The 457,371-nt window shown below is 66.8% G+C and carries 424 protein-coding genes, 8 tRNA genes, 3 rRNA genes and 2 pseudogenes (2 of these 437 running past the window's edge); 261 read left to right on the top strand and 176 right to left on the bottom strand.

The features are described from left to right. From FB468_RS11565 to FB468_RS11550, 4 genes are all read right to left on the bottom strand, one after another. Positions 1-775, bottom strand: the 5' portion of a protein-coding gene (locus tag FB468_RS11565; RefSeq protein WP_211359125.1) for a FecCD family ABC transporter permease. Its footprint begins 302 nt before the window's first position; only the first 775 of its 1,077 coding nucleotides appear in the window; its start codon is at positions 773-775; its stop codon lies beyond the left edge, outside the window. A 67-nt stretch (positions 776-842) separates the two neighbouring features. Then, complete coding sequence (locus FB468_RS11560) at positions 843-1,898, bottom strand: iron-siderophore ABC transporter substrate-binding protein (protein WP_141887477.1); 1,056 nt, start codon at positions 1,896-1,898, stop codon at positions 843-845. Between the two features lie 144 nt (positions 1,899-2,042). Continuing rightward, entirely contained in the window at positions 2,043-2,453 is a 411-nt protein-coding gene (locus FB468_RS17690) for a helix-turn-helix transcriptional regulator (RefSeq protein ID WP_425460826.1), read from the bottom strand. Positions 2,454-3,036: 583 nt separating this feature from the next. After that, complete coding sequence (locus FB468_RS11550) at positions 3,037-4,632, bottom strand: AMP-binding protein (protein WP_141887475.1); 1,596 nt, start codon at positions 4,630-4,632, stop codon at positions 3,037-3,039. A 188-nt stretch (positions 4,633-4,820) separates the two neighbouring features. On the opposite strand from FB468_RS11550, the gene FB468_RS11545 reads away from it, so the two are divergent. Continuing rightward, positions 4,821-6,032, top strand: coding sequence for a PucR family transcriptional regulator (locus tag FB468_RS11545; protein ID WP_141887474.1), 1,212 nt, complete (start codon positions 4,821-4,823; stop codon positions 6,030-6,032). Here FB468_RS11545 and FB468_RS11540 read toward each other — a convergent pair. Both FB468_RS11540 and FB468_RS11535 read right to left on the bottom strand, forming a co-directional pair. After that, on the bottom strand, positions 6,016-6,954 hold the full coding sequence (locus FB468_RS11540) for an NAD-dependent epimerase/dehydratase family protein (protein WP_141887473.1): 939 nt from the start codon (positions 6,952-6,954) through the stop codon (positions 6,016-6,018). The two genes, FB468_RS11545 and FB468_RS11540, sit on opposite strands and share 17 nt — an antisense overlap. Continuing rightward, a complete protein-coding gene (locus FB468_RS11535) occupies positions 6,951-7,187 on the bottom strand; it encodes a putative antibiotic biosynthesis monooxygenase (protein WP_141887472.1) in 237 nt (78 codons plus the stop codon). Before FB468_RS11535 ends, FB468_RS11540 begins: the two co-directional genes overlap by 4 nt. Positions 7,188-7,277: 90 nt before the next feature. Between FB468_RS11535 and FB468_RS11530 the strand changes: the two genes are divergently transcribed. From FB468_RS11530 to FB468_RS11510, 5 genes are all read left to right on the top strand, one after another. Beyond that, positions 7,278-7,850, top strand: coding sequence for a TetR/AcrR family transcriptional regulator (locus FB468_RS11530; RefSeq protein ID WP_141887471.1), 573 nt, complete (start codon positions 7,278-7,280; stop codon positions 7,848-7,850). A 43-nt stretch (positions 7,851-7,893) separates the two neighbouring features. Next, a complete protein-coding gene (locus FB468_RS11525) occupies positions 7,894-8,772 on the top strand; it encodes an exodeoxyribonuclease III (protein WP_141887470.1) in 879 nt (292 codons plus the stop codon). Positions 8,773-8,930: 158 nt separating this feature from the next. After that, positions 8,931-10,115, top strand: a complete 1,185-nt coding sequence (locus tag FB468_RS11520) for a CE1758 family FMN-dependent luciferase-like monooxygenase (RefSeq protein ID WP_141887469.1) — start codon at positions 8,931-8,933, stop codon at positions 10,113-10,115. Positions 10,116-10,197: 82 nt separating this feature from the next. After that, positions 10,198-10,644 (top strand): MarR family winged helix-turn-helix transcriptional regulator, encoded by a 447-nt coding sequence (locus tag FB468_RS11515; RefSeq protein WP_246055857.1) that lies wholly within the window; start codon positions 10,198-10,200, stop codon positions 10,642-10,644. Between the two features lie 53 nt (positions 10,645-10,697). Then, positions 10,698-11,360, top strand: a complete 663-nt coding sequence (locus tag FB468_RS11510; protein ID WP_141887468.1) for a CE1759 family FMN reductase — start codon at positions 10,698-10,700, stop codon at positions 11,358-11,360. Positions 11,361-11,381: 21 nt separating this feature from the next. Here the strand turns inward: FB468_RS11510 and FB468_RS11505 are convergent, their stop codons facing one another. From FB468_RS11505 to FB468_RS11460, 10 genes are all read right to left on the bottom strand, one after another. Next, the gene (locus FB468_RS11505; RefSeq protein ID WP_141887467.1) at positions 11,382-12,572 is read right to left on the bottom strand and encodes a fumarylacetoacetate hydrolase family protein; all 1,191 of its coding nucleotides are present in this window, start codon (positions 12,570-12,572) and stop codon (positions 11,382-11,384) included. 50 nt (positions 12,573-12,622) lie between these two features. Beyond that, a complete protein-coding gene (locus FB468_RS11500) occupies positions 12,623-13,573 on the bottom strand; it encodes a sugar kinase (protein ID WP_141887466.1) in 951 nt (316 codons plus the stop codon). Beyond that, on the bottom strand, positions 13,570-14,190 hold the full coding sequence (locus FB468_RS11495; protein WP_141887465.1) for a bifunctional 4-hydroxy-2-oxoglutarate aldolase/2-dehydro-3-deoxy-phosphogluconate aldolase: 621 nt from the start codon (positions 14,188-14,190) through the stop codon (positions 13,570-13,572). The genes FB468_RS11500 and FB468_RS11495 overlap by 4 nt, the downstream gene beginning before the upstream one ends. Then, positions 14,187-14,936 carry an SDR family oxidoreductase gene (locus FB468_RS11490; RefSeq protein WP_141887464.1) on the bottom strand — a complete coding sequence of 250 codons (750 nt, stop codon included), beginning with the start codon at positions 14,934-14,936 and terminating at the stop codon, positions 14,187-14,189. The genes FB468_RS11495 and FB468_RS11490 overlap by 4 nt, the downstream gene beginning before the upstream one ends. 28 nt (positions 14,937-14,964) lie before the next feature. Beyond that, positions 14,965-15,981, bottom strand: a complete 1,017-nt coding sequence (locus FB468_RS11485; protein WP_141887463.1) for a zinc-dependent alcohol dehydrogenase — start codon at positions 15,979-15,981, stop codon at positions 14,965-14,967. A gap of 50 nt (positions 15,982-16,031) precedes the next feature. Further along, positions 16,032-16,772, bottom strand: coding sequence for an HpcH/HpaI aldolase family protein (locus FB468_RS11480; RefSeq protein WP_141887462.1), 741 nt, complete (start codon positions 16,770-16,772; stop codon positions 16,032-16,034). 34 nt (positions 16,773-16,806) lie between these two features. Beyond that, positions 16,807-17,562: an amino acid ABC transporter ATP-binding protein gene (locus FB468_RS11475; RefSeq protein WP_141887461.1), complete on the bottom strand. Its 756-nt coding sequence runs from the start codon at positions 17,560-17,562 to the stop codon at positions 16,807-16,809. Next, positions 17,559-18,335, bottom strand: a complete 777-nt coding sequence (locus tag FB468_RS11470) for an amino acid ABC transporter permease (protein WP_246055967.1) — start codon at positions 18,333-18,335, stop codon at positions 17,559-17,561. The genes FB468_RS11475 and FB468_RS11470 overlap by 4 nt, the downstream gene beginning before the upstream one ends. 62 nt (positions 18,336-18,397) lie before the next feature. Beyond that, positions 18,398-19,222, bottom strand: coding sequence for an ABC transporter substrate-binding protein (locus FB468_RS11465; RefSeq protein ID WP_246055856.1), 825 nt, complete (start codon positions 19,220-19,222; stop codon positions 18,398-18,400). Positions 19,223-19,296: 74 nt separating this feature from the next. Continuing rightward, a complete protein-coding gene (locus FB468_RS11460; RefSeq protein ID WP_141887459.1) occupies positions 19,297-20,466 on the bottom strand; it encodes a pyridoxal phosphate-dependent aminotransferase in 1,170 nt (389 codons plus the stop codon). A 220-nt stretch (positions 20,467-20,686) separates the two neighbouring features. On the opposite strand from FB468_RS11460, the gene FB468_RS11455 reads away from it, so the two are divergent. Continuing rightward, positions 20,687-21,514: an IclR family transcriptional regulator gene (locus tag FB468_RS11455; protein ID WP_141887458.1), complete on the top strand. Its 828-nt coding sequence runs from the start codon at positions 20,687-20,689 to the stop codon at positions 21,512-21,514. Positions 21,515-21,577: 63 nt separating this feature from the next. Here FB468_RS11455 and FB468_RS11450 read toward each other — a convergent pair whose 3' ends face one another. Beyond that, positions 21,578-22,870 (bottom strand): MFS transporter, encoded by a 1,293-nt coding sequence (locus tag FB468_RS11450; RefSeq protein ID WP_246055966.1) that lies wholly within the window; start codon positions 22,868-22,870, stop codon positions 21,578-21,580. A gap of 84 nt (positions 22,871-22,954) precedes the next feature. Beyond that, positions 22,955-23,419 (bottom strand): MarR family winged helix-turn-helix transcriptional regulator, encoded by a 465-nt coding sequence (locus tag FB468_RS11445; protein WP_246055855.1) that lies wholly within the window; start codon positions 23,417-23,419, stop codon positions 22,955-22,957. Positions 23,420-23,505: 86 nt separating this feature from the next. Between FB468_RS11445 and FB468_RS11440 the strand changes: the two genes are divergently transcribed. After that, complete coding sequence (locus FB468_RS11440) at positions 23,506-24,381, top strand: sulfurtransferase (protein ID WP_141887457.1); 876 nt, start codon at positions 23,506-23,508, stop codon at positions 24,379-24,381. Positions 24,382-24,401: 20 nt separating this feature from the next. Here the strand turns inward: FB468_RS11440 and FB468_RS11435 are convergent, their stop codons facing one another. The 4 genes from FB468_RS11435 to FB468_RS11420 form a co-directional block, all read right to left on the bottom strand. Then, on the bottom strand, positions 24,402-25,319 hold the full coding sequence (locus tag FB468_RS11435; RefSeq protein ID WP_141887456.1) for an AEC family transporter: 918 nt from the start codon (positions 25,317-25,319) through the stop codon (positions 24,402-24,404). A 100-nt stretch (positions 25,320-25,419) separates the two neighbouring features. Further along, on the bottom strand, positions 25,420-25,731 hold the full coding sequence (locus FB468_RS11430) for a DUF2853 family protein (RefSeq protein ID WP_141887455.1): 312 nt from the start codon (positions 25,729-25,731) through the stop codon (positions 25,420-25,422). Positions 25,732-25,869: 138 nt separating this feature from the next. Further along, positions 25,870-27,237, bottom strand: coding sequence for an aspartate aminotransferase family protein (locus FB468_RS11425; RefSeq protein ID WP_141887454.1), 1,368 nt, complete (start codon positions 27,235-27,237; stop codon positions 25,870-25,872). A gap of 27 nt (positions 27,238-27,264) precedes the next feature. Continuing rightward, complete coding sequence (locus tag FB468_RS11420; protein ID WP_141887453.1) at positions 27,265-28,749, bottom strand: CoA-acylating methylmalonate-semialdehyde dehydrogenase; 1,485 nt, start codon at positions 28,747-28,749, stop codon at positions 27,265-27,267. A gap of 144 nt (positions 28,750-28,893) precedes the next feature. Here FB468_RS11420 and FB468_RS11415 point away from each other — a divergent pair, with 144 nt between their 5' ends. After that, positions 28,894-30,564, top strand: coding sequence for a PucR family transcriptional regulator (locus tag FB468_RS11415; protein WP_141887452.1), 1,671 nt, complete (start codon positions 28,894-28,896; stop codon positions 30,562-30,564). A 52-nt stretch (positions 30,565-30,616) separates the two neighbouring features. Here FB468_RS11415 and FB468_RS11410 read toward each other — a convergent pair whose 3' ends face one another. Continuing rightward, a complete protein-coding gene (locus tag FB468_RS11410) occupies positions 30,617-31,300 on the bottom strand; it encodes a Maf family protein (RefSeq protein WP_141887451.1) in 684 nt (227 codons plus the stop codon). A 79-nt stretch (positions 31,301-31,379) separates the two neighbouring features. Here FB468_RS11410 and FB468_RS11405 point away from each other — a divergent pair, with 79 nt between their 5' ends. Further along, entirely contained in the window at positions 31,380-32,186 is an 807-nt protein-coding gene (locus FB468_RS11405; RefSeq protein WP_141887450.1) for an SCO4651 family lipoprotein, read from the top strand. Positions 32,187-32,264: 78 nt separating this feature from the next. On the opposite strand, the gene FB468_RS11400 is transcribed toward FB468_RS11405, so the two are convergent. Beyond that, a complete protein-coding gene (locus FB468_RS11400) occupies positions 32,265-34,928 on the bottom strand; it encodes an Ig-like domain-containing protein (RefSeq protein ID WP_141887449.1) in 2,664 nt (887 codons plus the stop codon). 831 nt (positions 34,929-35,759) lie between these two features. On the opposite strand from FB468_RS11400, the gene FB468_RS11395 reads away from it, so the two are divergent. Further along, positions 35,760-37,085 carry a class I SAM-dependent RNA methyltransferase gene (locus FB468_RS11395; protein WP_141887448.1) on the top strand — a complete coding sequence of 442 codons (1,326 nt, stop codon included), beginning with the start codon at positions 35,760-35,762 and terminating at the stop codon, positions 37,083-37,085. 154 nt (positions 37,086-37,239) lie between these two features. Here the strand turns inward: FB468_RS11395 and FB468_RS11390 are convergent, their stop codons facing one another. From FB468_RS11390 to FB468_RS11380, 3 genes are read right to left on the bottom strand one after another with little or no spacing between them, the layout of a single operon-like run. After that, a complete protein-coding gene (locus FB468_RS11390; RefSeq protein ID WP_141887447.1) occupies positions 37,240-37,851 on the bottom strand; it encodes a response regulator in 612 nt (203 codons plus the stop codon). Further along, entirely contained in the window at positions 37,848-38,777 is a 930-nt protein-coding gene (locus FB468_RS11385) for an acetamidase/formamidase family protein (protein ID WP_141887446.1), read from the bottom strand. Before FB468_RS11385 ends, FB468_RS11390 begins: the two co-directional genes overlap by 4 nt. Then, positions 38,777-40,021 (bottom strand): aromatic amino acid transport family protein, encoded by a 1,245-nt coding sequence (locus FB468_RS11380; RefSeq protein WP_141887445.1) that lies wholly within the window; start codon positions 40,019-40,021, stop codon positions 38,777-38,779. Before FB468_RS11380 ends, FB468_RS11385 begins: the two co-directional genes overlap by 1 nt. 292 nt (positions 40,022-40,313) lie before the next feature. On the opposite strand from FB468_RS11380, the gene FB468_RS11375 reads away from it, so the two are divergent. Then, complete coding sequence (locus FB468_RS11375) at positions 40,314-41,621, top strand: type III PLP-dependent enzyme domain-containing protein (RefSeq protein WP_141887444.1); 1,308 nt, start codon at positions 40,314-40,316, stop codon at positions 41,619-41,621. Here the strand turns inward: FB468_RS11375 and FB468_RS11370 are convergent. From FB468_RS11370 to FB468_RS11360, 3 genes are read right to left on the bottom strand one after another with little or no spacing between them, the layout of a single operon-like run. Further along, the gene (locus FB468_RS11370) at positions 41,618-42,445 is read right to left on the bottom strand and encodes a hypothetical protein (protein WP_141887443.1); all 828 of its coding nucleotides are present in this window, start codon (positions 42,443-42,445) and stop codon (positions 41,618-41,620) included. The genes FB468_RS11375 and FB468_RS11370 overlap by 4 nt on opposite strands. Continuing rightward, positions 42,442-43,164 (bottom strand): ABC transporter ATP-binding protein, encoded by a 723-nt coding sequence (locus tag FB468_RS11365; protein WP_141887442.1) that lies wholly within the window; start codon positions 43,162-43,164, stop codon positions 42,442-42,444. The genes FB468_RS11370 and FB468_RS11365 overlap by 4 nt, the downstream gene beginning before the upstream one ends. After that, positions 43,157-43,552: a GntR family transcriptional regulator gene (locus FB468_RS11360; RefSeq protein ID WP_141887441.1), complete on the bottom strand. Its 396-nt coding sequence runs from the start codon at positions 43,550-43,552 to the stop codon at positions 43,157-43,159. The genes FB468_RS11365 and FB468_RS11360 overlap by 8 nt, the downstream gene beginning before the upstream one ends. Positions 43,553-43,648: 96 nt before the next feature. Here FB468_RS11360 and FB468_RS11355 point away from each other — a divergent pair, with 96 nt between their 5' ends. Both FB468_RS11355 and FB468_RS11350 read left to right on the top strand, forming a co-directional pair. Next, positions 43,649-44,047: a YchJ family protein gene (locus FB468_RS11355; RefSeq protein WP_141887440.1), complete on the top strand. Its 399-nt coding sequence runs from the start codon at positions 43,649-43,651 to the stop codon at positions 44,045-44,047. Positions 44,048-44,104: 57 nt separating this feature from the next. Next, a complete protein-coding gene (locus FB468_RS11350) occupies positions 44,105-45,580 on the top strand; it encodes an alanine/glycine:cation symporter family protein (protein ID WP_141887439.1) in 1,476 nt (491 codons plus the stop codon). A gap of 22 nt (positions 45,581-45,602) precedes the next feature. Here FB468_RS11350 and FB468_RS11345 read toward each other — a convergent pair whose 3' ends face one another. The 6 genes from FB468_RS11345 to FB468_RS11320 all read right to left on the bottom strand — a co-directional run bounded on the left by FB468_RS11345 (position 45,603) and on the right by FB468_RS11320 (position 57,299). Beyond that, positions 45,603-46,052 carry a MarR family winged helix-turn-helix transcriptional regulator gene (locus FB468_RS11345; protein ID WP_170219707.1) on the bottom strand — a complete coding sequence of 150 codons (450 nt, stop codon included), beginning with the start codon at positions 46,050-46,052 and terminating at the stop codon, positions 45,603-45,605. Positions 46,053-46,153: 101 nt separating this feature from the next. After that, positions 46,154-48,262, bottom strand: coding sequence for a heavy metal translocating P-type ATPase (locus tag FB468_RS11340; protein ID WP_141887437.1), 2,109 nt, complete (start codon positions 48,260-48,262; stop codon positions 46,154-46,156). Between the two features lie 124 nt (positions 48,263-48,386). Then, on the bottom strand, positions 48,387-49,046 hold the full coding sequence (locus FB468_RS11335) for a pentapeptide repeat-containing protein (RefSeq protein WP_141887436.1): 660 nt from the start codon (positions 49,044-49,046) through the stop codon (positions 48,387-48,389). Positions 49,047-49,184: 138 nt separating this feature from the next. Continuing rightward, positions 49,185-54,251, bottom strand: a complete 5,067-nt coding sequence (locus FB468_RS11330) for an SdrD B-like domain-containing protein (protein ID WP_141887435.1) — start codon at positions 54,249-54,251, stop codon at positions 49,185-49,187. Between the two features lie 300 nt (positions 54,252-54,551). Continuing rightward, entirely contained in the window at positions 54,552-56,972 is a 2,421-nt protein-coding gene (locus tag FB468_RS11325) for an HAD-IC family P-type ATPase (protein WP_141887434.1), read from the bottom strand. Between the two features lie 243 nt (positions 56,973-57,215). Further along, a tRNA-Leu gene (locus FB468_RS11320) sits at positions 57,216-57,299 on the bottom strand. 169 nt (positions 57,300-57,468) lie between these two features. On the opposite strand from FB468_RS11320, the gene FB468_RS11315 reads away from it, so the two are divergent. From FB468_RS11315 to pknB, 7 genes are read left to right on the top strand one after another with little or no spacing between them, the layout of a single operon-like run. Beyond that, complete coding sequence (locus tag FB468_RS11315; protein ID WP_141887433.1) at positions 57,469-58,218, top strand: FHA domain-containing protein; 750 nt, start codon at positions 57,469-57,471, stop codon at positions 58,216-58,218. Continuing rightward, complete coding sequence (locus tag FB468_RS11310) at positions 58,215-58,781, top strand: FHA domain-containing protein FhaB/FipA (RefSeq protein ID WP_141887432.1); 567 nt, start codon at positions 58,215-58,217, stop codon at positions 58,779-58,781. The genes FB468_RS11315 and FB468_RS11310 overlap by 4 nt, the downstream gene beginning before the upstream one ends. A 2-nt stretch (positions 58,782-58,783) precedes the next feature. Continuing rightward, positions 58,784-60,157 carry a PP2C family protein-serine/threonine phosphatase gene (locus FB468_RS11305; RefSeq protein ID WP_141887431.1) on the top strand — a complete coding sequence of 458 codons (1,374 nt, stop codon included), beginning with the start codon at positions 58,784-58,786 and terminating at the stop codon, positions 60,155-60,157. Then, positions 60,150-61,556, top strand: a complete 1,407-nt coding sequence (locus tag FB468_RS11300) for an FtsW/RodA/SpoVE family cell cycle protein (protein WP_141887430.1) — start codon at positions 60,150-60,152, stop codon at positions 61,554-61,556. The genes FB468_RS11305 and FB468_RS11300 overlap by 8 nt, the downstream gene beginning before the upstream one ends. Further along, on the top strand, positions 61,553-63,040 hold the full coding sequence (locus FB468_RS11295; RefSeq protein WP_141887429.1) for a peptidoglycan D,D-transpeptidase FtsI family protein: 1,488 nt from the start codon (positions 61,553-61,555) through the stop codon (positions 63,038-63,040). Before FB468_RS11300 ends, FB468_RS11295 begins: the two co-directional genes overlap by 4 nt. Further along, positions 63,037-64,758: a serine/threonine-protein kinase gene (locus FB468_RS11290; RefSeq protein ID WP_141887428.1), complete on the top strand. Its 1,722-nt coding sequence runs from the start codon at positions 63,037-63,039 to the stop codon at positions 64,756-64,758. The genes FB468_RS11295 and FB468_RS11290 overlap by 4 nt, the downstream gene beginning before the upstream one ends. 49 nt (positions 64,759-64,807) lie before the next feature. After that, positions 64,808-66,511 carry a Stk1 family PASTA domain-containing Ser/Thr kinase gene (pknB, locus tag FB468_RS11285; RefSeq protein ID WP_246055854.1) on the top strand — a complete coding sequence of 568 codons (1,704 nt, stop codon included), beginning with the start codon at positions 64,808-64,810 and terminating at the stop codon, positions 66,509-66,511. 48 nt (positions 66,512-66,559) lie between these two features. Here pknB and FB468_RS11280 read toward each other — a convergent pair whose 3' ends face one another. From FB468_RS11280 to FB468_RS11275, 3 genes are read right to left on the bottom strand one after another with little or no spacing between them, the layout of a single operon-like run. Next, entirely contained in the window at positions 66,560-67,198 is a 639-nt protein-coding gene (locus tag FB468_RS11280) for an anthranilate synthase component II (RefSeq protein ID WP_141887427.1), read from the bottom strand. Further along, entirely contained in the window at positions 67,195-67,353 is a 159-nt protein-coding gene (locus tag FB468_RS17135; protein WP_170219706.1) for a hypothetical protein, read from the bottom strand. The genes FB468_RS11280 and FB468_RS17135 overlap by 4 nt, the downstream gene beginning before the upstream one ends. Further along, a complete protein-coding gene (locus tag FB468_RS11275) occupies positions 67,353-68,117 on the bottom strand; it encodes a class E sortase (protein WP_141887426.1) in 765 nt (254 codons plus the stop codon). Before FB468_RS11275 ends, FB468_RS17135 begins: the two co-directional genes overlap by 1 nt. 60 nt (positions 68,118-68,177) lie before the next feature. Between FB468_RS11275 and FB468_RS11270 the strand changes: the two genes are divergently transcribed. Further along, positions 68,178-68,453: a cell division protein CrgA gene (locus tag FB468_RS11270; protein ID WP_141887425.1), complete on the top strand. Its 276-nt coding sequence runs from the start codon at positions 68,178-68,180 to the stop codon at positions 68,451-68,453. Between the two features lie 258 nt (positions 68,454-68,711). Here FB468_RS11270 and FB468_RS11265 read toward each other — a convergent pair whose 3' ends face one another. Both FB468_RS11265 and FB468_RS11260 read right to left on the bottom strand, forming a co-directional pair. Continuing rightward, a complete protein-coding gene (locus FB468_RS11265; RefSeq protein WP_141887424.1) occupies positions 68,712-69,689 on the bottom strand; it encodes a rhomboid family intramembrane serine protease in 978 nt (325 codons plus the stop codon). Between the two features lie 2 nt (positions 69,690-69,691). Further along, positions 69,692-70,201: a peptidylprolyl isomerase gene (locus FB468_RS11260; RefSeq protein WP_141887423.1), complete on the bottom strand. Its 510-nt coding sequence runs from the start codon at positions 70,199-70,201 to the stop codon at positions 69,692-69,694. Positions 70,202-70,271: 70 nt separating this feature from the next. Here FB468_RS11260 and FB468_RS11255 point away from each other — a divergent pair, with 70 nt between their 5' ends. Beyond that, positions 70,272-70,772, top strand: a complete 501-nt coding sequence (locus FB468_RS11255; protein ID WP_141887422.1) for a DUF5324 family protein — start codon at positions 70,272-70,274, stop codon at positions 70,770-70,772. Between the two features lie 26 nt (positions 70,773-70,798). Here FB468_RS11255 and FB468_RS11250 read toward each other — a convergent pair whose 3' ends face one another. Genes FB468_RS11250 through FB468_RS11240 form a run of 3 tightly spaced genes read right to left on the bottom strand, consistent with a single transcriptional unit; the run spans position 70,799 to position 73,420 of the window. Next, positions 70,799-71,425 (bottom strand): NUDIX hydrolase, encoded by a 627-nt coding sequence (locus tag FB468_RS11250; protein WP_141887421.1) that lies wholly within the window; start codon positions 71,423-71,425, stop codon positions 70,799-70,801. Positions 71,426-71,446: 21 nt separating this feature from the next. Continuing rightward, the gene (locus FB468_RS11245; protein WP_141887420.1) at positions 71,447-72,511 is read right to left on the bottom strand and encodes an alpha/beta hydrolase; all 1,065 of its coding nucleotides are present in this window, start codon (positions 72,509-72,511) and stop codon (positions 71,447-71,449) included. 9 nt (positions 72,512-72,520) lie between these two features. After that, positions 72,521-73,420: an EamA family transporter gene (locus tag FB468_RS11240; RefSeq protein ID WP_246055853.1), complete on the bottom strand. Its 900-nt coding sequence runs from the start codon at positions 73,418-73,420 to the stop codon at positions 72,521-72,523. Positions 73,421-73,488: 68 nt separating this feature from the next. On the opposite strand from FB468_RS11240, the gene FB468_RS11235 reads away from it, so the two are divergent. Then, entirely contained in the window at positions 73,489-74,349 is an 861-nt protein-coding gene (locus FB468_RS11235) for a LysR family transcriptional regulator (protein ID WP_141887419.1), read from the top strand. Between the two features lie 28 nt (positions 74,350-74,377). Here FB468_RS11235 and mmsB read toward each other — a convergent pair whose 3' ends face one another. From mmsB to FB468_RS11215, 4 genes are all read right to left on the bottom strand, one after another. Continuing rightward, positions 74,378-75,283: a 3-hydroxyisobutyrate dehydrogenase gene (mmsB, locus tag FB468_RS11230; RefSeq protein ID WP_141887418.1), complete on the bottom strand. Its 906-nt coding sequence runs from the start codon at positions 75,281-75,283 to the stop codon at positions 74,378-74,380. Positions 75,284-75,322: 39 nt separating this feature from the next. Continuing rightward, positions 75,323-76,468, bottom strand: coding sequence for an acyl-CoA dehydrogenase family protein (locus FB468_RS11225; RefSeq protein WP_141887417.1), 1,146 nt, complete (start codon positions 76,466-76,468; stop codon positions 75,323-75,325). Between the two features lie 5 nt (positions 76,469-76,473). Continuing rightward, positions 76,474-78,006, bottom strand: a complete 1,533-nt coding sequence (locus FB468_RS11220) for a CoA-acylating methylmalonate-semialdehyde dehydrogenase (protein WP_141887416.1) — start codon at positions 78,004-78,006, stop codon at positions 76,474-76,476. A 133-nt stretch (positions 78,007-78,139) separates the two neighbouring features. Then, positions 78,140-78,799, bottom strand: coding sequence for a TetR/AcrR family transcriptional regulator (locus tag FB468_RS11215; protein WP_141887415.1), 660 nt, complete (start codon positions 78,797-78,799; stop codon positions 78,140-78,142). Between the two features lie 263 nt (positions 78,800-79,062). On the opposite strand from FB468_RS11215, the gene FB468_RS11205 reads away from it, so the two are divergent. From FB468_RS11205 to FB468_RS17575, 3 genes are read left to right on the top strand one after another with little or no spacing between them, the layout of a single operon-like run. Beyond that, positions 79,063-80,826, top strand: a complete 1,764-nt coding sequence (locus FB468_RS11205) for an AMP-binding protein (protein ID WP_141887414.1) — start codon at positions 79,063-79,065, stop codon at positions 80,824-80,826. Beyond that, positions 80,823-83,342, top strand: coding sequence for an ATP-binding protein (locus FB468_RS11200; RefSeq protein ID WP_211359123.1), 2,520 nt, complete (start codon positions 80,823-80,825; stop codon positions 83,340-83,342). Before FB468_RS11205 ends, FB468_RS11200 begins: the two co-directional genes overlap by 4 nt. 47 nt (positions 83,343-83,389) lie before the next feature. Next, on the top strand, positions 83,390-84,037 hold the full coding sequence (locus FB468_RS17575; protein ID WP_281290279.1) for a carboxyl transferase domain-containing protein: 648 nt from the start codon (positions 83,390-83,392) through the stop codon (positions 84,035-84,037). A 332-nt stretch (positions 84,038-84,369) separates the two neighbouring features. On the opposite strand, the gene FB468_RS11195 is transcribed toward FB468_RS17575, so the two are convergent. The 9 genes from FB468_RS11195 to dnaA all read right to left on the bottom strand — a co-directional run bounded on the left by FB468_RS11195 (position 84,370) and on the right by dnaA (position 94,340). After that, positions 84,370-84,442: transfer RNA gene (locus FB468_RS11195), tRNA-Ala, on the bottom strand. 45 nt (positions 84,443-84,487) lie between these two features. Then, positions 84,488-84,561 (bottom strand) — tRNA-Ile (locus tag FB468_RS11190). A 63-nt stretch (positions 84,562-84,624) separates the two neighbouring features. Then, on the bottom strand, positions 84,625-85,032 hold the full coding sequence (locus FB468_RS11185; RefSeq protein WP_141887413.1) for a DUF3566 domain-containing protein: 408 nt from the start codon (positions 85,030-85,032) through the stop codon (positions 84,625-84,627). Next, the gene (gene gyrA, locus FB468_RS11180) at positions 85,025-87,571 is read right to left on the bottom strand and encodes a DNA gyrase subunit A (RefSeq protein ID WP_246055965.1); all 2,547 of its coding nucleotides are present in this window, start codon (positions 87,569-87,571) and stop codon (positions 85,025-85,027) included. Before gyrA ends, FB468_RS11185 begins: the two co-directional genes overlap by 8 nt. Positions 87,572-87,590: 19 nt before the next feature. Then, positions 87,591-89,582, bottom strand: a complete 1,992-nt coding sequence (gyrB, locus tag FB468_RS11175; protein WP_141887411.1) for a DNA topoisomerase (ATP-hydrolyzing) subunit B — start codon at positions 89,580-89,582, stop codon at positions 87,591-87,593. Positions 89,583-89,758: 176 nt separating this feature from the next. Next, positions 89,759-90,313, bottom strand: coding sequence for a DciA family protein (locus FB468_RS17570; protein ID WP_141887410.1), 555 nt, complete (start codon positions 90,311-90,313; stop codon positions 89,759-89,761). Beyond that, positions 90,237-91,424 carry a DNA replication/repair protein RecF gene (gene recF, locus FB468_RS11165; RefSeq protein ID WP_141887409.1) on the bottom strand — a complete coding sequence of 396 codons (1,188 nt, stop codon included), beginning with the start codon at positions 91,422-91,424 and terminating at the stop codon, positions 90,237-90,239. The genes FB468_RS17570 and recF overlap by 77 nt, the downstream gene beginning before the upstream one ends. 3 nt (positions 91,425-91,427) lie before the next feature. Then, positions 91,428-92,570, bottom strand: a complete 1,143-nt coding sequence (gene dnaN, locus FB468_RS11160) for a DNA polymerase III subunit beta (protein ID WP_141887408.1) — start codon at positions 92,568-92,570, stop codon at positions 91,428-91,430. Positions 92,571-92,915: 345 nt separating this feature from the next. Further along, a complete protein-coding gene (gene dnaA / locus FB468_RS11155; RefSeq protein WP_141887407.1) occupies positions 92,916-94,340 on the bottom strand; it encodes a chromosomal replication initiator protein DnaA in 1,425 nt (474 codons plus the stop codon). A gap of 280 nt (positions 94,341-94,620) precedes the next feature. Between dnaA and rpmH the strand changes: the two genes are divergently transcribed. The 9 genes from rpmH to FB468_RS11110 all read left to right on the top strand — a co-directional run bounded on the left by rpmH (position 94,621) and on the right by FB468_RS11110 (position 99,996). Next, entirely contained in the window at positions 94,621-94,758 is a 138-nt protein-coding gene (gene rpmH, locus FB468_RS11150) for a 50S ribosomal protein L34 (protein ID WP_119285409.1), read from the top strand. Positions 94,759-94,778: 20 nt separating this feature from the next. Continuing rightward, positions 94,779-95,144 carry a ribonuclease P protein component gene (gene rnpA / locus FB468_RS11145; protein ID WP_141887406.1) on the top strand — a complete coding sequence of 122 codons (366 nt, stop codon included), beginning with the start codon at positions 94,779-94,781 and terminating at the stop codon, positions 95,142-95,144. After that, positions 95,144-95,452, top strand: a complete 309-nt coding sequence (gene yidD / locus FB468_RS11140) for a membrane protein insertion efficiency factor YidD (protein WP_141887405.1) — start codon at positions 95,144-95,146, stop codon at positions 95,450-95,452. The genes rnpA and yidD overlap by 1 nt, the downstream gene beginning before the upstream one ends. Before the next feature lie 4 nt (positions 95,453-95,456). Beyond that, positions 95,457-96,395: a membrane protein insertase YidC gene (yidC, locus tag FB468_RS11135; protein ID WP_141887404.1), complete on the top strand. Its 939-nt coding sequence runs from the start codon at positions 95,457-95,459 to the stop codon at positions 96,393-96,395. A gap of 8 nt (positions 96,396-96,403) precedes the next feature. Next, complete coding sequence (locus FB468_RS11130; protein WP_141887403.1) at positions 96,404-96,901, top strand: Jag family protein; 498 nt, start codon at positions 96,404-96,406, stop codon at positions 96,899-96,901. A gap of 74 nt (positions 96,902-96,975) precedes the next feature. Continuing rightward, entirely contained in the window at positions 96,976-97,575 is a 600-nt protein-coding gene (gene rsmG / locus FB468_RS11125) for a 16S rRNA (guanine(527)-N(7))-methyltransferase RsmG (protein WP_141888273.1), read from the top strand. Next, positions 97,568-98,470 (top strand): ParA family protein, encoded by a 903-nt coding sequence (locus FB468_RS11120; RefSeq protein WP_141887402.1) that lies wholly within the window; start codon positions 97,568-97,570, stop codon positions 98,468-98,470. Before rsmG ends, FB468_RS11120 begins: the two co-directional genes overlap by 8 nt. Then, the gene (locus FB468_RS11115; protein WP_141887401.1) at positions 98,467-99,450 is read left to right on the top strand and encodes a ParB/RepB/Spo0J family partition protein; all 984 of its coding nucleotides are present in this window, start codon (positions 98,467-98,469) and stop codon (positions 99,448-99,450) included. Before FB468_RS11120 ends, FB468_RS11115 begins: the two co-directional genes overlap by 4 nt. Positions 99,451-99,546: 96 nt before the next feature. Continuing rightward, entirely contained in the window at positions 99,547-99,996 is a 450-nt protein-coding gene (locus tag FB468_RS11110) for an SRPBCC family protein (RefSeq protein ID WP_141887400.1), read from the top strand. A 67-nt stretch (positions 99,997-100,063) separates the two neighbouring features. Here the strand turns inward: FB468_RS11110 and trxA are convergent. From trxA to FB468_RS11095, 3 genes and pseudogenes are all read right to left on the bottom strand, one after another. Next, positions 100,064-100,414 (bottom strand): annotated as a pseudogene (gene trxA / locus FB468_RS11105) (thioredoxin); the annotation flags it as partial. Between the two features lie 2 nt (positions 100,415-100,416). Next, the gene (gene trxB, locus FB468_RS11100; RefSeq protein ID WP_141887398.1) at positions 100,417-101,370 is read right to left on the bottom strand and encodes a thioredoxin-disulfide reductase; all 954 of its coding nucleotides are present in this window, start codon (positions 101,368-101,370) and stop codon (positions 100,417-100,419) included. Between the two features lie 59 nt (positions 101,371-101,429). Then, positions 101,430-103,688, bottom strand: a complete 2,259-nt coding sequence (locus FB468_RS11095) for a DUF6049 family protein (RefSeq protein WP_141887397.1) — start codon at positions 103,686-103,688, stop codon at positions 101,430-101,432. A gap of 43 nt (positions 103,689-103,731) precedes the next feature. Between FB468_RS11095 and FB468_RS11090 the strand changes: the two genes are divergently transcribed. The 3 genes from FB468_RS11090 (at position 103,732) to FB468_RS11080 (ending at position 107,152) form a co-directional block, all read left to right on the top strand. Beyond that, entirely contained in the window at positions 103,732-105,183 is a 1,452-nt protein-coding gene (locus FB468_RS11090) for a CCA tRNA nucleotidyltransferase (RefSeq protein ID WP_141887396.1), read from the top strand. Between the two features lie 10 nt (positions 105,184-105,193). Then, positions 105,194-106,000 (top strand): PIG-L family deacetylase, encoded by an 807-nt coding sequence (locus FB468_RS11085; RefSeq protein WP_141887395.1) that lies wholly within the window; start codon positions 105,194-105,196, stop codon positions 105,998-106,000. An 84-nt stretch (positions 106,001-106,084) separates the two neighbouring features. Then, on the top strand, positions 106,085-107,152 hold the full coding sequence (locus tag FB468_RS11080) for an inositol-3-phosphate synthase (RefSeq protein WP_119285423.1): 1,068 nt from the start codon (positions 106,085-106,087) through the stop codon (positions 107,150-107,152). Between the two features lie 410 nt (positions 107,153-107,562). On the opposite strand, the gene FB468_RS11075 is transcribed toward FB468_RS11080, so the two are convergent. Further along, positions 107,563-108,783, bottom strand: coding sequence for a glycosyltransferase (locus tag FB468_RS11075; RefSeq protein ID WP_141887394.1), 1,221 nt, complete (start codon positions 108,781-108,783; stop codon positions 107,563-107,565). Between the two features lie 143 nt (positions 108,784-108,926). Between FB468_RS11075 and rpsF the strand changes: the two genes are divergently transcribed. The 7 genes from rpsF to FB468_RS11040 all read left to right on the top strand — a co-directional run bounded on the left by rpsF (position 108,927) and on the right by FB468_RS11040 (position 113,599). Further along, the gene (rpsF, locus tag FB468_RS11070; RefSeq protein WP_141887393.1) at positions 108,927-109,289 is read left to right on the top strand and encodes a 30S ribosomal protein S6; all 363 of its coding nucleotides are present in this window, start codon (positions 108,927-108,929) and stop codon (positions 109,287-109,289) included. Positions 109,290-109,292: 3 nt separating this feature from the next. Continuing rightward, positions 109,293-109,832 carry a single-stranded DNA-binding protein gene (gene ssb, locus FB468_RS11065; RefSeq protein ID WP_141887392.1) on the top strand — a complete coding sequence of 180 codons (540 nt, stop codon included), beginning with the start codon at positions 109,293-109,295 and terminating at the stop codon, positions 109,830-109,832. Between the two features lie 53 nt (positions 109,833-109,885). Next, on the top strand, positions 109,886-110,146 hold the full coding sequence (rpsR, locus tag FB468_RS11060; protein ID WP_121074847.1) for a 30S ribosomal protein S18: 261 nt from the start codon (positions 109,886-109,888) through the stop codon (positions 110,144-110,146). Between the two features lie 12 nt (positions 110,147-110,158). Next, positions 110,159-110,608 carry a 50S ribosomal protein L9 gene (gene rplI / locus FB468_RS11055; RefSeq protein WP_141887391.1) on the top strand — a complete coding sequence of 150 codons (450 nt, stop codon included), beginning with the start codon at positions 110,159-110,161 and terminating at the stop codon, positions 110,606-110,608. A 621-nt stretch (positions 110,609-111,229) separates the two neighbouring features. Next, complete coding sequence (gene dnaB, locus FB468_RS11050) at positions 111,230-112,606, top strand: replicative DNA helicase (protein ID WP_141887390.1); 1,377 nt, start codon at positions 111,230-111,232, stop codon at positions 112,604-112,606. Positions 112,607-112,671: 65 nt separating this feature from the next. Further along, on the top strand, positions 112,672-113,262 hold the full coding sequence (locus tag FB468_RS11045) for a hypothetical protein (protein ID WP_141887389.1): 591 nt from the start codon (positions 112,672-112,674) through the stop codon (positions 113,260-113,262). Between the two features lie 52 nt (positions 113,263-113,314). Then, positions 113,315-113,599, top strand: a complete 285-nt coding sequence (locus tag FB468_RS11040; RefSeq protein ID WP_141887388.1) for an ABC transporter ATP-binding protein — start codon at positions 113,315-113,317, stop codon at positions 113,597-113,599. Positions 113,600-113,670: 71 nt separating this feature from the next. On the opposite strand, the gene FB468_RS11035 is transcribed toward FB468_RS11040, so the two are convergent. Continuing rightward, positions 113,671-114,516 (bottom strand): siderophore-interacting protein, encoded by an 846-nt coding sequence (locus FB468_RS11035; RefSeq protein WP_141887387.1) that lies wholly within the window; start codon positions 114,514-114,516, stop codon positions 113,671-113,673. Positions 114,517-114,562: 46 nt separating this feature from the next. Continuing rightward, positions 114,563-115,942, bottom strand: coding sequence for an adenylosuccinate lyase (gene purB / locus FB468_RS11030; RefSeq protein ID WP_141887386.1), 1,380 nt, complete (start codon positions 115,940-115,942; stop codon positions 114,563-114,565). 114 nt (positions 115,943-116,056) lie between these two features. Here purB and FB468_RS11025 point away from each other — a divergent pair, with 114 nt between their 5' ends. Beyond that, positions 116,057-116,329 (top strand): AbrB/MazE/SpoVT family DNA-binding domain-containing protein, encoded by a 273-nt coding sequence (locus tag FB468_RS11025; RefSeq protein WP_141887385.1) that lies wholly within the window; start codon positions 116,057-116,059, stop codon positions 116,327-116,329. Further along, entirely contained in the window at positions 116,304-116,714 is a 411-nt protein-coding gene (locus tag FB468_RS11020) for a PIN domain-containing protein (RefSeq protein ID WP_170219705.1), read from the top strand. The genes FB468_RS11025 and FB468_RS11020 overlap by 26 nt, the downstream gene beginning before the upstream one ends. Before the next feature lie 42 nt (positions 116,715-116,756). Here the strand turns inward: FB468_RS11020 and FB468_RS11015 are convergent, their stop codons facing one another. Beyond that, a complete protein-coding gene (locus FB468_RS11015) occupies positions 116,757-117,164 on the bottom strand; it encodes a phage holin family protein (protein WP_141887383.1) in 408 nt (135 codons plus the stop codon). Positions 117,165-117,259: 95 nt separating this feature from the next. On the opposite strand from FB468_RS11015, the gene FB468_RS11010 reads away from it, so the two are divergent. The 17 genes from FB468_RS11010 to FB468_RS10930 all read left to right on the top strand — a co-directional run bounded on the left by FB468_RS11010 (position 117,260) and on the right by FB468_RS10930 (position 135,771). Further along, the gene (locus tag FB468_RS11010; protein WP_211359121.1) at positions 117,260-118,447 is read left to right on the top strand and encodes a thiamine pyrophosphate-dependent enzyme; all 1,188 of its coding nucleotides are present in this window, start codon (positions 117,260-117,262) and stop codon (positions 118,445-118,447) included. Continuing rightward, the gene (locus FB468_RS11005) at positions 118,444-119,478 is read left to right on the top strand and encodes an alpha-ketoacid dehydrogenase subunit beta (RefSeq protein ID WP_141887382.1); all 1,035 of its coding nucleotides are present in this window, start codon (positions 118,444-118,446) and stop codon (positions 119,476-119,478) included. The genes FB468_RS11010 and FB468_RS11005 overlap by 4 nt, the downstream gene beginning before the upstream one ends. Positions 119,479-119,564: 86 nt before the next feature. Further along, complete coding sequence (locus FB468_RS11000; RefSeq protein WP_141887381.1) at positions 119,565-120,920, top strand: dihydrolipoamide acetyltransferase family protein; 1,356 nt, start codon at positions 119,565-119,567, stop codon at positions 120,918-120,920. 160 nt (positions 120,921-121,080) lie between these two features. Further along, entirely contained in the window at positions 121,081-122,181 is a 1,101-nt protein-coding gene (locus FB468_RS10995) for an NAD(P)-dependent alcohol dehydrogenase (protein WP_141887380.1), read from the top strand. Positions 122,182-122,299: 118 nt separating this feature from the next. Further along, positions 122,300-123,061, top strand: coding sequence for an SDR family NAD(P)-dependent oxidoreductase (locus tag FB468_RS10990; RefSeq protein WP_141887379.1), 762 nt, complete (start codon positions 122,300-122,302; stop codon positions 123,059-123,061). A gap of 104 nt (positions 123,062-123,165) precedes the next feature. Continuing rightward, positions 123,166-123,993: an ABC transporter ATP-binding protein gene (locus tag FB468_RS10985; RefSeq protein WP_141887378.1), complete on the top strand. Its 828-nt coding sequence runs from the start codon at positions 123,166-123,168 to the stop codon at positions 123,991-123,993. After that, the gene (locus tag FB468_RS10980; protein WP_141887377.1) at positions 123,990-124,628 is read left to right on the top strand and encodes an ABC transporter permease; all 639 of its coding nucleotides are present in this window, start codon (positions 123,990-123,992) and stop codon (positions 124,626-124,628) included. The genes FB468_RS10985 and FB468_RS10980 overlap by 4 nt, the downstream gene beginning before the upstream one ends. Then, the gene (locus tag FB468_RS10975; RefSeq protein WP_141887376.1) at positions 124,625-125,323 is read left to right on the top strand and encodes an ABC transporter permease; all 699 of its coding nucleotides are present in this window, start codon (positions 124,625-124,627) and stop codon (positions 125,321-125,323) included. The genes FB468_RS10980 and FB468_RS10975 overlap by 4 nt, the downstream gene beginning before the upstream one ends. A 13-nt stretch (positions 125,324-125,336) precedes the next feature. Continuing rightward, complete coding sequence (locus tag FB468_RS10970; RefSeq protein ID WP_141887375.1) at positions 125,337-126,296, top strand: ABC transporter substrate-binding protein; 960 nt, start codon at positions 125,337-125,339, stop codon at positions 126,294-126,296. 325 nt (positions 126,297-126,621) lie between these two features. Next, positions 126,622-127,311, top strand: coding sequence for a GntR family transcriptional regulator (locus tag FB468_RS10965; protein ID WP_141887374.1), 690 nt, complete (start codon positions 126,622-126,624; stop codon positions 127,309-127,311). Then, a complete protein-coding gene (locus FB468_RS10960; RefSeq protein ID WP_141887373.1) occupies positions 127,308-128,831 on the top strand; it encodes an MmgE/PrpD family protein in 1,524 nt (507 codons plus the stop codon). The genes FB468_RS10965 and FB468_RS10960 overlap by 4 nt, the downstream gene beginning before the upstream one ends. Beyond that, the gene (prpB, locus tag FB468_RS10955) at positions 128,831-129,742 is read left to right on the top strand and encodes a methylisocitrate lyase (protein WP_141887372.1); all 912 of its coding nucleotides are present in this window, start codon (positions 128,831-128,833) and stop codon (positions 129,740-129,742) included. Before FB468_RS10960 ends, prpB begins: the two co-directional genes overlap by 1 nt. Positions 129,743-129,780: 38 nt before the next feature. Then, on the top strand, positions 129,781-130,977 hold the full coding sequence (locus FB468_RS10950) for a bifunctional 2-methylcitrate synthase/citrate synthase (protein WP_141887371.1): 1,197 nt from the start codon (positions 129,781-129,783) through the stop codon (positions 130,975-130,977). Between the two features lie 185 nt (positions 130,978-131,162). Next, positions 131,163-131,939, top strand: a complete 777-nt coding sequence (locus tag FB468_RS10945; protein ID WP_141887370.1) for an electron transfer flavoprotein subunit beta/FixA family protein — start codon at positions 131,163-131,165, stop codon at positions 131,937-131,939. Positions 131,940-131,958: 19 nt separating this feature from the next. Next, positions 131,959-132,927 (top strand): electron transfer flavoprotein subunit alpha/FixB family protein, encoded by a 969-nt coding sequence (locus FB468_RS10940; RefSeq protein ID WP_141887369.1) that lies wholly within the window; start codon positions 131,959-131,961, stop codon positions 132,925-132,927. A gap of 230 nt (positions 132,928-133,157) precedes the next feature. Beyond that, on the top strand, positions 133,158-134,702 hold the full coding sequence (locus FB468_RS10935; protein WP_342777252.1) for a cytochrome b/b6 domain-containing protein: 1,545 nt from the start codon (positions 133,158-133,160) through the stop codon (positions 134,700-134,702). 52 nt (positions 134,703-134,754) lie between these two features. Then, a complete protein-coding gene (locus tag FB468_RS10930) occupies positions 134,755-135,771 on the top strand; it encodes an MBL fold metallo-hydrolase (RefSeq protein WP_141887367.1) in 1,017 nt (338 codons plus the stop codon). Positions 135,772-135,818: 47 nt separating this feature from the next. Here the strand turns inward: FB468_RS10930 and FB468_RS10925 are convergent, their stop codons facing one another. From FB468_RS10925 to FB468_RS10900, 6 genes are read right to left on the bottom strand one after another with little or no spacing between them, the layout of a single operon-like run. Next, positions 135,819-136,814 carry a cation diffusion facilitator family transporter gene (locus tag FB468_RS10925; RefSeq protein WP_141887366.1) on the bottom strand — a complete coding sequence of 332 codons (996 nt, stop codon included), beginning with the start codon at positions 136,812-136,814 and terminating at the stop codon, positions 135,819-135,821. Positions 136,815-136,864: 50 nt separating this feature from the next. Next, complete coding sequence (locus tag FB468_RS10920; protein ID WP_141887365.1) at positions 136,865-137,074, bottom strand: heavy-metal-associated domain-containing protein; 210 nt, start codon at positions 137,072-137,074, stop codon at positions 136,865-136,867. 55 nt (positions 137,075-137,129) lie between these two features. Next, on the bottom strand, positions 137,130-137,924 hold the full coding sequence (locus FB468_RS10915) for a sulfite exporter TauE/SafE family protein (protein WP_141887364.1): 795 nt from the start codon (positions 137,922-137,924) through the stop codon (positions 137,130-137,132). Between the two features lie 40 nt (positions 137,925-137,964). Continuing rightward, entirely contained in the window at positions 137,965-139,377 is a 1,413-nt protein-coding gene (locus tag FB468_RS10910) for an amidase (RefSeq protein ID WP_141887363.1), read from the bottom strand. A gap of 26 nt (positions 139,378-139,403) precedes the next feature. Further along, positions 139,404-139,895 (bottom strand): hypothetical protein, encoded by a 492-nt coding sequence (locus FB468_RS10905; RefSeq protein ID WP_141887362.1) that lies wholly within the window; start codon positions 139,893-139,895, stop codon positions 139,404-139,406. Further along, positions 139,892-140,356, bottom strand: coding sequence for a hypothetical protein (locus FB468_RS10900; protein WP_141887361.1), 465 nt, complete (start codon positions 140,354-140,356; stop codon positions 139,892-139,894). Before FB468_RS10900 ends, FB468_RS10905 begins: the two co-directional genes overlap by 4 nt. Positions 140,357-140,703: 347 nt before the next feature. Here FB468_RS10900 and FB468_RS10895 point away from each other — a divergent pair, with 347 nt between their 5' ends. From FB468_RS10895 to FB468_RS10875, 5 genes are read left to right on the top strand one after another with little or no spacing between them, the layout of a single operon-like run. Next, positions 140,704-141,861 (top strand): metal ABC transporter substrate-binding protein, encoded by a 1,158-nt coding sequence (locus FB468_RS10895; RefSeq protein ID WP_141887360.1) that lies wholly within the window; start codon positions 140,704-140,706, stop codon positions 141,859-141,861. Further along, complete coding sequence (locus FB468_RS10890) at positions 141,858-142,658, top strand: metal ABC transporter ATP-binding protein (RefSeq protein WP_141887359.1); 801 nt, start codon at positions 141,858-141,860, stop codon at positions 142,656-142,658. Before FB468_RS10895 ends, FB468_RS10890 begins: the two co-directional genes overlap by 4 nt. Before the next feature lie 56 nt (positions 142,659-142,714). Further along, the gene (locus FB468_RS10885) at positions 142,715-143,611 is read left to right on the top strand and encodes a metal ABC transporter permease (RefSeq protein ID WP_141888269.1); all 897 of its coding nucleotides are present in this window, start codon (positions 142,715-142,717) and stop codon (positions 143,609-143,611) included. Continuing rightward, positions 143,608-144,462, top strand: a complete 855-nt coding sequence (locus FB468_RS10880) for a metal ABC transporter permease (protein ID WP_141887358.1) — start codon at positions 143,608-143,610, stop codon at positions 144,460-144,462. Before FB468_RS10885 ends, FB468_RS10880 begins: the two co-directional genes overlap by 4 nt. Next, a complete protein-coding gene (locus FB468_RS10875) occupies positions 144,462-144,863 on the top strand; it encodes a Fur family transcriptional regulator (RefSeq protein WP_141887357.1) in 402 nt (133 codons plus the stop codon). Before FB468_RS10880 ends, FB468_RS10875 begins: the two co-directional genes overlap by 1 nt. Before the next feature lie 14 nt (positions 144,864-144,877). Here the strand turns inward: FB468_RS10875 and FB468_RS10870 are convergent, their stop codons facing one another. Next, entirely contained in the window at positions 144,878-145,639 is a 762-nt protein-coding gene (locus tag FB468_RS10870) for an SGNH/GDSL hydrolase family protein (RefSeq protein WP_141887356.1), read from the bottom strand. A 159-nt stretch (positions 145,640-145,798) separates the two neighbouring features. Here FB468_RS10870 and FB468_RS10865 point away from each other — a divergent pair, with 159 nt between their 5' ends. Further along, the gene (locus FB468_RS10865) at positions 145,799-146,587 is read left to right on the top strand and encodes a MerR family transcriptional regulator (protein WP_141887355.1); all 789 of its coding nucleotides are present in this window, start codon (positions 145,799-145,801) and stop codon (positions 146,585-146,587) included. 13 nt (positions 146,588-146,600) lie between these two features. Here the strand turns inward: FB468_RS10865 and FB468_RS10860 are convergent, their stop codons facing one another. Together FB468_RS10860 and FB468_RS10855 are read right to left on the bottom strand one after the other, a co-directional pair. Then, positions 146,601-147,419 (bottom strand): hypothetical protein, encoded by an 819-nt coding sequence (locus tag FB468_RS10860; RefSeq protein WP_141887354.1) that lies wholly within the window; start codon positions 147,417-147,419, stop codon positions 146,601-146,603. Positions 147,420-147,499: 80 nt separating this feature from the next. Beyond that, complete coding sequence (locus FB468_RS10855; protein ID WP_141887353.1) at positions 147,500-148,276, bottom strand: FadR/GntR family transcriptional regulator; 777 nt, start codon at positions 148,274-148,276, stop codon at positions 147,500-147,502. 100 nt (positions 148,277-148,376) lie between these two features. Here FB468_RS10855 and FB468_RS10850 point away from each other — a divergent pair, with 100 nt between their 5' ends. Further along, complete coding sequence (locus tag FB468_RS10850) at positions 148,377-148,931, top strand: YbhB/YbcL family Raf kinase inhibitor-like protein (RefSeq protein WP_141887352.1); 555 nt, start codon at positions 148,377-148,379, stop codon at positions 148,929-148,931. 221 nt (positions 148,932-149,152) lie between these two features. Here the strand turns inward: FB468_RS10850 and FB468_RS10845 are convergent, their stop codons facing one another. Beyond that, positions 149,153-149,761, bottom strand: a complete 609-nt coding sequence (locus FB468_RS10845) for a TetR/AcrR family transcriptional regulator (RefSeq protein ID WP_141887351.1) — start codon at positions 149,759-149,761, stop codon at positions 149,153-149,155. A 134-nt stretch (positions 149,762-149,895) separates the two neighbouring features. Here FB468_RS10845 and FB468_RS10840 point away from each other — a divergent pair, with 134 nt between their 5' ends. The 8 genes from FB468_RS10840 (at position 149,896) to FB468_RS10805 (ending at position 161,152) form a co-directional block, all read left to right on the top strand. Then, a complete protein-coding gene (locus tag FB468_RS10840) occupies positions 149,896-151,017 on the top strand; it encodes a DmpA family aminopeptidase (protein WP_141887350.1) in 1,122 nt (373 codons plus the stop codon). Between the two features lie 37 nt (positions 151,018-151,054). Next, complete coding sequence (locus tag FB468_RS10835; protein WP_141887349.1) at positions 151,055-152,476, top strand: APC family permease; 1,422 nt, start codon at positions 151,055-151,057, stop codon at positions 152,474-152,476. A 213-nt stretch (positions 152,477-152,689) separates the two neighbouring features. Beyond that, positions 152,690-153,766, top strand: coding sequence for a histidinol-phosphate transaminase (hisC, locus tag FB468_RS10830; RefSeq protein ID WP_141887348.1), 1,077 nt, complete (start codon positions 152,690-152,692; stop codon positions 153,764-153,766). Positions 153,767-153,830: 64 nt separating this feature from the next. Continuing rightward, a complete protein-coding gene (locus tag FB468_RS10825; RefSeq protein WP_141887347.1) occupies positions 153,831-154,763 on the top strand; it encodes an ABC transporter permease in 933 nt (310 codons plus the stop codon). Positions 154,764-154,765: 2 nt separating this feature from the next. Further along, positions 154,766-155,557, top strand: a complete 792-nt coding sequence (locus FB468_RS10820) for an ABC transporter ATP-binding protein (protein ID WP_141887346.1) — start codon at positions 154,766-154,768, stop codon at positions 155,555-155,557. A gap of 235 nt (positions 155,558-155,792) precedes the next feature. Then, positions 155,793-156,785 carry an ABC transporter substrate-binding protein gene (locus tag FB468_RS10815; protein WP_141887345.1) on the top strand — a complete coding sequence of 331 codons (993 nt, stop codon included), beginning with the start codon at positions 155,793-155,795 and terminating at the stop codon, positions 156,783-156,785. A 101-nt stretch (positions 156,786-156,886) separates the two neighbouring features. After that, positions 156,887-160,537: an aldehyde dehydrogenase family protein gene (locus FB468_RS10810; RefSeq protein ID WP_141887344.1), complete on the top strand. Its 3,651-nt coding sequence runs from the start codon at positions 156,887-156,889 to the stop codon at positions 160,535-160,537. Positions 160,538-160,561: 24 nt separating this feature from the next. Further along, on the top strand, positions 160,562-161,152 hold the full coding sequence (locus FB468_RS10805) for a DUF402 domain-containing protein (protein WP_141887343.1): 591 nt from the start codon (positions 160,562-160,564) through the stop codon (positions 161,150-161,152). Between the two features lie 32 nt (positions 161,153-161,184). Here FB468_RS10805 and FB468_RS10800 read toward each other — a convergent pair whose 3' ends face one another. Then, the gene (locus FB468_RS10800; RefSeq protein ID WP_141887342.1) at positions 161,185-161,703 is read right to left on the bottom strand and encodes a GNAT family N-acetyltransferase; all 519 of its coding nucleotides are present in this window, start codon (positions 161,701-161,703) and stop codon (positions 161,185-161,187) included. 94 nt (positions 161,704-161,797) lie between these two features. Between FB468_RS10800 and FB468_RS10795 the strand changes: the two genes are divergently transcribed. Together FB468_RS10795 and FB468_RS10790 are read left to right on the top strand one after the other, a co-directional pair. Continuing rightward, a tRNA-Tyr gene (locus FB468_RS10795) sits at positions 161,798-161,881 on the top strand. 636 nt (positions 161,882-162,517) lie between these two features. Beyond that, positions 162,518-163,096 (top strand): thymidine kinase, encoded by a 579-nt coding sequence (locus FB468_RS10790; protein WP_141887341.1) that lies wholly within the window; start codon positions 162,518-162,520, stop codon positions 163,094-163,096. A 22-nt stretch (positions 163,097-163,118) separates the two neighbouring features. Here the strand turns inward: FB468_RS10790 and FB468_RS10785 are convergent, their stop codons facing one another. Then, positions 163,119-163,955, bottom strand: a complete 837-nt coding sequence (locus tag FB468_RS10785; protein ID WP_141887340.1) for a class I SAM-dependent methyltransferase — start codon at positions 163,953-163,955, stop codon at positions 163,119-163,121. Further along, positions 163,952-164,545: a MarR family winged helix-turn-helix transcriptional regulator gene (locus tag FB468_RS10780; RefSeq protein WP_141887339.1), complete on the bottom strand. Its 594-nt coding sequence runs from the start codon at positions 164,543-164,545 to the stop codon at positions 163,952-163,954. The genes FB468_RS10785 and FB468_RS10780 overlap by 4 nt, the downstream gene beginning before the upstream one ends. Positions 164,546-164,682: 137 nt before the next feature. Here FB468_RS10780 and FB468_RS10775 point away from each other — a divergent pair, with 137 nt between their 5' ends. Continuing rightward, positions 164,683-165,267, top strand: a complete 585-nt coding sequence (locus FB468_RS10775) for an NADPH-dependent F420 reductase (RefSeq protein ID WP_141887338.1) — start codon at positions 164,683-164,685, stop codon at positions 165,265-165,267. A gap of 71 nt (positions 165,268-165,338) precedes the next feature. Then, on the top strand, positions 165,339-166,265 hold the full coding sequence (locus FB468_RS10770; RefSeq protein ID WP_141887337.1) for a VOC family protein: 927 nt from the start codon (positions 165,339-165,341) through the stop codon (positions 166,263-166,265). 3 nt (positions 166,266-166,268) lie between these two features. Here FB468_RS10770 and FB468_RS10765 read toward each other — a convergent pair whose 3' ends face one another. Beyond that, on the bottom strand, positions 166,269-167,165 hold the full coding sequence (locus tag FB468_RS10765; RefSeq protein ID WP_141887336.1) for an endo alpha-1,4 polygalactosaminidase: 897 nt from the start codon (positions 167,163-167,165) through the stop codon (positions 166,269-166,271). A gap of 140 nt (positions 167,166-167,305) precedes the next feature. Here FB468_RS10765 and FB468_RS10760 point away from each other — a divergent pair, with 140 nt between their 5' ends. Continuing rightward, positions 167,306-168,349, top strand: a complete 1,044-nt coding sequence (locus tag FB468_RS10760) for a DUF2804 domain-containing protein (protein WP_141887335.1) — start codon at positions 167,306-167,308, stop codon at positions 168,347-168,349. Between the two features lie 177 nt (positions 168,350-168,526). Next, positions 168,527-170,047 carry an APC family permease gene (locus FB468_RS10755; protein WP_141887334.1) on the top strand — a complete coding sequence of 507 codons (1,521 nt, stop codon included), beginning with the start codon at positions 168,527-168,529 and terminating at the stop codon, positions 170,045-170,047. A 38-nt stretch (positions 170,048-170,085) separates the two neighbouring features. Here FB468_RS10755 and FB468_RS10750 read toward each other — a convergent pair whose 3' ends face one another. Then, on the bottom strand, positions 170,086-170,793 hold the full coding sequence (locus FB468_RS10750; RefSeq protein ID WP_141887333.1) for a DUF1361 domain-containing protein: 708 nt from the start codon (positions 170,791-170,793) through the stop codon (positions 170,086-170,088). Between the two features lie 50 nt (positions 170,794-170,843). Here FB468_RS10750 and FB468_RS10745 point away from each other — a divergent pair, with 50 nt between their 5' ends. Both FB468_RS10745 and FB468_RS10740 read left to right on the top strand, forming a co-directional pair. Beyond that, positions 170,844-172,838, top strand: coding sequence for a bifunctional copper resistance protein CopD/cytochrome c oxidase assembly protein (locus tag FB468_RS10745; RefSeq protein WP_211359120.1), 1,995 nt, complete (start codon positions 170,844-170,846; stop codon positions 172,836-172,838). Between the two features lie 27 nt (positions 172,839-172,865). Beyond that, the gene (locus FB468_RS10740; protein WP_141887332.1) at positions 172,866-174,419 is read left to right on the top strand and encodes an aminotransferase class I/II-fold pyridoxal phosphate-dependent enzyme; all 1,554 of its coding nucleotides are present in this window, start codon (positions 172,866-172,868) and stop codon (positions 174,417-174,419) included. Positions 174,420-174,459: 40 nt separating this feature from the next. On the opposite strand, the gene FB468_RS10735 is transcribed toward FB468_RS10740, so the two are convergent. Beyond that, on the bottom strand, positions 174,460-175,398 hold the full coding sequence (locus tag FB468_RS10735) for a LysR family transcriptional regulator (protein WP_141887331.1): 939 nt from the start codon (positions 175,396-175,398) through the stop codon (positions 174,460-174,462). Positions 175,399-175,645: 247 nt separating this feature from the next. Here FB468_RS10735 and FB468_RS10730 point away from each other — a divergent pair, with 247 nt between their 5' ends. The 6 genes from FB468_RS10730 to FB468_RS10705 all read left to right on the top strand — a co-directional run bounded on the left by FB468_RS10730 (position 175,646) and on the right by FB468_RS10705 (position 180,593). Next, on the top strand, positions 175,646-176,566 hold the full coding sequence (locus FB468_RS10730; protein WP_170219704.1) for an ABC transporter substrate-binding protein: 921 nt from the start codon (positions 175,646-175,648) through the stop codon (positions 176,564-176,566). Then, a complete protein-coding gene (locus FB468_RS10725; protein WP_141887329.1) occupies positions 176,566-177,540 on the top strand; it encodes an amino acid ABC transporter permease in 975 nt (324 codons plus the stop codon). Before FB468_RS10730 ends, FB468_RS10725 begins: the two co-directional genes overlap by 1 nt. 29 nt (positions 177,541-177,569) lie before the next feature. Beyond that, on the top strand, positions 177,570-178,322 hold the full coding sequence (locus tag FB468_RS10720) for an amino acid ABC transporter ATP-binding protein (RefSeq protein WP_141888266.1): 753 nt from the start codon (positions 177,570-177,572) through the stop codon (positions 178,320-178,322). Between the two features lie 85 nt (positions 178,323-178,407). Then, positions 178,408-179,577: an alpha-hydroxy acid oxidase gene (locus tag FB468_RS10715; protein WP_141887328.1), complete on the top strand. Its 1,170-nt coding sequence runs from the start codon at positions 178,408-178,410 to the stop codon at positions 179,575-179,577. Further along, the gene (locus FB468_RS10710) at positions 179,574-179,954 is read left to right on the top strand and encodes a RidA family protein (RefSeq protein ID WP_141887327.1); all 381 of its coding nucleotides are present in this window, start codon (positions 179,574-179,576) and stop codon (positions 179,952-179,954) included. Before FB468_RS10715 ends, FB468_RS10710 begins: the two co-directional genes overlap by 4 nt. Positions 179,955-180,128: 174 nt before the next feature. Next, on the top strand, positions 180,129-180,593 hold the full coding sequence (locus FB468_RS10705; RefSeq protein ID WP_141887326.1) for an SRPBCC family protein: 465 nt from the start codon (positions 180,129-180,131) through the stop codon (positions 180,591-180,593). Positions 180,594-180,804: 211 nt separating this feature from the next. Here the strand turns inward: FB468_RS10705 and dcd are convergent, their stop codons facing one another. Both dcd and FB468_RS10695 read right to left on the bottom strand, forming a co-directional pair. Next, positions 180,805-181,410 carry a dCTP deaminase gene (dcd, locus tag FB468_RS10700; RefSeq protein WP_141887325.1) on the bottom strand — a complete coding sequence of 202 codons (606 nt, stop codon included), beginning with the start codon at positions 181,408-181,410 and terminating at the stop codon, positions 180,805-180,807. A gap of 220 nt (positions 181,411-181,630) precedes the next feature. Further along, positions 181,631-182,293 carry a TetR/AcrR family transcriptional regulator gene (locus FB468_RS10695; RefSeq protein WP_141887324.1) on the bottom strand — a complete coding sequence of 221 codons (663 nt, stop codon included), beginning with the start codon at positions 182,291-182,293 and terminating at the stop codon, positions 181,631-181,633. A 95-nt stretch (positions 182,294-182,388) separates the two neighbouring features. Between FB468_RS10695 and FB468_RS10690 the strand changes: the two genes are divergently transcribed. Together FB468_RS10690 and FB468_RS10685 are read left to right on the top strand one after the other, a co-directional pair. Next, positions 182,389-185,184, top strand: coding sequence for an MMPL family transporter (locus FB468_RS10690; protein ID WP_141887323.1), 2,796 nt, complete (start codon positions 182,389-182,391; stop codon positions 185,182-185,184). Beyond that, a complete protein-coding gene (locus FB468_RS10685) occupies positions 185,181-187,277 on the top strand; it encodes a YhgE/Pip domain-containing protein (protein WP_141887322.1) in 2,097 nt (698 codons plus the stop codon). The genes FB468_RS10690 and FB468_RS10685 overlap by 4 nt, the downstream gene beginning before the upstream one ends. Before the next feature lie 4 nt (positions 187,278-187,281). On the opposite strand, the gene FB468_RS10680 is transcribed toward FB468_RS10685, so the two are convergent. Next, the gene (locus FB468_RS10680) at positions 187,282-188,253 is read right to left on the bottom strand and encodes an Lrp/AsnC family transcriptional regulator (RefSeq protein WP_141887321.1); all 972 of its coding nucleotides are present in this window, start codon (positions 188,251-188,253) and stop codon (positions 187,282-187,284) included. A gap of 288 nt (positions 188,254-188,541) precedes the next feature. On the opposite strand from FB468_RS10680, the gene FB468_RS10675 reads away from it, so the two are divergent. From FB468_RS10675 to FB468_RS10655, 5 genes are read left to right on the top strand one after another with little or no spacing between them, the layout of a single operon-like run. Continuing rightward, positions 188,542-189,897, top strand: coding sequence for an MFS transporter (locus FB468_RS10675; RefSeq protein ID WP_141887320.1), 1,356 nt, complete (start codon positions 188,542-188,544; stop codon positions 189,895-189,897). A gap of 5 nt (positions 189,898-189,902) precedes the next feature. Next, positions 189,903-191,576: an amidohydrolase gene (locus tag FB468_RS10670; RefSeq protein ID WP_141887319.1), complete on the top strand. Its 1,674-nt coding sequence runs from the start codon at positions 189,903-189,905 to the stop codon at positions 191,574-191,576. 2 nt (positions 191,577-191,578) lie between these two features. Further along, a complete protein-coding gene (locus FB468_RS10665) occupies positions 191,579-193,243 on the top strand; it encodes a thiamine pyrophosphate-binding protein (protein ID WP_141887318.1) in 1,665 nt (554 codons plus the stop codon). After that, positions 193,240-194,217 (top strand): C-terminal binding protein, encoded by a 978-nt coding sequence (locus FB468_RS10660; protein ID WP_141887317.1) that lies wholly within the window; start codon positions 193,240-193,242, stop codon positions 194,215-194,217. The genes FB468_RS10665 and FB468_RS10660 overlap by 4 nt, the downstream gene beginning before the upstream one ends. A 42-nt stretch (positions 194,218-194,259) precedes the next feature. Then, entirely contained in the window at positions 194,260-195,825 is a 1,566-nt protein-coding gene (locus FB468_RS10655) for a zinc-binding metallopeptidase family protein (protein WP_211359119.1), read from the top strand. A 24-nt stretch (positions 195,826-195,849) separates the two neighbouring features. Here the strand turns inward: FB468_RS10655 and FB468_RS10650 are convergent, their stop codons facing one another. Continuing rightward, a complete protein-coding gene (locus FB468_RS10650; RefSeq protein ID WP_141887315.1) occupies positions 195,850-196,389 on the bottom strand; it encodes a hypothetical protein in 540 nt (179 codons plus the stop codon). A gap of 208 nt (positions 196,390-196,597) precedes the next feature. Here FB468_RS10650 and FB468_RS10645 point away from each other — a divergent pair. Continuing rightward, positions 196,598-196,669 (top strand) — tRNA-Thr (locus FB468_RS10645). A 35-nt stretch (positions 196,670-196,704) separates the two neighbouring features. After that, positions 196,705-196,778 (top strand) — tRNA-Met (locus FB468_RS10640). Between the two features lie 217 nt (positions 196,779-196,995). Here FB468_RS10640 and FB468_RS10635 read toward each other — a convergent pair. The 8 genes from FB468_RS10635 to uriH all read right to left on the bottom strand — a co-directional run bounded on the left by FB468_RS10635 (position 196,996) and on the right by uriH (position 205,256). Continuing rightward, positions 196,996-197,508 carry a hypothetical protein gene (locus FB468_RS10635; protein WP_141887314.1) on the bottom strand — a complete coding sequence of 171 codons (513 nt, stop codon included), beginning with the start codon at positions 197,506-197,508 and terminating at the stop codon, positions 196,996-196,998. Positions 197,509-197,611: 103 nt separating this feature from the next. Then, positions 197,612-198,121 carry a hypothetical protein gene (locus FB468_RS10630; protein WP_141887313.1) on the bottom strand — a complete coding sequence of 170 codons (510 nt, stop codon included), beginning with the start codon at positions 198,119-198,121 and terminating at the stop codon, positions 197,612-197,614. 103 nt (positions 198,122-198,224) lie between these two features. Next, positions 198,225-198,698, bottom strand: coding sequence for a hypothetical protein (locus FB468_RS10625; protein ID WP_141887312.1), 474 nt, complete (start codon positions 198,696-198,698; stop codon positions 198,225-198,227). A 95-nt stretch (positions 198,699-198,793) separates the two neighbouring features. Then, a complete protein-coding gene (locus FB468_RS10620) occupies positions 198,794-199,930 on the bottom strand; it encodes a hypothetical protein (protein WP_141887311.1) in 1,137 nt (378 codons plus the stop codon). Positions 199,931-201,249: 1,319 nt separating this feature from the next. After that, positions 201,250-201,789, bottom strand: coding sequence for a hypothetical protein (locus FB468_RS10615; RefSeq protein ID WP_141887310.1), 540 nt, complete (start codon positions 201,787-201,789; stop codon positions 201,250-201,252). A gap of 27 nt (positions 201,790-201,816) precedes the next feature. Next, a complete protein-coding gene (locus tag FB468_RS10610) occupies positions 201,817-202,764 on the bottom strand; it encodes a ribokinase (protein WP_141887309.1) in 948 nt (315 codons plus the stop codon). A 116-nt stretch (positions 202,765-202,880) separates the two neighbouring features. After that, positions 202,881-204,308: a uridine transporter UriT gene (uriT, locus tag FB468_RS10605; protein ID WP_141887308.1), complete on the bottom strand. Its 1,428-nt coding sequence runs from the start codon at positions 204,306-204,308 to the stop codon at positions 202,881-202,883. Next, on the bottom strand, positions 204,309-205,256 hold the full coding sequence (uriH, locus tag FB468_RS10600) for a uridine-preferring nucleoside hydrolase UriH (RefSeq protein WP_141887307.1): 948 nt from the start codon (positions 205,254-205,256) through the stop codon (positions 204,309-204,311). It lies immediately after the preceding gene. Between the two features lie 133 nt (positions 205,257-205,389). On the opposite strand from uriH, the gene FB468_RS10595 reads away from it, so the two are divergent. Beyond that, on the top strand, positions 205,390-206,457 hold the full coding sequence (locus tag FB468_RS10595; RefSeq protein ID WP_141887306.1) for a LacI family DNA-binding transcriptional regulator: 1,068 nt from the start codon (positions 205,390-205,392) through the stop codon (positions 206,455-206,457). A 9-nt stretch (positions 206,458-206,466) separates the two neighbouring features. Here the strand turns inward: FB468_RS10595 and FB468_RS10590 are convergent, their stop codons facing one another. Next, positions 206,467-206,670 (bottom strand): hypothetical protein, encoded by a 204-nt coding sequence (locus FB468_RS10590; RefSeq protein WP_141887305.1) that lies wholly within the window; start codon positions 206,668-206,670, stop codon positions 206,467-206,469. Positions 206,671-206,816: 146 nt separating this feature from the next. Between FB468_RS10590 and FB468_RS10585 the strand changes: the two genes are divergently transcribed. The 9 genes from FB468_RS10585 (at position 206,817) to FB468_RS10545 (ending at position 222,658) form a co-directional block, all read left to right on the top strand. Then, entirely contained in the window at positions 206,817-208,535 is a 1,719-nt protein-coding gene (locus FB468_RS10585; RefSeq protein ID WP_141887304.1) for a sigma-70 family RNA polymerase sigma factor, read from the top strand. Between the two features lie 163 nt (positions 208,536-208,698). Beyond that, positions 208,699-212,619: an MSCRAMM family protein gene (locus FB468_RS10580; RefSeq protein WP_141887303.1), complete on the top strand. Its 3,921-nt coding sequence runs from the start codon at positions 208,699-208,701 to the stop codon at positions 212,617-212,619. Between the two features lie 77 nt (positions 212,620-212,696). After that, complete coding sequence (locus FB468_RS10575; RefSeq protein ID WP_141887302.1) at positions 212,697-214,241, top strand: SpaH/EbpB family LPXTG-anchored major pilin; 1,545 nt, start codon at positions 212,697-212,699, stop codon at positions 214,239-214,241. 122 nt (positions 214,242-214,363) lie between these two features. Further along, complete coding sequence (locus tag FB468_RS10570; protein ID WP_425460811.1) at positions 214,364-215,317, top strand: class C sortase; 954 nt, start codon at positions 214,364-214,366, stop codon at positions 215,315-215,317. 569 nt (positions 215,318-215,886) lie between these two features. After that, a 16S ribosomal RNA gene (locus FB468_RS10565) occupies positions 215,887-217,409 on the top strand. A gap of 438 nt (positions 217,410-217,847) precedes the next feature. Next, a 23S ribosomal RNA gene (locus FB468_RS10560) occupies positions 217,848-220,960 on the top strand. 138 nt (positions 220,961-221,098) lie between these two features. Next, positions 221,099-221,215, top strand: a 5S ribosomal RNA gene (gene rrf / locus FB468_RS10555). Together the 16S, 23S and 5S rRNA genes form the textbook arrangement of a ribosomal RNA operon. A gap of 382 nt (positions 221,216-221,597) precedes the next feature. Next, a complete protein-coding gene (locus FB468_RS17425; protein WP_246055851.1) occupies positions 221,598-222,044 on the top strand; it encodes an esterase/lipase family protein in 447 nt (148 codons plus the stop codon). Then, on the top strand, positions 222,041-222,658 hold the full coding sequence (locus FB468_RS10545) for a mismatch-specific DNA-glycosylase (RefSeq protein WP_246055850.1): 618 nt from the start codon (positions 222,041-222,043) through the stop codon (positions 222,656-222,658). The genes FB468_RS17425 and FB468_RS10545 overlap by 4 nt, the downstream gene beginning before the upstream one ends. Here the strand turns inward: FB468_RS10545 and FB468_RS10540 are convergent. The 5 genes from FB468_RS10540 to FB468_RS10520 form a co-directional block, all read right to left on the bottom strand. Continuing rightward, entirely contained in the window at positions 222,655-222,921 is a 267-nt protein-coding gene (locus FB468_RS10540; protein ID WP_141887300.1) for a DUF7218 family protein, read from the bottom strand. The two genes, FB468_RS10545 and FB468_RS10540, sit on opposite strands and share 4 nt — an antisense overlap. Before the next feature lie 41 nt (positions 222,922-222,962). Next, positions 222,963-223,142, bottom strand: a complete 180-nt coding sequence (locus tag FB468_RS10535) for a hypothetical protein (protein ID WP_141887299.1) — start codon at positions 223,140-223,142, stop codon at positions 222,963-222,965. Between the two features lie 209 nt (positions 223,143-223,351). Next, the gene (locus tag FB468_RS10530; protein WP_170219703.1) at positions 223,352-226,408 is read right to left on the bottom strand and encodes a choice-of-anchor A family protein; all 3,057 of its coding nucleotides are present in this window, start codon (positions 226,406-226,408) and stop codon (positions 223,352-223,354) included. Between the two features lie 599 nt (positions 226,409-227,007). Continuing rightward, complete coding sequence (locus tag FB468_RS17420) at positions 227,008-227,406, bottom strand: septum formation family protein (protein WP_281290289.1); 399 nt, start codon at positions 227,404-227,406, stop codon at positions 227,008-227,010. 254 nt (positions 227,407-227,660) lie between these two features. After that, positions 227,661-229,040, bottom strand: coding sequence for a dicarboxylate/amino acid:cation symporter (locus FB468_RS10520; RefSeq protein ID WP_425460825.1), 1,380 nt, complete (start codon positions 229,038-229,040; stop codon positions 227,661-227,663). Between the two features lie 247 nt (positions 229,041-229,287). Between FB468_RS10520 and FB468_RS10515 the strand changes: the two genes are divergently transcribed. After that, positions 229,288-229,776, top strand: a complete 489-nt coding sequence (locus FB468_RS10515) for a YajQ family cyclic di-GMP-binding protein (RefSeq protein WP_141887295.1) — start codon at positions 229,288-229,290, stop codon at positions 229,774-229,776. Positions 229,777-229,886: 110 nt separating this feature from the next. On the opposite strand, the gene FB468_RS10510 is transcribed toward FB468_RS10515, so the two are convergent. Genes FB468_RS10510 through FB468_RS10495 form a run of 4 tightly spaced genes read right to left on the bottom strand, consistent with a single transcriptional unit; the run spans position 229,887 to position 233,370 of the window. Continuing rightward, a complete protein-coding gene (locus tag FB468_RS10510; protein ID WP_211359117.1) occupies positions 229,887-231,053 on the bottom strand; it encodes an ABC transporter permease in 1,167 nt (388 codons plus the stop codon). Between the two features lie 38 nt (positions 231,054-231,091). Further along, the gene (locus FB468_RS10505; RefSeq protein ID WP_141887293.1) at positions 231,092-231,781 is read right to left on the bottom strand and encodes an ABC transporter ATP-binding protein; all 690 of its coding nucleotides are present in this window, start codon (positions 231,779-231,781) and stop codon (positions 231,092-231,094) included. Further along, entirely contained in the window at positions 231,778-232,842 is a 1,065-nt protein-coding gene (locus FB468_RS10500) for a peptidoglycan-binding protein (RefSeq protein ID WP_141887292.1), read from the bottom strand. The genes FB468_RS10505 and FB468_RS10500 overlap by 4 nt, the downstream gene beginning before the upstream one ends. 3 nt (positions 232,843-232,845) lie before the next feature. After that, positions 232,846-233,370 (bottom strand): hypothetical protein, encoded by a 525-nt coding sequence (locus tag FB468_RS10495; RefSeq protein WP_141887291.1) that lies wholly within the window; start codon positions 233,368-233,370, stop codon positions 232,846-232,848. A gap of 148 nt (positions 233,371-233,518) precedes the next feature. Between FB468_RS10495 and FB468_RS10490 the strand changes: the two genes are divergently transcribed. The 4 genes from FB468_RS10490 to FB468_RS17265 all read left to right on the top strand — a co-directional run bounded on the left by FB468_RS10490 (position 233,519) and on the right by FB468_RS17265 (position 236,836). Continuing rightward, a complete protein-coding gene (locus FB468_RS10490) occupies positions 233,519-234,232 on the top strand; it encodes a response regulator transcription factor (RefSeq protein ID WP_141887290.1) in 714 nt (237 codons plus the stop codon). Then, positions 234,225-235,568 carry a HAMP domain-containing sensor histidine kinase gene (locus FB468_RS10485; protein WP_141887289.1) on the top strand — a complete coding sequence of 448 codons (1,344 nt, stop codon included), beginning with the start codon at positions 234,225-234,227 and terminating at the stop codon, positions 235,566-235,568. The genes FB468_RS10490 and FB468_RS10485 overlap by 8 nt, the downstream gene beginning before the upstream one ends. Next, a complete protein-coding gene (locus FB468_RS10480) occupies positions 235,565-235,978 on the top strand; it encodes a DUF3151 domain-containing protein (protein WP_141887288.1) in 414 nt (137 codons plus the stop codon). Before FB468_RS10485 ends, FB468_RS10480 begins: the two co-directional genes overlap by 4 nt. Before the next feature lie 87 nt (positions 235,979-236,065). Beyond that, positions 236,066-236,836 carry a hypothetical protein gene (locus tag FB468_RS17265; protein WP_211359116.1) on the top strand — a complete coding sequence of 257 codons (771 nt, stop codon included), beginning with the start codon at positions 236,066-236,068 and terminating at the stop codon, positions 236,834-236,836. On the opposite strand, the gene FB468_RS10470 is transcribed toward FB468_RS17265, so the two are convergent. Together FB468_RS10470 and FB468_RS10465 are read right to left on the bottom strand one after the other, a co-directional pair. Further along, positions 236,833-237,267 (bottom strand): HNH endonuclease, encoded by a 435-nt coding sequence (locus tag FB468_RS10470; protein ID WP_141887287.1) that lies wholly within the window; start codon positions 237,265-237,267, stop codon positions 236,833-236,835. The two genes, FB468_RS17265 and FB468_RS10470, sit on opposite strands and share 4 nt — an antisense overlap. A 238-nt stretch (positions 237,268-237,505) precedes the next feature. Then, positions 237,506-238,486, bottom strand: coding sequence for an epimerase (locus FB468_RS10465; protein ID WP_141887286.1), 981 nt, complete (start codon positions 238,484-238,486; stop codon positions 237,506-237,508). 168 nt (positions 238,487-238,654) lie between these two features. On the opposite strand from FB468_RS10465, the gene FB468_RS10460 reads away from it, so the two are divergent. The 4 genes from FB468_RS10460 to FB468_RS10445 all read left to right on the top strand — a co-directional run bounded on the left by FB468_RS10460 (position 238,655) and on the right by FB468_RS10445 (position 242,438). Then, positions 238,655-239,140 carry a Dps family protein gene (locus FB468_RS10460; protein ID WP_425460824.1) on the top strand — a complete coding sequence of 162 codons (486 nt, stop codon included), beginning with the start codon at positions 238,655-238,657 and terminating at the stop codon, positions 239,138-239,140. Positions 239,141-239,300: 160 nt separating this feature from the next. After that, entirely contained in the window at positions 239,301-240,587 is a 1,287-nt protein-coding gene (locus tag FB468_RS10455) for an adenylosuccinate synthase (RefSeq protein WP_121076318.1), read from the top strand. 41 nt (positions 240,588-240,628) lie between these two features. Further along, the gene (locus tag FB468_RS10450) at positions 240,629-240,937 is read left to right on the top strand and encodes a chorismate mutase (RefSeq protein WP_141887284.1); all 309 of its coding nucleotides are present in this window, start codon (positions 240,629-240,631) and stop codon (positions 240,935-240,937) included. A gap of 214 nt (positions 240,938-241,151) precedes the next feature. After that, positions 241,152-242,438: an alpha-L-fucosidase gene (locus FB468_RS10445; RefSeq protein ID WP_141887283.1), complete on the top strand. Its 1,287-nt coding sequence runs from the start codon at positions 241,152-241,154 to the stop codon at positions 242,436-242,438. On the opposite strand, the gene FB468_RS10440 is transcribed toward FB468_RS10445, so the two are convergent. Then, the gene (locus FB468_RS10440) at positions 242,435-243,571 is read right to left on the bottom strand and encodes an ROK family transcriptional regulator (RefSeq protein WP_121076327.1); all 1,137 of its coding nucleotides are present in this window, start codon (positions 243,569-243,571) and stop codon (positions 242,435-242,437) included. The genes FB468_RS10445 and FB468_RS10440 overlap by 4 nt on opposite strands. A 208-nt stretch (positions 243,572-243,779) precedes the next feature. Here FB468_RS10440 and FB468_RS10435 point away from each other — a divergent pair, with 208 nt between their 5' ends. The 8 genes from FB468_RS10435 to FB468_RS10400 are packed head-to-tail and all read left to right on the top strand — an operon-like array spanning position 243,780 to position 251,853. After that, the gene (locus tag FB468_RS10435) at positions 243,780-245,036 is read left to right on the top strand and encodes an ABC transporter substrate-binding protein (RefSeq protein WP_141887282.1); all 1,257 of its coding nucleotides are present in this window, start codon (positions 243,780-243,782) and stop codon (positions 245,034-245,036) included. Between the two features lie 30 nt (positions 245,037-245,066). Further along, complete coding sequence (locus tag FB468_RS10430) at positions 245,067-245,978, top strand: carbohydrate ABC transporter permease (RefSeq protein ID WP_119282560.1); 912 nt, start codon at positions 245,067-245,069, stop codon at positions 245,976-245,978. Further along, positions 245,968-246,897, top strand: coding sequence for a carbohydrate ABC transporter permease (locus FB468_RS10425; RefSeq protein WP_246055848.1), 930 nt, complete (start codon positions 245,968-245,970; stop codon positions 246,895-246,897). Before FB468_RS10430 ends, FB468_RS10425 begins: the two co-directional genes overlap by 11 nt. After that, a complete protein-coding gene (locus FB468_RS10420) occupies positions 246,894-247,877 on the top strand; it encodes an ROK family protein (protein WP_141887281.1) in 984 nt (327 codons plus the stop codon). The genes FB468_RS10425 and FB468_RS10420 overlap by 4 nt, the downstream gene beginning before the upstream one ends. Positions 247,878-247,906: 29 nt before the next feature. Next, positions 247,907-249,439 (top strand): M81 family metallopeptidase, encoded by a 1,533-nt coding sequence (locus FB468_RS10415; protein WP_342777260.1) that lies wholly within the window; start codon positions 247,907-247,909, stop codon positions 249,437-249,439. Between the two features lie 14 nt (positions 249,440-249,453). After that, complete coding sequence (locus tag FB468_RS10410) at positions 249,454-250,800, top strand: alpha-L-fucosidase (RefSeq protein WP_141887279.1); 1,347 nt, start codon at positions 249,454-249,456, stop codon at positions 250,798-250,800. A gap of 10 nt (positions 250,801-250,810) precedes the next feature. Further along, positions 250,811-251,533, top strand: coding sequence for a copper homeostasis protein CutC (locus FB468_RS10405; protein WP_141887278.1), 723 nt, complete (start codon positions 250,811-250,813; stop codon positions 251,531-251,533). Continuing rightward, complete coding sequence (locus FB468_RS10400) at positions 251,530-251,853, top strand: L-rhamnose mutarotase (RefSeq protein WP_141887277.1); 324 nt, start codon at positions 251,530-251,532, stop codon at positions 251,851-251,853. The genes FB468_RS10405 and FB468_RS10400 overlap by 4 nt, the downstream gene beginning before the upstream one ends. 13 nt (positions 251,854-251,866) lie before the next feature. Here the strand turns inward: FB468_RS10400 and FB468_RS10395 are convergent, their stop codons facing one another. Next, positions 251,867-252,604, bottom strand: coding sequence for a GntR family transcriptional regulator (locus FB468_RS10395; protein ID WP_141887276.1), 738 nt, complete (start codon positions 252,602-252,604; stop codon positions 251,867-251,869). A gap of 99 nt (positions 252,605-252,703) precedes the next feature. Here FB468_RS10395 and FB468_RS10390 point away from each other — a divergent pair, with 99 nt between their 5' ends. The 7 genes from FB468_RS10390 (at position 252,704) to FB468_RS10360 (ending at position 261,267) form a co-directional block, all read left to right on the top strand. Then, positions 252,704-253,405 (top strand): FadR/GntR family transcriptional regulator, encoded by a 702-nt coding sequence (locus FB468_RS10390; RefSeq protein WP_141887275.1) that lies wholly within the window; start codon positions 252,704-252,706, stop codon positions 253,403-253,405. Positions 253,406-253,537: 132 nt separating this feature from the next. Further along, entirely contained in the window at positions 253,538-254,395 is an 858-nt protein-coding gene (locus FB468_RS10385; RefSeq protein ID WP_141887274.1) for a fumarylacetoacetate hydrolase family protein, read from the top strand. Continuing rightward, the gene (locus tag FB468_RS10380) at positions 254,395-255,150 is read left to right on the top strand and encodes an SDR family NAD(P)-dependent oxidoreductase (RefSeq protein ID WP_141887273.1); all 756 of its coding nucleotides are present in this window, start codon (positions 254,395-254,397) and stop codon (positions 255,148-255,150) included. Before FB468_RS10385 ends, FB468_RS10380 begins: the two co-directional genes overlap by 1 nt. 137 nt (positions 255,151-255,287) lie before the next feature. Further along, the gene (locus FB468_RS10375) at positions 255,288-256,601 is read left to right on the top strand and encodes an enolase C-terminal domain-like protein (protein WP_141887272.1); all 1,314 of its coding nucleotides are present in this window, start codon (positions 255,288-255,290) and stop codon (positions 256,599-256,601) included. A 36-nt stretch (positions 256,602-256,637) separates the two neighbouring features. Then, on the top strand, positions 256,638-257,873 hold the full coding sequence (locus FB468_RS10370; protein WP_141887271.1) for an alpha-hydroxy acid oxidase: 1,236 nt from the start codon (positions 256,638-256,640) through the stop codon (positions 257,871-257,873). Between the two features lie 99 nt (positions 257,874-257,972). Continuing rightward, the gene (locus FB468_RS10365; protein WP_141887270.1) at positions 257,973-259,877 is read left to right on the top strand and encodes a heavy metal translocating P-type ATPase; all 1,905 of its coding nucleotides are present in this window, start codon (positions 257,973-257,975) and stop codon (positions 259,875-259,877) included. Positions 259,878-260,100: 223 nt separating this feature from the next. Then, positions 260,101-261,267, top strand: coding sequence for an Rv2578c family radical SAM protein (locus tag FB468_RS10360; RefSeq protein WP_141887269.1), 1,167 nt, complete (start codon positions 260,101-260,103; stop codon positions 261,265-261,267). A gap of 93 nt (positions 261,268-261,360) precedes the next feature. On the opposite strand, the gene FB468_RS10355 is transcribed toward FB468_RS10360, so the two are convergent. After that, positions 261,361-262,914, bottom strand: a complete 1,554-nt coding sequence (locus FB468_RS10355) for a class I adenylate-forming enzyme family protein (protein WP_141887268.1) — start codon at positions 262,912-262,914, stop codon at positions 261,361-261,363. Positions 262,915-263,100: 186 nt separating this feature from the next. On the opposite strand from FB468_RS10355, the gene FB468_RS10350 reads away from it, so the two are divergent. Together FB468_RS10350 and FB468_RS10345 are read left to right on the top strand one after the other, a co-directional pair. Next, complete coding sequence (locus FB468_RS10350) at positions 263,101-263,808, top strand: TetR/AcrR family transcriptional regulator (RefSeq protein ID WP_141887267.1); 708 nt, start codon at positions 263,101-263,103, stop codon at positions 263,806-263,808. 37 nt (positions 263,809-263,845) lie between these two features. After that, positions 263,846-265,543: an acyl-CoA dehydrogenase family protein gene (locus FB468_RS10345; protein WP_246055847.1), complete on the top strand. Its 1,698-nt coding sequence runs from the start codon at positions 263,846-263,848 to the stop codon at positions 265,541-265,543. A gap of 21 nt (positions 265,544-265,564) precedes the next feature. Here FB468_RS10345 and FB468_RS10340 read toward each other — a convergent pair whose 3' ends face one another. From FB468_RS10340 to FB468_RS10330, 3 genes are read right to left on the bottom strand one after another with little or no spacing between them, the layout of a single operon-like run. After that, on the bottom strand, positions 265,565-265,885 hold the full coding sequence (locus tag FB468_RS10340) for a hypothetical protein (RefSeq protein ID WP_141887266.1): 321 nt from the start codon (positions 265,883-265,885) through the stop codon (positions 265,565-265,567). 43 nt (positions 265,886-265,928) lie between these two features. Continuing rightward, positions 265,929-266,819: a 3-methyladenine DNA glycosylase gene (locus tag FB468_RS10335; protein ID WP_141888256.1), complete on the bottom strand. Its 891-nt coding sequence runs from the start codon at positions 266,817-266,819 to the stop codon at positions 265,929-265,931. A 5-nt stretch (positions 266,820-266,824) separates the two neighbouring features. Beyond that, complete coding sequence (locus FB468_RS10330) at positions 266,825-267,211, bottom strand: RNA-binding S4 domain-containing protein (protein WP_246055845.1); 387 nt, start codon at positions 267,209-267,211, stop codon at positions 266,825-266,827. 50 nt (positions 267,212-267,261) lie between these two features. Here FB468_RS10330 and FB468_RS10325 point away from each other — a divergent pair, with 50 nt between their 5' ends. From FB468_RS10325 to FB468_RS10310, 4 genes are all read left to right on the top strand, one after another. Beyond that, positions 267,262-267,891: a YigZ family protein gene (locus tag FB468_RS10325; RefSeq protein WP_141887264.1), complete on the top strand. Its 630-nt coding sequence runs from the start codon at positions 267,262-267,264 to the stop codon at positions 267,889-267,891. 214 nt (positions 267,892-268,105) lie between these two features. Next, positions 268,106-269,311, top strand: coding sequence for a DNA polymerase III subunit delta' (locus FB468_RS10320; RefSeq protein WP_141887263.1), 1,206 nt, complete (start codon positions 268,106-268,108; stop codon positions 269,309-269,311). Continuing rightward, a complete protein-coding gene (locus FB468_RS10315; RefSeq protein ID WP_246055844.1) occupies positions 269,308-270,912 on the top strand; it encodes an alpha/beta hydrolase in 1,605 nt (534 codons plus the stop codon). Before FB468_RS10320 ends, FB468_RS10315 begins: the two co-directional genes overlap by 4 nt. A gap of 65 nt (positions 270,913-270,977) precedes the next feature. Beyond that, positions 270,978-271,049 (top strand) — tRNA-Thr (locus tag FB468_RS10310). A 42-nt stretch (positions 271,050-271,091) separates the two neighbouring features. On the opposite strand, the pseudogene FB468_RS17685 reads toward FB468_RS10310, so the two are convergent. Continuing rightward, positions 271,092-271,307 (bottom strand): annotated as a pseudogene (locus FB468_RS17685) (helix-turn-helix domain-containing protein); the annotation flags it as partial. A gap of 106 nt (positions 271,308-271,413) precedes the next feature. On the opposite strand from FB468_RS17685, the gene FB468_RS17415 reads away from it, so the two are divergent. The 20 genes from FB468_RS17415 to FB468_RS10205 all read left to right on the top strand — a co-directional run bounded on the left by FB468_RS17415 (position 271,414) and on the right by FB468_RS10205 (position 285,047). After that, on the top strand, positions 271,414-271,590 hold the full coding sequence (locus FB468_RS17415; RefSeq protein ID WP_141887262.1) for a type IV toxin-antitoxin system AbiEi family antitoxin domain-containing protein: 177 nt from the start codon (positions 271,414-271,416) through the stop codon (positions 271,588-271,590). Then, the gene (locus FB468_RS10295) at positions 271,587-272,450 is read left to right on the top strand and encodes a helix-turn-helix domain-containing protein (protein ID WP_141887261.1); all 864 of its coding nucleotides are present in this window, start codon (positions 271,587-271,589) and stop codon (positions 272,448-272,450) included. The genes FB468_RS17415 and FB468_RS10295 overlap by 4 nt, the downstream gene beginning before the upstream one ends. 73 nt (positions 272,451-272,523) lie before the next feature. Continuing rightward, complete coding sequence (locus FB468_RS10290) at positions 272,524-272,844, top strand: hypothetical protein (RefSeq protein ID WP_141887260.1); 321 nt, start codon at positions 272,524-272,526, stop codon at positions 272,842-272,844. Further along, positions 272,841-273,047, top strand: a complete 207-nt coding sequence (locus tag FB468_RS10285) for a hypothetical protein (RefSeq protein ID WP_141887259.1) — start codon at positions 272,841-272,843, stop codon at positions 273,045-273,047. Before FB468_RS10290 ends, FB468_RS10285 begins: the two co-directional genes overlap by 4 nt. After that, a complete protein-coding gene (locus FB468_RS10280) occupies positions 273,044-273,361 on the top strand; it encodes a hypothetical protein (protein ID WP_141887258.1) in 318 nt (105 codons plus the stop codon). Before FB468_RS10285 ends, FB468_RS10280 begins: the two co-directional genes overlap by 4 nt. A 200-nt stretch (positions 273,362-273,561) precedes the next feature. Continuing rightward, positions 273,562-275,133 (top strand): hypothetical protein, encoded by a 1,572-nt coding sequence (locus FB468_RS10275; protein WP_141887257.1) that lies wholly within the window; start codon positions 273,562-273,564, stop codon positions 275,131-275,133. Further along, positions 275,130-275,354: a hypothetical protein gene (locus FB468_RS10270; RefSeq protein WP_141887256.1), complete on the top strand. Its 225-nt coding sequence runs from the start codon at positions 275,130-275,132 to the stop codon at positions 275,352-275,354. The genes FB468_RS10275 and FB468_RS10270 overlap by 4 nt, the downstream gene beginning before the upstream one ends. A gap of 30 nt (positions 275,355-275,384) precedes the next feature. Next, positions 275,385-276,443, top strand: a complete 1,059-nt coding sequence (locus FB468_RS10265) for a phage portal protein (RefSeq protein WP_141887255.1) — start codon at positions 275,385-275,387, stop codon at positions 276,441-276,443. 6 nt (positions 276,444-276,449) lie between these two features. Then, positions 276,450-278,258 (top strand): hypothetical protein, encoded by a 1,809-nt coding sequence (locus FB468_RS10260; RefSeq protein ID WP_141887254.1) that lies wholly within the window; start codon positions 276,450-276,452, stop codon positions 278,256-278,258. A 2-nt stretch (positions 278,259-278,260) separates the two neighbouring features. Further along, positions 278,261-278,644 carry a hypothetical protein gene (locus tag FB468_RS10255; protein ID WP_141886009.1) on the top strand — a complete coding sequence of 128 codons (384 nt, stop codon included), beginning with the start codon at positions 278,261-278,263 and terminating at the stop codon, positions 278,642-278,644. Next, a complete protein-coding gene (locus FB468_RS10250; protein WP_141887253.1) occupies positions 278,641-279,015 on the top strand; it encodes a hypothetical protein in 375 nt (124 codons plus the stop codon). Before FB468_RS10255 ends, FB468_RS10250 begins: the two co-directional genes overlap by 4 nt. After that, positions 279,012-279,461 (top strand): hypothetical protein, encoded by a 450-nt coding sequence (locus FB468_RS10245; protein WP_141887252.1) that lies wholly within the window; start codon positions 279,012-279,014, stop codon positions 279,459-279,461. The genes FB468_RS10250 and FB468_RS10245 overlap by 4 nt, the downstream gene beginning before the upstream one ends. Positions 279,462-279,472: 11 nt before the next feature. Then, a complete protein-coding gene (locus FB468_RS10240; RefSeq protein ID WP_141887251.1) occupies positions 279,473-279,976 on the top strand; it encodes a hypothetical protein in 504 nt (167 codons plus the stop codon). Beyond that, positions 279,976-281,739, top strand: a complete 1,764-nt coding sequence (locus tag FB468_RS10235; RefSeq protein WP_141887250.1) for a hypothetical protein — start codon at positions 279,976-279,978, stop codon at positions 281,737-281,739. The genes FB468_RS10240 and FB468_RS10235 overlap by 1 nt, the downstream gene beginning before the upstream one ends. Continuing rightward, complete coding sequence (locus tag FB468_RS10230) at positions 281,736-282,089, top strand: hypothetical protein (RefSeq protein WP_141887249.1); 354 nt, start codon at positions 281,736-281,738, stop codon at positions 282,087-282,089. Before FB468_RS10235 ends, FB468_RS10230 begins: the two co-directional genes overlap by 4 nt. Next, on the top strand, positions 282,086-283,393 hold the full coding sequence (locus FB468_RS10225; protein ID WP_141887248.1) for a hypothetical protein: 1,308 nt from the start codon (positions 282,086-282,088) through the stop codon (positions 283,391-283,393). The genes FB468_RS10230 and FB468_RS10225 overlap by 4 nt, the downstream gene beginning before the upstream one ends. Before the next feature lie 13 nt (positions 283,394-283,406). After that, positions 283,407-283,919, top strand: coding sequence for a hypothetical protein (locus FB468_RS10220; protein WP_141887247.1), 513 nt, complete (start codon positions 283,407-283,409; stop codon positions 283,917-283,919). Then, positions 283,919-284,584: a M23 family metallopeptidase gene (locus FB468_RS10215; RefSeq protein ID WP_141887246.1), complete on the top strand. Its 666-nt coding sequence runs from the start codon at positions 283,919-283,921 to the stop codon at positions 284,582-284,584. Before FB468_RS10220 ends, FB468_RS10215 begins: the two co-directional genes overlap by 1 nt. Then, positions 284,581-284,832: a hypothetical protein gene (locus tag FB468_RS10210; protein WP_141886018.1), complete on the top strand. Its 252-nt coding sequence runs from the start codon at positions 284,581-284,583 to the stop codon at positions 284,830-284,832. Before FB468_RS10215 ends, FB468_RS10210 begins: the two co-directional genes overlap by 4 nt. After that, entirely contained in the window at positions 284,829-285,047 is a 219-nt protein-coding gene (locus FB468_RS10205) for a phage holin (protein WP_141887245.1), read from the top strand. The genes FB468_RS10210 and FB468_RS10205 overlap by 4 nt, the downstream gene beginning before the upstream one ends. 60 nt (positions 285,048-285,107) lie before the next feature. Here FB468_RS10205 and FB468_RS10200 read toward each other — a convergent pair whose 3' ends face one another. Genes FB468_RS10200 through FB468_RS10185 form a run of 4 tightly spaced genes read right to left on the bottom strand, consistent with a single transcriptional unit; the run spans position 285,108 to position 286,753 of the window. Continuing rightward, positions 285,108-285,344, bottom strand: coding sequence for a hypothetical protein (locus FB468_RS10200; protein WP_141887244.1), 237 nt, complete (start codon positions 285,342-285,344; stop codon positions 285,108-285,110). Positions 285,345-285,357: 13 nt separating this feature from the next. Continuing rightward, complete coding sequence (locus FB468_RS10195; RefSeq protein ID WP_141887243.1) at positions 285,358-286,209, bottom strand: tyrosine-type recombinase/integrase; 852 nt, start codon at positions 286,207-286,209, stop codon at positions 285,358-285,360. Continuing rightward, the gene (locus FB468_RS10190) at positions 286,206-286,469 is read right to left on the bottom strand and encodes a hypothetical protein (RefSeq protein ID WP_141887242.1); all 264 of its coding nucleotides are present in this window, start codon (positions 286,467-286,469) and stop codon (positions 286,206-286,208) included. The genes FB468_RS10195 and FB468_RS10190 overlap by 4 nt, the downstream gene beginning before the upstream one ends. Further along, positions 286,466-286,753, bottom strand: coding sequence for a hypothetical protein (locus FB468_RS10185; RefSeq protein ID WP_141887241.1), 288 nt, complete (start codon positions 286,751-286,753; stop codon positions 286,466-286,468). The genes FB468_RS10190 and FB468_RS10185 overlap by 4 nt, the downstream gene beginning before the upstream one ends. 297 nt (positions 286,754-287,050) lie before the next feature. On the opposite strand from FB468_RS10185, the gene rplK reads away from it, so the two are divergent. The 16 genes from rplK (at position 287,051) to FB468_RS10100 (ending at position 310,086) form a co-directional block, all read left to right on the top strand. Further along, the gene (gene rplK, locus FB468_RS10180) at positions 287,051-287,479 is read left to right on the top strand and encodes a 50S ribosomal protein L11 (protein WP_141887240.1); all 429 of its coding nucleotides are present in this window, start codon (positions 287,051-287,053) and stop codon (positions 287,477-287,479) included. Between the two features lie 10 nt (positions 287,480-287,489). Next, positions 287,490-288,179, top strand: coding sequence for a 50S ribosomal protein L1 (gene rplA / locus FB468_RS10175; protein WP_141887239.1), 690 nt, complete (start codon positions 287,490-287,492; stop codon positions 288,177-288,179). 240 nt (positions 288,180-288,419) lie between these two features. Next, entirely contained in the window at positions 288,420-289,568 is a 1,149-nt protein-coding gene (locus tag FB468_RS10170; protein WP_170219702.1) for a serine/threonine-protein kinase, read from the top strand. Beyond that, positions 289,565-295,582, top strand: coding sequence for an Ig-like domain-containing protein (locus FB468_RS10165; RefSeq protein WP_170219701.1), 6,018 nt, complete (start codon positions 289,565-289,567; stop codon positions 295,580-295,582). Before FB468_RS10170 ends, FB468_RS10165 begins: the two co-directional genes overlap by 4 nt. A gap of 57 nt (positions 295,583-295,639) precedes the next feature. Beyond that, positions 295,640-296,644, top strand: coding sequence for an AAA family ATPase (locus FB468_RS10160; protein ID WP_141887238.1), 1,005 nt, complete (start codon positions 295,640-295,642; stop codon positions 296,642-296,644). Further along, positions 296,641-298,026 (top strand): DUF58 domain-containing protein, encoded by a 1,386-nt coding sequence (locus FB468_RS10155; protein ID WP_246055843.1) that lies wholly within the window; start codon positions 296,641-296,643, stop codon positions 298,024-298,026. Before FB468_RS10160 ends, FB468_RS10155 begins: the two co-directional genes overlap by 4 nt. Next, a complete protein-coding gene (locus FB468_RS10150) occupies positions 298,023-300,548 on the top strand; it encodes a transglutaminase domain-containing protein (RefSeq protein WP_141887237.1) in 2,526 nt (841 codons plus the stop codon). Before FB468_RS10155 ends, FB468_RS10150 begins: the two co-directional genes overlap by 4 nt. Then, a complete protein-coding gene (locus tag FB468_RS10145) occupies positions 300,545-301,369 on the top strand; it encodes a PP2C family protein-serine/threonine phosphatase (protein WP_141887236.1) in 825 nt (274 codons plus the stop codon). The genes FB468_RS10150 and FB468_RS10145 overlap by 4 nt, the downstream gene beginning before the upstream one ends. Continuing rightward, on the top strand, positions 301,366-301,845 hold the full coding sequence (locus tag FB468_RS10140; RefSeq protein ID WP_141887235.1) for a hypothetical protein: 480 nt from the start codon (positions 301,366-301,368) through the stop codon (positions 301,843-301,845). The genes FB468_RS10145 and FB468_RS10140 overlap by 4 nt, the downstream gene beginning before the upstream one ends. Positions 301,846-301,938: 93 nt before the next feature. Then, positions 301,939-303,981 (top strand): FHA domain-containing protein, encoded by a 2,043-nt coding sequence (locus tag FB468_RS10135; protein WP_141887234.1) that lies wholly within the window; start codon positions 301,939-301,941, stop codon positions 303,979-303,981. A gap of 215 nt (positions 303,982-304,196) precedes the next feature. Then, a complete protein-coding gene (locus tag FB468_RS10130; RefSeq protein ID WP_141887233.1) occupies positions 304,197-305,363 on the top strand; it encodes a branched-chain amino acid ABC transporter substrate-binding protein in 1,167 nt (388 codons plus the stop codon). An 84-nt stretch (positions 305,364-305,447) separates the two neighbouring features. Then, a complete protein-coding gene (locus FB468_RS10125; protein WP_119282604.1) occupies positions 305,448-306,341 on the top strand; it encodes a branched-chain amino acid ABC transporter permease in 894 nt (297 codons plus the stop codon). 6 nt (positions 306,342-306,347) lie between these two features. Then, positions 306,348-307,547, top strand: coding sequence for a branched-chain amino acid ABC transporter permease (locus FB468_RS10120; RefSeq protein ID WP_141887232.1), 1,200 nt, complete (start codon positions 306,348-306,350; stop codon positions 307,545-307,547). Continuing rightward, on the top strand, positions 307,544-308,410 hold the full coding sequence (locus FB468_RS10115; protein ID WP_141887231.1) for an ABC transporter ATP-binding protein: 867 nt from the start codon (positions 307,544-307,546) through the stop codon (positions 308,408-308,410). The genes FB468_RS10120 and FB468_RS10115 overlap by 4 nt, the downstream gene beginning before the upstream one ends. Further along, entirely contained in the window at positions 308,403-309,113 is a 711-nt protein-coding gene (locus FB468_RS10110; protein WP_141887230.1) for an ABC transporter ATP-binding protein, read from the top strand. Before FB468_RS10115 ends, FB468_RS10110 begins: the two co-directional genes overlap by 8 nt. A gap of 427 nt (positions 309,114-309,540) precedes the next feature. Beyond that, entirely contained in the window at positions 309,541-310,086 is a 546-nt protein-coding gene (locus FB468_RS10100; protein ID WP_141887229.1) for a ClbS/DfsB family four-helix bundle protein, read from the top strand. Here FB468_RS10100 and FB468_RS10095 read toward each other — a convergent pair. From FB468_RS10095 to FB468_RS10050, 10 genes are all read right to left on the bottom strand, one after another. Beyond that, the gene (locus FB468_RS10095; protein WP_141887228.1) at positions 310,083-311,675 is read right to left on the bottom strand and encodes an FAD/NAD(P)-dependent oxidoreductase; all 1,593 of its coding nucleotides are present in this window, start codon (positions 311,673-311,675) and stop codon (positions 310,083-310,085) included. The genes FB468_RS10100 and FB468_RS10095 overlap by 4 nt on opposite strands. After that, entirely contained in the window at positions 311,672-312,052 is a 381-nt protein-coding gene (locus FB468_RS10090; protein ID WP_246055842.1) for a (2Fe-2S)-binding protein, read from the bottom strand. Before FB468_RS10090 ends, FB468_RS10095 begins: the two co-directional genes overlap by 4 nt. Then, positions 312,049-313,230 (bottom strand): NAD(P)/FAD-dependent oxidoreductase, encoded by a 1,182-nt coding sequence (locus FB468_RS10085; RefSeq protein ID WP_141887227.1) that lies wholly within the window; start codon positions 313,228-313,230, stop codon positions 312,049-312,051. The genes FB468_RS10090 and FB468_RS10085 overlap by 4 nt, the downstream gene beginning before the upstream one ends. Beyond that, complete coding sequence (locus FB468_RS10080) at positions 313,227-313,937, bottom strand: GntR family transcriptional regulator (RefSeq protein WP_141887226.1); 711 nt, start codon at positions 313,935-313,937, stop codon at positions 313,227-313,229. Before FB468_RS10080 ends, FB468_RS10085 begins: the two co-directional genes overlap by 4 nt. Before the next feature lie 17 nt (positions 313,938-313,954). Then, entirely contained in the window at positions 313,955-314,926 is a 972-nt protein-coding gene (locus tag FB468_RS10075) for an ornithine cyclodeaminase family protein (RefSeq protein WP_141888244.1), read from the bottom strand. Between the two features lie 5 nt (positions 314,927-314,931). Next, entirely contained in the window at positions 314,932-315,939 is a 1,008-nt protein-coding gene (locus tag FB468_RS10070) for a proline racemase family protein (protein ID WP_141887225.1), read from the bottom strand. A gap of 143 nt (positions 315,940-316,082) precedes the next feature. Continuing rightward, positions 316,083-316,988 carry a dihydrodipicolinate synthase family protein gene (locus FB468_RS10065; protein ID WP_141887224.1) on the bottom strand — a complete coding sequence of 302 codons (906 nt, stop codon included), beginning with the start codon at positions 316,986-316,988 and terminating at the stop codon, positions 316,083-316,085. A gap of 144 nt (positions 316,989-317,132) precedes the next feature. Then, a complete protein-coding gene (locus FB468_RS10060) occupies positions 317,133-318,635 on the bottom strand; it encodes a helix-turn-helix domain-containing protein (RefSeq protein WP_141887223.1) in 1,503 nt (500 codons plus the stop codon). Continuing rightward, positions 318,632-319,717, bottom strand: a complete 1,086-nt coding sequence (locus FB468_RS10055) for a DUF917 domain-containing protein (RefSeq protein WP_141887222.1) — start codon at positions 319,715-319,717, stop codon at positions 318,632-318,634. Before FB468_RS10055 ends, FB468_RS10060 begins: the two co-directional genes overlap by 4 nt. Further along, positions 319,714-321,009, bottom strand: coding sequence for a hydantoinase/oxoprolinase family protein (locus FB468_RS10050; RefSeq protein WP_141887221.1), 1,296 nt, complete (start codon positions 321,007-321,009; stop codon positions 319,714-319,716). The genes FB468_RS10055 and FB468_RS10050 overlap by 4 nt, the downstream gene beginning before the upstream one ends. Positions 321,010-321,136: 127 nt before the next feature. On the opposite strand from FB468_RS10050, the gene FB468_RS10045 reads away from it, so the two are divergent. The 7 genes from FB468_RS10045 (at position 321,137) to FB468_RS10015 (ending at position 330,144) form a co-directional block, all read left to right on the top strand. Further along, positions 321,137-321,460, top strand: a complete 324-nt coding sequence (locus FB468_RS10045) for an antibiotic biosynthesis monooxygenase family protein (protein WP_141887220.1) — start codon at positions 321,137-321,139, stop codon at positions 321,458-321,460. A gap of 71 nt (positions 321,461-321,531) precedes the next feature. After that, positions 321,532-322,560: a sugar ABC transporter substrate-binding protein gene (locus FB468_RS10040; RefSeq protein WP_141887219.1), complete on the top strand. Its 1,029-nt coding sequence runs from the start codon at positions 321,532-321,534 to the stop codon at positions 322,558-322,560. Positions 322,561-322,567: 7 nt separating this feature from the next. Continuing rightward, positions 322,568-324,097 carry a sugar ABC transporter ATP-binding protein gene (locus tag FB468_RS10035; RefSeq protein ID WP_141887218.1) on the top strand — a complete coding sequence of 510 codons (1,530 nt, stop codon included), beginning with the start codon at positions 322,568-322,570 and terminating at the stop codon, positions 324,095-324,097. Continuing rightward, positions 324,094-325,077 carry an ABC transporter permease gene (locus tag FB468_RS10030; protein WP_141887217.1) on the top strand — a complete coding sequence of 328 codons (984 nt, stop codon included), beginning with the start codon at positions 324,094-324,096 and terminating at the stop codon, positions 325,075-325,077. The genes FB468_RS10035 and FB468_RS10030 overlap by 4 nt, the downstream gene beginning before the upstream one ends. Positions 325,078-325,110: 33 nt before the next feature. Further along, entirely contained in the window at positions 325,111-327,150 is a 2,040-nt protein-coding gene (locus FB468_RS10025) for a hydantoinase/oxoprolinase family protein (RefSeq protein WP_141887216.1), read from the top strand. Between the two features lie 2 nt (positions 327,151-327,152). Continuing rightward, positions 327,153-328,859 carry a hydantoinase B/oxoprolinase family protein gene (locus tag FB468_RS10020; protein WP_141887215.1) on the top strand — a complete coding sequence of 569 codons (1,707 nt, stop codon included), beginning with the start codon at positions 327,153-327,155 and terminating at the stop codon, positions 328,857-328,859. A gap of 97 nt (positions 328,860-328,956) precedes the next feature. Further along, complete coding sequence (locus FB468_RS10015) at positions 328,957-330,144, top strand: metal-dependent hydrolase family protein (RefSeq protein ID WP_141887214.1); 1,188 nt, start codon at positions 328,957-328,959, stop codon at positions 330,142-330,144. Here FB468_RS10015 and FB468_RS10010 read toward each other — a convergent pair. Continuing rightward, the gene (locus FB468_RS10010) at positions 330,033-330,905 is read right to left on the bottom strand and encodes a GntR family transcriptional regulator (protein ID WP_246055841.1); all 873 of its coding nucleotides are present in this window, start codon (positions 330,903-330,905) and stop codon (positions 330,033-330,035) included. The genes FB468_RS10015 and FB468_RS10010 overlap by 112 nt on opposite strands. Before the next feature lie 260 nt (positions 330,906-331,165). On the opposite strand from FB468_RS10010, the gene FB468_RS10005 reads away from it, so the two are divergent. Further along, positions 331,166-332,461 (top strand): MFS transporter, encoded by a 1,296-nt coding sequence (locus FB468_RS10005; protein ID WP_141887213.1) that lies wholly within the window; start codon positions 331,166-331,168, stop codon positions 332,459-332,461. A gap of 83 nt (positions 332,462-332,544) precedes the next feature. After that, positions 332,545-333,645 carry a mandelate racemase/muconate lactonizing enzyme family protein gene (locus FB468_RS10000; RefSeq protein WP_141887212.1) on the top strand — a complete coding sequence of 367 codons (1,101 nt, stop codon included), beginning with the start codon at positions 332,545-332,547 and terminating at the stop codon, positions 333,643-333,645. Between the two features lie 85 nt (positions 333,646-333,730). On the opposite strand, the gene FB468_RS09995 is transcribed toward FB468_RS10000, so the two are convergent. From FB468_RS09995 to FB468_RS09980, 4 genes are all read right to left on the bottom strand, one after another. Beyond that, on the bottom strand, positions 333,731-334,414 hold the full coding sequence (locus tag FB468_RS09995; RefSeq protein WP_141888242.1) for a GntR family transcriptional regulator: 684 nt from the start codon (positions 334,412-334,414) through the stop codon (positions 333,731-333,733). A gap of 127 nt (positions 334,415-334,541) precedes the next feature. Next, a complete protein-coding gene (locus FB468_RS09990; protein WP_141887211.1) occupies positions 334,542-335,579 on the bottom strand; it encodes a proline racemase family protein in 1,038 nt (345 codons plus the stop codon). A 60-nt stretch (positions 335,580-335,639) separates the two neighbouring features. After that, positions 335,640-337,145: a sodium/proline symporter PutP gene (gene putP, locus FB468_RS09985; protein ID WP_141887210.1), complete on the bottom strand. Its 1,506-nt coding sequence runs from the start codon at positions 337,143-337,145 to the stop codon at positions 335,640-335,642. Between the two features lie 158 nt (positions 337,146-337,303). Continuing rightward, the gene (locus FB468_RS09980; RefSeq protein ID WP_141887209.1) at positions 337,304-340,876 is read right to left on the bottom strand and encodes a bifunctional proline dehydrogenase/L-glutamate gamma-semialdehyde dehydrogenase; all 3,573 of its coding nucleotides are present in this window, start codon (positions 340,874-340,876) and stop codon (positions 337,304-337,306) included. A 135-nt stretch (positions 340,877-341,011) separates the two neighbouring features. Between FB468_RS09980 and FB468_RS09975 the strand changes: the two genes are divergently transcribed. After that, positions 341,012-341,947, top strand: a complete 936-nt coding sequence (locus FB468_RS09975; RefSeq protein ID WP_141887208.1) for a LysR family transcriptional regulator — start codon at positions 341,012-341,014, stop codon at positions 341,945-341,947. A 24-nt stretch (positions 341,948-341,971) separates the two neighbouring features. Beyond that, positions 341,972-342,664, top strand: a complete 693-nt coding sequence (locus tag FB468_RS09970) for an endonuclease/exonuclease/phosphatase family protein (RefSeq protein ID WP_141887207.1) — start codon at positions 341,972-341,974, stop codon at positions 342,662-342,664. Positions 342,665-343,136: 472 nt separating this feature from the next. Here FB468_RS09970 and FB468_RS09965 read toward each other — a convergent pair whose 3' ends face one another. Next, positions 343,137-343,886, bottom strand: coding sequence for an HAD family hydrolase (locus FB468_RS09965; RefSeq protein WP_141887206.1), 750 nt, complete (start codon positions 343,884-343,886; stop codon positions 343,137-343,139). Then, positions 343,883-344,659 carry a GntR family transcriptional regulator gene (locus FB468_RS09960; RefSeq protein ID WP_141887205.1) on the bottom strand — a complete coding sequence of 259 codons (777 nt, stop codon included), beginning with the start codon at positions 344,657-344,659 and terminating at the stop codon, positions 343,883-343,885. The genes FB468_RS09965 and FB468_RS09960 overlap by 4 nt, the downstream gene beginning before the upstream one ends. Positions 344,660-344,823: 164 nt before the next feature. On the opposite strand from FB468_RS09960, the gene FB468_RS09955 reads away from it, so the two are divergent. The 5 genes from FB468_RS09955 (at position 344,824) to FB468_RS09935 (ending at position 349,298) form a co-directional block, all read left to right on the top strand. Beyond that, on the top strand, positions 344,824-345,933 hold the full coding sequence (locus tag FB468_RS09955; RefSeq protein WP_141887204.1) for a TIGR03364 family FAD-dependent oxidoreductase: 1,110 nt from the start codon (positions 344,824-344,826) through the stop codon (positions 345,931-345,933). Between the two features lie 91 nt (positions 345,934-346,024). Beyond that, positions 346,025-346,945: a phosphate/phosphite/phosphonate ABC transporter substrate-binding protein gene (locus FB468_RS09950; protein WP_141887203.1), complete on the top strand. Its 921-nt coding sequence runs from the start codon at positions 346,025-346,027 to the stop codon at positions 346,943-346,945. A gap of 5 nt (positions 346,946-346,950) precedes the next feature. Beyond that, positions 346,951-347,739: a phosphonate ABC transporter ATP-binding protein gene (locus FB468_RS09945; RefSeq protein ID WP_141887202.1), complete on the top strand. Its 789-nt coding sequence runs from the start codon at positions 346,951-346,953 to the stop codon at positions 347,737-347,739. Positions 347,740-347,747: 8 nt separating this feature from the next. After that, positions 347,748-348,566, top strand: a complete 819-nt coding sequence (phnE, locus tag FB468_RS09940; protein ID WP_141887201.1) for a phosphonate ABC transporter, permease protein PhnE — start codon at positions 347,748-347,750, stop codon at positions 348,564-348,566. A 33-nt stretch (positions 348,567-348,599) separates the two neighbouring features. Next, entirely contained in the window at positions 348,600-349,298 is a 699-nt protein-coding gene (locus tag FB468_RS09935; RefSeq protein ID WP_141887200.1) for a phospholipase D-like domain-containing protein, read from the top strand. Between the two features lie 2 nt (positions 349,299-349,300). Here the strand turns inward: FB468_RS09935 and FB468_RS09930 are convergent, their stop codons facing one another. From FB468_RS09930 to FB468_RS09905, 6 genes are all read right to left on the bottom strand, one after another. Next, complete coding sequence (locus FB468_RS09930; RefSeq protein WP_141887199.1) at positions 349,301-349,840, bottom strand: MarR family winged helix-turn-helix transcriptional regulator; 540 nt, start codon at positions 349,838-349,840, stop codon at positions 349,301-349,303. An 8-nt stretch (positions 349,841-349,848) separates the two neighbouring features. Further along, on the bottom strand, positions 349,849-351,570 hold the full coding sequence (locus FB468_RS09925) for an MDR family MFS transporter (RefSeq protein ID WP_141887198.1): 1,722 nt from the start codon (positions 351,568-351,570) through the stop codon (positions 349,849-349,851). A 152-nt stretch (positions 351,571-351,722) separates the two neighbouring features. Beyond that, the gene (locus FB468_RS09920) at positions 351,723-352,526 is read right to left on the bottom strand and encodes an ABC transporter permease (protein ID WP_141887197.1); all 804 of its coding nucleotides are present in this window, start codon (positions 352,524-352,526) and stop codon (positions 351,723-351,725) included. Between the two features lie 17 nt (positions 352,527-352,543). After that, positions 352,544-353,428, bottom strand: a complete 885-nt coding sequence (locus FB468_RS09915; RefSeq protein WP_141887196.1) for an ABC transporter permease — start codon at positions 353,426-353,428, stop codon at positions 352,544-352,546. A gap of 75 nt (positions 353,429-353,503) precedes the next feature. Beyond that, the gene (locus FB468_RS09910) at positions 353,504-354,688 is read right to left on the bottom strand and encodes an ABC transporter substrate-binding protein (protein ID WP_141887195.1); all 1,185 of its coding nucleotides are present in this window, start codon (positions 354,686-354,688) and stop codon (positions 353,504-353,506) included. A gap of 82 nt (positions 354,689-354,770) precedes the next feature. Beyond that, the gene (locus FB468_RS09905; RefSeq protein WP_141887194.1) at positions 354,771-355,865 is read right to left on the bottom strand and encodes an ABC transporter ATP-binding protein; all 1,095 of its coding nucleotides are present in this window, start codon (positions 355,863-355,865) and stop codon (positions 354,771-354,773) included. Between the two features lie 155 nt (positions 355,866-356,020). Between FB468_RS09905 and FB468_RS09900 the strand changes: the two genes are divergently transcribed. The 3 genes from FB468_RS09900 to FB468_RS09890 all read left to right on the top strand — a co-directional run bounded on the left by FB468_RS09900 (position 356,021) and on the right by FB468_RS09890 (position 358,017). Next, positions 356,021-356,851 (top strand): FadR/GntR family transcriptional regulator, encoded by an 831-nt coding sequence (locus tag FB468_RS09900; protein ID WP_246055839.1) that lies wholly within the window; start codon positions 356,021-356,023, stop codon positions 356,849-356,851. After that, positions 356,841-357,551, top strand: a complete 711-nt coding sequence (locus FB468_RS09895; RefSeq protein WP_141887193.1) for a cache domain-containing protein — start codon at positions 356,841-356,843, stop codon at positions 357,549-357,551. Before FB468_RS09900 ends, FB468_RS09895 begins: the two co-directional genes overlap by 11 nt. Positions 357,552-357,648: 97 nt before the next feature. Next, positions 357,649-358,017 (top strand): TIGR02611 family protein, encoded by a 369-nt coding sequence (locus FB468_RS09890; RefSeq protein ID WP_246055838.1) that lies wholly within the window; start codon positions 357,649-357,651, stop codon positions 358,015-358,017. Between the two features lie 64 nt (positions 358,018-358,081). On the opposite strand, the gene FB468_RS17130 is transcribed toward FB468_RS09890, so the two are convergent. Both FB468_RS17130 and FB468_RS09880 read right to left on the bottom strand, forming a co-directional pair. Beyond that, on the bottom strand, positions 358,082-358,885 hold the full coding sequence (locus tag FB468_RS17130) for a magnetosome magnetite crystal formation protein family (RefSeq protein WP_170219699.1): 804 nt from the start codon (positions 358,883-358,885) through the stop codon (positions 358,082-358,084). Positions 358,886-358,984: 99 nt separating this feature from the next. Next, the gene (locus FB468_RS09880) at positions 358,985-359,626 is read right to left on the bottom strand and encodes a winged helix-turn-helix domain-containing protein (protein ID WP_141887192.1); all 642 of its coding nucleotides are present in this window, start codon (positions 359,624-359,626) and stop codon (positions 358,985-358,987) included. A 449-nt stretch (positions 359,627-360,075) separates the two neighbouring features. On the opposite strand from FB468_RS09880, the gene FB468_RS09875 reads away from it, so the two are divergent. Then, positions 360,076-361,245, top strand: coding sequence for a MalY/PatB family protein (locus FB468_RS09875; protein ID WP_141887191.1), 1,170 nt, complete (start codon positions 360,076-360,078; stop codon positions 361,243-361,245). A gap of 46 nt (positions 361,246-361,291) precedes the next feature. Continuing rightward, on the top strand, positions 361,292-361,960 hold the full coding sequence (locus FB468_RS09870) for a TrmH family RNA methyltransferase (protein ID WP_342777250.1): 669 nt from the start codon (positions 361,292-361,294) through the stop codon (positions 361,958-361,960). Here FB468_RS09870 and FB468_RS09865 read toward each other — a convergent pair. The 3 genes from FB468_RS09865 to FB468_RS09855 form a co-directional block, all read right to left on the bottom strand. Then, the gene (locus FB468_RS09865; RefSeq protein WP_141887190.1) at positions 361,957-362,472 is read right to left on the bottom strand and encodes a methylated-DNA--[protein]-cysteine S-methyltransferase; all 516 of its coding nucleotides are present in this window, start codon (positions 362,470-362,472) and stop codon (positions 361,957-361,959) included. The two genes, FB468_RS09870 and FB468_RS09865, sit on opposite strands and share 4 nt — an antisense overlap. 170 nt (positions 362,473-362,642) lie before the next feature. After that, positions 362,643-362,716, bottom strand: a tRNA-Gly gene (locus FB468_RS09860). A gap of 93 nt (positions 362,717-362,809) precedes the next feature. Further along, positions 362,810-364,039 (bottom strand): serine hydrolase domain-containing protein, encoded by a 1,230-nt coding sequence (locus FB468_RS09855; protein WP_246055837.1) that lies wholly within the window; start codon positions 364,037-364,039, stop codon positions 362,810-362,812. 175 nt (positions 364,040-364,214) lie between these two features. Between FB468_RS09855 and FB468_RS09850 the strand changes: the two genes are divergently transcribed. Further along, positions 364,215-365,300 (top strand): biliverdin-producing heme oxygenase, encoded by a 1,086-nt coding sequence (locus tag FB468_RS09850; RefSeq protein WP_246055959.1) that lies wholly within the window; start codon positions 364,215-364,217, stop codon positions 365,298-365,300. A 28-nt stretch (positions 365,301-365,328) separates the two neighbouring features. Here FB468_RS09850 and FB468_RS09845 read toward each other — a convergent pair whose 3' ends face one another. Next, positions 365,329-366,042 (bottom strand): response regulator, encoded by a 714-nt coding sequence (locus tag FB468_RS09845; protein ID WP_141887189.1) that lies wholly within the window; start codon positions 366,040-366,042, stop codon positions 365,329-365,331. A gap of 14 nt (positions 366,043-366,056) precedes the next feature. Continuing rightward, the gene (locus FB468_RS09840; protein WP_141887188.1) at positions 366,057-367,367 is read right to left on the bottom strand and encodes a sensor histidine kinase; all 1,311 of its coding nucleotides are present in this window, start codon (positions 367,365-367,367) and stop codon (positions 366,057-366,059) included. A gap of 144 nt (positions 367,368-367,511) precedes the next feature. Between FB468_RS09840 and FB468_RS09835 the strand changes: the two genes are divergently transcribed. Further along, positions 367,512-368,411 (top strand): ABC transporter ATP-binding protein, encoded by a 900-nt coding sequence (locus FB468_RS09835; RefSeq protein WP_141887187.1) that lies wholly within the window; start codon positions 367,512-367,514, stop codon positions 368,409-368,411. Then, on the top strand, positions 368,408-369,538 hold the full coding sequence (locus tag FB468_RS09830) for an ABC transporter permease (protein WP_141887186.1): 1,131 nt from the start codon (positions 368,408-368,410) through the stop codon (positions 369,536-369,538). Before FB468_RS09835 ends, FB468_RS09830 begins: the two co-directional genes overlap by 4 nt. 84 nt (positions 369,539-369,622) lie before the next feature. On the opposite strand, the gene FB468_RS09825 is transcribed toward FB468_RS09830, so the two are convergent. Beyond that, positions 369,623-370,564 carry a tRNA uridine(34) hydroxylase gene (locus FB468_RS09825; RefSeq protein ID WP_141887185.1) on the bottom strand — a complete coding sequence of 314 codons (942 nt, stop codon included), beginning with the start codon at positions 370,562-370,564 and terminating at the stop codon, positions 369,623-369,625. Between the two features lie 205 nt (positions 370,565-370,769). On the opposite strand from FB468_RS09825, the gene rpmB reads away from it, so the two are divergent. The 20 genes from rpmB (at position 370,770) to FB468_RS09725 (ending at position 390,189) form a co-directional block, all read left to right on the top strand. Further along, on the top strand, positions 370,770-371,006 hold the full coding sequence (gene rpmB / locus FB468_RS09820; RefSeq protein WP_141887184.1) for a 50S ribosomal protein L28: 237 nt from the start codon (positions 370,770-370,772) through the stop codon (positions 371,004-371,006). Then, the gene (gene rpmG / locus FB468_RS09815; RefSeq protein ID WP_017884003.1) at positions 371,006-371,173 is read left to right on the top strand and encodes a 50S ribosomal protein L33; all 168 of its coding nucleotides are present in this window, start codon (positions 371,006-371,008) and stop codon (positions 371,171-371,173) included. Before rpmB ends, rpmG begins: the two co-directional genes overlap by 1 nt. Positions 371,174-371,175: 2 nt before the next feature. Continuing rightward, on the top strand, positions 371,176-371,481 hold the full coding sequence (rpsN, locus tag FB468_RS09810) for a 30S ribosomal protein S14 (protein ID WP_042544304.1): 306 nt from the start codon (positions 371,176-371,178) through the stop codon (positions 371,479-371,481). A gap of 272 nt (positions 371,482-371,753) precedes the next feature. Continuing rightward, positions 371,754-372,032 carry an HU family DNA-binding protein gene (locus tag FB468_RS09805; protein ID WP_042544305.1) on the top strand — a complete coding sequence of 93 codons (279 nt, stop codon included), beginning with the start codon at positions 371,754-371,756 and terminating at the stop codon, positions 372,030-372,032. Between the two features lie 154 nt (positions 372,033-372,186). Next, positions 372,187-373,608 (top strand): DHA2 family efflux MFS transporter permease subunit, encoded by a 1,422-nt coding sequence (locus FB468_RS09800; RefSeq protein ID WP_141888233.1) that lies wholly within the window; start codon positions 372,187-372,189, stop codon positions 373,606-373,608. A 111-nt stretch (positions 373,609-373,719) separates the two neighbouring features. After that, positions 373,720-375,588 (top strand): ABC transporter ATP-binding protein, encoded by a 1,869-nt coding sequence (locus FB468_RS09795; RefSeq protein WP_141888232.1) that lies wholly within the window; start codon positions 373,720-373,722, stop codon positions 375,586-375,588. A 257-nt stretch (positions 375,589-375,845) separates the two neighbouring features. Then, a complete protein-coding gene (locus FB468_RS09790; RefSeq protein WP_425460810.1) occupies positions 375,846-377,321 on the top strand; it encodes a sensor histidine kinase in 1,476 nt (491 codons plus the stop codon). Continuing rightward, positions 377,309-378,019: a response regulator transcription factor gene (locus FB468_RS09785; protein WP_141887183.1), complete on the top strand. Its 711-nt coding sequence runs from the start codon at positions 377,309-377,311 to the stop codon at positions 378,017-378,019. The genes FB468_RS09790 and FB468_RS09785 overlap by 13 nt, the downstream gene beginning before the upstream one ends. Then, positions 378,016-378,876 (top strand): hypothetical protein, encoded by an 861-nt coding sequence (locus FB468_RS09780; RefSeq protein ID WP_141887182.1) that lies wholly within the window; start codon positions 378,016-378,018, stop codon positions 378,874-378,876. The genes FB468_RS09785 and FB468_RS09780 overlap by 4 nt, the downstream gene beginning before the upstream one ends. Before the next feature lie 27 nt (positions 378,877-378,903). Next, positions 378,904-380,133, top strand: a complete 1,230-nt coding sequence (locus FB468_RS09775; protein ID WP_141887181.1) for a pyridoxal phosphate-dependent aminotransferase — start codon at positions 378,904-378,906, stop codon at positions 380,131-380,133. Then, positions 380,130-380,588 (top strand): 23S rRNA (pseudouridine(1915)-N(3))-methyltransferase RlmH, encoded by a 459-nt coding sequence (gene rlmH / locus FB468_RS09770; protein ID WP_211359114.1) that lies wholly within the window; start codon positions 380,130-380,132, stop codon positions 380,586-380,588. Before FB468_RS09775 ends, rlmH begins: the two co-directional genes overlap by 4 nt. A gap of 112 nt (positions 380,589-380,700) precedes the next feature. Then, on the top strand, positions 380,701-381,039 hold the full coding sequence (locus FB468_RS09765; protein WP_141887180.1) for a hypothetical protein: 339 nt from the start codon (positions 380,701-380,703) through the stop codon (positions 381,037-381,039). Positions 381,040-381,374: 335 nt separating this feature from the next. Then, a complete protein-coding gene (nrdH, locus tag FB468_RS09760; RefSeq protein WP_119282668.1) occupies positions 381,375-381,608 on the top strand; it encodes a glutaredoxin-like protein NrdH in 234 nt (77 codons plus the stop codon). Between the two features lie 20 nt (positions 381,609-381,628). After that, the gene (gene nrdI / locus FB468_RS09755) at positions 381,629-382,030 is read left to right on the top strand and encodes a class Ib ribonucleoside-diphosphate reductase assembly flavoprotein NrdI (RefSeq protein WP_141887179.1); all 402 of its coding nucleotides are present in this window, start codon (positions 381,629-381,631) and stop codon (positions 382,028-382,030) included. Beyond that, positions 382,030-384,171 (top strand): class 1b ribonucleoside-diphosphate reductase subunit alpha, encoded by a 2,142-nt coding sequence (gene nrdE / locus FB468_RS09750; RefSeq protein ID WP_170219779.1) that lies wholly within the window; start codon positions 382,030-382,032, stop codon positions 384,169-384,171. Before nrdI ends, nrdE begins: the two co-directional genes overlap by 1 nt. Positions 384,172-384,403: 232 nt before the next feature. Then, positions 384,404-385,942: a phage tail protein gene (locus FB468_RS09745; RefSeq protein ID WP_141887178.1), complete on the top strand. Its 1,539-nt coding sequence runs from the start codon at positions 384,404-384,406 to the stop codon at positions 385,940-385,942. Between the two features lie 217 nt (positions 385,943-386,159). Continuing rightward, positions 386,160-387,128 (top strand): class 1b ribonucleoside-diphosphate reductase subunit beta, encoded by a 969-nt coding sequence (nrdF, locus tag FB468_RS09740; RefSeq protein WP_141887177.1) that lies wholly within the window; start codon positions 386,160-386,162, stop codon positions 387,126-387,128. A 163-nt stretch (positions 387,129-387,291) separates the two neighbouring features. Then, positions 387,292-387,513 (top strand): ribbon-helix-helix protein, CopG family, encoded by a 222-nt coding sequence (locus FB468_RS09735; RefSeq protein WP_246055836.1) that lies wholly within the window; start codon positions 387,292-387,294, stop codon positions 387,511-387,513. A 94-nt stretch (positions 387,514-387,607) separates the two neighbouring features. Further along, positions 387,608-388,384 carry an isocitrate lyase/PEP mutase family protein gene (locus FB468_RS09730; RefSeq protein WP_141887175.1) on the top strand — a complete coding sequence of 259 codons (777 nt, stop codon included), beginning with the start codon at positions 387,608-387,610 and terminating at the stop codon, positions 388,382-388,384. Positions 388,385-388,467: 83 nt separating this feature from the next. Then, positions 388,468-390,189 (top strand): long-chain-fatty-acid--CoA ligase, encoded by a 1,722-nt coding sequence (locus FB468_RS09725; RefSeq protein WP_141887174.1) that lies wholly within the window; start codon positions 388,468-388,470, stop codon positions 390,187-390,189. Positions 390,190-390,322: 133 nt separating this feature from the next. Here the strand turns inward: FB468_RS09725 and FB468_RS09720 are convergent, their stop codons facing one another. Both FB468_RS09720 and FB468_RS09715 read right to left on the bottom strand, forming a co-directional pair. Continuing rightward, the gene (locus FB468_RS09720) at positions 390,323-390,766 is read right to left on the bottom strand and encodes a TFIIB-type zinc ribbon-containing protein (protein WP_141887173.1); all 444 of its coding nucleotides are present in this window, start codon (positions 390,764-390,766) and stop codon (positions 390,323-390,325) included. A gap of 62 nt (positions 390,767-390,828) precedes the next feature. Continuing rightward, the gene (locus FB468_RS09715) at positions 390,829-392,028 is read right to left on the bottom strand and encodes an RsbRD N-terminal domain-containing protein (RefSeq protein WP_170219697.1); all 1,200 of its coding nucleotides are present in this window, start codon (positions 392,026-392,028) and stop codon (positions 390,829-390,831) included. 212 nt (positions 392,029-392,240) lie between these two features. Here FB468_RS09715 and FB468_RS09710 point away from each other — a divergent pair, with 212 nt between their 5' ends. The 6 genes from FB468_RS09710 to FB468_RS09685 all read left to right on the top strand — a co-directional run bounded on the left by FB468_RS09710 (position 392,241) and on the right by FB468_RS09685 (position 398,780). After that, complete coding sequence (locus FB468_RS09710; protein WP_246055835.1) at positions 392,241-393,593, top strand: MFS transporter; 1,353 nt, start codon at positions 392,241-392,243, stop codon at positions 393,591-393,593. Then, the gene (locus FB468_RS09705; RefSeq protein ID WP_141887171.1) at positions 393,590-393,976 is read left to right on the top strand and encodes a RidA family protein; all 387 of its coding nucleotides are present in this window, start codon (positions 393,590-393,592) and stop codon (positions 393,974-393,976) included. The genes FB468_RS09710 and FB468_RS09705 overlap by 4 nt, the downstream gene beginning before the upstream one ends. Then, the gene (locus FB468_RS09700) at positions 393,973-394,617 is read left to right on the top strand and encodes an RraA family protein (protein ID WP_141887170.1); all 645 of its coding nucleotides are present in this window, start codon (positions 393,973-393,975) and stop codon (positions 394,615-394,617) included. The genes FB468_RS09705 and FB468_RS09700 overlap by 4 nt, the downstream gene beginning before the upstream one ends. A gap of 91 nt (positions 394,618-394,708) precedes the next feature. After that, positions 394,709-396,403 carry a thiamine pyrophosphate-dependent enzyme gene (locus FB468_RS09695; protein WP_141887169.1) on the top strand — a complete coding sequence of 565 codons (1,695 nt, stop codon included), beginning with the start codon at positions 394,709-394,711 and terminating at the stop codon, positions 396,401-396,403. Positions 396,404-396,423: 20 nt separating this feature from the next. Continuing rightward, entirely contained in the window at positions 396,424-397,674 is a 1,251-nt protein-coding gene (locus FB468_RS09690; RefSeq protein WP_141887168.1) for a M20 family metallo-hydrolase, read from the top strand. Between the two features lie 44 nt (positions 397,675-397,718). Beyond that, positions 397,719-398,780, top strand: coding sequence for an FUSC family protein (locus FB468_RS09685; RefSeq protein ID WP_141887167.1), 1,062 nt, complete (start codon positions 397,719-397,721; stop codon positions 398,778-398,780). On the opposite strand, the gene FB468_RS09680 is transcribed toward FB468_RS09685, so the two are convergent. Together FB468_RS09680 and FB468_RS09675 are read right to left on the bottom strand one after the other, a co-directional pair. After that, positions 398,773-399,993: a D-alanyl-D-alanine carboxypeptidase family protein gene (locus tag FB468_RS09680; RefSeq protein WP_141887166.1), complete on the bottom strand. Its 1,221-nt coding sequence runs from the start codon at positions 399,991-399,993 to the stop codon at positions 398,773-398,775. The two genes, FB468_RS09685 and FB468_RS09680, sit on opposite strands and share 8 nt — an antisense overlap. Before the next feature lie 55 nt (positions 399,994-400,048). Next, positions 400,049-401,317, bottom strand: coding sequence for a D-alanyl-D-alanine carboxypeptidase family protein (locus FB468_RS09675; protein WP_170219696.1), 1,269 nt, complete (start codon positions 401,315-401,317; stop codon positions 400,049-400,051). Positions 401,318-401,489: 172 nt separating this feature from the next. Here FB468_RS09675 and FB468_RS09670 point away from each other — a divergent pair, with 172 nt between their 5' ends. Beyond that, on the top strand, positions 401,490-402,659 hold the full coding sequence (locus FB468_RS09670) for an acetyl-CoA C-acyltransferase (protein ID WP_141887164.1): 1,170 nt from the start codon (positions 401,490-401,492) through the stop codon (positions 402,657-402,659). A gap of 91 nt (positions 402,660-402,750) precedes the next feature. Here FB468_RS09670 and FB468_RS09665 read toward each other — a convergent pair whose 3' ends face one another. After that, positions 402,751-403,953 carry an MFS transporter gene (locus FB468_RS09665; RefSeq protein ID WP_141887163.1) on the bottom strand — a complete coding sequence of 401 codons (1,203 nt, stop codon included), beginning with the start codon at positions 403,951-403,953 and terminating at the stop codon, positions 402,751-402,753. 60 nt (positions 403,954-404,013) lie between these two features. On the opposite strand from FB468_RS09665, the gene FB468_RS09660 reads away from it, so the two are divergent. Further along, complete coding sequence (locus FB468_RS09660; protein WP_141887162.1) at positions 404,014-404,343, top strand: hypothetical protein; 330 nt, start codon at positions 404,014-404,016, stop codon at positions 404,341-404,343. Here the strand turns inward: FB468_RS09660 and FB468_RS09655 are convergent. Continuing rightward, positions 404,333-405,652 carry an MFS transporter gene (locus tag FB468_RS09655; protein ID WP_141887161.1) on the bottom strand — a complete coding sequence of 440 codons (1,320 nt, stop codon included), beginning with the start codon at positions 405,650-405,652 and terminating at the stop codon, positions 404,333-404,335. The two genes, FB468_RS09660 and FB468_RS09655, sit on opposite strands and share 11 nt — an antisense overlap. A 90-nt stretch (positions 405,653-405,742) precedes the next feature. Between FB468_RS09655 and FB468_RS09650 the strand changes: the two genes are divergently transcribed. Further along, the gene (locus tag FB468_RS09650) at positions 405,743-406,717 is read left to right on the top strand and encodes a quinone oxidoreductase family protein (protein ID WP_141887160.1); all 975 of its coding nucleotides are present in this window, start codon (positions 405,743-405,745) and stop codon (positions 406,715-406,717) included. Between the two features lie 103 nt (positions 406,718-406,820). After that, positions 406,821-408,023 (top strand): cobalamin-independent methionine synthase II family protein, encoded by a 1,203-nt coding sequence (locus FB468_RS09645; RefSeq protein ID WP_141887159.1) that lies wholly within the window; start codon positions 406,821-406,823, stop codon positions 408,021-408,023. 197 nt (positions 408,024-408,220) lie between these two features. On the opposite strand, the gene FB468_RS09640 is transcribed toward FB468_RS09645, so the two are convergent. Then, complete coding sequence (locus FB468_RS09640) at positions 408,221-408,577, bottom strand: VOC family protein (protein WP_141887158.1); 357 nt, start codon at positions 408,575-408,577, stop codon at positions 408,221-408,223. A 36-nt stretch (positions 408,578-408,613) separates the two neighbouring features. Next, complete coding sequence (gene lplAB / locus FB468_RS09635; protein WP_141887157.1) at positions 408,614-409,663, bottom strand: lipoate-protein ligase LplAB; 1,050 nt, start codon at positions 409,661-409,663, stop codon at positions 408,614-408,616. Between the two features lie 155 nt (positions 409,664-409,818). Between lplAB and FB468_RS09630 the strand changes: the two genes are divergently transcribed. Further along, positions 409,819-411,027 (top strand): MFS transporter, encoded by a 1,209-nt coding sequence (locus FB468_RS09630; protein ID WP_141888227.1) that lies wholly within the window; start codon positions 409,819-409,821, stop codon positions 411,025-411,027. A 43-nt stretch (positions 411,028-411,070) separates the two neighbouring features. Here the strand turns inward: FB468_RS09630 and FB468_RS09625 are convergent, their stop codons facing one another. The 6 genes from FB468_RS09625 to FB468_RS09600 all read right to left on the bottom strand — a co-directional run bounded on the left by FB468_RS09625 (position 411,071) and on the right by FB468_RS09600 (position 418,204). Next, positions 411,071-411,745, bottom strand: a complete 675-nt coding sequence (locus FB468_RS09625; RefSeq protein WP_141887156.1) for a hypothetical protein — start codon at positions 411,743-411,745, stop codon at positions 411,071-411,073. 121 nt (positions 411,746-411,866) lie between these two features. Then, positions 411,867-412,670, bottom strand: a complete 804-nt coding sequence (locus FB468_RS09620) for a putative hydro-lyase (protein ID WP_141887155.1) — start codon at positions 412,668-412,670, stop codon at positions 411,867-411,869. Between the two features lie 51 nt (positions 412,671-412,721). After that, the gene (locus FB468_RS09615) at positions 412,722-414,497 is read right to left on the bottom strand and encodes an ATP-binding protein (RefSeq protein ID WP_141887154.1); all 1,776 of its coding nucleotides are present in this window, start codon (positions 414,495-414,497) and stop codon (positions 412,722-412,724) included. After that, on the bottom strand, positions 414,494-416,116 hold the full coding sequence (locus FB468_RS09610) for a 5-oxoprolinase subunit B/C family protein (RefSeq protein WP_141887153.1): 1,623 nt from the start codon (positions 416,114-416,116) through the stop codon (positions 414,494-414,496). Before FB468_RS09610 ends, FB468_RS09615 begins: the two co-directional genes overlap by 4 nt. Continuing rightward, entirely contained in the window at positions 416,113-416,886 is a 774-nt protein-coding gene (locus FB468_RS09605) for a LamB/YcsF family protein (protein ID WP_141887152.1), read from the bottom strand. Before FB468_RS09605 ends, FB468_RS09610 begins: the two co-directional genes overlap by 4 nt. A gap of 25 nt (positions 416,887-416,911) precedes the next feature. After that, on the bottom strand, positions 416,912-418,204 hold the full coding sequence (locus FB468_RS09600; RefSeq protein ID WP_141887151.1) for an NRAMP family divalent metal transporter: 1,293 nt from the start codon (positions 418,202-418,204) through the stop codon (positions 416,912-416,914). A 146-nt stretch (positions 418,205-418,350) separates the two neighbouring features. Here FB468_RS09600 and FB468_RS09595 point away from each other — a divergent pair, with 146 nt between their 5' ends. Further along, positions 418,351-419,037, top strand: a complete 687-nt coding sequence (locus FB468_RS09595; protein WP_246055834.1) for a GntR family transcriptional regulator — start codon at positions 418,351-418,353, stop codon at positions 419,035-419,037. Positions 419,038-419,049: 12 nt separating this feature from the next. Here FB468_RS09595 and FB468_RS09590 read toward each other — a convergent pair whose 3' ends face one another. Then, positions 419,050-419,934 carry an alpha/beta fold hydrolase gene (locus FB468_RS09590; protein ID WP_141887150.1) on the bottom strand — a complete coding sequence of 295 codons (885 nt, stop codon included), beginning with the start codon at positions 419,932-419,934 and terminating at the stop codon, positions 419,050-419,052. A gap of 40 nt (positions 419,935-419,974) precedes the next feature. On the opposite strand from FB468_RS09590, the gene FB468_RS09585 reads away from it, so the two are divergent. The 10 genes from FB468_RS09585 (at position 419,975) to FB468_RS09540 (ending at position 428,630) form a co-directional block, all read left to right on the top strand. Then, positions 419,975-420,940, top strand: coding sequence for an alpha/beta hydrolase (locus FB468_RS09585; protein WP_141887149.1), 966 nt, complete (start codon positions 419,975-419,977; stop codon positions 420,938-420,940). A gap of 9 nt (positions 420,941-420,949) precedes the next feature. Further along, positions 420,950-421,897: a 2-hydroxyacid dehydrogenase gene (locus FB468_RS09580; protein WP_141887148.1), complete on the top strand. Its 948-nt coding sequence runs from the start codon at positions 420,950-420,952 to the stop codon at positions 421,895-421,897. A 146-nt stretch (positions 421,898-422,043) separates the two neighbouring features. Further along, positions 422,044-423,429: a glycine--tRNA ligase gene (locus FB468_RS09575; protein WP_141887147.1), complete on the top strand. Its 1,386-nt coding sequence runs from the start codon at positions 422,044-422,046 to the stop codon at positions 423,427-423,429. A gap of 11 nt (positions 423,430-423,440) precedes the next feature. Next, positions 423,441-424,676, top strand: coding sequence for a CPBP family intramembrane glutamic endopeptidase (locus tag FB468_RS09570; RefSeq protein ID WP_141887146.1), 1,236 nt, complete (start codon positions 423,441-423,443; stop codon positions 424,674-424,676). Further along, positions 424,673-426,016: a hypothetical protein gene (locus FB468_RS09565; RefSeq protein WP_141887145.1), complete on the top strand. Its 1,344-nt coding sequence runs from the start codon at positions 424,673-424,675 to the stop codon at positions 426,014-426,016. Before FB468_RS09570 ends, FB468_RS09565 begins: the two co-directional genes overlap by 4 nt. Before the next feature lie 109 nt (positions 426,017-426,125). Further along, entirely contained in the window at positions 426,126-426,449 is a 324-nt protein-coding gene (locus tag FB468_RS09560) for a YtxH domain-containing protein (protein ID WP_211359113.1), read from the top strand. Further along, positions 426,446-426,958 (top strand): phage holin family protein, encoded by a 513-nt coding sequence (locus FB468_RS09555; protein WP_141887144.1) that lies wholly within the window; start codon positions 426,446-426,448, stop codon positions 426,956-426,958. The genes FB468_RS09560 and FB468_RS09555 overlap by 4 nt, the downstream gene beginning before the upstream one ends. Further along, a complete protein-coding gene (locus FB468_RS09550; protein WP_141887143.1) occupies positions 426,955-427,218 on the top strand; it encodes a DUF3618 domain-containing protein in 264 nt (87 codons plus the stop codon). The genes FB468_RS09555 and FB468_RS09550 overlap by 4 nt, the downstream gene beginning before the upstream one ends. Positions 427,219-427,428: 210 nt before the next feature. After that, positions 427,429-428,208 carry a uroporphyrinogen-III synthase gene (locus FB468_RS09545; protein WP_141887142.1) on the top strand — a complete coding sequence of 260 codons (780 nt, stop codon included), beginning with the start codon at positions 427,429-427,431 and terminating at the stop codon, positions 428,206-428,208. A gap of 2 nt (positions 428,209-428,210) precedes the next feature. Then, on the top strand, positions 428,211-428,630 hold the full coding sequence (locus FB468_RS09540; RefSeq protein ID WP_141887141.1) for a hypothetical protein: 420 nt from the start codon (positions 428,211-428,213) through the stop codon (positions 428,628-428,630). A 63-nt stretch (positions 428,631-428,693) separates the two neighbouring features. Here the strand turns inward: FB468_RS09540 and FB468_RS09535 are convergent, their stop codons facing one another. Both FB468_RS09535 and FB468_RS09530 read right to left on the bottom strand, forming a co-directional pair. Beyond that, positions 428,694-429,269, bottom strand: a complete 576-nt coding sequence (locus FB468_RS09535) for a nitroreductase family protein (protein WP_141887140.1) — start codon at positions 429,267-429,269, stop codon at positions 428,694-428,696. Positions 429,270-429,360: 91 nt separating this feature from the next. Next, positions 429,361-430,245: a LysR family transcriptional regulator ArgP gene (locus FB468_RS09530; RefSeq protein WP_141887139.1), complete on the bottom strand. Its 885-nt coding sequence runs from the start codon at positions 430,243-430,245 to the stop codon at positions 429,361-429,363. 91 nt (positions 430,246-430,336) lie between these two features. Between FB468_RS09530 and FB468_RS09525 the strand changes: the two genes are divergently transcribed. Further along, positions 430,337-430,948, top strand: a complete 612-nt coding sequence (locus FB468_RS09525; protein WP_141887138.1) for a LysE/ArgO family amino acid transporter — start codon at positions 430,337-430,339, stop codon at positions 430,946-430,948. Here FB468_RS09525 and FB468_RS09520 read toward each other — a convergent pair. After that, a complete protein-coding gene (locus FB468_RS09520; protein ID WP_246055833.1) occupies positions 430,945-432,000 on the bottom strand; it encodes a threonine aldolase family protein in 1,056 nt (351 codons plus the stop codon). The genes FB468_RS09525 and FB468_RS09520 overlap by 4 nt on opposite strands. A gap of 318 nt (positions 432,001-432,318) precedes the next feature. Between FB468_RS09520 and FB468_RS09515 the strand changes: the two genes are divergently transcribed. The 4 genes from FB468_RS09515 to FB468_RS09500 all read left to right on the top strand — a co-directional run bounded on the left by FB468_RS09515 (position 432,319) and on the right by FB468_RS09500 (position 437,575). Continuing rightward, the gene (locus FB468_RS09515) at positions 432,319-433,038 is read left to right on the top strand and encodes an AAA family ATPase (protein WP_342777249.1); all 720 of its coding nucleotides are present in this window, start codon (positions 432,319-432,321) and stop codon (positions 433,036-433,038) included. Between the two features lie 128 nt (positions 433,039-433,166). Beyond that, on the top strand, positions 433,167-435,341 hold the full coding sequence (locus FB468_RS09510; RefSeq protein WP_141887136.1) for an ATP-dependent Clp protease ATP-binding subunit: 2,175 nt from the start codon (positions 433,167-433,169) through the stop codon (positions 435,339-435,341). A gap of 291 nt (positions 435,342-435,632) precedes the next feature. Next, positions 435,633-436,577 carry a glycerophosphodiester phosphodiesterase gene (locus tag FB468_RS09505; RefSeq protein ID WP_170219694.1) on the top strand — a complete coding sequence of 315 codons (945 nt, stop codon included), beginning with the start codon at positions 435,633-435,635 and terminating at the stop codon, positions 436,575-436,577. Between the two features lie 44 nt (positions 436,578-436,621). Then, entirely contained in the window at positions 436,622-437,575 is a 954-nt protein-coding gene (locus FB468_RS09500) for an aldo/keto reductase (protein WP_141887134.1), read from the top strand. A gap of 142 nt (positions 437,576-437,717) precedes the next feature. Here FB468_RS09500 and upp read toward each other — a convergent pair whose 3' ends face one another. Beyond that, on the bottom strand, positions 437,718-438,353 hold the full coding sequence (upp, locus tag FB468_RS09495) for a uracil phosphoribosyltransferase (protein ID WP_141887133.1): 636 nt from the start codon (positions 438,351-438,353) through the stop codon (positions 437,718-437,720). 26 nt (positions 438,354-438,379) lie between these two features. Between upp and FB468_RS09490 the strand changes: the two genes are divergently transcribed. Next, positions 438,380-438,844, top strand: coding sequence for a nucleoside deaminase (locus tag FB468_RS09490; RefSeq protein WP_484177360.1), 465 nt, complete (start codon positions 438,380-438,382; stop codon positions 438,842-438,844). Positions 438,845-439,040: 196 nt separating this feature from the next. Here FB468_RS09490 and FB468_RS09485 read toward each other — a convergent pair whose 3' ends face one another. The 5 genes from FB468_RS09485 to FB468_RS09465 all read right to left on the bottom strand — a co-directional run bounded on the left by FB468_RS09485 (position 439,041) and on the right by FB468_RS09465 (position 443,933). Further along, a complete protein-coding gene (locus FB468_RS09485) occupies positions 439,041-440,150 on the bottom strand; it encodes an ABC transporter ATP-binding protein (RefSeq protein WP_141887132.1) in 1,110 nt (369 codons plus the stop codon). Next, entirely contained in the window at positions 440,140-441,039 is a 900-nt protein-coding gene (locus FB468_RS09480) for an ABC transporter permease (protein WP_246055832.1), read from the bottom strand. Before FB468_RS09480 ends, FB468_RS09485 begins: the two co-directional genes overlap by 11 nt. Then, entirely contained in the window at positions 441,036-441,881 is an 846-nt protein-coding gene (locus tag FB468_RS09475; protein ID WP_141887131.1) for an ABC transporter permease, read from the bottom strand. The genes FB468_RS09480 and FB468_RS09475 overlap by 4 nt, the downstream gene beginning before the upstream one ends. A gap of 62 nt (positions 441,882-441,943) precedes the next feature. Further along, complete coding sequence (locus FB468_RS09470) at positions 441,944-443,104, bottom strand: ABC transporter substrate-binding protein (RefSeq protein WP_141887130.1); 1,161 nt, start codon at positions 443,102-443,104, stop codon at positions 441,944-441,946. Between the two features lie 223 nt (positions 443,105-443,327). Beyond that, complete coding sequence (locus tag FB468_RS09465; RefSeq protein ID WP_141887129.1) at positions 443,328-443,933, bottom strand: flavin reductase family protein; 606 nt, start codon at positions 443,931-443,933, stop codon at positions 443,328-443,330. Positions 443,934-443,999: 66 nt separating this feature from the next. Here FB468_RS09465 and FB468_RS09460 point away from each other — a divergent pair, with 66 nt between their 5' ends. Beyond that, on the top strand, positions 444,000-444,722 hold the full coding sequence (locus tag FB468_RS09460) for a helix-turn-helix domain-containing protein (RefSeq protein ID WP_141887128.1): 723 nt from the start codon (positions 444,000-444,002) through the stop codon (positions 444,720-444,722). A gap of 86 nt (positions 444,723-444,808) precedes the next feature. Here FB468_RS09460 and FB468_RS09455 read toward each other — a convergent pair whose 3' ends face one another. Together FB468_RS09455 and FB468_RS09450 are read right to left on the bottom strand one after the other, a co-directional pair. Further along, a complete protein-coding gene (locus tag FB468_RS09455; protein ID WP_141887127.1) occupies positions 444,809-445,078 on the bottom strand; it encodes a DUF4031 domain-containing protein in 270 nt (89 codons plus the stop codon). A 4-nt stretch (positions 445,079-445,082) separates the two neighbouring features. After that, positions 445,083-446,045, bottom strand: coding sequence for a cation diffusion facilitator family transporter (locus FB468_RS09450; RefSeq protein WP_141887126.1), 963 nt, complete (start codon positions 446,043-446,045; stop codon positions 445,083-445,085). 123 nt (positions 446,046-446,168) lie between these two features. Between FB468_RS09450 and proC the strand changes: the two genes are divergently transcribed. Then, the gene (gene proC / locus FB468_RS09445) at positions 446,169-447,020 is read left to right on the top strand and encodes a pyrroline-5-carboxylate reductase (protein ID WP_246055830.1); all 852 of its coding nucleotides are present in this window, start codon (positions 446,169-446,171) and stop codon (positions 447,018-447,020) included. Positions 447,021-447,271: 251 nt separating this feature from the next. On the opposite strand, the gene FB468_RS09440 is transcribed toward proC, so the two are convergent. Further along, the gene (locus tag FB468_RS09440) at positions 447,272-447,937 is read right to left on the bottom strand and encodes a potassium channel family protein (protein ID WP_141887125.1); all 666 of its coding nucleotides are present in this window, start codon (positions 447,935-447,937) and stop codon (positions 447,272-447,274) included. Further along, complete coding sequence (locus tag FB468_RS09435) at positions 447,930-449,366, bottom strand: TrkH family potassium uptake protein (RefSeq protein ID WP_342777248.1); 1,437 nt, start codon at positions 449,364-449,366, stop codon at positions 447,930-447,932. Before FB468_RS09435 ends, FB468_RS09440 begins: the two co-directional genes overlap by 8 nt. A gap of 72 nt (positions 449,367-449,438) precedes the next feature. On the opposite strand from FB468_RS09435, the gene FB468_RS09430 reads away from it, so the two are divergent. Together FB468_RS09430 and FB468_RS09425 are read left to right on the top strand one after the other, a co-directional pair. Continuing rightward, entirely contained in the window at positions 449,439-449,903 is a 465-nt protein-coding gene (locus FB468_RS09430) for an ArsR/SmtB family transcription factor (protein ID WP_141887123.1), read from the top strand. Between the two features lie 100 nt (positions 449,904-450,003). After that, entirely contained in the window at positions 450,004-450,102 is a 99-nt protein-coding gene (locus tag FB468_RS09425; RefSeq protein WP_005504750.1) for a 30S ribosomal protein bS22, read from the top strand. A 92-nt stretch (positions 450,103-450,194) separates the two neighbouring features. On the opposite strand, the gene FB468_RS09420 is transcribed toward FB468_RS09425, so the two are convergent. Further along, complete coding sequence (locus tag FB468_RS09420) at positions 450,195-450,788, bottom strand: hypothetical protein (RefSeq protein WP_141887122.1); 594 nt, start codon at positions 450,786-450,788, stop codon at positions 450,195-450,197. Positions 450,789-450,827: 39 nt separating this feature from the next. On the opposite strand from FB468_RS09420, the gene FB468_RS09415 reads away from it, so the two are divergent. The 6 genes from FB468_RS09415 (at position 450,828) to FB468_RS09390 (ending at position 456,349) form a co-directional block, all read left to right on the top strand. Next, on the top strand, positions 450,828-451,121 hold the full coding sequence (locus tag FB468_RS09415; RefSeq protein ID WP_141887121.1) for a glutaredoxin family protein: 294 nt from the start codon (positions 450,828-450,830) through the stop codon (positions 451,119-451,121). Positions 451,122-451,170: 49 nt separating this feature from the next. Then, complete coding sequence (locus tag FB468_RS09410; protein ID WP_141887120.1) at positions 451,171-451,473, top strand: Dabb family protein; 303 nt, start codon at positions 451,171-451,173, stop codon at positions 451,471-451,473. A gap of 34 nt (positions 451,474-451,507) precedes the next feature. Further along, positions 451,508-452,674 (top strand): glycerate kinase, encoded by a 1,167-nt coding sequence (locus tag FB468_RS09405; RefSeq protein WP_141887119.1) that lies wholly within the window; start codon positions 451,508-451,510, stop codon positions 452,672-452,674. Between the two features lie 231 nt (positions 452,675-452,905). After that, entirely contained in the window at positions 452,906-454,843 is a 1,938-nt protein-coding gene (locus FB468_RS09400) for an alpha/beta hydrolase (RefSeq protein WP_141887118.1), read from the top strand. Further along, positions 454,843-455,589, top strand: coding sequence for a hypothetical protein (locus tag FB468_RS09395; protein ID WP_141887117.1), 747 nt, complete (start codon positions 454,843-454,845; stop codon positions 455,587-455,589). Before FB468_RS09400 ends, FB468_RS09395 begins: the two co-directional genes overlap by 1 nt. A 148-nt stretch (positions 455,590-455,737) precedes the next feature. Then, positions 455,738-456,349: a hypothetical protein gene (locus tag FB468_RS09390; protein WP_141887116.1), complete on the top strand. Its 612-nt coding sequence runs from the start codon at positions 455,738-455,740 to the stop codon at positions 456,347-456,349. A gap of 63 nt (positions 456,350-456,412) precedes the next feature. Here the strand turns inward: FB468_RS09390 and FB468_RS09385 are convergent, their stop codons facing one another. Next, positions 456,413-457,371, bottom strand: partial view of a flavin-containing monooxygenase gene (locus FB468_RS09385; protein WP_141887115.1) — the 3' portion only. The gene runs 352 nt beyond the window's last position; 959 of the gene's 1,311 nt are visible here — the last part of the coding sequence; the start codon falls outside the window, past its right edge; it ends in the stop codon at positions 456,413-456,415.

Below are 457,371 nucleotides of genomic sequence, written 5' to 3'. Positions count from 1 at the left end.
GGTCGATTTTTACGCCAAGGGACATCGCCAGTTCGTTTCCAAGTGCGAGCGCATTAAGCGGGCGCGCGACCGCGCATGCGACGAGCACACCGAGCACGATGAACGGCGAGAAAGAGACGATGACATCGAAGTCCCGCCCAGCGAGAGAGCCAACTCCCCAAAAGCGCATTGCGTCGAAGGTATCGCGGCTGGCAAGCACGATCGCAGTTGTGACGCCTCCGAGCACTGCACCGATCGCGACACCTGCGAGCGTGATCTTTGCGGGCGTTGCGCGGGTGCCGCCAACCGAGCCCAATGCATAGACGACGAGTGTCACCGCCCCTGCGCCGAGCATCGCAAACCACACATAGCCAAGTGGTTGCGTGATGCCGAGTATTCCAATCGCCACGGTGACGGCGAAGGCCGCCCCGGCATTCACACCGAGGATGCCGGGGTCAGCGAGCGGGTTGCGTGTGAAGGCTTGGATGAGCGCGCCGGAGAGCCCGAGGGCCGGGGCAACGACGAGCCCTGCCACGGTTCGCGGGATTCGCAGTTCGTGGACTGTCACGTGCGCCTCAACGCCTCCGTCGTATGCCCACAGCGATTCAATGATCGTGGTCGCAGAAATACCCCGAGCCCCCACACCAATGCTCAGCAGAATCACCATCAGCAATACGCCGCTCAGTACGAGGAGGCCTGCAATGCGGGAGGCGTTGCCGCGGGCGACGCCTCCCGCATTTCGACCGGCGACTTCTGCGACTGCAGGCGGCACCTCGCCGGGTGGATGCGTGCGCACAGGCAGCTCCTTACGAATGATTGAGCCTTCGGCAGCCGAGCCAGCTCCGATAGCGACGCGCGGCGTCTTAGCGTGCGACGAGCTCTGCGAGCTGCGGTACGAGGTTGTCGAGCGCCCACGGGATATTCAGCGCGGTTGGCGAAGAAGTCGCCCACACAAGCGAGGGGTCGGTGAGCACGAGGTCTTTGCCGTTCGCAACCGGCTTCCAAATGCTCACGAGCGGGTTGCCGAGCGTGCGCTCTTTGTCGTTGTCGCTCCCTGCCCACGCAAGGAACACGTCGACGTCGTCAAAGTCGCCAAGCAACTCGAGGCTCGTACTATCGCTCGAACCCAGCGTGCTGCGCTCGGCGAAGTCCATGATCGACTTGGGGGTCGTGAATCCGAGGGCCTCGACGAACTCGACGCGCGGGTCTGCCGGGAAGTAGAACGTGAGTTCGCTCGTGCCTTCGGTCATTCCCATGCCGTAGGCGAGGCTCACACCGTCGAATTCTGGGTGCTCTGCAGCGTGCCCGGCAAAGAGCTTTTCGGTCGACGCGAGCAGTTCGGCAGCCTGCCCTGAGCGCCCGAGAGCCTTGCCGACGGTCGCCGTCAGGTCTTGCCAGTTCGAGGCCCACGGCTGCTCAGCGTAGGCGACGGTAGGCGCGATGTCTGCCAGCCGCTTGTAATCCTCATCTGAGATTCCGGAGAACGGGGCGAGAATAACGTCGGGGTCGAGCCCGAGAATCTGTTCGAAGTTCACTTCGCCCGAGCGCTCTTCGGCCTTCAGCGTCTCGGGCAGCGGTTCGCCCATCGCTTCGACCGTGTCGCGGAACCACGGGAGGTACCCCTCGTCGTCGGCGCCCCACCCGTACGCGGGAACGGCAACCGGAACCACGCCCAGCGCGACAACGGCATCCTCTGCTGCCCACCCCAGTGTCACCACGCGTTCGGGAGCCTCCTCGATCGTCGCTTCGCCCAGCGCATGCTGAATCGTCACTGGGAACTTATCGGTGGCGCCGCTAGTGGTCGCCCCCGCGGAGCTACCGGCCTCCGGTTGGTCGCCCTGTGCACCGGTGCACCCGGTAACGAGCAGAGCCGTCGCGACGAGCACGGCGAGGAGGGAGGTCGGTTTCTTCAGACGCATGGAAGAGCTTTCTGGTCAGAACACCCTTACTCACAAACAAAGTAAGGCTTACCTAACCAACATACGATCTTTCCGCGGCGCATGGCAGACAACTATTTACGCCGTACAGACACTGTCCCGTGGTCGCCAGACATGACCACAGACTCACTGGCCGAGCTTTGGGTGGAACTCGCGGGGTGTCCGCCCGAGTACCCGATGGAACGCGCTACTGAATGCACTGATTGTTGAGTAACCGACACGACGCGCGACCGCGCCAACTGCAAACCCCTGATCGAGTAGCCGCGTCGCCTGGTCCATCCGAGCGCACGTCCGCCACTGGCTAAACGTCATCCCAGTGCTGTTTTGGAAGGCGCGAGCCAGAGTGCGACTACTCACCGAAAGCCTGACTGCCCACTGCTCAATCGACTGATCATCGGCTGGGTCTAGCAGCAGATGTCGACAGATCAAGGCAATTCTGGGGTCGTGAGGAATCGGAAGCTGAATCACAGGGTTTGGTTCGGTCGAGATCAAATCGAGGCAGACCCGTTGCGCCTGCACTCTCTCGCCCCGGGGCATGCCAGCCTCCGCGAGGTGCAGCAGTAGTTCGCGAACGGCGACTGGCATCGTCACAGCCTTCAGGTCGTGTCCACGTCCGGGCACCGCCGATGGCGAGATGTGTAACGCAACCAGGTCGCTGTCTCGATTCGGCACCGCGTGTGGAGTTCCCGCGGGCACCCAGATTCCGTGCCCCAGGGAAACCGTCCGCGCGGCGCCCAAGACCTCCAGCTCCGCAGCCCCCGCTTCCGGCCAAAACACGACGTGTTCGGGATGAGTGTGTGGCTGTCCCGTACACGAGTTCCCCTCGTCCTCATAGACAAGGTTGAGTGCCCGGGTACGCAGAAGATACCCCTCAGGAATCGTCGTCCCAGTCACGGGTATCGCCCCCTTTGGGCGCGATACCCGTGACTCTCCACCATTGAACGCTGCCCGTTCCGCTGACTGCTCCACGCCTTGACACACACCCAACCATCGCTTGCCCAATGGGGCAAGGATAACCGCACTGGCCCGCGACCCGTGTCCGATTCAAGCAATCACTCAGGCACCCCACAGCGAGGGTGGAGGCGCGCTCCATACGCGCCTCCAACCTGGCTGTCAGCAGCTAGCCGGCAAGGCTCTTCTCGCGCTCGCGCAGATCCTTGCGCAGGATCTTGCCCGAGCTCGACTTCGGGATGACGTCGATGAACTCGACCTGGCGCACCTTCTTGTAGGGCGCGGCGCGCTCGATCACGAACTCCATCACGTCGGATTCGCTCAGCGCGCTTCCCTCGGCCCGCACCACGAACGCCTTCGGCACTTCCTCGCCGTCCTCGACAGTCACGCCGATGACGGCCGCGTCTGCGATCTCGGGGTTCGTAAGCAGCAGGGCCTCGAGCTCGGCCGGTGCGACCTGGTAGCCCTTGTACTTGATGAGCTCCTTCGCGCGATCCACGATCGCGTACCAGCCGTCCTTCGAGCGCACGGCGATGTCGCCCGTGCGGAGGAACCCGTCGGCCGTAATCGACTCGGCCGTCGCGTCGGGCCGGCCGAGGTAGCCGAGCATGACGTTCGGCCCCTGCACCCACAGTTCGCCGGGCTTCGTCAGGCCGTCTTCCCCGAACTCGGTGTACTCCTCGCCGGTTTCGATGTCGACGAGCTTGCAGGTGATGTTGGGCAGCGACATGCCGATCGACGAGCGCGGAATGTCGTCGCGATCGGACGGGATCATGTGCGAGACCGGGCTGAGCTCGCTCATCCCGAAGCCCTGGAGTACCTGAGTTCCGAGCCGCTTCGCCGCGCGCTCGGCGGTGGCGCCGTCGAGCGGGGCTGCGCCGGAAAGGATCGTCCGCACCGTCGAGATGTCGTATTGGTCAACGATGGGGTGCTTCGAGAGCGCGACCATGATGGGCGGCGCGACGAAGACGTACGTGCATGAGAACTGCTGGATGTTCTCGAGGAACTGGACGAGGTCGAACTTCGGCATCGTCACGAGCGATGCCCGCACGAAGAGCGCGATGTTCAGCAGCACCGTCATGCCGTAGATGTGGAAAAAGGGGAGCACGGCGAGCACCCGGTCGTCGCCGTTCAGGTCGAGCATGTGCCTGCTCTGCTCGACGTTCGCGACGAGGTTCTTGTGGGTGAGCATGACGCCCTTCGGCACCCCGGTCGTGCCCGAAGAGTACGGGAGCACTGCCACCGTCTCGGCAGGGTCGAAGCTGAGCTCAGGCGCGGGCGCGCCAGTGGTGAGGAAGTCGCGAAGACTCGCGTGCCCCTCGGCGCCGTCGAGCACCACGATCCTGTCAGCGGGGATCCCGGCGGCCTCGGCGCCCGCCACGGCCTGCGTGAGCAGCGGCGACACCGTGAACAGCCAGCTCGCCTTCGCGTCGCGCAGCTGCTTTTCGATCTCGGCCGCGGTGTAGAGCGCGTTGAGCGTCGTAACCGTCGCGCCGGCTCGCAGCACGCCGTGGAAGACGGTCGCGAACTCCGGGATGTTTGGGCTCAGCAGGCCGACAACGTCACCCGGCCCGACACCGCGGGCGGCGAGCTCACCGGCCAACGCCTCGATCTGCGAGCGCAGGGCACCGTACGTGGTCTCTGCCCCGGTCGCGGGGTTAATGAGGGCCACCCGGCCCAGCTCCTCCGGCCGCAGACCCCCGAACAGGTAATCGAAAATGCTAAGGTTCGGGATCTCGACGTCGGGGTGGTGGCTCGGGAACATACGGCTTCTCCTTTGAATGCTGTTCGGCGAGGCCAGCGCGAGGCACGCTCGGCTCCGTGCCTTGCCTGTGTACAGGCACAGTCTGGCGCGCTTCACGCGTCGCCGCCAGGGGCCACCGCTCAACGATTCACCCGCGCTCCTGTGCAGGTTCACAAGCCGCGCGCATGAGCGCGGGCTAAACTCGCCGCATGGTCACGACGGAGTCATCAGCCATCCCCTCAACCCAGCAGTCGCCGCCCTGGTTTTTGCTGCAGATATCCGCGCGCCGCGATCTGCTCGTCACCCGCGTCGTCGACGAGATCGTCGCGGGCGAGGCCGTCTACCGCGACCACCGGGTGAGTAGCGAGCTCTTCGAGATCGTCGAGGCGAACGTCGCGGCCCTGCTGTCTGAGCTGTGCGGCGGCCCAGAGTCAGCTACGCCCGCGCAGTGGGCGGGGCGCACGAAGGCCGAGAACGGCATCTCGATGGCCAGCCTCCTCCACGCCTACAGGCTCGCGGGCCTCGCGGTGCTGAGCGAGATCCGCGAGGTGACCGCCGGCACGAACGAGACCGATGCCGCGTTCGGTGCGGTCTCGGCTCTCTGGCAGATCCTCGACCGTTACTCGATGCTCGCCGTGGAGGCCTACCGCGAGGTCATCGACGCGAAGGAGCGCCGCAGCGGCCAATCGAGCCGCGCCCACCTGCTCGCGCTGCTCACTGGCACACCGCACCCCGCCCACACTGAGCGGCTGCTCGGCCTCCCCGAGACCGGCTGGTACTGCGTCATCGTGGCGTCCCTCGGCAGCACGGGCGACGGCCCCGAGCCCGACCCGGGCGCTGGCGTGCGCGGTGCCAGCGTCGCATGGACCCAGGACGCGGGCACCCACATCGGCATCCTCGGGGCGCGACGCCGCGGCGACCTCGAGGCCGCACTCACGGAGATCGCCGAGCGCGCCACGACGCGCACGGGCGCGAGCCGACCGTTTGAGCGGCTCTCGGACGCTCCGGTCGGGGCGGTCGAGGCCCGCAGAGCGATGCGCTGCCTTGCGCCCGAGGCCCGCGCGCTCAGCAGGTACGGTGACCGTCCGCTCGAGCTCGCGATCTCGTCGGGCCCCGATGTCGCCCCGCAGCTCACGGAATCGGTGCTCGGCGGGATCCTGGCCCTCGGCGAGGCCGGCGCGAAGCCGCTGCTCGGAACCATCGGGGCCTGGGTCGAGTCCGGCGGTTCGACGACGGACTCCGCGAAGCTGCTCCACTGCCACCGCAACACGGTGCTCTACCGGATGCAGCGCATTGCCGACCTCACGGGCCGCCGCCTGACTCATCCAGGCGACTCAGCCGAGCTCGTCATTGCGCTGCGCGCCCTTCGGCTACTGGGGAACGCCTGGCCGCAGGGCGACGCAGCTACGCCCGCGACGTAACGGCCGCAGCGCTCGCGAGCACGTCAAGACCAAACAGGTCGGCCATCGTGACCGCGCCGAGCCCGGGGCTCTCCGATGCGCGAATGGCGGCGAGCGCGGCAAACTCCCCGGTCGCACGTGACTGCCCGGATCCCGACGCCGCGAGCATCTCGCCCGTGCGCCGGTTCAGCGCGGCGACCCGCCACCTGTCGTCGCCCCAGTGGGGCGCGGCCGCGAGGATCCCGCGCAGCGCGGGCACCGCGCCGACGAGCGCGAGCCCCGCTGTTGCGAGCGGGCTCCCAAGCGTGAGGTAGGTACGCACCGTAACGCCCGCCGCCGCGAGCAACAGGTGGTCGGGGAAGTCGGTGCGCAGGTGGGTGCGGTCGCGCCCATCGATCGGGATCCTGCGCCGCTCGCGATAGTTCAGGATCTCGGCGCCATCTGGGGCGCCCCACACGGCGTTACCCGCGAGGCCCGCGGTCCACGCGACCGCCGCGGGCCCGTGGACCTCGCCAGTGCCGAGGAGCACGGACACGTCGATCTCATCACCGGGCTCGGACGCGAGCGCGGCGGCGAGCACGGTACTCGCGCCAGGAGCGATGCCCGCGCCGAGCACGAGCGTCGCGGCGCCCGACTGCGCGCGGAGGCCTCGCAGTTCGGCGAGGTAGGAGGTGGTCGCGGAGGTATCGACGTACGGGACACCTTCGAGCTCGCGCGAGGTCGCCGGATCATCGCGGCCGGAGGCATCAACCACGACGTCGCACTCGTGCGCGACCTCTCGCAGACGCCGCATTCCCGCCGCGCTCGAAAGGTCGAGCCTGACGGCTCCGGGCGAGGATCCTGCCCCGCGGCTCCCGCGAAGCGCCTCGTGGCCGCGCGCTTCGAGTTCGTGGGCCACTGCCCTGCCGACGGCCCCCGTGCCGCCGAGCACGAGCGCCCTCACGCGCCCTTCCGATCTCGGGAGCGGCGGCTGGCGAGCGACACGTAGGCACGGCTCAGCGCCGGCACCGCCCACGTCACGGCTATGGGCACGACGACTGTCATTACCGCCGCGGTAACGAGGAGGGGCGGCCAGCCCGCGAGCAGTGGCTGCAGAATTGCCTGCGCGATGGCGACGAGCGGGAAGATCGCGAGCCAGGTCACCGCGAGGCGCGCTGGGAGTGGGATCGGGGTCATAACATTCTCCAAATGATCGTTTGGAGATGAGAATATGCGCCCGCGGTTCAAATTGCAAACGACCGTTTGGAGTTGGGGTATCCTTGAGTCATGGCCTGGGACACTGAGCAGACGCAACGGCAGCTCCTCGACGCGGGAGCCACGCTCTTCGCGCGCCATGGTTTCGCCGGCACGACAATGGACGCGATTGGGCGCGAGTCTGGCGTGAACAAAGAGCGGGTGTACTCGTACTTCGGGTCGAAGAGCGGGTTCTTCGCGGCGGTGCTCGATGATCAGCTCGCCGACCTGCTCGACGGGATCCCGGTCAGCGGCAGCGGGCCAGCGGCCGTCGGGGACTACGCGCTTGCGCTCTTCGACAGACTCGAGGCGCGACCGGGTCTCGCGCGGCTTCTCGCGTGGGAGAGCCTCGAGCTCACCGAGGCCGTGGCCCTCGAGTGCCGCTCGCTGAGCTGCCAGGCGCTCGCGACGGGCCTCGAGGCGGCCCTACCGACGCCCGACCTTGAGCAGGCAGAGCAGCTACTCCTCTCAGTCGTCACACTCGTCGTCGGCTGGTGGACGCTCTCACGCGTCGCCGACACCATCCTCACCGGCGATACGACGCCAGAGACTCGCAGGGCGACGCTCCGGGCTGACGCCGAGGCGCTCGCGGCTGCGCGTCGCTGAGGCCCCCACCCGCGCGCCAGCGCAACCCGGCTAGGCTTGACCCATGCGCATCGCTACCTGGAACGTGAACTCGATCCGCACTCGATTCGGTCGCGTCGTTGACTGGCTGCAGCGCGAGGATATCGATGTCCTCGCCATGCAGGAGATCAAGTGCCGCCCCGACCAGTTTCCCGTCGAGGCGTTCGAGCAGGCCGGCTACCACCTCGAAATCAACGGCCTCAATCAGTGGAACGGCGTTGCGTTTGCGAGCCGCCACGAGATGACCGACGTCGCGCGCGGCTTCGACGGCATGCCCGGTTTCGGCAAGCCGATCAAGGGCCAGGAGGACGTCCAGGGAACCGGCCCGAACGGCCTGCCCCTCGAGGCCCGCGCGCTCGGCGTCACCGTCGGCGACCTGCGACTCTGGAGCCTCTACGTGCCAAACGGCCGGTCGCTCGACGACCCGCACCTCGAGTACAAGCTCGAGTGGCTCGCCGCACTGCGGAACAACGCTGAGACGTGGCTCGATGAAGATCCTGATCTGCCGCTCGCGCTCATGGGCGACTGGAATATCGCCCCGTTCGATGCCGACATGGGCGACCCCAGCTTCGTGCAGGGCCGCTCGACGCACGTCTCCCCCATCGAGCGCGCCGCGTTCGAGTCGTTTGCGCCGCTCGTGAGTGACGTCGTGCGGCCGATCGTGCCCGAGGGGTTCACGTTCTGGGACTACAAGGCCGGCCGCTTCCCAAAGAACGAGGGAATGCGCATTGACTTCATCATGGGCTCGCAGGCGTTCGCAGACACCGTGACCGGCGCGAGCATCCACCGCGACGAGCGGCGGGGCGACGCTCCGAGCGACCACGTTCCCGTCGTCGCCGACATCGACCCGAGCCTACTCGGCGGCACGTTCGAGGACGACTACGACCGCCCGATGGTGTTCTAGCGGCACGCGCTTCCCGCTCGAGGATTGATTTTCGGGAGCGGGAATAGTTCTCAGGATTGCTCGTTACATTTATATGCAAGCGCATATAAATGTGCGGGCGGGGCCCTCCCGGTCGCCGCACTCGCGCACCAGACCGCACCAACACCCAGGAGCACACCATGGAATTCGGGATCTTCTCCGTCTCTGACGTCACCCGCGACCCAGTCACGGGAGACACCCCGAGCGAGGCCGCACGCATCAAGGGCCTCGCGACCATCGCGAAGCACGCCGAGGACGTCGGGTTTGACGTCTTCGCGATCGGCGAGCACCACAACCCGCCGTTCTTCTCATCGACCCCCACGACGTTCCTCGCCTACATCGCGGCGCAGACCAAGACCCTGAAGCTCTCGACGAGCACGACGCTCATCACCACGAACGACCCCGTGCGCATCGCCGAGGAATACGCGATGCTCCAGCACCTCGCTGACGGCCGCATGGACCTCATGCTCGGCCGCGGCAACACCGCACCGGTCTACCCGTGGTTCGGCAAGGACATCCGCTCGGCGCTGCCGCTCGCCCTCGAGAACTACAACCTGCTGCACCGCCTCTGGCGCGAGGACGTCGTCGACTACGAGGGCAACTTCCGCACGCCACTGCAGGGCTTCACCTCGACGCCCCGGCCGCTTCACGACGTGCCGCCCTTCGTCTGGCACGGCTCGATCCGCACCCCTGAGATCGCCGAGCAGGCCGCATTCCACGGCGACGGCTTCTTCTCGAACCACATCTTCGCGCCGTCTGCGCACTCGCTGCGACTCGTCAACTTCTACCGCCAGCGCTACGAGCACTACGGACACGGCAAGGCAAAGCAGGCGATCGTCGGCCTCGGCGGCCAGGCGTACGTCGCAAAGAACTCACAGGACGCGATGCGCGACTTCCGCCCGTACTTCAACGAGGCCCCCGTCTACGGCCACGGCCCGTCGCTCGAGGACTTCATGCACCAGACGCCGCTGAGCGTCGGTAGCCCGCAGGAAATCATCGACAAGACGCTCTCGTTCCGTGAGATGTTCGGCGATTACCAGCGCCAGATGTTCCTCGTCGACCACGCCGGCCTCCCGACCGGCACCGTGCTGAAGCAGCTCGATCTGCTCGGCTCGGAGGTGCTGCCGGTGCTGCGCGCCGAGCTCGCGAAGCTCCGCGATCCCGAGGTGCCCGAGGCTCCCTCGCACGCAGACCTCATCAAAGCGAAGTACGGTGACGCTGCGCCCCGCGAGCCCCGCCCGAACCCGAACCGCGGCGACAACGTCACCGGCGGCTCGCCGTACCAGGACAGCCCGGCGAAGGCCGGCTCCGCCTTCGGCCTGTAGCCCTTCGGGCTTCTAGCCATTCGGCTTGCCGCCCGCTCCCCCAATTGTCACCAGCTTGTCGCTCACAGAGAGGATCACGACCGTGAGCAGTCACAGAACCGATATCAGGCTCGCCAACGAGGCCTGGGAGTCACTGATGACCGCGCACGCGCGCCTCTCGAGCGACTTCAGTGCCAGACCAATCTGGGGCGAGGCGAGCATGCGCGAGTACGACGTGCTCTACACGCTCGTGAAGCGCGGCGAGGCGATGCGCCTTTGTGACCTGCAAGAGGAGGTGCTGCTCAGTCAGCCCGCTCTGTCACGGATGGTGGATCGCCTCGCCACCCGCGGCCTCGTACTTCGCATGCCAGACCCCGAGGATGGCCGCGCGAAGCTCATCGAGATCAGTGAGGAGGGCGCGCGAGTGCAGCGTGAGGTTGGGCGCGCACACGGGCGCGACATTGGCCAGGCCATGCGCGCCCTCTCCCCAGAGGAGCTCCGTGAGCTTCAGCGCCTCACCGAGAAGCTCGTCGCCGCCCGGTCGGCGTAACCACGAGCGCAACACCCCAGTTTTTCGACTCTAGAACGCAAGAAAGCAACATCATGGCAGACATCAAGCAGCTCGTCGTCATCAACGCGGGCACCAGCGATCCTTCAACGACCAGGCTCCTCGCCGACCGGGCGACCACGAAGACGCTCGCCGAAGCCAAGCGTCGCGGCATCGAGATGGAGGCGCGCGTCATCGACCTCCGCCCGCTCGCGGGTGACATCACGGCAGCCCTCACCACGCAGCTTGTCTCGGCTGAGCTTGAGCGGGCGTCAGGCATTCTGCGCGACGCCGACGCGATCATCGCCGCGACCCCCGTGTACAAGGCGGCCGCGAGTGGGCTGTTTACCTCGTTCTTCCAGGTACTCGACAACGATCTACTCATCGGCACGCCGGTGCTGCTGGCCGCGACCGCCGGCAGCCCGCGGCACTCGCTCGTCGTCGACGATCAGCTGCGCGGCTTCTTCTCGTACCTGCGCACCGTCACAGCGCCCACCTCGCTCGTCAGCTCCCCCGAGGATTGGAACAGCAGCGAGTTCGGAAAGCGCGTTGACCGCGCAGCGACCGAGCTTATGGCGCTCGTCGCGGGTGGCTTCCGCGAGAGCGCACGCGGTGAGGGCTGGGAGGCTTACCAGCACTCGTATGGCAGCGCGGGTGGAACCGAGCTTGGCATCAACCTCGACTCCGACCTCATGCGCCTGGCCGCGGGCGGGCGCTAGCCCGCCCGGGCCGGCAGCCCTCTAGCGGGCCCGGCTCCGGTCGATTCGGCGCTGACCCGCGATATGTTCACTGATCCCGTACTCCCAGGGTTCAAGGTCCTCCATCCGGCGCACGGTGTTGAGCAGCGTGCCAAGATGCGGGCTCGAGATTTTCACAGTGTCGCCGTAGCTGTGGGTAAACCCGAGGCCGGGCGCACCACGATCCGCGGTCGGCGCGAACAGTGTTCCCGTGTAGAGCACGAACCCATCGGGGTACTGATGGTGCACACCGTGTGTAGCCGCGACCAGTTCCTCGAACGGGCGGCTGATGCGGCCCACGGAGTTCACCCCAGTCATGACGTACCCCTCGGGGCCGTCAACGCGCAGAGAGATCTCCTCTTCCCTCACCGACTCGAGGTTGAAGCCTGCGTCGAAGAGCCGCACAAACGGCCCGATGGCGCTCGAGGCGTTGTTGTCCTTGGCCTTTCCGAGCAGCAGTGCGCTTCGGCCCTCGACGTCTCGGAGGTTGACATCGTTGCCGAGCGTCGCGCCACGGATCGCTCCGCGCGAGTCGACCACGAGCACCAGCTCTGGCTCAGGGTTGTTCCAAGACGAGAAGTCGGGCACGCCCACTCCCGCACCGTAGCCAACGGAGGCAAGAACGGGTGCCTTCGAGAACACCTCTGGGTCGGGCCCAATGCCTACTTCAAGGTAGGCAGACCAGAGCCCCTGTTCGACAAGCAGTTGCTTTACCTCGGCCGCTGCAGCTGAACCCGGCCGCAGATCGGCGAGGCTCCCACCGATCGCCTCAGTGACCCGCTCGCGCATCTCAGCCGCAAGCTTAGGGTTGCCCGCGCAACGCTCCTCAATGAGTCGCTCGACCATCGAGTCAACGAAGGTCACCCCGCAGGCCTTCACAACCTGTAGGTCGATCGGCGCGAGCAATCGGAGGTCGTTTGCGCCGGCAGTATCGGTACTGCCTGCGAGCACGTCCTCGAGCGGCCAACGCTGCGCGGCACCGTTCTCCACTCCCGCGCGAACGACCTCAACTGAGTCATCTCGCTCGACCAGCGACGACACCGAGTCGACGCTTCCGCTGAGATCGACGAGGTAGTCACCGGCGACTGCGACGACGCGAGCCGCCCGCACCTCCGGGTCCCAAATACGCCCGACAAGCGTGGCGGTCGCGGCGTCAGCGGGCAGCGGCCCGGGTGCCAGTTCTTGTGTATCCATGTGAGACTTTCCTTCCGTGCGCAGCCGCGGCCCGAGCCGCCTCCGCGCTCCTAACGTTCGACTGGATCGCCGCCGGCGCGGAGCGCTCGGAGTTGTGCTCGAGTTGGCATCGCTTCCCAGTCGCCAGTTCTCAGGCACGCAAGCGCGCCACTCGCGGCCGCCACTCCCATGCGCTCGGGGAGGGAGCCGCCACGCAGGTGCTCCGCGAGGTACGCGCCAACAAACGCGTCGCCAGCGCCGACAGTATCGATTGCGCGCACGTTGACAGCTGGTTCGTCGTGCGCCACGCCCGCTACAAGCGCGTAGGCCCCCCGCTCACCGCGCTTCACCACGACTTCCCGCGGGCCAAGCGCGGCGAGTCGAAGTGCCAGCTCGGGCGCTGCCCCGGGACCGACAAGAATTTCGGCCTCGTCTTCTCCGGCGAACACGATGTCAGCAGCGGCCGCGAGCTCTTGATAGGTCGCGGCCGCGTCCTCCGCGGCCCAGAGCTTGCTGCGGTGGTTCACGTCGAATGACACTGTCACGCCAGCCGCCCGGGCTGCGGCGACGGCCGCAAAGACGGTGTCGCGCGAACTACTACTCAGCCCCGCAGAGATTCCTGTGATGTGCAGCACGCTCGCCCCCGCAATAAGCCCGCTCGGCAGGTCAGCCGGCGTGATGCCACTTCCAGCAGCGCCGTCGCGGAGGTAGCTCACACGTGTCGCACCTTCCCCCGTCCGCTCCTTCAGCATCATCGCGGTAAAGCGCTTCGGGTCGCGTGTCGCGTGCACGTCGACGCCCTCGCCGCGAAGTGTACGTTCGATGCGCTCGCCAAACGGGTCCGCTCCAACCCTGCCGACCCAGGCCACTCGCGCGCCAAGCCTGCTGGCACAGATCGCTACGTTCCCCTCGGCACCACCAAAACTAATCTCCGCCTGCGTGCCATAGGCGAGACCGCCCGCACCAACACCGCTGACAAGGCCGAGGCACTCACCAACCGTGACGAGCAACGGGGCGGTCAACACGCCACCTGCCGCACGGTCTCGGCTGCACGACGAGCAAGGTCGGCGACGGACGTTGGGCCTTCAGCGAGCACCGATCCCGAAGTGATCCAGCTGCCGCTCACGGCGGCAATAGCTGGGTGCGCGAGGTAGTCAGCAAGGTTCGCCTGCGAGACACCGCCGCTCGGAACAAAGCGCACCTCGGGGAACGTCGCGTGGAAGGCGTCAATCGCGTGGAGCCCGCCGAGCAGATTCGCCGGGAACAGCTTGACGAGGTGAAGCCCGAGCTCACAGGCGCGCATAATCTCGCTCGCTGAACCGACTCCCGGGACGAGTGGAAGGCCAACCGCGGCTGCGCGACGAACGACATGTTCCGAGAGCCCGGGCGAGACCAGAAAGCCGGCTCCGGCCTCAGCCGCAGCATCAACTTGAGCAGCCGTACGAACCGTTCCAACTCCGACGTGTAGGCGCCCGTCGGCAGCCAGCTCGCTGACCGCTTCAAGCGCGCCCGGGGCACGCAGTCCAACCTCGACGACGTTGATACCTCCGGCGCTGAGCCCCGCGGCAAGCGTCGACGCATCAGACCTCGAGGTCGGAACTGCGAGCGGAAGGACGCGGTGTTCGGCTAGCGCCGTCATCGTCCGAGCCACCCGCCGTCTACGGGAAGGATAATGCCAGAGACATACGCTGCCGCAGGGCTTGCGAGGAAGACCGTCGCGCCACCAAGGTCTGCCGGAGTTCCCCAACGGTTCGCCGGGATCCGTTCGAGGATCGCGCGCGACCGCTCCGGGTCCTCACGCAGCGCCTGCGTGTTGTCGGTGGCGATATAGCCGGGAGCGATCCCATTCACGGTGACGCCCTTACCCACCCACTCGTTACTCAGCGCTGCCACGAGGCCGGCAATGCCCGACTTCGCCGCGGTATAGCCCGGAACGTTGATGCCGCCCTGGAAGCTCAGCAGGCTCGCCGTAAAGATCACGCGACCTTCGCCCCGCTCAAGCATGCCCCGCCCGACAATCTGACTCAGCGCGAACTGTGACGACAGGTTCACCTGAATAACCTCGTCCCACCACTCCGCGGGATGCTCAGCCGCAGGCGCGCGCCGGATCGTCCCGGCGTTGTTGACGAGAATATCTGCGCCGGAGACCTGCTCACCAAACTGGCGCACGGCCTCGCGATCAGTGAAATCGACAGCGTGCCCGGTGAAACTGCGGCCGAGCGACCGCACAGCGTCGCCGGTCTCGCCACCACCCGGCTCTTGCTGACTGGACGCGGCGATAATATCCGCGCCCGCGGCCGCGAGAGCCTCGGCCATGCCACGCCCAATCCCGCGCCGCGCGCCGGTGACGACGGCAACCTTGCCGCTGAGGTCAAAGGGATTCATGTCTGTGTTCTCCTGTTGTGGGGTGTAATTACTCGGCGACTGCGACCAGCAGCTTCATGGCGTCGGCACGCTCGAGCCGTTCAAAGGCCTGCTGAACCCGGTCGAGCGGGATGATCTCGGTGATCAGCGTGTCGACGGGCATCTCACCCGCCGTGAGCAGCGCGGCTGCGCGCTCGAAGTCCTCGCGCTCGTACACGCGCGCGCCGAGGATTTCGAGCTCGCGCCAGAACATGCGGTGCAAGTTCATCGGCACGGGGTTCGGGTGGATCGCGACAATCACGATACGGCCCCGAACGCGGGCGAACTCGACACTCTGGAGCGCCGTCGGTGCAACACCGGCGACCTCGAATACGACGTCGGCTCCGGCACCCCCCGTTCGCTCTTCGACGAGCGCGACCGGGTCGAGCGAGAGCGGGTCAAGCGCTTCGATGCCCAGCTCCGCTGACACTTGACGCCGATCCGCATTCGGCTCAAACAGCACCACCTGTGCGCCCGTTGCCTGGGCGACCAGTGCGATCAGCTGCCCAATCGGGCCACCGCCAACAACCACAGCGAATTCGCCCGCGACGAGTCGCGCTCGGCGCACATCGTGGCATGCCACCGCGAGGGGTTCGATGAGCGCAGCATGTTCAAGCGACAGGCCCGCATCAAGTGCGACGACCGCGTGCGCCGGTACATTCCACAGCTCCTGCAGTGCCCCGGGGGTCTCAATTCCGATGAAGTCGAGGTTCTGGCAGATGTGGCTGTGACCCGCTCGACACGCGGGGCAGTCATTGCACGGGGCGAGCGGCATGACCGTCACCGGCTGGCCGATGGCAAGGCCGGTGACCCCTTCTCCCACGGCCGCAACCGTGCCGCTCATCTCATGCCCGATCGACTGCGGGGCAGAGACACGCGCGTCCATATGGCCATGGAAAATATGGAGGTCGGTACCGCAAATTCCGGCGTAAGCCACCTTGATCTGGACTTCGCCTGCGGCGGGCTCGGCGGCCTCGACCGCTTCAACGCGGAAGTCGCGTGCCCCTTGGTAGCGTGCTGCGCGCATCGGTGTTCTCCTTGAATGAAATGTTGTTGTGAGTGCTGGGTGGCCTGGCATTAGGCCCGGCTGCGGGCAGCGGCCAACTCGCCGCGCAGCCCCGCTCGCAGCGCGAGCATGTCTGTCGCCGCAGTGACGAACGTGAAGCCTTCGGCGGCACGCCGAGCAGCTGTCGCCCCGTCGGCGCAGTGAATACCGGCGATCTTGCCACGAGCGCGGGCCGCGCTCCTGACCCGCTCGATCGCGGTGTCGAGCTCAGCCACAACCTCGTCCTCGAACGGCACGCTGGCGCCGAGTGCCAGCGACAGGTCATAGGGACCGACGTAAACGCCGTCGACGCCGGGGACGTCAAGGATGGCTTCGACGTCTGCGAGCGCCTGCCGCGTCTCGATCATGACCAGAAGCGTGACGCCGGCATCGATGTCGGCCGGCGAACCACTGAAATGCTCGCCCAGGCGCGTCGGGCCCCAAGATCGTCCGCCGTCGGAGACCGGGTAGCGTGTAGCGCGCGCGGCCAGCTCTGCCTCGGCGACACTGTTGACAAGCGGAACGATAATTCCTCGGGCGCCAGCGTCGAGCATCCGGCCAATCTCTGCCGCGGAGTTCGCCACCACCCGCACGAACGGAGTTCCGCCCCCTGCGGTGATCGCGATCAGCGCGTCACGCGTTTCCGCGTAGCTCAGAAGGCCATGCTGTCCGTCGATGCACACGTAGTCAAATGGTTCGCGCGCGACCTGCTCGGCCGCAACCGCCGATGGGCTCGATATCCAGGCACCAAACTTCGGTTCTGCTGTTGTCATGTGTTTCGTCACTCCTTCGTGGTTCAGTCGGCGGCTAGAGCACCTGACTCAGGAACGTCCGAAGTCTGTGGGTCTGGGGCCTGTCGAAGATCTCCTCGGGAGTTCCCTCCTCGACGACGACGCCCTTGTCCATGAAGACCACGCGGTCGGCGACGGTACGCGCGAAGCCCATCTCGTGCGTGACGACGACCATCGTCATGCCCGATTCGGCGAGAGACGTCATGAGTGCGAGCACGCCCTTCACAAGCTCGGGGTCAAGCGCGCTTGTGGCCTCGTCGAAGAGCATCACTTCCGGCTCCATGGCTAGTGCTCTGGCGATGGCCACCCGCTGCTTCTGACCGCCCGAGAGACTCGCGGGCCGCGCGTCAGCGCGCTCTCGAAGCCCAACATCGGCAAGCCTGGCGAGCGCGAGTTCGGTGGCGTCGGCCTTACTCATCCGTCGAACCTGCCGAAGCGGTAGCACGATGTTGTCGAGCACAGACTTGTGCGGGAACAGGTTGAAGTGCTGGAACACCATCCCGACGCGTCGCCGCAGCTGGTCCACGTTGCTGCCCGAGACGTCTTCGCCCTTCAGCTTCACGACACCGCCACTCGGCTCCTCGAGACGGTTCATGCACCGCAGCACTGTCGACTTTCCACTGCCCGACGGGCCAATGATGCAGACAGTCTCGCCTGGGCGCACCCCGACGTTGATGTCGGTCAACACCTCGACGTGTCCAAAGCTCTTCTGCAGGCCGATGAGCTCGATGGCGAACTCGCTCGGTACTGCGGTGCTGGCGCGCTCGCTCATCGGGCACGCTCCTCTCCGGTGATATCGACGACGGCAGTTTTGAGGTCTTGTTCGGGGTCGAGGACCTTCTTCGCTGGCTTCCCGTTCCGGAGCCGGTTATCGATGAAGTTCACCAGGTGGGTAAGCGGAACGGTAATCACGAGGTAGAACAAACCCGCCAGCACAAGCGGCGAAAGGTTGCCTGTTTGCACGGCAGTGTCCTGGCCGACTCGGAAGAGATCGCGCTGCGTGGTGATCAGCCCGAGGATGTAGACGAGCGAGGTGTCCTTCACGATCGAGATGAACTGATTCACAAGGCTCGGCAGTACCTGGCGTGCCGCCTGCGGAACAACAACGAGTCGCATAGAAGCGCCGTACGACATTCCGAGCGCGCGGCTCGCTTCCATCTGCCCCTTATCAATTGCGAGGATGCCACCACGGAAGATCTCGCCGATGTACGCGCCCGCAATCAGGCTGAGAGCAAGGATCGCGAGGAAGTAGGGGTTACCGCCGGTGATGCCGCGAAGCGGCGCCGCGAGGCTGAGGCCGACGAGCAGGATCGTGAGGATCGCGGGGAGCCCGCGAAGGACGTCGGTGTACACGCGGGCAATCGCGCGGAGAATCCAGCTCCGGCTGACGCCGAACACAGCGAGCACGAGGCCAATCACCACGCCGATTGCAGTCGAGGTGAGCGCAAGGACCAGCGTGTTCCACAGCCCATACGAGAGGATCGCCGGCAGCGCCGTGAAGATCACCTCGCTGTTGAAGAATGAGTCGATGAAGTCGTTCAAGATTCCTCCTGGAATCGGTTGGTCCGGGTACGGCGGGAGCTCGCCCGCCACACCCGGTGCCCGAGTTACGGCTGGAACTTCTCCGCGAGCGGCTGGCCCGGGAAGTACTGCTCGAAAAGCTCCTTGTAGGTGCCGTCGGCGATAGCCTCGGCGAGCGCCTTGTTCAGCGCCTCGCGCAGCGCGTCGTTGCCCTTCTTGACGGGGAATCCGTGCGGCGAGTCTTCTGCGGGAACGTCGAACGCGAGTTCGAGCTTCATGTCGGGGTTCTGCGCGATGTAGTCATTTGCAACCGCGAGGTCGAAGAACTGCGCGTCAATTGTGCCGTTCTTCAGGGCGGCGAACGTGAGGTTATGATCCGTGAATCTCACGATCTCAGCGCCGTCGAAGTTTTCAGTCGCCCATTTATCCTGGAACGTCCCCTGGAGCACTCCGACCTTCTTGCCTGAGAGCGACGCCTGGTCCGTGATCCCGGTCCCTGGGGTGGTCATCACCGTGTAGTACGCAATGAAGTAGCCCTCGCTGAAGTCGACGGTCTTCTTTCGCTCTTCGTTGATCGAGACCGCCGACGACACCGTGTCGAGCTGGCCGTTGACGACGTTGGGAAGCAGGGAGGCGAACTCCATGCCCACGAACTCGGGCTTCAGGTCGAGCGACTCTGCCATGTGCGTCATGAGCTCAACATCGAAGCCCTTGAAGTTGTCACCCTCTGCGTAGGCGAACGGCTTCGACACCGTGTCCATGCCGACCCGGAGTTCACCGGGCGTGATGAGGTTGAGCTCATTGCCTGCAGCGTCTTCGCCCGCACCCGAGCCTTCGCTCGCACAGCCCGCCAGGGCGAGGGTAGCAACCGCGAGGGCGCCGATCGCGGAAAGGAGTTTTCGATTCTTCATGTGTGTTCTCTTTCTTGAGTGCGAACTCAGCGGTGAGCACGCGATTGATGAGTGGGTGGATTGAAGTTTCTCGGTCAGCCGAGCTCTGCGACGTACGCACCGATTCCATCGAGGGCCTGTTGGATCGTCGCTTCGTTCGCGGCAAAGGAGATTCGGATGAACCCCTCACCGCTCGCGCCGAAGGCGGTGCCGGGAATCACAGCGACGCGCTGGCGCTCGAGCAGCCCATTTGCGAACTCGTCGCTCCCCTGCCCCGTGCCGCGGACATCGGCGAACAGGTAGAAGGCGCCCTCCGGGGTGATGCAATCGAGGCCCGAGATCCCGCGGATTCCGGCGACGACGAGGTTGCGCCGACGCTCGTATGCTTCGACCATGCGAATCGTCGCTTCGTCGGGCCCCTCAAACGCCGCGATGCCGGCCCGTTGGATGAACACGGGAAGGCACGAGGTAATCCCTTCCTGCATGCGGGGCATGGGTTCAACCAGCGCCGCCGGGCCGACTACAAACCCGCTCCGCCAACCCGTCATTGCGTAGCTCTTCGACAACGAGTTCACGATGAGGAACCTCTCGAAGTTCGGGTCGATCGCAGCTACGGATAGGTGCTGACGCCCGTCGTAGACGATGCGGTCGTACACCTCGTCGGAGATAAGCACGAAGTTGCGCTCATCAGCGAGCTTTGCAAGCTTTCGCAGTTCCTCTTCGTCGATCATGACGCCGAGAGGGTTCGAGGGGGAGTTCACAAGGACCGCGCGGGTGCGTGGTGTCAATCGAGCCTCGACATCAGCTGCGGTGAGGCGGAACCCCGCTGCGGCAGAGAGCGGAACCTGAACGGCGTTTGCTCCGAGCATGTGAATCTGGCCGTGGTAGTTCGGGTATGCCGGGTCTGGGACCAGGATGTCGTCGCCGCGATCGAGGACCGCACTCAGCGCCAGAAGCAGCGCTTCCATCCCGCCAACGGCAACCATAACGTTCCGGTCATCGAGGGCGCGACCCCAACGGGCCGAGTAGTGGCGGGCGATTGCCTCGCGGAACTCTGGGATGCCAGCGTTCGCACTGTAGCGCGTTTCCCCCGCGCGCAGCGATGCAATGGCTGCCTCAACAATGTGCTCTGGGGTATCGAAGTCTGGCTCACCGACGGTGAGCTTTGTCACGCCTTCGTAGGCGGCAACGCGCTCAAACATCGCGCGGATTGCGGACGCCGGATAGTCGCTTGCGAGCTTCGACAGTGAGAACTCAGGTGACATGGAACGGATACCTCTTCGTTTCGTTCTGCAAAACGTACGTTTTAACTAGTGACAGCATACACCGACATATGCGCGATTACGCAAGATAGACTGGCGATGTATTTTGCAAGGCGCAACAAGAAGTTCAATTCGGCACATTCTGTGTACCGGGTGAGCCCGCCACACACCAGTCGCGACGCGCCATCCAACCGTCACCACAGCACCCCAGGAGCCACACGCAATGACGCAGCACCCACCCCCTCGTCACCCCCAACGGATTGGTAACGAGCTCGACCTCCCCGCCCTCAACGACGGGCCGAGCCCGATCTTGAGCGTCGACCGGGCCCTCCGTGTGCTGGCATGCCTCGCCGACTTTGACACCGACGGTGAGCCCCTCGGCGTCATCGCAGCACGTCTTGGTGAGGATAAGGCGAGCGTTCACCGTTCGCTTAACGCCCTAAAATACCGATTCTTCGCGACCCAAGACGCGCAGACTGGGAAGTACTCCCTGGGGCCGGCTGCGCTCGGCATCGCCGACATCTTCATCACCCGAAACGGGATGCGCCCAATGCTCCACCGGGCGCTCCTCACCATCTGCACAGAGATCGACGAGACAGCGCACGCGGCAATACCCGAAGGCCGCTTCGTGCGCTACATCGACAAGGTTGAGCCCGACCGCGACATGCGCGTGAGCTCGTACATCGGCGCCCGCTACCCAATGCGCAATACGGCGCTCGGAAGGGCTATGCTCAGCGTCGACTGCAACACCCCCGAGGAGCTCCTTCGGGTCACCGGAGACGAGAACGCTGAGCTCTGGCCTCGAATCTCAGAGGCAAGGGCACGAGGCTACGCGGTTGAGCATGAGGAGAACGAACCGGGCATCACATGCGTTGCGGTTCCCGTCATCTACGCGGGCCGCACCGTCGCCGCCGTCAGCGTGTCGGCACCCAGCTCGCGGATGGTCGGAAAACTCGACACTATCGGGCTTTCAATTCGCGATGCGCTGGCGAACGAACTCACCGACGGCTTCACGATGCCTGAGCCGAGCCTTTCGAGCCCCCGGCGCTAGCACGCGCGCGCAAGACAGGCTGGCTGCACCACTCACGTCGCTTCAGACGAGCGACTCGAACCGTTAGCTCGCGTCACCGACCCCGATTGCTTGCGCCTCGACGAGCTCAGGCGCAGCCTCGGCCGCTGTTCCTCCCCTAGGCGCGGGCGCGCCATGCTCTGCCCCGATATGTGCGAGGTGTTTCCCCGTGACGGCGAGCACCAAGATCGCCAAGAGCACGGCCGCCGCACCCATCCAGTACGGTGCCGACACCCCGAGCGCGGCGGCGATGGGGCCTGCGACCGCCGGGGCGATCGCGCCGCCAATAAACCGGACCCCCGAGTACGTTGACGAAGCAACGCTGCGCGGCAGGTCGGTCGCCTCCATCACTGCTTCCGTGAGCGCGGTGTTCATGACGCCAAGGAACAGACCGCTCGCGACGACGAGCACGACGAGCACCGGCAGGGAGACGGTAAACACCGCGAGCAGCACCAGACACACCGCGAACAGCGCAAGCGTCACGAACAGCACCGGGCGCAGCCCCAGGCGGCGGGTGAGCACTGGCGCAACGAGAACGGATGTGACCGCGAGCGCGAGCCCCCACCCGAAGAACACGAGCCCTAGCTCGTGCGCCCCAAACTCGAGCCCTGCCGCGTGAGCCGCGGCCTCAACCGGGTAGGGGCTGTAGGCCAGCAGCGTGAAGAAGCCGAAGTTGTAGCACACGGCCACGAGTGACAGTGAGAGCAGAGCGGGGTTTCCGAGCGCGCGGAAACTCGCCGTGATCGAGGGCGCGGCCGCACGGGCGGCGGCGCGCTCTGCCGCGCTCTGCGCGGGGAATCGCAGCAGCACGAGGATGGCAACGAGCGCGATCGCCATCAGGATCGCCGTACCGAAGAACGGCCCCCGCCAGGAGATCTCGCCGAGTGCGCCGCCGACGAGTGGGCCGACAGCCATTCCGATCCCGAGTGCCGCTTCATAGAGCACGATCGCTTGCCTGGACCCACCGGAGGCGGCCCCGACGATCGCGGCGAGCGCCGTCGAGAGGAAGAGCGCGTTGCCGAGCCCCCAGCCCGCACGGAACCCGATGATCGCGTCGACCGAGCCCCCGAGACCCGCGAACGCGGCGAACACCACGATGAGCGTGAGCCCGGCGATGAGGGTCCACTTCACGCCGATGCGGCCAGACACCCAGCTCGTGAAGAACATCGCGATGCCCGTGACGAACAGATAGCTCGTGAAGAGCAGCATGGTCTCGCTCGGGGTCGCGTCGAGCGCCGCGCTGATCTTCGGCAGGATCGGGTCGACGAGGCCGATGCCCATGAACGAGATGGCGCAGGCAAACGCGATCGCCCACACGGCGGTCGGCTGGCGGAAAATCGAGGCTTTGGGTTCGGTGGTATTCGTCGGGGTTCCTTTGTTCTGGTGTGCTGAGTTGGGGTGGTTGAAGCCGTCGCGTCTGAACTAGCTCACGTCGGCGATGCGGTGCATGATTTCGGCGGCCCGAGCGAGCGCGTTGAGGTCTGCCTCGTCGAACGCTGTGAGCGTCGGCGCGATAAGCGCCGCGGCGCCGTCCCGGTAGTCGGCGAGCGCCGCGCTCCCTGCGGCGGTAACACTCACGAGCATCGCGCGGCCATCGCTCTCGTCGGGGGTGCGGGTGACCCACCCCTCGCCCTCGAGCCGGTGAATGAGCGTGGTCATCGCCGGTTGCGTCACGCGCTGCGACGCGGCGAGCTCCGTGACCCGGGCACCACCCTCGCGTTCCAGGTCGGCGAGCACGCGCCAGGCGATCGAGGAGTATGTGACCCCCGGGATCCTGCTCGCCGCCCGGGTGAGCCTTGCCGCGGACCGCACGAGATCGAGCGCGAGCGCGCTGTGCTCGAGGGGCACCGGGGGCGCGAGGGGCTGCTGTTTGTTCGGTGTCGTCACGGACCCAGCATACACGATTTATATAGCACTGTTATGTTCTTTGTTTTCCTGAGCGCCGCCCAAGCGCCATCGCGTACGATCGCCCCATGAGCGAACGCGACGACGCAGCACGATCCGAACTTCTCGTAAGCGCCGAGGAGTTACACGCGCTCCTCGACGCCGAAGCGCACTCCGACGGGCCGCGCACGCGCGTGCTCGACGTCCGCTGGACCCTCGCGCACCCCTCGGGCCACCGAGATTTTCTCGCCGGCCACATTCCCGGCGCGGTGTACGTTGACCTCGAGTCCGAGCTGTCAGACCACGGGCCCGAATCCCTCGGCCGACACCCGCTCCCCGGTGGCGAAGCGCTCACCCACTCGGCCCGGCGCTGGGGCCTGCACCCCGAGGACTCGGTCGTCGCGTACGACGGCGGCGGCAACCTCGCATCCGCGCGCCTGTGGTGGGTGCTGCGCGACGCGGGATTTCCGCGGGTGCGCTTGCTCGACGGCGCGCTCCCCGCGTGGACGGCGGCGGGCTACGACCTCGAGACCGCTGAACCGAGCCCCGCGCCCGGCACCGTGATCCTCTCCCCCGGCCACTCCTCCGCGCTCGCCCTCGAAGCGGTCGGAGATTTCGCCCGCGAGCACACGCTGCTCGACGCGCGCGCACCCGAACGGTACGCGGGCGAGGTCGAGCCGCTCGACCCCGTCGCGGGCCACATTCCTGGTGCAGTGAGCTTCCCCGCCACGGCGAACCTCGACGGGGGAGGGAGGTTTCTCGGCACCGCCGAACTCCGCGAGCGGTTCTCCGAGGTCGTACCCGAGGGCGATCGCGTCGGGTTCTCGTGTGGCTCGGGCATCACCGCGAGTCACGCCCTCTTTGCCTACGCGCTCACGGGAGGCGAGGGCGCACTCTTCCCCGGGTCATGGTCTCAGTGGTCGAACCATCCCGAGCTCCCCGTCGCGACGGGCTATGCCCCCTAGGCGGACACCCAGCGCAGCACCTAGCGCAGCAGCACCGTCGCCAGAAACAGGATCGGCACGCAGCCGATCGTTGTAATGAACACCGTGTCTCGCGCCACCGTCTCGCCCACCCCAAATCGCTGCGCGTAGTTGAAGACGTTTTGCGCCGTAGGGAGGGCCGCGAGCACGACCACGATGAGCGTCTCGTGTGACCCAAGCCCGAACACGGCCGTCGCGAGAATCCAGGCGAGCGCCGGCATCACAAACAGCTTCAGCGCACTCGCGAGAATGACCTCACCGCGCTGCCCAGCGGCCCCGAGCACTCGCTGCCCGTGCAGGGAGACGCCGTAGCTGATGAGCAGCACGGGCACACACGCGTTCGCGATGAGCTCGACCGGCGCAAACACCATCTCGGGCAGCTCGACCCCGAACACCGAGACCAGCACTCCGAGCGCCGAGCCCAAGATGATCGGGCTCACGAGCGCCCTGAGAACAGCGCTCACACGGAACTTTCCGCCCGCTGCGACCTCAAGAATCGACAGCGCTACGGGCGTGAGCACGAGCAGTTGGAACAGCACGACCGGCGCCGGATACGCGGCGCTCCCCAGAATGTAGAGCGACAGCGGGATGCCGATGTTGCTCGAGTTCACCTGCCCGGCCGAGAGCGCGCCGATCAGCGCCTCGCCGGCGGGTCGGCGCCAGACGAGGCGGGCGACGAGCGCATAGATGAGGATCACGGTGAGCGCCGCAATCGCCGAGACCGGGAGCAGCGAGGAGAACAGTGCGCTCGCGTCGGCCTTCGAGAGCACAACAAAGAGCAGCGCTGGCGACAGCACCCAGTAGACGAGCTTCGCGAGAGTTCCTCGGGCCGAGGCATCAAGCACCCCGGTCTTTCCGAGCACCCAACCGATGAAGATCGCAAACCCAACGACGACAAAACCTGTCAGTGCGTGGGTCATTGGCGATCCTCCGTGCGTGGCCGGGCTGGGGCCAGCCTACTCCGGTCGCCCACTCGGCCACGGCGCCGGGCTTCGACCCCGAGCGCCGCGCCGCCCTCCCCTAACCCCCGAAGACGCCGAGCTTGCCGTAGTGCGCGGCAAGCAGGTAGTACACGGTGAGGCGCTGCTTGTGCCCGGGGACCTGGTCTCCGACGGTGGCAATCGCCTCGTCGATCGAGGCGTCAGAGTCGGTCACCCCAAGCTTGCCCTTCACAAAGTTCTCGCGCACCAGTGCGAGCTCAGCGGAGTCACCATAGGAAACGAGGCGAGCGTCGGCATTTTGTAGCGCAAGCGCGTACACCTTCTCCATCTCGCCGACGACCGCCGCGCTTGCGCCCGGGGCGTACTTCTGAATGTCTTCGAGAGCGCTCATATGAACGGATCCTTCCTAGAGAAGCTGTCCCCCACCTTTGGAGAACCTTTCCCATTCTGACCCGCCCGCGACGAAAGGAACAGGGGCAAACGAAGAGGGGCCTGGTTTCTGTAAACCAGGCCCCTCCGCGCTACCGAATTACTTACCGGTGTAGTAGCTATCCGCAACGTCGAGCGCTGCATCGATGATCTCGAGTCCCCTCACGAGGTCCTCTTCGCTGATGACAAGCGGCGGCGCGATCTGCAGGCGGTTGCCAGCGGCGAACGGCCACAGGCCAGCGTTCTTGCACGCGGCGATGACCGCGTTGTAGGCGTCGCCCGCGAGCGGCTCGCGGCTGTCGCGGTTGGCGACGAGCTCGAGCGCCCAGAACATGCCGGTGCCGCGGTACTCGCCGACCGACTTGTGCTTCGCGGTGATCTCGCGCAGGCGGGGCTCGATGACGCGCGCTGCGAGGTCGCGAACGCGCTCGATGATCCCCTCCTCTTCGAAGATGTCGAAGGTCGCAACGCCAGCCGCGCACGCAAGCGGGTGCCCGCTGTAGGTGAGCCCGCCGGGGAACGCCTTGTCGACGAAGGTGTTGTGGATCTCGTCGGAGATCACGACGCCACCGAGCGGCACGTAGCCCGAGTTCACGCCCTTCGCGAAGGTCACGAGGTCGGGCTTCACGTCGAAGCCCTGGTACGCGAACCACTCGCCGGTGCGGCCGAAGCCAGCCATGACCTCGTCGCAGATGAGTACGATGCCGTAGCGGTCGCAGAGCTCGCGAACGCCGGTGAGGTAGCCGGGCGGCGGCACGAAGATGCCGTTGGTGCCGGTCACCGTCTCGAGGATAATCGCGGCGATCGTGTTCGGGCCCTCGAGCTGGATCGTGTGCTCGAGGTGCGTGAGCGCGCGCTCCGCCTCCTGCTCCGGGCTCTCCGAGTAGAACTCGGAGCGGTACTGGTACGGGCCGAAGAAGTGCACGACGCCCGCGTCGGGGGTGCCGTTCGGCCAGCGGCGGGCCTCACCCGTGAGAGTGATGGCCGTCGCGGTCGAGCCGTGGTACGAACGGAAGCGCGCGAGCACCTTCTGGCGGCCGGTGTGGTGGCGTGCCATGCGCACCGCGTACTCGTTCGCCTCGGCGCCGCCGTTCGTGAAGAACACGGAGCGGGCGCCGTCGAACGACTTCTCGACGATGCGCTTGGCGAGCTCGCCGCGCACGTCGTTCGCCATCGCGGGCTGGATCGTGGCCATGCGGCCAGCCTGCTCCTGGATCGCACGCACGAGGCCGGGGTGCTGGTGCCCGAGGTTCAAGTTCACGAGCTGCGACGAGAAGTCGAGGTACTCGGTGCCGTCGTAGTCCCAGAACCGCACACCCTCGCCCTTCGCGACGGGAAGCGGGTTGATCTGCCCCTGCGCCGACCACGAGTGGAAGACGAAGTTGCGGTCGTTCTCGCGCACGGCGCGCTGAGCGTCGGTGTCACCGAACGCCTGCTCGGCGCCGTCGAGGTCGATGTAGTCAGCCATGTCTGTCTCTCCTAACCCTGCGGTCGCTTAGCCGTTGCTCGGGAAGCCGAGGTCGACCTTCGACTGGTCGGGGTTCGGCCAGCGGGTCGTGACGACCTTCGAGCGGGTGTAGAAGTGCACCGACTCGGGGCCGTAGATGTGCGAGTCGCCGAACAGCGAATCCTTCCAGCCGCCGAACGAGAACGAGCCAACCGGAACGGGAATCGGCACGTTGATGCCGACCATGCCAGCCTCGACCTCGAACTCGAACTGGCGCGCGAGGCCACCGTCGCGGGTGAAGATTGCGGTGCCGTTGCCGAACTGGTGGTCGTTGATGAGCTGGAGGCCCTCTTCGTAGGTGTCGACGCGGACGACGGCGAGCACGGGCCCGAAGATCTCGTCGCGGTAGACCTTCGAGTCGGTCTTCACGTGGTCAATGAGCGAGACCCCGGTGAAGAACCCGCCGCCCTCGAACTTCGACTCGCGGCCGTCGACGACGACAACGCCGCCCTCGGCCTCGGCGCCGGCAACGTACGACTCAACGCGATCCTTCGCCTCCTGCGTGATGAGCGGGCCCATCTCGGAAGCGGGGTCAGTGCCGTCGCCGATCTTCAGATCCTTCATGCGGTCTGCGATCTTCTGAACGAGCTCGTCGCCAACGCCGCCAACAGCCACGACAACCGAGACCGCCATGCAGCGCTCGCCAGCCGAGCCGTACGCAGCCGACACGGCGGCGTCAGCCGACATGTCGAGGTCAGCGTCGGGCATCACGATCATGTGGTTCTTCGCGCCGCCCAGCGCCTGCACGCGCTTGCCGTTCGCTGCGGCGCGCTCGTAGATGTACTTCGCGATCGGGGTCGAGCCGACGAAGCTGATCGCCTTGACCGAGGGGCTGTCGAGCAGCGTGTCGACGGCAACCTTGTCACCGTGCACGACGTTGAGCACGCCGTCAGGCAGGCCTGCCTCGCGGAACAGGTCGGCGATAAAGACCGAGGCGGAGGGGTCGCGCTCCGACGGCTTCAGCACGACGGTGTTGCCGCAGGCGATCGCGGACGCGATCATCCACAGCGGCACCATCACGGGGAAGTTGAAGGGGGTGATCGCCGCGACAACGCCGACGGGCTGCTTCACCGAGTGCACGTCGACGCCGGTGGAAACCTGCTCGTCGCGCTCACCCTTCAGCAGGTGCAGGAGGCCCGAAGCGAACTCGACGTTCTCGAGGCCGCGAGCGATCTCGCCGGCGGCGTCCGAGAGGACCTTGCCGTGCTCGCTCGTGACGATTGCCGCGAGCTCGGGGGTGCGCTGCTTGAGCAGCTGACGGAGGTTGAAGAACACGTCGGCGCGCTTCGTGAGGCTCGTCTTGCGCCACATGGGAAGCGCGGCCTGCGCTGCTGCGATTGCCTGCTCGACAGTGGCTACCGAAGCGATGCCGAGCTCGTGCTGCTGCTCGCCGGTTGCCGGGTTGTAGATGGGCTGGGTCCGCTCAGCGGCCTCGATCTTTTCGCCGCCGATGACGTGGGGGATGTGCGCCATTGTTGCTCTTCCTCTTCGAATAGGTGGTTACCACGCAATGTGTTCGGGCAGGGGAACCCGTATGATTCTCAGTATTTCAGCCAAGTTTCACGAGGGCATCCGGCAAAGTATCGCGACTTCAACACTTTTCCGTACACTTTGTATGTGAGCGAATCTGCGGAACCGTACCCGAGCGTCCGAGACGTGCTCGGCATCGCCGAGCTCGCGGCGGGCGCACCCGAGCTTGTGACTGGCGAAACCGGCCTCGACCGGAGGGTGCGCTGGGCTCACGTCGTGGCCGGTAGCGAGGCGCCAGCGCTGCTCGACGGCGGCGAGCTCGTGCTCACGACGGGCGCCGGTTGGCCAGCGGCCGGGCTGAGCGCGCTCATGCGCACCCTCGTCGACACCGGCCCCGCCGCGATCGTGTTTGAGCTCGGCACCCACTTCGACGAGACCCCACCAGAGCTCGCCGCGGCGTGCGTCACGAGCGGCGTTCCCCTCATCGTGCTGCACCGGGTCGTGCGGTTCGTGCAGATCACACAGCGCGTGCATCAGCGCGTACTCGCTGCACAGAACGAGGCGCTTGAGGCACGCGCCGAAGTGCACGCGATGCTCACCGAGCTCGGCTTGAACCGCAGCCCCGTCGACTACGTCGTGGATCGGATCGCCGCAACCCTCGGCGCCCCAGTCGTGCTCGAGGATGCCGGTCACCGCGTCGTCGCGTGGTCCGGCGGCGACGCCCGGGTGCTTGAGCACTGGGCTGGATCAGCTCGTCGAGCGCCCGGGCGCGATCCTGAGCTGCCGCAGGGCGCAACCCGGGTGCCCGTCGAAGCACAGGGCACCCGGTGGGGCCTGCTCACGGCGCTCGCTGGGCCCCCGCATCCGGCGGGCCGCGAAACCGTACTCGAGCTGGGCGCGTTCGCCCTCGCCCTCGCGCGGCTCGCCGACGCCGACGGCGACACCTGGCTCGACCTCGGATCGAAGCGGCTGTTCAACGCAGCGCTCTCCGGCCGTTTCACGGGCGAGCGTGAGCTTGCGAGTCAGCTCGCCGCTGCGGGCCTGCCCGTAGCTGGGCGGGCGCTCATGAGCGCGACGCTTACGGGCGTCGGCGACTTCGGTGCGCACGAATCGCTCGAGGCGGCGATCCTGCAGACAGCGCTCAGGCGTGCGGTCGCCCCCGAGGGCAGCGTCGTCCTCGCTCCCGCAGAGCAGGGCGTTGGGGCGCCGCGGACGCTGCTCGCGCTCATGTCGTTTCCGCGCGAGGATCCCCGTCTCGGCGAGATCCTCACCGCGCAGCAACACCCGCTCGCGACGCGGCTCTCGCGCGAGCTTGCGATGATGCTTCCCGAGACCACACCGACCGGTTGGCGCGCTCACCTGAGCATCGGGGTCGCCGCGGCCGGGCCGCGCGCGCTTATCGCCTCGCTTGAGCGAATCGCACAGGCCGGCACCTCTCCCGCCGCACCCCCTGCGCTCGCACCGGCCGCGCACCCACGCGTAACCGTGCAGCTCGCGGAGGAGCGGCCGCTCGCCTACCTCATTCGCGGCCTCGCGGGCGCGCCCGAGGTACAGGAGTTCGCCGAGGGGCTGCTCGCGCCCCTGTTCGCGCACGATCGCGGCTCCGGCCCAGGCCACACGGGCGACCTCACCCTCGTGCTCGCGGCGTACCTCAAACACCCAACGAACCGCTCGCTGGCCGCGCAGCGAGCGCGGCTCTCGCGCTCGGTGTTCTACCAGCGGATCGCGCTCATAGAAGAGCTGACGGGTGCGGATCTCGCCGACGGCGAGACAATCGCGGCGCTCACGGTTGCGCTGCTCGCACGGGGCGAGTTCTGAGCGGGGTCGCGCCACCCTGGCCACGCGGCTACGGCGCTGCGGCGCTGCGGGGCTACGCCAGCGGTGAGCCGCCGCTCCACAGCGCGGTGTAGTCGTGGCCGAGGTCGCGCACGAGTCGGCGGAGCTCGGGCAGCGAGAGCCCCATAACGCAGCTGGGTGCGCCCTCGATCTTCTCGATAAACGCGCCGGCGAGGCCGTCAATCGCGAACCCGCCCGCAAGCTTCAGCGGTTCGCCGGTCGCAACGTAGCGCGCGAGCTCACCGTCAGTAACATCGGCGGCGAGAGTGACGGTCGCCGTGTCTACGCCGCCGACAGCGGGCAGCTCGGCCACCTCGGGTGCGGGGGAGGATCCGCCGGAGCAGTCGATGACCCAGTGTCCGGAGTGCAGCACGCCCGTGCGTCCGCGGTGCTGTTTCGAGCGCTCGAGCGCGATCTCGGGCATGTGCGGCTTGCCGAGCACCTCGTTGCCAAGCAAGAACATTGAATCGCCGCCGAGCACGAGCCCGCCGCCAAGCGCCGCGATCTCGTCACCGTAGCGCCGCACCACGTCCTCAGCTTTCAACCGGCCGAGGTACTCGGTCAGCTCAGGCGCCGTGAGCGCGCGGCCGAGCTCGGCCTCTCGCGTTCGGACCTCAGCGTCTTCGTCGACCTCTGGGGCGAAGCATGCCGGCTCAATTCCGGCTCCCCGGAGCACCGAAAGGCGGGCGGGCGAGGTCGAGGCGAGGATCAGGCGCATACCCACAAGCCTATGCAATGCACCAACCGTTCAACTGCCCGAATCGCATTATGTCGTCCGGTGGGGTTACCTTTGTCGTATGAAGATTTCACGCAGGGCCACACTGACAACGTCCATCCTCCTTGCCGGGGGCCTCGCGCTCACCGGGTGCAGTTCCCCCGCAGCTCCGGCTGACGGCGGCTCGTCGACGTCGCAGGAGGCCCCCGCGAAGGGCGGCGCTCTCACGCAGGATAACTTCGCGCAGCGCATCGCTGACGCGCAGTTCGCCGCGGGCTCCGTTCACATGAGCATGCAGATGGGCGACTCGGTCGAGGGCTCCATCGAGGCCGACATGGTGATCGACAAGGATCCGAAGAAGATCCAGATGCAGATGACGATGGATCAGGCTGGCGTGAAGGGCGACATCCGCCTCGTCGACGGCAAGATGTACATGAACATGGGCCCGCTCTCGGGCGACAAGTTCTTTGACATGTCGACGATGCCGGGCGGCGCGGGCGACATCGGCGCCATCCTTGACCAGGTCAACCCGGGTTCACAGGTTGAGGGCTTCGGCGACGCACTCACCGATTTCGTGGCCGACCCCAACGGCCCCGAGATCGACGGTGTGAAGACCACGCAGCTCACCCTCACGCTCGACACGCGCAAGATGTTTGAGGCTCAGGGGCCGCAGGAGGGCGTCGACATTGACACGCTCGTGTCGACTCTTGGCGAGTCGATGGTCTACGACATGTTCATCGGCTCCGATGACCTGCCCCGTCGCATCGTCATGCCGAACGTCGGCGGCATGGGCACCGGCACCCAGGAGTACACGAAGTGGGGCGAGCCCGTGAAGATCGAGGCTCCCGCGAAGGATCAGATCGCGGACGCCTCGGCGCTCCAGGGCTAACCCGTTCGACAGGCAAAGCGGGGGTGAGGCGGATTTCCGCCTCACCCCCGCTTTTCTACTCAGGAGCCCGTACCGTGGCTAGCGAATCTGGAAGCTCCGAGCGATCTCGTTGTTCTCGCTCTGCACAAGAACCGTGTACGCGCCAACCCCGAGCTGAGTATTGGTCGTTGCCGACCAATTCCCAGCAGCGTTCGCGGTACCCGAGCCGAGCTCAAGGCCCGACACGTTCGAGCGCAGCACAACCTTCGCGTGCGGTTCCGCAAGCCCAGTGAACGTGACCGGGCCAGGGTTCACGGTCGCGCCCTGCGCGGGCGTCACTACGGTGAGGTGCCCGACAACGGGAGTGTCCTTGACGCGGAATCCACGGTCGACGGTGATGCCGCCGTTCTTCACAACGACTCGATACGTGCCCTCACCGAGCGCATTGGTTGTCGTCGCGGTCCATGAACCTGCCCCATTCGCGATTCCCTGGCCGAGCAGCGAGCCGCTCACGTTTGAGCGAAGCTCGACAGTGACTCCGGGGTCGGCAATACCCGTGAACGTGACACGGCCACTTGGAACGGTTGCCCCTTCTGACGGAGTGAGCACGTTCAGGACCGTTCCGACCTGCTTCTCGGCGATTGTGAACTGACGGTCCACGGTCTGGTTGCCCGACTTCACCTGGAAATAGTACGTATCAACGCCAAGCTGCCGGTTTACCTGCACCACCCAGTTCCCGCTCGTGTTCGCCGTTCCGATTCCGAGCAGCGAACCCGTGGTCCTTGACCGAAGCTCAATTTCAGCACCAGCGCCGGCAGTGCCAGTGAAGGTGACAGTACCCGGCGCCAGTGTTGCCCCGTTGGCAGGGCTTGTGACAGTCAGGGGGGCCGTCACCGGGTTCTCACCAACGGTAAAGGAGCGGGCGACCTCAAGGGTGCCATTTTTCACCACAATCGTGTACTCGCCAGCACCAAGCTGACGATTCACATCAACGGCCCACGCCCCACTCGCCAACGCAGTACCCGAACCCAGCAGACCACCCGAAACATTCGAACGCAGCTCGATCTTCGCGCCAGCATTCGCCGTACCTGTGAAGGTCACCGTCCCAGGAAGCACGCGAGCGCCCTGCGCGGGTGCGGTCACAGCGAGCTCAGGCTTTGGCGCCGGAGCAGCGACGGAGAAGGAGCGAATCACCTCAAGGGTGCCGTTCTTCACCACAATCGTGTACTCGCCAGCACCAAGCTGGCGATTCACGTCAACCGTCCACGCACCACTCGCAGACGCGGTCCCCGAACCCAGCAGACCACCCGAAACATTCGAGCGCAGTTCGATCTTCGCGCCAGCATTCGCCGTACCTGTGAAGGTCACCGTGCCCGGCTGAACGCGCGACCCCGCGATCGGGTTCACGACCTCAAGCTTCAGCTGGGGAGCAGGAGCCTCGACGCTAAAGGAACGAGCGACCTCGAGCGCACCATTCTTGACCAGGATCGTGTAGTTCCCAGCAGCAAGCTGACGGTTCACGGGCACACTCCATGTCCCATTCGCCGCAGCGGTCCCGGTTCCCAACATGTTTCCGGTCTGGTTCGAGCGCAGCTCGATCGTCGCGCCAGCATTTGCTGTGCCCGTGAACGTCACCGTGCCCGGCTGAAGCTTCGCACCCTCAGCGGGGGTGAGCACCTGCAGCGCCTCGTCAGTGACACCGGGGTTGATCTCTACTGTTGCCGTTGTAACGTTCGAACCCCGGCCAGTCTGTGTGGCAGTGAACGACAGGTTCTTCTTGGCAACACCTGCGACGTTGATCGTCCAGATGCCATTCGACGCGACAGTGGCTGTACCAAGTACGCCCGAAGCTCCCTGCTGGGTCAGCACGACACTTCCGCCGGGGACACCACGGCCTTCAAACCGCAGTGTGCCACCATTGTGCATCTGACCTGCGGCAGGCGCGACGATCACGACTGCCGAGCCGTAATCTGCCTGCACATCAACGGTGCCTGGCACAGTGGATCCGCTCACGACCTGCTTGACTGTGTAGTTCTGCACACCACCAGCGTTCGGAGCGTCAAGGGCGATCGAGTATGCTCCGGTCGTTGCGTTCGCAACTGTCGTCTTGTGGCGGATGACTCCCTGCCACAGCTCAACCGTCGCGCCACGCTCAGCCTTGCCCGATACCGTGGCGCGCTCGGAGAGGTCTGCCTCGAAGGCCACGCTCGCACTGAGCTGAGCCGCCCCGAACTCAACCACCAGGTTGCTCGTCCCCGTCACAGCACCGTTCACACGTTGCTCAACAAATAGGTTGTTCGTCCCGATGTTCAGGCCGGTGACGTTCACGCTCCAATTGCCCTGGGCGGCGACTTGCGTCGGCTGTGCGCCGTTAATGGTCACCGTAGCACCGGGTGTACCGTTGCCCGTGACGAGAGCGGATCGAGCACTGTCGTCCTTTGAGTCCACGCGCGCAGAGAAAGCAATCGGTGCGACCTCGGGCGAGAGCTCACTCATCCTCAGGGCATTTACGGCCTTGTCGTCTCGAGCGTCAAGCCAAGAATCGGGGTGACGTCCGCGCCAAGACAGACCCTTCCCATTTGGCGCGGTCACAACGCCCGTGGGACTGATCTGCCACATCTGCAGGACACCGCCATTGCATGGCATGAGGTTGACGATGGTCGACGCGGGAAGGATGCTGAGGCACTGCCCGGATTCAGCGATAATCGGGCCCGCCTCGTTGTTCGCCGGAGGGTACGAGAACGAATCCGTCAGCTTTGTCACGTCCGCCAAGCTTCCCATGGGCGCCTGGGCCAGTCCCTCCGGCCCGTCCTGGAGCGCACTGTAGCGCATCCCAGCTTGCGACGGGCTCTCGAAGATCCACTTCCCCTGCAGGCGGGGTCCTGAGGCAAGAGCCTCCGGAGCCGCCTCTACTGGGGTGCCCGCCGGAGCCTCAGCCTCGGCGAACGCAGGGGCGATGCCGGCGTCCAGTCCCACTATCGCGATCAACGCAGCAGCTCCAGCTGCCGCGACACGGCGCAAACGATGTTGCCGCAAGATTCACACACTTCCTTACTCAGTTAAACGCACGTGCGTCAGAAATTCCTGCCCTACGAACCCAAGCTGCAGGCATAAGGAACGTTCGCGGCAGACATGCCGAGACCGCACAAACCTAACACCTTAAAATGCTGAAGTTTTACACATTCTCCTCCGCTGCCGCTCACCAGATTTCTGCGATCCCCTCGCACTTATACACACGGAACCGACCCTCTGTGCGAAGCGTCGACTTTCCACGTGCGCGGCCCCCTTGGACTACGTGTAAGGGGTACTGAGGCGTCGGGCTTTTGGGCAACGCCACGAGAGGCAGGCGAAGTGGCGATCGCGCTCAAATAAATGCAGGCCCCCGGCGAGTCGGCCACTATTTCTGCGGGTCACGGGAACTATCAAGCCTGCGACGTAAGCACTGATACCCAGCAGACACCAGGTGTTGTGTCGCGCTCAACATGCAGGTGTCGCGTGTCCAGCAACCGTCATACCAAGGGTGCGCTGAGGCGTGCTCGGCCGGTTCCTATCCTCAGGCTAGGACTCGGAAGTTCGCGTGGGAGAATAGGGTTCATGTCTGAACAGCGCGCAAGCACGCCCCTCGAAATCGGCTCCGAGATCGAGCTCGAAATCACCGGTATTGCCCACGGCGGCGTGAGCGTCGCTCGCCACGAGGGGCGCGTGGTGTTCGTCGCCGACGCGATCCCTGGTGAGCGCGTGCTCGCCCGCGTCACCGACCAGAAGAAGAAGTCGTTCGCCCGCGCCGCGGTCACGCGCGTGCTCGATGCCTCGGACGACCGCCGCGAGCACGTCTGGGCGGAGGCATCGCTCGAGCGCGACCCCGCCGAGCGCGCGGGCGGCGCCGAGTTCGGCCACATCGATCTCGCGCGCCAGCGCGTGCTCAAGGCAGAGGTGCTCGTCGACTCGATGGCTCGCTTCGGCGACATCGAGCTCGCTGGCGAAGAGGGCGAAGACTTCTCCGAGACCCTCGCAGAGCTCGTCGAGGCCGCCGACGGTGATGACGAGGCGAACGGTCTCGGCTACCGCACGCGCGTTCGGCTGCACGTTGACCCTGAGACCGGCGCCGTCGGCCCCTACGCCGCGCGCAGCCGCACGGTTGTACCCGTGTCGTCGCTGCCGCTCGCGACTGACGGGGTCAACCAGATCGCCCCGCTCGCCGAGGCGATGCAGGGCCTGCAGACGATCGACCTCATCGACCCCGCGAACGACGACCCGCGCATGCTCATCACCGAGATCGGCCAGAAGGAGCGCCGCGGCGAAAAGGATCTAGTCGCCGAGCTCGTTGAGGATCGCGGATTCATTGTCCGTGCGGGCGGCTTTTGGCAGGTGCACCGTGAGGCGCCCGCGATGCTGTTCGGCGCCGTGCACGACGCGATCTCCGACCTCATCGAGGCGGGTCAGTTCGACCCGGCAGCCGGCAACCTTGACCTCTACGGCGGGGCAGGCCTGCTCGCGGCAGCTGTCGCCGAGGCCGCCGGGCCGGGGCTGAAGATCACCTCGGTCGAGTCAGACCCCGACGCGACTGACAACGCCGCCGAGAACCTCTCCGAGATTGTCGGCGCCCGTGCTCTGACCGCTCGCGTCGATAAGTACCTTTCCGAGTTGCTGGACGCTGCAGCGCCGGTGCGCGACCGCCTGCGCCGCGGCACCATCGTGCTCGACCCGCCGCGCTCGGGTGCCGGCGGCGATGTCACCGCGCAGCTCGCAGAGCTCGCACCCGCGAACATCGTCTACGTCGCCTGCGACCCCGTCGCGCTCTCCCGCGATACGAAGTCGCTGCTCGACTCGGGCTACGACCTGCTCGAGCTGCGCGCCTTCGACATCTTCCCGCACACGCACCACTTCGAGTCGCTCGCGGTCTTCAGTCGCGCAGAGTAGGGGCTGTGGGGGCACTGGCCTCCGCTCCCGGCCAGCCCCTCTCCCGGCCCAGCGTATGTAATCTGTAATTCGCATGCAGGTTTCGTACGCCTGGGGCATTGCGTGTACAGATCACAGGTGGAGGGGCTCCTCGGGACCCCAGAGAACCCCAAAGTTAGGCGAACAGCGCCTTTCGGCTGTCGATGCCGAGCTTCTGCAGCACGTTCGAGACGTGCGTCTTCACGGTCGGCACCCCGACGAAAAGCTCTCGGGCGATCTCGGCGTTTGTGTATCGCTGCAGCATAAAACCGAGCACTTCCTGCTCCCGAGCCGTGAGCACGGAACGCTGAACCCGCTCCTCGATGCTGCGAGCACTCGCCCCGGCGTCCGTCGCGACGTTCCACACCCTGCTCCCCCGCGCCGTCGCACGCACGGTCTCGACGAGCCGGCCCTCGGGGTGATCTTTCGTGAGAAAGCTGTCGGCGCCCGACAGGAAGGCGAGCGTCGCGTCTGACTGACTCGTGTACGACGTGTACATCATGACGCGGGGGCCGCGCTCAACCGCCTTGATCTCACGGCAGAGTTCGAGCCCGTCGCGCACCCCGCCGAGCCGAAGCGGCAAGATCACGAGGTCAGGCGTCGTCTCAGCGACTGCGGCGAGCGCCTCCGTCGGGTCAGTTGCCTCGGCCACCACCCTGAGATCATCATGCGCGCCGAGCACCGTCGAAAGGCCGAGGCGCACTATCGGGTGGTCTTCGACCAGCACGATCTTCAACACGTCCGTCACGCGTCACTCGCTTCAAAAAGCGATGCGGGGCACCATTCGTGCGGAATCGTGACCCGCGCTGTCACCAGCGGGTTCACCGCTTGGCTCACCTCGGTCCGCGCAATAAGACTCGTCATCCGGTAGGCATCTTCCCACGGAAGCCCCCGCCACGCCTGAATCTGATCAACAGCGGTTGAGAAGCCCATTCGGACAGCCTCGTCAAGCGTCTCCGCGCTCGCAAGCAGGCTAAGCCCGTCCTCGTGAATCAACGCGGGCAGCTCGCCAGAGTAGACCGCGCTGGTTGCGTCAGCACACGGCACCGCCCGCTCAACACGCAGGCGCACACGACCAGCGATCTCTACACCTGTTCCTCCGAGCTCACCGTCACCCTGTACCGCGTGGAGGTCGCCTACTGCGAGCAGGGCTCCGTCGTGATGGGCACGCAGGAAGATTGCGGTGCCGGCGTGCAGCAATCGTGTGTCAAGATTTCCGCCATGTGCCCCGGGCCAAGAAGATCCGACGGGCTCACCGGCAGGAGCTACGCCGATTACTCCGATCATGGGCGCGACAGGAACGGGGGTGTCTGGCGTGATCCACGCGTAGCCGTCGCGCACCTGCACGACGCGAGTGCTCGGTTCCGTGATCCGTTCGCCAAGTACTCCCAGCCCAGGCGAGAGCGCCATGATGCCCGCATCAGCGATATCGATGCCTTCGATATCGACGCGGATCATGTCGCCAGCACGAACGCCCTCGACGAACACCGGCCCGGTTGCCCGATTGAAATGCGCCATGTCAATATGCGGCCGAAGCACCGCCTCTGAAGTGATCTGCCCTGCGTAGCAATCCTCGGTCTCGCATTCGAAGACCTCCCCCAGCGCGACCACGGCGACCGGCTCGTGATGAGCCGAGAACGCCGTGATCGCGGATGCCGCTGAAATGCGACGCATCAGGCCCAGCCGTCAGGCACGAGTCCAAACGCTGACACGAGCGAGTAGACAAAAGCGAGGCCGAAAACAAGAATGAGCAGGCCCTGAATGATCGGGTGGGAGACCCAGCCCGCCTTCCACGCCGGCTCCTGGTCACCGTGCTTGCGTGCCCGGTGCAGCATTAGGACGGGGACGATAGACATGATTGCCCCTGCAAACCCGCCCGCATAACCGAGTGCAGATACAAACCCCGCGAGTTTGAAGACGCCGATGAGGAATGCCGGGATCGCAACGATCGCGATAGCAGCCACTCGGTAGCCCGGAGCGCCCTCCGACGGCCACTTGAACCTGTCGAAGATGTTGGTCATGAGCGTGAGTGCGATCGCCCAGAACGATGTCATCATCGCGAGCACCGCGAAGATGTTCGCCAGATAGTACGCGGCGGAGCCGAGCTCCTGCCCCCACGCCACGGTAACGACTTCGGTGATGCCTTCACGGCCCATCATGCCGAGCGCTGCGAGCGGAACGAGTGCGAGCAGGAACCCTGTTGCGCACATGCCGACAACGATCGCGCGGGGTAGCGCACGTGGGTTCGTCTCTGCCAGTCCCCGTGCAAGCTCCGGGACGGTGTACTGCGCAATAAACGCGAAGACCGCGAGGTTCACGATCGGGATAATAAAGAACGGCTGCACGTACGTCACGTTTGCAATGTCGATGCCGGGGCCAAAGAATGTCCACCCGCAGAGCACAAGGATAAGCACAAGCATCGCAATCGTAATCGCCTGCTCTGAGCGGCCAGTTGCTTGCAGACCGAACCAGACCACAAGGACCCCGGGGATGAAGAAGATGAGACTTCCGACTGCCTCAGGCAGGCCGAGCAGTTCGGAGAGGATCCGCCCCGAACCCGAAGTGTAGGCGATGAGCGCTCCGAGGCCGTTGACGGCGACGCCGGCGAAGACGAGCCACGACCCGACATTGCCGAGATACTTCTTCGCGAGCCCAGCGAGCTGCAACGGCTCTTTGGTTCGCAGTGCGACCTCGGCGACGTAAAGCATCGATGCCGTAGTCAGGAACCCTGCGACGATGAGCGCCACAAGCAGCGCGGGAAAGCCGCCACTTCGCGCTCCGTAGGGCAGCGCGAGAATGCCAGCTCCAATGTTCGCGCCAAAAATGATCGCGACACCTTGCCAGAAGGTGATCGCGGTGCTGTGCGGCTTGGCCGTTGCCGTCTGGGCGCCTGCGCCCGATTGGGTAGCGGTAGTCATGTTGTTTCTTTCTGGTGTTCACTATCTCGGGCCCGGCACACCACCGCGTCAACTCACGAAGCTATGTGGTTGCCCCAGGGCCCTACCCATGCAGCTCCGCAGGGCACGTCTCACCATATGGGCTGGGCCCAGTGAGCTCATCATCCTCTTGGGATGAATTCGCAGTCAGATTTCATCCCCCCGGACGGATCTGCTGCCAAACGAATAATCCTAGCCTGAGTGGCGGGGCAGATATCGCCTGGGCGCGGCCCCCACACCCAACACGACCACGAGAGCGCAGAGCCACATCACCATGAGCGATTCAGCACGCCGATCACAGATCCTCACCGAAGCCCTCGGCCAGGGCCTCCTCCACGAGGAGCACTCGCCCCTCGTCTCATTCCTCGACTGGGAGCGGGTGCAGCTCAACGTTGAGCACCTGCTCCGCGCGTTCCCCGCCGATATCCCCGTGCTCCACGCGTTCGCGGTGAAGGCGAACCCGCTCGTGCCTGTGCTCAAGCGGCTCGGCGCGCTCGGCATGGGCGCTGAGGTCGCGAGCGACGGCGAGCTGAGCGCCGCGCTTGCGGCTGGCATCACTCCTGACAGGCTCGTCTTCGACTCCCCGGCGAAGTCGTGGGGCGAACTGCGCCGGGCGCTCGGCCTGGGCGCCGCCCTCAACGTCGATAACTTCCAGGAGCTCGCCCGGGTTCGCTCGATCATCGAGGAGAGCGGGTCGGATTCAGAAATCGGGATCCGCTTGAACCCCCAGGTCGGGGCCGGTTCAATTGCGGCGATGAGCACCGCAAGCGCGCACTCGAAGTTCGGTGTGCCGATGCGCGACGCGGGCATGCGTGAGCAGCTCATCGAGGCGTACCTCGCGTCGCCGTGGCTGCGGCGAGCGCACACCCACGTCGGGTCGCAAGGCTGCCCGCTCCCCCTCATCGCCGAGGGCGTGAACGAACTCGTGGGCTTCGCTGACGAGGTGAATGCTCGCGCGGGCTTCGCGCAGATCCGCACCCTCGACATCGGCGGCGGCCTGCCCGTCGACTTCGCAACCGACAACCCGATCTCGGCGTTTGACGACTACGTTGCCGCGCTCGCTGAGGGCGCGCCGCGCCTCTTCTCGGGCGACTACGAGATCGTCACCGAGTTCGGCAGGAGCATCCTCGCGAAGCACGGCTTCATCGCGACCTACGTCGAGTACACGAAGGAGGTCGGCGGTCGCCGCGTGGCGATCACCCACGCAGGCGCGCAGGTCGCGACGCGCACGGTGTTCATGCCCGAGGCCTGGCCGCTGCGGGTCGAGGGCTTCGAGGCGACCGGAGCGCCGAAGCCGGCCGACATCACCGCGATCCACGACGTCGCTGGGCCCTGCTGCTTCGCGGGCGACCTCGTCGCGCGCGGGCGGGAGCTGCCGCTGCTCGAGCAGGGCGATCTCGTCGCGCTGCTCGACACGGGCGCGTACTACGCGAGCAACCCGTTCCACTACAACTCGCTGCCCGTGCCGCCCGTGTATGGCGTCGAGCACGCGGGAACGGCGCCCCTGTTCACCGAGATCAGAGGCGCCGTTCAGCACGATCACCAGCACGGGGGTCAGCCCGAGCTGCAGCTCGCCCGCTAGCGGAGCGAGGTGCGGCGGTCGACCGAGCGGGCTCCCCACATTGCGAACACGACGCCGGCGACGAGCGAGACGAGGAACACCCCGATGCCGAGCACGCTCGGTTCAGCCGCAGCCGTGCCGCCCGGCTTCAGCGCCGCGAGGAAGTCCGGGAACATGCCCTGCGCTACGAACGCCCCGGCATCGGGCCCGCCGATGCGGATGCCGAGGGGCACGAACAGCATCGCCGCGAGCCCGAGCAGCTGCATCACGAAGTAGAGCGCGACCGCACCGATGACGGGCGCGCCGAAGCCGAGGTGGTTGAACCGCCCCTCCGCACCGATCGACATGAGCGCGGCGCCCGCGATGACCCAGAACACGAGCTGGATGGTGAGGGCGATGGCAATGAACCAGCCGAGCCCCGGGTCGAGCATCGTAAGCCCCTCGCGGAGGAAGTCGAGGGGCGCGACGCCCTTCGAGACTGCGAACGCAACCGCGGCAAGCGCGAGGAGCGCGACCGTCACCACGGCGGCGGCGAGGGAGGCGGAGATGCCATAGAGCACCTTCGCCGCGAAAATCGCCCGCCCGCGCACCGGAATCGTCATCGTGAAGTAGCCCTGCGCGCCATACATCGTGCGCCAGTAGTGCGCAGCGAGCACGGCGAGCACGACGGGGGTGAGCGCGATCGTCCCGCCGATGCCCGCGCCGAGCCCAAGCCCGTCGAGGATCGGCACGCGGAGGATCGCGAGGGCGTAGCCCATCAGGATCACGACGAGCATGATTCCGACGGTCGTGAAGAGCGCTTTGCGCGTCGAAATGAACTCCTGGCTCATTAGCTTGGCGATCATGCTGCGTACACCTTTCTGAAGAGAGCGTCGAGGCTCACGCCGTGCTCCTCGCGGAGGTCGTCGGCGCCGCCCTGCAGGAGCACGCGCCCAGCACGAAGGAACACGACGGAGTCGACGATTGACTCGACGTCTTGGATGAGGTGGGTGGAGACGAGCATGAGCGCGTCTTCCGCGAAGTTCGAGAGGATCCCGCGCAGGATCACGTCGCGCGAGGCGGGGTCGACGCCCGAGATCGGCTCGTCGAGCAGGTACACGCTGGCGCGGCGGCTCATGGCGAGCGAAATCTGCAGCTTTTCGCGCATGCCCTTCGACATTTCCTTGAGGCTGCGGTCCCACGGAAGGCCGAAGAAGTCGACCATTTCGCGCGCTTTCGCCGCATCGAAGTCTGCGAAGAACCTCGCGTACTGCGCGATCGAGTCTTGCGGCTTGTGCGCATCGGGCAGGAAGGAGGCGTCGGGGAGGAACGAGACGAGCGCCTTTGACTCGGCCCCGGGCGCGTGGCCCGCGACGCTGACGGCGCCCTCCCACTCGGCGAGCACGCCGGCGAGGATCTTTAAGAGCGTCGTCTTGCCGGAGCCGTTGTCGCCCATGAGCCCGACGATCTGGCCGGGCTGGAGGGCGAGGTCGAGGCCGGCGAGCGCGGGGCGCCCCCGGTAGGCCTTTGTCAGGCCGCGCACCTCAATCGCGGGTGGTGACGGTGGCAGGTGCTGCTCACTCATCGGGTGTCCTTTCGGTCGGTGCTGGGGCGGGCATGGCCCCCCAGCGTCGTTCAAGCAGTAGCGCGGTCTCGGGAAGGGTCATGCCGAGGCCGCGTGCCGTCGCCACGAGCGCATCGGCCTGTGCCGCGGCGAGCGCGGTGCGCGCCAGGGCGATGGCGCCCTCGTCGCGCGTCACGAACCTGCCTGCGGTGCGCTCGGGGAGCGTGAGCCCCAGGCGGTCGACCTCACCGAGCGCCTTCTGCACGGTGTTCGGGTTGACTCCGAGCTCGAGTGCGAGCTCGCGCACCGAGGGAACCTTGAGGCCCGTCGGCCACTCCCCCGAGGCGATGCGGCGCCTAAACTCGTCGACGAGTTGTGCCCAGATGGGCCGGGAATCGTCGAGCTGCATGTGTGTCCTTCCTTCGACGGGGCTAGCACCCGCCATGTACCACTGTATTACGACAGTGACACAGATTGCAACCGGAGATGCCGATACCGTGGTCTAGTGACCTCGTTCGATCGCTCAGCTCCCTGCCCCTGCGGCCTTGGCAACCCATACGGCGCGTGCTGCGGCCCGGTTCATGACGGCAGTCCGGCGCCGACCGCGACGCAGCTCATGCGATCCAGATACAGTGCCTTCGCAATTGGCGACGCCGCCTACCTGCTGCGCAGCTGGCACTCGAGCACTCGGCCGAGCGAGCTGGAGCTCGACGGCGACACCCGGTGGCTCCGCCTCATCATCGAGGCGAGCGAGCGGGGCGGGCCGTTCGACGATGCCGGGACCGTCACATTCACCGCGATCGGACGCACCCCAGAGGGTCGCTTCGAGCAGCACGAACGCAGCGCCTTTGTGCGCGAGGGCGGCAACTGGTTCTACGTGGCCGAAGACGGGGCCGGGGCGTAAGCCACGACACCCCAAGCGGTGCTACCCAGCGCCGCGCACCTCACCTATGCTCGTCCCATGGAAGCGATCAGCAATCTCCTTGCTCAGTGGGGCGACGCGTTCTGGACGTGGCTCGTGCTGCCCGTCGTCGTAGCACTCGGCCTCTACCTGACCGTTCGCTCGGGCGTCGTCCAGTTTCGCCTCCTCCCAGACATGTTCCGCACCCTGACAGACAAGACGCCGCGCGACGAGCACGGCGCCCCGCAGTCGGTCTCCGCCTTCCAGGCCTTCACGATCTCAGCGGCCTCCCGCGTCGGCGTCGGCAACATCGCCGGCGTCGGCACCGCGATCGCCGTCGGCGGCCCCGGCGCCATCTTTTGGATGTGGCTCATGGCGTTCATCGGAGGCGCCTCCTCGTTCGTCGAGTCGTCGCTCGCACAGCTCTACAAGACTAAGGACGCGTCGGGGTTTCGCGGCGGGCCTGCCTACTACATGGAGCGCGGGCTCGGCGCGCGCTGGCTCGGCGTCGTCTTCTCCGCGGTGCTCATCGTCTGCTTCCCCATCGCGTTCTCTTCGTTGCAGGCAAACACAATCCAGGCCACGCTAGCGGGGAGCCTCACCGCGGGCACGCCAGACTGGCTACCGATTGCCACGGGCTGCGTGCTTGCCGCGCTCATGGCTGCCGTGATCTTCGGCGGCGTGCGCCGCATCGCCTCGGTCACGCAGACCCTCGTCCCCCTCATGGCGCTGCTGTACTTGCTCATTGGGCTCGTGATCGTCGCCCTCAACATCACCGAACTGCCCGCCGTGTTCGCAACGATCTTCTCGTCGGCGTTCGGCGCACAGCAGGTCACCGGAGCTGCGCTCGGCTACGTGATTCTCACGGGCATCAAGCGTGGGATGTTCTCGAACGAGGCGGGGCTCGGGTCGGCCCCGAACGCCGGGGCCTCGGCCGCGGTCACCCACCCCGTAAAGCAGGGCCTCGTGCAAACGCTCGGCGTCTACTTCGACACGTTTCTCATCTGCTCGATCACCGCGTTCATCGTGCTCGTGGCGGCGCCAGACCTCACCGGTGCAGCCAAGGGCATCGCTCTCACCCAGAGCGCAATCTCAAGCTCGCTCGGCCCGTGGGCAAACGTGCTCCTCACGATCATCATCTTCCTGCTCGCGTTCTCGTCCATCCTCGGAAACTACTATTACGGCGAATCGAACATTGAGTTTCTGAGCACCGGCAAGCGGGTGCTCGCTGGCTATCGCATCATCGCCGTGCTCGCTGTGTTCGCCGGCTCGGTTGTCTCCGCCGATATTGTCTGGAACCTCGCCGACGGCATTATGGGCATCATGGCGCTGATCAATCTCGTCGCGATCGCGCTCCTGTCGGGCGTCGCGTTCAAGCTGCTGCGCGACTACACGGCACAGCGGAAGCTTGGCCGTGATCCGGTATTCACCCGCGACAGGCTCCCCGAGATTTCCGGCGTCGAGCAGTGGGCCGATGAGCAGTCTGTCACCGGCGTGATCCCGCTCCCTAAGAGCGAGCGCGGGCACGAGCAGTAACGAGAGGAGCGGTCCCGCCGAATCAGGATCCCGAGCGCACCGCGGCGCGCAGCGTGTCGAGGAGAGAGCTCAGGTTCTGGAGCTCATCGTCGCTCAGGCCGTCGACCCCGCGGGTTCCGCCCGGCACGTTCGCCAGCTGGTCGCGCAGACCCCACCCCTGCTCAGTACAGAAGACGCGCACCTGCCGCCCGTCAACCCCGGCGCGCTCACGCGAGATGAAGCCGCCCTGCTCAAGCCTCGCGAGCAGCGGCGAGACTGTGCCCGAGTCGAGCTCGAGCTGCTCACACAGCTCGGTGACGGGCCTGCCGTCGCCGCCCCAGATGGCCTGCAGCGTCAGGTACTGCGTATAGGTGAGGTTGAACGCCTGCAGCTCGCGCCGATACGCACCAACCATCGCGCGCGATGCCGCGTACAACTGGAACGTGAGCCTGTCGGACACCCCGACATGCTGCCGGCTATCTCCGAGATCCACCGGACTCTCCCCCTTCTCTGACGCGCGCTCGGAGGACCCCCATCCTCTCGAACGCGCTGAGCGCATGTGCCACCGAGACTACCCGGTGGCACATGCGCCTGTCAGCCCTGGAGCACGTTGCGCGTCGTCACCTCGGGCCGCAGGTCGAGCCGGCGGAGCAGCTGCGCGTTCAGCGCAACCACAACGGTCGACAGCGACATGAGGATCGCGCCGACAGACATCGGCAGCACGAACCCGATTGGCGCGAGCACGCCGGCAGCGAGCGGCACCGAAATGAGGTTGTAGCCGGCGGCCCACCACAGATTCTGCCGCATCTTCCGGTAGGTCGCCTTCGACAGCTCGATCACGGAGACCACCGAGCGCGGGTCATCGCTCGCGAGGATCACCCCCGCCGAGGCGATCGCAACGTCGGTGCCCGCGCCAATCGCGAGCCCCACGTCTGCCTGTGCGAGCGCCGGCGCGTCGTTCACGCCGTCACCAACCATTGCGACCCGACGACCGCCCTGCTGGAGCTTCAACACCTCGGCAGCCTTGTCCTCGGGCCGCACGCCCGCGAGCACGCGGTCGATGCCAAGCTCGGTCGCGACGGTCTTCGCGACCGCCTCGGCGTCACCCGTGATCATGACAATTTCGACGCCCAGCCTGTGCAGCGCCCGCACCGCGTCGTGCGACTCCGGCCGAACCTCGTCGCTCAGCGCGAGGGCCCCGATCACCGCGCCGTCACGCAGCACGTGCAGGATGATCGCGCCGCGGTCGCGCCAGTCTGACGAGACGGCGAGCTCGGTCGCCCCCTCCTCCTCAAGCATGTACGGCCCACCGACGCGAACTGTCGCGCCCTCGACCTGGGCCGTGACGCCGACAGCGGGGGACGACGCGAAGTCGGCAGCGGCCGGCACCTCAAGGCCGCGATCGCTCGCGGCGCGAACGATCGCCTGCGCGAGCGGGTGCTCGCTGTCCTGCTCGGCGGCGGCCGCGAGCGCGAGCACACGATCCTCCGAGAGGTCACCGACCGCCTCAACGTGGGTGACCGTCGGCTCGCCCTTCGTGAGCGTTCCGGTCTTGTCGAACAGCACGGCGTCGACGAGGCGCATGCTCTCGAGCGCGAGACGATCCTTCACGAGAATACCGGCGCGCGCAGACCGCTCAGTGGCGATCGAGACAACGAGCGGGATCGCGAGGCCGAGCGCGTGGGGGCAGGCGATCACGAGCACGGTGATCGTGCGCACGACGGCGTCGTCGGGGTTCCCAACCAGCGTCCACACGATCGCCGTCACGACGGCGGCCGCAAGTGCGAACCAGAAGAGCCAGCCCGCCGCGGTGTCAGCGAGGCGCTGCGCGCGCGAGGACGAGTTCTGGGCCTCTGCGACGAGGCGCTGAATGCCCGCGAGGGCGGTATCGTCGCCGATCGCCGTAACCTCGATGCGCACCCCCGAATCGGTCGCAACGGTGCCGGCCGAGACTGGCTCGCCGACCCCGCGACCGACAGTGCGGGATTCGCCCGTCACCATCGACTCGTCGAACGACGCGCGGCCGTCGACAACGCGACCGTCTGCGGGGACGCTGCCGCCGGGCCGCACGATAACGACGTCGCCGACGCGGAGCGCGCTCGGTGAAACCTTCACGATCTCGCCGCCTTCGACCCGCTCGGCCTCGTCTGGCAGCAGCGCGGCCAGGGAATCGAGCGCCGAGGTGGTCTGCGCGAGCGATCGCATCTCGATCCAGTGCCCAAGCAGCATGATTACGACGAGCAGCGCGAGCTCCCACCAGAAGTCGAGCTCGTGGTGCACGAGGCCGAGGCTCGCCGCCCAGGACGCGAGGAAGGCCACGGTGATCGCGAGCGCGATCAGCAGCATCATGCCCGGCTTGCGGGCCTTGATCTCGTCTACGGCGCCGACGAGGAAGGGCCGGCCGCCCCAGACGTACATGACCGTGCCGAGAACGGGCGAGACCCACTTCAACCCGGGCACGTCGGGGAGCTGGTAACCGACGATCGACGAGAACATGCCGGAGAGCAGCACCGTCGGGATCGCGAGCACCAGCATGATCCAGAACATGCGCCGGTACTCGGCGACATGGCCCTCATGGCCGCCGTGACCCTGATGGCCGCCGTGGCCCTGATGGCCGCCGTGGCCCTGATGGTCTTCGTGCTCTTGGTGGGCGCTGTGGTCAGCGGGCTGGTCGTGCGCGCCGTGGTTTCCGTGGTTGTTCATGGTGGGGTTCCCCTCGCATTGCATCTGGGTCACTGTTTACGATACCCCTAGGGGGTATCAGTTGACCACAACCAATGTTGCATTGAGGCTATTCCCGACTTCCGCGGCTGGCCACCCCTATCTCTTATTCGCGCACGCTCACCCCGAAGTGCCCCGCGAAGGTCTCGGCCATGAGGGCCACCTGCTCAGGAGACAGGATCGCACCCCGGAGCCCTTCGAAGCCCTCAAGCGCCCGGAACTCGAGCCCGCGCAGGTCGAGCGCCGCCCCCGTTCGCTGCGTGAGGGTGAGCTTGTCTGTCGTACAACCTTCGAAGGCAACCCGCGCGGTCTTCGCCATGCCGAGGTCGACCTCTTCAAACGCGCAGTGCCGAAAGACAACGTCTTGCACGACCGAGCCGCGCAGGTTGATCCACCCAATCTTTGACCCCTCGACGACGAGGCGTCGCACTTCGGCGTTGCTCATATCGAGGGCCCCGACGCGCGATTCGATGAGCTCGGCGTCGCGCCACGAACTCCCGGGGGCCGATACGACCGGGGCGGCAAGTCGCAGCACCCGCGATTCAAGCACGCTGGCGCCGCGAAGCTCCACGCGATCCCCCGCGAACTCGATCAGCTCGCACTCAAGAAACGTCGCGCCGCCGAGTGGCCCATCGATGCGCGCGCCCTCGAACCTCAGCCCATCGAGGTCCGCGCCGGCGACGAGCCCTGTCGCGTCACCGGGGGTGAGGTCGCGAAGCACGAGCTGCTCGATCCGGGGAGTGTCTGCTGCCTGTCGTCTTGCCATGCCACCACACTATTCCCCGCGTCCGACACGGGAGGCCTACCCGCAGGCCGCGCGAACCCGCGGCCTGCACCGCCAACGGCAAGGGGCCCAACCCGGCGAGTGCCAGGTTGGGCCCCTTGAGCGCGGCGCGCTAGGTGATTACGCGGTCCGGCGGCGCCAGATCATGAGCGAAGCACCCGCTAGCAGCAGCAGGGAAGCGACGCCGCCGACGAGGAGCGGGAGCGATCCACCGGTGTTCGGCAGCTCGTTCACGCCCGGGGTGCCGGGGTTCTCAGCGCCCGGAACCTCGGTCGCGGGGATATCGATCACAACAACACCGGCATCCCAGGTCGGGTCGATGCCCTCGGTCGCGTTGACCTCGCCGAACTCGTACTCGGTCGTGAGATCCGAGTTGTCGTCGCCGAGCACGATCGTGGCAGTGAAGCCAGTCTCGGGGTGAGCGTTCGAATCTACGGCGCCATTCGAGCCGACGGTCGGCTTCGTGAACTTGTAGATCTTCTGCTGTTCCTTGGTGAGCGTGAACTTCACCTGGTACTCACCAGCGTTCAGGTCGTCGAACTTGTAGCGACCGTTCTTGTCGGTCGTGGTCGTCGCGATGACCTTCCCGTTCTGGAAGAGTTCCACGGTGACGCCAGGTAGCACCTTCTCGGAGCTGTCCTGGACGCCGTTCTTGTTCGCATCAATCCAGACGACGTCGCCGACAGCGTAGGTCTTCACAACCACGCCGGCGTCCCACGTCGGGTCGATGCCCTCAGTCGCCTCGACAGTGCCGAAGGGGTAGTCCTTCGTCAGGCCCGGGTTCGAGTCATCGAGCACGATCTTCGTTGTGAGGCCGGTCTTCCGATCGGCGTTCGAGTCGACGGCGCCGTTCTCACCAATCACCTGGCTGGTGAAGGTGTACACCTTCTTCTGCTCGTCGGTCAGCGTGAACTTCACCTCGTACTCACCTGCGTAGAGGTTGTCGAACATGTAGTGTCCGGTCTCGTCGGTCGTGGTCGTCTTGACGACTTCCCCGTCCTTCATGAGCTCAACGGTCACACCTGCGAGGATCTCCTCATCGGCATCCTGGATACCGTCGCGGTTCGCGTCGATCCACGTGAAGTCACCGATCGCGTAGGTCTTCAACACGACGCCGGCGTCCCAGGTGGGATCGATTCCTTCTGTCGCGTCGAGCTCTGCGTAGTCGTACTTCTTGGTGAGGTTCGCGTTGTCGTCGCCGAGCACGATCGTCGTCGTGAGGCCCGTTCCGCGCTCAGCGTTTGAGTCCGCCCCGTCATCCTCGCCGGCTGCGAGGTCGGTGAAGGTGTAGATCTTCTGCTGCTCGGGAGTGAGCGTGAACTTCACCTGGTACTCACCAGTCTTGAGTCCGTCGAAGACGTAGCGGCCGTTCTCGTCGGTCGTGGTCGTCTTGACGACTTCCCCGTCCTTGATGAGCTCGACGGTCACGCCAGCGAGGATCTCCTCATCGGCGTCCTGAATACCGTCGCGGTTCGCGTCGATCCAGGTGTAGTCACCGATGGCGTAGGTCTTGCGAATCACGCCCGCGTCCCACGTGGGGTCGATACCCTCGGTGGCCTTCAGCTCGCCGAACTTCGGATCCTTCGTCAGGTTCTTGTTCGAGTCGCCGAGCACGATGGTCGTGGTGAGTCCAGTCTCGGGGTTCGCGTTCGAGTCGAGCGCGTCGTCCGATCCAGCAGTCTGCTCGGTGAAGCGGAATTCCTTCTGCTGCTCCTTCGTGAGAGTGAACTTCACCTGGTACTCGCCGGCAGGCAGGTCGTCGAAACGGTACAGGCCGTTCTTGTCGGTGACCTTCGAATCGATGACCTTGCCGTCCTTGATGAGCTCAACGGTGACGCCTGGGAGGATCTCTTCGCCCTCGTCCTGAACGCCGTTGTTGTTCTCATCGATCCAGGTGTAGTCGCCGATCGCGTAGCTCTTCAGCACGACGCCGGCGTCCCACGTCGGGTCGATGCCCTCAGTCGCCTTCACCTTGCCGTGATCGTAGCTCTTGGTGAGGTTCGTGTTCGAGTCGCCGAGCACGATCTTCGTGGTGAGGCCGGTCTCGCGATCAGCATCGGAGTCGGCTGCGCCATCCTTGCCCGAGTTCTGCGTCGTGAAGGTGTAGAGCTTCTGCTGCTCCTCCGTCAGCGTGAACTTCACCTGGTACTCACCCGCGGGCAACTCGTCGAAGAGGTAGCGTCCGTCGGCGTCGGTCTTCGTCGTCGCGATGACCTTACCGCCCTGAATGAGTTCGACAGTCACACCGGAGAGCACGGGCTCCCCTTCGTCCTGAATGCCGTCACGGTTGGTGTCGATCCAGGTCAAGTCGCCGATGGCGTAGTTCTGGCGGTCGTTGAAGAGCACGACCTCCTTCGCGCTGTCGTCGGCCTTGAACCCGATCTCGAGGAGCTCGTCGGACTTCTTGTAGCCGCCGGGCGCAACGTCCTCGCGCAGCCAGTAGGTTCCGGGCTGCTTCACGACGGGGGTGCCACCGGTCGCGGTGACGATCTTGCCGTTCTCGACCCGAAGGTCGCTCAGCACGACGGTCTGCTTGTCGGCCGCGAGAACGGAGAAGACCGCGCTCTTGTCGGTGATGAGCTTGGTGGCGTCTGCGCTGTCGCGCTTCAGCAGGCTCAGCGGGTAGTCGTTCGTCGGCGTGATCGTCGCGCCTGACGTGCCGATGAGGTTCGTGACACCGATGTTCTCCTTGGCGCCGACGAGCTTGACCTTGAAGAACAGGCTCACGGTCTTGCCGCTCTCGAGCTTGCCCTTCTCGAGCGTCACGGTGTTCGCGGTGGCATCGAAGGTCGCGGTGAGGTTCGAGCCAGGCACGCGGTAGCTCGAGTTCGAGTCGACCCGATCACCCTTCACGTCCTCGGGCGCCACGAACCCGACGAATTCAACGCCCTCGGGCAGTACGTCGGTGACCGGCTCAACCATGTTGGAGAAGGTGCCGTGTGGCATGAGCTCGACACGGTAGACAAACGTATCTTTGAGCAGCTTGCCGCTCTCATCGGTCTCTGCGCGCAGGTTCGTGGTGAAGGCATCATTCTTCGCGTCGTAAACGCGCTTCTGCACCTCCATCTCGTTACCGAAACTCGTCGCCTTGGTCTGTGAGCTCGACGTGAAGGTGTACTCGAGGTCAGTTCCTTCGTAGCTCGCAGCGTTCTTGATGTCGAGCGTCTGCTTGCCCTTCAGCACGTGGGTGGGGAGCTTGAATTCGATCTCCCAGGCCTTGTTCATCGGAGCCTCGGCCGCCCCCCAGCGTGCATCCTTCGGGAACGCGGAGTTGGGAGCGATGACGAGGTTGCCTTCCTTGTCGATCGAGAGATCGAAGGTGTCTCCGTCGAGCGGGTAGTTCCAGTCGTACTTACCAGTGATCGAAGCCTTGATCTGAGGCAGCGTCTCTTCGGTTACATTGAAGATGCTGTGATCAACCGCGTCGATGATGCGAGAGGTAAGTGCGTTGCCCACACCGGCGCCGACATTGAACTGGTACGGGACCTCGACAGAGGTGCCAGCAACAGCGGTCAGCGTGCCGCCGGTCGCGGACTTCTTGAACTTATCCTTGTCGTCAACCCCGCCGCTGAGATCCTTCGGAGTCGTTACGACAGTGTCCGCGTGCGTGCCGTGGTACTTTCCGTCGCCGTACACGAAGTTCGCAGTGTTGCGCGCGAGGTAACGGTCGATGTAGATCCCGTTCTTGTCGAACGCGTCGGCAGGCAACTGCGTGAGCGTCGCTTTGACGGTGAGGGTGTACTTCTCCTTCACGTCTTTTCCGACGTTGACAAAGAGGTTCTGCCCGTCGACAACGTAGTGGAACTTGTAGTCGTCGCTAGCAATAAGCTTCTCAACGTCGCCCTTGAGCGCGTCGGCCGGTGTCAGTTTTATCTCGTCGCCAGCCGCATCGGTCAGGGTGAGGAATGTGCCCTTGCCGCTAATATCCCACGCCACCGTCTCAGGGAGCATGTCCTTGATCACGACGTTGTTCTTGAGCTTGTACTTCTCGTTGGTCGAGAAGTCCGCAAACTTCGTGAGGTCCGCAACCAGCGTGTAGGTCAGATCAATCGGCTTCGCAAGGGTATCGCCGCCCGTGAGCTGCTCTTTGAGATCGACGTTCGACGGTTCGACCGACTTGGTGAATGCTTCACCGACGCCCGGGCGTGCCTCCGGGGCCACATTGCCCGTGATCCAAACGTTTGCTTTGACCTCGGTGCCCGAGACATCAGCACCGTTGGAGAGCTTGATCGAGTAGTCGCCGCCATCTTCCTTCTTGGCAACGGTGTCGTACGCAGCCTGGAGCTCGTCGCGCACAGCCGCGAGCGCCGCGGCATCAGCGATGGTCGCTTCGTAGGTGAAGGTGTACACCGAGTTGGCCTCAGCCGAGAACCCGTACGTGAAGCTCTCACCCGAGATGTTGGGAAGCGCCTCGAGCGAGGTGGTGACCGGGTTGAGATCGTTCTCGTCGCGCACGACCTTCGAACCCTTGAGCGAACCCTCTACGAGGGCCAGGTGCTTTCCGAGTGTGTCGGTCAGAACAACGTCGCGAGCCTGCTTGCTCTTGACCGTCACGGTGTAGGGAATCTTCGTTCCGAGTACACTCTCGTCGATGACGACCTTGCCGTCGACGATGGTGTGCTTGATCTTCGGGTTTTCGACACTCTTTTCAGCGCTATCGTTCGTCGAGCTCGGCTTGTCACCTGGCTTCGTCACAATAATCGTCTGCGAGGTCGAAACACCATCGACGTCCCAGTTCAGCTCGCGCACGTCGGAGTGCTCGACCTTTTCTACAGTGAACTTCAGATCGAGCACGCCCTGGTTCACGTCGCTCGGGAACTTCGCGGCGAAGGTGATGACCAGCTGGCCGGCAGCATTCATCTCAAGCGATTTCACCGCCGTGTTCCCCGCGGGAACTACAAGCGCTTCAGCGGGAATCGTGACCCCCTCAGGCAGCGTGATGACCGAGACGGCCCCATCATCCATCGAACCGTAGCCCAACTGGAAGTTGAAGGTGTCGCCACCCGGCATGACCGGCATGCCGTTGTGGTCTTGCCCGTTCGAACTCGCCGGGAAGACGGTGACCTTGCCGCCCGCAGCCATCGCCGGGGCACTAAAACCACCGACGACGAGCAGCGCGACAAGCGCCCCCGCTAACCAATTTATGAAAATGCGCGCGCGCGAACGCGGCGCGATGTACTCAGACATCGTCGCTTCCCCCCAGAAACAAAAAAGAGGGACGCGTAAGTAAACACACGCGTCCCTGCGTAAGGGCCACAAGAGCGGCCCCAGAAATTGGTTCGACCTGCCCAAACAGGTCTGAATCCCCCGTGGGAGATCCTATCGGGCGAGCGTGGCGCGGCGCCAATCAGCTTCCCGACGATTCGCGCTCGGCGAAGTTACTTAGAATTCACAGCGCGTGGCTCGCCTGAAGGGCAGGCCGATCTCCATCGCTCGCGCCTGCTATCTCATCGAGATGGCTACACCAATACCAACCAGAAACGCGTGTTAACTCGTTGCTTCCTCACGCAGCTCGATACGGTGCTTGTGCCAAGCGCGAAGAATCTCAACGAGCACCAGGCCCACAGCGACAATCACGATCACGAGCAGACCGAGCGAGTTCGGCAGCCAGGTCACCGCGAAGAAGTCGCGCGTGAACGGGATCACCCACACGAGCCCGAGCCCCGCGTACATCGCGAGCACGATGAGCACGCGGAAGGGGTGCGGCGGGCGCGCGAGCACCGCGAGCACCCAGAGCGCTATCCCCGCGAGCGTCAGTGTTGCCGCCGACTGCATCTCCGTCACGGTGAACTCACCCACGCTCGGCGCTGCAAGATGGAGGGTCAGAATTGCCGCCGTGATGATCAAGCCTGCCGGGATCGAGAACGTCAGCGATCGTTTGAGGAAGCCGGGGCGGTAGCGCGCCGCGTTCGGCATCAGGGCAAGGAAGAACGCCGGGATCCCGATCGTCAGCCCGTCCGTGATTGAGAGCTGGCGCGGCAGGAACGGGAACGCCCAGGCCATGAGCCCAAACACGACGCCGATCATGAGCGCGTAGGTCGTCTTTGTGAGGAAGAGCTTCGAGACCCGCTCAATGTTCGCGATGACGCGGCGGCCCTCGGCAACGACGCCCGGCATGCGATCGAACCGACCGTCGAGCAGCACGAGCCGGGCCACGGCCTTCGTCGCAGGTGTCGCGGTATCCATCGCGATCCCGAGATCCGCGTCCTTGATCGCGAGCGCGTCGTTCACGCCGTCACCGGTCATCGCGACGACATGACCGCGGCTCTGCAGCGCGTGCACCATGGCCCGCTTCTGCTGCGGCGTCACCCGGCCGAACACGTGTTCGCGCTCGAGCACGTCGGCGAGCTCGTCGATGTCGTCGGGCAGTGTTCGCGCGTCGACGCCCGCAGCGTGCTCGATCCCGACCTCGCGAGCGACCGCGGAGACGGTGCGCGGGTCATCGCCCGAGATAATTCGCACGTCGACGCCCTGCTTGGCGAAGAACGCCATCGTCTCGTGCGCGTCGTCGCGCACCTCCTCCCGGAAGCTGAGGATCGCGACGGGAACGAGGCCGTTTGGAAGCTCGGGGTGCTCACCTTCCGCGATCGCGTCGACGGAGTGCGCGAGCAGCAGCGTCCGAAGCCCCGACTCGGCGATCGCCCCGGCCTGCGCGAGCGCCTCCTGGGCGTCGATGGTCTCGGTGCCGGCGAGCACGAACTCGGGGGCGCCGAACACCCAACTGCCTGGCTCGCAACCATCGGCGTCGCAGAGCACGAGCGCACTCCACTTCCGAGCCGAGTCGAACGGCACCTCGGCCGCAACGTAGAGCTTCGGGCTGGCTCCGTAGGGCTCCGCGAGGCACTGCGCGGTGCCGTTCGCGTCGGGCGCCGTGCCGAGGTGGCCGAGCACCGCCTGCCACCCGGCGCGCTCCGTGAGCTCGGCCGCGTGGTTGAAGACCATCTCGCCGGTCGTGACCGTGCCCGTCTTGTCAAGGCAGAGCGCGTCGACGCGGGCGAGCCCCTCGACGGCCGGCAGCTCCTGGATCAGCACGTTGTCTTGCGCGAGCTTCAGGCCGCTCACGGCGAAGGCGATGCTCGTGATGAGCACGAGGCCGAGCGGCACCATCGCGATCACAGCGGCCACCGCGCCAACGACGGCGTCGCGCCACGCGCCAGACTGGATCGCGGCCTCCCAGCCGCCAAACGCCTGCATCTGGCCGTTCACGACGATGAGGATCAGGGGCAGCAGGGCCCACGAGATCCAGCGCAGAAGTTTGTCGATGCTGCCGCGCAGCTCCGAGCGCACGAGCGAGAACTGGCGGGCCTCAACGGTGAGCTTCGCCGCGTACGAGTCGGCGCCGACCTGCACGACCTCGGCGAGCGCGGTCCCGCCAACGACGTTCGAACCAGAGAGCACGTCGTCGCCGATCGCCTTGCGAATGGCGTCTGACTCGCCTGTGAGCATCGACTCGTCGACCTCGAGCCCACGCGGGCCGCCGACGTCCGTGCGCAGAACGCGTGCGTCAGCGGTGACCTGGTCGCCTGGCCGCAATATGAGAAGGTCGCCGAGAACGACGCCCTCCGGCGCGATCTCGTGCTCTTCGCCGTCGCGCAAAACGCGGGCAGAGGGCGCGTTCATGACCGCGAGGCGGTCGAGCGTGCGCTTCGCGTTGAACTCTTGCACGACGCCAATCACCGTATTAAACAGCGCGGGGAGGCCGAAGAGCGCGTCTTGCCAGCGACCGAGAACGAGCAGGATCCCGAACCCAGCGAACACGATGCCGTTGAACACGGTGAACACGTTCGCCGCGAGGATCTCGCTAAGTGAACGGCTCGACCCGTCGGGGGCCGCGTTCCCCTGACCATCGCGCATGCGCTTCTCGGCCTCGGCGCGGCTCAGTCCGCGTTCCACGTCAACAGCTGTCATTCGGTGATCTCTCGTCTCGGGTGTTCGTCGTGACCCGCCGTTAGACCAGCCGTTTCACCCCATAAACCTATCCTGCGGGTTCGCGTTGTGCCTGAAGACATCAGCGTTTCGACTGCACCATCAGACGCTGCATCGGATTCTTTATCCATAGGCCGCAATGGGATTGGTTGGGGAAGAGACAAAAAGTTCAGGGAAACAAAACAGCGGCTGGGGCGTGAAACCCCAACCGCTGTTATTCACTCGTGCGCAAGGGGGGACTTGAACCCCCACGCCCTTGCGGGCACTGGCACCTGAAGCCAGCGCGTCTACCAATTCCGCCACTTGCGCGAGTTTGCCGCCTGCGCATCAGCTGCGCGGACAACTCGTACAGCTTAGCAGCACACAGCAATCCAAGACAAAGTGAGTACACTTATCCAGAATTACCCGCGTGGCGGATACCCTCCATCGCGCGTGTTCGCGGGCCCTGCCCGCACGGCAGAAACGAAAGGAGCGTGACATGGGATTTCTTGACAGCGTCGAACGCTCTCTCGAGCGCGCCGTCAATGGCGCCTTTGCCCGCACGTTTCGCTCTGGCGTGCAGCCCGTTGAAATCGGTGCTGCGCTGAAGCGCGAACTCGACATCGGCGCCGTTGTCGTCGACCGCGACCGTGTGCTGACGCCCAACCGCTTCGTCGTGCGCGTCTCGCCACAGGACGCGGATCGCCTGCTCAGGCTCGGCGACACCCTTGAAGGCGAGCTCCGCGAGATCGTACGGAAACACGCCGCGCGCCAGAACTACCAGTTCCTCGGTGAACCCGACGTCGAGATCGTGTCAGACGATTCGCTCACTGGCGGCATCCTGCAGGTTGACGCGACACAGGTCGAGGGCTCGGTCAACTGGGTGGCCGCGATCGACGTGTCTGGCCAGCGCTACGAGCTTCGCCGCGGCACCACCGTCGTCGGCCGCGGTTCAGATTGCGATATCCGCATTACCGACAGCGCCGCGTCGCGCAAGCACCTCGAGATCATCTGGGACGGCTCGACGGGCCTCGCGCGTGATCTCGGATCGACGAACGGGTCGAAAATCGAGGGCCAACGGTTCCGCGAAGCGCGACTTCAGACCGGCACCGTGATCATGATTGGCCAGACTGCGCTACGCTTCCAACTGGTGCCTGGGCGAACCACGGCACCGAGGCAGAGCTTCCAAGCGGGTTCTTCAACGCGCGGCTCGGCCAGCGTCGACCAAGATTTCTGGGGGGCCAAGTGAGCGAACTCACGTTGCTCATCATGCGCATCGGCTTCCTGCTGCTGCTCTGGTTTTTCATCTTTTCGATTGTGTATGCGCTACGGAGCGACCTGTTCGGCGCTCCGGCCCGAAAAATGAAGGGCGACGGCCCAGCCCCAGTTCCGCAGGCAGCGGCCCCCGCGCCGCAACTGCAACACGCGGCCGCCCCCTCGCCCCGCCCAGCTCAGACGGCAGGCCCAGCCCCCGTCATCACTCCGTCAGGGGGCGCGCTCCCTTCGGCGGGCACCTCGGGCCCAGCCCGCTCGCTCGTCATCACCTCGGGCGTCGCAACAGGCACCTCGATCCCACTCGACGAAGACTTCGTATCGATCGGCCGCAGCTCAGACTCAACCCTCGTCATCGTCGACGAGTACACCTCCACGTACCACGCTCGCCTTGCCCGCTCGGGCGACACCTGGGTACTCACAGACCTTGACTCCACCAACGGCACACTCCTCAACGGCGAGAAGGTGCGCAACTCGGTGACGCTCCCCACATTTACCCCGGTCACCATCGGGAAGACAACCTTTGAGCTGAGGCCATAGCCGTGGCATACGGGTACGCGAGCGCAGTCGCCTCGCACGTTGGTATGGTCCGCGCGAACAACCAGGATTCGGGCTACGCCGGAGACAACCTGTTCCTCGTCGCAGACGGCATGGGCGGCCACGCGGGCGGCGACGTCGCCTCGGCGCTCGTCACCCGCGACGTCGCGAAGCTCGACGAGCCACCAACGGGCACCCCCGAGGAGTCGGCCGAGCGGCTGCGCAAGTCGCTGCTCGTCGCGAACACGATGCTGCGCGACACGGTGAAAGATCACCACGAGCTCGCCGGCCTCGGCACCACCTTCGTCGGCTTCATCACCGTCGGTAACCAGCTCGCGCTCGCCCACATCGGCGACTCGCGCCTCTACCTGTTCCGCGACGGCGTGCTGCAGCAAATCACGAAAGACCACACGTTCGTGCAGCGCCTTGTCGACAGCGGGCGCATCACGGAGGAGGAGGCGCAGTACCACCCGCGCCGCTCCGTGCTGATGCGCGTACTCGGCGACGTCGAGTCAGCCCCCGAGGTCGACACCATGGTGCTCGACACCCGCCCCGACGACATCTGGCTGCTCTGCTCGGATGGCCTCTGCGGGTACGTCTCTGACGACGACATCGAGAAGATTTTGCGCAGGCGCCGTTCGCTCCAGGGCGGCGTCGACGACCTCATCGACAAGAGCCTCTCTCACGGCGCACCTGACAACGTCACCGTCGTGCTCGTCGAGACGACCACTGCTGAGGAGGCCGAGGAGCTCGAGGTCACCGCTCCCGACTCGGCCCAGCGCCCGGGCGACACCCTCGAGATCGGTGGTCGCCTGTTCGAGGATGAGGATCCGCTTCCGGCGCCCACCGACGGCTCGGGCGAGCATCCCGGCCCACGCAATCCGCGCTTCGTCGGCTCCGCCGCGAACGCGCCGCTCTTGCGCGACGGCACGACGAACACCGCGCGCACCCGCCTCGCGAGCCGCAGGCGCATGCGGCGCCTGCCCGCCGTCGAGGAGAGCCACTTCGAGGCGCGCGCCGACGAGTACCTGGCGGAGCTGCTCGCCGAGACCCGGAGAAGCAACCGTCGCCGGCGCGCAATGTGGCTCCTCGCGGTCGTCGCCGTGCTCGCCGCAATCGGCGGCGCGCTGCTCGTCGGCTACCAGTGGACTCAGACGCGCTACTTCGTCGGCACCGACGGCTCGAACGTGATCATCTACCAGGGCGTGCACCAGGATCTCGGTTCGCTGTCGCTCTACTCGGTCGCTGAGGACACCGGGATCCCGCTCAAGGCCCTCGACGGCCTCGAGCGCCGCACGATCGAGCGCACGCTCGCGGCGGGCTCGCTGCAGGACGCGCGAAGCATCGTCGACAGGTTGGGAGATCTCCCAGATGCCTAACCGCGCGAAGAACACAGAGCCACGGAGCTTCGAAAAGACCCGCACCAGCGAGACGGTGCTGCAGCGGATCACGGCGATCCGCGCGCCCCGCAAGCTCCGCACGCTCGAGACCGCGCTGCTCATCTTCGCGCTCGCCATCGGCGTGGCCGCGGTCATCACGATCGATCTCACGCTGCACGAGGATGTGACGCCGACGCTGCTCGCGACCGGGATTCCGTACATCCTCGCCGTGTTTGGCCTGCACCTGCTCGTTCGCCGCATCGCTCCCGACGCCGACCCGCTCATCATGCCGCTCGCGGTGATGCTGAACTCGATCGGCGTCGCCATGATCTACCGCATCGACCTCGCGCGCGGCCTCACGGGCTGGGACGCGACGAGTGTGCGCCAGCTGCTCTGGTCGACGATCGCGATTGTGCTCGCGGGCATCGTGCTCTTCGTCGTGAAGAACCACCTCGTGCTGTACCGCTACACGTACCTGTTTGGCCTCGGCGCGCTCGTCATGCTGCTGCTGCCGATGCTGCCCTTCATCGGCCACGAGGAGTGGGGCGCGCGCGTCTGGATCAAGGTCGGCTCGTTCTCCTTCCAGCCCGGTGAGATCGCAAAGATCTTCCTCGCGATCTTCTTCGCCGGCTACCTCGTGCGAAACCGCGACGCGCTGTCGATGGTCGGCAAGAAGTTCGCCGGGATCCGCTTCCCGCGCGGCCGCGACCTCGGCCCGCTGCTCGCGTTCTGGCTCGTCGCGATGTCGGTGCTCGTGTTCCAGCGCGACCTCGGCACGTCGCTCCTCTACTTCGGCCTGTTCCTGTCGATGCTGTACCTCGCGACGGGCCGCGTCGGCTGGGTCATCCTCGGCGTCGGGCTGTTCCTCGTCGGCGGCATCACCGCCAGCCAGACACTCCCCTACGTGCAGCGGCGCTTCGCGAACTGGCTCGACCCGTTTGCCGACCCGTACGACGCTGGCCTGCAGATGGTGCAGGGCCTCTTCGGCATGGCCAACGGTGGCATGACGGGCACCGGGCTCGGCCAGGGGTACCCGGCAGACACCCCCGTCGCCGAGAGCGACTACATTTTTGCGAGCCTCGGCGAAGAGCTCGGCCTGATCGGCCTCTTCGTGATCCTCGCCGCGTACCTGCTGCTCGTCGGCCGCGCGCTCCGCATTGGGTTCGCTGGGCAAGACGACTTCGGCAAGCTCCTTGCCGCCGGCTTTGGCTTCGCGATCGCGCTCCAGGTCTTCGTCGTCGTTGGCGGCGTCACCCGCGTGATACCGCTCACCGGCCTCACCGCGCCGTTCCTCGCCGCGGGTGGTTCGTCGCTCGTGTCGAACTGGATCATTGTCGTACTGCTCCTGTTGCTCTCGAACTCGGTACGTAACCGACCCAAGTTGGTGATCCGCTCATGAACAAGCAGCTGAAGTTCCTCTCACGCGCGGTGTTCGCGATGTTCATCGTGCTGTTCTTCTCGGTCACGATGATCCAGTTCGTGAACGCCGATGACCTGCGTGGCAACCCGCTCAACCAGCGCACCATCAAGAACGGCTACAAGGTCGAGCGCGGCTCGATCATTGTCGACGGCGAACCCGTCGCGTTCTCGAGTCCCACGAACGACACGTACCGCTACCTCCGCGGCTACGACCCCGGCGCGCTCTACGCCCCCGTCACGGGGCACTACTCGCGCCAGCAGGGCATGACCGGTCTCGAGGCGGCGATGAACAAGGAGCTGTCGGGCAACGCCGACGGTCAGTTCTTCACCCGCATCCAGAACACGCTGAACGGCTCGAAGCCCCAGGGCAGCTCGATCGACACGACGATTAATGCGAAGGCGCAGCAGGCTGCCTACGAGGCGATGCAAGAGTTCGAGTTCGAGGGCGCGGTCGTCGCACTCGAGCCGAAGACGGGCCGGATCCTCGCGCTCGTCTCAACGCCGACCTACGACCCGAACATGCTTTCGATGAACGACGACAGTCAGATCATCGCGAACTACGAGGCGCTCAGCGCCGAGGAGTTCCAGCCGCTCGTGAACCGCGCGATCGCCGGCGATCTCTACCACCCCGGCTCCGTGTACAAGCTCGTCACCGCGGCCGCGGCGATCGAGAGCGGCGCGGCGAAGCCGTCGACCGAGTACGCGAACCCCGCGAGCCTCACGCTGCCGCAGTCGAGCGCGGTGATGCGCAACTCCGACCAGCAGACCTGCGGTGGCGGTTCGAAGGCCTCGCTCGAGACCGCAATCATTTACTCGTGCAACATTCCGATCGCCGAGATGGCGATGGACATGGACAAGAACGAGGTGCCGAAGATGGCACGCGAGTTCGGTTTCGGTGAAGATCTCACGATTCCGCTCGAGGTCACCCCGAGCGTCGCACCGGCCCCCCTCGACCAGGCCCAGGTCGCGCTGTCGTCCATCGGCCAGCTCGATGTGCGCACGACGCCCCTGCAGGTCGCGATGGTCTCGGCCGCGATTGCGAACGGCGGTAAACTTATGTCGCCGCAGCTTGTTGACCGTGTCATCGCACCCGACCTTCGCGTCGAGAGCGAGACGCAGCCCGAGGAGCTGAACCAGCCGATTTCACCGGAGACCGCTCAGGCCATCACTGGGATGATGGAGAAGGGCGTCTCCGATTCGACCGGCTTTGCGCACCTCTCCGCGATCGACGGCGTGCGTGTCGCAGGAAAAACGGGTACGGCACAAAACGGTATAGACGCCAATGGGAACGATCTTCCCTATACCCTTTGGTATACGGGCTTTGCGCCAGTCGACGACCCCAAGGTCGCCGTCGCTGTCGTTATCGCCGACGGGGGCGGATCGAGCTTTGATTTTCAGGGTGGTTCGTACGAACTCCCGACAGCAGTTGGAAAACGAGTGATGGAAGCGGTGTTGAACGGATGAGACCAGCAGCAGGGATCACATTCGGCGGGCGCTACGAGCTGAGCTCCCGTATCGCAGTCGGCGGCATGGGCGAGGTCTGGAAGGCGAGCGACTCGATCATCGGCCGCACCGTCGCCATCAAGATCCTCAAAGACGAGTACATGGGCGACCCGGGCTTCCTCGAGCGTTTCCGCGCGGAGGCCAGGCACGCCGCCCTCGTCAACCACGAGGGCATTGCGAACGTCTTCGATTACGGCGAGGAGCAGGGCTCCGCGTACATCGTCATGGAGCTCGTGCCGGGCGAACCGCTCTCAGCAATCGTCGACCGTGAGGGGCGCCTGCCGGCAAACCGCGTGCTCGGCATCGTCGCGCAGACCGCGACCTCACTGCAGGCCGCGCACGACGCGGGCCTCGTGCACCGCGACATCAAGCCTGGCAACCTGCTCATCACGCCCGAGGGCCGCGTCAAGATCACCGACTTCGGCATCGCTCGCATCGCCGACCAGGTGCCGCTCACCGCGACCGGTCAGGTGATGGGAACGGTGCAGTACCTCGCGCCAGAGCAGGCGAGCGGCCACGCGGCGACGCCATCGACCGACATCTACTCGCTCGGCATCGTCGCGTACGAGTGCCTCGCGGGGAAGCGCCCGTTCACGGGTGAGTCGCAGGTCGCTATCGCGATGGCGCAGATCAACGACACCCCGCCCGAGCTCCCGGCCGATGTGCCCGAGCCCGTGCGCAACCTCGTGATGTCGTGCCTGTCGAAGGACGCGGCGAATCGACCCGAGTCTGCCGCGAAGCTCGCCCAGGCGGCCGCGGCCCTCCACCGCGGCAACATCGAGCTCGCCGCGAGCTACGTCCCCCAGATCCGTGGCGAGCAGAACGACCCGACAGCGACGGTTGTTATGCCGCAGCAGCCGGGCGCCGACGCCGCGACGACGGCGCTGCCGCGCACGCAGGTCATGGACCCGACCGTCGCGCTCGCAGACGGCGGCGAGGAGCTCGAGGAGGAGCCCGAGAAGAAGAAGAGCCGCTGGACGTGGCCGCTCATCACGCTGCTCGCCCTCCTGCTACTCATCGGCGGCGGCACCGCGATCGCGTTGCTGAACAACGGCGGTGAGGCGAAACCAACCGAGACCAAGTCGACGAGCACCAAGACGACGAAGCCTCCGACGACCCCGACGAAGACGACCCCGCCACCCGTGACGAGCGGGACAATTGATGCCGGCAAGATTGTCGGCATGTCCTACGACGAAGCAGCGGCCTATCTCGATGGTCTCGGGTTTTCGAACGTGACTCCGAAGAACGGCTCGGCCGTGCCCGACGACCAGGTCGGCCTCGTGTCCGACGTCTCGCCTACCGGCAAGGCCGAGTTCAACGAGCTCATCACCCTCACCGTCAACGTGGCCTTCGGCACGGTGAACACCCCCGGCGCGCCGGGAACGCCGAACTCGACGGTCAAGGTTGGCGATTCGATTGTGCTGCAGGGCTTCGCGTCCTCATGCCCGGCTGGGCTGCAGCTCGGTGCCTACGAGGTACAGCTCTCTGACGAGTCGCTCGCCCAGGCCACGACCAACGCCTCGGCAAGCGGGGCGACCCTTCGCGCAACCGCCGCCGGCACGCTCAACGTCACCTACAGCTACCGTTGCGAGGGGCCGCAGCAGCGCGAGTCTGGCGTCTCCGCGCCGCTCACGATCACGATTCAGCCACAAGACAACCCCGATGACAAGGAAAGCTAGCCAGTAGAGCTTTTGGTCAGGGAACCAAGCAATAGACTTTGGTTCAGTTATGTCGAAGAGTGCGGAAGAGGTGAGCATGTCGGAAACCGCGGGCGGGGGAAACTCGCGAGTTCTTGCGGGGCGCTACGCGATCGGCGAGTTCATCGGTCAGGGCGGCATGGCCACGGTCTACCGTGGCACCGACATTAAGCTTGGCCGCCAGGTCGCCATCAAGGTGATGAAGTCTGAGCTCTCGGGCGACGAGCAGTTCCGCTCGAGGTTTCGGCAGGAGGCGCAGTCTGCGTCGCGTATGGCGCACCCAACGATCGTGCGCGTCTTCGACGCCGGCGACGACCTGATCCAGACCGCTGAGGGCGCCAAGCGCCTCCCGTTCATCGTCATGGAGTACGTCGAGGGAACGAACCTCAGGCAGTTCATCGAGGAGAATGAGCTCTCTCTCACCGAGGCGTCGCGCATCGTGCAATCAGTACTCACGGCGCTCGAGTACTCGCACCGTGCCGGCATCGTGCACCGCGACATCAAGCCCGCGAACATCATGATCACGAAGTCGGGCCAGGTCAAGGTCATGGACTTCGGCATCGCCCGCGCGGTCTCCGACACGTCGTCGACGCTGCAGCAGACCACCGCGATCCTTGGTACCGCCGCGTACTTTTCGCCAGAGCAGGCGAAGGGCGAGTCCGTTGACGCTCGCACCGACCTTTACTCGACCGCGGTACTGTTGTACGAGCTCCTCGCGCGCGACGTCCCCTTCCGGGGCGACACCGCCGTTGCGGTCGCGTACCAGCACGTGAGCGAGCGGCCACAGCCTCCGAGCGAGCGCAACCCCGAGGTCACCCCTGAGCTCGACAGGGTCGTGCTCTACGGCCTTGGGAAAGACCGCGCGCGCCGCTTCCAGACCGCCGCGGAGTTCCGCGACGCGCTCAGCGTCGCCACCAATGGCAAGATGCCCGACCTGCCGCGGCACGACACTCAGGACACCGTGCTGTTCTCTGCGGGTGAAGAGGTGTCAGAGTCAGACCTCGCGCTGCGCCAGCTCTCCGAGGGCGGCGGCAGCCGCACGCAGAGCCGACCCCCGGTTATGTGGACGTGGGCCGCGATCCTCACAATCGCGGCGATCGTCATCGCCGTCGTCTTCTGGCTCGTGAACCTCGTGCCGAACGAGATCTCGCCCCAGAATGTTCGTGAGATTCCCGACGTCACGAACCTCACGCGTTCCGAGGCAATCGAAAAGCTGAAGTCGCTCGACCTCGAGGTCATTCAGATCGAGCAGACCGACGACAAGGTGTCTGCCGACCACGTTATCTCTACCGACCCCGAGGCCGGCACGACGGTGAACATCGGCGACGAGGTCACGCTGCTCATCTCGACTGGGCCCGTGCAGGCTGTTGTTCCCGACTTCGCTGGCAAGTCGCAGGAACAGTTCAGCACCATGCTGCAAGACCTCGGTCTCACGGTCGGCAAGGTGACATCGACCGACGATCCCGTCGAGCCATCCGGCCGTGTCCTCGGCATCTCGCCCGAGGTGGGGGCGAAGCTCGAGTCAGGCCAGGCCGTCGACCTCACCGTCGCAACGGGCAAGGTCGATATCCCGAACGTCGTGAATCAGTCACTCGAGACCGCGCAGAACGCGCTCAGCGGACTGGGCCTCGACCTCACAATCGACGCGCAGATGGCAGCCTCGACGGGCTGCGCGTACAACCCGCAGCTGCTCATCACCGGCCAGACAGTGCCCAGGGCTCGCAGATCACCCTGAGCTACTGCGCGGGCTAACTCGTTCGATAGCCCGCGCGTTCCCGGGCGCTCAGTCGGTAGCGATGAGCGGCGAGAGGGTCGCGGCGATCTCCGCGGCGTTCTCGAGGCCGACGACACGCAGCCAGTTTCCGAGCTGCCGGTAGCCGCCCTCAGTGAGCACCGACTCGGGGTGGTACTGCACGCCGAACATCGGGAGCTCCCGGTGCCGCAGCGCCATCACCACTCCACCGGCGGTCTCGGCGGTCACCGTGAGGGCCTCGGGCACGGTGCTGCGAACGACGGCGAGCGAGTGGTAGCGCGTCGCGTCGAACTCCGTCGGCACCCCGGCAAAGAACTCGTCGCTCGAGTGGGTGACGCGCGAGACCTTTCCGTGCATGAGCTCCTCGGCGTGGGTCACGGTCGCGCCAAGCGCCTCCGCGATCGCCTGGTGCCCGAGGCACACACCGAGCAGCGGGATACCGGTTCGCAGCGCGATTCCGACCATCGGGATCGAGACGCCCGCTGCCGCGGGCGTACCCGGGCCGGGTGAGATGAGCACGCCATCGTAGCCCTGCACGAGCTGCTCAAGCTCGCCAACCGTCACGTCGTCGTTGCGGATCACGTGCGTCTCGGCGCCGAGCTGCTGCAGGTATCCGTTCAGGGTGTAGACGAAACTGTCGTAGTTATCGATTACGAGTACGCGGGTCATGAGGCCACCGTCGATTCTTGTTCGGGCAGCATCTCAAGCGCCCAGGGATACACGTAGGTGATGAGCGCCCACACGAGCGCGGCGGCCGCGCCGATGAGCACGATCACGCGGAACCAGGCGGGGCCTGGGAAGAATCGCCAGAGGAGTGAGAACACTATGCCTTGCCTTCCGTGATCGCTGGGTTGAGCTCGATGAGCTCCGCGGGCGGGCCGTCGGAGCGTGGCTGGAAGCTTTCGAAGACCGAGTACGCGATCGCGCGCTCGTCGGTGCCCCAGTTTTTCGGGTGACACGTCGTCAGCGTCATGATCTCATCGGTCGGATCAAAGCCGTCCATCCGGGGGAATGCGTTGAGCACCTCACCCTCGGTCGGCCAAACGTACTCGAGCGAGCGGAACCGGTACGTGTACCAGCCGTCCTGTGTCTCGAAGAACAGCGGATCGCCGACGCGGAGGTTCATGACCTCCTTGAACGGGGTGATGTAGCCACCCGAGCGGTGCGCGGCGATCGCGAAGTTCCCGGCCTCGCCCGGAAGGGCGCTGTTGGCGTAGTGCCCGATGCCCTTGTCTTCGAGGTTGAGTGTCTGCCACGGGTCGGTGCCCTCAGCGACGTTGTTCACGAACGTCGTGCCGAAGGCGGGCACATGGAGCTGCCCGAAGACTTCACCCGAACCTGCGACCTCGGGAACGGGAACCACGCCGTCGTAGGGCGGGCGTTCAGCCGCAGCCGCGTCCCATTCAGCAGACGTCGTCTGGGAGAGCTCGAGCTGCTTGCCCGTCACAACGAGGCCCGTGTGCCACGGCTGCCAAACGATGTAGCCGAACACAGCGAGCCCGCTCACAATGAGCAGCTCACCGATCACTGTCAGCGGGCTCAGCCGAGCGCGGCGCCGGCGGCCTCTGCGTGGGGTTGCATCGTTCATTTGTAGCCATTCTAAGCCGAGCACACTGGGCAGACACCACGAACTAGGTAGACTGTCACCATGGCAGCAGCTGGTAAAGAAGTGAGCAAGCGCAACGCGGCAGAGGTCGCGGCACGTCGCGAGCAAAAGGAAGCCGCACGACGGGACGCACCGAACCCGGTGTGGTTCAAGCCCGTGATGTTCGGTTTCATGCTCCTTGGGCTCATTTGGATCGTTCTCTTTTACATCACGAGCTCGAACTTGCAGCTCCCGATCCCGCAGCTCGGGCAGGCGAACATCTTCGTCGGCTTTGGCTTCGTGCTCATCGGGTTCCTCATGACCCCGTGGTGGAAGTAGTCCCCGGGCGCCACTGAACTACAGCGGTGTAATTCTCCCCAGGTGGGGAGAACCCTGTGGATAACTTTTCACAAGTTTTGAAACTGTGGAAAACCTCACGGCCCCGCCTGACCTGTGCCCCCGGGACCTTCCCAGGCCCTCGGCGGTGCTGAGCGCCTCAGTTATCCACAACCTGGAGAAACACGAAAGCGGCTCGGTTGGAATTCCAACCGAGCCGCTTTCGTCTGTGTACCGGCCTCACGCGAGCGCGTGAGCGGCCTACAGTGGCGACACCACGAGGTACGCGCAGGCGAGCGCTACGAGCAGCACGCCCAGGGCCGTGAGGCCGACAATCTGCCGCGTCCGCAGCCTCGGCCCGCGGGTCTGCACAATGATCCACATCGCGAGCGCGCCGACGACCATACCGCCGAGGTGCGCCTGCCACGAGATGTTTGCGCCCGGCATGAAGCCGATACCGAAGTTGATCGCGAGCAGCACGACGAGCGACGACACGTTCGCGTTCATCGAGCGGAACGCGACAACGGTCGCCGCGAGCACACCGAAGATTGCGCCGGAGGCGCCAACGGTTGGGGTGAACAGCCCCGACGTATCGGCGTAGCCCCACAGCATGACGCCGAGCGAGCCGCCGATGCCTGCGAGCAGGTAGAGCGCCAGGAAGCGCCACTTGCCGATAAGCTGCTCAAGGTTGCGGCCGAACATGTAGAGCGCCAGCATGTTGAACAGGATGTGCGGGATGAACCCGACCGAGTGCGTAAACATCACCGTGAGCATGCGCCACGGTTGGAACTCGGCGTTGAGGTACGCGCCATCGGGGTACCCGTCGAGCGCGCCCGGCGCGACCTGGTGCACGCCGTCGGCCAGCGAGTAGGTCGGCACGTACCAGAGTGCGCGGGTGACGCCATCGCTACCGTAGTAGTGGGTGAGCAGCTGCAGCACGAAGACGACGACGTTGATCGCGATGATCGACATCGTCACCGGGTATTCGAGCGCCGCGAAACGGCGCCCCGCGACCCGAGCTGAGCGCCGCACCCGCGCGGCGCCCTTGGGCCCCGCGGCCGTCTGCTTTACGCAGTCACGGCACAGCACGCCGACGGGCGAAGCGATCTGGCACTCAGGGCAGATCGTTCGCCCGCAGCGCTGGCAGAGTGTGAAGCTCTGGCGCCCGGGGTGTCGGTAGCAGACGTCGGTCTCGCCGTACTCCGCCCGTTCCCCATAACTCGGGCCACCGGTCGTCAAGGTTAGACCGCGACGATATCGACACCGGTCATCACGACGTCCTCGACGGGGCGATCCATCGCGCCGGTCTGAACAGCCGAGATGACGTCGACGACGGCCTTCGACTCGTCATCAGCGACCTCACCGAAGATGGTGTGCTTACCGTTGAGCCAGTCCGGGGCGATCGTCGTGATGAAGAACTGCGAGCCGTTCGTGCCAGCGAGGCGGCCGGTCATGTCCGGGCGCTTGCCCGCGTTCGCCATCGCGAGCTGGTAGGGCTTCGTGAAGCCGAGCTCGGGGTGGATCTCGTCGTCGAAGTTGTAGCCCGGGCCGCCGGTGCCGGTGCCGGTGGGGTCGCCGCCCTGGATCATGAAGTTCGGGATGATGCGGTGGAAGATCACGCCGTCGTAGAAGCCCTTCTCTGCAAGGTCAACGAAGTTCTTCACCGTCTTGGGTGCGTGATCACCAAACAGGTTGATCACAATGTCGCCGTGGTTGGTGTGGATAGTCGCTACTGCGGTGTGAATGGTCATGTCACAAGTGTACGGTGTAGCGTGGGAAGCCAAGTGGACGCGTCCCGCTTCTACTTGAAGGAGGATCCGAATGAAACTCTCACGCAAGCGCCGTCGCGAGCTCCGCGAACTGCGCTCTGACGCCCAGACGCTACTCGACCAGCAGCTTGAGGTCCTCGGCAACGCGGGCACGGTCATCAAGCACGCGGGTCACCAGGCCCGCCTGCTCAGCGACGAGCACGTCGCACCCCGTGTCGATCAGGCCGTTGACCGCGTTCGCCCGGTTGTGGATCGCGGTGTCGCCTCGGCACGAAACGCTGCACGCACCGTGCGCCGCGCAACCGCGCCGGCTGTCGCGAGCGCGCTCGCTTCGACGATTCGCACGCTCGACGAGATCGAGAACCCGAAGGCGGCCGCTCAGGTGCGCGACTTCGGTGTGCGCACCGGCTACCTCGAACCCGTGAAGAAGAAGCGCAACGTCTCAGGGATCATCGCGATCACCCTCGGCGCTGCCGCCGCGGTTGGGGTTGGCTACGCACTGTGGCAGGCGTTCCGCACCGACGACGAGCTGTGGGTGGCCCCGGAAAGCTAGGGCTTTCCGGGCTTTCGCCCAACGGGCTAGCGTCCGCGAGACTTTGAGCGCCCAGCGCTCGGTCGCGCGGCGCTAGCCTTTGCTGTCTCGCCCTTCGCGGCGGCCTGCTTCGAAGCTCCCTGCTTGCCAGCTCCCTGCTTGCCGGAGCCAGCCTTGCCGCCACCAGACTTTGCGCCGCCAGACTTCGCGGATCCGCCGCGGCCATGACCGCCCTTGTTCTGGCCGCCGCTCCGCCTGGAGATGCCAGCCATGCGAAGAGCCGTCTGCACGAGCGACAGCGTCTTCAGCGAGCTGATGTCTTTGAGCGCGACCCAGCGCGCCTCGTCTGATGAGCCGTCAACCTCGTTGCGAAGCGGCCCATCCTGCACCGTCGCGCGATACACGATGCGGATCGTGTGCATCTCGGGGTCGGTGCCCTCAGGCACCTCCTCACGCACCATCACGCGCGAATCGACGCCCAGAAGCCGACCTGTCCGCGCCTGCAGGCCCGTCTCCTCGAAAACTTCCCTGACGACAGTCTCTTTCGGGTCTTCCCCGTCTTCGATGCCGCCGCCCGGCAGCGTCCAACCATGCAGGTGCCCGCGGCGCCAGTGGGTGAGCAGGATCTTGCCACGGCGCTCAATGACCGCGTAGGCCGCTACCCGTAGATCCATACAGTGAGCCTACCCTGACGCTCAGTCGAGCGCCCGCCGCCACCCCCTGCTGAAGCGGTCAAGCCGCGCGTAGGCGTCGCTTCGGGGCTTTTCAGCCGACACAAACACATCATGGAGCGCCCCGTCGATACGTTCAACCGTGACCGAGGGACCCAGGCGCAGCGCGGCGCGGGCGATGTCGTCGACGTCGAGCACGGTGTCAGCGCGGGTGAGTTCCTCGCTCCAGCGGCTGGGCAGTGCGGTGCGGCACGAGAGCAAGACACAGATGGGTGCGTCGATCTTCAGCCCCCGGTAGACGAGGTCGTGACCCGCGAGGATCGCGCGCAGCCACCCCGCGTGCACCGGGTGGCTCTGCTCGGGCTTCCACTCGGGGTTAATCCCCGCGACCTCGTCCTTCGGCCCGACCTCTCTCACCGCGCGCATATAGAACCCGTAGTCAAGCTGCGGGATGCCCTCGAGCGGGCTGAACTTTGCGCCGAGGTTCACGATCGGCGCGATCATCTGCCGGCCTCGCGTCGAAAGCTGTAGCTCGAGCCACGGGCTGTTGAGCACGAGCGCATCGGCGATACCGGGGTTTCTACTCGCCCACAGGCTCAGTACGAGCCCTCCCGTCGAGTGGCCGAGCAGCAGCAGCTTGCGCGGCTCCTGGCTGCGGGGCCGCGACGCGCGCATCTCGGCGAGCGCGAACTCGATCTCCGCGTCGTACTGTTCGAGGCTCGAAATGTACCCCGCCGTCTGGCCGGGGCGCAGGCTCCTGCCGTAGCGGCGTAGGTCGAGGGCGAAGAAGCGCGCCCCCTTCGAGGTCCAGTAGCTTGCCAAGTCAGTCTGAAAGAAGTAGTCAGACCAGCCATGAACGTAGAGCACGTCAACGTCTTCGAAGTCCCTGTGCCGCCGGGTCAGGCGCTCCCAGACGCTGAGGGGGGCCGGCAGTGACCGGACGAGGGTCGAGACGAGTGGCCTCGCGGAGCGGCCTTCCCCGCCGTCACCGTCGTCCGCGCGAGCGAACGCCGGGTCGTCGTCGGCCCCGAGCTCGAAGGTGAGCTGTTCAAAGCCCTCGCCGAGCACGTCGGGTCGCCATTGAATCATGCTCACAGTCTATGAGCGCCGAGCCCGCACCGCATTCGTCGAGGTGACGAGCACGTTGCTCGCGACGACGAGCCCGATTCCGAGGAGCTCGTGGGGTGTGAGCTGCTGACCGAGGATGACGAGGCCGACAAGCGCCGCCCACACAGGGTGCATGCTCTGCAGCGTGCTGAACAGCCCGGCGGGGAGCATACGCAGCGCGATAACGTCAATCGTGAACGGCAGCACCGACGACGCGAGCGCGCACACCACGGCAAGACCGATCGCCCACAGCGGGGGCGGGTGCGCGGTGAACCAGGCAATCGCGATCGGGATCCAGATGACCCCAGAGATCAAGCTCGCTGTGGCTGTCCCCTGCATCCCCGGCATCGTCTGCCCGATGCGCCTGTTGAGCAGGATGTACGCTGCCCAGGCCGCCGCAGATACGAGCCCGATCGCGACGCCAAGGAGGTCGGAGGTCGGGCCTGGATTCACAAGGGTCACAACGCCGGTGACCGCGACAAGGCCGCCGATGAGGTCGATGGCGCGGCGTGCGCTCAGGATCACGAGCGCCAGCGGCCCGAGAAACTCGAGCGTGATGGCGAGCCCGAGCCCCAACCTGTCGATCGCGATGTAGACCGTCGTGTTCATGATGCTGAAAACGAGCGCGAGTGCGGTCACTGTCAGCCAGTCTGCCCGCCGCATTGCGCGGAACTTGGGCCGCCCGGCGGGAACGAGCACCGCGGCAGCAACGAGCTGCCTGATAGCTACGACACCGACCGGCCCGATCGCCGGGAAGGCGAGTGCGCCGGTTGCGGCGCCGAGCTGGTTGCCGAGCGAGGCCACCTGAGTGAGGCCGACGCCGCGGCCGAGCGCACTGCCGCTCGCGGGGCGCTGGAGCCCGCCCTGCACTGGAATACTCTGGGTCGTCACGGATCCACAATAGGCCCGTTTCAATGATTCGCATTGTGCAAGTTATGCCGCATGCATACGCTTTATGTATGGAATGGTCACTGCGGGAAATGCGCTGCTTTGTGACGGCAGCGACCTTCGGCACGATCACCGACGCCGCGGCCGAACTGCACATCTCGCAGGCCTCAGCGTCGCGCGCGATCGCCAGCCTCGAGGCCGCGCTCGGGCAGCGGGTGCTCCGCCGCGGGCGCCACGGCTGCGAGCCGACGGCGTTCGGCGAGGCGCTCCTCCCCCAGGCCAGGCGCCTCCTCGCGCAGGCCGACGCCGTAAACACGCTCGCCGACCGAGCGCACGGCAAGCTGCGTCTCGGCTACGCCTGGTCGGCGCTCGGCCGCCACACGACAACGCTGCTGCGCGAATGGCGCTCCGAGCAGCCGGGCATCGACCTGCACTTCGAGCAGCACGGCACCCCAACCTCCGGGCTCGCCGAGGGGCGGTGCGACGTCGCCATCATGCGGAGCCCGCCCGACCCCACAAAGTTCTCAAGCGCGGTCATCGGCCTCGAGCGCCGCTTCGCGGTGTTCTCAGCCGACGATCCGCTCTGGGCGAGACGCCGCACCCTGCGCATGCGCGAGTTCGCAGGCCGCACCGTCGCCGCCGAGGCCCGGTCGGGCACCACGAAGCGTGAGCTCTGGGACGGCGGGCCCGCCCCGGCCGAGTTCATCGCCGTCGCCGACACCGAGGACTGGCTGAACACGCTCTCCGTCGGTGAGGCCGTCGGCGTTTCAGCAGAGGCCACGTCGGTGCATCACGCGCGGCCCGGCATCAGGTACCTCCCGATCACAGACGCACCCCGCATCGCGGTGCGCCTCGTCTGGTGGCGCGACGAAGCACCGGGCGGGCTCGAAGCGCTCGTCGAGCTGGCGACGCGGCTCTACGCCCGGGGCTGACCGCTCAGCGCGCTGCTCCGGCGGTGCCCTACGCTGCCGTGCTCTCGGCGCGAATGGAGTTGATGATCCCGGAGAAATCCTTCCCTGCGCCCTCGCCCGCCGCGAAGTCGGCGTAGAGGCGCTGCGCGAGCAGCCCGAGCTGCGCATCCACGCCCGTTAGCGCGATCATCTGCTCCGCGAGCCCGAGATCCTTCGCCATTAGCGCGCCCGCGAACCCCGGCTCGTAGTCGTTGTTTGCCGGGCTCGCCGGCACCGGCCCGGGAACGGGGCAGTTCGTCGTCAGCGCCCAGCACTGGCCCGACGCGTTGCTCGCTACGTCGAAAAGCGCCTGGTGCGACAGCCCGAGGCGCTCGCCGAGCACGAAGGCCTCCGCAACCGCGATCTGCGAGATGCCGAGAATCATGTTGTTGCACACCTTCGCCGCCTGGCCGAGGCCCGCGCCGCCGCAGTGCACGATCCTGCCGCCCATCGCTTCGAGGGCCGGCATCGCCGCCTCAAAGTCGGCGGTCTCACCCCCGACCATGAACGCGAGCGTGCCCTTCTCGGCCCCCACGACGCCGCCCGATACCGGGGCGTCGAGCGGGCGGTGCCCGGCGGCGACGGCAAGCTCCGCGGCCGCCCTCGCCTCGTCCACCGCAATCGTTGAGCAGTCGAGGAAAAGGGTGCCCGGTCGCGCCGCGGCCAAAAGGCCCGGCCCGTCGCCACCCTCGTAGGCGGCGAGCACGTGCTTCCCTGCCGGCAGCATCGTCACGACGATGTCAGCCCCGCTCGCAGCGTTGGCCGCGGAGTCTGCGATCTCTACCCCAGTCGCCCGGGCGGCCTCGCACAGCTCCGGCACAAGGTCGAAGCCGCGGACGGTAAACCCGGCGCTCACAAGGTTCGCCGCCATCGGCCGCCCCATGTGCCCGAGCCCAACAAACGCAATCGTTGTCATGTTCTCTCCTTCGCCTGCCGTTGTGGTCGCCCTCGCGACCTATCGCTTGCTGCCACGAAGCAGCTCGCGCCCAATGATCGTTCGCATGATCTCGTTCGTGCCCTCAAGAATCTGGTGCACCCGGAGGTCACGCACCACGCGCTCGATGCCGTACTCCTGCAGGTAGCCGTACCCGCCGTGCAACTGGAGGGCTTTGTTCGCCGCGTCGAACGCCGCGTCCGTTGCGAAGCGCTTGGCGAGCGCGCACGAGACAGCAGTGTCACTCGCGCCAGAGTCCATCTTTGCCGCGGCCCGCTCGAGCAGCGCGCGACCCGCCTGCAGGTCGGTTTCGATGTCGGCGAGCGAGAACACGATCGACTGGTTCGCGGCGAGCGGTGCGCCGAACGCGTGGCGCTCCTGCACGTAGGCGACCGCACGGTCGAGCGCCCACTGCGCGCCGCCGATAGCGCAAGCGCCGATGTTCACGCGACCACCGTTCAGCCCGCGCATCGCGATTCTGAACCCGTCGCCCTCCTCGCTCAGACGGTTCGTGACGGGAACACGGACGTCCTCGAAGATGACCTGGCGGGTCGGCTGCGCGTTCCACCCCATCTTGTGCTCGTTCGGGCCGAAGCTGAGCCCGGGCGTATCTTGCTCGACAACGATCGTGCTGATTCCACCCGCGCCGGGGCCGCCCGTGCGGGCCATCACCACGTACACCGCGGCCGCGCCGGCGCCCGAGATGAACTGCTTCGTGCCGTTCAAGACGTACTCGTCGCCCTCTCGGCGCGCGCTCGTCGTGATGGCGGCCGCGTCTGAGCCCGCCCCGGGCTCGGTCAGGCAATAGGCCCCGAGCTGTCGCATCGCGACCATCCCGGGAAGCCAGCGCTCGCGCTGCGCATCATCGCCGAACGTGTCGATCATCCACGCCGCCATGTTGTGGATCGAGATGTACGCGGCGATCGTCACGTCGCCCTTCGCGAGCTCCTCGAAGATCGCGACGGCGTCGAGGCGTGACAGCCCCGAGCCGTATTCCTCGCGCACGTAGATGCCGCCGAGCCCGAGTTCACCCGCTGCCTCAAGCGCGTCGATCGGAAAGATCTTCTTCGCGTCGCGCTCGGCCGCAAACGGGGCAAGCTGCGCGTCCGCGAAATCGCGGACGGCTTCAACGAGTGCCTCACGCTCTTCAGTTGCTGCGTCTGTCATGGCGCTCACTGCATCGTCGGGATGACGAAGCTGGCGCCCTCTTTGGTGCCGGAGGGCCAGCGGCTCGTGACGGTCTTCGTCTTCGTGTAGAAGCGGAAGGAGTCAGGGCCGTGCTGGTTCAGGTCACCGAAGCCCGAGCGCTTCCAACCACCAAACGTGTGGTACGCAATCGGCACCGGGATCGGCACGTTCACGCCGACCATGCCGACGTTCACCCGCGTGGTGAAGTCGCGAGCGGTGTCGCCGTCGCGCGTGAAGATCGCGACGCCGTTGCCGTACTCGTGGTCACTCGCGAGCGCGAGCGCCTCCTCGTACGTTTCGGCCCGCGTGATCACGAGCACGGGCCCAAAGATCTCCTCGAGGTAGATCTTCATGCTCGGGGTGACGTTGTCGAAGAGCGTCGGGCCAAGGTAGTACCCGTTCTCGTATCCCGGCACGACGTGGCCGCGCCCGTCGGCAAGCAGCGTCGCGCCCTCGTCGACGCCGAGCTGGATGTAGTGCTCGACGCGAGCCTTGGCATCAGCGGAGACGAGGGGCCCGTAGTCTGCCGTCTCGTCGAGCGCCGGCCCGATCTTCAGATCGTCGAGCCGCTCGAGCAGCTTCGCCGCGAGCGCGTCGGCCGTCTCCTTGCCGACTGGAACGGCGACGGAGATTGCCATGCAGCGCTCGCCCGCCGAGCCGTAGCCCGCGCCGATGAGCGCGTCGGCGACCTGGTCGAGGTCTGCGTCTGGCATCACGATCATGTGGTTCTTCGCCCCGCCGAAGCACTGGGCACGCTTGCCCTGCGCGGCCGCGGTCTCGTAGATGTACTGCGCGATGGGGGTCGAGCCGACAAACCCGATCGCGCGCACGCGGTCGTCGTGCAGCAGCGCGTCAACGGCCTCCTTGTCGCCGTTCACGACGTTGAACACTCCATCAGGCAGCCCGGCCTCGGTGAGAAGCTCTGCGATGCGCAGCGGCACGGAGGGGTCGCGCTCAGACGGCTTCAAAATGAAGGAGTTGCCAGCGGCGAGGGCGGGGCCGGCTTTCCAGAGCGGAATCATCGCGGGGAAGTTGAACGGCGTAATGCCCGCAACCACCCCGAGCGGCTGCCGCATCGAGTACACGTCGACGCCGGTTCCGACGCCAGTCGAGTACTCGCCCTTCAAGAGGTGCGGCCCGCCAAGGGCGAACTCGACGACCTCGACGCCGCGCTGGATATCGCCAACGGCATCCGCCACGGTCTTGCCGTGCTCTCGCGAGAGCATCCGCGCGAGTTCGGGGGTATCGCGCCCAATGAGGTCGAGGAAGCGCATGAGCACGCGTGCCCGGCGCTGCGGGTTGTACGCAGCCCACTCAAGCTGAGCCTCGGCAGCGTTATCGATGGCGGCGGTCACCTCGGCGGTGCTCGCGAGCGGCACCTGCGCCTGCACCGCGCCGACACTCGGGTCGTAGACGTCGCTGAATCTACCCGAGCCTCCCGCAACGTGTGTGCCACCGATGTAGTGGGTGAGTACTCGCGCTTCACCGGGATGGGGTGGGTGTGCGACAGCAGCCATTGGGCGCTCCTTCGGGCCAGTAGACGTACGACACTCGGGGGCGCTCTTGTGGATCGCTCCCCGGTTGGTTCGAGCGTAAACGAACGATCGTTCTACCGCAACCGTCGCGAGCTGGCGTGTCCCCGCGAAAGGCCTACTCGGGTGAGTGCCCGCGATCCTGACCGCGCGCCCCGACCATGTCGAGCGATAGCGCCGCGTACCGCTCGGCGAGCCCGTGCGGCGTGATATCGCCGTCGAGGCGATACCAGGTGGCGACCGCAATCCCCATATTGATGATCGCGCGGGCGGCCTCGCGCGGATACGGCGTCAGAAACGCGCCGCGCTCGACGCCGCGCTCGATGACGTCGACGAACAGGGCCTCCTGCTCGTCGCGCAGCGCGATGACCCGCTCGCGCCCCTCCCCCTCAAGGCAGTGCACCTCCGAGGCGCCGACCCGCGCGTCCTCCTGCCTGACCGTGTGGAACTCGACCCACGCCCGCACGAGCCCGTCGAGCTGGGCCGCGGAGTCATCCTCGGGCGCAGCAGCGACGCGCGCTCGCGTGCTCGCGAGCACGTCCCGCAGCGTAACCGTCATGACCGCTTGCAGCAGCTCCTGTTTGCTCGCGAAGTGGTGGTAAATCCCGGCGAGGCCGATCTGGGCCTCCGCCGCGATGTCACGCATCGAAGCTCCAAAGTACCCGCGAGCGGCGAAGCTCTTGAGCGCGGCCGCAACGACCGAGGCGCGGGAATCCTCGCCACGGGCGCGGCCGCGGGCGCCCCGTTTCTCGGTGCTCTTCTCATCGACGCTAGTCACGCCAACACACTACCGCGCCGGTCGCCGGTCGCCGGGCCAGCCCCAGGCCGCGATCCTGACCCTGCGTGCGGCGCTTGCTTTCACGCGCCGGGGCCACGATCACGCGATTGTTTCGATGTGCATCGGCGGTGGCCAGGCGCTCGCGGCGCTACTGCGCCGAAGGGAGGCGTAGGCGCCGGACCCTTGTGTTTCCGGTGAACCGGGGATAGGAATGGTGGTGGGAGAGCGCGTGGTGGTGAGCCAAGCAACCCAAAGGAGTGGCAATGACGCCAGGAGACAAGACGTGGTCGAAAGCTGCCGAAGAGCTCGCAGAACTCCGCACCATGTGGCCAGCAGACGTACCCCGAGAGCTCACAGACCCGTGGCCGGGTGACGGCCTCAACGATTACCTGCAGCGGTGGTCGAAAGAGCGGGCGGGAGTCACCGCGATCCATTTCTACGGGACTGACATTTCCTACGCCGAACTCGAGAACTCCGTTGGAGCGTTCGCCGGGTGGCTGCGCGGCCGCGGCGTTGGCCCCGGTGATCGCGTCGGGGTGTTTCTTGGCAACTGCCCGCAGCTCACCATCGCGATGCTCGGAATCCTGCGGATTGGTGCCGTGTACGTTCCGGTGAACCCCATGTTCAAGGCGCGCGAACTGGCGTATGAGCTCGCCGATGCCGGCGTCGCCCTCCTGCTCACTCACCCCTCTCTCGCCAAGGTCGTTGACGCGGCAAGGCTCGTGCCGCCCGAGGACTTAGCCGGGGCGGCGCTGCCAAGCGTCATGCCAGTTCTTGAGGTCGCACTCACATCGCTGGGAGACATGATTCGTGGGGAGGCGTCTCCCCCGCCCCCGTTCACCATCGACCGAGCGGCGCACTCGGCTTCGCCGAGCGACTGGCCGGCGATCATGGCATCCGTTCCCGTTCCGCCGATCGCGTGCGACCGCGATGCCCTTGCCGCGCTGAACTACACGGGAGGGACGACGGGAATGCCGAAGGGGTGCGAACACACCCAGGGGCACATGGTGTACACCGCGATCAGCACGCTGCTCGGGCAGGGCAGGCAGCCTGGGGCGCTCAGTCCCCGCACCGGCAAGGTGCACGTCTCCCTCGGGTTCCTTCCGATGTTCTGGATCGCCGGTGAAGACATGGCGATGCTCAACCCGCTCATCGATGGCTCCACCGTTGTCATGATGACCCGGTGGGACGCGGCAACTGCGCTCACGCTCATCGAACAGCAGCGCGTGACCTGGGTCGCGGCGCAGGCCGACAACTACGTTGAACTACTCGAACTCCCCCAGTTCAGTCAGGCTGACACGTCTTCGCTCGAGGCGTGCGTCGCGATCTCGTTCGTGAGGAAGCTGGATGTTGAGCTGCGACGGGAGTGGCACGCGGCCACGGGGGTTCTCCTGCACGAAGCGTCCTACGGAATGACCGAGACGCACACGGCCGATACATTCACGCACGGGCTGCACGCTGGCAACCAAGACCTTGCGGCGACACCGACGTACTGCGGGTATCCCGTGCCCGGCACATCGATCGTTGTTGTGGATGATGACCTCAGCCCGGTTCCCGTCGGTATCCCCGGCCAAATTCTCGTGAAATCGCCGTCGGTGCTGCGCGGGTACTACATGAAACCCGAAGCAACGAGCGCCTCGCTCATCGACGGTTGGCTGTTGACTGGCGACACCGGCGAGTTCGACGCTCGGGGCGGGCTCTCGTACCTTGCGCGCAGCAAGGAAATGATCAAGGTGAATGGCATGAGCGTCTTTCCCACCGAGGTCGAGACCCTCATGAAGTCGCACCCGAGCATCGCGCGCATCGCCGTCGCCCCGCGCGACGACGCGAGCTCGGGCCAGCGCCCCGTTGCGTTCGTTGAGCTCGCCCAGAGTCAACGAGTCTCCCCGGCCGAACTCAAGCTGTGGGCCAAAGACCACATGGCGAGTTACAAGGTGCCCGACATCGTCATCGTTGACACGATGCCGATGACCGCAACCGGCAAGATACGCAAGGTCGAGCTCATGAAAGGGATTTCAGCACAGTGACAACGCTGCTCGTCGCCAACCGAGGTGAGATCGCTGTTCGTGTGATTCGAACGGCCAAAGAAATGGGGATCACGACGGTCGCTGTGCATCCCCGTGATGACGCAGAGAGCCTGCACGTGCGGCTTGCTGATCGAGCGATTGAGCTGACCGGTATCGGCCCGGCCGCCTACCTCGATTCAGACCAGCTGGTCGCCGCCGCGAAGCGCACGGGGGCGAGGCTCGTTCACCCCGGATACGGCTTCCTCGCGGAGTCGGCAGACTTTGCCAGCCGCTGCCGAGAGGCCGGCCTCACCTTCCTCGGCCCGTCGCCCGAAGCCCTCGCGCGGGCCGGGTCGAAACCGGAGACCCGAGCGCTCGCGGTCGAGCTCGGCATACACGTGCCCGCGGCCACCGGGGTTCTCAGTGATGGCGCAGCCGCGCTTGAACTGCTCGACGCGAACCCCGCAGGCGTGGTGCTCAAGGCGGTCGCCGGTGGAGGAGGGCGCGGCATCGCGATCGTCACCTCGCGCGAGGAGCTACCTGACGCGCTCGCCCGGTGCCGTGCGGAGGCTCTCCACGGCTTCGGTGACGATCGCGTGTTCGCCGAACAGCTGCTGACGGGGGCACGACATATTGAGGTTCAAGGCATCGGCGGCCCGGATGGCGTGAGCATTCTGGGAGACCGTGATTGCTCGTTACAGCGGCGCCGACAGAAACTCGTCGAGATCGCCCCGGCGCCGTACCTCGATTCTGGCGTGCGCGCCGAGATCCACGATGCAACGCGACGACTGCTCCACGCCCTGCGATATAAGGGGCTCGCCACCGTTGAGTTTCTCGTCACCGGCTCTGAGTGGGCTCTCCTCGAGATCAACCCGAGGATTCAGGTCGAGCACACTATTACCGAGGCAATCACCGGGTTTGATCTCGTCGAGTGCCAGATCGAGCTGGGGCTCGGGCGCACGCTGCGGAGTCTCGGCCTCACAGACGACGCGGCGGTTCCGGGGTCGGAGGGAGCCGCTTGCGCGATTCAGCTTCGCATCGCGGCCGAGACGATGGGCCCTGAAGGCTCACCGAAGCCGAGCTCCGGGCCGGTCTCGCAGCTCGGTTTTCCGACGGGCCCTGGTGTGAGGGTCGATACCTGGTTGCAGCCTGGCGCCACCGTCGGCCTGCTGTATGACACGCTGCTCGCCAAAGTTGTTGTGGCTGCGCGTGACCCGGAGGGGGCGCTGCGGAGGGCGCAAGCTGCCATCAACGAGTTCGTGTGCGTCGGCGTTGATACGAACGCCCCGTTCCTCTCAGCTGTGCTGGAGATGGCGGTACTTGGTCGCTGCGATACAGGTTGGATCGATGACCACATGCAAGAGCTTCTTGCGCGGAGTGCGGAGGTCTCATCGCATTTCTTGGGTAGCCCTGGTATTGCCCGGGCGGGTGAGCCGGCGGCAGCTGGGCCCGCGGCAGCTGTCGCTGAGTCTCGGCGCGATGCCGCGACCTACGAGTCGCTCACTCCGGGTGAGGAAATCGTCGTTGCACCGGTCAGCGGCACCGTTGTCTCGCTGGTTATCTCCCCCGGCGAGCTGGGGCTCATCGAGTCGATGAAGATGCACCACCCGATCCCTGCCCCGCCGCACGCGCGAGCTCGGCCACTCGTCGCCATCGGTGACACCGTCACGGCTGGTCAGCCTGTCTTTGCCGTGTTTCCCGACGGGCCCGTCTCGAGTGAGCACGATTCGGTGACCAGTGCTCCGCATCCCGGTATCGCGGAGGTGAAGGAACGTCACGAACGGGTTCTTGATGCGGCGCGGCCAGCCGCGGTCGCGAAGGTCCACGCCAGGTCACGACGCACCGCACGGGAGAACCTCGCTGATCTCGTTGTTCCCGGATCGTTTGTCGAGTATGGCCCCCTGGTGATCGCGGCGCAGACAGCTCGGCGCCCCCTCGCAGATCTGATCGACCACACGAGCGGCGATGGCCTCGTTGGGGGTATTGGTCTGGTCAATACCCCCGCAGGCCCTGTTCGCGCCGTCGTGATGAGCTATGACTATATGGTGCTGGCGGGCACTCAGGGGGCCCGCAACCACGCCAAGACCGACAGGCTGCTCCAGGTCGCCTCGTCGAGACAGTTACCCGTCGTGTTGTTCGCTGAGGGCGGCGGCGGCCGGCCCGGTGACACGGACGTGCCGCCCGGCGCTCACCTCAACGTACAGACGTTCGCGGAACTCGCGGCACTCAGGGGCCGTGTTCCGATCGTCGCTATCGTGTCCGGAAGGTGTTTTGCGGGGAACGCCGCCCTGGCTGGAGTCGCAGACCTCATCATTGCCACGGCCGACGCGAACATCGGTATGGGTGGGCCGGCAATGGTTGAGGGTGGTGGCCTCGGGAAGTGGACCGCCGAGGACATTGGGCCGGCGGCACTGCACGCCCGCACCGGCGTCGTGGATGTGCTCGTCGAAGACGACGCAGGCGCCGTTCTGGCGGCCCAGCAGTTCCTGGGGCACTTCCGCGCCCGGACCCCCTGTCGTTCGTCGCGCCAGAGTTGACTGAGGCAAGGTCTGCGGTTCCAAGCGACAGACTCCGTGCCTTCGACATGCGCTCGGTCATCAGGAGTGTGGTCGATGAGGAGTCGTTTGTGGAGTTTCGCCGGGAGTACGCCCCGGGAGCGATCACCGGCATCGCCCGGGTGGCCGGCGTCCCCGTCGCGCTCATCGCGAACGACAACCACCACCTTGGCGGCGCGATCGACGTTGACGCAGCACGCTCGTTCGTTGATTTGCTCGAACTCGCGGAGGCTCACCGCTTCCCCGTCGTGTCGTTCATCGATACGCCAGGTTTCATGGTTGGCCCTGAGGCGGAGCGTGAGCCCGGCGTCAGAGCGTTTGGGAAGCTGTTCGTCGCCGGTGCGCGGCTTTCGGTCCCGCTTGGGGCGGTGGTAGTCAGGAAGTGCTACGGACTCGGCGCTATGGCGATGTCGGCCGGTTCATCGATCTCAAGCCAGTTCACGGTTGCCTGGCCGAGCGGAGAGCTGGGCCCGATGGGACTAGAGGGTGGCGTGAGGCTCGGCTACGCGAAGGAGCTTGCGGGCGCCGCCAGCGAGGCCGAACGGGAGGCGCGCTTTGAGGAACTACTCGCTCAGGCCTACGAACAGGGACGAGCGATGTCGGCGGCGATGATGTTTGACGTAGACGATGTGATCGACCCCGCCGATACCCGAACCTGGATCACGACCCTCACCTAACGCCGGCCTCGGGACAGTGTTGGCTTGGGCGCAGCGTTCACCGGGGGGCGGTGCCACGGATGTACCCGCCCTGCACCGATGCACCCACTTTGCACGCGTTATTTCCGGGTGCATCGGTCAACACCGGGTACATCGGCGCGGCCAACCCAGCTTGAATCGGAGATGGGGGTGGACAGGCCGGTGTGCGGGAGGTTTTTGGGCGAGCAGTGTCTAGTCGGGCGTGTCGCGGAGGTTTTGGGCACCGTCAACTCCTGGACCCCCCGCACGGCCGGGTCGGTTCGAAGAAACAAAAATGCCCCGCCGTGAGGCGAGGCATTTCGTATATTTTGTTGTGGATCCTGGGAGAATCGAACTCCCGACATCCTGCTTGCAAAGCAGGCACTCTACCAACTGAGTTAAGGACCCGTTGTGAATAACACTACCGGTTTTCGCGGATTTTGTGAAATTCAGTGGGGCTACCAGGACTTGAACCTGGGACCTCTTCATTATCAGTGAAGCGCTCTAACCACCTGAGCTATAGCCCCTTGACCAAGAGACAACATTACCGGTTCCGAGCAAGAATGCGAAATCGAGTTGCCACTTTTGGTCTAATTGCTCGAGAAACCGAGCTGGAAACCGCCCAGAACGCGGACCAGCAGGTTGTACACGAGCGAACCGATCGCCCCAAGGGCGGTGCCGACGATGGTGTTGAGCACACCGACCACGACCGAGAAGAACGCGACCTGCGGGAAGCCGATGAACTTCATCAAGCTGTTGTCTTCACCCACAATGTCCATGAAGAGCGCGTCAACGCGACCGAAGACGCCCGTCGTCTGCAGCACAACGTAGACCAGAATCGCCGTCACGATGCCAACGATGGCGAGACAGATCGACACGAGGAAGGAGAACTTCACGGCCGACCAGAAGTCAACGTAGACGAGCTTCAGGCGTACCTGTTTCGCCGGGGCTTTCTTGCGAGTCTTCTTCGCAAGCCGGTCTGCGACTGTGTTACTCATTCACGTCTTCCTTGTCTACGGAGTTCTCCGCGTCGGACTCCCCCGAGTCCCCTTCGTCAATGGCGCGCTCGGCGTTTCGGGCGATCCCAATAATACGATCACCTTCTGGGAAGCGAGCGAACACCACTCCCATGGTGTTTCGTCCCTTCGCCGGCACCTCAGCGACGCCGGATCGAACTACCTTACCGCTCGCAAGCACAACGAGAACCTCATCGCCCTCATCCACGATGAAGCCGCCAGCGAGATCACCGCGGGTCTCATCAAGCTTCGCTACCTTGATGCCGTAGCCGCCGCGCTGCTGCACGCGGTACTCGCTGACCGCGGTGCGCTTCGCGTAACCGCCCTCAGTAACGACGAACACGTAGCCCTCATCATCGCTGAGTCGCGACGCCGCAAGCAGTGCGTCACCGTCACGGAAGTTCATGCCTCGGACGCCGCTGGTCGACCGGCCCATCGGGCGAAGTGCCTGATCAGTTGCGGTAAACCGAACGGACATACCCTGTCGTGAGATGAGCAAGATGTCGTCTTCGGCGCTCGCGACGAGTGCTTGAACGAGCTCATCGCCCTCACGCAGCTTGATTGCGATAATGCCGCCTGTACGGTTCGTGTCGTACTCGGTGAGCGGGGTCTTCTTCACCAGGCCGTCGCGCGTCGCGAGCAGCAGGTAGCTCGCGTCGTCGTAGTGGCGCAGGTCGAGGATCTGCGTGACTTGCTCGTCGGGAGCGAGCGCGAGCAAGTTCGCGAGGTGCTGTCCCTTGGCGTCACGGCCGCCCTCTGAGACCTCGTATGCCTTCGCACGGTACACACGGCCGGTGTTGGTGAAGAACAAGAGCCAGTGGTGCGTGGTGGTGACAAAGAAGTGTTCGACAATGTCATCCGCGCGCAGCTGAGCACCGCGCACGCCCTTGCCTCCGCGGTGCTGCGAGCGGTAGTTATCGATGCGCGTGCGCTTGACGTAGCCGCCGCGGGTGACAGTAATGACCATTTCCTCTTCAGGAATCAGGTCTTCCATCGACATGTCGCCATCGTAGCCGTGCAGGATCGTGGTGCGACGGTCGTCCCCGTAGCGGGTGACCAGCTCGTCGAGCTCCTCAACAATGATGCCGCGCTGCTGCTCAGGCGATGCGAGAATGCCCTCGTACTCCTTGATCAGCGCCTCGAGCTTGGCCGCGAGGTCGAGGATCTTTTGCCGCTCGAGCGCGGCGAGGCGACGCAGCTGCATGGCGAGAATCGCATCGGCCTGGATCTGGTCGACGTCGAGCAGCGTGATGAGGCCCTCGCGAGCGTCGTCAACGGTCGAAGAACGCCTGATCAGGGCGATAACCTCGTCGAGGGCATCGAGCGCCTTCAAGTAACCGCGCTGAATGTGCGCCTCAGCTTCGGCCTTCTGCAGTCTGAACTGCGTGCGGCGGACGATGACCTCAACCTGGTGCTTCACCCAGTAGGTGATGAACCCGTCGATCGCAAGCGTCCGCGGGACGCCGTCGACGATCGCGAGCATGTTCGCGCCGAAGTTCTCCTGAAGCTGCGTGTGCTTGTACAGGTTGTTCAGCACGACCTTGGGGATGGCATCGCGCTTCATCACGATGACGAGGCGCTGGCCGGTGCGGCCACTCGTCTCGTCGCGAATGTCGGCGATGCCCTGGATCTTGCCTTCCTTGACAAGGTCGGCGATCTTCACCGCGAGGTTGTCGGGGTTCACCTGGTACGGCAGCTCCGTCACAACGAGGCAGGTGCGGCCCTGGATCTCCTCGATGTTGACGATGGCGCGCATCTTGATGGAGCCGCGGCCCGTCCGGTACGCGTCCTTAATACCGCTCGTTCCGAGAATCTGCGCGCCCGTCGGGAAGTCGGGGCCCGAGATACGCTCCATGAGCGCGTCAAAGAGCTCCTCACGACTCGCGTCGGGGTTCTCAAGGTGCCACTTTGCCCCCGCGGCAACCTCACGAAGGTTGTGCGGGGGAATGTTTGTCGCCATACCGACGGCGATACCGACGGAGCCGTTGACAAGCAGGTTCGGGAACCGCGAGGTCAGAACCGTCGGCTCCTGGGTACGACCGTCGTAGTTGTCCTGGAAATCGACGGTGTCTTCGTCGATATCCCGCACCATTTCCATGGCGAGCGGGGACATCTTGGTCTCGGTGTAACGGTGGGCAGCGGCGCCGTCGTTGCCGGGGGAACCGAAGTTGCCCTGCCCGAGCGCGAGCGGGTAGCGTAGCGACCAGGGCTGCACGAGCCTCACGAGCGAGTCGTAGACGGCCGTGTCGCCGTGCGGGTGGAACTGGCCCATGACGTCGCCGATGACACGGGTGCACTTCGAGAACGCCTTGTCAGGGCGGTACCCCCCGTCGTACATCGTGTAGATCACGCGCCGGTGAACCGGCTTCAGCCCGTCACGCACGTCGGGCAGGGCGCGCCCGACGATCACGCTCATCGCGTAGTCGAGGTACGAGCGCTGCATCTCGACGTTGAGCTCGACCTGATCGATGCGGCCGTGGTTGGCCTCGATCTGAGGCCCGCCCTCGGTCTCCTCGGTCACGTCTTCTGGTGTGGTGTTTTCAGATGTCAAGGAAGCGCACGTCCTTCGCGTTCTGCTGAATAAAGCTGCGGCGTGCCTCTACGTCCTCGCCCATCAGCGTGGAGAAGAGCTCATCGGCAATCGCCGCATCGTCCATGGTTACCTGCAGAAGTGTGCGGGTGTCCGGGTTCATCGTGGTGTCCCACAGCTCCTCGTGGTTCATCTCGCCGAGGCCCTTGTAGCGCTGAACGCCGCTCTCCTTCTGAAGGCGGCGACCGGCTGCGGCACCGGCCTCGAGGCGCTCATCACGCTCGGCATCGCTGTACACGTATTCGTGCTCGGCGTTCGTCCACTTAATCCGGTACAGCGGAGGCTGCGCGAGGTAGACGTACCCGAGGTCGATGAGCGGACGCATGTAGCGGAAGAGCAGTGTGAGCAACAGCGTCGTGATGTGCTGGCCGTCGACATCAGCGTCGGCCATGAGCACGATCTTGTGGTACCTGACCTTCTCGGGGTCGAACTCTTCGCCGATGCCCGCGCCGAACGCGGTGATCATCGCCTGGACCTCCGCGTTGCCGAGTGCGCGATCGAGTCGGGCCTTCTCGACGTTAAGAATCTTGCCCCTGAGCGGGAGAATTGCCTGGGTCTCCGGGTTGCGGCCGGTCTTTGCTGACCCACCTGCGGAGTCGCCCTCGACGATGAAGATTTCTGAGACAGTCGGGTCCTTGCTCGTGCAGTCCGACAGCTTACCGGGCATTCCGCCGGATTCGAGAAGCCCCTTGCGTCGCGCGGTCTCGCGCGCTTTGCGCGCGGCGAGGCGGGCGGTTGCTGCCTGGATCGACTTCCGAATGATGTCTTTTGCGGGGCCGGGGTTACGCTCAAACCAGTCACCAAGCTGGTCGCCGACAACCTTTTGGACAAATGCCTTTGCCTCGGTGTTTCCGAGCTTGGTCTTCGTCTGCCCCTCGAACTGCGGTTCCCCGAGCTTCACTGAGACGACAGCAGTAAGCCCCTCGCGTACGTCTTCACCGGAAAGGTTGTCATCCTTTTCTCGAAGAATATTCTTCTCACGGGCGTAGCGGTTCACGAGCGTCGTCAGCGCAGCGCGGAACCCCTCCTCGTGCGTACCGCCCTCATGGGTGTTGATCGTGTTTGCGTACGTGTGGACGCTCTCTGAGTACGAGGTTGTCCACTGCATCGCGATCTCGGCCGAGATCTTGCGCTCCGTATCTTCGAGCTCGAAGGAGATGATTTCCTCGTTCACGAGCTCAGCACGCTTTGCGGTGTTGAGGTGCTGAACGTAGTCCTCGATACCGCGCTCGTACATGAACTCGTCAGAAGGAGCGGCCGGCTGCACGAGCTCACCGCTCTCGTTCTCCACGGGCTCCTGCGGTCGCTCGTCGGTGAGCGTAATCTTTAGCCCCTTGTTCAGGAAGGCCATCTGCTGGAAGCGCGTGCGCAGCGTCTGGTAGTCGAACTCGATGGTCTCGAAGATGTCAGCACTCGGCCAGAACGTAATGGTGGTGCCGGTGTCGTCCGTTGGCTCGCCCTGGGCGAGAGGCGCGTCAGGTACGGAGTTTGTGAACGACATGTTCCACGTGAAACCTTGACGCTTCACCGAGACGGCGAACTTCGTTGAGAGCGCGTTCACGACAGAGGAGCCGACACCGTGCAGTCCGCCAGACACCGCATATCCGCCGCCGCCGAACTTACCGCCGGCGTGCAGAACGGTGAGCACGACCTCAACCGTCGAGCGCCCCTCAGTCGGGTGCATGTCGACGGGAATACCGCGACCATTGTCAATGACCCGCACTCCCCCATCCGGGAGGATCGTGACATTGATCGTGTCGCAGTAGCCAGCGAGCGCCTCGTCGACGGAGTTGTCCACAATCTCATACACCAGGTGGTGGAGACCACGGGGCCCGGTCGAGCCGATGTACATTCCGGGCCGCTTGCGAACGGCGTCGAGTCCCTCGAGGACCTGGATCTCTCCAGCGCCGTACTCCTCAGCCGCAGTTTGTTCTAAAGTCATATTCTGATGCACACTCTCCCGGATAACCACGGGCCATTCTTGGCCTGAGGCACACTTCATCCCAAGTCTATCAAGAATCGGCCCGCAAAACGGCTTTCCCGTGCCGCTCACAGGCGTTTTTTCCGAAGGATCGTCCCCGAAAAATGCCCGCAACTCGTCGAATGGTGACGAGAAGGCTATCCGTAGGTGTCTCGAGGGCCACGTCCGGGTACCACGCGCGGTCCGTGACGCCACGATGGCGCTCCCGGAGCCCTGAATCGGAGATCTCGAATCTCCGAGTCCGGGTACTCGTTGAGGAGCCGAGTAAGCATCTCGGCCCGGAGTCGACGAAGCTCGGTTGCCCAGGTCGTCGAATCGCATTGAATCTCAAGAATGCCATCTCGAATTCCGGTGACAGCTGTGTGCTCCGCCGTGGCTTCGCCCACAAATGTGGGCCACTCCTCAATAATTCTGGCTTGCTCAAGCTCGCTCGACCAGCCCATGTCAACGACGACAGTTTCCAGCACCGATCCGAGCGCCTTGGGGTCTCGCCCTCCCCCGAACGGGCGGGATAACGGGTCGTCACCCGCGCGACGCGGCTTTCTGCGCTGAATCTTTCCGCGCCACACGCCCTTCGCGCGCAGATAGGCGGCTGTTGAGAAGCTCTCCAGTGGGCTACTCAACGGTATCCCGCTCACGAAGCGTCCCCGCGACAACCTCGGTCCGGTGCCAATCCAGGCCTTCAGGAACATCCGACTCAACGGCAGCCGTAACGATCACCTGCTCAAACTCGCTCACGACTGACATCAGCCGCTCACGGCGTCCACGATCAAGCTCAGCGAAGACGTCGTCGAGAATAATCACGGGATCCCCCGCCGGTGACTCATCCCGAATAACGGAGGCCAAGGCAATCTTGAGCGCAAGGGCGAATGACCAAGACTCGCCGTGGCTCGCGTAGCCCCGCACGGGAAGGTCGTTCAGTGAAAGGGAAAGGTCGTCGCGATGCGGCCCAACGAGGGTCACGCCCCGATCGAGCTCTTTTCCTCGCATCGACTGAAGTGCGCGGCGAAAATCGGCTTCGAGCGTTTCACGTGAAACGTCAACGGAAGCCACTTCACTCGAGTCGCGTGTTTCACGTGAAACGTCGGAGCGCCCCGTACCCTCGTAGACGGACTCACTGAGGGAAATGGAGGGGGCGTGGTCGGCGTCGACAAGGTCCGTGTATGCGAGCCGAAGTGGAGCGCCAAGGTCTTCAACTAGCTCTCGCCGCGCCAGCATGATCTTCACCCCGTGCTCAATGAGTTGCTCGTCCCAGATCTCAAGAGTGGACTGGAGCGCCGCTGCCCCCTTCCCCATTCCCCGCGCGGACTTCAGAAGCGAGGTGCGCTGGCGAACGACGCGTTCGTAGTCGGCGAGTACTCCCGCCGCAATGGGGAGCCGAGCGATGAGCGCATCGTCCATGAACCGTCGCCTCCCAGCCGGCTCACCACGAACAATGCTGAGGTCCTCTGGGGCAAACATGATTGAAGTGAACCAGCGCGTGAGCTCACGGGCACGGACGGAGTTTCCATTGACTTGGGCCCTATTGGGGCCCGATCGGTTGATCTGGGCCTCGAGCACAACGTCTCGCTCACCCGCGGCGACCCGCATCCGCATAATTGCGGCAGTCTGGCCCGCTCGAATCATCGCCGAATCGGACGAGACTCTGTGTGAGCGAAGCGTCGCGAAATAGGAAATGGCCTCGGCAAGGTTCGTCTTCCCTTGGCCATTCTTCCCCACAATCAAGTTGGGGCCTGGGTAAAGCTCTAGCTCTGCGGCACTGTAGTTGCGAAAGTCGCTGAGCGAAAGATGAGCGACCCGCATGGACTACCTGAGGAGTAGGTTCGGCTGTAGCAGGTAGCGGAAGCTCGCGTCGTCGGACTCATCCTTGCTGCGCTGGCTCGTGATCAGAACCGGCCCAGGCTTGCCTGGATTGTCTGTGCGAGTGAACGCGATCCTCGCAAACTCGGAGTGAGTCGAGCGCAATCCGTCGAGCAAGAACTGGGGTTTCAGCGAGACAATCATCTCGTCACCCTGCAGGTGAACGTCAACGCTCTCGACGGCCTGGGCCGACTCGGTACCAGCGGCCTCGAGCATGACTGCGCCCTCAGCAAACGAGAACCGAAGTGCGGCCTCACGCTCAAGCACCAGCCCAACACGACCGACGGCCTCTACGAGCTCTGCGGTATTTACCACGGCGTAGTTATCGACGTTTTCCGGGAAGAGTCGACCAACCGGCGGGTAATTGCCCTTGATCAGCAGGGACGTCACGGTCTTGCTACCGCCAGTAAAAGCGATAAGCTCGCGCTCCTCGTCCTTAATGATCGTGATACGAACTTCACCGTCGTTCGAGAATGTCTTCCCGACCTCCGTGACGATCTTCGAGGGAACAAGAGCGCTCAGGCTCTCCCCCGCGCCACGGTCTTCCCAATCAAGCCCACGCGTCGCAACGCGGTAGCGGTCGGTGGCCGTCAGCGTCAGCGAATTCTCGGAAACCTCGAACTGCACACCAGTGATCACAGGTGTGACGTCGTCTTTGGAAGCAGCGAGTGACACCTGAGCGACAGCATCTGCGAAGTCCTGCGCTGGAACGGCGCCGGACACGGTGTCAACAACAGGAACCTGTGGGTATTCCTCTACGGGCATTGCCGGGAGGCTGAACGAAGCGCTGCCGCAGCGAACTTCAACTCGGCTTTCGAGCAGCGAGACCTGCACGTCAGCGTGAGGAAGGCGCTGAGCGATCTCACCGAGGAGACGACCGGAGACAAGTGCGCGCCCAGCCTCAGCAACATCCGCGACAACGCCTGTACGAGCAGAAACTTCGTAGTCAAATGACGAAATCGTCAGTTCTGCGTCTTCTGCGTGAAGTAGTACTCCACTCAGCAGCGGTTGCGTTGGGCGCTGAGGGAGCAACTTCACCGCGAACGACACAGCGTCGCTGAACACGTCTCGGTTGACGGTGAATCGCATTTGTTTTCCCTTCCAGGCGCACCGGGCGCCAGCCCCACAATCTTTGCACACCTTGGTGTTCGGAGAAACCGGGTGTCGCGGAGCGGAGCGTGATTGAGTCGCTTACAAGAATTTGAAAACTTGTAATAGTAATAAGTCCTGTGGAAACTGTGGATAACTCGCCGGATCCCATACGGGGCCTGATAACTACACCGTTGTGACTTGTTTGTAAGCCGTGGATAGCGGCAGATCCGCATGATGACGGCGAAGTCACAAAAATCTTGTAATTCACAGGCGAACCTCCATCCTCCACATTTTTAAGAAGTTATCCACAGTTATCCACAGGCAGCTGTGGGTTGTGGACGATTATCGGCCGTGCTGCCTTACTCTCGTGGTGAGTTCCGAGACCTGGTTGTAGACGGAGCGGCGCTCCGTGATGAGCTGAGCAATCTTCTTGTGGGCGTACATCACGGTCGTGTGATCGCGGCCGCCGAAGAGTTGACCAATCTTCGGAAGTGAGAGCTGTGTGAGTTCGCGGCAGAGATACATCGCGATCTGTCTCGCGAGGGCGATCTGCTGCGCACGCGACGGCCCGTATAGGTCGTCGACGGCGAGGTCGAAGTACTCAGCGGTGCGACTGATGATGTCGGTCGGCTGAACCTCATTGTCGTTGTCGATCGAGATGAGGTCCTTCAGCACCGTCTTGACGAGCGGCATGTCGATGCGCTGACGGTTCAGGTTCGCATACGCGGTGACGCGAATAAGGGTGCCCTCGAGCTCGCGGATGTTCGAAGAGAACTTTGATGCGATGAACTCGAGAATGGCGTCATCGACGTCGAGGTGCTCGCGCTGGGCCTTCTTGCGCAGGATCGCGATACGCGTCTCGAGGTCGGGCGCCTGAATGTCGGTGAGCAGGCCCCACTCGAAGCGCGAGGTAATGCGCTCTTCGAACCCCCGCAGTTGCTTCGGCTGCACATCGCTGGTGATGACCACCTGCTTGTTGTGACTGTGCAGGGTATTGAAGGTGTGGAAGAACGCTTCCTGGGTCTCCGCCTTGCCCTCAAGGAACTGGATGTCGTCGACGAGCAGCACGTCGACGTTTCGGTACCGATCTTGGAACTGTGCGCCCTGGTTGTTCGCGATCGAGTTGATGAAGTCGTTCGTGAAGTCCTCAGAACTCACGTATCGGACGCGAATTTCTGGGAAAAGCTCACGCGAGTAGTGGCCGATGGCGTGGAGCAGGTGAGTCTTCCCAAGCCCGGAATCCCCATAGATGAATAGGGGGTTGTATGACTGGGCGGGTGATTCCGACACCGCGAGCGCGGCAGCGTGCGCCAACCGGTTCGACTGACCGATGACGAACGAATCAAAGTCATACTTCTCGTTGAGATGCGGATCTTCGTAGCGGACCGCCGCCGCATGGCGACTGCGCGGCTCCTGAATCGGGCGCTCGGGGCGTGTCGGAGCCGGTGTCGGCGCCTGGAAATCGTTCCGCTCGATCGCTTCGGGCTCGGGCGCGGGAACCGCGTCCTCATCAACAATGACCACGAAGTTGTCGATGCTCTCGGCCGTTTGAAGCCCGGCGAGTGCGCTCATGATCGGCGGGCGCAGCCTGCCATCGAGCAGCTTCAGCGTGAAGTCGGTCTGCACCGCGAGATAGAGCGTGCCCGCCGCAACCCCACGGGGAGTCGCGAGCAGTAGCTGCGCCCCGTAAACGGGTCCAACGGAGAGATCAGCGTTGACATGACGCTTAATCTCTTCCCAGAGTTCGGTGAGTTCTTCGTCAGACATCTGCTTCTTCTTGGTGCTTCAGGGGTACAAATCGGGCGGGGTTATCCACAGCTAAGTGTAACCATTGGCGCGGATTCTATGCGCTCACCCGCACATTATCCACAGGTTTCGAAGTGCCTGTAAGTAACTCCCGATACACCGGACTTTGACGCGCCGCGAATATGGGCGTAAAGTAAGTACCTTGTATGGGCAGCAGCTCGTTTCTCGCTTGCCCAAAAGCCGACTTTCCCTGGGTCGTAACCCTGGGGATTCATACCATAAAGTCACGGAGTCCTGAACTATGAGCAAGCGTACCTTCCAGCCCAACAACCGCCGCCGCGCAAAGGTGCACGGTTTCCGTGCCCGCATGCGCACCCGTGCAGGCCGCGCGATCATCACCGCGCGCCGTGGCAAGGGCCGCGCGAAGCTTTCCGCGTAGTTTCTGGCCTCCGAGTCATCATGCCGGCTAGGCATCATCGGGTGACTCGTGGCGAGGACTATCGCCGAGTTGTCAGAACAGGGAACCGCGTAGGTGGTGCATTGTGCATTACCTACGCGGTTCCTCGTTCTGTCGGCGACTCCCCCGAGCACGGCGAAACCCAGCAGCCAGCGAGGTTCGGGTTCATCATCTCGAAGGCGGTCGGGAACGCGGTCACGCGAAACCTCATCCGCCGGCGCATGAAGACCGTCGCGGACGACCTCATCAGGGAGGGAGTCTCGGGGGTCGACCTCGTGTTCCGAGCACTTCCCCAGTCGGCAACCGCCTCCTTCGATGAGCTCCAGCGCGAAATGCACCGGGCTGTCCGCAAAATCCGCGTGGCCTGATGCGCCGGATCCTGCTCGAAATCTGGTTGCTGCCAAGGAATGCCGCGGTTGCAATCATGAAACTCTATCGGCGCGTGATTTCACCGCTGTATGGCGATGTCTGCAGGTATTATCCATCGTGTTCCCGATACTCTATGGAGGCGTATCAGCAGCGCGGATTTCTCGTCGGACTCGTCCTCACGATCTGGCGGCTTCTCCGCTGTAATCCGTTCAGCGCCGGCGGCATCGACGACGTACCGCCGAGCAGAGCCACGTACTTTGACATAAATTCCAGCGGCTTCGTCCGCCCCCGCATCCGAAAGGCCTGATCCAGTGAACTTCTTTGAGACAATTCTCTGGCCACTGAGGTGGCTGGTTGAGGTCGTCCTCGTGCTCTGGCATCAACTCTTCACCACCTTCGGCATGAGTGCTGAGAGCGGCCTGACGTGGGTGCTCTCGATTATCGGCCTCGTGGTCGTTGTCCGCTCCGCACTGATTCCGGTGACCGTCCGTCAGATCAAGTCGCAGCGTCGCATGATGGACATTCAGCCTGAGATGAAGAAGATCCAGGCGAAGTACAAGGGGAAGAACGACCAGTTCTCGCGTGAGGCGATGAGCCGCGAGACCATGGCGCTCTACAAGAAGCACGGCACGAACCCGTTCTCCTCGTGCCTGCCGATCCTCATCCAGATGCCCGTCTTCTTCTCGCTCTTCTACGTGCTCCGTAAGGCGTCAGAAAACACCGTCGGCATCGGCCTCATGAACCGCGAGCTCACCGATAGCTTCAACCAGGCAGAGATCTTCGGCGCTCCCCTGAAGATGAACTTCACTCAGGGCTGGGAGTCGCAGAACTGGGTCGTCGTCGGCCTGCTCGGCTCGATCGTGGTGCTCATGATCGCCTCGCAGTTCTTCACGCAGCTGCAGATCATGTCGAAGAACGTTTCGGATGAGACGAAGAGCTCGCCGATGTACCGCCAGCAGAAGATCTTGCTCTACATCATCCCGTTCGCCTTCCTGTTCTCGGGCGTCACCTTCCCGCTCGCGCTCAACATCTACTGGATGACGTCGAACATCTGGACCATGGCGCAGCAGGGCATCGTCATCAACACCATGCCGAACCCGGGCTCTGAGGCGTGGCGCGCGCGCCAGGCTCGCTTGAAGGCAAAGGGTAAGCTGACTGAGGACGCACCCGAGGCAGGCAACGACGTACCGAAACAGCAGGGCCAGCGCCAGCAGCCCATTAGCGCCAAGCGCGCAAAGAAGAAGAAGTGAGGACGGCCGTGACTGAAGAGCGCGAAGTCGTAGAGTCCGAGGAGCTGACCCTCGAAACCCTCGAAGCTGACGGCGACCTTGCCGCCGACTACCTCGAAGGGCTGCTCGATATTGCCGATCTTGACGGCGACCTCGACATCACCGTTGAGAACGGCCGCGCCTATGTTTCAGTCACGGGCGGTGGCGTGAGCATCGACAAGATTGCGAACCCGGATACCGTGCAGGCGCTGCAGGATCTCACCAGGCTCGCCGTGCAGGCGAAGACCGGACGCTTCTCGCGGCTCATCATCGATGTCGCCGGCTCCCGCGTAGCTCGCGAAGAGCAGCTCACGGGCATGGTCGACGCTGCGATCGCGCAGATCGCCGCGGGTCGTGAAGAGGTTCGTCTCGAGCCCATGTCCTCGTATGAGCGCAAGCTCGTGCACGACCAGGTTGCTGAGCGCGGGTACCACTCAGAGTCGCAGGGCGAGGGCAAGGGCCGTCGCCTCGTCATCCGCGCAGCCTAGATAGGTTTCACGTGAAACAGGAAGATCGAGGCCAGGAGGCCACGCTCGAACTCGAGCCGGCCGCCGCGGCGGTGATGGCGGGCGACCGCATCGACTCCCTGCGGGAGTTCGCGACGGATCTCGCCGCACGCGGTGAGGAGCTCGGCCTGATCGGGCCACTCGAGCTCCCCCGCCTGTGGACTCGGCACCTGCTGAACAGCGCGGTACTCGCTCCCCTGCTCCGCGAGGGCGGTCGCGTCGCCGACATCGGCACAGGAGGCGGGATGCCCGGGCTGGTGCTCGGCATCCTGCGCCCGGATGTTGAGTTCTTCCTTGTCGAGCCGATGGAGCGCCGCTGCCTCTGGCTCAATGAGCAGATCGAGCGCCTCGGCCTCACGAACACCCACGTGAAGCGCGGCAGGGCCGAGGAGTTCCACGGCGCATTTGAGGCGGACCAGATCACGGCGCGAGCCGTCACTGCCCTGAAGAAGCTCGTGCCCCTCACCGTGCCGCTGCTCCGTGAGGGCGGTGAACTCCTCTTCCTCAAGGGCACCTCGATCGATGCCGAGATCGAGGCCGCGCAGAAGACGCTGAAGAAGCACAAGGTTCGCGATATTGAGGTGATCGAACTCGGCGCAGACCTGCTTTCCGAGAGCACCCGCGTGTTCCGCGCTAAAGTAGGTATTCATGGCTGAGAAACCACTCGTCGCCGACCACCTCGAGGACAAGATCAAGCGCCGCAAGCGGCTCGCGAATACGCCCTCTCCCCTGCCCGAAGAGACCCGAATCATCACGGTTTCGAACCAGAAGGGGGGCGTCGGCAAGACGACGACGACGGTGAACCTCGCCTCGGCGCTTGCCAGGCGCGGCGCCAACGTGCTCGTCATCGACCTTGACCCGCAGGGCAATGCGTCGACGGCACTCGGAGTGCCGCACCGCCCCGAAATCACGAGCGTGTACGAGGTGCTCCTCGGCGACGCCTCGGTTGAGGAAGCCATTCAGGTTTCGAGCGACCACGAAAACCTCATGTGTGTCCCGTCGACGATCAACCTCGCCGGTGCCGAGATCGAACTCGTCTCACTCGTCGCTCGTGAGCAGCGGCTGCGCACCGCGCTCGACGCGTTCCTCAAGAACTCGGACAGGCCGTACCACTACGTCTTCATCGACTGCCCACCATCGCTCGGGCTGCTCACCGTCAACGCTTTCGTTGCCGGCGGTGAGGTACTCATCCCGATCCAGTGCGAGTACTACGCGCTTGAGGGTCTGAGCCAGCTCCTTGGCAATATTCAGCTCATCCAGAAGCACCTCAACCCGGGGCTGCGGGTATCGACGATTCTGCTCACCATGTACGACGCGCGCACCAACCTCGCTCAGGAGGTCGCGAACGAGGTGCGTCAGCACTTCCCCGCCGAGGTTCTCGACGCTGTGATTCCTCGTTCGGTGCGTATTTCGGAGGCGCCAAGCTACGGCCAGACGGTCCACGAGTACGACAGCAGCTCGATCGGAGCGCTTGCCTATCTTGAGGCCGCGGCCGAGGTCGCCGAGCGCGGCGCGCCAACGACGAACACAGACGAGGGAGATCAGGGATGACAACGAAGAAGCGTAGCGGTCTTGGCCGTGGCATCGGCGCGCTCATCCCACAGTCGCCGTCAGACGGGGAGCGACCCGTCGATGTCTTCTTCCCTGCTGCCGGAGCGGCGGCGGCCGCGGCAGCGAACGCTGTAGCGGAGCAGAAGGATGAGGATCTTGTGACAGTTCCTGGCGCCGAATTGCGCTCGCTGAACGTGAGCGACATCGTCCCGAACAAGTCTCAGCCGCGAACCGAGTTCGATGAGGAGGCGCTCGACGAGCTCACTCACTCGGTGCGTGAGTTCGGTGTGTTCCAGCCCATCGTTGTTCGCGAGATCACCCCCAAGCCGAAGTCGGGGCCGCACTACGAGCTCATCATGGGCGAGCGCCGTCTGCGCGCCTCTAAGCGCGCGGGCCGCGACACGATCCCGGCGATCGTGCGCTCCACCGCTGACGAGCACATGCTCCGTGATGCACTCCTCGAGAACCTGCACCGTGCGCAGCTTAACCCGCTCGAAGAGGCGTCCGCGTACCAGCAGCTCCTGGCAGACTTCGGCATCACGCAGGAGCAGCTTGCCGAGCGCATTGGCCGCTCGCGCCCGCAGATTTCGAACACGATCCGCCTCCTCAAGTTGCCGGAGCCCGTGCAGACTCGCGTCGCGGCCGGCGTGCTTACCGCGGGGCACGCCCGCGCGATCCTCGCGCTCGACGGGAACGTCCAGGCGATGCAGTCGCTGTCGGATCGCATCGTGAACGAGGGCCTGTCTGTCCGGGCGGCAGAGGCGATTGCGAGCGAGGCGCCGAAGCAGCGGACCCCGAAGGCCCGCCCCGGCGGTGTGCAGGCGCAGCTCAGCGAGATCGCAGACCGGCTTGGCGATCGCTTCGACACCCGAGTTTCCGTCAAGCTCGGGGCGAAGAAGGGCCAGATCGCTATCGAGTTCGCGACGATTGCCGACCTCAAGCGGATCCTCGACGAGCTCGGTGATCCCGGCTTCAACTGACCCCAATACAGCCCGAACCAGACCTGAACCTGGCCTGGCCGTAGTCGGTGACGCGACGCTGAGCTTCTATGCAGGCAGCAATGTTTGACTGGGGCAATGGAAGACACCGAGCGCAGCATTTCGGCAACCAGGTTTATCGCGGTTCCTGCGGGCGAGCTGTTTGAGCTCATTGCGGACCCATCGCAGCAGCCGAGGTGGGACGGCAACAATAACCTCTCGAGCGCTGCCCCGGGCCAGCGCGTGCGCGCGGTTGGCGACGTGTTCGTGATGACGAACGTCGGCGACCGGGTCCGCGAGAATCACATCGTTGAGTTCACCGAGGGCAGACGCATCGCGTGGCGGCCCTCCCCCGTTGGCGAACCGGCGCCGGGCCACCTGTGGCGGTGGGAGCTCGAGCCGACGACGGGAGGCACGTTCGTGCGGCACAGCTACGACTGGAGCGAACTCACTGACCCGGCCCGGTTTGAGCGCGCCCGCGCGAATACGCCGGAGACGCTCCGCGCGTCGCTCGACAGGCTCGCCGCGCTTGCCGAGGGCGACGCCTGATCCTCGCTCATACGCACGAGGCCCCGACCCGCTGATGCGGTTCGGGGCCTCGTGCGTGAACCCGGGGTTAGATAATTCCGGTGAGCTCGTTCTCGATCATCTGCTTCGGCATGGCGCCGATGATCTCGTGGACTTCCTTGCCGCCCTGGAATACCTTCATGGCGGGGATGGACGTGATGCGGTACTGCGCCGCGAGCGTGGGGTTCTCATCGACGTTGAGCTTCGCGATCAAGATCTTGCCCTCCTGCTCCTGCGCGATTTCCGCGAGCACAGGGGCTACGGCGCGGCACGGCCCGCACCAGGCGGCCCAGAAATCGACGAGAACGGGAATCTCGCTCTGTAGAACGACCTTCTCGAAGGTCTGCTCGTCTACGTTGATTGGCTCATTCATGATTGTGCTCCTGTTCTGCTGATTACGCGTTAGCCTGCGGCCGGGGCGGCGACGAGCGCGTCCTCAACCGCGGCGAGGTAGCGCTCGGCGTCAAGCGCGGCGACGGTGCCCGACGCGGCTGCCGTGACCGCCTGGCGGTAACTCGGGTCGATCACATCGCCAGCGGCGAAGACGCCCGGAGCGGAGGTGAGCGACGAGCGGCCCTCAACAGCGATGGTTCCGTCCTCCGTGATGTCGAGCTTGCCGTGCACGAGGTGCGTGCGCGGGTCGTTGCCAACCGCGACGAAGAGGCCCTCGATGGCGAGCTCGCTTGTGGAGCCGTCAACGGTGTTGCGGAGGGTCAGGCGATCTGCAGCGGCCTCGCCGTGAATCTCGGCAACCTCGGAGTTCCAGATGAACTCGATCTTCTCGTTGTCGAAGGCGCGCTGCTGCATGATCTTCGACGCCTTGAGCGAGTCGCGGCGGTGGATGACGTAAACCTTCTTCGCGAACCGGGTGAGGAAGGTCGCCTCCTCCATCGCGGAGTCGCCGCCGCCAACAACCGCGATCGTCTTGTCGCGGAAGAAGAAGCCGTCGCAGGTCGCGCACCACGAAACGCCGTGGCCCGAAAGTCGCTCCTCGCCCTCAACGCCGAGCTTGCGGTACGCCGAGCCCGTCGCGAAGATGACCGAGCGCGCCTCGTGGACGGTGCCGGTCGTGTCGGTGACGCGCTTGATCTCGCCTGAGAAGTCGACGTCGGTGATGTCGTCGTAGACGACCTCCGTGCCGAACCGCTCAGCCTGCTCCTGCATCTTCTGCATGAGGTCAGGCCCCTGGATGCCCTCGGGGAACCCGGGGAAGTTTTCGACGTCGGTGGTGTTCATGAGCTCGCCGCCCATGCTGACCTGGCTCGCAAACAGCAGCGGCGAGAGCTCAGCTCGTGCGGCGTAAATTGCGGCGGTGAAGCCCGCAGGGCCCGAGCCGATGATGATGACCTCGCGCATGATTCTCCTTATGCTTTGCCGGATGGCCGATAGGCGGTACAACCCATCCTAAAGCCGCGCTATTCCCGGGGGCTGTGTGTCCGACGACGTCGCACGCTTCGCCAGATTCCGAAGCCGATGAGGAGAGCCGCGGCTGAGGCGAGGACCGCGATCGCGACGGTCTCGACGGCGCTCGAGATGGTGATCTCGAGCTTGCCTGACGAGGCGGTGTACTCGCCGTCGATGCTCGTGATCGAGAGCAGCAGCGCCGAGTCTCCCGAGGAAACGCGGCTCGTCGTCGGAACGAGCACACGCTCGCTCGAATCCTCCGGGAGCACGATCTCGGGGAAGGTGCGCTCTGGCACTCGCAGCGCCGCCGAGGTCGGGGCGACCTCGAGGGTCACGACCGCGTCGAACGGGAGCGAATTGCGCAGCTGGATCGGGATCTTGGTTGACCCGCCGACGAGCTGCGCGCGCTTCGTGCCAACGAGCCGCACGCCGTCGTGCAGCTCGCGGTCGCGCTTTGCGAACTGCTTGGCTGTTGCCGAGAAGTCAGCGTCGGGCGCGGCGTTCCGCGTCGCGAACAGCGTGAGGAGGCGGAGGCGCTGGTAGCCGTCGAGGTACTCGGGGTTCACGAGCGTTGCGCGGGCTTCGAGCACGGTCGCCTCGTTCTCGGTTGCGGCGTCGAGCAGCTCAAGGCGATCCTCATCGGGCAGCGCCGCGGCTAGCTGCGCCGTTCCCTCCTGCTGTGCGCCGAGCGCGATCGGCTTGATCCAGCGCTGCGTCGTCAGTTCGCTCAAGACCTGCTCGGGATGCTCGGCGTCGGTCGATCCTCCGCGATCGACACCGAGAACGAGGCCCTTGGTGTCTGACCCCGCGGTGAGCGCGAGGCGCGCGGCGGCCTGCGCGCCTCCGAGCGCCCGCTCGGTCTCGCTTGCGCCGGAAAGAGCGAGTTGCACGCCGGCATCGAGCTCGGCGTCGGTGATGATCGCGCTCGCGTCGCCCAGTGACGCGCGGGGCCCGCCGGAGAGCGACACGTTGTCGGAGCGGAGCACCGTCGTGTCGAGCTCGGCGGCGCGCAGCAGACTGAGCGTGCGCGGCCCCACCTGGCCGGGGGCGGGCCAGGCCGCGGCTACCCCGTGCTGCCACTCCGTGAGCTGTTCGTCGGAGGGCGGCGGGACCTCGCCGTTGGCGGGATCGGTTGGTTCGGTTGGTTCTGTCGGCTCAGCGGGTTCGGCGGCGTCGGGCGGTTCCGTGGGCTCCGGCGGATCAGCCGGATCCGCCGGTTGCGAGCTCGCGGTGCTCTTCGCGCTCGCGGGATGCGCCGGATCAGCGGCCTCAGCGGCGTCGCCCTCCCCTGGCGCTGCCGGATCTGGCTGCTCCCACGCGCCGAAGCGGGTGACGAACTCGAAGCCCGCCGGCTGCAGTAGCTCGCTCGCGCCAAGCGCGGCCTGCGCGGCCGGGTCGGCATCCCCAAACTGGAGGAGGAACGTCGGGATCGTCGCCGACTCAAGCCTGGCGAGGAGATCGCGTGCCGCCTGCGGCGCCTCGAGACCGTACCCGCGAACCGCGACGACGAACCGAGGGTCGATCGCGACGATCGACTGCGTTTGCACGGCGTAGTCCATGAGGGCCGTGAGCCGGCCAGCCTCCTGGCCGAGCTGCGCGCGGGTCGGAAGCGAGAGGATCTTGGTCGACAGGGTGAGCGGAACGATCGAGGTGAGGTCCACCGTTGCCGACGCCTCCGCCGGGCCGCCCCACACGAGCGGGCTGAACGCAGTGAGGCTCGATGCCGCATCGGCGTCACTCGCGCGGTACGTCGCGTAGATCGGATAGACGCCGTGCGCGCTCGAGGTGAGCCCGGCATCCTTGATGGGCACCGTGACCGTGACGTGCTGCGACTTTCCGCTCGAAACCGCGTCGACGCTTGCGGTCGCGATGACCGTGCGCGCCGGTGGCGCTGACGCGTCGGTGGGATCCCCGGTGGGATCCGCGGCTGGGTCGACGGCGAGATCCTCCGCGCGCGGTGTCGCGCTCGTACCCGTGAGCCGCTCGCCGATCGCGAGTTCGACCGAGCCCTCTGGCGCGCTGAGCTCGCCCGAGTTCCGCAGCAGCACGGAGAACTTGAGCTCGGTCGCGTCGTCGGTGGTGACCGCGGCGTCGGGAGCGACGAATAGCTCGAGCGTCTCCTCCGCGGCCTCGGCCTCATCCCCGCTCGCGGCAGGCGTCTGCGTGGCGTGCGCATTCGCGCCCGAGACGAGCGGGAGAGCGCCCGCAGAGACGAGCGCGCTCACGATCAAAGCTGCCGCCAATGCTCTCGGTCGCCGGAGTACTCGCATGTGTGTAAGTGTAGAGATGTCTGGGCACCGGTACCCTGAGTGGGTGCTTTCTCTTGCAGAATCGATGATCGAGCTCCGGCGAATCGCGGAGTCCAAACCGGTGGCGACCCTGGCGGCGGCGTTTGCTGACGCCGGGCACGAATTCGCGCTCGTCGGCGGCCCCGTTCGCGACGCAATGCTCGGCCGCTCGGTCACTGACCTCGACTTCACGACCTCGGCTCGGCCGGATGAGACCCGCGCCGTCCTCGAGGCGCTGACCAAGAACATCTGGGACGTTGGGCGCGACTTTGGGACGATTGCCGCACAGATTGACGGCGAGCAGGTCGAGATCACGACGTACCGGGCCGACACCTACCGTGACGATTCACGCAAGCCTGAGGTGCAGTTCGGCGACACGATCGACGGCGACCTCGTGCGCCGCGACTTCACCATCAACGCCCTCGCGCTGATGCTTCCCGAACTCAGGCTCGTTGACGTGTCGGGCGGCGTTGAAGACCTCATTGCGGGGCGGATTGTCACGCCCGACTCCCCCGAGGTCTCCTTCACCGACGACCCGCTGCGTATGCTGCGGGCGGCGCGCTTCGCGTCGCAGCTGGGGTTTGAGGTTGAGGAGGCGACCGAGGCCGCCATGGTGCGGTTCGCCGACAGGCTCGACATCATCTCGGCGGAGCGGATCCGTGACGAGCTGACGAAGCTGCTGCTTACCGCTGACCCGATCCCTGGGATCCGGCTGCTCGTCGACACCGGGCTGGCTGAGCGCTTCCTCCCCGAGGTCGTCGCGCTCGTCACCACCCAAGACGATCACGGCAGGCACAAGGATGTCTACGAGCACAGCCTCACCGTGCTGCGCCAGGCCATCGAGCTCGAGACCTCGCGCTACACCGGCGACCCCGCGGAGTTCACCCCTGACCTTGTGCTCCGCCTCGCCGCGCTGCTGCATGACATCGGTAAGCCCGCGACTCGGCGCTTCGAGGGCGGCGGAGTGACCTTCCACCACCACGACATGGTTGGGGCAAAGCTCACGAAGAAGCGGCTGCGTGAGCTCCGCTTCGACAACACCACGGTGAAGCGCGTCGCGCGGCTCGTTGAGCTGCACCTGCGGTTCTTCGGGTACAGCGACCAGCATTGGACGGATTCAGCGGTGCGCAGGTACGTCAGGGATGCGGGCGGCGAGCTCGAGCAACTGCACGTTCTCACGCGGGCAGACGTCACGACGCGGAACCGGCGCAAGGCCGAACGCCTCGAGCACGCGTACGACGACATTGAGCGCCGCATCGCCGAGCTCGCGGAGCAGGAAGAACTTGCTGCGGTGCGCCCCGAACTTGATGGCGCAGCGATCATGCGGCTGCTCGACATCCCGCCCGGGCCGCTCGTCGGTCGCGCCTATGCGTACCTCCTCGAGGTCAGGCTCGACGAGGGCCTGATCGGTGAGGAGGCCGCGACCGAGCGACTTCTTGCGTGGTACCGGGAACAGACAGCCGGCACGGAGAGTTAGGCCTACTGTGATGACAGATGCAGCAAGCTGGTTTTCGGGCGCGACGCGCGTGATGTTTGTGCACGCGCACCCCGACGACGAGACGATTACGACTGGCGGCACCCTCGCGGCGCTGTCGGAAGCGGGCCGCGAACCGCTCGTGGTGACCCTCACTCGCGGGGAACAGGGTGAGGTCGTGTCGGGCCCCCTCTCCCACCTCGCCGGAACTGACGGGCTCGCCCCGCACAGGCAGGCCGAGCTTGCGGCGGCGCTGGCGATGCTCGGGGTCGAGCGCCACGCCTTCCTCGGGGTCGAGCCGGCGCGTGCCGAGGGGCTCCCGCCAACCATTTACGAGGACTCTGGAATGGAGTGGCAGGCTGACGGCCTCGCGGGCCCGAGCCCCGACGCGGGCGCTGATGCGCTCACCGTCGTGCCCGCGGTCGAGTCGCTCAACGACCTGTTCGCCGCAGCGAATGAGGCGGGCGCCGGCGCGATTGTGAGCTACGACGATGGCGGTGGGTACGGGCACCCGGATCACGTGCATGCGCATCGCATCGCCCGCGCGGTGGCGGTCGCGCTTGACCTGCCGTTCTGGGAGATTGTGGGTGAGCCGGGTGCCGCTGGTGATGCTGTTGATGCTGGTGGCTCCGACGATTCCGTTGAGATCGTTGAGATCGTCGAATCGCACGATGTTACGCCGTGGCTCGGCCGCAAGGTTGTGGCGCTGCGCGCGTATGCCACGCAGCTCACGGTTGACGGCGACGACATCGTGCACGTCGGCGGGCAGCGGCAGCCGATTTCGGCGGTCGAATCGTTTCGCCTCCGCCCGGCAAGCTAACAGCTTCGAAGCAACGCCCAGCCTGGGCGATTACAGTAGACGGTTGGGCCTATTGCCCGCCGAAGAGAGAAATATGGGGTTTCGATGAGTGTGAAGGTCGCCCTCGCGGGAATTGGAAACTGCGTGAGCTCGCTCGTGCAGGGAGTCGAGTACTATCGCGACGCCGCGGATGACGCGGAGGTCCCCGGCCTCATGCACGTCCGCCTTGGCGGGTACCACGTGTCGGACCTCGAGTTCGTCGCGGCGTTCGATGTTGACGCCGAAAAGGTCGGAAAGGACCTATCCGAGGCGATCTGGGCCGGGCGCAACAACACCATCAAGTTCTCGGACGTGCCGCATATCGGCCTGGAGGTGCTTCGCGCGCCAACGTACGACGGACTCGGCATGTACTACCGCGATGAGGTCGTTGAGTCGACGGCCACTCCGGTCGACGTCGCTCAGGCGCTGCGCGACTCGGGCGCCGAGGTGCTCGCCTGCTACCTGCCCGTCGGCAGCGAGGAGGCCGTGAAGTTCTACGCGCAGGCCGCGCTTGAGGCAGGCGTCGCATTCGTCAACGCGATCCCGGTCTTCGTGGCGAGCGACCCCGAGTGGGCCGCCAAGTTCACCGAGGCGGGCCTCCCTATTGTCGGCGACGACATCAAGAGCCAGGTCGGCGCGACGATCACGCACCGCGTGCTCGCCCGGCTGCTGGAGAGCCGTGGCATCGCGCTCGACCACACCTACCAGCTCAACGTCGGCGGCAACATGGACTTCAAGAACATGCTTGAGCGCAGCCGCCTGCACTCGAAGAAGATCTCGAAGACTCAGGCAGTCACGTCGAACATCTCGGCGGATCTCCCGGCTGAAGACGTCCACGTCGGCCCGAGCGATCACGTGCCGTGGCTTGAAGACCGCAAGTTCGCGTTCGTGCGTCTTGAGGGCCGTGGTTTCGGCGACGTCCCGATGATGCTCGAGTACAAGCTTGAGGTGTGGGACTCCCCGAACTCGGCAGGCACGATGATCGACGCGATCCGCACCGCGAAGGTCGCGCTCGACCGCGGCCACGGCGGACCCGTTGAGGCTGCGTCGGCGTACTTCATGAAGTCGCCGCCCGTGCAGAAGCCTGACGAGGAGGCGCGCGCGGAGCTCGAGGCGTTTATCGCAGGAGCCTAGCGCCACACGCTCACAATGCCCCCGGACACGACTCCGTGGGCATTGGTGTTTCTGCGGGCTGCGCTGGCCGCCGCCCCCTCGCCCCTCCACCCCAATTATTCGGTTCGCTCCCAAATTCCCGCGTGATTTGGGGGTCACGCGTGAATTTGAGTGGGAGTGGGAGTGGGAGTGGGAGTGTGAACGGCGCAGCCCGGGAGCCGAAGTAGAAGGTTCTGGATAGCCGTGAGCCGCTCCGCCACCCGGGCAGCTCTCGCGCAATCCGCTCCCCAGCCCGCGCAACCCGCACTTCCGCACCCCAAATTCTCGGGCGGCCCTCAAATTCATGGTGAGTTTGGGGGCCGCCCGAGAATTTGAGGGGTGCTCGGTGGGAATTGTCGGGCAGAAGTGGCAGCCCGAGCCGGAGACGCGCGTCAGCGAATGAGGCCCTCGTAGATGCGCTCGAGCGCGGCGGCGTGAGCAGCCCAGTCGTGCTGCTCCGCGTGCCGGCGGGCGGACTCGCCAAGCCTCAGCCTGCGCGGTTCGTCGCGCAGCAGCTCCGCGATCGCCCGAGCCCACGCCGCGGGATCGCGATCGGGCATGTGCAGCCCAGCGACCCCCTCAGGAACAGCTTCCACAAGCCCCGTATGCCCAGCTGCGATCACGGGAATCCCGCTCGCGCCCGCCTCAAGCGCCGTGAGACCGAAGGTCTCCGAGTGCGACGGCACGAGCACGAGGTCACTCGACGCGAGCAGCGCGGCCGCTTGCGCACGTGACTGCGCGGGGAGGAACCGCACGCGGTCGGAAACCCCGGCCGCCTCTGCGAGCTCGCGGAGCCCGGCCGCGAACCCCTCGGCGCCGGGGGTTGGCTCCCCCGCGATCACCCATTCGGTGCGCGCAAACAGGTCAGGATCCTGCGCGGCAAGCTCCACGGCCGCCCGCACCGCGAGATCCTGCCCCTTAAGCGGCTGCACCCGGCCGAGCACGGTGACGCGCAGAAACTGCCGAGGAGCGGGGCGGGGAACAAAGAGGCGCGTGTCAACGCCGGGGTGCACGACGGCGCTTCCGACCCGCGGGTGCCCGCAGAACTCCTCGACGCCCGCGAGCTCGCTGCGGCTCCCCGCGACGACGAAGGTCGTCTCGGCGAGCGACTGCTCCGCCAACACCCGCACCTCCGGTTCGGGCCGGTCACCCGGGGCCAGGCGGGAGTTCTTCTGCGCGGCGAGGGTGTGGAACGTGGTCGCGATACCGGATCCCTCGCCACCGAACGCCCCCACCGCCGCGAGGCCGCTCAACCAGTAGTGCGCGTGGACGGCGTCGAATGGCCCCAGCTCCCGCAGCCCGCGCGCGAACTCGGGAACGATCGCGGGCAGGTCACCCTTCGCGAGCGCGGGATCGCCGGCAGCGAGCGCGATCAGGCGGGGCGACGATCCAGCAGGATCGCCCTGCCGGCCCTCACCGCTCACCTGTGGACGGCGCAGCGACTGCTCCCCCGCCGCGACCTCCGTGTTTGCCCTCGTTGCGACGATCACCTCGTGCCCGCGATCGCTCAGCGCATGGGCCGCCTCTGCCACCACGACGTTCATGCCGCCGGCGTCGCCAGAGCCGGGAATAGCCGACGGTGAGGTGTGCAACGAGACCAGCGCGATTCTCATGGCTCCACTCTAGGGCTGAAGATGGTAGGCTACTTAGGTTGTCTGTGCGTCGAACACTCTGTTTGGCGCCCGGGCACGATGCAAAAACACCCTCCTGCCACAGAAATCCTGTGGCCGTGAAGTCCGAAGGAGGTGGGTCAGTAATGCATCCTTACGAACTCATGGTGATCCTCGATCCCGGTATCGACGAGCGCACCGTGGCTCCCAGCATGGAGAAGTTCCTCTCCGTCATTACCAACGCGAATGGCGAGATCGAGAACGTCGACATCTGGGGCAAGCGCCGTCTTGCTTACGAGATCAACAAGAACGCCGAGGGCATCTACGTCGTGGTGAACTTCACCGCGACCCCCGAGGCAACTGCCGAGCTTGATCGTCAGCTGGGTATCTCCGAGGCTGTCCTCCGCACGAAGGTGCTCCGTGCAGATGAGCTCATCGCTCAGCGCGCAGCGCAGTCGAAGCGTGACCAGGCCAAGGCAGCTCGCGCTGCTGCGAAGGCGAGTGCATAACTCATGGCCGGAGAGCCGCTGATCACTGTCGTCGGCAACCTTGTTGCCGATCCCGAGCCTCGCGTGAGCCAGGCCGGTAAGTCGTGGGTGACCTTCCGTATCGCCTCGACCCCGCGCGTGCGCGATCGTCAGTCCGGCGACTGGTCGGACGGCGAAGCGCTGTGGCTTGGCTGCCGCGCTTACGGTGAGTACGCCGATAACATCGCGGCGTCGCTCACGAAGGGCATGCGAGTTATTGTGCAGGGTCGTCTGACCCAGCGCAGCTACACCGACAACCAGGGCCAGCAGCGCACCTCACTCGACCTTGAGGTCGAAGAGGTTGGGCCGTCGCTCCGCTTCGCCACCGCACAGGTGACGCGCGGCGCAGCACGCGGGCAGGTTGGCGGCTTCGGTGGCGCTGGTGGCGGTCAGCCCCAGGGCCAGTCGGGCTGGGCACAGCCGCAGCAGCAGGACAACCCCTGGACCAACTCGGGCCAGGGCGGACCCGCATCGAATGCTTCCTCCGATTTCGGTGGCGGCTTCGATGACGAGCAGCCCTTCTAAGACAGCAATTTTGTCCCGGTCGTAACCGGGGCGCTTTAGGAAAAGAGACCAACATGGCAGGCAAGTCAAGCGGCGCAGGCCGCAAGCCGGCTCGCGGCAAGAACGCGAAGGCGGCAGCACCCGCGAAGAAGCAGACCGTTGGCGTCATTGATTACAAGGACGTCCAGACGCTTCGCAAGTTCATTTCAGAGCGTGGAAAGATCCGCGCCCGCCGTATCACCGGCGTGTCCGTTCAGGAGCAGCGTTTGATCGCGAAGGCAGTGAAGAATGCCCGCGAGATGGCTCTCCTCCCCTACGCCGGTTCCGGCCGCTAAGGAGAGAGCATCATGGCGAAAGTAATTCTCACGCACGAGGTCCGTGGCCTCGGTTCTGCAGGCGACGTCGTAGAGGTCAAGAACGGCTACGCACGTAACTACCTCGTTCCGCAGGGCTACGCGGTGCACTGGACCCGCGGTGGCGCGGCTCAGGTCGCACAGCTCCAGGCTGCTCGCGAGGCACGCGCTCTCGCTTCGGTCGAGGACGCACAGGCACTCAAGGCTTCGCTCGAGGCCAACAAGATCCGTCTTCACTCCAAGGCTGGGGTTGGCGGGCGTCTCTTCGGCGCGATCAAGCCGGCTGCTGTTGCAGCTGCCGTCTCCGAGGCTGGCCTCGGCGAGGTTGACAAGCGCAAGATCTCGCTGCCGTCGATCAAGTCGACCGGCGAGTACCCCGCGACGATTCACCTCCACGAAGGTGTCGACGCAGAGGTCACGCTGCAGGTCATCACGCTGCGCTAAGCGAGTACCGCTGTAGGGCGGGGCTGGTTCTTTCGAGAGCCGGCCCCGCCTTTTTGCGTTTCCGGGGCTCTCCACAGGCTGCGTGGGGCCGGAATCAGTCTCACTGCGACCGCCCCTCGGCCGCTTTGGAGGGGCTTCTCCACAGGCCCCCTCAGCGCGTGTTTGACGCTCCCCTGGGCGTTTGTCAGTGGTGTGTGCATTCAGTGCGCCACGTGGGCGCTCAGGCGCTGCGCGGATACTGAATGGCCGATGAACAGGGGGTTCTGCGGGAGGCCCGCGGCGGAGGCCCATATGCGCGCGTTTGCGCAAAAGTTGTCCACACGCCCGGGTTTTACTCAACATTCAACTTGTACTTGAAGGTTGAATAACTTTGGAGATGTGGATAGTTAAAAGCGCAGATCACACGGCATGTCTGCGAACAAGTCGAGTTTCTATCCACAAGTTATCCCCACTCGTGTGGACAAGTTGTGGCTTTTCCACGGTGCTTGTGCACATAGTTATCCACAGGTGGAGAACTCGCTCGTTTGGGCGCTGTGGAGACTGCACCTACGGTGAATGTCTGAGGTCTGGTATGTCATCAACAGGTAACGAGGCAAGACCTCACTGAAGGAGCTATACACCTTGTCGATCGCGCACCTAGGCATCGCGTCACCCGAGGAAGAGCAGCGGGGGGCCGACTACGAACGAACGCCCCCGTACGACCTGCTCGCTGAGCAGAGCGCCATCGGCGGCATGCTGCTCTCAAAGGACGCGGTTGCGGACGTAACCGGTGTGCTGCGCGGGTCCGATTTCTACGTGCCCAAGCACGAGGTGATCTACGAGGCAGTGCTGTCGCTGTACTCGCAGGGCGAACCAACCGATGTCATCACCGTCACCGACGCCCTGTCGAAGGCGGGCGATCTGCAGCGTGCTGGTGGCGCCGAGTACCTCCACACGCTCACGAGTATCGTGCCGACCGCCGCGAACGCCGGCTTCTACGCCGACATCGTTGGCGAGAAGGCGCTGCTGCGCCGCCTCGTCGAAGCCGGCACCCGCATCGTGCAGATGGGCTACGCCGGTGAGGGCGAGGCGCTCGACCTCGTCAACGTCGCCCAGTCCGAAATCTACGGTGTCACGGGTGAATCGCAGAGCGAAGACTACGTACCGCTCTCGCTCGCCGTCGACGCGGCCATGGAAGAGATCCACAAGGCCACCTCGCAGCCCGATGGGATGCTCGGCGTGCCGACGGGCTTCAGCGAGCTCGACGCGATGACGAACGGGTTCGCGGGTGGCCAGATGATCATCATCGCGGCACGACCGGCAATGGGTAAGTCGACCCTCGCTCTCGACGTCGCACGACACGCCTCGGTGCATGCTCTCGCCCCGACAGTGTTCTTCTCGCTCGAGATGGGGCGAGCCGAGATCGCGATGCGTTTGCTCGCGGCTGAGGCCTCGATCCCGATGCAGACCCTCAGAAAGGGCGCGCTCGATAGCCGCGACTTCCAAAAGCTTGCAGCCACCCAGGCGCGCATCTCAGAGTCGCCGCTCTACATTGACGATAGCCCGAACCTCACGCTCGTCGAGATTCGCGCGAAGTGCCGCCGTCTAAAGCAGCAGCACGGGCTCAAGATGGTGGTCATTGACTACCTGCAGCTGCTCTCCAGCGGCAAGAAGGTCGAAAGCCGTCAGCAAGAGGTGAGTGAGTTCTCGCGTGCCCTGAAGCTGCTGTCGAAAGAGCTCGATGTGCCCGTGATCGCGCTGTCGCAGCTGAACCGTGCCTCGGAGCAGCGCGCTGACAAGATGCCCGCGATCAGCGACCTTCGTGAATCGGGCTCGCTTGAGCAAGACGCGGATATGGTCATCCTGCTGCACCGTGAGGCCGCGAGCGATCGCGACCACCCGCGAGCCGGCGAAGCGGACTTCATTCTTGCCAAGCAGCGTAACGGCCCGACGGGCACGGTCACGGTGGCGTTCCAGGGCCACTACTCGCGCTTCCAAGACATGCCGCAGGGCATGTAGGCGCTCAGCGCCCCGCGCTTTCGCAGCGAGAAGAGATACAATCCTCGGGGCAGGAAGGGGACACGATGTCAATGGCCACAGGATCCGTGGAACGAAGTGTTGACCCCTCGATCCTTCCCCCGAAGTGGGTTCGCCTGCTACGGAGCGCGCTGCTTCTCGTCGTCGGTTTGATCGTCACGTTCAGCGCGACCTTCCACGAGCGCTTCGCGTTTGACCTCGCGCTCGTCGCACTCGCGCTTGCCGCGCTTGGTGTCGTGCACCTCACGGAGGCGTGGCACCGCCGCGGCCGCGGTGGTGTCGGAGTCGCGGCGGCGCTGGGCATCGCCTCGCTTGCTGCCGCAGCCCTCCTCGCCACGTTCAATAGCGAGCTCGCGTTCGCCGTCGTGATCGCGGCCTGGGCGCTCGTTGCGGCGCTGCTCGAGTTCGTCGGCATGGTGACCCTGCCGCGCAGCCGCCAGGACGCGGCTCTTGTCGGGGCCGCCGGGATCCTCCTCGCGATCACCGTGCTGCTCGCCCGCGCCGACGTGGTCGCCGTGATCGGCTTCTTCGGTGCCTACGCCGTGCTCACCGGTGTCTTCCTCGGCATCGCGGCGCTCGACTCCCGCGCTGCGGCGGAACCGCAGACGCTCGGCCAGAACGCCGCAGCCAACGCTTAGGCGAGCGCCGTAGCGCCGCCACACCCACCAGCCGAATCGTAGAAAGCGACCGATGACGAACCCCTCTGACCAGACACCCCACGACCCGATCACGCCGTCGCGTCGCGAGCGGTTGAAGCCCCTCGAGCTCCTCGGTTTCGCGGGAGTGCTCGGGGTGTTCGCTGGCCTCACTGTGCTCATGGCGTCGCGCTCGATTGTGCTCGCGCTCATCTTCACGGCGATCGCCTTCATCGTGTCGCTCGTGTTCGTCGCTCTGCTTGGGCTCGGCGGGAAGCCGAGCGAGGAGGATCTCGAGGCGCGCAAGGACCTCAAGAAGCCCGAAGGCGACTGGCACTAGGCCAGCTGGCGCATCGAGCCGATCGCGCCGATCGAACCCATCTCGCTAGCCGGCCCCGGCAGTCGCCCTGCCTAATCCTCGACTGACTCGGGGTCGTTCGGGTCAATCGGCCCGTGATGGTCGAAGTTCGCTTCACCTCGGCGCCAGTACCCGCTGATCTGGTACTGCGCGCGGGGAAGCCCGAGCTCGTCGCGAATCACGCGCCGCAGCGGGATGAGGCGGTTCGCGTCGCCAGCGGCGAACACGAACGTCTCGTCGGTGACCTCGCTGTCAAGCAGCGCCTGGTCGAGCCCGCCGAGGGGTTCGCGGACCAGGATCTCGCGCCCAGTTCCCTCCCTGAGGTACTCCTCGACCCAGTCGAGCGCGTCGTAGTCGACGTCGGCGATGACCTCAATCTCCGTGGCGTCGGGAAGCCCGTTGATCCAGCGCACGGTCGCGGGGAGCGCTGTCGGGTCCACGAGACACAGGAGCGACGTGATGCCGGTGGGGATACTCTGGGTGCCCCGCGGGCCGACGACGACGATCTTGTCGCCAACAGCGGCCTTCTCTGCCCAGGCCGAAGCGGGCCCGGGGTCGTCGTGCAGGAAGAAGTCGAGGTCGAACACGCGCCCACCGTCTTCATCGCGCACATTCAAGGGAGTGAAATCGCGCCCAAAGGTCTGGCCGTCGGGGCGCACGATCCCGTCCTCGCCGGGGCCGACCGCGGTGGGCGCCAGCAGCTCGCCCGTGAACGGGTGCGGGAAGAAGATCTTGGCGTGATCGCCGGGCCCGGTCGACTCGAAGTCGTACAGGTCGGGCCCGGCGAGTGTCACCCTGGCGATGCTCGGAACCGGCCGCGAGACGGCCTTCACCGTCACCTCACGTGCGGTGAACCGATACATCGTGCGTTCGCGCTGGAACCGTGCTGCCTGAGTCATACTTCAACCCTGGCGCAGCGGGAGGGCCCCAGCAAGCCCGGAAGGGTCAGAGGTAGCTGAGAAGTTTCGCAGCGCTGCCGACGTAACCGGCGGGCGTGAGCGCGAGGAGGCGCTGCTTCGCCTCGTCACCGATCTCGAGGCCCTCGACGAACTCGACGAGTTCGGCCTGGCCGATGCGGCGGCCCCGGGTGAGTTCCTTGAGCGCGGCGTAGGGGTCGCTGATCGTCGAGCGGCCCGCAGTGACCTCGGCGCGAATCACGGTCTGGATCGCCTCACCGAGCACCTCCCAGTTCGAATCGAGGTCTGCGGCGAGCACCTCGGGGGCGGCGTCAATCTGCCCGAGCCCCTTGAGGATGTTGTCGAGCGCCAGAACCGAGTGGCCGAACGCGACGCCGATGTTGCGCTGCGCCGACGAGTCGGTCAGGTCGCGCTGCCAGCGGCTCGTCACGAGCGTCTCGGCGAGCGAATCGAGGAGCGCGTTCGAAAGCTCGAGGTTCGCCTCTGCGTTCTCGAAGCGGATCGGGTTGACCTTGTGCGGCATCGTCGATGAGCCGGTTGCGCCGGCCACGGGGGTCTGCCGGAAGTAGCCGATCGAGATGTAGCTCCACACATCGGTTGCGAGGTTGTGAAGGATGCGGTTTGCGTGCGCCATCCGCGAGTAGAGCTCGGCCTGCCAGTCGTGCGACTCGATCTGCGTGGTGAGCGGGTTCCAGGTGAGGCCGAGGCCCTCGACGAACTCGCGCGAGATCGTCTCCCAGTCAGCGCTCGGGTCTGCAGCGAGGTGCGCGGCGAACGTGCCCGTCGCGCCCGAGAACTTGCCGAGGTACTCGACCTGGTCGATCTGGCGCAGCTGGCGGCGCAGGCGGTGCACGAAGACCGCGATCTCCTTGCCGAGCGTCGTCGGGGTCGCGGGCTGGCCGTGCGTGCGGCTCATCATCGCGAGGTCGCGGTAGCCCTGCGCCTGGCGCTCGAGCTCGTCGATCACGGCCACGAACTTCGGTCGCCAGACATCCGCGACGGCCTGCTTCACGGTGAGCGCGTATGAGAGGTTGTTGATGTCTTCGCTCGTGCAGCACACGTGCGTGAGCTCGGCGAGGTGGCCGAGGCCCTGTGACTCGAGGCGGGCGCGCACGAGGTACTCGACGGCCTTCACGTCGTGCTGGGTGGTCTTCTCGGTCTCCGCGAGCTCGTCGATCTCGGCCTGGCCGAAGTTCTGAGCCCACTCGCGCAGCGAGGCGAGCTGGTCGTCACCCATCGGGGTGCCGCCGAGCAGCGAGTGTGACGTCAGGTAGGCGAGCCACTCGACCTCAACGTGCACGCGCGCCTTGTTCAGGCCGGCCTCGGAGAGCGTATCGCCGAGCCCTTCGACCGCCTTCCGGTAGCGTCCGTCGAGGGGGCTGATGGGCTGCGGGGGCAGGCTCGTCATGAGATCTCCGTTGTGTCGTGGTGGATCGCGTTCCAACCTCCATTCTTTCACGCGCTGAGGCGGCGTGCTGCCGGGCTGGGGCGGAATGGGGGAGCAAATGGTATTTTAGATGGCATGATCACTACCATCGACAAGGCCGGCCGCATCGTCGTACCGAAGCGCCTCCGCGATGAGATGGGCCTCACGCCCCAGACCCCGCTGCGCATCGACCTCGTTGAGGGGAAGATCGTCATCGAGTTCGAGCCAACGGCGCACGAAGTAGATACCTCCGATGGGCTCCCGATCATCCGGAGCGAGCGCGACCCGGGCGCGACCCCGATCACTGACGCGCTCGTCCGAGAGGTGTTGGAGGAGGGGAGAGATGAACGTACCGCTCGTTTCGTGTGACACAAGCGTGCTCGTGGCGGCGCTCCTTCCCGCTCACGAGGCGCATGAGCGGTGCCGCGCCGCGGTGCGCAGGGTGAACGCAGTCCCGAGCCAGGTGCTACTCGAAACCTACCGAGTGCTCACCTCCCTGCCGGGGCGCGACCGCGTGCCCGCACAGCAGGCGGCGGAGGCCTTGGGTGCGCTTCAGTGGCGGGTATTGCAGCCCCAGCTAGAGGACACGATCGTGCTCATCGCGAAGCTCGCGCGGGCGGGCCGCGGCGGCGGTGCCGTGTATGACGCGCACATCGCCGCGAGTTGCGCTGCGAACGGCGCGACGCTCGTCACTCGCGACAGGCGCGCCGCCCCGAGCTATGCGCTGTTCGACGTCGCCTACGAACTCGTCTGACCCCTGGGCGGCGCTGACAGGCCAACAAGGCCAACAGGCCGGTTAGCGCTTCTTCTTGCGGTTGGTACCGAGCAGCGCGTTCATGATGCTCGCGAGCACCGACATGACGACTGCGCCGAGCACGCCCCACCAGAACCCGTCGACGTTCAGGCCGAAGCCGGCCAGGTCTGACAGCCACGCGATGACCGAGATAAGGATGCCGTTCACGATGAGCCCGAACAGGCCGAGCGTGATGATGTAGAGCGGAATCGAGACGAAGCGCACGAGCTTGCCGAGGGTACCGTTCACGAGCCCGAACACGAGCGCGACGAGCAGCATCGTGATGAGGGGTGAATACGGGTCGTCGTTAATCGGCTCGATCCAGAAGCCGCGCGGGCCCGACCCGCCGACGATGAGCGTCGTGAGCCACAGCGCGAACGTGCTGACAAGTACTCGCATGATTGACCGCATGCCCCAATTCTTGCAGCAATCACTGTGCGCTGGCCACTAGCGGCCAGGTCGATATATCCGAATCGGAATGACCCCTCTCACTACACTTGAGAACCATGAGCCAGACCCCAAAGCTCGCCGTTGACATGGTGGATCCTGATCCGATTCGTTTCCTCGACGCCGAAGGTCGGTACTCCCCATCAAGCTCCGCAGCCGACTACGCAGCGGAGCTTGATGGCGTTGGTATCGAAGAGTTTCAGCAGTGGTACCGCGACATGGTTGAGACTCGCGCGTTCGACACCGAAGCGACTCACTTGCAGCGTCAGGGCCAGCTCGCGCTGTGGGTGCCGAGCATCGGCCAGGAGGGCTGCCAGGTCGGCCTCGCGCACGCGACCGAGCCGCAGGATCACATCTTCCCCGCCTATCGCGAGCACACGGTCGCGAAGGTGCGAGGTGTGAGCTTCGTCGAACTGCTGAAGCTGTTCCGCGGCTTCACGCACGGGGGCTGGGACGTGACAGACCCCGCGAACGGAAACTTCCACCTCTACACGCTCGTGCTCGCCGCGCAGGCGCAGCACGCGAACGGTTACGCGCTCGGGCAGCTGCTCGACGCGAAGCTGCGCGCGGGGTCGAGCGCACTCGACGCCGGTGAACAGGGGATCGCCACGGGCGAGGCCACGATGGCGTTCTATGGCGACGGCACGTCGAGCCAGGGTGACGCGAACGAGGCGCTGATCTTCGCCGCGAGCTACCAGACCCCCTCCGTCTTCGTCGTGCAGAACAACGGCTGGGCGATCTCGGTGCCGTTCGAGCGTCAGAGCCGCACCCCGCTCTACCGGCGAGCGCTCGGCTTCGGGATGCGCGCCGTGCAGATCGACGGCAACGACCCGCTCGCCGCGTTCGCGGTCGGGCGCCGGTTCATGCGCCTCGCCCGCGAGGGTGGGGGCCCCGGCTACATCGAGGCGCTCACCTACCGGATTGGTGCGCACACCACGAGTGATGACCCGACCCGCTACCGCGAGAAGGCAGAGCTCGAAGCGTGGCGCGACCGCGACCCCGTCGAGCGGATGGAGGCGTACCTGCGCGAGTTGGGCGTTGACGAGGCGTTCTTCGCTGAAGTCGCGGAACAAGCCGACCGCGAGGCAAAGCGGGTGCGCGACGCGATTCTGCAGCTGCCACCGCCCGACGCGGACTCGATGTTCGCGCACGTCTACACGGAGGCGCACCCGCGCATCGAGGAGCAGCGCACCTGGCTCGAGCGATACGAGTCGTCGTTCGAGGCCGACGAGGAGATCACAGCATGACCGGTTCAGCCCCCACAGTTCAGGCCACGGCGCAGCCTGTGGCGACGCTCACCGAGCGCACAGAACTGCCGCTCGCTCGCGCCATCAACGAGGGGCTCCGCGCCGCGATGGCCGCCGACGAGAAGGTACTGCTCATGGGCGAAGACATCGGCCCGCTCGGCGGCGTCTTCCGCGTAACCGACAAGCTGCAGGCAGACTTCGGTTCGGCGCGGGTGCTCGACACGCCGCTCGCAGAGGCCGGCATCGTCGGTCACGCGATCGGGCTCGCAATGCGCGGCTACCGGCCGGTCGTCGAGATTCAGTTCGAGGGATTCATCTTCCCGGCGTTTAACCAGATCGTCACGCAGCTCGCGAAGATCACGAACAGGCACGACGGCAAGGTGCCGATGCCCATCGTCATTCGCGTGCCCTACGGCGGGCATATTGGGGCTGTCGAGCACCACCAGGAGAGCCCCGAAGCCTACTTCGCGCACACCCCGGGGCTCCGGGTCGTCGCGCCGTCGACGCCGAATGACGCCTACTGGATGATTCAGCAGGCGATCCAATCGCAGGATCCGGTCCTGTTCTTCGAACCGAAGGCGAAGTACTGGATGAAGGGCGAGGTCGACCCGACCGCGGCGGCGGCCCCCCTCCACGGCAGCCGCGTCGCGCGCGCGGGCACCGACTGCACGATCGTCGCGTTCGGTGCGATGGTGGCCGCTGCGCTCGAGGCGGCCGAGGTCGCGCGCGCCGAGGGCACGAGCATCGAGGTCGTCGACCTGCGCAGTGTTTCTCCCGTGGACTACGGCCCGCTGCTCGAGTCCGTGCGCAAGACGGGCCGCCTCGTCGTTGCGCAGGAGGCGTCGGGCAACGTCAGCCTGGGTAGCGAGCTCGCGGCGCACGTCGCCGAGCATGCGTTCTACTCGCTGCAGGCCCCCGTGCTTCGCGTCTCGGGTTACGACGTACCGTTCCCGCCCGCGCGACTCGAGGGCATGTTCCTGCCCGACGCAGACCGTATCCTCGAAGCAGTCGACCGCACGATGCACTACTGACGGGTCGGCCGAGCCGCCCGTCTCGCCCCGCGCACGCCGGGGCCGAATACTCACACCCCAACCGAAGCACCCCGAAGGAGCCTTCGATGAGCGACATGACGTTCCCCCTCCCCGATGTCGGCGAGGGCCTGACCGAGGCAGAGATTGTCACGTGGCAGGTCGCGCCCGGCGACACTGTCGCGCTCAACCAGGTGATCTGCGAGATCGAGACCGCGAAGTCGCTCGTCGAGCTCCCGTCGCCGTTCACGGGCGTCGTCACCGAGCTACTTGCCGAGGTGGGGGAGACCGTGCCCGTCGGCCAGCCAATCATGCGCGTGCGGCCCGAGGGCGCGGTGGATCAGGATCCCGCCGCCGGTGACGCGCCCGCCGCCGCGGCGGCCCCGCCCGCCACGGCTCCCGCTGAGCCCGCTGAATCGGCTGAATCCGCTGAACCGGCTGCGCCCGCCAGCGCGGCCGGTGCCGCGGACGACGAGGGCGGCGCGGTGCTCGTGGGCTACGGCGCCGCGGGTAAGGTGCGGTCGCGCCGTCGCAGCGGGGGAGAACCGCTGCTCTCGGCGCCTCCGATCCCGGTCGCCGCCGCGTCGCCCGTGATCGCGAAGCCGCCGATTCGGAAGCTCGCGAAGGACCTCGGCGTCGACCTCGCTCAGGTCGCCGGCACCGGCATCGGCGGCGAGATCCTGCGTGACGACGTCGTGCGCCACGGCTCGCAGGCGAGCCTCTTCCGCAACATCTCCACGCCCGAGGTGCCCGCCGTCCGCGAAGAGCGGATCCCGCTCAAGGGCATGCGCAAGCAGATCGCGAAGGCGATGGTCACGAGCGCGTTCGAGGCGCCGCACGTCGGCGTCTTCGTCGACGTCGACGCGACCCGCACGATGGAGTTCGTGAAGCGGCTGAAGGCCTCGACCGACTTCGCCGGCATCAAGGTGTCGCCGCTGCTCATCTTCGCGAAGGCGATGCTGTGGGCGATTCGTCGCAACCCCGAAATCAACTCGACGTTCACCGAGACCGAGATCATTCGCCACCACTTTGTGAACCTCGGGATCGCCGCGGCGACCCCGCGCGGGCTCATCGTGCCGAATATCAAGGAGGCGCAGGAGCTCAGTCTGCGCGAGCTCGCGCAGGCGATCGAGCAGCTCACGATCACGGCGCGCGAGGGCCGCACGCAGCCCGAGGAGATGCAGCGCGGCACGATCACGCTGACGAACATCGGTGTGTTCGGGATGGACTTCGGCACGCCGATCTTGAACCCGGGCGAGGTTGCGATCATGGCCATGGGCACGATCAAGGAAAAGCCGTGGGTTGTCGACGGCCACGTGCGCCCGCGCATGGTGACGACCGTCGGCGGCTCGTTCGATCACCGCGTCGTCGATGGTGACGTGATCTCGCGTTTCGTTGCCGACGTCGCCTCGGTGCTTGAGGAGCCCGCGCTGCTGCTCGACTAGCTGGGTGCCGCCTGAGCGATCCGCGCCTTCTCGGGCGAAGCTCGCAGCCGAGGCATACGCTGGAGGGACAGATCTGCTCGCAGTCCTCCCCGGCTGACGAAGTCGGGGCGCGGCTGCGTGCGTTGACGCCGCCGCGATCAGGCGGAGGAAGCAGGATGTCGTGAAAATCCAAGCAGCAGTCGCCACAGCTCCGAGCACACCGCTCGATATTCGCGAGCTTGAGCTCGACGAACCGCGCGCAGACGAGGTGACCGTTCGCCTCGTCGCGAGCGGGGTGTGCCACACCGACGCGATCGTTCGCGACCAGTGGTACCCCGTGCCCCTCCCCGCCGTGCTCGGCCACGAGGGCTCGGGCGTGGTGACCGCGGTCGGCGCGGGCGTCACCGACCTCGTCGTCGGCGACAAGGTCGTGCTCGCCCCCGCGTCGTGCGGTGTGTGTGAGCAGTGCATCACGGGCCACCCGCAGTACTGCGTGGACTTCTACGCACTGAACTTCGGTGGCAGTCGTACCGACGGCTCAAGCTCGCTCTCAGCGGGCGGCGAGCGGATTTCGTCGAACTTCTTCGGGCAGTCGTCGTTTGCGACGTTCACGAACGCGCGAGCGCGGAATGCCGTGAAGGTGGCAGACGATGCGCCGCTCGAACTGCTCGGGCCGCTCGGCTGCGGCATCATGACGGGCTCTGGCGCCGTGCTCAACGTGCTTCGCCCGGCGCCGGGTGAGTCGATCGCGATCTTTGGGACGGGCGCGGTCGGGCTTGCCGGCATGCTCGCCGCTGTCGCCGCGGGCGCCACGACAATCATCATGGTTGACATCGTGCCCGAGCGCCTCGAGTTCGCGAAGGAGCTCGGGGCGACGCACGTCGTGAACTCGCGCGAGGTTGACCCCGTCGAGCAGATCCGCGAGATTACGGGCGGGCGCGGGGTGCAGTTCGCGCTTGACACGACCGGGGTGCCGCAGGTGTTCGCGCAGATGACCAAGTCGCTCGCAATTCGCGGGCATGGCGCGCTCGTTGGCGCTGCGAAGCTCGGCACGGACGCGCCGTTCGATATCGGAACGCTCCTCACGAGCGGCATCAGCATCTCGATGGTTGTCGAGGGCGACTCGGTGCCGCGCGAGTTCATTCCCCGGCTCATTTCGCTCTACGAGCGCGGCCTGTTCCCGTTCGACAAGCTTGTGAAGCAGTACGAGTTCTCCGAGATCAACACGGCTTTCGCTGACTCAGAATCGGGCGCGACGATCAAGCCCGTGCTGGTGTTCTAGCGCGCCTTTGGGCGCCCGCGCCCAGAGACGCGCTGTGTGGGCGGGCCGGGAGATATGCAACGATTGCCTGGTGGCCGGAGCGCTCCCCGCCCGGCCCGCACGACGAAAGGAACGCAGGATGCAGATTGCAGGGACCACGGCGCTTGTCACTGGCGCGGCCTCGGGGCTCGGCGCGGCAACGGCGGCGCTGCTCGCTGAGCGTGGAGCGACGGTGCTCGGACTCGACCTTCAGGCTTCGATCGACAAGGTGGGCGAGCCCGCGGCGGGTATCCGCTACATCGCCGCCGATGTGACGAGTGAGGAGCAGGTTGCCGCAGCGCTGAAGCTGAACGACGGTGAGCCCCCGATCCGCCTTGTTGTGAACTGCGCAGGCATTGCGCCGGCGAAGCGCGTGCTCTCGGGCAAGGGTGTGCACGACCTTGAGACGTTCCAGCGCACGCTAAACATCAACCTCGTTGGCACGTTCAACGTGCTCCGCCTCGCGGCGGAGGTTATGGCTGAGCAGGAGCCCGTCGACGAGTCGGGCCAGCGCGGCCTCATCGTCAACACCGCTTCGGTCGCCGCCTACGAGGGCCAGATCGGCCAGATCGCCTACGCTGCCTCGAAGGGTGGCGTTGTCGGCATGGGCATCACGGCCGCACGCGACCTCGCGCGGAACGGCATCCGCGTGAACACGATCGCTCCGGGCATCGTCGCGACACCGCTGCTTGAGGCCCTCGGCCCCGAGGTGAACGCTTCGCTGTCTGCATCGGTGCCGTTCCCGGCGCGCCTCGCGCGCCCCGACGAGTTTGCACAGCTCGTCACAATGATCGCCGAGCACGACTACCTGAACGGCGAAACCATCCGCATGGACGGCGCTCTGCGCATGGGGCCGAAGTAGGTTTCTCCGAGCTGTAACTCGGTTTGTCGGGGGCAGGTGCTAGGTTTGGGCACAGTTCCGACCGGGGTGCGCCTGCACCCGACAGACCTTGGGGGTGGTAGCGAATGATTCGATTCGACGCCGTCACCAAAACCTACGCCGACGGCACGAGGGCGGTGGGGGAGTTCTCGCTCACCATCCCCTCGCACCACGCGACAGTGTTCGTCGGTTCCTCCGGCAGCGGTAAGACGACGCTCCTGCGCATGGTCAACCGCATGGTCGAACCCACAAGTGGCAGCGTCTGGATCGACGGCCAAGACGTCTCTACGGCCGACCCGGTGCAGCTGCGCCGCTCGATCGGCTACGTGCTGCAGCAGGGCGGTCTGCTTCCGCACCGCACCGTACTCGACAACGTCGCAACGGTCGCGATCCTGAACGGCACCCCGAAGGCCCGCGCCCGCGCGCTCGCGAGCGAGATGCTCGAGCGCGTCGGCCTGAGCGCCGACCTCGGGCGGCGGTTCCCCGCCCAGCTCTCCGGCGGGCAGCAGCAACGCGTTGGCGTTGCGCGCGCGCTCGTTCCCGACCCGAATATCCTGCTCATGGACGAGCCCTTCGGAGCGGTCGACCCGATCGTGCGGCGCGAACTTCAGAACGAGCTCGGCAGGCTGCAGCGCGAGCTCGGCAAGACGATCTTGTTCGTCACCCACGACATCGACGAGGCGTTCCGGCTGGGTGACGAGGTCGTCGTGCTGCGCACCGGCGGCGAGATCGCCCAGTGCGGCACCCCGGCCGACATCCTCGCGCACCCCGCCGATGACTTCGTGCGGCACTTTATCGGCGCGGACGCGGCCGGCGGCGACCACGAGGCCCGCAAGCTCACGACGCGCGATGTCGACGGGCAGCGGATCGTGTTCGACAGCACGGGCAGGCCACTCGGAGTGATCGAGCCGTGAAGTGGCTCGCGCAGAACTGGTCGCAGGTGATCGAACTCGCCTGGGCACACCTGCAGCTGAGCCTCCCTGCGATCCTCCTCGCAACGCTTATTGCGATCCCGATCGGGCGGCTCTCCTTCCGCTACGGCAGGCTCGGCGGCGCGCTCACGAGCGCCGCCACGCTGCTCTACGCGATCCCCGCGCTCCCGCTGCTCATCATCATCCCGGCGGTCGTGGGCGTGCCCCTGCGCTCCGACGCGAACATGGTGGTCGCCCTCACGCTCTACGGCGTTGCGCTGCTCGTGCGCAGCGCGGCAGACGGCTTCGCGGCGGTCGATACGAGGGTGCGCGACGCTTCGCTCGCGATTGGTTTTTCAAGCAGGTCGGTGTTCTGGCGCGTCGACCTGCCCCTCGCGCTTCCCGTCATTCTCGCCGGGGTGCGGGTCGTGACGGTGTCGACGATCAGCTTGGTGACTGTCGGTGCGCTCATCGGGGTGTCGAGCCTCGGCACGCTGCTCACCGACGGGTTCCAGCGCGGCATCTTCGGTGAGGTGCTCACCGGGATCGTCGCGACGATCGTGCTCGCGCTCGTGCTCGACGGGCTGCTTCTGCTGCTCGGCCGCGCGCTCACGCCCTGGCGGAGGGTCGCCGCATGAACCTCTTTGCGGAGGCCCTCGCCTGGCTCTCAGACGGCGCGAACTGGGCCGGTTCAGGCGGTATCCCCGCGCGCATCGGCGAGCACCTGTGGGTCTCCTTCCTTGCGGTCGCGATCGCGGCGGTGATCGCGCTGCCGGCTGGCTTGCTGATTGGCCACACCCGCCGCGGGGTTGGGGCGATCGGGGCGCTCACGGGCGCCGCACGAGCGCTCCCGACGCTCGGCGTACTGACGGTGTTCGCCCTGTGGCTCGGCATCGGGCTCGCGGCCCCACTCGTCGCGCTCGTCGTGCTCGCGATCCCGTCGCTCCTCGCCGGGGCGTACTCGGGCGTGCAGGCCGTGCCGCGCGAAACGTCCCAGGCCGCGCGCGCGATCGGGATGCGCCCGGCGCAGGTGATCTGGCAGGTCGAGGTGCCGCTCGCGCTGCCCGTCATCGTCGGCGGGGTGCGCGCGGCCGTGCTGCAGGTCGTCGCGACGGCGACCCTCGCCGCCTACACCGCAGACCTCGGGCTCGGCAGGTACCTCTTCACCGGGCTGAAGACCCGCGACTACGGGCAGATGCTCGGGGCCGCGATCTTGGTCATCGCGCTCGCGCTGCTACTCGAAGTCGGGCTTGCGATGCTGCAGCGCGCGACCTCGGCGCGCCTAACCGCGCCCGCGACACCTGAGCCCTCACACACCACCGCAACAACCTGATTGGGAGACGAAGATGCACACACGATCATCACGCACACCACGACGGATCGGCCGCCTCGCCGCCCTCGGGCTCGCGGCGCTCGCGGGGGTGACGCTGCTCTCCGCGTGCGCGTCGGCAGACCCACTCGGCGACGGTGCTGGGGGCTCGGGCGGCTCGGGCGGCGCCGGGGAGTCGCAGACGCTCGTCGTCGGGTCGCAGGATTACTACTCGAACGAGATCGTCGCAGAGCTCTACGCCCAGGCGCTCGAAGACGGCGGCTTCACCGTTGACCGCCAGCTGCGCATCGGCCAGCGCGAGGTGTACATGCCCGAGATCGAGTCGGGGTCCATCGACGTGTTCCCCGAGTACACGGGCAACCTGCTGCAGTACCTCGACCCTGAAGCAGACGCGACGTCGAGCGACGACGTCTATGGCGCCCTCGAGGCGGCGCTGCCCAAGGGGCTTCGCGTGCTCGCGCAGTCTGAGGCCTCCGACCAGGATTCGTACGTCGTCACGAGCGACTTCGCGAAGCAGCACGGCCTCACCGAGATCGGCGACCTCGCCGGGGTCGAAGGCCTCACGCTCGGCGGCAACTCTGAGCTCGCCAAGCGCCCCTACGGCCCCGACGGGCTCAAGCAGGTCTACGGTGTCGATGTTGCGTTCACCCCGATCGAGGATTCGGGCGGGCCGCTCACGGTGAAGGCGCTGCGCGACGGCCAGGTGCAGCTCGTTGACCTGTACTCGGCCGACCCGGTGTTCGCGGATGGCGACCTCGTGGTGCTCTCGGACCCGAAGGGGCTGTTCCTCGCGTCGCACGTGGTGCCTGTTGTCTCTGACAAGGTTGACGCAGAGGCGGCCGCGATCATCGATGGGGTTTCTGCGGCGCTGACAGCTGAGGACCTGCAGCAGCTCGGCGCTCAGTCGGTGTCTGATCAGGCGCCGGCGTCGAAGATTGCTGCGGCGTGGTTGAAGGAAAAGGGGCTGGTGGGCTGAGCCGCCCGTTCCCCGATTCCCTGGTTCCTCGAGCAGCCGATTCCCTGACTTTGTCTCCGTTTTGACGTAGTTGCGGTGCCCTGAACTACGTCAAAACGCAGAGAAAGGTGCTGCACGAGGGGCGTAGCGGGGCCGGGGTCGCACGGGGCCGAGGGCCGGGGGCATTTGCAGGTGGCCAAGCTACGCACGAGTCTCCAGTGGGTGACCACGACCCAAAGAATGTATGCATTCTGCGAATCATTCAGCAATTTGGGTGGCAATTGAGCGCCCGAGTGTATACGCTGGATCGTAGGCGACACTGAAGCGTCGAGATCGGGGGTGTGTCGTGCGGGCAAGTGATCGGGCGTATGCGACCCTCCTTGACGAGATCCAGCGTGGCGAACTCGCCCCCGGGACGGTGCTCGGCGAGGTCGAACAGGCGGCCCGCCTCGGCGTGAGCCGCACGCCGGCCCGTGAGGCAATCGGCAGGCTCATCTCGAACGGGCTCGCAGCCCAGCTTTCGCCGCGCGTCACCGTTGTCTCCGACTTCCAGGCCGACGACATCCGGGCGCTCTTCGAAGTGAGGCGCGCGCTTGAGGAGAACACCGCGAGGATCGCAGCGGCCAAGGGCGACCCGGTCGTCTTCTCCGAACTCGCTGAGGCGTTCGCGGCGGCCCACCCCGAGAGTGGGGAAGTGGCGGCCGACTCGTACTACGACCTCATCGCCCGCTTCGACGAAGCGCTCGACGCCGCCGTCGGCAACCAGTACTTCACGAGCGCGCTGCGCACGATCCGCACGCACCTCGCACGGGCTCGGCGGCTCGCCCGCGACAACCGCGCGAGGCTGCACGCCTCGGTTGCCGAGCACACGCTCATCGCCCAGGCCATCGCGGCCGGCGACGGCGAACTCGCCGCACACGCCACGCACGTGCACCTGCACAACGCGCTCGCCTCGATTCTTACGTCGCTCGCCACCTCTGGCGCGAGCGGCGATCATCACAGCACAGCATCACCGTCAGAAGGGACAACACCATGACCGTCATTCACAACGTTCGCGTGTACAAGAGCGAAGAAACGCTCCCGCGTGAGGAGCAGCTCGCGTGGAAGATCGCCGAGGTCGCGACTGATCCCGTCGAGGTCGACGCCGATGTCCTCGACATGATCATCAACCGCATCATCGATAACGCCTCGGTTGCGGCAGCGTCGCTCACCCGCGGCCCGATCGTCGCCTCCCGCGCGCAGGCGCTCTCGCACCCCGTCTCGACGGGCGGCAAGGGCGCGTCAATCTTCGGCCTCGATGCTGAGCGCACGAGCCCGGAGTGGGCGGCCTGGACCAACGGCGTCGCGGTTCGCGAGCTCGACTACCACGACACCTTCCTCGCGGCCGAGTACTCGCACCCCGGCGACAACATCCCGCCGATCCTCGCGGTCGCTCAGCACGTTGGCAAGGACGGCCGCGCCCTCGTGCGCGCGATCGCCACCGGCTACGAGATTCAGATGGATCTCGTGCGCGCGATTTGCCTCCACAAGCACAAGATCGATCACGTCGCCCACATCGGCCCGTCGGCCGCGGCCGGCATCGGCACGCTGCTCGGCCTCGACACCGAGACGATCTACCAGGCCGTCGGCCAGGGCCTGCACACGACGACGGCGACCCGCCAGTCGCGCAAGGGCGAGATCTCGACCTGGAAGGCGCACGCGCCCGCGTTCGCGGGCAAGATGGCGGTCGAGGCCGTCGACCGCGCGATGCGCGGACAGACCTCGCCGAGCCCGATCTACGAAGGTGAAGACGGCGTCATCGCGTGGATGCTCGACGGCCCCGACGCGAAGTACCAGGTCCCGCTGCCCGCGAAGGGCGAGGCGAAGCGCGCGATCCTCGACAGCTACACGAAGGAGCACTCGGCCGAGTACCAGGCGCAGGCCTGGATCGACCTCGCGCGCAAGCTGAACGGTGAGCACCCCGAGCTCGTCGACCCGGCGAACGTGAAGAGCATCGTGCTGCACACGAGCCATCACACGCACTACGTGATCGGCTCGGGCGCGAACGACCCGCAGAAGTACGACCCCAATGCTTCACGTGAAACACTCGACCACTCGATCCCGTACATCTTCGCGGTCGCGCTGCAGGATGGCGGCTGGCACCACGTCGACTCGTACACCCCCGAGCGCGCAGGCCGAGCGGACACCGTCGAGCTGTGGCACAAGATCACGACCGCCGAGGATGCGGAGTGGACTCGCCGCTACCACTCGGAGGACCCCGACGAGAAGGCGTTCGGCGGCCGCGTGGAGATCGAGCTCGCCGACGGGACGAAGATCGTCGACGAGATTGCGGTCGCAGACGCTCACCCGCTCGGCGCGCGTCCGTTCGCCCGCGACAACTACATCGCGAAGTTCCGCCTGCTCGCCGAGCCCGTGCTCGAGCCGGCAGAGATCGAGCGCTTCCTCGAGCTCGTCCAGCGCCTGCCCGAGCTCTCGGCAGACGAGGTGCGCGAGCTCAACATCGTCGCGAAGGCGGGCGTCATCGACCTCGCGGCAGCCCCGAAGGGACTCTTCTAATGCTCTACTCAAACACCACCCCGGCCGACAAGCGTCGGCTGTTCCGCGAGCGGCTGGCAACGGGGGAGCTGCTGCGCTTCCCCGGCGCGTTCAACCCGCTCTCCGCGCGTCTCATCGAGCAGAAGGGCTTCGAGGGCGTGTACATCTCGGGGGCCGTGCTCGCTGCCGACCTCGGCCTCCCCGACATCGGGCTCACCACGCTGACCGAGGTCGCCGGCCGCGGCGAGCAGATCGCGCGCATGACCGAGCTGCCGGCGATCATCGACGCCGACACCGGTTTCGGCGAGCCGATGAACGTCGCGCGCACGATCCAGACGCTGGAGAACGCCGGGATCGCCGGCGCGCACATTGAGGATCAGATCAACCCGAAGCGTTGCGGGCACCTCGACGGCAAGGCCGTGGTTGACGAGTCGACCGCGACGAAGCGGATCCGCGCGGCACGCGACGCCAGGCGCGACGAGAACTTCCTCATCATGGCCCGCACCGACATCCGCGCGACCGCTGACGGCCCCCACGGGCTCGAACTCGCGAAGGATCGCGCGAAGGCCCTCGTCGACGCGGGTGCCGACGCGATCTTCCCCGAGGCGATGCGCACGCTCGAGGAGTTCGAGGCGATCCGCTCGGCGGTCGACGTGCCCCTACTGGCAAACATGACCGAGTTTGGCAAGAGCGAGCTGTTCACCACGCAGCAGCTCGCCGACGTCGGCATGAACATCGTGATCTGGCCTGTGTCGATGCTTCGCATCTCGATGGGGGCGACCGGCCGCGCGCTCGACACGATCAATGAGCACGGCACGCTCACCTCGAAGCTCGACGAGATGCAGCACAGGGCAGACCTGTACGATCTCGTGGACTACGAGGCATACAACCAGTTCGATACGAGCGTGTTCAATTTCGAGGTCGAGCGCTAAACCGCTCACCGCCCGCAGCACAAGCGAAGGAGCTTACCGTGACGGAGAATTCGACAGTCCAGATTCAGAAGGGCCTTGCCGGGGTCGTCGCCGATATGACGGCGATCTCGAAGGTCAACCCTGAGACCAACAGTCTCCTGTATCGGGGATACCCGGTGCAGGAGCTCGCGGCGACACAGCCCTTTGAGGCCGTCGCCTACCTGCTCTGGAACGGTGAACTGCCAAGCGCCGAGCAGCTCGCCGAGCTGCGGGCGGAGGAGCGGCGCCACCGCGCGCTCGCCGACAACGTGCGCGCCGCGATCGACCTGCTGCCGCTTAGTGCGCACCCGATGGATGAGGTGCGCACCGCAGTCAGCGTGATCGGGGCATCCGACGTGTCGGGGGCAGGATCGGTGCTCGACGCCGCGGGCAGCCCCGAGGAGAACCTGGCGCGGAGCGTCAGGCTGTACGCCGCGCTGCCAGCGATCGTCGCCTACGGCCAGCGCCGCAGGCGCGGCGAGCAGCTCGTGGAGCCGCGCGACGACCTCGACTACGCGGCGAACTTCCTGTGGATGACCTTCGGAGAGGAAGCAGACGAGGTCGTCGTCGACGCATTCAACCGCTCGATGACGCTCTACGCTGAGCACTCCTTCAACGCCTCCACGTTCACGGCGCGGGTGATTACCTCGACGCTGTCAGACCTCTACTCGGCCGTCGTCGGCGCGATCGGCGCCCTTAAGGGCCCACTCCACGGTGGTGCCAACGAGGCAGTCATGCACATCTTCGACGAGATCGGTGAGGCCGACAAGGTCGTCGCCTGGCTCGACGAGGCGCTCGCCGAGAAGCGGAAGATCATGGGTTTCGGCCACCGGGTATACAAGCGCGGCGACTCGCGTGTGCCGACGATGAAGGCGGCGCTCGACACCCTCGTCGAGCACTACGACAGGCCCGACGTTGCGGCGCTCTACGACGCGCTCGAGGGCGAGTTCGTGTCGCGCAAGGGCATCTACCCGAACCTCGACTACCCGTCGGGCCCGGCGTACAACCTCATCGGGTTCGACACCCTCACGTTCACGCCGCTGTTCATTGCCTCGCGCGTGACCGGGTGGACCGCGCACGTCATGGAGCAGACCGCGTCGAACGCGCTGATCCGCCCGCTCTCGGCCTACAACGGCGTCGACGAGCGCCACATTGACGGGTACGTGCCAGACGCCGAAGCGCTCGCCGCGGCCGAGCGCCCGGAGGAGCTGGGCTAGCCAAACACGACAGTCCTACCGGCTGTTCCGGGAAGGTTTCAGGTGGGTCGCGCAACAATTTCCACTTTGAGGCATTCCCTCACGTATGATGCGTTTACGAGGAAAACAAGCGTTCCGCCGGGGCGCAGGGCGGCACTGCAGCCCGAACGAGATCCCAGGCCGCGAGGCCGAATGAAGGAGAATCGATGAAGATTGTCGTGCTGGTCAAGGAGGTTCCCGATACTTACGGGGATCGCAAACTGAACCTTGAGACAGGAATCGCAGACCGCGCGGCCTCTGACACCGTGCTTGACGAGATCGGCGAGCGCGCGCTCGAGGCGGCCCTGTCGTACGCTGACGCGAACGACGGCACCGAGGTTGTCGTCTTGACGCTCGCGCCCGAGAGCGCAAGCGGCTCCATTCGCAAGGCGCTCGGTATGGGCGCCCACTCCGCGGTGCACGTCGTCGACGAGGGGCTCCTCGGGGCAGACCTCGGCCTCACCGCCGAGGTGCTCGCGAAGGCGATCGCGCGCGCCGGCTTCGACCTCGTCATCGCGGGCAACGCGTCGACTGACGGCTCGGGCGGCGCGGTGCCCGCCATGCTCGCGGAGCACCTGCGCGTACCCGGGCTCACGGGGCTCAGCGAAGTTGAGATCTCGGCAGCCGGCGTCTCGGGCGTTCGCCCGGTCGACGGTGGCGTGCAGAAGGTCTCGGCCGACCTGCCCGCGGTCATCTCGATCACCGAGGCGCTGCCCGAGGCGCGCTTCGCGAACTTCAAGGGCATCATGGCGGCGAAGAAGAAGCCACTCGAGGTGGTCTCGCTCGCAGATCTCGGCGTCGACGCTGAGGATCCGGCGGCGGCGCGGTCGATCATGACCGCTGTCGCTGAGAAGCCGGCGCGCGCCGCGGGCGTAAAGATCGTTGACGAGGGCGACGCGGGCACTCAGCTCGCGAACTACCTCATTGAGAACCGACTGGTATAGGGGCGAGGGGAAACAGATCATGGCTGAATTTGCACAGGACTCGATCCTTGTCGTCCTTGAACCACAGGCTTCCGGCGCGCTTGAGGACGCAGCTGCCGGGCTGCTCGGTGCGGCCTCGCAGGCTGGCACCCCCGTTGCGCTCGTGATCGGCCCGGAGGCGCTCGCCGCCGACGCCGCCGCGCTTGGCGCGACCCGGGTGCTCGTTGCGACCCCCACCGATTCCGCGGCGCTCGGCACGTTCGCCGTCGACGCGCTCGAGTCGGCCGCGGCCCTCGTCGCGCCCGACGCGGTGCTCGTCTCGAACTCACCAAACGGCCGCGACACCGCTGCCCGCTACGCCGCGCGATCGAAGTCCGCGCTCGCTGTCGACGCGATCGGTGTCGCGCGCGATGACCTTGGCGTCGTTGCACAGCACTCCGTCTACGGCGGCGCGTACAACGTCACGTCGGCCCCCACCTTTGGCGCACCGGTCGTCACGCTGCGCCAGGGCGCGGTCGACGCGCGCGCAGAGGCGCAGACGGCTCAGGCCGAGGCGCTCACCGTCACCGACACCGGCGCCCCGGCCGGCCGCATCGACTCGTTCGAGGCCGTCACCGAGGTCTCCTCGCGCCCCGAGCTTCGTGGGGCCGCCCGAGTTGTGTCGGGCGGGCGCGGGCTTGGGTCGAAGGAACAGTTCGCGCTTGTCGAGCAGCTCGCTGACGCACTTGGCGCGGCGATCGGTGCCTCGCGCGCGGCCGTCGACGCTGGCTTCGTGCCGAGCTCGTACCAGGTCGGCCAAACGGGTGTCTCGGTCTCCCCGCAGCTCTACATCGCGCTCGGCATCTCCGGCGCGATCCAGCACCGCGCAGGCATGCAGACCGCGAAGAACATCGTCGCAATCAACAAGGATGGCGACGCGCCGATCTTCGACGTCGCCGACTTTGGCGTTGTCGGCGACGTGTTCACCGTGGTGCCGCAGCTGCTCGCTGCGCTCGAAGCTAGGCAGTAGCGGCGATGGCGAGCTACTCCCAGTCGATTCGAAGCGGGCTGCCCCGCGTTCCGGGGGGTGAACCGTGGCCGCCAGCAGGGACCCTGGCTGGCGCGCCGGCGGTTGCGGTGGCCCCTGAGCCCACGGCCGCGCCGGCGCAGCCTGCACCCGCGCAGGCCCCAGTGGAGGCCCCCGCCGCCCAGGTTGCTGAGCCTGCGGCTCCCGCTGTTGCTGTCGAGGCTGCAGGTGCTGTGGACGCTGCAAGTGCTGAGTCAGCCCAGCCCGCTGCGGCTGCCGGCGCCGCCGCTGACGCCGGGACCGTGGCGGAGCTGAGTTCCGTGCCGCTTCGACGTGGCCTGCCTCGCGTCGCCGGGGGAGACCCGTGGCCGCCCGAGGGCTTTGCGCCCGCCGGCACCGCAGCCTCGGCTGCTGCTGTGCCGGGCGCCGCTGTGCCAGGTGCCGTTGAGACGACGCACTCCGCCCCGGCCGCCCAGGCTCCTGGCGTTCCGGCTTCGGCCCCCGCCACTCCCGCGAGCGCCGAGGCCCCTGCGGGTGCGCCCGCTCCGGCAGCAGCCTCCGTCGCCGCGCCGGTTGTGTTTGGCACGACCCCGCTTCGTCGGGGCCTGCCGCGCGTGACCGGCGGCGATCCGTGGCCGCCGGAGGGCCTTGCGCCTGAGCGTGCGGCGGCTCCTGCCGCTGCGGCACCGACTCCTGCAGCGCCTGCTCCTGCGGCGCCCGCCACACAGGCGCCAGCACAGACAGCACAGGCACCGGCCGCGCATGCTCCCGCTCCCGCGCAGGCCGCCGCAGCTACCGCGACGCCTGCGACTCCAGCCACTCCCGCCACGGCGGCTGCGAAGCCCGCGGCTCCGGCGAAGCCAGCCCGCGAGCCGAGGATGATTGGCTCGCGCTCGCTCTCACAGTGGGTGAAGCTCGGGTCGCTTGGCATCGTCGGCCTCGTTGTACTCGCCGGTGTCATCGTGCTCGCCGCTCGCGGCGTGACCACGCTTCCTGGCGTGCCCGAGTTCGTCGAGCGCTATCCGGGCGAGTACCACCCGGCAGTTGAGCCCGACGAGGGCTTCCCCGCCTGGGCCCGATGGACGCACTACCTGAACCTGTTCTTCATGGTGCTCATCGTGCGCACCGGGCTCACGGTGCGGCACCAGCAGAAGCCCGACGCGTTCTACACCCCGAAGAAGGGTGGGAAGAAGATCTCCATCCACCTGTGGCTGCACACGAGCATTGACCTGCTCTGGCTCGCCAACGGTGTGATCTTCGTCGTGCTGCTCTTTGTGACTGGCCACTGGGCGCGCATTGTGCCGACGAGCTGGGACGTGTTCCCGCACGCGGCCTCGGCCATGCTCCAGTACCTCACGCTCGATTGGCCGGTTGAGAACGGTTGGGTGAACTACAACGCGCTCCAGCAGCTCATGTACTTCATCATCGTCTTCATTGCGGCCCCGGTCGCAGCGATCACGGGTCTGCGCATGAGCGAGTGGTGGCCGAAGAACAACGAGAAGCTCGACAGGGTGTTCCCGGCCCCGCTCGCGCGGGCGCTGCACTACCCGACGATGCTGTTCTTCGTGTTCTTCGTGATCATCCACGTGTTCCTTGTGCTCACCACCGGCGCGCTTCGCAACCTCAACCATATGTACGCTGGCAATGACGGCACAGGGTGGTTCGGGTTCTGGATGTTCACGGCGGGGCTCGGCGCGATCGCGCTGGCCTGGTTCCTGACGCGGCCGCTGCTCGTGGCCCCGATCGCGAACCTGTTCGGTAAGGTCAGCAACCGCTAGTAGCCCGCGCGCTCGGAAGCGCGCGCACCACACCACATCAGGAGGCACGGCAGTGGATCCCGTTCGCACAACAAGCGATAGCCAGCGCGAGGCGCTGCGGGCAGGAACGCTCCCCGAAACGGAGGAGATCCGCCCCGGGATCCACGCCATCGCTCTCGACATGCCGGGCATGCAGCCGCCCTACGCCTACAGCTACGCGATCCTCACGGGCGGTGACTCGCGGGCGGTGCACATCGTCGATGCCGGGCTCGACACTGACGAGAACTGGGCCGCGTTCGCCACGGCGATCGCGGGTCTCGGGCGTGAGCTCACGGATATCGCGACGGTGACGCTCACGCATCTGCACTTCGACCACACCGGCCTCGCGAACCGCATCCGAGAGGCCTCGGGCGCGACGGTGCGCATGCACCGTGAAGAGGCCGCCGCGATCCGCGAAGGCTTGCAGTTCTCCGCTGGCCACGACGTCGGCGACATGCTGGGTGAGTGGGGAGTTCCCGAGGAGTGGCGTGACCAGCTTCTGGCGATCGCGAACATGCGCGCTGATTTCGGGTCGGCGGTCATCATCGACGAGGAACTCGTGGACGGCGACGAGCTCGACTTTGGCTCGTACCGGGCGACGGTGATCCACACCCCGGGCCACACCACCGGGCACATTTGCCTCGCGATCCCGGCTGCGGGCGCGGTCTTTACCGGCGACCACGTGCTCCCGCTCATCAACCCTGGCGTCGCCCTCGGCGGCAAACGTACCGCCGACCCGCTGGGCGAGTACTACGGTTCGCTCGAGAAACTTGCACCATACGCTGATGCGGAGGCGCTGCCGGGCCATGGCTTCCGGTTCGCGCCGCTCGGCACCCGTTGCGCCGAGATCCGTGAGCACCACGAGGCCCGCACGCGGCAGGCCGCCGAGCAGCTGGCTGAGGTGCCCGGGCTCACGGTGTGGCAGCTCGCGAGCAAGCTCTCGTGGACGGGCGGCTGGGAGAACCTGCCGATCGTGTCGCGGGTGTCAGCCCTCGCGCAGAGCGACATGCACTACGCGCGCGTCATGAGTACGGGCGCGGCCCACCTCTAGCTGGCGAGGCACCTGCCGGCTGGCGTCGCGCACGCCGCGCAAGCTCGCTAGTCGTGCGTGCGTAAGCTCGGGATGTCGTGGCTCTCGGGTTCAATCTGCAGGGTTGAGTGCCCGACGTTGAAGTGCTGTACGAGGCACGCCTTGAGCTCGTCGAGCACGTCGTGGTACCCGCGCTCGCTCCAGGAGTCGTCGGTGATCGTGACGTGGGCGGAGAACGCAGGCACCCCCGAGGTAATCGTCCAGGCGTGCACGTCGTGCACCTCGACAACGCCGGGCACGGCGAGCATGTGCTCGCGCGCGGCGTCGACGTCGAAGTCTTTCGGGGTCGCCTCAAGCAGCACCGAGACCACGTCGCGGAGCAGACTGTAGGCGCGCGGCGCGATGAGTAGCGCGATCGCGATAGAGGCGATCTGGTCGACGACCATCCAACCCGTGAACGCGATGATGATGCCAGCGACGATCACCGCGAGCGAGCCGAGGAGGTCGCCGAGCACCTCGAGGTAGGCGCCGCGAACGTTCAGGCTCTCCTCCTGACCGGAGCGGAGGATGAGCAGCGAGACTAGGTTTGCCGCCGCGCCGATGACCGCGGCGATGAGCATTGGGGTTGACTGCACTTCGACCTCCGAGCCGAAGCGGGAGATCGCCTGCACAAAGATGACGACGGCGATCACGCCGAGCACGATGCCGTTTGCGAGGGCTGCAAGCACCTCGACACGTAGGTAACCGTAGGTGCGCTTGGAGTTCGCGGGCAGCGTCGCGATGATGCTCGCGAGCAGCGCGATCGCGACTCCGGTCGCGTCGGTGAGCATGTGCCCGGAGTCTGCGAGAAGCGAGAGTGACTTCGAGATGAACGCGCCGACGATCTGTACGAGGAACACGCTGAGCGTGATCGCGAGTACGAGGATCAGGCGCTTCCGGTGCTTGCCCGTCGCCGTCGCGGCCCCCTCGAGGCCGTGCGAGTGGCCGGCGTGGCTGTCGCCGCTGCCCTTGGGGGTGTGCGGATGGCCGGGGCTAAACTCCGGTGCGCAATTTGGCTCGTCCATGCTTCGCATGTTACCCGCCTTCGCTTCTCGTGTCGTTAGGCGGGATGGTGCTACGCAGCGGTTGCGGCGTATCCTGCCTCGTCGACGGCCGCGATGACCGCAGCCGCGTCGATGGGGCCCTCGGACTCGACGCGCAGCGTGCCTGTCGCCGCGCTGACTTCGAGACCCGTGACGCCGGCGACAGCGCTGACCTCCTCGCGGACGTGGTTCTCGCAGTTGCCGCAGGTCATTCCGGTGACGGTGAAATCGGTCGTGTGCATGGGTCAACGCTATACCCCGTAGGGGTAAGCGGGCAACGTGGCCGCTGTGGGCCGGTCAGGCGATGAGCAGGTACAGTGCGCCGAGCGCCGTGCCCACAATGACCGCCCACTCGAAGGTCTGCTGGCGTATTCGAGACGCGACCCAGCGCCCAAGCACGGCGCCCGCAACAACCCCGTGTACTAACAGCATGTCGAGCTCGAGTGTCTCCGGGGTGATGAGGCCGAGCCCGATCGAGATCGGCAGCTTTGTGAGGTTGATCGCCGCGAAGAACCACGCCGCCGTGCCGAGGAACGTTTTTACTGGCAGGCGGGCCGACAGGAAATACAGTGACATCACCGGGCCGCCCGCGTTCGCCACCATCGTCGTGAAGCCGCCGAGCGTGCCAAACCCGGCGCGCGCCGCGAACTGCGCGGGCGACGCGGCTGCGGCGGTGGAGGGATCCTGAACCGTGGCACCGCCCGCCCCCGACCGCCGGCGCCAGTTCTGCCACAGCGTGACGCCGATCAGTACGAGCAGGATCGCGCCGATCACCCTGCGCACGGACCCGTCGTGGGCGAGGGCGAGAAAGAGCGCGCCGAAACCGAGGCCTAGGGCGGCAAACGGGATGAGCTTTAGGAGCGCGCGCCAGTCGGCGTGGCGGCGATAACTCACGAGCGCGAACACGTCGCCGACCATGAGCAGCAGGAGGAGCGCCCCGGTCGACGCCTTCGCGGGCAGCACCGCCGCGAAGATAGCGATCGAGATCGTGTTGATGCCCGGCAGCGCAGTCTTTGAGATGCCGACGAGCATCGCCGCGAGAAGCAGCAGCACCCAGGAGTGGGCGGCAAGCTCGAACGTGGGCGAGGTCATGCGCCCAACCCTACCGACGAACTGGGAACAGCCGAGCGGGCTAGCGGGTGAGCTGTTCGGCGAGCGCGAGGAGCTGGGCCTCGCTGCCCGGCCTGCCGATGAGCTGCACCCCGTGGGAGAGGCCGGCGGCGTCGGTCGTGATGGGAACGGCGATTGCCGGGAGGCCTGCGACGTTCACCATCGACGTGAACGGCGTGAACTGGCACTGGGCCGCGTAGTCTTCGGCGGGCGGCAGGGAGCTGAACGCGCCGATGAGGGGCGGCGCTGCCGCGAGCCCCGGGGTCAGCACGATGTCGGTTTGCCCCCACATTTCGCGCACCTCCCTCCCGAAGCCGCGTAGGCGCGCCGCGCTCTCGCGGTGCTGGGGGAGCGATCGTGCGAGCGCCCGCCCGCGCATTTCGCGAGTGATTGGTGCGAGCTTCGCGGCCTGGGCCTCGGTCATTTCAATGAGTGAGAGGCCCGCGATCCACCCCTTCGAAAAGAAGTCGAAGTACTCAGGGTCATAGCGGAAATCGGCGGCGTCAACGCGGTGGCCGAGACCGGCGAGGCGCTCGGCGGCGAGCTCGTAGGCGCGCAGCGCGTCGGGGGAGAGCCTCACGTCTATCGCGGATTCGAAGGGAGACGCGGTGCTCGCGGCGACCGTGAGGCCCGCAACCTCGCCGGCGCGGAGCACCGCGCGCTCGTGATCGCCGGTGGGCCGCGTGGCGGCCGAGCCCGGCGCGGTCATCGCGTCCATGAGGATCGCGGCGTCGAGCGGCGTGTGGGCGAGCGGCCCGGAGACCGTGAGGATCGGAGCGCCAAAGCTGTCTTCGTACCCGTTCGCGACGTCGCCGGGTACCGCGCCGAGGCCCGGCTTGAGGCCGATGAGGCCGCAGGCGAGCGCGGGGATGCGGATCGAGCCGCCGCCGTCGCTGCCAGGCGCGACGGGGAGCAGGCCGGCGGCGACAGCCGCCGCGGATCCACCGCTGGAACCGCCGGGGGTGCGCTCAGGGGCGAGCGGGTTGCGGGCCGGGGGTGCGAGGAGATTTTCTGAGTAGCAGTTGAGGCCGAACTCTGGCACCTGGGTCTTTCCGAGCGACACGGTGCCGGCGGCGCGGAGCGCGGCGACGACGGGGTGGTCTGCCTCGGCGACCCGTGGGGGCTGCGCGAGCGTGCCGAATGTGGTGACGGCGCCCGCGACATCGACGATGTCTTTGTGCGCGAGGGGCATGCCGAGGAGGGGCGGCAAGCTCGGGGCGTCTTGCGCACTGGCCCGGAGCGCGTCTGCGGCCCTCGCTTCCGCAAGCGCGCTCTCGGCGGTCACGGTGACGAACGAGCCGAGGTCTTCTCGGTCGGCGATGCGGGCGAGGAAGTGCTCTGCGGCCTCGACGGCGCTCACCTCGCCGTCACAGAGAGCGCCGCGCAGGGCGGCGGCGGAAGCGAACGGTCCGGTGGAAGTCGCGACGATGCCCATGACGTTGATAGTACGCGTACGGGCGGCTACCGGACAGTGAGGAGGTATTCGTAGCCCGTTTCGACGCGCCACACCGACAGCGCGTACTGCCGCGTGTGCTTGGCCCCCTCGAGCGTCGCCTCAAGGCCCGTGTGCAGGTCGCCCGGTGTCGAAGCCATCGCGACGCTTTCCTTCGGCGTCACAATCCCTGCGATGAGCACGTCGTCCTCCGTCGTGAGCGCGTAGATGGTGGCCTCGTCTTCCGTGACCTCAAGGACGCGCAGGGTGTCGAGCTTCGGGGCGTCGTTCATGAGCACGCCGCTGAGGAGGCCCGGCGATGCTTCGATGTGCTCTTTGACCGCTTCGGTCGCGGTATCCAGGGAAGCCGCGGCAGCCCGGGTTGCGATGTCGTGACCGAGCTGGATCGAGAGCCCGCCCGCAAGCACGAGTGCTCCAAGCACCCCCGCGGTCATCGCCGCTGCCGACCCAATGCGACGACGGGGTCTGAGGTTCGTGGGAGCCTCCGGGCGCTGAGTCACTGCTTCACCGTGAACGTGTGGTCGTAGGTGGCGCCCGTACGCCGCACCGTCAGCTCATAATTGCGGGGAGTGTCGTCGACCCGGTTCATCGTTTCCATCCACACCCAAGTGCCGTCTGCGGGTGCAATACTCGTGGCGCCGCCGCCCGGCGGGACAAAAACGCCCGCGCCGAACGAATCGTTCGTCGTGCGGAAGGCGAAGGCGATCGCCCCGTCGTCCGCGCGCTCGAGCACCACCGCAGTTTCGGGCCGGAGCTCGCCGATGCGGTCGATCACGTGTTGGGGTGCGAAGGACTGCTCGATGTGAGCGAGCACGTTGGCTGGGGCCGGCTCGAGCTTCGGGGGGATGGCAGCAACGACCTGCACGACGAAGGTGACGAGCAGCGCGAGCGCGCCGAGGATCGCGAGGGCCATCGTGATTGCCGGGGCGATGTGGCGCCGGGCGTCTTGGGGTGTCGACACTGTCACTCCTTTGTGTGGCGGTGGGGCCATCGTAACCCGGGTTGGGGGTGGATGGGGCTGCCTCTGCCTCTGCCTCCGCCTCCGCCTCCGCCGGGGTCGCCGCTTCCGCCTGTGATCGACCGAAGGTATGCCCTTTCCGGCGGGCTGCCGCATGTCTTGTGCAGAAAACATGCGGTGGGACTGACCCGGTGGTGGGACTGGCCGGGCGGTGGGGCTGGCCCGGTGGTGGGGCTGGCCGGGCGGTGGGGCTGGCCCGGTGGTGGGGCTGGCCTGGGGTGGACCGCCTTGTTGCGAACGGTTCTCACATGCGCATAGAATGAGATCCGTTCTCATTTAGAAAGATGCTCATGTCACGTACCCCCGCACTCCGCCGTTCTGCTCTCGCCGCCTCTGCGCTCGCCGCAGCGCTCGCCCTGAGCGCCTGCAGCCCCGCAACTGGCAGCGGTGGGAGCGGCGAGGGGCTCAACGTGGTCGCGACCACGACGCAGCTTGCCGACTTCGCGCACCAGATCGGTGGCGAGGACATCTCGCTCACGGGTCTGCTGCAGCCGGGGGCATCCGCCCACCACTTCGACCCGTCACCGAAAGAGCTCGTCGCGCTGAGCCAGGCCGATGTACTCATCATGAACGGTGCCGAGCTTGAGGGGTTCATCGACTCGGCAATCGAAGCGTCGGGGTTCAAAGGAACGCTGATTACCGCCGCTGACGGGATCGACCTCGCCGAGGCAAAGGAGATCACCGCCGAGGGCGAGCTTGAGGCCGAGACCGGCGAGGCCCCGGATCACGCGGGTCACGATCACGCCGATCACGCTGACCATGATCACGCTGACCATGGCGCGCACGACCACGAAGCCGCGAGCGCCGACGAGGCGCACGAGGGCCACGAGCACGGTCACGAGGGTGACGAGCACGACCATGACCACGGCGACCTGAACCCGCACATCTGGACATCGCCCCGCTACGCCGAGGGCATGGCGGCCGAGGTCGCTCGCGGCCTCGCGCAGGCCAACCCCGCGCACGCGGCCGACTACCAGAAGCGCGCAGCCGACTACGAAGCGCAGCTGCACACCCTCGACGGGTGGGTCGCCGAGCAGTTCGAGCGGGTTCCGGCAGCTGACCGTGTACTCGTGAGCGGGCACGACTCGCTCCGCTACTACCTGCACGACTACAACATCGCTTACGCCGGCGCGATCATGCCGAGCTTCGAAGACAACGCAGAACCGAGCGCGGCCGAGCTCGATGCGCTCAGCGCAAAGATCAAGGAGCGCGGTGTGAAAGCGATCTTCGTCGAGTCTTCGATGAGCCCGAAGCTCGCGAAGACGATCGCCCGCGAGACCGGGATCACGGTCGTTGACGGTGATGCGCTCTACGCCGACTCGCTCGGCACGGCTGACAGCGACGCGGAAACCTACATCGATGCGACGCTGCACAACACGCGCGTTATTCTCGAAGCTTGGGGCGTGACGCCGGGCCCCGTTCCGAACGGTTTGGGGGAGACCGCATGAGCGACGACGCACACACCGCACTCGAGCTCACGGGTGCCGCCTTCGGGTACGGGGGCGAGACGCGCGTCGAAGATCTGACGCTCAGCGTACCCACGGGAGCGGCCGTCGCGCTCATCGGGCCCAACGGGTCGGGCAAGTCGACACTGCTTCGCGGAATCCTCGGCCTCGCAGACCTCACCGCTGGTTCCGTGAGAGTGCTCGGCTCGTCGCCGGAGGCAGCGCGCCGCAGCGTCGGAACGCTCCCGCAGTCTGACGCGCGAGATACGAGCCTGCCCGTTACCGTGCGCACGGTCGTCAGCATGGGCCTGTACCGTGAGTTCGGCGCCTTCGGCAGGATCGGCAAGACCGGGCGCGAGGCAATCGCGAGCGCGATTCGCCTCGTGGGGCTTGAGGCGTTCGCCGGCCGCATCTTCGGCGAGCTCTCGGGTGGTCAGCAGCAGCGCGCAATTCTTGCGCGCGCACTGGTCTCGAACCCGCGCCTCCTGCTGCTCGACGAGCCGTTCAACGGCCTCGACCGCGAGAACCGCGAGATGCTGCTCGACCTCGTCGCGCGCCAGCGGGATGAGGGCCGCACGGTCATCGTGTCGACTCACGACCTTGAGATCGCTAAGGCTGCCTGCACGCACGTGTTGCTGCTCGCCAGCGGGCACGAGCCCGGTGAGCCCGGCCACCCGGCGGCGTTCGGCACACTCGAGGATGCGCTGACGCTCGATGCGGTGCAGCACGCCTTCCACGACTCCACTGTTGAGCTCGATCAGCACACGGTCACGACGACGCGAGAGGTCGACGCGCCGTGAGTGGGTGGCTCGCTCAGGCAGCCCCGGGGCTCGCGAGTATCTTCGCGCTCCCTTTCATGCAGCGTGCGCTCATCGCGATCGCCGTGCTCGCGATCGCTGCGGCGGTTGTCGGGGTGTTTATCAACTTCCGAGAGCTTGAATTCGTGAGCGATGGGCTCGTGCACGCGGTCTTCCCGGGACTCGTCATTGGGTCAGTCGTTGGTGGTACCGCCGGGTTGCTGCCCGGCGCAGTCGGCGCGGCTCTCGTCGCCGCGCTGCTGTTCACGCTGCTCGGCCGCGCGGGATCCCGGAGCTCAGGCAGCATCGCCGCCCGTGACGCCGGTATTGCGGTTGTGCTCACCGGGCTGTTCAGCCTCGGGATCGTGCTCGTCTCACGGGGTGAAAGCTACGTTTCGCAGCTGCAGGAGCTCCTGTTCGGGCGGATTCTCACGGTGACCGAGGCGCAGCTCACGCAGATCGCCGTCGTGGCGGTCATCGCGATCGCGATCGTGCTCGTCACGCGCCGCGCGCAACTGTACCGGGCGTTCGACCCCGCTGGCTTCGAGGCCGCAGGCTTCAGCGCGTTTCGCACCGATCTCGCGCTGAACGTCGCCGTCGCGCTGCTCGTCGTCGCCGGCGTGCAGGCCCTCGGGGTGCTCATGGTTGTTGCGATCCTCGTCGTTCCCGTGGCAGTCGCGAGGCTCGTCACCCGGAAGCTGTGGCTGCTCGCTCCCGTCGCGGCGCTCGTGACCCTTGCCGCTGGCATTGCGGGCCTGTGGGGCTCGTTCGAGTGGTCACTCCGCGGCTCCGTCTCGGCGTCGCCAGGCGCGCTCATCGTGCTCGCGCTTGTCGCACTCTACGGCGTCGCAGTCGCGGGCTCGGCGTCCGTGCACGGTGCGAAGCGGGCCCGCGCGCGTCGGATCGCGGCGGCAGCACCTCCGGTGCCGCGCCTGAACGCGGGGGTGTGCCCGTGAGTTACTTTGCAATGGCTGCGCTCGAACTCGTGCTGCTTGGCCTGCTCGCCGGCGTAGCCGGCACGCTCATCGTATTCCGCGGCCGCTCGTTCTTCGCGATCGCGCTGAGCCACGCGACATTCCCCGGCGGCGTGATCTTTGCCCTCGCTGGGTGGAACCTGCTCATCGGGCAGGCGCTATTCGCCGCGCTGCTCGTGCTGCTCATGGGCTGGCTGTCTCGAATACCAAGGCAGGGCGGCCAGGTCTCGAGCGGGATCGTGCTCGCATTCGGGTTCGCGCTTGGCGCACTCCTCTCGAGCGCGAACCCCGGCCTCGGCGTGCCCGTCGACGCGCTGCTCGTCGGGTCGCCGCTCAGCGTGACGTTCGTCGACATCTCAGCGACCGCCGCGGTGCTTCTCGGCTCGCTCGTCGCGCTCGCGGTGTTTGGCAGGCGGATCCTCTTCCACACGTTCGACCCTGCCGGGTTCACGGCAGCGGGCTTCCGCTCGGGTCCCGTGGAGTTCGTCGTCGTGGGCATCATCGCGGCATCTGTCGTCGTCTCGATGCCAGCGGTGGGCGCGATCCTGGGTGTCGCGATCCTGATCGCCCCCGCCGCCGCGGCGCGGCTGCTCGCCCCGACGGTCGCGTGGGTGCCGCCCATCGCGGCCGCGCTCGGCGTCGTGAGCGGGCTGCTCGGGCTGTGGGCGTCGCGCGAGTGGAATATCGCTGCCGGTGGCTCGATCGGCCTCGCCGCGACCGCGATCTATGTGCTCGCGCTGGTGGCATCGGCGTTCCTCAGACGACGCTCGAAGCCGCTCTCCGCTACCGTAGAGAGGAAGAGTCCTGCTGCAGTGATCACGGGAGGTGAGTGATGCAGCCGAAGCGAAACACCTGGCAGCGCGAGGCGGTGCGCGTCGAGCTCGTTGACGCGCCCGGATTCGTGAGCGCGCAAGAGCTCCACAGGCGACTCAAAGAGGGCGGCTCCACCGTCGGCCTCGCGACCGTCTACCGAGCGCTCGCGCACCTCGCGGAGGTCGGAGACGCCGATTCTCTGCAGTCACCCGAGGGCGAGACCCTGTTCAGGTCGTGCGAGACCTCGGCCCACCACCACCACCTCGTGTGCCGCCGCTGCGGCGAGACCCGCGAGCTTGCGGCGACGGTCGTCGAGGAGTGGGCGGGCCGCGTCGGCGCCGAACACGGCTTCACCGAGATCGGACACGTTGTCGACCTGTTCGGGCTGTGCCCGGAGTGCTCGGCGGGGCAGGGCGCGTAAGCCGGCCGGTTGCCCTAGCCGCGCGGGGCGATCGTCACGAACTCGGGGTACTTCGCCGTGCGACCATCGCCGCTTGAGCGGCCGGTCAGCCTCCGCCCGATCCAGGGCAGCACGTGCTCGCGGGTGTACCGAAGCTGATCGCGCGCTGTCGGCGCCGCCTTCGGTGGTGCCGTGGTGACCCAGTCAGCGGGGGCCTCGTAGCCGAGGGCACCGAGCACATTCGCGGCGACCCGGTGATGACCGACCGGGGCGAGGTGCAAGCGGTCGATCGACCAGTACTGGCTTCCCGCGAGTTCGGTGTCGCCCCAGTTGTTCGAAAACCTGACACCGAGGCGGGCGGCGACGGCTCCTGCAGCCTCGGTGAGCTCGCTCCCCTTCCTGCTGACGCTGCCGCCCGAGGGGAGCCCGCCGGTCGGGTTCGCGCCGGCAAGCAGTAACGGCTCGATCCCTGCCTGTTGAATGCGCGAGAGCGCGCCCTCGGTCGCGGCGATGATCGCCGCCATGTCCGTGCCCGGCCGCAGCATGTCGTTGCCGCCGCCGTTGAAGCTCAGGAGGGTTGGGCCGAGCGCAATGGCGGGCTCAAGCTGCTCAGCAAGAATCGGGGCGAGGAGCCTGCCGCGGATCGCGAGGTTTGCGTACTCGATGGGCTCACCGGTCGCGTCTGCGAGGCCCTGCGCGACGAGGTCGGCCCAGCCGCGCACGCTGCCGTCTGGCTGCTCATCGCCGACGCCCTCCGTGAAGCTGTCTCCAATAGCGACGAAACGAATGGCTGCCATGGCCCCAGCCTACGCCCGGTTCGGGGCCAAGCTCCCCGGGCGGGGTCGCGGCGGGCAGGATCATATTCTGGCGCACCGCTTGACCTTGACGTAACGTCAACTTTTAACGTGTTGTACGAGCGCACAGGGTGTGCGACTCAGGCGCAGGAAGGAGCGGCCGTGGAGTATTCGATCCAGGAGATAGCGCGCGCAGCGGGCACGACCTCGCGCACGCTGCGGCACTACGACGCGCTCGGGCTCGTCAGGCCCTCGCGCGTCGGGCACAACGGGTATCGCTTCTATGACGACCGTGCGCTCGTGCGGCTGCAGCGCGTGCTGCTGCTCCGCGAGCTGGGCCTCGGGCTCGACCGGATCGCCGATGTGCTCGCGGTGCAGGACGCGGGGTCGGGCGAGCAAGCGCCCGAGGCCGCAGAGGCCCGGGTGCTCGGAGCCCATCTCGAACTGCTCACGCAGGAGCGGGATCGGGTCGACCGCCAGATCGGCGCCGTGCGGCGAACGATCGCTGCGCTCACCACACAACACGATGGGAATGGGCTCATGGCAGCCAATATGTTTGACGGATTCGACCACACCAAGCACAAAGACGAGGTGATCGAGCGCTGGGGCGAGAACGCCTACGCGGAAAGCGACCGCTGGTGGCGTGGGCTCGGCGACGAGGGGCAGCGCCTGTGGAAGGAGCGGGTGCAGGCGCTCAACGCCGACTGGATCGCCGCGGCGGCCGACGGCGTGGCTCCTGCCTCTGAGCGGGCCCAGCAGCTTGCCGCCCGCCACGTCGAGTGGCTTCGCGGGGTGCCCGGCGCGCCCTCGGGCGACGCGTTCACCCCGTACGTTCGGGGGCTCGGCGAGATGTACGTCGCCGACGAACGGTTCGCTGCGAACTACGGTGGGGTGGCCGGAGCAACGCTCGTGCGCGACGCGCTGCACGCCCACCTCGGCGATCGGGGCTGATGGCTGCGCGGCCTTAACCGGCAGCGTCAGGGCGCTCGCCGAGTGGCTCTGCCATCTCTGCCGCCTCTGTCGCCTCAGCTGAAGAAGGTGCCGTGGGGGCCGGAAGGATGCTGTCGACGAACTCATCCGGGCTCATACCTGCGGCCGCGGCTGCAGTATTGATCCGCTCGACGGAAGTAAGTGAGAGGCCCAGCCCGCCCGCCGCGGGCCGTGTTGGCGACGCCGGCTGGGCCCTCCGCAAGATGAGTGACACTGTTGGCAACACGACCGTGCCGAGCGCCGCGAGGATCCACACGACTCCCAACGCCCGAAGGTAGGTATCGAAGTTCGCGAACTCGACATCCCAGACCGGCAGGAGGGTGAGCACGACGCCCACGGCGATAAGTCCGAGCGTCGCGAACAGCGCGACCCGAACGGTGGCGGCGCGATGCCCGGCGAGGAGTAGCAACAGCGATGCGATCGCGAGCGCCGCTGTCACCGTGGACGCAGTCGCCGTGAGCCGCCAGGTCAGGTCACCCCAATCCGACCTACCCCACACGAGCATTAGGCACCAGCCGAGGCTCGCGATGGCGACGACGATCGTGACCCAGCCAAAGGCCTGCCAGGCACGCGCGAGGAGCGTCGCGCCGCACAGCACGGCCACGCCGAACGTGCCGATGAGGGCGGTGCTGAGCAGCACCTCGAACACTGGCCCCGTGTCGACGTCGCCGAACAGCACGGTGATCCCTGCGAGCGCCGCCGCCGAGAACGACACGATGATGACGACGACTACCCACCGGCGGATTCGCTCGGCGAGCGGCCGTGGTTTCCCTGAAACAGCATTGATGACCACCAGGTGTTCTCCTGTTCTGCAGCAGCTTGCGGCCACTCTACTGAGAGCCGCTGGTCTGCTGGAGAATATGGTCGCCGCGGTTAGACCGTTGCGGGGCGCCCGTCTCGCACGTCGTCGATGCGCTGCTGCTGCTCGGGGGTGCGCGCGAGCGGCGGTACGACCTCTTGCTGCTCGTTCACGATGACAACGTCGTGGTCAACGTGATCGACCATCGCGTGGACGGCGTCGATGAAGTCCCGCTTGCGGATCGCTTCGAGCACCCGCTGGTGGTCACGCTCCATCTCAGCGCCCGTAGCGACGTTCGCGAGGCGACCGCGGTGTTGCGGGGTGCGCAGCTGGTCGTTGATGCCGGCGTAGAGCGCGGCGAGCAGCCGGTTCTTCGCTGCGTCGAAGATGAGCCGGTGGAAGCGGCTGTCGAACGCGCCGTCACCAGAGTCCGTCAAGCTGAGCACGGGGCAGCGCGAGCAGCCGACCTCTTCGATCGTCGCCTGTTCGAGCGCGGCGAGGTCTTCGTCTGAGCGGTGCAGGGCGGCCTGCTGGGCGGCCTCGATCTCGAGGGCGCGGCGGTAGCTCAGGATCTCTTCGAGCGAGAAGTCAGCCAGAAACTCGTCGAGCAGGGAGCTCGTCGGCGACGCGGAGCGCACGAAGGTGCCGCGGCCCGGGGCCGTCTCGAGCATGCCCATGCTTGCGAGGGAGCGCACTGCCTCGCGCACCGTCGAGCGGCCGACGCCCATCTGGTCGGCGAGCTCTGGCTCGATCGGGATCCGCTCGCCAACCGCCCACTCGCCCGTCGAGATCTTGCGGCGAAGGTAGGAGAGCGCACCACGTGCGCGCTCGGAGCCGGTCGTGACTGCCATGCTGCACTCCAATCCGCATCACTGCTGCATCGCTGATATTCAGCCCAGTCTATCGGGTGGCAGCTATCCAGAACGTGTGTTCCCGGGTAGCGTAGCGAGCATGACAAGTCACCCGAGTCGCGGCGCGCTGAACCCGTACGCCGGGATGCCGGAGAAACCAGGGTTCACCCTCGCAAGCACCGACATTCAGGATGGCGAGCCACTGCCCGCCGAGCTGTACGGCGAAGGCGCTGGCGGGTCGAACCGCTCACCGCAGCTGAGCTGGTCGGGTTTCCCCGCCGAAACCAAGAGCTTCGCAGTGACGTGCTTCGACCCCGACGCTCCCACGGGCTCGGGCTTCTGGCACTGGGCGGTCGCGAACATCCCTGCGAGCGTCACCGACCTGCCCGCGGGCGCCGGGGCCCCTGGCGGCGCGCTGCTTCCCGAGGGCGCGATCACGATGCCGAACGAACAGCGCGAGCCCGCGTTTGTCGGCGCCGGGCCGCCCGAGGGCACCGGAGTGCACCACTACTGGTTCGTCGTGCACGCGCTCGACGTCGAGCACATCGACATTGACCCGCAGGCGACGCCTGCGGTACTCGGCTTCATGATGCGCGACGCGGTGCTCGCTCGCGCGATCATCGTGGCGACGGGCGAGTTTGGCGGCGCTGCCTAGGGGGCTTCTGCCGCCCTCAGTGCTTTCCGCCCTCGCTCCAGCCGCAAGACCTGTGATCTGCAGAAGACATGCCCACCCAGCAGGTGGTCGGCATTCGAACTGCAGATCACAGTTCTTCGGCGCCAGGGGGCACGTGGGGCGCAGAACTGCACAGCTGCACAACTGTAGAGCTGCACAGCTGCACAACTGTAGAACTGTAGAACTGCAGCCGGCCTGTCGAGCTAAGCGGCGGGCGCGCCCAGGTTCGTGACCGAGTCGGCGTAGCCGCGCATGAGGTTGAGTGCAATGTTACGGCTGATCTGCGGATCCCTGGCGACGATGCGATACCCCAGGTAGTCCTCCATCGACATGAGGGTCATTGCAATCTCGTGCGCGTCCTGCCGCAGCTGGAACACGCCGCGTGCCTCGCCGTCCGCGAGCACCGACGCGTAAAGCCCGACCTGGCGGTGGTAGATGGACTGCACATCGGAGCGGTTCTGGAGGTTGAAGCCGGCGTCGAGAATGGCCATCCAGATGACCCGCCACTCGGCGTCTTCTGGCCCGGTCGGCAGCCCCGCGCTCATGAGCTGTTCGAGCCGCACCGCGGGGTCAGAGTGCTCCTCAAGGAGTGCGAGCCTGTCGTGATAGAAGCGCTTGTCAGAGCGCTGCGCGAGCTCTGCGATGAGCGTTTCGATGTCGGGGTAGTAGTACCTGACCGCGTTCGCGGTGACCCCGAGAGTCGCGGCAATCTCGGGAATGGTGATCTGGGCCAGGTCTGATCGCCCGACGAGCGTGATCGCCGCCTGATGGATGTCTTCACGGCGTTGGGCCTGGGTGTTTGGTCGCGCCACCTGGCTCCTCCCATTCAGACGACAGTGTTGCCCCCAGCGTAGCGAGAAGCGGGGCGGTTTCCGGCTACCCCTTGCGTTTCTGCCCGCAAAGGCTCATTATTTTCCTACAGTGCAAATAACTTGAGGATGAGTACATGCGAGCACGCGACCTTGGCATCACGATCGGGAAGAACCCGACCGGCCCACAGAATTCGATCACTGACGTTCCGGGCGTAACGGTGGGGATGGTGACGCTCGGTGGTGTGGAAACGGCGGGGGAGCCGTCAGCGGTCAACACCGGAGTCACCGTCATCGTTCCCCACGACGGCATCTGGGACGAACCCGTGTTCGCGGGCACCCACCGCCTCAACGGCAGCGGCGAGATGACGGGGCTTGAGTGGGTGCGCGAGTCCGGCGAGCTCACCTCACCAATCGCGCTCACCAACACCCACAGCCTCGGGGTCGTGCGCGACGCGCTCGTGAAAGAGCAGGTAGCGAAGCGCGGGCCCGGCAGCTACTGGTGCCTCCCCGTTGTCGCCGAGACCTACGACGGACAGCTCAATGAGATCAACGGTCACCACGTGACCGAAGAGCACCTGTTTAAGGCGCTTCGTAGTGCGACCTCGGAGCTCCCAGCCGAGGGCAACACCGGCGGCGGGACGGGCATGATCTGCCACGAGTTCAAGGGAGGGTCAGGTACGTCATCGCGGACCATCGAGACGTCGGCGGGTACCTTCACGCTGGGAGTGTTCGTGCAGGCTAACCACGGCAGGCGCGAACGGCTCAGCGTGAACGGCGTGCCCGTCGGCGCCATCATCGGCGCGGACGCAGTGCCCCTGCCGGAGACACCGCGGCACTACGAACCAGGATCAGGATCCATTGTCGTTGTCGTCGCGACCGACGCCCCCTTCCTCCCTCACCAGCTCGACAGGCTTGCGCAGCGCGCCGCGCTTGGGGTCGGCAAGATGGGTGGTGCTGGCGAGCAGTACAGCGGCGACCTGATGATCGCATTCTCGACGGGCAACCGCGGCATCCCACCGTACGCCTGGGACGAGAATGCGGCGACCGAGCGCGCCAAGATCGATGTCTCGATGATGGCACCGCAGCTGATGACGGCATTCTTCGACCTTGTTATCGAGGCGACAGAGGAGGCAATCCTCAACTGCATGGTGGCCGCGAACACCCTCACCGGCCCGTTCGGGGTCACCGCCCATGCGATTGACCACGACATGCTCAAGCGGGCCATGTCTGCGGGGCCGCGGGCAGACGGCCACTAACCCAACGATTCACCTTCCCAGCGACAAAGGAGCCGCTATGAGTCACACGAAGCAACCAGAGCAACCGCAACGACTGCAGGGACGCCTCGGCACAGCCGGGATCGTATTCATGGTCGTCGCGGCCGCCGCGCCCCTCACCGTCATCGGTGGCAACATGCCGCTTGGCATCGGCCTTGGGAACGGCGCGGGCGCGCCCGTCGGATTCCTCATCGCCGCACTGCTGCTGTTGGTGTTCTCGATCGGGTTCGTCGCGATGACGCCGCATGTGAAGCAGGCGGGCGCGTTCTTCTCGTACGTCACGCTCGGACTCGGCAAACGGCCGGGGATGGGGATCGCCGTCGTCGCTCTCGTCGCCTACACCGCCATCCAGGCTGGAATCTACGGCTACATCGGCTGGGCTATCGACGACACGATCAGGTTCTACGGCGGCCCCAGCATTCCGTGGCCGCTGTACTCGCTCGTGACGTTGCTCATCGTTGCGTTCCTGGGGTACCGGCACATTAACCTGAGCGCGAAGGTGCTCGGCATCGCCCTCGTGGCGGAGATCAGCATCGTTGTGCTCCTTGACCTCGCAATCATCGTCCAGCCCGGCCCCGCGGGCATCACGTTCGAATCGTTCGCGCCGAGCACGTTCCTCAACGGGGCGATCAGCGTCGCGATTCTGTTTGCGCTCACCGGCTTCATCGGGTTCGAATCGACCGCGGTGTTCCGCGACGAAGCGCGCAACCCCGAGCGGACTGTGCCGAGGGCCACGTACATCTCGGTGCTCATTATCGGCGGGTTCTACGCCTTCACCTGCTGGGCGTTCGTCGTCGCGATCGGGCCAGACTCCGTGCTCGACGTCGCCCAGCGCACCCTCGCTGGTGAGGGCAACATGCTGCTCGACACCACGAACGACTACCTCGGCCGCATCGGTCGCGACATTGTCAACGTGCTGCTGCTCACCAGCCTCTTTGCCTGTGTGCTTTCGTTCCACAACGTCATCGCGCGGTACCAGTTCGTGCTTGCGGGCCTCAAGGTGCTGCCGGCGCGCCTGGCGCAGATCCACCCGAAGCACGAGTCACCCTCGACCTCGTCGCTCGTGCAGTCTGGCACGGCGCTCGCCGTGCTTGCGGTGTTCGCGCTCTTTGGCGTCGACCCACTCGTCGGGGTCTTCGGATCGATGGCGGGGGTCGCGACCGTCGGCATGACGATCCTGATGTTTACGACCTCGCTCGCGGTGATTGTGTACTTTGCGCGCAACCCCGAGCACCGTCAGGGCCGCACTTGGCGCACGCTTGTCTTCCCCGCGCTCGCCTGCGTTGGGCTCATCGGGGCGATGGCCTTGGTGCTCTCGAACTTCACACTCGTGACGAGCAGCGGCGTCGGATTGAGCACGATGCTCGCGTTCATTCCGTTTGTTGCCTTCATCGTGGGGTGGATCATCGGAACGAAGAAGCGGGCGATCCTGCCAGGGTAGGCGGGGTAGGCGGGGTGAACCCGGTTCCGCCTCCCCCCCCGTTTGGTATGCAATCGACGTTGGTTATGCCGGCAGACCGCACGGGGAGGCCTTTCCAACGTTGATCTGCGACAGAGGCGGTGCCGGTGTGCCGAAAGCTGTGGCGCAAGCGGTGGTGGGCGGCTCTCCCCGGTGCGTAGGATTGACGCAGCCTCTTTGAAAGCGAGTTCCCTCATGTCAGTGTCGATCCGTTCTGGGTTCGAGAGCATCCCCTCCTACCGCGCAGGAAAGCCCGCGCAGCTCGGCCCGGACGGCCTGAGCGCGAAGCTCTCGTCGAACGAGAACCCGTACGATCCGCTGCCGTCGGTGCTCGACGCGCTCGCCGCAGCCCTCCCGGCGTCGGTAAACCGCTACCCGAGCATTGCGGCCCCCGAACTCACGGCCGCACTCGCGGCGAGACTCGACGTGGCACCCGAGAACATTGCGTTCGGCGCGGGCTCGGTTGAGGTCGCCTCGCAGCTCATCCACGCGCTCGCGGGGGCCGGCGACGAGGTCATGTACGCGTGGCGGTCGTTCGAGGCCTACCCGATCCTCGTCCAGCTCGCGGGCGCGACGCCCGTGCAGGTGCCGCTCACGGCCGACGGTGGCCACGACCTGCCCGCCATGGCCGATGCGATCACCGACCGCACGAAGCTCATCTTCGTCTGCAACCCGAACAACCCGACGGGCACGACCGTCACTCAGGCCGCCGTCGAAGCGTTCATGCAGCAGGTCCCCGAGCACGTGCTCGTCGTGCTCGACGAGGCCTACGTGCACTTCAATGTCGACGCTGATTCGGCGGTCGGCCTCGACTTCTTCAAGCGCTACCCGAACGTCGCGGTGCTGCACACCTTCTCGAAGGCGTACGGCCTCGCCGGGCTCCGCGTCGGGTACGCCGTCGCCCAGCCCGAGGTTGCCGACGCGCTGCGCAAGGCGGCGGTGCCGTTCGCACTCAGCGCCCTGGCGCAGGCTGGCGGAGTCGCCTCGCTCGCCGCGGAAGACGAGCTGCAGGAGCGCATCGACGTGCTCGTCGCCGAGCGCGAGCGCATGACGACCGAGCTTCGTGCGGCGGGGCTGCCCGTGCTCGACTCGCAGGCGAACTTTGTGTGGGCTCCCGCGGGCACCGCGAGCGACGGGATCGCAGAAGTCTTCGCGAAGCGCGGAGTTTCGGTACGCTGCTTCTCAGGTGATGGGATTCGCATCTCCATCGGTGCGCGTCATGAGAATGACGCGGTGATCGAGGTCTCTGCGGCTGCGGCAACGCTGCTGTAGGGGCTACTCTCGGCTTTCACGCCGGAGCAGACGAGCATGAACACTACACAGTAGGAGGCGCGAATTGATTGGCGCAATCGAAGTTGGACTTCTATACGGCATTTTCGCCCTCGGGGTATACCTCACCTTTCGCGTGCTCAACTTTCCCGACCTCACGGTTGACGGCAGCCTGACGACGGGCGCCGCGACCGCGGCCGCCCTCATCCACGCCGGGCAAAGCCCGCTGCTCGCGACGCTCGCGGGCGGGGTGACGGGCATGATCGCGGGCGCGGTCACCGGGATCCTGCACACAAAGGGCAAGATCGACGGGCTCCTTGCCGGGATCCTGACCATGATTGCGCTGTGGTCGATCAACCTGCGCATCATGGGGAAGTCGAATTTGCCGTTCCTCCGCGAGGAGACGCTCATCAGCCCGCTGCGCGAGGCTGGCTGGATGGGCAAGACCTGGTACGTCGTGCTCATCTTCCTCGTCGTCGTATTCGCGATCAAGCTGCTCGTCGACTGGTTCCTGTCGACCGACCTCGGCCTCGCGATCCAGGCGACGGGCAACAACGAGCAGATGATCCGTTCGTTCGGTGTGAACACCGACGGCATGAAGATTCTGACCCTGTCGATCTCGAACGGACTCGTCGGGCTCGCGGGCGCGCTCATCGCGCAGTACAACGGTGTTGCAGACATCAGCATGGGCATCGGCGTGATCCTTGTCGGCCTCGCCTCCGTGATTCTCGGCCAGGCGCTCCTTGGCCAGCGCTGGATCTGGCTCGCCACCCTCGCTGTCGTCGTCGGCGCCGTGCTCTACCGCATCATCATCTTCGGCGCGCTGCGCATCGGGTTCAACCAGGACGACATGAAGCTCATGACCGCGCTCCTCGTGATCGCGGCGCTGCTGCTGCCGCGCTGGGGCTTCCTGAAGCGCATTCCGTCGTTCAAGAACCGGGGCAACAGACGCCCCGAACCGACACCCCAGCCCGCCGCGGCGACCACGACGGGAGCGTAATCGTGCTGAGCATCTCCAAGATTTCAAAGACGTTCTTCGCGGGCACCGTCAACGAACGCCGCGCGCTGGTCGACCTCAACCTCGAGCTCGCCGAGGGCGACTTCGTGACCGTGATCGGCTCGAACGGCGCCGGCAAGTCGACGCTGCTCAACACCATCTCGGGCCGCTACTTCGCCGACTCGGGCTCGATCAGTATTGACGGCTCGCCGGTGTCGAAACTGAAGGAATTCAAGCGGGCGCGCTTCGTCGGCCGTGTGTTCCAGGACCCGATGGCGGGCACCGCACCCGACCTCACGATCGAGCAAAACCTCGCGCTCGCACTGCAGCGCGGCAAGCGTCGCGGCCTGCGCCGGGGCATCACGAAGGCGCGCCGGGCGGAGTTCGCCCGCGAGCTCGAGTCGCTCGAACTCGGCCTCGAGAACCGTCTCAGCGCGAAGGTGGGCCTGCTCTCGGGCGGTCAACGCCAGGCGCTGTCGCTGCTCATGGCGGGGTTCACGCAGCCGCGCATCCTGCTGCTCGACGAGCACACTGCCGCGCTCGACCCGCAGCGCGCCGCGCTCGTGACCGACCTCACCGAGCGCATCGTCGCGGAGGGGAACCTCACGACGCTCATGGTGACGCACAACATGGAGCAGGCGCTCAAGCTCGGTAACCGGCTCGTCATGATGCACGAGGGGCGGATCGTGTTCGAAGCAAGCGCCGAGGAGAAAGCGAAGCTCACCGTGCCGATGCTGCTCGCGGAGTTCGCGAAGATCAAGGGCGCAAGCTTCGACGACAGGGCGCTGCTGGCGTAGGGGTGCCGCGGGGCCGGTGGGCCGCGGTGCCGGCGGGCTGCGTGGCCGACGGGCCTGCGGGGCTGGTGGGCCCCGCGGCCAGCCCCGGCCCCGTCTCGTTTGCGTAACTGTTGCGCAGCTGTGTGCCGAGTTGCCGGGGCCTGTCGCGGTACGATGCTGGAAACGGCGGAGCCCTCGCCGTCTTCCCCTGCCGTTGCGGTGTTGCAGCGGCACACTCACGAAGGACCGTTTTACTATGCGACTGACCTCGTTCCGCCGCTCAGGCATCGCGCTCGCCGGCCTCGCCGCTGCAGCACTCACGCTGAGCGCCTGCTCCAGCCCCGCCGCAACCGACTCGGGAGACGAGGCGAAGGCCTCGTACAAGATCGGTGTGAGCCAGTTCGTGCAGCACCCCGCGCTCGACGCAGCCACAGCCGGCTTCAAGCAGGCGTTTGACGACGCTGGCGTGAAGGTTGAGTGGGACGACCAGAACGCAAATGGCGACCAGGCAACCGCCGTCACCATCGCGCAGAACTTCGCCTCCTCTGACCTCGACCTCGTGCTCGCCGTCGCGACGCCGGCAGCGCAGACCGCGGCACAGGCGATCACCGACAAGCCGATCCTCTTCACCGCAGTCACCGACGCCGTCGAAGGCCAGCTCGTCGAGTCGAACGAGAAGCCCGGCGGCAACGTCACCGGCACGAGCGACCTCGCGCCCTTCGACGAGCAGCTCGCGCTGCTCAAGGAGGTCGCCCCGGGCGCGAAGAAGGTCGGCATCGTCTACGCCTCGGGCGAGGTCAACTCGCAGGTGCAGGTCGACGCTGTGACTGAGGCTGCGGGCCCGCTCGGCCTCGAGGTCGTCACGAAGACCGTTACCACCGCGAACGACATCGCTGCGGCGACCGAGGCGCTCGGCGACGTCGACGCGATCTACGTGCCGACCGACAATATGGTCGTCGCGGGCATCGCCTCGCTCGTGCAGGTCGCTGAAGACAAGCAGATCCCTGTCATCGGCGCTGAGGCCGGTACCGTCGAGGGCGGCGCGGTCATCACGCTCGGTATCGACTACACGAAGCTTGGCTACCAGACCGGCGAGATGGCACTCAAAGTGCTCGAGGGTGCCGACCCCGCGACCATGCCCGTCGAGGTCTCGAACGAGTTCGCGTACGTCGTGAACGAAGACGCCGCGAAGCGGATGGGCGCAACCATCCCCGAGGCGATCCTCGCAGAGGCCGAGAAGGTCGAATAGCCCTTCCGGCTCTGCAGCCCGAGAGCCCCGCCCGCCGAGAGGTGCGCGGGGCTCTCGCGTGTTCACGGGGTTTCGCGAGGAGGCCGCCCTAGAGTGGGGTCATGGGAGACGAGCAGGTGAACGCCGCGTCGGTATGGGAGTCTGTCGCCGAGGCTGCAGAGCAGCGCGTGCGCGTCTGGGAGGCGGCGTCAGCCGGCAGCGAGGCTGAGGGGGACCGCCCAGAGGGCGGCGCGCGCGGCACGCTGCTCGGTGAGCTCGCGGCGAGCCCCGAGAGCCTCGATTTCACCCGCCACCTCATCGACTCACTCTTCGGCACATCCGACGCGTTCACCGCCGCGGTCGGGTTGCGCGGGGTCTCCAAGGGCGAGCTACCCGAGGGCATGCCGACCCGTGACCGGCTGCTCCTGCGCGCGGGTGGCGTCGCGTCGCTCGGGCTGCCGTGGGTGGTGCGGCCCGCGGCGCGCAAGAACCTTCTCGCGCGCCTGCCCGGCGTGCTGCTGCAGCTGAAGCTCAGCGGCAAGATGTCGGCGCTCACCGAAACGCTGCGGGAGCAGCGTGAGCGGGGCTACTCGGTGCTGCTCGCGCTTCACGGCGGCTCCGTGTTTGGCGAGCGGGGCGCGCGCACCGAGCTCGACCGGCTGCTTGCGCTCGTCGCGCACCCAGCGGTGAAGGAGCTCGCCTTCGACCCGGCGCGCCTCGTGCCCGGGGCGACGGAGTGGACAATCGAGGCAGACCTCGCGCTGGTGATCGAGCGGATCCGCCCCCTGCTGGAGGCCGCGCTCGAGCACGGCGTGCGGCTCGTCGTTGAGCCGCGAGACACCGTGTGGGCGAAGCAGCTTGCCGAGCTGCTGACGCGCGCAATCGCGTGCGCGGAGCTCGACAGGCTCGAGATCGCCGTGCGGCTCTTTGCCGAGCTGCCCGAGGCCTGGGAGACGTACGCCGCGATCCACAGGTTCGCGCGACGCAGGGTCGCCGACGGTGGCGCGCCCGTCGAGGTCATCATTGGGCTCGGAGACGTTGCGGCCGCCGAGCGCGTCGCCTCGATCCACAGCGGGCTGCCCGTCGCCGTGATTGAGGACGCGACGGAGCGCCTCGCCCAGCTCCTTCGCCTCGCCGAGGTCGCGCTGCAGCCGAGCCGTGCGTCGGTGCTGCGGCCCGTCATCGCGACGGAGGATCCGCTCGTCGCCGCGGCCGCGATCGCCGCCGCAGAGCGATTAGGATCCGGAAAGCTGTTCGCCCTCCAGCTCCGCAGCGGGCTCGCGACTGAGCTCGGGGCCAGGCTGCTCGTCGATGATGGGGTGCCCGATGTGCGGCTCCGGCTGCCGGTCACGCCGAAGCGGGAGTACGCCGAGGCCCTCGGCTACCTCGTGAGCGTGCTCGCCGAGGCGGCTTCGGCAGAGCCAACTGCGGTGACCGCCGAGACGTTCGCACGCGCGGTCGAGCTCGCGAGCGAGCCTGGCCCCGCGAGCCACCGCCAGCAGCAGCGCGCACGCGAGTGGGATCCCACGGAGCGCGACAGCGCGCTCTTTTACCGGGCCCCCGACGAGCCGGCGACACATGACACCGGCGGGCTCACTGCCGCGGTGCTCGGGCTCGCGCGAAACGCGACGGGCGAGGTCGTGCTTGAGGAGGTGTCGCCCGAGCGCCCGATCCCGGTCGTGTCGAGCACGGGCTTCGCGAACGAACCGCCCACAGACGGCAGCATCCCCGCGAACCGTGAGTGGGCGCGGGGGTTGCTCCGCCGCGCCGGTGAGATCGCTCTGCGCCAGGAGCGGCTTGATGAGACGATAGCGCTGAGTCAGGCCGACCTCGACCCGGAGGCCGCCGCGCTGGCTGCCCGCGACGCAGGCTACCGGTGGTCGGAGCTGCGGCACGAGGGCCGCGCGGTGAGGCTTCGCCGGGTCGCGCTCGCAACGGCGGCGGCGCGAGACAGACTTATTACCGAGCTCGCGGCTGGAACGGGGGCCCCGTTCCCCGAGCTCGACGCGGCCGTGAACCACATCATCGACTCGGCGCGCTACGCCGGGCAACTCGCCGACGGGCTCAGGGTTGTGCGTGGGGCGACGTTCGTTCCTGACCGGCTCGTGCTCGTCGTTGGTGACCACTCTGCGCCGCTCGCCGCACAGGCTGCCGCCGTGCTTGCCGTGCTCGGAAGCGGCGCCGGCGCGCTCTGGGCCGTGACTCCCGACGCCCACCGCGCGGCTACCGCGTGCGTCGAGGAGTGGGAGGTTGGCGGCCTCACCCCCGGGGCTGTTGGAACCGTGAGCGTCTCGGGAGATGAATCGTTTGCCGCGCTGGGCGCGAGCCCGCACGTCGACCGCGCCGTTGTGCTCGGCGACCGCGCGCTCGGACGGGCGCTCGCGCGGCACCGGCCAGACCTGCGAGTCGAGGGGCACTTCACGGCTCGCGGCTCGGTGCTCGTCACGCCCTCGGCCGAGCGCGAACGGGCGATCTCCGACGTCATCGATTCGGCGTTCCGCGGTACGCAGACCTCGCTGGGGTCCACCACGTCGGTCGTGCTGCTCGCGAGCGTGGCTCGCTCGCGCGGCTTCCGGTCTGCTCTCGCTGACGCCGTCGAACGGCTCCGTGTTGGCGACTCCGCGCGCCCACTCGGCGACGACCCGCTCGCCTTCGACATCGGCCCGCTCCCCGTGCCCCCGAGCGCGGCCGGCCGCGCGGCGCTCACCGAGCTCGGGCCGGGTGAGGAGTGGCTCGTCAAGCCCGAACAGCTCGACGACGAGGGCCTCCTGTGGCGTCCGGGCGTCAGGCTCGGCGTCTCCCCGGGGTCGCCGTTCTGGGACGACGCCCGCGGGCTCCCCGTGATCGGGGTCAGCTCGGCGCAGCTGCTCGGAGACGCGGTTGCGCAGCAGAACTCTGCTGGGAGCGGGGCTGTCGCCGGGATCCAGTCGTGGGACGACGGCGAGGTGCGCTCGTGGCTCGCGGGCATCGAGGCCGCCTCGCTCTCCGTCAACCGCCCGAGCAGCGCCGCCCGCGTCGAGCGGCAGCCCTTCGGTGGGTGGAATGATGCGGTCATGGGCCTCCCCGCGCTCGGTGGCGGCCCGCACTGGCTCGTCGCCCAGGGGTCGTGGGAGCGCCGTTCGGGGCAGCGGAGCGACACGCTGCACCTGCGGGGCCTTGCGCCCGAGGTCGCGCTGCTCATTGAGGGCGTGCAGCCAGCGCTCGCCTACGAAGAGTTCGACGAGCTGCGGCGCGCGGCGCTCGCCGACCAGCTCACCTGGCAGACCGACCTCGGCGCAGTGGTCGACGGCATCGGTCTCGGTGTCGAGCGGAACGCGCTGCGAACGGCGCCTGTCTCGGTGCACGTTCGGCTCGCGGAAGACGGGGCGCTTGCTGGGCTCGCCAGGGTGCTTGCGGCCGCGCTGCTGGTGCGGGCGCCGATCACGGTGTCGAGCGGCGCAGTGCTCCCGCCCGCGGTCGGTGAGTTGCTCGCATCGCAAGGGATCGAGGTCTCGCTCGAGCGTGACGAAGCGTGGCTCGAACGGCTCGCCGCCGAGGGGCCGACCGGGCCGGGCGGCACCGAGGCGGCCCGCGTCAGGCTGATCGGGGGCGACCGAGTTCGCGTTGCCGAGTGGATGGGCGGCCTCGACCGGGCCGCGCTCTGGGCTGAGCCCGTGACGATGGCGGGCCCCGTCGAGCTCTTGACCCTGTTGCGTGAGCAGTCGATCTCGGTGCGGGCAGAGCGGCACGGCCTCGCTGAGCGGGCCCCTGGGCTCGACGCGCTGCTCGACTAGGGTTCGCGTCGCTAGACTCGCCCTGTGCACACGTCGCGACCAACCCCAGGCACCCCGATGGTCTTCCAGTGGCGAAAGTGGGACGGCTCGCCGCACTGGCGCCACGAGTGCGTCTACCTCGGCTCTGACTCGTGGGGCGACTGGGTCGGGCAGCCGACGGGCTGGGCGAGCGTTCGGCCGGGCCGCAGCGGGGTTGCAAAGTCACCAAACGTCACGCTCGTCCCCGCCCGCGGTGAGGGAGCTGGGTTTGCTCAGGCGGGCATCAACAGCCCAGACTTCGCGCTCACCGTGAATCGCGATGAGCCCGACGGGATGCGGATCTATATCGATCTCGGTTGGGATGTCAGCTGGTCTGAGAACCCTGAGCTTGTGACCGGGATAGACATGGACCTCGACGTCGTGCGCGTCGAGGGCGAGGCCGGCACCTGGGTCGACGACCGTGACGAGTGGGCGGAGCACGCAGCGCTCTTCGGGTACCCCGAGAACGTGATGCGGCAGCTTGAGGGGCTGGCCCTCGACCTTGAGAAGCGAGTGCGGGCCCAGAGCGCCCCCTTCGACAACGCGAGCGCCGATATCTGGCTCGACAGGCTCGCCGAACTGGGCCTCGACAAGTAGGCCGGGTTGGGCGCTGGTATTTGGGCTTTGGTCTAGTTGCGGCGCATCGGCGTGTGCGGGATGCCGTCTTCGATAAACTCGTCGCCGGCAACCTCGAACCCGAATCGTGCGTACCAGCCCGTCAGGTGTGACTGCGCCTCAAGGTAGAGCGGCACGTCGCCGTGTGCCGCAATGACTGCTTCGACGAGCGCGGCGGCCAGGCTCTTTCCGCGGTGCTCTGGGCTCGTGACGACGCGACCGATCGCGCGGAGCCCGGGCTCTGTGGCGCTCTCGTCGAGGACGCGGAGTGTGGCGGCAACGTCGCTACCGCTCCTCGCGCGTTTGCCCGGCGTGCTGCTGCTCTGAGTGGAGCCATCTCCAGGGGAGAACGCCACCCAGAACTGTTCGGTGGTGGGCTCTAGGTCGCGGCCATCGAGGTCGAGGTAGACGCAGTCTTGCTCGACGACGAAGACCTCCTGCCGAAGTTTCGCGATGTCGTGGAACGTGCGCACGGGCAGCTGGTCGAGGCCGCGGGCCGCGTGGACGGTGTACTCAGGAGGCAGCGTGGGCATGCATCGATCTTTGCATGAGAATTGGGCGCGTTTCGATTTCCGTTCAGGCGGATGTGCCGGTAGTGTTATTCCTTGGTTGTGGTAACGCAGCCGAGGCGGGTTGCCCGAGCGGCCAAAGGGATCTGACTGTAAATCAGACGCGTAAGCTTCGCGTGTTCGAATCACGCACCCGCCACCACAAGAAAATGCCCGGTTAGATGAGAATCTGACCGGGCATTTTGCATTCCCGCCGCCGCTGCGCCCCAGGTCTGTGCTCCAGCCGCTGCGCCCCAGGTTGCGCCCCGTCCGCTGCGTCATCCCGGCTCCATCGACCCCGCGGGCTCTGCTCGGCTCGCCCCGGTAGCCCCGGCCGCCCCTGGGCGCTGCCGCCCCTCGCTGCGCGCTACCCGATGTGCCCGGTTTGAACCGATTCACCCGCTTTCACCGTGTGTTTTGCGGGTACATCGGTCACTGCCGGGTGAATCGGCGGAGGGGCGTGCGGCTCTGCCGGTGGAGGGGCGTGCGGCGCGACTGGCGGCGGGCAGGGCGACTGGCGCCGAGGCGAGTGGCGGGGAGGTTCTTTCCACACGTTATCCCCAAGATTGTGAATAACTCATAGCTTAAATTCGAGAGATACCCACATGTTGTCCACAAGGGGTTGTGGAAAACAGACTCCTGAGCGGGAGCTTTATTTCCGGCTAGAACGTGCATTCGTAAATTACATTTTTGTAATTCGAAACAGGTGTTCGTATCGGGAGAACTCCGGTTCTGCCGCTCACGCGCCGGGTGCCACGACGCGGCGGCACCCGCCCGCCCCGCGCGGTAAAGTCGCTGCATGGCAAAACTGCATTTCCGGTACGCGGCGATGAACGCGGGCAAGAGCGTCGCGCTGCTCCAAGTTGGGCACAACTACGAGTCGCTCGGAAAGCAGATCTTGATTGTGAAGCCGGCGGTGGACTCCAAAGGCGGAGACCGGGTCGTGTCGCGCCTGGGAGTAGAGCGGCCCGTCGATTTCCTCTGGGTTGATGGCGAGAAGCTGCCGGCTGAGGAGGCGAAGCTCGATGTCATCCTCGTTGACGAGGCGCAGTTCCTGTCGAGCCGGCAGGTGAATGAGCTTTTGGACGTCGCCGTGCGCGTGGGAATTACCGTTATCGCCTATGGACTCCGCACGGACTTCCGCGGCGACAACTTCCCCGGGGCCGCGAGGCTGCTGAGTGTTGCGCATGAGATCGAGGAGATCCGAACACTGTGCCGGTGCGGCTCTAAGGCGACGATGAACCTGCGCAAGGTCGCGGGTACGCCCGTGTTCGACGGTGATCAGGTCGCCATCGATGACGGCTCCGTTGAGTACGAGTCGGTCTGCGCCGCCTGTCATCAACGCGAGCGCACGACCGCCGGCGCGAGCTGGGACTAACGGCGCATCCCGGCTGCGCCACCTACGCCGTTTTCACCGCGCGCAGCGTGTAGCTCAGGGGTGCCACGCCCGCGCGCTCCGTCAGGCGCCACTCGCCGTCATCGCCGAGCGTCATCTGGCCGGGAAGCGCCTCCCAAGGCACGCTCTGGTGCTCAACGAGCGCCTCGATGCGCAGCCCGCTCTCAATGAGGGCCGTCACGATCTCGCCGAGCGAGTGGTTCCACTCGTACGTCTTCGTAGCGGTCAGCGGGGTTGAGCTCTCCACGTACGTCTCAGCATCGTCCCACTCGAGCGGGTCGACCTGCTCGAAGTAGGGGTAGCGCAGCGCGAGGTCGGTGGTCACCGACTCATCCATCGCCCACAGGATCGGGTGCGCCTCGCGCAAGTGCAGCGTCCCGCCCGGAGCGAGCAGACCGGCCACAACCGCGGCCCAGTCTGTGATGCGCGGCAGCCAGCAGAGCGCCCCGACGCCCGTATAGACGAGGTCGAACGCGGCGGCGGGCAGCACGTCGAGCGCGCGGTGCACATCGGAGCGGACGAACTCAACCGCGTCGCCGGTGTCTGCGGCGAGCTTGCGGGCCTCGGCGACCGACTCTGCCGAAAAGTCGAGCCCGGTGACTGTCGCGCCGAGGCGGGCGAGCGAGATCGTGTCGGTGCCGATGTGGCACTGCAGGTGCACGGCGGTGAGCCCCGCAATGTCGCCGAGCAGCGGGCGGTCGAACTTCACGACCTCCGAGAGTGCGGCCGGATCGTCGATGTACCGGTCGACCCCGTACCCCGAGCCGTCGCGGGCGGCGTGGAGGGGCGCCCTATCGTCCCAGTTCGCCTCGTTCGCTGCAAGGTAGTCAGAGGTGCTCATGCGTGTTGGCCTTCGAGGTCGGGGTCGGCGGCGCAGACAGGGTCAGCCGCGGGGGCAGGGTCGGCGGCGCAGACGGGGTCAGCCGCGCAGGCCGCGGCGTCGCTCGCCGGGCTTGTCGCGCGCGGGTGGCGCGGATGGTCAGGATCAAGGCTCGTGAGCACCGCCAACGTCAGATCGGTGAGCTGCGCAACGCCATCACCCGGCAAGGACTTGAGCCCCTCGAGTACGAGTTCGCGCACCGCGTCAGCGTAGAGCTCGCGCGAGCGCTCGTGGACCTCGGCGCCGGATGCGGTGAGCACCGCGTTCGTTGCCCGCCCGTCTTCGGGGCAGGGGGAGCGCTCAATGAGCCCGCGCTTCTCGAGTGACGTCGCGACGCGAGAGATGCGGGGGAGGGTCGCGTTCGTCTTCCGCGCCAACTCACTGAGCCGCATGCGGTTGCCCTCACGCTCGGCGAGCGCCGTGAGCAGCGTGTGCTCAAACGCGGTAACCCCGGCCTCGCTGAGCCGCTTGTCAAGGGCGGTCGGGAGCAGCTCAAGGAGAGCGTGCAGCCGCGCGATCGCGACGCGCTCGGGGCGAGAAAGGGAGGCCATGACTCCATTCTAGCAATTTAGTTGCATGTACAACCAAAGTGTGGTTACCATATTAGTTGTACCCACAACTAAATGGGGTGGGTGACCCAGGAGCCGCACATTCGCGGCGCACCGGACGATCACAGGAGGAGAACATCATGGCTTCATTCACAATCTTCGGCACGGGCAATATGGCGACCGCGATCGCCGGCGTTCTCACTGCGGGCGGCGCAGAGGTCGCGCACGTGTCGAGCGGTGACACCACCGCGACGATCTCGGGCGAAACCGTCATCCTCGCGGTTCCGTACCCGGCAATTACCGAGATCGTCGCGAACTACGGCGACCAGCTCGCAGAAAAGGTGATCGTCGACATTACGAACCCGCTGAACTTTGAGACCTTCGACGAGCTCGTGGTGCCCGTGGGCAGTTCGGCCGCCGCCGAACTGCAGCGCGCGCTCCCCGCGGCCAAGGTGCTCAAAGCGTTCAACACGAACTTCGCAGCGACGCTCGCGTCGGGCAAGGTTGGCGAGGCGAGCGAGACCGTGACAACGGTCCTCATCGCTGGCGACGACGCCGCAGCGAAGAGCGCACTCGGAGCCGCAGTCACCGCGGGTGGCCTCGCCGCCGTCGATGCAGGATCGCTGAAGCGCGCACACGAGCTCGAGTCGCTCGGCTTCCTGCAGCTCACGCTCGCAGCCAGCGAAAAGATCTCCTGGGCCGGTGGCTTCGGGCTCAACAACTAGCAAAAGCAACCAGGGGGCGAACCGCAAGTCGGGCGGGGCGACACTCTCGGTCCGCCCCACGAAAGGAAATCATGGAACAGGACACTGCAGCGGTGCCAGAGCGCACGCTCTCCGCGGGCCTCGCGATGGACGCGGTGACCCTCCGGGTCGGCGACCTCGCGCTCATGGGGGACTACTACGCGAGCGCCCTCGCGCTTGAGCCGCTCGAAGAACGCGTGGTCGGAGGCGAGGTCCACCGGGTGCTCGGTCGCGGCGCCGTGCCGATGGTGCGCCTGATCCACACCCCCGACCTCCCGGAGCTCAACCCGCGAGACGCCGGCCTGTTCCACACCGCCTTCCTCTTCGAAGACGCACCAAGCCTCGCGGCGACGGTGTATCGGGCGGCTCAGGATCCGAGAAGCCGCTTCGCCGGGTCGAGTGACCACCTCGTCAGCGAGGCGTTCTACTTCACTGACCCGGAGGGGAACGGCATCGAGCTCTACGTCGACCGCCCGCGCGCCGCGTGGCGATACGACCGCGGCGAGATCCTGATGGACACGCTCTTTCTCGACCCGAACGCGTACCTGCAGAAGCACCTCGACGAGCGGGTGCTCGCGGAGGCCGCGCGGCAGGCAGGCAGCGTCGGTCACGTGCACCTGCAGGTCGGGAACGTGGCGCGGGCGCGCGACTTCTACGTCGATGCGCTCGGGTTCGAGGCGACGGCAACCGGAATCCCTTCGGCCCTGTTCGCGTCGGCCGGTGGCTACCACCACCACGTCGCGATGAACGTCTGGAACAGTCAGGGCGCAGGCCCGCGCGCCGCGCGCCTGGGCCTCGCGGACGTCGCCATCACGCTGCCCGCGCGAGACGATCTTGACGCGCTCGCCGCACGGTTGAGCGGGCGCGGGCTCGAGTTCGCCGACACCGGCCGCTCGATCGTCGTCGCTGACCCCTGGGGCACGCAGGTGACGCTGGCGCTCCCCGGAGCCACCGCCGACGACCTGCTCACGGCGAACTAGCCGCTAGCTGCCAGCTGGGCAGGTCTCGAACGCGTACCCAGGGTCGTCCGGTGTGCTGAGCGGTTTGTCACGCAGCACCATCGAGGCCGGCGCGTCCGAGGCCGCGCACATCTCGGTGAACGGGCGCGGCAGCGCGTCCGTGTACTCGATGTCGATGACGTGGTCGCCGTAGACCTCCGTGTAGTCGGCGCACTCACCAAACACGCTGCACTCCTCGGTGACCGCGAAGTCGAAACCGGCGTCGCGGCGCAGCGCGGTGGCCGCGGCGGGCGAGTTCTTCTGACCCGCCGCGAGCCCAGCCCGGTGCGCGGTGTCGACGAGCGCGCTCGCGAGCGCGAGATTCCCCTCGAGCGTGAGCTCGCCGTCGGCGCGGGTGTACGAGTCGAGGTTGTCGAACTCGACGGCGTCGAAACCGTCGCGAGCGCAGCCCTCGACCCACTCCGAGATGATCGCGTGGATCGCGTCACGCGCGCTCGCGGTCGACGTGTCGAGCAGCACCTCATCAGGCCAATCGGGATCGACGAACAGTTCGCCGTCGGATCCCCGCAGCAGCGTCTCATCGGGCCAGACATCGAGCTCGTCGGGCTGGGTCTGGAAGCCGTTCACGTAGCAGATCGAGTACACGCCGGGCGCGGGCTGCGCCGTGCGATCTCGGCCGACGACGCCGACCCCGGGGGCGGGGTCGTAGGCCCCGCCGAGCTGGTAGTCGGGAACTGCTCCCGCTGGCGGGAGCACGATGCGGGAGTCTGCGGGGCCCTCCGCAGGAGCGCCCGAGGCCGCCGGGCCCGGGCCTGGCGACGAACACCCGGCGGTGACAAGGATCGCGGCCGCAGCGATGGCAGCCGCCGCAGCGAATGCCGCCTGCGCGGTGCGGCGAGGGTGGTGCGGTGCTCGGCTCATGCGTGACCTCTCCGCGCGCGAGGGGTGCGCTCGCCGCAGTCTCAAGTATTCCGCAGCTTCCCGCAGGTTGGCCGAGCGGGGTCGGGCCTCACCCGTTTGGGGGTGGCGGGCACGCGTACCGGCGGGTCTAGACTCGCTCCATGACCGACGACGAAGTCCCAATACACGCGGCCCCAGCTGAGCGGGTGGGCGACGAGCCGCGGATCGCCGGGCCGACAGTGCTCGTGCACCCCGACGGCACCCTCAACCCCGCGGCGGTTGGGTGGGCGCCGCAGCCCATCATTGACACGAGCGGGCTTGGCGCGGGCCGGGGCCGGAACAAGCGGTGGGAGTACTGGAACGTCGTCACCCCGACCCACATCTTGGCGGCCACGGTTTCGTCGATTGACTATGCCTGCGTGCCCGAGGTGTGGGTGTTCGATCGCGAAACCGGGCAGGAGTGGGGCAAGGCGGGCGCCGTGATTCCGCCGAGGGGGGCCGAACTCGCGCCGACCCTCGAGCGGGGCGCCTCAAGCATGCGCTCGGCGGGGCTCTCGATCGACATCGACGAGGTGCCCGGCGGAACCCGAGTGCGCGCCGAGATTGAGGGAGTCTCCTTCGACGTCATTGCGTCGCTGCCCGAGGGGCACGAACGGCTCGCCCTCGTGGTGCCGTGGAGCGAGCGCCGCTTCCAGTACACGGTCAAAGACGTCGCCCGGCCAGCGACGGGCACGCTCACGGTCGGTGGCGCCGTGACCGACCTGCCTGCGGGGGAGAGCTGGGCCGTGCTCGACCACGGGCGCGGTCGCTGGCCCTACAGTATTGCGTGGAACTGGGGCGCGGGCTCTGGCCGAGCGTGCGGCAGGGTCATCGGGGTGCAGGTCGGGGCGCGCTGGACCGCGGGCACCGGGGTATCGGAGAACGCGTTCTTCGTTGACGGGGTGATGCACAAGATTCACGGCGAGACGGCCTGGGAGTATGACCTCGACCACTGGCGGCGGCCCTGGCGGGTGCGGGGCGGCGGGCTCGACGCGGTGTTCACACCTTTTCACGTGAAACGTAGCCGCACGAACCTTGGCGTGCTGGCCGGCAGAACCGATCAGTGCTTCGGCGAGTGGGCAGGCACGTTCCGCACCGCGGCCGGCGAGGAGATCTGCTTCGAAGGGATCACGGGCTGGGCCGAGGACGTGCGCAACCGCTGGTAGCCGCCTCAGCGCTGACGCGCAGCACACTTCACAGAGTTTCGCAGCGCACTCCTTGCACAGTCACCGCGACCCATCCAGGGCGAAGTCGCGGCAGCGTCCCCCGGCCTGGGGCTCTACGCTGCTCTCAGGGCTCGGGAGAGCCCAGATCAACGAAGATCAGAAAGGCAAGGCATCGCTATGTCTGCAACCCCACCGAGTGCGCGTCTCGCCGACGACGAGCACCTCTCCGTTCTCGGCTACGAGGGCAAGTTTGACCGCTCGATGAGCCTTTGGGCCAACTTCGCCCTCGGCTTCACGTACCTCTCGCCCCTCGTCGGCGTCTACTCGCTGCTCGCGATGGCCCTCTCGACGGGCGGCCCGCCCTCGATCTGGTGGATCGTTATCGTGGCCTGCGGGCAGCTACTCGTCTCGCTCGTGTTCGGCGAGGTCGTCTCGCAGTACCCGATCCACGGCGGCGTCTACCCCTGGGCGCGCAGGCTCTGGGGCCGCCGCTACGCGTGGATGGCTGCTTGGGTCTACATCTGGGCGATGATCGTGACGATCACCTCGGTCGCCGAGTTCGGCGCCGGGTTCATCACGAGCCTGTTCGGCATCGAGCTCACCCCCGAGACGACACTCTTCACGGGTCTCGGCCTGCTGCTCTTCGCGCTCGCGATCAACTTCTCGGGTACGAAGTGGCTCGCGCGCATCGCCAGGATCGGCCTCGCCGCCGAACTCATCGGCGTGATCGGCCTCGGCCTCTACCTGCTGCTTTTCCAGCGCAAGCACGAGTTCTCGGTCTTCTTCGACACGATGGGCACTGAGGGCGACGGCTCGTACCTGCCGGTCTTCCTCGCGTCGGCGCTCGCCGGCCTGTTCCTGTTCTACGGGTTTGAGGCCTGCGGCGACGTCGCCGAAGAGGTCGCAGACCCCGCCAGGCGCATCCCGCGCGCGATGATGATGACGATCCTTGTCGGCGCGGTCTCCGCGCTGTTCTCGTTCGCTGGCTACGTGCTCGCCGCCCCCGATCTCGAGGGCATCGTGGCGGGCGAGATCACTGACCCGATCCCCGCAATCCTTGAATCAACGCTCGGCACAGTCGGCGCGAAGGTCTTCCTCGTCGTGACGGTGCTCGCGTTCGTGTCGTGCGTGCTCAGCCTGCAGGCCGCGGCCTCGCGACTGCTGTACTCGTTCGCCCGCGACGGCATGCTCCCCGGCCACACCTGGTTGTCGAAGGTGTCTGAGCGCAGCAAGGTGCCGACGAACGCGCTCATCGTCGCGTGCACCGTCCCCGCGCTCATCTGCGTGCTCATCTACTTCAATGACGGACTGCTCGTGCCCGTCACGTCGTTCGCGATCCTCGGCATCTACGTCGCGTTCCAGATGGTCGTGCTCGCCGCGCTGCGCCAGCGCTTCAAGGGCTGGAAGCCCGCGGGCCCGTTCAGCCTCGGTGGCCTCGGCGTCGTGGTGAACATCGCCGCGCTCGCGTACGGGGTGTTCGCGATCATCCTGCTCGCGAAGCCCGATTCGGGCGGCACGTTCTTCCAGAACTACGTCGTGCTCATCGGCCTCGCCGTCGTGTTGGTGTCGGGCCTGCTCTACCTGTTCATCGCACGGCCCGACCGTAAGTCGACGGCGCCCGAGGGTGACGCGCGCGAGGTCGCGGCTGAGATTCGCCGCCGCACGGGTCGCGTCGAGGTGCAGGCGCCCCGCGGGTAGTCCCAAAACTCGCGAACGCTCGAGCTCGCCCGCCGGGGTTACTGGCGGGCGAGCTCGAGCTCGTACATCCCGACGACGATCGGGGTGACGATCGTGAGGTACAGGATCCCGATGAACAGCGCGTAGGTGAGTGTGAAGCCGAAGCACGCGAGCGCGTTGCCGCGCTCCCTAAAGTGCGTGATGACCTTCTGCACGAGGGCGGTGGGGTGCCGCACGTCCCAGCTGTTGAGCCGCAGGTAGCGCCCGAGGTACATGCCGAGGCCAACGAGCAGCAGCACGACCGCGAGCGCGATCATCGACCGGGGCCTGAAGAACGAAACCGCGCGGTCGTCGAACATCACGACCGAGTAGAGCAGCTGCGCCACGAACACGTTCACGATCGTGTTGATCACCCCGCTCATCGCGAGCGAGATCACGAGGATGATGTCGTACCAGAGCGGCACAGGGTCGCCCTCAGCGCGGTGCGACTGGTTGAGTTCGGTGATGAGGTAGCTTGCGTTCGGCAGCATGAGCAGCCAGGCCACGCCGAGGATGGTGACGATCGCGAAGGCGAGCAGGCGGTTCACCAGCAGTAACCCGACGAGCGCGATGAACGCGAGTGCGAGCAGCAGAATCGGCAGCGCCGAGAGCATGATGTTCCAGAGCATCGGGCGATACAGCCGGGTGCGGTAGACGGCTGCGCGGAGGATCACGAGCGTCGCGGCGTAGACGTTCAAAATCGCGGCACCGATAAAAAGAAACAGCATGCCCTCAGCTTAGGTGCGGGTAGTCAGGTCTGCCCGCGTAGGCTAGAGGGGTGCCCCGCTTCATTCGTGTGATCGCCCCTGCCGTGCTGCTCGCTGCGACGTTTGCCGCCGTGTTCTGGGGGCTCTCGATCGGCGGGGCGGCGAACGCCCGCGAGCTCGCTGACCCGGGCGCCATCGTGCGCTACGGCTCGCCGCTCTTGCGCACCCTCGTCAACGTCGCGGTCGCCGGCCTCGTCGGCTCGCTCGTGATGGCGGTGTGGGCGTTCGCGGTCGACCGGCCCGAGTACCGCATCGCGATGGACGTCGCCGCTGGCTCGGCCGCCGTGCTCACTGTCGCGTCGGGCGCGACCCTCATCCTCACCTACTCCGACATCACGACGATGCCGTTCTCGGGATCGGCCGCGTTCGGCGCGGGCCTCGCGCAGTTCGTCACGGAGGTCGAGATCGGCCAGCTGTGGCTGTGGGAGCTGCTCATTGCCGCCGTCGTCACCGTGCTGGCGTTCGCGGTGCGCGGGCGCCGCATGACGCTCCTCGTGCTCGTGTTCGGGCTGCTCACGACGCTCCCGCTCGCGCAGCAGGGCCACGCGGCGGGCGCCGCCGGGCACAGCCAGGCCGTGAACTCGTTGCTCGTTCACCTCGTCGGCGCGGCGGTGTGGCTCGGCGGGCTGCTCGTACTCATCTTCATCGCGAAGTCCGTGAAGCGCGATCGGCTCGCTCTGCTCGTCTCCCGCTACTCCTCGATCGCGCTGCTCGCGTTCATCGCGGTGAGCGCGTCGGGCATCGTGAGCGCGTGGCTGCGCATCGGTGACTTCGATGCGTTGTTCGGCACGGGCTACGGCCAGCTCATCATTCTGAAGGTCGTCGCGCTCGTCGTGCTCGGCGCGTTCGGCGCGCTGCACCGCCAGCGCCTCATCCCGCGCATCGAGCAGAGCGACCGCGGCATGCGCGTGTTCGCCTGGTTCGTCGTCGCGGAGCTCGCGGTCATGGGCCTCGCAAGCGGCATCGCCGGCGCCCTCGGCCGCACGGCGACCCCCGTTCCACTTGAACCTGCCGGCGAGTCCGTCGGTGCGACGCCCGCCGAGATCCTTACCGGCGACCCGCTGCCGCCCGAGCTCACTCCGATGAGCTACTTCACCGAGTGGAAGTTCGACCTTGCGTGGGGGCTCGTCGCGTTCTTCGGCATCGTGTTCTACATCGCCGGTGTGATGCGGCTGCGCAAGCGCGGCGACAGCTGGCCCATTGGCCGCACGATCGCGTGGGTCACCGGCATGTTCTTCCTCTTCTACGCGACGAACGGCGCCTTCAACGCGTACGAGCAGTACCTCTTCAGCGTGCACATGCTCGGGCACATGATGTTCACGATGCTCATTCCGCTCGTGCTCGTGCTCGGCGCCCCGGTGACGCTCGCGCTGCGGGCAACCGACAAGCGCACCGACGGCTCGTGGGGCACCCGCGAGTGGATCATGTGGGGGCTGCAGACCCCCTGGTCGAAGATTGTCACGAACCCGGTCGTCGCGGCCGCGGTGTTCGTCGGCTCGCTCTGGGTCTTCTACTTCTCGCCGATCCTCAGGTGGGCGATGGCCGAGCACCTCGGGCACCAGTGGATGATCATCCACTTCCTCATCTCCGGCTACCTCTTCAGCCTCACGATGATCGGCGTCGACCCGATCCCGAACCGCGCGCCGTACCCGATCCGCCTCGTGATCCTGTTCGCCACGATGGCGTCGCACGCGTTCTTCGGCGTGACCATGATGACGGGCGACTCGCTGTTCGTCGCTGACTGGTTCGGCTCGATGGGCCGCACGTGGGGCGCGACGCCGCTCGAAGACCAGGCGACGGGCGGCGGCATCGCGTGGGGCATCGGCGAGCTGCCGACGCTCGCGCTCGCGCTCGTCGTCGCGGTGCAGTGGTCGCGCAGCGACACGAAAGAGCAGAAGCGCAAGGACCGCGCCGAGGAACGCTCGGGCGACTCTGAGCTCGAAGCGTACAACGCGATGCTCTCGGCGCAGGCCAAGCGCGACGCGGCACGCGAGGCGCGGCGATAACCACCAACGAACGGGGCAGGGCAAGCAATGACGCAGGCGCAGGATCCATGGCGCGACCACGATCGCGCGCCATACGCTGAGGCGCTCGCGCGCCATGCCGAGCAGGATCCGCTGATGTTTATGGTGCCCGGCCACGCGGCGACCGCGGGCGGGATGTCACGCCCGCTCGCCGACTTCGCGGGGGAGCGGGCCCTCAGGCACGACATCCCCCAGCTCGTCGACGGCATCGACGCGGGCGACGACAGCCCGCTCGATCAGGCCGTTGAACTCGCGGCCGACGCGTGGGGCGCCAGGCGGGCCTGGTTCCTCGCGAACGGCTCGTCGCAGGGCAACCGGATGGCGGTCATCGCCGCCGCCGCGGGGAGCGCCGGGCACGGCCCAGCGGCGCCGGGGGCTGCTTCCGCGGGCGGAACCATCGTGGCGCAGCGCAGCGCGCACTCGAGCTTTCTCGACGGCCTCGTCGTCACCGGCCTCTCGCCCGAGTGGGTCTTCCCAGAGTTCGACGCGCTCCACGGCATCAACCACGGGCTGACGCCCGACGCGCTCCGCGCCGGGTTCGAGCGTGCGGCCGCGCGCGGCGAGAGGCCGCGGGCGGCGTACGTGATCTCGCCGAGCTACTTCGGGGCGGTGTCTGACATTCCCGGGCTCGCCGCCGTCGCCCACGAGTTCGAAGCGCCGCTCATCGTCGACGCGGCCTGGGGCGCGCACCTCGGGTTCCACGAAGACTTGCCCCCGTTCCCCGCGGGCGAGGGCGCTGACGTCATCGTGACGAGCACGCACAAGATGGGCGGCAGCCTCGGCCAGTCGGCGATGCTGCTCATGGCAGAGGGCCCCTTCTCGGGCAACCTCGAGCCCGCGCTCGATCGCGCGTACACGCTCACGCAAACCACGAGCGCGAGCTCGCTGCTGCTCGGGTCGCTCGACATCGCCCGCCGCAGCCTCGTACTCGGAGCAGACAGGATCGGCGAGAGCGTCGAACTCGCCGAGCGGCTCCGTGCGCTCGTGCGCACTGACGAGCGCCTGACGCTCGTGAGCGACGAGTTCGGCGGCTATCGGAGCGTCGCTCGCGCCGACCCGCTGCGCGTCTCGATCGGCCTCTCGCGAAGCGGTGTCTCCGGCTACGCGATGCGCGCTGCGCTCGCGCGGGATCACGGGATTCTGCTCGAGATCGCGACGGCGGCGGCCGTCGTTGCCTTCCTGGGGCCCGGCAAGGACCTCGACGTTGAGCGGCTGTTCCGTGCGATTGCGTGTGTGCTCGACGAAGCAGCCGCGGCAGGCGCCGCCGGTGGCTCGGCGGCCGGGACCGCCGTCCCTGAGCTACCGGCGCCCGGCGAGCGCGCCATGACGCCGCGCGAGGCTTACTTCGCGCCCACCGACGTCGTGCCGTGGGCGGAAGCAGAGGGGCGCGTCTCTGCGGATGCTTTGGCGGCGTACCCGCCCGGGATCCCGAACATCGTGCCCGGAGAGCGGGTCACGGCGGAGGCGCTCGCGTTTCTGCGCGCGGTCGCTGCGTCGCCGATTGGGTACGTTCGGGGCGCCGTCGACGCGCGGGTCGACGCGGTGCGGGTCGTCGCGGGCTAGCGCCGGTGCTGGGCTTCGTGAGCATCGCTCCGTGGCAGCCTCACATCGCGAACGCGGTGACCTGTTCGGTCTCGATGCGCTGCTCGATATCTGCGGCAGCGTTGCGCAGCGCCGTGACCGCCGAGTCGATGAGGGGGTTGCCGTCAACCGCGCGGTGCACCGCGTAGACCTTGCGCACATACGCGGGGTTCGCGAGCTGAATGCGGCGCACCTGCATGGAGTCGACGGTCGCGAGCTGCGGCACGATCGCGACGCCCAGGCCGTTGCGGACGAGCTCGATCGGCAGGTTGTAATCGTCCGTGCGGAAGATGATCTCTGGGCGGAAGCCGGCGGCGGCGCAAATGTGGTGCAGCGACCCCGCCGCGTCCGTGTCCTCGCCCGCGCAGATCCACCGCTCGTCGGCGAGGTCGCTCACCCTGATCTCGTGCCGGCGAGCGAGCCTGTGGTCATCGGGTAACAGCAGAAACAGCGGTTCCTCCATAATGAGTTCGGCTGAGAGGTCGGGCGAGTACGTGCGCGGCACCGTGCCGTACTGCGCGACCACTGCGAGGTCGAGCTCCCCTTCCTCAACGGCGGGCAGCGTGGTCTGCCAGTCACCCTCCTCGTAGCGGATGTCAACGTCAGGCCGCCCCTGAAGCAGCTCGAGCAGCACGGCAGGGACGAGGCGGAAGCCCGCAGACCAGAAGCTGCCGACGTGCAGCCGCCCGAGGTCTGCCGAGGCGTACGAGCGCATCTCGTCTTCGACGGCGTCGAGCTCGGCAAGAATCCGGGTGGCCTGACGCGCGAGCTGGGCCCCGGCGGCCGTCGGCCGGATACTCCGCGCCGTGCGCTCGAGCAGCGGCACGTCCCAGAGCCGCTCGATCGAAGAGATCTGCTGCGACACCGCCGATGGGCTGTAGCCCAGGCGGGCGGCCGCGGCGCGCAGCGACCCGGTCGAGACGACCTCGCGGATGGCCTTGAGCTGCGTTGGGGTAAGCATCGCCTCAGCTTAGCCAGCGTGTGAACAGCATCACAATGGCTGATATGCGAATGCGCGGGCGCGACCACTGAGGGAACGGGGTGTGACCGGGAGAGAAGCCCAGTGTACATATGGGAGTGCCAAATACGAGCATCAATAAATCTGACGCAAGTGTGCATAAATGCGCATTCTGGCTAACTTTGAATCTCGCAATCTCTGCCGCACACTGGTCTGCAGAGGCGAATACCAACGAAGGGAATCCAGCTTCATGACACTCACGAATCACTCTCCCCAGCTCGCTCTCCGCCGCATCGCAGCGGCGGGCGCGGCAGCGGCAATGCTCACCGTTGGGCTCGCCGCGTGCGGCAGCTCGGCGGAGCCAGAGACCGACGCGACCTCGACGGTCGTCAAGGATGACGCGCTCGCTGCGCTGCTTCCCGCTGACATTCGCGACGCGGGCACGCTTCGCGTTGCGACGAGCGATGACTACCCGCCACTCGAGATGCTCGCGGACGACAACAAGACGATCACGGGCGCAGAGCCCGAGCTCATCACCGCCATCGGCGAAGTGCTCGGCGTCAAGGCCGAGCTCAACAAGGTAGCGTTCGACAGCCTCATCAGCGGCATCCAGGCCGACCGTTTCGACATCGCCATCCAGGCCATGCTTGATACGGCAGAGCGCCAAGAGCAGGTCACGTTCGTCGACTACTTCAACACGAGCACGACGATGCTCGTGAAGTCAGAGAACGCGAAGACCTTCACTGAGCTCGACACGCTCTGCGGCGAGTCGATCGCGGTCGAGTCTGGCACCGGCCAGGTCGACATTGCGGCCGAGCAGTCGCAGAAGTGCACCGACGCCGGCAAGGCTGCGATCACTGTCCTCGAGTTCCCCGACACTGTCGCGTGCCTGCAGTCAGTCGTCACCGGGCGCACCCAGGCCTTCCTCGGGGGCACCCCGACGATTGCCTTCCAGGCAGACAAGTCCGACGGCGCCCTCGTCGCGACGGGCACCCCGATGAACCTCAAGCCCTACGGCATCCTCATCCCGAAGAGCGATGAGAAGCTTGCCGAGGCGGTTCAGGGCGCGCTGCAGAAGCTCATGGACGACGGCACCTACGACGAGATCCTCGCAAAGTACGGCCTCCAGGACGGCTCGATCGCCGAAGCCACGATCAACGGCGGCAAGTAATGCCGCACCAGACGAATATCTCTCCCGCGGCTGCGGGCGGGGCGGGCGGCGCGGGAGGCGCGATCCAAGCGGTCCCGCTGCGTCGCCCCGGCCGGTGGGTGACGGCGGGCATCCTCGCCTTCGTCGTGTTCTTCCTCATGCAGGCGTGGATCACGAACGAGCGGATGCAGTGGCCCACGGTCGGGAAATACCTGTTCGCGCCGACGGTGCTTGAGGGCCTCTTCACCACGATCTGGCTCACCGTCGTCGCAATGGTGATTGGTGTTGTGGGCGGGATCCTCGTCGCCGTCATGCGGCAGTCGGACAATCCGATCCTCGCGACGATTAGCTGGTTCTTCATCTGGCTGTTCCGCGGCGTCCCGCTGCTCGTGCAGATTCTCGTCTGGTACTTTCTCGCGGCAATCGTGCCGCAGATCATCATCGGCGTTCCCTGGGGGCCCGAGCTGTTCGCGTTCGACACGAACGCGCTCATCACCCAGACGACCGCCGCGCTGCTCGCGCTCGGCCTCTCGGAGGCGGCGTACATGGCCGAGATCGTCCGCGCGGGCATGTCGTCTGTCGATCGGGGGCAGGCCGAGGCCGCTCACGCCCTCGGGTTCACCAACCAGCAGACCCTGCGCCGCGTGGTGCTGCCGCAGGCGCTTCGCGTGATTATCCCGCCGACGGGCAACGAGGTCATCAACATGCTCAAGGCGACCTCGCTCGTCTCGGTTATCGCGGTGCCTGAGCTACTCACGTCGGTGCAGGCGATCTACTCGCAGAACTTCCAGCAGATTCCGCTGCTCGTTGTCGCGTGCTTCTGGTACCTCGTCGTCGTGTCGGTCCTCAGCGTTGGCCAGCACTTCCTCGAGCGTCACTTTGCCCGTGGCGTTCACGGGGCGCCGAGCTCGCGCCGCGCGAAGCGCCTGCCCCCAAACCCCGGGCCCATCACCGAAGCAGTGAGCCTCATGAGCGCAGAGGAGCGTGACCGTTGAGCCAGCACACCGCCACCGAGCGGACCCCAATGGTCGTCGCAGACGGCGTCTCGAAGAGCTACGGCTCGAACGAGGTGCTCAGGGACATCTCACTGACGGTGATGCCCGGCGAGGTGCTCTGCCTCGTCGGCCCGTCGGGGTCTGGCAAGTCCACATTCCTCCGCTGCATCAACCACCTCGAAAAGGTGAACGCGGGCAGGCTGCTCGTCGACGGCGAGATGGTCGGCTATCGCGAACAGGGCAGCAAGCTGTACGAGCTGCACCCGCGCGAGGCCGCAAAGCAGCGGCGGAGCATCGGAATGGTGTTCCAAAAGTTCAACCTTTTCCCGCACATGACGGCGCTCGAGAACGTGATGGAAGCGCCTGTGCTCGTCGCTCGGGTCTCGAAGGCCAAGGCCCGTGCCAGGGCCCACGAGCTCCTCGCCCGCGTGGGGCTCGCCGACCGAGCCGACTTTTACCCCTCGCAGCTCTCTGGCGGTCAGCAGCAGCGCGTTGCGATCGCCCGCGCGCTCGCGATGGAGCCGAAGCTCATGCTGTTTGACGAGCCCACGAGCGCGCTCGACCCCGAGCTCGTTGGTGAGGTGCTCGAGGTCATGAAGGAGCTCGCCGCGAGCGGCATGACCATGGTCGTCGTGACCCACGAGATGGGCTTCGCGCGCGAGGTCGCCGACACGCTCGTCTTCATGGACGGCGGCGTCGTTGTTGAAGCTGGCGACCCCCGCGAGGTGCTCGGCAACCCCCAGCACCCGCGCACGAAAGCCTTCCTCGGCAAAGTCCTGTAGCTGAGCTCTCCGCCTCCCCGGCCCACGGCTCTGGGGTGTATTCGGCGCGCCCGCACTTCCCAACCCTCACACTGAAAGAAGCCCCATGACCACCTCCTCACGCGTTGTCAGCGCAGAAGACATGAAGGGCGCCGCCAAGCGCCGCCTCCCCAAGATGGTGTTCGATTTTCTTGAGGGCGGTGTGCTTGACGAGATCACCGTCGCAAGGAACACGGCCGACCTCCGCGCCGTCGAGTTCAAGCAGCGCACGCTCGCCGAACTCGAGGGCTCACACACGGCGGTCTCCATGCTGGGGCGGCAGTCTGACATTCCGTTCTTCGTCTCACCGATGGGCATGCTCGGCATGATGCACCCCCACGCCGACGTCGGCGTCGCCCGCGCCATCACGCGCGCAGGGGGCACGTTCATCCACTCGGCCTGGTCGGGGGTCACCCTTGACGAGGTCGTCGCCGCGGCAGAGCCCGGTCGCGTGTGGGGGCAGGTGAACTACTGGAAGAACCGCGAGCACACCGAGCGCCACCTCGAGAACCTTCGAAAGCACGCGATCGACGTGCTCGTGCTTCCCGGTGATTGCGTGTTCGGTGACAAGCGCGAGCGAGACCTGCACCACGGCCTGAACAATCTGCCGCCCCGCCTGTCGATCCCTGACATGATCTCGTGTGCGCTGCGCCCAGCCTGGGTCGCGAACATTCTGTTCGGCCGCAAGGTCACGTACGGCAACTACACGATTAACGGCCGACCGCTCAAGATGTCGCAGATGAAGCCGTGGATGGCTGAGAACGAAGACGTGACGGTGTCGTGGCGTGACCTCGCGAAGACGCGCGAGAACTGGCAGGGCAAGATCGTGCTCAAGGGCGTCATGTGCGCCGAAGACGCGAGGCGAGCGCTCGACCTCGGCGTCGACGCGATCTTCGTCTCGAACCACGGCGGGCGCCAGTTCGACCGCCAGCCGTCAACGGTGAGCGTCATCGAGGAGGTCGTCGAGGCCGTCGACGGGCGCGCTGAGGTCTACGCCGATGGCGGTGTGACGCGCGGGCACGACGCGCTTGCGATGATGAGCGCGGGCGCAACGGCCGTCGGGCTTGGTCGCTCGGTCGCGTACGCGCTCGCCGCCGGCGGCGAGGCGGCCGTCTCGAAGCTGATCGCACAGCTCACCTCCGAGTTTGAGCAGGCGATGGGCTTCTGCGGCGTTGCCGACCCCGCGCTCGCCGGGCCTGAGATTCGCCGCAACACCTGGGGTGGGGGTGCCCGATGAGCGACATCGTGCGGCTGCCAGACCCGGCCGAGGCGGGCGGGGCGCTCTCGAGCGACGTTACGGTGCACGGCGGGCAGGCCTTCGCGACCGTGATCCCGCTGAACGCAGGGGGCGACCTCGCGGGGGAGACGATCGAGGAACAGTCGGAGGTGGCCCTCGTCGAACTCGCGCGCGTGCTTGAGGCCGCGGGATCCTCGCTTGATCGGGTGCTGCACCTCACGATCTACCTCACCGACATCGCGCGCGACCGCGCGGGCTTCAACGAGGTGTACGCGGCCCACTTCCCGGGGCCGCGGCCGGTGCGCTGCGCGGTCGGGATCGCCGCGCTCGCGCGGCCCGGAATGCTCGTGGAACTCACGGCGATCGCTGCGGCCTGACGGCCGCTACAGCATGGCGCAGGCCACGGTGCTCCGACAGGGGGCCGTGGCCTGCGCCATGCTTGTGGTGCTGTGCCTTACTGGAGCGCCCGAGTTTGGGTGGTGGTGAAGCCCGGGCGCGCAGTAGTGTCGTAATCCAGGGGCGCGAGCCCGAAGCCGTGGAGAGGGGCAATCATGACCGGAGTGACACAGACAGGCATCGTGATTGACCGTGCCACCGCGGCGTCGCCCGACTCGGTGTTTGCGGCGCTCAGTGAAGCGGCGTCGTTCGCGAGCTGGTTCGGCGGCGAAGACGTCGATGTGCCGGCGGAGAGCCTCGACTTCAACGCTGTCGAGGGTGACACCTGGCGTGCAACCATGGTGCTGCCCGACGGCAACACGATCGACTGGCAGGGGACGTTCGTGCGCGTCGAGCGGCCCACCCGCTTTGACTTCACCCTGACCGACCAGCCCGGCGGGGGCGGCACCGAGGCGCTCGTGACCGTGGCAATCGCCCCGGCAGACGGCGGGGCGTCGCTGCAGATGACGCAGGAGACCCCTGATTTCCCGCACGAGCAAAAGGCTGCGACCCTTGAGGGGTGGCAGACGTTCCTTGACGGCGTGCTTCGTATCGCGGAGGCCGAGTTGGCCGCGGAGTAACGCTTCTGGGCTGTGGCTGCGGCTGTGGCTTCCGGGCGACAGCTTCGGCTCCTGCGTATGTGAACTGCACTCCGTATGCCGCCACCCTCAGGGGTTGGGCATATCTAGTGCTGATCCCATACCTTGGGCTTGGGCTTGGGCTTGGGCTTGGGCTTGGGCTTGGGCTTGGGCTTGGGCTTGCTTGGACGCAACCCCCGGAAGGGCCCTGGCGCTACGCCCCGCGGCTACCCTCGTCGGTACCCGTCACGTCAGCGCGGTGGAAGTTCATGTGCGACCGTGAGGCGGTCGGGCCGCGCTGGCCGAGGTAGCGCGAGAAGGTTGCGCCCGCACCGTACGGGCGCTCCGCTGGCGAAGACAGCCGGAAGAAGCAGAGCTGACCGATCTTCATGCCGGGCCAGAGGCGGATCGGCAGCGTCGACACGTTCGAGAGCTCAAGCGTGATGTGCCCCTCGAAGCCAGGGTCGATGAAGCCGGCTGTCGAGTGCGTGAGCAGGCCGAGTCTGCCGAGGGAGCTCTTGCCCTCAAGGCGTGCGGCGATATCGTCGGGGAGCCCGACGAGCTCGAACGTTGAACCGAGCACGAATTCACCCGGGTGCAAGATGAAGCCCTCTTCGGGGTCGACCTCGACCATGCGGGTCAGCTCGGGCTGATCTTCAGCCGGGTCGATGAGCGCGTACTTATGGTTGTCGAAGAGGCGCACGAAGCGGTCGAACCGCACGTCGACGCTCGACGGCTGAACCATCGAGGGTTCGCTCGGAGTGAGCTTGATGCGGCCTGCGCCGAGCTCGGCATTGATATCGCGGTCTGAAAGCAGCACGCTCTAATCCTACCCGCAGGTGAAGGTGAGAGCCCCAACACATGTTCTTCGCATGAACACATCCTCTTTAGCCCAAACAAGATGTGCGCGGAAGAGAAAGGTGTGTGGGCCGGGCAAGGGATGGCCCGAGCCAGGGCCAGGGCCAGGTCAAGGGAAGGCGTCAGGTCAAGGGAAGGCGCCAGGGCCAGCGCCAAGTCAGCGGGTCAGGAAGGCCTGGCGCCTACACCGGCTCCGTGATCGTGAACAGCAGCTCGGCGAAGCGGTCGCCGAGCTCGTTCACGCCCTCTGGTGCGTCGAAGCCGCTCACGGCGCTCACCCGCAGCGCTCGCTCGTACGCCCCCGCGAGGATGGTGAGGGAGCGGTCGACGGGGATGATGAACCTGCGCCCCGCAGCGTGCACGATGCTCTCCACAACGTTGCTGAGCTCAGAGCGGAACTGCAGGTTGAAGTCGACGTGCTGAATCTCGCCCTCGGGGTGCCGCAGCGCGAGCAGCAGAAACTCTGTTTCGAGCGTGAACCAGCCGGTCTCGCTGCCGCTGGGTGACAGGAATGCCGTGACAAAGTCGGCCGCGTCTTCGCGACTCGGGGGCTCGGCAGCCTCTTCGAGGCACGCCGTGAGTTCGGCGGCCCGAAGCCGGATCTGGTCTGCCCGCTGCTCGTACTCGCGCCCGAGGAGCGCAAGAAACAGCTCTTCCTTCGACGAGAAGTTTGAGTAGAACGCGCCGCGAGAAAAGTCTGCGCGCGCACAGATCCGCTCGACCGATGCGCCCTGAATGCCGAACTCGGCGAAGACCTCGGCCGCCGCGTCGAGCAGACGCGTGCGGGTTTCACGACGACGTGCGCTCACGTGGTCGGCCTCGGGTGCCGCAGCATGTTCAGACATATCGCCTCCTCACAGATTTTCAACAGCCACTACGAATACAGTACTGTATCGAAACGGATACACTCCTGTATCTATCGCTGTACCGAGGGGAACACATGTCTTCCGCACTCTATGCCCTCGGGCGCTGGGCTGCTCGGGCGAAGTGGCTTGTTCTGGCCGTTTGGCTCTTGCTGCTCGCCGTACTCGCGACCGGGGCGCTCACGCTCGGTAAGGGCGCAAACGCCCCGATCACGATCCCGGGCACCGAGGCGCAAGACGCGATCACGTCGCTCTCGCACACCTTCCCCGAGGTGAGCGGAACGAGCGCGACCATCATTGTCGTCGCGCCCGAGGGTGACGACCTCGAGAGCGATCGCTACCGCGACGCTGTGCTCGATGTCGCAGACGAGCTTGACCCTCTGCCAGGCGTCTCGGGCGTGCTCACGCCATTCGGTACGGGCGAGGCCGCGGCCGCCAACACCGAGATCTCGCCCGATGGCCGCGCCCTGCTGATGCGGGTGCAGGTCGAGGGCGAGATGACGAGCGTCGACGACGTGACAATCGATGGGATCGCCGCCGCGACAGACGCCCTGCGCGACAGGCTGCCGGCCGGTGCCGAGGTCTCGTACGGCGGCGAGATGTTCTCGGCGGCCGTGCCAGGCCTGAGCCCGACCGAGGCGATCGGTGTCGTCGTTGCGTTCGTCGTGCTGATCCTCACCCTCGGCTCGCTCATCGCGGCCGGAATGCCGCTGCTCATCGCAATGATCGGCGTCGGCGTCTCGATCGCGGGCCTGTTCTTCGTGACGGCGTTTGTCGACCTCACCTCGACGACCCCGATGCTCGCGCTCATGCTCGGGCTCGCCGTCGGCATTGACTACACCCTGTTTATCGTGAGCCGCCACCAAGAGCAGTTGCGGGCGGGCCTGAGCGTTCGCGAATCGATCGCCCGCGCGACGGCCACGTCGGGCTCCGCCGTCGTGTTCGCCGGCCTCACCGTCATCATCGCGCTCATCGGCCTCGCCGTCGCGCGAATCCCCTTCCTCACGGCGCTCGGCGTCGCAGCGGCCGCCGCGGTCGCGGTCGCGGTGCTCATCGCGATCACGCTCACACCCGCGGTGCTGTCGATGGCGGGAATGAGGATCCTGCCCCGCAAGCACCGCCCCACGGCGGTGGTGGGTGACGACGGCGAGGGATCCAGCGCGGAGCCGATCGTGCCCGAGCAGACCCGCGCCGACAGGTTCTTTGCGGGGTGGGTGCGCGGCGCGACGAAGCGCCCGGTCATCACGATCCTCGCGGTGCTCATCGCGCTCGGCGTCGGTTCGATCCCTGCCCTGCAGCTGCGCCTCGCGCTGCCTGACGCGACATCGCTCGCGGTCGATGACCCCGCGCGCGTCACCCACGAACTCACCGGTGAGCACTTCGGCGAGGGCTTCAACGCGCCGCTGCTGCTCACCGGCTCGATCATCTCGAGCACCGACCCCCTCGGGCTCATGGACGACCTCAAGCGCGAGGTTGAGCGCGTGCCCGGCGTTGCGGAGGTGCCGCTCGCGACGCCCAACCAGGGCGCGGATACGGGCATTATCCAGATCATCCCGGAAGAGGGCGCGCACGCGGCGAGCACGACCGAGCTCGTGAAGGAGCTTCGCAGCCACCACGACGAGTGGGAAGACAAGTACGGCGTGAGCCTTGCCGTGACAGGCTTCACCGCCGTCGGTATCGACGTCTCAGCTCAGCTCATGACCGCGCTTTTGCCGTTCGGCATCTTCGTGGTCGGGCTGTCGCTCGTGCTGCTCGCAATGGTGTTCCGGTCGGTGTGGGTGCCGATCAAGGCGACCCTCGGCTACCTGCTCTCGGTGGGCGTTGCGTTTGGCGCGGTCGTCGCGGTGTTCCAGTGGGGCTGGCTCTCCGAGGTTCTGAACGTCAGCTCGACGGGCCCCGTGCTGAGCTTCATGCCCATCATTCTCATGGGTGTGCTCTTTGGGCTCGCGATGGACTATGAGGTGTTCCTCGTCGCCCGCATGCGCGAGGAGTACGTGCACGGCGGCGACGCCCAGCGCGCGATTCAGCGCGGCTTCGTCGGCTCGGCGAAGGTCGTGACCGCGGCGGCGCTCATCATGATCGCGGTGTTCGCCGCGTTCGTCCCGGCGGGCGACCCGAGCATTAAGGTCATCGCGCTCGGCCTCGCGGTCGGAGTGTTTGTTGACGCGTTCATCGTGCGCATGACGCTCGTGCCCGCGGTGCTCGCGCTGCTCGGCGAGCGCGCCTGGAAGATGCCGCGCTGGCTCGCGAAGGTGCTCCCGTCGTTCGACGTCGAGGGTGAGGGGCTTGCCCGCGAGATCGAGCACGCCGAGTGGCCGGCCGACATGCCGAACGCGCGCGTCGCCTCTGAGAAACTCACGCTGCGGGGTGCCGGCTCAAACGTGCAGGCACGCGACGTGCGGCTCGCGGACGGCGAGGCGCTCGTACTTGACCCGCGGGACGCCGCTGGACTCCCTCTTGCCCAGGCGCTCAGCGGCCGCGGGCGGATCGTCGCGGGCACACTGAAGGTCGACGGCCTGCTACTCCCGGAGCGAGCGAGCTCGCTGCGAGCCCGCTCCGCCTGGGCCGGCCTCGACACGCTGCGGCAGGCGCTGCGCGACGCCCCGACGCTGCTAGTGCTCGACCTGCGCTCGGCAGAGCTCGCACCGCTCTCGCCTGCGGCCGTGTCTGACGCGCGCTCCGCCCTCGCGGCCTGGCACGTTGACCGCGGCCGAGACAGTGCCCCACCGATCCTGGTGGTGCTGGGCGGGCGCGAAGCCGCTGAGCGGCTCTTGCCCGACGGGCACACCGCGGTCTCACTTTCCCCGGAACACGCCGAGCGTCTCGACCCTGCCGGGCACCTCGACCGCATCGAACTGGAGGGCGCACGATGACCCCCGCACTTACCCCGCTGCGCGGCAAGCGCATCAGCTGGACGACAATGCTTGGGCTGGTGCTGGTGCCGCTCACCGTCGCAGGCCTCTTCCTCTGGGGGCTGTGGAACCCGAGCGAGCGCCTCGAGACCGTGACGGCCGCCGTCGTGAACGCCGATGAGCCCGTCGAGGTCGGCGGCCAGCTCGTACCCCTCGGGCGCGTGCTCGCGGCAGAGCTCATCTCGGGCGGCTCGAGCGGATCGGACGGGTCGGACGACGGCACCGAGGATAGCGGCGAAAGTGCCTCCGGCGACGCCGCGAAGCCGCGCCAGAACTTCACCTGGGTGCTCACCGACGCGGAAGATGCGGCGGCCGGGCTGAAGGACGGCCGGTTCGCGACGAGCATCACGATCCCGAAGAACTTCTCGGCAGCCGCCACGTCCCTCTCAGACGGGCCCGAGGGCGCGCGTACCGCGACGATCGAGATCGCCGAGAGCACCCAGGGGCGACTGCTCGACACCGCGCTGTCTGGGATCGTGACGCAGACCGCGACGCGAGTGCTCAACCAGCAGCTCGGCGAGCAGTTCGTCGGCAACGTGTTCGTCGGCATGAGCTCCCTCCACGACGGGGTCAGCGAGGCAGCCGATGGCGCAGACAAGCTTGCTGACGGTGGCAAGCAGCTCGCCGACGGCACGACCGAGCTTGCGGCGGGCACCACGGGCCTTGCCACCGGCGTGCAGGAACTCTCGGGCGGCGCCCAGCAGCTCGCGGGCGGCGCCTCCCAGCTCGCCGCCGGCACCCAGGAGCTCGCCGCTGGCGCGACCGGGCTTGAGGGCGCCGCTGCTGGCCTCGCTGGCGGGGCTGCGGAGCTCGCCCAGGGCACGCGCGACTCGGCAACGGGTGGGGCTAGCTTGGCCGACGGCGTCGAGCAGTACACGGGCCTCGTGAACAGCGTGCTCGAGCCGATCATCGCGGGCGCCGGCCAGGCGCTCGAACCGCTGCAGCAGCTACGGGCCACGATCGAGGCACTCCCCGACGAGCTCTTCCCGCCCGAGTACCCGAAGGCGAACCTGCTCGCGACCGTAGATCAGGCCATCGCCGAGGTTCAGGCCGCGGCCGACGGCAGCGACGCATCGCAGCTCGTGCAGCTGCGCAACGCGGGTGCCGACCTCGCGAGTGGCGCCCGCGCGTCAGCGAACGGGCAGGCCGAGCTCGCGACTGGCGCCGAGAACTTCGCCGCGGGCGTCGGTGAGTTCGCCGGCGGAATGTCAGCGTTCTCCGGCGGCGTCTCGCAGCTCGCGGGCCAGGCGCCCGCGCTCGCTGACGGCGCCAACCAGCTCGCCGGTGGTGTCTCGCAGGTTGCGACGGGTGCGGGTGAACTCGCCGATGGCGCGGGCAAGCTCGCCGAGGGCGCCGACGCTGCGGCTAAGGGCACGAAGACGCTTGCCTCAGGCCTGGACGAGGCCGCATCCCAGATTCCGAACTACACCGAAGACGAGCGCAAGGTGATGGCGGAGACCGCCGTCGAAGCCGTAAAGGCCGAGGGCGGCAGCGACGAGCTCTTCAACTCCTCAGGCGTGCCGCTCTTCGCCGGGATCGCACTGTGGGCGGGCGCGCTCGCCGCGTTCCTCGTGCTCTCGCCGCTCTGGTCGCGCACCCGCGAGGCCGCCAAGGGCGTGTTCGCGATCACGCTGCGCAGCGCCCTCCCCGCGGTGCTGCTCGGTGCCGCGCAGGGCGCGATCGCCGGCATTGTGCTGCCGCTCGCGCTGCGCTACACGTTCGGTCAGGGCGTCGGCTTCTTCGGCCTCGCCGTACTCGCGGGCGTCGCGTTCGCACTCATCGTGCAGGGGCTCTCGGCACGGTTCGGTGGCTTCGGCAGGTTCCTCGCCTTCGCGCTGCTCGTCGTCGCGTTCACCGTCGGCATCGTCTCGACGGTGCCGGGGCTGCTCTCGGCAGTTGGCGACGCGAGCCCGATTGGCGCGGCCTTCACCGGCTTCCAAGCGCTCGCCGCAGGGGTCAGCGGGGCCGGGGGAGCCGCGGCGCTGCTGGCGCTGTGGGGCGCGGCCGGTGTCGCACTCACGGCCTGGGCTGTGGCGCGGGAGCGGAGGGCCTAGGGGCCTACCGGGCCACCTGCCACCCTCCGTTGCCGCCAACGGCGCGTTCGATCGCGCGCTCGTAGTTCTCCTTGACGATGTCGTAGTGGGCCCACGACTCAACGGCGCTCACGCTCGGGAGTGCTCGAAGCTCCTCCGTGGCGCGCAGGAGGTGCGCCGCGGAGGGCCCTTCAAGCGTGGCGACGTAGTCGAACCGGCCGTGCGTGCGAGCCGCGAAGTCGACGTCGGGGGAGCGGAGCAGGAACTCGCGGATGGGCGCCGAGTCGCCCCGGGCGGAAATGCCGAGGCCGATCGCGATGCGGGATCGCGTGAGCTGGCCCGAGGTGATCGCTGAGATGCGGATCACGCCCGCCTCGACGAGCCGGTGTACCCGAGCCCTCACCGATGACGGGGAGAGGTGAACCTGCTCTCCCAGTGAGCGGAAGCTCATGCGGCCGTCGCGCTGAAGCAGCTTGATGAGGTCGGTGTCGAGCTCGTCAATAGTGACGGGACTGCGGCGGTCAGCGACGAAGAACCCGCTGAGCACGTCGACGTAGGTCGTCACGAGGAGGGACCGCACGCCAGGGATCGCGCGCACCGCATCGAGCACCTCGTGGAGCTCGGCCGAATCGCGGTGGCGCGATTCGAACACGAGTGGCATGCTGCCACTCGTCAGCGAGACGAACACGCTGTTTGGCAGCGCCGCGATTCGCTCAGCGACGGGCCGGAGCGGACCATCGACGACGACGGCGGCGTGCGTCAGCACGTGGTGGCCTGCGAAGTGTGGGTCGAGGGCTGCAACGACCCGCACCCCCTCTTGCTCGATCAGGCGGCGCAGCCGCTGAGACGCGACGTCGCGCGAGACCCCCAGCGTCTCGGCGAGGTCGTGAATCGAGGCGCGCCCGTCCTCTTGGAGCGCCCGGATGAGGAACGCGTCGACATCGTCGAAGCCGGCCTCGCGCGGCGGGTGGCGTCGACCCGGCGGGGGAGTAGACATGCAGCGATCCTCTCTTGGCGAGCGCCCCGGGGCGCCGCCGACGGCTCCATTGCGGGTGCTCACTACGATACGCGGGTTTGAGGGTCGATGGGCGCATAAGTTCTGTGAAATCACGCTCTGCTGACCCACTATGCGCGCACATGGCCTGAACCGCTCGCAAAACGTCGGCGTAGGAGCCCGTCAGCTACCGTTTCGCGCATGCGGTGCACAGCATTTCGCTCTACAGTTCAAGGTGCGCGCCGCACGCTCGGTACCCGCGGCGCACCCAGTCGAGCAAGGGAGCTTTGCATGTCATCGTCCACAGCCAGCGCGCCGGTCTTCACGCACCGGCGCGCGCTCCGATCCGGCTTCGCGGCCATGGTCGGCACCACGATCGAGTGGTACGACTTCTACGTGTACGCCACGGCCGCCGCAATCGTCTTCCCCGTCGTGTTCTTCCCCGAGCTCGACCGCGGCATGGCGACGCTCGCGTCATTTGGCACCTACGCTGTCGCGTTCTTCGCCCGCCCCCTCGGTGGCATCATCTTCGGCCACATCGGCGACAAGATTGGGCGGAAGCCAGCACTCACCATCACGCTGCTGCTTATGGGCGTCGCGACAACCCTTGTCGGAGTTCTTCCCGACTACAACACGATCGGCATCATGGGGCCGATTCTGCTCATCGTGCTGCGCATCGCGCAGGGCCTCGCCGTCGGCGGCGAGTGGGGCGGTGCGAGCCTCATGTCGGTCGAGAGCGCGCCTGCGAAGTTCAAAAACTTCTACGGCGGCTTCACGCAGATCGGCAACCCGCTTGGCGCGCTCATGTCGTCGGGTGCGTTCTGGATCCTCGCGCTCATGGGCGACGACGTGCTCTACACGTGGGGCTGGCGCTTGCCGTTCCTCTTCTCCATCGTGCTGATCTTCGTCGGGCTGTGGGTGCGCTACCGCGTCGAAGAGACCCCGGTGTTTGAGGAGAAGGTCGGCGGGAAGCAGCAGTCAACCCCGCTGTTCTTCGCCGTGAAGAACAACTGGTGGCCGATCCTGCTCGGCTTCTGCATCGTCGCGATCTCCTCGGGCGGTTACGTCGTCGCGACGACGTTCGTGCAGAGCTACGCGACGAGCCCCGAGGTTGGCCTCTCGCCCGACATCATTCTCGGCGCGATGACGATCGCGGCCCTCGTCGAGGCCCTCGTCACCCTGCCCCTCGCGCTGCTCGGCGACAAGATCGGCGGCAAGTGGGTCATGTACATCGGCATCATCGGCTCGTTCGCCGCGGTCGTGCCGCTCGTCATCTTCATCGAGGGCCACAACGTCGCGATGATCTACCTCTTCGTCTCGGTCGTGCGCCTTGCACTCAGCGGTGCGTGGGCGCCGCTCTCGACGATCATGACGCAGATGTTCCGCCCGCAGGCCCGCTACACCTCGATGTCGCTGTCGTACGGCGTCGGTGCGGCGGTCTGGGGTGGCCTCTCGCCCGCGATCGCGACGGCGCTGCTCGCCGCCACCGGAAACTTCTGGTCGGTCATCGCGTTCTACGGCCTGCTCTCGGCCGTCGCCCTGTTCGGTGTGTTCTTCGCGCCGCAGCACTCTGACGCCGCGCCGGTCACCGGATCGTTCCGGCCCAGGCTCGACACCACCGCAGTTCCCACCACCGAAGGAAAGTAAGCACTATGCGCTCGCTCGCCACCTATGACGCACGCAACTCGGCCCCGACGATTGTCACCGCCGAGCGAATCCTGACGGTCGACGAGAGTCGGCCCGAGGCGGAAGCCCTGCTCACCGCTGGGGGCATGATTCTAGCGGTTGGCACGCTCGCCGAGTGTGAGCAGGCGGCGGAGCACGCGGGGATTTCCCCCGTGCGCGTCGATCACGCCGGAGCCACGATTGTTCCCGGCTTCGTCGACGCGCACGCCCACCCCCTCATGTACGGGCAGCTGCTCACCTGGGTAGACATCACGCCGGCGAAGGCCGCCAGCATCCCCGAGATCATCGAGCTCATGCGCGAGGCCGCGACGCACCTCCCCGCCGGCGTCCCGCTGCGCGGCTTCGGTTACGAGCAGCGCAACCTCGCCGAGCAGCGCCACCCAACCAGGCACGAGCTTGACCAGATCGCGACCGACCGTGAGGTGTACATTATGAACGCCTCCGGCCACGGCGGGGTGGTGAACACGTTCACGTTCGAGAAGTTCGGCGTGACGCGAGACACTCCGAACCCCGAGGGCGGCGAGTTCTTCCGCGATGCCGAGGGTGACCTCACCGGTGAGCTGTCTGACGCGGCGTGCAACGTGCTCACGGGCCTCCACGGGGTCAAGGTCGGCCACCACGGCCCGAACTTCCACCTCGGCGACGAGCCCGCCGAGCACCAGCGCCAGCTCGACCTGGTGCAGCGCGAGTTCTTGCGCGGTGGCGTCACCGCGATCGGTGACGCGCAAGTCTCGAAACGCGAGTTCGCCGCCTACCTTGAGATGGCTGATCGCGGAGCGCTCGACATGCGCGTCTCCATGTACTTCCTCTCCCACCTCCTCGACCAGGTCGTCGACCTCGGGCTCACGGGCCCCTTCGGCAACGCGTTCCTCTCGGCCGCGGGCATCAAGCTGTACGCCGACGGTACGCTCGGCGGCTGGACAGCGTACTTCCCCGACGGCTACCTCGGCGACCCCTGCCGCACCGGGCAGCTCTACCACGAGCCGCGCGAGTACACCGAGCTCGTGCGGAAGGCGCACGGCTTCGGGCTGCAGACGGCGACGCACGCGCAGTCTCCGATCGCGATCAAGATGGTCGTCGACGCGATCGAGCAGGCGCTCGCTGATCGCCCCGACGCAGACGCCCGGCACCGCATCGAGCACTGCGGCCTCCCCACACCCGAGGAGATCGGCCGCATGGCGCAGCTCGGCATTCGCCCCGTGAACCAGACGCAGCACTACTACAACTGGGGCGAGGGTGTGGAGCAGGCCATCGGTACCCCGGGCGAGCGGTTCAACCCGCTCGGCGAGTTCCGCGATGCGGGCGTGCCGATCACGATCTCGTCTGACGCGCCCGTCGCCGAGCCACGCCCACTCGAAGCGATCCAGGCGGCCGTGACACGGGTCACCCGCCGCGGCCACAAGCTCGGCGAAGACTCGCTGCGCATCACCGCAGCAGAGGCGCTTCGCGGTCACACCCTCGAGGGCGCGAAGACGCTCGGGCGCGAGGCCGAGTTCGGTTCGCTTGAGGTGGGCAAGCGCGCCGACTACGTCGTGCTCGGGCAGAACCCGCTCGACATCGATGGCGCTGACATCGCCGCTATCCCGGTCATTGAGACCTGGGTGGACGGCTCACTGAAGTTCCGCGCGGAGGGAGCATAGCCATGACTGAGCGCACGACCGTGAAGCGGACGACGGGTTGGCTCGTCATCGAGACGATCAAGAACTACGGCGTCGACACCGTGTTCGGTATCCCGGGCACCCACAACCTTGAGTTCTACAGGCCGCTCGCGGAGTTTGGGATCCGTGCGGTCACGTCGCGCCACGAGCAGGGCGCGGGGTACGCGGCTGACGGCTGGTCGCTTCAGACCGGGAGGCCGGGCGTCGTCATCACCACGAGCGGCCCCGGCCTGCTCAACGCGCTGAGCGCCGCGGGCACAGCCTACGCCGAGTCGCGGCCGATGATCATTCTTGCCCCGGGCCCGGCCCGCGGCAAAGAGTTCGCCGATGTCGGGACCCTGCACGAGACGAAGGATCAGTTGAGCGCGGCCGCAGCGATCGTCGAGCGCGCGAGCCGCGTGCAGACCGCAGGCGAGGCCGTTGCGGCGGTGCACGAGGCGTTCGAACTCTTCGCGACGACCCGCCCCCGCCCCGTCTACATCGAGGTGCCCCTCGACCTCCTCGAGGAAGAGATCGGCGAGGAAATCGCGGACGCGGAGCTTACCGCGCGCGACTTCCCGCCCGTCTCGGCTCCCGACGCAGCCCTGGTCGCCGCGGCGGCCGCGGCGCTCGCCGGAGCGCAGGATCCGGTGATCCTCGCCGGCGGTGGCTCGCGCGGGGCGGGCGGTGAGCTTCGGCGCCTCGCCGAGCGGCTCGGCGCCCCCGTGGTGACGACGCTCAACGCGAAGGGCGTGCTCGATGAGACCCACCCGCTCGCGCTCGGGTCGAACCTCAGGCTCGCCGCGGCCCGCAACCGCGCCCGCGACGCGGACGTGCTGCTCGTCGTGGGGGCCAAGCTCGGCGGGGCTGAGCTCTGGGTCGACGCGCTCGAGGCACGCGGCCGGGTCATCCGCGTGGACCTGCTCGCATCGCAGATCCACAAGAACCAGCGGGCCGAGATTGGAATCGTGGCGGACGCGGCTGCGGCAATCGCCGCAATCGGCGAGGCGCTCGACGGGCTTGATGGGCCCGGTGCGCAGAGCGCCGGGCCGCGCGACGCGGCCGCGAGCGTCGCCGCCACCCGGGAAGCCGTGCGGGCTGAGTCCGCAGAGCTCGACGGAGTGAACACTGCGCTCGGGGAGCTCATTGCCGGGACCCTGCCCGAGAACGCGATCGTGTCGACCGACTCGTCGCAGATTGCGTACTGGGGCCTCCTCAACGCGGTCACCGCGCGCGTTCCGAACTCGACGCCCTACATGGGCACGTACGCGACGCTCGGCTACGGCCTCCCGGCCGCGATCGGGTCGCGCATCGCGGCCCCTGAGCGCCCGGTGTTCGCGGTGCTCGGTGACGGCGCGCTCATGTTCTCCATGCAGGAGTTCATCACCGTCGTTGAGCAGGGCATCGACGTCACGGTCGTCGTCGTCGACAACGGCGGGTACGCCGAGATCCAACAGAACGAAGCCGACGCGGGCATTGCGCCCGTCGGCGTGGTGTTGGCGCAGCCAGACTGGGCGGCGGTTGCAACCGCGTTCGGCGGGGCGGGACACCGCGTCGCAAACGCGGCCGAACTCGCGACCGCGGTCGACGCCGCGGTGTCACGGGGTGGGCTTCAGCTCATCCACCTCCAACAGGACGCATTCGATTTGGGAAGCGGGGCCAACGCATGAGGCCACTCGCCGTCTACACCGACACCGATGACACTGACGTCTCAGCTGGCGTGCGCCTGCTCGAGGCCGCCGGCTACGAGGTGCGGGTGCTCGAGACCCGCGAGCCCGAGGCGATCATCGCGGGTGCTCGCGACGCCGAAGTCTTGCTGCTCGGCTACGCACCGATCACGCGCGAGATCATCGAGGCACTCCCGAAGCTCAGACTTATCGCGCTCATGTCGATGGGCTTCGACTTTGTCGACATCGACGCGGCGACCGAGCAGGGCGTGTGGGTGACGAACGTGCCCGGAGCTGCAACGGAGGAGGTCGCGACGCACGCGCTCGCGCTGCTGCTGCACGCGAAGCGCCAGCTGCCCTTTTACCTGGCCTCAGCCACGCCTGAGCGGTGGAACGAGCGTGCCGAGGTCGCCCCGGCTCGGCTCAGCGAACTGCAGCTCGGCATTGTCGGGCTCGGCAAGATCGGGCGCGAGTTCGCTCGGGTCGCGGGCCCGCTCTTCGGCGGTGTCGTGGGCTACGACCCGTTCCTCCCCGACACCCCTGAGGTGCAGGCCGAACTTCGGGGGCTCGGTATTCGCCGCGCCGAGCTCACCGAGGTTCGCGATGCTGCGAATGTGCTCTCGCTGCACCTTCCGCTCACTCCGGAGACCGAGCAGATGGTCAACGCAGAGTTCATCGCGGCGATGCCCGCGGGCGCCGTCGTGTTGAACGTCTCGCGCGGTGGTCTGATCGACAGCGCTGCGCTCGCCGCGGCGCTCGACGCGGGGCAGCTCTCGGCCGCGGCGCTCGACGTGCTCGACGAGGAGCCTCCGAGCGTGGACCACCCGCTCGTCGGCCGGGCCGACGTCGTGCTCAGCCCGCACATCGCCTACTTCTCATCGTTCACCGAGGCAGAGTACGTGCGCGTGCAGGCGGCGAACGCCGTGACGTTTGCCGAGACTGGGCGGCCTGAGTCGCCGGTTAATTCCCCCGCCTAGCCCCGCCCCGGGCACCTCCTGCTTCACCCGAAAGGACCAACCGTGACCGCACTCACCGCCGAGGCCAAGCGCACCGCGCAGGCGTGGATTGATGAAAACCTGACCGAACTCACCGAGTGGCACACCCACATCTGGGAGCTCGCCGAGCCGGCGTGGCGCGAGTACCGCTCGCAGCAGTGGTACGTTGCGCGCCTCCGCGAGGAGGGGTTCGACGTTGAGGACGGGTCGGCGGGGATGCCGACAGCGTTCAGTGCCACCTGGTCGAACGGCGACGGGCCGACGCTGCTCACCTATGCGGAGTACGACGCCGTGCCGGGCAACAGCCAGGCAGCCACGACCTCGGAGACTCCCCGCGAGGGCCTCAGCCGTTTCGCTGCGGGGCACACCGACCCCCACTCGGTGCTCGGCATCTCGACACTCGCTGGCGTACTCGCGACGAAGCACGCGATGACCGTGCACGGCATCGGCGGCACGCTCAAGTACACCGGCGAGCCCGCCGAAAAGATGCACGGCTCGAAGGTCGTGCACGGGCTGCGCGGCTACTACGACGACGCCGACGCGATCGTCTCGTTCCACCCGTTCTACATGCTGCCGCTCTGCAACACCGCCCGCTGGGACACCCAGTGCGGCGCGTACTACAGCAAGGTCTACTCGTTCATCTGCGACGAGCCCGAGACCTGGCAGCTCTCGAGCGCCGACCCGAACTCGCCGATCCCCGCCTCCCACTCGGCGGCCCGCGCTCCCGGAGCGAACGTGGCGCTCATGCAGATGTACACGGCTTCGCGCACCATGCTCGACTCGATGCTGCCCGCAACGGGCGGTTGGAGCTTCTCTGACGCGATCCTGAGCGACGGTCAGGCCACCGCAGACAACCTGCCGCAGCGGATCGCGCGCATCCAGTTCTCTTGGCGCACCCCCGATATCGAGATGGCCGAGCACATTCTCACGATCCTCGACCGCAACGCGCAGGCCGCCGCGATGATGGCGCACTGCGCCGCGGAGGATCGGTGGATCGCGCGCAGCCGCCCCGGCCGCACGAACCACGTGATGAGTGAGACCCTGTACGCGAACCTCGAGGAGGTTGGCGCCCCGAGCTACGGCCCCGAAGCCATCGGAGTCGCGCAGGAGATTCAGCGCTCGCTCGGCCGCGAGGCGACCCCCAAGCCGTTTCTCGCGGAGACCGAGCAGCTCATCTCGCCGCAGGAGGCAGAGCGGCTGCTGCGCGAGCACATGCCCGCGTGGCAGCGGAACTGGACGAGCGATGACTACGTCGAGATGAGCCACTACGCCCCGCTCGTGCGGTTCTACGTCTCGCGCCCCGCCCTCCAGCCGGTGCCGGGCGAGGGCCCCTACCCGGCCTGGGTCATGAACGCGCTCGGTGGCATCCCCGAGACGATCGCCCCCACGATCGTGACGGCGGGCAAGACGGTCTCGGGCACGTTCCTCGACCTGCTCACGAAGCCGGAGACGCTCAAAGCAGCGCAGCAGGAGTTCGCGCAGCGCGTGGCTGCGGAGCCGATGCCTGCGCTCCTCCCCGTCGACTTCGAACCGCCGATCGACCTGCCCTGGCCCGACTACTCAGGGGCGGCAGAGCACCGCCACTGGTAGCTGTTACACCCCTACTGGGAGGTGCTACTCAGAACGAGGCGCGCGCTGAGCCGATTCCTGGCTCGCGCGCGCTTCGTGCACGAGCGGGTGCGGCACCATGCCGTCCTCGCCGTAGGCCGCGTCGAGCAGCTCGTCTTCTTCCGGCCGCGGATCCTTACCGTTGGCGATCGCGATACCGAGCGCGAAGAACGCGAGCGCGAACGCGATGATCCCGAGCGGGTTGCACAGCGCGATCGACATCTCCGCCGAGAACTGCGAACCTGCGGCGTGACTGACGATGGAGACGAGTTCGCCGCCGACGTTGTCGGGCACGGTAAAGCCGAAGCCGATCGCGCAGACCCACGACAGGATGAGGGTCACCCACACCGAGCGGCCAAGGCGGCGCCCGCGACGCTCGGTGATGGCCATGCGGCGCGCAACCCAGGCCAACAGCACGGCATAGGTGAGGCCGATCGCGGGGACGTACCACCATGTGAGGCTGCCGCCGATGCCGAAGAACCAGCGACCCGCCGACATCCACACCGCGAGCACCAGGCCCACGACGGTGACGAACACACTCTTCACGCTGACTCCCATCGCAAAACGCGCTCTGTGCGGGCCCGCGAATGCGACCGCTGTTCGCCGCAACCTTACCAAGCGGGGCGTGGCGAAACCGTGGAGATCGCCCCGGCCCGAGACCTCCTCGCGCGGCACGCCCGGGCGACACTCTACGAATTCGCATTCACCCCCGCGAGGTGGTACGCTCTAACGGTTGTCACGTTCGCGTGGCTACGCCCTGATAGCTCAGCGGTAGAGCACTTCCATGGTAAGGAAGGGGTCCCGGGTTCAAGTCCCGGTCGGGGCTCTGACTCTCTGGCTCGCATTCGTGCGGGCCAGTTTGGCTGAGTAGCTCAGCTGGTTAGAGCGCACGACTCATAATCGTGAGGTCGCGGGATCGAGCCCCGCCTCAGCTACAGAGAGTCACGATAAAACCCCCGGTTCTGCCGGGGGTTTTGTTGTTCTCGGGCCGCTCGGCGGCGGGCTAAAGCCCACGCAATGGTCTCCATACAGTTCACACGGCCCAGTTGAGTCGAGCTATTCTCAAGCCTGTTGCCTACCGGCAGCGGCGAGGTCGGAGCGAACTGTGGTTATGCACTGCGCGGGCTCAGTGGCGTTGCGATGCTACTGTCCTCAATACTCGGCATCGATGTCGAAATCTTCTGGGACTTCAACACACGGGCTAGAACTCGCCACCGAAATCGTCTTCTGATTCTCACGGTTTGGCTCAGTATCGATGTCGAAGTAGTAGAGGTAGCCCTCTGGCGACGTGACTGTGACACCTATGAATGTGTTCTTCTCGGATGCTTTTCGTGTGTCAACAACGGTCCATCCGGGCTTGGCCTCGTACTCTGCCCGGATCTTTTCAAGCAGTGGTTCCAGATCCTCGTCCCCGGAAGTCATCGCACGCCAGCGGCCAAAGAGCTGGACGCCGCTGTCCGGGGTGATCGGCTGCATATCGAGGATGCTGTCGCAGGACATCGCTCTGCGTGGCGGGGTGATGCCGTAGTCCTTCTCGATGATGCGATACGGCACGAGTTCCCGGAACCGTTCGAGCTCGGCGTCTTGGGTTTCGCGGGCCTCCGCGAGACTGATCTTGGGAAGCACGTTCTTCTGGCCCGGAGCGCACCCTGAAACTGCCAGCATGACTCCACACACGAGTGCGACCAGCACCCCTGGCCCACGGACTCTCATCTCGACCCCTCAATAATTCCGGCGGCTTTGTCCAATGGTCGAGCGTATTTGCCAGTTAGTACTTCGCGAACCTGTCGAAGTCTTCTGGGGTTTCAACACACGGGCTAAAACTCCTCACTGAAATCGTCTTCTGATTCTCACTGTTCGACTCAGTGCTTACCCGCACGTAGTACTGGTAGTTCTCGGGTGAGGTCACGACAACCAGCGTGCTTTTAAGAGTGTCGTTGGGTAGATCGCCTCCACGGGTACTCCATCCTGGCTTTGCATTGTATGCTGCACGGATCTTTTCGAGGAGCGGTTCCAGGTCCTCGTCTCCGGAAGTCATGGCACGCCAGCGGCCAGCGAGCTGTACGCCGCTGTCCGGGGTGATCGGTTGCGAATCGATGATGTTGCAGGACGTTGCTTCACGTGGCGGTGTGATGCCGTAGTCCTTCTCGATGATGCGATACGGCACGAGCTCTCTGAACCGTTCGAGTTCGGCGTCTTGGGTTTCGCGGAGCTCCGCGAGACTGATCTTCGGAAGCACGTTCTTCTGGCCCGGAGCGCACCCTGAAACTGCCAGCATGACTCCACACACGAGTGCGACCAGCACCCCGGAACTACGGCTATTCATCGCATCCCATCAAAGACTGCCGCGGCTGTGTCTAACGATCGAGCGTTCCTGACAGCTAGTACTCGGCGTCGAGGTCGATGTCTTCTGGGGTTTCAACACATGGGCTAGAACTCCTCACCGAAATCTCCTTCTGATTCTCCCGGTTTGGCTCGGTGTCAACGCGCACGAGGTACTGGTAGTTCTCGGGTGAAGTCACGACGACCATTGTGCTCGTAAGCGGGTCATTGGGTAGGTCACCTCCCCGTGTACTCCATCCTGGCTTCGCTTCATATGCTGCACGGATCTTTTCGAGGAGTGGCTCCAGATCCTCGTCCCCTGAAGTTAATGCACGCCAGAAGCCAGCGAGCTGGACGCCGCTATCCGGGGTGATCGGTTGCATGTCGATGATGATGTTGCAGGACGTCGCTCTGCGTGGCGGGGTGATGCCGTAGTCCTTCTCGATGATGCGATACGGCACGAGCTCTCTGAACCGTTCGAGTTCGGCGTCTTGGGTTTCGCGGAGCTCCGCGAGACTGATCTTGGGAAGCACGTCTTTCTCCTGTGAAAATAGGCCGGTCACACACCCCGACACGAACAATATGACACCACACGCGAGCGCGACCAGCACGCTAGTTTTGCGGACACTCATCTCGACTCCCTAATGAGTTTCCCGATTCGTTCTACCACCTCGGCGTTGGTGGCTGGGCCTTGCGCGATACGGTTATGCGCGTCGAGGCCGCCTTGCTCGCCGCCGTCGTAAATATGCTGCTCGAACACGTATGGACGCGAATGCGGGGTGCCGTTACTCCACAACGTGACGCCATCGAGGTTGTTGATTACTTCCTTGTGGAACTGATGATGATGGTACTTTGTGCCCTCGATCGGGGTCCATTCAGGCATCAGATACGAGCCAGACAGCGAATGCACAGTGGCAAACCTCGCTCCAGCACGCTCAGCGCCCGAGGTGACCGTCAGGCCTGCGGAATGTGTTGTCGCGTTCGGCGGTACCCTTCTGCCGATCGGGTCTCTCCCAATGACTTCGTGCTGGAACGCTGCAACCCTGTCGCCCATGGCCTGCATCGCCGGGTTATTGTGGTTGCTTCTCTCGCCTGCCCAGGTCACCCATGGCCCGTCCTTGTACACAAACGACACCGTCTCACCCAAATTGTCTTTCACCAGCCCCTCTGAGAAGGCCTGGATTTCGCGGCTGTAGAAGTGTTTCAGGCTTGCTCCCGTGCCAGGAATATGGGTGATGGTTTCTTTCGTCACCGGGGTGAGCGTCCCGATCATCTCGATGATGCGGTCATTTGCTGGGTCGCTCGACACCAGCGTTCGTGTCCCGTTCGCGACACTCTCCCAATAGGTACGCTCCATTTTCGTAAGCCCGCCCTTGCCCGCGAAGTAGCGTGCAGTCAACGCGTTCGCTTCAATCCGGGTGGAAATGGGGATCCCGTTGAGGTTCCCGATCACCAACGGCACCGACGCAATCAGCTCCGCCCGTTGAGCATCAGTGAGCCCCTTCCACCACAAGCCCACGTCTTTCGCGGTCGGGGTGGTTTTGAGTTCACCACCGGGTGCAAATGGGTTTCCGAACAGTCCGTCAAGCAGCGGGTGATACCGGTTCGTGCCTATGCGGTCATTCTGGTTCAGAATGGCAAGATCCAGCACCAAGTTCGACTCCGTCCCGCCAGCCTTCTCAAATGCCTCAGCTATGTGACCGACCCAAAGCACGTCAAACTGGTTCTCACGCAGCAGGCCAGCAAACCCCGTCAGAAACGACACTGTCCCTAGGTCCACCCACCCACAGCTCGACGTAAACCCAGCCCACGCCGTCTGCATACGCGTCAACAACTCTTCAAGATCCGTGTTCAAGCCCCGGCTTCGTTCCACAAACGACCGTAGCTTCACCGGGTCAGCAGACGATGTCAGCCCGCCACCTCTCCCTGCGTGGGACCTCCCAGCGACCCGAAACGCGGCAGACGCCGTCGGGGCCGCTATCGCCCGATCCGAAGGCATCGGATCCGCTGCAGCCTCCACCAGGTAGGCGCTCCCGAAAGGGTCTAACGCCCTGGCCGCGGACCGCTGAAACTCACGCGTCTGCCACGCCTCATACGCCTGCCTGCGCGCGCGCTCCTCAGTGGCTTTTACACGGGCAGCATCCACCTCGTCAGGAAGCCTGTCCAGCACTCCCGACAGCTTCCCCCGGTCCTGCGACTCCGCCTGACACACCAAGACAAACGCGTTCGCGTACGCGCCAGAAAAATCAGTTGCCGCCGTATGCGCCACATCGCTCCGAGCAGACGCCTGCATACTCAACGCACCAGCAACACTCCGGGCTGTTCCTGACAACACCCCAGCTAGCACATCGTTGAACTCGATGTCTGCCATCATCCGCCCTTCAGTGATCAGCCCTGCGGGAACAAAAAAGGGGAAACCGGACATCCGTTTTCCCCCTGAGTTGCAACACTACCACCACCCCCTGCTCGCCAAGGAGCCGGTCCATGCTTCACGACGAGAGCCCGGAGGTGAACGGGTAGAACGTCACGCAAAGCGAGTGGCAACTACCGCAAACCGGGCCCACGCTAGTCACGGCACCCGTTAGCGCTCTCGCGTGATCGAGACAACCTCTCTGCGCTCTCCGTAGTGAACGGAGATTTTCACCGTCGCATACCCAAGGGCTCGCATTGACGAGAAAGCCACAAACAATTCCCGTTCGGCATCAACGGACTGCTTGTCCCCAGCGGCCACGGTCGTTTGCACCGCCGCACGGCATTCGTCGCCGTGCTTTCCGTCCCCGGCCCATAATCGGTCGCGCATCACAGTCGCTGGCTCTCCTGTCGAGGACTCGACGATGCGCGCGGCCTTGTCAGCGATCCTTTCGCAGCCCGCCCCCATGGAATAATCCCCAAACTGGATACACCCGGTGAGCGGCAGCACAGCGACGAGTGGCAATGCAATAGCCCACCACCGCCCGGCTCGGAGCCCAGAGTCGGTGCGTCGCGACTGTTGTAAAACAAGGGGCGGGTACATGCCAAGCAAGAGTAATCCATCGGCACTGAGGGCCCGCCTGGTCGCACTGATCCGCCGCCGCGCGCGAACCCTTACCCCAGCGTCCCGGAGGCGACAAAGAGCGCGACGAGAAAGCCAGTCCAAGCCACCGACGCGACCGGCACGTATCGCCGGCCAGGCCGGCGCTTCAGAATGATGGTGTCGACGGTCGGCGCAATGAGCGGCAGATACATGAGCGCCCAGATGATCGGTACGGCCGGGAACCACGACCGTGGAATCGCGTCGCCGCCAGGGAGGCCGGGGAAGACGCGCTGCTGCGCAAGCAATGCCCACACCCAAGCGACAGCTCCGAGCACACAGCCAAAGGAAAGCGCCGCTCGCATGAGAACGAGCGCGACTGCTGACTGCTTGGCCGGGTCGTCAAACACTCGAGCGAACACCCAGGTAAGAAGCGCGGTGCCGCAGGCCGCGAAGACGATTGTGGCTCCGAGCGTTGGCATGAGCACGGAATAGTACTGTCCGCCTCTCGCGATGCCGGAGAGCTCAAGGAGCGTCGTGACCGGGGAGAAGGCGATGAGAGCGACCCCGAGAACCCCGGCAACCTGGAGCAGGCGTGTCGATGGCCGCGGCATGACGCACCCCCTCTCGTTACGGAGACCCTACCCGTGAGTGGCCAAGAACGCCGCGAGCTCCTCGGGCGTGGGGTACGACGCCTGTGCGCCGGCCCGGGTCGCCGCGAAGCTGCCGACGGTGGCCGCGTAGCCCGCCGCGACCGCGAGGTGGTCGCCCGCCGCGAGGCGGAGCGCGAGCGAGCCCATGAACGCGTCGCCGCAGCCCGTCGTATCGACGGCGGTGACCTTCGGCGAGGCGACCGGAACCGCGTCGGCGCCGTCGCGCGTCGCGCCATCAAACACGATGCTGCCCGCGGCGCCCGCGGTCACGACGGCGCGCGGGATCCCGCGCTCGGTGAGCGCAGCCCGCGTGTGCTTGCCGCCCTCGGCAAGCACCTGCTCGGGTGTGAGGCCCAGCAGGTCGGCAGCCTCGTGTTCGTTGATGAGCAGGATGTTCGTGAGGCCGAGCAGTTCGTCTGGAACGGGGCCGTAGGGAGAGAGATTGAGAAGCACGCGGGCGCCGGCGGCGCGGGCGCGGCGGGCGGCTTCGAGCACCACGTCGAGTTCGACCTCGAGGCTCAGGCACAGGATCGCGGCGCGCTCGAAGAGCTCAGCCGCGGCATCGAGCTCCGCGATCCCGAGCTTGCCGTTCGCGCCAGGCGAGACGATGATCGTGTTCTCGCCCGCCCCATCGACGGTGATCACGGCGGTGCCCGTGGCGACGCCGTCCAGCGAGGCGACGTGCGCGGTGTCGACGCCGGAGGCCTCGACCGAGTCGCGCAGCAGCGCGCCGTTCGCGTCGGCGCCGAGCGCTCCGACCATCGCCACGTTGCCTCCGAGGCGGCCGGCGGCGACCGCTTGGTTCGCGCCCTTCCCGCCGGGGATGACGCGCAGCTCCGAGCCGGTGAGCGTCTCTCCCGGCTGCGGGAAGCGCGCGGTCTGCACCACCAGGTCTGCGTTCAGCGAACCAACTACAAGAATGAGGCCGTCGGTCATGGTGAGGTCCTTTCTCGGCCCGCGCGCCAGCAGAGGCGTGGGCGGGTGATGCAGCGGGCGGGCCCCCGACCGGCCGAGGCCGGCGGGAACCCGCTCCTAGAATACGGTGGTTGGCGTTACTTCCCCGGAGCCGGGGCAGCGACCTCGGCGTCCGTCGGCGCCGGGATGAGGAAGCTCATCGCGAAGCCGAGGATCGAGATCGCGGCGCCAGCGAGCATGCCCGCGCTGTACCCGGTGGTCGACGTCGGGTCATCGGCCGAGGTGAACAGCAGCTGCACGGCGGGCAGGATCGCGAAGCTCACACCGGCGCCCAGGTTGAACGCGCCTGCGTTCAGGCCAGGGAGGAAGCCGGGGTTGTCCTTCGGCGACAGCACGATGCCGAGGCCGTTGAGCATGATGTTGCCGATGCCCGCGTAGGTGATGCCGAGCAGGATCGTGGTGACGATGAGCACGGGCAGCGAGTGCACGCCGACGAACGCCATCACGATGGTGCCGACGATGGTGCCGAGCATGCCGACGCGCATCACGTTGAGGTACCCGAAGGTCGGCGCGAGGCGCCCTGCGAACGGCCCGACGATCCACCCGGCGACCGCGTATGGCATGAGGAACCAGAGTGACGTGAGGTCGGCGCCCAAGCCGAACCCGGCCTCGGCGTTCTGCGCGATCGACGCGACGAGGCCGTTCACGACCGCGAAGACACCGGTCATGGTGAGAAGCGTCGTGGCGAGCAGCGCCCAACTCGACCTCTGCTTGAGGTAGCGCGGCGGGATGAGCGGGGCCGCGATCTTCGACTCGAGCACCCAGAACGCCCAGAACGAGGCGAGACCGATGACGGGCAGCGCCCAGATGATGAACCAGTTGCTGTCGTTCACCGCTCCGAGGAAGTTCAGGAAGGTGAGGAACGAGCCGATCGACACGACGAGGGGCACAACGCCCAGCCAGTCCATCTTCGTATCCTTCGACGGGCGGCTCTCGGGGGCCCACACGAGCACGAACACGATCGCGACCACGGCGACGACCGTCATCGTCCAGAACACCGACCGGAAGCCGTGGTTCGCGACGAGCCAGCCGCCGGCGAGCGCGTCGATGCCGGCGATGCCGCCGTTGACGGCGGTGATGACGCCCATCATCGTGCCGTACCGCTTCGGATCTTGAATCTCGTTGCGCAGCATGAGCAGCGTTACCGGAACCACGGGGCCGGTGACGCCCTGGATGATGCGGCCGACGAAGAGCATCTCGACGTTCACGGCGAGCGCGGCTATGACGGTGCCGACAGCCATGATCGCGAGCATGCCGACGAGCACGCGTTTGCGGCCGATGATGTCGGAGAGGCGGGGGAGGAACAGTGAGAAGAGCGCCGCGGCCGTGAAGAACATGGTCTGCGAGAGACCGATCGTTGCGTCATCAGTGTTCAGCTCTTTCGCCATCGTCACGAGCGCGGGGCTGAGCATCGAGGCGTTGAGCTGGAAGGCGACGCACGCTGCGAGCAGCGCGACCATGAGGGAGCCCACGCGCACCGCGGGCTTTTGCGCGATGGCGTTCATTTAGAAGTCGACCTCGCCGATGTTCTCGAGGGCCTCGGTCACGAGGTTCCAGAAACGGGGGGCGTCGAGCTCGGTTGCGGCCCAGGTCGTGCAGTCGTCGGGAGCCTCAGCGCGGAAGTCCGCGACGGTCATCCCGAGGGTGAGGGTGCCCGTGAGCTCGATGTCGATTGGCACCTTCACGGTCTTCACGATCGTCGGGTCGATGACGTAGGCGACCGCGCAGGGATCGTGTACCGGGGGAGCGTCGAAGCCCTGAGCGTCCTTGTACGCGAGTGCGAAGAAGTCGAGCAGTTCGCCGACGAACTTCGCGGGCTTCGTGCCGACCGCTGCGATCTGGGCGGCGACCTCGTCGGTCGCGAGCGCCTGGTGCGTGAGGTCGAGGCCGACCATCACGACGGGCCACTTCTCGTTGAACACGATGTGCGCGGCCTCGGGGTCGATCTTGATATTGAACTCGGCGACTGCCGACCAGTTGCCGACGTGGTAGCCGCCGCCCATGAGCACGACCTCCTTCACGCGCTCGACGATGCGGGGCTCCTTGCGGGCCGCCATCGCGATGTTCGTGAGGCCGCCAGTCGGCACGAGCGTGACGGTGCCGGGCTCGTGGGCCATGACCGTGTCGATGATGAGGTCGATCGCGTGGCGCGGGTCGAGCTCGATCTCGGGCTCGGGGAGCACGGGGCCGTCGAGCCCCGATTCGCCATGGATGTCGGGGGCGACCTCGATATTGCGCACGAGCGGGCGCGCGGCGCCGGCCGCGAACGGGACGCCAGTGATGCCCGCGACCCGGGCGACGGAGAGCGCGTTGCGCGTCACCTTCGGAAGCGTCTGGTTGCCAACAACGGTGGTCACCGCGAGCAGCTCGATCTCGGGGTTGCCGTGTGCGAGCAGCAGGGCAACGGCGTCGTCGTGTCCGGGGTCACAGTCGAGAATGATCTTCTTAGTCAATTCCACATCCTTGGGGCCGTTGCTCGCGCGGGCGCGGGCGGGCGGGTTAGATACGTCAAGCGCTTTACGATAACACGCAAAGCGCTTAACGTCGCAACCCTATGAGTTGGCCTCCCGTGGCTAGAATGAAGGGATGTCTCGACCCGAAGCTAGTTCGCCACGGCCGGCTCGCGTGACCGCCGCCGAGGTAGCCGAACTGGCGGGCACCTCGGTGGCAACGGTCTCGCTCGTGGTGAACGGCAAAACCGCGGGCCGAGTCTCGCAGGCGAACATCGAGCGGGTGCTGTCAGCTGTGCGGGAGCTCGGGTACGTCGTCGACCACACTGCCTCGTCGCTCGCCAAGGGCACGTCAAACATCGTGATCCTCGTCGCCCCCGACCTCTCGAACCCGTTCTACGGTCGGGTGATCTCCGGGATCAAAGCCGAGCTCGGCAGCGAGTACCAGCTGCTGCTCTCCGTGACGGGGGAGGGCCGCAACCCGAGCGCAGCCGACGTGCACCGCCTCGTCGCGCTCAGGCCCGCTGGCTTGCTCGTCGAGGCGCCCGATGATGCGTTTCTGCGCGACCTCCCCGCGGGCGCCCCGCTCGTGCTGCTCGATGCGCCGGGGCGCGAAACCCAGGCGCCGACGGTGAACTTCGACCTCACGAGTGGCATCAGCGCGCTGCTCACGCACCTCGCGGCGCGCGGCCACACCCGCATCGGCTACCTCGACAGCCTCACGCGCACCGAGACGTTCGAGCTGCGCCGCACGCTGCTTGAGCGCGGTGCCGCCGCGCACGGCATGGACTACGTCGCGATTCCCGAGGCGGCGAGCCTCATCGATCCTGATGGTGCGGCCGCCGCGTTCGCTAAGTACTGGCCGCGGTGGCGCGACGCGGGCGTCACCGCGCTTGTCTGCGCGACCGACTCGCACGCCTACGGGGTGCTCGGCAAGGCGCGCGAGCTCGGAGTCAGCGTGCCCGGCACGCTCGCCGTCACCGGGTTCGACAACCTCCCGGCCTCCGCGATCGTGTCGCCCGCGCTCACCACGGTTGAGTTGCCCGGCGAGGCGCTCGGCCGCGGTGCGGTGCGGGCACTCATGGCGCAGCGTGACGGGAGCGACGAGCACGCCGATCAGGATCGCCCCACGGGTCCAGGCGTGGCCGCTCTGGCGGCGGCTCCGCTCATCGGCGCGCGACTCATCGTGCGCGATTCGGCGTAGTCCCGAGCGCTACCCGGCGAGGAGCGCGGCAGTCTCTGCCGCGATCGCGGGCGACTGCGTGGGGTGCAGGTAGTGCCCGCCGGGGAACGCCGCGCTTCGTAGCGCGGTGAAGTTCTCGGGCGCGCGGTTCATCTCATCGAGGATCGTCGGCAACGTCGCGTTCCGTGTCGAGAGCAGGCCCATCTGCCGCTTCGTCTCGTCGCCGAACGGCATGCCAGCGTAGGGGTCTCCCGAGATCCTTGCCGTTGACGAGAGCGTGCGGGCCGACCCCGACGCAGCGTACGGCTGAGCGGCAGGGCCTTGGATTTCACGAGGGACGCTGAAGTTGTGCTTGCCAGCATGCTTGGTAGCATGACCCCGTGATCGACGAGCGAGAGTCCACCGTGGCCGAGCCAATCACGGACAGCGAGCTGTGCGACCTGATCCGTGGTGGTGAGGCATGGCCGCTCGCGACGCTCTGGGAGCGGTATCACGCCGTCGCGCTCGGGTGGGCCAAACGGAAAGATCCCGCGCACGCCGAGGACGCGGTCTCCGAGGCGTTTGACTCGATCTACCGCGCTCTGCTTGACGGGGGCGGCCCCACTGAGTCGTTCACGAGCTACCTGTTTCGCACGGTCACGTCACAGCTCTCCAAACACTGGCGAGCCGACAGTCGAGAACTCTCAATCGATGATTTCGACGCCGAGGTTCTTGAGAGCGGGGCGAGCGACGACCACCTTGCGGATATCGAGGAGCAGGAGGCCGCCGCCGCCGCGCTTGAAGACCTACCGCTGCGGTGGAAGCATGTGATTCTGGCCGTCGACGTCGCGGGTAAACCCGTCCAAGAGGTCGCGGTTGATCTTGAACTGACCCCGAACTCGACCTCGGTGTTGCTGAAACGCGCACGAGAAGGCCTCAAGCGCTCCTGGCTGAAGCAGATGCACCCGCCGAGGGAGCTTGCGGCTGATTGCGCCGCCTGCGTGAGTGACTTCAGCGAAATGCGTTGGGGCCGCAAGGGGAGCCGCAAGGCCGCACGCGCCTCGGCACACGTTGAGGGCTGCCCGCAGTGCAAAGCCAGGTGGCGCCGCTTCGCCGAGCAGGCAAGCGTGATCGGCATGGTGAGCACCGGGGTGATCGCGATGGAGCGAGGCTGGAAGCGGAAGGCGCTCGCCGCAGCCGCCGCTTTTGCGTCTGCTGGGGTGCTGGTCGTGGCCGCCGGTGTCGCGATTCCGGCGCTGCAGGGTACGCCCAGCGCCCCTGAGCTGCCGACAGTGCCGTTGCAGGGGCCGACCGGCGAAGGCCCTGGTGGCCTCGACGGCGGCGTTGCCGGTTCCACGGGTGGAGGCCGGCCTGACGCGGCTGCCGCCGGGCCCGGTGGCACCGCGACCAGTGGTCGCGGCGGAGCAGTCGGTGGCGACGCTGATTCCGGTGGCGAGACCTCGCCACCGGGCGGGGGCGCTCGGGCCGACTTTGACGCTGTTCCGTCGGGGTTCGTCGAGATCCCAAACACGGCGCATGTCAACGTGAACGACCTTGACGTTGACGGTGACGGGGCGCCCGGCACGCCCACGAACACCGTGTGGACGAAGTGGGGAACTGCGGCGGCGGTAAAGGTTGACTCGACGGATCAGGGGGTCGGGCTGCCCGGGGCGAAGTTTCTGCTGTGGGCGAGTGAGCAGACCGAGGGCTGCCGTATCTCGAAGAGTCTGACACCGGTTGTGGACGATGACGGTGAGGCGATTGTTGTTGAGAGCGGCGTGAACGGTGCCCTCGACATTCCGCCACTGTGGGTCGGGGACGATGAGGTTGATGGCGGCAAGTTCTCCAGCGGGCTGACCGCTCGCTGCTACGTGCTTGAGGAAATTGCGGCCCCGACCGGATATGTGCTCCCAGAAGGGCAAGCGGCTCGCAGCGAGATCATCGTTCGTGGCTGGGACACGGCCGAGCCGGTGGCGCCCATTGCCATACCGAACACCGCAGAGCCCGCATCTTGGCTGGCTCGGACAGGTCAGAACGGTCAACTGCTGATCGCTGGAGGCGGGGCACTGTTGCTCGTTGCTGGCGGCCTTGTGGTGGTCGCCAGACCGCGGGGAAGGTAGCTGGCGGCACCGCAGCAAATCCATCGGAAATATGGAAGCGGAAAGCTCTCCAAAAACTTTTCAAAAACTTTTCACAAACTGCGTCACATTCTTTCCCCTAGGAGCTCTTTAATTACGTTGGGGCCACAATTGGCAACAATTTGGGAGAACTTAGGGGGATGCAGTGGTTGCTGCACAACGCAAGATGCGACGGTCGAGGCGGACCGCTGGCATCGTCGGCATGGTGATGAGCGTGCTTCTGCTCATCACCGGCATCGGGGCCCCGGCCCTCGCTGCCGGGAACGATATGTCCGTGGCGATCTCGCCGGTCGACCAGTCCGTTCCTGCGGGCAACAGCATCACCTACACAGTCAACTGGCAGTGTGGCAGCGTTGGCGCCTCGAGTTGCGACAATGCGAAGCTCGAGGTTGAAATCCCTGCGTCATCTCCCGACGGGATCCTGCTTGAGATTGGCAGCTACACCGCAGTCACGGTGAACGGGGTCTCCTACCCCGTGCGCGTCGAAGGCACCGGGGCAAACCGGAAGATTGTCTGGGACTTCCCGGCCAGCTTCTCCCCCGGCAAAAACGAGAGCGTCACATTCACGCTCAACACCCAGAACTGGCTCACGCCTGACGGGACGACGATTACGCCCAAGGCTACTTTCACCTCGAGTCTCGGATCGGCGACACAGGAAGCAGCTCCCGCAACTATCACGGCAGACATCGGCGTCCACATCGTGAAAACAAAGAGCCAGCCGGCCGAGGAACGCCCCTACCTCGACGGTGAGGTGACCTACAAGCTTGAGCCCGGCTACCCGCAGCAGTGGACCTCGCCGACGAGCCGGAGCGCCTTCATTAACTTCTGCAGCGCGAACCAGGCCGGTATGGCGGCGATGACCGACATGCAGATCGTCGATCAGCTTCCAGCGGGCGCGGTCTTTGTTCGGGCTACGGGGGATCACACCTATGATCCGCAGTCTCACACGGTGACCTGGCAGCTGGGTGACTCCCACCTTCCGCGCGCAAACGGTGCCGCGCCCTCCTGCAACTACTACTTCGCCGACCCGGTGTTTGTGACGGTTGTGTACCCGACCGCCGTGTTTGAAGACGTGGCGAACACTGACCAGAAGGTGCGCAACACGGCGACGGTGACGGGCAAGCCCTGGCTACGCGACAACGTACTTTCAGATGATGCTGCAGCGGAGCACCCGCTGCAAGCTGGCGGCGAGGGTAAGTTCACCGTGCAGAAGGCGAACACTTACTCGGCCTCTAACGTTCGTGGAGCGGAGTTTAATCGGGGCGGCCGTGCCGCATACTCTTCGGCCGCGAAGGGCTACCTGTATTCGTTCTCTGTGGAGGATGAGGCTCGGGTTGCCGCTGGTGTCTGGAACCTCGTCGACATGATGCCGTGTGGGTTTACTTCACCTACCGACACCACCGCAACTGGGTGTGACTCGCCCGCGTTTACCGATATCTCGTTCGGCGCGGTGCGAAGCGTCGCTGAGCTCAAGGTCCACTGGACGACCAATCAGGGTCGCACCGGTGTTTGCACGATCCCGGGCAGCGACGATGAAGCAGATACGACGACACGATTCTGTGAGGGCGTAGCGCCCGAGACCGGAATCTCGATGGCTGCCGGCGAATGGATCACGAAGTTCGAGCTGAAGGACAATCCGTTGAACATCGGCACGAGCGGCTCGCTGCTCGTATTCGGTGCCGTCAACCGCGATTTGCCCCTCGACAACAGCGCAGCGGTGGCTAACGGTGAGTACCAGCCGCACTTCTACAACCAAAACCCTCAACTGCCGGGGACGGGAGTGACGCCCGCCTCGCAGCACCCGCTCTGGCTGACCGTCGAGAACTGTACCGCAGACAACACCGTCACGTGGCGCGGCGGCTCGATGAGTCAAAACGATACGCTCGTTGACCCTGACCATCCAGGTCGCTGCGGGTTTGTGCGAGTGACGCGCGACCCTGTTGATATCTCGACCGAAAAGCGGGTGTACAACCCAGCCCTTTCGACGACCGTTGACGAGCAGACCCGACAGGCCTCCGCACAACCGGGCGACGCGCTCCGCGTCGAGATGCTGACATCCCGCAGCAGGTGGGATGGCGCGACCGACGAGCAGATTGAGTCGAAGCGGTTTACGCCAACCCTGACTGAGATCTTGCCAGAGAACCTCGAGTTCGCCCCAGCTGACTCCGAGAACCCCCTGTACTACAGTCTCGAGAGCCCCTGGGCAGGGTATTCAGAGTGGAGCAGGCCCGCGAGCGCCGTCGAGGCAAAGCTCGGCAAGCCCAGGCTCACGGTCTCTGAGGTCGTCATTGATGGGAAGACCCGCACGAAGCTCGTGGTGGACTTCCCGAACGTGCCCACGGGCGGCGGATTGCTGATCTCCGACCCCGAGTTCTCGGGAATCGCCGACATCTTGAACGTCGGGTTCGACGTCCGGGTCAAGGCGGCCACGCCGCCAGCTACGTACCGCAACTACACGCTCACGCAGGCCGCCGAGGCTGCGACGGAGTACCTGAAGTGCGAGTCGCCGGGCGTCATGGTTGACCCAAAGGTCACCGACGCGACGACAAACTGGGCTCCGCTTGACCGCGAGACGAACGGCGTCGAGGGCCCAGAAGCTGACAGCGGCTGCCGGGCCAACAAGCCCTACACGGTTGTGCTCGCCCCAGGGCTCTCAGCCGCCAAGCAGGTCAAGGGCGTGCGGGATGAAGCATTCGTTGGATCGCCGGGTATCGGTTCGACCGATAGTACGGGTGATGCCCTCTACCAGATCCCGCTGCAGAACTCGGGCAACGTCGAGTTGCGTGACGTCGCTGTCTACGACGTGCTGCCGCGCGTGGGTGACACCGGGGTTCGCCCGGGTGCTGACCAGCGCGGGTCGGAGTTCAACGTGTTCCTGACCGGGCCCGTGACGGGCCTGCCAAGCGGCGCACAGGCTGAGTACTCGAAGAGTGCGAACCCGTGCCGCGGTGAGCTCGCGGGCGACGGCACCGGATCTCACACGAGCGCTCCGGCAGGTTGTTCAGACGACTGGACTGCTGCAGAACCCGCAGACTGGTCTACCGTGACCGCCCTCCGGGTGACGTTTGGCACACGTGTGTGGCAGCCGGGCGAGAGCCACACGATCTCGTTCCCCGCCCGTGCGGGCGGCGGCGACGGCGCAGACCTTACTAAGGTCGCGTGGAACAACGTCGCCCTCGCAGCAAAACGAGCGGCCGACGGGCGACCCGTGCTCCCGACCGAGGCACCGAAGGTCGGGCTCCAACTCACGCCAGACCTGAGTTGGCGGAAGGTCGACGGACTCGACACGGACCGTCTGCTGGCTGGCTCAGAGTGGACGCTCACGCCGGTCGTCGCCGACGGCGAGGAAATGCCGCCGGGAGAGTGGCCCCTCACGATCGCTGACTGCGAGAGCGCTGGCGCCTGCACGGGCCGGGACACCGACGGTGCCTCGGGCAAGTTCACACTCTCAGGGATTCCCTGGGGCGAGTATGAGCTGCGCGAGACCAAGGCACCCGCTGGGTTTGTCGCGCTGGATGCACCAGTGCGTGTCAATATCTCCGAGGGCAAGCTCAACCGCGCCACCTGGACATACGAGATTGGCACCATCGCTAACTTCAAGCCAGGTGTGGACCTTTCGTGGAAGAAAACCGACAAAGAAGGGGTACTCCTCGCGGGTTCGAGCTGGAACCTGGTTCCGGTAGACGCAGCGGGACAACCGGTGCCCGGCGGGACTGTGATTTCGCTGAGCGATTGCGTCGCTGACTCGGCGTCGGAGTGCGCTGGCCATGATAGGGATCCTGTCGCTGGCCAGTTCACGCTCACCAACGTTCCGGCGGGGACTTACCACCTCGTCGAGACACAGGCCCCAGCGGGATTCGTGAAACTCGACACCCCGATCAAGGTCACCGTCGCTGGGGACACGGAGGTAGAGCTCGGGGGCATCGTGAACCGCCAGGTCGAGGTTCCGGCCCTCCCACTCACGGGCGGCATCGGGTCGTTCCTCTTCATGCTTGGCGGCGGAGCATTCCTCGTACTGATGTGCGTGTTTGCAGTGCGCTCGGTCAGAGCACGTCGACTTATCTAACCAACTCACTTCTGGGGGCGGAAACGCCGCCCCCAGTACCAACCTGCCGAACAACGGTAGTTCAGAAAGGAATACCCATGTCTCAGAACACTGCCCCGCGCGCGCTGCGCCGCGGCATTGCGGCCTCAGCGGCACTCGCCGTCGGGGTCCTCGGGATCCTCGTCGGTGGCTCCGCCGCTCAGGCGGACAACATCGACACCGAGCGCCTCGGGTCGCTGACTGTCCACAAGTTCGAGAACCCCGGTGGCGGGGCCCAGAACCCGGGCGGTACCGGAACGAACCCGACGTCGAAGCCGATCGACGGCGTCGTGTTCGAGTACTGCTCGATCAACGGCGTTGACCTGCTCAACGGCACCAACGCAGGTTGGGACACGCTGAAGGCTGTGTCGAGCGCAGACCTCGTCGCGGCTCGATCCGGCGCTGCCCTCGGCTCGCTCTCGCTCACCGGCTGCACTGAGCTGCCAGCAACGGTCGGCGGCATCGCGAAGAGCGGCGACCTGCCGCTCGGCGCATACCTCGTTCGCGAGAAGTCTGCTCCCGCAACCGTCACGAAGCTTTCTGAGCCCTTCATCGTGACCCTGCCGACCCCGGGCATCAACCAGGGCGAGGGCGACGGCACCTGGGTGTACGACGTGAACCTGTACCCGAAGAACGACGTCGGTGACCTGCCGACGAAGACCATCCAGAACCAGCCGAACAACGGCTTCGTTCTGGGCGCCGACGTGAACTACTCGATCTCGCAGAAGGCTCCCGCCGTCGAAGGTGACGTTTACACGAAGTTCGTAATCACGGATACGCTCGACCCCCGACTCTCGGGCAGCGTCGCGCCGGTCGTCTCGATCGATGGCCGCCCGCTTACGGAAGGCACTGACTACACCGCAGCCTGGACAACCGGTGGCACTCCTGTCCAGCACACGCTCACCGTGACCCTCACCGGCGCCAAGGCAACGCTGAAGACCGGTGAAGTCGTCAAGGTTGACTTCGTTGCAACCGTAGAGTCACTGGGAAACGGCGAGATCGCCAACCAGGCGGGCGTTAACGTTAACGACCTCGACGTGGATGGCGACGGAAACCCGGGCACCCCGACCAACGAGGTGTGGACCCGCTGGGGCGGCGCGCTCCTCAAGAAGGTTGACGCAGACAAGAGCGGCAAGGGCCTGCAGGGCGCTGAGTTCACCGTGCTGATGAGCGACAAGGCAGCTGACTGCCTCGCCGACACCGACCTTGTGCCTGTGAAGAATGCTGACGGTAGCCCCTACACCGCGACCTCGGGCGCGAACGGTGAGATTGCGATCCCGGGCCTCTGGATTGGTGATGACGAGCTCAACGGTGGCACGATGACCAACGGTCTGCAGGAGCGTTGCTACGTGCTCGTCGAGACGAAGGCCCCCAACGGATTTGTGCTCCCAACCGGTAACGACGCAAAGACCGAGGTTATCGTCAAGGCCGGCGAGGTCACTCAGGCCTCGAAGGAGATTCCGAACAAGCAGCAGGAAGTTCCCGAGCTGCCCCTCACCGGTGGAGCAGGCCAGGTCCTGATGGTCATCGGCGGCCTCGCACTCGTCTCGGTTGCGGCAGGATCCGTGCTCGTCGCACGCCGCCGCCAGCAGAGCCAGGCGTAAGCCCCGGGTGGGCGGCCACGTGCCGCTCACCCGCCCCTAGACTCGCCGGTTCGGTGTGCCCCCACCCCTCGCACCGAACCGGCGATACCTCCTTTTCACACACTCTCGAACTTGGAGACAGCGTGCCGCAGCCGATCGAGCCTTCTCTCGAAGCCCCTCATGGAGTGGAGACGGCGCCCCGTCGAGAGCGAGCGCGCGGCTCCCGCCAGCCACGACGACGTGTCACAGTGAGCACTTGGCTCACCCTGGTGTGTTGGCTCCTCGGCGTGAGCGTGCTCCTTTACCCAACGACTTCGGCGTGGTTTTCGCAGGTGAATCAGTCTTCTCTGGTCGGCCTCTATGACGAAGAGTTGAGCGCCGTTAAACCGGATGTCGCGACACAACTCACCGCGGCACGCGCGTACAACGAGGCTCTCTCCTCGGGGGCTCTCCTCGCCGCCGGGGCAAATGTGGCGGTGGGGAGCGGCGAGCTCAGCGGCGGCCCACAGGACTACAGGGCGCAACTTGTCACGCCGAGTGGCGTGATGTCGCGATTGCGCATACCGGCGATCAACGTGGATCTCCCCATTGCGCACGGGACCGACGAAGACACTCTCCTTCGAAGCCTTGGGCACCTTGAAGGGACGTCCCTTCCCGTGGGCGGGCAGAGCACGCGCTCAGTCATTACGGGCCACCGGGGGCTCGCCAGCTCACGGATGTTCACAGACCTCGATCGCGTCGTGAAGGGCGACACCTTCACCCTCGAGACTTTCGGCGAGGTGCTCACATACAGGGTCACTGACATTCTCGTCGTGGAGCCCGAAGAGACGGAGACGCTTCATCAGGAAGCCGGCCGTGACCTTGTCACGCTCATTACGTGCACGCCACTCGGCGTCAACAGCCACCGCATTCTCGTGACAGGTGAACGGGTTACTCCAACACCGGCCGGGGATATCTCGGCAGCCGGCACCTCGTCTGGCCTCCCGGGGTTTCCCTGGTGGGCCGCCGGGCTGGCCGGAGCCATCGGACTTGGCATGGTCTATGTCCGCTGGACGACTAGGCCTGTCGCGCCTCGCGCTAAAGCCGCTACTCGCTAGCCTCCACTCGCTCCGCCACGCCCGGCTGTCGAGATAATTCGTTGCGTTTATTGGGATCGCGGGAATTGAATGAGCGCCGATTTGTGTGGTGCCGTGTTTCCGCGTAATGTTTTCATCTGTTGGCCGGCACGGAAACGGGCAGGCCGCGAGAATCTCTCACACAACACCCCCACTTGAACCGCAGTTTGGTTTGTAAAGCGGGTAGGGAAAATGGGATTCATCTTCACCGCGAGGTGACATGCTCCAAGAGGGTGTGTCTGGCTGGTTCGGGTGGGTGGCAGGAATGCTTCCGGTCCTGGACTTGCGTGAAAGCGTCGTGGTGGTCTAAGATAGAAAAGTTGCTCTTCGGAAAGCCTCAGGGTGAGTACGGTGGGTGTCTGGATCTTGAGAACTCAATAGTGTGCACTTAAATTGTCAAATGCCAATTTATTATCCCCGGCATCGAGCCTTTTGGTTTGGTGTTGGAGATTCCTTTTTTATGGATAACGAAATCGTCAGATGATGGTTTCTGTCCAGGTTGAACTCGCAGTCTGGTCTACCTTATTCCGGTGGCTGGCTGCTATTCGTTTTTTACGGAGAGTTTGATCCTGGCTCAGGACGAACGCTGGCGGCGTGCTTAACACATGCAAGTCGAACGATGAAGCCCAGCTTGCTGGGTGGAAGAGTGGCGAACGGGTGAGTAACACGTGAGTAACCTGCCCTGAACTCTGGGATAAGCACTGGAAACGGTGTCTAATACTGGATACGACCTATCACCGCATGGTGTGTGGGTGGAAAGATTTATCGGTTCTGGATGGACTCGCGGCCTATCAGCTAGATGGTGAGGTAATGGCTCACCATGGCGACGACGGGTAGCCGGCCTGAGAGGGTGACCGGCCACACTGGGACTGAGACACGGCCCAGACTCCTACGGGAGGCAGCAGTGGGGAATATTGCACAATGGGCGCAAGCCTGATGCAGCAACGCCGCGTGAGGGATGACGGCCTTCGGGTTGTAAACCTCTTTTAGTAGGGAAGAAGCGAAAGTGACGGTACCTGCAGAAAAAGCACCGGCTAACTACGTGCCAGCAGCCGCGGTAATACGTAGGGTGCAAGCGTTGTCCGGAATTATTGGGCGTAAAGAGCTCGTAGGCGGCTTGTCGCGTCTGCTGTGAAAACCCGGGGCTCAACCCCGGGCCTGCAGTGGGTACGGGCAGGCTAGAGTGCGGTAGGGGAGATTGGAATTCCTGGTGTAGCGGTGGAATGCGCAGATATCAGGAGGAACACCGATGGCGAAGGCAGATCTCTGGGCCGCTACTGACGCTGAGGAGCGAAAGCATGGGGAGCGAACAGGATTAGATACCCTGGTAGTCCATGCCGTAAACGTTGGGAACTAGATGTAGGGCCTGTTCCACGGGTTCTGTGTCGTAGCTAACGCATTAAGTTCCCCGCCTGGGGAGTACGGCCGCAAGGCTAAAACTCAAAGGAATTGACGGGGGCCCGCACAAGCGGCGGAGCATGCGGATTAATTCGATGCAACGCGAAGAACCTTACCAAGGCTTGACATATACGAGAACGGGCGAGAGATCGTCAACTCTTTGGACACTCGTATACAGGTGGTGCATGGTTGTCGTCAGCTCGTGTCGTGAGATGTTCGGTTAAGTCCGGCAACGAGCGCAACCCTCGTCCTATGTTGCCAGCACGTTATGGTGGGAACTCATGGGATACTGCCGTGGTCAACACGGAGGAAGGTGGGGATGACGTCAAATCATCATGCCCCTTATGTCTTGGGCTTCACGCATGCTACAATGGCCGATACAAAGGGCTGCGATACCGCGAGGTGGAGCGAATCCCAAAAAGTCGGTCTCAGTTCGGATTGGGGTCTGCAACTCGACCCCATGAAGTCGGAGTCGCTAGTAATCGCAGATCAGCAACGCTGCGGTGAATACGTTCCCGGGCCTTGTACACACCGCCCGTCAAGTCATGAAAGTCGGTAACACCCGAAGCCGGTGGCCTAACCCTTGTGGAGGGAGCCGTCGAAGGTGGGACTGGTGATTAGGACTAAGTCGTAACAAGGTAGCCGTACCGGAAGGTGCGGCTGGATCACCTCCTTTCTAAGGAGCACTCAACCACTGTGTGGTTGCAGAATTGGGGCGTTCATCACCGATCGTGTGATGCGTACCCGCTCATGGGTGGAACATTTGACAAAGTAAGCTGTGATTAGCTCGCCTGTGTGAGTACATCATGTCCGTTTTCTGCGGGGGTGAGAGGAAAGTTTGGGTGGGGTAGTGACTGCTTCTTTGAGTGCATACTGTTGGGTCCTGGAGACCCAGACCGCAAGACGTTGTCTTGTGTGCTTGGTTTCTTCAGCCCTGGTGTCTAGAACGTGTTGTCTAGCTGTCCAGGGATTGACCGTACGTTGAGAACTACACAGTGGACGCGAGCATCTTCGATACACGCACTGATGATCTTTCGGGATTGTGGTGTGTGTCTCATTGGTCACGCATGAGCCTTCGGGTTTGTGTGTGTTTCTAAATAATTTACTTATGTGATTTCAAGTTTCGAAGAGCAAACGGTGGATGCCTTGGCATCTGGAGCCGAAGAAGGACGTAGTAATCTGCGATAAGCCTCGGGGAGCCGATAAACGGGCTGTGATTCGAGGATTTCCGAATGGGGAAACCCCGCCAGCGCGCGTGCGTAGCTGGTGACTCCCGCCTGAATATATAGGGCGGGTAGAGGGAACGTGGGGAAGTGAAACATCTCAGTACCCACAGGAAGAGAAAACAACATGTGATTCCGGTAGTAGTGGCGAGCGAACCCGGAAGAGGCTAAACCGGTGGTGTGTGATACCTGGCAGGGGTTGCATCATCGGGGTTGTGGGACGTTGCTGGAGGCGCTGCTGAGCCTTCGACGTGAATGTTCAGGTTATAGGGGAACCGCTTGGAACGGCGGACCGGAGTGGGTGAGAGTCCCGTACCCGAAATGACCTGGCTGCGTGTGGCGTATCCCAAGTAGCACGGGGCCCGAGAAATCCCGTGTGAATCTGTCAGGACCACCTGATAAGCCTAAATACTCCCAGATGACCGATAGCGGACTAGTACCGTGAGGGAAAGGTGAAAAGTACCCCGGGAGGGGAGTGAAATAGTACCTGAAACCGTTTGCTTACAATCCGTTGGAGCAGCCTTGTTGCTGTGACAGCGTGCCTTTTGAAGAATGAGCCTGCGAGTTAGCGATATGTGGCGAGGTTAACCCGTGTGGGGTAGCCGTAGCGAAAGCGAGTCTGAATAGGGCGGTTCAGTCGCATGTCCTAGACCCGAAGCGAAGTGATCTATCCATGGCCAGGCTGAAGCGCGTGTAAGAGCGCGTGGAGGGCCGAACCCACTTAGGTTGAAAACTGAGGGGATGAGCTGTGGATAGGGGTGAAAGGCCAATCAAACTTCGTGATAGCTGGTTCTCTCCGAAATGCATTTAGGTGCAGCGTTGCGTGTTTCTTGCCGGAGGTAGAGCTACTGGATGGCCGATGGGCCCTACAAGGTTACTGACGTCAGCTAAACTCCGAATGCCGGTAAGTGAGAGCGCAGCAGTGAGACTGTGGGGGATAAGCTTCATAGTCGAGAGGGAAACAACCCAGATCACCATCTAAGGTCCCAAAGCGCGTGCTAAGTGGAAAAGGATGTGGAGTTGCTGTGACAACCAGGAGGTTGGCTTAGAAGCAGCCACCCTTGAAAGAGTGCGTAATAGCTCACTGGTCAAGTGATTCCGCGCCGACAATGTAACGGGGCTCAAGCACGCCACCGAAGTTGTGGCATTCATATAGATAGGTAGGCCTTCGTGGTCCAGCCGTATGGATGGGTAGGAGAGCGTCGTGTGGCGAGTGAAGCGGCGGTGTGAACCAGCCGTGGATGCCACACGAGTGAGAATGCAGGCATGAGTAGCGAAAGACGGGTGAGAAACCCGTCCTCCGGAAGACCAAGGGTTCCAGGGTCAAGCTAATCTTCCCTGGGTAAGTCGGGACCTAAGGCGAGGCCGACAGGCGTAGTCGATGGACAACGGGTTGATATTCCCGTACCGGCTGGTAACCGTTCAAGACCTAACCAGTAGTGCTAAGCAAACCAAAGCTTCATGGATCCTTCGGGTGATGTGGGGTGGCGGCTGCGAACCCGAACTGGGGTGGTGAGCGTGAGGTGTGACGCAGGAAGGTAGGTGATCCCGGGCGATGGTTGTCCCGGGCTAAGCATGTAGCCTGCGGGATAGGCAAATCCGTCCCGCGTGAAGGGTGAGATGCGATGGGGACCCGTATGGGGAAGTCATTGATCCTATGCTGCCGAGAAAAGCATCGACGTGAGGTTGCTAGTTGCCCGTACCCCAAACCGACACAGGTGGTCAGGTAGAGAATACTAAGGAGCTCGAGATAATTATGGTGAAGGAACTCGGCAAAATGCCCCCGTAACTTCGGGAGAAGGGGGGCCATCCACTTATTAGGCTTTACGCCGAAAGGGTGTGGTGGCCGCAGAGACCAGTGGGGAACGACTGTTTACTAAAAACACAGGTCCGTGCTAACACGCAAGTGGACGTATACGGACTGACGCCTGCCCGGTGCTGGAAGGTTAAGAGGAGCGGTTAGCGGTTTTCGGACTGCGAAGCTGTGAATTTAAGCCCCAGTAAACGGCGGTGGTAACTATAACCATCCTAAGGTAGCGAAATTCCTTGTCGGGTAAGTTCCGACCTGCACGAATGGCGTAACGATTCCCCAGCTGTCTCCACCGTAAACTCGGCGAAATTGCAGTACGAGTAAAGATGCTCGTTACGCGCAGAAGGACGGAAAGACCCCGTGACCTTTACTACAGCTTGGTATTGGTGTTCGGTGTGGCTTGTGTAGGATAGGTGGGAGACTGTGAAGCGGGCACGCTAGTGTTCGTGGAGTCATTGTTGAAATACCACTCTGGTCATATTGGATATCTAACGACGAACCCTGATCGGGTTTTCGGACAGTGCCTGGTGGGTAGTTTAACTGGGGCGGTTGCCTCCCAAAAAGTAACGGAGGCGCCCAAAGGTTCCCTCAACCTGGTTGGCAATCAGGTGGCGAGTGTAAGTGCACAAGGGAGCTTGACTGTGAGACTGACAGGTCGAGCAGGGACGAAAGTCGGGACTAGTGATCCGGCAGTGGCTTGTGGAAGCGCTGTCGCTCAACGGATAAAAGGTACCTCGGGGATAACAGGCTGATCTTGCCCAAGAGTCCATATCGACGGCATGGTTTGGCACCTCGATGTCGGCTCGTCGCATCCTGGGGCTGGAGTCGGTCCCAAGGGTTGGGCTGTTCGCCCATTAAAGCGGTACGCGAGCTGGGTTTAGAACGTCGTGAGACAGTTCGGTCCCTATCCTCTGCGCGCGTTGGAAATTTGAGAGGATCTGACCCTAGTACGAGAGGACCGGGTTGGACGAACCTCTGGTGTGCCAGTTGTTCTGCCAAGGGCATGGCTGGTTGGCTACGTTCGGGATGGATAACCGCTGAAAGCATCTAAGCGGGAAGCCGGCCTCAAGATGAGATTTCCGTAGGAGTTTACTCCTGTGAGGCTCCCAGTAGATGACTGGGTTGATAGGCCAGATGTGGAAGCGCGGTAACGTGTGGAGCTGACTGGTACTAATAAGCCGATGACTTGACTTCATCCCATCTGTTGTGGTGGGGCGTAAGTATGTTGTTGTAACGATGTTCGCGTCTACTTTGTGGTTCTTGACGTACGGCCACAACCCCGCGCATCCGTTGTGGTGCCTGGTTAGGGGTTGGGTTTCATGTCAATAGAGTTTCGGTGGTTATAGCGTCAGGGAAACGCCCGGTCACATTCCGAACCCGGAAGCTAAGGCTGACAGCGCCGATGGTACTGCGAGGGGGACCTCGTGGGAGAGTAGGACACCGCCGAACATTTATTGGGAAAGCCCCGGAGCAATTGCGCTCCGGGGCTTTCGTCATTTCAGGAGCGTTTCTTTCGTCGAGGACCTCTCTGGTCGATACGATGTCACGTGTGCGGCAACGCGCCGCGGTGGCTAACGTGAGCTAGGGGATGAGGTTGAAGCGGCTGAAGCAGGCGTGGTGGTGGGCCCGGGATTACGCCTACGCTGGCACATGGCAGCTGAGGTCTGTGTTCCCCGGCCCGAGTCCGTCACGTTTCCTCGAAGGCAGCCGGAGGCCAGTCGTTGTTCTCCCAGGGGTCTATGAGACTTGGAAGTTCATGCTTCCGCTCGTCAGGGAAGTGCATGCGCAAGGGCACCCGGTGCACGTCGTGCCGGCCCTGGGGCGGAACCGCATGCCAGTTCCGCAGGGCACCAGCGTTGTGAGCGATTACCTCGAGCGTGAGGGCCTTTCGGACGTTGTCTTTGTGGCGCACAGCAAGGGCGGTCTCATTGCAAAGCACCTGCTTGTCTTCAGCGAGTCCGCTCGTCGAGTGCGCTCCGTTGTCGCGATCTCCACGCCTTTTGGGGGCTCACGCTACGCGACGTACATGCTGAATAAGACCCTGCGCTCGCTCGCTCCCGCAAACGAGACGATGGTGTTGCTCGCCCGGTCCGTCGACGCGAACGCCCGGATTCTTTCGATCTTCCCGCGATTCGATCCACATATTCCGGAGGGCAGCCTGCTCGAGGGGGCTCAGAACGTTGAAGTAGCGACGCCCGGGCACTTTCGGGTGCTGAGCGACTCGCAAACTCGCGCTGAGGCACTCAGCGCAGCGGCAGCCGGAGGGCTGCCCCAATGACGCGGCGACCATCTCCGATGGGTGGGCGCAAACCCAAGACCTCCGAGCTTGCGCAGTTTGCCGGGCTCCAGGCGAACGCACTTGACGACGTTCTCCCGAGTTCGGGATCTCCCCCACTTCGACTCCTCATCGTGGGAGTCAACCCGGGCCTCTGGACTGCCGCCGTCAATGCTCCGTTCGCACGTCCAAGCAACAGGTTTTGGCCGGCGCTCCACCGCGCCGGGCTCACCGAGTCCCTGGTGGACGCGTCGCGTGGGCTGCGCGAGGTTGATGAGCGTGCCCTGCTCGCGGGTGGTATCGGCATCACCAACCTCGTCGGGCGCGCGACCGCCCGAGCAGACGAGCTCGCCCGAGATGAGCTCGTGGGCGGCGCGGAGAAGCTTCGTGAGCTCGTATTCAGACTTCGGCCAGAGCGAGTTGCGATCGCGGGTATTACCGCCTATCGAATTGCCTTTGCGCAGCCCAAGGCAGTTCTTGGCGAGCAAGACACTTCCGCGCTCGACAGCTGGCCAGATCAAACGCGGCTTTGGGTCGTGCCGCAACCGAGCGGGCTCAATGCCCACGAAACGGTAGATACGCTCGCCGAGAAGTGGCGCGCGGTGATGGCATCCTAGTGTTCACGCAGGAGCCGGATGAGCTCGGCCTTTCGCAAACGTGAGTACCCGGAAAGACCAAGATCCTTCGCCCGCTGGCGTAACTCGCGAAGCGAACGATCCTCGTATTGAGTGGCCTCCCCACCGCGACGTCCGACGGCTTCTCTCCCGTCCCGTGCGGCGGCATTGGAGATTCGCGCCGCCTTCTCCTCTGAGTTCCCCTCCTCGCGAAGACGGTCGTAAAGCTCCGGATCCTTGATCTGCGAGGTCTGTTTCGTAGGCATGTGTGACTCCTTCCTGCAGCTTCTGGCGCGGCGGTCGCGTGCTAATCCGGCGTATCGAGCGTGATGATCTCTTCGTCCTGGCGCTCGGCTGAACCCTTGCGCGGCTCGCTCTGAGCGCTTTCGACGGTCTCAAAGGCGTCTGCGCCCTCATGATCGTCGAGCTCCACGTGCTCCGTGGGACCCGTTGCACGATCTTCGGGACGGCCGTGTGTCGTTGTCATGGGTACCTCCTGTTCGGTGGGCTGTGGCTGCGTATCTCAAGTGACTACGACGCTAACAGCGGCAAGCTGCACGCGGCGTGGGTGATTCAGGAGAGGTCTCTGTGAGAGTTCGACTGGTCGAGCCCGCTTTCTGCATCAAATAAAGAGCCGGTGTGCTGCTTGAGGGGGACTCAGAGCAGCACACCGGCCTGCGTTATCGGAAAGTTCGCTTACTCAGCGATGCTCCTCGACCGGCGGGCGCGCGTCACTAGAAGCGCGGAGACGCCGAGGATCAGAAGCGCGGCTGCGCCGATCCCAACTGCGGGCAGGGAACCCGCTCCCGAGACTGCCAGGTCTGTGGGGGGCACAGACTTTTCTTCCGGAACCGGGGTAGGCTCTGGCTCTGGCTTCACGGGAATTGTGATGCAGTCGACCTCGTCGAGCTGCACGGTGAACTCGGCACCGGCATCGGTCGCGACCCACCCATCGGCAGCGGTGAAGAAGAAGCCAGCGGTGGGCTTCGCGACAACCTTCACGGACTTGCCGGGCAGGACCTCTCCGATGACCTCGTAGGTGGCCCCTACCGTCTCAGCGAAGGTGATGGTCGGCAGAGTCGCCGATCCATCCTCGGTGCAGACCGCCTGCGTGACGGTCGGTGCGACCGGTGCGACCGGTGCGACCGGCTGATCGCAAGCGATGTCCGCCAGATCGACGGTGAATGTGGCGCTCTTCTTGTCGTCGGACAGAACCCAGCCCTCCACCTCTTCGAGGAAGTTGCCCGCATTGGCCGTTGCGGTGACAGTCACGGTCGAGCCGGCCTTCACCTCACCGGCAACCTCGTAGGTGATGCCCACGGTCTCTGCGACGGTGACGGTCGGCGCGGTTGCCGAGCCCTCTTCGGTGCAGACTGCCTGGTCTACGATCGGTGCGACCGGAGCGACGGGCTGGTCGCAGGCGAGGTCGGCGAAGGAGACCGTCAGAGTTGCTGAACGGTTGTCAGCCGCGTACTTCCAGCCTTCCACGACCTTCAGGAAGAAGCCCTCGACTGCCGTCGCGGTCACGGTGACGGTTCCACCGGCAACGGGCTCGCCTTCGATCGTATAGGAGATCCCAGCGCTCACAACAGGTGTCACCGCGGGCAGCGTCGGCGCACCGGAGACCGTGCACTCAGCTTCGGAGATGCGGGGCATAACCGGGGTGCCGGGCTGGTCGCAGGCCGTGTCAGCAAGCTCCACGGTGAAGGTAGCGGTCATCTTGTCGTCGGCGACGGTCCAGCCCTTTGCCGGCTTCAGGAACGAGCCCTTGTCGGCGGTTGCGGTGATGGTGACGGTCGAACCGGCCTTCACGTCGCCAGCCAGCGAGTAGGTAATCCCTGCGGTTTCTGCGACGGTGACCTTCGGCGCGGTCGCTGATCCGTCTTCGGTGCAGACTGCCTGGGTGACGGTCGGTGCGACGGGAGCGACGGGCTGGTCGCAGGCCGTGTCAGCAAGCTCCACGGTGAAGGTTGCGGTCTTCTTATCCTTGGCGAGGGTCCAGCCCTCGGCCTCGGTGAGGAACGAACCTTCATCGGCGGTTGCGGTGATGGTGACGGTCGAACCGGCCTTCACATCGCCAGCAACTTCGTACGTAACACCTGCGGTTTCTGCGACGGTGACCTTCGGCGCGGTCGCTGATCCGTCTTCGGTGCAGACTGCCTGGGTAACGGTCGGTGCGACGGGAGCGACGGGCTGGTCGCACGCGACGTCCTTGAGCTCGACGGTGAAGGTTGCGGTCTTCTTATCCTTGGCGAGGGTCCAGCCCTCGGCCTCGGTGAGGAACGAGCCTTCATCGGCGGTTGCGGTGATGGTGACGGTCGAGCCGGCCTTCACATCGCCATCGACCGAGTAGGTAACACCTGCAGTTTCTGCGACGGTGACCTTCGGCGCGGTAGCTGATCCGTCTTCGGTGCAGACTGCCTGAGTGACGGTCGGTGGGACGGGAGCGACGGGCCGGTCGCACGCGACGTCGTCAAGGGTGATTTTGATCGTCGCCGAGAGGGCATCGGAAGCCAAAGTCCACCCAACGAGGGCGGCAATCTTGTTTCCGTTGAGCGAAGTCGCAGTCACAGTGACCGTCTCACCCGCAGCGACCTTGCCGCTGAGAGCGTAGTTGAGCGTGCTGCTGGTGGGCAGCTCGACCTTCGGCGCCGAGACCTTGCCATCAGCAAGGCAGACGGCCTGCGTCACCTTCGGCTGCGCGAGCTCAACGCTGGGAGGAGGAGTGGGATCGCACCCGAAAACGTCACCATCAAGGAACGGGAACGCGTGGATCTCGCTGCCGGTGCCGAGGTCGTGCACCAGGTTGCCAGCAACCCACATGCGCCCGTTGGTGCCGGGAACCTTCACGGCGGTGGTCGACGCCGGGTTCGCGACGAGCACCGAGCCGGGGAACTGGGCGGTGCCGCCGATCACGACGTCCTTTGCCGTGGGGAAGTTCCACAGCAGCCGCTGCGTGAGCGCGCCAAACGCGCTCTTGTCGAGGTTCATCGGATCCATGGTCATGCCCTTCGCGTTGAGCATGGCGGTGAGGTTGAACTTTGCGACGTCACCGACCACGTTCACGACCACAATCGCTTCTGGATTGATGTTCTCGTACTTCAGCGAGCTTGCAGCGGCGACCTCTGTCGCGGTGAGCGAGAAAACCTGGCGGTTCTTCGAGCCGTCGCCCTTGAGCGTGAGTGTTCCGTACTCGGCAGTTGCGGTGCCCGTCGTCTTCATTGCGGCGTACGCCTTCGACTGCTGGGCGATGACACCGCCGAGCGCAGTGCGGTCGCCGAGCGCGGCGGCCTTGCCTACGTTCGATACAAGCTCGGCACCGTTCGTCTCGATCGCGTTGGGGGCGGCGGTCAGTTTGCCGCCGACACGAACGCCACCGCCGATGGCGTGGCCAACATCGAGCTGCCGGCCCTGAGTGACCGCCATGTCGCCACCAACGAGGACCATGTCACTCATGGGCGGGGGAGTGAGCAGCGACCCGACGCCGACGACGCCGGCGTTGTAGAGGCCTGCGCCTCCGAAGGTTGCGTTGCCCTCAACGACGAGCAGGCCCTCAAGCTCGGCTCCAGAAGTGAGAGTAAAGTTGCCGCCGACGTAGACGTTGGCTTGGCCGTCAACCGCGTTCGGGTTTCCGTTCCCGATGCCGCCGCCCTCTGGAATGCACGATTCTGCGCTGTTCGCCGCCGGAGCCGCTACTGCGGCTGCCGGTATGGCGACAAGCGCCGCCCCGGCGATGATGGCTGTGCTCGCCACCTTCGACAGTGTTCTGACAAGAGACACTCAGTAACCCCCAAAAAATGGCCGCGAAAAACCGCGGCGTACGAATTCCCCCACGAGACGTATACGCGTGGCCGCGCGCACCGGTTTCCCCTCCGATGCGCCCAAAGAGCCAACATACCTATAGTTCGTAAACTTTACTAACAAATACAAAAGGTTGTTCAAGGGATACAGCAAAGTGCCGTAGAAAGTGCAATGTTTGTCCGTCATCTCGGTTGACGGGGTCCGTTTACCTGGTATTTAGGGTTCCGTCAGAAAGTCGAGATCGACGCGCACGCCTCAGGGCGGGCCCGGGCGGAGAAGATGCAGGGCCGAAGCTAGAAGCCCAAGCCGTTGCTCGGCAGCCCGGGTGGCAGTGTTGTAGCGCAGACAGGCGTGTTTGCGATGGCGGCGCTCAGGCCTGCAAGTGTGGTGATATCAGGCATATCAAAGCGCGCGACGGGGTGCTCTGCTGCGCGCATCAGCCCGTGTGCAAACCCAGTGGTGCCCCCAGAAACAGCACGCGCGGGGTGCGCGCCCGACCGCTGTAGCGGAGGGGGCGCACCCCGCGCGGAGGTGCTGGCTGCGGGTGACGCCTAGCGCGCAGCGCCCTGCAGGCTGCCGGTGATCTTGCCGGCCGGGTCAACGATGACGCAGTTGACGGTGTGATCGTTGAACTCGTTCCAGCCCTCTTCGGTGGGGGTGAGCGTGTAGAAATCGAGTTCGGAGTCGAAGTAGTCCATGCCGACGAAGTCGTTGAACATCGCGATGCACTTGTCGTTGCTCTCCTCCTCAAGTGCCGCGGCCTCGGGGAAGTCGGGGCCGGCGAGCTCGAACTCGCCGTAAATCTCCTCGTCGTGCTCCTCCGTGCACGGCACGACAGGCACGTCGTAGACGACGGATGCGTCGGTCGAGTCCATGCAGTCGCCCACCTTGATCTGGTCGACGGAAGCCTGGGACTGCTCCGTTACGGCGCCAGCGTCGTCGCGCTCGATCGCGGTGACGGGAAAGATGCTGCAGCCAGCAAGGGCGGGCAGCAGCAGAAGCGACGCGAGAGCCGCTCCAGTGGTCGAGCGGAGGTGGGTGCGTGACAGAGTAATTTGAGTGTCCTTTCGTGCCCCGCGCCGCGGCGAAGGGGAGTTGGTTCGTGCTCAAAATACCTTACCCGCAGGCAGCGACAACACAGGCCCCGCGCAGGTGACGAATAGTCAAACGCGCGGGGCCTGGGGTGGGGCGGGCCTCAGAGGAGCTAGCGGGGTGCTGGCACAGGCTTAGCTGTCTCAGGTGACCGTGGGGCCGTGGTTGCTTCAGCCTCGTCGGTGTCCGTGTTGTCGAACGCGAGGCCCTGGCGCGGAGCGTTGTAGAGCTCCTCATCAAGAATGTCCTCGCGCTTGGCGACGATCGTGGGAACGAGCGCCTGGCCAGCAACGTTGACCGCGGTGCGGCCCATGTCGATGATCGGGTCGACTGCGAGCAGCAGGCCGACGCCCTCAAGCGGCAGGCCGAGCGTGGACAGCGTGAGCGTGAGCATGACGGTCGCGCCTGTTGTGCCCGCGGTCGCGGCCGAACCGACGACCGAGACGAGGGCGATGAGCAGGTACTGCACGAGCGACAGCTCGATGCCGAAGAACTGGGCGATGAAGATCGCTGCGACGGCAGGGTAGATCGCGGCGCAGCCGTCCATCTTTGTGGTCGCACCGAGCGGCACTGCGAACGACGCGTAGCCGCGGGGCACTCCGAGGTTGCGCTCGGTGACCCGCTGCGTGAGCGGCAGGGTGCCGATCGATGAGCGGCTCACGAAGCCGAGCTGCACCGCGGGCCAGACACCCGAGAAGTACTGGCGAATTGAGAGGCCGTGCGCCTTCACGAGCACCGGGTAGACGACGAACAGCACGATCGCCAGGCCGAGGTAGAGCACCGCAACGAACAGCGTGAGCGTGCCCATCTTGCCCCAGCCGTACTCAACGATCGCGTTGCCGATGAGGCCGAGCGTTCCGAGCGGCGCGATCCTGATGATCCACCACAGCACCTTCTGGATGATCGTGAGCGCCGACTCGGTGAGCGCGATGAACGGCTCGGCCTTCTGGCCGATCTTCAGCGCCGCGATGCCGACGGCGACTGAGACGACGATGACCTGGAGCACGTTGAAGCTCGCGCCAGCCGTGAGCGCGCCGGTCTCGAGGTCAACCCCGCCCGAAACGCCGAGGCCGAGGAAGTTCTGTGGAACGAGGCCGGTGAGGAAGTTCCACCAGGTGCCGACCGTGTATGGGTCAGAAGGGGTGAGCTCCGAGCCTGCCGCGGCGGCCCCGGGGCGCAGCGTCACGCCGAGCGTGATGCCGATCGCGACGGCGATGAGCGCGGTGATCGCGAACCAGAGCAGCGTCTGACCCGCGAGGCGGGCGGCGTTCGTGACTTTCCGAAGGCCGACGATGCTCGAAACGATTGCGGTAAAGATGAGCGGAACGACGGCGGCGCGCAGCAGCGTGACGTAGCTCGAACCGATCACCTTCAGCGTTGCGTGCAGCCCGTTCGGGTTGCCCTCAGCGTCAGCGCCGAGATTGAGCGCGACCGTGCCGAGGATGAGGCCGAGTACGAGCGCCGCGAGGATCTGCCAGCCGAACGACGTCATCCATTTCGGCAGCCGCCGCTTCCCCGGTGCTGCTGGGGGCGCAGGGAGCTGCGCGGAGGGGGCGGGGGGTGCTGCCGGAGACGACATGGTGATCCTTTCGTGGCGTGCCGCGGCCGTGTGCGGGCGACAGGGATCGATCTTAGCAACACTTTCGGTTCTCTTATGACACGCATTACTTTTTGTGACGCTCGGGTGGTGGGCGGGGTGGCCGCTGCGCAATGCGCGACCTTTCGTCTACGCTTATGGCATGGCTGATTCCTCATTTGACGTTGTGAGCAAGATCGACTCGATGGAGGTCGAGAATGCTGTGAACCAGGCCCGCAAGGAGGTCGAGCAGCGCTACGACTTCAAGGGCGTTGGCGCTGACGTTACGTACTCGGGCGAGACGATCCTGATTAAGGCGAACACGGAGGAGCGCGCAAACGCCGTGCTCGACGTGCTCCAGTCGAAGATCATCAAGCGCGGCATGTCGCTCAAGGTGCTCGACTCGGGCGAGCCCTACGCGAGCGGCAAGGAGTACCGCATCGAGTCGAAGCTCAAGGAGGGCATCGACCAGGCGACCGCCAAGAAGCTCAACAAGCTCATCCGCGATGAGGGCCCCAAGGGCGTGAAGAGCCAGATCCAGGGTGACGAGCTGCGCGTGAGCTCGAAGAGCCGCGACGACCTGCAGACGACGATGGCGCTGCTGAAGGGCGCTGACATTGACGTCGCGCTTCAGTTCGTGAACTACCGCTAGCCACAACCACACGCGTCGGCCCCGACCGCTCCCACCCAGAAACGGTGGGGGAGGTCGGGGCCGAACCGTTGCAGCGCCGGCGCTGCCTGCAGAGCGGGCTCGGCCAGCGCCTAACCGCTGAGTGCCACCGTCGGGGGTACGCGAGCGGCCCGCCAGGCCGGCGAGATGCCAGCAACCGCTCCCACCACGAGGGTCGCCGCGATAGCGGCGGCTGGCACGTAGAGGGGGAGGGCGAACGGGAGGCCGCCCGACCGCGCAAAGCCCGCCGTCACGAGCGCGCCGATCCCCGCACCGCCAAGCCCGCCGAGCGCCGAGAGCACGAGCGCCTCGCCGAGAAACTGCCGCCTGATGTGCGACCGGCGCGCGCCGATCGCGCGGCGCAGGCCGATTTCACGACGTCGCTCGATGACCGAGATGATCATCGTGTTTGCGACGCCGATGCCCCCAACCAACAGCCCGAGCGAGCCGAGCCCAAGCAGGAGGCCCGTGAACGTTTCGTCGGTCGCCGCCTTCGCAGCGAGCGCGTCGGAGGGGCGGGAGACCTTGATGGTCTCGGGCTGTTCTGGTGACAGCGTCTGCGGCACCAGGGCGCGCGTCTCGGCGAGTGCCTCCTCGTCCGCGCGCAGGTACATGCGGGTCGGAGAGCCGTCGTAGTCGAGCCGGTCGAGAGCGACCTGGTTGCCGACAAGGGCGGACGTGTCGAGTTCGGGAGCGAGCTCAACCGGGTCGAGGATGCCGACCACCGCGAACTGCTGGCCGCCGAGCCACACGAGGGAGCCGGCCCGCTCGATGCCGAGCTGCCGGGCGGCGCGGTCGCCGAGCACGACCGACGGGTACGCCCCCGTCGCCTCGTTGAGCCAGGCGCCCGAGCGAACCGACAGATCGAGCACGTCGGCGAGGCTCGTGTCCGCCGCCCGCACGGCGAGCCCGCCGCTCTGCGCCTCCGGGATGAGCTCGCTGCGATAGATCCGGGTCTTCGGGAGCGCGCCGACACCGGCCGCTCCCTGGGCACCGGCGAGGCGCTCGATCCTGCCCTCACTATCTTTCGGTAGCGAGGCCTCTGCGCCGAAGAGATCCTGCCCCGCCTCGACGGTGAGCAGGTTCGTGCCGAGCGCGTCGAGCTGCTGCGCGAGCTTCGCCTGGCTCGACGCCGAGATGCCGAGCACGGCGACCATCGCCGCGATGCCGATCGCGATGCCGAGCGCCGAGAGCACGGCGCGGAGCGGCCGCGCGCGCAACCCCGACGTGCTGAGCGCGACGAGGTCGATCGCGCGCAACCACGATCGCTCGGCAGGCGGCCTTGGCGTAGCCCGGCTCACGCGACTGCCCCCGCTCGGAGCGGCGCCGACCCGTCGTGGATGACGCCGTCGGTCACGCGGACGCTGCGGGGCAGGCCCGCCGCGAGCTCGCGGTCGTGGGTGATCATGACGATCGTCGTCCCCTCCCGGTTCAGCTCGCCGAGCAGCTCCATCACGCTCGCGCCTGACGTGCTGTCGAGGTTTCCGGTCGGTTCGTCAGCGAGCAGGATCGCCGGGCGCCCGACCGTCGCCCGCGCGATAGCGACGCGCTGACGCTCGCCGCCCGAGAGCTGGTTCGGCTGGTGGTTCAGCCGGTGGCCGAGACCGACGCGCTCGAGCGCAGCTGCCGCCTCCCGACGCCGGGCCTGGCGGGAGCGCCCCCGGTAGAGCAGCCCGTCGCCGACGTTGTCGAGCGCAGATCTGCCGTCGGTGAGGTGGAACTGCTGGAAGACGAAGCCGATCCTGTGGCACCGCACGTCAGAGAGAGCGTTGTCGCTGAGCTGCGACACGTCGTCGCCCGCGAGCACGACGCGCCCGCTCGTCGGCCTGTCGAGCGTGCCGAGGATATTGAGGAGCGTCGATTTGCCCGAGCCCGACGGCCCGACGACGCCGACGAACTCGCCGGCCTCGACTGTGAGGTTGACGCCGCGCAGCACCTCGACCGGCGGGGTGCCGAAGCTGCGAGTGATGTCCGTGAGCTCGATCATGAGGCCGCCGTCACCACCTCGGTGCCGGCCTTGATTCCCGCGCCAGAGACCTCAACCATGCCGCCCGCGAACATGCCCGTCTCGACGGGCACCTGCTTCGGCTTGGCGCCGTCGCGCCCCACGACCTCGAGGCCGTACCCACCACCGGGCAGCGCGAGGAGCGCGCCGACGGGAACGGAGAGCACGTTCTCGCGGGTCTCGCTCGTGAACGCGATGCGCACCGACGCGCGGTCGATGTCCGCGGCATCCTCGGGGCTGTCGAGGGTGACCGTCACGGGCACAATGGCGGGCGACTCGGGCGCGCCTTCGCCCTGCTTGTCTGGGGTGCGCGGCGGCTCGACCGCGGTGACGGTGCCGGGGGTTTTCACGCCGCCCGGCAGCTCGACCTCGACCTTGGCGCCGACGACGGCGAGGCGCTGCTGAGCGAGCTTGAGTTCGACGCTCACGCTCTTACCGAGCTCAGACACCCGCAAGATCGGGGTGCCCGGCGCCGTCGCGGCCCCCGGCTCGAGCTCGGCCGACGCGACCCGCAGCGGGCCCGGCGCGAAGAAGATCTCGCCGAGGCCGATCTCGCCGGTCACGGGCCTGCCGGTAGCTTCTTGCCAGAGCCGGATCCCGATCCGTGTGTTGTCGTCGAAGATTTCATCGGCGCCGCCCCAGAAGTAGCCGAGCTCGCCGAGTGACGCCTCGAGCTGCTGCACGTCGGGCCCGTTCGTCATGCCGAGCTCGAACGAGCGCCACTGCGGCAGCGGGCCCCGGAACAGGGCGACGGGAGAGTTGTCGATCGCGAAGAGTTCGCCTCCGAGATCCACCGTCGACCCGGGCTTCGCCCGCGAGGTGAGCGTGCCCGCGCCGCCCGAGACCGCGCGCTCGCCCGCGTAGCCGAGCGTGCCCTGCACGAGCGTGCGCTCCGTGAGGTCACCCTGCGCGACCTTCGCTGTCGCGCCCGGCGCCTGCTCTTCGACCGGAGGCGCGGCGGGTGGGCGCAGCAGCACGAGCCCCGTCGCAGCGAGCCCAGCGACCGCGACAGTGGCGGCGACGGCCACCCATAGCTTCCGCATCGGCTAGCCCGCGTTCGCCGGGACGCCGGAAATGCCGCAGGCCTCGAGCGCTTCGGGCGAGATCTCATCCGTAAGGGTGAGCCCGACGCCCGGCTGCGGGTCTTCGACGTCAGCGCCGTGCTCTCGGAGGCACTGGGTGGTTTTCAGCATCTCCTCGCGCATCGCCTCCTCGGTCATCGGCTTGCCGTCTGGCCCGGTCGGCGCCGGCGGCTGCCCGACCTTCGCCTCGCAGACCTTGTTGGCGGCTTCGAACACCTCCATCCCGCCGAGCTCGTCGATGTTAAGTGCCTCAGACGCCGCGTTCGGGTCGGCGCTCGGTGTCGGGTAGTCGATGCCCTCGCCCTGCATGCACTCGGCGTACTTCACGTGCCAGGCCTGGAAATCATCGGCGCCCGTTCCCGTGCTTGACTCACCTCCGGCCTTTCCCGAATCGGGCTCGGCCGTGGTGCTTGAACACCCGGCGAGAAGCAGCGCTGCGACGGGCAGAGCAATGAGGGTGAGCCTGCGGAAGGACATTTGATGGTTCATGGGGTCTCCTTGTCAAACGAAGCGGCTGTGGTGATAGCCGACTTCCATCCCACGGGATCCGGGGTAAACAGGGCGTCTGCGAAATTGCAGATCTTTTCTTAATGTCCCCCGTGCTTGACTTGGCGATGAAACTGCAGGGAGGGGCGTCATGCGCGTACTGATCGTCGAAGACGAGGCGTACCTCGCCGAGGCCACCCAGACCGTGTTGCGGCGCTCGTCGATCGCCGCCGACGTCGTGCTCGATGGGCACTCCGCGATCGAGCAGCTCGGGTACACCGAGTACGACGTCGTACTGCTCGACCGTGACCTCCCCGGCCTGCACGGCGACGAAGTGTGCGCCTGGATTGTCGCGAACGTGCCGGGCACCCGGGTGCTCATGCTCACCGCTGCCGGGCTGCTTGACGAGAAGGTCGAGGGGTTTGCGCTCGGCGCCGACGACTACCTCGTCAAGCCGTTCGACTTCCCCGAGCTGCTGGTGCGGCTGCACGCCCTCCACCGGCGGAACGCGCCGCCCCTACCACCCGTGCTCGAAGCCCACGGAGTAAAGCTCGACCCGTTCCGCCGAGAGGTCTTTCGTGACGGCAGGTATGTTCACCTGAGCCGCAAGGAGTTCGCGCTGCTGCGGGCGCTGCTTGAAGCGGGCGGCGGCGTGCTCAGCGCTGAGCAACTGCTCGAGCGCGCGTGGGACGAGAACGCTGACCCGTTCACGAACGCGATCCGAGTGACGATGTCGACGCTGCGCAAGCGGCTCGGCGAGCCCCGCATCATTCAGACGGTGTCGGGGGCCGGCTACCGGATCGTCGGGCCGGAGCCCGCTCCGGCCTCGGCCCCTGGAGCTGTTCGCGGGAGCGGCGATGCGTAGCGCGGATGGCGCGCAGGGGCGCGGTCAGGATCGCGGCCGGTTCCGCCTCACCATCCGAGCGCGCATCACGCTGAGTGTCGCGCTGCTCATCGCGCTCGGGGGTGGGGTGCTCGTCGTTGGCCTGAACCTGTTCATGCGGTACGGGCCGGTTTGGGCGATCCAGTCCTCCCCGGCGATGCCGGCTGACACCCTTGACCTTGGCGTCGACTCGGTCGCGCCCACCTACCCCTACGGCGATGCTGCCGAGCCCGCGCTGCCTTCCGAGAGCCTCACTGAACTGTCGCTTACTGTGCCCGTGCTCGAGATCCGCGACGTCACCGACGTCTTCCAGACGCTGCTCTGGTCGTCGATCATCGCCCTCGTCGTGATCGTCGCGCTCGGGGCCGTTGCCGCCTGGGCGCTCGCTGGGCGGGTGCTCTCACCGCTGCACGACATCAACGCAGCGGCGCGGGCCGCCACCCCGGGCCAGCTCGACCGCCGCGTGGCGCTCCGCGGCCCGCGCGACGAGCTGACCGATCTGTCAGACACCCTCGACGACATGCTCGAACGGCTTGAGCGCGCCTTCAGGGCGCAGCAGCTGTTCGCGGCGAACGCCTCGCACGAGCTGCGCACCCCACTCGCGACCCAGAAGGCCATGCTCGATGTGCTGCTTGACGGGCCCGAACCGACCCTCGCTGAGTACAGGCTCGCCGCCGAGCGGCTCCGAGAGGTAAATGCGCGAAGCATCGAGATGGGCGAGGCGCTCCTCGACCTGACGCGGGCGCAAATCGGGCTCGCGGCGTCGGGCGGTGCCTTGGAGTCTCTCGCCGTCGAACCGTGTGAGGCCCGCGAGCTTGCGGAGGCCGCGCTTGGCCACGCTTCAGAGCGGCTTGCGGAGCGCGGGTTGACCGTCGATTCCGACGTGGCCCCGCATAGCGTGCGGGTCAATCCGGCGATGTTCACGAGGCTCCTCGACAACCTCGTCGGCAACGCGGCCCGGCACGCGACGGCGGGCAGCCGCGTCGCCATCGACTGGCGGGTTGACGGGGCGGAATCAGTGCTTGTCGTGCGCAACGCTGCCGAGCCCCTGCCCGCCGAGACTCTTGACCGGCTCCACCAGCCGTTCGTGAGAGGCGGCGGGCGCGTTCGCGCCGACTCGGGCAGTGGTCTCGGCCTCGCAATTGCCACGGCCGTCGCTCAGGCGCACGGCGGGTCGCTCGCGGTGTCCTCGGCCGCGCAGGTCGCGCCGGCTGTGTCGGTTGCGTCGGTTGTGTCGGCGACGGATCCCGGTACAGCGGAGTTCTGTGTCGAGGTGCGGATCCCGCTCGAAGCGCCTGTCGCTACACTGGCGACATGATCGGTGAGAACCTCCTCGGCCCAGAACCCACGCTGCTCGCTCCCGACTCGGAGGTGACCGCCGCGCTCGCCGCAGGCACTGACCCCGAACAGATCGTGCGTGCGCACCCCGAGTCCCCGCTCGCGTGGGCCGTGCTCGCGGACCGCGCGGCCGCGGCCGACGACGAGATTGGGGCCTACGCGTTCGCGCGCGTCGGATACCACCGCGGCCTCGACTCGCTCCGCAAGTCGGGTTGGCGGGGCGCGGGGCCGGTGCCGTGGTCGCACGAGCCGAACCGCGGCGTTCTTCGTGCGCTGTACGCGCTGCGCCGTGGCGCGGCGGCGATCGGTGAGACCCACGAGGTTGAGCGCCTCACCGAATTCTTGAACGGCGCGGACGCGACAGCGATCGCGGCGATCGAGGCCGAGTAGTTCGACCCGGGCTGGACTGACTGGGGCCCGGCGGGCTCGCCTGGCCCGGCCCTCGCAGTGCTCACTGAACCCGCATAGGATCGGGCTATGAGCGCCGCACCCAGACCCCGTCGGAGAGCTACGCCCGCTAGGGCTGTCGGAGTCGGCGCGCTCGCTGCAGCCATGCTGCTTAGCGCGTGTGCGCCGAGTCCCGAGCCGACGCCGAAGCCGACGACCTCGACGCCTGCGCCGAAACCTTCACCCGAGCCGACTGCGGAACCCACACCGGAGCCCGAGGCGCAGTGGGAGCGCTTCTCGGACCCGCGCACGGTCGGCAGCTTCGAGGTTGCGCCGGGGTGGCGCGTCGTCGAGAGCGAGCGGTCGGAGCCCGAGCACGAGATCTTCGTGTTCGATGTCTTCGACGAGGCCGGCGAGCTGCAGCTCAGGTACGCGCGCAAAGTGATGGGGCTCGGAGGGGGCTGCGGCGGTGACGAAAACGGGCCAGACGAAACGAGTTTTCTCCGAGTGGCTGAGCTCGAGGCCGTGCCCGTCGAAATCCCGGGATACGTCAGATACAGTGGCGCCCTGCCCGGCACGACCCCGACGCAGTTCACATACCGGGCGTTTGAGAGCGCGCATGCGGAGGGCGTGTTCGCAACGATGGCCGTGAGCGACACGTCGCTGGATTCCGGTTACTGCTTCTACTACAACCTCGTGCAGACCGAATCCGCGCTGGTGCAGTTTGCTGACACGCTCCAGGTGAGCATCAGCGACGCAACGAAGCACTTCGGCACCATGGACGAGGCGCGCGCGTTCATGCAGACCGAAGACTACGCGAAGGCCAAGCGGATGCTGCTGTCGCTCAGGCTTGACGGTTAGCTGGCGGACTCTTCCGCGGGTCGTTCGTCCGCAGCGTGCTCCATTGACGCTGCGGTCTCTTCTTCAGTGGGGAGTAGCTGCTGCAGGATAGTTGCGTGCCTGAGTAGGAACGCGCGCTCGTCGAGCTTCTTTCGCCTCAGCCAACTCGTGACCTCGGAGTTGTGCTTGCTCGCATTGCACGAGGCGCAGGCAGGCACGACGTTGCCGAGCGTGTACCGCCCGCCCCGAGAAACTGGCTGCACGCAGTCCCGTTGCAGTGCCGCGCCGTCTCCCTGACAGTAGGCGCAGCGCCCCCAGGCCTCGAGCAGGGTCTGCCACTGGTCGTCGGTGAGGTCGTTGTCGACGCGGGCTAGCCGATTCTTGCGTCGCTTCGCGTATCGGGCGCTCGTCGCGGCTGACCGCGTCTTGGGGTACTTGCGTCGGGGCTGCACGCTTCAACCGTACCCGCAGCTCCAGCCCGCCCTGCCAAACTGCCTGTTCCTGGCAAGAGAGGCCCTTGCCAACGGCGGGGTTCGGGTCTTCTGGCGAGAAAGGTGCTCTCCGGTGGGGCTGCGCACATGGTTCTTGCGAGATCACATCCTTATCCACGTCAGAAAGGTGTGCTGGTGCGAATATGGTGTGGCGGAGGGCAGAAGGACCCAGGCCAAGCACAGGCCCGAGCCGCAGGCGCTACCCCCGCCGACCCGCCCACACGTCGCGCAGCGCCGGCTCAAGCTCCGGCCACGCGAACTCGTAGCCCGCCTCAAGTAGCTTCTCGGGCACTACCCAGCGGCTCTTGAGCACCATCTCGGACTCGGTGCGCAGCACCCAGGTCGCGGGCTCGAGCATCCAGCGGAACGCGGGCAACCCGATCCAAGCCCCAACGGTGCGGCGCAGCGCTCGCATGACCGTGCGGTTGTCGCTCGGGCCGGGCGACGCCACGTTCACGGGGCCACTCAGTGTTTCGGTGTCGAGCGCGAAGCGCACCGCCCCCACGATGTCGTCGATGTGCACCCAGCTGAACCTCTGCCGGCCGCGGGTGCGGTGCCAGCTGGCGCTCGGCTCGGTCGGGTCCGGCCCGATCCCGCGGTAGCGCCGGTGCGGAAACCACGGACCGTCGTACTGCGGCCCGCCGACCCCGAGCCGGGCGAGCCTGAACAGCGTGTTGGTGGCTGGGCCGTCTCCAAGGGCAATCGCGATCCTGAGCGCGACGCGGCGCGTGCCGGGAAGGTCGGCGGCGAAGAACTCCCGCTCCCAGTTCCTCGCGACGTCGACGGAGAACCCGGCGCCGAGTTCGCCGTGCGCCTCGGTTTGTGGACGGTCCATCGCGTGCCTGTAGATCGTGGCCGTACTCGAGTTCAGCCACACCCGCGGCGGCCGAGCGCTCGCCGCGATCGCAGCTGAAAGCTCGCGCGTGGTGTCGACGCGTGAGCGCAGGATCTCGTCGCGGTTCGCATCGTTGTAGCGGCAGTCGACGCTCTTGCCTGCGAGCCCGATCACGGCGTCGGCGCCGTCAATGAGGCGAAGGATCGCGGCCTGGTCTCCCCACGTCGCGTCGGCCCCGCTGCGGCCGATCGTCGCGACGTCCCAGCCGTCTCGGGCGAGTTCCTCCCGGAGCTTCGACCCGAGAAACCCCGAGGCGCCCCCGATGACAATGCGTCTGCTGGCCATGTTTCCCCTCGCGGTGAACGATCCGTGTCGACTTGGTCATAGCCTAGCCAGCTCCTGCCAAACACTCACCGAATTCTTAGGCCAGTGCCCAGATTCAGCACGTAGCCTGGTCATACCGAGTGCCCGGCACGTACGGGCGCTCCCGAGAGAAGGGAAGCCAGTATGACTATGCAAGAAGCCCGCATCCCGGCCGCGCAGGGCGACATGAATCGCCCGAGTGGGGTCGCCCAGTACCTGAGCCCGGTTGTTCAGGATCTCGTCGCCCTCCACGTCAACGCCAAGCAGGCGCACTGGCACGTGCGCGGAGCGAACTTCATCGGTGTTCACGAGTTCCTCGACACCGTCGTTGCGAACGCCCAGGCCGGCGCGGACGAGGTCGCCGAGCGGATCGTCGCCCTCGGCCTTCCCATCGACTCCCGCATCGCGACGGTCGCCGCGCGTACAACCACGCCCGAGCTGTCGCCCGGGTTCCAGCAGTCCGACGTTACCGTGCGCGAGATGGTCGCGCAGCTCGACGCCACGCTCGCGACTATCTATCGCGCGATCGAGGGGCTCGAGGAAATCGACCCGGTGAGTCAAGACATCGCGATCGCAATTGCCCAGCAGCTCGATAAGGATCGCTGGTTCCTCCATTCCCACATCGCTGAGGCATAGCTGACGCTCTGCAGCGTCAGCGTCTCAGTCGGCCCCGCGGCACCCCCAGACACCCTGTCTGGGCGCGCCGCGGGGCCGCTTCATGACGCCTCCCGGGCATGGAAAGCGAGCCTCCGCTAGACTGGGTCGGTATCTGCCTAGTGCGAAGGAAGGGGCTGAGATGCCCGCTGTACTGATCACCGGTGCCCAATGGGGCGATGAGGGAAAGGGTCGCGCAACCGACCTGCTCGGGAGCCGCGTTGACTACGTCGTAAAGTTCAACGGCGGTAACAACGCCGGTCACACGGTCGTCATTGGCGACCAGAAATACGCGCTGCACCTGCTCCCCTCGGGCATCCTGACCCCGGGCGTCGTGCCGGTCATCGCCAACGGCGTTGTTGTTGACCTCGCGGTGCTCAAGCTCGAGCTCGACGCGCTCAAGGAGCGCGGCGTAGACGTCTCCAAGCTGAAGGTGAGCGCGAACGCGCACGTCATCACCGAGTACCACCGCACGCTCGACAAGGTCACCGAGCGCTTCCTCGGCAAGCGCCAGATCGGCACGACCGGTCGCGGCATCGGCCCCGCCTACGCAGACAAGATCAACCGCGTCGGCATCCGTATTCAGGACATCTTCGACGAGGGCATCCTTCGTCAGAAGGTCGAGGCAGCGCTCGACTTCAAGAACCAGGTGCTCGTCAAGATCTATAACCGTCGTGCGATCGACGCCGACGAGGTCGTGAACGACCTACTCGCGTACCGCGAGCTCCTCGAGCCCATGGTCTGCGACACCGGCCTGCTGCTGCACAACGCGCTCGCCGACGACAAGACCGTGCTCTACGAGGCTGGCCAGGCGACGATGCTCGACATCGACCACGGCACCTACCCCTTCGTGACGAGCTCGAACGCGACCTCCGGCGGAGCCGCGACCGGTTCGGGCGTTCCCCCGCACAAGATCGATCGCATCATCGCGGTCATCAAGGCGTACACGACGCGCGTAGGATCCGGGCCGTTCCCGACCGAGCTCTTCGATGAGATGGGCGAGTTCTTGCAGACCAAGGGCGGCGAGTTTGGCGTGACCACCGGTCGCGCGCGCCGCTGCGGTTGGTACGACGCCCCGATGGCGCGCTACGCGGCCCGCATCAACGGCGTCACGGACTTCGTGCTCACGAAGCTCGACGTGCTCTCGGGCATCAAGTCGATCCCGGTGTGCGTCGCCTATGACGTGAACGGCGTTCGCCACGACGACATGCCGGTGAACCAGTCAGACTTCCACCACGCGAAGCCGATCTACCAGGAGTTCCCGGGCTGGGACGAGGACATCTCGGACTGCCGCACGTTTGAGGAGCTCCCGAAGAACGCGCAGGACTACATCCGCGCGCTCGAGGCCATGAGCGGCGCCCGGTTCTCGGCCGTCGGCGTCGGCCCGGAGCGCGAGCAGGTTGTCGAGCTGCACGACCTGCTGAGCTGAGACCTGCTGAGCAAAGATCTGCTGAGCTGAGAAGGAGAGCGATGACGAGCCCCACTCCTGAGGAGCGCCTCGGGCGACTCCGGTCGAGCATCGACAACATCGACGCTGCCCTCGTGCACATGCTCGCGGAGCGCTTTCGGTGCACGCAGGAGGTCGGCCAGCTGAAGGCTGAGCACGCGATGCCCCCGGCCGATCCTGCCCGCGAGGCGAGGCAGATCGCCAGGCTGCGGAGCCTCGCGGAGGCCGCGAACCTCGACCCAGAGTTCGCCGAGAAGTGGTTCAACTTTGTTGTCGCCGAGGTGATCCAGCACCACACCGCGATCGCCGCGGACTCGCGCGACGAGGCGTAGCCGGCCGCACGCCCAGCGCCGGCCATTCTTACCCAAATATTCTTGTGCCCCTCATTTTTCCCCGGAAAATGAGGGGCACAAGAATATTTGGGGGTTGAGGTCGAGGGCTTCCCGGGGCAATAACCCAACGCCGATCGGGTGCCGCCTGCGCGAGCCCGGGCGACTCGCGAGTTTTGACGAGCGCGCTCAAAAGAACTGTGTGAAGATTGTGCGCATGTCTTCACAGCCTGAGCATCAGTGGTTCGACGAGGCGCGCATCGGAATGTTCGTGCACTTCGGCGCCTACAGCGTCGCCGCCCGCCACGAGTGGGTGCAAAACTACGAGCGACTCACCGCCGCCGAGTACCTGCCGTACGTCGAGAACTTCGATCCTGATCGCTTCGACGCCGGCGAGATCGCGCGAACCGCGAAGCGTCTCGGCGCCGGCTACGTCGTGCTGACGACGAAGCACCACGAGGGCTTCGCGCTGTGGAACTCGCGCCAGTCAGACTTCACTGCGCACGCCGTCTGCGGGCGGGACCTCGTGCGCGAGCACGTCGACGCGCTTCGCGCCGAGGGGCTCCGTGTTGGCCTGTATTTCTCGCTCATCGACTGGCATCACCCCGATTTCCTCATCGACTGGGTGCACCCGCGCCGGGACGACGACAACGCACAGGAGCTCAACGCCGGCCGCGACATGGAGCGCTACCGCGCCTTCATGCACGCGCAACTGCGCGAGCTGCTCACCGAGTACGGCCAGATTGACTACATGTTCTTCGATTTCAGCTACCCGGAGCACAAGGACGGCTGGGACGGCAAGGGGCCGGCCGACTGGGATTCTGAGGCGATGCTCGCGATGTGCCGTGAGCTCCAGCCAAACATGCTCGTCAACGATCGCCTCGGCATCCCGGGAGACTTCTACACACCCGAGCAGTACCAGCCGACCGAGCCGGTGCGGCGAGGCGGCGAGCTCGTGCGCTGGGAGGCGTGCCAGACGATCAACGGCTCATGGGGGTACCACCGAGACAACCTCGATCAGAAGTCGGCACCGCTGCTCGCGCAGATGCTCACCGACTCCGTCTCGATGGGCGGCAACATGCTGCTGAACATCGGGCCGGACGGGCGCGGGGGGATCTCACCCCGCGACCGCGCCGTGCTCGAGACGCTCGGGGAGTGGACTGAGCTTCACCGCGGGGCGATTGTGGGGGCAGGCTACGCGGAGTTCGAGCCGCCGCGCGAGGGCGCGTACACCCGTCGCGGTGATCGCCTCTACCTGCACCTGGCGACCTGGCCGCTCGGCTACGTGCACCTGCCGGGCCTCGCAGGGAAGGTGACGTTCACGCGGCTGCTGCACGACGGCTCTTGGCTGCGCACCTCGGAGAGCGATCCGAACTCTGAGGGGTCGCAGATGGAGGCCGCCGGTCAGCCCGCTGGCACGCTCACGGTGCACCTGCCGGTGCAGCGCCCCGACGTGCTCATGCCCGTCATCGAGCTGCGCCTGGCCGACGGTGTGTCTAGCTAGGCGGTGAGATCGACGGCGTCGAGCGCGATCCGCGCCGCGCCGTAGAGCGCGGCGTCCTGCCCGGACGCGGCCGCCTCGATGAGCAGCGTCTGCGTCGCGAGCGGGTGGCAGGCCTCGTAGACGCGGCTGCGCACGGCGGCGATGAACGGTTCGCTCGCGCTCAGGCTGCCCGTGAGGAACACGGCGTGGGGGTTGAAGAAGTTCACGACCCCGGAGAGCGCCTGCCCGAGATGGGTTCCCGCGGTGCGGATGAGGGTTGTCGCGGTCGGGTCGCCGTCCCGTGCGAGCGCGAGGACCGCGGCGGCGTCGGGCACGCTCTGGCCGAGCTCTCCCATCTGGCGCACGAGGCTCGCGCCGCTCGCGACGGTCTCGAGGCAGCCGCGGTTTCCGCAGGAGCAGGGCTCATTGAGGGTCGGGTCGATCTGCGTGTGCGTGATGTCGCCGGCCGCGGCGGTCGCCCCGCGATGGATCGCGCCCTGCACGATGATCCCGCTGCCGATCGCGGTGCCCGCCTTGACGGTGATGCTGTCTTCGGCGGGGGAGAGTCGCCGGTGGTGCTCTCCGAGCGCCATGAGGTTCGCGTCGTTGTCGACGACGGCGGGGACGCCGAGGAGTTCGGTGAGGCGTTCGCGGACCCGATAGCCCTGCCAGCCAGGCATGCGCGATGGCTGGTCGACGCTGCCAGTTTGCAGCCGGACTGGGCCCGGCAGTGCCATTCCGATCGCCCGGATCTCCGTGTCGCCGGCGAGTGCGCGGCAGCCGGCGGCGACCTTCTTGAGGGTCTCTTCCGGGCCGGCGGCGATGTTGATGGGGATGGTCTCGGACGCGTGCAGTTTGCCCGTGAGATCGAGGAGGCCGATGCGGGCGTGGCCGCCGCCGAGCTCGGCGGCGAGGATCCGGGCCTCGGCGACATTCACGCGTAGCCGGCGTGGCCGCCTGCCCCCGCTCGAATTGCCGTGGCCGTCCTCGCGCAACACATCGGCGTCGATGAGCGCCTGCACGCGCAGGGAGACTGTCGAGACGGCGACGTCGAGGATCTTGGCAAGCTCGCTGCGCGAAGCCGCCTGCCCGCCGGCGACAAGCTCGACGATCCGACGGTTCTGGTCATCGAGGGGGTTCGGTGAGAGTGGCACGTTCCAACTTTCTTCGATCTTGGTAGAAGTCTAGCCCGCACTGTCCGCGGAGCGAAAGGCCATATACGCGCAAATGTTTCGATTCGGCAACGCCAAAAAACAGGTATTTGTCGAGACGGGAATCTTCTGGCAATATGACATCTGTCGAAGCCGAACAAACTTTGTACGACGCTCGAACAAACTTATCCGATGCCTGAGGAGGCGTTCAATGAAGAAGATTAACCTGGTGCCACTCGTGGCCATGACCGTTGGTGCGGCCGCGGTGCTCACCGGCTGCAGCGGCAGCGGATCTGCACCCAAGGACGACAACACAATCGTGATCGACATGTGGGCGGGCTCGGAAGACGACACGACCGCGCTCAACGAGCAGCTCAAGATCGCTCGGGAGCAGAACCCTGACCTGAAGATCGAGCTCCGCACCGCGCCGTGGGGTGACTTCTTCACCAAGCTCACCACCAACATGGCATCGGGCAACATGGCCTGCGTTACCGGCATGAACAGCGGCATGCTGTCCAGCTACACCGACGGCTTCGTGAAGCTCACCGACGAGGACCTGAAGACCGCCGGCCTGAGCAAGGACGACTTCGCGCCGGGCGCGACCGAGATCCTCGAGAATAAGGGCGACATGTACGGCCTGCCGTTCGACGTCTCGACCATGGTCACGTACTACAACGAGGATCAGCTGACGGCCGCGGGCGCGGACCTGCCGAAGGCTGGCTGGAGCTTCGAGGACTTTGAGGCCACCGCCAAGAAGGCAACGACCGGCGGCAAGTACGGCTTCGGCATCGGCATGGGCGACTTCCAGTGGCAGGCGCTTCCGATCGCGAAGTCGGGCACCCAGCCCGTCACCGAAGACGGCGAGCTGCAGATCGGCGACTCGGCCTTCACTGACGCTGCCGAGTGGTACGCGTCGCTCGTCACCGAGCAGAAGGTCGCGGCGCCCGTCGCGTCTGCATCCGACGGCGGCTGGGGCGAGAACCAGTTCACCAGCGAGAACGCGGCGATGGCCGTCGACGGCACCTGGAACGCGGTCGGCTACCTCACCAACGACGCCGGCTTCAAGGCGGGCCTTGCGCCGCTGCCGACCGGCGCGAACGGCAACCTCAGCCTCGTGCTCGGCTCGGGCTTCGGCATCGCCGAGACCTGCGAGAACAAGGAAGCCGCGCTCAAGGTCATGGGCTCGCTGCTCAGCAAGGACGCACAGGACTACGTCGCGTCCTCCGGCCGCAGCTACCCGGCACGCGCCGAGAGCCAGCCGCTCTACTTCGAGTCGCTTGACGAGGCGTACCGCGATCAGGTGAAGGCCGTCTTCGACGAGGCCTTCAAGGACGTCGAGGGCCAGCGCGTCTCGGACAACTGGGCAAAGGTCGGCACCTTCGTGCAGCCCGAGCTCGTGAGCGTCTACAACGGCCAGGCCGACATGCGTACCGTGCTCGAGACTGCTCAGAAGCAGTTCAGCAACTGATTCACCACACAACTAGGTAAGTAGAACAGAATGACCACACTGCAGGCGCGTCAGCGCAGCCGTCGGTCGTTCGCCAAGATGGAGGCGCGCCAGGCGCTGGGCTTTGCAAGCCCGGCCCTGGTGGGCCTCGCTCTGTTTACGATCGTTCCGGTTGTCTTGTCCGTCGTGATGAGCTTCTTCAACTGGCCGACGTTTGGCGAACGCACCTTCATCGGGATTGGGAACTACGCCCGCCTCTTCGAGGATCCGGCATTCATGCCAGCGCTTCGAAACACCCTCGTGTATACGGTGCTGTACGTGCCTGCAAGCGTGATCCTCTCGCTGCTGCTCGCCGTCGCGCTCGGCCCGCGCATTCGCGGCCGCGGCGCGCTGCGGGTGCTCTTCTTCATTCCGGTCGTCACCCCGATGGTCGCGAACGTGCTCGTCTGGAAGATGCTGCTGCAGCCGCAGGGGCTCTTCAACGGCCTCGCGCAGACCTGGTTCGGCCTCGAACTGCCGAACTTCCTCGCCGACAAGAACTGGGCGATGATCATGGTCGTCGTCATGAGCGTCTGGCAGGGCCTCGGCTACAACATGCTCATCTTCTCGGCGGCGCTCGAGCAGCTCCCAGAGAGCGTGATGGAGGCCGCCCGCATCGACGGTGCGAAGGGCTTCCGCCTGCTGTGGAGCGTGACGATCCCCATGATCTCCCCGTCGATCTTCTTCGCAACGATCATGACGATGATCACCTCGCTGCAAGTCTTCGTGCAACCGCAAATGCTCACTGGCGGCGGCCCTGGCAACGCCACCGCCCCGCTCGTCATGTGGATCTACAACCAGGGCTTCAAGTACCAGGAGCTCGGCCTCGCCGCGGCCGGTGCATGGATCCTGTTCGCACTGATCATCATCATCACCGCGGTCCAGTTCCGACTGCAGAAGAAGTGGGTGCACTATGAGCACTGATCTCAACGCCACACGGGTGATGGCCGTCGCCGCTGCCGGCGGCGAGGCCGCGGTGCGGGGGGCCAAGAAGCGGTCGCGCGAGCCGATGACCCCCGGCGAGCGCATCCGGCTCGTCAACGCTCACATCAGCATTTACGTCGCCGCGGCGCTGTTCATGCTTCCCCTCATCTACGCATTCTTCTCGGCGCTCAAGCCGAACGGCGAGATGTTCGCGATGCCGCCGAGCCTGTTCGGCTCGGAGATCCGGTGGTCGAACTTCGCCGAGGTCTTCGAGTTCGGCCCGTTCTGGACGTACATCGGCAACTCGCTGTTCGTCGCGGTGGCTGGCACCCTCGTCGTGCTCGTCGTGTCTACGACTGCAGGCTACGCGTTCGGCAGGCTGCGTTGGAAGGGTCGCGACGCGGTCTTCGTGATCTTCCTCGCGACGATGATGGTTCCCGCCGAGGTCCTCGTCATCCCGATGTTCCAGGTCATGCAGTGGTTCAACTGGGTCGACACCTACCCGGCGCTGATCTTCCCGTTCGCGTTCACCGCGTTCGGTACGTTCCTGATGCGGCAGTTCTTCCGCGGCATCCCATACGAGCTTGAGGAGGCTGCGCGCATCGACGGCGCCGGCCCGATCCGCACGTTCCTGCGCATCATCCTGCCGCTCTCGAAGTCCGCGGTCGCCGTGCTCTCGGTCTTCACGTTCATGAGCTTCTGGAACAGCTACCTGTGGCCCCTCATTGTCACCGTCGACCTCTCGGCGCGCGGCACGCTGCCGATCGGCCTCGCCAGCTTCTCGGGTCTGACCGGCACGCGGTGGGACCTGCAGATGGCGGCCGCGATCATCTCGATGATCCCGACGACGATCCTCGTGATCGCGCTGCAGAAGCACCTCGTGAAGGGCATCGCGATGGCAGGTCTCGGCGGACGATGACGCACACAGCAGACACTCACACGGGCGTCTTCGCGGGAATCGACATCGGCGGCACCAAGATCGCCGTCGTCCTCGTCGACGCCGCGGGCGATATCCTCGCCCGCGGCTCGGCGGTCGCGCCGGCAAAGGAGGGCGGCGAGGCGATGGCGACGACCGCCGCCCGCCTCACCGCCGACCTGCTCGGCGAGAGCGGCGGAACGCTCGGCGCTGCTGGCGTGGGCGCGGCCGGGGTCTTCGACTACGACACCGGGGTGGTCACCGCGGCGTCATCGACCTTCGTCGACTGGGTCGGGTTCCCGCTGCGTACGCGCCTCGAGGAGCTCCTCGGAGTTCCGATCGCGATCGAGAACGACGTTAACGCGTTCCTGCTCGGCGAGGTCGCGTTCGACGCGCACGCCGAGCCCGACGCGTTCGGCGTCATGCTCGGCACTGGCGTCGGCGGCGCGCTCATCCTCGACGGCACGCTCCGCCGCGGCGCCCGCGGCGGTGCCGGCGAGATCGGCCACACCCCGGGGTACAGCGATCTCGTCTGCACCTGCAAGCAGACCGGCCACCTTGAGACGCTCGCGTCGGGGACGTCGATCGGGCTGCGGTACGCGGAGCGCACGGGAGCGTCCGGGCTGACGGCGAAGGAGATTGCGGATCGGGCGCGCGCGGGCGACGCCGACGCCCGTGCCGTGTTCGCGAACGCCGGACGGGCGCTCGCGCTCGCCTGCGCGTCGATGTCGACCCTCCTCGACGTCGCCGAGGTGATTGTCGGCGGCGGGGTCTCGCACGCGTGGGACCTGCTCTCGCCGGCGATGGATGAGACGCTGCGGACCGCGGCGCCCATCACCGGAACCCCGCTCAGGATCCAGCGCGCGAAGCGCGGCGGCGACGCCGTCGCGCTCGGCGCTGCAGCCTCAGCGCAGAAACTTCTCCGGGCGACACTCGCCCAGGCACAGTCGAACACGCAGACACGCGAAGGAGCCGCACGGTGACGAACGAGATGGAAGCACACGAGATCTGGATGGGCCCGCTGCCGGAGCTCGCTCCGGGCGGGATCGCCCGTCCCCGGATCGGGATCGCGGGCATCTCGATCGAATCGAGCACCTTCTCCCCGCACGTCTCCGGGGACGAGGCGTTCACGATCCGGACCGGCGCAGACCTGCGCGGCTACTACCCGTTCCTCGACGAGGGCCGCGATCTCGGCGACGCCGCCGAGTGGGTGCCGCTCTACCACGGCCGCTCGCTGCCGGGCGGCGCCGTTGCCCCCGCGACATACGCGCGTATGAAGGATGCGATCCTCGACGCGATCCGCGCCGAGGGGCCGTTCGACGGCTTCTTCTTTGACATCCACGGCGCGATGAGCGTCCAGGGCATGGTCGACGCCGAGGGCGACCTCGCGACCGCGGTGCGCGAGGCCCTCGGCCCCGACACCCTCGTGACGACGTCGATGGACCTGCACGGCAACGTCTCCGAGACGCTCCGCGACGCCGTCGACCTGCTCACCTGCTACCGCATGGCCCCGCACGAGGACTGGCTGAACACGAAGGAGCGCGCCGTGCACGCGCTGCTGTCGCGCCTCCGCGGCGAACACGGCACCGACCCGCTCGCGCGGCGCCCCCTGAAGGCCTGGGTGCCCGTGCCCGTGCTGCTGCCGGGCGAGAAAACGAGCACCCGCCTCGAACCGGCGCGCAGCATCTATGCCGAGCTGCCGAAGATCGAGGCGCTGGCGGGTGTCGCCGACGCCGCCGTCTGGGTGGGCTACGCGTGGGCCGATGAGCCGCGCTGCCAGGCGTACGTCGTGGTGACCGGTGACGACCGCGAGCTCATCGCCCGTGAGGCGGAGCGAGTAGCGCGGATGTACTGGGACGCGCGCGAGGACTTCGTCTTCGTCGCGGAGACCGCATCGCTCGACGGCGCACTCGAGAACGCCCTTGCCCCCGACGCGGCGCGCCCGTTCCTCATCTCCGACTCAGGCGACAACCCGACGGCTGGCGGCGCGGGCGATGTGACCTGGACGCTCACCGAGCTCCTGCGGCGCGAGGAGCTCACCCAAGGGGAGCTCACGACGCTTGTCGCATCGATCTTCGACGCCGACGCGGTCGCCGCGGCGGTGGCGGCCGGGGTGGGTGCGGAGGTGCGCCTGACCGCTGGCGCGCGCGTCGACGCCGGCCCGAGCGGCCCGGTCGAACTCGCCGGCACCGTGTTCTCGCTCACCGACGGCGACCCCGACGCTGGTACGCAGGCGGTCATCGCCGTCGGCGGGGTCCACGCGATCGTCACCGAACGGCGGAAGCCCTTCCACCACCTCGACGACTTCCGAATGCTCGGGCTCGACCCGGAGACCGCGGACATCGTCGTCGTGAAAATCGGCTACCTCGAACCAGAACTCTACGAACTGCAGCGCGGCTGGACGCTCGCGCTCACACCGGGCGGCGTCGATCAGGATCTGCTGCGGCTCGGCCACCACCGGCTTGCGCCGGGGGTCTACCCGTTCGATTCCAGCGGCACACCCGCGCTGACGGCGGTCGTCGGTCGCCGTGGTGAAGACGACTAAGGAGCACTCCTCTCATGATGAATTTTGAGTCGCGGGTTGGCCCGGACTTCGGTGACAACGCGCCCGTCTACCCGACGAACGGGGTGCCCGAGTGGTACCGCGATGCGAAGCTGGGCTTCTTCATTCACTGGGGCCTGTACTCGGTGCCCGCCTGGGCCGTCGAACACGGCGAACGGTTCGTGCCGACGGAGGACGCCTACGCCTGGCACCAGTACGCGGAGTGGTACGGCAACACCGTGCGCATCGCGGGAAGCCCGACGTGGGAGCGTCACCAGGAGGTCTACGGACCCGGCGTGAGCTACGAGGACCTTGCGGACAGGTGGGACGCGGGCGCGTTCGACGCCGAGAGGTTCGTGGGCGAGCTGCTCGGCGCCGGCGCCAAGTACATCGTGCCCGTCACGAAGCACCACGAGGGGTTCTGCCTCTGGGACACCGAGACGACGGGGTTCAACTCGGTCGCCCGCGGCCCGAAGCGCAACCTCATCGGCGAGCTGCACGACGCGACACGTCAGGCGAACGCGCGCTTCGGTGTCTACTTTTCCGGCGCTCTTGACTGGCACGTCAGCGACTTCCCGCCGATCGAGTCCGACACCGACCTGTTCCGGTTCCGCCGCAACGATCCAGCGTTCTCGCGCTACTCGGCCGAGCAGGTCGACGAGCTCATCGAGCGGTTCTCGCCCGACGTGCTCTGGAACGACATCGACTGGCCCGACGGTGGCAAGGGGCACGAGGATTACGGCGTGGCGTCGCTGCTCGGCCGGTACTTCGATGCCGTTCCCGACGGGGTCGTCAACGACCGCTGGGGCGTGCCGTACAACGGCTATCTGACGCGCGAGTACACGAACGTCGAAGAGATTCAGCAGCAGCCGTGGGAGTCGACGCGCGGCCTTGGGTTCTCGTTCGGGTTCAACCAGGACGAGAGTGAGAAGCACTCGCTTTCCGGCACGCAGCTCGTTCGCCACCTCGTCGACGTCGTCTCGAAGAACGGCAACCTGCTCATCAACGTCGGACCGACCGCGGCCGGCGAGATCCCAGCGCTGCAGCTGCAGGCGATGCGCGAGATGGGGGCCTGGCTGCGGGTCAACGGCGAGGGCATCTACGGCACGCGGCCGTGGATTCGCGCTGAGGAGCGCGTTGGCGTCTCGCGTCGCTACACGGCGTCGGCCGGCGCGGTGCACGTCCACGTCATGGAGCCCGCCGCAGGCGAGGTCGAGCTGCCAGCCGAGCTGGCGGGCCGCGCCGCCGCCTGGGCGGACGGCACCGCCGCGGAGGAGACGACCGGAAGCGACGGCGTCGTGCGTGTCTCGATCCCTGTCGGCCTGCGCGCCGAACCCGTCGCGATGCTCACCGTCAGCGTGTAAGGATCACTGTATGACTCTCCTCGAAATTGCTGTCCAGGACGTCGCCGGCGCGCGCACCGCGATCGGCGCCGGCGCGGACCGGCTGGAACTCTGCCAGGCGCTTGGCGTCGGCGGGCTCACCCCGTCGATCGGCACGATCGAGCAGGTTGCCGACGCCGTCGGGGGCGAGCGGATCGCCGTACTCGTGCGCCCCCGCCCCGGCGGGTTCGTCTACGACGCCGACGAGGTCGAGCTCGTGAGCCGCGACATCGTGGCTGCGGCGGCGCGCGGAGCGGGCGGCGTTGTCGTCGGCGCGCTCACCGAGGCGGGACTCGTCGACACCGAGGCGCTGCGGCGCTGGCGCGAGGCCGCGGGCGACGCCGACCTCGTCTTCCACCGAGCGATCGATACGCTCGAACAGCCGGAGACCGTGCTCGAGTCGCTCGTCGAGGCTGGCGTCACACGGATCCTCACCTCCGGCGGCGCGGTGCGCAGCCTCGACGGCGCCGAGACCCTCGCGCGCCTCGTCGAGGCAGCGGAGGGCAGGCTCGACATCATGGCCGGCGGCGGGGTGACCGTTGAAGCGATCCCGACGCTCGTGGCCGCGGGGGTCGCCGCGATCCACCTCTCGGCCAAGCGGCCGTCGACGAGCGCGGCCCCGAGCGGCCCGGGCGGCGGGGCGCCCGAGTACGACGTCACCGACGCAGGCATTGTCGCCGCCGCCGCAGCGGCGCTTGCCGGGGCCGCCCGATGAGGCGCGTCGCGCAGGTCATCGGGCTGCCCGCGGAGCACCGCGAGGCGTACGAGCGCTATCACGCGGACGTCTGGCCGACGGTGCTCGAGCGAATCACCGCGAGCAACATTCAGAACTACTCGATCTTCCGCCACGGCGAGCTGCTGTTCTCGTACTTCGAGTACGTCGGCGACGACTACGAGGCCGACATGGCGAGGATGGCGGCCGACCCCGAGACGCAGCGGTGGTGGGCCGTCCAACAGCCGTTGCAGCGGCCCCTGCCCGAGCGCGCCGAGGGCGACTGGTGGGCCGACCTGCCCGAGGTCTTCCACCACGAATAGCGAGTTCGCCCCGTCAAAGGGAGAGCGAGGTTGTCGCCGCAGGCCGATCCTCGTGGGTGCCGGGAAGGTACGGTGCCCCTGAGTTCACCCCGTGGGCGACCTCGAACCTCAGGTAGGCGGCGGTGAGGTGGTCGCGCATCGCCTGCTCCGCGGCCTCCGGCTCGTGACCGCGGATGGCCGCATGGATGACGCGGTGCTCCGCGACGGTGAACTCGCCGGTGCGCTCGCCCGGGTGCAGCCGGAACGCGTGGAGATGGCAGTGGGTCTGCGCGTACGCGGTGCGCACGACCTCGTTTGACGTGCTGCGCAGGATCGCGTCGTGGAAGCGGATGTCGTGGTCCATGAGTTCGTAGCGAATGTCGGACTGGCGGCCGATGAGGTCGGTGATGTCCGCGATCTCCCGCTCGAGAACGTAGCCCGGGTTTTGCAGCCGATCCATCGCCGCGATCTTTGCGGCCCACGGCTCGACGAGTAGCCGGAACTCGAACAGCTCGCGCAGCTCCGCCGCGTTAAGGATCGGCGTCGTCCGGTAGCCGCGGCCCGGCTCCTGCACGACGAGGTTGTCGCCCTGCAGCTGCCGGAGTGCCTCGCGCACCGGGGTCGATGAAACCTCGAGCTCGCGGGCGAGCGCATCGATGTTGATCCGCGCGTTGGGCGGGATCTCCTCCCGCAGCACGCGCGACCGGATCAGCTCGTACACCGACGCGGACGCGTGCGGGTCGGCCTGTGAGTGATCCGGGTTCGAAGCCATGGATGATCCCCTCGGGAGTCGGCGGGCCTCTCGTGCTGGTGCCCGTGCACTCAAGCGTAACGGGGTTTCGCGGTGTGCGGCCTCCTCTAGGATCAGAGCATGGCAGTCACTGATGATGTGATTTTTCGCATCAAGGAAATGATCCGGACCGGAGATCTCGCGCCCGGCGACCGGTTGCCCCCGGAGAAGGAACTCGGCGAGCTGCTTGGGGCCTCCCGGAACTCGCTCCGCGAGGCTGTGAAAGCCCTCGAGGTGATCAGGGTGCTCGACGTGCGCCGGGGCGACGGGACCTACGTGACGAGCCTCGAGCCGAGCATGCTGCTCGAGGTGATGAACTTCGCGGCAGACCTTCACAGCGATGATTCCGTGCTGGAGATGTTCGCCGTGCGGCGGATGCTCGAACCGCAGGCCGCTGCGCAGGCGGCCCGCACCATGGACGCTGACGCGCTCGCGGCGCTCGAACGCGAGGTCGCGGGCGTGAGCGAGGAGACCGACACCGACGCCCTCGTGCAGCATGACTCAGACTTTCACCGCGCGATCGTCGCCGCCGCAGGCAACGGCTACCTGTCGAGCCTCGTGGAGTCGCTCGCGGCTCACACCGTGCGCGCCAGGGTCTGGCGTGCGCTCACGCAGGATGGCGCAACGGGCCGGACAATCTCAGAGCACCGCGAGATTGCGCGCGCCATCGCCTCGGGGGACTCGGAGCTCGCAGCGGCCCTCATGACCGCCCACATCGCGGGAATCGAGAGCTGGCTTCGGGAGGCCACGGCGCCCCCGGCAGCTCCGACTGACGCAGCGTAGCCCCAAAGATCCCACATCTAATCTCGGCAGGCGGGATTTTTGGGTGTATCTGCCCTCGTTTTCGGGTGCAGTGGCTCAATTTCGGATACAGTTTCTTGTAAACATCCCATCTTTGCGAGAAATGAGTGTTCAATGAAGTTCGCCCAGCTTGGTCCCATCGGGGCTGAAATACCCGCCCTCGTGACCGACTCGGCCACGTACGATCTGCGCGCAATCACCGCGAAGATCGACGGCGCATTCCTCGAATCAGGGATCCCCGAGGCGCAGCGCCTACTCGATGCCGGCGAATTGCCCGTGCTTGATGGGGCCGCCGAGATGCGCATCGGTGCCCCGATCGCGCGCCCGTCGGCGCTCGTGTGCGTCGGCATGAACTACGCCGCGCACGCGGCCGAGTCGGGCTCGGCGCCGCCCGAGAACATGGTCATCTTCAACAAGCTGCCGAACACCGTGGTTGGGCCGAACGATGTCGTCGTCATTCCGAAGGGGAGCGTCAAGACCGACTGGGAGGTCGAGCTCGGCATCGTCATCGGGAAGCGCGCGAGCTACATCGAGTCGCTCGAAGCGGCAGAGGACTACATCGCGGGCTACGTCGTCGTGAACGACCTGTCCGAGCGCACCTGGCAGATCGAGCTGTCGGGCGGCCAGTGGGGCAAAGGCAAGTCCGCTCCCGGGTTCTCGCCGACCGGCCCGTGGCTCGTCACCCGCGACGAGATCGACGCGCAGAACGTGCGGCTGCGCAGCAGCGTGAACGGCGAGACGCGGCAGGACTCGACGACCGCCGACATGATCTTCAGTATCGCGCACATCGTGCACGAACTCAGCCAATACATGGTGCTCGAGCCCGGCGATCTCGTGCTCACAGGCACACCCGAGGGCGTCGCGCTCTCCGGCCGCTTCCCCTACCTCGCGGCGGGTGACGTAGTCGAGGTGTCGATCGAGGGTCTCGGCGGCCAGCGCCAGGAGTACGTCGCGTACGAGGAGGCGAACTGATGAGCGGAGAATTTGACGGACTTGTCGCGATCGTCACGGGTGGGGCTTCCGGGATCGGCGCGGCGATCGTCGACAGGTTCCGGGCCGGCGGCGCCGAGGCGGTCGTGTTTGACCTGAACACCGAGAACGTACCCGAGGGCGTGTTCGCCGTGCGCGTCGACATCGCCGACACCGACAGCGTGAACGCCGGCATTCAGGCTGTGGCGGAGCGCTTTGGCCGCATCGATATCGTCGTCAACAACGCAGGCGTCGGTGCACAGGGCACCATCGAGACGAACGACGACGCCGAGTGGCAGCGGGTGCTCAACATCAACGTGCTCGGGCTCGTGCGGGTGTCACGCGCCGCGCTGCCGTGGCTCCGCAAGTCGCCGGCAGCCGCGATCGTGAACACTGCGTCGATCGCCGTAACCGCCGGGCTTCCCGAGCGCGCGCTGTACGGCGCGTCCAAGGGGGCCGTGTACTCGCTCACGCTGCAGATGGCGGCCGACCATCTCCGGGAGGGCATCCGGGTGAACTGCGTGAATCCAGGCACGGCGAACACGCCGTGGGTGCAGCGCCTGCTCGACTCGGCGCCGGATCCCGTGGCGGAGCGCGCGGCGCTCGAGGCGCGCCAGCCGCACCTGCGGCTCGTCCAGCCGGAGGAGGTCGCAGCGGCGGTCGCCTACCTGGCGAGCCCGCTTGCCGGGTCAACGACGGGCACGGCGCTCGCGGTCGATGGCGGCATGGACGGACTCCGGCTGCGGCCCACGGCGTAGCAGCTGACTTCCACGAATGGGCCGTCGCCCTCCTGCAACGCGCGGGGGAGCGGCGGCCCTCAGTGTTTCGTCGCGCGTGCGCGCAAAGCCCGAAACTAATCGTGTAGGAAATTGCTAGGTCATATAGGATTCTCAACATGCCTGTTATTACTTCGGTGCGTAGCTACGATGTGCGCTTTCCTACTTCGCTTGAGCTTGATGGCTCCGACGCGGTCAATGTTGATCCTGATTATTCGGCCGCGTACGCGGTGCTTGAGGCTGACAATGGTGAACGTGGGTATGGCCTCGTGTTTACTGCTGGCCGTGGCAACGAGATCGTTGCGAAAGCGATTGAGAGTTACGGGGCCCGGCTGGTGGGGCTTGAGCTCGATGAGTTAGTGAATGATCTGGGGGCCGCGGCGAAGCGCCTCGTGCATGATTCGCAGTTGCGGTGGCTTGGCCCGGAGAAGGGCGTCTCGCACATGGCTGCTGGCGCGGTGATCAATACGCTGTGGGATGTGCGGGCGAAGCGTGAGGGGAAGCCGTTGTGGCGGCTGCTTGCTGAGATGAGTCCCGAGGAGATTGTTTCGGCGATTGATTTCACGCACATTCAGAACGCGTTGACTCCTGAGGAGGCGCTTGAGATTCTGCGTGCGGGTGAGGCCGGGAAGGCTGAGCGGTTGGCGGAGCTTGCCGCGAATGGGCATCCCGCGTACACGACGACGCCTGGCTGGCTGGGGTATTCCGACGAGAAGCTTGTGCGCTTGTCGAAGGAGGCGGTTGCGGCCGGGTACGACATGATCAAGTTGAAGGTTGGGACGAGCCTGGAGGACGACGTGCGGCGGATGCGGCTCGCGCGCGAGGCTGTGGGGCCCGAGGTCCGGATCTCGATTGATGCGAATCAGCGGTGGGAGGTCGATGAGGCGATCGCGTGGACGAACGCGCTTGCCGAGTTTGATCCGTTCTGGATTGAGGAGCCCACGAGCACTGATGACGTGCTGGGGCACGCTGAGATTCGCCGTAGTGTGGCGCCGATCAAGGTGGCGACAGGTGAGGCGGTGATGAACCGGATCATCTTTAAGCAGATGTTGCAGGCTGGGTCGCTTGACGTGTTGCAGTTGGACTCGACGCGGGTTGCTGGGGTGAATGAGAATCTTGCGATTCTGGTGATGGCGAAGAAGTTTGGTGTGCCGGTGTGTCCGCATGCTGGTGGTGTGGGGCTGTGCGAGTTGGTGCAGCACTATTCGTTCTTTGACTACGCTGCGCTCACGGGGGAGATTGGGTGGAAGCGGGTTGAGTTTGTGGATCATTTGCATGAGCATTTTGTTGAGCCGGCGCGGGTGGTGAGCGGGAGTTATGTTGCTCCGGTGTTGCCGGGGACGGGTGCTGAGATGCTGGAGGCGTCGCGTGATCGGTGGGTGTTCCCTGGTGGTGCTGGGTGGGTGGAGTTGCGGGCTGCCGGCCGCATCTAACCCCAACTCGTTTCGACAGTAGAAAGGCGGCGTCAAGTGGTCCAGCGACAGTTCCCTCGCCCCAGCGAGATCCTCGATCTCATGAAGTTCAAGAAGCCTGAGCTCAACGGAAAGAAGCGCCGCCTCGACGGCGCGCTGACGATCTATGATCTGCAGCGCATCGCGAAGCGCCGCACCCCCAAAGCTGCGTTCGACTACACCGACGGCTCAGCCGAGGGCGAGCTTTCGCTGAGCCGTGCGCGTCAGGCCTTTGAGGACATCGAGTTCCATCCCTCGATCCTGCGGGATGTCTCGACGGTCGACACTCGCGCGCAGATCTTCGGCGGCGAGTCCGCAATGCCGTTCGGCATCGCGCCGACGGGGTTCACGAGGCTCATGCAGACCGAGGGCGAGATTGCCGGGGCTGGCGCAGCCGCCGCGGCAGGGATCCCGTTCACGCTGTCGACGCTCGGCACCACATCGATCGAGGATGTGAAGGCGACGAACCCGAACGGTCGCAACTGGTTCCAGCTGTACGTCATGCGGCAGCGCGAGATCTCCTACGGCCTCGTTGAGCGCGCGGCGGCGGCGGGGTTCGACACCCTGATGTTCACCGTCGATACGCCGGTTGCCGGCGCGCGACTGCGCGACGCCCGCAACGGCTTCTCGATCCCGCCGCAGCTCTCGCTCGGCACGATTGCGAACGCGATCCCGCGCCCCTGGTGGTGGTGGGATTTCCTCACGACACAGAAGCTTGAGTTCGCTTCGCTCTCCTCCACGGGCGGCACCGTCGGTGAGCTGCTCGACTCGGCGATGGACCCCTCGATCTCGTTCGAGGACCTCGACGTGATCCGTTCGATGTGGCCTGGCAAGCTCGTCGTGAAGGGCGTGCAAAACCTCGAGGATTCGAAGAAGCTCGTCGACCTCGGAGTCGACGGCATCATCCTGTCGAACCACGGCGGGCGCCAGCTTGATCGCGCGCCGATCCCGTTCCACCTGCTACCGGAGGTCGCGCGCGAGGTGGGGCACCACACCGAGATCGCGATCGACACCGGCATTATGAACGGTGCAGACATCGTTGCCTCGATCGCAATGGGCGCGAAGTTCACGCTTGTCGGGCGAGCGTACCTGTACGGCCTCATGGCGGGCGGTCGCGAGGGGGTGGATCGCATGATCACGATCCTCTCCGACCAGATCGTGCGCACGATGAAGCTGCTCGAGGTGAAGACGCTTGAAGAGCTCACCCCGGCGCACGTCACCCAGCTGCAGCGGCTCATCCCACGCGGTCAGTAGGGCCCGCGGGCTCGCCTCGCGAGGCCGCGGCAGCTTCGGGGCCAAATACTTCACACACGCATGTTGCCCTCGCTTGCTAGGGAGTAGCAGGATGGGGCTATGAACCTCATTCTGCGTGGTGCGAAGGCCTACCCAGCAGTCGTGCTGACGATCGTCGCGGGCGTCGTCGGGCTCGTGATGCTCGCGACGCCAGCGCGCGGTATCGCTCCGTGGATCGTCGGGGGCTATGCTCTGTGCATCGCCGTCTGGCAGGCGTACGAGATGGTCAGGCAGCTGATGCGCGGTCACGCGGGCCTCGACATCCTCGCCGTGATTGCGATCGTTGCCGCCGTGAGCGTTGGCGAGCCCTGGGCGGCCCTCGTCGTTGTGCTCATGATCACGGGAGGCGAAGCTCTCGAAGACTACGCCGAGAACCGCTCGAAGCAAGAGCTGACAGCGCTGCTCAAGCGTGCCCCGCAGCAGGCTACCAGGCTCCTCACCGCGCCCGCACCGGCCGCGCCCGCGGCGCCGGCAGCCGCGGCAGAGCCCCCCGCGGCCGCGGCCGAAGAGCGCACCGAGACCGTCGCCGTGAACGAGATCAGCGTTGGCGACCACCTGCTCGTGCGGCCGGGCGAGCTCGTACCCGTGGACGCGATCCTGCTCATCGATTCCGCCGAGTTCGATGAGTCGTCGCTTACGGGTGAGAGCCTTCCCGTGCTGCGCGCTCGCGATGAACGGATCGCGAGCGGTGTCGTGAACGGATCCACCGCGATCACCATGCGCGCCGCCGCGACGTCGAAAGACAGCAAGTACCAGCAGATTGTTGATCTCGTTGAGCAGGCGCAGAGCAGCCGGGCAAAGACGGTGCGGCTCGCAGACCGCTACGCGCTCCCCTTCACCGTCGTCGCGCTCGTGATCGCAGGCGTCGCCTGGTTCGTGAGCGGGGATCCGGTCCGGTTCGCCGAGGTGCTCGTCGTCGCAACCCCGTGCCCGCTGCTCATCGCGGCGCCGGTGGCGTTCCTCGGCGGCATGAGCCGCGCTGCCAAGAGTGGATTGATTGTGAAGGGCGGTGGCACGCTTGAACAACTCGCGAAGGTGCGCTCGGCGGCCTTCGACAAGACTGGGACGCTCACGACGGGCAAGCCCGAGCCCCGCGAGGTGCGGCCTGCCGCCGGAGTCGACGAGGAGTATCTGCTTCAGCTCGCCGCGAGCGCTGAGGTGTACTCGTCACACGTGCTCGCGAGCGCCGTAGTTGAGACCGTGAAGGCGCGAGGCATTGCGCTGTTGCCGGTACAGTCGGCCGAGGAGAGCGCAACCAATGGTGTCGAGGCCGTCGTTGCCGACGGGACCGTGCGGGTGGGGAAGCCGAGCTGGGTCGCGAAGGCCGCTGCAGATCTCGAGCTCACCACCCTCGCTGCAGGCGAACTCGCGATCTACGTCGCGCTCGACGACCGGTTTCTCGGCACCCTCATCATGCGCGATGAGCTGCGGCCCGAGGCCCCGCAGGTGCTCCGCGAGCTGCGCGAGCTCGGGCTCGAGCGGTTTGCGATGGTGACGGGCGATGTTCCCGCGACCGCAAATGCGATGGCAGCGCAGGCAGGCATCGACGAGGTGTACGCGGAGTGCACCCCGGCCGACAAGGTTAGGATCGCGAGCGAACTGCAGCCGCGCCCACTCATCATGGTCGGCGACGGCCTTAACGACGCCCCGGTGCTTGCGGCTGCCGATGTGGGCTTCGCGATGGGCGCGAGGGGGTCGACGGCCGCGAGCGAGTCCGCCGACGTGGTGAACCGGTTCGACAGGTTTGATGGGGTCGGCCAGGCGGTGCGGATCGGCAAAGACACCGTGCGCATCGCGCTCGAAAGCATCTGGCTCGGGATCGCGGTCAGCGTCGGCCTGATGCTCGTCGCCGCCTTCGGGTTCTTGCCGGCGATCGTTGGCGCCTGGATGCAGGAGGTCGTCGACTTGGTCGCGATCCTGTGGGCGCTGCGCGCGATTCGCGGGAGACGCCGCCCCCAGCCATAGGCCCGGCTTTCTCCCCGCCCGCGGCGCCCGGCTGGCCCTTCGCCCGGCTGGCCCTTCGCCCGGCCGCCCGCCCCTCACCCCCAAATGTTCCCCAGCACATCAAATTCCCGCGGTATTTGATGTGCACCGGAGAATTTGGGGGCGAGGGAGGGGGGCTGACCGGGGCACTGTTCGATCAGCGCGCCCGCTTGTGTTTTATTCGAACATATGTTCGAATAGGGGCATGAGGTGGAGCGGGCAGAGCGCGGCGGTTTCCGCGGGCCTGGCCTCGGCAGAGTCGGTCTCGACGACGGCTCTCCCGGGGCTCGAGGTCGCGGAGGTCGCCGCGATGCCCGGCCACCTCCGCACGACGCGAGCGCCCGAGTTTGCGGGCATGGTGTTCCACGAGGTGCTGGCGAAGAGCGCCCTGAACCGGGTGCCCGAGGGGTCGTCAATGCCATTCTCCTGGACGATCAACCCGTATCGCGGCTGCTCGCACGCCTGCGTGTACTGTTTCGCGCGCGGCTCGCACAGGTACCTCGACTTCGACGCCGGCACCGACTTTGACTCGCAGATCGTTGTGAAGGTCAACGTCGCCGAGGTCCTTGCCCGAGAACTCGCGAGGCCCTCCTGGCGGCGCGAGATGGTCGCCCTCGGCACGAACACCGACCCGTATCAGCGAGCGGAGGGCCGGTACGCGCTACTGCCCGGCATCATTGAGGCGCTCGCAGCGCGCCATACCCCGATCTCGATTCTCACCAAGGGGACGCTGCTGCGTCGTGACCTCCCGCAGCTCGCCGAGGCGTCGAAGCGGGTACCCGTCGAGCTCGCCATGTCGATCGCGGTCGGGGACAACGCGCTGCAGCAGTCGATCGAGCCCGGCACCCCCACCACGAGGGCCCGCCTCGACACCGTTGCTGCGGCCCGAAAGGCGGGGCTTGAGGTTGATGTGTTCGTCATGCCGGTGCTTCCGCACCTGACGGATGGCTACGCCCACCTTGACGCGCTGCTCAGCGATATCCGGGAGGCGGGCGCGCGCTCAGTCATGTACGGCGCGCTGCACCTCCGATCGGCCGTAAAGCCCTGGTTCTTCGCGTGGCTTGGTCGCGAGTATCCAGACCTCGTGCCCGCGTACCGCAGGCTCTACCCCGGCGCTTCCAGCAAGGCAACTCAGGCCTACAGGCTTGAACTCGCCGCGCGGATCCGGCCGCTGATCCGCAAGCACGGTCTCGAGTTCTCCGGCAGCGCCCGGCGCAGCCGAGATCCCTACCCGCCGATCGCCGCGGCCGGGGTGCGGGGCGCGCGGCAGCTGCCGAGCACGGGAGGGGCGTTGCCGGAGCACCGTTCGGACCCCAACGCATTGCCCCTGTGGGACGCGGTGCCGGGCGCACCGGCGCCGACCCTATTCTGACGATCAGGATCGGCGGGCCCAGAGCGCCCTGGCCTGGGGGCTCGGCGCAGCAGGCCCCCAGCCCCGGCCCGGTGCCCAGCGGACGCCGCCCGGCTACGCTGTCCCGGCGCCCTCCCGAACAAGTTCGCGGAGGCGATGCTTGAGCACCTTGCCCGACGGGTTCCGGGGTAGCACGTCGACGGTGACCACGTCGCGCGGCACCTTGTAGCGCGCGAGTCGCTGACCCAGGAATGCCCGGAACTCCTCGAGCTCGGGCGCGCCCGCATCGCTCGCGACGACAACCGCGACCACGGTCTCGCCCCACTCGGGGTGGGGCCTCGAGACGACCGCGATATCGGCGACGCCCGGGTGCTCGCGCGCGGCGTTCTCGACCTCGAGCGTGTACACGTTTTCGCCACCGGAGATGATCATGTCGTTGATGCGGTCGGCGATGAACAGGTACCCGTCTTCGTCGAGCCTGGCGAGGTCACCTGACTTGTACCACTCGCCCTCGAAGGCCTTCGCGGTCGCCTCCGGGTTGCCGAGGTAGCCAATCATGCGGGTGTCTGAGCGCAGCCAAATCTCGCCGGTCTCGCCCGGCAGCGCGTCTCGCCCCTCGCGGGTGACCACTCGGAGGTCGACCCCTGGCATGCCGGCGTGCCCGATTGAGCCGGCCTTCCGCTCCTGGTCAGCGGGAAGAAGTGTCGCGCCGACTGGCCCCATCTCGCTCATGCCGTACACCTGCTGGAAGCCGCCCGAGGGGTACGCCGCCCGCATGGTCTGCATGGTCTCCTGGCCGATGGGGGCGCCGCCTGCGAGCCACAGCCGTGCGCTCGACAGGTCGAACGCATCCCACTCGAGGCCGGCGGCCTTCGCTGCTTGGAGCGGCGCGAGGTAGGCGATCGCTGGGCCGAAGAACGCGGTCGTCCGCTCGCGCTCAATGGTGCGGAGAAACTCGATCGGGTGGTACTCGCGAAGCAGCACGACGGTGCCGCCGAGCATCATCATCGGCATGAACCAATTGTTGAGTGGTGAGGAGTGCCAGATCGGCATAGCGATGAGAAACCTGTCGGTAGCCTGCAGGCCGCCGCTGATCGCGCAGTAGGCGGCGACCGTGGTGATGCCGCGGTGGGAGTGCAGGCAGCCCTTGGGGTCGCTCGTCGTGCCCGAGGTGTAGAGCAGCTGGGCGACCTCGGTCTCGCTTACGGGCTCCCCGTCCCAGGGGTCTGCCGCTGCGAGGAGCGCGTCGAAGTCGTCTCGGGGATCCACCTCGATGTCGGGGAAGTTCGCGGCCTCCGTGACGAGCCAGCGCACCCCGGGTGCCGCCGCCCGGGCGGTCTCGAGGAGCGTCGCGTCGACGACGCCAACCTCCGCGCCGCTGTGCGTGACGAGGAAGCGGAGCTCGGGGGCGGTGAGCTTGTGGTTCACGGGCGCGAGCGCCATCGCCGCCCGCCACAGCCCGAACGCCGCGAACACAAAGCCCGGCGTGTTGAAGGCGACGACGGGAACGTATGCTCCGCGGGACAGGCCGGCGTCGCGGAAGACGCGCGCCGCGCGCCGAGACTGCTCGACAAGATCGGTGTAGGTGTAGCGGCGGTCGCCCGCGACGAGCGCCTCCTTCTGCGGGAACTTCCGTGCGGTGCTTTCGAGCATGCTGCTGAGATCCATCGATCCTCCTTGATCAACGACGTTGTTGTCAGGCGTTGCCGAAGAGTTCGTTCGCTTCGGGCCTTTCGCAAACAATTGAACCATGATTCAATTGTTTGCGAAAGGCCAGATTTTGGTCGCGGTGGTGTGAGGGCAGCAGCCTGATCACGTGACCGCACGACGCAGCCGTCGAGAAAGCAGGCAAGGGTGGCTTACCGCAGCACAGACCGCACGGAGCAGCACAAGCTCGCCCGCAATGCCGCACTCGTCGAGGCAGGCCACGAGCTCGTTGCCGACGGTGGCTTCGCGGCCGCAACGATCGCGAGGGTTGCCGAGCGCGCTGGCGTCTCGACGGGCACCGTCTACACCTACTTCCCCGACAAGGCATCGCTCAGCGCGGCGATCTTCGAGCGGGCCGCTGGCATCGAGCTCGAGGTCGTGCGGTCGGCCGTTGCATTCGGCGCCGACGCGCGGCTGCTCACTCCCGCCGTCGACAGGCTCGACGCCCTCGTCAGGGTGTTCGGGGCGCGCGCCCTGCGTGGCCGCACGCTCGCGACGGCGCTCCTGTTCGAGGCCGCAGACGTCGGCGTTGAGCGCGAGCGGCTCGTGTTCCGGCGCGCCTATACCGAAACGGTCGCAGAGATCCTTGCTGACGGCGTGCGTGAGGGGGCGCTGCGGGCGCACCGCATCGACCTGCTCGCCCCGGCCATTGTCGGAGCGATCGGCGAGGCCGTCATCAGGCCGCTCGCCCCCGTGCCCGGCGGCCCCGAAGAGCATGAGGAAGTACTTGAAACCCTCGCCACCGCGTGCCAGCGCCTCGCCGGGTTCGCGGTGCTGCCGCCGCACGAACGCCCCGCCGACTTCCCTGACGAACGCGCCACCGCGAACTCGCACCACCCGCGCAACACGCACTAACCCCGACCCGCACCACCACAGTTTGAAGGAGACACCGATGTCAACCACAACAGCTGCACCCGCGATGACCACGGCAACCCTGAAGCCGGCGCCCGTTGGTAGAACACACGAGGTCAAGAACCAGCCGCCCGAGCGCGTGAACGTCAATGAGTACCTCACCTACCCGGTGTTGCGAGACGCGGTTGAGGCCTTCGGCGCGGGCTGGGCAGACGCCGCCCTCACCGACGCGGGCGCCCACGTCGGCACCGCGGAGTTTCAGGAAGACGCGCGGCTCGCCAACGCGGAGGGCCCCGAGCTCGTGAGCTTCGATCACCGCGGCAACCGGATCGACGAGGTGCGCTACCACCCCTCCTACCACCGGGTTATCGGGGCAGCGATCGGGGCGGGCGCCCACACCTCGGCCTGGGCGACGCCCCGAGCGGGTGCGCACGTGGCGCGGGCCGCCATGTTCTCGCTCTTCGCCCAGGTTGAGCCCGGGCACGCCTGCCCGGTGTCAATGACGCACGCCGCGGTCCCCGCGCTCGAGCACCAGCCCGACCTCGCCAAGGTGTGGCTGCCGCGCCTCTTCGGCACCGGGTACGACGGCTCGCTCCGGGCGCCCGGGGAGAAGCCCGGCGCGATCATGGGCATGGCGATGACCGAGAAACAGGGCGGATCAGACGTGCGCGCGAACGAGACCGTCGCGAGGCGGGTCGAGGGCGGCGCGCTGCTCACCGGGCACAAGTGGTTCTGCTCGGCCCCGATGTCAGACGCATTTCTTGTGCTCGCCCGCGAGGAGAGCGACCCCGAGGGGCGCATCAGCTGCTTCTTCGTGCCGAGAGTGCTTGAGGATGGCACGCGCAACGAGTTCCGTGTGCAGCGCCTGAAGAACAAGCTCGGCAACAAGTCGAACGCGTCGAGCGAGATCGAGCTCGACGGCACCGTCGCCTTCCCCGTGGGGGAGGCCGGGCGCGGGGTGCGCACGATCATCGAGATGGTCGCCCGCACGCGGCTGGACTGCGTGATCGGCACCGCGGCCGGAATGCGGCAGGCGGCGGCCGAGGCGCTTTGGCACGTGCGGCACCGTGCCGCGTTCGGGCGCACCCTCATCGACCAGCCCGCGATGACCGGCGTCGTGACCGATCTCGCTCTCGAGGCCGAGGCGTCGACGCTCACCGCGATGCGGCTCGCCGCCGCCCACGAGGATGCGGCCGGCGAGCAAGAACAGGCCTTCAGGCGGCTCGCGACAGCCGTCGCGAAGTACCGCGTCTGCAAACGCGGGCCGGGCCAGGCGTATGAGGCGATGGAGTGCCTTGGCGGCAACGGCTACACCGAGGATTTCCCACTCGCGATGCGCTACCGCGAGCAGCCGGTGAGCGCGATCTGGGAGGGCTCGGGGAACGTCATCGCCCTCGACGTGCTTCGAGCACTCACCCGTGAGCCCGAGAGCGTCGCCGCCTTCGACGCTGAGCTCGCGCTCGCCGCTGGAGCTGACACGCGCTACGACGCGCTGCGGGCCCGGGTGCAGCGCGAACTCGCCGACATGGCCGGCGCGACCCCAGACGTCGCGCAGTCGCGCGCTCGCCGGCTCGTCGGGTCGATGGGCCTCGCGCTTCAGGCCGGGCTCATGCTCCGGTACGCGCCAACGGCAAGCGCAGAGGCGTTCATCGGCGCGCGGCTCGGTGAGGATCGCGGGATCGACTACGGCGTGCTGCCCGATGGCACGGATCACGAGGCAATCCTCGCCAGGCACTAGCCGCGCGGCTGGCTCGGGCCCCTACACCGTGGGCCCGGGTCGGCGCGGTTCGCCGATCTCAGAGCTCTCTGCGGCGGTTCCCGAGATACTCGGGGAGGTGGTGCGCCCGAGGTACATTCGGTTCAGCTCTTCACCCGCGCCAATGAGACCGCTGCTTCCGGCCCTTCCGCGAACGAGCCTCACGGCGACACCGACGCCGATCGTTCCCCAGAGCGCCACGCTGAACCACGCCGTCCAGGGCGCCTGCGCCGCGATCGACGCCGCCCAGGCGCCGAGTACCAGGACAAGCCCAATCCATGTGCATGCCCTCAACACCCGGTGGCGCCTCAGTGCGGTCTCCATGTCTCGCACGCTACCACCCGCGGTCGCTCCTGTCACCCAGGTACTACAGCTCGGCCGCGAGCGCCTCGCGCGCGGCCGCGATTGCTTGGAGCACGCGGCCCCGCAGCGCATTCCCGCGCTCGGCGAAGGCCCGCTGCCGCCGCACATACTCCTGCTTACCGGCAGGCGTCTCGATCGGGATCGCCTCAAGCGGCACACCCTCGTGGTTCGTGAAGCCGGTCACGTCGTACGGCGAGGCCTGCATGTCGACGAAGCGGATGTCACGCGCGAACTCGAACGCATCGAGCAGCAGCTCACCCGGGATGATCGGCCCGAGCTTCGTCGCCCACTTGTAGATGTCCATGCCCGCGTGCAGGCAGCCGGCCTGCTCCATCTCGGGCTGCGTTTCCCTGGTCGGTGCAAGCCTGTTGAGCGGCGCGGCCGCGGGCGTGAAGAACCGGTACGCGTCGAAGTGGCTGCAGCCGATCGTGTGCGACTCAACAACGGCGTCGGTCGCCGCGTGCCCGATGCGCAGCGGCAACCTCGTGTGCCTGGTCTCTTCGGGGGTGAGCCTGTAGACCATCGCCCACTCGTGGAGGCCGAAGCAGCCAAACTGCGGGGTGCGATCCAGCGTCGCCTCCAGCAGCCGCTCTACGTAGGTGACGGTCTGGCCGCGTTTCTCGAAGAACGCGGCGAGATCGACGGTCGCCACCCCCTCAGAGTCGACCCCGTAGTACCGCCACTCCGCGCGTTCCCGCGCGTCCTCGAGCGCGACCGCGGCCCCCGGGTGCCACCTTCGCAGCTCAGCGGGCTTGAACGGGTAGTAGGTGAACAGGAAGTCTTCGATCGGGTGCTGCTCGCCACGCAGCCGCCTGCCGCGGTGGTCAGCGGTGAGGGCGTCGGCACGCTCCTCGTGCGCCTCTGACGCGGTTCGCCAGGTGGCGAGATCCAACACGGGAGTCACTCGGAACCCTGCTGGTGCTCGTTCCTGCCGCGCAGCTTCTCGAGCTCGCGGCGGTCACGCTTCGTCGGCCTGCCGGCCCCCGGGTCGCGGTAGACAGTCATCGGCCGCTCGACGCGGGGCGGGGCGGGCGGCGTGAGATCCTCATAGTTCGTCGCGGCCTCGACCGCGCTCGCGCGCCTCGTCGCGAGCCCCGTGACCCTGTAGATCCGCTCGATGCTGTGCAGCCGGGTGCGCACGACGTCGCCGACCCTCACGGGCTGCGACGCCTTCGCCGGCTGGTCGTTCACGCGAACGTGCCCGGCGCGGCAGGCCGCCGTCGCCTGGCTGCGGGTCTTCGCGAGCCTCACGGCCCACACCCAACTGTCCACACGCACTGAAGTCACGCATTGATCGTAACGCGAGCGGCTGGGGGCGGACATGACACGATAGAGGCATGGCAGCCGAGTACGAAACGATCTCTGGCCGCGTTGAGACTGAGATTGAGATCTCGCGGTCGCGGTTTCTCACGCGGCTCGAACGGGTCTCCTCGGAAGAAGACGCGCGGGCCGTCATCGCGGCCGTCCGCGCGGAACACCCCCGCGCCCGCCACCACTGCTCTGCGTTCGTGCTGGGGCCTGACGGCCGCGTGCAGCGCTCGAACGACGACGGCGAGCCGAGCGGCACCGCTGGGGCGCCCATGCTCGACGCGCTCGTGTCGGCCGGGCTTAGCGACGTCGTGGCCGTCGTCACCCGCTACTTCGGGGGTGTGCTGCTCGGCGCTGGGGGGCTTACCCGGGCGTACCGCGCGTCTGTCGCTGGTGCCGTGCTCGACGCGAAGCGCGTGCGCCGCGGGTTGAGGCTGGAGGTGTCGGTTCGGTCGACATACGAGGTCGCATCCCAGATCGAGGCGGAGGCCCGGAGGCGCGGCTACACCGTCGGCGAGGCCGACTACAGCGATACCGTGTTGCAGCGCTTCGCCGTGGCTGAGGACGAGGTCGGAGGCCTCACGGCGCTCGCCGCCGAGCTGAGCGCTGGGGCGGCTGTCGTCGCTGCGGGCGACTCCGGCTACGTGGACCTGGGGTAGGGGCTGCCTGGCCCCGCCCGACCTCTCCCAGCCCTGCCAGCCCTGCCCCGCTCGACCCATTCTCCTGGGATCGACCATTCCAATGCCAGTCCGAGCCACATGGGGCATACACGCTGCAGAAGCCATACCGATTGAAAAGTGGTGGGGGCAGGCCCGCCCCGCCCCCAGGCCCGCCCCCAGCCTCCCCGTCAGTGGCAGACGGTACCCTTGCGGCATGGACTTCTGGTCAGAGATCGTAGGGCAGCCCGCCGCCGTCGAAGCGCTCGCTCGGGCCGCTGGCCCGGAGGGTGGGCCCGCGCACGCCTGGCTGATCACCGGCCCCCCTGGTTCGGGTCGTTCGAACCTGGCGTACCGCTTCGCGGCGGCGCTCATCGCCCGTACCGAGGCTGACCGCGAGCGGGTGTTCGCCCAGGTCCGCGGCAAAACCCACCCCGACTTTGCTGTGCTCACGACGCAGGGCGCGATCATCAACATTTCGAGCGCCCGCGAGATCGTCACGACGGCGCACTATGCCCCGAGTGAGGGCCGCTACCGCGTCATCGTGATTGAAGACGCCGATCGCATGACCGAGCACACCTCGAACGTACTGCTGAAAGCGATCGAGGAGCCACCGGAGCGCACGATCTGGGTGCTGTGCGCGCCGAGCGAGGCCGACCTGCTGCCGACGATCCGGTCGCGCACGCGCTCGGTGCGACTTGTCACGCCAAGCGTCACAGACGTCGCCAGGCTGCTCGCGGAGCGCGATGGGGTCGAACCCGCGCTTGCCGAGCGCGCGGCGCGACTCGCCCAGAGCCACATTGGGATGGCGCGGTGGCTCGCAAGCGACCCCGAGGCGATGAGCCGCCGGGAGCGGTCGATCACCGGCGCGCTCACGGCGCACACGCTCGGTGACGCCATGGCCGTTGCCGCGTCACTCGTCGCGATCGCGCAGGCCGACGCCGACGCGCTCACCGAACAGCTTGACGCGAGCGAGCGCGAGGACGCGATGCGCAATCTCGGCCTCGCGCCGGGGGCCGCGATCCCGCCGAAGCTGCGCTCGCAGATCAAGGCACTCGAAGAAGATCAGGAGCGGCGGCGCAAGCGCAGCCTCCGCGATGGAATTGACCGGATCCTGACCGATCTGCTGTCGCTGTACCGCGATGTGCTCCTGACGACGCTCGGCGCCGTTGGCACGGAGCCGGGGGCACCAGCCCCCGAGGCCCCGGCCCCAGCGGGCGCGCTCCCGCAGCTCGTGAACGCGGAGTCGGGCGCCGCGATTCGCGACCTGGCCGAACGCTGGTCGCCCGAGCAGGCCCTCGCCGTGGTCTCGGCGACAGAGCAGGCCCGCGAGCGGCTCGCGCGCGCGATCACGCCGGGGCTCGTGCTCGAGGCGCTGTTTGCGCGGATTGTGATGGCCGACAACCGGGTGCTGAGCTCGTGAGCGCGCCAGAGCTGAGCGGCGGACCGGCAGACGATTTGGGCGAGACCAGGCCTCAGAAGCGTTGGAAGCGCTGGCTGGTCGTCATCGGCGTTGTGCTCGTGATCTTGGGGCTGATCGTCTCACTCACCGGCGTCTGGCAGCTGTTCCAGCCCGCGCAGACTCGGCCGACCGACGTCGAACTTGAGCTGCCGGCCACGCCCGTCGGCGCGGCCTTCGGTGACCAGACCCCGAAATGGACCGACTGCGGCGACGGCTTCGAGTGCGCCGACGTGCACGCGCCGCTTGACTGGAGCGAGCCCGAGGGGGAGACGATTCGGCTGCGCATGGTGAAGCACCCTGCGACGGGCGGCGCGCCGCTCGGAACGCTGTTTGTGAACCCCGGCGGCCCGGGCGCATCGGGCGTCGAGTACGTGCGGAACGCGCTCGATTCCGCGGTGGGGGAGCCGCTGCGGCGCAACTTCGATGTCGTCGGGTGGGATCCCCGGGGCGTCGGCGCCTCGAGCCCGGTGAGCTGTCTGAGCGCGAAAGATATGGACGACTACCTCTTCGGCGTGAGCGACAGCACCGCGAAGCGCGGCAGCGCGAAGTGGATCGAGGAGGCGGTCGCCTCCTCCCGCGACTACGGTGAGGCCTGCCTCGAGAAGACGGGCGACCTGCTGGGCCACGTCGACACCGTTTCGACCGTGCGCGACCTCGACATGCTTCGCGAAATCCAGGGTGACGAGCAGCTCAACTACCTCGGCTATTCGTACGGCACGCACATCGGCGCGCGCTACGCCGAGATGTTCCCCGACAGGGTCGGCAAGCTCGTGCTCGACGGGGTGCTCGACCCGACCGCGACCGAGGCTGACGTCGTGCGCGAGCAGACCCGCGGCTTCGAGCTCGCGCTTCGCAGCTACGTGACGGCCTGCCTGGGGGCGAAGGAGTGCCCGCTCAGCGGGACAGTCGATGAAGCAATGGGCCAGATCAGTGCGCTGCTTGACGACGTCGACGCGACCCCGATTGTGGCCTCCGACGGCCGCACGCTCACGACCTCGACGATGCTCACGGCGATCATCACGCCGCTCTACGCAGAGTCGAACTGGGGGTACCTCAACTCGCTGTTCGCGAGCGTCGCGGAGGGCGACGCCGACATCGCGTTTGCCCTCGCGGACTCGTACTACGGCAGGCTCGACGGCGAATACCTCGACAACTCGACCGAGGCTTTCCAAGCGATTAACTGCCTCGATTACCCGAACGCGGTTGACCCCGAACGCATGCGTGAGGAGGCCGCCGAGCTTGAGAAGATCGCGCCGACAATTGGCAGGTTCCAGGGCTACGGCGACGTGTCGTGCGCGGGGTGGCCGTTCAAGGGTGTCGACGAGCGCGCGCCCGTGAAAGCCGCTGGGGCCGACCCCATCTTGGTGGTTGGCACGACGGGTGACCCCGCGACGCCCTACAAGTGGGCGGAGGCGCTCGCGGAGCAGCTGGAGAGCGGCGTGCTCGTGCGATACGAGGGCGAGGGCCACACCGCCTACGGGCAGAACTCCTGCGTGAATTCGGTTGTGGAGAGCTACTTCGTTGACGGTGTTGTGCCCGAATCTGGGGTGTCGTGCAGCTAGGCGTGCAATCTTGCCGCCGCTTTCGTGCTAGAGTTTTCGCTTGTGTGCAGCGCAAGTTGTACCAGGCCGCCTTAGCTCAGGGGTAGAGCAGTTCCCTCGTAAAGAACAGGTCGTCGGTTCAAATCCGACAGGCGGCTCGAATCGGCCTCCACCGCATCGGTGGGGGCCTTTCCTGTTTCTAGCCAAACCGCGTCAACGCCGGTCACGTCTGCCCATGCGAGCAGGTACGGGCGCGTCGGGACACGCCGACCGTTCTCGTAGTTGCCGATTGAGTTTCGAGAAATCTCAAGAGCATCGGCAAGCTCGCCCTGGCCTAGGCCAGCAAACTCGCGTGCTCGGCGCAGTCGGTCGGTCAGCTCGAACTCTGGGATAGCGCGTGCCCTCTGGGGAGTCATCTGCATCGTCATGGTGCAATTCTCGCACGGGTGGTCATTTGACAACAATGTCAGCATTCGGCGTGTCGGAATGACAACGGTGTAATTTCGACCATATCGTGTGCATATGACAACGAAGATTCCAAAGTTGCTCACGACCCGTGAGGTAGCAGATGAGCGTGGGGTGACCCGACAAGCGATCAGTCGCGCTGTGCGTGAAGGTCGCATAATCCCCGCTGCGACGCTCGCGAACGGGGCGCACCTGTTCACTGAAGACCAGGCGTCGGGCGAGGACGAAGCATGAGCCTCGCGCAGATGGTCCAGGTGCTCGAACACTCGCAGAGCGAGGGCAAGGAACTCCTTGTACTGATCGCGATTGCCGAGCGCGACGGCGAGGGCGGCGCGTGGCCCTCCATGTCATGGCTTGCCAAGCGCGGCAGGGTCACTGAGTCCTACGCCCGCCGTCTTGTGCGCAAGCTCGAAGAGTCCGGCGAGATCATTACCGACCTCAACGGCGGTGGCGGAATCCGCACCGCGCAGCACATGCGCACTAACCGCTACTCGGTGAACATCCCGTGCCCGTGGTACTGCGACCGCACGCCCGAGCATCGAGACCTGCGCGAGTCAAAGAACGAGGCCCGCCGCCCGAAGGCGTGGGCCGAAATCGTACTCGATAACACCCCGGCACCCCCCACGGTGCCGAACCCCCCTACGATGCCGAACCCCCCTCACCACACCGAACCCACCCCGGGTTCCGTGCCGTGGGGCGAACCATCCATAAACCTACCTACAACCCCAGAACAATCTTTGGAAGCGGTAGTAAGCGCGAGCGCGCACGAGGTGCCGCCCGGCGGCGTCTTGACTCCATCCGAAGGCGCGGCCTACGCCGCCGCAGTGGCAGCGAAGCCCGTAGCGGCCTACGGGGTGCAGCCTGCCCCCGCCGTTCCCCGATTTGATCCCGCCACGATCCCCGCCCGCCCCGAACTCGTGAGCGCCGAGCAGCAACAACTCAACGCCGAAGCCGAACTCTTCGCCTGCCCTGACGGGTTCGGCACCGGCAAGGGCTCGCGCCATTGGTGCCCGCCTACAGACGCCGCGTGTGTCCGGTGTGGCGCAGACGTAGCCGACATCCTCAACCTCGAAAACTTGGAGCCTCAGCCATGATCCGATTCACATTCATCCTCGGCCTCGTGTTCGCCGCGTGCGCCGTCGCCGCTTGGCTCCTGGCGGTGACACTGTGAGCATCGAGATTCGCGCCAACGTGCGCCGCCTGCCCCGCGTCGGAGGAACACCCAAGGGCGAGCCTTGGTTCGCAGTTGTCTACACCGTGAGCGACTCCACAGAGACCGGGCCCGACTGTTACGAAACCACGTGGTCAGGTTCGCTGCCCGAGGCTATCCAGGCCGTCTACCTCATGCGCGCCAACATCGAGCGGCAGCTCATGGACGAGGTACACGCAAGCCGAGCAAGCCGCCGCGACCTGTCGCCCGCGTTCCAGCCGTGCAACTGCGATGAGTGCGCGAGCATCCGCGCCATGCACAAGGCGCTGAACGCATGAGCGCATTCAGCGAGTACGCCGCAGCGAGCGAGCACAACACCGCCCTCAACCGTCACACCAGCGTGGCAGACCTCACCGAGTGGTCGCAGTCTGGACTCCTCAAGCTCATCGTTCCCGTCTCGGGCGACATGCTCGCAGTGCTCAAGCGCGGCACCAGGACTCATACCCGCGAGCGTCGCAAGCACGCGAGGGCGGCACTGTGAGCCGTCACCATCGGGCGCAGAAGTGGAGCACCTACAGCCCGAAGTTGCGAAAGCTCATCGAGCCCCAGTTGCCCTTGCGCTGCGTGAACTGCCCGCACGCTGTCATGCCCGGTGACAAGTTCCAGGTCGGTCACATCACCGATGCGATGGACGGCGGCACGCCGACGCTCTCGAACGTTGGCCCATCACATGACTACTGCGAACGCTGCGCGCGGCGTTGCAACCAGAGCGCGGGCGGCAAGCGCGGGGCACGTGTCACGAACGCGCAGCGTCGCACTCGTTCGAACTCATCGAAAGGTATCCGAGCATGGTGAACGTCACCGATACTGAGCGCGCGATTCGTCGCCCGTTTTTTGAGATTGCTCTAGAACCTTCGCCTGGGGGCAGCACGACTTTTCTCCCCCCACTTCAAAAAATCTGGGAGAAGAATCGGGCGCGCGGAATCGCGCCACGGTGGCGCGGAGAACTAGACGATACGCCCGAGCTGAGGGCTGAGTTCCTTGTCGGTGCCTCGATGATGGGCTACGAGCTCGTAGACCTCGAAGACCCCGAGCAGCTTGCCGAGCTCGACCTCATGGAACCGCCCCGGCTCCCGCTCCAGCCTCAGCAGCTCCTCATCGCTGACGCACTCAACGCAGGTACCAAGCGCAACGCTATCGAGGTGCCCCGGCGCGCGTCGAAGTCCACGACCGTGTTCTGTTTGCTCCTAGGCCGGTGCGCCATGCGCCCGGGCTATCGCGTCGTGTTCTCCGCACAGACCGGCACCGCTGGCACTGAGATGTTCGAGGAGTGGGTCAAGGACGGTCTGGACTACGTGCAGCCACCAGCGGACGCAGACCTGCCGCCGTGGAAGCGGGGCGACCTGCCCCGCCGTGTCTCGCCCGAGCTCGCGAAGTGGGAACGCTTCGGACAGATGCCGCTCTACGGAGACCTCGAACCCGCCGATGACCAGCCCCGTTCGATGAACACGAGCGGGCGCACGTTCCGCACCCGCGTCGGCAACAGCCGCCCGGGCATCCGCTTCGACAACCACTCGACGTTCCGAGTACTCAAGCCCGAAGCGAGCGCCTACCGAGGCAAGGCCGCAGACGTGTCTTGGCTGGACGAGGCGCAGGAAATCGACCCCGCCGAGAGCAACGCGATTGTCGCGGGCGTGCTCCCGCTCATGGACACTCGCCCGGGCTCACAGATCATCGTTTCCGGCACCGCAGGAGAAGCCAAAGCGGGAGCGTTTTGGACGAACTTGGACAGGCTCAGGCGTGGAGACCCTGCGCTCGGCGGCGTGGACTTCGCGATTGACCAAATGACCGACTGGAGCGACATCGAAGACGAAGACCGCGCCATGCAGCTCGTGGAGCGCACGCATCCGGGAGTCGGCACGCTCACGAACATGGAGACCATGCGTGACAACTACCGTGACCCCGCAATGGGTAAACCCCAGTGGGCGCGCGAGTACCTGTCGCTCTGGCCCGACGTGGGGCAAGACGTGGTTATCGACCCGTTGCTCTGGGACGGCACAGCGCTCGAACGCTGGCCGGATCGCCCGGCGCGCGTTGCGTTCGGCATGGACATACGCCCGGGCGGCGGCGCGACCGCCGCTATCTGCGCGGCCTGGCGTGACCGCGAGGGGCGCGCATTCATCGAGCTCGTAGACCACCAGCTCGGCACGGCGTGGCTCCCCGCCCGGCTCCAGTACCTCACCCGGCAGGGCTACCGAGGCAGCTCGGTCGCGTTCGACAAGATCGCCGAGGGCGAAGCCACCTACATCGCGACCCGGTACATCCACCCCCGGCCCAAACTCCAGATGCAGACCTGGAGTGAGACCGCCGCCGGGTGCGTGACATTCATGCGCGAGCTCGAAACCGGCACGCTTCGCCACTACGCATCACAAGGCGCACTCAACGCCGCCGCGCTCGACGCCAAGAAACGCGAGATTCGAGGCAACGACCGAGGCGTGTGGATCTTCACCGCCGAACAAGGCAAGGACGTTACGCCCTTGCTCGCAGCGGTGCGAGCGCTCCGCAATTGGGATCAGTACTACGAGCGCGGCTACGAGGCCGAGCAGGCAGGAATCATCAGCGCATGACCAAGAAGACCGGCATCGAATTCGACAAGTCCGACACTGAGGTGTTGCTCGTGTGCCACGACTGCGGCGGTACTTGGCGCGCGTTCGCGTGGACGCTGGCCGAGGCCGAGAAGAGCGCCCAGGCCCACGAAGAACGGGCGCACCCAGGCTATACCGGCGGCATTCGCCAACGCCTCGACAAGCGACACGCGAAACGCCGAGAACGCGCAGCAAAGCGTTAATGTCGCGCATCGGGGCATTAGCTCGCAGGTATGGGAATTCTCGACTTGCTCCGCCCCGGCACCGCCGCTCGTAGTCGCTCCACGCGACCCACGGGCGGCGGTGTGCTGTTCCGCTCATCCTTTGCGACACAGCACCCCAATGAGCTCGTATGGAACGACTATTTCGGGCAGCTCAGCCCCCACGGCTCGGCCCGCCCGTACTCCCGCCTGGACGCCCTCCGCGTGCCCGCAATCGCAGCAAGCCGCAACCGCATCGTAGAGAAGCTGGCGGGGCGGCCCCTCGTGGACTACCTCGACACTGACGAGCGCGCAGACCCACAACCGGCATGGCTCAGCCGCACCGACGATGCGCTTGCCATGTCGCCATACCAGCGCATGGTCGCGACTCTGGATGACCACATCTTCAACGGCGTCTCCGCCTGGGCCGTGCGTCGCGGTGCGTCTGACCAGATCACCGAGGCAATGCACATCCCGTTCGATCGGTGGCATCAAGACGAGTACGGCGTCGTGTTCTTCGACGGCGAGGAAGCGCCCGAGGATCAGGTCATCGTGATCCCGTCAGCGCATCCGGGTCTCCTGGTCTCAGGCCGCGACCTGATTGAGGGTGGCCTCGCACTGGAACAGGCATGGCGTTCACGAGCACAGAACCCGGTGCCCTCGATCATCCTCCAAGAACGCGAGGACAACGGCATGAACCCCGACGAGGCCAAGGTCTATGTGGACGCCGTCGCGGCAGCACGCAGCAACCCAAACGGCTCGGTCATGTTCATCCCGTTCAAGATCGACGCCCGGTTCGAAGAACACTCAGGCGAATCGTTCCTGGAAGCGGCACGTAACGCGATCCGCCTCGACGTGGCCGCACACATGAACCTCACCGCGCAAAGCGTCGAAGCCTCCAAAGTGCAATCAACGCTCACCTATGAGACCGCCGAACAGGCCGAAGCGCAGACCACCGACCGAATGTCGTTCTGGTCAGAGCCCATCGAGGCCCGGCTCTCGCTCGATGACGTGGTGCCGAAGAAACAGCGCGTCCGATTCGACTTCACCAACTCCCGCAAATCAACCACTGGCACATACACGGAGGACTAACCCACCATGCGCATTACTTTCGAAGCCTCGACGCTTACCGCGTCGGCAGAAGACCGGCTGATTACTGGCCTCCTCATCCCGTACGGAGAACAGGGCAACTCGAACCTTGGCAAGTTCAGTGTTCCCCAGGGCGCGTTCTCGCTCCCGACCGATCCGGCACAGATGACCGTCAACGTCGAGCACGAGCGCGAAGCCGTGTTCGGCCACGGCGCACGCCTCACCGAGACGCCCGAAGGCATCATGTTCGCCGCCTACGCAGCCAAGACCCCCGAGGGCGACGCCGCCCTGCGTGACTCACAGCCAGGCCCGAACGGCGAGCCCCCGAAGCTCGGTTTCTTCTCCGCAGAGGTCGCAAGCGTCAAGATCGCGGGCGGCTTGGCTAAGGCCGGGCGACTGTTCGGCGCGGCACTCGTGAAAAGGCCGGCCTTTCCATCTGCCACGCTCCTCGCGTCCTACGACGAGGACGAAGAGAACGGCACCACCGAGACCGTGCTCGAAACCGAGGGCGAGGACGAAGGTAGCGACGGCAGCTCGGAAGCCACCGAGACCGTCGAGAAGTACACCGACGAGTTCGTAGACGAGGACGGCAACGAGTCCTCCCGCGAAACGACGATTACCACCGTCGAAGACGGCAACACCACCACCATCACCACCGAGACCGTCATCGTCGAGCCCGACGCCGACACCACCGAAGAGGAAGAGGAATCTATCGTGTCCACCCTTACCGCGAGCGCACGCCGTGGCGCGACCCGCCCCGCAGCCGTCACCAGCTCCAGCCGCGAGGCATCGCCCCAGGAGAACCTTCAAACGCTGTTCGCCGCCATGAGCCAGGTGAAGCAGGGTCTGGCCTCGCAGGACACCCTCCTGGCCGCGCTCAAGCAGATCAAGACCGACGGCGCGCTCGGCGTTGGCGCGGGCGGCGGCAAGAACAAGGGGCTCCCCGATCACTGGATGGGGCAGCTCTGGGATGGGCGCGAGTATGACCGCAAGTTCATCAACCTGTGCAGCCTCGGCACCGACGTGCAGGCCGTGCGCAAGCGCGGCTACAAGGCCCACCGTGGCACCGCCGCCGCGCCTGTCGATCGGTACGACGGCAATTGGGCGGGCAACCTCGCGGAGATCAACAGCGCCGAGGCGTTCATCACTGAGCAGTCGAGCACGCTCCACCGCTTCGCCCTCGCGAACACCATCGCCCGGGAGTTCTTCGACCTCCCCGGCGGCGAGGAATACCTCGAAGCGTTCTTCAAGCTCATCGTTGAGGACTACGCGATGTGGAGCGATTACAAGGCGCTCTCCATCATCGGCGAGACCGCAGGCGCTCCGATCATGGCTCGCCCCCGCTCGCCACGTTACGAGGGCGGCGTCGGCCTGGGAATGCTCATCCAGGGCATCACGACCGTGAACCGTACCCGCGACACGGCGTCTTACGCGATTGTCACGGAGGAAGTCATGGACGAGCTCCTGGACACCCCGAAGGATCTGATTCCCGAGTACATCACGTTTGACTTCAACACCGAGCTCACCGGCAGCGCCGCGAATGGCAAGGTGCAGGTTGTCGAGGCCGAGCGCGCCAGCCTGGTCGGACTCGACGGCAAGCCGCTTGTGGCAGCGGACTCGCTGTCGGTCATCGTGGGCGCACAGCGCGCTATCGAGTTCGAGGAGAACGGCACCACGCCAATCAAGGTGGACGCGCTCCAGATCGCGATTGGCGCAGTAGACCGCGCCGTACACGGCTACGTCGATTCCCTCGTGGTTCGCGAGGACTCCGTTGTGCTCATCTCCGACAAGGCCGCACCCGTCGCGGACAAGGGCTAAGCATGACCGAGAACCTGCCCAAGTACGGCGAGCCGACCGACTGGCACACGGTGGACTCCGTGCGTACCCCGTCAGAGCCCGGTGAGCCCGCACCGTGGGAAGACGCCGAGCACATCCCCACCGCCTCGCTCAACGACGTGCTGAACGTCGCCCGAGAGCAGGTTCTTGAGTTCGCCCCGGCGCTCCCTCCCGAGCTCGTGGAGGCGGGGAAATGCCCCGCCTCCTACCGGGTGGCTCACCTCATGCAGGCGCGCAACCTGTGGAACGCCACCGAGCCCGACCGCTCCGCGTACGGCGATGACGGTTTCTCGATTCCCGCCCGCCCGCTCGACTGGATCGTGCGGCAGATGCTCCGCCCCAAGACCCCGATTCCGGTGGCGCTATGAGCATCCGCGCGCAACTCGGTGCCGACTTAGAAGCTGCACTGCCCGAGCGCAAGTTCCGCGTCGTGCCGCACCTGGGCGCGGTGGACAGGCTCGCCAAGCCCCTCGTGCAGCTCGAACAGGGAACCGTCAGCCCCTCGCCCGGCGCGTCAGGGCTCCGCAACGTGGGCGTCCGCGTCCACGTCGTCACCCACCTGGACGGCATCACCGAAGCCGCCGAGGACGCCGTTGACGCGCTCGTGCTCGAAGTGCTCGACGCCCTTGAATCGCTCCGCTACCTCATCGTCGGCACCGCAACGAAAGAGGTCTGGGGCGACACCCACCTGTCATATGTCATCGAAACCGACACACTCACCCGAAAGGTACAACCATGACCCCCGTAGCACCCGCAGCAGCTCCGACCGTGGTGGACGTCAAGCCCGTCTACCTCGACAACAGCTCGCTCATCATGAAGAGCCTCGACTACGCCGCAGCCGCGTCGAAGATCAGCTGTGAGCCCCAGACCGCCACGGCAACGTTCCGAGGCATGAAGCGCAACGCCCGCTTTACTCACACCTCGGTGGAGAGCTGGGTGCTGAACATCGACTTCGCCCAGGACTTCGAAACCGCAGGCTCGTTCTCGACTGTCCTCCACGAGAACCAGGGCAAGACCGAGACCATCCAGTTCGCCCCCGTCGAGGGCGGACAGCTATGGGAGGTTGACGTGCAGCTCGTGCCCGGCGGCATCGGCGGTCAGGTGGGAGCCCACGCGACCTCCTCAATCTCGCTCGGCGTGCAGGGCGAGCCGCGCAAGGTCACCGCGTCCGGCACTGGCAGCTAGGACACACTCGGATGCTCAGGATCGACACCCATAGCTCCCGCGAGCTCCAAGCGGTGCTCCTGAGCATCCGGCGGGCCGAGAAGACCTACCAAGCGCAAATCAGACAGCAGACCAAGCCGCTCGTGCAAAACGCATGGGAGAAAGCCCTAGCCGAGCACGCCGACACACTACTTGCTCACCGCGTGCTCGTTGACTCGGCCCGCGTCTCGGTGAGCAACCAGAACGTTCGGCTCAAGTCAGGCGGGCTCGCCCGGAAGCTCCGAGGCGGCGCACGCATCCACGAAATCTCCCGACAAGCGGAGTTCGGCGCGCCGCTTCGAACCATCAAATACACCGCGACAAAGCGGGGCAAGAGCTACCCAGTGAGCCGCACGAGCGGCGCACAGTTCAAGCACGAGAACCGCAAGGGATGGGTGGTCTACCCCGCCGCCGCGTCCATCATCCCCCGCCTTGCGGCGCTGTGGACTCAAACCGTCGTGCGCACCATGCACGAAGCATTCGAAAGGAAAAGCTAGTGGCCGGTAAAGGCATCGAGATTGACATTGCCTCGAACACGCGAGACTTTCAGCGCGGCACCAAAGACGTTGAGAAGGCCCTCGAAGACGTAGCCGACGCGCTAGACGACGTGTCACGCGATGCCGACAAGTCCGGCGACAAGATGACCGACGCCGCCCAAGACTCGGCCAAGGCGCTCGACAAGCTCGAACGCAGCGCGAAGGACTTGGGTGACGCCAATAAGGACTCCGCGCGGGAGTCCACGAAGGCACTCGACAAGCTGGAACACAGCTACAAAGAGGTTGCCGACGCAGCCAAACGCGAGACCGCGCGCGGTGGCGACGCGATGAAAAAGAACACCAAAGAGGCGACCTCACAAGCCGCCCGCGACCTTGACGAGCTCAAAGACGAAGCGATGCAAAACGCATCCGAAACGTTCTCAAGCTTCGACGGCTCGATAGATAGTTTCGTGGACGGTATCCAAGGAACATTCGGTGGCATCGTCTCGAACATGGGGCCAATGGGTGCGGTGCTCGGCTCAGCGCTCGCTATCGGTATCGGCGTCGCCGTTGCAAAGGGCACCGAGCTCGCCGAGGCCGTCAACCAGGCCAAAGAGCGCGCCGCCGAGCTCGCCGCCGAGATTGACGCTGTAGACGGCGACCTGTCGAAAATTAGCTGGGCCGACAAGGTCAAAGAGTGGGGCCTCGCAGTCGAGGACTCGAAGGAATGGTTTGAGGTCTGGCAGGACGACGCCAAAACCGCGTTCGAGGTCGCAGCCGAGCAGGCCGACAAGTTCGGGCTCTCCGTAAAAGACCTTGCGCTCGGACTGTCCGGGATGGACGCCGACGCCGCAACCCGATCTATCGAACGACTCGGCGACCAGATCGAAGCGTTGGAAAGCAAGCGCCGCAGCGCCCAGAAGTCAACCGAGCGGGAGGACATCAAGTCCGAGATTCGCCAGCGCGAGACACTTATCGAGAAGCTCAAAGCGCAGGGCAACGTCACCGAGGAAGCTATCGAGCTGACGAAACTCTCGGCAGAAGTCACCGCCGAGCTCGCCGCCGCAGACAAAGCCGCCGCCGACGCCGCGCAAGCCCGCAGTGCCGCGTCCAGCTCCCTCCAGTCTGAGCTGGACGCGGGCGTAGCCTCCTGGCAGCAGTACATCGACAAGGAAACCGAAGCGGCAGACCCGAGCGCGTACATCGCCGGTATGGCCGAGCGCGCCGCCGCCACCTCAAACTTCAACGGAAACGTGCAGCTCCTCGCACAAGAGTTCAAGCTCTCCGCCGACGAGACCCAAGCAATCCTTGACCAAGGGCTCGACTTCGCGCCAATGCTCCAGGCGATCCTTGACAGCGGCATGAGCGCGCAGTTCGTGGAGCAAATCCAAGCCGCAGTCGGTGGCGGGCAAGAAATCCTCAACGGCACCGAGCTCGGCGCGACCGTCACCGCCGTACCCGACACCGACGCCGCGAGCGCCGCACTCGGCGAAGCTGCGCAAGACCGTGAGACGACCATCGAGGCCGATACGAACGCGGCCGCGACCGGCAAAGCGCTCGACACCGCCGCGAAGGATCGCACCACGACGATCAAAGCAAAGGCTGACACCTCCGCCGCGTCTCAATCACTCAACGCCCTCGCAAGCCGCTCCCGAACCGCACGCATCGGCGCATACGTCGATCTGTACGCCGCCCGCGCCGCGCTCAACGCGTTCGTTAGCCAGCCCCGAACCGCGACCGTTACCGTCGTCGCTCGGACACCCGAAGGGAAGCCCGTACCGTGACCACCATTACCGACGGCACCACGACGCTCCACCCGACCCTGTGGATGAACTACCGCAGCACCCGGGAATCGAACACGCAAGTCCACACGCTGCAGTCCGGGAAGAACGCCCTCACGCTCCGCCCAGCGGGCTCACGCCGCGTCACGGTCGCGCTCCTGTTCGAGGACGAGCACGAATCGAAGCGGTGCGAGGACATGCACGCCCGCCCGGGCATCATCACGATCACCGAGGACGGGCGCGACACAGCGTCGATGCAGTACGCCGTGATCGGGAACATCGAGCGCGCCCTCGACCCGGAAACGGCGAGCGTGTGGTTCGTCACCGTCGAAGTACTTGAGGTCACCGCATGATCCCGATTCGAGAGAACCGCGTGCGCGTGGTCGATCGCATCCGCCGTATCCCACTCGGCGAGCCGGTGACGCTCACCCTCGCGATGGATGAAGAATGGTCACCGCGCATCCAGGGCGACATCGTGGTCGGTGACGACGTGCTCGCCGCGCTCGCACGCCCTGGCGGCGACCTCAAGCTCGGACAGCTACAGGCCGACGTGCTCGCCCTCGAACTCTCGACACAGTACCGCGAGAGCTTCGCGCTAGCAGCGCTCACCGCGAAAGTGGGCGGCAGCGTGAAGCGCGCAACGACCCGTTGGAAGGGCAGGCCCGGCGCGGTCACTGACGAGTTTGGGAGGCCGTGGAACCCGGGCGAACGGATCGAACCACTATCGAGCGCTACGGCCAAGTGGGGCGGCAAAACGAAGCGCGTCACGCAGGCATTCGCGCCGCGCGTGGGAGTCCACGAGATTACTCGAGCGCTGCGCGTGCCGGGCGGCTCCTACCTGATCCCGCCGACTGACACGATGTTCGTGCAGCTTCGCATCCGTAAGTACCACCCGAACCCTGAGACGGGCACCACGACGCTCACGCTCGCCTCCGAAGAGGTACGGCTGCACGACTTCCGGCGCACGTACCCGGCGGTGTGGGTCAACCCGTTCGTGTACATGCGTGACCTCGTGGCGTGGATGCTCAACGAGCTAGCGGTCGTCGCAGCGTTCGCGCAGGTGATCGAACTCGCGCCCGGCCAAGACGTGCGCATCGCGAGCGGGCAAGAGTGGGAGCCCGGCATGACCGCGTGGGAGTTCCTACACCCGATTCTTGAGGTTGTGGACTGGGCGTTGTACGCCGACGAGGCAGGCCGCTACCGGCTTGAGCCGCGCACCCCGTCACCTGCACCCGTGCAGCTTGACCCTGAGCTCAATCTCATTAAGCACGAATACGACGACGACCGCGCCGGGGACTTCTACGACGGCGCAGTAATCGAGTACACCGACGCCGACCCGCTGAACACGGCGCAGCGCTACGACTCGTATGCGCCTTGGGCAACCCGCATCGCCCACGAAACCCGGCCCGGGATTAAGACGATGCCCGGCGCCGCCCGCGCCTTCGTCGAGCGCGCGCAGACCCGGGGCAAGTCCGGCACCGCCGAAGCACTCACACTCCTCCCGGTGCGCCCCGGGCACCGACTCGCAACGTACATGGGCGAGCGCGAAGCACACGGCGAAACGTTCCCGTACTTCCACTACGGCACCGTTCGCGCGCTCACCCACAAGTTCCCAGCTGGCGAAATGACGATCAGCCTCCGCGACATCACCACCTAGAAAGGCTCCCGACATGGCATACGACAACAAGGGCATATACAAGTACACCGAGGCAGACGATGCGGTCACGATGTCCGCGCTTTTGAACCTCGGCCAAGACTCCGTATCGAACACGCTCAAGTACTTCGCCGACACCTCAGCAAAGCGCATGGCCCTCGTGCCGCCCCCGCCCGGCGCAATGTGGCAAGACACCGACAACGGCGAACGCCTGTGGTCTGTCGGCCCAGACGGCGCGTGGCGACTCCACGAAGGCCGAGTATCCGTTATCGCGGGCGCATGGGCGACCTCGCAAACGCCGTTCTTTGGCCGCACAATCACTTGGGACTTGCCGACCGTTCTGGCCCCAACCGAAACGCTCATGGTCACGCAAGACGAGGGATCCGGCACCGGGTTCTCAGCGGCCTCGCTCGCGAGCATCACTCGCTACACCGACAAGACCCAGATCACCGTGCGCCACCTGGCGTTTGCATCGAACGTGACGCAGCCCCTTAGCATCACTTGGCGCATTGTGAAGCGGGCCGTCTAATGGCAATCAAGCTCCTCCACCCCGTACCCGGCGCGCCTGTCACGGCACGGTTCGGCTGGCGTCCGGCGTTCACCGAGAACGGCGTATGGGTGCCCGCGATGCTCCACAACGGCACCGACTACGCCGCGAAGGCAGGAACCCCGATCCGGGCGATGCACTCGGGCCGAGTCACGTTCGCCGGATGGGACTACGCAGGCGGCGGCAACGCGATCAAGATCGGATCTGCCCAGTACTCAACGATGTTCCTCCACATGCAGAGCCCCACGAAGCTCCGCCCCGGCGACCACGTGAGCGCAGGCCAGATCGTCGGGTATGTCGGCTCAACCGGAATGAGTACCGGCGCGCACCTTCACGCGATGCTCCAGATCGGCGGGCAGTGGGTAGACCCGCTCCCGTACATCACGGCCACACCAGCCCCAGCACCCAAGCCCAAACCGAAACCCAAACCGATCCCCCAGGAGGATGAAGAAATGGAACCACAGTTCATCGCAGGCAAGAAGGACGGCACCAACGGCAAGGTGTACCAGCTCACCGCAGCGGGCAAGCGCCGCCTTGTGCCGTCGCCTGAGTGGACGGCCCGCCGCGCTGTCGAGGCCGCGAGCGGCAACAAGATTCCCGTGGGCCTCGTGCCCGACGCTGAACTCGCGAAGATTCCTCAGGCATGACCGACCTCACCCCGCTGATCGTGGCGGCGGTCGCCGCCGCCGCCGCGCTCGGCGCTGCGCTCATTGCCGCGGTCGTGACGGCGTGGGTGTGGACGATGCGGCGGATGCTCCGTGCTGAGGCCCACAACGTGCAGTTGTGGCGCTACACCCGCACACTGATCGACCACATCTATCGCGGCCTCGGCTCGCCCCCGCCCGAACCGCCCGAGTCCATCCGACACATCTACGAATCAGGAGATCCGTCATGACGACCCCCAAGCCCCTCAGACGCGACCGCAGCCGTCGCGGGAGTGTCTTTACGCTCAAGCTCCGTAGGTGGCTGTACGGCGTCGCGGCGGCGCTCGTGCCCGTCGCTACCGTGTACGGACTCACCACCGACGCGCAGGCCGCGGCGCTCCTCGCGCTTGCGGGCGCGCTCCTCGGCGTGACCGGGCTCGCGCTCGCGAACCCGACGGCGGACTAGATTGTAGAAACCCCTGTAGCCGGCGCGGTGCCGGCTACAGGGGTTTCTACAATGAGGGCGCTACTCGGTTCGCTTACCGAGCCCCGCGACGATGCCCGCCGCTGCGAGCAATGGCGTGCAAGTGAGCAGCAGCACGGCTGCAAAGACCAGCCCGCCCGGGTCACCTGTACCGAAGCAGAGCACGACGACGAGTAGGGAGACGCCGAGAAGGGCGAGGCCACCCCAGAGCAGCCAGTTAAACGCGGACTGCGCAGCGGGCACGAGCCGCGTAGCGGGGGTTTGGGTTTGCTGTGTCATGGCTTGATCCTAACTATGCTGCGAGGCCGAGCGATAGAGCGCTAACCGCCGCTACCTTGGCCGACCAGTGAATATCGGTGTAGAGCTGGGTTGTGCTCACGTCAGCGTGACGCATCAACTCCTGAACGACGCGCAGGTCTGCCCCTGCCCCGAGTAGTTCGGTGCCGTAGGAGTGGCGCAGCATGTGCGGTTTTGCGTGCCCGTATCCGGCTCGCCGCATCGCGCCTTTGATCGCCGTGTAGATCGCCTTGCGCCCGACACACCCCTCGACGGTATACGCCGGGAACCAGTACCCGGCCCGAGGCATCCGTAGCGCGAGGGCGCGCAGGTCGTCGTGCAGCGGCACTATCTCGATAACGCCGCCCTTGCCTTCGATCACGAGCGTTCCCCGGTCAAGGTCAATATCTTCACCGCGAATCTTCGCGACCTCGTGAATGCGCATCCCCGAGAGCACCGCGAGGAGAATGTAGGCCCGTGTGCGCTCACGGTTGGCCGCAGCGTAAACGGCGCGCACGGCCTCGAAGCTGAGCGGGCGCGGCTTCGTGCGTGGCCGCTTCGGTCGCGGCGTCTCCGAGGTCGGATCATCCTCACGCACGCGGGCACGGATCATCCACGCGCAGAACGCCCGGATCGTCGCGTGGTAGCTCGCCCGGCTCGCGTCGGACAGATCGGGCCGACCGCAGTACATGATGATGTGGAATGGCGCGAGCGTGCGCGGTGTCGCCTTCGTGAACTCGAACAGGTGGCGCATCACTGCGTCACGCTCGGTGTAGGTGCGATCGGAAAGCCCTTGCGCTACCTGCCAGTGTCGCCATGTTTGCAGCAGTGCCTCGGTGTCATCCCAGAGCGTCGGCTGTTCGGTCAATTTGTTCCCTCGTTCTCGGGCGTCCGCCCGTATCTCTGTTGCGCGCCTTGCTTCGATATGCCCAGCGCTTCGCCAATCGTGGCCCAGCTTCGGCCCTGTGATCGCCACGACGTGACGGCGGTAGCGATCACTTCATCCACGTCATTACGGAGGGCCGCGAGGTCGGATAGTTCCACCTCGTCAGCCTCAGCGACGCGACGCCCGGCGGCGCGCAGCATCCGCCGCACCATCGCCAGAAACTCGCCCGTCTCAACGCTCATAGCGCGCCCGTCGCGTGTGGCGAATCGGCGTCAATGTTGGGTTGACGCTTCGGCCACACTGCGCGGCGTCGTGCGTCGCGTTCCCGCCGCACGGCTTCGAGCTGCGAACGGCACCGCGCGCAAGTGATCGCGTCATGGTCGAAGGACAGCATGACCGTGCCACCTCGCCCAGCTCCGCACCCGGCCCGCGACCCGGGAAGTTCGATGGGCTCCTGCCCGCCTTTGTTGTACTGATCTTCCTCAGCGTTGAACATCCACCCGAAGTGAACCTTGCGTGTGCTCATGATGCGGTCACCGCCCAAAGCTCAAGCAGCTCGGCGGCGGTATCGGGGCAAGTTGCGTCCTTGTAAAGAACAGGTCATCGGTTCAAATCCGATAGGCGGCTCCACGATGAAAACGCAGCGCGTTTTCGATCCTCTCCACGCCGCCTCGAGCCCGAGGTGCGGGATCGCGCCCAATCCGCTAAACTATTGAGGTTTGTGTCCGCGAATTGTCGCGGCTGCAACAACACCGCGCGCCGGAACGGCCGGCGAGGCGGGAGAACGGGCGCGACCGCGCTCGTTCGGCGAAAGGAAACAATCATGGCAAAAGCCAAGAAGGTTACCGGTCTGATTAAGCTTCAGATCGCAGCCGGCGCCGCCAACCCGGCACCCCCCGTGGGCCCCGCCCTGGGTCAGCACGGCGTCAACATCATGGAGTTCTGCAAGGCGTACAACGCTGCGACGGAATCCCAGCGCGGCAACGTGGTCCCCGTTGAGATCACTGTCTACGAGGATCGCTCGTTCACCTTCATCCTGAAGACCCCGCCGGCGGCGGAGCTCCTCAAGAAGGCTGCTGGCGTACAGAAGGGCTCGGGCACCCCGCACACCGTCAAGGTTGCGAAGGTTACTGCTGAGCAGGTTCGCCAGATCGCCGAGCAGAAGCGCGCCGACCTGAACGCGAACGACATCGACGCAGCAGCGAAGATCATCGCGGGCACCGCTCGCTCCATGGGCATCACGGTCGAGTAAGGGTACGAACATGGCACAGAAGTCGAAGGCGTACCGCGCCGCTGCCGCAAAGATTCAGGCAGACAAGTTCTACACTCCCGCTGAGGCAGTTGCCCTCGCGAAGGAGACCGGTTCGGCAAAGACCGACGCGACCGTTGAGGTTGCTGTTCGTCTCGGCGTCGACCCCCGTAAGGCCGATCAGATGGTTCGCGGTACCGTGAACCTTCCCCACGGCACCGGCAAGACCGCACGCGTCATCGTGTTCGCAAACGGCCCGGCAGCTGAGGCTGCTCTCGCCGCTGGCGCAGACGAGGTCGGCGGCGACGAGCTCATCGAGAAGGTGGCCGCTGGCTACACCGACTTCGATTCGGCTGTCGCGACCCCCGAGCTCATGGGCAAGGTCGGTCGTCTCGGTAAGGTTCTCGGCCCGCGCGGTCTGATGCCGAACCCCAAGACCGGCACCGTCACGATGGACACCGCTAAGGCTGTCACCGACATCAAGGGCGGCAAGATCGAGTTCCGCGTCGACAAGCACGCTAACGTGCACTTCATCGTCGGCAAGGCGTCGTTCTCGCAGGAGCAGCTCAACGACAACATTTCGTCGGTTCTCGACGAGATCGTTCGTCTCAAGCCGGCTTCGGCAAAGGGCAAGTACGTCATCAAGGGCGCTGTCTCGACCACCTTCGGTCCTGGCATTCCGCTCGACGTTTCGGGCCTCTAAGGTTCGAAACGAGGCGTAACGCTTCAGCGAGACGGCCCCTCCACTTCGGTGGAGGGGCCGTTTCCGTTACGTGGGAGGTGGCACGTCGGCGCTGCGCCGAGCGGGGCCGCGTGAGGCCGGCTTAACTTATTCACAACCGGTGCGCTCCGGGCGCGTCTCCATCTTCCACTGCGTAAGATAGCTGTATGTTTGTAGCCGAATTCCCCGTCCGTGCGCAGGCACGCTCGGTGGAGTAGCGAGATGGCTGAGCCCCAGCTGAGACCGCCCGGCATCCCGGGGTTCTCGTACGTGCGCCCACTCGGTTCCGGTGGATTCGCGCAGGTGCATCTCTACGAACAAGACATGCCGCGTCGCGTCGTTGCGGTGAAGGTACTCGACGCCGGTGAGGGCGCTCCGAACGCGCAACGGCTGCGAGAGGTGTTCGAGAGCGAGGCCGACGTGATGGCCAGGCTCTCAAGCCACCCGTCGGTCGTGACGATTTACCAGGCGAGCATTTCGCTCGACGGGTCGCCCTACATCGCGATGGAGTACTGCCCTGCATCGATGGGCGCGCTGACGAAGGGTAAGCCCGCGCAGCTCGCGGAAGTGCTCGACGCGGGCGTCAGGATCGCGGGCGCGCTCGAGACCGCGCACCGGGCCGGCGTGCTGCACCGCGATATCAAGCCGTCGAACGTGCTGCTCACGACGCTCGGCAAGCCCGTGCTCGCCGACTTCGGTATCGCCTACGTCACTAAGCGCGGCCAGCCCGAAGAGGCCGAGGTCGCGATGTCGATTCCGTGGTCGGCGCCCGAGGTGCTGAGCCTCAAGGTGAGCGGCTCGGTCGCCACCGAGATTTGGTCGCTCGGCGCAACCCTGTACACATTCGCGGCGGGTCGGTCACCGTTCGAGCTCCCCGATCGCGGGCTGAACACCCGGTCGAAGCTTGCTGACCGAATCTCGAAGGCCGTGTACCAGCCGGTGCCGGGGGCGCAGGGCTACGCGCCGTTCGACGGCGTGATGTCTCGGGCGCTGAAGCGTGACCCGGCTGCGCGGTTCACCTCGATGCGAGAGCTCGGTGAGGCGCTCCAAGAGCTCCAGCGGCACTACGGCTACGAGGTCACACCGCTCGAGGTCGTGGCAGAGGCCTGGCTGCCGCGCGTTGAAACGATCCCGGTCGGCACGCGCGGCCCCGTCGTGAGTACCGTCGGCCACGCGTCGCGCGCGGAGCAGCGGGCGGCAAAGCGCGCCCAGCAGTTGGAAGCGGGTCGCGGCACCGACCGTGACGGCGTCGTGCACGACCGCGCGCCGCTGTCGCCGCTGAAGGCGGGCCTGATTGGCGCAGGCATCGGCGTCGCTGTAATCGCGGTCGCCGGTGCCGTGCTGTGGGCCGCGCTCGGCGGCGGGCTATGAGCCGGCGGTCCGCGCCCAAACGGGCGGCGGGCTCACAGCGCGTGCGCGGGTGGATCGCGGGCGCCGCAGCCGTCGCGGTCATCGCGACGGTGGCTGTCGTGTCGAGCGGGTTCGACTCGCGTGAGACGCCGCGGGCCGAGCCGAGCGTCTGGGTCACCCGCGACGCGGGCCAGTACGCGCGCGTGAATACCGAGACCGGCGAGATCGACACGGTTCGGAAGGTCGCCGAGCCGAGCGGCGTCGTGCAGCGTGGCGCAGACAGCCTCGTGCTGAGCCACGGCAATGGGCAGGCCTGGCGGGTGGACGCCGCGAGCCCGCAAGACCTGTCTGACGACGCAGCAGCGAAGGGTGCCGGTGATGACATCGCGCAGGAAGACGGCGGCACCGCCTCCGCTGAAGCAGGGGCGGCCGACGGCACCGCCGCGACGAACGCCGCGCTCGCAGACGCAGCGGCGAGTGTTCTCCCGGACGGCGCGCGCGATGTGCTCGGAGCGGGGGAGTACTTGCTGGTGCGCACCGAGTCCGGCCGCGTGTACGTCGGGACGAGCGTCGAGGCGCTGAAACAGCTCGACCCCCGTGCGCCCGACGGGGCTGGCAGCGGCGAGAGCGGCGCCGGCGACAGCAGCAACGCCGCCCCCAACGCGGGCGACCGCGCGAAGGCCGGCCAAGACGGCTCCGCGCTCGAATTCTTGACCGACGCCGTCGCGCTCGACGCGAAGGGCAGGGTCGCGCTGTACTCCGCGAGCAGCGACACGCTCTGGCAGTACGACATCCGCGCAGAGCGCTTCCTCGGCGTCGGAGACCCGCTGCCACGCGCCGCAACCGGGATCGAGCAGCCCGAGCTAGCCCTCGTATCGGGCGACTGGGTGCTGCTCGACCCCTCGACGGGCCGCGTCTTCCGCGCGGGTGAGAAGCCCCAGCGCATCGATGCGGTCGGCGCAGCCCGCCTGCAGTGGAGTGGCGAGGGCGACGGGCCGGGGGCCGGCGGCGGCACCGCGGCGCTCATCGCCGACACGGCGGGCCTCTGGCGTGTCCCAGCGTCGGGTGAGCCGAAGCGGATCGCGGAGAGCTCGGGCGCACCCGCCCGGCCGAGCGTGGCCGACGGTGTGCGCGTCGCGGCCTGGGTCGACCAGACGCGGGGCCAGCTCTGGCGAAGCGACGCCGGGGCGGGAAGCGCGCTCTCCGACCTGCAGTACGACGAGGCGGCCGGCACCGTTGGTGATCCCGAACCCACGTTTTTCACGAACGGCGAGCGCACCGTGCTCGGCGAGACCCGCAGCGGCATGCTCTGGACGCTGCCTGACGGGCGGCTGATTCCGCTCGCCCAGTGGACAATCTCGGACCCGCCGAAGGAAGACAGGGGCACCGTCGTCGTCGACGAGGTGACCGAACAGGTGCCGCCCGTCGCACAGGACGACGCGTTCGGCGTGCGCGCGGGCGAGCCGACACAGCTGCAGGTGCTGCTGAACGACTACGACGCGAACAAGCGCGACGTGCTCACCATCGTGCCTGAGTCGCTCGGCGAGTCGCCCATCCCGGCGGAGTTCGGCACGATCGAGCTACTGCCCGACGCGCAGTCGCTCTCGGTGCGGCCGGCGAGGGGCGCGACTGGGTCGGCAACATTCAGCTACCGCATCACCGACGGCGCGCTCGAGTCCGAGCCCGCGACAGTCACCCTCACGGCCGTGAGCGGCGACGTGAACACGGCGCCGGAGTGGTGCCCGGTCGCGGGCTGCCAGCGCGAGTGGGGCGTGCCAGATCTCGCGCCCGGCGGCACGCTCGTGCACCCGGTGCTTGAGGGGTGGGTTGACCCCGAGGGTGACCCGATGCTGCTCGCGGGCGTTGAGCTGCTGCGGCCCGAAGACCCCGCGCGGGCGATGATCACCGCCGACGGCCGCCTCGCGGTGAAGCACCTCGACCCGAACGCCGGGGCGTCCGAGCTCATGCTGCGCATCACGGTGCGGGATGCGCGGGGTGCGGAGGCGCACCGCGACCTGCAGGTCGCGATCCAGCCCGGCGCCCTCGCCCAGTTCCTCGGCACGGCTGTGACGGTGCAGGTCGGCCCGACGGCGGCCGTGGACGTGCTCGATCGCGTGTCGGGCGGCTCAGGCTCGTTCGTGCTGCGCGATGTCAATGTGTTGAGCGGCAGCGACCGCGTGCGCGCCACCGCGAAGCCGGCCGACGGGACCGTCGAGGTCACCGCGACGAGCCCCGGGCAAGCGCTCCTCTCGGTCGGGATCACCGACACTGGAACGGGCGCTGAGCTCACCGGTATCGTGCGCGTCACAGCAACCGAGGGGAGCGCCCCCCTCGCGCTGCCCCCGCTGCGCGCGTTTGTGCGGCCCTTCGCCGACTCCACCGTCGAGGTGCTCGACGCGATCGCGGGCGCTCAGTCGCGCTCACTCGCAGTCGCAAGCGCCACGGTCACCGACGGGCAGCTGCGCGCGGAGGTCATTGACCACTCCAAGGTGCGCGTCGCGGGCAGCACTGAAGACGGCGCTGCGGGCCGCATCGGCGCGGCTGACGTCGTCGTCACGGAGGGCACCGCGCGCGCGACGGGGCGCCTCACCGTGTTCCAGGTGCCCGAGTCGGGCCTCGCGGGCGCCGTCGCCGTCGCCGACACCGCGACCGTGCGCGCGGGCGACGTCGTCGACATCCGCGTGCTCGACAATGACATCTCGGCCCCGGGGGAGCGGCTCGTGCTGCACCCCGAGATCACCGGGTCGGGCGCGAAGGGCGAGCTCGCCTTCGCCTCGGGGAGCGTGCTGCGCTACCTCGCGCCGCAGAAGGCAGGCACGTACGAGCTTCGCTACACGACCTACGGTGCCTCCTCCCCCGAGGCGAGCGACACCGGCTCGGTGACGGTGCGGGTGATTCCGCAGGGCGCGAACTCCGACCCGCAGCCGCGCGAGCTCACCACGCGGGTCGCGCCGGGCGCCGTCGCCGAGGTGCGGGTTCCGCTCTCGGGTGTCGACCCCGACGGCGACCGAGTGCGCCTGTCAGGCGTCACTCAGGGCGATGATTCGCACGTCGCGGCGGCCATCACCCCGACGGGTAACGGCATCGCCGTGACGGTGAGCGGTGACGCTGAGCCAGGCCTGCACACCGTCACCTACTCCGTCCACGACGGGCGCGGGGGCACGGGGGAGGCGAAGCTGCGCGTCATCGTCGCGGAGCAGCAGGAGACTGGCGCCCCCGTCGTCTCGAGCGACTATGTGCGCGTCGTTCTCGGGTCGCAGACGCCTGTGGTCGTCTCGCCGCTCGACAACGACGTCGACCCGGCAGGCGGCAAGCTCGAGATTCTCTCCGTCGAGCCCAACCTGCCCGGAGGGGCAAAGCACCCCGAGTATGCTCGCGCGGCCGCAAGGATTGACCTGTCAGACCTCGCCCAGGGGCGGGTCTCTGTGACCGCCGGCGCTGAGCCGGGCACCGTGTCGTACCGCTACACGGTGAAGTCGGGTGCCTCGTCGAGCACCGCTGATGGGCTCATCCTGGTGCAGACGTCTGACAGGGTTGGCTCGCAAGCGCCCACCGTGACCGACACGATTCTCAGCGTGCGCGACCGCCACAACCTCGCGCGGGGTGGCGTCGACGTCGTGACCGACAGGGTGCGCTGGGCCGCCGGCGACGTGTCTGCGCTGAAGCTCACGCTCTGGGAGGGCGGCCAGCCCGGCTACACCGTGAAGGGCAACCGGATCGTCGGCGCCTACAAACCCGAGGGCGACCTCGTGGCCTTTAAGCTCAGCGGCGCCGATGCGGCTGGAAAGCAGGTAGCGAGCTACGGGTTCTTGATCGTGCCGCCACTCGACGAACTCAGGCTGACGCTTCGGCCGGGCGTGCAGCCCATCACCGTCGACGAGAACAAGACGGCCGACGCGACCGTCGCGTCACTCGTCGACGTGGGGGCGAACGATACCGTCGAGCTTCGTCAGGGCTCCTTCTCGGTTGGGCGCTCTGGGGCGAGCTGCCAGGCGATCTCCCCAGGGGCGCTGCGTTACTCCGCGGGCGCCGAGGCCCCCTGGTCTGACGTCTGCGTGATTGACGTGCGTTTGGCGGGCCAGACGACCTGGACGGCGCTTCCGATCCCCGTCACGATTGTGCCTCGCGACCCCGTCGTGAAGCTCGAATCGTTGACCCGCACGATCGCGCCGGGTGACGCCGAGCGGATCAACCTTGCCGACATGGTGCGGTGGGAGGGTAACCGCGCGGGCGACGTTTCGAAGCTGAAGTTCTCGGTCTCGGGCGGCGGCTCAAAGTTCACGGTCAGCGCCTCGGGCGCGGCCGTCTCGGTCGAGGCCTGGGCTGACGCCGCGCCGGGCAGCCAGGAGAACCTCACGGTGACGGTGAGCGGCGCGGGTGAATCGCGCGCGCCGCTCGTGCTGCGCGTCGGCCAGGTGCCCCGCGACACCCCGCGGGGCGCGACCGTCGACCTGCGCTGCACGGTCGGCGGGAACTGCGCGACAGACGTCATTGGCCAGCCGGGCGAGTACGACCCCTTCGCTGGGAAGCAGGGCGGCGGCCTGAAGCTCGACACCGTGAACTCCGCGGGCTGCTCCGTCGGCACCGTGCGGCGCGCGGGCGACCGCGGCATCTCGGTGTCGTGGGCTGACTCCCGCGGGCCGGGCGGGCGCTGCACCGTCGGCTTCACCGTGCGCGATGCGCAGGGCAGGGTCGGCGAGGGCAGCGTTGAGCTCGACGCCCAGGGCGTGCCGCGTGCCCCGGTGAGCGTGACCCCGACGGGCGCGACGGGCGACAGCGTGAGTCTCGCGGTCGCCCTCAACCCGCAGGCGGCGCACCCCGCCGTCACGGGCGTCGAGCTCGTCACCAGCGGCGGCGCGGCGGTTGGCACCTGCTCGGTCGCTGGCGGCACTGCCAGCTGCACGGTCTCGGGGCTCACCCCGGGTAAGGCGAACCAGCAGACCTACTACGCTCGTGCGGTGAACGGCGTCGGCGCCTCAGATCGCACTGCGAATGGCGCGGCCACGTGGGCGTACACGCCACCCTCGGCCCCGAAGGTCGAGGCGACGGCAGTGAAAGACAGCACGAACACCTCTACAACGCAGGGGCGCGTCGAGGTGCGCGTTTCCGGGGCCGATTCGGCAAGGCGGTTCCTGCTCACCGTCGGTGAGCACTCCGCCGTCGAGGTCGGCAGGCGAAGCGTGCACCAGGTGAGCCCGGGCTCACACACCGTCACTGTCATCCCCGAAGACGCAGACATTCCGCCCGGCTACTCCGGCTCCGCGCAGGGCGGCGCAGGCACGGCCACTGTCACCGTGGGGGCCGCGCCCATCGCGGCCGCGAGCCGCATCGTGCCCGACGCGGCGGGCGATGGCTCCGCAACGATCGTGTATGACGAGTGGGGCGCGAACTACGCATCGAACGTGGAGTACACGTTCGGCCTCGCGCGCGAGGGCGCAGGCAAAGCGCGGTGCTCGCAGAGCTCGCCCCAGTTCGGTGGGCTCACACGCTTCGCGACGTACACGGGGGTCATGTGTGCGACGAGCGACTCCGGCACGACAACCGTGCAGCTCGCGCCCGTCTGGGTGGGAGGCGTGCCCGAGGCCCCCACGGTGCAGCAGGGTTACGTCGTGGCCCCCGATGCGTCGGGCGCCGACAGGGTGCGGGAGTACACGGGCATCGCCGCGCAGCCGGTGTTCGGCGGCAAGGTGCCCTCGGCCCGACTCGTCTTCAGCAACGGCAACACCGACACGCTGCTCACCGCCCCCGTCGGGGGCACCCTCACCGTGAAGCAGTGCGTCGGTGACCCAGCCGCACCGAGGTGCTCGCCCGAGGTGCCGGTCGCGCCGCGAGACGGCGGGCCGACGGGCGTGAGGATATCGCTCGTCGCTCAGTGTGTGCCGGCCACCGGCGACCCCGCCGACAGCTTCCAGCTCGAGGGAACGGGGCCGGGTGCTCCGACCTACACCGCCGTCGGCAGCGACATCGAGGTTGCGTGGCCGAATGCGCAGTGGAACCCGGTAACGTTCACTGGAGTGGTCTGTGGCACGCCGTAGCAGCACCTCGCGGGCTGCGAGGCGGCCCCTGGCCAGCACACCGATTCGAAGGAACCCATGAGCAGCGAGACCTCACCCCAGCGCCCCAGCGCCTCAGAGACCCTCACGCCAGAGCAGGCGCAGTGGGTCGCCCAGGTATTCGAAGCGTGCGCCGACTCGATCGAGCAGGCGATCCACGGCAAGCGCCGCGTCGTCGAGCTCGTGCTCGCAAGCGTGCTCGCTGGCGGCCACGTGCTGCTCGAGGACGTGCCGGGCACGGGCAAGACCGCGCTCTCGCGCGCTCTCGGCCAGGTGATTCAGGGGACATCGGCCCGCATCCAGTTCACCCCAGACCTGCTGCCCGGCGACGTCACCGGCGTCTCGGTGTTCGATCAGCGAGCCGGCACGTTTGAGTTCCACGCCGGCCCCATCTTCGCAAACGTCGTCTTGGCCGACGAGATCAACCGGGCGAGCCCGAAGACCCAGTCGGCCCTCCTCGAGGTGATGGAAGAGGGCCAGGTGACCGTCGACGGCCACACCCACGAGGTCGGCACCCCCTTCATTGTCATCGCCACGCAGAACCCGGTCGAGCAGGCCGGCACGTACCGCCTCCCCGAGGCGCAGCTCGACCGCTTCGCGATCAAGACGTCGATCGGCTACCCCGATGACGCGGCGATGATGCGCATTCTTCAGGGGTCGCGGGCTGAACGCGAGGAGATCCGCCCCGTCGTGACGACGGCGATGGTGACGCAGGCGCAGCAGTTCGTTCGTCGCGTGCACGTCGGCCCCGTCGTCGCTGACTACGCAGTGCGCATCGTGGAAGCGACGCGCCGGGCAAGCGAGGTGCGCCTCGGTGCGAGCGTGCGCGGCACGATCGCGCTCGTGCGCCTCGCGTCGGCGTGGGCAGCCGCGCACGGCAGGCACTTCGTGACACCCGACGACGTGCGCGACCTCGCGCTCGTCGCACTCGCCCACCGCCTTGTGCTCGAGCCCGAGGCCGAGTTCGACGGGGTCTCGGCGGAGGACGTTGTTGGGCGCATTCTGCTCGACATCCCCGTGCCGCAGGAGAACGGCGGCGCGTGAGCGTGGACACCTCCCGCGCTCCTGACAGGGGCGGGTGGAGCCGAACCCAGACCCACGGCACGACCCGATACGGGGAGACTGCCACGCGGGCGCAGGGGCCCGGGGCCGAGCTGCGCGCGACGCGCAGGTCACGGCTTCGGCGCTCATGGCGTCGAACCCGGCAGCGGCTCCGCCGCGTTCTCGCGCGCGCGACGAACACCGTCACCCCGGTGGGCTGGCTCGCGCTCGGCGCCGCGCTCATCGGCGCCGCCCTCGGCGCGCTGTTCGGCTGGGTTGAGGCCTGGTTTGTCGCGATCCTGTTCGGCCTGCTGCTGCTCGTCGCGCTTCCCTTCCTGCTCGGCAACCGCGCGTACCTCGTGCGCATCGCGCTCGACAGGATGCGCGTCGTCGCCGGTTCGGCGTTCGAGGTGCGGCTCGAGATCGAGAACGCGAGCCGCAGGCCCGCGCTGCCCTCGACCGCCGAACTTCCCGTCGGGAACGCGCTTCGCGAGGTGCCCATCCCGTTCGTCGCAGGCAACGGAAGCGTCGAGGTGCCGCTCGCGGTCCCGGCGCCCGCCCGAGGCGTGATTGAGGTCGGCCCGCTGACGCTCGCGCGGCAGGATCCGCTTGGGCTGCTACGCCGTGAAGTGACCTGGCGCGACCGCCACGTTGTGCGCGTTCACCCGCGCACGGTGCCGCTCCCGCCGGGGTCGGCCGGCATGGTGCGCGACCTCGAGGGGGCGGCGAGCTCCCGCCTCACCGACGCCGACCTCTCGTTCCACGCGGTGCGCGAGTACCTGCCGGGCGACCCGCTGCGCCACGTCCACTGGAAGTCGACCGCGAAGAGCGGCACGCTCATGGTGCGCCAGTACGAGGAGTCGCAGACGGCGCGCGCCGCCGTGCTGTTCGACTCAGACCTCGATTCGTACGCGGGCGAGGACGAGTTTGAGCTCGGGGTGAGCGTCGCTGCCTCCGTGTCGCTGCAGGCGGTTCGCGAGGGGCGCGAGCGCTTCATCGCCGCGGGCGCTGACTTCGCGGTCGCGCGTGGCCGCGCCGGTACCCGTGGGCTGCGCGAGCTCCCCTCGCACACCCCCGAGCAGCTGCTCGACGCGTGGGCTGAACTGCTCTCGCCGGAGGAGCCCGCGCCCATAGAGTGGCTCGCCCGCAGCCTCGCCGAATCGCGCCGCTCGCTGTCGGTCGTCACGATCGTCACGGGCTCTGTCCCCGACATCGCGAGACTGCGGCGCGCGACCCTCGCGCTGCCGAGCGGCGTCGCGGTCGCCATCGTGCGCTGCGAAGAGCTCGCCGAGCCCACCGTGCGGCTTGCCGACAGCGCGGTCTTCTACACGGCGGGCGCGCTCACCGACCTGCCGCAGTTGCAGCTGCGCGGGAGCAAGCTGTGACGGCGCAGGCCGGCGCTCCCGCCCGCAGGCGCCGGGCGCGCTCCGCGGGGGCGGTGAGCGCGGGCGTGCTCGCTCTCGCTATCGCGCTCATCTCGGTCGCCGCGGCCTGGCCGATCTACGAGACCCCGCGCCTCTGGCCCGTCGCGGGTGTCGCCGCAGCCAGCGCCTACGCGATCGTCGTTGCGGGAAACCGGTGGCGCTGGGGCGCGCTCACGGTCGCCGCGCTGATCGCCGCGCTCGTGATATTGCTTGTGCCCGTCGCAACCCCGCAGGCGCTCAGCTCAGACTCCGCTGCGGGCGGGTGGGGGCTGCTGCGCGGCCTCGGCGACGCCCTCGCGGCTATCGCGCTCGGCTGGAAGCAGCTCCTTACACTGACGCTCCCCGTCGGCACCTATCAGACGGTGCTCGTGCCCTTCTTCGTGCTCGTGTTTGCGGCCGTTGCCGTCTCGACGGCGCTCGCTGGGGCGCGCGGGAAGCTGCCCGTCATCGCCGCGCTGCCGCTCATGGCCCCTGCGGTGTTTGGCACGACCTTTGGCTCTTCCGCCGTGAGCGCCCCCCTCGCGCTCGGCCCGCTCACGGTGCCGGCGCCGCGCGAACTCGGGATTTGGATCGCGGCCCTCGGCATCGTCGCCGTCTGGCTGAGCTGGGCCGCGGGCCGAGAGCGGCGTGCGGCGCTGAAGCGCGGCAGGCGACCAGACGACACGGCGGGATCGCCCGGCCGGGGCGCCGTGCGAAGGAACAGTCTCGCCCGCGGCGCAGCCGGGATCCTCGTTGTCGGTGTCGCGACCACCGCCGCGGTGCTGGCCGCCCCCGCGTTCGCCGGCGATACGCGCGCCGTGCCGCGCGACAGCATCGACCCCGAGGTCGTCGTGCGTGACCAGGTGAGCCCGCTCGCCGAGTTTCGCGTGCTCAAGCGTGACGACACGCTGTCGGCGGAGCTGTTCAGCGTCAGCACAGACGGGCCGACGCCAAGCCGGCTACGCCTCGCGGTGCTCGACGGGTACGACGGCGTCGACTTCTTCGTCGGCGACCCCGCGAATTCGGGGCGCTTCACCCGGTTCCCGAGCGGCGTCACCGTCGCGAAGCCAACGGAGCTGCACGTGAGTGTTGGGCCTGGCTACTCGGGCGTCTGGGTGCCGCTTGCGAGCCCGCTTGCGGAGCCGCCAACGTTCGGGGGCGCCCGGGCGGCACAGCTCGCCGATAGCTTCTACGTCAACCGCGACACTGGAGGCGCCGTCGCTGTGCCAGACGGGGCAGGCCTCGCCGAGGGCGACGAGGTGACCGCGCTCGTCTCGGCCGCCCCCGACGCGCGCGTCGGCGAGAAACCCGCGAGCGCGCAACCGCTCGTCGACCGTGAGACGCTGCCGCAGCTCTTCCGCTGGCTCGAGCTGCAGTCGGTTTCGCCGACGGGGGCCGGGCTCACCGACGCCATCGACAGGCTCCGCGCCCGCGGATACCTCAGCCACTCCCTGACCGACGGTCCCGGCGAGGGCGCCTGGCTGACCGAACTCGGGCCAGACGCGCCCGCCGGTTTCGTCTCGAGCCCGGGCGGGCACTCGGCGGCGCGCATTGAGCAGCTCTTCACCCAGCTGATCGAGCAGCAGGAGGGCGCCGGTGAGCGCGCGGGCGATGCCGACCTCGTTGCCGCGATCGGCGACGACGAGCAGTTTGCGACGGCCGCCGCCCTCGTCGCGCGGGCGCTCGGTTTCGACTCCCGGGTCGTCGTCGGGGTGCGGCTCGCGGGCAACCCCGTGCCGGGCACCCCAACCTGCGCCGACGTCTGCGAGGGCAAGCACGTTGCCGCGTGGGTCGAAGTGAGGGGCGCCGACGACGTGTGGGCGCCGATTGACGCGTCACCGCAGATCGCGGTACCGCCGCTGCTGCTGCAGAAGGGCGAGCAGCTCCCCGAGTTCCCGACGACCCCCGAGGAGCGCGACGCGAGCGAGAGCGACCCGCCCGTCGGGTCGGCGAATGACGACGGTAGCGCCGACGACGAGCCTGAGAAGACCCAGGACGTGTCGCTCTGGCCGCTCGTACGCGCCATAGGTCTCGCTGCCCTCGCCCTCGCGCTCGTTGCGCTCGCGGTGCTGTTCATTCCACTGCTGAAGGCCGTGCGCAGGCGCTCGCGCAGGTCGCAGCGTCGGCCTGAGGCGCGGGCCCTCGGGGCCTGGCACGAACTCCTCGACCACCACACCGACTCGAGAGGCCGGGCGGCCGCACCCGTGCGGGGCGAGAGCCGACACGGTACGATCGAGGCGCTTGCCTCCGCAGCTATCTCGGTGCCAGACGGGGAGTGGATCGCCGCGACGGTCGACAGGGCCGTGTACGCTCGCGAAGGGATCTCTGAAGAGACTGCCGACCAGCTCTGGGCAACGGTCACCGAGCATGTGCGAGCAGACAGGGCCCGGATAGGGTTCTGGGGGAGGCTGCGCTCGCGCTTCGGGCTCGGCTCCTTCGCGGCAGCGATCCCGAGACCCCGACGAACCTCATCCCACACCCCTACCGAAAGAAGTCGCCAATGAACAGCCTTGAGCTCGACTTCGCGGCGCTCACGGACGTGGGGCGGAAGCGGCAGGTGAACGAGGATTCGGTGCTCGCGAGCACCCCCTGCTTCCTTATTGCCGATGGCATGGGCGGGCACGAGGCGGGCGACCTCGCGAGCCAGGCCGCGCTCGCGGCGTTCGCGGCGGGCATTCCCGAGGGCGCGCCGGCGAACGTGGCGCTCGCCGGCGAAACTCTCAACGCGGCCCGGGTCGCGGTCGCGGAGGTTGCCGCCGGGCGTGAGCGGGGCGCGGGCTGCACCCTCACGGGGGCCATCCTTGTGCTGCACGAAGATGAGCTGCACTGGCTCGTACTCAACATCGGCGACTCGCGCGTGTACCTGCACCGCGGCTCCGAGCTGCGGCAGGTGACCGTCGACCACTCGCTCGTCGAAGAGGTCAGGCGGACGGACGCCGGCGCCCAACTCCCGCCACGAAACATCATTACCCGGGCGCTCGGCTCGGCAGACTCCACGGCAGACTCCTGGCTCATCCCGGTCGAGACGGGCACGCGCATGCTGATCTGCTCAGACGGGCTCACCACGGAGCTCCCAGACGAGGAGCTTCGGGCCGTGCTCACGATGGGCGGCCGTGCCGATGCCGTCGCCGCCGAGCTCGTGCACCGCGCCAACGACGCTGGGGGCCGCGACAACATCTCCGTAATTGTGCTTGACACGCTCGCTTGCGATCGAACGTGGCACGTGAACTCGACGATCTCGGGTGGCGCGGGTGACACCGCTGGCGACGAGACTGTCACCGCGACGCGGCCCGTTCCGCGGCCGGCGACCGGGGCAGCAGCATGAGCGACTCGGTAGACACGGGAAGCTCCTCGGGCGGGCCAGCGGCCCACGCCTCCGCGCGACCGCGCGTGGCCGGCCCGCAGCCCGGGGCGGCGGTGCCTGAGCCCGTCGAAGAGCTCTCGCCCGAGCTGCGCGCGCAGATGTTTAAGCCCGCGATCGATACGCGGCACCGCGCGCCAGCCGCCCCCTCTCCGGCCGAGGAGGGAGCGCGGCCGAGAGCCGGCGTGCGGGCCGGGCTGCCCGTCATGTACGGCCGCCGCTCCGAGAAACTCCGGGACGCTGGCGGCGATCTGGCCCCAACGCCCGGCACGATCGGGGTCGCTCCGACCGGCTACGAGATCCCACTCGCCGACCGCGCCGACCTCCCCTCGCTCGCCGCACTGAACCGGCGCTTCGCGATCGCGGCCTTCGTGGGCGGGGTCGCGGTGTCGGCCCTCGCGGTTGCGGGCGTCTGGTGGGTTGCGACTCAGCTGCTCTGAACGCGTGTGGATCGCGCGCTCCCTGTACACAGCACCCGCCAAGCCACGGTACCTTAGATATAGCAAACGTCTGCTGCGTAAGGTGAGGAACATATGGCCAACGATGCGGGGATCCCAGGGTTCGGCGGGGCGATCATCGCCATTATTGGTGTCTGGTCGATTGTCGGTATCGGGGTCTATGTCTGGTACCTGTGGTCGCTCGCTCGCCTCTTCCCACTGATCGGGCTGCCCGCGGCTCACGGCTGGATCCCGGTGTGGAACCAGTGGCGCCTCATCGAGCGCGGGGGGCTGCCCGGTTGGCTCGCCGTGTTCATGCTCGTGCCCGGCCTGAGTCTCATCGCCTACGTCGCATCGATCATCGCGATCCATCGGATCAACACCGAGCAGGGTGAGGGCGCCGGGATGACGGTGCTCGGCGCGGTTATCGCGCCGCTCTGGGCGACGCTCCTCGGGACGCGCATTCAGGATCGCGGCTACGCCGCGGGGCAGCGCCCGGGCCGCTACGCGGCCGGCGCAGGGCTCGTCGAGTACGGGCCCGATGGCCAGGTGTACCCGCTGCTGCGGCCGGAGGGCGCGCCCGCACCGACTCCGACGCAGGGGCAGTTCACGATGCCGCCCGTGCCTCGCACGTTCGCTGCCCCGGAGGCGTCCGCGGCGGCCGCTCAGTCCGCTGGCGTTGCCCCGGTTGCTTCCGCCGTCCCGGTTGCCCCCGTGGCTCCCGCAGTTACGGCTCCCGGCGGGCTGCCCGCCGCCCCGCCGCGGCTGTCGCGGTCGACGCACGCACCCGTCGTACCTCCCGTTGCCCCGCCCGCGCAGCCCGCCGCACCGGGCGCCGGGGACCAGAGCGCCGTCGGGGGCGAGCCCGTGTACGAGGCGAACCCGTGGGGGCTCGGGAAGACGACGGAGGGGAACTTCCTCCGCCTCGCGGGCGAGGAGCTGCCAGCCCGCGACCCCGGCTTCGGCGCGGGGCAGGATCTCAGGCCGTTCTCGTGGCCGGAGCCAGCTCCGGCTGCGCCTGCCGTACCCGCGGTGCCGGCTGTGCCCGCGGCGCCGGCTGTGCCGGCCGTGCCCGCTGCCGCCCCGACCGCACCCGAGGCTTCGGCGGAGCCCGCCACCGTCGGTGAACCCGTGACCCCGGTTGTGTTGCCCGAGCCCTCGCAGGCTGAGGCCGCAGCTTCCGTGGCCGTGGTGGAGGAGCCCGTAGCGGCCCCCGCGGTTCCGCTCCCAGATTTCTGGGACGAACACCTCGCGCCTGACGCGGCGTCAGACGAGGCCGCGCCTTCGACGCTCACGGACGAGAGCCTCGATCTTGATCCGGCGGGGCTACCCTTTGCTCCCGCACAGCCAGTCGCTCCTGCTGCTCCTGCTCCTGCTGCTCCTGCTGCCCCTGCTGCCCCTGCTGAGGCGCTGGCCTCTGAGCCTGTTGCCCCTGAGTCTGTTGTCTCTGAGCCTGTTGCCCCTGAGTCTGTTGTCTCTGCACCGGTGGTCGCGGATCCTGAACCGGTGGTTGTGGACCCCACTCCGGTAGCTCTCGATTCTGCTCCGGTGGCCGTCGATTCCGCGCCTGTCGACCCTGCCCCGGTCGTGGTCGAGGCTGATCCTGCTCCCGCTACTCCCGCTACTCCCGCTGCTCCCGCTGCTCCCGCTGCTCCCGCTGCTCCCGCTGCTCCCGCTGCTCCCGCTGCTCCCGCTGCTCCCGCGCCCGCCGATTTCGCGCCGGCCCCGGTCGCGAGGCCTGTCGCGCCGCCGAGCGCTGCGGAGCTCCTGGGGCTCACCGACGACGACCTCGATAGCACCGTTGTGGTGACTCGGGCGGCGCGGTGGGTGCTGGAGCTGCCCGGTGGGCAGCTTCACGAGCTGCAGGGCGACGACATCGTGCTCGGGCGCAAGCCTGTCGCGATTGACGGTAGTGAGGTGCTGGTCGTGCAAGACCCGACGCGCACCCTGTCGAAGTCGCACGCGCGGCTCCGGCGGGAGGGCGATGGGTGGACCATTGAGGACCTCAACTCGACGAACGGTGTGTTCATGATGAACGAGGCCGGTGAGCAGGTCGAGCTGCACGCGGGCCAGCCCGCGCCGGTCACGGGTGAGCTGCTGATCGGCACGCTTCCGGCGGCTCTTCGGGTGGCGGAATAACGAGGGAAACCCGACTGGTTGCCTCACCCGGTTGTGCTGCCCAGGCAGGACCGTGTCGGAATTGTGACCTGTTTTGTTTGCGCTCTCCTTCTGAATCAGTAACATTGCACTGACGGGTACCTGCCGGTGCCGCGCTCATAGCCAACGTAGGCTGCGCGGCGCGAAACGCACTTCCCGCTCAATATTCAATGATGAATGATTGGAAGGAATCGTCAATGATTTCACGTTCACACTCACGCGGGCGGCGCCTGGTGACCCTCGGCGCGATCGCCGCATCGGCTGCTCTGGTGCTGACGGGCTGCTCCGGCGGCCTCGCGGGCGGCGACAGCGGTGGATCGAGCGACGGCCCGATCAAGCTCGGCATGCTCGCGCCCTTCTCGGGCTCTGAAGCAGCCTTCGGTGACTACATGAAGTACGGCGCCCAGCTCGCCATCGACGAGATCAACGCCGACGGCGGCGTCGACGGCCGTGAGCTCGAGCTCGTGACCGAGGATGACGGCTGCGATGCGACCGCGGCGGTCGCGGCAGCGAACAAGCTCGTCAGCGCGGGCGTCGAAGGGTCGGTCGGCGGCTACTGCTCCGGCGCGACGCTCCCGACCCTTCCCGTCTTCAAGGAGGCGGGCATTTCGATGGTGATCCCCGCCGCAAACTCGACGAAGCTCGTCGGCCAGGGCGCGTTCCTCATCAACGGCACCGGCACCCAGCAGGGCAAGGCTGCCGTCGCGTACGCCGAGAAGCTCGGCGCGAAGTCCGTCGTGCTTATCGATGACAACACCGATTACTCGGTCGACCTCGCGAACGCGTTCGAAGAGCAGGCGGGCAGCCTGAACATTGTGAAGCGGGAGTCGGTCAACCCCGACGAGAAGGACTTCGGCGCGAACACCAACAGCGTCATTGGCGCGAACCCCGACTTCATCTACTGGACCGGGTACTACCAGGCCGGTGGCCTGCTCATCGATCAGCTTCGCGCTGCCGGCTACGACGGCACGATCCTCGTCGGCGACGGCTCGGTCGACGCGCAGCTCGCTGCGATCGCTGGCCCCGCGATCGAGAACGTGTTCGGCACGTTCACCCGCACCCCCGACATGCTTGAGGGCGGCGACGCCTGGGTGGCAGCGTACACGGAGCTCGCGAAGGCTGACCCCGGCCCGTACTCGATGCAGACCTACGAGGCCGTGAAGGCGATCGCGCAGGCGATGGACGACGCCGGCAGCACCGACGCGGAAGCGGTCGACAAGGCGCTGCTCGGGCTGAAGGCGTTCCCGCTGCTGTCGGGCGACCTCACGTTCGCGGAGGACGGCTCGCGTGAGGGCGGCGGCTTCGTCATTGTCTCCCCGACGGGCGAGAAGGGCGCGTTCGTCCTGTCCGACGACCTCTCCTAGGTTCCTGGCGACCGGCCGCCGCGAGCGACGGCCGGTCGCCGTCTCCATCTCAACCCCTCCTCAACGTCGCAGAGAGGTTCTCCTGTGTTCCAACTCATTTGGAACGGGCTCTTCGTAGGCTCGTTCTATGCTCTCGTCGCCCTGGGCTACAGCATGGTGTACGGCATCATCAAGCTGCTGAACTTTGCACACGGCGATCTGTACATGCTCGGCTCATTCCTGGCCTTCGTCGTGCTCGGCGGCTTCACCGGTCTCTTCGGTCTTGGCTCGATCCCGATCCTGCTCCTCGTGCTGCTCATCACGATGCTCCTCACCGGCGGCATCGGCGTCGCGATTGAGCGCATCGCGTACCGCCCACTTCGCACGAGCCCGCGTCTCGCGGCGCTCATCACCGCGGTCGGCGTCTCCTTCACGCTTGAGTACGCGGTTCGCCAGATCTTCGGCGCGAGCCCCCTCGTTTTCCCGATTCGCCTGCAGGGCGAGCCCGTCATGATCCTCGGCGCGCGCATCACGATGCCGCAGATCGTGCTCATGGTCGTCGCCGCCCTCCTCATGTTCGGGCTGCAGCGCTACGTCATGCACTCGCGCGAGGGCCGCGCGATGCGCGCGATTGCCCTCGACCAGAAGGCGTCGCTGCTCATGGGCGTGAACGTGAACCGGGTCATCTCGCGCACGTTCTTCATCGGGTCGGCGCTCGCGGGCGCCGCCGGCGTCATGGCCGCGGCGTACTACGGCACCATCGACTTCCTCATGGGCTTCGTGATCGGGCTGAAAGCCTTCACGGCGGCCGTGATTGGCGGCATCGGCAACCTCTACGGGGCCATGCTCGGCGGTATCGTGCTCGGCCTCCTCGAGTCGTTCGGCACCTCCTGGTTCGGCGGCCAGTGGCGAGACGTGTTCGCCTTCGGCTTCCTTATTCTGTTCCTGGTATTCCGACCCACCGGCCTGCTCGGCGAGCGCGTTGTAGAGAGGGTGTGATCGACAATGTCGCGTACCACAACTCCTAGGCTGCAGGCGCCGAAGCCGTTCCTGCAGCGGCCGGCGCCCGTCTCCGGCTTGCTCGCCCCCGACCGCTTCATGAAGCTCGTCGGGCTCGTGCTCTTCATCGCTGCTGCGGTGCTGCCGTTCATCACGGCGACGCCGTACATCATCTCGATCCTCACCTCGGCGATGATCTACATCGTGCTCGCGATGGGCCTGAACGTCGTCGTCGGCTACGCCGGCTTGCTCGACCTCGGCTACATCGCGTTCATGGCCGTTGGCGCATATACGAGCGGCGTGCTGACAACCCAGTTCGGCCTGTCGATGCTCGAGACGATCCCGTTCGTCGTGCTTGCCTGCATCATCGCGGGCGTCGTCATCGGCGGGCCAACGCTCCGTCTGCGCTCCGACTACCTCGCGATCGTGACGCTCGGGTTCGGTGAGATCATCCGCATCACAGCGAACAACCTGAAGATCACCGGCGGCCCCTCGGGCATCCACGGCATTCCGACCTGGCGTTTCTTTGGCTGGTCGTTTGCCGACGGGCTCGACATCGGCGGCGTGCACTTCAGCTCCAAGATTCTGCTCTACTACTTCGTGCTCTTCGTCGGTATCGGCCTGGCGGTCGTCGCCGTCTCCCGCCTCGGCAGGGGCAAGCTCGGCCGCGCGTGGAAGTCCGTGCGCGACGACGAGGATGTCAGCGAGGCAATGGGCATCAACGGCTACACGACGAAGCTCGCCGCCTACATCATCGGCGCGGTCTGGGGCGGATTCGCCGGCACGCTCATGGCGAGCCACCTTTCGGCGATCTCCCCGAACAGCTTCGAGTTCCTGTACTCGGCGCTCGTGCTGATGGCCGTCGTGCTCGGCGGCATGGGCTCAACGCCGGGCGTGATCATCGGCGCGCTCTTCGTGTCGCTGGCACCCGAGTTCCTGCGCGAGTTCTCTGAGTGGCGCTTCCTGCTCTTCGGCGTGCTGCTCGTCGTCGCGATGATCTTCCGCCCGAAGGGAATCTGGCCCGCGAACGCGGTGCTGCCGTTCCTGAAGAAGCGCGAGATCCCTGAGATCCCGCCGACGGCTGCCGTGTCCGTCGTTGGCGTCGACGCCGACTACGAGGGGGAGACCGTGGGGTCTGCTGGTGGTGCCGGCTCGGCCAGGTCTGCCGCCGGGAGTGACTCGAATGATGAGGAGGGGAAGCGATGAGCAACACCCACGCAACCACCGCGCCCGCTGGCGTGGCTAGCCCGGCTGGCGCTGCTGGTGCGGCCGGTCAGGGCACGGGCCGGGGCGCCTCCGGCAAGCTGCTTCTCGAGGTCAAGGATCTCGCGGTCTCGTTCGGCGGCATCAAAGCTGTCGCGGGCCTTTCGTTCTCGGTGCACGAGGGTGAGATCGTCTCGGTCATCGGCCCGAACGGCGCTGGCAAGACGAGCGCGTTCAACTGCATCTCGGGGTTCTACCGCCCGAACGAGGGCTCCGTCGTCTTCGACGGCGAGTCCGTCACGCGGAAGAAGCCGTCACACATCACGAAGCGCGGCATGGCCCGAACGTTCCAGAACGTGCGCCTGTTCCGTGATATGACCGTGCTCGAAAACGTGAAGACCGGGATGCACTCGCACCTCGGCCAGAACGTCTTCGACGCGATGCTGCACACGCCGCGCTACAAGCGCAGCGAGGCGCAGTGCACGGAGGATGCGCGCGGCTGGCTCGACTTCGTCGGGTTCCGGGCAGACGATGAGCTGCTCGTCACCCAGCTGCCCTACGGTGAGCAGCGTCGCGTGGAGATCGCGCGGGCGCTCGCGACGCAGCCGAAGCTGCTGCTGCTCGACGAGCCCGGAGCCGGCCTCAACCACAACGAGAAGAACGAGCTCATGGAGCTCATCCGCAAGATCCGTGACCTTGGCGTCTCGATTGTGCTCATTGAGCACGACATGGGCCTCGTCATGGAGATCTCCGAGCGCGTGGTCGTGCTCAACTACGGCAAGGAGATCGCCGATGGCACGCCTGCCGAGGTGAAGACCAACCCGGTCGTCATCGCCGCATACCTGGGGGAGGAAGAGGATGAGTAACCTCGTACTCGAAAACGTAGACCTCTACTACAACCGCGTGCACGCCCTTCGGGGGCTGAGCCTCGAGGTGAACGAGGGTGAGATTGTCTCGCTGCTCGGAAACAACGGCGCGGGCAAGACCTCCACGCTCTCGATGCTCTCGGGCCTCGAGCGGCCGCGCAACGGCCGCGTGACGTGGGGCGACAAAGATCTCACGAAGCTCCAGCCGTGGGACATGGTCGAGGCAGGTCTGCTGCACATCCCCGAGGGGCGCCGCATCTTCTCGACGATGACGGTTCACGAGAACCTGCTTATCGGCGGCTACCTCGTGAAAGACCAGAAGCTCATTGCCGAGCGCGCGGCCCACGCCTACGAGCTGATGCCGCGCCTCGCCGAGCGGCGGGACCAGCAGGGTGGCACGCTCTCGGGTGGCGAGCAGCAGATGCTCGCGCTCGGGCGCGCGCTCGTCGGCGGGCCGAAGCTGCTGCTGCTCGACGAGCCCTCGATGGGGCTCGCGCCGCTCATCGTGAAGCAGGTGATGGAGATCATCCGCGAGGTGAACAAGCAGGGCACCACGGTGCTGCTCGTCGAGCAGAACGCGAAAGCCGCGCTGAAGATCGCCGACCGGGCGTACGTGCTCGAGTCGGGGCGGGTCACCCTGCAGGGACCTGCGGCGGAGCTCGCTGAGGATCCGCGCGTCATCGAGGCCTACCTGGGCGCCTAGGTAGCGCGGGGCAGGCCCCCGGCCCGGCCGCCCGCCTGACCCGCCTTGCCCGGCCTGCCCTGGTCCGCCCGGCTCGCCTGGTCCGCCCGGCCCGCCTGGTCTGCCCGGCCCGCCTGGTCCGCCCGGCCCGCCTGGTCCGCCCGGCCCGCCGATGTACCCGGACGGCACCGATTCACCCACAATGTACGTGTGAAAAGCGGGTGAATCGGTGCCTTCCGGGTGATTCCGCGAACGACCGAGTGGTGGGCCAGTGGGCCCGACCGAGGGGTGGGCCAGTGGGCCCGACCGAGGGGTGGGCCGGCGGGCGGGCCGGCGGGCGGGCCGGTGGGCCGGTGGGCCGGTGGGCCGGTGGGCCGGTGGGCGCGGTAGCCTGGGCGTGGGGCCGCGACCCCCGACCTCGGGCCCGCGCCCGAACAGAGGAGCCAACATGGCACGACCCACGACCCGAGCCGAACTGCTCACAGCCGCAGGTGAACGGTATGACGCGCTCACCAAGCTCATCGCGGGGATGAGCGAGGCCGAGCGCGAGGCCGACCTTACCTACGGCGACGGCTTTGAGAAGCCCGAGGCCCACTGGGAGCGCGACCGAAGGCTCCGCGACGTGCTCGTGCACCTCACCGCCTGGCACGGATTGCTCATCGACTGGGTTGAGGCCAACGAGCGCGGGGAGACGAAGCCCTTCCTTCCGGCACCCTACACGTGGCGCGACTATGCAGGCATGAACGTGGGCTTCCGCGACGCGAAGTCCGATACCACCACCGACGCCGCCCGGGCGGCGCTCAAAGGCAGCCACCGCGCGGTCGTGGAGCTCATTGAACGGTTCAACGACGAAGAGCTCTTCGTAAAGCAGTTCTTCCCGTGGACCGGAACGACGTCGCTCGGCTCCTACTGCGTCTCAGCGACCTCAAGTCATTACGACTGGGCCGCGAAGAAGCTACGTGCGGCCATGAAGGCCGCACGCGCGAGCAACTAGTCCTGCAGGTCGCGCAGCGCGCTCAGCGGAAGCGGCTGAGCAACCGGACGCTTCGCGGACTGCGAGAGGGAGTGGGCAGCAGACTCCGCCGACGGCACAGCTTCAGCCCCAACGGCCCCGGCCCCGGCCGACAGGCACGAGACTGCGAAGCCGCAGACGCGCCCCTGGCACCAGCCCATCCCCGCACGGGTGAGGCCCTTCTCGGTTCGCAGGTCGTCCGCAGCGAGCTCAGTGTGGGCGTGGCCCAGCTCGCCAAACGAGACCTCTTCGCAGCGGCACACCGTCGTCTCGGGAGTGAGCCTGTCAGCCCAGCCAGCCGGTACGGGGTGCGCGAGGTGCATCGCCTCGGCGAAGCCGCGGTTGCGGGCGAGTATGCGGCGTTCGGAGGCCGTCACCGCGCCCTGGGCGCCAAGCACGCTCGACGCAGCGGAGCGACCGGCGATCTCGCCCTCAAGCACTGAGAGTGGGGCGCCGCCGACGCCCGTGATCTCACCCGCGAGGTACAGGCCAGGAACAGTCGACAGGCCGGTCTCATCGACGATGCCAACGAGCGAGCCGTCGACGTCAACGCGCGTGCTGACCCCGAGCTGCACCGGAAGCTCGAGCTGCGGGGTGAAACCCCAGCCGAGTCCGACGCCGTCGATTCCGGTGATCTCACGCTCGCTTCCGGGGATGGTCTCGCCCGTCGAGCGCACGCGTGCGGTCCGCACACCGGTCACGTGTTCGGTTCCGAGGATCTCGGTGATGACTGTGCGAATCCGGTACGGGATCCTGTTCTTGATAAACGCGGCGACGTAGCCCGCGCCCTCAATGCCCTTGGCGGGAACCCCCGCCGCGCGATGAGCGCGCGGCAGCCACCCCATGAGCGACGCCGACTCCAGCACGGCGGCAACCGAGCCACCCGCCTGCGTAATGTTTGCGGCGACCGGCAGCAGGAAGGGCCCTGTGCCGGCGATCACAAAGCGTGAACCCGGCAACATGCCGTTCTGCTTCACGAACGCCTGAATGCCGCCGGCAGCCATCACACCGGGAAGCTGCCAACCGGGAACGGGGAGCTGCCTGTCGTAACCGCCCGTCGCCAGCACCAGTGCTGCGGCCCTGATCGAAGGGACCGGGCTTGGCCCGCCGCCGTGGGCGGGCGTGAGCTCGAGCGCGAACGCGGGGTGAGACGCCAAAGGCCCCGGCGACCCGGCGCCAGCACCCGCAGCCCCAGAAGCACCCGCAGCCCCAGAAGCACCAGCTGCCCCAGAAACAGCCCCCGCAACCGGCCGCGCCATCCACACACTCGTCGACGGCAGGTAGGTGATGCGCCCCGCCGCAATACCCGAATCGAACCGGGCGCGGAGCGCGAGGTACTGCTTCCAGCCGTGGTGATACTCGCCGCCCTCGGGCACGCCAGCAGCCTCAGAACGGTGGCGCCAGTACTGGCCGCCGGGCTGTTCAGCGGCGTCGACCACAGCGACGCGTGCGCCGCTGTCGGAAGCGGCCGCTGCTGCCGCAAGGCCTGCGGGGCCAGCGCCCACGATGGCGACGTCAAAGTGCGGTGCGCGCCCAGTGGGGCGTGGCGCATCGGTTGCCTGCGAGTTCATTCCCCGGCCTCCTCATCGCGCGCGTCGCTAACCGCGTCGCCAAGCGCGTTGCCAAGCTCCTGGCCACGCGCATCGCCACGCGGCTCCTCGCCAGTGCCGCCCGGCCCCTTCGCCTGGCGCACGTCCATCCCCTCCCGGAGCGGAATCATGCACGACCGCTGACCCGACTCGCCGTCGATCTCAACGAGGCAGTCGAAGCAGACGCCGATGCCGCAGAAGAGGCCGCGCGTCGCGCCGCTCTTCGTCTCGCGCCAGCCGCGCTTGCCCGTCGCGATGAGGGCGGCTGCAACGCTCGCCCCGGGGGAGCAGCTGATCGGCTCGCCCTCGAAGGTTGCTCGAACCTCGCCCTGCGCGGGGTCGATGGGTTGTGCGCTCACGCGTGCACCTCCGTTGCGTCGTGGTCGGCGAACCCTGGCTCGTCGAAGCGTTCGGGTCTAAATTCCGTGAGCGGCATGTCAGGCTCGAGGCCTGCGAGCGCTTGCCCGAGCAGCTTGCCAGTGCCGACGGAGAGGCCGATACCCGCGCCCTCGTGGCCGGCCGCGTGCCAGAGCCCGGGAGCCCGCGGGTCATGGCCGATGACGGGCAAGTGGTCGGGGCAGAAGGGGCGGAAGCCGTGGTAGTGACGCAGGATCCGCGTGCGCTCGAGGAACGGGAACAGCTCGATGGCGTTCGCGGCGATTTGGCGGAGCGCGTCGGGGCTCACGGTGCTGTCGAAGCCGATGCGCTCGCGGCTCGAGCCGATGAGGATCGTGTCAGCTGGCGTCCCCTCGACAACCGGCGAGGACTGCAGCGATGCGTCACCGCTCCCCACGTTGTCTATGTACTCTGCGGCATAGACCTTGTGGTGCACCATCGGAGGGAGCGGTTCGGTGACGAGTACGAAGCCGCGGCGGGGGTTCACTGGGACGTTCACACCGGCGAGCGCGGCGATCTCAGGCGCCCAGGTGCCGGCGGTGTTGACTATATGCGCCGCGGAGAATTCACCCCGGGCCGTGCGCACGCCGGTGACGCGGTCACCCTCGCGAATGAGTCCGGTGACTGGCGCGTTCACGACGAGCTGCGCGCCCCGCTCGCGCGCGAGGCGCAGGAGGTGCGAGGCCGCGAGGATCGGCTGGACCTGGCTGTCTTCGGGGTAGAACGCGGCGCCGAGCGCGCGGTCGGTGACGTGCGGTTCGAGCTCTCGAAGGGCGGGGATGTCGAGCGGTTCGGCGACGATGCCGTGGGATCGCTGTGACGTCGTGACCCTGTCGAGTGAGGCGAGACTTGTTTCACGTGAAGCAACGATGATGCCGCCCTTGGCCTCAAACTCCCAGAGGTGCCCAAACTCGGCGAGCTCGCCCTTCCAGACGTCGAGGGAGTAGCGCATGAGCTCAAGCTCGGGGCCGAGCTCTTTGTCTGAGACGAGGATGTTGCCCTCGCAGCGCGAGGTCGTGCCACTCGCGGGGAGCCCTCGTTCGACGACCGTGACCGAGAGGCCCTGCAGCGTCGCGAAGTACGCGGTGGCGGCACCGATGATGCCGGCGCCAATGATGATTACGTCAGCGCGTTCGCTCACGAACCAACTCCGTCCTGGGTGTGGTGCTCCTCCGATCCGGTCGCCCAGACGCGTCGCGCATGACCGATGTGGTCGCGCATGAGCTGCTCGGCGCCGGCGCCGTCACCCGCGCGCAAGAGCGCGATGAGCCTGTGGTGCTCGCGTGCGCTGTCGCCGAGGCGACCCTTGCTCGCGAGCTCCTTCAGCCCGTACAGTCGCGTGCGCGTGCGCAGCGATGTGGCGAGTTCGGTGAGCTGGGGGTTATCGATGTGAGAGAGGATGAGGTGGTGGAACTCGCGGTCGGCGCCGAGGTACCCCTGAAGGTCCTCGGTCTCCGCTGCCGCGAGGCAGGCATCGGCCAGCCGCTCGAGCTCCTCGAAGCCCTCGTCGGAGATACGCCCGACGGCCGCTGGCATCGACGGGGGCTCGAGGAGCAGGCGGATCGCCGCCAGGTCGTCGAGCTCTTTGTCGGTCATCGCGGTGATCCGGAATCCCTTGTTCTTGATCGTCTCAACCAGGCCCTCCCGCGCGAGATCCATCATCGCCTCGCGGACGGGCGTCGCCGAGACGCCGAGCGCCTGCCCGAGGGTCGGCGCCGAGACGAGGGATCCCTCTGCGATCTCGCCCGTGATGATGGCGGTGCGCAGCTGCTCGAGAACGGTCTCGCGCAGGTTCAGTGGCCGCTTCAGCGGGGTGAGGCGGCGGGAGGGCAATGGTTGAGTGGACATAGGTGCTCCTGTGGTGGCTAGGGGCGCTTGCGCGCTGCGTAAACAGCGCTTGCGCACACAAGATCCTCCCACGACATCCCAACGCCGGTATAGAACGCGGGGCGCCCGAGGGTTCGCGTGAAGTTGCCGCGCACGAGATCCTGCAGGTTCGCGGGTGGGTTCGATGCCCACTTCGCCTCGTCGAACGCGGTCGCCAGGTTGCCATTCTCGCGCTTCGCTGAGCCGCGGCCCTCGACCGCAACGTCGGCGCGATTCACGAGTGCGTCATCGACCTCGCGGGCGTCGAGCCCGTGCGTTCCGGTCGCCGCGACGATCGCGTTCTCGCCGACGAGGCTGCCGTCGAAGACGGGGGAGGTCGCCGTGGTGGTGAGGATGATGATGTCGGCCGCAGCGATTGCGGCGTCGGCGTCGGCGGGCGCGGAGACCTTGACGTGCGAGGTTTCGGGGGCGGCTGCCAGGGCATCAATCATCGCGGTGACGCGCTCGGGCCGGCGGCCGATGACCTCGAAGGTCGCGTCGGGGAAATCGACGAGCGCGGCGCGGATGTGCTCGATGGCCTGGGTGCCCGCGCCGAAGAGCAGGATCCGCGGGTCGATGCCGAGCCGCGCGCCCTCGGGCGCGAGGCGGGCGAGGTGGCGGATCGCGGTGAGCGTCACCGCGGGGGTGCGGATCGCCGTGAGGCATGACCCTTCCATCACCGCGATGGGCGCGAGGGTGTCAGACGAGTAGAGCAGGTAGAGGCCCTGGATTTTTTCGAGCCCGCGATCCGGGTTCGACGGCGCGATGGTGAGCGCCTTGACGCCGCTGAACTTCGCGCTCTGCGCCGGCATGAGCAGAAACTCGCCGTCGGGGGCGTCAGCGAAGAGGCGCGGCCCGTCGTCTTCGGGGCTGAGCCCCTCGCTGAGCGCGGCCTCGAGCGCGTTGATCGCGGTCTTGAAGCTGAGGAGCTCGCGCACCTCGTCGGCTGAGAAGAAATCGATACTCGGCATTGCTGTCACAGCAGGAATCCCTTCTGGAATGGGTCGGTTGGGTCAAGCATGTACTGGGCCGTGCCGGTGATCCAGGCGCGGCCGGTGATCTTCGGGACGACCGCGGGGCGCCCGGCAACGGTCGTCTCCTCGATGAGTCGGCCGACGAAGCGCGAGCCGATGTACGACTCGTTCAGGAAGTCTTGGTCGAGGGGCAGTTCGCCGCGGGCGTGGAGCTGTGCCATGCGCGCGCTCGTGCCAGTACCGCATGGTGAGCGGTCGAACCAGCCCGGGTAGATCGCCATCGCGTGGCGCGAGCGTTCGGCCGTCGAGCCGGGGGCCTGCAGGTACACGTGGTGGCAGTCGCGAATGTCGGGGCGCTCAGGGTGCACGGGCGCGTCGGCCTCGTTGATCGCGTCCATGATCGCGAGGCCGGCCTTCAGCAGCTCGTCCTTGTTCGAGCGGTCCTCACGGAACTCGATGCCGAGCTTCTCGAGCTCGACGATCGCGTAGAAGTTCCCGCCGAACGCGAGGTCGTAGGTGACGGTGCCGAGGCCGGGGACCTCGACCGTCGCGTCGAGGCGCTCGGAGTACGACGGGACGTTCGTGATCGTGACGCTGTCTGCGTGGCCGTCGGTGACGGCGACCTCGGCGATGACGAGCCCCGCTGGGGTGTCGAGCCGGATCGTGGTGACGGGCTCGGTGACCTCGACCATGCCGGTCTCGACGAGCACCGTTGCGACGCCGATCGTGCCGTGGCCGCACATCGGGAGGCAGCCCGAGACCTCGATGTAGAGCACGCCCCAGTCGCAGTCGGGGCGGGTCGGGGGCTGCAGGATCGCGCCGCTCATCGAAGCGTGGCCGCGCGGCTCGAACATGAGCAGCTCACGGAGTTCGTCGTTGTTCTCCATGAACCAGGTGCGACGTTCGGCCATCGAATTACCGGGGAATACCGGAGCACCCCCCGTAATGACGCGGGTGGGCATGCCCTCGGTGTGCGAATCGACGGCGTGGTAGACGCGGGAGGTGCGCATCGGCGGCCTTTCTCGGGGAGTGCGGCTCAGAGAGCCAGCGTGGATGCTTCGTTGAATCTTCGTCCTCGGGTGCGATCCCGAAGATGGGAATGGATCGTGCGGCGAAACCGCCGCACGATCCACCCCGAGGCTACTGCCTTGGGTTACTTGCCGTAGCCCTTGGCCGCAGCCGCGCGGGTGTCCGCGATGATCTGGTCGGCGACCTCCTTGGGCAGCGGGAGGCGCGGCGGGCGGCAGGGGCCGCCGTAGAGGCCGAGCTCGTCCATCGAGAGCTTGATCGACTCGACGAACTCGGTCTTCGTGTCCCAGCGCAGCAGCGAGTGCAGGTCGCGGTAGATGACCTTCGCGCGCTCGAGATCGGCGACGTTGCCCGAGGTCGAGAGCTTGTAGAGCTCGACGGTTGCCTGCGGGATAGCGTTCGGGTAACCAGCAACCCAGCCGACGGCGCCCGCAATGCCGACCTCGAGCACCGAGTCGTCGGTGCCGATGAGGATGTCGATGCTCGGAGCGAGCTCCTGGATCGCGTAGATGCGGCGCGGGTCGCCAGTGAACTCCTTGACGCCGACCATGTGGCCCGCCTCGTGGATCTCGGCGATGAGGTCGGGAACGAGGTCGACCTTCGTGTCGATCGGGTTGTTGTAGCCGACGATCGGGAGGCCGGCCTTCGCGACGGTCGCGTAGTGGTGCTTCACCTGTTCGCGGTTCGCGCGGTAGGTGTTCGGCGGGAGCAGCATGACGCAGTCAGCGCCTGCCTCGGCGGCCTGCTCTGCCCAGCGCAGCGACTCCATCGCGCCGTACGCGCCGACGCCCGCCATCACCGAGAAGCCCTCGGGCGCAGCGTCGACGGCGACCTCGACGACCTTCGCGCGCTCTTCGGGGGTGAGGTTCTGGTACTCGCCGAGCGAGCCGTTCGGTGCGATGCCGTCGCAGCCGTTGTCGGCCAGGAACTGGACGTGCTCTGCGAACTTGTCGTAGTCGACGGAGAGGTCTTCCTTGAACTGGAGTGCGGACGCGACGATGACGCCGTGCCAGGGCTTCTTCTCAGCCATTGAGATGTTCCTTTCGGGAATGGGTGGGGGAGTTCTTGGGCCGCACGTAGTGTGTGACATTGCACAGATTACCCAGGTTCTGGTCGGAACGCAAGAAGGGTTCCTTTATGCGCCGAGTCAGAGTGAGAAACAAACCAGAGCGCGTCAGGCTGGTGGAGCCAGCCGGACGCCCGGAGACTTACCGGTAGTCCCGCCGGGGAGCGCTGCAAACAGCATGTGAATCCCGAGCGTTTCAGTGGGATCGCTGACAGGGACACCCAGATCTGCTAGGCGTTCGAGCCGAAGCTTCACAGTGTTGCGATGGATCCCAAGGTGTGCGGCGGTGTCGGTGGCTGAACCTAGGTGAGCGGCATAGCACGTGTAGAGATGGATGAGCTCGTCCCTATGTTCGTCAGAAGCAAGCGCCGGGTACAACGAGTGCAACGTTTCCTCGGCGAATGAAGGTGGCAGTAAACGAGGGAGGAACCGGGCCGGAATTTCGTCGTAGCTCACGATGGCGTGCGGTTTACCAGCTTCGGCTACACGCGCCGCCAGCCAGGCTTCCCGGATAGCCGGCCGGACTTCAGCATCTCCATAGTGTTCGAGAGAAACTCCTACCTGGAGGTTCAGCAGGTGTATCTCGGCCAGGCGCCCGTGTACTTTCGCCACGAGGGCGCCCAGATCAGTGTCGTCTACCGGAACAAAGGCAAGCCAACCGTCTGCTGCTCGCACAAGCGGCCAATCACGAAATGCGGCTAGCCACAGGTGGTGCAGGGCCGCGCCGTACCGGTCGGCGTGGTCTGAGAGCAGGCATAGGGTCACAAAGCTGGTGCCGCTGGGCCACGCAGGCCAGCCTGGATCGCCGGGGTGCTGGGGAAGTCGAGCGTTACTCTCAGCGAGTGCGGCGATGGAAATCGGCGGGAGTGACTGTTGTAACGCATGAAATTGTTCTTCGGCGATCAGCGTGCGGAGCTTCGAAGCGCATATCTCCAATACGGACGCCGCGTGATCCCGCAAACTAGCTGGCACATTCGCAACGAGTAGGCCGTGGCTCTTGGTGCCCCGCCCAACTCGAACTGAAACCCTGCTCGGAAGAGTGTGTATGTTGTTCGGCACATCGGGCCGGTTGGTTGTGCCCATTGCTGAGCGGACAACAGCGCCAGAAGATTCCAGTTCGACAGGCGCCCCTTGGAGCCACACTGAAGCAAACTCGAGTACCTCGGTGATGTCTTCGCTTGAGCCGACCCTGCTGGTGAGCCGGTGCAAGCTTGAGACCAATTGGGCACGAGCCATTCCGACTGCGGTCGCCACCTCAATCGCGGCCAGGGTGATCTCTGCTGCAGTGGTGAATAGCGAAATCTGAAAGCGTTCTGCGAGCTGCGTCACGCTCGGGTTGAGGGCGCGATCTGGAACGATAAGAGCGCACGCGTTGCGTTCCCAGGCATATCGCAGCGCAGCGGAGACCATCCAGCTGCCGCGCGCGACATCGGCGCTGAGCACGATGATGGTGTCCGGCTCGATCGATGTGATTTCGTCGATGTCCGAGACGAGCACCACTCCTCGCACAGCGCGTGCGTCGGAAGCGACGCAGAGGTGGTTGAGGTCGACTTTCATCGGTTGGGCGAGTAGCTCCCCCAGGGTGACCGCTTGTTGTGGTCTTGGGCTCACTGGTGCCTCCTGTGGCGGTTACGCAGCAAAATGTGGTGAGCATCGGGCCCAGCGAGTTCGAGCCCCTTGTCGGTGTACCACTCGGGTGCTGCGGGCAACATCATGAGGTCGAGACGATGCCCGACCCAAAGGTCCTCGAAGTTCGCGACTCGCGCCCCGTCGGGGTCGACCATGGTGATGATGTCGGGCATCACGGCCTCGACTGCGCCGTCCACCATCAGCATGAGCAACTCGTTCTGAATCTCAAGTTGGATGATGCGGCCGCTCCCAACCTCCTCGAGAATGACGCTCGATGGACGGTCAGGTTGGCCGGGAGGCGCCGGTCGCGAGAGCCCGGTGACATCAGTGACGCGCGCGTGAATAATGCGTCGGATCCCTTCCTCGGAGATGAGTCGTCGGTACTTTCGATCAAGCGGGTCGGGGCTGTGCAGGATGCTTCCGATTCGGATGTTTCGACTGAGGGTGCCGTGCAGCCCATGCGCGCGAAGTTTGGCTACTGTCATCGGATACAGCGCAGTGGCAGACCAGCCGCCAAACTCGCTCGCGAGAGCCCGAACGAGCCGCTCGGCCCGGAGTGGTTCTGTGACGCGCACCACCGCGGACTCTCCGGTTGGGCCAGTTGCTGCGAGCGGGCCTGCGGCCAGTCCGGCGAGGGTGAACACCGACTGGTAGAGCAGTGAGAACACGCGTCCCATTTGGTCGGCATCGATCACCGGTACCCCAAGTAGCATCGCTGTCTCTACTGCGACGATGACGTTGATGTTGGCTCCTGCTAGCGGGATTAGGCCGCTGAACGTTACACCGAGTTCCGTTTGGAGTTCACGAACGCTGCGAACGAACTCATCGCCGACCGGGTGCAGATCTGACGGCGGGAGTCCGTTGTTGACAAAGCCAACAGAGACGACGTGTTCACTATCGTCTAGCTCATCGGCCGCAACGAATTCAGGCAATGAGTGACCGAGTTCGAGCTGCGCACGAACGCGTTCGAACGCTTCGGCGAGCCAATCCGCATCCACGGAGCACGCCAGAAACTGTGAGCCTGTTGCAAGGTGCAGCAGGTCTGCGTCGGTGAGCTGTGTCATCGCGGCTCCCCGCGGTGAGAGACAGCTAGGTCGTTGTGTGCGAGCGGTCGCTCCTCGTGGGCGATCGCTCGAATTCGCAGGGCGATGACCTCGGGGTTTCCATAACTGGTTGCCGTGACGAGAGACTCCACAGTGCGCACCTGTTCAGGCGGAACGCCGGTCGAAACGAGTCGTGCATGGAGGCGTGATTCGGCCGCCTCCTTTGCGCGGATCATCTCCGTTTCGTTCGCAATCTGGATCAAACTCATGGTCCAATCGACGCGGGGTAGGTTGGCGGCGCCGCGGGCAGCCAGCCCCTCGTGGTGAGGGATAACAACTGTGTGAAAGTCTTCAGCATGAGCGTGGTCCTCGCCCCCGGACGATGCGGTGCGCACATTGCTCGCGGGCGTCGCGAGTTTGCCGAACGATTCGCTCTGCAGAGCAGGTACGACCGACGGGAGCCCGCGGTCAAGTTCGCAGGATTGCACCGTGCCCCCCACTTCGAACGAGAGGGCGCCAGACGTAGCTCCGAGGAATGCCGCCGCCCCTACTGCTTCGGTCGCTCGGAGCGAGGCTGCAGCATCAACCGGGGTAACCGCAAGCCGCGTAAGCGGGATGCTGCCGCCGCAGTTGGTGGCTACGAGTAGGCGGGCGCGTGGAAAGGCTGAGCTTGCGGCGACCGACAAAGACGTGACGATCGCATCGGCTTGTTCCCGCAACGCCAGATTGACGTATGCGGTTCGTTCCCGCACGGCGAAGGAAGTGTGGTGAAAGCTGTGGCCGTACTCGATGTTTGCGCCAGGAAATTTGGCCAGCAGTGAAGTGCCAACCTGAAGTTCGTGTTCGGGGTTCAGTAGTGACCCGACAGCCGTTACGACGAACCGGGGCGCCACGACCGTTGCGGGTGGCAGGTCTTTGAGCCCTGAGGCATTCAACGCGACGATTTCTTGCCCCCGCGCATCGTGTCCGCCAGGTAGATGCAAGATCATTGGTGTGGCCGCGCCGGTCGCAGCGAGCCAGGGTAGTGAAAACGGATCGTGGCCCCCAGTCGCGCTTCGCGGGCTAATGCGGATGAGGTGGGCGGGGGTTGCGATGTCGGCTTTCAGCATCTCTGAGACCTCGAAGGTAAGGCTTGTCGCCCCATCGTGAGCGTTTGCTTGGGGAAATAAATCCCCGAGCTTCGAGAGCAGCTGGACCGTGGCGGCAAGTGGATCGCCCCCGAGAAGCGGGACGCTGACCTCACTGCGAATCGCTCCGCGGTCGTGGGCCGCGGCGACAACGCGGTCGCCGGCGCAGTGAAGACCGAACCTCATGGGAAGAACGATAGCAATATGCATTCTGAGGATGTCAAATATTCGCCTAAATGCACATCTCGTGACGTGTGAGCGAGGGTAGCGTCACTGCAGATCCATTCGGTCCAGTCACAACGGAGTTTGACACATGATTCGCACGCTTCTCACCCTCACCCCGCAAGACGGTCGCGCGCCAGCAATTCTGCAGCTCTATCGATCGGAACAGATCCTTCAAGAGTCGCTTGACCTCACTCGGGCGATTGCTTCAGAGATCTCTCTTGCGACCGACGGCAGTGGGGAAATTCTGGTCACCGCGGTGTGGCCTGATGAGGCTGCCTACCAGGAGTGGATTGACCACCCGAACCGGGGGCGCGCGGCTCCAGAGCTTCAAGCCCTACTTGACGACGCAAAGATCGGCATCGGCCGTACGTTCGCGATCGACCACAGCGTTTCGAAGCCCAACGCCTATTAGCCTCAACCCTTCTCGAAGTAAGACCCCGAATTACCAACACCCCAGAACACCCAATTCAGAGTGGAGATGCAATGAAGCACACCAAGACCCTGTTCGCCGGATTGAGTATCCTCGCCCTCGGCGCCACCCTTACGGCCTGCTCGCCTGGTTCGGGAGATGGCGCGGGCGGAGACAGCTACGAGATCGTAGTTCTCGCATCCTCCTCGCAGAACGGCTACAACCAGGCAGTGTATGAGGGCGTCGAGACGAAAGCAAAGGAGCTCTCAGAGTCCCTCGGAGTCACGATCAAGACGAAGATCCAGGACGGCCAGTTCGACGCGAATACCCAGTTATCGCAGCTGCAGAACGCGGGCACCAGTGGAAGCGTTGATGGCATTATCGTCGTACCACACGACGGACCGGCGCTTGCAGCAGCATTCCCGCTCGCGAACCCCAAGCCCGTTGCGGCGGTACTCAACCCCATCGGGCCAGAGATCAGCGTTATGGAGCCGCAGGTTGAGGGTGTTGTTTCGACGGTGGCCTCACCGCCAGCGAACGGTGCGAAGCTTCAGGCAGAATCTGTTGTTGAATACTGCAAAGACATCGACCCCTGCAAGGTCGGCTACCTGGCTGGCCTGCTGAACTCCCCGCTCGACGTTGAGCGCGTTGCCGCGTGGGACTCGGTGATCGAAAAGCACAAGAACATCACCGTAGTCGGAACGCTCGAGGGCGCCTACGACCGTGACAAGTCTCTCACCGCCGTGTCGAACCTGTTGCAGGCTCACCCTGACCTTAACGGCATCCTCAGTAACGCCGATCAGCAGACAATGGGTGCGCAGATCGCGCTCGAGAATGCTGGAATCGACCCCGCCTCGGTGTTCCTCACCGGCGGCGGCGGCACGATCGAGGCAGTGCAAGCAGTGCTCGACGGCAAGTGGACGAACGACTTCCTGAACTTCCCCGTGTCGATGGGGGAGTCAGCGCTTGAGCAAATCATGAACTCAATTCTTGGTAAGGACGTCGCGCCAGTTGTCGACGCAGACAGTCTGGTCGACGTCGGCCCAATCGCTGATCGTTCTGTGCTGGAAGCTGCTGCGTTCACCGGGCAGTGGAACGGCTGAGCCCAAGATGACCACCTCTCCGGAAAGCCCGCCACTCGTCGAGCTTCGAGGCATCAACAAGCGGTTCGGCGGAACGCAGGCACTAAACGAGGTGTCGCTCAGTGTCGCCCCGGGTGAAATACACGCGTTCGTTGGGGAGAACGGCGCCGGCAAGTCAACACTCGGCAAGGTCATCGCTGGAATCTATGCCGCCGACTCGGGGGACCTTATCGTCGAAGGTTCCCCGGTCGATCGGTGGAATCCTGGGATCGCGCAGCGTCGAGGCGTTGCAATGATCGCGCAGGAGCTTGCCCTCGTTGCCGACCTCACGGTCGCTCAGAACGTCTTCCTTGGGGCAGAGCGGCATTTCCTGGGATGGGAGAAGCGCGACCTGGCCGCGCGGTTTGCGCTGCTCGAAGAGCAGATCCGTTTCGGCCTCGACCCGCACTCGAAGGTGCGGGATCTCCGCATCGCTGACCAGCAGAAGGTTGAGATCATGCGAGCGCTCGCCAGAGACGCTCGTGTGATCGTAATGGACGAACCGACTTCCTCGCTGACAGCCAAGGAGATGGAGCAGCTCGAATCACTAATGAGAAGGCTTCGTGATCGTGGCTGCTGCGTCATCTATGTCTCGCATTTTCTTGATTCTGTGCTCGCCGTTGCAGACCGCATCACCATCATGCGTGATGGCAGAAAGATTGACACGGTCGTCGCTAGTGAGGTGTCGAAGCAGGAGGTTGTTACCTCGATGCTTGGCCGCTCTCTCGGGCAGGCCTATCCCGAGCGTTCGGCGCCGGTCGCTGGCGATGTTGCACCTGTGCTCGTCGCGAACGGGGTTGCGACCGACACAGGCGTGGCCGATATGTCGTTTGTCGTGCGGCCAGGCGAGGTCGTCGGGCTCCTCGGTTTGGTTGGTAGCGGTCGTTCGGAGTGCGCACGCGCGGTATTCGGTGTGGACCGACTCCTTGCCGGCACCGTCGACGTTGCAGGTCAGCGCGTAACCAAGCACTCGCCGAGAGCGTCGATCGAGCGTGGTTTCGTACTTGTCTCAGAGGATCGGCACCGCGATGGCCTTGTGCTGCAGCGCTCGGTGCGCGAAAACATCTCACTCTCGAGCCTTGCTCAGTTCTCAAACGGCGGCGTTGTCAACACGAAGCAAGAGAAGTCTGCGGCTACTGAGCTCGCTCACGCGCTCGAAATGCGGCCGGCCAACACTGAGCTCCCCGTCTCCTGGTTTTCAGGTGGTAACCAGCAGAAGGCGCTGCTTGCCAAGGCCCTGTCGACGAACCCGAAAGTGATCGTGCTCGACGAGCCGACGCGCGGGGTCGACGTCGGGGCAAAACGAACAATTTACGAGCTCATTGTGAAGCTCGCCGAGCAGGGGATCGGGATCCTGCTCATTTCATCCGAACACGAGGAGATCATGGAACTCGCGCACCGCGCCTACTTGGTCTCCGAAGGGAGAACGATCAGCGAGATCGTTCCCGCAGACACCACCGTGGAAGACGTGTTGTTTCAGCTCTTCCACGTTTCATCCGGAGAGGAGTCAGCAGCATGACTCAAGCTGCCAACACCACCGTCACCCAGACGCGTGAGCGGAAGCGGTTCTCGGTGAGAGAGATCGCAATCGAGTACGCAGTGCTTATCTTGTTGGGGGCAGTTATCGTCGCCCTCGCCATTCTGTCGCCATCGTTCTTCACCTTCGGCAACATCGTGAACATTCTCAACCAGAATGCTCCCCTCGTGATTATTGCGTCGGCGGGTACCTTTGTGATTGTTTCAGGCAACTTTGACCTCTCGACGGGCGCCATCTACGGTGTCGCAGGGGTCGTGTCTGCATGGCTCGCGGTCTCTACGGGGAACGTCGTGCTCGCGCTCGCTGCGGCGCCGGTTGTCGGCGTAGTTCTCGGTTCCTTCAACGGCATTGTGATCACGAAGCTCCGCGTCCACTCGTTCCTCGCGACGCTTGCGTCATCGATGATCTTCACGACGATCGCGGTTCTTATCACCGGTGGCAGCCTGATTACCGTCACGACTCCGGGCTTTACCGCACTCGGACGGGACCGCATTGGGGGCGTATTCATCGCAGTGTTCGTGATGATCATCATCGCCGCTGCTTTCTGGCTGCTGCTCTCACGCACTGTCTTCGGTCGTCATGTCTACGCCGTCGGCGGTAACGACGAGGCTGCGGAACTGTCGGGCATCAACGTGACACGCACAAGGGTCTTTGTGTTCATGCTCAGCGGGCTTGCCGCGGGCACCGCAGCCGCGATTGGGGTTTCCCGCATCGCGTCGGGCCAGCCGCTGTCTGGCGCAGGCCTTGAACTCTCGGCGATCGCCGCAGTGATTCTCGGCGGCACGAGCATCTACGGCGGCGTCGGTGCGGTTTGGCGTTCGATCGCTGGCGTGTTCCTCATCGCGCTTATCGGCAACGGGTTCGACCTGCTCGACCTAAACCCGCAGCTCAAAGACATGGTCACCGGTTTCATCATCCTCGCGGCAGTGGGGCTCGCAGCCGCGGGCCGCAACCGTCGCTAACAACCACCAACAATTCACAGGAGTACACATCTCATGTCACATCAGGTTCGCGTAGCGATCGATGTCGGAGGCACCTTCACCGACGTAGTGAAGCTCGTGCCCGGAACAGGCGAACTTCGTTTCGAGAAAGTGCCGACGACGCCGTCGGAGCCCACCGCCGGTGTTCTCGCCGCGTTCGACAAGGCGGAAGCCGACCCCAGCACGGTAGAAACGTTCAACCATGGCTCAACCCTCGGGCTGAACTCCCTGCTCACTCGATCGGGCGCGCGCATCGCGATCATTGGTACTCGGGGATTCCGGGACGTTTACCTGCTCGGTCGCACCGATCGCAAGGTCATGTACGACTTTGCATACCAAAAGCCTGAGCCTCTGCTTGAGCGCTATGACACCTTTGAGGTGACCGAGCGGAGTATGTTCGACGGCAGCGTTATTGCCCCGCTCGACGAGGAAGACGCGAGGAGAGTTGCGCGTGAGATCGCAGCGCGTGAATACGACGCGGTTGCCGTCGCCTTTCTGCACGCCTACGCGAACCCCGCGCATGAGCTCAGGATGCGCGAGATTCTCACCGAAGAGGCCCCGAACGTTGAGGTGACGCTCTCGAACGAGCTCTCGCGTGAGTACCGCGAGTACGAGCGAACGAGCACCGCTGTGCTTGACGCATACATCAAGCCGATTATGCGCAGCTACCTGCGTGCGCTTGAGGGCGAACTCGCTGAGCGCGGCTTTGAGGGTCGCTTCCTGATGTCACGTTCCGGGGGTGGCGCAATGACCGCCTCGGCCGCGCGTGAGCAGCCGGTAAACCTCATCCTCTCTGGCCCGGCTGGCGGAGTCGTGGGCGCCGGGGGGTTCTCTCGGCTAATCGATCGGCCAAACCTCATCACAATCGACATGGGCGGCACCAGCCTTGACGCCTCACTCGTGCTTGAGGGCGCACCGGTGCTTTACCACGGTGCTGAGTTCGAGGGTCTTCCAATTAACACGCCATCGCTCTACATTCACACGATTGGCGCAGGCGGAGGATCGCTTGGTTACCTCGACGAGGCCGGTGCGTTACAGGTCGGCCCGAAGAGCGCTGGCGCGGTTCCTGGCCCTGCTGCATACGGGCGCGGCGGTACACAGCCAACGTTTACCGACGCGGCGCTCGCCGTCGGTTACCTTGGCGTCGATACACCACTCGGCGGTGAACTCACGCTCGACCGCGAGAAGTCGGTGATGGCGCTTGCGCCGATCGCCGAGGAGCTTGGGCTCTCTGTCACTCAGCTCGCTCGCGGCATGGTGCAGATCTCGAACACCAAGATTGTTGGCGCTGTGCGGGCGATCACGATCGAGCTTGGTCATGATCCAAAGGACTTTGCGCTGCTCTCGTTCGGTGGTGGTGGTGGTCTGGTTGCCGTCGATGTTGCGCGTGAGCTCGGCGTTCCCGAGGTCATCGTGCCGCCGGGGCAAGGTGCGTTCTCCGCGCTCGGGATGCTCATGGCCGATGTTCAACACGACTACTCGCGTACCACGATTCAGCCGCTCGATGAGCTCGACTCCGCTGCAGCGGACGCGCTTTACGCCGATATGGAGTCGGAAGCGTCTGTCGCGCTTGAGGGCGAGGGGTTCGGCGTGGACCGCCGCGCCTTCAGCAGAGTAGTAGCCGTGCGTTACTCGGGGCAAGAACACTCCGTGACCGTTGACTACCCGTCTGACGGAACCGATCCGCGATCCGTGATCCGCGAAGAGTTTGATCGCCTGCACCTGCGTCAGTACGGACACACGATGGATGACCCCATCGAGATCACCACTCTTCGACTCCACGCCGTTGGCGTCGTCGACAAGCCGGATCTGCCGCAGGTCGCCGCGCGCACTGCCGGTGATAGCTACCCGACGGCGACTCGCACGGTGACTCTGCCTGACGAGAGCCAGGCAGAGTACGCGCTCGTCGCGCGCGAATCGCTCCTCGCGGGCGACGTGGTCGAGGGCCCTGCCGTGATCACCGAACACACTGCAACAACCGTGATGCATGCAGGCGACCGACTCGAGGTCGGCCCGTACGGTGAACTCGTCATTTCGATTCAGAAGGGAGCCTAACTATGGCCGATGCAATTACTACCGAGATCATCAGGCACGGCCTACTCGCGGCGGCCGAGGAAATCGCGAGAAACCTCTGCCGTACGGCTTATAACACTGTCGTGTATGAGATCCACGACTACGGCATTGGATTGCACGATGCCAACGGTGACGTGGTTGCCGATGCGCCTGGCATCGCGGTCTTCACCCGCGGCAACGATGCAGGAATCAAGCACTCGATGGAGTTCCTGGGCGTTGACGCTATGGAGCCCGGTGACGTGTTCATCATCAATTACCCCTATTGGTCGAGCGCACACACACTCGACCCGCTGGTATTTGCGCCAATTCACGCCGAGGACAAGCTCATTGGGTTCGCATCTTGCCGCGTGCACGTTACGGACCTGCATCAGAAGGATCCGGGCTACGTGCTCGACTCGACTGATCGCTCGCAGGAGGGGCTCGTCATGCCCGCTTCGAAGCTGTACCGCCGCGGGGTGAAGAACGACGATGTCTTCAACATTGTCCGCTTTAATAGCCGGATGCCGAAGCACACCATCGGGGATATCCAGGCTCAGGTGTCAGCATGCGTCACCGGCGTAAAGCGCACTCAGGAGCTCGCAGCGAAGTACGGCGTTGCCACACTCGAGGAGGCGATGGCGACGATCAACGACCACGGTGAAAAGCTCGCGAAGCTCGCGCTGAAGAAGCTCCCGAAGGGCACCTGGACAGCAATCGACTACGTTGACGACGACGGGATCTCGAAGGATCAACTGGTCGAGCTCAAGTGCACCGTCACGGTTACCGATGAGGAAATGATTGTTGACTGGACCGGGTCTGCGGAGAACGTGGTCGGCCCAATCAACCTCCCTGTTGGACAAACTGAGGCGCTATCGAGCTTGATTTTCAAGTCGCTTACCACGCCTGATTCGCCGGTGGTTGCCGGCAACTTCGCGCCTCTTCGCGTGATCACGGTACCTGGTTCGGTAATGCATGCCGTGCCACCGATGCCGACCTTCACGCTGTGGACCGGCCTGCTGGCCGGCGAGGTCATCCTCAAGGCGCTGGCACAGGGTATGCCCGAGCTCGTACCGGCATGCTCGGGCGGCGATGTCTGCTCGATGATGGGGCTCGGCATCAACCCGCGTACCGGCGAGCCTTGGCAAGAGGCCACCAACGAAGCGGTTGGGTACGGCGGAACTGCTCATCACGACGGCGAAGATGGCATCATGCATCTCTCCGAGCCAGGGTGCCGCAATAACCCGGTTGAGGTGCTCGAGACGAAGTCGTCGATGATCATCGATCACTACGGTTACCGCCCAGACACCGGAGGCGCTGGCAAGCACCGGGGCGGGGTCGGAGTCAGCCGCACGTACCGTTTCACCGCACCATCGACGGGTATCTGTCTGGTGTACAAGACCAAGACAGAGCCATGGTCGATTGACGGTGGCCACGAGGGTAAACCGAATCAGGTAGTGCTGAACCCTGGAACATCGCGCGAGGTCGTGCAGGGCGGCAGTTACAACCACCTCGAAGCCGGAGACGTGCTTGTCAACGCAACTGGCGGCGGTGGTGGGTATGGCAATCCGTTCGACCGTGACCCCGCAGCGGTCGCGCGCGACGTGCGCAACGGGTTCGTCTCACCTGACTCTGCTACCCGGGATTACGGGGTCGTGGTTGGGGCAGATTTCGTCGTAGACGAGGACGCGACTGCGGCCGCCCGCGGTCGATAGCACATCCGTTGATAGGTGTCGCGGGGCTACCCGCGGCACCTATCTGACAGAATTCACCAAGGGCAGGAACTGTCCGCCGTCACACAGAGGAGACACGTTGAAGACGCAATCGCTTTCGATTCTTGGCGCGCAGGTATGGAATGGCGAGGGTTTCACGTCTCGCGATGTGCACATAGCCGATGGCGTCGTCGTTGATGTCCCTGCTGAAGGGGCCGAAGAGCTCGACGGCACCGGTGGTTGGCTGCTTCCCGGGCTCATCGACGCGCACTTTCACGCCTATGCGACGAGCATGGACGGGCTCGAAAACGAGCGCGGGCCGCTGAGCTACGCTGCCATCAACGGCACCCGCAGGCTTGAGAAGGCGCTGAAGCGTGGCTTCACGACGGTGCGCGACGTCGCCGGCGGAGACATCGGGCTCTCGCGTGCCATCGACGCGTCACTGTTCGATTCGCCCCGCTACCTCTTCACGGGGCCGGCGCTGAGCCAGACGGGCGGCCACGGTGACCCCCGCGCAGAGCACGTCGACATCTGCTTCTCGCACGGTCACATGTGCGAGGTCGTGGACGGCGTCGACGCCCTCCGGGTTGCGGTGCGGAACCGCCTGCGGACGGGTGCACACGCGATCAAGATCATGACCTCGGGCGGCGTGTTCTCACTCGCCGACCCGCTCCGCATCCCGCAGTACTCCCCAGAAGAGGTGCGTGCCGTCACCGAGGAAGCCGCCCGCCGCGGCAGCTATGTCGCAGCCCACGCCTACTCATCCGAGGCAGTGATGCACTCGATTGAGAATGGGGTGCGCTCGATCGAACACGGCAACCTCATCGACTCGGCGACCGCCGAGGCTATGGCGGCGAAGGGCGCGTTCCTCGTACCGACCCTTGCGGCATACGACGCGATGGATCGCCGCGGCGCCGAGATCGGGCTGAACGAAATCTCGCTCGCGAAGAACTCCGAGGTGCTCTCGAAGGGACAGGAGGCTGTGCAGCTCGCGCTCGCCGCGGGCGTGGGGGTCGGCTTCGGCAGCGACCTCATGGGAGACCTCGAAGACGACCAACTTCGCGGCGTGAAGCTTCAGGCCGAGGCGGCGGGCCCGGCTGAGACCATTCGTTCGCTCACCGAGGTGAATGCGGCGCTGATCGGCGACGTGCGGGCAGGCTCCCTCGTGTCCGGAAGCTACGGCGACGCTCTGCTGCTCTCGGAGAACCCGCTCGAGGTCGCGGCGGCGCTCTCGGAGCCCGCAGCTCGGCTCGCGGTCGTGCAGGGCGGCCGCGTCATTCGCTCATAGGGGTTGGTTTTCGTTGCCCGGGTCGCGCAGGTTGTGCGGGGCCCGGGCTTTAGTGTTTGTCGCCAGCAGCTTCCCCGGGCCCCGGCACCGTTGCCGCGAGATCGGGGGAGCTCCAACCTGCGTGGTGGAGGTGGCGCAGGTGTACCCGCATGAGGCGTTCGACCTCGGCGGCGTCGCCCGCGAGCAGTGCGTCGAGAATTTCTGCGTGCTCGCAGAGCTGAGCTCATGAGCTCGCCCAGCTCTGCGAGCGTGTGGATGCCGAACTGCCGCGTCTGGTCGCGGAGCGAGCCGATGAGGTCAGTGAGTCTGTCGTTCTCGAGCAGCGAGAGCAGGCCGAGGTGGAACGCGCGGTCGACCTCAAGGTAGGCGTTCATGTCGTTCGCGCGGGCCTCGGCGAGGAGGTCAGCGACGAGGCCCTTGAACTCCTCGCTCCGCGCGTGCAGGGCGGGTGAACCCGCGAGCCGGGCCATCGAAGGGATCTCGATGAGCAGTCGAAGCTCGGCGATGTTCTGCCGGTCTCGCTCGCTCAGCGACACGACGCGGTAGCCGCGGTTACGCACGGGCTCCATGAGCCCCTGGCTGACGAGCTCGAGCATCGCCTCGCGCACCGGTCCGTTCGAGACGCCGAGCTCGACGGCGAGGGCTGCTGCTGAGTAGACCTGGCCGGGCTTCAGCGCGCCGCGCACGAGCTGCGCGCGGATCTCGGCGAGCGCCTGCTCGCGCAGGCTCGTCGAGCGCAGGTGCCTAGGGTTGATCGCCAAGAACGCCCTCCATCGTTTCTGTGTGGGTAGGGCAACTCTAGCGACTTCGCGGGTGCGCCGGCACCTGTCGGGCTGGGAAGCGCAGCCAGGCGAGATTGACTTGACGTAGTTAGTTATCGGTAATATGTTACATAGCGAGACGGGGTCGGCCACGACCCCGGATCGCCATCGCCCACCGCAGTGCACCCGTGAGCCCACAGACAATACAGCTTCGGGGTAGTGCGAAGGGCTCGTCCTCCCCAACGAGAAAGGTGTCAGTGTTGACACGAGAAGCACAGCAGTCGACGCAGCAAGAGCCCGCTTACCGGCGGGCGCTCGCCGCGAGCGTGAGCGGCCAGGCCCTCGAATGGTACGACTTCGCGCTCTATGGCCTCGCCGCTGCGATCATCTTCCCGAAGATCTTCTTCCCCGACGTTGACCCGGTTGTCGGCGTGCTCGCCTCGTTCGCGACCTTCGCTGTCGGCTTCGTGGCCCGGCCGATTGGCGGCTTTGTCTTCGGCCGGCTCGGTGACAAGATCGGCCGCACTCGCACGCTGATGATCACGATCATGCTCATGGGCGTCGGCACGGTGCTCATCGGCCTGCTGCCGACCTACGGGCAGATCGGGCTGTTCGCGCCGCTCATGCTCGTCGTGCTGCGCCTCGTGCAGGGCATGGGCATCGGTGGTGAGTGGTCGGGCTCGGCGGTGCTCGTCGTCGAGACCGCCCCGAAGGAGCGCAGGGGCTTCATGTCATCGCTCATCAACTCGGGCGAGTACATCGGAACGCTCATCGCGTCGGGCCTGTTCGCGGTGCTCTCGCTCGCGATGCCGGAAGACGCGTTCCACTCGTGGGGCTGGCGCATCCCGTTCCTGCTGAGCGCCGTCGGCGTGCTCATCTGTTGGCTCATCCGCCGCAAGCTCGAGGAGCCGGAGACCTTCACCGCCGCAATCGAAATCCCGACCGAGAACCCGACCCTCATGCAGTCGATCCGTTCGGAGTGGCGCCACATCCTCGGCATCATCGGCATCCGCATGTTCGAGAACGCTGGCGCGTACATCATCCTCGCCTTCGCGGTGACCTACGCCGAGGGCGTCGGGGTGCCCACGAGCACCACGACCTTCGGCGTCTCGGTCGCGTCGGTCGTCGCGATCTTCATGATCCCGATCTTCGGCAGGCTCTCCGACAAGATCGGCCGCCGCAAGGTCTACATGATCGGCGCCGTGTTCCTCATCCTGTTCTTCTGGCCCTTCTTCCTGCTGCTCGACACGACAAACGCGTTCTGGGTGTGGTTTGCCTTCGGCGTCGCGTACGGCCTCGGTATGTCGCCCATGCTGTCGGTTGAGCCCGCGTGGTTCGCCGAGCTCTTCCCGACCCGCTTCCGCTACTCGGGAACCGCGATCAGCGCGAACATCGCTACGGTGCTCGCGGGCGGCCTCGCGCCGTTCATCGCCGTCGGGCTCATGGCGCTCACGGGCAACCTCGTGCTCGTCATGGTCTACCTCGCCGTGCTCGCTGTGATCTCGCTCATTGCCGCGAAGCTCACGCCCGAGACCGTCGGCACCGATCTCCGCTAACCCGCGACACTCCACTAACCCGCGACACCCCGCCAACTCCCTCACCTACGAGCCCCACGAGCCCTACAAAAAGGAGCACACACATGCAGATCACCGGCATCAGAATGTTCGGCTACGACCTGACCTACAAGCACGGCACCTACGTGATGTCGGGCGGCCGCGCCGCGGCAGCGCAGGCATCGACAGTCGTGGCGGTCGACACGGATGCCGGCCTCACAGGCTGGGGCGAGGTCTGCACGCTCGGCAGCACCTACCTGCCGGCCTTCGCGACGGGCGTGCGGGCCGGCATCGCCGAGCTCGCGCCCGCTCTGATCGGGCGCGACGCACTCGACATCCGCGGCGCGCTCACCGCGATGGACGGTGCACTGCTCGAGCAGCGCGCGGCGAAGAGCCCCGTCGACATCGCGCTCTGGGATCTGCTTGGGAAGGCGGCTGGCATGCCGGTTTCGGCGCTCACCGGCGGCATCCAGAACCCCGAGTTTCCGCTCTATGAAGCGGTGCCGCTCGAGTCGCCCGAGCAGATGGTCGCGTTCGTTGAGGCGCGCATGGCTGAGGGCATCAAGCGGTTCCAGCTGAAGGTCGGCAACGAGCCCGAGCTCGACGCGGCGCGCACGCGCGCTGTTGTCGCGGCCGTGCCCGACGACGTCGTCGTGATCGCCGACTCGAACGGCGGCTGGGACGTGCACGACGCGATCAAGGCCGTGAAGCTCATCGGCGACATCCCCGTGTACATCGAGGAGCCCTGCCGCGGTATCGACAACAACATCCTCGTCGCGAAGCAGACGAGCCAGCAGCTCATCCTCGACGAGTGCATCATTACCCTCGACGACCTCTACCGCGCGAAGTACGAGGCGGGCATCTCAGCGATCAACCTGAAGTACTCGCGCGTGGGTGGCTTCAGCCGCGCGCTGCAGCTGCGCGACGCGGCAGAGAGCCTGGGGCTCAAGGTGTCGATGGAGGATACGTGGGGCGGTGACATCACCTCGGCTGCCGTGAACCACCTCGCGGCGACGACCGACCCGACGAAGCTGTTCAACGTCTCGTTCATGAACGACTGGACGAACGAGCACGTCGCCGGGTACGAGCCGCGATCGGTGGATGGGCGCGGCACCGCGCTCACCGGCCCGGGCCTCGGCATCACCGTCGATGAGCGCGCGCTCACGCTCCTCGCCGATTTCAACTAGCGGGATCAGCGCGGGATCAGCGCGGGATCAGAGCAGGATCCTCGCTAGCGAAGTGGCCGGCCCCGTGCGGGCCGGCCACTATGCGTTACTCGCCGGTGTCGGGCTCGACCGAGGCCTCGAGGTCGGGGAAGGTCCACCGGCTCCACCTGAGGTACTGAAGGTGGCCGAGCATGAGCCGCTCGACGGCCTCCACGTCACCGGCTAAGAGTGCGTCGAGGAGGTTCCGGTGATCCTGCGCTGAGTCGACGAGCTCGCCGCGCACCGCGAGCTCGTAGATGCCGTACTGACGCGTCTGATCGCGGAGCGTCCCGACAAACTCCGTGAGACGCGGGTTGTCGAGGAGCGCCAGTAGCCCGAGGTGAAACTCCCGGTCGGCGTCAAAGAACGCCACAATATCCTCGGCCTTCGCCGCGGCAAAGAACTTGTCGACGATCGCGGCGAACTCGTCGGCTCGCTCGATCACGCGCGGCGAGCCCGCGAGCTTCATCATCGACGGCACCTCGAGGAGGGTGCGGATCTCGGCGATGTCCTCGCGATCCTTGCGGCTGATGGTCACGACGCGGTAGCCGCGGTTGCGCACGACCTCCATCATGCCGTCGTTCACGAGCGCGAGCATCGCCTCCCGCACGGGGCCGTGCGAGACCCCGAGCTCTGCCGCGATGGCCGTCGCCGAGTAGACCTCGCCGGGCTTGAGCACGCCCGACACGAGCAGCGAACGCAGCTGCACGAGCGCCTGATCGCGCAGCGTCTGGGGAGGGAACCGCAGCATCTCGATCACAGTCGTTCCCTCTCTCAGTTCGTGGCTGAAACTCTATACCGCTTCGGCCGTGCTGCCGCTGAGGGAAACGAAAAGTGGCCGGAGGAAGATCCTCCGGCCACTGTCGTGGGGGGCGCGTCTACCGCAGCGTGAACCCGGTGCCCAGGGCGTCTGCCGGGTCGAGCATGAAGCGGTGCTCGCCGGTCTGGTGGGCGGTGCCGGTAACGCGCGGGATCACGGTCGCTGTGCCGTCCTCGCGCGCTGGCCCCGCCTCCCACGTTGCCGCGAACACGGTATCGACGATCGAGCGGTGCTCGAGTGTTTCGCCAGCGCCGAGGATGCCAGCGTCCGCGAGCAGCGTGACGCGCGCGCCGGTGCCCGACCCGCAGGGGGAGCGATCGACCTCGCCGTCGGCGAAGACGGTGACGTTGCGCTGCTTCGGGCCGCCATCGTGGCGCCCGAGGTCGTCCCAGAGAATCGTGCCGTAGACGCCCGAGAGACGGGGGTCGTCCGCGAACTGCGCCTCGTCCGACTCGTTCAGCGCCCACTTGATCTCGCGGCCGAGCGCGATGAGTTCGGTGTACTGCTCAGGGCCGACGGTGAGACCGAGATCCTGCGCCCGCACCGACGCGTAGATCGCGCCCGAGTAGCTGATGTCGGCCGTGACCTCGCCGCGCGAGGTCTGCACCGAGACGCCGCGCGCGATGACGTGCGACGAGACGTTTCTGAACGTCGCGCCGACGAGCTCGCCGCCCTTGCGCTCGACGAGCGCGGCGACGCGGCCCGAGGGCACGTCGATGACGACCTCGGTGATGCCGTCGGGGTCGCTCTCGACGAGGCCGGTGTCGGTTGCCCACACGCCGAGCGCGATGGTGCCGTGCCCGCAGGCCGTCGAGAAGCCGTCCTTGTGCCAGAACAGCACGCCGAACGCCGCGCCCTCATCGTCTGGCGGGGTGATGAAGCCGCCGTACATGTCGGCGTGGCCGCGCGGCTCGTTGCAGAGCAGCGCCCGCAGATCATCGATCCCGTTCGCGTTGTCGATCGCGGCGACGCGGCGCTCGCCAACGGTCGACCCGGGAAGCTCGGGGAGCCCCTCGTGGACGATGCGGAACGGCTCACCGGCCGTGTGGTAGTCGGTGGTGTGGATCCAGGTTGGGCTGGAGGGTGACTGCGTCATTGCGGCTTGTCTTTCGGAACGTGATGGTGGGTGGGCGGGGAAGTCCCCGCCCACCCGGGGTTACTTGTCGGCGCTTGTGGCGCCAGGGATCACGAGACTCATGGTCGTCGTAAATTCGGTGTCGATCTCGTCATCGTGCTTGAACGTGAAGAGGCTCACGATCATGGCTGTGGCGAGGGCGAGGATGAATGCGGGCAGCAGCTCGTAGAGCCCGGTGTCGAATGCCTTCCACACGAAGACCGCGACGGCGCCGACGAGCATGCCCGAGAGCGCACCCCAGTTCGTGAGTTTGCGCCAGTACAGGCTGAGCAGCACGACCGGGCCGAACGCCGCCCCGAAGCCCGCCCAGGCGAAGCTCACGAGGCCGAGGATCGAGTCGTTCGGGCTGATCGCGAGGAGCGCCGCGACGACCGCGACGGCGAGCACGCCGAGGCGGCCGAGGATGACGAGCGTTTTCTCCTTCGGTGGCGTCTTGCGCATGATCCGGTAGAGATCCTCGACCAGGGCGGAGGAGCACACGATGAGCTGGCTCGAGAGCGTGCTCATGATGGCGGCGAGCACGGCGGCGAGCACGAGCCCGGAGACGAGCGGGTGCAGCAGCACCTGGGCGAGTAGCAGCACGATGGTCTCGGGGTCGCTCGGGGCGCCACCGAACTTGTCGAAGTAGGCGATGCCGACGAGGCCGGCGGCGACGGCGCCCGCGAGCGAGAGGAACTGCCACGACGTTGCGATGCGGCGGGCCGACTTCGCCTCGCCGGGGGTGCGGAGGGCCATGAAGCGCACGATGATGTGCGGCTGCCCGAAGTAGCCGAGCCCCCAGGCGAGGCCCGAGGCGATGACGAGCACAACGGCGCTCGTCGTCATGCTGCCGCCGCCGAAGAGTGAGAGGTTCGCGGCGCCGACGGTCTCGACGATGCTGACGGTCTCTCCCCATCCGCCGATCGTGATGATCGCGATGACGGGTACGACGACGAGCGCGACGACCATCATGAGACCCTGGACGACGTCGGTGAGCGAAGCACCGAGGAATCCGCCGAAGAGCGTGTAGCCGAGCGTCACGGCGGTGACGAGGAGCATGCCGACGAAGTAGTCGCCGCCGAACGCGCTCTCGAAGAACTTGCCGCCGGCGACCATGCCAGACGAGGCGTAGAGGGTGAAGAAGACGAGGATGATGACGCTTGAGATGCTGCGCAGCAGGTGCGAGCGGTCGCGCGTGCGGTTCTCGAAGAAGCTCGGCACGGTGATCGAGTTGCGCGCGACCTCGGAGTAGGCGCGGAGGCGCGGGGCGACGAGGCGCCAGTTCAAGTAGGAGCCGGCAAGTAGGCCCACGGCGATCCAGCCCTCGATGAGGCCCGTGGCAAAGATGGCGCCGGGGAGCCCCATGATGAGCCAGCCCGACATGTCGGAGGCACCTGCCGAAAGCGCGGCGACCCACGGCGGGAGCCCCCTGCCAGCGAGCATGTAGCCCTCGTGGTCGCTCGTACGCCTGAACGCGAGCCAGCCGATGAAGAGCATGACTGCGAAATAGATTCCGAGCGCGAGGTAGAGGAAGAACTGGTCAGACATCGGTGTCGCCTTTCCGTTGTGGCGTTGGGGCGGAGCTGCTGGTTGTGGGTTCTTGGTGGTGTTGCGGTGAATTGCTGATGGGCTAGCTGCATTCCAGCCCAGGATACGCAAAGGGGTCGGGAACCTTGCGGGTCCCGACCCCTTCGCCGCCGAGGACCTTAGATCAGGCCCTCAGACAGCTTGTTCGGCGTGCCGAAGCGGTGCGCGGTGATCGAGACCGCCTGCTCGTGCATGAACGGCAGCATCTCGACGCGGCCCGCCGACACGACGTCGCCGCCGTAGACCGCGATGTCGGGCTTGCCGCCCGTTGCCGCGGTGATCGCCGCGAGGCCCTCGGCGCGGCTAGCGCCCGCGATGAGGCGGATGCGCGCGCTCGCGTTCGGGCCGTCCTGCGCGGCGATGCGGCCGAGGCGCGCGGCCCATGCTGCGTCGTCCTCGAACACGATCTCGACGCCGGCAGCCTTGAACGCCTTCGAGATCGGCTCGGGCAGAGCCGCCGGGGTGCTCACGCTCGGGCGGCTGCCCGCAGCGACGCCAGCGGCGACGGTACGCACGACGTGGTGGATCGGCGCGTCTGCCGCAGCGCGGACCGTGACGGGCACGGGACGGTAGCGAAGCAGGTTGCGCTCGACGCCGACGCCCGAGGCGTCGCGCGCGATGCCGAACTCCGACTCCCACGCGGTCGCGTCGGTGCCGAGCGCGGCGCGCAGCCACTCGAGGTCAGCGCCGGCGACGCCGGCCTGCTGCGCGGCGGTGAGGATCGGGGCCGCAGCCGGGCGGGGCGCGGTGAGCGCTGCCGACACCGGCGCGTCCTCCCACTCGCCAAGGCCGTACAGGTAGCTCGGGCCGCCGGCCTTCGTGCCTGCGCCGATCGCCGACTTCTTCCAGCCGCCGAACGACTGGCGGCGAACGATCGCGCCGGTGATGCCGCGGTTGACGTACAGGTTGCCCGCCTGGATGCGGTTCAGCCAGAGCGCCATCTCGTCACGGTCGAGCGAGTGCAGGCCGCTCGTGAGGCCGTAGTCGATCTCGTTGACCATGTCGATGGCCTCGTCGAGGGTCGCCGCGGTCATGATGCCGAGGATCGGGCCGAAGTACTCGGTGAGGTGGTACTCGGAGCCGCGCTTCACGCCCTCACGGACGCCGGGGCTCCAGAGCTTGTTGCCACCCTTCTTGTCGGCAGCCAGGGGACTGTCACTCTCAAGCGGCTTCGGCTCGATGAGCCACTTCTCGCCGGCGCTGAGGGTCGTGAGACCGCGCAGCAGCTTGCCGTCGGGGGCGGTGATAATCGTGCCCATCTGCGTCTCGAGGTTCTCGGGGGTGCCGACCTTCAGCGAACGCGCCGCATCGAGCAGCTGTCCGCGGAAGCGCTTCGAAGTCGCAACGGAACCGACGAGGATCACGAGCGACGCGGCCGAGCACTTCTGGCCCGCGTGGCCGAACGCCGACTGCACGACGTCCTTCGCAGCGAGGTCAAGGTCAGCGTTCGGGGTGACGATGATCGCGTTCTTGCCGCTCGTCTCAGCGAGGATCGGCAGGTCAGCGCGGAGCTCGCGGAAGTTCACCGCGGTCTCGTACGCACCGGTGAGGATCAGGCGGTCGACGCGGGGGTCAGCGACGAGCTTCGAACCGAGCGCGCGGTCGGCGAACTGCACGAACTGCAGCACGTCGCGGGGCACGCCGGCCTCCCACAGAGCCTCGATCATGACCGCGCCCGAGCGCGCCGAGTTCGACGCGGGCTTGATGATCACGGCCGAGCCCGCAGCGAGCGCGGAGAGCGCGCCGCCGGCGGGGATCGCGACGGGGAAGTTCCACGGCGGGATCACAGCGGTGAGCTTCTGCGACTTGTACTTCGCGCCGTCGACCTGGCCGATAACCTGGCCGAGCATCGCGTAGTAGTTCGCGAAGTCGATCGCCTCCGAAACCTCGGGGTCGCCCTGGTCGAGGGTCTTGCCGCACTCGGAGCCCATGACCTCGAGCAGCTGCGCGCGGCGCTCTTCGAGCTTCTCGCCGGCGCGGTACAGGATGCGGGCGCGCTCGTCGGCGCCGAGCGCCTGCCAGCCGTCAGCCGCTGCGACGCCGCGCGCGACGATCTCCTCGAGATCCTGTGCCGACTCGACCATCGCGTCAGCCACGAGGTTGTCGCCGAGCTTCGACGCGACCATACGGTTCGCGATCTCGCGGCCCCAGACGTGGTTGCCCGGGAGATCGGGGTCGCTGTCGGGGGTGTTGTCGAACTCACCCTTGCGGCCCATCTCGACGAGCGCGTCAACCCGCGCCTCGACGCCTGCCTGGTCGAAGACCCGGCGATCCTGCACGCGGTTTGACGGCGGCACGGCGTAGTTCGCGGGATCGCCGTCTGCGGTGATGCCCTCGAGGTCGCCGAGCGACGCGAGGAAGCGATTCTTCTCGCGCTCGAACAGCTGCGAGTTGTCGTTCAGCTCGAACACTGCCGACATGAAGTTCTCCTGGCTCGCGCCCTCCTCGAGGCGGCGAATCAGGTAGGCAATTGCGACGTCGAACTCCTCGGGGTGCACGACGGGCACGTAGAGCAGCAGGCCGCCGACGTCGCGGCGCACCGCCTCAGCCTGGCCTGTCGCCATGCCGAGCAGCATCTCGACCTCGAGGCCCGACTCTGCGCCGCGACCCTTGGCGAGCAGCCACGCGAGCGCGAGATCGAACAGGTTGTGGCCTGCGACGCCGAGGCGCACGTTCTTGACGCGCTCGGGGGTGAGTGCGTAGTCGAGCACGGCCTTGTAGCTCGTGTCCGAATCCTGCTTCGAACCCCAGGTCGCTGCGGGCCAGCCGTGGATCGCGGCGTCGACGAGCTCCATCGGGAGGTTCGCGCCCTTCACGAGGCGGACCTTGATCGCTGCGCCACCGCGTGCGACGCGAGCGGCCGACCACTCCTGGAGGCGCATCATCGCGCCGAGCGCGTCGGGGAGGTAGGCCTGAAGCACGATGCCTGCCTCGAGGTTCAGGAACTCGGGGCGGTCAAGGATCCGGGTGAAGACCTCAAGCGTGAGGTCGAGATCCTTGTACTCCTCCATGTCGAGGTTGATGAACTTCTGGGGCGATGCCGCCGCGGCGCGCTCGAAGAGCGGCACGAGCTGCGACTCGATGTGCTCGATCGCCTCGTCGAATGCCCAGTGGTTGTGCGGTGCGACGGTCGACGAGACCTTGATCGACACGTAGTCGACGTCGGGGCGCGAGAGCAGCTTGTGCGTGCCCGCGAGCCGGCGCTCTGCCTCGCCCTGGCCGAGGATCGCCTCGCCGAGGAGGTTCACGTTCAGGCGAACGTCGTCGCGCTTGATCTTCGCGATGGCCGGCCCGAGCTTCGAGTCGGTCGCGTCAATGATGAGGTGGCTCACCATCTGGCGCAGCACCTTGCGGGCGATCGGCACGACGACGCCGGGCATCGGCTTTGCGAACGCGCCGCCCAGGCCGATTGCGCCGCGCATGACACCGGGGAGGAAGCCGGGAGTCAGCGGAACGAGGTCCTTGAGCTTCTTTGCTGCAACACCGAGGTCCTCGGGGCGCACGACGCCGTCGACGAAGCCGACGGTGAAGTCGAGGCCATTCGGGTCGCGGAGCACGCCTGCGAGGCGGGCAGCCGAGGCGTCGGCGGGAATGGTGGCGGCTTCGGTGATCCACTTCCGAGCGAGCTTTACAGCCTCGTCAGCGAGGTCCTGGGGGCGTGGGGTTGCCTGAGACAACGGCGTTCCTTTCATACATGGGTGCGGGCGCGCGCGGTTGCGGAGGCCCTTCCCCGATGAGCTAAGTGTGGATCCTCCGGAGCTTGAAGTAAAGCGATCCTTTCTGAGCAATAATATGAAGTAAGGCTTAATGATTGAAGGGAGCCGTTCGTGCTCGAAATGAAACGCCTGAGGCTGCTCTGGGAGCTCTCGGAGCGGGGCACCGTTGTGCAGGTCGCGGAGGCCCTGAATTACAGCCCCTCAGCGGTCTCCCAGCAGCTCGCGCTGCTCGAACGCGAGGTCGGAACGCCGCTGCTTCGGCGGGTCGGTCGGACGCTCGAACTCACCGCCGCGGCCGACGCGCTCGTCGCCGAAACCGCCGAGCTGCTCGCCGGCCTCGAGCGCGCCGAAACCGCGGCCCACCGGGTGCGCGGCGAGGTCGCGGGCTCGGTGCGCGTCGCCGTGTTCCAGACGGCCGTGCTCGCGATCATGCCGCAGGCGCTCCGGCGACTCCGCACCGAGTACCCGAGCCTGCGCGTCGAGATGGTGCAGCACGAACCCGAGACCGCGCTCCACGAGACGAGCGTGCGCGGCTTCGACCTCGTCGTCGCCGAGCAATACCCGGGCCACGCCACGGCCCAGTTTGCGGGCCTCGACCACGCCCCGCTCACGTTCGACGCGATCCAACTCGCCCTCCCGCGCCTCGGCGCAGGCGACGCCGAGTTCGATCTCGTTGAGCGGCTCGAAGACGCCGCAGCCCTGCCGTGGGTGATGGAGCCGCGCGGCGCAGCCTCCAGACACTGGGCAGAGCAGGCGTGCCGCACCGCGGGCTTCGAGCCCGACGTGCGCTACGAGACCGCCGACCTCCAGGCGCACGTGCGGCTCATCGAGTCGGGGAACGCTGTCGCGCTACTCCCCGGGCTCGTGCGAGCCGAGACGCGGCTTCGCATGATCGACCTGCCCGGCGACCCCCACCGATCCATCTTCACCGCCGCGCGCGTATCGAACGCGGAGTCGCCAGCTGTGCTTGCGGTACGAGAAACCCTCGCAATTGAGGCGGCTTCGCTGGCAAAATCCGCAGAAAACACGTACACGGTTGAACCATAGGCTTCGCGACGTATGCTTGGCCGAGTGAAGACGATTAGTTACAACCTGCGCAAGAACCGCGCCATTGGTGAACTCGCTACCCTCGTCGACAATCACGGAGCGGAACTCCTCTGTCTCCAAGAAGCCGACACCGTGAACCTCCCCTCGCGAATCGGATCGCTCTCGCTCGTGCGTGCGACCGAGAAGAACCGCCTCGGGCTCGCAATGTACGTCGATGCGGAGCGCTTCGAAGTGCGGTCTGCACAGGCGTTCCAGCTCAAGAAGTCGCTGCACGACCGCGTGCTGTCGCCCGCGCACGAGCGGCTGCTCGGTGCGCGCATCCACGACCACGAGACGGGCTCCGACTTCATCGCGGCCTCGTTCCACGCGGCACCCCTGACCGCGCGCAACTCGCTGCGCCGCGTGCAGATCAGCGCTGCGATTGACGAGCTCGCGGCGATCGGCCCCGGCCTGCCGTCCATCATGGTCGGCGACTACAACTACCCCGTCTTCCACAACCGCCTGACCGCGCACGTGCAGGCGTCGGGCTACGACACGAACTTCTCGGACAAGCGCACGTACAACCGCTACTTCCTGTTCCGCGGGCACTACGACTTCGTCACCTCGACGGGGTTTGAGATCGCGCGCGTGCAGACGCTCGGCCGCGGCTCGTCAGACCACCTGCCGATCATGGTGACGGCGCAGCGCCACGAGGCGCTCCTGCCGCTCGCGGCGTAGGGCGGCCCTTGTGCGGTGCCCGGCGCCCGCCCGGCACCCGACCCGGCTGTGCTCGGGCACTGGGCTCTCGCCGGGCTTCCGGTTCTCGCCTGGCCTGGCCCGCCCACGCCTATCCGCCTCAAATTTTCCGTTGCACCCCAAATGCCTGAGGTATTTGGGGTGCAATCGATTATTCGGGGCGGGTGAGCGGGATGGGCAGCCCGCGTATGCGAGAGTACTTGGTGGTGCATGCGCGACCCAGGGTCGGTGACCCGGTTCCCCGCCCCGCTGCACTCCAAATAATCCGTTGGCCCTCAAATTCCCGGGGAATTTGAGGGCCAATGGATAAATTGAGGCGTTATGGGTGGAGCGGTGCCGACCGCCGAGCCCGACCGCCGGGCCCGACCGCCGAGCCCGACCGCCGGGCCCGACCGCCGAGCCGGCCCGGCCGTCGAACCGGCGCCGCCGAACCTGCCCGGCCACCGAGCCGGCGCTAGACCCCCAGGTAGGCGGGGATCGCCGCGACCGAGTCGAGCACCGCGGTCGGCCCCTCGGCCTCCAGGCTCGCGCGGTCGAGCTTGCCCGTCAGCACCCCGACCGAGATCGCAGCGCCCGAGTTGAGGCCCGCCCGCACGTCGACGGCGGTGTCACCCGCAACGAGCACCTCGGCGACGTCGGTCACGCCGGTCGCTTCCATGACGCGGTGGATCATGAACGGCGCAGGCCGGCCCGCAGCAACGTCATCGCCGCACGAGAGGGCGTCTACGCGGACTGCGCCCGCGGAACCGCCAGCGCCCGCGCCGCCAGCAACCCCAGCGGAGCCAGCACCCGAGCCAGAAACCCCGTCAGCCCCAACCGTCCACCCGAGCCCGCGAAGGATGCCCTCGGCGACATCGCGGGAGAATCCCGTCGTGAGAGCCACCTTGATTCCGGCCGCCTGAAGCTTCGCAATTGCCTCGGGGACCCCGTCGATCGGCGTCGGCGGCTCCGCGGTGTAGTACTCGTCAAGCAGTTCGCGGAAGCGGGCGAAGGTTGCGCCCACGAGATCCTCGTCAGCGACACCCCCGCCGAGCTCAATGAGCGCGGTGATGGCCTCGCGCTTTTCGACGCCCATCCACGTCTGCAGGTCCTCGGGCTTCACCAGAACACCCGTCTCGGTGACGGAGTCTTCGAGCGCACGGTAGACGGCCCCGCCGTCGTTGATGGTCGTGCCTGCCATGTCGAATGCTGCGAGGGAAATCATGCTGGGTCCTTCAGAAGTGTCGCGCCGCCCGCGGATTCGCGAACGAGCTGGGTTCGGTGCGCCGCCGTGTTTTCGATGGCGAACGTGGTCATGGAGGGGAGGTGCCTGTCGTCTGCGTACTCGATGACGGTGCCGTCGACCGTCGTCGAGGTTCGGCGAGCGCGCAGCAGCGGAAAGCCGGGGGATACGCGCAGCCACTCGGCATCGAGCGGGTGGGCTGCCACGGCGTCGATGACGTGGCGGGCGCGGGCCGGGACGACGCCGATGCGCGCGAGTTCTTGGTAGATGCTGCCCCCGTCGAAGTTCGCGTCGAGCATGTGGCAGCCGATCGCGTAGGCGAATGAGGTGCGCTCAAACAGTGCGGGTTCACCGTCGAGGGTGCGAAGCCTCACGATCTCGACGACGGTGTCTTCTGGCTTGACGCCGAGCTCGCGCGCGACGGTCTCCGAAGCCGGCCGTTTCACTGCCTCGACGACGTGCTGGCCGGGCGTGAAGCCGGAGAGGCGTGCCCACTCCGTGAACGACAGGAACGTGCCGAAAGACTGCGAGGGCACCCCGCGCTGCACCCTGGGAGGGGCGCCCCTGCCCCCGGTGATGACACCCTCCGCGCGTAGCGCGGCGAGCGCCTGCCGCACGGGGCCACGCGAGGTGCCGAATTCGGCGACGAGCGATTTCTCGCTTGGCACGCGCTGCCCCGTCTGCCACAGGCCGGAGCGAATGCGCTGTGCCATCTCTTCATAGAGCTGGATATGCAGCGGCTGGTTCTCGGTCATGTTGGTCAGCGTACAACTTGTCGATACCGATTTCGGGGCCCTTTGGTGCCGCCAAGGTGAACGGTCGGTGAGCGTTTTCTGGCCGGAAATCGCGTCGGTGAACGTTCGGCGAACAGGCTTCCAAAAAGTTGTCATGACTACTTTTAAACCCGCATCCTCGAACCATGACTTCGCATATCGCAATCGTCGGCGCCGGGATCGTGGGCCTCTCCCACGCGGTCGCCGCACTCGACGCCGGTTACCGCGTCACCGTCATCGAGCAAGACTCGAGGGCGGTGCTCGCGAGCATCCGCAACTTCGGCCACGTCTGCACCTCGGTGCAGGCTGGGGAGGTCGGCGAGCTCGCCCGCGAGGCGAACCCGCTCTGGCGCTCCCTCGCCGAGCGCACGGGGATCGAGGCGCGGGTGTCGGGTACGCTCGCGGTCGCCCGTTCGGCCGCGGAGGAGGCCGTGCTCGTCGAGCTCGCCGAGCAGAAGGACGCCGCTGAGGGCGAGCTGCTCACCGCCGGGCAGGTTGCTGATCAGCTCCGCCTCGCGACGCCGGGCGAGATCCGCTCCGGGATCCTGCTCGCCGGCGACCTCACGGCGAACCCGCGCACGGTGGTCGCCGATCTCGCGCGCTGGATCGCCGATCACGAACGCGGCGAGGTGCGGTTCGGTACGACGCTCTTCGGGGTGCGTGAAGGCCAGCACCTCACGCTCGAGACGAGCCGCGGGAAGATCGCAGCGGATCGCGTGATCATCGCAGCGGGCCACCTCGTCGGCAGGTTGTTCCCGGACCTCGCAGGCGACGTCCGCGAGTGCGTCCTGCAGATGGCTCGCGTGCGCGCCCCGCACGACATGGGCCTCGGGCCGGCCGTGCTGAGCGGTACATCGATGCTGCGCTATGGCGCGTTCGCCGGGCCGGCGCAGGATGCGCTGCGCGAAGAGACCGAGCGGCTGCGCCCCGAACTGCTCGAGATCGGCGCGAACGTGATGTTCACGCAGCAGCCCGACGGCACGCTGCTCGTCGGCGACTCGCACGACTACTTCGACGCTGCGCCCCCGTTCCTCGACGAGCGCTGGTCTGACCTGCTGCTCGCGGACGCGGCGGCGCTCCTCGGAACCGACATGCTCGAGGTCATCGAGCGCTGGCAGGGCATCTACGCGTCGAGCTCCGAGCGTGAGCTGCTGCGCGAGGAGCCGATTCCCGGCGTCTCGGTCGTGACTGTCACGACCGGGATCGGCATGACCATCGGCCCGGCGCTCGGCGCCCGCACGATCGCCTCATTCTGACCCCAATCCCGCTTCACACCAACAACCCGCTTCACACCAACAACCCGCTTCACACCAACAACCCGCTTCACACCAACAACCAAGGAGAACCGTGAAGAAGAACACCATCCTCGCCGCCTCGGCGGTCGCGCTCATCGGGCTCGGCCTCACGGGCTGCACGGCGGCCGCCGACGAGAGCGGCGCGAACGCCGACGCGGCGGGCGTGACCTGCCCCGACGGCAAGATCCGCTTCGGCATCCTCCCCTACGAGGACCCTGAGCGCCTTGAACCCGCGTACCAGACACTCGCGGCGGCGCTCTCCGAGAAGCTCGACTGCGAGGTCGAGGTCTCGATCACCGAGGACTACGCGGCCGAGGTGCTCGCGATGGAGAACGACCAGCTCGAGATCGCGCAGTTCGGCCCGCTCGGGTTCGTGTTCGCGAACCAGCGCGCAGACGCGACCGCCATGGTCTCGTTCGGCGACGCTGAGGGGAACCCGACCACGTACACGGGTGGCATCTGGGTGCCGAAGGATTCGCCCGTCCAGACGATTGAGGACCTGAAGGGCAAGACGCTCGCGCTTGGCAGCCCCGGCTCGACGTCGGGCGACGCGCTCCCGATGTCGGCGCTGAAGGACGCCGGCATCGACGAGGACGTGACCGCTGACTACGCAGGCGGCCACCCCGAGGCGCTGCTCGCGCTCGTCAACGGCACGGTCGACGCCGCGCAGATCAACTCGCAGACGCTCGCGACCGCGACCGCTGAGGGCACCTTCGACGAGTCGAAGTTCCGGCAGGTCTGGAAGTCCGAGGAGATCCCGAACGACCCGATCACGGTTCGCGGCAACATGCCGCAGGAGTTCAAGGACGCGGTCTCGGAGGCGCTGCTGAGCCTCGACGCGGCCGACGTTGAGAAGGTCTCCGGCTTCCTCGGGGTTGACCCGGCCGGCCCGCTGATCCCCGTCACGAACGAGACCTACAAGCCGCTGTTCGACCTCGCCGAGACCATGGGTCTCACCGAAAAGGACGTGTAACCCTCATGTCGATCACCGCGCACAGCCCGAGCGCCCACGCAGCCCGAATCACCGAGCCCGAGGTGCTCCTCGACGTCCAGGCGATCTCGAAGAGTTTCGGCGGTCGCGTCGTGCTCTCCGATATGAGCATGCGTGTTCACGCCGGCGAGGTCGTCGCGTTCCTCGGAGCGAACGGCTCTGGGAAGTCGACGACGCTGCGCGCGGTGAACGGCATCATCGAGGCGGACTCCGGCGACATCGAGATCGCCGGCGTCCGCCTCACCGAGGCGAGCGCAGCGAGGCGGGCCGAGGCGCGCCGCTCGGCGGCGACCGTCTTCCAGAAGATCCACCTCGTTCCCCGTCGCACCGCGCTCCAGAACGTGTGCGCGGGCGGCTTCTCCAGGCTCCCGGCCTGGCGCTCTATCCCGCCGCTCTTCGGCGCGGAACTCAAGGAGGAGGCGATGGCCTGCCTCGAGCGCGTGGGCCTCGCCGACCGCGCCCACGACCGGGCCGACAGCCTCTCGGGCGGCCAGCAGCAGCGCGTCGCAATCGCCCGCGCGCTCTGCCAGCGCCCCCGCATGATCCTCGCCGACGAGCCGGTGTCGGCGCTCGACCCGCGCGCGGCCGACGACGTGATGCGGCTGCTCCGGCAGCTCGCGGTCGAGGAGGGGCTCGGCGTCGCGGCGGTGCTGCACCAGCCGCACCTGGCCCGCGCCTACGCAGACCGCGTCATCGGGCTCCGCGACGGCCACCTCGTATTCGACTGCCCGGTCGCCGAGCTCGACGACACCGAACTCGCAGCCCTCTACCTCTAGGACCCCAAGTGATACACAGCACCGCCCCCACCCGCCTTGAGGTGCCGCGCGACCCCAAGACCGTCTACCGCGCTGGCTCGTGGTCCGTGATCCTCGTCGTGCTCGTCGCCCTGCACGTGCTCGCGTTCCAAGCGACCGAGTTCCGGCCCGAGGCGCTCGTCACCGGGGCGAAGGGCATGGCGAACTTCATCTCTGAGGCGTTCCCGCCCGACCTCAGCGCCGAGGTGCTGCAGAAGGGCATCGAGGGCGCGCTCACGACGCTCTGGATCGGCCTGCTCGGCACGACCGTGTCCGTGCCGTTCGCGCTGCTGCTCGCGGTGTTCGCGGCGCGGACGACCACGCCGAACCAGGCGGTCTACCAGGTCGCGCGCGGGATCCTCTCGTTCTTCCGAGCCGTGCCCGATATCGTCTTTGCGCTCATCTTCGTGACCGCGGTTGGCCTTGGGCCGTTCGCGGGGGTACTCGCGCTCATCTGCCACAACACCGGTGTGATGGGCAAGCTCTGGGCTGAGGCGATGGAGGACGTCGACCAGGGGCCCGAGCAGGCACTGCGAACCGCGGGCGCGTCCCGCTGGCAGGTTGTCGCGAACGCGACGATCCCGAACGTGCTCCCGCAGCTCACCGGCCTGCTGCTCTACCGCTTCGACGTGAACGTGCGCTCATCGCTCGTGCTCGGCCTTGTCGGCGCCGGCGGCATCGGGTTGCTCATCAACAAGGCGATCAAGACGTTCCAGTTCGACGAGATGCTGACCTACCTCATCATCATCCTCATCGTGATCATCGCGGTCGACCTCGCCTCGGCCTGGATCAGGAAGCGGCTCCAGTAGCCGCGCCACTTCCGCGCTGGTAATCTCGCACGCGTGACCGACACAGCGCACCAGACTCCCGAACTCGTGACCTACGACGGCCTGCCCGCATCGAAGGGTGGCGCGCACTCGCTCCGCACGCGGCGGGCAGCCGGTGGGCTCGAAGCTTTCGAGCGTTTCCTCGCTGAGTGCGTTGTCGAGCACGCACCCGTGGAGTGGCGTCTCGTCGTCATCCACGCTGCGCGCCCCGACGAGGTGAGCCCGTTCGAAGCTGCCATCGCCGAGCGGCTCGGCGGGCGGAGCGCCCGCAAGACCGTGATCGACAGTTGGAGCGTGCGGGATGACCAGCTCACCGCGGCGCTCGACCTGTTCGACGTGAAACGGAACCCGGCGCTGAAAGCACCCGCGCACCTGCGGCCAACGCTCACGGGCTCGGTGATGGGGCTCGCGAAGGATCCCGGGGCAGGGGCCCCGTATGCCGGAATCTCGCCTGCGGAGTGCGGCGACTTCGCCGTGGACGGCTACGGCGCTCGGCTCGGTGGGAGCGCCGCGCGAGTCTCGCTCGGTCAGGCGAGCGCGAAGCTCTCGCTGCAGCTGAGCCTGCCGGGCGACGACCGCCTGGCAGGAGCCGCGCGGCACGTGCAGGAGCACCTGCCGTTCGCCCTCTCCGAGAAGCACTGGAAACGATGGCGGCTCGCGGCGAACGGTGAGTACCGTGATCGCCGCGAGCCGTCGCCGCTTGTTGTTCCGTAACCTTACGCTGCGGGGTCGGTCTCCGTGGCATCCCGGGTGTCGCCGGTGTCCCCCGCATGCCGCGCGCACCGGGCCGCGGGCCCATCCGTCGGCAGCGTGTCCGCAGACGCGTTGAATCGGTGCAGGCCCGAGCGAAGCGACTCGAGCTCTTCCTCGCTCCAATCGGCGAGGCGCTCGCGGTACGCGTTCGTCCAGCGCTCCCGAACCCCGTTCAGCAGCTCGGTCGCGTGCTCGCTCACGGTCAAGACCTGCACGCGCCTATCCTCGGGCGACTCCGTCGCGACGATGAGGCCGAGGTCGCGCAGCTTCGCGACGTGCCTGCTGACGAGCGACTTGTCCATGTCGAGCCAGTGGCCGACCCCTGTCGCGGTGATCGGGCCGCGCCTGAACACGATCTGCAGCACGAGCATGCTCACCCCGCTGAGCTCAGCGCTCACCTCGTTCGCGTAGCGCGTCCAGCGGGTACGCGAGAACGCGAACGCCTCGGTGAACTCTGAGATGATCCCTGCGACGATCTCCTCTTCGGGGGCTGCGGAAGACATGCTGCGTCCTATCGTTCGGCCGTGCGGTCCGTGCCGGGGCGGTGATGCGGGAGCACGATAGGCCCCGTGGTGTCGATAAGAACCCTATCGACTGGCCGGGGCTCCCCGGCCCCCTCCGAAGATCCTTCACCGGAGTTTGCAAGGTTCGCGGCCTCCGCTTCGTGCAGCTCCGCGATCCGCTCGGCGTTGCTTTTGTTGTTGAGCGGGATGTTCGGCAGCATGATGATCGCGATGAGCGCGACGATCGCGATGGGGGAGACGGCGAGGAAGATGTTGCCGATCGCGTGCCCGTAGGCCGACTCGACGACGTCGCGGATCGGGGCGGTGAGCTCGGCGATCTTCGGGAGCTTCCCGTCCGCGAGCGCTTCAGCGCCCGCGAGATCCTTCGGCGGAAGCTTCGCGAGGCCTTCCTTCACGTAGTCAGCGACCTGGTGGCCGAGCATCGCGCCCATAACTGAGATGCCTGCGGTGCCGCCGACGGTGCGGAAGAACGTCACGGACGAGCTCGCGACGCCCATCTCGAGGGGCGAGACCGTGTTCTGCGTGACGAGCACGAGGTTCTGCATCGTCATGCCGACGCCCGCGCCGAGCACCGCCATCGAGACGCCCACGTACCAGTAGTTCGTGTCGTAGCGCAGCTGGCCCATGAGCAGCATGCCGCCGAGCAGCAAGACCGCTCCAGCGACCATGTAGCGCTTCCACTTGCCGGTGCGCGTGATGATCTGACCGACAATCGTCGACGAGATGAGCACGCCCGCCATCATCGGAAGTGACAGCAGGCTCGACTCGATGACCGAACGGCCGCGCGCGAGCTGCATGTACTGGCCGAGGAACACCATGGTGCCCATCATCGCGAGGCCGACAGCGATTGACGCGATGGAGGCCATCGTGAACGTGCGGTTCTTGAAGAGCGTCATCGGGATGAGCGGCTCGTCGACCCTGAGCTCGACAAAGACTGCGATGACGAGCGCGATGACGCCGCCGCCAACCATGAGCGCCGACTGCCACGAAACCCAGTCGAAGTTCGTGCCCGCGAGAGTGACCCAGATGAGCAGGCTCGAGAAGCCGAGCGAGATGAGCGTCGCGCCCCAGTAGTCGATCGTGATCTTACGCTTCGTCGTCGGCAGGTGCAGTGTGCGCTGCAGCATGATGATTGCGACGATCGCGATCGGGGCCGCGACGTAGAAGTTCCAACGCCAGCCGATCGTGTCGGTGAAGAAGCCACCGAGCAGCGGGCCGCCGACGGTCGCGACGGCCATGATCGCGCCGAGGATACCCATGTACTTGCCGCGCTCGCGGGGGCTGACGATCTCGGCGAGCACGATCTGCGCGAGCGCGCCGAGGCCGCCGACGCCGATGCCCTGGAAGACGCGGCAGATGATGAGCCAGGTGGGATCTTGCGCGAAGCCGGCGAGGGCCGACGCAAGGATGAAGACGATGAGCGCGACCTGCAGGAGCATCTTCTTGCTCGTGAGGTCGGCGAGCTTGCCCCAGATCGGGGTAGCGATCGCGCTCGCGAGCATCGTCGCGGTGACGACCCAGGTAAAGGCGGCCTGGGTGCCGCCGATGTCGGCGATGATGATCGGCATCGAGGTGCCGACAACGTTCATGGCGAGCATCGATACGAAGTTCGCGAGGAACAGGCCTGCGAGGGCGAGGTTCTTGGCGCGGCCCGTCAGGATTTCGGGTTTGTCGTCCAGTGCGGGGGCGGCGGGGGTGGTGCGGCTCATGCGGGTGAGATGATCCTCTCAAAAGTTGATAACGGTCAACTATATAGCGATGGTTGATCGATGTCAACTAACACAGAATGGCCGCGGAGCATTCCCAAGGGAGTGCTCCGCGGCCACCTGTCGAGGCCGACTGCGCCTGCGAAGCCCAGCGCCTACGTGTCGGCGCGCTGCGCCCGCTGCGAGAAGTAGACGGGGATGAGCGACAGCAAGATCATGAGCGTTGCGACGACGTTCACCTGGTTGACCTCGTTCGGCCGGCCCATCTGGTTCATGATCCAGAGCGGCAGCGTCTCGGTGCCCGGCGGGGCGGTGAAGATCGTGACGACGATCTCGTCGAACGACAGCGCGAACGCGAGCAGGCCGCCCGCGATAAATGCCGGCCGAAACTGCGGGAACGTGATGAGGCGGAAGGTCTGGCCAATGCCGGCCCCGAGGTCTGCCGACGCCTCTTCGAGGTTCGGGTTCATACGGCGCAGGCGGGCGATGACGTTGTTGAAGACCATCACCACACAGAAGGTGGCGTGCGCGATGATCATGCCCCAGTACCCGACATGGATCCCCATCGGCTTCAGCACCTGGTGGAACGTGTTCGAGAGCGCGACACCGGTGACGATGCCGGGCAGCGTGATCGGCAACACGATGAGCAGGTTCACCGTGTTCTGGCCGAAGAACTTGAAGCGCTGGAGGGCGAACGCCGCGAGCGTGCCGAGCACGAGCGCGAACGCCGTCGCGACCGAGGCAACAATCACCGAGTTGAGAAACGCGGCGTGCATGGCCGGGTTCGTGAGCGCCTTGCCCCACCACTCGAGCGAGAAGCCGGGGATCGGCCAGCCCGAAACGCGGCCCGAGTTGAATGAGTTCATGACGATCACGAACATGGGGATATAGAGGAACCCGAGAACGACGACGGTGACGGCGCCGAGCGCGACCTTGGTTCCGCGATTCAGACGAAGCATTGCGTGCTCCCTTCCGCTCAGAGGTTGTTCAGGGCGCCCGTGCGGCGGACGGCCCCGAGGTAGACGATGACCAGCACGATCGGCACGAACGAGAACGCGGCTGCGAGCGGCGGGTTGAGGTTGATGTTCTGCGCGATGATGCTGCCGATCATCTGCGTCGAGCCGCCGACGTACATCGCTGAGATGTAGTCGCCGAGGCTCAGCGAGAAGGTGAAGATCGAGCCCGCGATGAGCGACGGCATGAGCAGCGGCGCGACGACGGTGCGGATCGTGCGGAAGCCGCGGGCACCGAGATCTGACGACGCGTCGAACAGGTTCGGCGGGATTTGAGCGACCGCCGTGTAGACCGGGATCGCCATGTACGGGAACCACAGGTAGACGAGGGTGAGCGTCACCGTGAGCACGCCGAAGCCGGGCCCCGAGATGCCGAGCGGCTCGAGCGCCCAGTTGAAGAAGCCGTTCTCGGTCCAGACGAGACGCATGCCGATGACCTTCACGAGGTAGCCGGCCCACAGCGGGAGAGTCACGAGCACGGCGAGTACGGCGCGCAGCTTCGGCCCCGCGACCTGTGACATGAACACGGCGAGCGGTACTGAAAATGCCGCGCAGATGAGGGTGACCGCGAGCGCGATACCGAGGGTGCGCAGCGCGGTCATCCCGTACGCGGGCACCGTCGCGAGCTGCGCGAAGTTATCGAGGGTGAACCCTGGCTTCACGCGCGACGTGAACGGGTCCGTCGTCCAGAACGCCGTCACGAGCATGATCGCGAGCGACAGGATGTAGACGCCAACGAGCCAGGTCATCGGGAGGGTGAGGAGCGACGCGAGTCGGCCCTTCGGGTGGCGGTAGAGCGCGGTCGAGATGGGCCGCGGCTTGCGTTGAAGAGCTGACTGAGTGCTCACGGTGTCCTCGCTGACGGGGTGGGGTGGGGAAGAGAGGGGGTGCGGGGCGCCCGAGGGCGCCCCGCCGGTGGGGTGTTAGCCCTTGACTGTCGCCCAGGCGTTCGTCCAGTCCTGGTAGTTCGTGCACTTCACGTCAGTGCGGCCGTCGAGGCACTGGTCGATGGGCGTCGTCCAGAACCACACCTGCTTGTAGTACTCCTCGTCGGTGGCGTTGAAGTAGTCGCAGTGCGCCTTCGCCTCGTCGCTGAGCTCGCAGAACGCGCCGTTCGCGGGGCCCATGCCGAAGTTCATCGCGATCGCACCGTTGACGTCGGGCGCCGAGGTGTAGTCCATCCATGCGTACGCGCAGTTCGGGCTCTTCGAATCGGTCGCGAGCATCCACGCGTCAGACCAGCCCGTCGCGCCCTCCTTCGGCAGCACGCTCTTGAACTTCTCGTCCTGCGTGGCCTTGCGCAGCACCTCCCACGAGGTGCCAACGACCGAGTTGCCGCCGGTGAACGACGTTACGTTCGTCGCGGGCGACCAGTACTCGGAGACCATCGCGTTCTGCTGCTTGAGCAGCTCGGTCGCGGCCTTAAGCTGCTCCTGATCGAGCGCGTACGGGTTCGTGATGCCGAGGTCGGGCTGGTGCTCCATGAGGTAGATCGCCGCGTCGGCGATGTAGATCGGGCTGTCGTAGGCCGCGATCTTGCCGGCGTACGGGCTGTCCTTCTCCCACACGACGCTCCAGCTATCGGGGGTCTCGGTGACGACCTCGCTGTTGTACTCGAGGATGTTCGCGCCGCGGCCGATCGGGATGCCGTAGACGTTGCCGTTGAGCGTATCGTACAGCTGGCCCTTCATGCCCTCGACGATGTCGTCGCCGAAGTTCGGGATGAGCTCGGTGTTGAGCGGCTGCACGTTACCGTCGACGATGAGGCGGAGGCTCGCGTCACCCGAAGCCGAAACGAGGTCGTACTCGCCGGTGCGCATGAGCTGCACCATCTCGTCGGAGGTCGCCGCGACCTTGCGGTTCACGACACAGCCGGTGTCGGCCGTGAACTTGTCGGCCCAGGCGGGCTCAACGAAGCCCGACCACGCGACGATGTTCAGCTCTTTCTCGTTCGCGCCGAGCTTCTCCATCATCGGGACGTCGGGGACATCGATCTGCAGGCCGCCGTCGCCGCCCGCGGCGGTGCCGCCGTCGGTCGAGCAGCCCGTGAGGGCGAGGCCGAGCGCCGCCGCCATGGCGATCGGTGCGGCGAGTAGTTTCTTGTTCATCGGTACTCCTTCGTAGGGGATGAGTGGGTCTTCGGTGAGGAATTTGGGGAGGGGGCCGCGAGGGATCCTGATGCGCGGGCGGTTACGCGTGTTGCGGCGCGCTCGCCGCAGGAGCGGGGGCGCCGGGCGCGGTCGGGATCGGTGTCGCGTGGCCGCGCTCGAAGCGGACGCTGACGGTGTCGCCGCGGCGAATGCTCGCCTCGGTGCGCGGCGTGTGCGAGTTCTGTTTCTCGGCGATGATGCGCGTGCCGTCAGCGGTGTCGAGGAGGTAGCGGGTGTGGGCGCCCGCGTAGACGGTCTCGGCGACCGTCGCGGGGATGGCAACGGTATCCGGATCTACCGCTGCCGTCGGGTCTGCGAGCTGCACGCGCTCGGGGCGGAGGCTGTGCGTCGCTTGGGTGCCAAGGAGTTCGCGTGAGAGCTCGGCGGGGAGCAGGTTCGTGACTCCGAGGAACCCGGCGACGAACTCGGTCTCGGGGAACTCGTAGACCTCTCGGGGCGAGCCGACCTGCTCGATCTTTCCGTTGTTGAAGACCGCGACGCGGTCGGAGAGCGTGAGCGCCTCCTCCTGGTCGTGGGTCACGAAGATGAAGGTGATGCCAACCTCGCGCTGAATCTGCTTGAGCTCGATCTGCATGTGCTCGCGCAGCTGCTTGTCGAGGGCGCCGAGCGGCTCGTCGAGGAGCAGCACCTTCGGGCGGAGGATCAGGGCGCGGGCGAGCGCGATGCGCTGGCGCTGGCCGCCCGAGAGCTGCGAGGGAAGGCGCGTCGCGACGTGCCCGAGGCGGACCTGCTCGAGCGCCTCCGAGACGAGGCGCGCCCGCTCGGCCTTCGTGACGCCGCGCACCTTCAGCCCGTAGGCGACGTTCTCGGCGATCGTGAGGTGCGGGAAGAGCGCGTAATCCTGGAAGACGGTGTTGACCTCGCGATCGAACGGCGCCGAGCGGGTGACGTCTTCGCCGTGGAGGAGGATCTCGCCTGAGGTCGGCTCCTCGAAGCCCGCGATCATGCGGAGCACGGTTGTCTTGCCTGAGCCCGAGGGGCCGAGCATCGAGAAGAACTCGCCGGCGCGGATGTCGATGTCGAGATCTTTCACCGCGGTGACATCACCGAAGTGCTTGTGCACGCCGCGCAGGGAAACTGCGCTTGTGGGCTCGGTGCTTGGGGTGTGGGCCATGGTGCCACTGCTCCTCAACGTCGTTGTCGATCAGGTTGGTTAGAACATTAACATAGGGGATTAGATGTTTTAGGCACAAATCCATCTTCGCCGTCACGTTTTGATTACGCTTAGGTGCGAGGGCTCATTCCAGCCCGCTGAACGGAGGCGCGCCCTTGACCACACACGTGCCCGCTGCGACCCCGAGCCGGCTGCGCACCGCGGCGTTCGCCCCCATTGGCGAGGAGGGGCGCACCGACATGGTGGTCTCGCGTCTCGTGCAGGCGATCTCGGTCGGGGCGTTCACTGAGGGGGAGCGGCTGCCGAGCGAGAATGAGCTGTCGACCCTGCTCGGCGTCGCGGTCGTTACGGTTCGCGAAGCCCTGAGCGAGCTTCGGCACCGCGACCTCATCGAGACGCGGCGCGGGCGGAACGGCGGAAGCTTCGTGCGGCCGAGCCTCGCCGCCGTCGAGGAGGTCAACGCGCGCACGCTGCTGCAGGAGTCGCGCGTCGCGATCGCCGACCTCGGGGTGCACTACGAGGTCGTCTCTGCCGCCTGCGCCGAGTACGCGTGCCTGCGTGCAACCGACGAAGAGCTTGAGATCGTCGCCGCCGTGCTGAGCGAGTCGCGTGACGCGCCCGTTGCCGAGTGGCGTCGCCGAATCACCGAGGCCCAACTTGAGCTCGCCGCGCTCAGCCAGTCCGTGCGGCTCACGAACGAGCACGTGCGGTTGCAGACCGAGTTCACGCCGCTGCTCGCGCTGCAGGATCTCGACGACGTGGCCCGCCGTCAGACGCACGAGGCGATCGTGACCCAGGTTGACGCAACGCGGGCAGGCGACGTGCCCGCGGCACGCGCAGCGGTGCGTGAAAGCGTGCGAGGTTCGGTACGCTGGCTCATTGCCTTCCGTGACGAATTGCTCGCGGGTTCCCGAGACTCCGATCTTCGTGGCACACTTGAGGCGCGACGCAGACGACGCGAACGGGAGAAACGAGATGAGCAGTGAAGCGCATCAGCTGGCCGACGGCATAGCCGTCGTCGACGCCTTCTTCGACGGCGTGTTCGCCCCGCTCGAAGCCTGGATACCGCAGCTTGAGGCCGACCTCCGGGCAGCCCAGCTCCCACTCTCGGGCCCCGCACTCGCGGACCTCACGAGAGAGGGCGCGTTCCGCGTGCTCGACACCGGAGACCGCCCGCTGTACGGCGCGGGGTTCTGCGGAAGCGCCGCAGTCGTTGGCGAGGGCAACCCGCTCGCCTGGTGGCAGGGCGCCGACAGGCACCTGCTCGCCTCCTCAACGTTCGGGCCCGGTCAAGCGGTCATCGACCTCGCGCGGCTCGAGTGGTTCCGCGTCCCGAAGCAGACCGGTGAACCCCACATCGCGGGCCCCTTCGTCGACTACCTCTGCTCGAACGAGATCACCCTCACGTCAGCGATTCCTGTGGTCGTTGGCGGCGAGTTCTGGGGCGTCGCGTGCGCCGACGTGCTCGTCGCAGGGATTGAGGAGTCCCTGCTCCCGAGCATCCGCGGCATCGACTCTGCCGCGCTCGTCAACGCGCACGGGCGGGTCGTGGTGTCGACCGATCCTGATCGCGAGACCGGCGACCGGCTGCGCGGCCTCGGCTCCGAGGACAGTGACGCCGATGTCGCCGCGATGCACATCGTGCGCTCGGAGCGGTACCCATTCGCGCTCGTCGCGCCCCGCTAGCGACCCCCAAATCCACCCCTGAACCGGCCCTGAGGAGACCCTGAGTGACCCCCGAAACTCAGGAAGGCTCCAAGCGCGGGCGCATACGCTTTTGGGCGTGACGAGACCGGAAGACGACGCCGACAGGGCGAAGCGATTGGGGCAGCCCATCGCGCGATTTATGGCGCGCTGGCGCGGATTCATCCGCAGGTACCCGTGGCTCGACGTGCTCTATCGCGTACTCATCACGCTGCTTGGCGGGCTCATCGTTGTCGTCGGCCTTATCCTCGTGCCGCTCCCCGGGCCCGGCTGGCTTATCGTGTTCCTCGGGCTGACGGTGCTCGGCTCTGAGTACCACTGGGCGAGGAGAATGCTCGGCTGGCTCAGGCGGACCCTCGCGCGCTTCTGGGAGCGCTGGAACGCGTGGCGAGCGAGCCGGGCGGCGGCGCGTGACGGCGGGTCGGGGCCTCGCATGACCGAGTCCTAACCAGGCCCGCCACACGCAAACGGGCGGCCTGGCTTGTGCCAGACCGCCCGTGTGTATGAGTGAGTTACTTTACCATCGGCGCGTTGAAGAGGAACGGGTCCCCGCCACCTGCGCGGTAGGTCTCATTGAGCTTCGCCGCCGCCATGATGTGGAAGATGAATCCGGCGAGGTGCGCGAGGCCGAGGAGCAGCGGTCCGAGAATCGGAACGATCGACAGGAACCACCCGAGCACGAACAGGGCAGAGCGCAGCAGTGAGAAGTTCAGGTTCGCCGCGTGGAGCGCGCGCACCTGCGGGGTCGCGCGGGGGCTCTCGATGAGGTAGAAGATGAGCGCCGGGATGAACAGGAAGAAGACGGAGAGCCAGTAGCTTGCCGTCAGGTTCGGGAGCGGGTCGGCCTGCCCCGGCTGCTGCTGGTAGTAGCCCTGGGGCTGGCCTGGCTGGCCGTATGCGGGCTGCTGTGGCGCGCCGTAACCCGGCTGCTGGGGCTGGCCGTAGCCCGGCTGGCCTGGCTGCCCCTGCGGCTGGACATAGCCCTGCTGGCCGGGCTGGCCGTATGCGGGCTGCTGCGGTGCGCCGTAGCCCGGCTGTTGGGGTGCGCCGTAACCGGGAGGCGGCGTGGGGGCACCGGGCTGCTGCGGCCCAGCCGGAGGCAGCGGGGCGTCACCAGGGGGAGGCGTGGTGAAACCGGGCTGTTGCGTGCCGGTGTATGGCTGTTGCGGCGCCGAGTAGCTCGGGGGCGTCGCGGCCTGCTCGGCGTCTGCCTGAGGCGTAGCAGCGGGCGCCGACTCCTCGGCGGGTGCGGTCGATGCGCCCTCTGCGGGCGTGCCCGGCACCTTCTCGTTGTCTTCAGGGGGAAGCGTAGTCATCGGAGCCTTCTCCTTCGTGTTGCTGCGTACGCGCGCCCGCGGTCACGCTGAGGTGGCCGCCTGCGGTACTTCGAGACTACAGCGAACGTCCTGTGGGGCCTAGATGAAATCTGGGCTCGGCGACGAAGCAGGCAGGATCGACACGTCGGCGTGGCGGTCGAACCGGTAGCCGGTGCCGCGCACGGTGCGCACGATGTCTTGGTAGTGGGCGAGCTTCACGCGCAGGCGGCGAATGTGCACGTCGATGGTGCGGGCGCTCGGGATCTCCTCGCCCTCTGCGTCGGCCCAGAGGGTGTCGATGATCTCGTCGCGCCCCACAGTGCGGCCCTCGCGAAGCACGAGGAACTGCAGCAGTTCGAACTCGCGGAACGTGAGGTTCGCGGGCACGCTGTCGAGCAGAACGCGCTTGCGCGAGAGGTCGAGCACGACGCCGCTGGCAGCCCGGTCGGGGTTGGCTGCCTGGGGCTTGCGGTGCGCGTGAGCGGCGGCGGGGTCGCCGAGCGCGAGGCGCACGACGTCAACGTCGCGGCCGCCGGTTCCCTCAGGGGCGAGGGCAACTGCGGCATAGGTCTCGGCGTTCGGCGCGAGCTGCGCGACGAGTCGCTTGATCTCGCTGACGACGGCGCCGATCGAGGGGTCTGTCGAGTTCAGCTTGTCCTCTGACAAACCGACGTAGAGCGCGAAGCCGCGAATCTCGTTCTCGATGGTGGTCTGGGGTGCGGGTGCGGCGGTGATAGCCATGATGATGAAGTCCTTTGGTGTGCCCCGTTGCGGGGCGTGCTGCGAATGGGTGCGGCGTACCAGGCGGGGCTCAGCTAGCGATCAGAAGATCGCGCGGCCCGAGAGCGCCGGGTTACCAGAAACGGTCTAAACGTGTGTGGCGGCTACTTGCACATTCGGCAGCACATACCGTCGCGACCGGACATCATCATGCCGGTCATCCCAAAGTTCACCTCGGAGGCGGACTGGGTGCGAACGAAAGTATGCATGACGCTAAGTTAAGCGGGCGTTACGCCCCGTGTCAAGGCGCGTGACGAGATTGTGTGCCAGATCGGGCCGGTTCGGGCCAGATTGGAGTCGGTTGAGGCTGGCAGTGTGGCGTTTGTAACGCGGGTGGCGCGGATGCCCACGGGCTCGTGATCCGGGAGAATACCTAGGAGACGCCGAACCCCGTGGAAGGACGCCCAGCGATGAGCACCAAATCTTTTGCCGCCCGAATTGATGCAACAACGGCCGCCGACCTGCGCGCACTCGGAGGCACCAAGTGGGCCGACCCGAACGTCATGGGCGCGTTTATCGCAGAGATGGACTTCGGTGTTGCCCCCGTCATTAAGGAGGCGCTGCACGCCGCAGTCGAGGAGGGTGCGTTCGGTTACACGCCGCCGAAGTACAGGGAACGGTTGAAGGAAGCGACCGCCGCGCGTCTGCGCAGGCTCCACGGCTGGGAAGCCGCACCCGAGCACGTCTTCCCCGTGCCCGACGTGATTACCGCGTACGAGGTCGCAATCAATCACTTCTCAGAGCCCGGCTCGAAGATCATCGTGCCTACCCCGTCGTACATGCCGTTCCTCTCTGTGCCGCCTGCGCATGGTCGGGAGGTCATCGAGGTTCCCATGCGCGACGAGGATGGCATTTGGCGGCTCGACCTCGAGGGGCTGCAGGCGGCGTTCGATGACGGTGGCCGTTGCCTGGTGCTGTGCAACCCCTTCAACCCCGTTGGGCGCGTGTTCACGCGTGAAGAACTTGAGGCCGTGAGCGAGCTTGTTGAGCGCAACGGCGGGCGGGTATTCTCGGACGAGATCTGGGCTCCCCTCGTGTTCCCCGGTAACACCCTCATCTCGTACGCGACGGTGAACGAGGTTGCCGCCGGCCACACGATCACCGCCACGGCCGCATCAAAAGCATGGAACCTGCCCGGGCTCAAGTGCGCTCAGCTCATCGTCTCGAACGCTGCGGACCAGCGAGTCATGGACGAGATCGGTTACATGGCGGGCCGCGGCACGGCAACGCTCGGTCTCGTCGCGAGCGCGACGGCCTACGACCACGGTGACGAATGGCTCGGCGAGGTGCTGAGCTACCTCGAGGGGAACCGCGACGAGCTCATCGAGCTCGTGGCGAAGGAGCTTCCGGGCGTTCGGCTCACGGTTCCCGAGGCGACGTATGTCGGCTGGCTCGACTTCCGGGAGACCGGGATCGAGGATCCCGCGGCGTTCTTCCTTGAGAACGCCGGAGTCGGGCTCACCGACGGTCGCGCCTGCGGTGCGGCGGGTGCTGGGAGCGCGCGCTTCATCTTTGCGATGCCACGGCCGCTCATGCGCGAGGCGATCCAGCGGATGGGCGAGGCGCTCCGCGCGCGGTAGCTGCCGCTGTGCGGTCGCACGCGAGCGGGCCTGGGAGAATGGGTGGGTGAGCGACACCCCACTGCCTGAATCCGAGACCCATCCCGAGCGCACGACGGCCGGCGTTGGGCCGTGGCCGGGTGGTCGCGAGGCGTGGCCAACCGAGGAGCACTTCGACCCCGAGCTGCTCGAAACGGGCGATAGCCGCAACGTCGTTGACCGCTACCGCTACTGGCGCATGGAGGCGATCGTCGCAGACCTCGACGAGCAGCGTCACCCGTTCCATGTCGCCATCGAGAACTGGCAGCACGACATGAACATCGGGTCGATCGTGCGGAGCGCAAATGCGTTCGCGGCCGACACCGTACAGATCGTTGGGCGCCGCCGCTGGAACAAGCGGGGTGCCATGGTGACCGACCGCTATCAGCACGTCGAACACCGAGCCGACATCGCGGAGCTCGTGGAGTGGGCGAAGGGCGAAGGTATCCCGATCATCGCGATCGATAACGTGCCGGGCTGCGTTCCCATGGAGACCTTCGACTGGCCCGAGCGCTGCGTCATGCTGTTTGGGCAGGAGGGCCCGGGGCTCTCGGAAGAGGCAATCGCGGCGGCGGAAGCCGTTGTCGAAATCACGCAGTACGGTTCGACGCGCTCGATCAACGCGTCGGCAGCGGCCGCCGTAGCCATGTACTCGTGGGTGACGGCCCGCTCGACCCAGGTACCGAGGGCGAGTTAGAAGAGGCGCCCAGCCTCAGCTGGCTCGGGCTCTTCAAGTCTCAGCAACTCCCGTTTCCGGTCGAGGCCTCCCGCGAAGCCCGTGAGTGAGCCGTCGGCGCCAAGTACGCGGTGACAGGGGATGATGATGCTCACAGGGTTGTGGCCGACAGCCTGGCCGACCCGTTGCGCGAGCGCCCGGTTCCCGAGCCTCAGCGCGAGCTCGCCGTACGTCGTTGTCGCCCCGAACGGGATGGCCTGCAAGAGCGCCCACACCTGCTGCGAGAACTCGTCGCCCGCGGGTGCGAGAGTAACATCGAATTGCGTCCGCTCACCGCGCAGGTACTCCCGCAGCTGGCGCGCGGCCTCCGCGAGTACGGTGTCACCGGGCTCAGCGCCGAGGTCGTCGCCGACCTGCTCGGGGTCTGGCGGGTAGCGGTGCCCTGGGAAATAGACCCCCGTGATTGCTTCACCCTCGGCAACGAACAGCAGGTCTCCGAGGGAGGTTGCGAACGTGCCGTGTCGAGTCGTCATGGCGCCCAGTGTAACGCCCGGGGCGCGCCTCAGGCGCTCTCGCGCCCTCTGTCTGCAATCGGCTCAACATATGCCCCGGCTAGCCCGCATGGGCTTGTGCAACGCTGATCACAGATGTTGAGGCCGGCGGGTGCCAAGGGGCAGGAGTAGCCGGGCGAGACAGGCAGTAGTGGAGGGGCCGACGGGAATCGAACCCGCGTTCTCAGCTTGGGAAGCTGATGTCTTACCATTAGACGACGGCCCCGAGTGGGGCAAAATCAGGCTGTAAGCCCGACCGATACGAGCGTAGCAGAATCCGGAGTGCCGCCTCGCCACCGAAGCGGCACTCCGAGGAAAATTATCCCTCCGCTGCCGGCTGGCAGACGGCGAGCTCGGTGAGGCGGCCGCCCTGATCCTCAGCCGACCACGGCAGCTCCGCGCCGGAGAGCGCGGCGAGCTGGAACGCGAGCGCCTGCGAGAACGCGGCCCCGGCCGAGGAGTTGTTCAGGGCCACGACAACCGTCAAGCCGGTCGCCGGGTCGGAGTACGCGGCGGTGAGCGAGCCGGTCATCGCGCCCGCGCGGCCCTGCAGCGGGCCAACCTTCTCGATGCCGAACCCGATCTGCGTGCCCTCGGTGTCGGGCTCGGAGGTCGGCTCGCCGGCCTCGTCGCGCTCGGGGTTCTTCGCGGGCTGGAACTCGGTGACGTGCTGAGCCGACTTCTTGTCGCCGAAGCCGCCCGACAGGTACTTCGCGTAGAAGTCCTTCAGGTCAGTGACGGTCGTGAGCGTTGCGCCAGCGCCGCGCAGCATCGAGGGTGAGAGTGCGGTGATCTCGGCCACGCCTGCCTCGCACACGGGCTTGTCGCCCGAGCTCGGGTACGTGAGGGGCTTCAGGCTGCCCTTCGGGATCTCAGTCTCAGCAAAGCTGTCCGGGTACGAGGTCGCGGTCATCCCTGCCGGGTCGAAAACGTGGCTCTGCAGCAGCTCGTAGGTGTCGCGGTTCTCTTTGAGGCGGATGGCGCGATCGAGCAGGACAGCGTTCGTGTCTGACATATACACGTTCTTGCCCTGCCAAGCGAGCGGGGAGCGGGCGAGGCCGTTCGCGAGCAGCTCTTGCTCGGGCCAGGGCCGCGTCGGGTTGTTCGCGAAGCGGTCGCCGAAGCCGCCCTTGAAGTCGGCGAGAGCTGAAGTCTGGTTGCAGAGCTGCGCGTAGCTGATGTCGGCGATCCCTGCTTGCCTCGGGAGATCCTTCGAGACCTGGCGGCCGAGCGCGATCTGACCCTTGCCAGCGAGGTCGAGCAGCATTGCGCACATCACGGGCTGCGATGCCTGTGCGCCCCGGAACGTCGTTGCCCCGGTGACGCCCTCGCCGTAGCCGCGAACGTACGCCTTGTCGTCGCCCTGCCAGACGCCGACGACGGCCTCTGTGGAGCCGCTGAGCTCAAGCGCGTTGGCGACGGCCTCGTCGACAGCCGTCGCGAGCTCGGGGCTCACCGTGTTCTGGTCTGAGTTGCCGGAACCCGCGTTTCCGCTGGTGCAGGCGGTCAGGGTGAGGCCGACCACAGCGAGCATGCTGAGCGCCGCCACCGGGCCAACTCGTTTGACTCTGGAAAACACGAAACCGCCAATCTCTACCCGCGGGCGCGCGGGAGCACGAAATTCGATGATACTCCGTGCGACTCCCGGAGTCGCTGAGCACCGCGGGGTGCGGGGGAACTCCCAGTGTCTTGGGGCGTTCAAGGAGCGTAGAATGAAAGATGTGATGAATTTTGATGCTGCGGTGATTTCTGCCGTGACGAGCCACATGAATGACGACCACGTCGCTGACAGCCTGCTCATCGCGAAGGCGTTCGGCTTTCCCGAGGCGACTGCGAGCATGATGGTTGGGCTCGACGAACACGCCGGCATGTGGCGAGTGACCGACGCTGCGGGCGAGCACGACCTGCGCGTTGAGTGGCCCACCTCTCCGATCACCGAGCGGCCGCAGGTTCGCCGCCAGGTTGTTGAGCTCTACAAGGCGGCCTGCGCGAAGCTGGGCGTGCCCGCGCGCGAAGAGCACCAGCCGGCCGAGGGCGGGCACGGCGCGCACGGTCACGGCGGCGCGAACCCGCACGGCGGGCACGGCGCGCACCCCCACGGGGCGCACGGCGGCCACCCGCACGGCGGCAACCCGCACGCCGCCGAGCCTGAGGCCGACGGCCACAAGCCGTTCTCCCGCGTCATCCGAGAGAGCTCGTGGTCTGATCACTCGAGCTCAGAGGGCGCGAACTTCATGGAGGACATCATGCGTGGTGTCGCGACGAAGCAGGACTACATCGACCTCGTCGCACAGCACTTCTTCATGTACGAGGCGCTCGAAGAGGCATCGCAGCAGCTCGCTGCAGACCCCGCATACGCAGACCTGCACCCCGCAGCGCTCGTGCGCCTCGGGACGCTTGAGGTTGACCTCGAGCACCTGCTCGGCTCCAACTGGCGAGACGAGATCAGCCCCGTCCCCGCGAGCGAGGCGTACGCCGCCCGCATTCGCGAGGTTGCAGCCGAGGGTTGGCTGCCCGGAATCGTCGCGCACCACTACACCCGCTACCTCGGAGATCTCTCCGGCGGGCAGATCATCGCGAAGCGCGTCGCCCGCCAGCACGGCTTCGACGGCCCCGGGATCGAGTTCTACAACTTCGAGTCGCTCGGTGACCTCAAGGCATTCAAGGAGACCTACCGTGAGGGCCTCGACCGACTCGGCGAGACCCTCAGTGATGACGACAAGCAACGCATGATTGAAGAGGTGCGCGAGGCGTACTCCTTTAACACGCAGGTGTTCGTCGACCTCGCGAAGCAGAAGGCCGCGGCCTAAGCACCGCAGGTGTGGGCGTGCGCCCGGCCTATTCCGGCCGGGTGTGCGCCCACACGACTGCCTGCAGCCGGTCGCGTACCCCGAGTTTCTGCAGCACATTGGAGACGTGCGTCTTCACCGTCGCCTCGCCGAGGAACAGCTCGGCCGCGATCTCTGCGTTTGTTCGACCCTCCGCGAGCAGCACGAGCACGGCCCGCTCACGCGGCGTGAGGCCGACGTCAGCCATCGCCCGTTCGAGCGCGGAGACCTCGAGTGCAGAGCCCTCCGGCGCAGCTGGTGCCGCACCGGCACCCGCCGACCCGGCGGGCCCCGTGTCGCGGACCCGGGCGAGCACGGCGCCGGTGACCTCGGGCCCGAGTAGCGAGCCGCCCGCCGCGACAACCCTGACGGCGTCGATGAGCTGCTCGGCGCGTGACGTCTTGAGCAGGAAGCCGCTCACCCCAGCGGCGAGGGCATCGAAGAGGTACTCGTCGTGCCCAAAGGTGGTGAGCACGAGCACGGCCGGGCTCGCGCCAGGAGCGGAGAGGATCTCGCGCGACGCGACGATCCCGTTCATCTCGGGCATCTCGACGTCCATGCAGATGACGTCGGGCGTGAGCGCCGCCGCGAGCGCGATCGCCTGCGTGCCCGTCTCGGCCTCGCCGACGACCTCAATGTCAGGCTCTGACTCGAGGATGATGCGAAAGCCCGAGCGAACGAGCGCCTGATCGTCGACGAGCAGCACCCTGATCGGAGCGCCCACGGATCCTGCCCCGATCACGCCGCCACCGCCGGGACCTCGGCGAGCGGCACGCGCGCCCGCACCATGAAGCCCTCGCGCTCACGCCGCTCCGCCGAGACGGTGCCCCCGACTGCGCCGATCCGTTCGCGCATGCCCCGCAGCCCGAGCCCCGCGCCCTCGGGCGATGCCGAGGCGCGTTCTCCGCGGCTCGTGAGGCGCCGCGCGATCCCGTCGTCGGTCACCTCGACCTCGACCGCGTCGTCCATGAACCTGAGCCGCACGGCCGCCTCGGCGCCCCTGCCCGCGTGCTTTCGGACGTTCGTGAGCGCCTCCTGCACGACCCTGTACAGCGCGACGTCGACGAGCATCGGAAGGGGCCGCGCCTCGCCCGCCACGATGAGGGTCGTCGGGACTCCAGCTCCCTGCGAATCCTCGACGAGCAGGGGGAACTGGGCGATGCCGATGGTGGTCGACCCCTCCTCGTTCTCGGGGGTGCGCAGGGTGTGCACGAGCCGCCGCAGCTCCTCGACCGTCGCGTGCGCGCTCTCCTCAACAACCTCGAGCGCCGCGGCCGCCCGCTCAGGGTCGCGCTCGAGGCTACGCCTAGCGGCGGCGGCCTGGATCCCCATCACGGAGACGTGGTGCGCGACAACATCGTGGAGCTCGCGGGCCACGGCGATCCGGTCGAGGGCGACGGCCTGCGCCGCGCTCGTCTGGCGCTCAAGCTCGAGCTCCCTACCCTGCGCGACGAGCTTGGCCTGCGTGCGCGCCGCGCGCCACGCGCGCAGCCCGAACCAGATCGCGCCACCGAAGTACAGCAGGTTCGTGATGATCTGGATCACGGCAAACGTCGCGTAGGCCGAGAAGATGCCGTAGCGGGGAGCGCCCATGAAGTCTTCGGTCGAGGACGAGGCGATGATGAGCGAGACGACAAGCCAAATCATCATCGCGGAGGTGATGGCGAGCAGACTCCAGGCGGCGAGGGCACGCCTCGGCTCCCAGGCGGTCACCGTGTAGATCGCGATGAACAGGCAGATGTTAATGACGAGCACCTCGGGCACGCCGAACTGCCCGCACACGAAGAAGCCGGCGGCGGCGAGGATCACGACCGGGATCGGGGCCACCCTGCGGAAGGCGAGCGGCAGCGTGCAGAGCGCGAGACCGAGAACCCAGACCCACAGCGCGGGCGTCTTCTCGAAGATGCCGGTGCGGGCGTAAAGGAGCGACGTGGTCGTCGCGCCGACCGCCAGCGCGAGCGCGAGGAGGGCGTCGAGGCGCAGCTCGGCGCGGCCGGGCCGCGGCCTCGCCCACTGTGCTGGGGCCACGGCGGCAAAAGACTCTCTCATGGGTTCAAGCGTAGGCGCATGGGGGAGCAGCGCACGTCCGCCTCCCGGCGGAGGTTCTGTCGCAGGCCCCGCAGTGATTCCGCCGACAGGGGGAGGCGCCGCCCCTGGCGTCCCGCATAGCCTGGAAGTAACGAAAGGAGCGAGATGATTGACATCGTAGGAATTTCCCGCAGCTTCGGTGACCGCAAGGTGCTCGACAACGTGAGCTTCCGAGTCGAAAGCGGCCGGATGACGGGCTTCGTCGGCGCGAACGGCGCGGGCAAGACGACGACCATGCGGATCCTGCTCGGCGTGCTCTCCGCCGACAGCGGCACGGTCAGCCTGAACGGCCAGCCGATCACCGCCGGCGACCGCGCGCGCATCGGCTACATGCCTGAGGAGCGCGGGCTGTACCCGAAGATGGCGGTGCTCGACCAGCTCATCTACCTCGGACGCCTGCACGGCATGTCGACGGGTGCTGCGCGCGAGTCGGCGACGGGGCTGCTCGACAGGCTCGGACTCGCCGAGCGTGCCGGCGACAACCTCGAGAGCCTCTCGCTCGGCAACCAGCAGCGCGCGCAGATCGCCGCGGCGCTCGTCCACGAGCCGATCGCGCTCGTGCTCGACGAACCGTTCTCGGGCCTCGACCCGATGGCGGTCGAAGTCGTGCTCGGCGTGCTGCAGGACTACGCGGCGAAGGGCGCCCCCGTGCTCTTCTCCTCGCACCAGCTCGACATCGTCGAGCGGCTCTGCGACGACGTCGTGGTCATCGGCGGCGGCCAGATCCGCGCCCAGGGGTCGCGTGAGGGCCTCCGCGCTGAGCACGCTGGTCGGGTGTTCGAACTCGAGCTCACCGGGCCCGCGGCCGACGCCGGATGGGTGCGCGAGCAGCCGGGCGTCTCCGTGACCCACCTCGACGGTGGCTTCGCCAGGTTCGATGCCGACAGCGACGAAGCGGCGCAGGCCGTGCTCTCGCTCGCCGTGCAGCGCGAAGCGACCGTCGTGAAGAGCTTTGCGCCCGTCACCCCGTCACTCGCACAGATTTTCAAGGAGGTCATCCGATGAGCCACACGCTGAAGCAGACCGCCAGCCACCGCCAGTTGAGCGCTCCACAGGGCGCCTGGATCGTTGCCGAGCGTGAGATCATGACGAGGCTGCGCAGCAAGGCGTTCATCATCTCGACGGCGATTCTGCTGCTCGTCGTGCTCGCGGGCGTCGTCATCGGCGGCCTCGTGTCGCAGAACGGTGGCTTTGGCGGCCCGACGAAGATCGCCGTCGCCGAGGGCGCGGTCTCGGGTGAGGCCGCGACCGGTCTCGGCGAGGCGTTCGAAATGACCGAGGTCGCGGATCGCGCGGCCGCCGAGCAGCTCGTGCGTGACGGCGACGTTGAGGCCGCGATCGTTACGGGTGGCGATACGTCTGTCGGGCTGACCGTGATCGCGAACGACAGCCCGCCCGGCGGCCTCGTCCAGGCGCTCTCTGCATCGCCCACGGTCGAGCTGCTCGACCCGAGCGAAACGAGCTTCATGCTCGGCTACCTCATCGCGATGGGCTTCGGCATGGTGTTCTACATGACCGCCCTGACCTTCGGCACGACGATCGCGCAGAGCGTCGTCGAGGAGAAGCAGACGCGCATCGTCGAGATCCTGCTCGCCACGATCTCCGCGCGTACCATGCTCGCCGGCAAGATTCTCGGCAACAGCATCCTCGCGCTCGGCACCGTCGTCGCGACGCTCGCGCTCGCGTCCGTCGGGATGCTCGCGACAGGGCAAGATATTTTGCTCGGCGAGCTCGGCACCGCGCTCATCTGGTTCGGGATCCTGTTCGCATTCGGATTCGTGCTCCTCGCAGCGATGTACGCGGCAGCTGCGGCGCTCGTCTCGCGGCAGGAAGACATTGGTTCGGTGACGAGCCCCGTCATGATGCTCGTGATGATCCCGTTCTTCTTGATCATTTTCTTCTTCGACAACCCGCAGGTGCTCGCGGTGATGAGCTACGTGCCGTTCTCGGCGCCGACCGCGATGCCGATGCGTCTGTACTTCGGCGACGCGGCCTGGTGGGAGCCGATCGTGTCGCTCGGCGTGCTGGTGGTTTCGATCGGGATCGTGCTCTGGGCCGGCTCACGGATCTACGAGAACTCGATCATGCGCACGGGTGCCCGCGTGAAGCTCGCTGACGCGATCAAGGGCTAGTAGCGGCGGCAGCAACACGACGAAGCGCCCGGGGGAATGCTCCTCCGGGCGCTTCGTCGTTGCAGACTGCTTCGGCGCTGCGGGTTAGGCGACCGAAAGCTGGTGGGCCTCGCAGCGGGGTGCCTCGTGTGAGGCGCAGGCGACGAAGCGCGTGCGGCACGAGTTCTCGGCGCAGTCGACGAGGTTTGCGGTTGGGGCGCCGCACTCCCGGCAGACGCCGATCACTGTCGCCCCGGGCGCAAAGTCCATCGTCTCGCGGCCGTCGAATACGGCGAGCGAGCCCTCCCACAGGCCGTCGTTGCCGAAGGCCTCACCGTAGCGGACGATGCCGCCGTCGATCTGATAGACCTCCTCGAAGCCGCGCGCGACCATTGCGGCGGAGAGGATCTCGCAGCGAATGCCGCCGGTGCAGTACGTGACGATCGGCTTGCCCTTGATGTCGTCGAACGCGCCGGACTCGATCTGCGCGATGAAGTCGTGGGTCGTGCGGACGTCGGGCACGATTGCGCCCTTGAACTTGCCAACCTCGGCCTCCCACGCGTTGCGGCCGTCGAAGAACACGACGTCGTCGCCGCGCTCGGCGACGAGTTCGTTCACCTTCTCGGGAGACAGGTGCACGCCGCCGCCGACGACGCCAGACTCGTCAACGACGGTCTCTTCGGGGATACCGAATGCGACGAGCTCGTCGCGCACCTTCACGCTGAGCTTCGGGAAGTCTGAGATCGCCTGCCACGGCACGGTGCGGTCGATGCCCTTCAGCACGGTGGGGGTCGTCGCCTCGAACCCGGTGCCCTCGCTCCACTTCACATCGAGCCCCGAGAACGGGCCGTACTCTCGGGTGCGCTTGAGGTACTGTTTGCACGCGTCAATCTCGCCGCCGACGGTGCCGTTGATGCCGTGCTTCGAGATGATGATGCGCCCGCGCAGGCCGAGCGACTCGCAGAGCTCGCGCTGCCACAGCATCACGGCCTCGGGGTCGGCGACGGGGGCGAACGCGTAGTACAGCAGAATCTTTGGGTGGCTCACACCACCAATGGTACGTCGTCCACCTGCGCGTGTGTTCCCGGGCGCGTTGCGCTGCCGGTCGAATTCGCGTAAGCTTGACCCTTGGTCGTGCGCCGTCCCAGTGCATGTACCGCGAGAACCGTTACCGGAGGCTTGCCTCGGCGGATCTTGCAGACAAGAAATCTTGGGTGAGGCCGTCCGGTCTCACGGTATGAGAGGAAACATCATGGCAGCAGTGTGCCAGGTGACCGGCGCCGTTCCCGGCTTCGGACACAACATTTCGCACTCGCACCGTCGCACCAAGCGTCGGTTCGATCCGAACATCCAGAAGAAGACCTACTTCGTGCCCTCGCTCGGCCGCAAGGTGACGCTCACCCTGTCGGCTAAGGGCATCAAGGTTATCGATGCTCGTGGCATCGAGGCTGTTGTAGCTGATCTGCAGAAGCGTGGGGTGAAGTTCTAATGGCTAAGGATAAGGACGTACGTCCGATCATCAAGCTCCGTTCGACGGCAGGCACTGGTTTCACTTACGTGACCAAGAAGAACCGTCGCAACACCCCCGATCGTCTCGTGCTCAAGAAGTACGATCCGGTCATCCGTAAGCACGTCGAATTCCGAGAGGAGCGCTAAGCATGGCTAAGAAGAGCATGATTGCAAAGAACAAGCAGCGCCAGGCGATTGTTGCGCGTTACGCTGAGAAGCGTCTCGAGCTCAAGAAGGCGCTCATTGACCCGAACGGCACCGACGAGAGCCGCGAGGCTGCTCGCGTGGGCCTGCAGAAGCTGCCCCGCAACGCGTCGCCCGTGCGCGTTCGGAGCCGCGACGTCATCGACGGCCGCCCCCGTGGCGTGCTGACGAAGTACGGCGTTTCGCGTGTTCGCTTCCGCGACATGGCGCACCGTGGCGAGCTGCCCGGCATCACCAAGTCGAGCTGGTAAGCAGCCGCTGGTAGCCCAGTAGCACCGCTTTCGAAGAGGGGCGGGATCGATCTTTCGGGATCGTCCCGCCCCTCTTCGCGTCTGCCCGACGGTGTTCACCGAGAGCGAATATGACACGCGGTCCGAAGAAATCCGCGTAATCGCGCCGCTTTTTGGGAAACGTAGGGTAGATTCATACCGATCAAACTGATCGGAACCTCTCTAGCGGAGGTGACACCCCGAATAGATCAGGGGCCGGCAGGCCAACGGTCACCGCCCTGAAAGGACACAACATGGCACTCAACAAGACTGAGCTCGTTGCAAAGATCGCCGCTGAGACTGGCCAGAGCCAGGCAGCTGTTTCGAACGTTCTCGACGGCCTGTTCGCGGCTGTTTCCGAGACCGTCGCTGCAGGCGAGAAGGTTTCGATCCCCGGCTGGCTCTCGTTCGAGACCGCAACCACCGCTGCTCGCACCGGCCGCAACCCGCGCACCGGCGAGACCATCGACATCCCCGCTGGCAAGCGCGTCAAGGTGTCGGTTGGCTCGAAGCTCAAGGCTGCCGTGAAGTAGCTTTCGCTTTCATCGAACCCCCGGTGCGGCTCTTGCCGCACCGGGGGTTCGCTGTTTTTCCGAGGCGTAAGCTGGTGCGGTGCGTAAGAACTTCACCGATCCATCAGAGATCCGCCCGTGGGCGGCGCTGTGGACGCTCGTCCTTGGATTCTTCATGATCCTCATCGACACAACGATCGTGTCGGTCGCGAATCCGACGATCATGGAGAGCCTCAATACCGATATGACGGCGACGCTGTGGGCGACGAGCGCCTACCTGCTCGCCTACGCGGTCCCGCTGCTCATCACCGGCAGGCTCGGCGACAGGTTCGGCCCGCGCCGCGTCTACCTCGTGGGCCTCACCGTCTTCGCGCTCTCATCGCTCGCGTGCGGGCTGTCACCCACGATTGAGGCGCTCGTCGTCGCCCGAGTCTTCCAGGGCTTCGGCGCCGCGCTCATGACGCCGCAGACGATGTCGGTCATCACCCGCATCTTCGCGCCTCGCGAGCGCGGCCAGGCAATGGCGGTCTGGGGCATCACCGCGGGCGTCGCGACGCTCGTCGGGCCGATTCTCGGCGGCTTCCTCATCGACGCCGTCGGGTGGGAGTGGATCTTCTTCATCAACGTGCCCGTCGCCGTCGTCGCGTTCGTACTCGCACTGAAGTACGTGCCCAGGCTCGAGACGCACGCGCACCGGCTCGACTGGCTCGGTGTCGTGCTGAGCGCGGCCGGCATGTTCCTCGTCGTCTTCGGCATCCAGGAGGGCGAGAACTTCGACTGGGGCCAGATCTGGGGCCCGATCTCGGTCTGGCTGCTCATCGGCGTGGGCCTCGTTATCCTCGCGCTCTTCGTCTGGTGGCAGCACGCGCAGAAGGGCGAGCCGCTCCTGCCGCTGCGCATCTTCCGCGACCGCAACTTCTCCGTCGGCACATCGACGATCACGACGGTCGGGTTCGCGGTGACAAGCATGAGCATGCCGCTCATGTTCTTCTTCCAGCTCGTGCGCGGGCTCACGCCGACGCAGTCGGCGCTCATGCTCGTGCCGATGGCCGTTATCTCCGCGGCCCTTGCGCGGCCGGCGGGGATCCTGATCGACCGCGGCGACCCGCGCCGCATCGCGACCGCGGGGCTGCTGCTCCTCGCCGCGGGCATGCTGCTGTACTTCGTGATGCTGAAGCCAGGCACGCCGCTCTGGCTGCTACTCATCCCGAGCGCGATTCTCGGCGTCGCGAACGCGGGCATGTGGGGGCCGCTCTCGGCGATCACGACCTTCAATCTGCCGCTCGATCTCGCGGGAGCGGGATCCGGCGTGTACAACACGAGCCGCCAGGTCGGCGCGGTCTTGGGCTCAGCGTCGATTACCGCGCTCATGGCCTCGCGCCTCACCGCCGAGCTTGGCGCGGGGGCCGCCGCGGGCGGGCCTGGCGGGCAGCTCCCGCCGCAGGCGCAAGAGGGGTTCGCCGCCGCGATGGGGCAGTCGCTCTTGCTTCCCGTCGCCGTGATCGCGCTCGGCGCCGCGCTCACTCTGCTGTTCGCGCCTCGGCCGCCGCGAACGGGGCCGGTGCGCGTCGTGCAGGATCCCGCCGAGGCGGCGTAACCCCGGCCGTCTCAGGCGGGCCGCGGCCGCTCCTGGGCGACGCCGGTAGAACTTTGTTGATGGGAGTTCACGCGGTTCGTCTCACCCTGCCGGTACGCTCAACACATGAGCATGGGTGGAGGCGGCGGTGGCCGCGGCGGCAGGGTATCCGGCGGTGACTTCGCGGCGCAGCGAAAGCTGAACGAGGCCGCCCCAAAGGTCGCAAACCTTGGCGGCAGGATCGCCGAGCTCTTCAGGCCGTACCGGGGGCCGCTGAGCGTCATCGTCGTGCTCGTGCTGACCTCCGCGGCGCTCGGCATCATGCCGCCGCTCATCACCCAGCGCGTCTTCGATGACGGCCTGTTCCCCGTTGACGGCAGCGGGCCCAACATGCCGGTGCTTGCCTGGCTCGTCGGCGCGATGATCCTTGTCTTCGTGATCTCGGCGCTCATCGGTATCGTGCAGACGTACTTCACGGCGCGCGTCGGCAACCGGGTCATGGGCGACCTGCGCGTGAAGCTGTTCTCGCACCTGCAGTCGATGGAGCTCGGCTTCTTTACTCGCACGAAGACGGGGATCATCCAGTCGCGATTGCAGAACGACGTCGGCGGCGTCGCGAACGTGCTGACGAACACGGTCTCGAACGTGATCGGCAACACGGTGACCGTGATCGCCGCGGCAGTGGCGATGATCCTGCTCAGCTGGAAGCTCACGATCATCGCGCTCATCCTGATGCCGGTGCTCGTCATCGCGCAGCGCCGCGTCGGCCAGGTGCGCGCGCGGATCGCGGGGAAGACGCAGGAGTCGCTCTCCGAGATGACCGCGATCACGCAGGAGGCGCTCTCAGTGTCGGGCGTGCTGCTCGCGAAGACGTACTCGCGGCAGAGCGCCGAGACCGAGCGCTACGCGAGCGAGAACCGCAACCAGATCGCGCTGCAGGTGAAGCAGGCGATGAGCGGCCAGGTCTTCTTCGCGCTCGTGAATGTCTTCCTCTCGGCGGTGCCCGCGATCGTGTACCTCGTGTCGGGGTGGCTCATTGAGCGCGCGACCGGCCAGGGCCTCGACGCGGGCATCACCGCGGGCACGATCGTCGCGTTCACCACGATCCAGTCGCGCCTGCTCTTCCCGCTTATGGCGCTCATGCGCGTCGCCCTCGACCTGCAGACCTCGAGCGCCCTGTTCGCGCGCATCTTCGAGTACCTCGACCTCACGCCGCAGATCGTCGACAAGCCCGACGCGCTCGAGCCGACCGAGGAGCCCGGCCGGGCGGGGCGCATCGTCTTCGACGACGTCGTGTTCGCGTACCCCGACGCCGGGCCTGACGATCGGCCGACGATCGACCACGTGTCATTCGTCATCGAACCGGGCGAGTTCGTCGCGTTCGTCGGCGCATCGGGGTCGGGCAAGACCACGATCGGCTCGCTGATCCCGCGCCTGTACGACGTGACCGGCGGTGCCGTGACCTACGGCGGTGACGACGTGCGCTCCCTGAAGCAAGAGGCGCTCATGGACCGCGTCGGCGTCGTCACGCAGGAGCCGTACCTCTTCCACGCCTCGATCGCAGACAACCTGCGGTATGCGAAGCCCGACGCCACCGACGAGGAGGTCGCCGCCGCCGCGAAGCTCGCGAACATCCACGAGACGATCGAGTCGTTCGCCGAGGGCTACGACACGATCGTCGGCGAGCGCGGGTACCGGCTATCGGGCGGCGAGAAGCAGCGCATCGCGATCGCGCGCGTGCTCTTGAAGAACCCGCGGGTGCTCGTGCTCGATGAGGCCACGAGCGCGCTCGACACCGTCAACGAACGCATCGTGCAGCGTGCCCTCGATGACGCGCGCGAGGGGCGCACCACCGTGGCGATTGCGCACCGGCTCTCGACCGTTGAGGGCGCCGATCGGATCTTCGTGCTGGGGGCGGGCCGCATCCTCGAGCAGGGCACCCACCAGGAGCTCCTCGCGCTGGGCGGGGCGTACGCGGAGCTCTACGCGCAGCAGAGCTGAGGCTGGGCGGGCGGCTGGCGCCGGGCCGCCTTGGGTTGCGCCGCCCGGCGGTTACCCGCCGTTCCAGCTCGCCGCCACCCGCCGTGCCACCTCAATTTCTCGCAAACACGCCAAACTCACGCGGTAATTGGCGTGCATTGGAGAAATCGGGGTGGGTTGGGAAGAGGGAAGGGTCGGGGCGAGGGTAGGGAAAACCCGAAAAGAGTTCTCCGGCCAGCGGGGTAGGGGAGCGCGCGCCAGCGCTCTAACGTAGAAGCATGAGCAGCGAAAAGTGGGCAGGCGCCCCTACGGCCCCCACCGCGGGATATCCGCAGGCGGCACAGCCCCCGCATACCCAGCAGGCCCCGCAGGCACAGCCCCCGCAAACCCAGCAAACCATGCAGGCCCCGCAGGCCCAGGCCCCGCAGGCCCAGGCCCCGCAGGCCCAGGCCCCGCAGGCCCAGGCCCCGCAGGCCCAGGCCCCGCAGACCCAGCAAACCCAGGCCCGCCCGCCCCGGCGCATCGCCCTCACGATGCTGCACCTCGCGGCACTCGGCTTGCTCGGCTGGGCGTTCTTCGTGTCGGCCTTCGCGCTCCTCGGGCTCGGGCTCGGGCTCACCCTCGTGTTCGGTATCGGCCTCCTGTTTTTGGTCGCCCTCGTCTACGTGCTGTTCGGCACCGCGTGGTTCGAGACTGAGCGGGTCGACGGGCTGTACCGCCTCGGTATCCCAGCGCTCCGCGCAGTCCCGCAGCGCACCCCCGGGTTTGCCGGGTTCCTCCGCATGATGTGGGCGCAGCTCGGCGACGGCCGCATGTGGCAGTCGATCGCGAGCTTCACGGTCGCGACGTTCCTCGGCCTGTTCTTCCTTATCTGCGCACAAAACCTCGTGTGGGGCGCGGCTGCCGCGATCCTCAAACTCACGGGCGGCAACGTCGCCTACCACCCGAACACCGGGCTGCTGCTCGCGCCGTTCATCACCGAGCTGCCGTGGTTCGCGTTCGCGCTCGTCGCGATCCTCTGCGCCGCGTCGATGGTGGGGCTCGCCCTGCTGCACCGCGTGCTGACCGTCTGGATCGCCCGGGCGGGCGCCGAGGCAGACCAGGCCCAGCAGCTGCAGGAGGCGGCGAGGCTTTCCGAGCAGCAGCGCGTCGGCGCGGTCAGGGCAGCCGACGTCGAGCGGACGCGCCTCGAGCGCGACCTGCACGACGGCGTGCAACCGCGGCTTGTGTCTGTTGGCATGACGCTCGGCCTCGCGCAGCAGCAGATCGATTCCGACCCCGAGGGGGCGAAGGCGCTCATCTCTGAGGCGCACACGTCGACGAAGGCCGCGATCACCGAGCTGCGGCAGCTCGCGCGAGGCATCCACCCGTCGGTACTCGAAGACCGCGGTCTCGACGCGGCGCTGTCGGCACTCGCCGGCCGATCCCACGTTCCCGTCTCGCTCGACGTGCGCCTCGAGGGGCGCTGCAGCCGCGAGGCCGAGACGGCCGTGTACTTCGTCATCGCAGAGTCGCTCACGAACGCCGCGAAGCACTCGCGCGCGAGCGAGGCGCGGGTCACCGTGCGGCTGCGTGACGGCGGGACGCTCTGGGCCCGCGTCGAGGACAACGGCGTTGGCGGAGCCCGCGTCGTTCCGGGCGGTGGCCTCGACGGCATCACGAACCGGGTGCTCGCGGCTGGTGGCACTTTCCGCCTCGACAGCCCGCTCGGCGGCCCGACGTCGCTGGAGGTGAGTGTCCCGTGCGCATCCTGATCTGTGAAGACTCGGTGCTGCTCCGCGAAGGCCTCGTGCGCCTCCTTGAGCACTCCGGGCACGAGGTGTCGGGCGCTTTCGCTGACACCGCCGGCGTCGCCGAGGCCGTCGAGCAGGATCGCCCAGACCTCTGCATCCTCGACGTGCGCATGCCGCCGACGTTTACCGACGAGGGCATCAGGCTCGCGCTCGATCTTCGCGCCAGGCACCCGCAGCTGCCGGTGCTCGTGCTCTCGCAGTACGTCGAGGAGCGGTACGCGAGCGAGCTCATCTCGGGCCAGGGCGGCGCGTTCGGGTACCTCCTGAAAGACCGCGTTGCCGACGTCGCCGAGTTCGTGGAGGCTGTCGGCCGGATCGCGGGCGGCGCGACGGTGCTCGACCCGGAGGTCGTCGCACAGCTGCTCACGCGGCGCGGCAAGGACGCGAGGATGGACCGGCTCACCGCCCGCGAGCGCACCGTGCTCGCGGTGCTCGCCGAGGGCAGGTCGAACCAGGCGATCGCCGCCCAGCTCTTCCTCTCGGAAGCGAGCGTCGAAAAGCACATCACCGCGATCTTCCAAAAGCTCGAACTAGACCAAGACGAGTCGGGCAACCGCCGGGTGCTCGCCGCGATCGCCCACATCCAGAGCGCGGGCGCCGCAGCGGCCCCCGACGCCCAACAGGCACCGCAGACACGACAGACAGGATTCACATCATGAGCACGCAGCAGACACCCACCGGGCCGGGCACAGGGAAGCGCGGGATCGGCACCGTCGGAATCGTCACAGCCGTCGTCGGCGGCGTGGTCTTGCTCGGGGTCGGCGCCTCGGCGGCCTTCGGCATGGCCATCTCGTCGCAGCGTGCCGTGGCGTCGCAAGTCGAGGGCGGGGGAACCGTTGATACGGCGGGCGTGACCGGGGTCGACCTCAACATCGGGGTCGCTGAGCTCACCCTTGCCTTTGGCGACGTTCAAGACGCGACGCTCGTCGCACGCGGCGGCTCCGCTGACAGGTGGGAGCTCGGCCGCGACGGCGACGAGATCACCGTTCGCGCCCCGAAGATCGACAGCTCGGGCTTCTGCTTCTTCGGCGTCTGCCCGAGCACGCGCGGCCAGCACGTCTCGGCGACGCTCACGCTGCCGAACGCGCTCGCGGATCGCCAGCTCGACGCGAACATCCGCGTCGGGGTCGGCGAGGTGCGGGCGGCGGGCGACTTTGGCGACCTCGCTGTACAGGTCGACGCCGGCGAGGCGACCCTTTCGGGCTCTGCGCAGAGCGTGAGCGCGACGATCGGCGTCGGCTCAATCGATGGTGAGCTCGACGGAGTGAGGACGCTCAAGGCAGACGTCGCGCTCGGGGAGCTCGAGATGAGCCTCACCGGAAACGCTCCGGCAGACGTGGCGCTCACCGTCAGCGCGGGTTCGATCGACCTCGAGGTGCCCGATGGGGTCTACGACGTCACCTCCCGCGGCGGCGCCGGCAGTATCGAGAACCGTTTGCGGACGATGCCCGGTGCACCGAACCGGATCTCAGCGCAGGTCGACCTCGGCGACATCACGCTCACAGCTGCGCGGTAACCCCCGCGACGGGAGTAAACTCGGCCCGTGAGCCCGAAGACGCGTCAGATTACTCAGTCCAGCAAGCTCGCCGGCGTACGCTACGACGTGCGCGGGCCGATCCTCCAGGAAGCGGAGCGGCTCGAACGCGGCGGCGAACAGATCCTCAAACTCAACATCGGCAATCCCGCGCCGTTCGGGTTCGAGGCGCCGCCCGAAATCGTCGAAGCGCTCCGGTCCGCGCTCCCGCACGCGCAGGGGTACACGGATTCCCGCGGGATCCTCCCCGCCCGCGAAGCGGTCGCGAGCCACTACGCGACGCTCGGCGTCGCGAACGTGAGCCCCGACGACGTCTACCTCGGTAACGGCGTGAGCGAGCTCATTTCGCTCGTGCTGCAGGCGCTCGTGAGCCGGGGCGACGAGATCCTCGTCCCCGCGCCCGACTACCCGCTGTGGACGGCGCAGGTGACGCTGCAGGGCGGTCGCGCGGTTCACTACCCGTGTGACGAGGCGAACGGGTGGATGCCGAACCTCGCCGAGATCGAGGCGCTCGTCACCCCGCAGACCAAGGGCATCGTGCTCATCAACCCGAACAACCCGACGGGCGCCGTGTACTCGCCCGAGCTCGTGCGCGGGTTCGCCGCCCTCGCCGAGCGGCACGGGCTCGTGCTCATGGCCGACGAGATCTACGACCGGATCCTCTACGACGGCGCGACCCACGAGCACGCCGCGCTGCACGTCACCGAGACGCTCTGTCTGACGTTCAGCGGGCTGTCGAAGGCGCAGCGCGTCGCCGGATACCGCGCCGGTTGGGTGATCGCATCTGGTGACAGGGAACTCGCCGCCGACTTCCTTGAGGGGCTCACCCTGCTCGCGAACATGCGCATGTGCTCGAACGCGCCCGCGCAGTACGCGATCCCGGTCGCGCTTGAGATCGAGTCGTCCATCGACGCGCTGTGCGCCCCCGGCGGAAGGCTGCTCGAGCAGCGCAATGTCGCTCACCGCCTGCTCACCGAGATCCCAGGTGTGAGCTGCGAGCTCCCCGGCGGCGCCATGTACCTCTTCCCGCGCCTCGACCCCGAGCGCTACCCGATTGCGGACGACCAGGCGTTCGTCATAGACCTGCTCCGCGCCACGCGGGTGCTCGTGACGAACGGCCGTGGGTTCAACCTGCCGACCCCGGACCACCTCAGGTTCGTGACCCTGCCCGAGGTAACGGTGCTTGAGGAAGCCATCGGGCGAATCGCCGAGTACCTCGACACGGTGCGCGTGCATTGAGCGTCAAAGTGCTCGCCGTCGGTAAGAAACACGAGAGCTGGGTGAAGGAGGGCATCGACAGGTACGAGAAGCGGCTACGGAAGCCGTTTGACGTTTCGTGGCAGCTGCTCCCGCACTCGGCGCGCGAGGGCGAGGCGGCGCGGGCCGAGGAGTCCGAGCGCATTCTGCAGCGGGTGGAGCGCGACGCGTTTCTCGTGCTGCTCGATGAGCGCGGCGCGAACGTTGACTCCCCGGCGCTCGCGGCCCGGATCCAGGGCGCGTTTGACGCAGGCAAGCAGATCGTTGTCGTGATCGGCGGGGCGTACGGGGTTGACGACAGCGTGCGCTCCCGCGCCCAGTTCGTGTGGAGCCTGTCACAGCTCGTCTTCCCGCACCAGCTCGTGCGGCTCGTGCTCGCTGAGCAGCTCTACCGGGCGCAGGAGATCGCGGCGGGGCGGCCCTACCACCACGTGTAAGGGGGGCTCTGGCTGGCTGCGTGGGCTCTGGCTGGTTGATTGCCTGGTTGGTCTGCCTGCGTCTTCTTGCGCCAGCTGTTGCTCTGTCGGAGGTCGCGGGTATGGTCACGGCATGTCTCTATTCCGACTCAGCACGCGAAGCGTGCCGGAGCGCCCGCCTGGGCCGGCGCCGCCGGTGCCGGTGCCGTGGAGCGTTGTCCGCCGCGCGCTCGGGGTCATCGAGATCGAGCACCGGGGGAGTGAGACCGCGCACTCGGTGAGGTTTGCCCTCGCGGGAGCAGGCATGCTCGGGCTGTCGCTTCCGCGGGCCGTGCACCCCGGCGAGCGCATCCGGGTCGCGGTGCGTGGCGCGCAGGCTGAGGAGGCCTCGGCAGCGCGCGACGCCATGCTCGTGCTGCGCTGGTTTGAACCCGACGGGACGGAGCTGCTTTGGCCGATATCGGTCGAATAGGGGCAAACGAGCGTGCAAAATGGGCGAGACGAGGGCTCTCATACGGGCATAAAAGGCCCCGCCGGGGCGTTGCACTACATAGCGGTGTGGCCACGATTCCGACACGCCGAGATGTGCCGGTGGATGAAAAATCTTTTTGCCTCCCCAGCTTGTGGATAACCTGCAGACGGGGGCGTAAATGAGCCAAAAGTTCTCCCCAACCCGCACGAATCGTCGGTGGAAAGCTCGTGGAAAACTACATCGGTGTAACTACATCATCTTGTGGTCAGCCCCGGTGTGGTTCACTATATGTTGTGGCTCACACGGGCCAGGACTTTTGAGGGAAGGGCATAAAAATGGCAGTAACGGTCTACACCAAGCCGTCGTGCGTGCAGTGCACGGCAACCTACCGAGCTCTCGACAGCAAGGGCATCGAATACGAAGTTCACGACCTCTCTGAGGACGAAGCAGCGCTGCAGGCGGTGAAGGAACTGGGCTACCTCCAGGCTCCCGTCGTGGTGACCGATGACGAGCACTGGTCGGGCTTCCGCCCCGACAAGATCGCGGAGCTCGCCGGTCGTCTTCTCTAGCCAGAGGATGTGTGGGTACCGTGACTGACCTGGTGTACTTTTCCAGCGTCTCCGGGAACACGCACCGCTTCGTAGAGAAGCTCGATGTTTCCGCAAAACGCATCCCGCTGTACGCCCGAGAAGAGCACCTGCAGGTCACCGAACCCTACGTGCTTCTCGTGCCAACCTACGGCGGTGGGCCCGCGCTCCGTGCGGTTCCGAAACAAGTGATTAAGTTCCTCAACGACGAGCAGAACAGATCACTTATTCGGGGCGTCATGGCCGCGGGGAACACCAACTTCGGAGAGGCCTACGGCATTGCGGGCGACATTATCGCCCGCAAGTGCCAGGTCCCTTTCCTGTATCGATTTGAACTCTTTGGAACACCGGACGATGTGACAGCCGTCCAAGAAGGATTGGAAAAGTTTTGGAAACAGCAGTGATGGAGCCGGGGCTTGAATCGTCGAAGATCAGCGAGATGGATTACCACTCGCTGAACGCGATGCTCAATCTGTACGACGCAGACGGCAAGATCCAGTTCGACAAGGATCGCGAGGCCGCGCGGCAGTACTTCCTGCAGCACGTCAACCAGAACATGGTGTTCTTCCACAACTTTGAGGAGCGCCTGCGCTACCTCATCGACAACGACTACTACGAGAAGGCGCTGCTCGACCAGTACTCGACGAAGTTCATCGAGCAGCTCACCGACGAGGCCTACGCGCTGAAGTTCCGCTTCCCCGCGTTCCTCGGGGCCTTCAAATTCTTCACGTCGTACGCGCTGAAGACGTTTGACGGCAAGCGCTACCTCGAGCGGTTCGAAGATCGCGTCGTGATGGTCTCGCTCGGGCTTGCCCAGGGCGACCAGGAGCTCGCGCGCGGTTTCATGCGCGAGATGATCTCGGGCCGGTTCCAGCCTGCGACCCCGACCTTCCTGAACATGGGCAAGGCGCAGCGCGGCGAGCTCGTCTCCTGCTTCCTGCTCCGCGTTGAGGACAACATGGAGTCGATCTCGCGTGGCATCAACTCGTCGCTGCAGCTCTCGAAGCGCGGCGGCGGCGTGGCGCTCTCGCTCTCGAACATCCGCGAGGCCGGTGCTCCGATCAAGAAGATCGAGAACCAGTCGTCGGGCATCATCCCCGTGATGAAGCTGCTCGAAGACAGCTTCAGCTACGCGAACCAGCTCGGTGCGCGCCAGGGTGCTGGCGCGGTCTACCTGTCGGCCCATCACCCCGACATCATGAAGTTCCTCGACACGAAGCGCGAGAACGCGGACGAGAAGATCCGCATCAAGACGCTCTCGCTCGGCGTCGTCGTGCCCGACATCACCTTCGAACTCGCGAAGAAGAACGAGGACATGTACCTCTTCTCGCCGTACGACGTCGAGCGCGTCTACGGTGTGCCCTTCGGCGACCTCTCGGTGACCGAGCACTACTATGACATGGTCAACGACTCGCGCATCTCGAAGACGAAGATCAGTGCACGCCACTTCTTCCAGACCGTCGCCGAGCTGCAGTTCGAGTCGGGCTACCCGTACATCGTGTTCGAAGACACTGTGAACAAGGCGAACCCGATCAAGGGCCGCATCAACATGTCTAACCTCTGCTCCGAGATCCTCCAGGTCAACACCCCGACCACCTACAACGAGGACCTCAGCTACCGAGACATCGGCAAGGACATCTCCTGCAACCTCGGGTCGATGAACATCGCTATGGCGATGGACGGCGGCAACTTCGGTGAGACCGTCGACCTCGCGATCCGCTCGCTCACCGCAGTGAGCGACATGAGCTCGATCACCTCGGTGCGCTCGATCGAAGATGGCAACGCCCAGTCGCACGCCATCGGCCTCGGCCAGATGAACCTGCACGGCTACCTCGCTCGCGAGCACATCCACTACGGCTCCGAAGAGGGCATCGACTTCACGAACATCTACTTCTACACGGTGCTGTTCCACGCGCTCACCGCGTCGAACAAGATCGCGATCGAGCGGAAGCAGGTCTTCGGCGGCTTCGAGGATTCGAAGTACGCATCGGGCGAGTTCTTCGACAAGTACACCGACGAAGTGTGGGAGCCGGCGACCGAGCGCGTCCGCGAACTGTTCGCCGACGCGAACGTCGAGATCCCGACCCAGGCTGACTGGGCCGCGCTGAAGGCCTCCGTCATGGAGCACGGCATCTACAACCAGAACCTGCAGGCCGTGCCGCCGACGGGCTCGATTTCCTACATCAACAACTCCACGAGCTCGATCCACCCGATCGCCTCGAAGGTTGAGATTCGTAAGGAAGGCAAGCTCGGCCGCGTCTACTACCCGGCGCCGTTCATGACGAACGACAACCTCGAGTACTACGAGGATGCGTACGAGATCGGCCCCGAGAAGATCATCGACACGTACGCCGCGGCGACGCAGCACGTCGACCAGGGCCTCTCGCTGACGCTGTTCTTCAAGGACACGGCGACGACCCGCGACATCAACAAGGCGCAGATCTACGCGTGGCGCAAGGGCATCAAGACGATCTACTACATCCGTCTTCGCCAGCTTGCGCTCGAGGGCACCGACATGACCGAGTGCGTCAGCTGCATGCTGTAACTCCTCGCGAGCAACAACGGGGCGTCCTTCTGCGGAAGGGCGCCCCGTTGTTGTGTTTCTCACCCTCGATCTCTCCCTCAGCCGCCCGCGCGCGGTCAAATTGCGCAGGCCCGCGTGCAAATCGCGCACGCTTTCGGCATATGCCGCGAACTGGCCCCGAATCTCCGGTGAAATGGACTGTTGGCCCGCGCGCGGAGGCGCGGCGCAACCGGATGGATGAGGGGGATCCAAGATGAACGGTCCAAGCAAAGTGCTCGCCGCGTGCGTGCTCGTTGGCTTGCTTTCTGGTGGCGTCGGCGCAGTCGCGGCAACGGCGATTGCGGGCGGAGGGGCGGTGCGCGAAGGATCCCCAATGCAGGGCTGCCTTGACGTATCCGAGGGGACACTGACGCTCGCCGATGCCGGGAGTGCCTGCGACAGCGACCTGGTGCCGGTCGCGTGGCAGAGCGACAAGCCTGCGACGGGCGCCGCGGGAACGGACGGCGCCGATGGGGCCGACGGCGCCGCCGGTGCTATAGGGAAGGACGGCGCGGCGGGTGCTGCCGGTGCCGCCGGTGCCGCCGGGAAGGATGGCGGCGCAGGTCAGGCCGGTGCGTCTGGGCGCGACGGCGCGGCTGGAAGAGTCGGATCAGCTGGTGCGACGGGTGCGGCTGGCGCTACTGGCGCGCCGGGTTCGCGTGGGGCGACCGGGGCCGCCGGGCGCGACGGTGCAACTGGCGCGAACGGCGCTGACGGCAAGGACGGCGCAGCGGGGCGCGACGGCATTGACGGAAAGGATGGCGTCGACGGCAAGAACGGTGCCGCCGGAGAGGCCGGCGCTGAAGGGCGTCAGGGCGACAAGGGCGACAAAGGCGAACAAGGCGAGCGCGGTGAACAGGGCCAGACCGGCGCCACTGGGGCGGCCGGCAAGGACGGCATCGCCGCCTGGGAGTTCGTCTCGGATTGGAGCGCCTCGGCGACATACACGGCGGGCCCCCCAACCTCGATCGTCACCTTTGGAGGCGCAACCTACGTAGCCGCACGTTCGTCAGTCGGGGCTCCACCGGCGGGCTCGCCTTCCGACTGGATCCTGATCGCCGCTGCTGGATTGAAGGGTGAACGCGGCGAGAAGGGTGAGGCCGGTGCCGCGGGCGCAGCAGGTAAGGATGGCGCTGATGGCTCAGACGGTGCTGATGGCGCAGCCGGCGCGCAGGGGTCTCAGGGCGCGCAGGGTATCCAGGGCCTGCGTGGGCTGACCGGCGTTGCTCCGTGGGTCTTCACCGGGGCGTACGATTCCGAGGTCGAGTACTCTGGCGTCGCCCCCGCGAGTGTCGTCGAGTTCGAGGGGTCGACGTACGTCGCCACTCGCGAAGAAACGTTCTCTGGCGTGGCGCCGACCGACACGACAGCCTGGGAGCTGCTCGCAGCGAAGGGTGCGACCGGCGCGACGGGTGAGCGAGGCGTGCCCGGACCGCAGGGGCCGCAGGGTGCGGCAGGCAACAACGACCTGCAAAAGCTCTTTGGTACGAACACACACCGGGCGGCCCCGGGCCATGCCACGGACTGCATGGTTGGCTCAGTCCTGCTGACCGCTGGTGCGGTGACGGATGGCCTTCCAGCCAACGGACAGATTCTTCCCGTGCAGGGGTACCAGGCGCTGTATTCGTTGTTCGGGACCACTTACGGCGGCAACGGTAGTACCACCTTCGGCTTGCCCGACATGCGAGGGCTCGCGCCAAACAATATGACGTACTCCATCTGCGCGAACGGCATCTACCCGCAGCGCGACTAGGCCACAGGATGTAGCGGTGCGTGCCTCAGTGCACCACAACATGTAGTCGAAGATCTCTCGGAGCGGCGCAGGCAATGGCCGGGCGAAACGGGTAGGATTTGAGGGCGCCTCGGCGACATTCGCGCACACAGCGCGGAGCCCCGAGATTGCCACCAAACTTCGTGTTTCGCCCTGGCCGGGCGTGCGGTGCGAGTAAGTGAGAGAGCAGAGGGAACCGATGAACTTCAAGCTGGGCCATGCAGTTCAGGCAATTAACTGGAACCGCATTGAGGACGAGAAGGACCTTGAGGTCTGGAACCGTCTGGTGAACAACTTCTGGCTTCCCGAGAAGGTGCCGCTTTCGAACGATGTGCAGTCGTGGGCGACGCTCACGCCTGACGAGCAGCTGCTCACGATGCGCGTCTTCACCGGGCTCACGCTGCTTGACACGATTCAGGGCACCGTCGGTGCTGTCTCGCTGATTCCCGACGCGGTTACGCCGCACGAGGAAGCCGTCTACACGAACATTGCGTTCATGGAGTCGGTGCACGCGAAGAGCTACTCCTCAATCTTCTCGACGCTCGCGTCGACGCAGGAGATTGACGACGCGTTCCGCTGGTCGACTGAGAACGCTGCGCTGCAGAAGAAGGCGCAGATCATCGTTGACTACTACGAGGGCGACGACCCCCTGAAGCGCAAGGTGGCCTCGACGCTGCTCGAGTCGTTCCTGTTCTACTCGGGCTTCTACCTGCCGATCTACTGGTCCTCAAAGGCGAAGCTCACGAACACCGCCGACCTCATTCGCCTCATCATCCGCGACGAGGCCGTGCACGGCTACTACATCGGCTACAAGTACCAGCTTGCGGTCGCGAAGGAGACCCCGGAGCGCCAGAAGGAGCTCAAGGAGTACACCCTCGCGCTCCTGTATGACCTCTACGAGAACGAGATCCTGTACACGCAGGATCTCTACGATCCCGTAGGCCTCACTGAGGACGTCAAGAAGTTCCTCCACTACAACGCCAACAAGGCGCTGATGAACCTCGGTTACGACCCGATGTTCCCGAAGGAAATGACCGACGTGAACCCGGCGATCCTTTCGGCGCTCTCGCCGAACGCTGACGAGAACCACGACTTCTTCTCGGGCTCGGGCTCGTCGTACGTCATCGGCAAGGCTGAGGCCACCGAGGACGAGGACTGGGACTTCTAAGAGTTCCTGACCGATGGCCGTTTGAAACGGCGGAGGGTCCCAGGTTTGCAGGAGATTGCAAACCCGGGACCTTCTTTTGTTTCAATGAGGTGCCGGCCTCGGAAGGCCGTGCGGAGGTCAGCGCCACTTATCAGCAGCTCTGAAGCGGCTAGTCACTGAAGAGGTGATTGCTCGACTCGTGAAGAACGCAGAGGAGGGGTTCCCTGGTGCGGCGTTCAGGGCCCCGGGACGACCAGCGCGCTCGGACGAGCCAACCCGCGCAGTGACTGTGCGATTGACCGAGTCGGAGCTCAACGCGGTGATGGCGCGCGCAGCTCGCGAGCATCGCACTCGTTCTGAAGCGATCCGCGCGGCGTTGGCCGAGTGGGCGCAGGAGCCCGCTTAAGCAGAAGAGTGTTCGCCAAGGGCCGAGCGCATTACCAGCAAGCCCACAGCGCGAGCCCTACCGCGGCACAGCGCCGGTTGGTAGCGTGGGCGGCATGACAACCCAGGCATCCAAGGCCCAGCGCCTCTCCGAACTTCACGCAGCCCCTGAGATTCTTCGCGTCGTCAACGTCTGGGACGCGATCTCGACGAAGGCCGTCGTAGGCCTCCCCGAGACGCGTGCGATCGCGACCGCCGGGCACTCGATCGCGGCGACGTTTGGCTACGCCGACGGGGAGATCCCGCTCGAGCTGACCCTCGACATGGTCGGGCGCATCGTCGAGGCTGCGGGGGACCTGCCGGTGAGCGCTGATCTCGACGCGGGCTACGGCGACGCGGGTGAGGCGGTGCGCCGCGTCATCGGCGTTGGCGCTGTCGGTGCGAACATCGAGGATCGGCTGCGGCCGCTCTCGGAGTTCGTCGCTGAGGTCGAGGCCGTCGTTGCTGCCGGCGCCGTCGAGGGCGTGCCGTTCGCGCTCAACGCCCGCACCGACGCGTTCGTGCGCGCGGGCGGGCGGCCGCTCGAGGAGTCCATCGCCGACGCGATCGAGCGCGGGCGCGCCTACCTCGACGCCGGCGCAGACGTCGTGTTTGTGCCCGGCGTGCTCGACGCCGACACCACGCGCAAGCTCGTTGAGGGGATCGGCGAGCGGAAGATCAGCGTGATCGGGCTGCCTGGCGCGCTCTCCGCGCGAGAGTACGAGGATCTCGGGGTCGCCCGCATTTCGTACGGCCCGATGACGCAGCGGGTCGCGCTGACCGCGTATCAGGATCTCGCGATCGACCTCTACCGTGATGGCGCGATCCCGGCGTCGGTGCGCGAGCTGAACTAGCGATCGGAGTGCCGCGCTTCCTGAGCCCACACGTGAGCGCAGGAAGCGCGGCACTCTAGCGAGTCGGGGATACCCTTAGAAGTATGCACCTGAATGAAACACGCGAGTGGAATCGGTTCTATGCCAAGGGCACGCCGATCGACATCGAGCCCGTCACGGGATCCCTCGCTGACCTGCTCGACGAGCGCTGCGCGCAGTGGGCTGACCGCGACGCGATCAGCTTCTTCGGCCGCACCGTCACCTACCGCGAGCTCGGCGAGCGAGTCTCCCGCGTCGCCCAGGGCCTCGCCGACCTCGGCGTTGGCGCGGGCGATCGCGTCGCGCTCATCATGCCGAACGCGCCGCAGCACGTGATCGCGTTCTACGCGGTGCTCAGGCTCGGCGCGATCGTCGTCGAGCACAACCCGCTGTACACCCGGGACGAGCTCGAGACGCAGTTCCGCGACCACCGCGCGAGCGTCGTCATCGCGTGGACGAACGTCGTCGAGACCGTGCAGTCGCTGCCGAAGGACCTCGGCATCGAGACCGTCGTCGCCGTCGACGTCACTCGCGCGATGCCGTTCGCGACCCGTGCGGCGCTGCGACTCCCGATCGCGAAGGCGCGCGAGGGCCGCGCGAAGCTCTGGGCAGAGACGACGGGCACCGTGCCGTTCGCGACCCTTGAGCGCGCGCAGGCACTCCCCGCGAGCCACCCGCGCCCGAGCCGTGACGATATCGCCTGCCTGCAGTACACCTCGGGCACGACGGGTACGCCGAAGGGCGCGATGATCTCGCACGGCAACCTGTGGGCGAACGCTCGCCAGGGCGCGGCCTGGATGCCCGACTTCACCCGCGGCGAGGGCTCGATCTACGGCCTCCTACCGATGTTCCACTCGTTCGGCGTGCTGCTGTCGATCATCTACTCGATTGAGACCGGCTCGCGCGCGGTGCTGTTCCCGACGTTCGACCCCGAGCTCGTTTCGCAGGCGGCGAAGCGCTTCCCGCCGACGTTCGTGCCTGCTGTGCCGCCGATGTTCGACCGTCTCGCCCGCGTCGCGCGCGACGGCAAGCTCGACCTCACGGGCGTCGTCTACGCGATCTCGGGCGCGATGACGCTTACCCCCGCGGTCGTGAACCGGTGGGAGGCGCTCGCGGGAAGCATGCTCAACGAGGGCTATGGGCTCACCGAGACGAGCCCGGTCGCGCTCGCGAACCCCTTCAGCGACGCGCGCAGGATCGGTGCCATCGGCATCCCCTTCCCCTCAACCGACATTCGTGTCGTGAACCCCGACCAGCCAACCGAGCAGGTTGAGCTCGGCGAGGTCGGAGAGCTACTCATCGCTGGCCCCCAGGTCTTCCAGGGCTACTGGAACCGGCCCGAGGAGACCGCCGCGACCCTGCTCGAGGGCGGCTGGCTGCGCACTGGGGATCTGGTCGTGCAGGATGAGGACGGCTTCGTCACCGTCGTCGACCGCAAGAAAGAGCTCATCATCACAGGCGGCTTTAACGTCTCGCCGAGCGAGGTCGAGCGCGTCGTGAACACGGTGCCCGGCGTCGCGGAGAGCGCCGTCGTTGGCGTCGCGCGCGGTAGCGGGGCCGAGATCGTCACCGCGGTGGTTGTGCTCGAAGAGGGCTCGACGTTTGACGAAGACGCCGCCCGCGAGACCGCCCGCGAGCACCTCGCCGAGTTCAAGCGCCCGAGCACCTACGTGGTGTGGGAGGAGCTTCCGAAGTCCCTCATCGGCAAGGTGCTTCGCCGCACGGTGCGAGACACGCTCGTTGCCGATCGCAACGCGGTGCGCGCGCAGGTGGATCCGGAGGCGTAGCCGGCCCCGGCCCTCGCCGCAGAGCGAGTTCCCTGCACAACACCCCCTTATCAGCCATGGATAAGGGGGTGTCTTGCCGGGTAGGGGTGTCCAGAGGGCGTGGCCTGTGGCCCCTGGCCGGGGGTACTCGGGGTCAGGAGTCGAAGATGTCGCCGAGGAACTCGAACGGGCTCTTCTTCTTGCGGTAGCGCGGGTCGCCGTAGCCGCCGCGCCCGCGGTCGTCGTAGCGGGGCTTGCGGTCATCGCGGTCATAGCCCCGGTCGCGGTCGTAGCCCCGATCTCGTCGATCGTAGCCCCGGTCCTCGTGCCCGCGATCGCCGTACCCCGATGGCTGCGGCGGGACGGGCTGCGAGTAGTGGTCGGGGAGGGGCGCAGCAGGCGGCTGCGGTGCCTGGTGCTGCGGCGCGGCCGGGGCCTGCTGAGCGGCGAACGCCTCCGCCTCAGCCTGGGCGCGCTCAAGGATCTTGTCGAGCTCTCCGCGGTCAAGCCAGATGCCGCGGCACTCGGGGCAGTAGTCGATCTCGATTCCCTGGCGCTCGCTCATGAGCAGGGTGGTTCCGTCACTGGGGCAGTTCATGGCTTCAGCGTAGAGAAAGCGGGCCGCGAAACACCTGAGACGGGGCCACTCTCAAGGCCGATTCAAAGGGACCCGCGATCAGGAGCGCCCGAGCCCGAGCCCGAGCCCGAGCCCGAGCCCGAGCCAGCGCCCGACAGCGCGATGAGCGCCCTGGCGGCGTCCCGCGGCACCGTCGGGTCCATGCCCGTGAGGTCGTGGAACGCGCGAAGTCGGTTCACGACGGTGTTGCGGTGCACGAACCCGGCCTCGGCGGTGTGCTTCACCGAGCCCGTCTCGCAGTACGCGAGAAAGGTCTCAACGATGCGGCCGCGGTCGCCGGGCGGCACCGCGCCGAGGCCCGCAACGGCAGCGGGGCTGAGGCCCGGGAGGATAGGCGAGAGCGTGGCGGCCGCGACGGGCGGCCAGAGCTCGTGCTCGTCGCTGAGTCGCCCGTCTGGGGCGTAGGGCGCCAGGAGGTGGGCGAGGCGCGCGGCCTCGGCAACCCCCGCGAGACCGGTGATCTCGTCGACCACGACACCGCGGATCGCCGCGAGCGGGTGCCGCCCGAGTACGTCGGCGCGCGGCCGCACGAAGAGCACGCCGTCGTCGAAGTCCCACACCAAAAACCGGGCCCGGGTGTGCTGCAGGTCGGCGACGAGTCGGTGGGCGCCAGCGGCGTCGGCCGACGGCACGAGCACCACCTCGTACTCGGCCTCAAGCGGAAGCCCGAGGTCGGCGGCGACGTCGGCCGCGACCTCCTCCGGGTGCTCCGCCGCGAGCAGCCTCGCGATCGCCCGCGTTTCGGCTGCGCGGGTGTCGAGCGCGAGGGTCTCAAGCTCGTCAAGGAACGCGACCTGCACCTCGCCGATGTAGTCCTCGACGACAGACAGCACGACCTCGGCGTGCGCGACGAGCAGCGCGGCGTCGCCCGCCGACACGACGCGGGTGAGCCCGGCCCAGAGCACGCGGTAGTCGAGGCGCACGGCCTCGAGCAGCCTGTCGCGATCGACCCCCTGCCGCGCGCGCCGCACGCCGAGCCTGCGGGGCAGGTCTTGGAGGTGGTCGGGGAGCGGTTCGCCCCGCAGCTCGGTGATGAGCAGGGTGAGCGTCTCGCGCGCGGTCGCGCGGATGTCTCCCGCTGAGATATCCTCGTAGCCGCTCCCGACGGCCCGCAGCCGGGCCACAAAGTCGTCGACGAGCGCGTCCATATCGTCGCGGAGGTCGGCGAGGGTCGCGATCCACCACTCGTCCGGGGGCGCGCCGCCCGCCGCTGTGCTCGTCACTCGGTTCCTCCCTCGGAAGTGCTCACTCCCATAGTATTGAATTTTTACACACTCGAAACGGCGAATTCGGGTGCATAACCGATCAAGGATGTGCAGATGCATAATCTGCGGGGTCAACCGTGTGCGAATGTCGATTGCCGCATTCGCGGGAACAAGCGAACGTTGATAGGTGGGCCAGCGACGTGCCCAACTCGTATTCCATGGAGGAAACAATGACTGCACAGCTAGCTACGGACGAGGCTGTCCCAAACGCACGCCTTGACCAGTCCAAGATGCGGAAGATCGCCACGGCGAGCGTCATCGGAACGACTGTTGAGTGGTACGACCTGTTCCTGTTCGGAACGGCCTCGGCCCTCGTCTTCAACCAGGTCTTCTTCCCCGACCTGCCCCCGGCCGTCGGCACGATCCTGTCGTTCCTGACGTTCGCGGCTGCGTACGTCGCGCGCACCGTCGGCGCGATCCTGTTCGGCCACTTCGGTGACCGCCTCGGCCGCAAGTCGATGCTGCTCGTCTCGCTCCTCACGATGGGCGCGGCGACCCTCGCAATCGGCCTCGTGCCCGACTACAACACGATCGGCATCGCGGCGCCCTTCATCCTGCTGACGCTCCGCATCATCCAGGGCCTCGCGCTCGGCGGCGAGTGGGGTGGCGCGGTGCTCATGACCGTTGAGCACGCACCCGAGAATAAGCGCGGCTGGTACGGCTCGCTCGTGCAGGTCGGCGTTCCGTTCGGCACGCTGCTCGCGAACGTCGCGTTCCTCATCGTCACCGCCTCGGTGTCGCAGGAGGCGCTCATCTCGTGGGGCTGGCGCGTTCCGTTCATCGCCTCGATCCTGCTCGTTGCTGTCGGCATCTACATTCGCCTGAACATCGAAGAGACCCCGAGCTTCCAGCAGGTCCGCGAGCAGGGCGCGAAGGCCAAGCTGCCGTTTGCGTACCTCATGAAGCACTACTGGAAGCAGGTTGTGCTCGGCGGCATCGCGACCCTCTCGACAGGCTCCACTTTCACCCTCATGGTCGCCTCGGGCATGAACTACGGTACGAGCGAGAAGGGCTTCTCGGCAAACCTCATGCTGTGGGTTGTGCTCATCGCTTGCCTCCTCGGCCTGTTCCTCATCCCGTTCTTCGGCAGGCTCTCCGATAAGTACGGCCGCAAGCCGATCATCGCCGCGGGCATCGCCGCCGAGGCACTTCTCGCGTTCCCGTTCTTCTGGCTCATCAACACCGGCAACACGGGCGCCCTGTTCCTCGCGTACGGCCTGATGATGGTCGCGTTCTCGGCGAACTACGGCCCGATCGCGACGTTCCTCGCTGAGCTGTTCGGCTCGAAGGTGCGCTACTCGGGGCTCTCGATCGCGTACATGCTCTCCGGCCTGCTGGGCTCGGCGATCACCCCCGCGGTCACCGTGTGGCTGCTCGACCTTACCGGTCAGAGCGACTCGATCGCCTGGTACATCGCCGCCGCCGCGGCGCTGTCGTTCGTCGCGCTGTTCCTGCTGAGCGACAACCACAAGCGCGACATCGACCGCGTCGGCGCGACCACGGCAATCTCGGTCGACCATTGATTCGGCGGATCGACTCGGCGCCGGGGCTCGCCCCGGCGATCGGACCCTACTCGCAGGCGGTCGTCGCGAACGGGTTCGTGTTCACGACCGGGCAGGTGCCGTTCCACGCGGACGGCACCGCGCCCGCGGCGTTCGAGGATCAGGTGCGTGTGTGCGTCGAGAACCTCCGCTCAGTGCTCGAGACCGCCGGCTCCGGCCTCGATCTCGTGGTGAAGGTGAACGCCTACCTCACGGCCCCCGAACAGCGGGACCCGTTCAACCGGATCTACGCCGAGTACTTTGGCGAGGCGAAGCCGGCGCGCACGACCGTGTGCGTCGACATCTGGGACATCCCGTTCGAGATTGAGTGCGTCGCCGTCGTGCGCGAGGAGGCATCCGAATGAGTCGATCCACCGATGAACTGATCGCGGCGCTTCGAAGCGTCGAGATCCCGACGCTCGGGCACTTCCTCGAGGAGGGATTCTGCGATCAGGATCTCCGCCCGATGAACAGCGGCCCCCAGCTCGTGGGGCGGGCCCGCACGCTCGATCTCACCGAGCCCGACGCGTTCGCCGTGAACCGCGCGCTGCTCGCGCTTGAACCGGGCGACGTGCTCGTGATCCGCGTGGCGGGTCGCGGGCACGCCCCGGTCGGCGCGGTCACCGCCCACGCCGCGATCGCGCAGGGCGCGGCGGGCATCGTCGTCGACGGCCCGGTCACCGACCAGGCCGCGCTGCGCGAGCTGCAGGACCGCCTCCCCGTCTTCGCGACGGGCCTCACCTCCCGCACGACCAAGCGCTCGGGCGCCCTCGCGGGCGAGGCCGACGGCGCGCTGGATCGGGCGATCGAGGTTGCCGGTGTTTCTGTGCGCCCGGGAGACCTCGTGCTGGGCGACGCCCAGGGGATCCTGATCCTGCCGCCCGAGGGCCCGGGCGACGGTGTCCTCGACGCCGCCCTCGCGTCCGACGCCGCTGAGCCAGCGCTCGTCGCGCGCATCGCCTCGGGGGAGCCGCTCTCGGCGATCCTCGCCACGGGCACCGACTGATCCGCCCCGACGCCTAGCCCCGCGCCCGGCCCCGCCGACCAACCGTTCGAATTCCGCGACGACGCGTCGCACCGCTTCACAAGGAGAGACCATGACCACGCAGCACGCACCTGACGCAGCACCGCACTCGGCAGGGCACCTCATCGTCCGCACGCTTGAGGCGCACGGCATCGAGCGCGTGTACGCGGTGCCCGGCGAGAGCTACCTCGACGTGCTCGACGGCCTGCACGACTCGGGCGTCGAGACGGTGGTCTGCCGTCAGGAGGGTGGCGCCGGCTTCATGGCGCTCGCCGAGGGCCGCCTCACGGGCCGGCCAGGCATCGCGATGGTCACGCGCGGCCCCGGCGCCGCGAACGCGATGATCGCCGTGCACACGGCCTACCAGGATGCGACGCCGCTTGTGCTGTTCGTCGGCCTCGTGCCCGTGAACGACCGCGAGCGCGACGCGTTCCAGGAGTTCTCGCTCACAGGCTGGTTCGGGTCGACCGCGAAGCGCGTCATGACGATCGACAACCCCGACAGGGCAGGCGAGCTCGTCGCCGAGGCGATGCGGATCGCGGCCTCGGGCCGCCCGGGCCCCGTCGTTATCGGCCTCCCCGAAGACGTGCTCGTGCTGCCGGCTGCCCCCTCAGTCGCGCTTCCGGTCGCTCCCCCCGCACCGGCTCCGCACCCCACGGAGATTGACGCGCTCGTCGGGCGGCTCGCGAAGGCTGAGCGCCCCGCGATCGTCGTGGGCGGCGACGGCTGGCACGACGGCCAGGGCGCTGAGCTCATGGCCTTCGCCGAGGCCGCCGGCGTGCCCGTCTTCTGCGACTGGCGCGCGTACGACGCGGTGCCGCACGCGGGTGGGGCATGGGCTGGCTGGCTCGGCTACGGCCGCACCGACGCCGTCGCCGAGGGCTACATCAACGCCGACGTGCTCGTCTTCGTCGGCTGCGGCCGCGCTGACGTACTGAGCGACGGCTACACGCAGGGCTTCGACGCCGAGACGGTGCTCGTTACCGCCGACCCAGACGCGACGATGCACTCCGGCCGCACCGACCAGCACGTGCTCGCAACCCCCGCGACGTTCGTGGCGGCGCTCACGGGCGTCGACGCGAGTGCTGCCCGAGGTGGCCGCGACGACGCCTGGATGGCCGGCCGCGCCCAGGCGCAGCTCGCGACCGAGGCCCACCGCCCCGACGCGTCGATCGACGGCGTCGTGCAGCAGATGGACTTGGGCGTCGCCTTCGGCGAGCTCGACGACCGCCTCGCGGGCCAGGCCGTGCTCACGTTCGGCGCGGGGAACGCGACGATCTGGGCGCACCGCTTCGTGAAGCACCTCGCCCCGGCGAGCCTCGTCGGTGCCCGCAACGGCGCGATGGGCCTCGCGGTCCCCGCTGCAGTCGCCGGCTCGCTCATCTTCCCCGAGCGCAACGTTGTCGCGGTCTGCGGCGACGGCGACTTCCTCATGAACGGCCAGGAGATCGCGACCGCAGTCGCGCACGGCGCGAAGCCCCTCGTCATCGTCATCGACAACGAGATCTACGGCACGATCGTGCAGCACCAGGAGAACCACTACCCGGGGCGCCGCTCGGGCACCCGGATGGCGAACCCCGACTTCGCCGACTGGATGCGTTCGTTCGGTGGGCACGGCGAGCGCGTCGAGCGCACCGAGGAGTTCGGCCCCGCGCTCGATCGCGCGCTCGCGGCTGACGCCCCCGCGCTCATCCACGTGCTCATCCCCGACACCGTGATGCCGCCCGCCTCGAGCGACGTCCCCGCAACCGGCATCGCCCGCGACTGAGCGATTCGAAAGGACAGACAGTGACTGAACAGACTGCACACGAATCGTTCCTCGCCGACTGGGCGATTCACTCGCGCTTCGGCGCGGTCGAGGGTACGAACGGCGTCGAGCGGCAGGCCGCGAGCGCCGCCGACGGCGAGCAGCGCAAGTGGTTCGCCGAGCTGCTCGAGTCGCGCGGCTTCACCGTCAAGCGCGACGCGATCGGCAACCAGTTCGGGCTCCTCGAGCTCGTGCCGGGAGCCCCCTACGTGCTCACGGGCTCGCACATGGACTCGCAGCCGACCGCGGGCCGCTTCGACGGCGCGTACGGCGTCATGGCCTCGGCCCACGCCTGCTTCCGCGTCGCCGACGAGCTGCGCGCGAACCCCGAAAACGCCAAGTTCAACCTCGCGGTCGTGAACTGGTTCAACGAGGAGGGCTCGCGCTTCAAGCCCTCGATGATGGGCTCGAGTGTCTTCACCGACAAGCTCACGCTCGACGAGGCGCTCGCGACGGAAGATCCGAAGGGGATCACGGTGCGCGACGCACTCGACGCGATCGGAGAGCGCGGCGACCTCGCGGGTCTCGACGTTGCTTCCTACGCTGAGATCCACGTGCAGCAGGGCCGCAGCATGGAGGAAGACGGGGTCACCATCGGCCTCGTGAACGCCACCTGGGCAGCCCACAAGTACGACTTCCGCGTGAAGGGTGAGCAGGCGCACTCGGGCTCGACGCTCATGGCCGACCGCCGTGACGCGCTGCTCGGCGCGGCCCGCCTCGTCGTCGCCGCGCGCGAGCTCGTCGACGAGTTTGAGCCGGAGGCACTGCACACCGCGTGCGGCGAGCTCACGGTGTACCCGAACTCGCCCGTCGTCGTTGCGAGCGACGTGCGGCTGCTGCTCGACCTCCGCTCGCCGAGTGCCGAGGTCATCCGCGAGGCGCACGAGCGGCTCATGGCCGTCATCGAGCGCGTGCAGCGCGAGGATCGCGTCGAGATCGAGATCGTCGCCGAGCACAGCTGGGATCAGAACCCGTACCCTGAGAACGGCGTCGCGCTCGCGCGCGAGGTCGCGGAGGATCTCGGCCTCACGCACGACCGGGTGATGACCGTGGCGGGCCACGATTCGACGAACATGAAGGATCTCGTGCCGACCGTCATGCTCTTCGTGCCGAGCGTTGATGGTGTCTCGCACAACCTCAACGAGTACACGCGCGACGAAGACCTCGTCGCGGGCGTCGACCACCTCACGGGCGTGATCGCTAGGCTAGCTTCGGGGGCGCTTGTCGCCTGACTGAGGCGAGTGTCTGGCCCCCGGAAGGAGAACCGGAGGGACGAATGAGCGAGCCGCGCGGCGCAGGGCACGTGCTCACCGCCGCACTCCGCAGCCTCTTCGTGCTCGCGCCCGGGCCGGGCCGCAGACACTGGATCGCGCTGCGCGCGGCGCTGTCGATGGGCGTTCCGCTCGCCCTCCTGACGCTCGGCGGCAGGCCCGACCTCGGGCTGCAGGTGAGCGCAGGCGCTTTCCTCGCGCTGTTCTTCGCCGGGAACCCCGCGAGGGAGCGCGCGCGGGCGCTGCCCGTGGTTGGGGCGGTGCTGCTCGCGTGCGCCGGAGCAGGCGCCGTACTAGCGCCGCTGGCGTGGCTGAGCGCGGTTGGTCTCGTTGTCGTCGCCGTGCTCGCGAGCGCGTTCGCCTACGCGTACCGGGTTGGCCCGCCCGGCCCAGTGTTCTTCGTGCTCGTGTACGGGCTCGCAGGGCAGATCACGGCCGTGCGCGATGGCGCGCGCGGGGTTGAGCCGCTCGCGCTCCTCGCCGCGCTCTCCTGCGGCCTCGCCTTCTCCTACCTCGTCGCGCTCGCGCCCCTCGCCCGCGCGGCGGAGCGGCGGGTGCCCGCCCGCCCGCTGCGCGAGATCCTGCCCGGCCCGTGGCTCGGACGCGGCGAGTGGCTGCTCGTGCTGCGCGTCTTCCTCGTGGTCGCGGTCGGCACGGCCGTGAGCGTGCTCTGGCTCGACCCCGCGCGGGCGTATTGGACCGTCGCCGCGGGCGTCGCGGTCATCGGCCTGAGCACCGTGCCAAACCACTCGTTCGCCCGCGGCCTGCACCGCACCCTCGGGACCCTCGTTGGGGCCGCCGTCTACCTCGCGATTGCCCCGCTCGCCGACGTGCCGTGGGCGTTCGTGCTGCTCTTGCCCGCGCTGCAGTTCGTGATCGAGCTCGTCGTCGTGCGCAACTACGGGCTCGCGCTCGTGTTCATCACGCCGCTCGTGCTGTTCATCGTGGGGGCGGCGACCGGCAGCGCCGACCACACCTCGGCCGCCATCGAGCGCTTCGTTGACACCGCGTTTGGCTCGGCGCTCGCGATGGCCTCGGGGCTGCTCCGCGAGCGGCGCGCTACCTGAAGAACAGCTCGCGCGGGTGGGTGAGGCGCCACCTGAGCGTTGGGTCTGTGAAGGATCCCTCCCGGTAGACCGGCACGACCGACGCGCCGTCGGGGCCGCTCAGCGTGATGGACTCGCCGCTCGGGTCAATCGTGCGCGTGAGCTCCTCGCCAGGCACGAGCACCTGGTCGACGGTCTCGTCGGCGCTGAGCTCGACGAACTGCCCGTCGACCGAGCTCAGCGTTCCCAGGTACTCACCGGCGCTCGTGACGGCGAGCCGCTCTGGCGCGTCCGCGAGGCGGTTGAGCAGGGCGCGGGCGTCGCGGGCGCGCTCCTCCTCGGTCTCGCGGCCGAGCACGACGGCGATGCGGGTGAGCTCGCGGTCGGCGTATGACCCCGTTGCGGCCGCGGCGAGGTTGTAGCCTGCCACATCGGTGTGCCCTGTCTTCACGCCGATGGCGCCGCCCATCGAGCCGAGCAGGGGGTTCGTGTTCTCGACCTCGCCGATGCCCCAGGGCAGCGTCGCGCGCTGCATCGAAACGATCTCCGAGACAACGGGATCAGACAGGGCGAGGCCCGCGAGCCGCACAATGTCGGCCGCGCTCGCGACGTTGCCATCATCCATGCCGCTCGGCTCGTTCACGACGAGCGACTCGAGGCCGTTGCGCTCTGCCCAGTCGGCCGCGGCCGCGACGAACGCGTCGTTATCGCCGAAGATCGAGTGGGCGTACGCGGTCGCGAAGTCGTTTGCGGACGGGACGAGCGCGAGCGTGAGCATCTGCTTGCGGGTGACCTTCGTACCCTCGGGGATGGGGAAGACGATGCCGTCGATCTCCTCGAGCGCAGCCTGAAGGTCGGTGTCGGCCTCCGTCCAGGTGTAACTCGGGCCGTCCTCGCCTGGTTCGAGCGGTTCGGCCTCCTGGCCAACGAGCACGGTGACGAGCTTCGTGATGCTCGCGAGCGGGTGCGCGGCCTCGTCGTTCGACCAGACCGTGCCGCCGTCGAGCCAGCCGACAGCGCTCGGTTCGTCGTACCCGTCGACGGCCTCCTGCAGCGGGGCATCATCGACCGCGATCACCTGCGTTGCGGGGACCTCGAGCTGCAGCGTCGGGGCGGGCAGCGGGATCGCGGCGCAGGCCGCGACGTAGCCGGCGCCGAGGGCGACGATGATGGCGGTGGTGATGCCGGCGACGCGGCGGCCGCGGTGTGCCCGAGGGGGATGTTCTGTGTGCATGTCGGTCCGTGCTCGGTGGTGTGAGTGTTTGGTCTGTGGGATCCCTGGGGCGTGTCTAGCCTGCCTGGCCTCCCCAGCCGAAGAGCTCGCTGGGATGGGTGATGCGCCACCATAGGTCGGGCTCCGGGAGCTCACCGTCGCGTTTGAGGGCGACCTCGATCGGGCCTGTGGGCGCCTCCACACGGATCGTGCCCGGGCTCTCCGCAGTCGCGGCGTCGTCGCGTAGCTCGACGGTGCGCTTGGTGGTTTCTCCGGGAAGCAGGGTGGTGGAGGCGGCCGACGCGGCCGTCACGTTGACCGTTGCGCCGTCGACGCCCGTGAGCGTGCCGATCTGCTCGCCCGCTCGGACGACCTCGACGGGCAGGGGAAGCTCGCCGATTGCCGCGAGCATTTCCCTGCCCGACTGCGCTCGGGCCTGCAGCGAGGGGCGCGCGAGCGTCACCGAGATCTTCACGACCTCGCGCTCGCCGGCCATGTCGCTCTGCGCGGCGATGAAGTTGAAGCCCGCGGAGTCCGAGCGCCCGGTCTTCACGCCGAGCATCCCGGGGAGCTCGCCGAGCAGGGGGTTTGTGTTCTCGATGACGCCGATGCCCCAGGGCATCGTCGCCGACTGGGTGCCGGTGAACTCAGAGATCGTCGGGTTGTTCAGCGCCATCCGCGCGATCCGTACGAGGTCGGCCGCGCTCGCGCGGTTGCCCTCGTCCATGCCCGTGGGCTCGACCATCTCGAGCGACTCGAGGCCGTTGCGTTCCGCCCAGTCGCGCACGGCGGCGACGAACGTGTCGTTGTCGCCGAACACGGAGTAGGCGTATGCCGCCGCAAAGTCGTTGGCGGAGGGCAGGAAGATGAGGGTGAGCATCTCGCGGAGCGTGACCTCGGTTCCGACCGGGATCGGGTAGGCGACGCCGTCGAGCGCGATGTAACCGTTTTGCCGGTCACGGTCGGCGGCGCTCCAGGTGTAGGTGCGGCCTTCGTCTCCCGGGGCGAGCGGCTCGCGTTCCTGGCAGACGAGCACGGTGATGAGCTTCGAGATGCTCGCGAGCGGGTAGACGCCGCCGTCATTCGACCAGACATCGTCGGTGTGGAGCCAGCCGATCGCGGTTGGGAGCTCCCGCTCATCGACGACAGCCTGCGGGGCGTCGGCGCGTGCGGTGATGGGCTCAGCGGCGGCCGCCTGCGTGAGCGTTGGTTCGGGGAGGGGTGCGTTCGCGGCGGCCCACACGTACCCGCCGGCACCGAGCAGCAGGGCAGCGGGGAGGGCCCACGCGACGACGCGAACGCCGCGCCCTCGGCGGGAACGGACAGTCGGGTCGGCGGTTCGCATGTCGAATAGCCTAGCCTTCGAGCGCGCCACATGTGGGCTTGCACAAAGCTGTGAAGTTGTGCCACTTTTGCCCAGTTGAAGGGCCGGTTTCTGGGCGAAGAATGCGTGCATCTTCAGGTGAGACCGGGCACAATGAGGGGAGAGAAGACCGTCGTAATCGAGGAGGATTCCCATGACCGCACTCATCGCGGGCTACGCACGCACGCCGTTCACCAAGTTCACCGGGCAGCTCGCCGGCGAGACGGCAGTCGCGCTTGGAGCGCACGCTGCGAAGGCAGCGCTTGAGCGCGCAGGTGTCGCAGCCGACAAGGTCGACACCGTTGTCGCGGGTCAGGTGTTGCAGGGCGGTGCCGGGCAGAACCCCGCGCGCCAGACCGCTGTCGCCGCGGGCGTTCCGATGAGCGTTCCAGCCATCACGCTCAACGCCGTTTGCCTCTCGGGTACCGAGGCCGTGTCGCAGGCCGTCAGGCTCATCAACTCGGGCGAGGCCGAGGTCGTCCTTGCCGTCGGCCAGGAGTCGATGACGCTCGCACCCCACGTCATGCCGCTGCGCGCGGGCACCAAGTACGGCCCGGCGACCCTCATCGACACCGTTGAGCACGACGGCCTCACCGACGCGTTCGACCAGGTCGCGATGGGCGCGCTCACCGAGACCGGTAACGGCCCGCTGAAGCTCACCCGCGAGGAGCAAGACGAGTTCTCGGCCGCCTCGCACCAGCGCGCTGCGGCCTCGGCCGAGTTCCTCGCGGCAGAGATCGCTCCGTACACCGTGAAGACCCGGCGCGGCGAGACCGTCGTCTCGGCCGACGACGGCGTCCGCGCAGACACGACCGCGGAGGGCCTCGCGGGCCTCCGCCCCGCGTTTGCGAAGGACGGCACGATCACCGCGGGCAACGCATCGCAGATCACCGACGGCGCCGCGGCCCTCGTCATCGTCAGCGAGGCTGCGGCCGAGCGGCTCGGGCTCAAGCCCATCGCGAGCGTCGAGGCGACCGCGTTTGTCGCGGGCCCCGACTCGCACCTGCACTCGCAGCCGTCGCGCGCGATCGCGGCAGCCCTCGCGAAGACAGGAAACTCGGCCAGCGAGCTCGCTGCGGTCGAGATCAATGAGGCGTTCGCCGCCGTCGGCATCCAGTCGACTCGCGAGCTCGGCATCGACCCCGCGATCGTGAACCAGCACGGCGGCGCGATCGCGCTCGGCCACCCGATCGGCGCCTCGGGCGCGCGCATCGTCGGCACCCTCGCGCGTCAGCTCGCGGAGGCGGGCTCGGGCTCGCTCGGTGCAGTCGGCATCTGCGGCGGCGGCGGCCAGGGCTCGGCGGTCGTGCTCCGCGCACTGTAACGAGTCCGCGCGCTGCAACAGCGCCGAGCATCGCGAGCGGGGAGGGAGCCCAGACCGGGGCCCTCCCCGCTCGCGTTTCTGCCGGTGCCGACTAGGGCGCGAGCCGCACGGTTCGCCCGTCGCGGAGGATCCACCCGGCGGTCAGATGCAGCGCGAGCGCCGCGACCGACACGACGAGCGGCAACGCCCAGCCGCCGCTCAGGTCGTGCGCCCAGCCAAACAGCACGGGGCCGAGCGCGGCGATGCTGTAACCAACAGCCTGCGACATCCCGGAGACCGCCGTCGCGGTGCGCGCGTCGGGCGAGCGCTGCGCGATGAGGGTGAGTGAGACGCTCAGTGCGGCGCCGCAGCACAGCCCGAGCGCGACGATCCAGACGAACGTCGCGCCGGGCGCAAGGACGAGCCCGATAACGCCCGCGAGCTGGATCACGGGGAGCGCGACCTGCAGCAGCGAACGGCCGTCGAAGCGCAAGAGCAGCGGGGCGACGAGCGAGCCGACCATGCCGCAGATGTGGAACAGCGTGATCCCGGTACTCGTGACCACCGCGCTCGCGCCACGGGAGAACATGATCGGCGCGATCCACGTCGCGAGGATGTAGAACGTGGTTGATTGCGCGCCCATGTAGCACGCGAGCAGCCAGGCGGTCTTCGAACGCCACACGAGGCGGCCAACGGGGGCCGCGGGGCTCGGCGCCTCGAGCGCCGCTCGCCTGCCACCCCGCTCGGCGATGAGCAGCCAGGCGACGAGGGCGACGGGGATGGTGAGCCCGGTCGCGAGCAGCCCGGCCTCCCAACCGAGCGGCGCCCCCGCCACCTCGGCGCGGGAGACGGGGATCGCGATGGCCGTACCGATGCCGGCCGCGCCACCGAGTGCTGCGGAATACACGCCCATGACGGCCGGGGTGCGCGGCCCGAAGTCGCGCTTCACGATCGCGGGCATGAGCACGTTCGCGACCGCGAGGGCCGCCCCGATGAGCACGGTGCCGAGCCACAGGTTCGCGGTTGAGAAGTCGAGGGATCGCCAGATCGTGCCAAGCGCAAGCACGACGAGCGACACCGTGACCGTGCGGTCCATGCCGAGCTTCGCTGAGATGCCGTGGGCGAGCGGCGAGACCGCCGCCCAAGTGAGGAGCGGAATCGACGCCAGCAGCCCGAGCGCGCCCGCGCTCACGCCGCGGCTGTCGGCGATGTCGTTCAGCAGCGGGCCGACACCGGCGATCGTCATGCGCATGTTCAGCGCGACGAGGAAGACGGCGACGAACTGCCAGACCAGGCGTCTCGAGGGGCTACTCACTCACTGATGCTATCCGCTCCCGGAGGTGCGCTTCGCCGCCTCATCGGCGAAACTGTCACTATGAATCACTCTCAGGGCTGGAACATCGACGCGCTCGACGGTCAGGAGCACACCCTGCTCTCGTTCTCACTGGGGGAGTGGGAAGCGATGCTCGGGGGCGGGCCAGACCGCTTCGTCGTGACGGCCTCGGCGGGCGGCAGTTCGCGCATCGCGAACGCGCGCACGCTGCGCGAGGACATCGACGACGAGGAAACCGTCGATTTGACCGTTGGCGGTCAAAGCATCGACTACCCCTGGGAATACGCACTCACGCGCGAGGAAGCGCTCGCCGCCATGACCGACCTCGCAGCGGGCCAGCTGAGCGGCGAGCAGTGGGAGGTCATCTCGTAGCGTGTGGGATCGGCGTGCGCCGCTCGCGCGCGAGCACGGTGATCGCCCCGCCGACCACCGAGAGCACGGCCGCAACCGAGAAGACGAGCCAGAAGCCGCCGACGAGGGCGACGAGCAGCGCGCCGATCACGGGGCCGAGAAGCTGGCCGAGGGCCGCCGCCGTGTTCACGAGCCCGAGGTCGCGGCCGTGGTCGCGCTCGCTCGGGAGCACGTCGGTCGCGAACGCGAGGCCGACCGTTGAGAACGCGCCGTAGCCGACGCCCATGATGCCGGCCGCGAAGATCGTCATCCCGAACGTCGGCGAGACGACGAGCAGCACCCCTGACAGTGCCTGCACGACCGTCGCCGCGAGCGCGAGGCCGCGCCTGCGACCCAGCTTGTCTGAGGCGAGGCCGGCGGCAACCGAGGCCGCGACGACGAACACCGTGTAGACGACCACGACGATGAGCAGGTTGTCCTCGGCCGCCGCGTGCTCTTGCCCGAGCCCGTAGAGGAGGAAGAACAGGAAGAGTGAGGTGCCGAGCGCGTTGCCCACGTTCACGACGAGCCTGCCGATGAGCACCCAGCGGAAGTCGCGGTCGCGCATGAACTCGAAGCCGCGCCCCCTCCGCCATGCCGCCCCTCGCGCCCCTCGCGCCCCTCGCGCCGCTTCGCCCAGCGCTGACGGCTCCTGTGCCGTGCTGTGCCCGGCGGTGCCTCCCGAGGGGTCGGGGAGCAGGATCGCGGTGAGCGTGCCTAAGACCGCGACCCCGATCGCGAGCATGACGTAGCCCGCCGCGACGCTGAGACCGAGGAGCACGACGGCGCTGACTCCGAGCACGATGCCGAGGGCCTGTGCCGACGACGCGGCCGAGGACGCCGCGCCGCGCTGTTCGGGCGGGAGCTGGTCTGCGATCATCGCGGCAAACGCCGCGGAGGCAACGGCCGTGCCGATGCACACCCCGACCCAGGCGGCGCCAATGCCGAGCGCGCTCGTGCTCGCTCCGGTGACGAGCAGGCAGGCGGCCGCGATCCACACCCCGGCGAGCGCCCAGGGGCGGCGCTTGGGCCGCGATCCTGATTGCCTGTCTGACAGCGCACCGGCGATCGGGCCCGCGAGCACGCCCGCGAGGCCCCCGACGCCGAGTACGATGCCCGACGAAACCACGCCCCGCACCCAGCCCGTGGCGCTGTCTGGGGTGTCGAGCTGGAGCGGGAGGAGCAGCTGCAGCGGCGTGAGCTGCGCCGTCCAGAGCACTATCCAGGCCAGCGTGAAGAGGGTGAACCAGGAGCGGCCGACCCTGGGCCGCGTGATCTGTGTTTCGGACATCTTTATCCTTTGTGCAGGGTGGCCGCGGGCAATGCGCCGGGCTGAGTTTGCTGGATGAAGTTTACGCCCGCACGAGCGTATGGTGGGAGTATGCGTGCGATCATTGCGAACCAGTCAGGCGGACCAGAGGTACTCGAGCTGGCGGAGGCGCCCGCACCGCAGGCTGGCCCCGGCGAGATCCTTGTCGAGACCGCCGCGGTCGGCGTGAACTTCATCGAGACCTACCAGCGGTCTGGGCTCTACCCCGTTTCGTTCCCGTTTACCCCCGGCGCCGAGGCAACGGGGCGCGTCGCCGCCATCGGCGAGGGCGTCGAGGGCTTCGAAACCGGCGACCGCATCGTGACGGCCGAGGCACGCGCGAGCTACGCCGAGCAGTTCGTCGTTGCCGCCGAGGCCGCGGTGCGCGTGCCCGATTCGCTCGCGGAGGTGCTCACCGATGAGCGGGCCGCGGCGCTCCCACTGCAGGGGCTCACTGCTCACTACCTCGGGAATTCTTCGTCGCGCCCGGAGGCGGGCGAGACCGTGCTGCTGCACGCCGGTGCTGGCGGCGTCGGCCTGCTGCTCACCCAGCTGCTCGCCGCACGTGATGTTCGGGTCATCACCACGGCCTCGACTGAGGAGAAGCGCGAGCTCAGTCGTGCCGCCGGAGCGTTCGAGGCGATCCCGTACGAGGGCTTCGCAGAACGCGCCCGTGAACTCACCGACGGCGTTGGCGTCTCGGTCGTGTATGACGGCGTCGGCAAAGACACGTTTGATGACTCGCTGCGTGCGCTGAAGGTGCGTGGCAACATGGTGCTGTTCGGCGGCGCGAGCGGGCCGGTGCCGCCCTTCGACCTGCAGCGGCTGAATGCCGCAGGGGCCCTGAGCGTGACGCGGCCCTCGCTTGCGTTCTTCCTCCGCAGTGCCGAGGAACGCGCCTGGCGCTACGGCGAGCTGTTTGGCGCGTTGAAGGCGAGCACACTCGACCTGCGGGTGGGCGCATCGTTCCCGCTCGCGGAGGCCGCCGACGCGCACCGCGCACTCGAGGGGAGGGCGACGACCGGCAAGGTCGTGCTCACGGTCTAGCGGGGCTGCTCCTGGAGTGCTCGTGTGCCGGCCTGGTGCTAGTGCAATGTCATTTGGCGTCACGCAACTGGGCTGCGCCCCGAACGCCGGATAGCTTCAAGGTATGACACGGATCGAGACCACCACAGCCGGCAGCCTTCCCCGCACCGAGGCGCTCATCGCGGCGAACGCCGCACGCACCTTCGAGGACGATGGGTTCACGCTCAAGTCGACCCCCGAGTTCGAAGCGCTCGTCGCCGAGGCGACCCGCGACGTCGTCGACCGGCAGCGCGAGGCGGGCATCACGCAGCCCGGCGACGGCGAGTTCGGCAAAGCGATGTCGAACGCCGTCGACTACGGTGCGTGGTGGACGTACTCGTTCCAGCGCACCGCTGGCCTCGAGATCACGGGGAAGGACATCTTCAGCCAGGAGCCCGTCCGCTCCGAGCCCGGCAACGTGCGCCTCACGACGTTCCCCGACCGCCGCGACTGGACGGCGTTCGCGGCTGCCTATCAGGACCCGGAGGGCGGCATCAGCGTCGGCAAGAACGCGACGGCCTTCCCCGCGACGACCGGCCTGATCAGCTACACGGGGCACGACGCGATCGCCGCCGACACCCGCAACCTCGTCGCGGCGCTCAAACCGGGGGAGCGTGGCTTCCTCACCGCGATCGCCCCGGGCTCGGCGGCGCGCATTGAGAACGAGTTCTACGCGACCGAGCAGGAGCACATCGACGCGTGGGTGGATGCCCTGCGCGAGGAGTACCGCGCCGTGACCGACGCGGGTCTCATCCTGCAGCTCGACGACCCCTCGCTCGCCGAGAACTGGGATCAGATCAACCCGGAGCCGAGCGTCGAGGACTACCTCGCGTTCACGCAGATCAGGATCGACGCCATCAACCGCGCCATCGAAGGGCTCCCGAAAGAGCAGATCAGGCTGCACCTGTGCTGGGGCTCGTGGCACGGCCCGCACACGACCGACATTGAGCTGAAGCACATCCTGAACACGGTGCTCGGGGCCAACGTTGGGCAGATCTCGTTCGAGGCGGCAAATGCGCGCCACGAGCATGAGTGGGCCGTCTGGGATGAGCAGCGTGACCTTATCCCTGATGACCTGATCCTCGTGCCCGGCGTCGTGAGCCACGCGACGAACCTCGTCGAGCACCCAGACCTCGTCGCGCAGCGCATCGAGCGGTTCGCGAAGATTGTCGGCCCCGAGCGGGTCATCGCCGCGACCGACTGCGGCCTCGGTGGGCGGGTGCACCCGCAGATCGCCTGGGCGAAGCTCGAGTCGCTGGGTGAGGGCGCGCGCCGCGCTCGGGTCTAGGGGGTTGGCCGCCCGGCCCCAGCCGCTCACCTACGCCGCCAGCCCCGCACTCACTCACACCGCATGTGATCTGCAGTTCCTATGCCGCCCGCCCGGCGTGTCCGGCATAGGAACTGCAGAACACAGACCTTGGGCGGGACGGCGCTCTGGGCAGGGCGGACTGCGGTGTGGCGTTTCGGAGGCCCTGTGTGCGGGCCCTAGTGGGGGTCGCCGATGCAGAACTCGTTGCCGTCGGGGTCAGCGAATGTGTCCCACGAGAAATCGGACTCGCCGCGCCTGCCGAGGTGGGTCGCGCCGGCGGCGATCCACTCGGTGACCATCGCGTCGCGGTCGACGTCCGGGGTGCGGTCGAAGTCAAGGTGCACCCGGTTCTTGCCGGGAGTCGGGTCCTCGACCTTCTGGAAGCCGAGCGCGACAGGCACCTCTGGGGCCCGCACCATGCAGAACCAGCCGTCGGCGTCGTGCACAATCTTGCCGCCCAGGCGCTCAGCCCACCACGCGGCGAGCGGCCGGGGGTCTGTAGTGTCGATCGTGACCATGCCGAGTCGAATCATGCGGGGCTCCTTGTGGTGCTGTGGTGCTGGGCGGGGCTACGGTACGCGCCGCAGCCACTCCTCGGATGAGAACTTCTGCTCGACGAGCCGCTCTGCCGCGTCCCACTCGCCCTCGGTGACCTCGCCCATCACGCCGCCGTGGCGCCGCTGGAAGACCTCGATCATGCGCTCGACGATCTCCTCGCGTGTCTTGCCGGTCTGGCTCTTCAGCGGGTCGACGCGCTTCTGCGCGCTCGCGGTGCCTTTATCGGAGAGCTTCTCGCGCCCGATCCTGAGCACGGAGGTCATGGCCGTGGGATCCATATCGTAGGCCATCGTCACATGGTGCAGGATCGCGCCGGAGCCGAGCCGCTTCTGCGCCGCCCCGCCGATCTTGCCGAGCGGGCTTGTGATGTCGTTGAGCGGCTTGTAGACGGCGTCGATGCCGAGCGACTTCAGCGCCTCGAGTACCCAGTCGTCGAGGTAGGCGTAGGAGTCGGCGAACGACATCCCGCGCACGAGCTCGCCCGGAATATAGAGCGCGTACGTAATGCTCGCCTCGGGCTCCATGTACATCGCGCCACCGCCAGAGATCCGGCGCACGAGCGTCGCGTTGTGCTCTGCTGCCGCCTCCTCGTCGACCTCGTTCTTCACGGACTGGAATGAGCCGATGATGACGGCGGGTTCGTTCCACTCCCAGATGCGCAGCGTCGGGCCCCGAAGGCCCTCGCCGACCGCGGTCGTGAGCACCTCGTCGAGCGCGGCGTTGAGCATCGGGGTGACTGCCGGTTCGCGCACGATTTGCCAGTCGTAGTCGCGCCAGTGGGCGGCGCCGGTGACGCCGCGGCGGATAGCAACACCAACCGAGTCGGGCGTGAACCCGAGCAGGTGCACCTCGCTCGGGAGTGCCTGTCTGATCGCGTTCGCGAAGTCCTCGATCGTCGAGTTCGGGTTCATGCCCTCGATCGCAGCGTTGATGTCGAGGAGCGCCTCGTCGGGTTCGAGAAAGAAGTCTCCGGAGAGCCGGAAGTCAGCGATCTTGCCGTCGTCGACCTCGAAGTCGACGACCACGAGCTTGCCTCCGGGAACCTTGTATTCGCCGTGCATGTCACCCTCCTTGTGCCGTAGTCATAGGGTACTCCTCGGCGCTCGCGAGGGCTATGCGGGCGCGGTCCGCGGCGACCGCAGGAGTAAGGTGAACAGAATGAACAGGAACCGTCGTGGCTGAACCGATCGCGAAGTTTCTGCTGCGGCTCGCCCCGATGATCTACGGGCCGACACTGCTGTTTGCTCTCGGGCAGGGCGCGCTGATCCCGCTTATCCCGACCATGGCGACCCGGGCTGGCGCCGACCTCGCGACCTCCGGTCTCGTCGCGTCGGCGCTCGTCGTCGGCCAGCTGTGTGGCAACATTCCGGCGGGTTGGCTCGTCGCGAAGGTCGGCGAGCGCATGGCGATGGTCATCTCAGGGTTCCTCGCGCTCGCGGGCGCCCTGATGCTCCCGTTCGCCTCGAACATCGGTGTGCTCGCGCTCGCGATCTTCATCAACGGGTTCTGCGCGGCGGCGTTCGGGCTTGCCCGGCACTCATTCATGGCGACGCACGTGCCGTTCCACTTCCGCGCGCGGGCCCTCGCGCTCCTCGGCGGAAGTTACCGCTTCGGCATGTTCCTCGGCCCGTTCGTCGGCGCACTGCTGCTAGGGTCGAGCGGCCACGAGAGTGCCGTCATCTGGTTCCTCATCGCGTGCCTCGCCGTGACTGTGCTGCTCGTCTGGTTCGGCCCCGACCCTGAGCGTGAGTTCGAGGCCGGCGCGCGCGAGCCCATCACGGGCGAGGCGACCGCGGGCGTGAGCCTACCCGACTCGCCGAACGCGAAAGAGGGCGTGTTCAGCACAATGGTCCGATTCCGCGCTGTTCTCGCGAGGCTCGGCCTCGCGGCATCGACGCTCTCGGCGCTACGCGCGGCGCGCCAGGTCGTGCTGCCGATCTGGGGCGTCGCGATCGGCCTCGACGCGCAGACGATCTCGCTCGTTGTCGGGATCTCGGGCGCCCTCGACTTCGCGCTGTTTTACGCGAGCGGCCAGGTGATGGATCGCTTCGGCAGGCTGTGGGCGGTGATCCCGTCCATGCTCATGATGAGCTTCGCGTTCCTGATGCTCGCGCTCACCGGTGGCTGGGACTCGGCAACGGCCTGGTTCATCGCGCTCGCCGCAGTCATCGGTGTTGCGAACGGGCTCTCGAGCGGGCTGCTGCTCACGCTCGGCGCCGACCTCGCTCCCAAGCAGAACCCGGCGCCCTTCCTCGGCTCGTGGCGCACGCTCACGAGCGCGGGCGCCGCCGCAGCGCCCGTGCTGTTCTCGGGCATGGCGGCCGTCGCCCCAATCGGGGTCGCGACGGCGGCGATGGGCGTGATCGGGCTGTTCGGCACCTGGGCGTTCCTCCGCTGGATGCCGCGGAAGGGCGGCCGGGCCTAACCCGACCTCTCCTCTTCCCTCGGCTCGAATCCTCTGGTCGAACTCACCCCTCCGAAGCGAACGTGACGCTCGCACGAGAATTCTCGATGAGCGCGCGCATGTCTTCGCCTTGCTTCGGGTATTCGTGATCACCGCAGGTGGCGACGGCAATCAACGCGTAAGAACCAGCACGATAGGCGTAGGTCGTTCCACCGAGCTGCGGTTCTGCTTCAGCAGCAAAACTGGCCTTCGCGAAAGCAAACTGTGCTTCGAGTGCTCCGTCGTTGACGAACGCCCCCAGCATCACCGGCTCTTCTTGCTGCACAGTGACTTCCGTGTTGAAAGCTTCCTGGCCGAGTTCCAATGTGAAGTCTCTGGCGACCTCCGCCGAGTCCGGTGACTCCGAATCCGCATGTCCAACCGACTGATGAAACTGAATGATGCAATACGGTGAAACGGTCACTTGAGCGACTCGCTCCTCAGGGAAATCCTCAATCTCCCATCCATCAGGAAGTGGTTGTGGAATGCTCCAGAAGAGATCATCAGGGGCCTCGCCAGCGACGATCTTCGCAGTAAGTTCTAGCTCTTCATCTGCAAAGAACTCCTCTGCCGGGTCGGCTTTTGGAACTGAGACCTCGGCCACGGGGCTGCAGCCAGTGAGGGAGACACCCGCGGTAAGCAGGGTGAGGATCGCGGCCCTGCTCACAGTGGCCCGGGAAAGATGTTGTTTGCGAGGCATGACTCGATCTTAGCTGCCTACGTATTCTGGATCGGATACATGAGTAGCCTTTCTCGGGGCCCTGCGGGCAACCGCAGGAAGGGGGGCCAGGGCTAACCCGACCGCCCCTTCCGCCCGCGCCTCACACCATGTAGTTCGCGTCGGGCACGTCGGTGACGAACATATAGCCGGGGGCGTGCGTGAGCGCGAACGGCGGCTTCGACGCCATGATGGCGGCCTGGGGAGTCACGCCACAGGCCCAGAAGACGGGCACCTCGCCAGTGCGAATTTCGGGGGCGTCACCAAAGTCGGGCGCCTGCACATCGGCGATGCCGAGACCTGCTGCGTCACCGACGTGCACGGGGGCGCCGTGCACGGCCGGGTACCTGCCAGAGATCTGCACGGCGTCGGCCACCCGGTCACCGGGAATCGGGCGCATCGAGACAACTAGCTCCCCGGTGAGCCGACCCGCGGGGGTGCAGGCGCGGTTCGTTCGGTACATCGGCACGTTGCGCCCGAGGGTTTGGTGCCTGACTTCGATGCCCGCATCCACGAGGCCGGCCTCGAACGTGAAGCTGCAGCCGATGAGAAACGACACGAGGTCGGGGTGCTCCTCCCACGCGGTGGACGCGTCGGTCGGCTCCTCCGCGAGCTCGCCGTCGCGCCACACGCGGTACTGGGGGATGTCGGTGCGAAGGTCTGAGCCGGGCGCAAGCAGCGACTCGGTCGCGCCCGCATCGAGTACCTCGAGCACCGGGCACGCTTGGGGGTTGCGCTGCGCGTACAGCAGCACGTCGTACGCCCAATCAGCCGGCACCGAGATGAGGTTCGCCTGGACGAGGCCGTGGGCGACGCCGCTCGTCGGGGCAATGGCGCCCGCGCGGTACGCCGCTCGCGCGTCTCGGGCTTCTGCCAGCTGGGATGGGGTCGCGAGTATGCGGGTCATGGTGTTCCTCCTACCGTCGTTGGTGAGTCGTACGTTGAGTGGGTACGGCCGCTAGTCGATGTTTCCGATTGCGGCACCCGCTGCGAGGGCGGCCCCGGGCTCGGTGCCGTGCCGAAGCGTGCCTGCGACGGGCGCCTTGACGGGCACCTCCATCTTCATCGCTTCGAGCAGCGCCACGGTATCGCCAGCCTGAACGACGGCGCCGTCTGCGACCGACCACGACGCCAGTGTGGACGCGAAGGGCGCGGTGAGCGCCCCGGCAGTATCACCAGCACCACCAGCCGAGCCAGCACCACCAGCCGAACCAGCACCAGCAGCACCCGCGCCAGCGCCCTGCGTCACGGCCCCGGTCTCGAGTCGAGCGAGCAGGCTCTCGGGCAGCCCGAGCTCGACGATCTTGCCATCGAGCTCGATGGGCAGGCGCGTGAGTCGCGGCACGCCAGGGGCCGCGACGGCTGACGCGGGCTCGAACTCGGCGGTGGATTCTTCTTCGATCCAGCGGGTATGCACCCCGAAGGCTCCGCCCGGCGCTGCGAACGCGTCGTCCGCGACGACGGCCCTGTGGAACGGCAGCACCGTCGCGACACCCTCGACGACGAACTCGGCGAGCGCGCGCCGCGCCCTGCGCAGCGCCTCGTCGCGGTCCGCTCCCCAGACGACGAGTTTTGCGAGCATCGAGTCGAAGCTGCCGGGAACCGTGTAGCCCTGGTACACGCCGGAGTCCACGCGAACGCCGGGGCCCGCGGGCAGTTCGAGCTTGGCGACGGTGCCCGGGGTCGGCAGGTAGCCGAGGCCGGGGTCTTCCGCGTTGATGCGGAACTCGAACGCGTGCCCGAAGGTCGGGATCTCGGTGGGCACGGTCATCGGGGCGCCCGCAGCGATGATGAACTGCTGCTGCACGAGGTCAATGCCGGTCACTACCTCGGTGATCGGGTGCTCGACCTGGAGCCGGGTGTTGACCTCGAGGAATGACAGCGTGCCGTCGTCGCCGAGCAGAAACTCGACGGTGCCGGCGCCGACGTAGCCCGCGGCGGCGCACACCGCGGCGGCGGCTTCGTGGATGCGCGCGCGCAGCTCGTCCGAGATGAACGGCGCCGGTGCCTCCTCGACGAGCTTCTGGTTGCGACGCTGCAGCGAGCAGTCGCGGGTGCCGAGCACCGCGATTCGCCCGTGGCGGTCGCCGAGTACCTGCGCCTCGATGTGCCGGGGCCGGTCAAGGAAGCGTTCGACGAGGCAGTCGCCCCTGCCGAAGGCCGCGGTCGCCTCACGCACGGCAGCGTCGTAGGCGTCGGCGATCTCCGCGCGCTCCCGCACGACCCGCATACCGCGGCCGCCGCCGCCGAAGACGGCCTTGATCGCGAGTGGGAGGCCGTGCTCGTCGGCGAACGCGAAGACCTCATCGACACCCGACACCGCGCCGGGTGTGCCGGGAACGAGGGGCGCCCCGACCTCCGCTGCGAGCGCGCGGGCGCGCGCTTTGTCGCCGAGCGTCTCGATGGTCGCGGGGTCTGGCCCGATCCACGTGAGGCCCGCGTTCTGCACCGCGGTCGCGAAGTCCGCCCGCTCCGAGAGGAAGCCGTAGCCGGGGTGCACCGCGTCTGCGCCCGCCCGGGCTGCGATGGCCAGGAGCTTCTCGATGCTGAGGTAGCTCTCCGCCGGGGTGGTTCCGTGCAGGGCGTAGGCCTCGTCAGCGAGGCGAACGTGCAGGGCGTCGGCGTCGTCATCGGCGTAGACCGCGACGCTCGCGATGCCGGCGTCGTTCGCGGCGCGGATGATGCGGACCGCGATTTCTCCGCGGTTCGCGATGAGGATCTTGGTGAGTGTCACTGTCGTGTCTCCGTTCGTGTGCGCGGCGCGTCCGCGATGAGAGTGAATCGCACGGCGCCGCCCGGGGTGAGCTGCGCGGCGAGGTCGATGTCGTCGTCGTGGACGACCGCGATGACGGGGTAGCCGCCGGTGAGCGGGTGGTCTGCGAGGAAGAGCACGGGCTGGCCGTCTGGCGGAACCTGGATCGACCCGAGTACGACGCCCTCGCTCGGGAGTTCGACGCCGCTGTGAACCGCGTCTCTGCGGAGGGGCTCGCCCGTGAGTCGCACGCCGACGCGGTCGCTCTGCGGCGCGACCCTCCAGGTTTGGTCGGTGAGGCGAGCGATGGCTTCGGCGTCGAACCAGTCGTCGCGCGGGCCGAGTATGACCCGCAGTGTCGTGACGTCGCCCGGCGCGGGGAGGTCAGGATCCTGCCCCGTGGGCGCGCCGACAGCGTGCGTCGCTGCGCCAGCCGGGCGGATCTCGTCGCCGACGGCGACCGGCGCGGGGCCGAGCCCAGCGAGCGTGTCGCGGGCGCGGCTGCCGAGGAAGGCCTCGCCACCGACGCCGCCGCGGAGCGCGAGGATCGAGCGCAGCCCGCGCTCTGCGGGGCTGAGCGTGAGGCGCTCGCCTGCGCTCAGGCGGAAGGGTGCGCCGTGGGCCACGTTTCTCGAGCCGAAGGGGCCGGTGATGCGGCCTGGCCGCGCCGCGCCAGTGAGCGCGAGCACGGTGGTCGCGAGTGCGTCGGCGGCAAAGCCGCCGTGGCCAAGTTCGAGGGCCGCGGTACCCGGGGCGTTGCCCACGAGCGCGTTCGCGGCGCGATAGGCACCGCGGATCGCGGTCCCCGCGCGGCCGACGCCCATCGCGGCGGCGCCGAGGCGCCCCGCGTCTTGCACGAGTGTCTGGAGCCCAGCGTCGACGACGCGGAGCACGGCTGCTGGGAGATTCTCAGCGGGGGCGCGCCGCGGCGCCCGCACCGCGGCGATCGCCGCTTCCTCTCGGGCCACCGTGAAACGGACGCGGCCGCCGGCAAGAAGCACCGCCGGCTGCTCGCGCTGGGTGTCCCACATCTGCGCGCTCGTCGAACCGATGATCTGCCAGCCGCCGGGACTCTCGCGCGGGTAGACGCCGGAGAACGCCCCGGCGAGGCCGACTGACCCGGGGTGGATGCGCGGGCGTGGGGTCTCGCGTCGAGGGACCGCGAGCGCGGGGTCGCCGCCGGAGAGGTATGCGAAGCCCGGCGCGAACCCCGTGAACGCGACCGCGTAGCTCGCGGCGGTGTGGCGCGCGACGACGGCCTCTTCGCTCATGCCGGTGAGGGCGGCGACCTCGGCGAGGTCGGGGCCCGAGTAGTGCACCGGGATGGAGACCTCGGGGCCGGCGTGATCGGCTCGCGCCGCGGCGTCAGACGCGCCGAGCAGCCTCGGCAGCTTCGCAGCGAGCCCGCGCGGGTCGCGGCCGTCGCCCCCGAGCACGAGCACCGTCTGCGCCGCAGGTACGAGCTCGTCGGCGTAAAACTCGCCCCGTTCGCGTGCGACCGAGAGTGCTGCGAACACGTCGAGCGCCGCGTCGAGGGAGTCGCAGTCGACGAGCGCGGCGGTAGTTCCCGCAGGCTTCACGCTCGGTGGACGGGTTGTCATTGAAGCGCCGGCCCGCTGAAGCTCGTGAGTTCGACGCCGGCTTCGAGCAGTCGCGCGCGCACCGCCCGCGCCATCCCGACGGCGTCGGGGCTGTCGCCGTGCACGCAGATGGACTCTGCCTCGACGGCGACGGTGCTGCCGTCGCGCGCCGTCACTGTGCCGTGCTGCACGAGTTGCAGCATGCGCGCGGAGACGAGCTCGGGCTCGTGCAGCACGGCCCCGGGTTCGCTTCGCGATACCAGCGCTCCGGTCGGCTCGTAGGCGCGATCGGCGAACGCTTCGGGCACGGCGCGCAGCCCGGCAGCGCGCGCCTGCTCGACGAGCGGCGAGCCCGCGAGGCACACGAGCGCGAGCTCGGGGTTGACCCGCTTGATCGCCGAGATCACCGTCGCGGCTTCTGCCTCGTTGAACGCGATGCTGTTGTAGAGGGCCCCGTGGGGCTTCACGTAGCGAACCTGGGTGCCTGCCGCCGCTGCGAGCGCCTGCAGGGCCCCGATCTGGTAGATCACGTCGGCCTCGAGTTCGTCGGCCGGAAGCGTCATCGGGCGGCGCCCGAAACCAGCGAGGTCGGGGTAGGCGACGTGCGCCCCAACCGTGACCCCGCGCGCGACCGCGCTCATCACCGTCGTGAACGCGGTCTTCGGGTCGCCAGCGTGGAAGCCGCAGGCAATGTTCGCGCTCGTGACGGTTTCGAGCATGCTCTCGTCGTCGCCCATGCGCCACGAGCCGTAGTGCTCACCGAGGTCGCTGTTGAGATCGATCCGCAGCATCGATACCCCTTTCTCTGTGGCGCGGCTATGCGCCGAGGAACTTGAAGATGGTGCCGAAGGAGACGGCCCCCATGTACCAGGTGAGCGCTGTCATGAGCGTACCGAGCACGAGCAGCCACAACTGAATGCGGTGGCCACCGAGCAGGTCGCGCCTGAACCAGGCGATGTACATGAAGACGGTGAACCCGATCGGCAGGATGAGGCCGTTAAAGCCGCCGGCGAAGACGAGCAGCGCGACCGGGGTCGTGCCCAAGACGAGGAAGACGACGAGCCCGACGGCGATGAACGCGACCGTCGCCCAGCTCCGCGCCCGCATATTGAGCTTCGCGCTGAAGACCGTCATGAACGACACCGACGTGAACGCGGCACCAATGACGCTTGAGATCGCCGCGGCCCAGAGCACGAGGCCGAACGCGCGCATGCCCCACTCGCCGGCGGCGGCCTCGAACGCCTGCGCCGCGGGGTTGGCGGCGAGGTCGAGCATCACGCCGCTCGCGGTGACCCCGAGGAACGCGAGGAAGAGCACGTAGCGCATGATGCCGGTAACCGCGATGCCGAAGAACGCTGATCGCGTGACCTGCTTGATGTGCTCGGGCCCCGTGGTGCCCGAGTCGAGGAGCTTATGGGCGCCGGCGTACGTAATGTAGCCGCCGACGGTGCCGCCGACGATCGTGGTGATCGCGGCGAAGTCGATGCTGTCGGGGAGCACGGTCTGCCGGAGCGCGTCGCCGAGCGGCGGGTTCGCGACGACGGCGACGGCGATGGTGAGACCGACCATGATGATGCCGAGCACGATGATCGCGCGGTCCATGATGATGCCGGCGCGGTGGGAAAGGAAGATCGCGATCGCGAGGACGGCGCTGATCGCGCCGCCGATGCGCGCGTCGAGCCCGAAGAGCGCATTCAGGCCGAGCCCGGCACCCGCGATGTTGCCGATGTTGAACACGAGGCCGCCGAGAATCACGAGTACCGAGAGCAGGTAGCCCGAGTAGGGGATGGCGGCGTTCGCGAGCTCTGCCGCGCGCTTGCCCGAGAGCGTGATGATCTGCCAGATATTCGCCTGGACGATGAAGTCGATGACGATCGAGACGAGGATGCCGAATGCGAACGCTGCGCCGAGCGTCGCGGTGAACGTCGCGGTCTGGGTGATGAAGCCCGGGCCGATCGCCGAGGTCGCCATCAGGAAGATCGCGCCGAGAAGTGAGGATCGCCGGGCCTTCGCGAAGCCGACGGCCCCGCTTGCGACGGTGGCAGGGCCGGGAACGGTGACCTGGCTGCCGCCTGGCTCGCCGTGGTCGGGGGAGTGTGAGGTGCTCATCGCTGAGGGCCTTTCGCGTCGTTGCGGCACGTGCTTGACAGAGAAGTGGAGTGATCCGTTCCATCAGAGTACACGGTTGTTTGAACAATGCAAGATAGATTGCTCAACAATCCTTGGGAATGCGGTGCGCTTGCTACACTTCACGCATGTCGTCGCCACGCCACACCTCGCCAGTTGACGGCGAAACCGTGGCAGTGTCGAGAGCGATGGAGGCCGCGGCAGAGATCCGCGGTCGCATCGCCGACGGAGAGCTCAAGCCGGGCGACCGCGTGCCCGAGGCGAAGCTCGCCGAGTCACTCGGCGTTTCGCGCAATACGCTGCGAGAGGCGTTTCGCACGCTCAGCCAAGAGGGCCTCATCACGCAGGTGCCCCACCGCGGCGCGTGCGTCGCGATTCCCAACATCAACACGATCATCGACGTCTACCGCGTGCGGCGGCTCATCGAGTGCCAGGCTGTCGCCGAGGCACTGCCCCGCCACCCGGCGCTCGCGAAGATGCGCGCCGCGGTCGAGGAAGCCCTCGAGTTTCGCCTACGAGACGACTGGCCGGCAATCGCCGGCGCGAATATCCGCTTTCACCAGGCGATCTTCGAGCTGGCCGACAGCCCGCGCCTGAACCGGCTCTACGGCCAGCTGACGGCCGAGCTCAGGCTCGCATTCGGGCTCATCGACGACCCCGAGTACCTCCACGCCCCGTTCCTCGAACGGAACCTTGAGATCGTCGAACTGCTCGAAGCGGGGCAGACCGAGCAGGCGGCCTCGCAGCTCAAGGACTACCTGTTCCTCGCCGAGCGGATCCTGCTCGCGGGCTACGAGCGCCTCGACCTCGGCTGACCCCGCGCCCCACTACTCGAGGTGTTCGAGCAGCCAGGTCGCGACGTCTGCGTACACGGCGTCGCGGTTGGTCTCGTTCAAGATCTCGTGGCGCGCGCCCGGGTAGACCTTCAGCGCGACCTCGCGGACTCCGCGGGCGCGGTATGCGTCGGCGAGGCGGCTCAGCCCGTCAGCTCGGCTCAGGGGGTCGTCGCTGCCCGAGACGATGAGCAGCGGGACGTCGACCGCGAGCCCCGGGCCAGGCGTGCCAAACAGCCGGAGGCCGTCGCTCACGCCGAAGAGCTTCAAGATGTTCGCCTCGAAGCAGAGGGGGTCGGCGATGAACGCGGCCGCGGTCGCGGGGTCACGGCTCAGCCACTCGAACCCCGTCGCGTTCTCCTCGTGCGCCCAGCTCGCGTTGAGCGCCCCGCTCTCCATGAAGCGCGGTGTCCGATACGCACTGCCCGAGAGCACGACCGCCTCCCACTGGCGCGGGTGTTCGTTGAGGATGCGCTGGGTCATGAGCGAGCCCCACGAGTGCCCGAACTGCGCGACCCTGAGCCCCGGGTGCTCTGCGCGGATGATGCCGGTGAGCTGGCGGATCGCGGCCTCCGCCGCTCGGAGTCCGCCGGGCCCAAGCTTGCCGAGGAGCGCGAGCTCGCCCCCGTGCTGCTTGCGCCCGGTCTCGCCGTGCCCGCGGTGGTCGTTGGCGTAGACGGCAATACCGGCGCGGCTCAGGTAGCGCGCGAACTCGTCGTAGCGCAGCGCGTGCTCGCCGATGCCGTGCGAGATTTGCACGGCGCCGATCGGCTCGGGGCGCGAGCTCTGGTCGGGCAGCCAGGCGTACGCGCTGATCTCGATGCCGTGCTCATCGGTGTAGGTGAAGTCGCGGCGTCCCTGCGAGTGCTGGTTGTTCATGGCTCCATTCTGGCGCACGGAGCGCAAATATACTGGGGCAATGCGGCGAACGTTGAGACAGGCAACGCCTCTCGCGCTCGCCGCCGCGCTCGCCCTCTCGGCCTGCGCGCCAGGCGACACTGAAGGAGAAGAGCCCGTGGCCGGAGTGCACATCACGTCCGTCGAGGTCGCGGGCCCGGGCGGAGCGGTGCCCGGCGCCGTGAACCGCGTAGGATCCGGATCGATCCCCGTCCGCACCTACGAGCCGGGCGGTGGGGCGACCCCCTGGGCGACCCTCGTCTGGGCGCACGGCGGCTCGTTCGTGCGCGGCACGCTCGACTGGCCCGAGGCCGACTGGGTGTCGCGCAGCTTCGCCGAGGCCGGTCTCAGAGTGGTCTCCGTCGATTACGTGCTCGCGAGCGAGACCGTGAAGGCCCCAGCGCCCTCGAACGACGTCACTGCGGTCGTCGCCTGGGCGGGCGCGGAGTACGACGGGCCGCTCGTCGTTGGTGGCGCGAGCGCGGGGGCGCACCTTGCGGTGCTCGCGACGCTCGACCAGCGCGATCGGCACCCCGACCGCGCGGCGGATGCGCTCATCCTCGAATACCCGACGCTGCACCGCGTGCAGCGGGCCGACCCGCGGCTCGCTGACGCGGTCGCCGCGCTGCCCGAGGCGCGCAGGTTCAGGGCCGACCGCATCGCCGAGATGTACGACTTTTACCTCGGCTCCGACCGGATCGGTGAGGTGGCTGGGGGCCCCGCCGTCGCGGGTGAGCTGCCTGCCGCGCGGCTCGCGCTGCTGCCGCCAACCATCGTCGTGAACGCCGACGCCGACGAGCTGCGCGCCTCGGGTGAGGAGTTCATCGAGCAGCTCGGAGCCGCGGGCGTCACCGTCTCCAGCCGGGTCGAAGAGGGAACCGTGCACGGCTACCTCAACCGGCCGACGGAAACGGCTGACGCGGCTGCGCAGTCGCGTGCCACGATCGAGTTCTTCGTGCGCGAGCTCCGGGAGATGGTCGGCCCCTAGACTGAGGCCATGAGCGATTTCGTTGTGTCACTGCCGACCGATCCCGACCTGTGGGAAGCGACCCGCGAACTCGAAGGTGTCGAGTTTGTTGAGTGGGACGTCGAGGGCCCAGCGCCCCGAGCCCACATCGACATCGTCATCCCGCCGTACTGGGGCGGCATCCGCCGTCTCGCGAACCTCTCCGAGGTGTCAACCCAGCTCGTCCAGTGGCAGTCGATCGGCTACAACGGCATCGAAAAGTACCTGCCGAGCGGCTACCCGCTCGCGAACGCGACCTCGGTGCATGAGGCCGCCACCGCTGAGCTCGCGGTGGGGCTCGCCATCGCCGCGCAGCGCGGGCTGCCTCGGTTCATCCGCGATGGCCTCGAGGGGAAGTGGGACCTCCAGACCTTCCCGAGCCTCGCCGATCGGCGAGTGCTCATCGTCGGCTACGGTGGCGTTGGCAAGGCGATCGAGGCGCGCCTCGCCGGGTTCGAGACCAAGATCACGCGGCTCGCGCGGACCGCGCGCGACGAGGTAAATGCGGCGGGCGACGCCGTGCACGTCCACGGCCTTGACGAACTGCACGCCCTGCTCCCGCAGGCTGAGGTGCTCATGCTCGGGCTCCCGCTCACCGACGAAACGCGCGGCCTGCTCGGCGCCGAGGCCTTTGCCGCACTCCCAGACGACGCGCTCGTCGTGAACGTTGGCCGCGGGCCCCTCGTCGACACCGACGCGCTCGTCGCCGAGCTCACCGCCGGCCGACTGCGGGCGGCGCTTGACGTCACCGACCCCGAGCCGCTTCCGCAGGATCACCCGCTGTGGTCCCTCCCGAACGCGCTGATCACGCCGCACGCCGGTGGTGACTCGACGGCCATGATGCCCCGCATGGTCGCGCTCATCGAGCGCCAGATCGCCCACCTGCGCGCGGGCGAGCGGCCGGAGAACATCGTGCTCGGAGAGTGGCCCGCGGCCTAGCGCGTCAGCCGAGGCTGAGAAGGTGCCTTGCGGGCGAGCCAGCCAGGTGCGATTAGCCGAGGCAGGCTAAACTGGGGCGGTGTGCGCGCGGCTGACGCCGCCGCACTTGCCCAAGATCCCCGTCTGCCCCTTGGAGTGAAACTCACATGGCTGAACAGTCCCGCCTCGATAAGGTCATCTCTCTCGCCCGCCACCGCGGCTTCGTCTTCCAGGCAGGTGAAATCTACGGTGGTTCGCGTTCTGCGTGGGACTACGGCCCGCTCGGCACCGCGCTCAAGGAGAACATCAAGCGCCAGTGGTGGAAGGCGATGGTTCAGCGCCGCGACGACGTCGTCGGTATCGACTCAAGCGTCATCCTCCCGAAGCGCGTCTGGGAGGCCTCGGGCCACGTCGAGGTCTTCAGTGACCCGCTCGTGGAGTGCCTGAACTGCCACAAGCGTTACCGCGAAGACCATCTCATCGAGGAGTTCGAGGAGAAGAAGGGCCGCGAGCCGAAGGACGGGCTCTCCGAGATCGTCTGTGTCGCCTGCGGCACCCGCGGCCAGTTCACCGAGCCGCGCGCGTTCTCGGGCCTGCTCAAGACGTACCTCGGCCCGGTTGACGATGAGGCAGGCCTCCACTACCTCCGCCCCGAGACCGCTCAGGGTATCTTCGTGAACTTCGCGAACGTTCTCCAGTCGGCGCGCATGAAGCCCCCGTTCGGCATCGGCCAGATCGGCAAGAGCTTCCGCAACGAGATCACGCCCGGCAACTTCATCTTCCGCACTCGCGAGTTCGAGCAGATGGAGATGGAATTCTTCGTCGAGCCCGGCACCGACGAAGAGTGGCAGGAATACTGGATGAACGAGCGGATGAACTGGTACGTCGACCTCGGTATCGACCGCGACAACCTCCGCTTCTACGACCACCCGCAGGAAAAGCTGTCGCACTACTCGAAGCGCACCGCCGACATCGAGTACAAGTTCGGCTTCCAGGGCAGCGAGTGGGGCGAGCTTGAGGGCATCGCGAACCGCACCGACTTCGACCTCACCACGCACTCGGAGCACTCGGGCAAGGACCTCAGCTTCTTCGACCAGACGAAGAACGAGCGCTACACGCCGTACGTCATCGAGCCCGCGGCGGGCCTCACCCGCTCGCTCATGGCGTTCCTCGTCGACGCGTACCGCGAGGAGGAGGTGCCGAACGCGAAGGGCGGCACCGATACCCGCACCATGCTCGCCCTCGACCCGCGCCTCGCGCCCGTCAAGGCCGCGGTACTCCCGCTCAGCCGCAATGAGAAGCTCTCGCCGCTCGCTCGTGAGATCGCTCAGGAGCTCCGCGAGGACTGGAACATCGACTTCGATGACTCGGGCGCGATCGGCCGCCGCTACCGCCGCCAGGACGAGATCGGCACCCCGTTCTGCGTCACGGTCGACTTCGAGTCGCTCGAAGACAACGCGGTGACCGTGCGTGAGCGTGACACCATGCAGCAGGAGCGCGTGCCGCGCGCCGAGCTGCACGCCTACCTCGCAGAGCGTCTTCGCGGCGCGTAACAGGGAGCACAATGACGCAACCCCCACCGATCGACGGTCACACGCCTAACACCGGAGGGGCAACGCCCCAGGGTGAGCCGAGCCCAGCGCCGGCTCACCCTGAGGCACCCGCGCCCGGGGTTCCCGCCCCGCAGGCCGGGTACCCGCAGCCGGGCGTGCCGCAGTACCTGCCCCCGCAGCCCGGCCAGCCGCCGCTGCCGCCCCAGCCCGGCGTCTCGCCGCAGTGGGCCTGGGCCCAGCCCCAGCCGCAGCTCGTGGAGGTTGAGACCGAGCCGCTCGAGTACCACCGCCTTTACCGCGGTGCGCCGCGCTACGCGTGGTGGAAGCCGCTCGTTGTGCTCGTTCTTGCGGCAAGCATTTACTTCGCGATGAACATCGCGTTCTCGCTCGCGCTCATGCCGCTTCTCGTCGCGTTCGACCCCGACTACGTGAATGACGCCCTGTTCATGCAGGTCGCCCCGATCCTCGACACACAGCACCCCCTCTCGATGGTGCTGAACCTCGGCACGATCGCGCTCATGATCCCCGCGGTGATCCTCGCGATGCTCGCGCTCGGCATCCGCCCGACCGGCCGTGTGTGGTCTGTTGCGGCGAAGATCCGCTGGGGGCTGCTGCTGCGCACCACCGGCGCCGCCGTGCTCTCGGTCATCGTGATGAACGGCGTCGGGATCCTCACCGGGATGGTGATGGAGGGCGCGAGCGGCGCAGCGACGGACACGACGCTCGCCGCCGATGCCCCCGAGTTCAACGCGACCGCCGCACTCATTTCGTTCGTCATCGTGCTCGTACTCGTGCCCTTCCAGGCTGCCGCTGAGGAGGTCGTCTTCCGCGGACTGTTCCTGCAGGTACTCGGCTCGTGGATGCGCTCCCCGTGGCTCGCGATCGGGCTGTCGACGTTTGCCTTCGCGGCGATGCACATCTACGACATCTGGGGCCTCCTCGCGGTGGGCCTGATGGGCCTTACGGCGGCCTGGGTCACCTGGAAGACGGGCGGCCTCGAGGCCGCTATCGCGATCCACGTCATCAATAACATCGCCGCCTTCGGCTTCATGGCCGCGGGCATGAGCGCGAGCACCGGCCAGGTCGAGAGCTCGGGCGGCCCAGAGTCCGTCATTGGCGAGATCGTCGGCCTCGCCCTGTTCGCGTGGCTTGTCGTGCGCATCTTCCGAAAGCACGGCTACGGGCGCGAGCGCATCGATCGGGTGTGGCGGCCCGCGGCAGCACCGGTCAGGTACGGCGCGCTGTGACCGACGTTCTGCTGGTGGGTGGCGGGATTCCCGCATACGCCGCCGCCCTCGACCTCGCGGAGGTCGGCGTACGGATCCACGTCGCCGACGCTGAATTCCCGCTCCCGGCGACCGCGGTGCACGAGCGCGACGGCGATGTGCGACTGCTGCTCGCCGAGATGGCCGCGCCACTCACGCCCGAGGCCCACCCGAACCCCGTGGCGGCTCCGCGGCACCCCGAAACGGGCGCGACCGCCATCCGCTCGCGCGCTGGCTCCTGGACTGCCGAGCCCGCGGGGGCGATCTGGGGGATTCCGCCGGTGCCGCTCGCGACGGACTGCATTGCCGTGCTCGGTATGCGGGGAGCGCTGCGCGCGTACCTCGACAGGCTCAAGCCCGTGCTCACGATCGGCAAGGAGCCGAACCTCGGCACGCTCGTCGACTCGCGCTTCGGCTCGGGCCTGCGCGAGACGCTCGTTGACCCTTTCGTCTTTGAGCGCTTCGGCGTGCGTGCGCACGACGCAGAGGTCGCGCTCGTCGAGCCCGGCCTCAACGAGGCGCTCACCAGGGCCGGCTCACTGAGCGGCGCCGTGGCTCTGCAGGCCGAGGCGCACGCCGCGCGCGATCGCGTCATCGAACCCGCTGCCGGGTGGCAAGCCTTCGCCACCGAGCTGCGCGACAGGCTCACGCTGTACAGTGCGGTGCCGTTCGAGGGTGACGTCGCGACCGTCGAACCGCACGATGACGGCTGGACCGTGACCGACGGGACAGGCGCCACCACGCGGTTCGACGCGGTGCTCGGCGACCTTGCGTCGCTCGCCGGTGTCGTCGCCGACGCGCCCGCGTTGACCGGCCCAGACGCGAGCTCGCTGAGCGAGCTGCTGCGCGCCGCGCAACCTGCGCTCGTTCGGCAATATGCCGAGGTTGGCATTCAGTGGGACGGCGCCGCGGTCGCCGACGCCGCTTCGGAGTATTTCGAGGCCCTCTTCCTCGTATCTACTGAGGGGGGTACGACCTGGGCAGCGCGAGCCGCCCACGACGCCCACGGCGGCGCTCGACTGCGCCTCGCCGGGCCGGTGGGTGCCCCCGGGAACGCCTCGACACCGCCGGTGGCCGCTGCGCTCCAGGCGCTGGGCGCGACAGAGATCGGCGGCTCCCGCCGGTGGACCGTCGCCGCGCCGTTCGCCTCGGACGCCGACCGCGAGGCTTCGAGTGGGGCACGGAACGCACTCGCCGTGGCTTTCCCAAGCCTCATCGTCGCCGACGAAGAGCTCCACGGCGGCGAGCTCGGCTACGCGCTCGCGGAGGCGCGAGCGCACGCGGTGCTGCTGCGCAGGAAGCTGACCGGGATCTCCGAATAGCGCGGGCCCGCTGGTGGGCTCCGAGCGCACCGAGTATATTTCAAATGAGGAATGTATCTTGCCTGGCCGCGAAGAGTAGGCTGGGAGCACGACGGTCTGGAGGCAGGGCATGAAAGGCAAAGTAGGTTTCGTTCTTGGAGCCGCGGTCGGGTACGTGCTGGGCACTCGCGCTGGCCGCGCCCGCTACGAGCAGATCAAGCGCGGCGCGATCGCCGTATGGGAGACCCCGCTCGTGCAGCAGGGCGTCACGGCGGTCAAGGGATCGGTGAACGATCAGGTCCAGAGCGTGAAGGCCGCGGCGGGTCGGGCTGCGAAGTCCGCCTTTGCGGCCGCGACGCAGCCGAACCGTGAGGAGTCGTCCGCGAGCCGGTCGGCAGCTGCGCCGACGGCGCAGCTGCCCTCCCGAACCACGGGGGAGGAGCCCTCAGCATGAGCCGCAAACGCGATGAGGCCGGCACCTTCGAGCTTCTCGCCCGCCTCCCGCAGCAGATTGTCTCGCTCGCGAAGATCGAATACAACAACGCGAAGCTCGAGGCTATCGGGGCCGCGAAGAAAGCCGGGATCGGTGCTGCCGGCGTCGTCGTCGCGCTGTTCTTTGTGTTCTTCATGCTCCAGGCACTCGTTATCGCCGCCATCGCAGCGCTCGCGCTCGTGTGGCCCTGGTGGCTCGCTGCGCTCACGGTAGCCGCCGTACTGCTGCTGCTCGCGGCAGGCGCGCTCTTCGCGGGCTACAAGCTCATCAAGCGCGGTAACCCCGTCCCTGAGCAGACGCTCGACAGGGTTGGTGCGGATGCGGCGGCGCTGTCCGACGTCCGCATCAACGCCGACGCGCAGCCCGGCCACCAGCCGCCCACCGGGCCACGGCCCACGAGCCCAACCGGCTCGAGCGGCTCGACCGGTAGCCAGGGCTCAGCCCCATACGGATACGGAGGCACGCGATGAACCCGCAGGAGCAGCGCCAGCTCGGAATCGCTGAGGCCGAAGTCGCGCGCGCCGAGCTCTATGACACGCTCGGCCAGCTCAGCGAGCGGCTGAACTACGCGAAGCGCATCGACGACGCCACCGAGCGGGTGGGTCTGCGCATCCGTGAGCAGAAACGCGAGCGGCCGCTCGCGTTCATTGCGGGTGTCGTCGGGGTCGCGGCAACGGCGGGCGTGATCGTGTGGGGAATCGCGAAGCGCGCAAGTCGCAATTTCCGTTAGCGCTGTAGCGGTGCCAACTCAGCTGCCGAGGGTACCCGGTATGGATCGCAGTTGAGTAACAGGTCTGTTTCAATCGAGTCGTTGCGCCCCTCAGTTTTGCGTCTTGACCGGCGCGGGGCGAGAATAGGTGACACACGACTCTTGCAGGGTCGTATTTTTTGAGAAGTCGCCCTTGCGCGGTTCATGTTCTTTTCGAGTGATGTGGGGTGTATGTCGGATCAGGCTAAGCTGCTCGGCGGCCTCCGTGTGCTGGTTCCACGCGGTGGAATCTGGGGCGACCTTGTGTCGCAGGCGCTGCGCGACCGCGGCGCACAGACGGTCATCGCCCCGCTTGTGGACTTCTCCCACACCAGCGAGGAAGACAAGCTTGTCGAGGCGCTGAAAGCCCTCGAGGCCGGCGAGTTCGACTGGATGACCGCCACGAGCGCCACCGTCGCCGACGTGCTCAAGCACCACAACGCCGTCTTCCACGAGCGCACGAAAGTTGCGATTGTTGGGGAAGCGACGGCCGTTGCGTTCCGCGAAGCCGGGTATCCCGTCACGCTCACGCCAGACGAAGACAACAACACGACCTTCCAGCTGCTGAAGGAGTGGAGCGAGATCGACTCGGGCGAGGTGCTGCGCGTACTGACGCTCCGCTCGGACGTCGCGACGCCGGTACTCACCACCGGTCTCATCGAGCGCGGGCACGACGTGACCCAGGTGCTCGCGTTCCGCACCATCGGAGTTCCGGCCTCCGTGCACATCCGGGAAGACATTGACTCGGGCCGCATCAACGCGATCCTCGTCGCCTCGGCAAAGATCGCCGAGGAAGTGCGCAAGCAGTTCCCACAGCTACCGGCCGACACGCTCGTCGTGAGCGTCGGCGAGAACACGCTCGCCGCGGCCGAAGAGCTCGAACTCTCGGGGGCCGGTGGCCGCCAGGGCGAGATCGACGCCATCATCGAGGCCGTCGAATCTGCAATCGACCACAGCGACATGCTGGATTAATCATGGCGCGGATCGAGGTGCACACGGACAGGGTGATCCTGCGCCTGACCGCTGCCGAAAAGACTGTTGCTCTGCGCCGCAGGGACATTGTGCTCGACAGGGCCGCGATCCGCTCTGCCGTGATCACAGAGGACCCGTGGGTGTGGATCCGCGGGATCCGTTCGCCCGGAGCCCTGCTCCCGCGCGGGATGGCCTACGGCACCTGGCGCACGCGCAAGGGGCACGATTTCGTGCTCGCGCGGCGAGGCCGCGAGGCGGTCGTCATCGACCTCGATGTGCCCGAGAGCGCAGACGAGAACCGCGGCTGGGTCGGCGAGTTCGACACCTTCTCGCGCGTGATCGTGTCGACGGTGCACGCGGCTGACCTCGTGCGCGCGCTGCGCCTCGACGGGGCAGCGTACGAGGCCGAAACCACCGAGTAGGTGGCCCCGGCCTCGCGGCGGCGCTGAACGCGGCCGAGCGCGAGGCGTCGGCCGTGCGACCGCTTAGTCGTTGACGACGATGAGTTCGTCGACCTCCAGGCGCGAGCGCGGAGCGAGTTCGCGCTCCTTGAGGGGCTCAGCGAGCTGCTCGGGGACGCCGAGCTTACCGATGGTCATCACCGAGACCGCGCGCAGCTCGGTGCCGAGGTCGAACGCCTCGCTGATCTTCTCGGCGTCGAACCCGCCCATCTGGTGCACGTAGAGCCCGTCAGCGTGCGCCTGGACTGAGAGGTGTGCGACGGCCTGGCCGAGGTCGTACTCGGCCCAGCGCTGCGGCTCGCCCGTCTCGGTCTCGACGACTGCGAGGTTCACGATGAGCGCGGAGGCAGCGCCCGCCCAGGCGGCGTTGAAGCCCGCGAGCGTCGACTCGATCTTCGCGAACGACTCGCTCCCGCGGCGCGCAACGATGAAGCGCCACGGCTGCGAGTTGTTGGCGCTCGGCGACCAACGCGCTGCCTCGAACGCGCTGAGGAGGGCGTTCTCAGGGAACGAGTGGTCACCGTCGAAAGCCCGTGGGCTCCACCGCTCCGTGAGCGTGTCGAGGATGGGGGCGCTGGTCGTTGCGTGCTTCGCAGACATGAATCTCCTGGATGAAACGTATCGCGGGGTCATCCCCGCCAGTGTGATGGAACGCACGTGTACCCGGCAGTATTCCTGGCGGTTGGCTGTGTTACGCGAGCGCGCGGCGCGCCTCGTCGGCGACGATCGCGGAGACCGCGTCGAGCACGGGCGAGCGGAGGTTCCACCGCTGCCAGTAGAGCGGCAACTCGAGGGGCCTGTCCGGGGCGAGCTCCACGAGCGCGCCCGTGGCGAGCGCCTCCGAGCACTGCATCTGCGGGAGCATGCCCCACCCCATGCCGAGCTCGATTGCGAGCGCGAACTCGGCCGACGACGGGACGAAGTGGCGCGGAGGAGCGACGTCGGTGTGCCCCAGGCTCGCAAGGAACCGCTGCTGAAACATGTCGTGCCTGTCGAACTCGATCATGGGGGCGCGGGCGAGGGCAGCGGCGTCGAGGCCCCGCGGGAAGTGCTCGCGGAAGAACGCGGGCGCCGCGACGGCGTGGTACTGATCCACTCCGATTCGCTCGGAGGTGCAACCGGGCACGGCCTCCGCCGTCGAGGTGAGCGCGGCCATTACCTCGCCGCTTCGCAGTTTCTCGGTCGAGACCGTCTCGTCGGCCCGGAGCACCTCGAAGCGGGCGCCGGTCTCCGTGGCCGCGCGCGCGAGGGCCGGTACGAACCACGTCGCGAGCGAGTCGGCGTTGATCACGAGTCGCACGACTGAGCCGTGTGGGCTGCCGAGATCCAGCTCGTCCGCGGCGTCGTCGATAACGCGGGCGACCTGCCTCGCGGCGCGGAGCACCGTCGCCCCGGTCTCGGTGACCGTGACGGGTCGGGTGCGCAGCAGCAGCACGGCGCCCGTTCGCTCCTCCATCGCCCGCACGCGCTGGCTCACCGCCGATGGCGAGATGTGCAGGAGCCGCGCGGCAGCCTCGAGCGAGCCCTCGTCGACAATCGCGGTGAGGGTGCGCAGGTGTTCAATGGGAAGGTCCACGACACAATCTTAAGCTCGCCTAATGTTGGGTGAGAAACATTCATCCTGCTGAACTAGCGGTTCGTGCCTCCGAGGCCATAGCGTCGTCTCCGTGATCCTTCCATTTCTCACCGGCATCGGCAGCGGCCTCTCGCTCATTGTGGCAATCGGCGCGCAGAACGCGTTTGTTCTGCGGCAGGGGATCAGGCGCGAGCACGTGCTCCCAGTCGTGTTGATCTGCGGCCTGACCGACGCGCTCCTTGAAACCCTCGGCGTCGCGGGCATCGGGCTTGTCATCGAGCGTGCCCCGCTGCTGCTCGACGTGGTGAGGTGGGGCGGCGTCGCCTTCCTGCTCTGGTACGCCTGGTCGGCCGCACAGCGGGCGCGGAAGCCCGAGGTGCTCGTCGCCGACGGACCGGGGGAGGCGAAGTCGCTCAAAAGCGTCGTGCTTGCGTGCCTCGCGATCACCTACCTCAACCCGCACGTCTACCTTGACACCATGGTGCTCATGGGCTCCATCGGCAACGCGCAGGGCGACCCGGGCCGGTGGTGGTTCGCCGCGGGCGGCGCGCTCGCGAGCATCGCCTGGTTCTTCGTGCTCGGGTACGGGGCGCGCGCGCTCACGAGGTTCTTCGCGACGCCGAAGTCATGGCAGATCCTTGACGGCGTCGTCGCGGTCGTCATGCTCGTGATCGCGGCGCGGCTCGCGTTCGGCGGGATCTAGCCCTGGTTCCCCGCGAGGAGCGCAACGAGCTCGTCGACGTCGGCCTCGGTCGTGTCCCAGGCGCACATCAGGCGGTACAGGCTGGGCTGGGTCGGCCAGGCACCGAACGCGAACCGCTGCTGCGCGCGCTGCGCAGTCGCCTCGGGTAGCTCAACGAAGACCGCGTTTGACTGCACGGGGTAGGCGATGCGCACGCCCGCGGCCGCGGTGGCCTCGATGCCGGCCGCGAGCCGCGCTGCCATGGCGTTCGAGTGAGAAGCGGATCGCAGCCACAGGTCGCCCCCGTAGAGGGCATTGAGCTGCGCCGAAGCGAAGCGCATCTTTGACGAGAGCTGCAGATCGATCTTCCGGAGGTAGTCGATGCCGGCTCCGACGCCCTGCCTGAGCAGCACGACGGCCTCCGCGCCGAGCGCGCCGCTCTTCGTCGCGCCGAGGCTCAGGAGGTCAGCGCCTGCGTCGCTTGAGATCGCAGCGAGGTTGGTGCCGAGGTGCGCGGCGGCGGCGCTGATACGGGAGCCATCGATGTGCAGCAGCATTCCGTGCTCGTGGGCATGGTCTGCGAGCGCTCGAATCTCATCTGCCGTGTAGCAGGTGCCGAGCTCGGTAGTCTGCGAGATCGTCACGGCGAGCGGCTGCGCGCGGTGCTGCGAACCCCAGCCCCAGGCCTCGCGGTCGACGAGCTCGGGGGTGAGTTTGCCGTCTGGAGTCTCGACCTGGAGCAGCTTCAGCCCGCCAGTCTTCTCGGGAGCGCCGGTCTCATCGGTGTTCACGTGTGCGGTCGCCGCGCAGATGACGGCCCCCCAGCGCGGGATGGCCGACTGCAGGGCGAGCACGTTGGCGCCCGAGCCATTGAACACCGGGAAGATCTCGGCCTCGGGGCCAAACAGCCTGCGGGCGTGCCCCTGCAACTCGGCCGTCCATGAGTCGCCCCCGTACGCGACGGCGTGCCCGACGTTGGCGGCGACGATCGCCTCCATAACCTCGGGGTGGACTCCGGCCCAGTTGTCGGAGGCGAAGGCGTGTGGATGCAGTGCGGGGCTCGTATCGGTCACCCACTCACCCTAAACCCAGGGGCGGTGGCGCGGGGCCGTGGCGCTGGGCAGTGGTGCGGGGCAGTGACACAGTGCCTATGTCGTCTGCACACCGTATCGCCCAGACCGTCGTGCGCGGCATACCCTGTGCAGATCCCAGATGGTGGGGCTGGACAGGGGGGACTGTGATGGGGCGAGGGCGCAACGTCGGCGACAAGCGAGGGGTGGGCGAGGGGACAACGTCGCCGGTGCGGCGTAGGGTCAAGGTGATGGCGGGGTTGCTCAACGCGACAACGCTGAGGGCGCGGACGGCAACTGAGGGAGGGCGCGTCGATGCGAATGAGTTCACTACCACTGCGGTGGATTGCCGAGCACCCCGAGAACCCTGTCGACCGGAACGCATGGTTCGCCCAGGTGCCGGCGGTGAGGCAACTGCTTGAGACCGGGCTCGAATTCGGGCCGCTCACGGTGTTCGTCGGTGAGAACGGGGCAGGCAAGTCGACAATCGTCGAGGCCATCGCCGCCGCGTACGGGCTGAACCCCGAGGGTGGTACGCACAACGCGCGGTATTCGACGTTCGCGAGTGAGTCGCCGCTTGAGTCGCACCTGCAGATCGCCCGGGGTGCCGGAGTGGCCCGGAAGGGCGTGTTTCTGCGCGCGGAGACGATGCACAGTCACTTCGGCTACCTCTACAAGATCGAGTCAGAAGACAATGGGCCGCTCGGGCGGCACAACTACCAGAGCCACGGCGAGTCCTTCCTTGAGTATCTCGGAGCGCGTGACGGCATTCGCGGGCTGTGGGTGTTCGACGAGCCCGAGTCCGCGCTCTCCTTCACGAACTCGCTCGGGCTCCTTGCGCAGATGCTTGAGCTTGCTCGGGCTGGCTCGCAGGTGATCCTGTCGACGCACTCGCCCGTGCTCGCCTCACTGCCCGGCGCCGATGTGTACGAACTCGGAGAGTGGGGCATGCGCCGCACGCGCTATGACGACCTTCAGATCGTTGATAGCTGGCGCAGGTTCTTGGCGGAGCCGCAGCGGTACCTGCGGCATTTGGAGTAGCGCACAGCAGAGTCTCAGGCGGCGGAGTGGCGAGAAACGCCAGGTCAGCATAAACTTGAGTCATATCGACTCAGGTTTTGAGTGGCCGTCAGATCGGCCCCTCGGGCCGCACACCACGAAAGGACATCATGCAGGCAAATTGGCAGCCCGCCGAAGGCGAAGGCAAAGAAAGCGCGCTCGAGCAGTTCGGCGTGAACCTCACCGAGGTAGCGCGCTCCGGCAAGCTCGACCCGGTCATCGGGCGCGACAGTGAGATTCGGCGCGTCAGCCAGGTGCTCACCAGGCGCACGAAGAATAACCCCGTACTCATCGGTGAACCCGGCGTCGGCAAGACGGCCGTCGTTGAGGGCCTCGCACAGCGTATCGTCGCGGGCGACGTCGCAGAGTCCCTCAAGGGCAAAGAACTCATCTCGCTCGACATCTCGGCGCTCATCGCCGGCGCGAAGTACCGCGGCGAGTTCGAAGAGCGTATGAAGGCCGTGCTCGCCGAGATCAAAGAGTCCGACGGACAGATCATCACGTTCATTGACGAGCTCCACACGCTCATGGGCGCAGGCGGCGGTGAGTCGTCGGTCGCGGCGTCGCAGATGCTGAAGCCGATGCTCGCGCGAGGCGAGCTCAGGCTCATCGGTGCGACGACGCTCGACGAGTACCGCGAATACATCGAGAAAGATGCGGCCCTTGAGCGCCGCTTCCAGCAGGTCTACGTCGGCGAGCCCTCGGTGGAAGACACCGTGGCGATCTTGCGCGGCCTGAAAGAGCGCTACGAGGCTCACCACAAGGTGACGATTGCTGACTCGGCACTCGTTGCCGCCGCCTCGCTCTCGAACCGCTACATTACCGCGCGCCAGCTGCCCGACAAGGCGATCGACCTGATTGACGAGGCCGCGTCGCGGCTTCGCATGGAGATCGACTCCGCGCCGCTCGAGATCGATGAGCTGCGTCGTGCCGTCGATCGGCTGAAGCTCGAGGAGCTTGCGCTGAAGAAGGAGAAGGACGAGGCCTCCAAGGAGCGGCTCGCGAAGCTCCGCGCTGACCTCGGCGAGAAGCAGGCCGAGCTCGCTGGTCTTGAGGAGCGCTGGGAGCGCGAGCGTGCGACCCTGAACCGGGTCGGTGAGCTGCGCGAGAAGCTCGACCAGAAGCGCATGGATGCCGAGCGCGCGCAGCGCGAGGGCAACCTTGAGCGCGCCTCGAAGCTGCTGTACGGCGAGATCCCCGTCATTGAGAAGGAGCTCGCTGAAGCCGAGCGCGCGGAGCTGCAGGGTGCCGCGGGCCCCGACGGTGAGCCGCGCATGGTGAACGAGCAGGTCACCGACGAAGACATCGCCGGGGTTGTCGCCGCCTGGACAGGGATTCCGGTCGGCCGGCTCATGCAGGGAGAGACCGAGAAGCTGCTCGCGCTCGAGCACGAGCTGTCGAAGCGCGTTGTCGGCCAGGACGAAGCGGCGCGCGCCGTCTCTGACGCGGTGCGGCGCACGCGGGCGGGCATCGCAGACCCGAACAGGCCCACCGGCTCGTTCCTGTTCCTCGGCCCGACCGGCGTCGGCAAGACCGAGCTCGCCAAGGCGCTCGCCGAGTTCCTCTTCGACGACGAGCACGCGATGGTGCGCATCGATATGAGCGAGTACGGCGAGAAGCACTCGGTCTCGCGGCTCGTCGGCGCCCCTCCCGGGTACGTCGGTTACGAGCAGGGCGGGCAGCTCACCGAGGCTGTCAGGCGGCGCCCATACTCGGTCGTGCTGCTCGACGAGGTTGAGAAGGCGCACCCTGAGGTCTTCGATGTGCTTCTCCAGGTGCTTGACGACGGTCGCCTCACTGATGGTCAGGGTCGCACGGTGGACTTCCGCAACACGATCCTGATTCTGACCTCGAACCTCGGGAGTCAGTACCTCGTCGACCCCGAGATGGCGTGGGGCGAGAAGGTCGAGGCCGTGCAAGAGACGGTGCGCCGGGCATTCAAGCCGGAATTCGTGAACCGCCTCGACGAGATGGTGATCTTCCGCCCGCTCTCCGTTGACGCGCTCGCGCAGATCGTCGAGATCTCGATCGACAGGCTGCAGAACAGGCTCGCCGAGCGCAGGCTCACCCTCGCGGTGACACCCGACGCGCGCGCGTGGCTCGCTCAGCGCGGCTACGACCCCGTGTACGGCGCACGCCCGCTCCGGCGCCTGATCCAGCGCGAGATCGACGATCGGCTCGCGCGCGGGATCCTCGGTGGGGAGATCCGCGACGGCGACGTCGCGCGGATCGGCCTCGCCGCAGACGGGGAGGGGCTCGAGCTGCTGCCCGCCGAAACGGCGTAGCGCAGGGACGGAGCCCTCAGCGACAGCGGGGCGGGTGCGATGTGGATCGCGGCCGCCCCGCTGCGCTGTGCCCGCTGCGATGTGCCCGCTGCGCTGTGCCCGCTGCGCTGTGCCCGCTGCGCTGTGCCCGCTGCGCTGCTACCCGCCGGGCCGCGCGGATCGCCGCCGGATCCCCGGCCCCAGAAAAATCACAAAACGGTAACGGGATTCGATAGGGTGTTGGTCACGCGCGACGAAGCGCAGAGACAGGAGCACAGCTTGTACCGAATCCTCGCCGCACGGCTCGCCCTGATGTCAGACTTGATCCTGCCCCGCAGCGCGCCCCTCGCGGCAGTGCGAACCGCGAGCGAAACGCCCCGAATTCGCAGTGTCGCCGCGGCCCGCACGGCGCTTCTCGCCGCCGTGTTCGTGCTCGCCCTCGTCGCGGGCGTCGGCACGAATCCCTACTCCGCGCGCGCGAGTGTGCTCCAACTGCACGGCGCGCTGAGCCGCGTCGAGGGGTTTGGGATCATCTCCCACCGCGGTGCCGCCGCGCTCGCCCCCGAGAACACGCTCGCCGCGATGCGCCTGGCGTTCGATCAGGGCGTCGACTTTGTCGAGGCCGACCTGCATCTGACGGCCGACGGCGTGCCCGTGCTCATGCACGACCCGACGCTCGACCGCACGACGACGGGCTCCGGCGCGGTGGCTGCGCACACGCTCGCGCAGCTCGAGGGCCTCGACGCCGGGTCGTGGTTCGATGGCGCCTACTTGGGCGAGCGCGTTCCGACGCTCGAAGCGTTTCTCGACGAGCTCGCTCCGACGAACAGCCGGGCTCTGATTGAGCTGAAGGGGGTCTGGAGCGACGAGCAGGTCGCGTCGGCGGTCGCAATGCTCGGGGACCGCTACCTCGTCGACCGGGTCGCGTTCGAGTCGTTCGAGGTCGAGAACCTTGAGCGCCTCGCAGTGCTCGCCCCCGAATACGCGCGGGTGATGCTCACGCGCGAGTGGAACCGGCCGACGCTTGAGCTCGCAGCAGCGCTGAAGGTGTCGGCGATTGGCGCGCGGAACGAGGTGTTCGAGCGAGACTTCGCACTCATCGACGAGGCACGGGTGCTTGGCATCGGCACGATGGTGTACACGCTCAACACCCCGAAGCAGTGGGCGAAGGCCCGCGAGCACGGCATCGACCTCGTCATCACCGACGACCCTGTGTCGCTCGACGAATGGCGACAGTCCTCCAGCCCGAGCGTGTAGCGTCGAAAGCGGTGCGCGTTCGGCACCTCTTTCGAAGGAGCAACATGTCCACACGGGTTCGCATCGGTACGTCTGCGCTCGAGGTAGCGCCCCTCGCCCTGGGCGCGAACGTGTTCGGCTGGACGGCCGGGCGCAACGAGTCGTTCGCGGTGCTTGACGGCTTCGCCGCTGGCGGCGGCGACTTCATTGACACGGCCGACGGCTACTCGGCCTGGGCGCCCGGAAACAGCGGCGGCGAATCAGAGACGATCATCGGCGAATGGCTGCGGGCTCGCGGCTCGCGCGACGCGGTGACCGTCGCGACCAAGGTATCGACGCACCCGGAGTTTACGGGCCTCGCTGCCGCGAATGTGCGGGCGGCCGCCGACGCGTCGCTCGCTCGTCTGCAGACCGACCGCATCGACCTCTACTACGCCCACTTCGACGACGCAGAGACGCCGCTCGAGGAAACCGTCGCAGCGTTCTCAGGGCTCGTTGACGCGGGCAAGATCCGCGCCATCGGTGTTTCGAACTACACGGCCGAGCGCGTCGCCGAGTGGTTCGCGATCGCCCGGGCAGGCGGATATCACCTGCCCGTCGCACTGCAGCCGCACTACAACCTGCTCGAGCGCGACTTCGAGACAAACGGCCTGCGCGATGTCGCGGCGGCCGAGCAGCTCGCGGTGTTCCCGTACTTCGGGCTCGCGAAGGGCTTCCTCGCGGGGAAGTACCGAGATGACGCCGCCGCAACCGCGGCCGGTGCGAGCCCACGCGCCGCCCAGGCCGTCACTTACCTTGACGACCGCGGCCGCAGCATGCTCGCAGCGCTCGACGCTATCGCCGAGCGTGAGGGCGTCGAAGTCGCGAGCGTCTCGCTCGCGTGGCTGCGGCGGCAGCCCACCATCGGCGGCCCGATCGCGAGCGCCCGCACCACGGAGCAGTTGGCCGCGCTTCTCGCATCGATGAACCTCGAACTGGGTGATGAGGATCTGCGCGCCCTGAGCGCCGCCGCCGCGTAAGAGCGCCGTCGGGGCGCCCCGCGCCGTGTCTCCGGCCGTGCGTTGCGCCTGAGCGTTGCGCCGAGGAACGCGAAGAGCCGCCAGCACCCGAGGGGGCGCTGGCGGCTCTTTGTTTGGTTCGGAAACCTACGTTGGCCCGGTGCTACTCCGCCGTGCCGTAGAGGCGGTCGCCCGCGTCGCCGAGGCCCGGAACGATGTAGGCGTGCTCGTCGAGCCCCTCGTCGAGGGCGCCGAGCACGAGGGTGACATTCCGGTCACCCGCGGCCTTGCGCATCGCCTCAACGCCTTCGGGGGTGCCAAGGATGCAGATCGCGGTGATGTCGTCGGCGCCGCGCGCGAACAGGAAGTCGATTGCTGCTGCGAGCGAGCCGCCGGTCGCGAGCATGGGGTCGAGCACGAAGCACTGACGCCCGGCGAGCGAGTCGGGGAGACGCTCTGCGTAGGTCGTGGGCTCGAGGGTTTCCTCGTCACGCACCATGCCGAGGAACCCGACCTCGGCGGTAGGTACGAGCTTCACCATGCCCTCGAGCATGCCGAGGCCCGCGCGCAGAATCGGCACGATGAGCGGCAGCGGCTCACTCAGCCGCACGCCCGTGGTCTTGGCGACCGGGGTCTGGATCTCGAGCGGGGAGACGCGCACCTCGCGGGTTGCCTCGTAGGCAAGCAGCGTCATGATTTCCTCAACAAGGAGGCGGAACGTGGGCTGCGGCGTTTTCGCGTCGCGCAGCACCGTCAGTTTGTGTGTGATCAGTGGATGATCTGCAACGAAGACTCGCATACGCCTATTCTATTGCCGTGACCACCATCCCTCCATCACCAGACGAGCTCACAGCCATGGAGCGCGCCCTCGAGTCAGCGCGTGAGGCTGCGGCTGCGGGGGAGATCCCTGTCGGCGCCGTCGTCCTCGGCTCCGATGGCGAGGTGCTCGCGACGGGCCGCAACCGGCGCCTCACAAGCACCGACCCCACGGGGCACGCGGAGGTGATCGCGATTCGTGGCGCCGCGGAGGCGATAGGCGACCGCTTTCTCACCGATTGCACGCTCGTCGTCACGCTTGAGCCGTGCGTGATGTGCGCGGGCGTCATCCTCGCGGCGCGGGTGCCTCGGGTCGTGTTCGGGGCGTGGGACGACAAGGCCGGCGCGGTGGGCAGCGTGTATGACCTACTGCGCGACGGCAGGCTGCCGCACCCCGTTCCCGAGGTTGTCGCTGGGGTGCGGGCGGCGGAGAGCGCTGAACTTTTGGAAGCGTTCTTCTCGGAGCGCCGCTAGGCGGGTGGCCCCGCCACTCCCCGCCAGCCCCGGGCCCTGCCGGACCGCCACTCCGCGCCCGAACACCCCAATCTCTTCTGCGCACATCCTTTTACGCGTGTTTTTGATGTGTGCTCGAGAAAATGATGGGGCGAGGACGAGGACGAGGGTGCGGGTGCGGGCGAGGGCGTGAGCGTGAGCGTGAGCGCGTGCGGGATTACGAGACAGCGACGGGCTCGGCCGCGAACGAGACCGAGACCTGGTCACCCGCGGCGTATGCGATGTCTGCCCCGTGCTGGGCCGCGATCGTCGTGCCGTCGTTAAGCTCAACCACCGTGCGCCTAATCGAGCCGAGGAAGCCGCTCGATACAACCGTGCCACCAGCGCCAGCGCCAGCCCCAGCACCAGCAGAGCCCGGTCCCGGAGACGTCGCCACCAACCGCACGTGCTCCGGCCGAACGTACGCCGTCACTGCGGCACCCGCCCCGGCGCTCGACCCCGCCTGCCCGAGCACGGGCAGCACCGCGCCCTGCACGCGCACCACCGTGCCGTCTGGATGCGAGTCGAGTACCCCAGCAACCCGGTTTGAGAGCCCAACGAAGTCGGCGACGAAGGGTGACGCGGGCCGCCGGTAGAGCTCTTCGGGGGTGCCGAGTTGCGCGATCCTGCCCGACTCCATCACCGCGACCCTGTCGGAGATCGCGAGCGCCTCCTCCTGGTCGTGCGTGACGAACACGGTGCTGATGCCGAGCTCGGTCTGAATCGCCCGGATCTGCTCGCGCAGCCGCACGCGAACCTTCGCGTCGAGCGCCGAGAGCGGCTCATCGAGCAGCAGGGCGCGCGGCCGAGTCACGAGGGCGCGCGCGAGCGCGACGCGCTGCTGCTGGCCGCCCGACAGCTCGTGCGGAAAGCGCTCGGCGAGATGGTCGAGGCCCACGATCTCGAGCAGTTCCCCGACCCGCCGCGTGCGCTCGGCGCGGTCGACGCGTCGCATCCGCAGCCCAAACTCGACGTTTCGCGCAACCGAGAGGTGCGGGAACAGTGAGTACTGCTGAAACACCATGCCGATGTCGCGGCGGCTCACGGGCACTCGGGTGACGTCTTCGTCGCCGAGCAGGATCCGCCCGCCCGAGACCTGCTCGAGCCCCGCAATGCAGCGCAGCGCCGTCGTCTTCCCGCACCCCGAGGGGCCGAGCAGACAGACGAGCTCGCCGGGCTCGAGCGCGAGGTCGACGCCGTGCAGCACCGTGGTCGAGCCGTAGGACTTCGTGACTGCCTCTAACCTCACGGGTGAGGGCGAGGGGGTTGGGGTGTGGTTAGCGGCCACGGGCGGACTCCTTGGGGCTTTGCGCGGGCACTGTGGCGCGCGCCGAATCGGTTGGGGTGACGGAGCTGCTGGACGATCGAGTGTGTCTATGCCCGCGCCGGCGCGGCGGGCCTCCGGTGGCGCTCACGATGAGCAGCAGCACGAACGCCGCGACGAGCGACACGAGCGATACCGCGACCGCCACGAACGGGTCAGACTTTGAGATCTGTAGCAGCGCGGTCTGCAGCGTCGTGCGGTTGAGCAGCGATGACACGGTGAACTCGCCGAGCACGATCGCGATGGTGATGAGCGATGCCGCGAGCAAGCCCCGCCGCACCCCCGGCGCGATGACGCGGACGAGCACGGTCACCCAGCCCGCGCCGAGCGACCTGGCTGCCTCTGCGCGCACCCTGGCATCCATCCCGGTGAGGTCCGAGACAATCGCCCGGTACGCGAACGGCAGCACGAGCACCCCGTAGGCGAGCGCGAGTGTCCACACGCCAGACCCGAACGCCTGCCCGATAACCCTGTAGATCGACGCGAAGCCGACGACGAGCACGATGGCCGGGATAGCGATCGGCAGCACCGTCAGCAGGTCGAGCGCGCGCTGCAGCCGCGGGAACCGCAGGTGCACGAGCACGATTGTTGGGAAGAACAGCAGGAGCACGATCGCGAGCGAGATCACGGCGAGCAAGAGCGAGTTCTGCACACCCTGCGCGAGCACGCGGTAGCCACGCGCCCTGTCAGGGTCGAACAGTGCCGCCCAGTGCGAGAAATCATGCCCGCCCGCGGTGTTGCGCAGCGTGAACTCGAGCATCGCGACGAGCGGGATGAGAAACACGAGACCGATGACCGCGACGACCAGCCGTGCGACGGCGGGCGACGGGCGCCCGGGGATGCCCGCGCTCACCCCTGCCACCTCGCGGTGCGGGCCATGAGCCGGCCGTAGCCGAACATCACGGCGGTCATGACGACGATCATGCCGAGCGCGAGCACGCCCGCGTTCGAGGCGAGCGAAGCGCCGGTCTCGCCGATGAGCGCGGCCCTGATCTTCAGCGGCACAATCTGCGAGCCCTGGCTGATGAGGGCCGCGGCCGTCGCGTACGAGGAGAACGCGTTCGCGAAGAGCAGCAGCAGCGAGCCGAGGAACGCGGGGGTGAGGATCGGGGCGCCGACCCGCAGCCAGTAGCTGCCGCCACGGCCGCCGAGCGTCGCGACGGCCTCGGCCCACCCCGGCCTGAGCGCGAGCACGGCCGGGAGGAACGTGATGACCATGAGCGGCACTTGGAAGTACAGGTAGGGCAGAATCAGGCCGGGGAGCTCGTACAGCCAGACGCCCTCGGCGTAGATGTCGGTGCCGAGGCGCTCCCTGAGCAGCACCGTGATGAGGCCTTGGCCACCGATCGTGGCGATGAACGCAAAGGCGAGCATGACGCCGCCGAACTGGGCGAGGACGGAACTCGCCGAATCGACGAGGCGGCGGAGCGGACCCTCTTCAGGGAGGGCGGCGAGCGCCCAGCAGAGGATCCCGCCGACAACGGCACCCACCACCGCGGTGACGGCGCTCAGCCAGATGCTCGCCCAGAACGCTGACAGCGTTTCGGGGGCGAACAGCACTGGGATGTTCGCGAGGGTGAACCCGCCCTCGGCGGTGAAGCCTGAGCCGATCGCGATGAGCGTCGGCACGACGAGGAACAGGCAGACATAGGCGGTGAACGGGATGAGTCCGAGCGCCGCGACGGCTTTACGCATGGGGTGATGAAGAAACGTGGAGGCCTGTGCGCCGCGGGTTGCGCGGCGCACAGGCCCGAGCACTACTTGACGACCGCGGCCCAGCGCTCTGCGAGCAGCGCGTTCGCGGCGTCGGTCTGCTTCTGATCCGGCGAAACCCAGTCCTCGGAGCTCGTACCGAAGCTGACCTGCTCGATGAGCTTCTCGTCGACCGAGCCGGCCTCCTTCAGCGCGTCGATCCTGACCGGCACCGCGTTGCCCTCAAGGAACAGCGCCTGCGCCTCGTCAGAGAAGATCCACTCCTGCCACAGGCGGGCAGCGGCGGGGTGGGGTGCGTCGGCGTTGATGGCCTCGTTGTAGAACGACACGTAGACGGGACCGTCGAGCACGGTGGTCTTCCAGCTCGGCTTGTCAGCGGCCGCAGCGATGTTGTTGAACGACCAGTCGAAGACCGCGGGGGTCTCGCCCGACGCGATCGTCGCAGGGGTCGGGTCGACGGTGAGGAAGTTGCCCGCGTCGCGGAGCTTCTGCGCGAAGTCGACGCCCGGGCCGAAATCGTCAACGCCACCGCCGTTCAGCGCCGAGATCGAACCGACCGCGGCGAACGCCGCACCTGCCTGCGTCGGGTCGCCGTTGAGTGCGACCGCGCCCTTGAACTCCGCCCCGAGCAGGTCGTCGAGCTTCTTCGGCTCCGAGAGCTTATCCGAGTCGTAGCCGAGCGACATGATGCCCGAGTAATTGTTCACCCAGAGCCCCGTCGATTCCTTGTTCTCGGCCGGAATCTCATCCCACTTCTCGACCTTGTACGCAGCGAACTTGTCGGTGTTCGCGAGTGCGACGGCGGCGCCGAGGTCGAAGACGTCGGGCGCGGTGTCCTGCCCCTTGAGGTTTTCGGCTGCCTGGATCTCCTCGGCGCTCGACGCGTCCGGCGACGCGGAGTTCACCGTGATGCCGTACTTGTCTTCGAAGCCGGCGATGATCTCGCCGTAGTTCGCCCAGTCCTCGGGGAGCGCGACAACGTTGAGCTCGCCCTCGGCCTTCGCCGCCTCGACGAGGCCGTCGAACCCGCCGAAGTCTGCGGCGCTTGTCGCCGTTGCGGCATCGACCGAGCCGTCGGCCCCGCCGTCCGTAGCCGGAGCGCCCGACGAGCACGCAGCGAGGGTGCCGGTGAGTGCGAGCACGCCCGCCGCCAGCGCGGCCCGGCGGATGAAGACACGTGAAGTCACAGTGAGCCTTTCGTTCATGTCGCGGGGCTCACCCGGGCCGGCAATGGCGCCGCCCCGATCCTGAGTTCCCCGATCTGACGGGTCAACGATAGAAAGGCCCGGCGAACGAGAGTGCACCGTAAAGTGGCCGGGCGGTAAACGGCTGGCGATCGTTCTCGAAACTCGCCGGATAGCGCGAGTTCTCCGTTGAGTTCACCGCTGGCCTACGGGCAAGACGTGGTGTGCACTTGCTCCGAAGCACTCACCATTCTGCTCGAAAGTTGACCCCGACTCGCTCGCCTTGTGAGAAGTAGTGGCGGAACGTGTAATACATCGGGTTCCAAGCCTCGAGATTGATGTGTGAGGTTCCTGGCATTGCGAGACACCGGTGCACGTGGGTGCGCAGGACCTTCGCGTGGACGGTCGTGGCGTCCCCTGTGGCACCCAGAGGTGTCATGTTCGTAACGCGAGCCTCTATTTGAACCGGGCACTGAGCGATCCGCGGGGGCGCGACAGCCTCGCTGGGTCGCGGAGTGAACCCGCCGAGTGCCCACTTGTTCGGCTCATATCGGTACCTTTCCTGCTTGAGTGGCGGGACCTTGGTAGCGCCGGTCGTCTTAGCGATCCGCTCGACTGATTCCCAGAGCGGGGCGTCTGGCAGGTTGATAACGAGCTCGCCATTCTCGCGGAGATTGCTCATCGCGTGGCTGAGGTTGCTCAGCCCGAGGACGTAGGTATCATCCAACGCCCAGGCCGACGAGATAGGCGTGATGTTCGCCACGGCATCACTGGCCTTCCCCGTGGTGAGTAGGGCCACGGGAGTGCCAAAGTAGAACACGGAGGGGTCGATCGAAAGAGTCGAGTACATGCGATCCAGTCTGCGGGGCGAACTGTTCGGCCTGGCCCGAACACTGCCGACGATAGAGTTCTCGGCATGGAAGAGACGAGCAGCCCGGCCTTGGCGGCGACGGCCGCCGTACTCGCCAACGACGCCCGTGCGTCGATGCTGCTGCTCATGCTCGACGGGAGGGCCTGGACGCTTACCGAACTGTCTCGGGGCACCGGGATCGCGAGGTCCTCAGCGAGCGAGCATGCGGACAAGCTGCTCGACAGTGGGCTCGCCGAAGAAGTGCGACAGGGGAGGCACCGGTACCTTCGGCTCGCTGGCACACAGGCTGCAGCACTGGTCGAGTCCCTGGCATCGTTCTCCGGTCGAGTCCGGCCTGCCAAACAGTCGCTTGATGCCCAACACCGTGACCGCGCCATCAGAGAGGCTCGTACCTGCTACCGGCACCTCGCGGGCAAACTCGGCGTTGCGCTCGCCGATGGCATGCGCGCGAGAGGCTTTCTTGAGTCTGACTTCAGTCTCGCTCCGCCGGGACGGGCCTGGTTGGAGTCTCTCGGGATCGACCTGCCGGTGCACCCGAGGCGCCCCCTCACCCGTCCATGCCTTGATTGGACGGAGCGACGCGACCATGTCGCCGGGCTGGCCGCAGAGATGCTGCTTGACACGCTCAAGCACAGAGCATGGATCGAATCGCTCCCCTCGAGCACCCGTGCAGTGAGGCTCACCTCAGCAGGTGAGGAAAATCTCGCGAGCATACTGCAGCAAGACCTGCCCCGGCACGCGCCGATACCCCGCAGCGCGCCTGCTTGAGCACCCGAACGGTATCTGGCTCATAGCGACTCAAAGCGCTGTGTCCACGTTCGCTGCGCGCTTCGGTCAGACCGCCGGCCACAGCGCTAGCGGCCTCGCCGCTCCCGCGTCGTCACGCGCAGCCCCGAGGCGATCAATCGCCGCACGAGCTCGCGCCCACCGACGTGGGTCGCGCCCGCTGCGATGAGCGCCGCGTGCATGTCAGCCGGCACGTCGTAGTGGTCGATGTCGAAGCCTCGCCTCGGGATACCGTTCGCCTCCGCGAACGCGTGCAACTCTTCGAGGTTGTCGTCGCTCACGAGGTGCGCCCACAGTTTGCCGTGCGCCGGCCAGCTGGGGTCGTCGATGAGCACCATCTCGCTAGTCGCTTGAGAGCATGACGATTGAGCTCGTCGTCGGCGTCGGCAGGTTCGGGTCGAGCCACACGTCGGGCTCGATGTAGATGACCTTCGCCGCAGGCACCACATCACGGATGCGACGCTCGGCGAGGTTGATGATCACGGAAACCTCGGACATCGTCGTCGTCGCGGGCAGCGAGACCTTCGCACCGACCATGATCTCGTCGGGGCCGAGGTACAGGGTCTTCATGTGAATGATCCTGTCGATCTCCTTCGCATCGGCGAGCGCGAACTGAATCTTCTTCACGTCTTCTTCCGACGCGCCCTCGCCAACGAGCAGGCTCTTGGTCTCGACGCCGATGATCACGGCAACCGCGATGAGCAAGAGACCAATAAGGATCGTCGCCGACGCGTCAAACACGGTGTTTCCCGTGAGCGCGGTGAGGCCGACGCCGATGAACGCGAACGTCAGGCCGGTGAGGGCCGCGAAATCCTCGAGCAGGATCACCGGGAGCTCCGGCGACTTCGAGCGCCGAATGAAGGCGAGCCAGCCGCTCTTGCCCTTCAGCGGCTTGCTTTCCTTGATCGCGGTGCGCAGCGACAGGCTTTCGAGCACGATCGCGATGGCAAGCACCGCGAGCGGCAGCCACCACATCTCGAGCGTGTGCGGGTCGCGGATCTTGGAGATGCCCTCCCAGATCGAGAACAGGCCGCCGACGGCGAAGAGCACAACCGCGACGATGAACGCGTACACGTAGCGCTCACGCCCGTAGCCGAACGGGTGATCCTGATCTGCCTCGCGCTTCGCCTTCCGCCCGCCGAGCAGCAGGAGCAGTTGGTTGCCGGAATCGGCGAGCGAGTGCACGCCCTCCGCGAGCATCGCCGAGGAGCCCGAGAGCGCCCACGCGATGAACTTCGTTACGGCGATGCCAACATTCGCGAGGAGCGCTGCGATGATCGCGCGCTTGCCACCTTCACTGCTCATTGTGCCTCCTGGGTTTCATGCCCTCGGCCTCAAGTGTATGCGTAGCCGTATGCTTTGCCAGGGGGCTGAGGTTTCTGAGCATCGTATGCACACGGCAACGCGCATCTCGGGCAGACTGGAACTATGACGACGCAGCCAGAGCCAGCAACGCTTCCCCGCACCGCAATGATCGGAGTCGGTTCGATGGGAGGTGCGATCCTCGCCGGGCTGCGCAGCCCCGACGTTGACATCGCGCTGCCGATCACCGTCACGACGAACTCAGCCGCGAGTGCCGCAGAGTTCGCGGGTGCCGAAGACGTTGTCGCGCACGCCGCAGAGACCGAGCCCGAGGCAAACCGCATCGCGGTTCGTGATGCCGAGCTCGTGATGCTCGCCGTCAAGCCGTGGATGATCGCGGACGTCGCGCGCGAGATCGCGGCCGACCTGAAGCCCGGAACGATCGTCGTGAGCGTCGCGGCCGGAGTCTCATGCGCGCAGATCGAGGCCGAGCTGCCCGAGGCGCAGGTCGTGCGCGCGATGCCGAACACCCCCTCCCACCTCGGCAGGGGCGTCACGGGCGTCGCCGGCGGCGAGTCTGCGTCGGCTGAGTCGGTCGAGACCGTGCGCCGCCTGTTCGAAACCGTCGGCGATGTCATCGTCGTGCGTGAAGACCAGATCAACGACGTCGCCGCCGTCTCTGGCTCGGGCCCCGCGTACGTCTTCCTCTACGTCGAGGAGATGACAGCCGCAGCGATTCGCCGCGGGTTCACCCCAGAGCAGGCCCGAGTGCTCGTGAACGGCACCGTGTCGGGTGCCGCCGAGCTGCTCGTGCAGAGTGGCGAAGAGCCCGCCCAGCTGCGCCGCAACGTGACGAGTCCGAAGGGAACAACCGAGCAGGCAGTGCTCGTGCTGCAGGACGCGGGGTGGGGAGAACTCTTTGACCGCGCGCTCGCCGCAAACGTGCGCCGCTCTGAGGAGCTTGAGCGCGGGGAGTAGCTCGGTTGCTGCCGGTTGCTTGTGGCGCAGCCCGGATACTGCTTGTGTAGCCCGGTTGCTTTTTGCGCAGCGTATGCAATCGGCAGTAGCTATGCCGACCCGGCCCGAAGTGGGGATATCTCGTGCAGATCCCATGGCGAAGGGCTGAGTCGGGGCTCTTTCGGGCCTGGCCGGGGCTCTTTCGGGCCTGGCCGGGGCCTCGGGGCTGAGCCAAAGCGCCTCCGGGCCTGGCCGGGGTGCCCCGGCCCCGACTAACCGATCGTTGCGAACCTCTCGACGTCTGCCGCCGTGCCCGACACGATGATGAGGTCGTGCCTGGAAATCATGGTCTCCTGCGTCGCGTGCGTGAACGGCTCACCCGGCGTCTTCACGCCAACCACCGTGACGCGGTAGCGGGTGCGAACGCCGCTCTCCCGCAGGGTGCGCCCGCGAACCGAGCGGGGCGGGTACATCTTCGCGATGACGTAGTTGTCGTCGAACTGGATGAAGTCGAGCATCGCCCCGGAGAGCAGGTGGGCGACGCGCTCGCCCGCCTCACGCTCGGGGTAGATGACGTGGTTCACACCAATTCGCTCGAGGATCTTGCCGTGCGAATGCGAGATCGCCTTGGCCCAGATCTGCGGCACGCCGAGGTCGACGAGGTTTGCTGCGATGAGCACGCTTGACTCGATCGAGGCACCCGTCGCGACGACGGCGATCTGAAACTCGTCGGCGCCGATCTGCTGCAGCGCCTCCATCGAGCGGGCGTCGGCCTGCACGGCGTGGGTCACGCGATCCGACCACTTCTGCACGAGCTCGGCGTTGTTGTCGACGACGAGCACCTCGCGATCCTGTCTGTCGAGCTGACCTGCGGTCGAGGCGCCGAACCGGCCGAGGCCGATCACGATGACCGGGGCATCACTTCGAATATCAACCAACGATCGGCCTTTCTTCGGGGAATCTAAAGAGTCTTGAGCGGCTGGTCGCCGCGACGGCGGCGGCGAGGGTGACGGTGCCGACTCGGCCCGCCCACATCGTCGCCGCGAGAACGACCTTGCCCTGGGCGGGCAAGGCCTCTGAGAGGCCGGTACTCAGGCCACAGGTGCCGAACGCCGAGATGACCTCAAACAGGGTCTCGTCGAGCGACGAGCCCGTCATGTGCATGATGATCGTCGTCGAGATGAGCACGATCGTCGCGCCCCAGATGAGCACGGAGACCGCGACGCGGAGCACCTCGGTCGGAATCCGCCGCCCGAAGGCCTGCATATCCTTGTAGCCGCGAGCCTCGGCGTAGGCGGCGAGGAAGAGCACGGCGATCGTCGTGACCTTGATGCCGCCGGCCGTTGACGCCGAGCCGCCGCCGACGAACATGAGCATGTCGATGACGAGCCTCGTCGACCCGTTCATCTCCATCGGGTCGATGATGCCGAGGCCGCCAGACCTCGTCATGATCGACATGTACCAGGCGTCGAAGAGAGTGCGGCCGACGGGCTCGGCCCCCAGCGTGGCCGGGTTGTTCCACTCGAGCGAGGTAATGAGCAGCCAGCCGAGAATCACGAATACGAGGGTCGTCGCCAGCGTCAGCTTGGCGTGGAGCCCGATGTGGCGGCGTTTCTCAGCGCCCTTCACGACGTAGCGGTACAGCGCGAAGATGACGGGGAAGCCGATGCTGCCGAGAAACACGCCGAGCGCGAGCACCGTGAGCAGGTAGTAGTCGCCGAGGTACGGTTCGAGGCCTCCGGCGAGCGGCACAAACCCGGTGTTTGTGAACGCCGAAGCCGCGAGATAGAAGCCATTCCAGAGCGCGTGCCAGAATTCCATGCCCTCGGCCATGAGGCGGGGCGTGATGAGGAGCGTGAGGCCGGCCTCAATGACGAGCAGGCTGATCGCCACCGCAGACAGTAGCCCGCCGATATCACCGAGCCCGACAGCCTGGCTCTCGGAGGCACCGCGGGTGGTGCGGTTCGGGTTGGTGTCGCTCGCGATGAGCAGTCGCTGCCGCAGCCCCATGCGCCGCGTCACGGTGATGCCGAGCATGCTCGCGATGGTGAGGACGCCGACGCCGCCGATCTGAATGCCGAGCAGGATCACGACCTCGCCAAACAGCGACCAGTGCGTCGCCATGTCGACTGTGGAGAGGCCCGTCACGCAAATCGCGGAGACGGCGGTGAAGAGAGCGTCGGCGAGCGGCGTGATCTCAGACGTCGAGCTCGAGATGGGAAGCGCGAGGAGCGCGGTCCAGATCGCTACGAGGCTCGTGAAGACAAGGATCGCGAACCGGGCAGGCGTCGTGTGGATGAGCGCATGGAACCACGACGACCTTTTCCCCTGGAAGGGAGCCCGGTTGGTGAGTGCGCTTGAGCTCACTTCTCCTTCTTTCAGCGAACGTTGGGGGCCAATGTTGTCATGCTACACACTGGTCGGGATACCCTGGTGTCTATGCCAGACATTTTCGGAGTGATCGCGGACGCGACCAGGCGTGACATCTTGCAGGTGCTTCTCGACCGTCACGTCGACGACGCCGAAATGAGCGTCTCCGAGATTGTCAACCAGCTTGAGATCAGCCAGCCTACAGTTTCGAAGCACCTGAAGGTGCTTCGCGACGCCGAACTCGTCACAGTTCGTGAGGAGGGGCAGCACCGTTTCTACTCGCTGAACGCCGAGCCGCTCGAGATGGTTGAGGATTTCGTGATCCCGTTCCTCTCTGCCGGCTTCGACACCGAGGTCACCGTCGAGTACCTCGACGGCAACGGCTCAACCGTGACCGGGCCCGAGGGGTTGCAAGACGGCGAGCCGGTTTTGCCCGAGGAAGCCGCGAGCGCCGCGGAGCGGATTGGTCGCGCTGCGGCTGTCGCTGAACACCGTGTGAAGGAGCTCGTTGCGCGCTTTAAGCTGCGCGAATAGCTCGTGAGTTCGCGCGAGCGCGCGCGGCGTTGTAGACTGTTGATCTTGTGGGCCACGTTACGGTTAGGCCCCGTACGGCCCGAGAGACGTGAGGTAACTGATGGGTTCAGTAATCAAGAAGCGCCGCAAGCGTATGTCCAAGAAGAAGCACCGCAAACTGCTTCGGAAGACGCGCCACCAGCGCCGCAACAAGAAGTAGTCATACTGCAAGCGGCCGGCAACGATGTGATCGTTGTCGGCCGCTTTGTTGTTTCCGCGAGAGGCTGGCCGGTTGCCGGCTAAGGCAGCGCCCTACCCGATGAGGGAGCGCACGACCTCGACCGCGGCCTCGCCGTCGAGCGCCGGAGCCCCCGCCCACTGGCCACCACCAACAGTCGCTTCAACGCCCGGAACCCATACCGTCGTGGCGATCGCGCCGGCCACGGCGGTACCAAGCGAGAGTGAGAACGCGACGCCGCCGTTCGAAGTCACCCAACCGTGCTCCAGCACTTCGCCACCGTCCATGTCTGCGATAAGGCTGGTGTCTGGCGTCTCAGACCCCGCCTCGACCGGGGCGAGCTGCACAGAGACCGCGCGAATATTGTCGGGGTTCAGCTCTCCCTCGGCCGTCTCCCATGAGCAGCTGACGCCCCACTCGTCGACGGTGTTTGCCTCGTTCGGTACGAGGCCCGTGATGTACGGCGTGACGACGGCCTCAACCTGAGCGCACGAGGTGATGCCGTCGAGCGAGAACGGGGTGTCGGTGGGTAGTTGCGATGTCGAGCCGGTTGGCGCGTCGGTACCCCCAGTCTTTGGGGTCGTGCTGGTCGCCGGGCCCGCCCCGGCACAGCCCGCCACGAGCAGGAGGGTGAGCGTGACTCCGGTGGCCTGGATGATTCTGCGCATGGGAACGAGGGTAGCGAATGCTCGCCCTAGACTTGAACCGTGGAACCTGTGCGCGTGACCCTCATCGGAAAGCCCGGCTGTCACCTCTGTGATGATGCCCGGGCCGTGATCGAACAGGTGCGGTCGGCCCTCACCGCCGACGGCGTCGCAACGGAACTCGTCGAGCTCGACATCCTCGCGGACGAAGAGCTCGCACGCCTGCACTCGGAAGACATTCCCGTGGTGCGGATCGGGGAGAAGCGGCACGCCATCTGGCACGTCGACGCCGAGAAGTTCGAAGCGGCTGTGCGGCGAGCGGCGGGCGGCGCGAAGAAGTCCTTCTGGCGCCGCTAGGCCCACGATCCACATAGAGAACTGCCCAGAAACACCTCAAGGAGCCCCCGTGACCGTACGCCATATCGTGAGCTGGAAGATGAACGGCGAGACCCCAGCGGACCGCGCCCGCCAGGCGGCCGAGATCGCCGACGCGCTGCGGCCACTGCCGCAGACTGTGCCCGGGATTCTCGCGCTTGATGTGCGCCTGAACGAGTTCAACGCCGAGGCGAACTGGGACCTCGTGCTGGTGAGCGACCATGAGGACCAGGCGGCACTCGATGTCTACGCGACGCACCCTGATCACCTCGCGGTCGTTGCGCTCGTGAAGGAGCGCTCCGCGGGCCGCGCCGGGGTCGACTTCGAGCTCTAACCGGCCGGCGTCTCCGGGCCGTAGGCTGAGACGCATGCACGGCACACAGCGCCCCGTCATCGTGGCCGCACCCGACTCGTTTAAAGGGAGCTGCTCTGCGGCCGAGGCTGCCGCGGCGATGCTTGATGGGGCCAGGGAGGTCTGGGGAGAGCGGGCCGAGTACCTTGCCATTCCGCTCGCCGACGGAGGTGAGGGGACGCTCGACGCGCTCACTGCCGCCTGGGGTGTCACCCCGCGGGAAGCGATCGCCCAAGACGCACTCGGTCGGCCGCGCGCGGCGCGCTACGGAATCGACGCAGACGGCGCGACGGCGATCATCGAGGCCGCGGAGGCGAACGGCCTTCCGTGGGTGAGTGATCAGCCGCTGCAACCGCTCACCGCCGACTCATTTGGCGTCGGTCAGCTCGCGCTCGAAGCGCTCTCGCGGGGCGCGGGGGAGATCTTGCTCACCGTCGGCGGCTCTGCGACGAGTGACGGCGGCACGGGCATGCTGCGCGCGCTCGGGGTTCGCTTCCTCGACGCGCTGGGCGCTGAGGTGCGGGAGGGCGCTGCCGGGCTCGCCGAGATCTCTACCATCGACACGTCCCGGCTTGACCCGCGCGCGCTCGCGGCGACCTGGCGGGTCGCGGTCGACGTCACCTCCCCGCTCTGCGGCCTAGCCGGGGCCGCCGCCGTGTATGGTCCGCAGAAGGGCGCCGGCAGCGCGGAGATCGCTGTCATCGACGCGGGCCTCGAGCGCCTGGCCACGCTCCTGGCGAACCGCAACGGGGTGCCGACCGCGAGCTACACGGAGCGGCCTGGTTTTGGGGCGGCTGGTGGGATCCCGCTCGCCGCGGTCGCGCTGCTCGGCGCGGAGACCATCGCTGGTGGGGATCTCATCTCGCGTGCGCTCGACCTTCCGCGCCGGCTCGCCAGTGCGAGCCTCGTGCTCACGGGGGAGGGGCGGCTCGACTCGCAGTCGCTCGGTGGCAAGGTCGTTGACCTCGTAGCGCGCACCCGGCCTGCGGGCGTGCCGCTCGTTGTGATTGCGGGAACCGTCGAGCTCACGGCGGCGGAGTGCCGCGCGGCGGGGATCACGGCCGCCTTCTCGATCGCGCCCGGTCCGAGCGATCTTGCTGAGCTCACCGCGCGGGCGGAGGATCGCGTTCGTGAGACGGCGGCGCACGCCGTGGCGCTCGCGGGTGACCTTCGCTCGGCGTGAGCGCCTCGATCGCCCGTAGGAGCGCGGCAGGGTCCGGGCGACGGCGCCGCGGCGCGCAGGTGCGACTGACCTGTGTGGAGAACGGTTTCATAAATCGTATGTTCGTTTGGTACCTTTGGTGAAACAGAGCCTGGACACCCCGTGGCTTTGAGCGCCGCCGCTCCGCCCGAGCGGGAGGGCGCGCCGTCAGGATCGAGGAGCCAGTGAGCATGGACGTCAGGAGCGTGTGGCTTGCCGATCAAGTTTGACGACGCGGTGGCCGACGGCGTGCTCACGGAGCTCGCCCGCTCGTCAGGCGCCCTCAGGGGGCAGTCCGCGACGAGAAGCTCAGCCGCGGAAATCGCAATGGTGAACTTCGCCGGGGCCTACTCGAGGGTGTTTGCGATCACCCGCAGGGTAGAGGTCGAAGACCGGTTGCGACTTGCGGGGGTGCTCGATGATCTCGCCACGACGATTCGAGACGCGAAGACCAAAGCAGAGGCCGAGCGTAGCCGGCTGAACGACCTGGCGGCCTGGCAGGTTCGCGAGGATCAGCGCGCGGTCGAACGGGCGGCGGACCCAACCGGTGCGGCACACGCGGGCTCGGCGGCTACCGACCCGAAGCCATCGGAGTATGCGATCGCCCCGCCAGAAATCGCGGGTGCGTTTGCGCCCGGGCGGCGTGACAGGTCGGCCCGCGGCGGGCCGAGCGGAGGGAGAAGCTCGGCGGATCCGTCGCGACTTCGCACATTCGTGTCTCGCTCGCGCACGCTCGACACAGGGCTCGAAGAGCATATTCCCGCACTGCAGAATGCCTGGGTGAGTTTCGTCGAGCACTGCTCGTGGCTCAGGTTTGGCACCATGTCGTTCGTGTCAGGCTTTCCCCGGATGGTGACGGAGAATGTGGCGGACGCCAAGTGGGTGGGGCGCATCGCCGATCAGTTTGCGCGTGCGGGAGGGGGAACCCTCAGCAACGCGCGGCTCGACCTGCTTGCTCGCTCGACGGTGCTCGACATCGCTGACAGCCCGAGGTTCAAGCAGCTGCTCAACGGCGACCTATCGCCTGAGGAGGCGGCAGAGTACTGGCACTCGCTCGGGCTCACTCCAGCAGACGTGCAGCTGCTGCCGCCCGCAGCGCTGCTCGCGCTCGCGAGCATGAGCGGGCTGCCCGCCTGGGCACAGGATGCGGCCTCGCGGGAGTTCTTGGACTACGCGATCGCCAACCCGAAGCTCGCCTACGAGCTCATGGGGTTCTCGGATCCGCTGGCCGCGGTGAACGCGCGACATCCCTCGCTCAACGGTGCTGCGGAGGCTCTTCCTGACGTCTCGTATGGCGACTTCGTCAGGCAGCTTGAGGCGATCAAGGGCGCGCTTACGGAAGCTGAGAAGGAAGCCGACCGTATGCCTGGCGCTCCAGCGGTGCAGTTACTTGGGCTAGGTAGTCACGACGGGGCTCTTGTTGCGGGTATCTCGCTCGGGGACCTTGACGCCGCATCGAATATCGGGGTGCTCGTCTCTGGGATGGGCTCAGGGGTGGGCGATATGTTCAATGGCAACAAGGCAGCGCAGGCGCTGTACAACGATGCAAAGCGAAAGAACGACTCAGCATCGTTTGCTGTCGTGAACTGGATCGGGTACCGCTCGCCGACGAAAGTCAGCCAGGTGCGCAGCCTGGAACACGCGGACTCGGGTGCACAAGAACTCACGTCGTTTCTCAACGGCCTGAGCGCGAGCCGCGGCGAATACGGTAGCCCGCCCACGCAGCTCGCCGTCTTCGGGCACTCCTACGGTTCCACCGTCGCGGTGCAGGCGCTGAAACAGACCAACTTCGACGTCGGCGCCGTCGTGACTCTCGGGTCGGCCGGGGTTGCAGACGGCACCACGGCGGGCCAGATCAACGCCACCCAAAAGTACGCGGTGCATGCAACCGGAGATAACCTCGCATGGATGGGAAAGGGTGGCGGGAAAGGCCTTGACCCCCGTGAGATTGACGGTTTCGAAGCGCTCAGCGCAGAGGCGTCGGTCGGCCCGGGTGGCGTGCTGTTGAAAGCCACGACGATGCACAGCCTTTACGCTGAGAAAGACTCCTGGCGCCCGTGGAACACAGACGGAACGGTTGGATACCTGTCGCAAGACTCCACTTCGCTCGGTGAATCTGGAACCGTCCTTGCAAGACCGGCGGAGAAGTGATGAGGAAGAAAGGATACTGGAAGCGAACCTTGGGGCGGGCATCGTCTCTCTTGCTCGTCGCGGTGTTCTCCCTTGGGATTGTCGGCTGTTCGGAAAGGGTGGCGATTATGAATGTTGAGGATTCAGCTGGGATGACTCGTGCTGAGGTTTCGGCGTTGTCTGCCGAGGAGCGCTTTGATCTTTACGGTGAGCGGTATGAGCGTGCCCGCGAGCTAATGACCGACGCGCAGTTGCAACTGTCGACGGGGTCTTGGAAGTGGCTGACGGGTGGGGTGGGAGGTCCGTGGAGTGGGCCTTCAGCTGCGTATCCGTTTCCAGGAGCTGACAGTCGGAATTCGTACTTCATTGATTTGACTCGCACTATTCACCCCGAAGGCGCGGTTGGAGCGCGTGAGGATGCGGTGCCGATGATCGAGTACTTCGAGTCGCAAGGGTGGGAGGCGTCGTTGATTGATGTTGAGGATCGGACGGGGTTGGGTCCGCACCGGTTTGAGGCTCGGGCGGTGACCGAGGATGGGTTCAGGATGGTCTATCAGGTGCAGGACAACGGTCAATACAACCTGTCGGTCATGAGCGGCTTGTTCTGGGCGGATCAGTCTGAGCTGTCGGATGATATCGATTACCGGATTCCGAAAGGTTCGTTCTTCCCTCCCGGGGAGGAATCAGTTCCTGGCGTGTACGTCGACTTCCCGAAGTGGAGTGACCCGAAGCTGAGGGGGCCGGACCAGGAGGGGAAGCGTGGCTGATCGAGAGCAAGCTGTATTCCCGAACTCCCGGAGGCCGCGACTCCTGCTCCCTCTTATGTTGGCGAGTGCTCTGTTGTTGCTCGGCACTGTTGGTTGTTCAGAAGGGATCAGTGGCCTCGCAAGCCTGGGGACGAAGGATTCGTCGGGGATGACTCGTGCTCAGGTTTTGGCGTTGTCTGCCGAGGAGCGCTTTGATCTTTACGGTGAGCGGTATGAGCGTGCCCGCGAGCTAATGACCGACGCGCAGTTGCAACTGTCGAGTGGTCCTTGGAAATGGCTCATAGGAGGAGCTGGTGGTCCTTTTGGTGGGCCTTCAGCTGCGTACCCGTTTCCTGGGGCTGACAGTCGGAATTCGTACTTCATTGATTTGACTCGCACTATTCACCCCGAAGGCGCGGTTGGAGCGCGTGAGGATGCGGTGCCGATGGTCGAGTATTTTGAGTCGCAGGGGTGGGAGGCTTCGCTGATTGATGTTGAGGATCAGACGGGGTTGGGGCCGCACCGGTTCGAAGCTCGGGCGGTGACTGAGGATGGGTTCAGGATGGTCTATCAGGTGCAGGACAACGGTCAGTACAACCTGTCGGTGCTGAGCGGCTTGTTCTGGGCAGACCGGTCAGAACTGATCCGCAGCATTAATCATCGGATTCCCCTGGATGAGTTCTTCCCTCCCGGGGAGGAATCAGTTCCTGGCGTGTACGTTGAGTTCCCGAAGTGGAGTGACCCTATGCTCTGGGGCCGAGGGCTCGAAGCCCAGCAGTGATCGCTCGCGCGGAGTGTGCGGGCGGTCACTGCTGGGCTCACAGTGGGCTGAAGTAGTCCGGGCCTAGGCGATCAGGCCAGACCGCTGCTCCTTCGGCACGAAGTTCCACGGCACACCGTCGCCGTCGTACCCGAGGTATGAACCTTGGATCTCGATCTGGTCGGCGAGATACTTCGCATCGTGCCAGACACCCCAGATGAAGGTGGATCCGCGGCTCGACTGCCATGGAAGACCGAGGAAGTAGACACCGGGCTCTGAAGAGACACCGCGCTGGTGGCGTGGGAGGCCCCGTTCGTCGAGCGCGTCGACCTGGAGCCAGGAATAGTCGCTCTTGAACCCCGTGGCCCACACGATCGATGTGATGCCGGCGTCAGCGATGTCGAGTTCCCGGATCGGGTCGACGGCGTCAGCGGGCAGCGGTCCGAGGACGTGGGCTTCCGGCTCCTCGGGAAGGTCGAGCCCGTTGCGAGTGATGTAGGCGTCCGCCGCCTCTAGCGTTGCCAGGTAGTTGCGGTCGCCGCGTTCAATGTTCGCGGCGAGGTCGCCGTCGAACGAGAGCGTTCCATTGGAGAAGCCGCTCGCGCGACCGACGAGCCTGATTCCGTCTGCCGCGAGATCGCGGAAATCGACGGTGTGCCCCCCGTCGGCACCGCTCACGGCGATGGTAACGTGCTCGGAACCCGCAGCCGGCGCGGCCGCCTGCCAGAGCCCGAGTGTGCCAAGCCACCAGACAAACGCGCGGCCGCGGTAGCGCTGCGGTGGCCGGTCGTGGGGTCCGACTGCCAGTGTGACGTCGCGGCCGGCGCGACGCAGCTCCGCGGCGATCTGTACACCGGAAGAGCCCGCGCCGACGACGAGAACGCCACCGGCAGGCAGCTGTTCTGGGTTGCGGTAGCTGCTCGAATGGATCTGGGTGAGGGGGGCGTCGTCAGGGACGAGGGGTGGGATCGCGGGGTTCTGGAACGCGCCGGTTGCCGCGACAACGTACCTCGAGGTGATGAAGCCGTCCGAGGTTGCCGCGG

This window comes from Leucobacter komagatae, assembly GCF_006716085.1.
In the GTDB taxonomy this organism is placed as follows: Bacteria; Actinomycetota; Actinomycetes; order Actinomycetales; family Microbacteriaceae; genus Leucobacter; species Leucobacter komagatae.
This window is presented reverse-complemented; position numbering and strand designations above follow the sequence as displayed.

Bases quoted from the DNA above. Each gene is read 5' to 3' on its own strand.
- FB468_RS11560 (WP_141887477.1), bottom strand. From the start codon at position 1,898: ATGCGTCTGAAGAAACCGACCTCCCTCCTCGCCGTGCTCGTCGCGACG.
- FB468_RS17690 (WP_425460826.1), bottom strand. From the start codon at position 2,453: ATGCCCCGGGGCGAGAGAGTGCAGGCGCAACGGGTCTGCCTCGATTTG.
- FB468_RS11550 (WP_141887475.1), bottom strand. From the start codon at position 4,632: ATGTTCCCGAGCCACCACCCCGACGTCGAGATCCCGAACCTTAGCATT.
- FB468_RS11545 (WP_141887474.1), top strand. From the start codon at position 4,821: ATGGTCACGACGGAGTCATCAGCCATCCCCTCAACCCAGCAGTCGCCG.
- FB468_RS11535 (WP_141887472.1), bottom strand. From the start codon at position 7,187: ATGACCCCGATCCCACTCCCAGCGCGCCTCGCGGTGACCTGGCTCGCG.
- FB468_RS11530 (WP_141887471.1), top strand. From the start codon at position 7,278: ATGGCCTGGGACACTGAGCAGACGCAACGGCAGCTCCTCGACGCGGGA.
- FB468_RS11525 (WP_141887470.1), top strand. From the start codon at position 7,894: ATGCGCATCGCTACCTGGAACGTGAACTCGATCCGCACTCGATTCGGT.
- FB468_RS11520 (WP_141887469.1), top strand. From the start codon at position 8,931: ATGGAATTCGGGATCTTCTCCGTCTCTGACGTCACCCGCGACCCAGTC.
- FB468_RS11510 (WP_141887468.1), top strand. From the start codon at position 10,698: ATGGCAGACATCAAGCAGCTCGTCGTCATCAACGCGGGCACCAGCGAT.
- FB468_RS11505 (WP_141887467.1), bottom strand. From the start codon at position 12,572: ATGGATACACAAGAACTGGCACCCGGGCCGCTGCCCGCTGACGCCGCG.
- FB468_RS11495 (WP_141887465.1), bottom strand. From the start codon at position 14,190: ATGACGGCGCTAGCCGAACACCGCGTCCTTCCGCTCGCAGTTCCGACC.
- FB468_RS11490 (WP_141887464.1), bottom strand. From the start codon at position 14,936: ATGAATCCCTTTGACCTCAGCGGCAAGGTTGCCGTCGTCACCGGCGCG.
- FB468_RS11485 (WP_141887463.1), bottom strand. From the start codon at position 15,981: ATGCGCGCAGCACGCTACCAAGGGGCACGCGACTTCCGCGTTGAAGCG.
- FB468_RS11480 (WP_141887462.1), bottom strand. From the start codon at position 16,772: ATGACAACAGCAGAACCGAAGTTTGGTGCCTGGATATCGAGCCCATCG.
- FB468_RS11475 (WP_141887461.1), bottom strand. From the start codon at position 17,562: ATGAGCGAGCGCGCCAGCACCGCAGTACCGAGCGAGTTCGCCATCGAG.
- FB468_RS11465 (WP_246055856.1), bottom strand. From the start codon at position 19,222: ATGAAGAATCGAAAACTCCTTTCCGCGATCGGCGCCCTCGCGGTTGCT.
- FB468_RS11460 (WP_141887459.1), bottom strand. From the start codon at position 20,466: ATGTCACCTGAGTTCTCACTGTCGAAGCTCGCAAGCGACTATCCGGCG.
- FB468_RS11455 (WP_141887458.1), top strand. From the start codon at position 20,687: ATGACGCAGCACCCACCCCCTCGTCACCCCCAACGGATTGGTAACGAG.
- FB468_RS11440 (WP_141887457.1), top strand. From the start codon at position 23,506: ATGAGCGAACGCGACGACGCAGCACGATCCGAACTTCTCGTAAGCGCC.
- FB468_RS11435 (WP_141887456.1), bottom strand. From the start codon at position 25,319: ATGACCCACGCACTGACAGGTTTTGTCGTCGTTGGGTTTGCGATCTTC.
- FB468_RS11430 (WP_141887455.1), bottom strand. From the start codon at position 25,731: ATGAGCGCTCTCGAAGACATTCAGAAGTACGCCCCGGGCGCAAGCGCG.
- FB468_RS11425 (WP_141887454.1), bottom strand. From the start codon at position 27,237: ATGGCTGACTACATCGACCTCGACGGCGCCGAGCAGGCGTTCGGTGAC.
- FB468_RS11420 (WP_141887453.1), bottom strand. From the start codon at position 28,749: ATGGCGCACATCCCCCACGTCATCGGCGGCGAAAAGATCGAGGCCGCT.
- FB468_RS11410 (WP_141887451.1), bottom strand. From the start codon at position 31,300: ATGCGCCTGATCCTCGCCTCGACCTCGCCCGCCCGCCTTTCGGTGCTC.
- FB468_RS11405 (WP_141887450.1), top strand. From the start codon at position 31,380: ATGAAGATTTCACGCAGGGCCACACTGACAACGTCCATCCTCCTTGCC.
- FB468_RS11395 (WP_141887448.1), top strand. From the start codon at position 35,760: ATGTCTGAACAGCGCGCAAGCACGCCCCTCGAAATCGGCTCCGAGATC.
- FB468_RS11385 (WP_141887446.1), bottom strand. From the start codon at position 38,777: ATGCGTCGCATTTCAGCGGCATCCGCGATCACGGCGTTCTCGGCTCAT.
- FB468_RS11380 (WP_141887445.1), bottom strand. From the start codon at position 40,021: ATGACTACCGCTACCCAATCGGGCGCAGGCGCCCAGACGGCAACGGCC.
- FB468_RS11375 (WP_141887444.1), top strand. From the start codon at position 40,314: ATGAGCGATTCAGCACGCCGATCACAGATCCTCACCGAAGCCCTCGGC.
- FB468_RS11370 (WP_141887443.1), bottom strand. From the start codon at position 42,445: ATGATCGCCAAGCTAATGAGCCAGGAGTTCATTTCGACGCGCAAAGCG.
- FB468_RS11365 (WP_141887442.1), bottom strand. From the start codon at position 43,164: ATGAGTGAGCAGCACCTGCCACCGTCACCACCCGCGATTGAGGTGCGC.
- FB468_RS11360 (WP_141887441.1), bottom strand. From the start codon at position 43,552: ATGCAGCTCGACGATTCCCGGCCCATCTGGGCACAACTCGTCGACGAG.
- FB468_RS11350 (WP_141887439.1), top strand. From the start codon at position 44,105: ATGGAAGCGATCAGCAATCTCCTTGCTCAGTGGGGCGACGCGTTCTGG.
- FB468_RS11340 (WP_141887437.1), bottom strand. From the start codon at position 48,262: ATGAACAACCACGGAAACCACGGCGCGCACGACCAGCCCGCTGACCAC.
- FB468_RS11335 (WP_141887436.1), bottom strand. From the start codon at position 49,046: ATGGCAAGACGACAGGCAGCAGACACTCCCCGGATCGAGCAGCTCGTG.
- FB468_RS11330 (WP_141887435.1), bottom strand. From the start codon at position 54,251: ATGTCTGAGTACATCGCGCCGCGTTCGCGCGCGCGCATTTTCATAAAT.
- FB468_RS11325 (WP_141887434.1), bottom strand. From the start codon at position 56,972: ATGACAGCTGTTGACGTGGAACGCGGACTGAGCCGCGCCGAGGCCGAG.
- FB468_RS11315 (WP_141887433.1), top strand. From the start codon at position 57,469: ATGGGATTTCTTGACAGCGTCGAACGCTCTCTCGAGCGCGCCGTCAAT.
- FB468_RS11300 (WP_141887430.1), top strand. From the start codon at position 60,150: ATGCCTAACCGCGCGAAGAACACAGAGCCACGGAGCTTCGAAAAGACC.
- FB468_RS11295 (WP_141887429.1), top strand. From the start codon at position 61,553: ATGAACAAGCAGCTGAAGTTCCTCTCACGCGCGGTGTTCGCGATGTTC.
- FB468_RS11290 (WP_141887428.1), top strand. From the start codon at position 63,037: ATGAGACCAGCAGCAGGGATCACATTCGGCGGGCGCTACGAGCTGAGC.
- pknB (WP_246055854.1), top strand. From the start codon at position 64,808: ATGTCGAAGAGTGCGGAAGAGGTGAGCATGTCGGAAACCGCGGGCGGG.
- FB468_RS11280 (WP_141887427.1), bottom strand. From the start codon at position 67,198: ATGACCCGCGTACTCGTAATCGATAACTACGACAGTTTCGTCTACACC.
- FB468_RS11275 (WP_141887426.1), bottom strand. From the start codon at position 68,117: ATGAACGATGCAACCCCACGCAGAGGCCGCCGGCGCCGCGCTCGGCTG.
- FB468_RS11270 (WP_141887425.1), top strand. From the start codon at position 68,178: ATGGCAGCAGCTGGTAAAGAAGTGAGCAAGCGCAACGCGGCAGAGGTC.
- FB468_RS11260 (WP_141887423.1), bottom strand. From the start codon at position 70,201: ATGACCATTCACACCGCAGTAGCGACTATCCACACCAACCACGGCGAC.
- FB468_RS11255 (WP_141887422.1), top strand. From the start codon at position 70,272: ATGAAACTCTCACGCAAGCGCCGTCGCGAGCTCCGCGAACTGCGCTCT.
- FB468_RS11250 (WP_141887421.1), bottom strand. From the start codon at position 71,425: ATGGATCTACGGGTAGCGGCCTACGCGGTCATTGAGCGCCGTGGCAAG.
- FB468_RS11245 (WP_141887420.1), bottom strand. From the start codon at position 72,511: ATGATTCAATGGCGACCCGACGTGCTCGGCGAGGGCTTTGAACAGCTC.
- FB468_RS11235 (WP_141887419.1), top strand. From the start codon at position 73,489: ATGGAATGGTCACTGCGGGAAATGCGCTGCTTTGTGACGGCAGCGACC.
- mmsB (WP_141887418.1), bottom strand. From the start codon at position 75,283: ATGACAACGATTGCGTTTGTTGGGCTCGGGCACATGGGGCGGCCGATG.
- FB468_RS11225 (WP_141887417.1), bottom strand. From the start codon at position 76,468: ATGACAGACGCAGCAACTGAAGAGCGTGAGGCACTCGTTGAAGCCGTC.
- FB468_RS11220 (WP_141887416.1), bottom strand. From the start codon at position 78,006: ATGGCTGCTGTCGCACACCCACCCCATCCCGGTGAAGCGCGAGTACTC.
- FB468_RS11205 (WP_141887414.1), top strand. From the start codon at position 79,063: ATGACGCCAGGAGACAAGACGTGGTCGAAAGCTGCCGAAGAGCTCGCA.
- FB468_RS17575 (WP_281290279.1), top strand. From the start codon at position 83,390: ATGCGCTCGGTCATCAGGAGTGTGGTCGATGAGGAGTCGTTTGTGGAG.
- FB468_RS11185 (WP_141887413.1), bottom strand. From the start codon at position 85,032: ATGAGTAACACAGTCGCAGACCGGCTTGCGAAGAAGACTCGCAAGAAA.
- gyrB (WP_141887411.1), bottom strand. From the start codon at position 89,582: ATGACTTTAGAACAAACTGCGGCTGAGGAGTACGGCGCTGGAGAGATC.
- FB468_RS17570 (WP_141887410.1), bottom strand. From the start codon at position 90,313: ATGTTCCTGAAGGCCTGGATTGGCACCGGACCGAGGTTGTCGCGGGGA.
- recF (WP_141887409.1), bottom strand. From the start codon at position 91,424: ATGCGGGTCGCTCATCTTTCGCTCAGCGACTTTCGCAACTACAGTGCC.
- dnaN (WP_141887408.1), bottom strand. From the start codon at position 92,570: ATGCGATTCACCGTCAACCGAGACGTGTTCAGCGACGCTGTGTCGTTC.
- dnaA (WP_141887407.1), bottom strand. From the start codon at position 94,340: ATGTCTGACGAAGAACTCACCGAACTCTGGGAAGAGATTAAGCGTCAT.
- rpmH (WP_119285409.1), top strand. From the start codon at position 94,621: ATGAGCAAGCGTACCTTCCAGCCCAACAACCGCCGCCGCGCAAAGGTG.
- rnpA (WP_141887406.1), top strand. From the start codon at position 94,779: ATGCCGGCTAGGCATCATCGGGTGACTCGTGGCGAGGACTATCGCCGA.
- yidD (WP_141887405.1), top strand. From the start codon at position 95,144: ATGCGCCGGATCCTGCTCGAAATCTGGTTGCTGCCAAGGAATGCCGCG.
- rsmG (WP_141888273.1), top strand. From the start codon at position 96,976: ATGGCGGGCGACCGCATCGACTCCCTGCGGGAGTTCGCGACGGATCTC.
- FB468_RS11120 (WP_141887402.1), top strand. From the start codon at position 97,568: ATGGCTGAGAAACCACTCGTCGCCGACCACCTCGAGGACAAGATCAAG.
- FB468_RS11115 (WP_141887401.1), top strand. From the start codon at position 98,467: ATGACAACGAAGAAGCGTAGCGGTCTTGGCCGTGGCATCGGCGCGCTC.
- FB468_RS11110 (WP_141887400.1), top strand. From the start codon at position 99,547: ATGGAAGACACCGAGCGCAGCATTTCGGCAACCAGGTTTATCGCGGTT.
- trxB (WP_141887398.1), bottom strand. From the start codon at position 101,370: ATGCGCGAGGTCATCATCATCGGCTCGGGCCCTGCGGGCTTCACCGCC.
- FB468_RS11095 (WP_141887397.1), bottom strand. From the start codon at position 103,688: ATGCGAGTACTCCGGCGACCGAGAGCATTGGCGGCAGCTTTGATCGTG.
- FB468_RS11085 (WP_141887395.1), top strand. From the start codon at position 105,194: ATGACAGATGCAGCAAGCTGGTTTTCGGGCGCGACGCGCGTGATGTTT.
- FB468_RS11080 (WP_119285423.1), top strand. From the start codon at position 106,085: ATGAGTGTGAAGGTCGCCCTCGCGGGAATTGGAAACTGCGTGAGCTCG.
- FB468_RS11075 (WP_141887394.1), bottom strand. From the start codon at position 108,783: ATGAGAATCGCGCTGGTCTCGTTGCACACCTCACCGTCGGCTATTCCC.
- rpsF (WP_141887393.1), top strand. From the start codon at position 108,927: ATGCATCCTTACGAACTCATGGTGATCCTCGATCCCGGTATCGACGAG.
- ssb (WP_141887392.1), top strand. From the start codon at position 109,293: ATGGCCGGAGAGCCGCTGATCACTGTCGTCGGCAACCTTGTTGCCGAT.
- rpsR (WP_121074847.1), top strand. From the start codon at position 109,886: ATGGCAGGCAAGTCAAGCGGCGCAGGCCGCAAGCCGGCTCGCGGCAAG.
- rplI (WP_141887391.1), top strand. From the start codon at position 110,159: ATGGCGAAAGTAATTCTCACGCACGAGGTCCGTGGCCTCGGTTCTGCA.
- FB468_RS11045 (WP_141887389.1), top strand. From the start codon at position 112,672: ATGTCAATGGCCACAGGATCCGTGGAACGAAGTGTTGACCCCTCGATC.
- FB468_RS11040 (WP_141887388.1), top strand. From the start codon at position 113,315: ATGACGAACCCCTCTGACCAGACACCCCACGACCCGATCACGCCGTCG.
- FB468_RS11035 (WP_141887387.1), bottom strand. From the start codon at position 114,516: ATGACTCAGGCAGCACGGTTCCAGCGCGAACGCACGATGTATCGGTTC.
- purB (WP_141887386.1), bottom strand. From the start codon at position 115,942: ATGACGAGCCTGCCCCCGCAGCCCATCAGCCCCCTCGACGGACGCTAC.
- FB468_RS11025 (WP_141887385.1), top strand. From the start codon at position 116,057: ATGATCACTACCATCGACAAGGCCGGCCGCATCGTCGTACCGAAGCGC.
- FB468_RS11020 (WP_170219705.1), top strand. From the start codon at position 116,304: ATGAACGTACCGCTCGTTTCGTGTGACACAAGCGTGCTCGTGGCGGCG.
- FB468_RS11015 (WP_141887383.1), bottom strand. From the start codon at position 117,164: ATGCGGTCAATCATGCGAGTACTTGTCAGCACGTTCGCGCTGTGGCTC.
- FB468_RS11010 (WP_211359121.1), top strand. From the start codon at position 117,260: ATGAGCCAGACCCCAAAGCTCGCCGTTGACATGGTGGATCCTGATCCG.
- FB468_RS11005 (WP_141887382.1), top strand. From the start codon at position 118,444: ATGACCGGTTCAGCCCCCACAGTTCAGGCCACGGCGCAGCCTGTGGCG.
- FB468_RS11000 (WP_141887381.1), top strand. From the start codon at position 119,565: ATGAGCGACATGACGTTCCCCCTCCCCGATGTCGGCGAGGGCCTGACC.
- FB468_RS10990 (WP_141887379.1), top strand. From the start codon at position 122,300: ATGCAGATTGCAGGGACCACGGCGCTTGTCACTGGCGCGGCCTCGGGG.
- FB468_RS10985 (WP_141887378.1), top strand. From the start codon at position 123,166: ATGATTCGATTCGACGCCGTCACCAAAACCTACGCCGACGGCACGAGG.
- FB468_RS10975 (WP_141887376.1), top strand. From the start codon at position 124,625: ATGAACCTCTTTGCGGAGGCCCTCGCCTGGCTCTCAGACGGCGCGAAC.
- FB468_RS10970 (WP_141887375.1), top strand. From the start codon at position 125,337: ATGCACACACGATCATCACGCACACCACGACGGATCGGCCGCCTCGCC.
- FB468_RS10960 (WP_141887373.1), top strand. From the start codon at position 127,308: ATGACCGTCATTCACAACGTTCGCGTGTACAAGAGCGAAGAAACGCTC.
- prpB (WP_141887372.1), top strand. From the start codon at position 128,831: ATGCTCTACTCAAACACCACCCCGGCCGACAAGCGTCGGCTGTTCCGC.
- FB468_RS10945 (WP_141887370.1), top strand. From the start codon at position 131,163: ATGAAGATTGTCGTGCTGGTCAAGGAGGTTCCCGATACTTACGGGGAT.
- FB468_RS10940 (WP_141887369.1), top strand. From the start codon at position 131,959: ATGGCTGAATTTGCACAGGACTCGATCCTTGTCGTCCTTGAACCACAG.
- FB468_RS10925 (WP_141887366.1), bottom strand. From the start codon at position 136,814: ATGGACGAGCCAAATTGCGCACCGGAGTTTAGCCCCGGCCATCCGCAC.
- FB468_RS10920 (WP_141887365.1), bottom strand. From the start codon at position 137,074: ATGCACACGACCGATTTCACCGTCACCGGAATGACCTGCGGCAACTGC.
- FB468_RS10915 (WP_141887364.1), bottom strand. From the start codon at position 137,924: ATGACCTCGCCCACGTTCGAGCTTGCCGCCCACTCCTGGGTGCTGCTG.
- FB468_RS10910 (WP_141887363.1), bottom strand. From the start codon at position 139,377: ATGGGCATCGTCGCGACTTCCACCGGACCGTTCGCTTCCGCCGCCGCC.
- FB468_RS10895 (WP_141887360.1), top strand. From the start codon at position 140,704: ATGTCACGTACCCCCGCACTCCGCCGTTCTGCTCTCGCCGCCTCTGCG.
- FB468_RS10890 (WP_141887359.1), top strand. From the start codon at position 141,858: ATGAGCGACGACGCACACACCGCACTCGAGCTCACGGGTGCCGCCTTC.
- FB468_RS10885 (WP_141888269.1), top strand. From the start codon at position 142,715: ATGCAGCGTGCGCTCATCGCGATCGCCGTGCTCGCGATCGCTGCGGCG.
- FB468_RS10875 (WP_141887357.1), top strand. From the start codon at position 144,462: ATGCAGCCGAAGCGAAACACCTGGCAGCGCGAGGCGGTGCGCGTCGAG.
- FB468_RS10870 (WP_141887356.1), bottom strand. From the start codon at position 145,639: ATGGCAGCCATTCGTTTCGTCGCTATTGGAGACAGCTTCACGGAGGGC.
- FB468_RS10855 (WP_141887353.1), bottom strand. From the start codon at position 148,276: ATGGCAGTCACGACCGGCTCCGAGCGCGCACGTGGTGCGCTCTCCTAC.
- FB468_RS10850 (WP_141887352.1), top strand. From the start codon at position 148,377: ATGACAAGTCACCCGAGTCGCGGCGCGCTGAACCCGTACGCCGGGATG.
- FB468_RS10840 (WP_141887350.1), top strand. From the start codon at position 149,896: ATGCGAGCACGCGACCTTGGCATCACGATCGGGAAGAACCCGACCGGC.
- FB468_RS10835 (WP_141887349.1), top strand. From the start codon at position 151,055: ATGAGTCACACGAAGCAACCAGAGCAACCGCAACGACTGCAGGGACGC.
- hisC (WP_141887348.1), top strand. From the start codon at position 152,690: ATGTCAGTGTCGATCCGTTCTGGGTTCGAGAGCATCCCCTCCTACCGC.
- FB468_RS10815 (WP_141887345.1), top strand. From the start codon at position 155,793: ATGCGACTGACCTCGTTCCGCCGCTCAGGCATCGCGCTCGCCGGCCTC.
- FB468_RS10810 (WP_141887344.1), top strand. From the start codon at position 156,887: ATGGGAGACGAGCAGGTGAACGCCGCGTCGGTATGGGAGTCTGTCGCC.
- FB468_RS10800 (WP_141887342.1), bottom strand. From the start codon at position 161,703: ATGCCCACGCTGCCTCCTGAGTACACCGTCCACGCGGCCCGCGGCCTC.
- FB468_RS10790 (WP_141887341.1), top strand. From the start codon at position 162,518: ATGGCAAAACTGCATTTCCGGTACGCGGCGATGAACGCGGGCAAGAGC.
- FB468_RS10785 (WP_141887340.1), bottom strand. From the start codon at position 163,955: ATGAGCACCTCTGACTACCTTGCAGCGAACGAGGCGAACTGGGACGAT.
- FB468_RS10780 (WP_141887339.1), bottom strand. From the start codon at position 164,545: ATGGCCTCCCTTTCTCGCCCCGAGCGCGTCGCGATCGCGCGGCTGCAC.
- FB468_RS10775 (WP_141887338.1), top strand. From the start codon at position 164,683: ATGGCTTCATTCACAATCTTCGGCACGGGCAATATGGCGACCGCGATC.
- FB468_RS10770 (WP_141887337.1), top strand. From the start codon at position 165,339: ATGGAACAGGACACTGCAGCGGTGCCAGAGCGCACGCTCTCCGCGGGC.
- FB468_RS10765 (WP_141887336.1), bottom strand. From the start codon at position 167,165: ATGAGCCGAGCACCGCACCACCCTCGCCGCACCGCGCAGGCGGCATTC.
- FB468_RS10760 (WP_141887335.1), top strand. From the start codon at position 167,306: ATGACCGACGACGAAGTCCCAATACACGCGGCCCCAGCTGAGCGGGTG.
- FB468_RS10755 (WP_141887334.1), top strand. From the start codon at position 168,527: ATGTCTGCAACCCCACCGAGTGCGCGTCTCGCCGACGACGAGCACCTC.
- FB468_RS10750 (WP_141887333.1), bottom strand. From the start codon at position 170,793: ATGCTGTTTCTTTTTATCGGTGCCGCGATTTTGAACGTCTACGCCGCG.
- FB468_RS10740 (WP_141887332.1), top strand. From the start codon at position 172,866: ATGACGCAGGCGCAGGATCCATGGCGCGACCACGATCGCGCGCCATAC.
- FB468_RS10735 (WP_141887331.1), bottom strand. From the start codon at position 175,398: ATGCTTACCCCAACGCAGCTCAAGGCCATCCGCGAGGTCGTCTCGACC.
- FB468_RS10730 (WP_170219704.1), top strand. From the start codon at position 175,646: ATGACACTCACGAATCACTCTCCCCAGCTCGCTCTCCGCCGCATCGCA.
- FB468_RS10725 (WP_141887329.1), top strand. From the start codon at position 176,566: ATGCCGCACCAGACGAATATCTCTCCCGCGGCTGCGGGCGGGGCGGGC.
- FB468_RS10720 (WP_141888266.1), top strand. From the start codon at position 177,570: ATGGTCGTCGCAGACGGCGTCTCGAAGAGCTACGGCTCGAACGAGGTG.
- FB468_RS10715 (WP_141887328.1), top strand. From the start codon at position 178,408: ATGACCACCTCCTCACGCGTTGTCAGCGCAGAAGACATGAAGGGCGCC.
- FB468_RS10710 (WP_141887327.1), top strand. From the start codon at position 179,574: ATGAGCGACATCGTGCGGCTGCCAGACCCGGCCGAGGCGGGCGGGGCG.
- FB468_RS10705 (WP_141887326.1), top strand. From the start codon at position 180,129: ATGACCGGAGTGACACAGACAGGCATCGTGATTGACCGTGCCACCGCG.
- FB468_RS10695 (WP_141887324.1), bottom strand. From the start codon at position 182,293: ATGTCTGAACATGCTGCGGCACCCGAGGCCGACCACGTGAGCGCACGT.
- FB468_RS10690 (WP_141887323.1), top strand. From the start codon at position 182,389: ATGTCTTCCGCACTCTATGCCCTCGGGCGCTGGGCTGCTCGGGCGAAG.
- FB468_RS10685 (WP_141887322.1), top strand. From the start codon at position 185,181: ATGACCCCCGCACTTACCCCGCTGCGCGGCAAGCGCATCAGCTGGACG.
- FB468_RS10680 (WP_141887321.1), bottom strand. From the start codon at position 188,253: ATGTCTACTCCCCCGCCGGGTCGACGCCACCCGCCGCGCGAGGCCGGC.
- FB468_RS10675 (WP_141887320.1), top strand. From the start codon at position 188,542: ATGTCATCGTCCACAGCCAGCGCGCCGGTCTTCACGCACCGGCGCGCG.
- FB468_RS10670 (WP_141887319.1), top strand. From the start codon at position 189,903: ATGCGCTCGCTCGCCACCTATGACGCACGCAACTCGGCCCCGACGATT.
- FB468_RS10665 (WP_141887318.1), top strand. From the start codon at position 191,579: ATGACTGAGCGCACGACCGTGAAGCGGACGACGGGTTGGCTCGTCATC.
- FB468_RS10660 (WP_141887317.1), top strand. From the start codon at position 193,240: ATGAGGCCACTCGCCGTCTACACCGACACCGATGACACTGACGTCTCA.
- FB468_RS10635 (WP_141887314.1), bottom strand. From the start codon at position 197,508: ATGCTGGCAGTTTCAGGGTGCGCTCCGGGCCAGAAGAACGTGCTTCCC.
- FB468_RS10630 (WP_141887313.1), bottom strand. From the start codon at position 198,121: ATGCTGGCAGTTTCAGGGTGCGCTCCGGGCCAGAAGAACGTGCTTCCG.
- FB468_RS10615 (WP_141887310.1), bottom strand. From the start codon at position 201,789: ATGCCGCGGCCATCGACACGCCTGCTCCAGGTTGCCGGGGTTCTCGGG.
- FB468_RS10610 (WP_141887309.1), bottom strand. From the start codon at position 202,764: ATGACCGACGGCCTCATTCTTGTAGTTGGTTCGCTGAACGCAGACCTG.
- uriT (WP_141887308.1), bottom strand. From the start codon at position 204,308: ATGAACGCCATCGCGCAAAAGCCCGCGGTGCGCGTGGGCTCCCTCATG.
- FB468_RS10595 (WP_141887306.1), top strand. From the start codon at position 205,390: ATGTCTCGACCCGAAGCTAGTTCGCCACGGCCGGCTCGCGTGACCGCC.
- FB468_RS10590 (WP_141887305.1), bottom strand. From the start codon at position 206,670: ATGCCGTTCGGCGACGAGACGAAGCGGCAGATGGGCCTGCTCTCGACA.
- FB468_RS10575 (WP_141887302.1), top strand. From the start codon at position 212,697: ATGTCTCAGAACACTGCCCCGCGCGCGCTGCGCCGCGGCATTGCGGCC.
- FB468_RS17425 (WP_246055851.1), top strand. From the start codon at position 221,598: ATGCCAGTTCCGCAGGGCACCAGCGTTGTGAGCGATTACCTCGAGCGT.
- FB468_RS10545 (WP_246055850.1), top strand. From the start codon at position 222,041: ATGACGCGGCGACCATCTCCGATGGGTGGGCGCAAACCCAAGACCTCC.
- FB468_RS10540 (WP_141887300.1), bottom strand. From the start codon at position 222,921: ATGCCTACGAAACAGACCTCGCAGATCAAGGATCCGGAGCTTTACGAC.
- FB468_RS10535 (WP_141887299.1), bottom strand. From the start codon at position 223,142: ATGACAACGACACACGGCCGTCCCGAAGATCGTGCAACGGGTCCCACG.
- FB468_RS10520 (WP_425460825.1), bottom strand. From the start codon at position 229,040: ATGACGTCGTTCGGCTGGCAGATCCTCGCGGCGCTCGTACTCGGCCTC.
- FB468_RS10515 (WP_141887295.1), top strand. From the start codon at position 229,288: ATGGCTGATTCCTCATTTGACGTTGTGAGCAAGATCGACTCGATGGAG.
- FB468_RS10505 (WP_141887293.1), bottom strand. From the start codon at position 231,781: ATGATCGAGCTCACGGACATCACTCGCAGCTTCGGCACCCCGCCGGTC.
- FB468_RS10500 (WP_141887292.1), bottom strand. From the start codon at position 232,842: ATGCGGAAGCTATGGGTGGCCGTCGCCGCCACTGTCGCGGTCGCTGGG.
- FB468_RS10495 (WP_141887291.1), bottom strand. From the start codon at position 233,370: ATGAACCATCAAATGTCCTTCCGCAGGCTCACCCTCATTGCTCTGCCC.
- FB468_RS10490 (WP_141887290.1), top strand. From the start codon at position 233,519: ATGCGCGTACTGATCGTCGAAGACGAGGCGTACCTCGCCGAGGCCACC.
- FB468_RS10485 (WP_141887289.1), top strand. From the start codon at position 234,225: ATGCGTAGCGCGGATGGCGCGCAGGGGCGCGGTCAGGATCGCGGCCGG.
- FB468_RS10480 (WP_141887288.1), top strand. From the start codon at position 235,565: ATGATCGGTGAGAACCTCCTCGGCCCAGAACCCACGCTGCTCGCTCCC.
- FB468_RS17265 (WP_211359116.1), top strand. From the start codon at position 236,066: ATGAGCGCCGCACCCAGACCCCGTCGGAGAGCTACGCCCGCTAGGGCT.
- FB468_RS10465 (WP_141887286.1), bottom strand. From the start codon at position 238,486: ATGGCCAGCAGACGCATTGTCATCGGGGGCGCCTCGGGGTTTCTCGGG.
- FB468_RS10460 (WP_425460824.1), top strand. From the start codon at position 238,655: ATGCAAGAAGCCCGCATCCCGGCCGCGCAGGGCGACATGAATCGCCCG.
- FB468_RS10455 (WP_121076318.1), top strand. From the start codon at position 239,301: ATGCCCGCTGTACTGATCACCGGTGCCCAATGGGGCGATGAGGGAAAG.
- FB468_RS10450 (WP_141887284.1), top strand. From the start codon at position 240,629: ATGACGAGCCCCACTCCTGAGGAGCGCCTCGGGCGACTCCGGTCGAGC.
- FB468_RS10445 (WP_141887283.1), top strand. From the start codon at position 241,152: ATGTCTTCACAGCCTGAGCATCAGTGGTTCGACGAGGCGCGCATCGGA.
- FB468_RS10435 (WP_141887282.1), top strand. From the start codon at position 243,780: ATGAAGAAGATTAACCTGGTGCCACTCGTGGCCATGACCGTTGGTGCG.
- FB468_RS10430 (WP_119282560.1), top strand. From the start codon at position 245,067: ATGACCACACTGCAGGCGCGTCAGCGCAGCCGTCGGTCGTTCGCCAAG.
- FB468_RS10425 (WP_246055848.1), top strand. From the start codon at position 245,968: ATGAGCACTGATCTCAACGCCACACGGGTGATGGCCGTCGCCGCTGCC.
- FB468_RS10420 (WP_141887281.1), top strand. From the start codon at position 246,894: ATGACGCACACAGCAGACACTCACACGGGCGTCTTCGCGGGAATCGAC.
- FB468_RS10415 (WP_342777260.1), top strand. From the start codon at position 247,907: ATGGGCCCGCTGCCGGAGCTCGCTCCGGGCGGGATCGCCCGTCCCCGG.
- FB468_RS10410 (WP_141887279.1), top strand. From the start codon at position 249,454: ATGATGAATTTTGAGTCGCGGGTTGGCCCGGACTTCGGTGACAACGCG.
- FB468_RS10405 (WP_141887278.1), top strand. From the start codon at position 250,811: ATGACTCTCCTCGAAATTGCTGTCCAGGACGTCGCCGGCGCGCGCACC.
- FB468_RS10400 (WP_141887277.1), top strand. From the start codon at position 251,530: ATGAGGCGCGTCGCGCAGGTCATCGGGCTGCCCGCGGAGCACCGCGAG.
- FB468_RS10395 (WP_141887276.1), bottom strand. From the start codon at position 252,604: ATGGCTTCGAACCCGGATCACTCACAGGCCGACCCGCACGCGTCCGCG.
- FB468_RS10390 (WP_141887275.1), top strand. From the start codon at position 252,704: ATGGCAGTCACTGATGATGTGATTTTTCGCATCAAGGAAATGATCCGG.
- FB468_RS10385 (WP_141887274.1), top strand. From the start codon at position 253,538: ATGAAGTTCGCCCAGCTTGGTCCCATCGGGGCTGAAATACCCGCCCTC.
- FB468_RS10380 (WP_141887273.1), top strand. From the start codon at position 254,395: ATGAGCGGAGAATTTGACGGACTTGTCGCGATCGTCACGGGTGGGGCT.
- FB468_RS10375 (WP_141887272.1), top strand. From the start codon at position 255,288: ATGCCTGTTATTACTTCGGTGCGTAGCTACGATGTGCGCTTTCCTACT.
- FB468_RS10365 (WP_141887270.1), top strand. From the start codon at position 257,973: ATGAACCTCATTCTGCGTGGTGCGAAGGCCTACCCAGCAGTCGTGCTG.
- FB468_RS10360 (WP_141887269.1), top strand. From the start codon at position 260,101: ATGAGGTGGAGCGGGCAGAGCGCGGCGGTTTCCGCGGGCCTGGCCTCG.
- FB468_RS10355 (WP_141887268.1), bottom strand. From the start codon at position 262,914: ATGGATCTCAGCAGCATGCTCGAAAGCACCGCACGGAAGTTCCCGCAG.
- FB468_RS10345 (WP_246055847.1), top strand. From the start codon at position 263,846: ATGTCAACCACAACAGCTGCACCCGCGATGACCACGGCAACCCTGAAG.
- FB468_RS10340 (WP_141887266.1), bottom strand. From the start codon at position 265,885: ATGGAGACCGCACTGAGGCGCCACCGGGTGTTGAGGGCATGCACATGG.
- FB468_RS10325 (WP_141887264.1), top strand. From the start codon at position 267,262: ATGGCAGCCGAGTACGAAACGATCTCTGGCCGCGTTGAGACTGAGATT.
- FB468_RS10320 (WP_141887263.1), top strand. From the start codon at position 268,106: ATGGACTTCTGGTCAGAGATCGTAGGGCAGCCCGCCGCCGTCGAAGCG.
- FB468_RS17415 (WP_141887262.1), top strand. From the start codon at position 271,414: ATGACAACGAAGATTCCAAAGTTGCTCACGACCCGTGAGGTAGCAGAT.
- FB468_RS10295 (WP_141887261.1), top strand. From the start codon at position 271,587: ATGAGCCTCGCGCAGATGGTCCAGGTGCTCGAACACTCGCAGAGCGAG.
- FB468_RS10285 (WP_141887259.1), top strand. From the start codon at position 272,841: ATGAGCGCATTCAGCGAGTACGCCGCAGCGAGCGAGCACAACACCGCC.
- FB468_RS10275 (WP_141887257.1), top strand. From the start codon at position 273,562: ATGATGGGCTACGAGCTCGTAGACCTCGAAGACCCCGAGCAGCTTGCC.
- FB468_RS10270 (WP_141887256.1), top strand. From the start codon at position 275,130: ATGACCAAGAAGACCGGCATCGAATTCGACAAGTCCGACACTGAGGTG.
- FB468_RS10265 (WP_141887255.1), top strand. From the start codon at position 275,385: ATGGGAATTCTCGACTTGCTCCGCCCCGGCACCGCCGCTCGTAGTCGC.
- FB468_RS10260 (WP_141887254.1), top strand. From the start codon at position 276,450: ATGCGCATTACTTTCGAAGCCTCGACGCTTACCGCGTCGGCAGAAGAC.
- FB468_RS10255 (WP_141886009.1), top strand. From the start codon at position 278,261: ATGACCGAGAACCTGCCCAAGTACGGCGAGCCGACCGACTGGCACACG.
- FB468_RS10250 (WP_141887253.1), top strand. From the start codon at position 278,641: ATGAGCATCCGCGCGCAACTCGGTGCCGACTTAGAAGCTGCACTGCCC.
- FB468_RS10245 (WP_141887252.1), top strand. From the start codon at position 279,012: ATGACCCCCGTAGCACCCGCAGCAGCTCCGACCGTGGTGGACGTCAAG.
- FB468_RS10240 (WP_141887251.1), top strand. From the start codon at position 279,473: ATGCTCAGGATCGACACCCATAGCTCCCGCGAGCTCCAAGCGGTGCTC.
- FB468_RS10225 (WP_141887248.1), top strand. From the start codon at position 282,086: ATGATCCCGATTCGAGAGAACCGCGTGCGCGTGGTCGATCGCATCCGC.
- FB468_RS10220 (WP_141887247.1), top strand. From the start codon at position 283,407: ATGGCATACGACAACAAGGGCATATACAAGTACACCGAGGCAGACGAT.
- FB468_RS10215 (WP_141887246.1), top strand. From the start codon at position 283,919: ATGGCAATCAAGCTCCTCCACCCCGTACCCGGCGCGCCTGTCACGGCA.
- FB468_RS10210 (WP_141886018.1), top strand. From the start codon at position 284,581: ATGACCGACCTCACCCCGCTGATCGTGGCGGCGGTCGCCGCCGCCGCC.
- FB468_RS10205 (WP_141887245.1), top strand. From the start codon at position 284,829: ATGACGACCCCCAAGCCCCTCAGACGCGACCGCAGCCGTCGCGGGAGT.
- FB468_RS10200 (WP_141887244.1), bottom strand. From the start codon at position 285,344: ATGACACAGCAAACCCAAACCCCCGCTACGCGGCTCGTGCCCGCTGCG.
- FB468_RS10190 (WP_141887242.1), bottom strand. From the start codon at position 286,469: ATGAGCGTTGAGACGGGCGAGTTTCTGGCGATGGTGCGGCGGATGCTG.
- FB468_RS10185 (WP_141887241.1), bottom strand. From the start codon at position 286,753: ATGAGCACACGCAAGGTTCACTTCGGGTGGATGTTCAACGCTGAGGAA.
- rplK (WP_141887240.1), top strand. From the start codon at position 287,051: ATGGCAAAAGCCAAGAAGGTTACCGGTCTGATTAAGCTTCAGATCGCA.
- rplA (WP_141887239.1), top strand. From the start codon at position 287,490: ATGGCACAGAAGTCGAAGGCGTACCGCGCCGCTGCCGCAAAGATTCAG.
- FB468_RS10170 (WP_170219702.1), top strand. From the start codon at position 288,420: ATGGCTGAGCCCCAGCTGAGACCGCCCGGCATCCCGGGGTTCTCGTAC.
- FB468_RS10165 (WP_170219701.1), top strand. From the start codon at position 289,565: ATGAGCCGGCGGTCCGCGCCCAAACGGGCGGCGGGCTCACAGCGCGTG.
- FB468_RS10160 (WP_141887238.1), top strand. From the start codon at position 295,640: ATGAGCAGCGAGACCTCACCCCAGCGCCCCAGCGCCTCAGAGACCCTC.
- FB468_RS10145 (WP_141887236.1), top strand. From the start codon at position 300,545: ATGAACAGCCTTGAGCTCGACTTCGCGGCGCTCACGGACGTGGGGCGG.
- FB468_RS10140 (WP_141887235.1), top strand. From the start codon at position 301,366: ATGAGCGACTCGGTAGACACGGGAAGCTCCTCGGGCGGGCCAGCGGCC.
- FB468_RS10135 (WP_141887234.1), top strand. From the start codon at position 301,939: ATGGCCAACGATGCGGGGATCCCAGGGTTCGGCGGGGCGATCATCGCC.
- FB468_RS10130 (WP_141887233.1), top strand. From the start codon at position 304,197: ATGATTTCACGTTCACACTCACGCGGGCGGCGCCTGGTGACCCTCGGC.
- FB468_RS10120 (WP_141887232.1), top strand. From the start codon at position 306,348: ATGTCGCGTACCACAACTCCTAGGCTGCAGGCGCCGAAGCCGTTCCTG.
- FB468_RS10115 (WP_141887231.1), top strand. From the start codon at position 307,544: ATGAGCAACACCCACGCAACCACCGCGCCCGCTGGCGTGGCTAGCCCG.
- FB468_RS10110 (WP_141887230.1), top strand. From the start codon at position 308,403: ATGAGTAACCTCGTACTCGAAAACGTAGACCTCTACTACAACCGCGTG.
- FB468_RS10100 (WP_141887229.1), top strand. From the start codon at position 309,541: ATGGCACGACCCACGACCCGAGCCGAACTGCTCACAGCCGCAGGTGAA.
- FB468_RS10095 (WP_141887228.1), bottom strand. From the start codon at position 311,675: ATGAACTCGCAGGCAACCGATGCGCCACGCCCCACTGGGCGCGCACCG.
- FB468_RS10080 (WP_141887226.1), bottom strand. From the start codon at position 313,937: ATGTCCACTCAACCATTGCCCTCCCGCCGCCTCACCCCGCTGAAGCGG.
- FB468_RS10075 (WP_141888244.1), bottom strand. From the start codon at position 314,926: ATGCCGAGTATCGATTTCTTCTCAGCCGACGAGGTGCGCGAGCTCCTC.
- FB468_RS10070 (WP_141887225.1), bottom strand. From the start codon at position 315,939: ATGCGCACCTCCCGCGTCTACCACGCCGTCGATTCGCACACCGAGGGC.
- FB468_RS10065 (WP_141887224.1), bottom strand. From the start codon at position 316,988: ATGGCTGAGAAGAAGCCCTGGCACGGCGTCATCGTCGCGTCCGCACTC.
- FB468_RS10055 (WP_141887222.1), bottom strand. From the start codon at position 319,717: ATGACACAGCTCACCGACGCAGACCTGCTGCACCTTGCAACAGGCTCA.
- FB468_RS10050 (WP_141887221.1), bottom strand. From the start codon at position 321,009: ATGAGGTTCGGTCTTCACTGCGCCGGCGACCGCGTTGTCGCCGCGGCC.
- FB468_RS10045 (WP_141887220.1), top strand. From the start codon at position 321,137: ATGATTCGCACGCTTCTCACCCTCACCCCGCAAGACGGTCGCGCGCCA.
- FB468_RS10040 (WP_141887219.1), top strand. From the start codon at position 321,532: ATGAAGCACACCAAGACCCTGTTCGCCGGATTGAGTATCCTCGCCCTC.
- FB468_RS10035 (WP_141887218.1), top strand. From the start codon at position 322,568: ATGACCACCTCTCCGGAAAGCCCGCCACTCGTCGAGCTTCGAGGCATC.
- FB468_RS10030 (WP_141887217.1), top strand. From the start codon at position 324,094: ATGACTCAAGCTGCCAACACCACCGTCACCCAGACGCGTGAGCGGAAG.
- FB468_RS10025 (WP_141887216.1), top strand. From the start codon at position 325,111: ATGTCACATCAGGTTCGCGTAGCGATCGATGTCGGAGGCACCTTCACC.
- FB468_RS10020 (WP_141887215.1), top strand. From the start codon at position 327,153: ATGGCCGATGCAATTACTACCGAGATCATCAGGCACGGCCTACTCGCG.
- FB468_RS10000 (WP_141887212.1), top strand. From the start codon at position 332,545: ATGCAGATCACCGGCATCAGAATGTTCGGCTACGACCTGACCTACAAG.
- FB468_RS09995 (WP_141888242.1), bottom strand. From the start codon at position 334,414: ATGCTGCGGTTCCCTCCCCAGACGCTGCGCGATCAGGCGCTCGTGCAG.
- FB468_RS09990 (WP_141887211.1), bottom strand. From the start codon at position 335,579: ATGACGCAGTCACCCTCCAGCCCAACCTGGATCCACACCACCGACTAC.
- putP (WP_141887210.1), bottom strand. From the start codon at position 337,145: ATGTCTGACCAGTTCTTCCTCTACCTCGCGCTCGGAATCTATTTCGCA.
- FB468_RS09980 (WP_141887209.1), bottom strand. From the start codon at position 340,876: ATGAAAGGAACGCCGTTGTCTCAGGCAACCCCACGCCCCCAGGACCTC.
- FB468_RS09965 (WP_141887206.1), bottom strand. From the start codon at position 343,886: ATGATTTCCCTCGCAGCATTCGACATGGCAGGCACGACCATCAACGAC.
- FB468_RS09960 (WP_141887205.1), bottom strand. From the start codon at position 344,659: ATGACCGAGAACCAGCCGCTGCATATCCAGCTCTATGAAGAGATGGCA.
- FB468_RS09955 (WP_141887204.1), top strand. From the start codon at position 344,824: ATGACTTCGCATATCGCAATCGTCGGCGCCGGGATCGTGGGCCTCTCC.
- FB468_RS09945 (WP_141887202.1), top strand. From the start codon at position 346,951: ATGTCGATCACCGCGCACAGCCCGAGCGCCCACGCAGCCCGAATCACC.
- FB468_RS09930 (WP_141887199.1), bottom strand. From the start codon at position 349,840: ATGTCTTCCGCAGCCCCCGAAGAGGAGATCGTCGCAGGGATCATCTCA.
- FB468_RS09925 (WP_141887198.1), bottom strand. From the start codon at position 351,570: ATGAGCCGCACCACCCCCGCCGCCCCCGCACTGGACGACAAACCCGAA.
- FB468_RS09920 (WP_141887197.1), bottom strand. From the start codon at position 352,526: ATGCTTCGTCTGAATCGCGGAACCAAGGTCGCGCTCGGCGCCGTCACC.
- FB468_RS09910 (WP_141887195.1), bottom strand. From the start codon at position 354,688: ATGAACAAGAAACTACTCGCCGCACCGATCGCCATGGCGGCGGCGCTC.
- FB468_RS09905 (WP_141887194.1), bottom strand. From the start codon at position 355,865: ATGGCCCACACCCCAAGCACCGAGCCCACAAGCGCAGTTTCCCTGCGC.
- FB468_RS09895 (WP_141887193.1), top strand. From the start codon at position 356,841: ATGAGCAGTGAAGCGCATCAGCTGGCCGACGGCATAGCCGTCGTCGAC.
- FB468_RS17130 (WP_170219699.1), bottom strand. From the start codon at position 358,885: ATGACTACGCTTCCCCCTGAAGACAACGAGAAGGTGCCGGGCACGCCC.
- FB468_RS09880 (WP_141887192.1), bottom strand. From the start codon at position 359,626: ATGGCTATCACCGCCGCACCCGCACCCCAGACCACCATCGAGAACGAG.
- FB468_RS09875 (WP_141887191.1), top strand. From the start codon at position 360,076: ATGAGCACCAAATCTTTTGCCGCCCGAATTGATGCAACAACGGCCGCC.
- FB468_RS09865 (WP_141887190.1), bottom strand. From the start codon at position 362,472: ATGACGACTCGACACGGCACGTTCGCAACCTCCCTCGGAGACCTGCTG.
- FB468_RS09850 (WP_246055959.1), top strand. From the start codon at position 364,215: ATGAATTTTGATGCTGCGGTGATTTCTGCCGTGACGAGCCACATGAAT.
- FB468_RS09840 (WP_141887188.1), bottom strand. From the start codon at position 367,367: ATGAGAGAGTCTTTTGCCGCCGTGGCCCCAGCACAGTGGGCGAGGCCG.
- FB468_RS09835 (WP_141887187.1), top strand. From the start codon at position 367,512: ATGATTGACATCGTAGGAATTTCCCGCAGCTTCGGTGACCGCAAGGTG.
- FB468_RS09830 (WP_141887186.1), top strand. From the start codon at position 368,408: ATGAGCCACACGCTGAAGCAGACCGCCAGCCACCGCCAGTTGAGCGCT.
- rpmB (WP_141887184.1), top strand. From the start codon at position 370,770: ATGGCAGCAGTGTGCCAGGTGACCGGCGCCGTTCCCGGCTTCGGACAC.
- rpmG (WP_017884003.1), top strand. From the start codon at position 371,006: ATGGCTAAGGATAAGGACGTACGTCCGATCATCAAGCTCCGTTCGACG.
- rpsN (WP_042544304.1), top strand. From the start codon at position 371,176: ATGGCTAAGAAGAGCATGATTGCAAAGAACAAGCAGCGCCAGGCGATT.
- FB468_RS09805 (WP_042544305.1), top strand. From the start codon at position 371,754: ATGGCACTCAACAAGACTGAGCTCGTTGCAAAGATCGCCGCTGAGACT.
- FB468_RS09800 (WP_141888233.1), top strand. From the start codon at position 372,187: ATGATCCTCATCGACACAACGATCGTGTCGGTCGCGAATCCGACGATC.
- FB468_RS09795 (WP_141888232.1), top strand. From the start codon at position 373,720: ATGGGTGGAGGCGGCGGTGGCCGCGGCGGCAGGGTATCCGGCGGTGAC.
- FB468_RS09790 (WP_425460810.1), top strand. From the start codon at position 375,846: ATGAGCAGCGAAAAGTGGGCAGGCGCCCCTACGGCCCCCACCGCGGGA.
- FB468_RS09780 (WP_141887182.1), top strand. From the start codon at position 378,016: ATGAGCACGCAGCAGACACCCACCGGGCCGGGCACAGGGAAGCGCGGG.
- FB468_RS09765 (WP_141887180.1), top strand. From the start codon at position 380,701: ATGTCTCTATTCCGACTCAGCACGCGAAGCGTGCCGGAGCGCCCGCCT.
- nrdH (WP_119282668.1), top strand. From the start codon at position 381,375: ATGGCAGTAACGGTCTACACCAAGCCGTCGTGCGTGCAGTGCACGGCA.
- nrdE (WP_170219779.1), top strand. From the start codon at position 382,030: ATGGAGCCGGGGCTTGAATCGTCGAAGATCAGCGAGATGGATTACCAC.
- FB468_RS09745 (WP_141887178.1), top strand. From the start codon at position 384,404: ATGAACGGTCCAAGCAAAGTGCTCGCCGCGTGCGTGCTCGTTGGCTTG.
- nrdF (WP_141887177.1), top strand. From the start codon at position 386,160: ATGAACTTCAAGCTGGGCCATGCAGTTCAGGCAATTAACTGGAACCGC.
- FB468_RS09730 (WP_141887175.1), top strand. From the start codon at position 387,608: ATGACAACCCAGGCATCCAAGGCCCAGCGCCTCTCCGAACTTCACGCA.
- FB468_RS09725 (WP_141887174.1), top strand. From the start codon at position 388,468: ATGCACCTGAATGAAACACGCGAGTGGAATCGGTTCTATGCCAAGGGC.
- FB468_RS09720 (WP_141887173.1), bottom strand. From the start codon at position 390,766: ATGAACTGCCCCAGTGACGGAACCACCCTGCTCATGAGCGAGCGCCAG.
- FB468_RS09710 (WP_246055835.1), top strand. From the start codon at position 392,241: ATGACTGCACAGCTAGCTACGGACGAGGCTGTCCCAAACGCACGCCTT.
- FB468_RS09700 (WP_141887170.1), top strand. From the start codon at position 393,973: ATGAGTCGATCCACCGATGAACTGATCGCGGCGCTTCGAAGCGTCGAG.
- FB468_RS09695 (WP_141887169.1), top strand. From the start codon at position 394,709: ATGACCACGCAGCACGCACCTGACGCAGCACCGCACTCGGCAGGGCAC.
- FB468_RS09685 (WP_141887167.1), top strand. From the start codon at position 397,719: ATGAGCGAGCCGCGCGGCGCAGGGCACGTGCTCACCGCCGCACTCCGC.
- FB468_RS09680 (WP_141887166.1), bottom strand. From the start codon at position 399,993: ATGCACACAGAACATCCCCCTCGGGCACACCGCGGCCGCCGCGTCGCC.
- FB468_RS09675 (WP_170219696.1), bottom strand. From the start codon at position 401,317: ATGCGAACCGCCGACCCGACTGTCCGTTCCCGCCGAGGGCGCGGCGTT.
- FB468_RS09670 (WP_141887164.1), top strand. From the start codon at position 401,490: ATGACCGCACTCATCGCGGGCTACGCACGCACGCCGTTCACCAAGTTC.
- FB468_RS09660 (WP_141887162.1), top strand. From the start codon at position 404,014: ATGAATCACTCTCAGGGCTGGAACATCGACGCGCTCGACGGTCAGGAG.
- FB468_RS09655 (WP_141887161.1), bottom strand. From the start codon at position 405,652: ATGTCCGAAACACAGATCACGCGGCCCAGGGTCGGCCGCTCCTGGTTC.
- FB468_RS09650 (WP_141887160.1), top strand. From the start codon at position 405,743: ATGCGTGCGATCATTGCGAACCAGTCAGGCGGACCAGAGGTACTCGAG.
- FB468_RS09645 (WP_141887159.1), top strand. From the start codon at position 406,821: ATGACACGGATCGAGACCACCACAGCCGGCAGCCTTCCCCGCACCGAG.
- FB468_RS09640 (WP_141887158.1), bottom strand. From the start codon at position 408,577: ATGATTCGACTCGGCATGGTCACGATCGACACTACAGACCCCCGGCCG.
- lplAB (WP_141887157.1), bottom strand. From the start codon at position 409,663: ATGCACGGCGAATACAAGGTTCCCGGAGGCAAGCTCGTGGTCGTCGAC.
- FB468_RS09630 (WP_141888227.1), top strand. From the start codon at position 409,819: ATGATCTACGGGCCGACACTGCTGTTTGCTCTCGGGCAGGGCGCGCTG.
- FB468_RS09625 (WP_141887156.1), bottom strand. From the start codon at position 411,745: ATGCCTCGCAAACAACATCTTTCCCGGGCCACTGTGAGCAGGGCCGCG.
- FB468_RS09620 (WP_141887155.1), bottom strand. From the start codon at position 412,670: ATGACCCGCATACTCGCGACCCCATCCCAGCTGGCAGAAGCCCGAGAC.
- FB468_RS09610 (WP_141887153.1), bottom strand. From the start codon at position 416,116: ATGACAACCCGTCCACCGAGCGTGAAGCCTGCGGGAACTACCGCCGCG.
- FB468_RS09605 (WP_141887152.1), bottom strand. From the start codon at position 416,886: ATGCTGCGGATCGATCTCAACAGCGACCTCGGTGAGCACTACGGCTCG.
- FB468_RS09600 (WP_141887151.1), bottom strand. From the start codon at position 418,204: ATGAGCACCTCACACTCCCCCGACCACGGCGAGCCAGGCGGCAGCCAG.
- FB468_RS09595 (WP_246055834.1), top strand. From the start codon at position 418,351: ATGTCGTCGCCACGCCACACCTCGCCAGTTGACGGCGAAACCGTGGCA.
- FB468_RS09590 (WP_141887150.1), bottom strand. From the start codon at position 419,934: ATGAACAACCAGCACTCGCAGGGACGCCGCGACTTCACCTACACCGAT.
- FB468_RS09585 (WP_141887149.1), top strand. From the start codon at position 419,975: ATGCGGCGAACGTTGAGACAGGCAACGCCTCTCGCGCTCGCCGCCGCG.
- FB468_RS09580 (WP_141887148.1), top strand. From the start codon at position 420,950: ATGAGCGATTTCGTTGTGTCACTGCCGACCGATCCCGACCTGTGGGAA.
- FB468_RS09575 (WP_141887147.1), top strand. From the start codon at position 422,044: ATGGCTGAACAGTCCCGCCTCGATAAGGTCATCTCTCTCGCCCGCCAC.
- FB468_RS09570 (WP_141887146.1), top strand. From the start codon at position 423,441: ATGACGCAACCCCCACCGATCGACGGTCACACGCCTAACACCGGAGGG.
- FB468_RS09560 (WP_211359113.1), top strand. From the start codon at position 426,126: ATGAAAGGCAAAGTAGGTTTCGTTCTTGGAGCCGCGGTCGGGTACGTG.
- FB468_RS09555 (WP_141887144.1), top strand. From the start codon at position 426,446: ATGAGCCGCAAACGCGATGAGGCCGGCACCTTCGAGCTTCTCGCCCGC.
- FB468_RS09550 (WP_141887143.1), top strand. From the start codon at position 426,955: ATGAACCCGCAGGAGCAGCGCCAGCTCGGAATCGCTGAGGCCGAAGTC.
- FB468_RS09545 (WP_141887142.1), top strand. From the start codon at position 427,429: ATGTCGGATCAGGCTAAGCTGCTCGGCGGCCTCCGTGTGCTGGTTCCA.
- FB468_RS09540 (WP_141887141.1), top strand. From the start codon at position 428,211: ATGGCGCGGATCGAGGTGCACACGGACAGGGTGATCCTGCGCCTGACC.
- FB468_RS09535 (WP_141887140.1), bottom strand. From the start codon at position 429,269: ATGTCTGCGAAGCACGCAACGACCAGCGCCCCCATCCTCGACACGCTC.
- FB468_RS09515 (WP_342777249.1), top strand. From the start codon at position 432,319: ATGAGTTCACTACCACTGCGGTGGATTGCCGAGCACCCCGAGAACCCT.
- FB468_RS09510 (WP_141887136.1), top strand. From the start codon at position 433,167: ATGCAGGCAAATTGGCAGCCCGCCGAAGGCGAAGGCAAAGAAAGCGCG.
- FB468_RS09505 (WP_170219694.1), top strand. From the start codon at position 435,633: ATGTCAGACTTGATCCTGCCCCGCAGCGCGCCCCTCGCGGCAGTGCGA.
- FB468_RS09500 (WP_141887134.1), top strand. From the start codon at position 436,622: ATGTCCACACGGGTTCGCATCGGTACGTCTGCGCTCGAGGTAGCGCCC.
- upp (WP_141887133.1), bottom strand. From the start codon at position 438,353: ATGCGAGTCTTCGTTGCAGATCATCCACTGATCACACACAAACTGACG.
- FB468_RS09475 (WP_141887131.1), bottom strand. From the start codon at position 441,881: ATGCGTAAAGCCGTCGCGGCGCTCGGACTCATCCCGTTCACCGCCTAT.
- FB468_RS09470 (WP_141887130.1), bottom strand. From the start codon at position 443,104: ATGAACGAAAGGCTCACTGTGACTTCACGTGTCTTCATCCGCCGGGCC.
- FB468_RS09465 (WP_141887129.1), bottom strand. From the start codon at position 443,933: ATGTACTCGACTCTTTCGATCGACCCCTCCGTGTTCTACTTTGGCACT.
- FB468_RS09460 (WP_141887128.1), top strand. From the start codon at position 444,000: ATGGAAGAGACGAGCAGCCCGGCCTTGGCGGCGACGGCCGCCGTACTC.
- FB468_RS09455 (WP_141887127.1), bottom strand. From the start codon at position 445,078: ATGGTGCTCATCGACGACCCCAGCTGGCCGGCGCACGGCAAACTGTGG.
- FB468_RS09450 (WP_141887126.1), bottom strand. From the start codon at position 446,045: ATGAGCAGTGAAGGTGGCAAGCGCGCGATCATCGCAGCGCTCCTCGCG.
- proC (WP_246055830.1), top strand. From the start codon at position 446,169: ATGACGACGCAGCCAGAGCCAGCAACGCTTCCCCGCACCGCAATGATC.
- FB468_RS09430 (WP_141887123.1), top strand. From the start codon at position 449,439: ATGCCAGACATTTTCGGAGTGATCGCGGACGCGACCAGGCGTGACATC.
- FB468_RS09425 (WP_005504750.1), top strand. From the start codon at position 450,004: ATGGGTTCAGTAATCAAGAAGCGCCGCAAGCGTATGTCCAAGAAGAAG.
- FB468_RS09420 (WP_141887122.1), bottom strand. From the start codon at position 450,788: ATGCGCAGAATCATCCAGGCCACCGGAGTCACGCTCACCCTCCTGCTC.
- FB468_RS09405 (WP_141887119.1), top strand. From the start codon at position 451,508: ATGCACGGCACACAGCGCCCCGTCATCGTGGCCGCACCCGACTCGTTT.
- FB468_RS09395 (WP_141887117.1), top strand. From the start codon at position 454,843: ATGAGGAAGAAAGGATACTGGAAGCGAACCTTGGGGCGGGCATCGTCT.
- FB468_RS09390 (WP_141887116.1), top strand. From the start codon at position 455,738: ATGACTCGTGCTCAGGTTTTGGCGTTGTCTGCCGAGGAGCGCTTTGAT.